This window comes from Moritella sp. 28 (assembly GCF_018219435.1).
Taxonomy (GTDB): domain Bacteria; phylum Pseudomonadota; class Gammaproteobacteria; order Enterobacterales; family Moritellaceae; genus Moritella.
In genome coordinates this window covers 1,153,433-1,614,805 of record NZ_CP056121.1, presented here as the reverse complement: position 1 = coordinate 1,614,805, position 461,373 = coordinate 1,153,433, and the positions used below count along the sequence as shown (strand labels likewise).

Sequence of the window (461,373 nt, the reverse complement as noted above, 5' to 3'; positions counted from 1 at the left end):
CTCCATAACAACCTTAACGATGCCCTCTTCGTAAATCATCCAAGTCATTGGAATACTGACATCACCAGCGCCGTTGTTATGAGTAAACACACCACTACCATCTTGGTTAAACTGATATGTATCAATGTCATCCGCTTGGTTAAATGCATCACCAGTCGTGAGCGTAATCCCTCGGTCAATCAAACTATCACTGAATGCCGCGAGTAATTTTCCATCCTGACAAGATGTAACAACTTGTTTAAACTCATCGAGACTACGATACGTGAGAGGCACATCATTCACTTCGTCCCATCCTGAATCAAGGTCTTCACAAGCGAGTATATCAACAGAGAGATCGACACTTTTATAAGTCGTACTCCATATCGATTGACGACCGTTATCATAAACTGCAAACGTTAGGTTGCCGTTTGAGTCATCTACAAGTCGCATGACGTAATTAAGAGGTTGCTCTTCACCGTTATAAAGTTCTAAATTATCATCATCATTGATTACCCATATACGATTGTACTTAACACCGTTACGATAATAAAATGCGGTATTATCAACATTAAATACATAAGAACGAGTTTGAAGAGAACCTGTGACCCGTAAAATAGAGTTACCTGCTAAATCCATATCAGGAATCCGTTCACACGCCTCTAATTGGGCATTAAAACTCTCAATTGAAGCATCCCCGGACGTATAACGCACTTCACAGTCAGCATATTCTCCGACTTCCGAATCAAGTGGGTCTTTATCGTCAATATCAGCAACATTATCATTATCATCATCAGGATCGGCATTATTACCGATATTATCACCATCACTGTCTAACCACTCATCCGCATTGTCTGGTAATGCATCTAACGCATTAGGTACACCATCGGCATCATTATCGCTGTCTAAATCAGCTGCGCGATCAAATACAGCAATTTCAATATCGAAAGTATCTTCAGTCATTCTACTTTTAATCATTCCACTAACAGCCGTCGTCAGTTTATTAAACAGGGCATCCTCAGTGTCATCGGTAATCACAGCAATGAATTCATTTTCATCATCAGGCAATATCTTAGAACTAACTATATTCTCGGCTACGTAAGCAATATTAGGGCGACTATCCGCGATAAAATCACTTAATACATAATCTTCAGGTATACCAAAATCATTAGCAACCTTAACAACTGCCTCTTGTTTTACCACAGCTAATTGTTCTTCACTTTCACTGCCATCTGTATTGTGCGCGATCTCAATATCGACTAGGGTTGATAGTGGGGTTATTTCCATTTCACCAGGTGGTGCTGACATGACATAATTATTGGCGGCTGAACCAGTGTCTTCATCAACGGTTTGATCAAAAATTATTTTTGCAAAAGCGGAGTATTTCTCTGGGTTAACGGTATTAGTAACATCTAATTGAGCTACGCCCCCATCACCCGATAATATTGAAGGTTCATCATCACCACGTTGTTTATCACCGTCAATATCGAGCCAAACTTGCGCATTTTTTAAATACCCATCGATTACTTTTACGTTATAAAAAACGGATGTAGGAACTGTGACCACCGGAGGTATAACTACGGGTACAGGAACTGTGACCACCGGAGGTATAACTACGGGTGCAGGAACTGTGACCACCGGAGGTATAACTACGGGTGCAGGAACTGTGACAACTGGAACTGGAACTGGAACTGTGGGTGTAGTTACCTTCCCCGTGTTTTTATCATCATCATCACCACCGCCACCACAGCCAACCAGCGTGATTGAACTGGATAAGGCTAACGCTACAAATAATAGTTTTTTCTTCATGTTTTTATCCTTAACACTTCAATAACAAGAGTCAAATGCAAACAAGAAGATGGTAAATACGTACAACATTAAAGGAACATACCATCAACACATAATTACTATACTAGACACGGATATAGCTCACCGCACAAGATATTAGCAATGAAAAAGCGTGAAACACGGGATTTAAAGTTAACAAGGAGTTAACCGATAGGTTAATGCAATGTTACAGCCGTTGAATTTGTTATATTTAACAACATCAAACTTATTGGTGATTGTCTAAGATATTTAATGATAAATGAGCTAAAAAAAACATAAAAAAACCCGCTAAAAAAGCGGGCTTAATAATTTAGATTAAAAATGATTTATGACAACAGTTCTACAGACTGCTGTGCGATAACGAATTCTTCATTCGTTGGGATTACCATTACAACTGCTGTATCCGTTTTAGTAATAATACCGCAATTACCAAATCGAGCATCTTCATTAGCTTGTTTATCTTCTTGATAACCAAATATTTTAAGGTAATTGAGTACTTCACGACGGATCGGTAATGAGTTTTCACCAATGCCACCAGTAAAGATTATACCGTCAAGTGATTCAAGCGATACCATGTATGAAGCAATATATTTCGCCACACGGTAAGTAAATACTTGGAATGCCAATGTCGCGCCTTTATGGCCTTGCTCCATTGCTTCAACGATACCACGACAGTCACTTGTTAAACCAGATACACCCATAAAGCCTGAGTTAGTATTCAGTTCTTTATAAACTTCGTCTTGTGACCAGCCTTTTTTAAGTAAGAACTCAATGATGCCTGGATCTAAGTCACCACAACGCGTCCCCATCATAAGGCCAGCTAGTGGTGTAAAGCCCATGCTTGTATCAACACTTTGACCATCACGAATGGCACATACAGACGCACCATTACCTAAGTGAACGGAAATAAAGCTGCTTTCTTCGACAGGCTTATTAATCATTTTAGCGGCTTCACGACTAACGAAATAATGACTTGTACCATGGAAACCATAACGACGAATACCGTAGTCTTTGTAAAGCTTGTTCGAGATAGCACCAGTAAATGCTTTTGCAGGCATAGTCTGGTGGAATGCAGTATCAAATACTGCAAACTGTGGCAATGATGGGAAAGCATGCATTGCAGCTTCAATGCCTTTTGCACCAGCAGGGTTATGCAATGGCGCAAGATCTGACAGGTTACGAATTTCGTTTAATACAGATTCATCAATTTGTACTGTGCTGGTAAACTTCTCTCCACCATGAACAATACGATGACCAACGGCAACAATTTGTGAAGTTAAACCTAAACTTTCGATTAAGACAACAATGCGGTTAATCGCAAGCTCATGGTGATCACCTTCAGCTGTAATTGCTTCTTCAAACTTCTGCCCTTCGTACTTCCAGCTAACAGCCGCTTCAGGAAGGCCAAAACACTCTCCTAATCCATTAAGAATAGCATCTCCAGTGTTTGAATCGATAAGAGCAAATTTTAACGATGAGCTACCAGAGTTGATCACGAGTACAAATGAGTTAGACATGTGAATATGATTCCTGTTTCAGACTATTGTTGTGACTTGAGTCACTTATATTGTCCCCCTATTATTCAACATTCTTTGAATAATTCAACTTAATTTTACGTCAAGTTGATTAACAGCCAACATTTCGTTGATCTGAGACAGTTATGCAACGGCTAAAGTTTTCTCCCTATGAGGTAGTTATCCGCCAAAACTAATATTATAACCTCAGATTTATACTTCCACCTCCCCTCACGACTTTTTATATTACCAAATGCAATATCTAATGAATTTTAATTCTTTTAGGTTATAAGATCACTAGTGTAATCTGCTGATATAAATTTAACCAATTGTTATTAAATAGCTTAAAAAAACCGCACAAGGCAGTACTCTCTGGTTCCTTAAGCTAAAATCACCCACAGGAATTGCTCATGTCATTAGTTGTTATCGCTAACTTAGCGGTATTTGGTATCCTCATTTATTTATTAAATGGTCAACAACGAAAGGGCCACACTCTTTCACGTCTCGTTTTACTCGGCCTTGTTTCTGGTAGTGTATTCGGTTTACTGCTACAACTTGGTTATGGCGAAGGTAGTCATGTCATTCAAGAGACCCTAGCTTGGGTTGATATTGTCGGTAAAGGCTACGTTGGCTTGCTAAAAATGGTGATCATGCCATTAGTATTAATATCAATGATCTCAGCAGTAGTTAAATTAGACCGCTCAGGGTCACTCGGTAAAATCAGTGGTTTAACCATTTGTGTGTTACTGTTTACCACCATGATCTCCGCACTTATTGGTATTGGTATCGCGCAACTATTTGGCTTATCAGCTGAAGGTCTAACCGAAGGAGCTCGTGAAGTCGCGCGTGTAACCGTTATCGAATCACGTGCAGGACAAGTAAGCGATTTAAGCATTCCACAAATGTTAGTTAGCTTTATTCCAACGAACCCGTTTGCAGATTTAACAGGCGCACGTTCAACGTCAATTATTGCTGTCGTTATCTTTGGTATTCTAGTGGGTATTGCGGCTCTTAAAGTAAGTGCTGAAAATGCCGAATTAGCAAAACCAATCAATACCTTTGTTGATGTGTCACAAGCTATTGTCATGCGTTTAGTGAAAATGATCATGGCGATCACACCTTACGGTATCTTAGCGTTAATGATGAAAGTGGTGGCAACATCAAGTGCGGGTGATATTCTTAACTTGCTTGGTTTCATCATCGCATCTTACGTAGCGATCTTACTGATGTTTGTTGTACATGGTATCTTAGTTTCATTTGTTGGCGTTAAACCAACAGAATACTTCAAGAAAATCTGGCCAGTACTGACTTTTGCCTTTAGCTCACGCAGCAGTGCAGCAACAATACCATTAAACGTAGAAGCGCAAATCAACAAGCTAAACGTACCACCAGCAATTGCGAACCTGTCAGCATCATTTGGTGCAACGATTGGTCAAAATGGCTGTGCGGGTATCTACCCTGCGATGTTAGCTGTCATGGTAGCGCCAAGTGTCGGTATTGACCCAATGGACTTTGGCTTCATCTTATCGCTTGTCGCTATTATCATTGTGAGTTCATTTGGTATTGCCGGTGTGGGTGGTGGTGCTACGTTTGCCGCGCTTATCGTATTACCTGCAATGGGATTACCTGTGACTATCGCAGCATTACTTATTTCGATTGAACCATTAATAGATATGGCGCGTACCGCATTGAATGTAAGTGGCTCTATGGCAGCCGGCACAATCACCAGCCGACTGCTTAAATCAAAATCTGAAACAATAGACAGCCAAACAGAGCAAACAACGGCTTAATTTACAAGACTAAAAATACAAAATGCCTATTAGTTATCGCTAATAGGCATCTGCATCTACAAAACCAGTATTCATGATTGAATATATTGACGTGAAAACGCTGTAACACTCACAGGTCGACCAAAATGGTAGCCTTGATAAATATGCCCACCAGCATCTCGTACAAATTTCGCTTGTTCTTTATCTTCAATACCTTCTACGACAACTTTCAAACCAAAGGCCGTCGCCATTGAAATAATAGCCGTCACCAAATGCCGATTAACGGACGACGAGTTTAAGCTAGAGATAAAGCTACGATCAATCTTCACGGTACTAAACGGGAAACGATGAATATAACTTAACGATGAATATCCCGTTCCAAAATCATCCAATGCGATACGAATACCTAATGCATTAATACGCTTTAAGACTTTTAGTGTATCTTCTTGCTCACCTAAAAACACATTCTCAGTAATTTCTATTTCAAGCGATTTTGCACTAACCTTATATGTTTTTAGTAATTCTTCAATTTTGTCCACTAAGGTTAAATCTTCTAACTGTAAAGGCGATAGGTTTACGGCCACAAAAAAGTCATCATGATGACTTTTTTGCCAACAAGCTAACTGCTTAATGGCTGAACGTAAAACAAAATAGCCGACTTCGATCATCATTCCCAACTCTTCAGCAATAGGAATAAACTTATCAGGCCCAACAACACCCAATAATGGATTATGCCAACGTAATAATGCTTCAGCACCGATTAATTTTTCATTTTCGACGTCAAATAGCGGTTGATAATGCAAACTCAGTTCATCGTTAGCTAAAGCATGGGTTAATTGTGATTCCAATTGAAATCGGTCCATAAGTTCTGCTCTTAACGTATTATCAAAAAATTGATAATCTCGATGATGAGCCTGGCATTCTGATGCCGCAACACTCGCATTATGCATCAGGTCTAAGAAGTTCTTACCATGTTCTGGATAAATAGAGATGCCCATGCAACGCGTTAAACTAATGTGATTTCCTTGAAAAGGGATAGTATCGTTTAGCTCTATAAATAAGCTATCGATAATCGCCGTCAATGTGATGGCCAAATCGTCATCATCTTGCTGATAAACAAGCGCAAAATCATCATCTGACAAGAGTGCCAAATAAACCTCTGGCGGACATGACGTTTTTAGCCTATCAGCCACATAACAAGTGATATGCTGCGAGCATAATAAACCTACATTATCACGAATTTGCGTTAGGTTAGTAACACGTAAATGTATCAGTGCGGCTTTCTTTTCATACGGTAGAATCTTTTCATGAAAGTATTTTTCTAATTCATGAATGTTTGGCAGGCCTGTTAATCCATGACGGTATTTTTGATGATGAATAACTTGTGTTGCGGCAGCATGCTTATCCAATGCTTTGGCTAATCGCGTATTAACTTGCTCAAGCTCCGATGTTCGCAACGCCACTTTCTCTTCTAATACATATTGCTGATATAAGATAGTGAGACTATTCTCGACCATCGTTTTGAATAATGATAATAATCTAAGTTGTGAGTCGGTATAACTATGCTCTTTAATATCGAGCATACAGATCGTACCGAACGGTTTCCCTGTCGGCCAATTTACTGGTAAACCATAATAAGAAATTAAGCCGAGTTTAGCATCTCGATTATCACGCCAGATTCGAGACTTTAATGCATTTTCAACAATAAGTGGTCGTTGTGTATGAATAACTTCTTTACACAGAAAATTACCACTCAATGCCTCTTTATAACCAACACGGTAAGGGTTATCTTGATGTTTATTAGCAGCACAAACTTCTATATTATCTGACTGTAGTCGCATTATAAGCGATGCAGGAATCGATGATATTTCGGAGATATGCTCAATCAAACCCTGCCAATTATTCCGGATCTCAGTTGGTATTTCGAGCTTACTGTAACTTTCATTTTCCATGACTAAATGACTCTTCCAATGTCAACTAAACTATATACCTTTCTACTGTTAGGCTATCGTTATAATCTAATCGATTAGAAAAAAACAGTATTTAAAACAATATTTATCAAATAAGTCATCTGGATATACTGCAACGCTCATTAAGCGAACTAATCCATCATACCAATGGGCTCCATATTCTTGATATAATTAACGAACGAGAATAAATATACCATACTACAAATAACAAAGTATAAGATGGATGAATACAATGAAACGGATTTTAATTGCAGGTGTTTTAATTATAGCAGCCGCAGCTGGGGGTTATTTACTGACGCAAAACAACGTATCAAATAAAAAAACGATATTAGATAAACACGCAGTATTAAATTATATTCCAGAAAATACAGTCATCTTCTATGGTCAATTAGCGCCATTTCCCGTAAAACGCTATATCAATTCAATGGCTAATACTTACAGTGACTCACCGAACGATATTATTACCACCATATATGAAGATGACGATTATGATCCGACAAATACCAAACTAAATTTTTTTCTAAATTTGGCACAACGTTATCTGGAAAATATGCAAGATGCAGATACTTTTATGACTACGTTTGGTATTGCAGAAGAAATACAAGGTTACTTCTATACCCTCGGCATTATTCCAGTATTCAAAGTGGATGTAATCAATCCAGATGCAATATGGGCACTGTTAGATAAAGCAGAGGCTAAAAGTGGGTTTACCCATGCTCAACGGAAAATAAAACAACGCGAGTATCGTGCTTATACGCTCACTGACGAAACAGACCCTGAACAGCTAGAATTAATTATTAGCCAACATGACAATCTATTGACCATTACCTTTAATATAGGGTTAAACGAATCATTACTATTAGAAAATGCATTAGGTATAACACCTTTCGAACAATCGATGGCTAATTCAAACATACTCGACGAGATCATCGAAAAACACAATTTTAAGCCTCAATCAATTGGTTACATAAGCCACAAAGCAATTACCCAAGCAATTACCTCACCAAATGGAAGTTTACTTGGTCAACATATTGCGAAATTTATGCAGACAAAAGATCAAAGCCAACTACAAATATATCAACAACCCCAATGTAAAATAGAACTCAATAGCATTGCCAACAGTTGGCCACGCACGGTATTTGGCTTTCACCAATTTGACATTAATAACGATAAAACAACGTTCGATATATCGATAGTCATCGAAAGCAATAATCAAACAATATTATCCGCTTTAACACAACTAACAGGGTTCATTCCTGAATATGTAAACGACCTCAATAATACTGTTTTATCATTTGGTATTGGGTTGGATGTCGGTAGTTTATCTCCCGCAATCAATAATATTTGGAGTGAACTACAGCAACCCGCTTATATCTGCCCACCTTTACGACAGATGCAATCCGCGATTCAACAAAACAACCCTGCGATGCTAGGTGTGATGACTGCAATGGCCAATAGTATTAAAGGAATTTCCGCGGCAATCATTGATTACAGCTTAGATGAAAATAAAAGTGAACTGACCATCAAAAGTTTAGACGCAATTATTAGCTTATCAGCCAACGATCCAAGAGCATTGTTTAATATTATTTCGACTTTCAGACCTGAATTAGCTGATGTAAAATTACCAGCCAACGGTAATATTGTTGAACTATCATCGCTGGTGCCATTTTCCCCCTTGCCTGGACTGAACCCTAAGTTAATCATACATAAAGAACATATAGTTATTTTCAACGGTGCTAAAACCGAAAAAATTGCTAATGCACTTGGCGATAAACTCATAAGTGCAACAGGGATATACAGTATCTCAATCGATTACAGTAAAGCATTTACACCCTTGGTTACCGCAGCAGAGCTCAGTGGCCAAGCCGTTCCGCCCGAATTGGAAGCGCTAAAAAATTACAATCTACGTATTAACACTGGATTACAAATAAATGAACAAGGTATTGAATTATCCTCGTATATGGATTTAAAAACAAAGACCATACCATGAACCAACAAATAAACTTATTTAATAACCACTTAAGGAAACAAGGTGACTTAACAGGTTTGTTTTTTTGTAAGGCTACGTAAAAAAATCCACCTTGATAATATAGGCCATGTTATTTTACGACATTGTATTGTTAATGTAGGTCAATCCTAAATAAGTAGACGAATATACATCGAAATTTCAGTAATAATAAAAACCTGAGATAGTCACAAAGAATGGAAATAAAATGATTGTGTTCACAATAGACTCTGTCAGTCCGATCTGTACGTTACTAAAGAATGACGCTGTAATTCACCCAACAGCGTTGTTTTTTGATGATGGGATTAAGCAGCACAAAGTAACGGCATTTAAACCTGTAGAGCAATGTTTTGATGTCAATGGTATGTATCAGACCCACACCGTTGGGTACACTATTAATTTAATAAACGGCACATTGTTAAGGCTCGATATTAATGGCGCGCTGTTAAATATCCTGCCTTTCAAAAAGACAGCTTAAACAGTTAATGTTGAGGTTCACTTCGTATTTTTACTGAACCTCAATATCCACTTTATCTAAATTAATCATGCTTGTTTTATTCGCTTCTTTACTATAAAAATGAATAAATGATTCGCCCTCAAAACCGTTAAAATCAACCACGCCTGTAATTGTGGTTAGGCTATCAGTGTAAGTTACACGTTCTTCTTTCAAGTTTTCACTCACGCAACGTTCTTCTATTCCATCACTTTTACATAACGTGATAGCACCAGATAAATTAACCGTTAACCGATAAGAAAGGTACAAGTCCGCTTGAGCATCCGTAGCAACCTGATAGGTAAAAGTATCATTCGTATACTGGTAAGATAAATCTTTCAACCATAACCCTGCAGCTTTAAAAACCGTATCATGCGTTACATATAACGATTTACTATTTTTAGTAGCTACAACAACAAAGTTATACGGTTTCATATAACGTTGATGGTCACTTTCAACATATTCCATCAAATGATGAATTGCTTTTACTTGTTTTGGGTTTACTTTGTGTAACTCCACAAGTCCAGCGTCAATAACACGAATGATTTCTTTACCTAAAGCCATAATTTGCTCAGATTCAGCTCCCGTCGCCGTATAATTTACAAATTCTGCAATCGATGTTTCAATGGCTTTGAACTCAACCGTATTCAGCTCTATCGACTGTACCGTTAACGGCCTAAGCGTTTGAGACTGTTGCGCATTAACATTCACTGATAATAGCAACGTCAGTGTAATTAAAAATAGGTTCATAAAATCTCGATAATAACAAATGATTTATATCAATAACATATACTAATGTTAGCGGTGTCATGCAGTTCTAAAAATATTTTCCATCATCAATGGTTTATAATATTTACAAACATATAATCAATAAAACCTCGTGATTTTCGCGCGCTACAGGCATAACATACATCAAATATCTACTCATTATATAGGTGTAACCAACAGTTAATTGTAAGTAAATGTCAGTAAACCCCATAAATGCTCAGTAATGTAACAAATTGTAACTTAGACAATCAGCAGTATAAGGTAAGTAACTTAACTCATACAAGCCACAATTGTTTGGCTTGATGAAAATACCGCATAACACTGACCGCCAACAGTAAGGTTAAGTTGATTCGCCAACTGTGTATCAATCGACGCATAAATCATTTGTGGCACAGTGCTTTTAGCCATGTCCTGCTCGTTAAGAATCACTAAGCTCACTTCAGTTGTCTGACTATTACTGTAGATCTCATGAACGATGCTTAAGACTTGATTACTGCGTTCACCCGCTGATGTTTCAAGCGAAATACTGACCGCAGGGGCTTTGAATAACAATAAAATGGGCTTACCAACGACTAATGACAAACGCGCGCAACTACTTTGGGTTACACAAGCATTGAGTAATAAGCCACTAGCGAGTTCGACTTGAAGGCCTACATTTAAATTATCTTGGTGGGAGTCTGTTTGATTATCTAATGATAAAATAGTGCCCGATAATTGATTACGAGCACTGGTTTTTAAGGAAAAATGCCCCATTACATCCAGTAAACTATTCATTGGGATAGCCTGGTCTTGTAAAGCTTCTAATACCATATCTTGCATTTGACCGGTCAGTGCATACATTTGCAGTAGGCGCTCACCAAAGGGCGTTAATTTAGCACCGCCCCCTCCTTTACCGCCCTTTTCGCTATTTACAACAGGTTCTGGTAAACGGGTATTCATATCTTTAACCGAATCCCACGCTGTTTTATAACTCATCCCTGCTAGTTTAGCCCCCTGACTAATCGAACCACAGGCTTGTATCTGCTGTAACAACGCGATCCGTTTAGGGTTAGCAAACACTTTATCTGCAACGGAGATCGTCAGTAATGCTTTTAAATCCACGATATATTATCACCTTGAAAATTAAGTACATATTGTGCATTATCAGTAAAACAATAACAACATGGCTGTAGCCTAGTTACAAACGAACAAGATATACAGCGTAAAAAACACGCCATGGTAAAGTAGTATTTAGTCATATCGACGCAACCATCATTAATATAATGTCAGCATAATCGAGAATAAGTAAATTAATTGCAAATGATAGCGCTAACTCTACCATTACCGTATATAATCACACGCTATGTCACATTCCGTATGTGCATAAATATTGCACGACCTCATTAATGGAATTGAACGTTATTAGGAGTAACAATGGACAACCTATCCTCAAAGTCGTATCGACTACCACTCCAAAATAAATTGGTTGGTCTGTCAATTATGATTATTATTGGGATTGTTGCTTTTGTATTATTCTTCTATCATTCTTTTTCAACTAGTTTAGAAGAAGAAAAAAAAGCCCAATCCAAAAACTTTATTGAATCAGCCCTCGGTATTATTCAACACTTTCATCAGCTCGAATTATCTGAAAAGCTAACCACTGTCGAAGCTCAACAAATGGCGATGCGGACACTAGAGTCGGCAACATATGGTGATGATGGCTATTTTTGGATCAACGACAGTAAAGGCAAGATCCTCATACAACCTTACATGCCTAATTTAGTCGGCTTAAATATGACGAATTGGGCAGACAGTACTGGTAAATATATTTTCCAAGAATTTGATCGAGAAGCCAGAAAAGGCGGTGGTTGGGTTTCTTATACTTGGCCTAAATTAAACACATCTGAAGAATTCCCTAAAATATCTTATGTTGCGCACTACCCAGCTTGGGATTGGCTTATTGGTACAGGGCTTTATCTTGACGATATGAAATCCAATATTTTCTGGGCGGTATTTCGAACATCCGGTGTCTTGCTACTTGGCTTTCTCATTTTCATTATCACTATCGTTGTCATTATTAACTATTTTGTACATCAATTAAGTGAGCTATCGGTACGTGATTCCCTGACTAATTTGTATACGAAACGTTTTTTAAAAGAGATCATACCTACATTACTGAATCATAATAAAATGACGAATCATCATCTTGCAGCCATATTTATTGACTTGGATCACTTCAAATCCGTCAACGACAAGCATGGCCATGACAACGGTGATAAAGTACTGAAACACGTAGCTAGAATAATGAATGACAACGCTAAACAGAATGATTACTGCATGCGTTACGGTGGTGAAGAATTCGTCCTTATCGGCTTCTTCGATTGTGAAATGTCTGCTGTTGATATGGCAGAAATGATCCGTCATCAAGTATCTGAATTACGCTTCACCAGTGACGAATCCACTTTTAGTGTCACGTTAAGTGCAGGTATTGCACTACACCATTGTCATAGCAACCACAGTTTTGAGCACACGTTAAAACGCGCGGATATGAAATTGTATGAAGCAAAAACCGCAGGGCGTAATCGCGTATCAATTTAATTTCATTACATTAATAGTTTTATGTTCTCAAAAAAATTAAAAAATTATTAATTCTCTGATTTTTTTCTTAAAAAGGTATATTTACACATAATTTATATTCTACAATATCAACAGATTACATTATTAACTGTGTCACTATGCCTAATTTTTCAGCCTATTCGCATCGATTACCGATTCAGAATAAATTAATTGCTTTATCCGTTCTTATATTTTCGGTACTGATTGCTTTCCTATTGTTTTTTTATGATTCTTTTTCTACGAGTTTAGAAAATGAAAAAAAGGCACAATCGAAGCACCTTACCGAATCAGCAATCGGCGTGATCAGCTATTTTCATGGTCTTAGCTTGGCTGGTCAGTTATCTGATGAGGATGCAAAAAACTATGCCATGAATTCACTAAAAAATTCGACCTACGGCGATCATGGCTACTTCTGGATAAGCTCTCTCGATGGTGAGATCTTATTACAGCCATATAAACCAGAACTGGTTGGTATGAGTTTATTAGATTGGCAATACACAGATGGAACCCACCCTTTCCGCGATGTTAGCAGAGAAAGGCGTAAAACTGGTGGCTGGATCACCTACCTTTGGTCTAAAAATGATTCATTAGAGCAATTTTCCAAAATAGCCTATGTGAGTTACTTCGCTCCTTGGGACTGGTTAATTGGCACCGGTATATATCTTGATGATATGGAAGAAAATGTATTTTGGACTGTCTCAAAAGCGACCGGTATTTTACTTTTTGGTTTTGTACTATTCATTGGCGTATCGACCCTTACTATCAACTATTTTATAAATATACTCTCTAAACAGTCCGTTCGTGACTCGTTGACCAAGCTCTATTCCAAGCGTTTCCTAGAAGAAGTGATTCCAGGCATGTTAGAAAATGAAAAACGTCATAATCGAGCGCTAGCAGCCATATTTTTAGATATCGATCATTTTAAGAAAATCAATGATACTTATGGCCATAATTGTGGCGATCAAGTACTACAAAAAGTAGCCCGTGTTATGATGGAATGCACACGTACTGGTGATTACTGTATTCGTTATGGTGGTGAAGAGTTTGTTATTATCGGCCCCTGCGATAATAGTAAAAATGTAATTGCTGTCGCAGAACGTATAAGAAAACAAGTATCAAACTTAGTATTCACGCACGATGGTACAGCGTTTAACGTCACCTTAAGTGCTGGAATAGCCCTACATGATCACGCCAAATCCTCATTTGATGAAACGTTAAACGACGCGGATATGAAATTGTTCGAGGCAAAAACAGCTGGGCGTAACTGCGTTGTTATCTAGCACTAAATCAAACGAATAAAATTTAGCCTTGTTAATTTACGTTAACAGGGCTAAAATTTACCAATCGATATATAGCTAGGTATATAACGGTTGCATATTTACCTCGCATTCAAGAAAATATACATAAGGGATTGTTCATGACACAGAGATATCGCAGCAGGTTAAAACAGCTCATTTCCATTATTTTAGTTATTTTCAGCAGTAATGTTATGGCTAAAGAGCGTTTAACTATCTTTGCAGCGGCCTCATTAACTAACGCCTTAACAGAAATCGGTGATACGTTTAGAGCTGACGCAATAGCAAACCCAACAGAAATAAATCCGGTATTCTCTTTTGCTTCATCTTCAACCTTAGCAAGACAAATTGCCCAAGGGGCACCCGCTCAAATCTATTTATCCGCAAATCAAAAGTGGATGGATTACTTAGTGAAACAAAAAGCGGTTGCGGCAGACTCTCGTGTGACTTTGTTACGTAACTCACTCGTGCTCATCGCCCCTAGTACAAGTCCATTAAATAACATCGTATTAAATAAACACTGGAATATCACGCATGCAGTGGGTGATAGTCGAATCGCAGTTGGCGATCCCGATCATGTACCAGCTGGTCGCTATGCTAAACAAGCATTAGAAAGTTTAGATTTATGGCAAAAAGCGATGCCGTTATTAGCCCGTACAAGTAATGTTCGCGGTGCATTAGCGCTAGTCGAGCGTGGTGAGTCACCATTTGGTATTGTGTATGCGACTGACGCACAGATATCCAGAAAAGTAAAAACGGTTGCGACCTTCCCAGAAAATAGCCACAAAGCCATTGAATATCCTCTGGTCATTGTCGGTCATGATACTAATTCCGCCACCAGAATATTCTACCGATACTTGCAAACAAAAACTGCACAAGCAATATTTGTTAAATACGGTTTTAAGGTACACTCTATTTAAGGTCAATAACGTTGAATTTGTTAAGTGATTATGAAATTGCAGCCTTGCTGCTGAGTTTAAAAGTATCGAGTGTGGCAGTGTTATTCAGCCTGCCCTTTGGTATCGCTTGCGCGTGGATATTAGCCCGTTGTGAGTTTCCTGGTAAGTCACTGTTTGACAGCCTAATTCACTTACCTTTGGTCTTACCGCCCGTGGTGATTGGTTATATTTTATTAATCTCTATGGGTCGTCAAGGCAGCATTGGTGCGATACTTTATGACTGGTTTGGCTGGAGCTTTAGCTTTAGTTGGCGTGGTGCAGCATTAGCGGCTGCGATCGTCTCGTTTCCGTTAATGGTACGTGCGATCCGTTTGTCATTTGAAAGTGTTGATAGTCGTTTAGAGCAAGCCGCGCGAACCCTAGGTAGTAATCGCTTACGCGTGTTTTTTACCATTACACTGCCGTTAACCTTACCCGGTATTGTTTCTGGTATGGTACTGGCCTTTGCTCGCAGTTTAGGTGAGTTTGGTTCAACGATTACCTTTGTGTCTAATATCCCTGGTGAGACGCGTACTATTCCACTCGCCATGTACTCTTTTATTCAAACTCCAGGTGCTGAGCATGAAGCCGCACGCTTGTGTGTGATTGCTATTGTTATTGCCGTATTATCGTTAACGGCATCGCAATGGCTAGCCAAAAAAGCCCAACAGCGAGTCGCGTCATAATGTTAACTATTGATATAAAGAAAAAACTGGGTGATTTGGACTTACAGGTGAATGCACAAATTCCGATGCAAGGTATCTGTGCTGTGTTTGGTCGTTCTGGTGCAGGTAAAACATCGTTGGTGAATATTCTTGGCGGGTTATCAACACCAGATAAGGGTCAGCTAACTTTAGGCGATACGCATCTTTACCACCAGCAACTGCGAGTTAATTTACCGCCTGAACGTCGCCGTATTGGTTATGTCTTTCAAGAAGCGCGTTTATTCCCCCACTACAGTGTGCGCGGTAATCTCAATTATGGTAATAAAGATAAAGACCAAGTTCATTTTGATTTAGTGGTGAAGTTACTTGGTTTAGGTGAGCTATTAAAGCGTTATCCATCAACCCTGTCTGGCGGTGAAAAGCAGCGTGTTGCGATTGGTCGCGCCTTGCTAACACGGCCACAAATGTTATTAATGGATGAACCATTAGCAGCGTTAGATTTACCCCGTAAGCGTGAGCTTATTCCTTATTTGTTACAGCTATCGAAAACCCTTAATTTACCCATTATTTATGTAAGCCATAGCTTAGATGAGATCTTACAGCTGGCTGATACCATGCTGGTATTAGATAAAGGGAAAGTGTTAGTTAACGGTCACTTACAAGCTGTTTGGGACAGTGCAGAAATGCGACCTTGGTTGCCAGCCAAAGAACAAAGCTCACTGTTAATGGCGACAGTAACAGCGCTTAATAAAGGCTATCGCATGAGTAAGTTATCACTCACTGATGGTACTTACCTATGGATCAATGGTTTGCCTTTACCTGTGAGCAGTAAACTGCGTGTACGTATTCATGCTAACCATGTATCTCTGTGTAAAACACGTCCACAAGACAGTAGTATTCGTAATATTCTACCGACGACAATTACCGAGATTATACATTCAGAATCAAGTGATAATGTGCAGGTTAAATTGGCGTTTGGCGATGACCACATATGGGCGAACATCACCCCTTGGGCATGTGATGATTTAGCACTAACAGTTGGGCAAAGTGTATATGCTCAGATCAAAGGCGTAAGCATGACTGAGAGTGAGTTAGCGCAGTCGTTTTGATCATTATTTTTTGATAGTTCAATACTAAAAATAGCTTTACCTATCAAAATAAACACTTACCCTTTAAGCTATTAAACATTGCTCATCGCTAAGGAAAAGCGGATTCACATGCCTAACAACCTTTCAATTCGCGCTTATACAAGCCAAATACGCAGTCATTATCATGAGTTCCACCAGCTGGTGTTGCCATTACATGGCGCGATTGATATTAAGGTTGGTGATTACACAGGTAAAGTTAGCATTGGTGATTGTGTGATAATTAAAGCTGGGCAACAACATGACTTTCGGGCAGATGATGCAGCCCGTTTTATTGTCGTTGATATGGAAAGTTATCCAGATAACATTACCGAATCAGGTATTGAAAAATTCTCGATAAATCCTCCCCTGCTTGCTTATATACAGTTCATCGATAAGCAGCTGGCACATCAAGTAAATAAACAGCTTGAATCGACTGCGTTTGAATTGTTCTATCAGCTCCTTGCTCAACAAACATGTCATGAACGTATCGACCCTCGAATTGCTGAGGTTATCCACTTCATAAAACAAGACATCAGTGTGCTATTTAGCATCGAGCAGTTAGCTAAAATTGCGTGTTTAAGCACAAGCCAATACAAAAAATTATTCAAGACAAATATGGGCATGACCACCCACAAATACATCACCCAACTGCGGATGGAAAAGGCTTCAGCACTGCTCGCTCATACCGACTTACCTATTCGTATTGTCGCAGAACAAGTTGGCTACCAAGACCTATCAGCATTTAGTCGGCGCTTTTCGAGATATTTTGGTCAATCGCCTAAAGCGTTTAGCTACTAACTCATCAGCGATGACAGTTTATCTATCCCATCCCATAGCAATACAACAGTAGCGTATTAGCCAATAAAAACGTCCTTTCAGCAAACATGCTAATTTATGAACACCTTATAATTCGGTCATTAAAATTACTTAAGGATCATAAATTATGGCTACATTATACGGGTTTATCGCAATCGGATTATGGGGGACTTTAGCGCTGTTAGGGACAATAACAGCGAATATTCCTGCATTTCAATTACTCTCACTTTGTTTTTCCATCTCCGCTATCATTATCATCATCAAGCGAATAGCGATTAAAAAAACCGTCTTTACCAAACCATCGTTAACCCTAACTCAGTGGCTGCTTGGCATAATTGGACTGTTTGGGTTCCACTTCTGTTATTTCATGGCGCTTAAATTTGCTCCCGTTATCGAAGTCAGTTTAATTGTGTATCTATGGCCATTATTACTAGCAACACTCGTCGCCAACAAACAAAGTCGGTTAAGAGCACTTATCGGGGGTAGCTTAGGCTTTATCGGCATCGCCTTCATTATTGTTGGTAATGGTGAGCTAACGTTAAATCACGACTATCGGATTGGTTATTTTCTGGCTGCTATTTGCGCTGTTATTTGGGGCAGCTATTCATGGTTCTTATCTACATCAAACAACGACGTTGAAGACATCGCTTGGTTATCTGCAGCCGTTGCAATATTAGCATTAATCGCGCATTGGCAATTTGAAACCAGTAATTGGAGTTTTAGCCTATCGGAATGGGGCGGGATATTATTACTCGGATTAGGGCCTGTCGGGGGCGCTTTTTACTTATGGGACATAGCCCTAAAAAAAGGTAATCAGCAATTGCTAGCATCATTAAGTTTTAGTACACCACTCATTTCATCTGTCATTTTGGCCATTGCAGGTCTTAATGCTTGGTCTACTAACATTATCATTGCACTCGCGTTAATATTATCTGGTGCGATTATTGCCAATATGAAGAAAAAATTAGCGTTTGGTGATAACCCTATATAAGAAAACATCACCCTTCAAGTTGATAAACGCATTAATATCTTTTTTCAGTAAAATATTAATGCGTGATTTAGTATCAGTACAGCTCACAGTCAATGAGTGACGATTCTTCATCACTCGTTAACTGGTCAACTTAAGATCCAGAGCATGTCACAGCAGTCCAGAACCAAGATGTTGCGGCTGGTACTTCCCAAATACCAGGGCTATTTTTAGCTTGGTAACACAAGCCTTGATACGAGTATACTTCACCGTTAGATGCTTTAGTCGAACCAGCAACAAATGGTGTTTCACTAACAACCTCATCTGCAACACATTTACCGTCGACAAGCGAAGAACCGTCCTCACAAACGATTGGGTCTACAACACACTCACCGTTTACAACAGAAGAACCATCTTCACAAACTAAGCCTTTAGCGTTACCGATGATGGTGATTGTTTTCTGAGATAAAACGCCTTCGTTATCTGTAGCTTTGAATATAACAGTGTTGCTACCAACCCTTACCACAAAGCTGCCAGAGTAAGTTGTAGCATCTTGTGTCACAGTTTTAGTTACACCATTAACAGTGACTTCAACAGCTGCAATTGATTTATCATCAGTAATTAATGCAGAGAATTGAGCTGTATCACCTTCAGTATGAACCACTGAACCAGATGGAGATACAATACTAATGCTCGGAGCTTCATTCGTGATGATGTTACCAGACCAATCTGTTTGGCCTTGTGGGTTATTTACAGCTTGGTTCATTGCGTTCAAGATATCGCCGTTACCATCACCATCGATTTCCCATGAGAAGATACCACCAAGACCTAGGCTCTTAAGGTATTCACCTTTAGCAAGTACTGAACGAGGCGTATCATATGTCAACAATGTACGACTCACTTCATCCCAAACAAATGATGCTTTAGCTATTTCATCCCAACCTATGATTGCATTTGGGTTTGACTCGAGGAATTTAAGGACACCACGATAATCCATGATGCCAGCTTCCCAAGCCCAAGCCGCTTCGTTTACGTCTGTACCATCGCCACCAAGACTACCGTTAAATGGACTACCGTCAGAAGAATCGATGTGTGAACCAATAGCGCCGATTGGATTACCATTTTCAGCTACAACATCTTGCCACCCACGAGCATACATTGCAGCACCAACAACTAATTTCTTAGCTGGCACTCCTTGCGCAAGTAAAAGTTTAGTTGCGTTATCTAATGTATATTCAGGTTTCCCAGCAAACTCGCCAGTACCATTACATTTATCAGCTGAAATGTGAGCACCACAATAAATACCTGCTTGGTGACCCGTATTTGGACCCCATGCACCATAGAAGTCGTAAGACATCATGAAGATATTATCCATGTACTGTGAAGCAACACCATAATCAACATCTTCGATCTTGTCGTAACCAGTACCGATTGCAGATGTAAGTTCATATTTACGACCATATTCCGCTTCAAGCTCATCCAACATTGCACGTAATTCTTGCATTAATGCGATGTAAGCCGGGCCGTCTTTTTCTGGATCTCCTAAGCTTGCATTTGCACCGTCACCACCTGGGAATTCCCAATCAATATCGATACCATCGTAGAATTTCCACGTTTTTAAGAATTCTTTTGTAGAGGCGACAAATACATCACGGTTTGCTTTTTCAGTGAAACCGAAGAATGGGTCAGATAATGTCCAACCACCAATAGATGGAAGAATTTTAATGTGTGGATTCGCTTTTTTAAGCGCCATTAAGCCACCGTAAGTACCTTTACCTATTTCTAATGAACCTACTTTTTTACCGTCTAAACGTGTTGCAGGTTGACCGTAAGAAGAGTTCAGTGCCGCCCATGTGTCATGAACAACAACAGAGTAATCAGGCAGGCCTGCGCACATTTTTTTTAATAACTGGTGACCCGATGGATTTGGATCTAATAAAGATTTGTTATCACCTGTGCCACCACAAATTGGAATGAAACCGTAAATTATGTGCGTCAGGTTATTAACAGGGATATCGTTAACGTTGTATTTACGACCGTACACCCCCCATTCAACGAAGTAAGTACCGACAATATTCTCTTTTTGTTGTGCGTAAGGCGTGTTAGCCGGATCAGTCGTCATTGGCAGGTCCGTTTTTAAATGTGAACCGTCTGTGTCCGAGATTAATAGTTCAGTCGTTGCGCTTTCGCTACAACCATCGCCGTTACATAAACGCACAACCATGTCTTTTAAACCACCTTCAGTGAAAGATAAAACAGTACTTTTCCCTGTACCTGAACCAGACATCATTATTTCACCGTTAACTTCTACCTCCCATCTTGTCGCTTGTTCACCAGACCAAACATCCCAAGAAACAGGTACTTCAACAACGTCAACACGTGTATACATGTCTTTATAGCTAACGATTGCATCAGTATTAATTGTTACAAAACCTAGTTTTGAATAATCGGCCCACGCGATTGAGGGTGCTTGAGGTGCTGCCGCAAGTACAGGTGCACTAATTGCCGCTACCATCGCTAACTTAAGGGTACTTTTTAAAAAAATTGATTTCACAAGAACTCCATGTAATAAATTAGAAAGTCGAAAATAGGCGTAATTACATACAACATGTATTGACGGATATTCAAACAGTAATCATGCCAGTCAAGATCAAACCTCTCCAGAGGCTTATATAAAAACTATTCTCAATTGTTAATTTGCGCAACGAAAAAAGAACATGAAAACAACAAAGTTAGAGTTCTATCAAACAATACGGTCAGACCAGTAAATTTTTAATTATTGAAACAGTGAGATCATGGGTTATGTTAATCCCAAATACCCACCCATACAAAAACACAACCTTACACCTTAAAAACAACAACTTAAAAACATTTACCACCATCACTAATAGCAAGTAAACCAAAACAAGAAGCGATGAGACAACTTTTCTGTTATTTCATCGTACTCAAATTCACGCCTGTCATCGAGGTCAATCTAGTTGTTTTTTCATGGCCATTATTAACTATACGCGTCGATAATAAGCAAAATTGATTAAGGCACGAGTCTAAGCGAATTGCAGAGTCGTTTTCAGACTGCTAAACTACGCGGTTAAATAACTTCGTATAATCCCAATAATATGGTTTGGGAGTTTCTACCAAGATCCTTAAACTCTTGATTATGAAGTCTGTAACTTTAAAACCTAAAAAAACATATAAAGGTAGAGACTCATGAATTACTTTGACTTACCGAAGATTGACCTACATTGCCACCTAGACGGCAGTGTTCGCCCAGAAACAATCATTGCGCTTGCAGCTGAACAAAACATTACCTTACCAAGTAACGACATTGAAGAAATCAGAACTTTAATGATCGCACCTGAAACATGTACAGATCTTGGTGAATATCTACAGCGTTTTGACCTGCCATTATCAGTAATGCAAACAGCGGAAGGTATTGAGCGCATCTCTTTTGAAGTCTTTGAAGATGCTGCAAAAGAAAATGTGAAATACCTAGAAGTACGTTTCGGCCCAATGCTACACCTTGAACAAGGTCTAACCCTTGAACAAGTATTTGATAGTGTTGTTGCAGGAATGAAGCGTGCAGAGGCAATGTACGACATCAAAGGTAACTACATTTTATCTATCTTACGTCACATGCCAAAAGACAGAATCAAAGAAGTACTGGATACGGCAGCTAAATACTTAAACGACGGTATTGTTGCATTCGATTTAGCAGGTGGTGAAGCACCAGGCTTCTGTGCTGAGTTTGTTCCTTATGCAGAATATGCAATTAAGAAAGGTTACCGTGTAACCATCCATGCTGGTGAGCAAGGTGTGGGTCAAAACGTATTTGATGCAGTGTCATTATTAGGCGCAGAACGTGTTGGTCATGGTATTCATATTACCGGCCATGAAGATGCATACGACCTTGTTAAAACACAAAAAATTGCATTAGAAACCTGCCCAAGCAGTAATGTACAAACGAAAGCGGTTGACAACTTAGCAAGCCACCCAGTTAAAGCTTTCTATCAAGACGGTATTCAAATCACTATCAATACCGATAACCGTACTGTGTCAAATACAACAATGACAGATGAAGTACGTAAAGTAATGGAAGAGTTTAACTTAAGCCGTGAAGACTACTTCAAGATTTACAAGATCAGCATTGAACATGCGTTCACATCTGATTCTGTAAAACAGCATTTATCGACGTTTGTTGAATAAGGTAGCTTTCATACCATTAAACTATCATTAGTTACTAACAAGGCGGGGAGCAAACCCGCCTTTTTAATATCGACGATTCACAACCCATATATGAAAATTAACACTCAATAACATGCCCTGCATCTAGTGCTGCATTCAGTAAATGTTTTCCGACAAATAAATCCTGCACTGCAATACCTGAACTATCAAAAATAGTAATATCCGTATTATTGACACGCCCTTGTGCATATCCAGATAATACCTCACCAATCATGGTTAATTTGTTTGTAACCACCTCTTTATTACCGTGCTGAAATTCACCAATCACTACCGACTGTAACGTAAAATCACAATATAAATCAGCTTCATCAAACAAGCTTGGTGGTAACTCTTGCTTACCCTTCGTATCGACCCCCATTGCCGAGATATGCGTGCCCGCTTTCACCCATTCAGCAGAAAATAGTGCTTCACGCGCAGTCGTCGCAGTAATGATAATATCCGCTGCACGACATGCTTCTTCAGCCACTGAAACTTGAGCATAGATGCCGACACCCGCTAGTTTCTCAACCATAGCCTGTGCTTTATTATGATTACGGCCAACCACCTGTACACTGTGGATATCACGTACTCGACAAACGGAAACGCATTCATAAAACGCCTGATGACCAGTGCCAAAAATAGCGACACAACTCGCGTCTTCACGCGCTAATACCGATACGGCAACCGCATCTGCTGCCGCCGTGCGGTAAGCATTAACTGTACTGCCTTCAATCACGGCATCCAAACGCCCAGAGTCTTGATCTAATAAAAAGATAGTCGATGCATGACAAGGAATATTCTTGGCGGTATTACCCGGCCAATAACTCCCAGCCTTCCAACCCACGAGTTCTGCTGTATTTGCTGATTTAAGTGAAAAAATAGTATTTTCAGCATACCCTTCTGCAATCACAACAGGAAATAATTTGGCTTGCTCACTCGCAGCAATGAACGCAGCGGATACCGCATTAAACGCTAGGTCATGACTAATTAATTGACTCGACAATACTTCACTTATGTATTTCATATTCTTTTATCTTCCTTATATGATTAGTATTACTACCAACCCTGAATTCGAGCCCAGTAATCAAGTTCAACCTGCTCTGGGTCTGCTACGTAATAACCCGCATGCATGGCTGCGGTGGCGCAAGCATGATTGGGCAAAATGCGTAACTGCGTGCCAACCACTATATCGGATAGCTTTTCGCCATCAATATCGCGACCAGCCGCAGCAATAATGCCATGTTCTTGATTGGCGCCGATGACTTGTAAACCGGGTATAATATTGCCATCGCTATCGCAAACTAATCCATAACCACAATCCTGTCGTTGCGACTGCGTACCTCGGTCTTGTGACAATGACATCCAACCCGCATCAATAAATAACCAGTCTTTCTCTTCGTTATGACCTATCACAGTGGTGACAACAGATAACGCGATATCACTTGGCTTACAAATGCCAATGCCAGCCATGACTAAATCAAAAAAGGTATACACGCCCGCTCTTACTTCTGTCACACCATCCAAGTTCTCGGCAAAATGTGCAGTCGGTGTCGAACCAACACTCACCACAGAGCAAGGCAATCCACTTTCAATTAGCTGAGTGGCAGCAATAACGGCTGCATGGCGCTCACCTTCAGCCGCTGCGACCAACGCCTCTTTATTAATACAGTCATAGGACTCTCCCGCATGTGTTAGTACACCTAGTAGCTCTGCGCCACCTTGATGAAGGATCCTTGCGATCTCGACCAAGCGTGTATCATCAGGCTGAATACCACCTCGATGACCATCGCAATCAATTTCCAATAGCGTCGGGATCTTGATATTTTGCGTCTGACAAAATTCAGCGACCGCTTTGGCTTGCACTGCGCTATCAAGCAAAATGCTAATATTGATTCCTTTATTAAGTAGCGCTTGAATACGCGGTAATTTTTGCGGAGCGATACCAACGGCATAGAGTAGATTGGTATAACCCGCATCTGCAAATGCTTCCGCTTCTTTAACAGTCGAGACAGTGGCTGGCGAATCAAAACCCTCTAGTACATGTTTGGCACCTGCAATGGATTTAACGGTTTTTAAATGCGGTCTTAATACCACATGATGCGGGGCTAACTTCGCTCTTAAGAAAGCCACGTTGGTATCAAATTTGACTTTATCGACCAACAAAAAAGGCGTGTCTATCTTTGCTAAGCTTGCTGTTATTAACGTAGACTTTCCAATTGACATCGTTTTTATAATTGACACAGTAATCGCTCCTTATACTCACTTTATTCAGTTACCTGCTTGGTAATACACATATTGTGATATATCGAGAATTAGAATAATATTAACGATTACTAACTATCATATTAGGCTTTAACTTAATGCTTACCAGCGAAGACTTGCGTTTTTTTTATGCTATCTCAACTCAACCCTCTTTAACTGCGGCGGCACGTAAGCTTAATGTGACGCCACCGACAGTGACTCAACGCCTGCAAGCAATTGAAGCTAAAGTGAGCGTAAAACTAGTACAACGCCAAGCGCGTGGCATAAGCCTGACCGAAGAAGGTTATTTACTGCAAAATAAAGCCCGATTCATTCTCGCAGAAATGGACCAACTACAAACATTAATGGCCAGTAAAAAGAATCTAATCAATGGCACACTCAAAATATTAGCCCCTTTAGGATTTGGTAATGATTACATTGCCCCCTTGGTTGGTGAGTTTCAGCAACAACATACAAACCTCACCGTCGAATTAGAACTCTCGGACAAGCCAAGTTGGGCAGAAAGCCATAAATGGGACATTATCATCTATATTGGTGAATTAAGGGATTCAACATTAAAGCTCGCGACACTTGCCCATAACCAACGCTTTCTGTGTGCCTCTCCGGATTATTTAAAGCGCCATGGTTCACCAGAGTCACCGCGAGAATTAAAAAACCATACCTGTATTGCGTTACGAGAAAACAGTGAAGATGTGACGTTATGGCGTTTCACCCATATTAATAGCGAAGAACAGGAATCGATACGTATTACACCAACCTTTACCAGTAATGAAGGCCGTGTTGTAAAAAATTGGGCGATAGCAGGTCATGGGATCATCATACGATCCGAATGGGATATACAACCTGAATTAAATAATGGTGCATTAGTACGGTTACTACCAGACTACAGCTTACCGAGTGCTGATATTGTGGCCTTGTTAGGGACTGACGCGCGCGCCCGTTCAGCCAGAACATCACATTTCTTACAGCTATTAAAAGCACGTTTTGCACAACAGCCTTGGTTACAAAAATAATCATTTGAAATCTCGATAACAACATAAAAGAAGTACATCATGGAAATCGTATTTTTAGGTACATCGGCAGGTACACCAACCAAAACCCGTAATGTATCGGGCTTGGCTATTCATCGGGTTAATTCAAAACAATGGTGCTTAGTTGATTGTGGCGAAGGAACTCAACATCAATTACTGCATACCAAATTGTCTTTAACACAATTACAGGCAATCTTTATAACTCACATCCATGGTGATCATTGTTATGGTCTACCTGGACTATTAGCCAGTGCCGCAATGCAAGGCAGGACAGACCCACTTTGGATTGTAGGGCCATCAGAAATTAAAACCTTCATCGAGTTGATGCAAACTGCTGTGCACCTCAATTTAAACTATGAATTAAAGTATAAGTGTATTGATGAGCCAAATAATACACTCGACGACCTAGCCATTGAATTTGATGTTGAGACGACTGAACTCTCTCACCGCTTGCCTTCTTGTGCCTATAGCTTCAGTGAAAATAGACTAAGTAATAAGCTCGATGTTAAGAAGTTAGAACAAGACAAAGTCACGCGCGGCAAGCTTTGGGGCGATTTGCAACAAGGGTTAGATGTGCAACTCGATGATGGTCGCATTATATGCGCACAAGACTATTTATTACCGATTCAAGAGCCTCGAAAAATTATCATCTCAGGTGATAATGATGACCCATCACTGCTCACTCAAGCAGCCAAGACCGCAAACGTATTAGTGCACGAAGCAACATATACTCAAGACATTGCCATCAAAGTAGGTAAAGGACCACAGCACAGTTACGCAAAACTCGTCGCGCAGTTTGCCAGTGATATGGAACTGGATAATTTAGTGTTAACCCACTTTAGTCCGCGCTATCAAGACGCAATAAACAGCAGCCCTTCTATCTTCGATATAGAGAACGAAGCACGTACTGTTTATAACAAAAATCTATTCTTAGCCAAAGACCTTGATCGTTATACCCTAAACAACCAAGGCGTCCTAACAAAAAGCACTAGCTAAGATTGCTGGCAAAGAGTAACTTCAGGCTCTTGCTCTCTTTGTTTTATGTCGTGCCATACCAACGGCGCGACAATAACAAACAGCACAATATTAGATAAAGGCAAAGCTAACCAGATCCCATCAACTCCTAACCATTGCGGCAAGAAATACAGAAATGGTAATTGAATTAGCATATTACCTACCGATATCGCCAAAGCTTTACCGCCCTTACCGATCGCCATAAAATACACCGATGCCAACACAATAATGCCATCTAAAAACATCGCGAATAAATGTAAATGAATACCATTTTTTGCTTCTGCAATCAGTTCTGCGCTCTCACTGGTGAATAAACATATCATTAAGTTCGGCATAACATTTAAAATCACGATAAAGCCAATGCCTGCAATAACCGTTACTTTTATCGACATTAGTAGCATTTTCTTGATATTTTCAAACTGCTGAGCACCAAAGTAATAACTCACTGGTGGTTGCATGCCTTCCGCAATGCCCTCTGCCACCAAGTAATAAAGTGTCATGATGTAACCGACAATAGCAAACGCTCCCACAGTCACAGGCGTACCATATTGCATGAATAAACGGTTATGTAGTGCAAACACAAAACTGGTATACAAATACATCACTAATGATGAAGCACCTAAGCTAATAATCATACTCATCATACGTGGGTTAACTTTAATCAAGCTGCTATCTAATTTTAAACTTGAGTGCTTGGAAATAAAGTAAATAATGCCAATGATAGCCACTAGGAACTGAGCAATGATGGTCGCTAGTGCAGCGCCTTCAAGTTGCCATTGCCACAAGCCAATAAACACATAATCGAGCACTATGTTTAACAGCGCGCCAAAGATCATTAATGCAGTCGCCACATTTGGACTTTCATCGTTACGCACTAACATAGGGATAGCCGCAGCCATGATAGTGGCTATAGTCCCGTAGGCAAAGATATTCACATAACCAAAACCTAGGGTAAAAATAACGCCTTCACCACCTTGCGCTCGCAGCAAATCAGCACCCCATAAGAACAAACCAGCCGCGGAAATAATCGCTAATACAACCATCAAGAAAAAGCTGGCATTCAACGCTTTCTGAGCTGACGTTTGATCTTGTTCACCACGATTCATCGAAATTAAAGTGCCACCGCCCATACCAATCATGATGCCCAGTCCAGACACCACGAAGGTGATCGGCCACGCCATATTAATCGCAGCAAGTCCTTCTACACCCACATAGTGGCCGACAAAAATACCATCGATAATTTGATAAAGTCCACTCACCAACATCGCGGCAATAGATGGGATCGCATAACGCCAAAAAGAACGTTTAATCTCCGCATCCGATGCTAGCTCAGTCTTGTTTTGATCTAATGATCTTGGTTGTAACGGCGATGCACTCACAAAAACCTCTATTTAATATTGAATACGTTTATTTTTATGCATTATGCTTGTTTTTGATATTGATGAAAGTTAGCATCCATCCGATTTTCGGATAGTTAGATCCATTTATGCCAACCCCCCAGTCACTCAAATAAAGTGAGAAAACAAGATGAATTGGACAGTTGATCAATTAGAAGCATTTGTAACCGCTGTAAAACTCGGTTCATTTTCAGCCGCAGCTCGCCATTTAGGTAAAGCACAATCGAGAATCAGTACTGCGATAGCCAATTTAGAAACCGATCTTGATATAACCTTATTTGATCGCAGTGCTCGATTACCGATACTGACACTGGCAGGTGAAGATATGTATGCAGAAGCAGAAGCGGTTCTACAACAATGCCAACGCCTACAGTCTCGTGCATTAACCGTTTCGGGTGGTGAAGAAATTTGTTTAACGATAGCCATGGATGAAGCGGCTCCGATTATGATTTTTCAGCATTTATTTGAAGATATCGCTAAGCAATTCCCCCTATTAAAAATCAACATAATCAGTGGTTCTCAAGCTGACATTCCTAAATGGGTCGATGAGAAAAAAGCCGACCTTGGCATCTTATTCCACTTAAAGGCACTATTAGACTCACTCGAGTTCATGTCTATCGGTAAATTTACCCAAACTTTGATTGTGGCTCCCGAACACCCTTTAGCTAAAATCCCTGAGCCAAAAATAGAACAATTGAATCAATTTAGGGAATTAGTCATCCGTGACCGCATGGGGATTACGCAAGCCAAAGCCACCTCACCGAATCATTGGCATATAGACAGTTATTACTACATAACGGAATTAGTAATTCGTGGCATAGGTTGGGCATTAGTACCTGAACATGTCGCCAATATACACTGGTATAAAGACGCATTAATTGAATTATCCACTAAGCATATTACCGATCCATTGCTCATTGAAATGGGCATTGTAAAACGTCGAGATCAAGCATATGGTCCCGTTATAAACTGGATATATCAAGCGCTAGATAAAGGTGTTACAAAATAGTTAAAGTATTACTTTTTGGTTATTTTTACGTAAAAAGTCTATAATTATTCAATTAAATTTTTTTTAAAAATCTAAAAAAACTATAGAATACCTGCGTTTTAGTGCAAAAAAATAACATAATCTAGATTTTTATATCATTTTTATTGATTTATCGCAGTTTATTTGTCAGATTAATAAGCACGTAACATATCAGTGACATTTACTGATAGTGAATGGAATCAATTTTTCAGACTGGGTGGGAATCATCGAGTTATAAGGGTCTGGTAATGTCTTTATTAGAAGTAAAAAATCTTCGCATCGAATATCCATCTCGACATGGTGTGCACGCAGCAGTGAAATCATTGTCTTTTTCAATCGAACGCGGTGAAATTGTTGGTGTAGTTGGCGAATCTGGTGCAGGTAAATCAACTGTGGGTAATGCCATTATTGATCTATTAAGCCCTCCAGGTGTGATCGCTAGCGGTGAAGTTTATCTTGAAGGTGAAAAAATATCGGGTTTAACGCCTGAAGAAATGCGGTCAGTACGTGGCTCAAAAATTGGTTTCATCTTCCAAGATCCAATGACATCGCTAAATCCACTTTTTACTATCGAACGTCAAATTACAGAAACGATTCTAGCCAATCTGGACGTAAGCAAAGAAGAAGCTTTCTCTCGCGCTCTAACCTTAATGGAACAAGTCGGTATTCCAGAGCCTGAATTACGTATTAAACAATATCCGCATCAATTTTCTGGTGGTATGAGACAACGCGTAGTTATCGCTATCGCATTATCATGTGAACCAGATTTAATCATTGCTGATGAACCTACAACCGCGCTTGATGTATCTATTCAAGATCAAATACTGACGTTGATCCGTGAATTGTGTATCAAGAAAAACGTAGGCTGTATGCTCGTTACGCATGACATGGGTGTGGTATCAAATGTAACAGATAAAATTGCCGTGATGTACCGTGGTGATCTTGTTGAATTCGGTCCAACCAAGCAAGTACTTAGCGATCCTTCGCATGAGTATACTCGTAGCCTTATTTCTGCGGTACCTCGCTCTGATATCAAGTTAGATCGTTTTCCGTTGGTAAGCTATATCGAAGAAGCCGAAGAAATGAAGCAAATCGATATTAAAAATCATTGGTTAGGTCAAAGTGAAGATCAACGAGAATACACGGGTCCACTACTGACAGTGAATGATGTAAGTCTTCGCTTTGTGACTAAAGATTCATTTTTTGAAAGTAAACGTGAATATGTACAAGCCTCAAACAAAGTAAGCTTCAACATCAATGAAGGTGAAACCTTTGGTCTTGTGGGTGAGTCAGGTTCGGGTAAATCAACGATTGCACGTGTAATTGCGGGTCTTTATGCACCTAATGAAGGTAACATCACGTTTGAAGGCATTGATTTAACCGCGTTAAAATCTGAAAAAGAACGTCGCCCTATTCGTCGTCAAATGCAAATGGTATTCCAAAACCCATATACATCGATGAATCCTAGAATGAAAATTTTTGATATCATTTCAGAACCAATTCGTTTCCACAAATTGGCATCATCTGAAACTGAAGTTCGTCAAATCGTACATGATCTACTGGATCACGTAGGACTAGGTAGAATGGCAGGGGTTAAATACCCACACGAATTCTCTGGCGGTCAGCGCCAACGTATTTCAATTGCTCGTGCACTGGCGACACGTCCACGTTTATTAATTTGTGATGAACCAACATCAGCACTTGATGTATCAGTACAAGCGCAAATTCTAAACCTATTAAAAGATTTACAAGACGAACTTAATCTAACTATGTTGTTCATTAGCCATGATTTACCGGTTATTCGTCAAGTAAGTGACCGTGTTGGCGTAATGCAAAAAGGAAAGCTACTTGAAGTAGCGCCTACAGAAGAACTATTTACCAATCCACAGCATGAATACAGTCAGCATCTGGTTTCGTTAATGCCTGAATTTAAAGGCTTACGTGACAAACTGGCAAGCTAAATTCTATTAATTAAACGAAAAAACAACCGTTACATAATAAAAAAAACAAACACAACACATCGGGAGTCACGTCCCAGCATGAAGGAGTTATGCAAATGAAAACCTTAAAGACCAAACTAGCCATTGCCCTAATGGCCGCTGGCCTAAGCGTTAGTGCTGCAGCAGCAGATATTACTGTTGCGTATGATGCAGATCCTGTATCGCTTGACCCGCATGAGCAACTATCTGGTGGTACACTACAGATGTCGCACATGCTGTTTGATCCTCTGGTTCGTTTTACCAAAGATTTCGATTTTGAAGGCCGTATAGCTGAAAAATGGGAACGTGTAAATGATACGACTTTCCGTTTTCACCTACGTAAAGGCGTTAAATTCCACTCAGGTAACCAACTAACTGCTGATGACGTTGTATGGACATTTAATCGTTTAAAGCAGCAATCAGTTGACTTTAAAGCTATTTTTTCTCCATACGAAAAAATGACGAAGATTGATGACTACACGGTAGAAATCGTCTCTTCAGAACCGTATCCACTTGTACTACAGACAGCAACTTATATCTTCCCAATGGATAAAAAGTTCTATTCTGGTAAAGAAAACGGTAAAGAAAAATCTGAAATCGTTAAACACGGTAGCTCTTATGCGTCAACACACGTATCTGGCACAGGTCCTTTCACTGTCACTTCTCGTGAGCAAGGTGTAAAAGTTGTATTCGAGCGTTTTGACGGTTACTGGGATAAGAAATCTCCAGGTAACGTTGACAAGTTAACGCTTGTGCCAATTAAAGAAGACGCGACACGTGTTGCAGCACTTCTTTCTGGCGACGTTGATATGATTTACCCTGTGTCACCAAATGATCAACGACGAGTGAAAAGCGCGAAGGATATCGATCTAGTAACCGTATCAGGTACGCGTATCATCACATTCCAAATGAACCAAAACAGCAACCCAGCGCTTAAAGATGTGCGCGTACGTCAAGCTATCGTACATGCAATCAATAACGACGCGATTGTGAAGAAGATCATGAAAGGCTTCGGCACTACAGCTGGCCAACAAGGTCCAGCCGGTTATTCTGGCTATGACGCTGACCTAGTGCCACGTTATGACTTGAAAAAAGCTAAACAGTTAATGAAAGATGCGGGTTATGAAAATGGCTTCAAACTTTCAATGATGGCGCCAAATAACCGTTATGTTAACGATGCTAAGATCGCACAAGCAACTGCGTCAATGCTATCTAAAATCGGTATTAAAGTTGATCTAAAAACAATGCCAAAAGCACAATACTGGCCTGAATTTGATCTTTGCTCAGCTGACATGATGATGGTTGGTTGGCATTCAGATACTGAAGATTCTGCGAACTTCTCTGAATTTTTAACAATGACACGTAATAAAGAAACTGGTCGTGGTGCTTATAACTGTGGCTACTACTCAAACGCTGAAGTTGATAAGTTAGTAAACAGTGCAAACGCTGAAACAGATACAGCAAAACGTGGCGTTATGCTACAACGTGTTGAAAATATCTTGTATGACGAAGCGGCTTTTGTGCCACTACATTGGCAAGATCTAGCTTGGGGTGCAAAATCAACTCTACAAGTTGCTCCGATTGTAAACGCACTAAACTTCCCGTACTTCGGTGACCTAGTCGTTAAATAACTAAGTACACCTTTACTATGCGGTGTTTTTATCAAGTAATAGCGATAAAAACACCGATTATTTTTACAAAAATATAGCTATAGCAGTTATAAATTCAATATTACTTTGGGGGACAAGGAATGTTTACATTTCTGATCAAACGCCTGTTTCAGGCCTTGGTAGTAATGTTCGTGATCAGTTTGGTAGCATTTTCCATTCAAGATAATCTAGGCGATCCATTACGCGAATTAGTTGGTCAATCTGTTTCAGATGATGAACGACAAGCACTACGTGATGAACTAGGTCTTAACGATCCGTACATAACTAAATATAGTCGCTTTCTTGTTAACGCATTACAAGGTGATTTAGGTACCTCGTATTTCTTTAAAAGACCTGCAGCAGAAGTTATCTTCGACAAACTTCAAGCAACACTAGAGCTTGTATTTGGCGCAGCCGTTATTATCGTATTCGTGTCAATTCCTTTAGGTGTCTACTCTGCGATTCATCCCAAAAGTGCACTGACAAAAATAATCATGGCAGTCAGTAGTATCGGCATTTCAGTACCGGTATTCTTAACTGCAATCATGCTGATGTATATCTTTTCCATCGAACTAGGTTGGTTACCGTCTTATGGACGTGGTGAGACTGTCAACGTCATGGGTTGGGAAACAGGTTTCCTTACTATGGATGGTTTCTTACACCTTATTTTACCAAGCATCTCACTGGCTTCTATCATGCTGCCACTTTTCATCCGCTTGGTTCGTTCAGAAATGCTCGAAGCGTTAAGCTCTGAATACATCAAATTTGCAAAAGCAAAAGGCTTAGCATTAAACAAGATTTACTACGTACACGCCCTTAAAAATACTATGTTACCTGTTATCACTGTTGGTGGTGTACAGATCGGTACTATGATTGCCTACACAATTTTGACCGAAACAGTATTCCAGTGGCCAGGTACAGGTTTCCTATTCCTAGAAGCGATTAACCGTGTTGATACACCATTAATTACTGCTTATGTGATCTTTGTAGGTTTAATCTTTGTGGTAACAAATACCCTTGTTGACCTGTTATACGGGTTCGTTAACCCAACAGTGAACATTACAGGTAAAGGATAATTAGTATGAACACAGTGACTTCTTCTCATGTTCCTACTCGTTGGGAACGCTTTAAAAACTCAGACCTTATCTATTATTTCTTAAGAGATAAGGTGGCAATGTTCAGCTTTGCGATCTTCTTAACATTCTTGATCACAGCGTTAGCTGCGCCATTAATTTCACCAACAGACCCGTATGATATTACCAGTATCGATATCATGGATTCTGAGCTACCACCTTCTTGGTTAGAAGACGGTGACGAACGCTTCCTGTTAGGTACCGATGACCAAGGTCGTGATATTTTATCAACCATGCTTTATGGTTCACGTTTATCACTAACTATTGGTTTCTTAGCCGTTGCGGTCCAGTTAGTCTTGGGTATTGTGATTGGTCTGTCTGCAGGTTACTTCGGTGGCCGTGTTGATAGCTTCCTGATGCGCTTTGCTGACGTACAATTGTCATTCTCAACGATGATGGTGGCGATCATTGTTTCGGCTATCTTTAAAGCCAGCTTTGGTGCTGAGTTCTTTAGCCAATATGCCGTCGTCATGCTCGTGGTGATCATTGGTGTGGCTGAATGGCCTCAGTATGCACGTACTATTCGAGCATCGGTATTGGCCGAGAAGCAAAAAGAATACGTTGAAGCAGCGCAAGTGATGGGCTTAAAATCAATGCGCATTATGTTTAGACACATTCTGCCAAACTGCTTGTCCCCTATCCTAGTGATTTCAACAGTTCAGATTGCCAATGCCATTATGTCAGAAGCAGCACTGTCATTCCTAGGCTTAGGTTTACCGGTTGACCAACCTTCATTAGGTGCGTTAATCAGTACAGGCTTTAAGTATATCTTCTCTGGCGCTTGGTGGATAACAGCCTTCCCAGGTGTATTACTGGTAACACTTGTACTTGTAATCAACCTACTTGGTGACTGGTTACGTGATGCATTTAACCCGAAGATTTATAAAGGTTAAGCAAATAAGCGTCATTGTTTATATGTAAGTAAATAATAGTAATAAAAAGCACTGTTCGTGAATACGTTCAGTGCTTTTTTTATATAATGAAAACAACATTCCACAGTATTGCGAACGGTTATTCTTATCTTTCTGTCAGGACAAAGTCGCGTTAGATAACTTCCTAAAGAAAAAATTTGGCTAGTAGCGTGACGGCGTCACGCTACTAGCCAATACATGTTTTTGATGGGTATATGTTCGCTAGATTTCACGTAGCGAACATATGCTTTACGAAACATCTTAGATAAACAGGGCTGCTTAGCTGCCCTTATACTAAATCAAACGGCCTTTTTAGTTTTATCATTAATAAGTTCGACCTCCTGATTGATGGCTATTTTCTTAGGCTTAATCGCTTCTGGTATCTCTTTAACCAGATTTATCGTTAATAACCCATGATTAAGACTCGCACTGGTTACTTCTACATTTTCGGTAAGATTAAACTTACGTTTAAACATCCGATTAGCAATACCTTGATAAAGGAATTTGTGTTTATCTTTATCATTATCGTCTGTGTATCCTTTATCTCCAGAAACAGTAAGGACACCTTTTGCTACATTAATATCTAGTTCATGCTCAGAAAATCCTGCGACAGCTATAGTAATTGAATATTTATCTTCGCCGTGAATTTCAATGTTATAAGGTGGATAATTTGGTACTTTGTTATCGTCACCTAATAGACTACTAAATAAAGGAGCAAATCTGTCAAAGCCAATAGTGCTGCGATAAATCGGAGTTAAATCGATAGTATTCATAATATATCCTCCAAAGAAGCAATATAAAATAAACCAGGGTGTTGAAAGAGAGACTTTCAGTGAAACATTATTCCTTTCAATGAAACGCTCTTCTTAGGAATTATTTTATATAATAAACCGATCTTTTTTCAAATATTTATTTATAGAATTTTTTTATAAGTAAATAATCATATGGAATATCTCATTAGGATGTTTGATGGTCGGCAACTACGCGCCTGAAATAATGATTGGAGGGAGGTTAGCTCGCTAGATTTCACGTAGCGAACCATTTTATCTGTGCTTAATCTTAAACGAGCGTCATGCGCAGTGGAACGGAAGTAGAGAATGAAGTGCTCTAAACCATATTTGGACAGAAACGGCTTAGAGCTAATGCTTCAATAAGGACGTTTCGCATTACTGAAAGTAAAACGACTTTACATCAACGCCGCCCTTACCGGAGATCATTTTTTCTGGGCCTTGTTAAGCACTTTACTGACCCATTATTTTGAGAGCAATGTATGGTGCAATTGCGAATATGAGAGTGAAAGTTTGATAATTTGCTAAGTACTTGAAATAGATTTTCGGCAGTTCTTCTTCGGGGACACTGAATAGTTTGCTGTGTAGACCTGTGACGAATGGTTTCATTATAATCAGCACAAAAGCAGCGAAAAGCAGCATCCCAATATTTAGTATTGATACCCACCCGAGAAGCTCTGTTAATTGTGAAAGTGTGATCATAATTATATATCCTTATTTTTATTTAAGTACCAACGCCCGCATAATGGGCGGATTAGCTTGGTTATACTTAGCGAAGAATGAGCACCAACCAAGCGTGAGACCTCCATATTGATGCGTTTGTTATGTATTATTTTCGCTTATATAGGAGACCAAATGAACCTTTTGACCAAGAATCGGAAAAATAATCTCCAACTTTTAAAGATTCAAAGTTCCTTTTACCTTTCCTGCTTTCCTACTTTCCTACTTTCCTACTTTCCTACTTTCCTACTTTCCTACTTTCCTACTTTAATCGGGGACTTTAAAAAGGTAAACATAAAAACAAATCGCTCCTATTGGAAAGATAACTATTTAAAAGCCCAAACATATATTCATTAAGAATAGTCTCGAACATAAATGTTGGAGCGACTCCTACTAAGATATATACAAGGAAAGCCAATCCCCATACTTTTTAGGTCATACTCCACACTTCATCCTTAATGTATAACACTCTGTTAATGGGCAAAATATAGACGAAGGAGCAAAGGCCGACTGTACGTAGTCCTTACTAAACAGACTATTACGTGCCGACATTACGCTTTAAACCGAAAAATGCATAGAGCGATATTATACTAGCCAGATCTGGGCAATGCGAAGTAGCGGTGAAATAATAAATAAGGCTTCTAATATCAATTAGAAGCCTTATTTTCGTAAGTAAATTCGTAGGTCTATAACTTATATCTTAGGTCATAGCCTACTCGTATAATTTAAAACAATGTGTAATTACGCTTGAGCTGGTGTCATACCTTCAGCTTGTTTACTCTTCTCAAGCATCTTACGAATAACAAATGATGCCAGGAATGCGACAAATACCATCACAACTGCTAAACCTGTTAATAGGCTAAAGTAGCCACCGTAAACTGTTTGCACCACTTCTTGCGTGATCTCTTGACCCTTCTCCATCGCAATTGAAGTAGAGAATACAGCGCCAACAATTCCACTCATGGCAATTGCCACAGAGAAAAGGCTTACCGAGAAGTTTTCAATGTGTTTCGGTGCGACAGACAAAATAAATGCTACAACCATACTACCTACAATGACTTCAGCAAATGCCTGGAAGAAGTGAATAGCCATGAATACTTCAGGACGAATAATCACATCTTCTCCAACATTCAGTACAGCCATGGTAAGGATACCAAACGCAATCGCAGTTAGAATGAATGAGAAACCAACCTTCGTTGCGGTCGTGAAGTTAATATTACGTTTCTCAAGCGCCGAGAATACGTACGCAATCACTGGACCGCCAACAATACACCAGAGTGGATTCATCGCCATTGCCGCTTCAGGTGCAATTGGAATGAAACCAAACAGATCACCACGCATGGTATTAATTGTTACCATCGTCATTGATGTCATCATTTGGCCGTAATAAACAAAGAACGCCGTTGTTAATGCAGTCATGATAAGAATAGTACCCATTTTCAAAGCATCAGCACGTTCAGCTTTAAGCATCAATGAGATGAAATAAAGGATCGCAGCGGCACCAATTGCATAAACAACGTTTTGGCCGATATCCATGTTCGAGAACATGAAAAATACTAAACCAATCATACCTAACGAAATCGCAATAAATGCAATCCAATTTTTTGTGCTTACCGGCGTTTGGTCAATCTCTGCGCCAACGGTTAATAATGGTTTGCGTGAAACAATTAAGATAACAAAAGCAACTGCGGCCATCGTTGCTGACAACATGAAACTGCCATTAAAACCAACCATAAGAACTAGCATTGGGAATAAATATTGTCCTAAAAATGCACCGATATTATTCACAGAGTAATTAACAGGGTAACCGTTTTCAAAGTCTTCTTGGCTTGAAAATGTACGTTTGTACAAACTTGGGTATGAAGGTGACATCAAGCCACGCGCATAACTTGCTAGCGCAATACCAACTAGGCTCAGTGGAACATTTCCTGCTGATGCACCTAAAACAAGTAAGGTATAACCAACAGCAAAGCCAAGATAAGCAATCGTTAATGAACGATAAGCACCCAAGAACTTATCCGCAATAAAGCCACCAGCAATCGCAAATAGCGGTCCGATAGAAGAAAAAGCACCAACAACCATCATGGTGTCAGCTTCGCTATACCCAAGGTCTTCTAAAAAGAAGCGGGTTAAAATAACCATTACGCCGTAAAAAGATAAGCCAAAGAGCATTTGGCAACACATCATAGATTTATTCAGTCGATTCCACATAACTTAATCTCTTTTATTATGGATAAGTAAAGAAAGGTAAACTCGACGAGATGTTAACACTTAAGGAGTATCTGGTTAGAGGTTAAGATCGCAAAAATAAACACAGGAATATTACTTTTGACTACTAGAACGCAGATGCACAGGTCGCATATAATGGAATAACATAATAATGCAGTTTAATATATTCACACAAATCGAATCAATACCATACAATAATATTGACTAACTAAGCGTAGAACTGAAGATCAATAAATGAACAAAAAACCACTAATCCGTTATAATTAAGACTTGCGGTATAAATAGGCAAACTATGACATCTCGATTAAAACCAGCACAGGGTTTTACCCTTATTGAACTTGCTATCACGATTATTATCGTGGCGACACTGGCTGTAATTGCGGTCCCAAAATTCTTGAATTTCCGTGAAGATTCAGAAATAAGCCGTGTTAAAGCCGTGGCAGCCGCTTACCAAGAAGCGGTTAGTTTTGTACAAATTCGCTACCAAATTTTAGGTTTAAGCTCGGATATGACAAATATACCAGGCTATGCCGATGGGACTATCGATGTAAACCCAAACGGTTTTCCATTGGGTATTAATAAAGGTAATCGCCAAGGCTTTATAAAAAATACTAAAAATATTGGGAAAGGTAATCAAGGTTGTGTTTCATTATGGAATATCTTGCTAGTAAATCCACCTTCAGTATCCCTAAATAAAAATGATGATACTGATTTTACCGCCTATCGCCATCGTGCTGATAACGGTAGTGGAAAAAGCCAGTGCAGCTATATTTTGAGAACGCTCGGAGATACGACGAATAATCCTGCGGATGCTAAAATCTTGATTAATTATGACTCAGAAACCGGACGCGTGGTTTCTGTTTTTAGGGATTAATTAAGATAGCGCAGAATATTAATTCTGCGCTTTACCTCAGTAATATTACGAAATAACGTCTAACGAATTAGCAATCTCATTAGTTAATAAAGGGTCACGAATAATACTTTGATGGTCACCACTCAATATAGATATCGATGCTGAACCATAATCTTGCCACTCATTCTCTTTTGCACCTAACTGATGCTCTCTATCGGTTAAAGTATCCGTTGCCCACCATATATTGATTGGCACAGAAACAGGCTGTAATTTATGACTTTGCATTAACAAAAGGCATCTCATAAACAATTTTTTCTGCGTGTCGCCCATTTCACGAGTCCCCGGTTCTAGGTTCATCAACGGCTTATGAATAGCTAATAAATCATTGAAATAGTCAAATGCAATATTATCCATCTCATTCGTTTTCACTTGCTGTAATTGAACCTCCAGTCGACTTAATTCTAATTGATGTTTATCTAGTAATAACTCACGAGTATTATGATCTAAACAAGCGATGTACTTTCCTACTATTGGAAAATCAGGTAAGCGAAGTTTGGTTCGATACGCATTAGCACGATGCGAATCAGCACGCGCGTCCACAATACCTAACCACTCAACAGTTTGACCAGATGCTTCAAGTAGGTTAGTCACAGCAATAGCCAACCATCCTCCAAAAGACCAGCCTAATAGACGGTAGGGTCCTTCAGGTTGAACAGATTGCAACGCTTTTACATACAACTTGGCAAACTCATCAATACTATCTGGCACTAAAGATAAATCCAGTAACTGAGGTGACTGAATACCATATACTGTATTTTCAGGCGGTAATGACGCAGCGAGTTCCGCATAAGCCTGAACGTGGCCTCCCGCTGGATGAAATATGAATAATGCCGGTTGTTGTAGGCTATTTTCATTAACACCTTGTTTAAGTGCTACAACTAAAGAAGAGGCTGAAATAAGTTCTGATTTATCAACCTGCATAATAGCGGCAGCAAGATCACGTAGCACTGGATAGCGAAATAACAGCGTTAAATTCAGGTTTATATTTTTCTGCTGTTTTAATAATGCGATCATCCGCCCAGCAAGTAATGAGTTCCCGCCTAAAGCAAAGAAGTCATCATCAGCAAAAATCGATATCCCCCCTAATAAGCTACCCCATGTGCTGGATAACCAAAGCTCTATTTCAGAACTCGGCGGTAATCCGACCTTGGTACTTTGATCTGGATTTGGTAAGGCTTTACGATCTATTTTATTATTCGCATTTAATGGCATTGCCTCTAATACGACAATGGACTGCGGAACCATATAAGATGGTAGCGTGTCTTTGAGTTGAGCCATTAACGAACCAATATCAAGATGAGCACTTTGAATCGCAGTCACATAGCCCACTAAACAAGCATGTGGCGTGTCGACATAACAAAGTTGAATGGCGGCATCCTTCACGCCTGGATACGCGCTTAAAATAGCCTCAATCTCCCCTGCTTCAATTCGATAACCACGCAATTTCATCTGGAAATCTTTTCGGCCAATAAACTCCATATGACCTTGGTTATTTATGCATACCACGTCTCCTGTTTGATACATTCTTGCTCCAGCAATAGCACTAAACGGATCGGGCATGAACACCTCTGCAGTTAAACTAGGTTGGTTAGTATAACCCCGAGCTAGACCTTCGCCTCCAATAAACAACTCGCCTTCAACACCGTTAGCAACGGGGTTGAGCCAGTCATCCAATACATAGAAATCAGTATTTGCAATTGGCGAGCCTAAATGTGGTTGTGCAGCACTTTGCTTATTTAACGCAACAGCTGATGACCAAACAGTCGTTTCTGTTGGACCATAAACATTAAGTAACCTTGCCCCCTTTGCCACAAGACTCTGCGCTAATGATGGCTGTAGCGCCTCACCACCAGTGAGAACTGTAAGGTTTGACCAATTTAAAGACGCTTGTTCTGTTAACATTTGCCACGTTATCGGTGTTGCCTGCATAACAGTGATGCTTTGTTGTTTAATCAGTTCTGCCAGTTGCTGACCATCACGTGAAGCATCATAACTTGCCATCACAACTTGACCACCAACAAGCAAAGGTAAAAACATCTCTAACCCAGCAATATCAAAGCCTAAAGTCGTGACAGCAAGTAGCTTATCTTTAGCACTAAGCCCTGTAATTTCCATCATACTCTGTAGGAAATTAGCAAACGCGCGTCGTGAAATTTGCACGCCTTTTGGAATGCCTGTCGAACCCGACGTGAAAATCGTGTATGCCAATTGTTCAGGGTGCGGTAATGGTTGTGCATCCAACCATGATTCATCCTTCGTACAATGTTGTAATAAAGAGGCTAACGTCGTCTGTACACTCCCCGTTGATAGTTCGATAGCTTGCTCATCGACTAAAATGATATCCGGTTCTGCTTGCGCTAAAATCAATGCTAATCTTGCACTTGGTTGATTAGGATCGAGAGGGATATAGGCCGCGCCAGACCACAAAACAGCTAATAATAAAACGAGAAGTTCGGTATTTCGTTGCTGGCAAATTGCAACTGAACTATTCACCCCAATACCCCGTTCACTAAGCGCCTGGGCAAGATGAGTCGCTCTGCTTATCAACTGCGTATAAGTAAGTTCACAATCTTGATCACATATAGCTATAGCATCAGGCGAATATTTCGCAACATTGAGTACCTGCTTTTCAAGACACCAATTATCTGCCCAGTGCTTTTTACTTTTACCCACAAATTCATTGCTAGCGCTAGCACCCTCAGCACCCTCAGCACCCTCAGCACCTAATAATAGGCCTAATGGTTGAGACTCTGCTTCAACTATCTGGGTCAAAATAGACTCTAAACTCGCCAACATATGCTTAGACGCAATATAAGAAAGTTTGTCTCCATTACAACCGACTCTGAACACCAACTGCTGATGAGGCATAATGGTAATCGTTAGCGGAATGCTATTACGCTCATATCCACTTAAAGGGCGCACAGATAAGTGCTGTGATATTTCAGATGATTCAGACATAGCTTCATTTTCGAATACCAATAACGTATCAAACAAGCTTTGCCCTGCACTCAACTCACTTTGAGCATGAATATCAACCAATGGCGTATATTCATGCTCTCGTAATTCTGCACCTTGTTGATGAGTATTTTTCAGTAGCTGTGGCACTGTCATTGTCTCAATAAGGTTAACTCGAACAGGTAGCGTATTAATAAAAATACCAATGATCTGCTGAGCCTGCTCAAGATCTGCAGGTCGACCCGATGACGTCATTCCAAAAACAACATCATGCTTACCACTATGCCGTGCCAACGTTAATGCCCAAGCCGATTGGATAACCGCATTCAGCGTTACTCCTTCTCGCTTGGACATACCTTTGATATTTTGGGTTAATGACGCTGACAACTTATAATCATCAAGATAAAAACCATCATCTTGATTGCCTTTAGCTAATACTAACGGTGTATTAAAATCGGCTAATTGGTCACGCCAAAACTGGTGACTTTGTGTCATATCTTGACGCGCTAACCAATTAAGGTATTGCTCAAATTGCGGGCGTACCTGCGGCGTTGAAAGTACTTTCCCAGTTAAATTCAAATAACGATGAAGTACATCTTTAATCACTAATGAAGAACACCAAGCATCGACGATTAAATGATGACGGCTCCAAATCAACCAATACTGTCCCTCGGCTATATGAATCAAGTGCAATCTCATTAATGGTGGCTGAGCTAAATTAAAGCCTTGCGCGCGATCTTCTATACACAGATCATCAAGACGCTGTTGCTGTTCCCTTTTATCTAAACCGAGCCAATTATAACGATGGACGGGTAATTCTGCGTCCTTAGCAAACCACTGTACTGGTTCTCCATTACTGGTTTCCTCAAAGGCCGCTTTTAGCGCTTGTTCAGCATTGACAGTTTGCAGCCATGCTTGAATGAATGCCGGAGTATCTAATTCGCCATTCAGTTCTACGACGGTTTGATTAAAATACAAAGATTCTAACGACGATGAGCTATGTAAGAACATGCCCTGCTGCATTGGTGTTAACGCATAATGTTGGTTTAATGTCGGTGCTATAAGGTTACTGAGTTTCTCCTCAAATAACTTAACTAACCCAACTAATTTGTTGTTAAGCACACTAGGGAATTGCCATGATATTTGCAACTGGCCATCTCTAATTTGCGCAGTTACATCAATGAGCTGACGACGAATACTTGATAGATGGCGAGACTGACCAGAGCCATTACTAACAAGTTGCCATTCACTACTATTTGTTCCCACTTGCCCAAGGAAATTAAATACCAATTGTGGATGTTCAAAAGCGAACTCTTGTTGTAAATAACGTAGTACACCATAACCAAGACCTTGATCTGGCACTTGAGATAACGATTTACCGACAGCTGATAACGAACAAGATTCAGCATTAAATGAAACCGGATAGCGCGTTGTAAACCACCCAACCGATTCGCTAAGGTCTTGCTCTTCAAGCCATGGATAGCGGCCATGTCCTTCTAATTCAATCATTACCTTATCTTTATTAAACACCTCGCATAACGTTGTTGATAACGCCGTAAGCATCGCAACTTCGCAGCCAGAACGTTGTTCAATAATACCCATCTCGATGAGTGACTGAGTTAACGAAGTACTAAAGATCTGCTCTATTTTTTCTGACTCAGCAATCGTACCGTTTTGTGCTCCTGGAATAAGTATGCCATCCAAAGAACGAGCCGCCATAGGAAGCCAGAACTGTCTAGCCAGATCTAATTTATCTTTAGGGTAATGGCTTAAGCTTCGTTGCCACTCTGCCATCGACATATACTCTGAACCAAGTTCTATAAACTCACCACAGAGGTAAGCTTGATAGGCTCGCTGCAGATCATGACCAATAATACGCCAAGATACACCATCAACGACAAGGTGATGAGCAATCAGTAATAATCGCGCCCTACCATCTTGTAAGTTGAACGTGACAACTTTAAATAATGGGCCAGATGTTAAGTTTAAACTTTGCTGACATGCCTGTACCAAACTATCAATATTAGCTAATTTCTGACTATCAAAAGCGGCATAAATACCTGCGGTTTCACCACTATCTAACTGGCGATACTGACGATGCTCCTCATCAAAAGTAAACCTTGCAGCTAAAGCTGGATGCTTCGTCACTATTGCGTCAATTGCCTGAGCCATTGCGCTATGGTCAACTTGTTCCGGTAATTTTAACATCACCGCTTGATTCCAGTGATGCATAACAGGTTGTTCAACTTCAAAGAACCAATGCTGGATAGGTAATAAATCAGACTTTATAGGTAAAGAAACATGGACAGGAACAACGCTATCAACAGTGATGCTTTCTTTTGATTCGACCACAACTTTCGTCATCATTTTTTCAGCTAATAGACTTAACTCACTGACCGTAGGCGCGTTAAATATTTGCTTCGGTGTAAATTTAAACTGATGTTTACGCGCTTTAGCGATAAATTGTAAACAGACTATTGAATCTGCGCCTAAGCTGAATAAATTGTCGTTTAATGCTACTTCACAACCTAATAAGCCTTGCCAAATATCAGTCATAATATCGCTTGTTGATTTCGCGTCTTCAACAACCTTTTTGACTTGGTTAATTCCAGCCTTAATAGGTATGTCCACTGTGATGCTTTCTTTTGATTCGACCACAACTTTCGTCATCATTTTTTCAGCCAATAGACTTAACTCACTGACCGTAGGCGCGTTAAATATTTGCTTCGGTGTAAATTTAAACTGATGTTTACGCGCTTTAGCGATAAATTGTAAACAGACTATTGAATCTGCGCCTAAGCTAAATAAGTTGTCGTTTAATGCTACTTCACAACCTAATAATCCTTGCCAAATATCAGTCATAATATCGCTTGTTGATTTCGACTCTTCAACAACGGCTTTGACTTGACTAAGGTCAGCCTTAACAGGCGTATTAAGCAGCGCTATCACTTGTTGACGATCAACTTTACCATTACGATTTAAGGGTAGCGATTTAGCAACGTGCCACAGAGTAGGCACCATGTAATCAGGTAACATGTTTGATAACAGAAGCTTAACTTTGTCTAGTAACCCACTATCACTAAGTCCTCCCTTCATCACGTCATTCAGAACAATACAGGCTGCCAGTCGGTTTCCTGACGGACCCGGAACAACGACCGCAATTGCATCCACTAACATATCAATGCCTAAAAGTTGCGCTGAAACCTCATTTAATTCAACTCGATAACCTCGGATCTTAACCTGATCATCCATTCGACCTAGGTAAACAAGTTCACCTTCTTGTGTTTGGTAAACCTTGTCACCGGTTTTATAAACACGTATAGAACCAACCTCTTCACCTTCTTGACCTAGCTCAGGCATAAGCGGAATATTGACAAAACTAATCGCCGTCTGCTCAGGTTTATTCAAGTAGCCTTTCGTAATACCATGTCCTGCAAGCCATAATTCACCAGCCACACCTTGCGCAACGGGAATGCCATGACCATCAACAACCATTGCAGTGCTATTACTTAATGGTTTACCGAGTAATACAGGCTCTTCATTCTTGATAACTTTAGCTATACAGCCAATCGTCGCTTCTGTCGGTCCATAATGATTAACAATCGTCATCTTAGGTGCTTGATTGGATAACCATGCTACCAGCTCTTCAGTCAAAGATTCACCACCAGAAATAAGACACTGACGCGGTAATAGCCGCTCTGGTTCATCTACGGCTAACATTGCTTTTAGATGGGAAGGTACAATTTTCAATACATCCACAGGATAACGAGCCAAATATTCAGCCAGTTCAGGTGGATTGAAATTCAACTCAGCGGGTATCAGCATTAAGGATCGACCTGTTGCTAATGCACCAAGTACAGAAGTAAGCCCTAAATCAGCAGAGACGGTAGCGAGCGTCGTCATACTGGCATCACTTGCAATATGAATTCTTGCGAAAAATGCATCAATATAACTAAGCGCATTACCATGGCTTACCGCTACGCCTTTAGGCTGCCCCGTTGAACCCGAAGTATAAATGACATACGCAGTATCAGACATATTCAATAGGGTGGCAGGGATTATACTGCCCACAGCGTCCGTGGTTTGAATCAAGGCTGCAGATGAAACATCGAACCAAGGCGTCGATAGTTGTTGCCAATATTCAGGCTGTTCAATACCAAGTACATAATCAACCCCCGCATCTTCAAGCATGTATTTAATACGCTCGACAGGTAGCTCAGCATCAATGCATAACCATGCAGCCCCTTTCCACCACGCCGCCAACATAGCAATAATTTGTTCTTGTTGACGTGGTAAGCATATTGCAATAACAGACTCTTTATGGCTGAGTTCCGGTAACTTAGATGCAAGTAATCCGGCCTGAACAGTCAGTTGTTGGTAACTCATGCTCAACAGACTATCATCTTGACTAAATAACAACGCAGGGATCTCTGCAGGCTGAAATCTGATCCGTTCTAATAAGGTCCCTACCGGAGCATCAGGTAAGTTGACCACGGTTAAACCAGAAACTAAACCTGTTAAGTGTGCATTTAACGATTTATCAAGCGCATTCTTCTCCGTCAGTACAATGTCAATGAGTTGTATTAACGAAGTAACCATTTGCGTTGCAAGCGCTAAATCGACCCTTTCTCTATCAATCAATAGATCAAATTGTAACGCTCTTTTTGGCACTACACGTAAGGTCAGTGGGAAGTTATTACGTACATGATGCTCTTCCAATGCTAAAGACAAACCATCTTGAGGTTTATTATCACTTGCTGGTAAGTTTTCAAACACTAACAAACTTTCAAATAAGCTCATTTCTTGAGGCACTGACGTCACCCGATGAATTTTAGCCAAAGGCGTCTGTTCAAAGTCCCTCATTGTGAGATTTTCAGTCTGGATATCAGTTAACCAATCACCTAATTTTTTCTCTGTGTCTAGCTTTAGGCGCAGAGGTAATGTATTAATAAATACACCCAGTATTTTATCTGAACCCGGTAAATCTGCGGGGCGACCAGAGGTAGTAACACCATAAACAATATCAAGGCTCCCCATATAACGGGACAAAACCAGTCCCCATAATCCCTGAATCATCGTATTTAAGGTCAGCGCATGATTTTGGCAAAGCGCATCTAGCTGGCGAGATTTATCTTCACCAATCATATGATGTGAAATGCTATAACATTCCTCTGGTAGACAGGTGTTAGAAACAGCTTGTACATATGCTGCTGGTAAACTATTAGGTTGTTCAAAACCGGCTAATTGCTGACGCCAATAATCCTCGGCAGCAGCTTCATCTCTATTCTGTAACCAAAGCATAAAGTCGCTAAACGGCACCGCAGATTCAATTTTTCGCAAAGGGTTAGATTCTGAATTCGGCTCTTGATTCGACTTTTTATTAGATAATAAAGCATACCCTTGCATGACTTCACTGACCAATAAATTCAAACACCAGCCATCCATAATCAAATGGTGAATAGTCCAGACCAATTGGAAGTCACCTTTACCATGACAAATTAAAGCAACTCGCATTAATGGCGCAATATCCAACTCGATAGCTGCTAGTTCTGTATCTCGTAATTCAGCAAGGGCTTCGGCTTTACGCTCAACAGAAAGCCCCTGCCAATCGTATTCAACAACAGATAAATTAGCCTGTTTTAGTACAATTTGATGCGGTTCATCAACACCATCGATAACCAATTCGGTGCGTAATGCGGGGTGATTATCTACAACAGCCTGCCACGCTTGAGCAAAGACCGATGTATTTAACTCACCTTCGCATTTAACGATACTTTGGCTAATGTAAGCATCACTGTGATCTAAACAATGGAATAACATGCCTTGTTGCACCGGTGTCAACGGGTAGAGATCTTCCACAACTTGGTTGCTATATTTCTCAACAAGCGTTTGAGCTTGGATATCACTGATGTTGGCAAGTGGAAAATCAGCCGCAATCGCACCCGGTAAACATTGAAGGTTATTACTAGCTTGATTCCCCCCACAGATCTCATTAAGCATATGTTCTAAATGGCTTTGGTATGCTTGGGCTAAATATTCAATCGTTTCAGGTAAAAAGGCCTGTTGTGAATATTGCAGATTAACCTTTAACAACCCTTCTTGCATAAAGACATTTACTTCTAATAGCCAGGCTAATGGGTTAGCTAGGTCTCTAAATTCAGATAATTGTTCAGGCGCTTTCTGCATAAAGCCTTGCTGAGTATCAAGCTGACCTAAATAATTAAATACGATTTGTGGTTTAACCTGTGTAGTAAGCAAAGGCTGCGCTACACTAAAAGGTACGATCTGCTCCGGTAACGCACTGAGTTGACGACGAGTTTGTAATATCTGCTCTCGCCAGTTATTTGATTCAGCGCTAAGTACTGCTGGATATAAACGCGTAAACCAACCAACGGTTTGGCTCACATCCATATCTAATAGATCGCGACCATGACCTTCTAGGTTGATCAAATGATTGGGATTTGTGGTCCACTCAGTTAATGTTTTAGACAGCGCAGCTAAACATAATTCATCAATACGAGCGCGAAGAGGTTTTCCAGCCTCACGTAGCAAGCGTTCAGAATGCGCTAGACTTAAACTAAATCGCTGATTAGCCTGCTCTCCAGGTTGGAAACTGTTAACAATACGATCAAGCGGTAACTGTGACTTAATCGCTTGTCTATTCATTTTATTGCTCACCCATGCATGCCAAAGTGCCACGCCTTCAGCATCTATCGATTGCAGCAGTCCTTGTTCAGCCCAACGTTTAAAGGGTGTGGTTTGATAGACGACATCGGCCAATTTTCCGCCGCGTTCTAGACGCTGATAATCATGGCTGAGTTGATCTAATATGATCCGCCATGATACACCATCGATAACCAAGTGGTGGGCAACAAGCAGTAAGCGATAATCCGTACGTCCATCTTGCAATGATCCAAAACGTAGTAATGAGGCACGGAAAACCGCACCTGTTTGTAGCTGTAGCTGCGTCTGCTCACGTTGACATAATTTGGTTATTTCAGCCTGTTTTTGTACCGCACTACAATCAGAAAAATCAATAACATTGAATGCTATCGTCATTTCGTCATCAATAGACGTATTTTGTGTCCAAGCTTGTCCTTGCTTATTTTTAGACTCTATAAATCGAGCCGCCAGCATAGGATGAGATAATACAAGACGTGTTAGCGCCTGCTGTAGATATTCTGGCACTATGTCATTATTACTTGCCAATAAAATCGCTTGGTTAAACTGGTTAGGATTATGTAAAGGTTGCGCTAAATACCAATCTTGTATCGCCGTTAACGGGATATCGCCATAAACATCATCTTGGTTATAACTGACTTGAGCTTCTTGTGTTGCTACCGCGGACAATGCTTTGACCGTTTGGTGACGGAAAATGTCTTTTGGTTGCAGTGTTAACCCTGCTTCACGCGCACGAGCAACAACCTGCAAGCTAATAATGGAATCACCACCAATGGCGAAAAAGTTATCATTAACCCCAACCTGCTTGATATTTAATAGAGACTGCCAAATATCGACTAAAATACTTTCGTTGCTAGAAGTAGGTGCAATATAATCACTGCTATTTAGCGCAGCTAAATCAGGTTGTGGAAGTGCTTTACGATCCACTTTACCATTTTGACTTAACGGCATTTCGTCCAAAGCGACAAACACTGTTGGGATCATATATTCAGGCAGCGATGCTGAGAGCAGCGTTTGCCACTCATCAAGTTCCGGTAATGATTTACGGTCAGATGCAACAACATAAGCAGCCAAGTATGCTGAAGTTTGCTCCTCTTTACGTGCCATAACAACAACTTCTTTAACCGCATCTAACTCTGCTATACGCGCTTCAATTTCACCTAACTCAATACGTAATCCACGAATCTTCACTTGAAAATCGGCACGCCCTACATATTCAATACTGCCATCGTGACGATAACGAGCTACATCACCAGTACGGTACAAGCGACTATATTGGGCATCGCCAATAGCGCCAGACTCAGCGAACGGATTAGGAATAAAGGCTTCTGCGGTAAGGTCTGGACGATTCAAGTATCCTCTAGCCAAACCAATACCAGCAAGGTATAACTCACCACTAACCCCGACGGGTACAGGATTCAATTCACTATCTAAGATCCAAGTTTGAATGTTTGCGATAGGAAAGCCAATAGGGACCACATCTTTAATATGTTGCTTGCGGCAATCCCAATAAGTCACATCAATAGAGGCTTCCGTTGGACCATACAGATTATGTAATTCAGCCGTTAAACTAGATAGACATTGCTGCTGTAATTGATAGGGTAAAGCCTCACCACTACAGAATATACGCGATAAAGATACACAGCTATTCGCATCTGGGTTATCTAAGAAAACCTGTAACATCGCAGGCACAAAATGCAGCGTGGTCACTTTGTATTCATTGATTAACTCAATCAGTCGTTGACTGTCTTTATGCTCACCAGCACCCGCTAGAACCAGTGTTGACCCCGTCATTAATGGCCAAAAGAATTCCCATACTGATACATCAAAACTATAAGGGGTTTTTTGTAACACGATATCATCTGCAGACAAGCCATATTCAGCCTGCATCCACGCGATTCGATTCATCACGCCACTATGAGGTACAGCTACACCTTTCGGTTGTCCCGTCGAACCCGATGTGTACAGCACATAGGCAAGCTGGCTGCTGACATTAGATGACGCTTTAAACGCTGTGCTTTGTGATGAAATCAAACTAAATGAATCATCCAACACCCATAAATTATGAGACTGGTTTGACTCGGATAACCCTTGTTTAAATTCAGGCATCGCCAAAATCACACTCGGTTTCGCGTGATCTAAAATATAATCAATTCGTTGCTGAGGATGCTCTGGATCTAACGGTAAATATGCGCATCCCGCTGTTACTGTAGCTAAAATACTCACCACCATTTGCGGTGAACGGGTCATGCATATCGCCACTTTATCTTCTGGTTGGCAACCTTGCTCCACCAGCCAATTTGCTAGCTGGTTGACTTTATCGCCGAGTTCTTGGTAGGTCCAACTAAGCGATTGGTAGCGTAATGCTATATTGCTTGGTGTTGCTTTTTGCTGTGCAATCAAAGCGTCGGTCAAGGTCGCAGGTGTATCGAACGCGGTGTTAGTGGCATTCCATTGCTGCTGCTGTTGCCACTCTTGAGCAGAAAGTGCGGAATGGTTTGCAAGCGGTTTATCTTGCGCTGACAATAGATACTTAAGCCCTGAAATATACTGTTCAGCTAATCGTGCAATAGTGCTAGATTCAAATAATTGCGTTTTATATTGGAATGATAGGTTAATTCCCTGCCCATCATTAACCACGAATAATGATAAATCAAATTTTGCCTGAAATTCAGGTATCGCCAATGCGGTAACACGCATGCCATCAATAATGACAGACTCAGCTGCATCAACCGCTAGATAATTAAACATTGTTTGTACAAGTGGCTCGTGCTCACCTTCGCGGGAATCGCTGAGTTCATCAACAAGTTTCTCGAATGGCATTGCAGCATGTTTTTGCGCGCCTGATATCGACTTATGTACAACATCTAGCCAAGCACTCGCCGTCATCCCAGAAGACAACTCAGCACGGACAACCATCGTATTTACAAATAAGCCAAGCATATGCTCAAGATCAGCATGACCACGCTCAGCTACTGGACAAGCTACTCGAATATCTGTCATTCCCGAGTGACGAGCCAATAACCACTGGTATGCTGCTAACAATATTGTATTGGGTGTACAACCGAGTGCAAGACTCGTTTCCTTTAACGCGGTAAACGTTTCATGTTCCAACGTTATACTATACCTAGCACCCTGATGACCTGTGTCTAACGTTCTAGGATGATCAGTCGTCAAACTTAAACAATAGTCCTCAGTACCTAACGTTTGTAGCCAATAATCTTTTAACTTTTGATAATGATCTCCTGCTAATAATTGATTATGCCAATGTGCATAATCTAAATATTGCAATACAGTCTTTGGCTGTGTAACGCCTTTATCACAATCCAAACTATCCACGTCATTCTGACATTTTTGTGCTGTTTTATATCTTTGTAATAGTAGTTTAGTTAATAATTGTAACGACCAATGATCAATAACAATATGGTGAAAGCTAAGTACCAAATGCGACAAACTATCGCTCATTTTCAATTGAACTAAACGAAATAACGGCGGTTCAGCCAAGTTGAACGGTGCTGACATCGCCTGTTTAATGGCATCTTGATAATCTTTGTGTTCAATATTTTGATCACAATGCTGCAAGTTTATCTCATCAATATTTACCGCATCTGCAACTAATTTAGGCGACAGTAGTTGTACATCAGCACGTCCCATTTTCTCTGCAAATGCAGTATGAAAAATCTCATGTTCAATAACCAAATCAGCAAAGGCTTGGCGTAACAATACCGTATTCATGTTACCTTTTAATGCCAATAATGCATTTACATTGTATTGGCTACTCTCTGGTTCAAGCTGCTGTAAAAACCATAATCGTTGCTGCGCTGATGACATAGGTAAATCACGTTCACTACGATCTACAGCGGTTAACGCAGGTAGTTGGCTAATATTTTTCTGCTCTTGCCAATAATCAATAAGCGCCTGTTTTTTGCTCATTAATTCTTGCTTAATCTCACTCGTTATAGCCCCTTTCGGGGCATCCACTTTTAACTTTCCATTTTCAAGGCTAATACGAATATTGCGCTGAAATAACTCTGTAATATAAACCGCAATACTCATAGCTCAAAACTCTCCCATTGCTCTTCAGATTCAATTTGTGGTTGTGACTGTTGTTGAGATTGTGCAATCAGCATATCAATGTAACTTGCTTGCTGTTCAAGCACCGTCATTGCTAACACATCCGTTAAACTAATATTTAAACTAAAAATATTATTTATCTGATTAACAAGACGCGTTATTAATAATGAATGTCCTCCTAACGCAAAGAAGTTATCTGTTCGTCCAACAGCTTCGACACCTAACAAGTCTTGCCACAATAAAGCGACTTTATGCTCTGTCGAGGTTGCTGGTGTCACAAAAGCGTGGCCAGATGATTTAGGTTCAGGTAATGCAGAACGATCTATCTTGCCGTTATTTGTCACGGGCATTTGTGCTAACACAGTCACAAACGTCGGCATCATATAATCAGGCAGTTTGGTGAGTAGGAATGCCTGCCACATCAACAAGTCATTCAGCTGTCCCTCAGATGTCTCTTCTGCCACAACATAGGCGGCTAAATAATCATTAGTCTCGCCGCTACGACGAGCAATCACGACAACTTCTTTCACTTCGGGATGTTCAGCTATACAGGCTTCAATCTCTCCTAGCTCAATCCGTAACCCTCTAATTTTCACCTGGAAATCAGCTCGTCCCACATATTCAATTGCACCATCAGGTCGATAACGCGCAATATCACCAGTGCGATACAGACGACTAAATTGAGCATCCGTATTAGCGCCTTCTACGGCAAACGGATTCGCAATAAATGCTTTTTCCGTTAAGTCATCACGACCTAAGTAACCTCGCGCCAAACCAACCCCTGCGAGATAAAGCTCTCCTTCGACACCAACAGGGACAGTATTTAGTGCCTTATCCAGGATCCAAGTTTGCATATTGGCTATAGGGTGACCAATCGGAACGACATTTGGGATATCCTGACTTCGACAGTCCCAAAAAGTCACATCAATAGAGGCCTCCGTTGGTCCATATAAATTATGTAGCTGAGCATCAAAGCTTTGGAAAAATTGCTGCTGTAGTTGATAAGGTAAAGCTTCACCGCTGCAAATGACTCGTTTGAGCGAACGACAATCACTCACCGTAGAGTGGTCAAGAAATGCTTGCAACATCGCAGGGACAAAGTGAATAGTTGTGACCTGATGTTGCTGGATAATAGCAGCTAAGCGCGCACTGTCTTTATGTGCATTCGGTTCTGCAACGACCAGTTTTGCGCCCGTAATAAGCGGCCAGAAAAACTCCCAAACAGATACATCAAAACTATAAGGTGTCTTCTGTAACACCACATCTTGATCTGTTAATGTATATTGCTGCTGCATCCAAGCCAGACGGTTAACAATACCTGCATGAGGAATAGCAACACCTTTAGGCTGACCCGTTGAGCCAGATGTATGCAACACATACGCTAGCTGCTCTGGTGAAATACAAACTTTAGGTGCCGTCGTTGGGTAGCTCGCACAGATCTTCAATTCTGCATCCACAATAACTGCCGTTTTTTGAAGCTCACTTGATAACGTATTGCTGCATGTTTCTAGCGTTAATACTACTTTTGCATTCGAATCTTCCGCAATATAAGCTAAACGTTGCGATGGGTGCTCGGGATCAAGTGGTAAATAAGCGCAACCCGCTTTTAAAATAGCTAATAAACTGATCACCATTTGTGGTGAACGCGTCATGCAAACAGCCACTTTATCTTCTGATTTACAGCCATGTTCATTAATTAAGTAATGTGCTAACTGAGCCGATTTTTCGTGTAATTGGGCATAAGTTAATACAATTTCTTGCTCATATCCCTGACTATCAGTCACTCTTTCTGATGGCTGAAAAACTAACGCTATTGCATCTGGTGTCAGCTGAGCTTGTTGCTCAAGCCATGTAGAAAGCGTATCGGGGTGATGACTAAAGTCATACTTAGTTTGGTTCAATAACCACGCTGGAGATTGCTCAGAATGAGTATTTAGCTCATCAACTAGTCCCTTACAACTTAATGCGTCACCTGTTTTTTCAGATGTATCACCTTTTGCTAATGCCGCTAATAACGTCATAAAGTCAGCAAGTAACGCACTCGCAATACTTGAATCTAACTGACTATTATTACTGACGATTCTAAAATCAAGACGTTGGTGTGGAATAATAATCATAGTCAGCGGGTAATTATTCCGCTCTGTCGTTTCACGTACAGTTAATGTGAGGCTACGATCGACTGGTTGTTTATCTGCTGGGTAATTTTCAAATACTAACAAGTTATCAAATAAGTCCACTTGATGACCCGTTAAACGCTGAATATTCGACAAAGAAACATGTTCATGCTCTCGACTCTCAACCATTTGTTCTTGCAGCTGAAGCGCTAAATCAACCCAGTTCTGTTCACCAGAAAGTTGTGCTCTAAGTGGAATACTTGTAATAAACACACCGACGATATCATTCGCATTAGCCAAATCATCGGGGCGACCTGCACTCGTAACACCAAAGACTAAATCATTGCTGCCTGTATATCGTTGCAGTGTTAACGCCCATACGGCTTGGCAAAGCGAATTCAATGTTAAACGATTTTTCGCGGCTAATAACTTCAGCGACGCTGTCTGTTCTATTGATAAATGTTCAGTTTGCTGAGAAACACCCGAATTACTGTTAAAGGGTCTAGGCAATCTTGCCATCGTTTCATAACCATTCAGACAGTGCTGCCAATATGCTTCACTCTCCTTAAGTTCTCGATTATCTAACCATTCAATAAAATTTCGGAACGGTGGGCGATTCGAAATAGCGGGGGTACGATTAGCACATATAGCAAGGTATGCTTCTTGTACTTCTCTTATAACCAAATTAGTACACCAACCATCCACAATTAAATGATGTCGAGTCCAAATTAGACAGTGATGATTTTCTGCTAATCTCACTAATTTAAAACGCATCAAACCAGCTTTATTTAACTCAAAGCCTGTATCAACCTCTTGTTCGGCTAATATCTTCAATTCAGCTTCTGCTTCGCTTGCTATTTTTCCAAGGTAATTAATATTTTGCCAATCAACTTGTGACTCTTTAACAACATATTGAATAGGTTCATCTAGTTGTTGCCAAATAAAACCTGTACGTAACATATCATGTTGATTGATTACCCACTGCCAAGCAGATTCTAATGCCGTAACATCAAGTTCTCCATCTAGCTCAACCAAACTTTGGTTTACATACATACCTAAGCTTTGTTCTGACAATGTGTGGAACAACATGCCATTTTGTAACGGCGTTAAAGGATATATATCCTTAATGGTGTCTTGGGGGGCTGGTATTAAATCTACTAAGCTATCAAGTTCGGGTTGAGTTAACGTCAATAATGGTACTTCAGATTTTGATATTGCATTATCAGTATGCTCACAATGTTCAATCATTTTTGACAAGTAATCGATGACAGTCAATGCCAACAACTCGATCTCATCTTTTGTATTCACCAAGGTATTATAATTCCAGCGCATACTTAGTTCACCGCCGGTAATCATTACATTTAAGTCTAACCATTGTGGTCGAGTATTATCACCGTGGCGTTGATTAGGAATTGGCTCAGGCGCGAGCCCAACGCCTTGACTCATCATGCCTTTATCAATTTGACCAAGATAATTAAATACTAAAGCAGGTGTAACAAGCTTCGTCACTTCATTATGTAGATACTTCAGCACACCAAAACCTTGCCCATAATCAGGCACTGCGCGTAATTGATCTTTAATAGACAGAATATGCTGACGCATCAGTAAATCTGATGAACAGTTATCAACTGATGCTAATAACATTGGATAACGACTCGTGAACCAACCTATCGTTTGTGATAAATCGAGGTCATCATGATGACGTCCATGACTTTCAAGTTCAATCAACATTGTATTAGAACCACGCCATTGCGACATTGCGAATGTCACGGCAGCTAGCATTAATTCATCAATTTTTAGTTGGTAAGCAGACAAGGACTGAGAAATCAATTTTTCAGTCAAGTAAGCAGGTAATTTGACTTCAATAACATCAACATCGCGGATATGATTTTCAATTGTTTGGACATTGTCTAAGTTAGACATCGGCAATGACACCCAAGATTGTTGAATTTCTTGAGCTTCGTTTGCCATCGGCGACCAATAATCACGTGCAGCCTTTATCTTATGTTCAGGCCAATGTAATAAATCATCGACCCATGCTTGATAAGATGTGGTTTGGTATGTTTCTAAGGAGCCATCAGTAGAAAGTCCATGACTCAATAACTGGTAAGTTTGCCAAATTTGCGTAACCAATATACGCCAAGAAACAGCATCGATAACCAAATGATGGGCCGTAAATAAAATACGTCCTTGTGGTTGATCACTTAACTTAAATAAATCGACTCGAATCGGTGCCGTTCCACTAAACGATAACGTACCTTGCAGACTTGATAATTGAGATTGCAATGCTTCACTATGAATAGTGTGTGAACAAACTTCAACCTGATGATTGCCAATAAACTGCTGATATTCACTATTTTTAGTCGGCGTGAAATTCATCGCAAGTTGCGGGTGCGTTGCTAACACTTGTTCTACGGCTTTAGTAAAACAAGTAACGTCTAACACGTTATCGTGACTCAAGAGTACCGATTGATTCCAATGAGCGGCATGCTTAAGCTGTTGTTCAAAAAACCAATGCTGAATAGGCGCCATCGGATATTCAGATGAACTACTGATATTATCGTTCAATAACTCATTGCCTGTAATCTCGGACGGCCCCTCTTTAGCAGCGAGAGCTTGTGCGATATGGTAAGGCGTCTGTAGTGCGAAAACCTGCTTTGGCGTAACTTTAATCCCTTGTTTTTTTAGTTTCGCGACTAACTGCAGACTAAGGATAGAGTCACCACCATACTCAAAAAAGCTGTCCTTCTCAGTTAACGCTTGATTACCAAGCAACTGCTTAAATGCAGCAAGTAAGGCCGGTGACTGCGAAGGTATATCTGTTACAGTCGGCACTGTTTTAGTTGGTGTTCCGGCGATTATTACAGCAGCTATCGCTTGCGGTGTTTGCCCCTTAAACAATAATTTAGGCGTCAAGGTTAAGCCTAATTTTTTGGCTTTGGCTACCAATTGTAAGCTTAGGATTGAATCACCACCGAGCTCAAAGAAACTGTCATCCGCAGAAACTTCACGTCCTAGCATATCAGTGAATAGAGCCATCAACTGATTCGTCATTTTTGATTCTTGTTCAGTCGTTAACGCGAGATTAGCGGTAGCATCATGTGATACTAACTGTGCAACTGGACTTTTTACAGCTAAAGCCGTATCTATATCGATCAGCGTATCAGGCGTACTTAAACACGAACTTAATAGCTGTAAATATCGATTTAATAAGTTAACAACCGTATCGTCGTTGAATAGTTCACGGCTATATTCTAAATCTAACCTCAACTTATTATCATCTTCAGTAAGGCGTAACGTGAGATCAAAACGAGCACGGTTGCTCTGGTGCGGTACCTGAGTTAATTCCAGTTCACCCAGTTGTAACTCTTGGCGAGGCACATTACGATGAACGAAAAGCACTTGGAACAATGGGCTCCAGGCTTTACCTCGAGGAATATTTAATTTATCGACAACCAAATCGAAAGGTAACTCTTGATGCTCAAACGCCTCCCGAGTTGTTTCTGACACTTGGTCAATTAACTGTCTGAAACTTTGCTTATCTTGTAGCTGATGGCGAATAACAAGCGTGTTAACCAAAAAGCCAATCATGCTTTCCAGCTCAGGGCGCTGACGGCTCGCTACCGACGTACCTAAGCATATATCTTGGCCTGCTCCCAGCTGATTTAATAGTAATGAAAAGCCAGCTTGCATCACTGAATAAAGCGTAGTGCCTTGCTCTTTCGCCATACCCTGCAGTTTAAGATATACGCTGTCAGGGACATCAAGTTGAACTTCAGCCCCCTGATAGGTTCTTGATAATACATCAGGACGAGGAAAATCAAGGGGTAAAGGCATACACTCAGGCATTCCTATTAGCTGCTTTTCCCAATATTTTAATTGTAACTCTGCAGCGTCACTTTCAAGCCACTCTTGTTGCCATTGAGCAAAATCAGCATATTGTAGTTCAGGTACAGACGGTGCTTGAACGCTTCCCTGAGATGTAAAACGGGCATAACATTCAGAGAATTCTTTAACAAGCACAGCTTCAGACCAAGCATCAAAAGCAATATGGTGTGCAACAAACACCAAACGGGTCTGCTTTGACTTATTTGATAATAGATAGATACGTAAAGGTAGCTCGTTTTCTAAATCAAATACCGCATCAGCAACGGCCAAACTGCGTTGTTCTAAATTAGGCACATCCGATTCAGCCCAAAATGGTAGATCATAGTCAACTTCAGCTCGTTGCATCGGTTTACCATCTACAACATGATATGTACTGCGTAATATAGTGTGGCGGTTAAGCACTTCTCGAAGTGCTAATTTTAGCGCACCTGTATCGATATCACCTTTGATGTCTAAACACGTAAACAAATTATAGGCAGAACTCCCTTGTTCATAATGGTTTATAAACCACAGGCGCTGCTGAGCATTAGACAAGACTTCCATTTCATCTTCTCTTGCTGCAGCAACAATAGGTAATTGCCAACTGTCGATATTTTTTTCTTTTAACAAGGCTCTAAACTGCACTTTTTTTTCTTTTGACAATTTAGCCAAGCGCATTGCAATATTGATTGAATTTATATTCTGATTCATAATTTACTCAAATTGGTCTAGTAGATCAGCCATCATTGCCAGATCATCTTGTTGCAACGACTCTTTTTCTAAAAGTGTGGCAAGTTCGGAAATTGTCGGATTATGGAATAACTCAGCTAATGGGATCTGTACGCTGAATGTTCGCTGGATTCTAGCTTGTAGACGAGTTGCAGAAAGCGAATTACCTCCTAGTCTAAAGAAGCTGTCTTGGATACCTATCTGATCATGCCCTAGGATTTGTTGCCAAATATCCACTAATTGATGCTCAAGTTCAGTTTGTGGAGATAAGTAATGGCCCATCCCATGACTATCAGATTCTGGTAGCGATTTGCGATCGATTTTGCCATTACTGTTCAATGGCATTGCATCGAGGATCACAAGTTCAGTTGGTACCATATAAACGGGTAAATGCTCGGCAATCAGGCGTAACAGCAGTTCACTATCTAAGGCTGCAGATTTACGTAGCGTGACGTAAGCAGCGATATAGCCATGTTCAGTATCTGCTTGCCATACTAAAGCGATAGCTTCCTTTACACCGGTTTGCGCCTGAAGCACGGCTTCAATTTCACCCAATTCAATTCTGAATCCACGTAATTTCACTTGGAAGTCAGTTCTACCTATGTACTGCAGCTCACCTTTCGAATCGAAATAAACGCGATCGCCAGAGCGATACATACGCTGTCCTGGAACTTGTGAGAAAGGATCCGGTAAGAAACTCTCGGCGGTTAATTTAGGACTGTTTAAATACCCGCGAGCTAACCCTAATCCTGAGATATATAACTCACCTTCGACACCAGACAATACCGGCTGAAGTGCGCTATCTAAAACATAAAACTGAGTATTAATTAATGGCTTACCAAGCGCCGCTAATTTACCAGTTACATGCTCAACACGCGAACTTGATGCCCAAACGGTCGCTTCTGTTGGACCATAAACATTGGTCACACTCGCTGCTTTTTTTATCAATAATTCAGCTAATGCTGCATTCAACGCCTCACCACCGGTCAGTACATTAAGTGATGACCACCAAGCACTGTCAATATCCGCTAAGCTTTGCCATGTTGCAGGTGTTGCTTGCATCACACTGATTTTATGCTGTGATAATAGCTGACTTAATGCTTGGCTATCTTTACTTTGTTGCTCGCTAGCTAACACCAAGGTCGCACCGTGCACCAAAGGCAAGAATAATTCTAATACCGCAATATCGAAACCAATCGTGGTTACTGCCAACAGCCGATCTTCAGCAGATATATTCACTACATCCTGTATCGCTTGTAAGAAATAATTTAACGCGGAACGATCAATTTGAACACCTTTCGGGCGGCCTGTAGAGCCGGATGTAAAAATAGTGTATGCCAATGTATTTGGGTGGCAGTCAACGACAGAGCCAGCTCCTTTAGACTGTTTTTTCAGTTCTGTAGGAGAGAGACAAGGTGCAGAGTCGAAAGTCCGATCCGCTATCACTAATTGAGGTTCAGCTTGATTAAAAATATCTTCCAAGCGGCGTTCTGGCAACAATGGGTCTAAAGGGATATAAGACAAGCCCAATTGATAAATTGCGAATAAAGTAACAACAAGATCAGCTTCACGTGTTAAACAAACCGCTATCGGTTGCTCATTATTGAGGTTTAATACAGCCATAGCGCCAGCGAGTTCTGACACTTCAGCAACTAACTCTTTATAAGTTAACTGACGTTCGTCAGTAATCAGGGCTAGGTTTTCACCATATTCATTCGCACGTAATTTAACTTGATCTAACAAATCCCACTTCGCAGGTAAATCCACCTGAGTTTCATTAACGACTGTAGGTAACGTCAACGAATCAATAAGTTGATAAGTATACGTATCTACGCCTTCAGAAAGATAGGTTAGTGCCGCGTCAAGCATGGTTAACATGCTAGTCGCTAACTCTTGTGAGACTTTTTGAGTATCAAAAGAACAATTGATATTCAGAATATGACTAGGCTCAACTTGTAACATCATCGGGAAATTACTTGATTCAGATACATCCAGCAGATCAAATTTTGGCGTAGTCATTTCCCTCAGTTCTTTAGGAAATGGGTAATTTTGGAATACGAGTGCTGTATCAAACAGTAACTCTCCAGGCTCTAGATCAACATATGATTGGATCTCTGCAAGTGGCATGTAATCAATGCTTCGTAACTCAGATGCATCGAGCTGTAATTGCCTTGCACAATCAACTAATCGTTCAGCGGGGTTGAAACGAGTTCGTAATGGTAAACTAGCAATGAACACGCCAGCCATATGTTCAATATCAGAAACTTCCTGCGGGCGTCCAGCAGACGTCATTCCAAATATCACATCATAACCACCCGTAAAGCGACTTAACGTAATCCCCCACGCCAGTTGCACTAGGGTATTTAACGTTAAACCATGTGTTCTAGCCTGCGCTTTCAACTTCTGCGTAACCGACTCGGCTATTTGATACTGGCAATGTTTTTGCCCTTGCATCGGTGTTTCTGGACCAGGTAAATGTGTCGTTTGGGTAAAATCAGCTAAATACGCTTGCCACTCTTTTCCTGTATATGCCATGTCTTGACGACCTAGCCAAGAGAAGTAGTCGGCATAATGCGGCGCTGGTTTTAAATCTTTTTGCTGATAAATAGCCATCGCATCACCCGCAATTAATGCCGATGTCCAACCGTCTACAATCAAATGATGGCGCGTCCATATTAGGCGATGATCTTGAGGAGATAATTTAACTAAAGTCACGCGCATAAGCGGTGCGTCTGTCAGTTTAAATCCAATTTTATGCTCTTCGGCGACGAGTTCCTCAAATTTAGCGTTTTGTTCCGATATCGATAATGCCTGCCAATCTAGCATTACTGTGTTCATCTCATTATGTCGGCATACCACCTGATAAGGATGTTCAAGATCATGCCAAATAAAACGGCTTCGGGTTACATCATGACGCTGCGCTGCGCTTTTCCATGCGGCAAGAAACGCGTCTGCATTTATGCTACCAGTGAGAGCCATGCTCGTTACGTTTAAATACAATTCTGGTTGCGGATCCAACAAACAATGGAACAATATCCCTTGTTGAGTAGGTGACAGCGGTAACAAATCATCAATTAAAGATGCCGCTATATCCTGACAAATTGTATTTAAATCACGGGCAGAAATGTTTGCAGTCACATCCTCAACGGTTAACGTTTCAGGTAATATATCCAGATCATAACGAGATACAGATTGCTCAGTCTTCATCACTGTCGTAGACGATATTTGCTCAGCATTCGCATTTTTTTCTTCTATCTGCGGCACAATAAACAACGCTAAATCAGCCAGTGTTTGATATTTGAAAACATCCTGAGGACGCAGAATGATATTTGTCTTGCGTGCAGCAGCAATAAACTGCAGCGCTAAAATAGAATCACCACCTATCTCAAAGAAGTTATCACTCGACTCAACACTTCGCTTTGATAACGTCATTGACCATAGCAGAGCGAGTGCTGATATAGCTTGCTCATGAAGTTTTTCCTTAGGATCCGACAGCGGTAATTGATCTGCCATAACCTCTGCTAACTCAACAGGTGTTTGATGTTTAAATAACAACTGAGGTGTTAATTTAACGCCTTCTTTTCGAGCGATTGCCACTAACTGCAACGCTAAAATAGAGTCACCGCCAACAGCAAAGAAACCATCACGACTAGTTATCTCATTAGCCTGCTTATTCAAGACTTTAGCAAACAAGCGACAGAAAAATAGAACGTTTTGCTCTGAATTTAACGATGGAACTAAATCGGATTCATTCGTACTACCATTCAAGTTTAAGGCTAATTTTTTTCGATCAACCTTACCATTAATAGTACGCGGTATTTCGGCTACTGAATGCCAATAATGCGGTTGCATATAGCTAGGTAAACTCATTAATAATAAACGAGATAACTCTGTTTTATCTTGCTTACTGACAACGACAGCAGTGAGTTTTTCACGCCCTTCAGTTTTATCGAATACAATGGCGGCTTCAACAACACCATCCAGCGCATTAAGTTGAGTTTCAATTTCAGCTAGTTCAACTCTATACCCTCTAATCTTAACCTGACCGTCAGCTCGACCAATGAATTTAATTCGCCCGTCTGCCAGCTGTTTCGCTCGGTCCCCAGATCGATACATACGCTCACCAGCATAAAATGGATCACTCATAAAATGCTGCGCTGTTTTTGCGCTATCTTGCCAGTATCCTTGCGCCAACTGATTACCCGCTATATACAAGTCACCTATCGCACCAACTGGGACAGCTTGCAGTAAACTATCTAATAGATAAACTCGGCAACCATCAAGCGGCATACCTAAAGCTGTAGGCTCACCAGCAAGTAAACGTCCCGCAATAACACCTACCGTTGCTTCAGTTGGTCCATAATGGTTAAAAACATTGAGCTCAGAGGAATAAACGCGAAGCTGTTCAAGTAAGCTATTATTAACTTCTTCACCACCAAAGACTAACGTGTGTCGAGGTAATATTTCACGACGCTCAGATGCCAATAATCCTTGTAAATGAGAAGGGACAACTTTAAGCATATCAACTGGATATTTAGCCAAGTGATCAGCTAATCCTTCAGCATCAAGCATGAACGCTTGATCTAAAATACGCACTTGATTCCCAGATAATAATCCAGCCCAAAGTGCCGTATAGCCTAAATCAGTAGCCACACTAGCAAGGCTCGCATACACACTATTTTTTGGTAGTTCTAAGCGACGATTTACAGCTTCGACATACGAAGCCAGTGCACCATGACCAACAGACACGGCTTTTGGTATCCCTGTCGAACCAGAAGTAAAGATTAAATAAGCCGGATCCTCTGCACATAATGCAAGAGGCTTAACCAAGGGTTGCGATACTTGCGCTAAAACATCAGTCGCGTCCAACCAATGATAAATCTCGGGTAACCAATCAGGTCTGCTGCCAGCACCAACACACACTTCAACATCAGCTTCTTTAAGCATTATTTGTGTACGTTCATTAGGCTGACCATCATCTAGAGGAACAAAAGCAGCCCCGACATACCAAACTGAAAGCATCGCGATAACTTGCTCTACACCCCGTGGTAATAAAATAGCAACCCGATCGCGATGGTTCACATTGGATTGAGACAGTGTATAGGCTAAACGAGATGCTTGTTCATTTATCTCTGCAGCTGTTAATACCTGTTCGTTATATAATAATGCTGGCTGTGTAGGCGCAATATCTTGCCACATTGCCAACCCAGTTTCGTAACGAGGGGTTACAGGTTTAGCATCCGGCAACCAAGCTTTGAACTGATGCTGAATAAGCGATTTATTAGGTGCTAACAGCAACTCATCTAAGAGTTCAAAGAATCCATCGGCAATCGCGGTGACCGTTTCAGCAGTATATAGTGAAGAATTAAAACGCCAGTGATAACGAAACGAGTTCTCATATTCATAGACAACTAAATTAAGTTCGTGTGCAGCACCACGCTGTCCCGAGTCAATGATATGATCGGATATCGGCATACCAATAATACGATCATTAGCACGTGTATAAGTAAACATATGCGAAGTAACCGCGGTGCGTTCCGCACTTCTATTATCTATCAATGATTCACTGATTTCTGTCAGAGGCATTCTTTGATGCCGCAATGATTGACGATAAAAACGAGCACGTTCCACGATCAACTCAGTAAAGTTACAAGGCTCTGTAAAATCAGCAGGAATAAGAAAAGGATTAACACAATAACCAACAATGTCTTTATGAGTTCGCGTATAACGCCCCATCGTTGGTGACGCAATCAGAAACTTAGATTGACCAGACAGTTTATGTAAATAAAACTGAAAAGCACTTAGTAAGACAGTATATGATGTGGTCTTGGTCTCACGAGCCAACGCAGTAACTTTATCCGTCAGAGCTTGATTACCATCGAATTGCAATTCACAACCATCAAAATTTTGAATATCTCCACGCTCAAAATCCGTACTAATAGACAAAGGTGCAGGTAAGGGAGCCAACTCACTTTTCCAAAACGCTAACGCTTTACCTGCAGTATCTGAAGCAAGGTATTGCTTTTGTTCTGTAACCCACTGGCTATACTGAATTGACGGTGCAAGACCCGGTGTGCCATCAATAAGCTGAGAATAATACTTAGCCCAAGTAGCAACCATTTGCTCAATAGAATAAAAATCACCCGCAATATGATGCAATGTCACAATTAAATAAGGTGTTACCTTACCATTGGTGTCATTTATCAACACGTTCGCTCGACACACATAACCTTGCTCTAATTCAAATGGCAGATCAGCGCACTTTGCTATCCAATCATCCTTTTCTGTTTCTGTGAAACTGTGCTTTTCCACAGAAAAATCCGCTGATTTATGCGCGGCGAGAAAAGCATAAACCCCCTTTTCATCTTGTTGATAACCCGTTTTAAGCGCATCATGGTGCTCTATCGTATGATAATAACTCTGCTCCAATAAATTAATATCAATAGCATGCTGCTCTCTGCCACCTAACAAGGTAGAAAAATACATATTGTAAGCGGAAGATTCAGGGGCTAGCTTGTACAAAAACCACAGCGATTTCTGGTTCGAAGAGACATCTAGTCTAACTCCTTTGTCGTTTTGTTCCATTTGATTTTGTTCTAATTCCATTTTAAACCTTCCTAAACATTACCTTCGGCCATAGCAACCACAACTTTACGAGCACCAGTAAAACGCGAACGAGAATGAGCAACAAGCATATTATCCAACATCAGAATGTCTCCAGCCTGCCATGGGAATTTGATTGTGCACTCGTCTAACACACCACGAATTTCAGCCAAAATAGAGTCTTCGATAGGAGAGCCATCGCCGTAATACACATTACGTGGAAGATCTTCTTCGTCTACGACAGATAACAAGGTTTCTCGAATATTGGCTTCCAGATTAGAAACATGGAATAGGTGTGCTTGATTGAACCAAACCATTTCGTGAGTTTTAGGATGCTGAGCAACCGCTTGACATACTTGGCTTGTTCGTAACTCACCATCAGGCTTCCATTCAAAGTTGATTTTATTGGCCAGACAAAATCGTTCAACCTGTTTTTCGTCTTCCGTTCCAAATACTTTTTCCCACGGCAGATCGAGTCCATTACCGTAATTACGAACATATTTTAATTTTTTAGAATCAAAACGTTGACGGATCTTAGGATCTATTTTATTGAAGATAAGGCGGCTATCTGCAATCGGGGTTTCGCCTTCTGTTTCAGCCGGAGTAATACAATGAAACCAAATTTTCATTGGCCAGTTGAGTGTATAAGCCTGTTCATTATGCAGTGGAATTTGTTGGTGAGCAGGGTATTCCGTCGTGGTATAGACACCATCGCCAAGATCGGTTCTTGGTGTAGAAGCAAATTCATAATTAAGCAATGGTGAACCAAACGAACGAGCAAACTCTTGGAATGGTTCTTCGCCTATCGTGTCAAACCCTCGAAATAACACCCCACCAGCGCGTAGCAACTCTTCTTCAACAATCTGATGTGCGCCTTGCAAATAGTCCGATAATCGCCCGCCTAAAGTAGGGGTCACAATCTTCGGTAAATCATGTTCTGCAAACATCGGATTAATACGTAAATTAGTAGTTTTGCTCATAACTCAAGTCTCATGTGAAAAAAAAATAATAAAAATAAATTGAACTTTGAATGGTAATGATAATAATTATCAGTATCATATAGTCTTGAGTCACATTTTGAAACAAATATTAAACATTAAAGTGAGATGTAAACTAAGCATGAAAGAACCAACTGCGTTATTTAACATAGTGATTAACACTGAAGAACAATTCTCTATTTGGCCGAGTTATAAGCCAGTTCCAACTGGCTGGAAAAAAATAGGATTTGAAAACAGTAAAGAAAACTGCTTAGAAGAAATAAAGAATGTGTGGACAGATATGCGCCCAGCGTCATTGAAGAACGTACTAGCATAATTTTAATTATCGTAAATCAGCATTAACATAGGATGTAGTATGCTCAAATCTAAACTAGCTAAAGCCATTAGTTTTTCATTAAAACCGCAATATCTAATGATGACTCTTCTCGCAACCTCAACATCTGTATTTTCATCAGAACAAGATGTAAATAAAGACGTAACAGAAGACGTACAGGTTACGAGAGTAGTCGGAATTAAACAGATTTTAACCACGAATATAGCCCAATCGACCATGCGTTCAGAAGCAGACCTGTCTACTGTTCCCCGCTCAGTACAAGTAATTAACTCAGAGGTGATCGAACAACAAGCAGCTTCTAACCTGAGTGATGTGGTGCAAAACGTCAGTAACGTGACAGAGCACAACAACTTTGGTGGCACACGCGATTTATTCAAAATCCGTGGTTTTGAAGCCAATGTTTTCGAAGATGGCACTCGAGTGTACGGATTAGCTCAAGACAAAGCAGTGATTGAAGACCTCGAGTCTGTTGAAGTGGTAAAAGGCCCTGAATCCGTTTTATATGGGAATATGAGTCCCGGAGGTCTGATTAATTTAATCAGTAAACGTCCAGCACCAATATCGAAAAATCAAGTTAACGCAACAATGGATGAGCACGGTAAGCAACGACTTAGTGTTGATTTTACAGGTGCGGCCAACGATAGTGGCACCCTACTTTACCGTCTTGTCGGTGCATTTGACGATTCTGAAAGCTGGCGTGATGCTTCTGACAGCAAGCAAGTATTTATTGCACCAAGCCTTAGCTGGTTAGTCACTGACGATACAACACTAACGTTCTCTTATAAATACAACAATGAAGAACTTCCTTTCGATCGTGGTACGTTAGCTGTTCGTAACAGTACAAATACTGGTTGGGAGTTCCTAGATATTGATAATAAACGTCTGGGCACTGATTTCTCACGCCAAGAACGTGAAGTCCATAAGTTTGGTTTCGACGTTGATCATGCCATCAACGACTACTGGTCTATACGCTTTAAAGCACGTAATTATGAGCGAAAAGCCTCAGCCGAACGTGTACATTTTTATGCATCTTCAAATGCAGCCATGACGCCTTATAAACCACGTGGAGCACCATTTGCAGTTCCACTTTATCAAGAAGATAAAAACAATTATGCTTTTGATGGTAATATCAACCGCTATATTAACGGTAGTAACCAGTCCAGTAATACTCAATTATACTCTTTGGAAAATAACATTGAATTTAACACGGGTTCAGTCGAACATCGTGCAATCATAGGGGCTGATTACACTCACTATAAAGAAGAAGAACAACAGTCTGCTTCAGCGAGTTGGAGTAAAGTAGACCTTGCACCCTACGCGACATATGCACTCCGAACACCGAATGCACATAGTGGAAGATATAATTATTATACCGATGATCCTTCTCAAGCGGCTCATCCCGGCGATATGTATAACATTAAAGAGGTTAATCTGGAGCTAACTGAATATAGCGTCTTTGCCCAGGACTTAATTAAATACGACGACTGGAGTTTCGTACTTGGTGCACGCTATGACGTATTTGAAGCCGAGAATGCGGAAACTTGGGATAAAACCTTCATGGCAAAAGCAAAGGCAATTGGTGTCCCACTGAAGAATTCTTCATCAGAAAGTCCTAAAGAGGAAAACATCAGTGTACAAGCGGGTGTTTTGTATAAATTAAACCGCCAAATATCCTTATTTGGTAACTTTACTGACTCTTACCTACCGAATCAAAAATTTGACAGCGTTGCAAAAGAATGGGTTAAAGCCCAAAACGGCAGACAATTTGAAGTCGGTAGTAAATTATCGTTATTAGGTCACAGACTCAACTTGACTACTTCAGTCTTCCGTACCGACCTTAAGAATGTTGCCTACGCTGGTGATATAAAAGGCAGCTACGAGGTATACAAACAGAAAAGCCAAGGGTTCGAGATTGATGGTGATTATGCGATCACAGATGATCTAATCGCCCTATTCTCATATGGCTATACTGATGTTGAGTTCGTAGACGCTCCAGATAGCGTAAGTAAACCTGTAAACGTACCCCAAAATAATGCTAGCTTTTGGTTAACATATCAAACAAGCCATGAATGGGGTGTTGGCAGTGGCGTTCGTTATGTTGATGATCGTGCAGGTAACCGCCGTAAAGATTATGACTATACTCTAGATGCTTACACGTTAATCGATGCCGCTGTTTGGTATGCACCAGACTTTGCAGATAACGACCTTAAACTTCAATTGAATGTGAAAAACTTATTTGATAAGGACTATTACACAGCAGGCTCAGATTCGACGCAAAACGCAGTGTACTTAGGTTCACCAAGAACAATTTCATTGAGTGCAGCATATAATTTTTAATATTGTATGAGTATGAATGATTAAGACAGAGGGACTCATTGAGTCCCTCTTTTATTGGAGACTTGAATGAAAACACTTTTTTGCTTTCCTTCTTCAGGCAGCGCAGCCAGTATGTATCAGCCATGGAAAGTATTATTAGCACAACAAAATATTGAACTGGTCGCATTAGAATATCCAGCGAGAGGGACTCGCTTCTGCGATAACCCCGTTGATTCAATCGCGGCGTTAACGCATGACTTGCTCGATCAAATTAAACCCAAGATAAAGCATACAACAGAGTTTGCCTTTTTCGGTCATAGCTTAGGCGGGTTGGTGTGCTTTGAAACCACACGCTTATTAGGCAAGTTAAAACTGCCTTTGCCTTCACAATTGATTATTTCTGCACGTCAAGGTCCACTCTGTCATCTCCCATCATCCTTATCGAGTAGACAAACCGATGACGAGATAATTAAAACATTAAAAACAATGGGCGGGATAGCAGATGAAGTGTTGGCTCACACTGAATTAATGGCATTAATGTTGCCTATAATCAGAGCCGATTTGAAACTCAATGAAGAATACAGCTGCAGCGATACATCCGCAATATCAGTACCAATCACAGCGATATATGGCAGTCATGACCCTGTCGTCGAAAAGCGTAATGTCGAGCAATGGTATTCATTCACAGAGTCAGAGTTTGAATTAATAGAAATGCCAGGTGACCATTTCTATTTCAATCAGAATTTACAACTATTCTTAACCAGAATTGCTCAACAACTCCGCAACAAAATAACGATTATTTAGTAAACAAAGGGGTTGGCGTCACGCCTAACCCCTGCCATTCAAAACAATACCGTTCTGGCGACTGCCGTTTAATCTTCTTCACAAAATGAGGTTTCGGAGTACCGACAGCGATAGCAGCCACGACCTGATCATCAGGTTTCATGCCAAACATAGGTTTAGTATTATCATTAGCCAAAAATGTATACCAAAGACCGCCATAACCCATTAAATGCAGACCATTCATGATATTCTGAGCAGCGGCTCCGACGCACAAGCGTTGGTCCCACAATGATACTTTATGCTCAGGATCAAGATCCGTTACCACCATAATCATCATAGGGACTTCTGCAATTTCTCTTGCAGAACGGTACGCTTTATCTTTAAGCTCACCACTATCACTTTGGCGTTTGTATAACTCCAACGTCAAATCACCTAGTTTTTGCATGTTATCACCACGGGCAACAATAAAACGCCAAGGTTTCACATTACCGTGATCTGGTGTTGTCATCACTAAGTCAAATAGATTTCGCAGCTCTTCTTCAGATGGCGCAGGATGGCCTAACTTAGATAAGCTATATGAACGGCGATCAAGCAACGATTCCAATGGATTCATAATTAAATTCCTTTTCTTGTTTATCATATATATTTTCAGCTGACAGCCAATGACCAACAGACTGACACTGTATCTGTCTACCCTGCTCTAATATCAATACTTGATGGCATAGTGCTTGAAGTAAGGTTAAGTCATGGGTAATCAATACTAGGTTGATTTGACGTTTTTCCTGAATCGACTTCAGTAACGTTATCATTCGGTATCGATTTTCCTGATCTAACGCTGTAGTGGGTTCGTCTAAAATTAATAACTTAGGTGACAAAATTAAGGCTCTCGCGATCATAATACGCTGACGTTGTCCGCCTGATAATTGATGTGGATAACGGTTTAAAAACGCTGTAGGTAAACCCACATCTGCCATGATCGTATCGAGTCGAGATGATATATTTTCTGTTTGTAATTGAGCCAAACATCCTTCTGTGAGTGTCTGGGCAATCGTTAGCCTAGGATTTAAGCTAGAGGCGGTATCTTGAAATACGAATTGTATTTTATGCCGATGGAGCCGTAACATTCGACGTTTTTCATTAAGCCAATCATGACCATCAAAATGGATAGAGCCTGTCGCATGGATAAGTCTTAATAACGCTTTCGCTAACGTGGACTTTCCTGAACCACTCTGACCTATAATTCCAATACTTTCGCCTTCATTCAACGAAAAATTAATGTTATCCAATAACCTCTGCGGTGCACTCCACCAGCCTGTAGACTTAACATCAACAGTTAAGTTATTTACATTAAGCAAGGATCGTTTACTCGGAGAAACAGGGGGATCAAAATGCATAGGCCTCAACAAGGCTTGCGTATATTCATGCTTAGGCGTGTTGAATAAAAGTAAGGCTTGGTTATGCTCAATCACCTTACCATGTTGTAATACCATCACTTGATCTGCAACTTGTCTTACCATGTGTAAATCATGCGAGATTAGAACGATAGCCATGCCTGTTCGAGCTTGGATCTGCTTTAGCAACAGCAAAATTTGCTGACGCACCTCGGGATCAAGTGCCGTCGACGGCTCATCTGCAACAAGTAACGTAGGATTATTCACAATCGCCAGCGCAATAAGCAATCTTTGCCTCTGCCCTCCAGACAGTTGATGTGGGTAACGTGTTTTTAAGTCTGAAGATAAACCGACTTGTTCAAGCAAATCATCAATACGTTGATTTAATAACGCAGTATTACCCGCTCTAAATGACGTACCTGATTTATGATGCAATACAATTGCTCGTTTAAGCAGCCAATCGACACGTTTCACTGGGTTGAGTGCCGATAAGGGTTCTTGCGACACCATTCCAATCAGCTTTCCTCTCACCTTCTGCCACTGCAGTTCAGAAAAAGTGCGGCTATTATGCCCATTGATATTAACAGAACCACTCGCCACTCCCGCTGTAGGTTCAATACCAAGTAATAACTTGGCTAATAGGGTTTTTCCAGCACCACTTTCGCCAACCACAGCTAAAGTTTGTCCCCTATCAACTTGAAAACTAATGTTATCTAGCAGCTTAGCTTTTCCAATAGAATAACTTAGTCCTTTAACCTTCAGCATGATCTTTATCCTTATAAGGGCTCAACCATTCTTGTATTGCTTCACTCATCAGCACGACTAATGTCACAATGAGTAAAATAGCACCACAGCCCGTTAACCCTAACCAAGGGGCGTGCAAGTTGTTTTTACCTTGCGAAATCAACTCCCCCAAAGAAGGGTAGCCGACAGGTAATCCGAACCCCAAAAAATCTAACGTAATTAGCGAACCTAAAGCCCCAGAAAATACAAACGGCAAACTACTTAATGTAGCAATAAGTGCATTTGGCATAATGTGTCGCCAAATTACTCGCCAATCAGGAACACCAACAATAAACGCCGACTGGATATATTCCAGCTGACGTGTTCTTAATACTTCAGCTCGAACTAACTGCGCTAAATAATGCCAACCAAACAAGGCAAGAATCATACTTAAGGTGAAGAAATTAGGCTGAATAAGACTCGATACAATCATCACAACAAACATCACGGGAACCGAGCCCCAAATTTCGCTAACACGCTGACCAAACAGATCGACTACCCCACCAAAATACCCTTGCAACGTACCTGCAACTAACGCTAACAAGGCAATATTGACAGTAATAAAGAAGGAGAAACCAAGGCTAATACGTATACCATAAAGAAGCCGAGCAAAAACATCTCGCCCCTGATCATCCAATCCTAACCAGTTTTCGGATGTTGGAGGTGACGGATAACTAAGCTCATAATTAATGGTACTGTAGCTGTAATGCACAAATGGCCATAACGCCCAGCCTTGCTTTGCAATCTGTTCACTCAAAAAAGGAGCGGTATAGTCTGCTTCTGAATCAAAATCGCCACCAAACTTAGTTTCGGGATAACTGACTAAAATAGGAAAAAACAACTCTCCTTTATAGCTAATAAGTAGCGGTTTATCATTCGCGATTAATTCTGCAAACAGACTAACAAAGAACAATATTAAAAAGATAATCGCTGCGTATTTACCTCGTTTTAGTGTACTCAATCGACGGCTGTTCTTCTTTGAATTATCAGGTAAATTTACATCATCTTGGCTAATATCCATCATCCGTTCACCTCAGAAAAATCAACGCGAGGATCAACCCAACGATATATCAAATCACCAACCAAATTCAAAACAAGACCCAGTAACGAATAACAATATAGAATACCTAATACAACTGGGTAATCTCGTTCCAATAACGCCTCAAAACCTAACAATGCAACACCATCTAATGAAAATACGATTTCAACGAGCAAGGTGCCACCAATAAAAATAGACAGTAAATCTGAAGGTAAGCGAGCTACGATCACTAACATACTATTAGGTAATACATGATTGAAAATTGCGCTTGTCCGACATTCCCCCATGCAAATAGCCGTATCTAAATAAGGTTGAGCCATTTGGTCAATAATAGAATTACGTGTTAAGACAGTTAACGAAGCCAATCCACTGGCAACACAGGCTGCAACAGGTAAACATAAATGCCAAAAGTAATCGAGGAGCTGCCCTGTAACGGATAAATCAGCATGATTTGCAGAAACCAGTCCCCGCAGTGGAAACCAGCTAAAAACACCACCAGCAAATAAAATCAATAACATAATAGCAATAATAAAAGTCGGCACTGCATAAGCGATAAACAGCAGTAAGCTTGATGTCGAATCAAACATACCACCTTGTTTATTCGCCTTCATCACCCCTAATGGTATTGCGATTAAATAGGTTAGGAACAAAGTCCAAAACCCCAAGGATAAAGAAACTGGAAGCTTAGAAAAAATTAATTCAGTAACAGGGCGCTTACTAAAATAACTGTTTCCTAATTCGAATGATAAATAACGACTGAGCGTTTCAGTATAGCGTTGCCATATAGGCTTATCAAAACCATATTCTCGCGCAATTTTGTCTCGCAACTGGTCATCAATAAGCTGACCATTCGTTATTTGGTCAGTCTCATCGAAAAGCGCGTTTGCCGAGCTATCAATACCTTGCTGCTTGGCGAAGGCAGCCTCTACAGGCCCACCAGGCAACCACTGAAGCAAGAAAAAATTTAACGAGATAATAATAAACAGCGTCGGAAATACTAACAGCAAACGACGAATAAAATAAAAATTAAGCATATTACTTCGAGCGCTCATCCCACCAGAATTCAACTTCATAACCATATTTTGGTGCTTGTAACGGTTTTTCAATATAGTTCTGATAAGCAACTAACTGAAAGTTACGCGCCCATAATGGTAAATAGTAATAATTCCATTTCAATACCCGATCTAATGCGCGTCCGTATGCTTGCGTATCCACATAACGGTCTGACTGAACAAGTCCTTCAACAAGGTTATCAATAGCAGGATCTTTAATACCACTGATATTATAACTTGAAGCAACACCCGCAAATTCAGATTTAAGTGATGAACGTAACTCAGTATTTGGCGGAATTCGAACCTTATATTGACTTGGGGTCATATCAAACTGACGTTGCATTAATAATTTGTAATATTCAGTACCTGTTTTAACTGTTATGTTTGAGCTAATACCCAATTTTTTCAGTGTTTGAATATAAGCGCCAATAGCAGGTTTCATGGTTGGCGATGGCAATAAGAAGTTAATTTTCATCACCTCGCCCGTCACACTATGGACCAACTTATTATTTTTAACTTTCCAACCGGCCTCTTTTAATAAGGCTTGTGCTTTTAATAAATTCTTACGGTTACGACCTGAGCCATCTGTGCTTGGTAGTGTAAATTCACTTGATAATACCTGTTCCGGCAATTGCGCAGACAATGGTATTAATATCGCTTTTTCCTGTGCAGAGGGTAATCCCTCTGCAGCCAAAAAGCTATTGTTAAACAGGCTTGTAGCGCGAGTGTATTGATTATTAAATGCTTTTTTATTTAACCACTCAAAATCAAATGCGGTGACCAAGGCTTCTCGCGTTCTGCGGTCATCAAATTTAGCCAGTCTTAAATTAAATACCATCGCCGTAACAAAAGAAGGTGCGTCATAATTAATCTTATCTTTAACAACCGTTCCAGCGCTAAACACGTCACCTTGATATAACTTATTCCAGCGTAATAAATTCGTTTCAGCAATATAATTTACATCATTGGTTTTAAGCGCTTGCACTGCTGCATTACGATCGCGGAAATATTCTACTTTGATATTCTTAAAGTTATATTTACCCTTATTAACAGGTAAGTTTTTACCCCAGTAATCATCTCTTAGTTCATACACAATCCCGCGACCAGGATCCACCGAGGTTACTTTATAAGGGCCTGAACCAATAGGTATATCAAGCGATGGCTGCGTAAAGTCTTTATGTTGCCAGATATGCTTTGGCAATACAGGTAAGTTACCCGAGTTTAAGATTTGTAAACGGCTACCATCACCACCAAAATTAATCTTTACCGTCAAAGGATCAATAACTTCAACCGACTTAACCATTTTAAAACGTGATTTAATATTACTTAAACCACTTTCACGATACAGGTTTAACGAGTACGCCACGTCTTCAGCAGTCACAGGATAACCGTCACTAAACTTAGCTTCTTTTCTTAAAGAGTAAATAACCGAAGAATAATCATCTGCAATGGTCATCTTTTCAGCTAACCAACCATAACGTGTTTTGATCTCATCTTTATCGTGACCACGAACAGTTAAGCGATCATAAAGCCAGAATAAGCCTCTCGGTTTTTTACCTAAATCGATAAATTGATGTAAAGAATCAAAGCTTCCCATTTCTGCCATTACCAACTCACCTTGTTTAGGTGCATTAGGATTCGCGTAATAAAAGTTACTAAAATTCTCGGTATACTTTGGTTCACCATACAAGCTGATACCATGACTGGTATATTCCGCCAACACAGGGTGACTAAACGCTGCGATTGAAACTAACGCGCCCCCTAATAACCCTCGAATAGATTGCTGTATATCCATTAGCTAGCTTGCTCCATAGCTAGTTCATTCACATCATTTTTAATGAGGGATAGTTGCCCAGTATCAATACGGTATAATTTATCAGCAAGATGGAAATAATGATCGTCATGTGTAATGGCGATAATCGTTTTACCGCGCGCTTTAAGCTCTGGTAGTAACTCGGTATAAAAAATACGTCGGAAGGTTGGATCCTGATCGGCTGCCCATTCATCAAGAACGATGATGCTGCGGTCTTCAAGGTATGCCAATAATAATGCTAAGCGCTTGCGTTGCCCTTGAGATAACTCTGTTGTACTAAGGCGACCATCTACCACTTCAACTTTATTATTTAAAGCGAGTTTTGTTAGGTAGTATTCAACCAGTTCTGGATCAGGCTTAACCCCATTTTCATTAATAATATTCTTAAATAAATAAAAATCAGCGAATACCACAGAAAAATGATTACGGTACCAATCAATATTATGCTCATTAATCACAGTATCAGAAAATGTAATTGTTCCACGGTGAGCACGATATAAACCAGTAAGCAGGCGTGCGCAAGTTGACTTCCCACTACCATTCCCACCGACCCAGAAAATCAATTCTCCTTGATTAATCGTTAAATTAATTGGTCCAACAGAAAACCCTGATTCGCCATCTTCACTCGGATAATCATATTCAATTTGGTTTAGCTGAAGTGTTTTCCATGAAGCCTGAAGTGCAGGCAATGAATTCAGTTCATTTTTGTCTTCAGCTAAATCTAACGATGATACTTTGGCATAAGCGACAGAACCAATAATAAGTGCAGGTAATGAACCAACAAATCCCGCTAAAGGCGAACGCAAGAACAGAATTGCCAGTGCGTAACCAGTCACTTGTTCCGATGTCCCAATCTGGAATTGGGTATGCATAAGTAAAACAAGTGCAATCAAGAGTAATACCGATGTATTTATCCAACTGCCATTTAGAACATTAAGTCGATCTGCTTTTGTATCCAAGACTCTCGCTTGTTCTGCTGAAGGCTCTAATTGAGAATGATAAAAAGACGTACGGCGTTCTTGACTTAATTTAAGCTCATTACGGCCTCGCAGCATAGCATCATAACTGTCAAATAATACGTCATCATTTTCTCGTACTCGTTTTTTATAATCACGAGATGCGATCATTAATCGGCGACCGAAAATAATCGATACCGTACTCATCACAAGCGTCGCGATAAAAAATGTCGCAGACAACCAAAACAAATACGCATACGTAAATAGTACAACCGATGCGCCAAAAACAACAAAAGGTAAACTATTAAACGCTTGGCTGATAGCGGTTATGTCTTTGGTTAAAGTCGCAAGAATAGTCGGCTGGCCTAACTGATCAATCCGCTCAACAGACATATTCATTAATCGGCGGCTAATACTTAGCCTTAGCTCATATACAACACGATGACCTAACCGAGTAATTTGAGATTGAGAGATGTAACTCAATCCAAATAATAGGAATATGAGAGCAAAAAATAAAGTGATTGGAAAATCAGCACCTACACTTAATCGACTAATCGCTTCATTAATAAATGCGATAACTGATACGCCTGCTGCAGCACTTAAAGCACTGAGAAATATGGCGACGATAAATTTTATATAGTCACGTTTTAATAAAGACAGAATTAACTTCGCGTTCATGATAAACAACACTGCTTGTTAGAGTTATGATAACAACACATTAGAATATTGTTGTCTTACAAAAGTATTAGGATGTTAACACTAATCATTCTTATTTGCATAAGAGTTTTTTTTATAAATGAATCAGTACTCTCTTAATAGCGCATTAAGAATAAGTATTAATGTCTGTGGATGCTGAATTCTATTATGTGTAAAATGTTAAACTTAGATTATTTAAAAAATAAATCATGAGGAATAAAGATGTAATCGTTAAACCATAGGTCCCTGAAATACAGTTATGAAGGCTGCTGATCGATGTCTTTTGGGCGCTGAACAGCCTACCGTAATCTGAACTGGGTCCATAATCCTATGTGTTATTCAGCCAGTGCCCTAATTTCTCTGCCTTAGTGGTCAGATAACCTTCATTGTGGGGGTTCTTTCCCACTTGAATCGATACACGCTCAACAATTTCAATACCAAACTCACTTAAAGCTTCAACTTTTCTAGGATTGTTAGTCATGAGTTTTAACTTTGAGATATTTAGATGGCTTAATATTCCCTGACATATACCATAATCTCGAAGGTCAGCAGAAAAACCCAGTCGCTCATTGGCTTCAACGGTATCTGCACCCTGATCTTGTAGGCTATAAGCTCGGATTTTATTCAATAAGCCTATCCCACGCCCTTCCTGCCTAAGGTAAAGTAAAATACCGCGGCCCTCTTCAGCAATCATCCTCATGGCTTCATTCAGCTGATATCCACAGTCGCAACGCATACTAAATAGCGCATCCCCAGTGAGGCACTCTGAATGAACTCTCGCTAAAACAGGTTTGCAATCAGAAAAATCACCGAGTGTTAGGGCCACGTGCTCCTGTCCAGTGTCTAAATCTTCAAAGCCATGCATATCAAAAGTAACAAATGGGGTTGGTAAACGACAGGTTTCAATAAAACGAACAGGCATATACTCAATGTCCTTGTGTAATATGGTTAAGAAATAATTAAATATTAGTTTTTAATTGACATGTTCTTAATATAAATCCCGACGGTAATGCCCAGTGTCAGTGAGTTGATTAATATAGCTCTGAGCTTGATCAAATGATAATTTACCGTGCTGTTGTGCTACTTCAATAAGTGCATTATCTATGGCTTTTGCTAAATTATCTTTACTACCACAAAGGTATAGTGTTGCATCACGCTGGAGTAGGGACCAAACCAAAGCACCTTGTTCTATTATCGCATGTTGCACATAGCGCTTTTGTTCTTGATCTCGTGAAAATACTGTAACCAGTTGACTTAAAACACCTTCGCTTAACCAATGTTCAAGCTCAGATTTATATAAAAAATCCTTCTTGGAATATCGTTCTCCAAATATAAGTAATGTTTCTGATTTTATTTGTAATTCAGTTTGAGCTTTCTGTTGTCGCTCTAATTGCTGTAAAAAACCAACATAAGGTGCTATCCCAGTACCTGCACCGATCATTATGACGGGTGTATCTATTTCATCAGCTAAGTGAAATTCTTTATTAGACCGAGTGAATATATCAACGATATCACCAGGTTCACAACGACTCAACCAGTTGCTCATCGTACCAAAATGCATTCTATTTTCATGTTCATAAGCGATATCTCTTACACATAAACTGACTTTCGAAGCACTTTTACCGTCACTATTTTGATCGCTGGATGCTATGGAATAAGCGCGTGCCGTTTGCTCTGATAATGCATCACATAATTCGCTTAATGTGATATACCCTACTTCTCCGCAATCCTGTAATACATCTAAAACATCACGACCGTAAAGGTAATCGGCAAGTGCTTTTTTGTTACGGATCTTTAATTTTTCTTTTAAGTTAGCATTATTTGATTTATTGGCTAGTGTGCGTAGTAAGCTTTTGCTTAACAAACGTAATTCTTTGCCCTGTAATTGTTGTGACGTCTGTTCATCACCAAACCAGTCTGTAATATCTTGTAGTAACTCAGATTTATGATTTGGTACTACATATAATAAATCACCGGCCCGATAATTCATTCCACTGCCATCAATATCGAGATCTATCTTATAGACACCGGCAGAACTGGAATTTAAGCGAGTGACATTAATTATTTTAGCTTGATGTGGCTTAGTTTCACTATAAGGCTCGACTCTGAGCATTAACTGATGACCAATCGTATCGTCACCTGCCACCACTGCATTGACTGTATCGACCCATTGTGTGAAAAAATTACGATAATCCAAGTCAGCGTCTACTCTATTAATAGCTCGGATAGCACCTTTATCGTGTAACTGCGCATCGAGTTGTTGGCCGAATTGACAAAAATTGGTATATGCTACATCACCTAAAGCAAAAATAGCATATTGAAAGGGAGCCAAAGTGTTAAGGCTTGCCAACTGTAACGCAAAGTCATCGGCATTGCCTGGAGGCTCCCCATCACCAAAGGTACTGGTGATCACCAGTAACAAATCTTTGGTGGATAAATCATTTATCACTAAATTGTTGAGAGTAACTAATTCCAATTTAACGGAAGATAGAAAGGGTAGCTCGCAAAACTGTCTGGCCAAGCGCTCTGCATTACCAGATTCAGAGCCATAGCTTATAATAATCCGTTCGAAATTAGTTTTCATCATTACTCTCCGTAGAAGTCGTCAAATACTTCTTTAGATAATTCAACGCTGTCAAAATCACTCATTAGATCATTAATAACTCGACGAATGCTGATATATTCTGTGATGTTACCTGCATCATCAAAGATAGGTTGTACTGTTGTATCTACAACATACAAGCTGCCACCTTTACCTACGTTTGGTATAATACCCGTCCAGATTTCACCATTTTTGATAGTATCCCACATATCTTTATAGACACTTTTTTCGATTGATTTATGGCGTACTAAATTATGTGGAGCACCTACTAACTCTTCTCTGCTATAACCAGTTAACTGACAAAATAAATCATTAACATAAGTAATGTTGCCTTGAAGATCTGTTTTAGATACGACTAAAACCTTATCGAGGGCGGTTAAAACTTGTTCTGAAATTGAAGTTTGCATCTATAAATACCTTTTTGTAAATAGGAATCTTGTGAATTCGTCATCACTATATTATTGATGCATTTAGAATGCAACAATAATATAATTCGTTAATCAAAAAGATTTTTATGTAAGCATTTAAGAGTTAAATAGAATTAATAGTTGTGACTTCAAGGTGCACAATCAGCAAACCGTATGAAGAGTATCTTCAAGACGTCATAACGCCTTCGTCGGCTTGTCCTTCTCGTCTCTGATATCGCATCGGTATAGACATCATTTTTATTTAGGCGTACTTATGGATATAAATCCCTATTCGTTCAACGATTTCAGTTGCAAAACCATCAATACTTTGCTGATTTTTTTAACCCTGTATTTTTCGAGCAGCCACACTTTGTGGGAATAGCGCGCAGTATTTATCCCATTCAGGATTTTTTTGATGGATTACTTTGGCATTGCCATATCGCTTATTTCTATGCTTTAGTAATTGATAGGGTCCATACTGCAATAGCCGTGTATTTAATTGCTTAAACCACCAGCGTTTATTACCAATTGCATTAAATAAATGGTCAATTGAACAAGTCGGCTCGTTGCTAGGCCCAAGTAATTATGTTTAACACTCGAAAAGCTGTCATACTAGCGCCATAAAATTTAGTATTTTGATGACTAAGATTAAAGTGAGAACAAAATGATCAATATTTACCGTGTATCTTTTCCTGATGGTAGCGTTTATATCGCATCGAAAAAAACACCACCAGCAAACGCAGTAAAAAGCTATGAATGGGCTAAGAATCACGCAGACCCAACACGTCCGTTAGTTGCAGCTTACCTAAAAAGCAAAGGCCAAAGCACGTTAGAGCTACTTCATTCAGATCTAACACCTGATATGGCTAAAAAATTAAAAAGAAGATATATCGTCGAAGCAAGACAAGCAAAGCAATTCGTTATTACCTAATTGATGCTTAAAACCTGCTTGCTCAAGCAGGTTTTTATCTACCTTTCTTTTGCTTCCTCCCCTAAAATAGCCCATTGTAAGTATTAGAAATAATCTAATCTAATTAAAAATAAACCTCGCCATAGCATTTTGATTATGTAATACCCCCCTGAGCATAATAATCAAGCCAGGCAAGAACACTACTTCAGTTTATTCAACCATAAATAATTTCACATACTTTTTTCAGCATTGAGTTCTATAAAACCATGGGCTAAAGTAACTCACCAGTTTCAAGGTAATAGCTTGTTATTAAAGTGAAATTGCAATTAATTAATAGTACTTTTGTATGCTATTAACGAGATAACTCATAAAACAAGGATGTAATAAAATGAAAGCAAAATCTATCTACTCACTATTATTGTCAGGCGTTATCGCCCTCTCTGTTGCAGGCTGCAGCTCTTCATCAGTAAAACGTAATGCAGACCAAGAATTTCCCCTTGAAGTGACAGCGAGTGCACCTGCATTTATTTTCCCAATTAGCCTGCATGGCGTTCCAGGGGATAGTGCTGAAGTTGGTTTAGCTATCTCTTCAGGTGCAGTATCTGAATACGGTGCATCGGTAATCTCTGGTCAACAGCTTTATAGTGTTGTTGGTAATTTATCATGGACACTTGGCGAAAACATGCGTCGCCAAGCAAACCTAGATAAACTAGAAATGACAGGTTCCGCAGAGAAATATGCGATTGAACTTGATAAGAAAATGAAAACACTGACCAATAAGTTAAAAGCGTCTGGCGTATTGACGAACAAAGACTACAACTTCAAATATGTTGTTGTGCTACATGTGGATTCATCAGGCGGTATGAACATCCCGATGATGACTAACGTGACCGCTTTCGGTGGCGTCATGGATATGGAAACACGAAAAATCGTATCTTATATCGAAAAAGATCTGACATTATCTCAAGATGCGATTCTGGCGCAAATGCCGATCGAAATGAACAAAATTATTGCCGAACTATTAGATAAACCCGAAGACGCTTAATCACGTTCCTTAACATAATTCGTAATTAATGCCTATTACCTCCGACCTGCTGTAATAGGCATTCATCATTGCATAAGCTCACTTAAATACGATAATTAAGCGTGAGTGACTTTATCTTTATCCTTTTCCACACTCGGCTGATCACTTAATACTTCGGCAAGTGTAGAACGACACAAATGCCCCTCAACATCACCATCCACATTTAACACCGGCAGTGGCAATTGATTATCCAACATTTCAGGAATTACAGTTTCCAACAACGCATCACTTTGCACGGCTGGCACAGCTTCCAATAAAGACGCATCAAGAACATTGCTGTAATCGCTTTTTTCAACATTATCCAAGGTACCTTGTGTGATCACGCCTTGATAGCCATCCTCGTTAACAACATAACCATAATCTTGTTTTGATTTACGCATTTGCAATACAGCGTCACCGATTGTCTCGGCCGAAATACGGAAGATTTGCGGTTGCATTACCGTTTCCACCGTCAATGCGCGCGCGCGATTTACATCTTTGACAAAGGCTTCAACATAATCATCAACCGGGTTAAGTAAAATATCAACAGGTGTTCCTTGTTGTACTAATACCCCATCACGCAAAATAGCAATGCGATCACCCAGTCGTAATGCTTCATCAAGATCATGGGTAATAAAGACAATGGTTTTATGTAACTTTTCCTGCAGCTCAATCAACTGGTCTTGCATTTCGCTACGGATCAAAGGATCCAATGCTGAAAATGCTTCATCCATTAACAGAATATCGGCATCGGTACACAAAGCACGTGCTAAACCGACGCGTTGCTGTTGACCTCCAGACAGCTGTCTTGGGTATTGATTGGCATAACCATCCAAGCCCACAGTTTCCAACCACTGCGTTGCACTTTTCTTTCGTTCAGCTTTCTTGACGCCCTGCACTTGCAAGCCATAACCAATATTGTCTAACACGGTGCGGTGCGGCATTAATCCAAAACGTTGAAATACCATCGACATTTTATTACGACGAAAATCTTGCAGGTCTTTGCTCTTCAATTGCATGACATCACTACCCGCGATTTCTATTTCCCCGGCAGTAGGTTCAATTAAGCGGTTAAAATGGCGGATCAAGGTTGATTTACCCGAACCAGACAACCCCATGATAACGAATATTTCTCCCGGATAAATATCTAGGTTAATATCCGACAAACCAACGGTATGACCCGTTTCAGCTAAAATAGCATCTTTTGATTTACCCGCTTTGACTAGCTCGAGCACCTTTTTCTCATTTTTACCAAAAATTTTGTATAAATTCTTAATACGAATTAACGGGCTTTTCTTATCATTCGAACTCATCTTACTGCCCTCCAAAATTTTGTAACGTACGTTTTGCGTAACCTTGCGAAATCCGATCAAAAATAATGGCGAGAACAACAATGGCTAAGCCATTCAATAAACCAAGTGTGAAATATTGGTTGGTGATAGCCTTTAATACAGGTTGACCTAAACCTTTTACGCCAATCATAGAAGCAATCACAACCATAGCGAGCGCCATCATAATCGTCTGATTAATACCGGCCATGATATTAGGCATTGCCAGTGGTAACTGCACACCAAATAAACGCTGCATAGGACTAGCACCATAAGCAGTTGCCGCCTCTAGCACTTCTTTGTCTACAAGACGGATACCTAAGTTCGTTAAGCGAATGACAGGCGGCACAGCGTAAATAATAACAGCGATAACACCTGGGATTTTACCGATACCTAATAACATCACCACAGGGATCAAATACACAAAGGCTGGCATTGTTTGCATAATATCTAAGATAGGTGTGACGACGGACTGAACACGATCAGAGCGAGCCATCGAGATCCCGATAGGAATACCAATAAGCACCGCGAGTGAGGTAGAGACCAGAATAATACTCATGGTTCGCATGGTATTGTCCCACATTCCAAAGAATCCGATGAGGAAGAAGGCTAAGACGACACCTAAGGTTAATTTCCAAGAACGACTTGCCATATAAGCAAAAACAGCTAATACAGTAATAACGAGCCACCAAGGGCTGCCAAGTAATAATTTTTCGAACCAAATAAGAAAACTAAGTAAGGGATCAAAAAACGCTTCGATACTATCACCGTATTCACGCGAAAAGCTGCGATAAGCGCCGTCCAATGTCTTTCTAATATCAAGTAATTGGCGACGATCTAGCTGCGGTATTTCCGAAAGCCATGAACTGTCTGACATATTATTTATTTCCTAAAATGAAAAAGCCCGAATAAGTCGGGCTATATATACCCAAGCTACTTCAAGGAGCACAATCAGCTAACTGAAGTGCTTTGGGTATAGTGAAAGGCTATAGTTCTGAGACTGCTTTCTTAATTTTCTTCGCTGTAGCTGAATCAACCCACTGTGACCAAGTATCTTCATAGTTTGTTAAGAAGTGCTCAACACTGTATTCGCCATCAGCTTGCTCATCTTCCATCCAAGCAAGTAGCTCATTCATCTGAGCATTCTTGAATGAGCGGGCTGTAAGGTAAGCCAGTGCTTCAGGTGCTCTTGCCGCAAATGTTTCAGTCACGACAGTATCCACAGCTGAAGGTGGGAACATAGTTACTTTAGGTTCTAAACAATCGTCTTGAGTAATGCACTCTTTAAAATGTTTTTCATCTATGCCTGAACCAAAATCAACCTTAACCATATCGTATTTACCCAATACAGCTGTCGGCGCCCAATAATAGCCAAACCAAGCTTCTTTACGCTCATAGGCTTTAGCAATAGAGCCAGATAAGCCTGCACCAGAACCTGGATCAATTAAATCGAACCCGTCATCGGCAAGATCCAGTGCCTCGTATAGATTCGTTGTTGTAATTTGACAATTCCAACCTGATGGACAAATCATAAATGCAGATTTATCCGGGTCTTCAGGGTGCTTGAATAGTTTTGCGTTGGCTTTAATGCCTGCAATCGTTGCTAAACTCGGGTCTTTTTCGACCATATAAGCAGGAACCCAAAAACCTTCTTCACCACCATCTGTCAGTGTGGCTCCAGCATAACGAATTCGCCCTTCTTCAACACCTTTATCAAGGGCTGATTTCATGGAATTACTCCAAAATTCAGGTGCAATATCAGGCTGACCTTTTTCGATCATAGCTGTTCCGGTTGCCATTGTATCGCCAGGTACGAGTTCGGCATCACACCCAAAACCATGCTCTAAAATAAAGCGATCAATATTAGCGATGATTGTTGCTGAATTCCAGCTCATGTCAGCAATGGTAACACTGCCACATTCACTTGCATTAGCGAAGGTAGAAAGAGATGAACAAGCAAGAAGTAGTGAGGTAGCGAAAGTCTTCCGCATATGAATAATATCCTTATTATTGTAATGAAGTACTACTAACACTACAGGAAATCGCGACTAAAAGCTTAAATAAGTACTAAAAACCGTTAACATGGTTAAAAAATCTCACGGTAATTAATACTAGAAACAGGTAAAAACGTCATAAAATCAGTTAAGTAAAAGAGTTACTCTTCCGCCTGAATTTGACCAACAAATAATACTGGCGCAGCATCTAATTTTTCTGCATCCATCATTGAGGCAATCCGTTCGACAGCTGACAATAGCTGACTTTGTTCCCACTCTTCAAGATTTTGATAACGTTTGATGAAATGGTCTTGAAGCGGCTTGGGTGAACTACTCAGTAATAATTTACCTGATTCACTCAGCGACAGATGCACTTTACGTTTATCGGTTTCACTTCGCTTCCGAATCACCAACGCCCGACTCTCAAGTCTGTCAATAATCGTCGTGACTGTCGCAGCACTTAAGGCTATCTCTTTCGCAATGTCTTTCGCCAATGGCGCATCAAGCATGGCAATATTTTGCATCACCATGAGCTGAGGACCTGTTAAACCAGACTGTTTATTCAGCTGGCGAGAATGTATATCAATGGCTCTGATCACTTGACGCAGTGATACTAATAATTCTTCGTACTTTTCCATAACCCTTCCATAATTCGCCCCTCATTTTTCGAAACAATAACAGAAATTAGCACCAGACTCATACTGCAAATGTGAAAAAAGCAAAATAACGCTTATACGTTATTTTGCTTTTGTTGTATTCCTAACCACTATCGAACTAATTAACATATTAAAACGAGCGTGGTGAGTATGCTAGTTCACTAACTCAATTTTATTAAAGTCAATTTCATTTTCTTCAGGTGAACGTTCAATCGCTGCAACCTGCTTGGATTTATTCGCCATAATATAACCAAAACAGCCGATGATCAGTGCGATTGCTAATGCGCCAACCCACTGAATCTGTAAGAAATCCAGTTTGAACAATAACGTCAAAGCACTCATTAATACAAGATTACCAATAATGTATTTAGCCTTACCTAAACGTTCTACTGTTAAATTTAAATTATCAGTATAAAGTCGTACTAATGAATCCAGCGAGTTAATCACAAAGGTGATGCCCACTAATACCATCGCAAGGTTATAGAAGCCTGTTGTCGCGATCTCATTCACGCTGTAGTAGTAAAGTACCGAGAACCATACTGCGATTGGAATAGACGGGAAGACCATCATTGCAATCAGTACTTGATAAGTTTTCATACCACCAACAAAGCGGGAAGTGAATTGACCAATCATGATGCTCCAAGAGAACCACCAGAATAAGTAAAATTCATGGTAATCATTCATCGGTAAAACAAATTGATGTATATTACCAAAGTAATCGCTAATCAACGCAAAAGTTGTTGTAAATTCACTCACGCTTGATTCTTCAGATAAGAACGCGCCAGCCCACATCATGACAATCAGACCTAAAAATAACCAGGTACTCGCTAAACTCAATATACGTACATAACGAATACTAGTACTTGAGTAAACAGCCGCAGCAATGACAACAAAAACGATTAGATAGAAACTACCCACTATCGTTTCGCCATCACCTAATTCAGGTAAATACCAAGGTAAATTGGTCAGTAATAAGTAAGCAGTAAAGGCACAAGTACCTATAATGATGAGGTTATTGATGAATTTAATTAATGGGATCTCGAAGAATTTAACTCTTGGTTCAATGACACAAAAATAGAAACAAGTTAAAAAGTAAAATGCCCAGATCAGAAATGCCCAGAAACCAAATTCAATCGCTAAAGGATTACTAAAGCTGTATTCAGGACTTGCCGCAAGGTTTGCATAACCAGCAAACTCGGTCAGCGGAAACATGATAAGTCCCACGTCCAGACCGGAAGTAAATAGAATAGCGATAAAGGTAAATGTACGTACAGGCGTAACACCCACACACCGCACATTGCCCCAACGAAAAATCACAAATGCAATTGCAACAAAGGTAAATATAATACCTATGCTAAGCCAAGTAGTCATCATTTAAACTCCATGTAAATTTTGTATAAAACATAAATTTAATCCTTTCTTATGTTTTAAATAGCCTAGCTCAACGTTTGAGTCTGCAATCTAATTAAGTCTGTAATAAAGTATTAAGACTATAATAAAAATCATGATTGCATGCACCCTCAAACCTTAAATATCGAATTTCCGATATTTAAGCCCTGATGAATTGAGTTTAGCATTAAAGACCATTTAGCCAGAGTGGCTTAGGCTGGTCAGATACCTATGGTTAAGCACTGAGTTGTCACAACTAATGGTCATAACAATGCAGTCCTTAACAATGTAGTCGCTAAACAGGCTGGCGTTTTGGCGCCTGTAAGCGTTGTGTACTCTGCCATTTTGGCGCCACAGTAACACTGCTCACGTCTGCTTTGAGCAGTGTATTGCCCAAGATCAGATCTGCAGCGCGCTCTGCCAACATGATAGTCGGTGAGTTAAGGTTGCCATTGGGTATCGTTGGGAAAATAGATGAATCAACCACCCTCAATCCTTCAATACCATGAACTCTGGTTTCTGAATCAACGACAGCCATAGTGTCTTCACCCATCTTGCACGTACAAGAAGGATGGTAAGCACTTTCTACCGAGCTTCTCACAAAACGGTCGATCTCTTCATCCGTTTGAATATCGATTCCCGGTTGGATCTCTTCACCACGGAATTCATCCAACCCTGGTTGACCAATAATTTCACGTGTTAAGCGTACACAAGCCCTAAAACCTTCAATATCCTCGGCATGAGAAAGATAGTTAAACTGAATATGCGGCGCAACATGCACATCATTAGACACGACTTTTACAAAGCCACGGCTCTTCGGTTTGTTATGACCCACATGCACCTGAAAACCATGCCCAGCAAACGCTTCTTTACCGTCGTAACGCATTGCAGCAGGTAAGAAATGGTATTGTAAATCAGGCCATTCTAGTCCGGGTTTAGATCGAATAAAACCACAAGATTCAAAGTGATTCGTTGCCCCTAAACCTGACTTATCAAAGAACCAACGCGCACCAATATACAGCTTATTTAATGGGTCTAATTTGCCATTCAACGAAATCGGTTTAAGACACTTGAATTGGAAATAAAATTCGAGATGATCTTGTAAATTCTCGCCGACTCCCGGCAATTCATGTACTTGCTCAATACCGGCTTCTGCAAGTGTGCTTGCTTTACCGATACCGGATAATTGCAGGATATGCGGAGAACCAATCGAGCCAGCCGAAAGAATCACTTCTTTGTTACAATGCAGTCTGGTTAGCTTGCCTTTACGTTCAAACTCTAACCCTATTGCTTGTTTACCTTCAAACAATACCTTGTGTACCAAAGCATGGGTAATAACCGTTAAATTACTGCGTTGCATTGCAGGTCTTAAATACGCATTTGCTGTCGACCAACGCACACCCTTTTTGATAGTCATGTGCATAGGGCCAAAACCCTCTTGCTGCTTACCATTGTAGTCATTGGTTGCCATATAACCGGCATCAATACCAGCATCAACAAAGGCTTTGTACAAAGGGTTTTTCATGTTGTTGCCGTTATTCACAGCAAGGGGACCACTGTCACCACGATAGTCATCGCCGCCAAACGCCCAACTTTCAGCCTTTTTAAAGTAAGGTAAGCAATTGGCGTAATTCCAATTTTTTGCCCCGCTTTGGTGCCACTCATCAAAATCGCGAGCATGACCACGTACGTAGACCATACCGTTAATAGAAGATGATCCACCTAATACTTTGCCACGAGGGCAATGCATACGGCGATTATCCAAATGCGGTTCAGCTTGAGTTTCAAACTGCCACGCATACTTCTCGCTATTCATAGGAATAGATAATGCAGTTGGCATTTGAATAAAAATACTCTTGTCACTGCCACCTGTTTCTAATAGCAGTACCTTGTTGGCTGGATCTGCTGATAATCGGTTGGCTAAAACACAACCAGCACTACCCGCGCCAACAATAATGTAATCATACAATCCCTGTGATTGAGTCATATAGGCTCCCTAAAATGGACTTTCGAGTCGTTGCATACCAACATACACAGCTTTAATCTGGGTATACGCTTTTAACGTTTCGCTACCGTTTTCACGGCCAATACCAGACATCTTATAGCCGCCAACAGGCATTTCAGCAGGTGACGCGCCGTACGCATTGATCCAACAGATACCGGCTTGCATTTGATGAATAACACGGTGAGCACGGGTAATGTCTTGAGTGAACACACCCGCGGCTAAACCTAAGCGGGTATCATTAGCACGGCGAACGACTTCATCTTCATCTGCAAATGTGAACACTGACATAACAGGGCCAAAGATCTCTTCTTTACTTAATGTCATTTCATCAGTGCACTGAGTGAAAACGGTTGGCGCAACAAAGTAACCATTCGGCGCATTCTCTGGTTGCAGAGCATGACCACCGGTAAGAAGTTCAGCACCTTCTGATTTACCTATCTCAATAAAATTCAATACTTTGTCTTGATGCTCTTTCGAGATCAACGCACCAAAGTTAGTCTCTGGGTCCATAGGATCACCACAGATTATGTTGTTCTCGGTACGCTCACGTAGTTTTTCGATAAAGCGTGGGTAAATGGCGTCTTGCACAAATACACGTGTACCGTTGGTACACACTTCACCTTGAGTATAAAAGTTCGCTAGCATCGCCGCCGATACCGCATTATCAATGTCAGCGTCATCAAAGATGATTAGCGGTGATTTACCACCTAGTTCCATTGTGACTTCTTTCAGTGAGCCCGCTGCGGCAGCCATCACTTTTTTGCCAGTACCGACTTCACCAGTAAACGATACTTTAGCAATCTCGTCATGTGTTGTTAGCCAAGCACCAACACGACCGTCACCTTGAACAACGTTGAACACGCCATCGGGTACGCCCGCTTCAGTAAATATCTCAGCTAACTTGATTGCGCCACGTGGTGTCTCTTCTGATGGTTTAAAGATCATGACATTACCGCAAGCAAGCGCAGGTGCTGATTTCCAACACGCGATCTGTAGCGGGTAATTCCACGCACCAATGCCTGCACAAATACCTAATGGTTCACGGCGGGTATAATAAAAATCATCACCGACCTGTTGTTGATTACCTTCAATGCTCGGTGCAATACCAGCAAAAAATTCAATTGAATCGGCACCTGTGACAACATCAACGACAGAGGCTTCTTGCCAAGGTTTGCCTGTGTCTTGCACTTCGATAACAGCAAGTTCGTCATTACGTTCACGTAACAAGGTCACTGCTTTTAATAAAATACGGTTACGCTCTATCGGCGTCATTTTAGACCAGGTAGCGAAACCAATTTTTGCACTTTCAATTGTCGCTTGCTGAATACTCGCATCAGCAACTTCAACTAAATAACTTACTTCTCCGTTAGCCGGATTAATGACTTCAAAGGTTTCACCTGAGTCATTGGAGAGAGACTGTCCGTGGACATAATTTTTATAAGTAACTAACGACATTTATTTTCTCCGTGCTGCATGATCACAGCCTCGATAAAGGCTTTACATAAAATTTGGGCTTGTTCGAATTCTTTTTCAGGACAACTGCTCAAGGCACTGCGCAACCAAAAACCATCAATCATCGCTGCAGTTTGTTTCGCAGAATGGATCGCGACATCCTCAGGCATTAATTGTTTAAATGAAAATGCGAGGTTGCTATACAAACGCTGGCTGTTGATGTGTTGCAGTCTGGCTAATCCAGGATCGTGGACAGCTTGAGACCAAAAACTTAACCAGGTTTTAGTCGCTGCGGTTGAACGTTGAAATTCAGTAAAATTAGACTCGACAATCATCGACAAGCGTTCTTCTGCGGATAAGTTTTTACCTAAAATGCGGCTTAATAATGCTTGTTTTAGTTCATCGAGTAGATATTTGAGGGTTGCTTCAATGAGACCTTGCTTACCACCAAAATAATGGCTAATAAGGCCAGATGACAGTCCAGCTAAACCACTAATGGTATTAATTGTTGTGTGGTGTAAACCATGGCGTTCAACAGAGATTAACGTCGCGTCAATCAGCTGCTGTTGCCTTACCGTTTTCATTACTGGTCTGGGCATAAAAAGTAACCATCCATGTTTGGTTGTTGATAATTCAATGCTTAACTGTTGTTAAAAGTTGTTAATTGAACGTTCAATTAACAATAACTATAATAGTTAGAGCTGTAACTATCAACCCTAAAATTTGTCGTTGGCATAGTTAAAATAAAATAACACTCACATAATTCCGCGAGAAACAACAGGTTAAGCCACTGTTTTAAAAGAGCATTACCACGCCGTTAAATTACAGTTAATTAGTCGTAAAATAGTCGTAAATAAATTAATAGTTTCAACCATAATCATTAGAAATGTAAGTATTAGACTTAATTCAACAAAGTACTAACACCTATATCGATAGGTCAATTTTATTTAGAAAGGAAATATACTTTATACGGCTTAGCGTTTAACTTTTGGGCATATAACATTGAGGAATCAAAACAAGATAAGCCTGCTTTAAAGCAGGTCTATCTTTATTTTAAATCAGTATCACTCTAGCGTTAAAAAGCTAATTCAACGCTAGGTTTAATTTATTCACACGACTAAAAACAAGCCAATCAACTAACAATACGAAGGCGATAGTGCCACCAGCCATTGGTAACATAAACGATAGTACAACGATAGTGATTAAGCCCACTTTCCAAACCCCCTCATGTTCAAATCGTGGTGGCGCACCAAGTACCTTCTTCCCCACAGGACGACGGATCCACCACATTACAGCACCGGATATCGCAATAAAGATAAATGCTAAACAAAAGAATACATTAACGATTTTATTCACCTCACTAACATCACCCTTATGTAGTGCGATACCTGCAGCCATAAACTTGCCCATTAGGTTGTATTCGTTCCACGTTACATCCGCTAAGACTCGACCTGAATACTGATCGATATGTGTTGTTCTATCTAATCTAGGATCCGTAATATCCCCGCTCATGGTATTCGCTGCTAGCGTATAAACCCCCGTCTCACTGCGAGGAAGGTTAAGCTTAAACAGGGTAAATCCAAGCGTTTTAGCTTGCGCTAATATTTGATCGACACCAAGTTTTACCTCAGAGTGCATGTTCATGTCATGATCCATCTTTGTATCATGCTGCATAGCACCCGCCCCTGCTGCTAACATCGCAGCATGATCATGTGATTCAGGCATCAGTGTTTGCTCTAAATTCCACGGAATTTCTTCTTCACTGCCGTGATTCATTGACGCGTGATTTTGTGTAGACAATGGCACATTATCCCACTTTTCTGCTGGGAAACTACTCCACGCTTGCACGAATTTACCGCCCCAAATACTTGCCCACGCAAGACCTGAAACAAAGAAAAACAACAATATAAAAGACAATAAGCCACCAATATTTGCGTGTAGGTCACGCATTAAAATACGTGGTCCACTTGCCATTCTTATTTTAAGAAAACCAGCCTTACTGGCCTTGTCTCGTGGTAACCACAAATAAACGCCCGTCACTAATAAGATCACGCCTAAACTTGCTGCAATTTCAATGAGATAATCACCCCAATTCCCTAGTAATAGAGTACCGTGTATATCATTCGCCAACTCATACCAACTATCGCTACGATCTATCGTACCTAGAACCTCTCCGTTATAAGGGTTAACGGTAACAAACAGCGTCTGACCTGATTCAAGCATAATTGAGAAACGGTTCGCAAGATCACTACTTTTAGCTGGTATAAACTGAGTTACCATTGCATTCGGGTAAGCAGCTATTACGCTTGCCATTTGTTGTGAGGTTGCGACAATATCTTTCTCAGGTGTTACTTCTAGCGCTGATTGATAACGACTAAATTCAATTTCGTCATCAAACAACATCACTAAACCCGTTAGACTCAGCATCAACATAAACGGGATCACAAATAGCCCAGCATAAAAATGCCAGCGCCAAGTTAAGAAGTAACGTGATTTTGAGCGTGCAAGTGTCTCTCTGTTAGATAAAGTGTTATCTACAGGCGGATTAATTTTCGACATTCTTTGTATTTTCCTTTCTACAAAATCCCTATCGAGCTAACGACGGTCATCCATATTAATACCAATCACAATAAATAGATGATCATTATTTCTGGTTAAAACTGCCACTAACTGCGTTGTTAATTTTACAATTAGAATAACTAGTTACGGCAATTAACGTCTTGTTATTGCCAATTTTTCCGGCGGAATAATTGATCACTTATTTAATGCAATTGGTATAGCTAAATTTTTTCGTCATTAATCACCGTTTAAACGCAAAGGTTTAACGGTATATTGATAACGTGATTTCTGTGTACTATTACAGTGAGTAGTACAGTGATAATTTAAGTTACGAAAGGGCTTCAGGCGGTGCGCGAGGAATTTGCCATTGATAACGCACGTTATGCGCTAAAAACGAATAATGCTCTTGAATTGAAATACTAACACGAGCCAATACAGGTACAGTTAATAGCTCAAGATCATGAAAAGAAGAAAAATGGCTGAATGGGCAAGGTTTTCCCTTATGGATTTGGGGTTTACCTTCTTCGATCTGAACCAGTTCCAGTCCATTAACGGTACACAACGTCGCCCACACACCAACGCTATTATTGGCATTAATCACTGGCATAAGCGTGACTAAAACCCAACTAAGCAGGCTAGCAAGCAACATTGATTTTTTAAAATAAGAACTGTGTTTCATACGATACTCTATAGATTTGTACGGAGTGTACATAAATATGTAACATATCGCAAAATTAGTAACATGTGATTAACGTTTGAACACTGAGCACCCTAAGGTCAAAAAAAGCAACTATCGGATGACTAATTAGTCAGCCGTTTACAGCAGTAAAATAGGATTAAGCAGTAACAATATCTATCTTACTACTCTTCAATACCGCCGTAGATAACACTACAGGGATCGCTTTAGAAATTGGCGTGTCACTCAAATCCCCTTTCCCATCAATAGATACCAATGGATTTGTTTCAGGGAAATAAGCCGCAATATTACCCTCTGGGATATCATAAGCCACCAGCTTAAAACCAAATACTTTACGCTCAATACCATCTGGCCAAAGCGATTCGATATCGACTAATTGGTTATTCTCCATGCCTAATGCAGCGATGTCATTCTCGTTAACAAAAAGGACTTTACGTTCGCCTGAAATACCGCGGTAGCGATCATTAAAACCGTAAATGGTGGTATTGTATTGATCATGTGAACGCATGGTTTGTAATACGAAGACAGGATCGCTACTTAGTTCTCGTAAGTTTGCAGGCCGTAAATGAGCGGGCAGATCATGCTGCATGAATTGTGCTTTTTTCGACGCAGTTTGCCACTGTCGCAGCGCAGCACTGTTACCAAGATAAAAGCCACCAGGTTGTTTTATCTTGCGATTAAAGTCGCTAAAACCAGGAATCGTTTTTTCAATCAAATCTCGGATCCGAGCATAGTCTTCAATGACCCAGCCCCAATCAATAGGCTGCTTGCCCAGCGTTGCTTCCGCAATACCCGCAATAATAGCAGGCTCAGATCGCATTTCGCCAATATCACCTGCCACCACGCCCGCAGAAGCATGCACCATACTAAACGAGTCCTCAACGGTGATTCTTTGTGGCCCAAATGTTTGCATATCAATATCAGTGCGCCCTAAGCAAGGTAATATGAGCGAGTCTTTACCTGGCACAAGATGCGTACGGTTTAATTTTGTCGCGATATTAACCGTCAAGCTACAGTTGGATAGCGCTTGTTGTGTTAACGCAGTGTCTGGCGTTGCAGCCGCAAAGTTGCCCCCTAAGCCAATAAATATTTTACTCTCCCCTGCAAGCATCGCTTTAATCGCTTCAACCGTATTATGTCCAGGTTCTGAAGGGGCTTTAAAATCAAATTCATCCGATATGCTTTTGATGAACGCAGCACTGGGCTTTTCATCAATACCCATAGTACGATCGCCCTGTACATTACTGTGCCCACGCACTGGACACAATCCCGCACCTTGTTGCCCCAACTGCCCAAACAATAGCTGTAAGTTGGCAATTTCTTGGATGGTTTTCACCGAATGCTTATGCTGAGTGATCCCCATCGCCCACGTGATAATCACCCGTTTAGATTGACAATAAATGCGAGCAGCGTGCTCTATTTCAGATTGTAATAACCCAGCTTGCTCGGTAATTTCATGCCATGACGTCGCTTCAACGGCGGTTAAGTATTCATCGACGCCTTGGGTATGTTCAACAATAAATGCATGATCAAATATAGAGATCCGTCCGGCGGCTAATTCGGCTTTATCAATCACACCAAGCGCTTTAACCATACCACGTACAACCGCCATGTCTCCGCCAAGTTTAGGCGTAAAATAGCATTGACTAATTTGCGTCGAACCATCAGTCAGCATTTCTTTCACTGATTGTGGGTTAGTAAAACGTTCTAACCCTCTTTCTCTTAAAGTATTAAAAGTGACAATGGCCGCCCCGCGACGCGACGCCTGACGCAGTGTATCTAGCATACGCGGATGGTTTGTGCCTGGGTTTTGACCAAACACAAAAACAGCATCAGCATGTTCAAAGTCTTCCAGTGTTACTGTACCTTTACCGATACCAATCGCTTGTTTCAACCCGACACCACTTGCTTCATGGCACATATTGGAGCAATCAGGAAAGTTATTGGTACCAAATTTACGCACAAAAAGTTGATACAAAAAAGCGGCTTCATTACTCGCTCTACCCGATGTATAAAACTCTGCTTGATCAGGATGTTCAAGTGTATTTAAATGCTTCGCGATCAGCGTAAATGCCTGCTGCCAACTAACCGCTTCATAGCAACCCGTTTCACGATTGTACTGAACAGGATGACTAAGCCGCCCTTGAGACTCTAAAAAGTAATCACTTTGCTGGGTTAACCAACTTACCGGATGTTGTTCAAAAAATTCAGGTGTAACACGTCGACTTGTGGCTTCCCAATTAACGGCTTTAGCACCATTTTCACAAAATCTAAACCGAGTTTGTTCTTTGGATTCACCCCATGCACAACCCGGGCAATCGAACCCTTTATCTTGGTTTGTTTTGAGTAAGTTTCGGATATTACGTGAAACATTTTCGCTTTTCACCAGATGTTTGGTCGTACTTAATAAGGCCCCCCAACCACCAGCAGCCCCTTCATATTTTTTAATTGTCATGTTGATTCTCTATATCAGTCGCCAGGTTTAAACGAAAAGCACCATGGTAGACGTTAAACCCACCATTACGGCTAAAGCCAATCAGTGTTAGATTAAAGCGTTTCGCCATATTGATCGCAAGGTTGGATGGTGCGCCTACTGCTATCAGTACCGAAATACCAGAAACAAGTACTTTTTGAACCAACTCGAAACTAATACGGCCGCTTAGAAATACAATTTTTTCTTGTTGATCAAGTTCAGGACTTCTTGCTAATTTCCCCATCAATTTATCTAATGCATTGTGACGTCCTACATCTTCACAGCTCAGTAATAAAGCCCCTTTAGCATCAAATAAGGCGCATCCATGCACCCCGCCTGTTTGGTTAAACATCGATTGATACTGACGTAATGTATCGCTGAAATGAGGAATAATAAGGCCCGACAACCACCCTTCTGTCGAATCTAAATCGGGGATATCGCGTAGTTCTAAAGACTGTATTGAAGATTTCCCACACACGCCACAACTGGAGAAGGATGTGGTATCTCGATTGATTAATGCCCAATCCACAACAACATCTGATGATAAACGTAGATGTATCTCATTTTGGCTCATTTCATCTAAATCAAAGTGCTCATTGATACCAACAATGTCGCTAGCGCTGTTGATAATACCTTCAGCCAACAACAGGCCCGTAACCAGATTAAGATCGTCACCCGGTGTGCGCATCGTCACTAAGTAAACACGCTCTTTCTGTTTGCCCGCGCAATCGCTATAAATGAGGTGTATCTCTAAAGGTTCTTCGACAATCACGGAGTCAATTGACAAGCTGACGTCTGTACCATTTATCTGTCGGATAGAACATGCCGCAACACCAATAGTTAGCAAGCTTGATTGATGCGCTTGCTGACGATTAGTATGGTTATTTAGATGGCTATTTTGTTGATAAATGGCATTAAAAGCAGAGTATCTATCAACTAACGAATAATCTTTCGGACTTATTTTCTGTTCAGCCATGGGCATGTCTCACTCTAATAGATTGATGTTAAAAACGGGGATACTCCACAAGCATTTTTACGGAGAGCTTTAACATACTCAAGATAAGCACTTTACAATACCTTTTACAGAGCAATAAACATAACGGGAAAATTCTTTCATTTGATAAGAAAAACTTATCACCTAACTCAATATAAGGTACTTGAAGGGGTTATCAATTAATACCCATGACCTCTGACTGACGTAATGGGTATTATTTTAACTAGCTTCTTAAGTTAAAAGTTAAGTTAAATAGAATCAAAGCCTATGCATTCGATTTTATGGACTTCTAACCAATCTTTGAGTGCTTGAGAGGTTAAGATATTGAACTCATCAACACGCTTATCTGCGTAGCGAGATAGTGTTGGTAATAACGTATCACCCTCTAATGTTGTGTGGCTCATTAGCTCCAGTGTCCCATTCGGGATCTTAGCGCTAAACTCAAGAATCAACGCTTGCAGTCGTTCCAATGTTACACCATCAGCGTAGAACCTTGCACTAAACCCTTCAGTTGTTGGTACCGTTAAACCTTCACAACCCGAAACAACATGATCGACACGGCGTACAGGGATCCCAGTATCATTCGCAAAAGCAATGAATGCTTTTTTGTATGGCGGAAATACAGCAGCAAAGTGGTGACTATCAATATGCGTTAATTTAATACCCGCATTGATCGCTTTATCATATTGCGCTTTGAACTCACTATAAGCTTGATCAAAACTTAAGACCTCAGACGCGATCACTTTGTCTTGCTTTAAAAAATACCCGTCACTATCAACTAAATCTGGCACTAAACGCGGCGCTAAAATTGGTTTACCACTGGTTAGCGTTAAATGTAATCCGACATTGGGGACTAAACCTTGCTTGATTAATTCAATCGCATGCTCGGTTGCAGGTTGGTTCATCATTAATGTTGTAGACTGAACAACGCCAACTTTAAAGCACGCGACCACTGATTCATTAACTTTTTCAGTTAAACCTAAATCATCTATGTTTACGATTAGCTTCATAATGAACTCTTCTACATTTTGTTAAACTGAGGTACATATTTCGCATTCAATTCAATCATTTCATCTAAAATTTCTTTCGTTACCGTACCTTTACGCACTAATGGGTTGATTGTTAGTGCCTGTAATGCCGCGCCATAGCTACCAAAGGCACCCGCTTCAACAGCCAGTTCTTCGAATGCTTTTTGTAATTGCAACGTACCGCGTATCGCAGGGTTCGTAATTGGCGCAACGTTCAATGGCTGTGGACCGCATGATGTAATAACAGATGTAGCCTCAATAGCGCAGTCATTTGGCAGTTCTGAAATTGTGCCATTATTACGAATATTGACATGCATTAAAGTACGTTTGTCATTGTGGATCGCATTGATTAACTCACATGCTGCTTCGGAATAATGTGCGCCGCCACGCTCTTCTAATTGCTTAGGCTTCACGTTTAAGTTTACATCTTCGTACAGTTTAAATAATTCTCTTTCAATTTCTTGAACTTGCTCGCCACGTGTAACATAACCTTCTGACTTAACTTCTTTTTGCTCTAAGTCGTCTTGCTTGTAATAATACTGGTGGTAACCACAAGGTAATGCACCTAGGTGTTTTAATTGCTCAGGAACCCAAGTAACTTCACCTAAGTTTTTAGGCAGTGCAAAGTCTTCACCAGAACACACTTTATCGATTAATTCGCCGATACGATCTTTACCGTGATCCCAAATATGGAACGCATGGATGAAGTGATTTAGCCCTGCAAACTGAACTTGCAGATCTTTCGTTCCCATCAATTCTTCAATACCAAACTGGGTGCAAACAGGCACGTTACATAGGCCGATTACTTTGATGTTTGTATGTTTAAGCACTGTTTCTGTAATAATACCCGACGGATTAGTGAAGTTAATTAACCATGCGTCAGGGCATATTTCTTCCATGTCTTTACATAAAGAAAGTGTCACTGGAATTGTACGCATTGCCTTAGCAAAACCTGCAATACCATTAGTTTCCTGACCAATCATACCGTACTTGTTACCCAGTAATTCGTCTTGAATACGCGCAGGGATCATACCAACTCGCATTTGAGAACACACATAATTAGCGCCTGTTAACGCTTTACGGCGGTCAAACTCAATATTTAATTCAATATCAAGACCTGCATTTTTAATCATACGTTTAGCTAATGCGCCAACAGTCTCAACTTTGTAACGACCTTCTTCGATATCAAATAGATCAATGTGTGTCACTGGCAATTCGTGATGACGATTAATGAAGCCTTCAATGATTTCAGGTGTATAGCTAGAGCCACCACCGATAATTGTAATTTTTAACATACTTTAGTCCTCATTTTGGATTCGTCTTTGAAGTTCAATAATTTCGAATGCAAGGTCTTTACACAGCATTGCATTCATAATGTGATCTTGAATGTGCGTTAAGATCAGGGTCATTTTTACTTTGCCTTCACCTTCGTCAAAGCTAATGAGTTCTGTTTGTGATTTATGTACTTCAGCTAATGCTTCATCGGCGGCGTTAAGTGATGCTTTTGCTGATTCGAAATCACCTTGCCTTGCTTCTAACATTGCTTGCATCACTGCTGAACGCGCTGCACCAGCTTCGCATAAAAGTGTCATCAAAAATTCTTCTGTAATTTCCATCATCCATTCCTTAATTTTTTATTCTAAATTTTGATAAGCCATCTATTACCTTATGAATCATGTGTAAAAGATGGCTATTTTCTATCTATGAAATACCGTTATTAATGAGATATAGCGATTTGTGATCCCATACAGTATTTATTAAGCCGCTTTAGCTGATGATAACGCCCCTGCTTCATCAAGCTGTTCAGGTTCTTCTTGCGCTAATAATTCTTTTTCATACGCTTTGAAGAATGGATAGAAGATTAAACCACTCACAACAAAACAGACTGCAACAACAACTGCTGCTAGCATTGAGTTCGTGGCCATTACAGCACCGATAGGCGCAGGCATTGTCCATGGTGGTAAGGCAACAACGTTAGACACTAAATCGAGCTTGAATACACTCCAAACGATAGATGCGTTGACTAATGGTGCAAGAATCCAAGGGATAAAGAATGTTGGGTTCATTACGATTGGCGTACCAAAAATCACAGGTTCATTAATATTGAAACAACCAGGAATTAATGACATTTTACCAACAGTACGTAGGTGAGCGGATTTAGAACGAGCCATCATGCAAACTAGCGCTAATGTACCGCCTGAACCACCAACGAATACGAAGAAATCCATGGTTGGGTTGATGAAGATAGCCGGTAAGTCTTTACCTGCTTCAAGTGCTTCTTGGTTTGCACCTAAGTTGATTAGCAGTAGTGGACCAATAACACCTAAAACAACGGATGCGCCGTGAATACCTGCAAACCATAATAATTGGATTAATAAAATAGCCAACGCAAAAGCGAAGAATGTATCAGAAGCAGCTACAAGAGGGCTAAACAATGCCATGATGCCAGTTGCTATATTTAAGTCAAAGTTACCCAATACACCATTGATAACTTGCACAATTAAGATCATTGCTACAACAGGTATAAGCAAGTCAAATGACGCTGATATTTTTTCAGGCACCGCTTCTGGCATTTTAATACGAATGTTCTTTTCAACAAGAAACGTTTGTAGCGTAGGTACTAATAGACCACAAATGATGGCTGTAAATGCACCCGCACCACCTAAGTAAGCCATAGGGATAACACTACCTAACTCGCCACCAACCCAAACAGCAGGTGCAACTGCTAATAGGAAAGAGAACATAGATAGCATGCCTGAGTTCATTGGGTTAACACCTTTTGTGTTAAGCGTCTCAGCTAAGTTATATGCGATACCATAAGCAGAGTACATCGCAAAGATACCCATACTAACAAAGAATGGACCAACAATATTATCACGACCAATACCTTGAACGACTGAGTGCCAGCCATCTAAAAACCAGTTACCCGAACCAGGAGGGTTAGCAAATACAAGCAGTAAAGAACCAACAATCAGGAAAGGCATTGTTGAAATGAAACCATCTTTAATCGCGCAGATATGCTTTTGACAAGCGACCTTACCTGCAATGGGCGCAATGACGCGCTCGACAAAATCCATAGTTGCATTTATAAGAGACATAAAACTTCCTTTTTTTATAAAATATGTATTGAATCACAGCAAAAAATGCGCAACGATAAAACTACGCACTGATTTAATTATTTAGCTGGTCTTTAATCGAAAAGCCATTTAGCAACGCGAACAAAACGCCTCACTATCCCTTTAAATCAATAGCTTGCTGTAGAATTTCTTTACCCTTCATCATGCCGTATTGCATCATATCAATTTGCCCACAAGCCACATTTTCTTCTTCACAACGCTTACTGAATTCAGCAAATTTGTATTTCACTTGTGGTGCGACGAGACAAACATCGTGTTTCTTAACTTCAGTCTCGAATGCAGAAATAGAATAAGCGTTAATTTCAGCTTTAACATCCGCAGATTCTGCAGCTTGTCGCATTTTTTTAACAACCATTGAAGTAGACATACCAGCTGCACAGCAAAGGAAAATCTTAATCATATCTAATAACCTCTTGATTTATAATCTTTAAATTGTTAATCGGGAGTGTGTGATCGATATCAACATCAGATTCACCCACAACTCCCCTTTGAGGTATATGTTGCGCCGGTGTATTTTTTTTTACAAATACCAAACACTTAATTTGTGATCTGAAATATGTTTCATTTTTAGTTTGTTAATTCATATTACGGACATAACGCCATGTACAATGAAACAAACAATTAACATTGAAATCTTGATAAAAAATTAACACGCTTTACTTTTAACTTTAAAAACATGACGTTATAAGTAGGCCCGTATTTTGGTCGTTCATTAAAAGTCAGTATTAAATGAAGGGTTAAATCTTTAACTTGATAAATATAAATAAAAAAAAGAACTTATTTCCCGCTGTGAACTATCTCTCACTTTGAGTTTAAATCACTTTCGAGTTTAATGTTTTTTTATGTGAGCCAAGTCTCTTAGCCATAAAAGTTTAAAGGTACTTAGAAGACTTAAGCCTGACAAAAAGAGGTGGTTAATAAATATTATTGAAGATATAGAGGTGAGGTATTTTAGGTTTATTGGGAGGGTGTTAGAATCATGAATATTATGCTACGACTTGATTCATCAACGCACTATTTCATCAATTTGTTCATCTGCGGTAAATCGGCGTCCCACAAGTCAACATGATCGACTGTATATTCACCGTCTATTTGTAAATTACGGATCACCTTGTTACACACGTCACTGGTGATAGACTTTTCTTTCCTTGATGAAGGCTCTACAAATAAGATCTTTTTTATAATAACTCCATTTATTTGATTACCGCTTTCCAATCTAATCACCTGAAAGATTATTAATATATTTCTTAATAATATCAACAGCTTCACTATCGACAACATTTGTACCAACAAAAGGCATTTTCACGCCTGCTGTCAATGAGAAACCTGCCGAATGGTGCCACGACGGAATTTCAAAAGTATATTCCTCTTGCTCTTCTGTCATACGGTAAATCAATGCACTATTCTCAGCAGCACCGGGATTTATCACTTTTTCAGGAGAACCCGTAGAGGTTAGATAGTCACTTATCGACTTTCCTATTGCGGTTTTATAAGTACCATTTTGTTGAATATAATTTGCTGTTGCATCATGGTTGAAATTTAAAGTCGTTGTTAACTCAGCAAAACCTGCTTCATTATGGCAGTGACCACAATTAGCATGCAAATATCCAAATACAGAGCGTTGTAATGGTGCACTAGCTACATTTTGAATACGCGGCATCACCTGTAATATCTTCGTTGTTTTCTTCAATCTTTGTAGCTCTGATAAAGTTATCATCCCAGGTTTCAATTCACTTCCATGGATAGCGTTAGGATCTCGATCATCAGATAATTGTAATGCAGAGAATCCTAATACTGGTGTTTTTTTTAGTCCACTATCGATACCTCCTTTCGAGTGACAATAACTACAATCATGTTTACTTGGAATATCGTAATATTTCCCATTAGCTAAAAGGTAATGTTCCTTAATTCCCTCCTCAGGAGCTAAAGTCGCAACGGTTTGATCCTCATTCCAAACATAAGTTTCCGCTATCCAGTCTTTATCACTAATTTTTTCTAAAAGACGAGTTTCAATTTTACGCTTTTTTCCCATTTCAATAAATGAGAACTCTTTCCACAACTTTGTCCCTCTAGGAAAGACCCAACTGTTTGGGTTTGATGTATCAATTTTTTTCCTTCTAGGTAAATAAATCCATCTGTTTTTATCTGCACCATCAGACCACAAGGGGTATTGGGGACTATATTCAGAAAAAATGGCTCTACGGAGGAAGTAAATACCAAAGTGCCCACCTGATTTTTTCTGCAAGTCATAAAAACCAGAATCACTCAACGAGTCATAAGCTGATACGGACGTAGTGATCAAGCCTGAAAGAAGAGCTATCAATATTTTAATTTTCATTTTTATTCTCATTTTAATCAGTAACACCTTATTTACGCTAAAGCACTTAACATAGGCCCAAGTAAAGCTCGAATGAGCCAGAAACAAATACGATATTGATATCTTCTCGGGGGATTTGACTAGAGCGCAATTCTTGCAACTTCAAAAGGTTATCCTGAAACCGGGAAAAGCGATCTCCTACTATATACAACTTATTTAGCACCATAACTAACTCCTTGTTAAATAAACCATACTTCAAACTACCTAACCTTGTAGCAAGCACTATTTTAGTGAATTCACTTCCTGCGACTCGAACATTTCAAGCCACTATAACCCCGTCCTTAAACATAAAAACTTGATACTTCATCTAAGGATTAGGGATATACTACTCGAACTATCATTGATGATGGAATAGCAAAAATAGAACAATAGGATGTTATAAAATGTACAACTTAAGTTGGGGTTTGATCCGTTATGCACTTTTCACTTATCGTAGGGGATCTGCATCAGGTGCAGCAGAAGCACTTAATGTCACTCACGCCACCGTGATTAGAGGATTAAAAAAATTAGAGGATGAAAGTAATACTAAATTATTTAATAAGTCTCCCTCTGGTTATACTCCGACAGATAATGGAAAGTTGCTTATTTCAGCAGGTGAAAAAATGGAAGCTGAAATATATCAATGGAAAATAAATCTTGAGAATGAAAATAAGCACCCCAGTGGCCTGTTACAAATAACCACAACAGGAGCCATCATGAACAGCTTAATCTGCCCGCATCTAAGCGCATTTTATCTACTATACCCAGACATAAAACTCGAGTTCAGCACATCATATGAATTCAGTCATATGACTAACCATGCATTTGATATTGCGATACGATCAACGTCGACACCGCCTGAACATTTAATTGGTCGGAAAGTAAAAAACGTCCAGTGGGGTATTTATCATAATGGATCAAATCATGCCAAAAATGATGAGTGGATTGGCTTTAATAACCTCTCTGCACCCTCATCGAAATGGATGAGTACGCTTTTTCCTGACGCAAAAATAAAATGCAGCGCGTCCTCAATTTTGAGTCAACTTGAAGCCGTAAAAGCCGGTGTTGGCAAAGCGATCCTTCCTTGCTTTGTCGTTGATAACCATCCAGAGATAGAGAAAATACAATCACTATCAGACAATTATACAACTGACATTTGGTTGTTATACCACCGCGAATCTCGCGGTTGTCCGAAAATAAAGGCCTTTATTGACTGGCTAAAGACGGATGTTTTTTAGTCGTGCGAATTTCACGGCTCTTGTGATGACTAACCGAGTGTCAACCATGCTATTAAATGATATCACTCACAAAGCATGCATAAAATCTTCGATTACCACGTCACCCGCATATCTATCGTTATGAAGTGAGGTTAGTATGTATGAAAAAAACATTGATTAACGCGATGTTAATCAATGCTTTATTTGGTATTCAAGTATAGATTTTTTCAATCTAGGTAACTAATAGTTACAGTGCGGCAGCTTCAACTTCAGCTACAAGCGCGTTTAATTGCGCGATAGTGTCTTTGATTTCAGCACGGAAATCATCAGCAACTGTTGTAGCTGGAAGTGCAAGGTAAGCTTCAAGCTGTACCACTAACAATTTCAATAGCGCAGAATAAGTCGCTGTGTTTTGCTCTTCTTCTAATGCTAATAATGCAATGTTAATCGCAAAGTGTTGTGTTTCAGGTTGATCCGCTTTAGCTAAATGTTTATTTACTTTTAACTCAGCGTAATCAACGAACTGTAATTTAGTGTCGATGTCATTGTTTAGCTTTTCTAAAAATTGTGTATTGTCAGTCATAATACTTTTATCCTATGTAAATAAGCTTTGTTTTTAAATGCTACCAAATTCAAGTCTGAAGTGTATAACCAATAAGCAGCAATTTTTGAAAAACGTTATAACGAAAAAAGCCTGCTCAATGAGCAGGCTTTTTCAAATTCCAATTGCTTGGAAAAATAAGTGGTCGGTGATAGAGGATTCGAACCTCTGACCCCCTGGTCCCAAACCAGGTGCGCTACCAAGCTGCGCTAATCACCGAACATGGTGCGGAAGGAGAGACTTGAACTCTCACACCTTGCGATACTAGAACCTAAATCTAGCGCGTCTACCAATTCCGCCACTTCCGCACAAACTATCAACTTATCAGCAGGTAACTCTGACAAGGGTCGATAACTTCACCTTAGTGAGTTATCAAATATGGGGCGACTGAAGGGATTTGAACCCTCGACAACCGGAATCACAATCCGGGGCTCTACCAACTGAGCTACAACCGCCACTAACTTTTACATCAACCCGTTTTGGTAAACGAATTAATTTCTACTTTTACGTAGATAATATGGTGACCCCTATAGGATTCGAACCTATGGCCTACGGCTTAGAAGGCCGTTGCTCTATCCAACTGAGCTAAGGGGTCGTGGTCGGTGATAGAGGATTCGAACCTCTGACCCCCTGGTCCCAAACCAGGTGCGCTACCAAGCTGCGCTAATCACCGAAAGTGTTGAAGACTACGTCTGTCAACGAGGGTGGATATTACAGAGTTGCTCTGTTCTCGTCAAATAGTTTATCTAAGTGAAGAAGCAACTGCCTAATAGTTATACACCAAGCGAGATTATAACAACAATATGCATAGTTTCGATGCTAATTGCAGAATTTTTATTAAATAGTAACGCAAATCAATAACAAAGCAGGTTTCAATTAACCTACTTATCGACGTTCTAATCTGCTTATACTAGCTCTGCTACCACAGTTTCGGACCATGACTCTAAATTTAGCTTTGCTAATTCGTCCGCCGCTAAAAAGCCCGCTAAGTTCAACGCGTCTTCTTTGCTCGTTACAACAAGGTCTGCATGTACTTCAGCAACTAATACAATACCTAGATGTACTTCATCAACCGGTGTTACGTCTTTAGAAAGATAACCTATTGTTGTCATCCCTAAGAAGTCGCTTTCTTTTAAACCTAACTCTTCATGTAATTCACGATACATACCAGTGCGTAACGTATCTGCTAGTTGGAATACACCTTTTTCATCATAAACCGCATCAACAGCATCAACGTGACCACCAATACCAATACTGAATAAGTTATGTAAGCGAGATTCACCACCTGATACAGAACGTTCGTATGCTAAGTATTTGTCACCCTGCTTTACAACCACATAAGGAATAAGCTGGCGAAATTTAGGATTTGTTTCTAACAGTGCGCGCTGCATAATAACAACATCTTTACTTTCGATATTTACAGTTGAACTGTCAATTAAACGGGTTGAGGGTGCTGCTACGTCTGCAAAAACGGAAATAATATGCTCTTGATGTTTCACTGTTATCTACCTAAGTAATTTAAAGCATCTTTATAACCAAATAGACCTTCTTTGTCACTCTAATTAGATGATTATTTATCCTAAGAATTGCTGACAAAGTCACATTTTAGTGCGAAAATGGCGCAACTTTCTAACCAAGAGATGAATATAACTCAATGACAGCTCAAATCATTAATGGAAAAAATATTTCTCAGCAAGTTCGCCAGAAAGTTGCTGAAGAAGTGGCTACGCGTACTGCACAAGGATTACGCGCCCCGGGTCTTGCTGTGATTTTAGTGGGTGCCGATCCGGCATCACAAGTATATGTTGGGAGTAAACGTCGTGCCTGTGAAGAAGTAGGCTTCGTTTCTAAATCTTACGATCTTGAAAGAGATAGCTCACAAGAAGCTTTATTAGCATTAATTGATGAGTTAAACGCAGATACCACGATTGATGGAATATTAGTGCAACTGCCTTTACCTGCGCATATTGATACAACCCTTGTGTTGGAACATATTCGCCCAGACAAAGATGTTGATGGTTTTCATCCATATAACGTAGGTCGTTTATCACAACGCATCCCTGCATTACGTCCTTGCACACCAAAAGGTATTATTACGCTACTTGAATCAACAGGTGTTGACCTACATGGTCTAGATGCTGTTGTTGTTGGCGCGTCGAATATTGTTGGTCGTCCAATGACGCTTGAATTATTACTTGCAGGTTGTACAACGACAACATGTCACCGCTTCACTAAAAACTTAGAAGAGCATGTACGCCGTGCCGATTTAGTTGTAGTAGCAGTTGGTCGTCCTAACTTTATTCCAGGTGAATGGATCAAGAAAGGCGCAATGGTGATCGATGTTGGTATTAACCGTTTAGAAAATGGTAAACTTGTTGGTGATGTTGGCTTTGAAGTAGCAAAAGAAAATGCTTCTTTCATTACCCCTGTACCAGGTGGTGTTGGTCCAATGACAGTTGCAAGCTTGATCGAGAATACTCTAATCTCTTGCCGTGATTACCATTCAAAGTAATCGATAAGCAATCAGTTACAAATAGTACGTAATAAACCATCACGTATTATAAATAATAAAAGCCGCATCACCTTTTGGTCATGCGGCTTTTTTGTAAGCTAAGCTCTGCGCTTAAACCTTAATTAGGCATTTATTTGAAACTTAACAGTTCCACTTCAAAGATCAGTGTTGAACCAGGTTGGATACTACCAGCACCTCGGTTGCCATACGCTAGATTGCTGGGAATAAAGAAGCGACGTTTCTCACCCACTACCATCAACTGTACACCTTCGGTCCAACCGGGGATCACTTGATTTAAACCAAATGTAATCGGCTCGCCGCGCTGTACAGAGCTATCAAACACAGTACCGTCTAATAATGTACCGTGATAATGAACTGTTACTTTAGAACGACCGGTTGGATGTTCAGTGCCAGTACCTTCAGTAAGTACTTTCGATTGTAGGCCTGACGCAGTTACTTCAACACCTTCTTTTTCTAAATTCGCGGCTAAGAACTCTTTACCTAATTCTATATTTTCAGCGGCTTGTTTTTTATTCCCCCCCATGCGCTGCATAAGGAAAAAAATCAACGCACAACCGATGATCACTGAAATAATTTTAAACATGATTAATCCCTATCTAGTAAAAAAACGCCGATGACGGCTTAAATTCAACACATTCAGTCATCAACATTTAAAGTTAATTCAATTTTATTTACAGCGCCAACTTTACTTACGACGCCAAGTAGTACCGTTAGCACCATCTTCCAATACAATACCCAACGCATTTAACTTGTCACGAGCATCATCCGCCATGCCCCAATCTTTACTTGCACGAGCATCGTTACGTTGTTTAATAAGCGCTTCGATTTCAGCCACTTCATCATCTTCACCTGCATCACCTTGTAAGAAGGCTTCAGGTTCTTGTGACAGTAGACCAAGTACATTACCAAATGAAATTAACTGTGCGGCTAATTCACCTGCGCGTTTCGCATCAGTATCTTTAATACGGTTAATTTCTTTTGCCAGTTCAAACAACACTGGAAATGCTTCTGGTGTATTAAAGTCATCATCCATTGCCGCTTTAAACGTTTCAACGTACGCTTCACAACCAGGAACTAGACCATCAACGTCGGCAACTGTCACACCACGTAATGCGGTATATAAACGCTCTAAGCTTGAACGTGCTTGTTTTAAATTTTCTTCTGAGTAATTTAACTGGCTGCGGTAGTGACCTGAAAGTAAGAAATAACGAACAGATTCACCGTCGTACTCTTCCAATACATCACGGATAGTAAAAAAGTTATTAAGTGACTTAGACATTTTTACTTTGTCGATTTGCACCATGCCAGAATGCATCCAAGTATTAACGTACTCGCCATTATGTGCGCAGCATGATTGTGCCACTTCATTTTCGTGGTGTGGGAACATCAAATCAGAGCCGCCACCATGAATATCAAATACTTCACCCAGTAGTTTGTTATTCATTGCTGAACATTCAATATGCCAACCTGGACGCCCTTCACCCCAAGGTGAAGCCCAGCTTGGTTCACCTGGTTTCGCCATTTTCCATAACACGAAGTCCATCGGGTTACGTTTATTTGATTCAACTTCAACGCGCGCGCCCGCTTGTAACATATCTAAGTCTTGGCCACTTAACTTACCGTAGTCAGCAAACGTCTTCACTTCAAATAATACATCACCACTATCAGCAACATAAGCGTGGCCTTTTGCGACTAATTTTTCGATAATCTCGATAATATCTGGCATGTGGCCCGTTACCGTCGGTTCGATGTCAGGACGGATCATATGTAGTGCATCAAAATCGTCGTGCATGGCTTGGGTAAATCGCGTAGTTAACTGATCGCAAGTTTCGCCGTTTTCATTTGCACGTTTAATGATCTTGTCATCAACATCTGTAATGTTACGGATAAATTTAACCGCATAACCGCGATGGCGAAGATAACGCACCACAGTATCAAACGCCACAAAAGTACGACCGTGACCTATATGACAGTAATCATAGATAGTCACACCACATACGTACATACCGATTTCACCTTCGGTGATAGGTTTAAATTCTTCTTTTTGGCGAGTCAGTGTGTTGTAAATCTTCAGCATCGAATAGTGATCCTTGCGCAAACAGTAAAATGCAATTAATTGACTGATTTTACCATTAGCATTAATGATTACTAGCTTTGCAACAGCATAAAAGGTCGAAATTTAACTGAACAACGAAAAAAGTGTATAAATCAGCCAAATGAAAGCACAAAAATAAGCCCTTCCTACCCCTTCACTATCGAAAAGCTTTGCCATTGCTAACCTTTAGGATAGAATTTACCCGTTAACTAACTAAAGGATCATTAAAATGATAACTCTACATACAGATTTCGGTGATATCAAAATCGAACTTAACTTTGAAAGTGCACCAAAAACAGCAGCTAACTTCCTAGAGTACGCAGAAAGCGGCTTCTACGAAGGTACTATCTTTCACCGTGTAATCGATGGCTTCATGGTTCAAGGTGGCGGCATGCTTCCTGGTATGGAAGAGAAAAATTCAAATGCACCTATCGAAAATGAAGCAGACAATGGTCTGTCTAATAAACGTGGTACATTAGCAATGGCACGTACTATGGACCCGCATTCAGCAAGTTCACAGTTCTTCATCAACGTGAAAGACAACAACTTCCTAGACTTCACAAGCAAGACTTCTCAAGGTTGGGGTTACTGCGTATTCGGTGAAGTTGTTGAAGGTATGGACGTGATTGAAAAGATCAAGAAGGTACCAACCTGTAACCGCCGTGGCCATGGTGACGTACCATCAGATGACATCATCATCACAAAAGTAACGGTAGAAGAAGCATAATTGCTTACTCTATTTATTAAAATTGATACACTGCTTCGGTAGTGTATTTTTTTATTCCCCACAAGGATGAAACCATCACATGACAACGTTTTTTATTTCAGATCTGCACCTTGATGAACGCCGTCCGCAAATAACCGAATTATTTTTACACTTTCTTGCGACCGAAGCACGCGAAGCTAACGCGCTCTACATTTTAGGCGACCTATTTGAATTCTGGTCTGGTGATGATATTAGTAATCCACTTAACGACAGCGTTCAAGATGGGCTTAAAGCGTTAACCGACAGTGGTGTGAAATGTTTCTTAGTGAAAGGTAATCGTGACTTCTTGGTGAGTAAGCGTTTTGCTAAACGTACAGGCATAACAATCCTCGGAGATTACACAGCGATTAATCTTGACGGCCAAAAGGTACTCATTGCACATGGCGATACCTTCTGTACGCTAGATGAAAAATACCAAGCATTTCGTGCAGCCGTTAATATCCCATGGCGTCAGAAATTATTCACCTGTTTACCTATCTTTGTCCGCGAAGCGATTGCCGATAAAATTCGAGGAAAAAGCCAACAAGGTAATCAACAAAAAAGTATGACGATCATGGATGTAACTGAATCTGAAGTTGTCGATAAAATGCAAGAATATAACTGCCAGATATTAATTCATGGTCATACCCACAAACCGAATATTCACGATGTGCTATTACCGGGTGATAAAATTGGTAAACGTATTGTGTTAGGTGATTGGTTTGATCAAGGTAGCGTACTTATTTGGCATGATGGCCAATATGATCTGCAACAGCGTGCATTTTTAAAAAATGCATAAAAATAGCGCAGCTGGAAAAATGGAAGATCTAAAAAAGGAGCATTACGCTCCTTTTTAAATCAATCGACTAAATTATTTAGCTCACATTAAAGATTACGCACCTTCATTGTGGATCTCTAAATTAGCTATTTCTTCCTTTTGTTCTTTGACTGTTTTAGCATCATCGCTACGGACATCATTAAGACGCTGTAAGTAAGCCCCATCAATATCGCCAGTAACATATTCACCACTAAACACAGATGTTTCGAACTTTTTAATCTCAGGATTACATCTTGAAACAGCAGCGACCAAATCACCTAGGTCTTGGAAGATAAGCGCATCAGCACCAATGATAGTGGCAATTTCATCAACACTGCGGTCATGAGCAATCAATTCTTCTGAACTCGGCATATCAATACCGTATACGTTTGGATAACGTACTTCAGGGGCTGCGGAAGCTAAATAAACTTTATTTGCGCCAGCTTCACGTGCCATTTCAATGATCTGTTCTGATGTTGTACCACGTACAATAGAGTCATCAACTAGTAGTACATTTTTACCTATAAACTCAGATGAAATTGCATTCAATTTACGACGTACAGACTTACGACGCAAAGTTTGTCCAGGCATGATAAACGTACGACCAATATAACGGTTTTTAACAAAACCTTGGCGATATGGTAAATCTAATACTTTTGCAATTTCTAACGCACTATCACATGACGTTTCAGGAATTGGGATCACAACATCAATGTCAATATCAGCCCATTCACGCTTAATTTTATGACCGAGTTTCTCGCCCATTGCAAGACGTGATTCGTAAACCGATACCTTATCAATGGTTGAGTCTGGACGTGCAAAGTAAACAAATTCAAAAATACATGGGTTATGCTTTGCATTTTCAGCACAGTGCGCGCTAAATAGCTCACCTTCATCAGTAATATAAACAGCTTCACCTGGTTCAATATCACGTACAAAGTTAAAACCTACTGCATCAAGTGCAACAGATTCAGAAGCTACCATATATTCTTTTCGTTCATCCTCAGTTCTCACACCTAATACTAACGGGCGAATACCGTTAGGATCACGGAAAGCAACAAGACCATGATTAATAATCAGTGATACCACAGCATAAGCACCGCGTGCTTGCTTGTGTACAGCTTTAATTGCAGTAAAAATATCTTCTGCAGTCAAATGTAAACTTGGGCATTTATCTAATTCATGCGCCATAACATTAAGTAATACTTCTGAATCAGACGTGGTATTAATGTGACGACGGGCTTTATGAAATTGCTCTTCTTTTAATTCGGCGGCGTTGGTTAGATTTCCGTTATGAGCAAGGGAAATACCGAACGGAGAGTTAACATAGAAAGGTTGAGCCTCAGCGGCGCTCGAGCTTCCTGCCGTAGGGTATCGAACATGACCGATACCAATATTACCTTTCAAACGCTGCATATGTTTAGCTTCGAATACATCGCTCACTAAACCATTTGCTTTGCGCTGCCTAAAGTTTCCATCACTTAAGGTTACAATCCCAGCAGCATCCTGTCCACGATGCTGTAATACTGTTAATGCGTCATAGATAGACTGATTAACAGGGGTTGTAGAAACAATGCCAACAATTCCACACATAACCTAAATTCCTCGTTTACTGTGCTTTCGATAAAATGCTATTTATAACGTTTCGCTTGTCATAAACCCTGCATGTTGTCCCATGCAGAAGCTTGATGTTCAAAAAACCATTTAATGAGTGGTTTTAACTCAGCTATTAGTGGCGAATCCTGCCACCAAGCCGTTTCCGGGAAACTGGTGAATAACTGTAAAAATAACAGTAATACGCACACCACTAATACTCCTCGGGCAATACCAAAGCATACACCGAGCAATCTATCCGTACCTGATAAACCAGTTTTATCCACTAATTGACCAAGTATGTAATTTAGCAAAGCCCCTAACATAAGGGTCGAAATAAATAATAGCGCTATCGCAACGCCATTTTTAACTAACTGTTCGCTGAATGCAGCACTAAATGCATCGAAATTTTCTAAGTAGGCAGCAATATCTTGATAATAATAGCGAGATATAAAGAAGGCACAAAACCAAGTGCAAAGAGAGAACGCTTCCTTGACAAAACCACGCACTAAACTTATCACTGAAGATAAACCAACAATACCTAAGATAAGGTAATCAATCCATGCCATTTTTTGTTCCACTCGTTTGAAATTCGCGTCATTGTAGCAAGTTAAATACGAGATTGATAATAGTTATAAACAAAAAAAACCGACATAAATGTCGGCTTTTTAATTACTTGTCTCGAGGGTCAAATTTCTCAATTACACCTTTCAAACCGGTGATTTTTTGTAATTTTGGCAATAAACGTTTTAGCTCATTTTTATTTACGTTTGGCCCTACATATAATCGATTTAACTGGCCGGCCTGTTTATGGCGCGGTAATCGATAAGCATCAAAGCCTGCTTTTCTAATTTTTTCAACCAATTCATCAACTGCGACTGAATTCTTGAAGGTACCTAAACGAATATTCCAACTATTACCAACTGGCGGTATTACTTTTGTAGTTTCGACAGGTTTAGCTAGTGGGATAAGTTTCGGTGCTTTAGTGATAGGTTTAGGTGTGTATACTGCTGGTTCCGCTTTTTTAGCCGCCGTTAAATTAATTGTGGGGGCGGGTTCAATGAGTAATTCCGCCACTTCATTATCAAATGAATCAAAGTTAACGGGCTCAGCAAGTTCAACTAACGCAGGGCGCAAGGGAATGCTCGCAGCATTCTCACGATACGTGACCTTCTGACCATCTAGTAAGTCAGGTAAAAATATGATACCAATCGCCACTAGAATAATAGTGCCGACTAAACGATGTTGAAATGTCGATGCCACGTTTATTTAACCACTTATATGTTGGATAATTTCCGCTACCGTGAAAAACGAGCCGAAACCAATAATAATATCATTACAATCAGCACTTTGATTTGCTGATTGCCAAGCTTGCGCTATTGTATCATGACTCATAGGCTGCTGGCTAAGGCTATCACGGCTTTTCCCACTCTGTTGCATTGCATCCACTAATCCCTGCTCGATTTGCTGACAAGGTGCAGCGCGTTCGCCCTGTAATGCAGCTAAGTGCCAACAATCAATAACATCTGTTAAAGCTGCCAAACTTGCTGCAATATCTTTATCTTTGAGCATGCCAACAACAGCAATAATCTTAACTGGCAAATGAGCCTGTTGCTTGAAACGTGCGAGTTGTGTTGCGAGGTAACCCGCTGACTCAGGATTATGTGCAACATCCAAGAATTGTTGTGGCGAGGTACCTAATCGTTGCATACGACCTGGTAACATAGCATTCGCAACACCACTTCGAATGGCAGATTCAGGTACAGCCAACCCTAACGCTTGAATTGCGGCAATTGCCGTAGCGGCATTTTGCAGAGGTAACTGGGGAATAGTCAGGCCAGAAAACACAGAGCCAATATTAGCTTGTTGTTCTGTTGAACTCACTTGCCAATCCCAACTTTCAGCATGCTGCGTGTAATAATAGTCTCGATTAACAGCAACCAGTTCAGCACCGACTTCGTCAGCATACTCAGCAATGGTAGGTGGCGGATTAATCACACCACAAATAGCTTTTTTATTGGCGCGGAAAATACCCGATTTTTCACGTGCAATAACGGCTTTATCTGTACCAAGCCAATCAGCATGATCAATATCAATCGTAGTGACAACAGCAACATCAGCAGAAACAATATTTGAAGCATCTAAACGACCACCTAATCCAACTTCAAGGATCACAACATCTAATGTTGCATCTTGAAATAATTTCAATGCGGATAATGTCGTAAATTCAAAATAAGTTAATGTGGTATCACCGCGTCCTGCTTCAATAAAGGCAAATGAATCAGCATGCGCTTGTGCGCAGAGCATTTCACCGTTAACGCGAACACGCTCTCGGTAATCTTGAATATGGGGAGAACTGGTGACACCAACATTGTACCCAGCATCAAGTAGAATTCGTTCTAAAAATGCGCAGGTAGACCCCTTACCATTTGTACCTGCAACGGTAATGACTTTGGCATCAAATGTGGTTAATGCTAAATCAGCAGCAACGCGTCCTATGCGACCTAATCCCATTTCAATATTAACAGGATGAATACTTTCTAAATAGCAAAGCCAGTCTGCGAGAGACTGGCTTTTATTAATACTGTTCAACATCGGTAATAGTTACTCGTTAGTGTTTACTCGTTAATGTTTTGAGCGTCACTTGGAGTCTTAATTTCATCCGCTGCAGGTACAACTACTGGCGTTTCTTCTGTACTTGCTGGTGCAGTCGCGATGTTATCAGACGTTTCCAAGTTCATCATCTTCGCTAATAAGCCTGCAAGTTTATCACGCATTTGGCGACGATCAATAATCATATCGATCGCACCTTTCTCCAATAAGAACTCACTACGTTGGAAACCTTCAGGTAACTTCTCACGTACTGTTTGCTCAATAACACGTGGTCCAGCAAAACCAATCAACGCTTTTGGTTCAGCAACATTAATGTCACCTAGCATAGCCAAACTTGCAGACACACCACCCATTGTTGGGTCTGTAAGCACAGAAATGTAAGGTAAACCTTTTGCTGATAGCTTCGCTAACGCCGCACTCGTCTTCGCCATTTGCATTAATGAGAATAATGCTTCCTGCATACGCGCACCGCCACTTGCAGAAAAACAAATTAACGCACGATTTTCAGCCATACACTCATTTATTGCAGCAACAAAACGAGCACCAACAACGGTAGCCATTGAACCGCCCATAAATGAGAATTCAAATGCACAAACAGCAACTGGAATACCTTTAATCGTCCCTTTTTCTACGATTAGCGCATCTTTTTCGCCTGTTTTCTTTTGCGCGCTAGATAAACGATCTTTATATTTTTTGGTATCGCGAAACTTTAATTTATCACTTGGTTCGAATTCTGTACCAATTTCAATGCGGCCATCTTTATCAAGTAATTTATTAAGACGTTCACGTGCATTCACACGCATGTGGTGATCACACTTAGGACAAACGCCTAAATTACGCTCAAGTTCTGCATGATATAAAACCTGGTCACAAGAGGTACACTTAGTCCACACACCTTCAGGAATATTACGACGCGCTGTTGCGCTCTTGCTTTTTGGTAGTATTTTTTCAATCCAGCTCATGAACCCTACTTATAATTTGTTCTAATTAATTGAAGTATAAGATGTTAAATGCGTTGTTAATACGATAATGATACAAAAATTCAAAACCAATTAACAAAAATTAATGCGTTAAGTCGATATCTGTCGAACTTAACAATACTCCACATTTATCGTGTGACACAATTAAATCACAGATTATCCAATAAGTTTATCTAAAACTGGTCATACCCTTGTGACTTACCGTCAGAAATCAATAAAAAATGATAAAGCGACATAAATAATAACAGCTTATAATCGCTTCCTCACGCTCTTAGCAATGATAAGTCACCTTTCACCAATTAGTATTTTATTGTCATTAAATCAAACAATTAAAAGCTTTCAGGTAAAAATAATGGCCCGACTGCAGGTCTTGGAATATTAAATTCGCTTGGATAGTCCACTTCAATCATGTACAGACCTTCAGCTTTACTTGTTGCCGCTGCGACAGAACGATCTCTACCGGCCAATAATTCACCAATCCACGTAACGGGCTTATTACCCTTACCGACTTCCATTAATGAACCGGCTAGGTTTCTCACCATATGGTGTAAGAATGCATTCGCTTTCACATCAATAATAATATACGCATTTTGACGGATCACTTTAATATGCAGCATAGTCTTAACGGGACTTTTGGCTTGGCAATGCTTAGCTCGGAAAGAAGTGAAATCATGTTCTCCCACTAATTGCTGTGCCGCTTCATGCATTAATTCAGCATCAATATCACCATGGTAATAACTCACACCAGAACCTAAAATTGCAGGACGTAGATTATTGTTATAAATAATATAGCGATAACGTCTTGCTGTTGCACTAAAGCGAGCATGAAACTCTTCATCAACTTCCTGCGCCCAACGAACTGCTATGTCATCAGGTAAATTAGCATTGACACCCAGCGTCCATGCCACATCTTTACGGATAGAGTCAGTATCAAAATGCACAACTTGACCAGTACCATGAACACCAGAATCGGTACGTCCAGCGCAATGAACTCTCACAGGGTGATTCGCAACGCGTGACAATGCATCTTCCAGTTTCTCTTGAACACTAATCACGTCCATTTGTCGCTGCCAGCCGTAATATTTACTACCGTCATATTCTATACCGAGTGCAATTCGCATTTATCTTCCAACTTTAGACTTTCATTAATTTAAAAAACAAAAAGCGGTGACTTTCGCCACCGCTTTACTAATTATTACACAATAATTATATCGCTCAATTATACCGCTTCAGCTTACAAGTTGAAAGTAGCTAAAGTTCAATAATCCCACTAATGTTTTACACTACTAACTGTTAGTAAAGAATCATAATCGACTCAAAAGCTTATTCACTTCCGCTTGCTGCACCGCATCACCGGTACCCGTCAATGGTTCTAGAATAGATTTAGCACCATCTTTATCTTCAATTTCAAGATAGGCACGCGCAAGGTCTAATTGCGCACCAAAGCGGTTATTATCATCATCAATATCAACCGCGTTACTATCAGGTAAGCGGTTAGTGTATTCATCAAGGCCTACATCTAATTTTACTTTATCATAAGGTTCATCTTCGATATTAGCAGGCTCTGGCGATGATTCATTTAACAATTTATCGATATCAATAAACTCTTCTGCTTGTGCTGCTGCAACATCAATCGGAGGCTGTTCGCTTGGCGCAGCACTAAATGCATTAGGACTGAATTCTGCCAACATAGCTTCAATATCATCTAACGGCTCATCAGCATTATCAGATTTTTTTATAGTTTCAGGGGCTTCACTCACAGTCACATCAAGTTCAGCTAACATTTCATCAACAGTCTGACCTTGGGCTTTTGGTAAATTGACTTCAACGCCTGCTTCAGCTAAAAGACTATCGATATCGTCCATATCGACGACTTGCTGAGTTTCTATTTTCGGTGCAATATTGTCAGCTTGAGCAATATCATCTAAACCAGCTTCCGCTAAAAGCTTGTCAATATCGTCCATATCAACAACTTGGTTCACATCTGGAACAGATGATGTGTTACTTGGCACAACGTCACCCGCTTGCGCTATCGCTTCTAATTCAGCTTCAGCTAAGATACTGTCAATATCGTCCATATTCACAAATTCATCAGTTACTACTGGTGGTGATTCTGTAACGGGTTCAGAAGCTGGAGCGCCAGTAGTCTGTGAGTTACTGAGTTTAAACTGTTCTAACATTGAATCGACTTCAGCTAAATCAGCATCCAATGTATTTTTATTATTTTTCGGATCGTCTGGGATCAAACTAGGTTCGTCTAGCTCTTCACGCCAGCTTAGATCAGGTGCCACACTATCATTTTCAAAGCTTGTACTTTCGTCATCTAATGTTAGGTCAATATCACTAAAATCATTATCATTTAACTCTGGTATGACAGGCGCTTGATCTATAATTTCCGGCATAATAGGCGCTGCAGGTTTAGTAATAATAGAGTCTATTGGCAAATCATTAGGTTCATCTAAAAATACAGTATCTTCCGCGTCGAGCTCTAAATTAAAATCTGGCACTTCTAAGTTGGCCGCTTCAAATGTGCTTATCTTATCAGCAGGCTTTCCTGCGGGTGCTTTAACCTCTTCAGGCGTAGACATCGCACTATCAGATGTAAAGCTTTCAGTATTAAGGTAATCACTGAGTTCATCAACGGTATTATCCGCATCAAACATCACGCTATCTTCAATATTATTCTTCTGATCATTTCTATTTTTTAACCATAGCCCTAACCAAACTAAAAACAGTAATGAAAACACACCAGAGACACCACCAATTAACCACCAATTGTTATAGCTTTCAGCTTCCATCACCGCTTTTTTCTTGGCATCATCTATCGTAACTTGCTGTTCAGAAATACGTGTATTTTGCTGTTCGATTAATGCTTTTAAATCCGCTTTCAATGCATTATCAATCGCCATTTGCTCTTTAAGTTCCGCTAATTCCATACGAATACTTTCGAGCTGTAATTTCAGGCGTCGATTAGTTTCACTTGATAATAAAAGATGTTCATTGCTTTCTGTTAGCTCACCTTGTAATAAAGCAAGTTTATCACGTTGAATTTTATTGCTGACAATCACCTTCGTGCTTGGTTTAGCAGTATTGCCCGGTGGGGTTGATTTCGTTTTAGCAACTGATTTTTTCGTGAGCGCATTTTTTAGGGCTGAACCGTCTGTTGCTTGTATCTCAGCGGCACTGGGGATCTTAAGCAAACTACCATCAATCATTTTATTGATGTCACCACCTAAAAATGCATGAGGGTTAAGCGCAAAAATGGCGGTCATCGTTTTGTATAAACTTAAGCGGCTATCTGGCCTCGTGGCGGTTGCAACTGACCATAACGTATCAGCCTTCACAATTGGTCCGTAACTATTAGGCGAAGAAGGCGTGTACACTTCAGGGCCTTTTAATTGAAGAACAAATCCATTTGAATTCGCAGCAATACCCGCCATAGGAATCAGCAGAAATAAAACAATCCATTTTAACTTCGATAAACCCGATATCATTGTTAACCCTTACTATGAAACAACACCAACACACTTAAAATTAATATAACATATCCAAAATTTCAGTATACACATGAATTTACTGGTATCTTCTACTTAACTATTCTAATGGTTAATTTCAATAAAAAAAATTTGTGAATTGAAACTATGATATAAATCAGAAAAATAAAATACAAATAAAAAAATAGCACCCAATATTGGGTGCTAAATATGCAATTCAAATAAATTCATCGCCAAGGGCTAAAATTTACCCTTACAGGTAATCGCGAATTAATACTTCAGCAATTTGTACACTGTTTGTTGCAGCACCCTTACGGATGTTATCGCCTACAACCCACATATTAATCCCACTTGCGTGTGAGATATCTTCACGAATACGGCCAACAAACACGTCATCGTGACCAGCAGAGTCAGAAATAGGGGTTGGATAGTCTTCTTCATTTTCAATCAGTTTAACACCAGGCGCATGACGCATGAGTGAGCGTACTTCTTCGGCACTGATTGGTGTACGAGTTTCTAAATGGATCGCTTCAGAGTGACCATAAAATACAGGTACGCGTACTGCTGTTGGATTAACCATGATGTACTCATCACCAAAAATTTTCTGTGTTTCCCACACCATTTTCATTTCTTCTTTGGTGTAACCATTTTCAGTAAACACATCAATCTGTGGGATCACGTTAAATGCGATCTGCTTTGGATATACTTTTGTTTCGACTTCACGTGCATTTAATAAACTTGCCGTTTGACCAGCTAGTTCATCAATTGCGCTTTTACCAGAGCCCGATACGGCTTGGTATGTTGCAACATTAATACGTGAAATACCCACAGCATCATGGATTGGTTTTAATGCAACTAACATTTGAATTGTTGAGCAATTTGGATTCGCGATAATGCCACGGTTTGTATATTGCGCAATTGCTTCTGGGTTGACTTCTGGTACAACTAATGGAATATCTTCGTCATAACGGAAGTGTGATGTGTTATCAATAACAACGACACCCGCATCGGCTGCGATTGGCGCCCATTTTTCTGATACCGAACCACCAGCAGAGAACAAACCGATTTGAACTTGTGTCCAATCGAAATTATCAACATCTAATACTTCAACTTGTTTATTATTGAAGGTAATTTTACCACCCGCACTACGGCTACTTGCTAATGGATAAATATTACCGATTGGAAATTTACGTTCCTGTAAGATTTCCAACATCATTTGCCCTACGGCACCTGTTGCTCCTAGTACTGCAACATCATATAGTTGACTCATCAACGACTCCTAAAAAATTATTTGGCAAACCCAAGTTGATACAACGACTCTACCGCATATTGAGACTCATTTACTAGCCTCAATGAGGAAAATTCTCTTCTTTCTAGGTAATTTTTACGCATTTCATCAAAACTACCCGTTTTCATTATGTTTTTTCTAAAAATAGCATCATCTCGGCGAACATCGTATACCAAATGAACCAGATTTTTAGCGAATGTTTGATCTGCACTTTGGTTAATATCAATGCGACTGACTGCAGGCACAGGCAAGATATCACTAATACTTCGGTCTGCTTTCTGGCCTAAGAACTGTGCGTACGCCTGATAAATCATCTCCGTACCACGCGCTTTACCTTCTAAGCTGTACCCCGCAATATGTGGTGTAGCAATAGCAACATAAGGGATCAACTCAAGTAATGGCGTTGGTTCATTTTCCCATACATCCAGTACGAGCGTCATTGCATGCCCTGCTTGTTTTAATTCCAGCAGTGCCTGATTATCAATCACATCGCCACGACCGCTATTAATCAGGATCGCGTCTGGTGCTATACCCGCCAGTAATTCAGCCGTTAATAGATGCTTGGTTTGATTATGGCCAGTTTTCACTAATGGCACGTGTAAGCAAATGATATCCGCTTGTAATGCTTGTTCTAAGCTAACAAACCCTGTCAGTCCTTCTTTCTCTACGCGAGGAGGATCGCATAGCATCACTTGAGCACCGAGAGCCGTTAGTCGACTGACCGTTTGCGAACCTGTATTACCAACACCAATAACGGCGATTTTTTTATCCGCTAATACAAAACTTTGCTGTTCAGCTAACACTAATAATGCGCTGCAAACATAATCACCAACAGATACCGCATTACAACCAGGCGCATTAGTATATTCAATATTTCGTTGCTGTAAGCATGCTTGGTCTAAATGATCGATACCAATCGTTGCTGTACCCACAAACGCTAGTTTATTGGCTTTAGCAAGTAATTCGCTGTTCACTTGCGTGACGGAACGTACCATCAAGGCATCTACATCACGTAAATCCTCAGCTTGAATTGTACGGCCAGATAAAGGAACTACTTCACCAAACTGAGAAAACAATTCGGTTGCATAAGGCATATTTTCATCAACTACGATCTTCATTTAAGTATTCCCTTAATAATACGACTAGGGTTATTTTGCGCGTTGTGAAGATAAAAAAAAAGCCCATTTATCAATAATCTGATAAATGGGCTTACATTGTCTTCATCAAGGGAGAATGAACCGTCACTTAAACGTTTTTATTTAAGCGCTTTAATACACTATTATTTAGTAAATTTACTAAATACTAGTGTCGCATTCGTACCACCGAAACCAAAGCTATTCGACATTACGTTAGTTAGCTCTGCATCAATAGCTTGACCAGAAACGATGTCCAGACCTTCTGCTTTTTCATCAAGGTCTTGAATGTTAGCACTTGCTGTAATAAAACTGTTTTCCATCATGATTAATGAATAAATGGCTTCATGTACACCCGCAGCGCCTAACGCGTGACCAGTCAATGCTTTAGTTGCACTTATTTTAGGTGACTTATGACCAAATACAGCTTGAATCGCTTCAAGTTCTTTTGTATCACCTACAGGTGTAGATGTACCGTGTGTATTTAGATAATCAATTTCGCCGTCTACTGTTTCTAGCGCTTGTTGCATACAACGCACTGCACCTTCACCCGACGGTGCTACCATGTCATAGCCATCTGATGTTGCACCGTAACCGGTAATTTCTGCATAGATAGTTGCGCCACGAGCAAGTGCATGCTCAAGTTCTTCAACAACAACCATACCGCCACCACCAGATATAACGAAACCATCACGGTTTGCGTCATATGTACGAGATGCTTGTTGTGGAGTTTCGTTATACTTAGTTGATAATGCGCCCATTGCATCGAACTCTAAAGCTAAAGTCCAATCAATTTCTTCACCGCCACCAGCGAATACAACGTCTTGTTTACCCAGTTGGATTTGCTCTACTGCATGGCCAATACAATGCGCACTTGTTGCGCATGCAGAAGTAATAGAATAGCTTGGGCCTTTAATTTTGAATGGTGTAGCAAGACAAGCAGAAATCGTGCTCGACATAGTACGAGTCACCATATATGGACCGACACGTTTCACACTTTTATTACGAGCGATATCTACAGAATCAACAACGTTCTTAGATGATGCACCACCTGAACCTGCAATAAGGCCAGTACGTACGTTAGATACTTGCTCTTCTGTTAAACCTGAATCATCAATCGCTTCTTGCATTGCAATATAACTGAAAGCGGCTGCATCACCCATGAAACGCATTGCTTTACGATCAATGATTTCCTTAGGATCAAGATTAACAGTTCCGCAGACTTGGCTACGTAAGTTTTGTTCAGCAAATTGTGGTGCAAATTCAATACCGCTGTTACCTGCTTTCAGTGACTCACATACTTCTGCTTTGTTGTTACCGATACTTGATACAATACCGATACCTGTTATAACCGCTCTTTTCATGATATTCCCTAATATAAAATTATTACGTCATTCTTACTTATTTTTTAACGTCATCTGGTCTGCTTTCCCTATAATCAGATAAAATTATGACCGTTTTATTAATTTTGAGCCTATAGACTCATTCTTTTTATATTAAAAAAAAATCAGCCTTAATCTGCTAGACGCCCAGTTAGAGCCTCAGTCCTATCTACTTTCATTATAGTAAAGCGTTAACATCCAGTATCCCATTGCTATCTAAGATTGTCACCGCCTAAAAATTGCTTGGGATCAAATCATCTGCGATTGTTGTTACTTTTGCTGCTAAAACAACCATGACCGTCGCACTGCTGTTCGGATTAAATACAAAGTTGGCAATTTAAGTCAGTGTAAACAATCATTGATAGTAATCATTTTTTCTCATCACTTTTGTGACATCTATAACATCAATTTAATAGATTATGTCTAAGGAATAGGATATGACAAAGCCACCATGTGTTAATTTACAAGGTGTTTCATCCATATTTGTTCACTCACTAATATTCTTTCTTATCATGTTATTGAGTTTTTCCTGCCGAGCTGAAATCAATCTGATCTTTGGTCTATATACCTCGGATAAACCGACAACTATGGTCAGTAAATTCCGCCCTTTTATTAATACTCTCGAAGCGCAAATGACACATAAGTTAAAACAACCAGTCCATATAAAAATGCACATTTCCAGTAACTATAATGATGGTGTACATGCACTTACCACTGGCAAAGTTGATTTTTCTCGCTTAGGTCCAGCGTCATATATAACCGCTAAAAATGCCAATGCCAATTTACAACTACTTGCCATCGAAGCCAAAAAAGGAAAAAAGCTATTCTATGGCATTATTGCCGTTCAAACAGATAGTCCAATAACAAAGCCGGAGCAATTAGTCGGTAAACGATTTGCATTTGGGTCCGAGCAGTCCACAATTGGTCGTTATCTTTCACAAAGTTTCCTTGCAGACCATCATATATACGCGACAGACTTGGCCAAATTTGACTACTTAGATAGACATGATGCTGTTGGAGCGTCGGTTGCGGCTGGGCGGTATGATGCAGGCGCATTAAAAGAAGGCACATTTAAAAAACTGCGCAGTAAAGGCGTATTATTACGTGAAATAGCACGATTTCCGAATGTAACTAAACCTTGGGTGGCAAAAGCAGGATTAAATGATGACATAGCACAAGCTTTATCGGCATTGTTAATCGCCAGTGATGAGTCAAACGCATTATATAAAAATTCATTTAGTCAAAATGGGTTTTTACCCGGTGATGACAGTGACTATGACATTATTCGTCAATCAATGAAAGATACGCGTTTTTTTGATAAAAGTTCAGTTAAATGACCCTACTGATTAAGCATTTACCACTCTGGTTCAAGATCCTAATCGCTACCTTGTGCATAACCCTCATCACAAGTTTGGCAGCTGGAGAACTAGCTAGGCGTTTTGAATACAACTATCTCACCAATAATCTAACCTCACAGATACAACAAACATTCAATATTTTATCCGCAACAACCATTGATAGTCTGATCACAGAAGATATCCCGCTACTTGAAACTATCATGCTACAGATATCATCAAACTACCCTGATGTGGAATTCTTTGCCATTTATAATGAGTTGCATACAGTATTGGTCACTTGGGGAACGTTACCACCAGAAGCAAGCTTACAACACCAAGTATTTCAGCAGCCAGTTTCTTTTGGCGGTGAAACGTTTGGCTATATGAAAATAGCTGTCAGTACCGCTAGTTTACAACAAGATATAACAGAGCACGTGAACTTAATACGTCTACTCATTGCGTTAATATTATTATGTTTAGCACTAACGATTTCGCTATTACTGCATTCTTCAGTATTAAAACCAATATCAAACATTAACAACCGATTATTACAATTATCTCAATTTCATCACACGGGTGAACAGATCACGCTAGTATCAACGAATGAGTTAGACCGTTTAAATGAGTCTGTCGACCTTATTCAGGAGTTTACTCATAAGCAAACACAACGTGAACAGCAGTTACAAATAGCAAAAGAACAAGCCATTAACGCTAACACGACAAAATCAACCTTTCTCGCCACCATGAGCCATGAAATAAGAAACCCAATGCACGCCATTTTAGGCGCATTGTCGTTATTAAATAAGAGTGAAATGAGTGCAGAACAACAACACTTTATCGATACTAGCCTAAAATCTGCCAATATATTACTTGGCTTATTAAACAACATCCTCGATATGTCAAAAATCGAAGCAGGAAAGCTACAGCTTGAGCATCGCGCTTTTAATCTTCAAGAGATATTACAAAATGTAACAAGTGTTCTTGAACCATTAGCACAAAAGAAAGAGATCACACTCAATCATACCTGTAATACGGAAACGCCGTTATGGGTACTCGGTGATGATAATAGGCTAGCCCAAGTACTCATTAACTTAACCAATAATGCGATTAAGTTCACGCAACAAGGCCAAGTCGATGTGATGATGGAAGCAATACAACAGGCTAACCACACACAGCTTTGTTTCACAGTCAAAGATAATGGAATTGGTATCTCAGAGCATCAACTAAAGCATATTTTTGATGATTTCGTACAATCTGATAGCTCTTTTTCACGTGAATATGGAGGTTCGGGCTTAGGGCTTGCTATCTCAAAACAACTCATTACGCTAATGAAAGGAAGCATTACAGTCACCAGCCAATTAAATCAAGGCAGTGAATTCATCATTAAATTAAAGCTAGAAAATACGGAGGCGCCAGTCACTGAACAACCTATGCCTCAAGCACCAGTCGTCACAAAAGACACCCCTGCTCACTTGCTTCTCGTTGAGGACAATAAGGCAAACCAATTCATTACCAAGACGATTTTACAACGTGCGGGTTATACTGTGGATGTCGCAAATAATGGCCTAGTTGCAATTAAAGCCTGCGAGAAACAACGCTATGAGTTAATATTAATGGACTTACAAATGCCCGAAATGGATGGGTTTGACGCAACAAAAGGTATACGCCAAGCCTCTAATATAAATACAAACACACCGATTATAGCAATGACTGCAAACGCAACGACCGAGGACCGAGAAAATACCCTTGCAGTCGGTATGAATGATTTTTTGATGAAACCTGCGCGAGAAGACCAGTTAATAAAAAAAGTCCGACATTGGTTAAATTGAATATTAGCGGCAATCTAACCAATGACATTTATTAACTAAATTGCTGATTAAACTTGGCTACCGACGCTGCCGTATCTTGCCATAAGCGGCTATTTTTAAGCTCCGGTAATGTAAAATTGCTCGTATGCTTAAGGTTAAAATCATCGGTTGTTAAATTATTATCCAAGCCATCTAATAACGTTTCTACACCAGTGCGATCATTACACGCAAGTAATAAGTTACACCCTGCCCATATAGCCTGCTCTGCTCGTTCTAAATAATTACCCGCAACACTGGCGCCATGCATCGATAAGTCATCAGAGAAAATAGCGCCTTTAAAGCCTAACTCTTTTCTTAATATCGTTTGTAGCCAGTATTGAGAGAAACCAGCCGCTTTAGAATCAACTTGCTGATAAATAACATGTGCAGGCATAATGGCATCAAGTTGCGCATTAGCAATAAGGGATTTAAATGGCAATAAATCCGTTGCGCTGATGTCGGCTAAGCTGCGTTCATCAATCGGTAATGCAATATGTGAATCAGCTAACACACTGCCATGTCCTGGAAAGTGTTTACCTGTCGTTTTCATACCAGCTTGGTGCATACCAACGCACAATTGCGTCGAAAGATCGGTTACCCAGCTTGGATCCGCATGGAATGAACGGTCACCAATAACTTGACTACCGCGCTCTAAATCCAGTACCGGAGCAAAGCTTAAATCTATATCAAATGCCAATAACTCTGCCGCTAACATCCAGCCACATTGTTGGGTGAACTGTTTCGCTGTTTCACGATCATCAGCATATAACGCCGCAATTTTACCCATTGCAGGTATACGTGTAAACTGCTCACGAAAACGTTGAACACGACCACCTTCATGATCAACCGCTATCACTATTTGTGAGTGAGCAGCTTTACGAATTGATTTAATTAATGCATTTAACTGAGCATGGTCACCATAATTACGGCTAAACAAGATCAAACCACCGGTTAATGGGTGCGCTAAGATCTCTTTATCTTCAGCCGTTAATTCATAACCATCAACATCTACTACTACTGGTCCCACAACAATTCCTTATTCAATCTGTTAATTTTATCGGCTATAGCACGTTCAGATTGCTGCCATAGGGTTAAATAGGTGACATCTTTATCTTGCTGGTACATAACGATACACCACAATAAAGTCATCATTTCGACCACAACAGCCATTACCGCTAATTGCTCTAATGTCACGTTCGCTTCAGGGTAATAATGATTGTAATACGTTAAAAACAACACCTGCTGTGAATGCTCCCAAGCGAATGTCTGAAATAATGTCGTAATATCAAAATCACAATGACCCGCGGCTGCAAATTCCCAATCCAGTAAATACAACTTAGCTTGTTCATCCACCATAAAATTCAATGGATTCATATCGTGATGACAAAACCCCTGTCTATTTGAAGGTAACTGATGTTCAATTAAATGTATCACAAGTGCGAGTTGCTGATCGAGTCTCACGGTTTTAAATTCGGACTTTAGTGTTTGATAATAATGCTGAAGCCGCTCAACCATATTAAGGTGATGTGCAGGTAAAGGCTGTTGATGAAGCGTGGCCGTTAATTGTGCTATTTGATCAATATTTTCATCGCGAGCTTGTTCGTCGAGATCCCAGTGTTTACCCGTGATCCAATCACAAATGATGCCTTGCTCATATTGAGCAATAATATTTGGCGACAAACCAATAGCAGCGGCCTGTATTTGCGCAGCACACTCGTGCTCGACATTATTATCCATGTCATTGTAAGTCGCTGAAAATTGTCTTACAAAATAGCGATGACGCAAACCATATAGTTGAAAATCCAAACGGTAATTATGGTTACTTAAACCTCCCACAACAGGTTGCAAAGAAAATGACTCCGGGCTAAAACGAACAACAAACTCAGGGATAATTATCATAAAAAGACGGTGCTACTCACTTGGGCTTCAACCGTATTAAAACGGTTATTGATCAATTCAATACTTAATTTATATTTATCACTAGTATTCTCAGCCTGAGAAATATAAATGACTAGCGAATAACCGGAATAAGTCCGGTCTGAGTGATACTGTGATACTTGCTCTGTTAAAATTTGTATATCAAACCAATCAGGTTTTGAGCATGTTTCGGCGCTAGCACGTTGTAATTCATTATGCGTAACAGGCAAGGTTACCGTCGTATTGGGAAGCGTAATATATAATAGCTGCCCATGCTTAAAACTACCTTGAACAAAATAGGGCTGCTGTAATAGTTTCCCGCTTAACGTGCGCACTTCCGTTATTAAAGGGTGTTCAATAATGACTTCAAGAGGAGCCGCCATAACTTGTCTGTCATTGTACGCTTGTGAGGCACAACCACTGACAACTAACGCACTCAATATATAAACCAGTGTGAGTATCCATTTCATTTAACACTCCCCCCAAAGCTATTGATAATTATGAGATGAGAATAACAACTAGTTTGTTGTTACCATCGCCCCCAATTGTTCACCTCCAACAAGATGCATATGTAAATGATACACTTCCTGTCTACCATGTTTATTACAGTTAACGATTAGACGGTAGCCATTTTCAGCAATCCCCTCTTGTTCCGCAATTTTTCTCGCCACAATAAAGAGACGCCCTAATGCTAATTCATCTTCTTCACATACATCATTAGTCGTCGGGATCAGTTTATTTGGGATGATAAGCACATGTGTTGATGCTTTTGGACTAATATCACGAAATGCAGTCACTAATTCATCTTGATACAAAATGTCCGCAGGGATCTCTTTATCGATGATCTTACGAAAAATCGTTTCTTCCGCCATTTCTTTCGCTCCATTACAAAATTAAGTTATTCAATACTATGTGAAAAAAACGATAAATACACTCACTATCAGTAATAGTTCATGATCTATACCCAAACGACTTAATAATCAATACCAAAACAGACCTCAACGCGAGATAGCAGCGACAAAAAAGCCCATCACACCCTACACCTTAGTGTAGTTTGTAATGGGCTTTAATTTAGAAATTATAAATTGCTAATGCCGATTAAGCTGAAGCAATGGCACCTTTACCGACACCTTCATAAGCAAATACAGTGAGAGAATCACTGCAATCTTTTGCTAAAGTATCAGCAATATACTGGGCAATATTTTCAACTGTCGTTTCTGTTGGCATAATTTCAACAATTGATTTATTAATCGCAAGTTGGAACTCACCTTGAGGCGCTTGATATTTAAAGCAGTAATGCTCGGGCGTTAAAGCCGCCATCCCCGCACTTGAAAGTGATAGCTCTGATGCCGACACCATATCGCAATGCTCCGCCAGATAGATATCTTTCCAACGTTCAGCCCAACTCGCTTCAAGCGCAGGATCAGGTTCATCATTACGTAAGATCTCAATTGTAGAGCGGTGACCATGTGCAATACGCTGACAGTTACCAAGGTGTTTACGTAAACCATGGCTGTAGCAGTATTCTGCACCATCAATTTTTTCTTCACGTAATTTAACGTCTAACTTTTTCACGTTATTTGGTAAACGTAGCATGAGCTGCTCAGTTAAATACGTCTCTAAATTCGCTAGCGTAATTTGTTCTGCTGGAATCAATGCAAATGCTTGATCAGGGCATGCTAAATGAATTGACTCACTATGTTCACGCCATGCATCAACGTACGTAAATGCACCATCGCTCATTACATCACAAAATTTAGCATGAGCAGGTACGATCAATTTATGATCAACCAGTTCATCAACAGTCGATTTAATCAATTTTTTCACAATACCAAAATCGAGGATCATACTCTGTTCATTTAAGTCACCATGCAGAACGATATCCACTAGCCAGCTTTGGCCAATAATGCCACGTGAATAATCCAATACTGAAGAATCAATAACAGTAAGATCTTTGACGAATAATTTCATCTAAATTTGTCCTTTATGGTAACTAAATAAGTATTTATATTATTGATTATCGCTATTTTTGTGCGTCGTATTCATCTTTAAATGAAGCAATCAGCTCTTCACTATCAACAACAACTACATCTTGACCTGCTTTTGGAAATACTGAGATAACCACGCCATCAGCAGCAAGACCTGGTAACCAGTTGTTACGCCAAGCACCCATCTCAATTTTAAGCGGCTGACACTCAGACCAATCGCCTTGGATCCATTCACTTGCAAACTCGGCATGTGGCCAAACAGGGATGCTTCGTTCGCCTTCCGATTCGCTAACAACAAAACCGTTAGCATCTGCTAATGTCCACACTTCTTCAGACTTAACGGCACGAAAAACGAAATAGTTGAAACGCGCTTCAGGTGATTTTTCAACTGCTTCAGCAGTTTGCTTGTCATGAATTTTAAATGTCATAATCTTCTCTCAAGAAACCGCCATCGGCAGTTTCAAATAATGTTTATAATAAAGCAGCAGCGGATTGTACGCTGCACAATAATAAATACCAATAATAAATACCAATAATAGTAAAGTTAAACAGAGGTAATTTTATTTAGCGAATTCCAGCTTGCGCAAATAACGCGGTATCATGGTTTCATTGCCCTGCAATCCGCCTTGATGTATATAAAGAATGGGGCGTTTATCAGCACTTTCAAGTCGCGCCTCGGTATTCGCATTGTCTTCGATGAATTCACGCTGCAAACATAACCAAGCCAGGGGATCATAAAGTAAATCAAATTCAATATGAGTGATTTGCTTTAGCTCGGACCAAATACGATAAAAAGGCAGATAAAGTTTGCCAAAATGATACTTTTTATCTGCAGAGATAATCGTTGGGTGTAATGATTCATCGGCACACAATTCAAAAAATTGCTGCTGTAAATAATCATCACCGCCAACACAAGCGCAAGTTTGTACTTCAAAGGGCAAATGTTTTTGCAAAAATAACGCCGTAGTACCAGTACCAGAAGGCAAAACCACACGAATATCAGCATACGAATTTAATTTAGCCCACTCAATAATCTCATCTGCTAGTATTTTTAATCCTGTTTCCGCATATTGACAGCGACCACCTTCAGGAATAAAAACAACGCTCTGACCTTGTGTTTTTAAAGCCGGTAGCACTTGTTGCTGTATATGCTCAATAACAGACAGACTATTCGAGTCAGCAACGATAACCTTAGCGCCCTGTGCTAAGGCTGCACGATAATTACCTTGCGGATTATCAATCAAATACTGAGGCAGGTGATCAACATAATAGTGCAACTGACATTGCTTTAATTTGGCTAATACGGACAAAGAATATAACGAATTAGCTTGCGCAGAACCGTGGCCAATTAAGATATCAACCAATGATAAATCTTGTTGCAAAAAATGGTAAAACTTGCGTGCTTTATTACCACTAAAAGCCACATCTAATAAATCATCGCGTTTAACGTAAACGTGATGACCTAAAAATTCGATGTCATCGACAGGTGTATTACGTAATTCCAAAGTGGTGTCCTAGTTTACAAGATACAAGAGTTAAACAGACGCAGGCAGTGCTGCTGAAACAATAAATTGGCGACCATTAACAGCCAGCATCTCGGTATCAACATCGTAGACTTGTTTAATCGAATCTACGGTTAACACTTTACTCGCAGAGCCCTGCCCAACAAGGGTGCCAGCATTTAATAGCAGTACTTCAGAAGCATGATTAAGAGCGAGATTAAGATCATGGATAGATGCAATAATCGTAATACCTTGCTCTGAAAATTCTTTTAACATCTGTAACACTTCAATTTGATGCTTTAAATCAAGCCCTGTTAATGGTTCATCCAATAAACATAAAATCGATTGCTGATTTAATAGCGGTGATACTTGTACTAATGTACGGGCAATAAGCACACGCTGCCATTCACCACCCGACAGTTGATCGCAATTACGCTCAACTAACTTAGCTATATCTAATCGGGATAATAATTGATTTATCACCCGACAAGCTTGTTCATCTTCAAGGCTAATACCCAGAGGATGTAAACCCAAAGCAATAAACTGATAAACCGGAATGGCAAAAGGTGGCGGAGATACTTGCGGTAACCAGGCGCGCTGGCGAGCCAACTCAGCAATAGGATAAGACGAAATAGGACGTTCAGCTAATAAGTAAGCGCCTTCGCATGCCTGTTCATGACCTGCTAAAATGGAAAGTAATGTACTTTTACCACTGCCATTAGGCCCTAATAAAAACAAACAACTCCCTTTATCTATCGATACATTCATATCATGTAATCGCTGCTGATAGTTAACATTGGTTAGCGTTAATATTGTAGATGTCCCCATCGTATTTTTTAATTTATCCATAGTGCTTTGTTGTTATGCTACTTGCTTGCGCAATAGTAAATAGATGAAAAAAGGAGCGCCTAAGCTTGCCGTGATCGCCCCTACAGGTAACTCCGCGGTTGCAAACACACTACGCGCAATTAAATCCGCAAGTAATAAAAAGATCGCGCCCAACAAGGCTGAAGCAGGTACAAGAAAGCGTAATTGGCTCGTCACTAATATCCGTAAAATATGCGGAATCACTAACCCAATAAAGCTAATTACGCCCGCCATCGATACCGACACGCCAGTGAGTACTGCCACACATAAAATAAGCTGAATACGTAATTTAGGGACATCAATACCCGATTGAAATGCCCCCTGTTCACCAAACTGTAAAAGGTTCAGCGCATCAATACGGCACATGATCCACAAAAAACTCAAACTCAAAGGAATAACGGCAATATAAATAAGTTCGGATCCATACGCTAAATTTCCCATCATCCAGTACAGCATTTGTCGCATACTGCCGTCATCAGAAAAATACAACAGCCAAGTCATAATCGCGCCAGAAAAGATACCGATCGCAACGCCAAGTAATAAGATCTTGGTGGTGGGTAAGTTATTCTTTGTCACTCGATAAAGTAAATACGTGACTAAGCTTGCCCCGATAAAAGCCGATAATGGTAAAATATAATGCTGTAATCCCGCCCACTGTGGAAACAAAGTCTCAAGAAAGACAATCGATAACACAGCAAACAAACTGGCAAACGATGAAATGCCGATAACACCAGGCTCTGCTAACGAATTAGCGAGTAACACTTGCAAGATACAACCGGCAACAGCTAACGCAGCGCCAACTAAAATTGCAGTCACAATACGTGGTAAACGTAGGTCAAATAACACTTGTTGCTGTAAAGATGATAAACCATTAAAAATATCATCAACACCAATACTGAAACGGCCTGAGACAAGCGAAATTAAAATAACGGCAACAAGACAAATAGATAAAAATATCAGAGTGCTTCGACTTTTTAGTGTACTTGCACGCTGTAACTTAAGCAGGTCGATCATAATTTAAGAAAGGATATAGAAGGATAAAATAGACAAGGTATCTCAAATAATGTCAGCGTTAAGCTTAAGCACATTTTAGATACCCTGTCAGGAGGCTGCGAATTAGATTGATTGACTTACAGCATCAATCAGCGCATGGGGATAACCCATTTCAGCCATGAGTTGTGTAATGATATTACGTTTACGACCTGTATTAGTGTTAGTAATAACCCAATATGGCGTATTCTCAATATGACGAGGTTTGGTCGTACTACCAGCACTTAACAATTCACTTTCCGATTTTGCAAAGTAAATACGTTTACGGCCTTTAATATCAGTCGCACTATCAAACTCTTTCGGGTTTTCTGCATACAAGACAGATAATATCTGTATAAACTTAGTCACCGAAACCGTCGTTTCTTTAAATTTCTTATTTTTAATAAGCTTAGCGATACTGGCTGGCAGCGTAGAATGGCTGACAATCTCAGGCTCTACAACAATCGGTGTAGATACAGGTGTCGGCGCTACTACTGCCGGTGAATTAGTTACCGTTTGCTTAGTCTCACTGTTGATGTTCTCTACAGGCTGTGGCAATACTTCAACATTTGTTAAATCTGCACAGTCACTATCAGGTACACCAAGTAAGCGACGTAAAATATCTGATGCACTTTCGCCAATATCTTTCGTTTGACTAGCAATATAACGATATAGGTCGTCTTCAAGCTCAATCGTCTTCATATTTAACTAGTAAATCCTTGCTTATAAATTTGGTTTAATTATACCTTGTGAATAGATTTCTCTCTATGCTTATAGAAAAAATATTACCTCTGTGATGCATTTATCAACGATTCATACACGACAATGACGTAATTATTGCGGTAGAATCAGCCACAATTACGGAGAAATATATGTTACTTAATCACAAAATATACGGTCAGGGTGATCCTGTTATCGTTATCCATGGCTTATTTGGCAGTGCAACAAACTTGGGCATGCTAATTAAACAATTAAAAACGGATCATCAAGTGATCGCGGTTGATGTTCGAAACCATGGTTTATCTATGCGTCATCATAGTATGCATTATGATGATATGGCAAATGATATTATTCATCTCATGGATCATTTGACGATCGAACAAGCACATCTAGTCGGTCATTCAATGGGTGGTAAGATTGCCATGCGAACAGCGCTTAATTTTCCTACCCGCGTAACCAGTTTAGCGGTAGCCGATATAGCACCAGTGAATTACCCCCCTCGACATGATAATGTCTTTGCTGGATTAAAAAACATTCCACTTAGCGATATAACCACACGTAGTGAAGCACAATCAAAGCTTGCCGAATATGTAGAAGAAGCAGGTGTTCAGCAGTTTTTATTGAAAGGATTGTATAAAAATGAGCAAGGTAAATTTGATTTTTACTACGCGCTAGATACAATTATATCTCAATACGATGCTATTTCGGACTGGCCAGAAGTAAATAAACAGTATGATAAACCAGTATTATTCATTAAAGGCATGAATTCTGACTATATAACCAATGAGCATAAAGCAGCTATTGCTAAATATTTCCCACAAGCGAAAGCAAAGTTAATACAAGGTACTGGTCACTGGTTACATGCCGAAAAACCGACAATATTTAACAAAATAATAGTCGATTTTTTATTTAGTCATTAGACACATTGTGATATATTTGCACGTTCGTACTCTAAGTAGATACTGTTACGAACTTTAGGTGAATATTGTTATGTTGTATGAATACATTGACTTAATTGAATCTGTCGGCACTAAATTGTTCTTTGTTGCGCTGTTTTTTTTAATCGGCATGGCAATTCACGACGTACTTAAAAAAGGTAATGTACCTCAATTTGGACGTGTAGCGGTTTGGTTTGTACTCTGCTTTGGTATGGCTGGCTTTGTTTTTAAAGAAGTATTGATCACTGTCTGGGAAACCCAGATTTAATAATCTTATAGTATTAACTGCAATGGCGAATATAACGTGGCAAAGGAAAGTTTCGATAGAACGACGATTGACCTTTTTGCTGAAGAAAAGCGTGCTGGTAGACCCAAAACCAATCCGTTATCACGTAAAGAGCAGTTGAAACAGAATAAACGTAACCAATTAAGCCGAGACAAGGCTAACGGATTCAAACGTATTGAATTAAAGGTCGAACAAGACTTGTTTGATATGTTAAATATAAAAGCAAAAAGTGCTAATATGACGCGCAGTGAATATATACAACAATTACTGCAAACACATGTAGCAAAATAAGTTTAAATTAAAACTATTAGGATAATTTAAGAATGGCTAGCGTAGGCTTATTTTTTGGTAGTGACACTGGTAACACAGAAGTAGTTGCTAAGATGATCCAGAAACAACTGGGTAAAAAACTTGTTGATGTTAAAGATATTGCAAAATCAACAACGAAAGATATTAACGAGTTCAGCCTATTAATTTTAGGCATTCCGACTTGGTATTATGGCGAATCTCAATGTGATTGGGATGATTTCATGCCTTCACTAGAAGAAATTGATTTTTCTGACAAGCTAGTTGCAATCTTTGGTTGTGGTGACCAAGAAGATTACGCTGAGTACTTCCTTGATGCAATGGGCACACTACGTGACGTTGTTGAAGCAAAAGGCGGTACATTAATCGGTGAATGGCCAACTAAAGGTTATGATTTCGAAGCATCTAAAGCACTCACTGATGACAATCACTTTGTTGGTTTAGGTATTGATGAAGATCGTCAACCAGAACTAACAGCAGATCGTGTTGAAGCTTGGGTAAAGCAAATCCACAGCGAAATGTGTCTTGCAGAACTAGAAGACTAATCTTTTAGTTATAAACTATATAAATAAAAGGTAAACGACGTATACACGTTACTTTACCTTTTACTCTCCCCCCCAGCTAAAGCCCCATTACACAGCCACTCTAATTAAATAACATTCATTTACCCATCCATTTAGGAATACATATCATACGCTATCTTTTTCTGCTTGCCATATACAACATATTAAGATCAGATTTAATCACTTTTGGTCACACTAGACTAAACAAAAGCTCGGTTAATACGTAAATTTTTGTATTTAAATCCCGCTTTAACAAATATGAGGTTTATTGTTTTTGCGTCTCGTCATATAATAGTGAGGAATGTAAAGAAAATATACTTTTCTCTATTTTAAAAATGAGTACGTTATGACTGATAGAAAAACCGCATTAAAAAAAGCAGGATTAAAAATAACCCTGCCAAGAATCAAAATTTTAGAATTATTACAACTCCCTAGCAGTCAGCATACCAGTGCCGAAGATCTATACAAACAATTGCTCAGTAAAGGTGAAGAAATTGGGCTTGCGACAGTATATCGAGTGCTTAACCAATTTGATGATGCAGGTATTGTTACTCGTCATTATTTTGAAGGCGGTAAATCTGTTTTTGAACTGGCTACTCAAAACCACCATGACCACCTTGTATGTCTTGACTGTGGCCACGTAATTGAATTCCATGATGACTTGATCGAAGATCGTCAACGTGAAATTGCAGCAGAAAATGATATGTCATTACAAGCCCACAGTTTATACTTGTATGGCCGTTCATTAGATGGCAAGTGTAATCATAAATAATTACACACTAAAAATAAGATAAATAAAAAGGAGCTATAGCTCCTTTTTTTATGCGTATTTTTTAACTTTAAATAACACCAAGAAAAAAATATCATCCCTTGATGCTACGTGAGTCCTATAAAACAGACTTAGCCACGTAAAGACACTGTACGGTTAAACACAAGCTTATCCGCTGTTGAATCTTTACTGTCTGCACAGAAGTAACCTTCACGTTCAAACTGGTATGCGCTTGCAGGTTGAGCAGCAACAAGGCCTGGTTCAACTTTAGCTGTTTTGATAACAACTAATGATTCTTCATTCAATGCTTCTTCTAATGTTTCAACACTTGCAGGATCTTCTATTTTAAATAGGCGATCATAAACACGTACTTCCGCATCAACAGCATCAGCAGCTGATACCCAATGAATAACACCTTTAGCTTTACGACCATCACTTGGGTTCTTACCAAGTGTTTCATCATCGTAAGTACAGTGAATTTCAATGATATTACCCGCATCATCTTTTACAACGTCATCGGCTCTAACAATGTATGCATTACGTAAGCGAACTTCTTTGCCTAATACTAAACGTTTATATTTCTTGTTCGCTTCTTCACGGAAATCCGCACGATCAATAAATAGTTCACGACTAAATGGTAACGTACGAGTACCCATATCTAGTTTAGGATGTGCAGGTGCAATTAATTGCTCGGTTTGATTTTCTGGATAATTAGTAATGACTAATTTAACCGGATCAAGAACCGCCATTGCACGTGGTGCTGAATCTTCAAGATCTTCACGGATACATGCTTCTAGCATACCCATTTCGATCGTATTGATTTGTTTAGTCACACCAATACGTTTACAAAATTCACGAATTGACGCAGCTGTATAACCACGACGACGTAAACCAGCAATTGTTGGCATACGTGGATCATCCCAACCACTTACATGGTTTTCTGTCACTAATGCATTAAGCTTACGCTTAGACATCATCGTATATTCAATATTCAAACGTGAGAATTCATACTGACGCGGACGACAATCAATTGAGATATTGTCTAATACCCAATCATAAACACGACGGTTATCTTGGAATTCTAATGTACAGATAGAGTGAGAAATACCTTCTATCGCATCAGAAATACAATGCGTGAAATCGTACATTGGATAAATACACCATTTATCACCTGTCTGGTGATGATGTGCACGCTTAATACGATAGATAACGGGATCACGCATACACATGAACGATGACGTCATGTCAATTTTTGCACGTAGACAACATTCGCCATCAGCAAAACCAGCGTCACGCATTTTATTAAATAACGCGAGGTTTTCGTCAATGCTCGTTTCACGGTATGGGCTATTTTTACCCGGCTTATTCAGCGTACCGCGGTACTCACGTGTTTCCTCTGCATTTAAGAAGCAAACATAAGCTTTACCCGCTTGAATCAATTCAACTGCATATTCGAATAATTTATCGAAGTAATTTGATGAATAGCGAACTTCACCATCCCAGTTAAAACCTAACCACTTTACGTCTTCTTGAATTGCATGAACGTAATCAATGTCTTCTTTTTCTGGGTTCGTATCATCAAAACGTAGATTACACTGTCCCTGGTAATCGTCAGCAATACCAAAGTTCAAACAAATCGATTTGGCATGACCAATATGCAAAAAGCCATTCGGCTCTGGCGGAAAACGCGTATGCACATTAGTATGTTTGCCGGAATTTAAATCTTCATCAATAATCTGACGAATAAAGTTCGTTGGGCGTACTTCAGCCTGACTCATTCCTTACCTCAAACAGTAAATTTTTAATAAAATAGTGAACAATGATCTAACAAAATTGCCTCAGACACAACAACTAAATGCTAATGCGGGCCAGTTAGGCTTGCTCAGGAGGAATTAATCTTACTCTTAATACAATCATTATCACAACACTGTTTAAAACATCACCAGCTATAGATTTATTACCTAGACTCAGGATAACTTAATAATAGCGGAAAAATAGTATGCATAAATGGCCCATGTCACCCGGTTTTACATTAATCGAATTACTTATAACAGTGGCCATCGTGGCTATTTTAGCGAGTATAGGGATACCTAATTACCAGCACTACATGCTAGCAACACATCGTGATCAAGCCAAAATGAAATTAACAGCAATTAGCTTATTAGAAACCGATAATTATAGTCGGCATCAAGAATATATTGAATTGCGACATTTATCGATTGACCTTAGTAGTGAGACTTACCAATACAGTATAAAGATCACAACGAATAATCAGTACCAAGTGATTGCAACAGCGATAAATAATCAACGCAGTGATAGCCATTGTCGAACATTGAGTTTAGACCATAATTTAACGCGATTACCGAAAGTATGTTGGTGATAAAAGAAGGGATATAGAAAGCAGCCTTATCTAAACAATAAGGCTGGGCTTATGCTGAATTACTGCTGGTTTTCTGGTTTATTTTCCTTATTTATTTTTGATTTCAGCGTTAGCAACACTCATTGTCGTCGTTTTGTTAATTAACTTAATCAATAGCATTGAACGTTCTAATCCATCTTTGCATTGATAAATAGCCTCAATACCTTTAAAAGCACCATCCTGAATAATCACTTTTTCGCCTTCGGTAAATAAGGTGACATCAATTTCAGATTTATCTCGGCATTGTTGTTTTTCTTTTAGCTCCGCAACCAAGTTAGCAGGTACTTTGGTATAATGTTTACCGCACTTAACAAAATCAATAACCCCACGGGTAGAACGAATACTATTGAAATTAGCCGCCAGCGTGTCAATTTCAACAAATAAATAATTAGGAAAAATAACCACATCTTTATATACAAGTTTACTGCGTACTTTTTTTTCCATTTTCATCGTTGGATAAAAGCTTTCAATCCCTTGGTTTTTAAGATTAACCTGAGCTCTAACTTCTTCCTTTCCTTTACAGTACAGTAAGTACCACTCTTTTTTGGTTTCCATCATTTAAACTTGATAACCCTAATCATGATAACGCCTCTAATATTACGTCAAAAAATATTAAATTAAAGTCTAAATTAAAATCTGAATTAAATGCATATATAACAACCATAAACAACCACGTGAATAACATACACTTAACACTCACAGAACAAACATAGAACAAATACTCAGATTATGTTGACAGACCTCTTATAATTGGTTTTTACGCTTGTTAACAACTAGTAAAAGGGATATAAAAGAATGAATAACCTGATAACGGATAGTTTATCAGCATAAAATCATAAAAATAAATATAAAAACAAATACAAAACAAATACAAAACAGGCGATATTATGAATCCTAATAATTCAGATACATTTATGGGTCACCCAAAAGGTTTATTCCTTTTATTCAGTACAGAAATGATGGAACGCTTTAGTTATTATGGCATGCGTGCAATTCTCGTTATCTTCCTTGTTTCAATAACCCAAGACCAGCAAGCGGCTGCATTATTAACCGATCCTAATTATCAAACTGGTCTTCCAGGTTTAGGTTGGAGCCAAGCAGATGCGCTTTCTCTTTATGGTACATACACAGGTTTAGTTTACATCACTCCTCTCATTGGTGGCTGGTTAGCAGATAACTTCCTAGGACAACGTAAAAGTGTCTTAATTGGTGGCGTATTAATGGCATTAGGTCAATTCGCATTATTCTTACCAGTAGAAGCGTTATCACTCAGCCCTACTGCTGGGCTTTATTTAGGCCTTGCATTCATCATCGCTGGTAATGGCCTGTTCAAGCCAAACATCTCCACTATGGTTGGTGACCTGTATGAAGAAGGCGATAATCGTCGTGATGGTGCATTCACTATCTTCTACATGGGCATTAATATTGGTGCTTTCTTGTCTGGTATCCTTGTTGGTGCTGTCGTTGTTTACACCGGAAATTACAAATATGGCTTCTTAATGTCTGGTATCGCGATGGTACTTAGCGTTGTCTTACAAAAATTATTCGCGAATAAATACTTAGGTAATATTGGTATTGAAGCGGCAGCGAAGAAAGAATTGACTGCTAATAAAGGTAAAAAGCCAACGCTAACGGCCATCGAAGTTGATCGTCTTAAAGTTATCTTAATTTTAGGACTATTTGTTATCATTTTCTGGGCTGGTTTCGAACAAGCCGGTGGTCTAATGAACCTTTACGCAAATGATTATACAGACCGTATGATTGGTGGTTTTGAAGTACCTGTTGCTTGGTTCCAATCATTAAATCCATTCTTTATTATTACCTTTGCACCTATCGTAAGTATGATCTGGATGAAAATGGGCCCGAAAGAGCCGACATCACCCGTTAAATTTGCAATGGCATTATTAATGTTAGCGATTGGTTTTATGTTCATGATCTTTGCAACATTAGAGCAAGGTGGCGACTTAACCGTTAAAACAAGCATGTACTGGTTGGTTGGTGCGTACTTCTTCCATACTATGGGTGAATTATGTCTTTCTCCAATCGGTCTATCTATGATCACTAAATTAGCACCATTACGCTTAGCATCACTGATGATGGGCGCATGGTTTGGCTTTAACGCCATTGCAAATAAAGTGGCCGGTATGATTGGCGCGCAAATTGGTGAAGCAGGTCCAATGGCTATCTTTGGCGGTATTGCAATAGCAGCTGTGATTTCATCTCTGATCCTATTTGCATCAGCACGCAAGCTAATTTACTGGATGCACGGCGCAGAAGGTCAAGTTATTACGCAAGAAGAAACGACGAATCAAAAACCAGTTGCAGCAACAGCTTAATACTGAAAATCTAATTTAAATAAATGTAAAAACAGCCTCATCATGAGGCTGTTTTTTTATATCTACGATTTTCGTGATAAACTGGATTAAATCGTTAGCCGTGAGCCAAAAATTTTATGAAACAATTTAATGAATTCATTCCTCTGATCGTCTTTTTCGTTATTTATAAAATGTACGATATTTATTCCGCAACTGCAGCATTAATCGCAGTAACGGCATGTACATTACTCTTTAGCTGGTATAAATATCGTAAAGTTGAAAAAATGCAATTAATCACGTTTGCTATGGTGACCGTGTTTGGTGGTATTACCTTATTTACACAAGATTCGAGTTTTATTAAATGGAAAGTAACTATTATTTACTGCCTATTTTCAATTGTTTTATTGGTTAGCCAATATGGCTTCAAACAAAACTTACTTAAAAAGATGTTAGGTAAAGAAATGGTTTTACCTGAGTTTGTGTGGTCACGCGTGAACGCAGCATGGTCAATATTCTTCCTCTCGCTTGCTGGTTTAAATCATTACATTGCGTTTAACATGTCAGAAGAGTTATGGGTTGATTTTAAAGTCTTTGGCGTACTGGGCATCATGTTAGCTTTTACGATATTGACCGTCATTTATCTCTACCGTTATATGCCTAAAGAAAACAGCAATAACAAATAAGCTTAAGTAAGAAAAATAGTTATATCTGGCACCGTATTTAATTAAAAACTGACTAAAAACGTATTAATTAAATACTGTGCTTCTTCTTAATATCCCCCTTTCAGATCCCTACTACTTTCCTAATACTGACAATTTGAGCACCCGTATAACTTCCTCTATAAGCATGTGATAGCTAGCACAACAAGCTACTTAGCGGGTAACAACAATGTAAAATCACACTACAATTTATTCTGAACATACAATATCATCATGACTATGAAGGAATATCAATGTTGAAAAAAATTACTCGCTTAGCGCTATATGTCGCAGTTACTGCACCCTTGTTTATTTTACCGCAAGCAAATGCAGAACAAGTCAAAACGGTTTCTAATATGAATAATGAGCATGCAGTCATCACCCCAACAGAAACGACCGCTTTTGATCTCAGCCATTCATCAATTTCACGTGACGCATCATTAATGCCATTAAATATTAATACCGCGAATGAGCTAGAGCTTACTGCTTTACCTGGCATAGGAAAATATAAGGCGGTGCAAATAATCCAATGGCGTGAGCGTAACGGGGAATTTAGCGCAATAACAGACTTAGTGAGTGTCAATGGGATAGGAAACGTAACAGTGGCAAAGTTAGCGGGAAAAATTAGTGTAACAGACTGATAGACAATTCTCAGTACGATTTTTAGCGATAAAAAAGCCTGAAGCAAAAGCATTCAGGCTTAATTCGTTAATGTTTATTAACGCTTAGTTTGATACGTTAAAGCTCAACATACGTTCTAATGGAATAAGCGCTTTAACACGAATGTCTTCATCAACAAAAATTTCATGCCCTTCATCATTAACCAATGAATCTTCAATCGTTTGCAGGCCATTCATGCCCATCCAAGGACACATTGCACAACTACGACAACTCGCGCCATTGCCACCAGTTGGAGCAGCAATCATTTCTTTTTCAGGACACGCTTGCTGCATCTTAAAGAAGATACCTTTATCCGTAGCAACAATCAGTTTTTGTTGTGGTAGTTCTTTTGCCGCTTTAATCAATTGGCTCGTTGAACCAACCGCATCTGCAAGATCGATTACATCGGCAGGTGACTCAGGGTGAACTAGGATCGCTGCGTCTGGGTTTTCTTCTTTCAAACGTTTTAACGCTGATGCTTTAAATTCATCATGGACGATACAAGCCCCCTGCCAGCGAACCATTTTTGCGCCAGTTTGTTTTTCAATCCAAGCACCCAAATGACGATCAGGACCCCAAATTAATTTTTGGCCATCACTATCAAGGTGATCGACTACATCCAGCGCAATACTTGATGTGACAATCCAGTCAGCGCGCGCTTTAACGGCTGCAGATGTATTTGCATATACCACAACGGTATGATCAGGATACGCATCACAGAATGCCGAGAACTCTTCAACAGGACAGCCTAGGTCTAATGAACAAGTTGCTTCCAGTGCAGGCATGATGATACGTTTGCTTGGAGCTAAGATCTTTGCCGTTTCCCCCATGAAACGAACTCCGGCAATGATTAGCGTTTTAGCTGGGTGATTGTTCCCAAAGCGAGCCATTTCCAAAGAGTCAGCAACACAACCGCCAGTCTCTTCTGCAAGCGCTTGAATTTCAGGATCTGTATAATAGTGTGCAATTAATACTGCATCTTTTTCTTTTAAAAGCTGTTTAATACGTGCTTTATAATCCAGTTTTTCTTGTGCCGATAACGGAACTGGTTTTTTTGGGAATGGATATTCCATTTCTACTACATTGGGAGTCATAGCTAATTACTCAGAGCTCAAAAAATTTATCTTCGCGTATTATACATGGCATTGTCATGAAAACGTAATTTAGCGTGATTTTTTTTCGACTCATACAAAAAAGCCTCGCTAATAGCGAGGCTTTTTTGTTTTATTCTTATTATACTCTTTATATTATAAAGAGAAGTAAAGTGGTGGGCTGTGAAGGATTTGAACCTTCGACCAATTGATTAAAAGTCAACTGCTCTACCAACTGAGCTAACAGCCCTTTACTTTTACTGCTTCTATTAAGGATTCCTTAAATAGAAGTTTTGTTGTTTATGTTAGGACATATCACAACGATAATAAGTGGTGGGTCCTACTGGGCTTGAACCAGTGACCCTCGCCTTGTAAGGGCGATGCTCTCCCAACTGAGCTAAGGACCCGCGACAATGCTGTGTGTTCTTTTATCAGAACTAAAGAAAGTGGTGGGCTGTGAAGGATTTGAACCTTCGACCAATTGATTAAAAGTCAACTGCTCTACCAACTGAGCTAACAGCCCCAAATTCTTTCTTTAAAAATAGTGGTGGGTCCTACTGGGCTTGAACCAGTGACCCTCGCCTTGTAAGGGCGATGCTCTCCCAACTGAGCTAAGGACCCACGATATTTATTTAGCGATAGTTGTATCTATCGTTATAACTGGTTGCGGGAGCCGGATTTGAACCAACGACCTTCGGGTTATGAGCCCGACGAGCTACCAAACTGCTCCATCCCGCGACAATGCTGTGTGTTCTTTTATCAGAACTAAAGAAAGTGGTGGGCTGTGAAGGATTTGAACCTTCGACCAATTGATTAAAAGTCAACTGCTCTACCAACTGAGCTAACAGCCCCAAATTCTTTCTTTAAAAATAGTGGTGGGTCCTACTGGGCTTGAACCAGTGACCCTCGCCTTGTAAGGGCGATGCTCTCCCAACTGAGCTAAGGACCCACGATATTTATTTAGCGATAGTTGTATCTATCGTTATAACTGGTTGCGGGAGCCGGATTTGAACCAACGACCTTCGGGTTATGAGCCCGACGAGCTACCAAACTGCTCCATCCCGCGACAATGCTGTGTGTTCTTTTATCAGAACTAAAGAAAGTGGTGGGCTGTGAAGGATTTGAACCTTCGACCAATTGATTAAAAGTCAACTGCTCTACCAACTGAGCTAACAGCCCCAAATTCTTTCTTTAAAAATAGTGGTGGGTCCTACTGGGCTTGAACCAGTGACCCTCGCCTTGTAAGGGCGATGCTCTCCCAACTGAGCTAAGGACCCACGATATTTATTTAGCGATAGTTGTATCTATCGTTATAACTGGTTGCGGGAGCCGGATTTGAACCAACGACCTTCGGGTTATGAGCCCGACGAGCTACCAAACTGCTCCATCCCGCGACAATGCTGTGTGTTCTTTATCAGAACTAAAGAAAGTGGTGGGCTGTGAAGGATTTGAACCTTCGACCAATTGATTAAAAGTCAACTGCTCTACCAACTGAGCTAACAGCCCCAAGTACTTTCTTTATGAAGTCTAGTTATTTATTTAAAAAAATATATAACCAAACTTAATAATTTGTGGTGGGTCCTACTGGGCTTGAACCAGTGACCCTCGCCTTGTAAGGGCGATGCTCTCCCAACTGAGCTAAGGACCCACAATTTTTGCTATTTATATAGCGAACAAATTGGTTGCGGGAGCCGGATTTGAACCAACGACCTTCGGGTTATGAGCCCGACGAGCTACCAAACTGCTCCATCCCGCGACAATATGTTTTCATTTAGCTTACGTAGGGTTCGTAATTAAATGTGGTGGGTCCTACTGGGCTTGAACCAGTGACCCTCGCCTTGTAAGGGCGATGCTCTCCCAACTGAGCTAAGGACCCACATATACCAAATTAATTGGTAATAGAAATGGTTGCGGGAGCCGGATTTGAACCAACGACCTTCGGGTTATGAGCCCGACGAGCTACCAAACTGCTCCATCCCGCGACAATTCTATAATCAAGACATCAATGAACTAAACGACTTACGTTGTTTTCGCTAACCCCTGTCTCGATGGCGGCTATAATACTTTTTTCAGAAAACTCTGCAAGTAAAATCTGCTCAGAATCACAATTCAATGATAAAACTCTGAATTCCGTTCAGTTTAACGCCAATAAGATGACAAATAGCACAAACCAATAGTTCGTTAATGTTGTTCAATCTTAAAATATTACTTCAGTGCTGCTAGCTCTTTTTTTGCTAACTTAGCAACAGCATCATTTGGATAATCTTTAATCACGAGTTCAAAATAACGCTTCGCTTCACTCTTAGAGCCCGATAGCTTAGCGAGTTGACCAAGTTTTTGTAAAGAGTCTGCTCGTTTATTTGATGTAGGATACTTAGTTACGATCGTCTCAAATTCAGCTTTAGCATCATCATTCTTATTATCTTTACGCAAAAGCAGACCTAACCAATAATGTGCATTAGCGGCTAACTCAGATTCTGGATACGTAGAAATGAAACTTTGTAACGCAGGTATTGCTTCATCGTATTTACGTTCATTTTTGATTAATTTGATCGCGTAGTTATAAGCATCTTTACCGGTCAAATTTACCGGCTGATTTGTTGCATTTAGAATATTTGCATCAATTGCAGCAGGAACAGCAGGTTTTGCGACGAGAGTTGTACGAATACGCTCAATATCATTGAGAATATCACGCTGACGTTGCGTAATTTTGCCTTGCTCTAGTTCGTTTTCTTCGATAGCACCCTGTAAATTCATTAATTCAATTGATAATTGATCAAGTCTCTGCTGGGTTTCTAATTGTGCTCTCGTTCGAGCGTGGAGGATATTCTCTATACGGGTCAAGCGTTGCTCAACAGAACGAGTCTGTTTTTTAGTTATCATCGGTTCAGTACTTGCATTTACATCAAATACTGTTGCTGGTGCGGCATGCCCGAAACCACTATAAAGAACGGCCATGATCATGGCCGTTTTAGTATTAATTCGAATCAAGGTGACTAATCCTTAGTAAACTAGCACTGCACGTCGATTTTTAGAGAATGCAGCTTGAGTATGAGAAGTATCTACAGGCTTCTCTTCACCATAACTAACTGTCGAGATTTGGCTTGAAGAAACACCTAAGTTAGTTAGGTATTTAACCACAGCATCAGCACGGCGATCGCCTAGTGCAATGTTGTAACCTGGCGTACCACGCTCATCGGCATGACCTTCAACTAACACTTTAACTTCAGGGTTATCAATTAAGAAATTAGCATGATCTTGTAATAACTCACCGTACTCTGCAGTAACGGCTTGTTGATCAAAACCAAAGTAAACAACGTGGCGTTTACGTAACTCGTCAATTACTTGTTTTTTAACTTCTTCAGGTGTTAAATTTTCAACTGGGTCAATACTTATGTCAGTATCACTACCACTAACAACAGTTGGATCTGATTCAGCATTAGCCGTTGAGTCATTTGTTGTTTGTTGTGCAGAACTTTCAACTGCATCATTTTCAGTTGTATCCGTTGTTGAGCTACATGCAGCCAATGTCAGCATTGGTAACGCAATTACTAAACTTTTTAAGATTTTATTTAGTTGCATTTTCATTTTCCTATCAATAATTAATTCTTTTTAGATGTCAAGAAAGGTGACCACGCTGGTGATTTTACTTCTCCATCACTTGCTGGTAAAACCGCTTTAAAGCGCCCATCCATTGAGACTAACGATAATACCTGTTTTCCCTTAACAACCGTGCTGTAAATAACCATGCTGCCATTAGGCGCAATGCTTGGCGACTTATCAAGACGACCGTTAGTCAGTTTTTGAACATATCCATCTGACAAATCCTGCTTCGTTACACTATACTTACCTTTTTGCAAACTAACCATCACTAAATTTTCACCATCTGGAGTAATTGAAGGATTTAAGTTTGCGTTACCTTCAAAGGTCAGTCGTTTAATTTTCTTACTTGCTAAATTAACCTGATAAATTTGCGGACGCCCGCCACGTTCAGAGGTGAAAACAATCGACTTACCATCAGGCGTCCAGGTTGCTTCGGTATCAATACCACGATTTTTCGTCAACCTTTCCAAGTTTTTGGTTTTCAAATCGTAAGCATATACATCTGCTTGCCCAGATTTAGACAATATCATCGACAATTTCGAGCCATCAGGTGAAAAGACCGGGAAAATATTACTCCCTTTATATGGTTTGATTAGCTCACGTTTCTGTGTGACCAGATCATAAATCCAGATTTCATGTTTTTTGTCTTCCATACTCATATAAGCCAGTTTTTTACCAGTAGGGTCCCACGACGGTGACATAACTGGTTCTTTTGAGCGGAATAATATATGTTGATTCATACCATCATAATCAGAAATTAATAATTTAAATGGATATTTATCATCATAATTAATAGCGACATAAGCAATACGCGTTAAGAATGCGCCACGGGTACCGGTCAGACTTTCAAAAATATAATCGCTTAAACGATGTGAGATATGACGAGGACGACGAGTCGAGAAATTACCTTTCAAATTAAGCTTAATATGATCGGTATTTTTAACTAACTGATCATCAATTTTTTGTGGCGTTTGATTTTTAAAACCAGATAACACATTAATGAGTTGGAAATGGATCTGTAAACGGCCGTCTTGTAGTGGTTTTATTGTACCGATCACGATTGCTTCGACACCTGCTTCTTTCCAGGCTGCATAATCAACGGCACTTTCTGTTGCTGGTGTTTGTGGCATTAAGCGGCGTTCCAGTGGAGAAAAACGACCACTATTACGTAAATCATCCGCGATAATACTAGCGAAATCAGTCATGTCTTTTGGTTTAGGCTGTGCACCTAACCACTTAAACGGAACGACGGCGACAGGTCTGGCACTGTTTGTGCCTTCTGTAATGACAATTTCTAATGCCGCATGCGCGATTTGTATCTGCATTAGACACACAATAAAGAAAGATAAAAATCGTTTAGTTATACTCATATTAAATCTCTGGTCTAAAAATCAAATTAATTTTTTTAAGTTCTTTCGCAACATCTGGATCCGGTGACATAGGCAGCGAACCAGCCTTATTCACGGCACTAACCCCAGCTCTACACACAGCAGTGTCTCCACCACCACTTGTAACACTTAATACCAAGCCAGAATTGGATAAAATAATTTTCAATAAACAAGACTTACCTTTCATCGTATCACTGGTTAACATATTGCGTTGGATCGAATTTTTAATTCGCGCTGTATATTTATCAACTTCACTTAATACTTCTTGCTGACGTACTGCATCGAGTTGTTGTATTTCACTATCTAACTCAGATGCAAATTCAGCTTCGATCTGCTCTTGCATCAAACGCTCTTGCCTTTCTCGTTCGATTTTAGCTAAACGTTGACGCTCTTTTTCTGCCGCTTTACGTTTTTGTTCTGCGACACGCTTACGTTCTTGTTCAGCTTTAAGCTTGGCTTCTTCTGCTTTTTTACGTTTCTTTTCGGCAACAATAGCAGCCTGACGTTTACGTTCTTTTTCTTCGGCTGCTTTACGTTTTTTATCTGCGGCGGCAGCGGCTTGTTCAGACTTTTTACGCTCTAACTCTTTCTTAGCACGTTGTTGCTCTGCTTTCTTCGTTGCTGCTTCGGCACGTTTACGTTCTTCAACTTTCTTCAAACGTTGTTTCTCAGCTTTAAGTGCAGCAACTTCAGCTCGTTTACGTTCAACTTCTTTTTCGGCGCGCTTGGTCTCAGCTCGTCTTGCTGCTTGTTCTGCTTTTCGCTGATCATTTTTTGCTTTTACAATTGCAGCTTCTTTTTGTCGACGTTCTTCATTAAGCTTTTTAATACGCTCTTCCGCTTGCTGCACACGTTGCTGTTCTTTTCTGCGTTTGTCTTGCTCGGCACGTTTAATCCGGTCAGCATGTTGCTTTATCGCTTGCTCACTTACAACGACAGCTTGGATAGCTTGCACTTTTGGCTTTGCCTGTTGTTTTAATGGTGTCGAGGTTGCATTTAGACCCAGTAACACGAGAAGTACAACATGCAGTGCGACCGAAATAATAATAGCCACAGAGTACTTAGACTGATTATCCTTCATCTTTATTTATACCCTACCCTTAACTCTTAACTACTCTTAATTACTTTTAAATACTTACGCTACTCGACTGGATCTGTCATTAATCCAACAGAAGGTGCGCCAGCCTGTTGTAACACAACCATTAAACTGATCACTTGTGCATACGCCACAGAGCCATCACCTTTAACGACAACAGGTGTGTCCGGCTGTAATTTTAAATGAGCTGCAACTAACGTCGCTAAATCATCGGGCGACATTGGTGACTTATCACCATCCCCCACATCAAGGTAATATAAACCATCTTTATCAACAGAAGCGACAATGGGTGGCTTACTGTCTTGTGATAACGCTTCAGCTTGTGCTTGTGGTAGATCCACAAGCACACCTTGAGTCACTAACGGGGCTGTCACCATAAAAATAATAAGTAGTACCAACATGACATCGATATACGGTACTACGTTAATTTCCGCTACAGGTCGTCTGCGCTTACGTTGATAAGGCTGCATCGCTTAATCCTGTGTTTTTTTAGCCAAAGTCTGGCGATGTAAAATACTCGAAAACTCTTCCATGAAATTAGCGTAATTATTTTCAATTTTCATCACTTGATCAGAAAATCGATTATAGGCAATAACAGCTGGAATCGCTGCGAACAGGCCCATCGCAGTTGCAATCAGCGCTTCGGCAATACCCGGTGCAACCATCGCCAATGTTGCTTGCTGCACAGCGCCTAATGCAATAAATGAACTCATAATACCCCAAACCGTACCAAACAGACCGATATAAGGACTAATTGAGCCTATTGTAGCGAGATTATTTAAGTTAGTTTCAAGGTCGTCAACTTCACGGGATAAAGCAACCCGCATCGTACGATAACTGCCATCCATGATTGCATCGGTATTTTCTTGAACAGTATTATGAATACGCACATATTCTTTAAAACCAGAGTGGAAAATTAACTCCATACCCTGAATATTATTCTTTCGCGATTCGCTTTCTTTATACAATTTAGATAAATCGATACCAGACCAAAATCTATCTTCAAATCGTTTCGACGCTTCATTGGCTTGCTTCAATGCTTTTGAGCGATGAAGAATCATTGCCCATGATGCTACGGACATGGAAAGCAGTAATAACATCACTGCTTTTACCAATAGGCTAGCTTCCCAAAAAAGTTCAAAAAATGAAATATCAGCAGCTTCCACTGGTTAGTTTCCTTATAATTTCTGTAGACATCGCACACGGTTTCTTATGTGATAATTGAATGCATGCCACTTTAACGGTTAATTCTGACAGTAACTTACCATTTTCATGATAGATACACTGAGAAAAGACCAACGATGCGCGTTTTAGTTCCTTAATATGTGACTTTATAATTAATAAATCATCAAGAAATACCGGATAACGGTAATCGATGTCTATTTTACGTACGACAAAGACTATCAGTATTTGTATCTTCGAAATAAACACGCACGTTGAATGCACTTTCTACTATATCATTTTGCATTATTCTAAAACCCATATCTTTAAACACTATTACTCTAACTTATAACGCTACAATCTAAGATTTGACGCTATAAGTTCAATAATATACCTGACAAAAATAAGATATGAAATTGATTTAATGTGAAGAATACATTTCAGCCGTTATTTTTCTGGATAATCAAAGCCTAAATGCAGATAAGCACGTGGTGTCGCAATACGTCCACGCGGAGTGCGCTGTAAAAAGCCTTGCTGTATAAGATATGGTTCAAGTACGTCCTCAATGGTTTCGCGCTCTTCACCAATAGCCGCAGCAACGTTATCCAAGCCAACAGGACCGCCTGAGAAAGTATCGACAATGGCAATAAGTAACTTACGGTCCATGTAGTCGAATCCACAAGTATCAACATCTAACATGCTTAACGCCGCAGACGAGATTTCGGCATCAATATCACCATTGTGTTTTACTTCAGCATAATCACGTACACGACGTAATAAGCGATTGGCAATACGAGGTGTACCACGTGAACGTCTCGCTATTTCTAACGCGCCCGCACTATCCATATTCAGCCCTAAGCAATTTGCCGAGCGTAATACGATATCTTGTAAATCTTCAACCTTATAAAATTCAAGGCGCTGAACAATACCAAAACGATCACGTAACGGTGATGTTAGTGAACCAGCTCGAGTCGTCGCTCCGATAAGCGTAAACGGGGGTAAATCAAGCTTGATCGAACGTGCTGACGGGCCTTCACCAATCATAATATCTAATTGGTAATCTTCCATTGCAGGATATAAAATTTCTTCAATCGACGGGTTTAAACGATGAATTTCGTCAATAAATAGTACGTCATGGGGTTCTAAGTTAGTCAGTAATGCAGCAAGATCACCTGCTTTCTCGAGCACTGGTCCAGAGGTAGTTTTAATACTCACCCCCATTTCGTTTGCCACAATATTTGCTAATGTGGTTTTTCCGAGTCCTGGAGGACCGAAAATTAATAAATGGTCCAGTGCATCATCACGACGTTTACTGGCTTCAATAAAAATTTCCATTTGATTACGTACATGGTCCTGGCCTTGGTAATCTAACAACATTTTTGGTCGGATAGCACGGTCTATCACTTCTTCTTCACGGACGGTACCGCTAGAAATTAATCGATCAGCTTCAATCACTAAAGTAACTTCCTAAATTAATTCTGTAAGGTTGCACGCAATGACAAACGAATGATATCTTCACAACTCATACTTGGCTGTGCAACTTGCTTGATCATCTTCGCTACTTGCGCAGGTTTATACCCTAAACCAATCAAGGCGTCTTCCGCTTCTTCAATCGCATTCGATGACGTATTACCATAACCTTGTAATTGTGCTTTATCTGCTTCAGGGGTAAACAAATCTTGAGTCACCCAGTTTTTTAGACGGTCACGCATTTCGACCAATAAACGTTCCGCAGTCTTTTTACCCACACCCGGTAATTTAATTAGACTGTTAATATCATCATGTTCAACACAGTGTGCAAATTGATTTGCTGTCATACCCGATAAGATAGCCAACGCCAGCTTAGGGCCAACACCATTCACTTTAATTAACTCTCGGAACATCAAGCGTTCCATTTTATTATTAAAGCCGTAGAGTAATTGAGCATCTTCTCGAACCACAAAGTGAGTGTAAACGATCACTTCGTTATCAACATCGCCAAGCTCATAAAAGCAGCTCATCGGCAGTTGAACTTCATAACCGACCCCATTCACTTCAAGTAAAATTTCTGGTGGTTGCTTTTCTAATAGAGTGCCACGTAAACGTCCAATCACAATTATTTTCCAACATTTTTTTTAAAATATAATGTTCACAAGGATAATAAAATACTGGTTAAATATCCAGATCATTTATTATTTCGGTTCACTTAATAGGTTAATTATAACGTCCGCGGGCTGTACCTTTGACTTTACCAGCCATATTAATCAAGGTGCGTAAACTCTGGGCATGACATAATGCGACAGCGAGCCCATCAGCAGCATCGGCTTGTGGCGTGCCTGGCAGTTTAAGTAGATTGACAACCATTTGCTGTACTTGTTCTTTATCAGCACCACCGTTACCCACTACCGCTTGTTTGATCTGACGGGCAGTATATTCCCCGACTTCTAAGTCATTCGACACCGCAGCGACAATAGCTGCGCCACGGGCTTGGCCCAACTTTAATGCTGAGGCCGCATTTTTACCCATGAACACATCTTCAATAGCAAATTTATCTGGTTGAAATTGAATGATAATTTCACTGACTCCCGCATGGATCTGCTTTAAGCGCTCAGGTAATGTATCACCTGATGTACGAATACAACCACTGCCTAAATATTGGAACTTACCGTGTATATGTTGGATCACACCGTATCCAGTGATCCGGGAGCCCGGATCTATGCCAAGAATAATACTCATACTTTATTATCTTCAATTATCATGTTTATAATTACAGTATACCTGCACCTAAGCTTGAAACCTAAACCCACTACCTTATCCATACTCCATTAAAATAACGCGTATAAATTAAACAGTTAAAACCGCACATCATCGCCTTATTATTCCATCATGTTGTAAAGAAGTGTATTTCAAATCATTTGCTCATATTGATACATTGTGAATCAGTGTTAGCTTGGTATAATGCGCCTTTTTATAATCAACCTTGTGGGGCTAAAATGAAAAGAGTCGTATTATATACGCAAAAGAAGTGTCCAAATTGCGATACGGCAAAGCGCTACCTAGATGAAAAGAAAATACCTTACCGTTTATGCAGCGTAAATGAACCACGTGGCAGTAAAGAATTAGCCGCTATTGGTGGCCGAGGCGTACCAACACTTAAAATTGGTGACCAAATTCTGCGTGGTTTCTCAATTAAATCATTCGAAAATATGTATCGCGGTTAATCCCCCATACAAACCTGACTGTTATTACACTCGTAATTATACGCTAGGTGTTATTAACAGCAGCATTTAATCATTATCTATGGATATAAATCATGAAGAATCGTTTTGCTCAGCTAAGCCTTATCATCAGCTTATTATTTTCTACATTGGTCAACAGTGCCGAAATAGACAGTATCGATCTTAAAGTTACCATGAAACAAATGAGATTAGCGTATACTCAAGCAATGAAAACAACATCTGCTGATGAGTTTTCTACTCGCATTGATGAAATGAGTAAAATGCTTGCCGTAGCACAGAGCTATAACTTTTCACCTGACCGTGCAGAGATGTCAAATCAAGGTTTAGATAAAGTAGAATCAATACTGAATAGCATTCAACAATCCGATATAACAGACGAAAATCTCGCCGTTGCGAAAGCTAAATTAGAAGACGTTGATAGCTTAAGAAAAGAATACCACAAGAAAAGTAAGCCAAGTATTTGGCAGCTCATCTTTGGTTAATAAACAATTACATGTTGGTGATGACTATTACCGTCATATTAGTAAAAATTAGGAACAGATTACATGTCAAACACGCTCGACGAGAACCAAATAGCAACAATTCAAGCTTACGATGAAGAAAAACGCCTTAGCTATTTATTAAAAGAAGTAACAAGCGAACGTAAAATCTGGATCTTAACGGATGAACACGGTTGTGTAATGCTAAATAACGATGACGAAGATTGTGTGCCAGTATGGCCTAACGCAGAGTTTGCACAATCTTGGGCGACTGGTGAATGGGAAAACTGTAAAACAGAATCTATTTCATTAGCTAAATGGCAAAGCCGTTGGACATCGGGTTTAATGGATGATGACCTAGCTATCGTTATCTTCCCAAATCTTGATGACGAAGGTCTTATTATGTTCCCTGACGAATTTGATATGGCATTACAGAAACAAGCGAAAAAAAAGCGTTAATAACAGTTTATTAAAAAGCATGCCAACATTAAATGGCTGGTATGCTTTTTGATTTCTGCCATTCATTCATTCTAATCGCCGTCTACTCTTTCCTACCGACCACTTAAATATTATTATTTTTGATAGCACTAAGTTAAATTAATGTTATTTTATTTACCTCCAATCTAAGGTATTGTTTTATATTCCCTCTGCAATCGGCCAAACGATATGATTTCCAACAAGCTAAAATTATTCATTATTTACATATGTTTTTCATTATTAACAGGCTGCTCGATTGTTCGCTGGAAAATAGACTCAGATGAAGATAGCTTAAAATCTGTAGGCTTTGAGCAGCACCAGATGAGTTTAAAAGAAGGTGGTTCACTGAGTTATTGGCGTGGAGGAGAAGGACAGCCACTATTACTGCTTCATGGATTTGGTGGCAATGCCGTCACGACATGGCAAAAAGAAATGCTGGCACTCAGCAAAGATTATGATGTTATCGCACCAGACCTCGCTTGGTTTGGTGACTCTTTTAGCGCAGGTGAAGCTAACCTCACAACAGAAACACAAGCAATATGGCAGTTAGTCAATCAATTACAGCTTGATAATGTCAATATTGCTAGTATCTCTTATGGCGGCTTTATCACCTTCAACATGCTCAATAACACTCAAGATAGCCGAATTAGCAAAGCCATCATCATCGCTAGTCCAGGTCCCTACTTCAGTGATGATGATCTTGCCGCGTTAAACAAACGCTTTGCAGTCGATAAACCAGAGGACTTCTTTATACCAAAGAACAGCTATGAGTTGCGCCGTTTATTTGGTGGTATTTTTGTTGAACCTAAAATGATGCCCGACTTTATTGCAGACCAAATCTATCAAACTTACTTTGCGACTTGGCATAAACAGAAAATAGCCATGATCCAATCATTACCTGCCGATCGAGATGCTTTACTCGAGGCGCCAGTATCATCAACACCAACATTGCTCATTTGGGGTGAAAAAGATCGTATCTTTCCTGTTGAACATGGCATCTACCTGAGTAAAAAGATACAAGCGCCCCTTATTGTTATACCCGACACGGGTCATGGGGTCACGAATGAACAACCCGACTTGGTCGTACGCCTAATTAAAACATTTATCGAAAATGAAAAAAAACAATAAATAGCCCGCTTAATAACGCATAAATTGTGTACAAGGCTATGGTTATAGTTGGTAATTTGGCTTAAGGCATTTATTATTTAGGCATTAAACTTTAAGAGTATTAAATTAAGTTATGAGTAAAAAACATTACGTAGTATGGAAAGGTGTGAAGACTGGTGTATTTGATAATTGGTCTGAAACTAAAGCACAGATTGATGGCCGCAGTGATGCACAATATATGGGCTTCCCGTCAAGAGAAGAAGCAGACCAAGCATTCTCCTCAACCTATACTCGCGCATTAATGAAACGCTCATTAGCAAAAGAAGGTGCGACAGGTTCAGGAGTTAAACCAAAAGCAGCACGCCCTTCAGGTGCATCTAAGTCCATTCTATCAACACCACCACAAGTTGCAGATCTCAACATTTACTGTGATGGAGCTTGCTCTCCTAACCCAGGTAAATCGGGTACAGGCATGGCTGTTTATGAAAAAGATAAGCTGGCACAATTATGGTACGGCTTATACGAAGCTAACGGAACGAACAACTCAGCAGAATTAAATGGCTTATTAGTTGCCTTCCGCTTTGCAGCCTCACACATAGAAAAAGGTAAAACAGTACAGGTATTATCTGACTCTAGATACTCAATTGATTGCATCACTAAGTGGGCGAAAGGTTGGAAAAATAAAGGCTGGAAACGTGGTAAGAATGAAGAAATTAAAAACCTAGCCATTATTCAACAATGCTTTAGTTTGTACGAACAATTAAAATCCAATTTAATTATTTCCCATGTTAAAGGCCATGCAAATATCGAAGGTAATGAACTATCAGACCGTATGGCGGTATTAGCACGTACCCAACAAGAACCTAAGTTTGTGCAATATACGACCAGTATTAACATTGCCGAAATCCTTGCAATGCCATCAGGCTAGTAGCCCAACTAAGACTAAGTTATATCTACATCTTAGCTAATGATAGAGAAACAAGCTGACGATATACCTCAGCTTATTTCTCTCATTCTTCCCTATTTTTATAAGTACGTGACATACCCAACAGAGTAATTAATCATGAATAAAATCATAACGTATTTACATTTACACGATACACGTTAAGATGATAAAAAACATGACTAAATGGATGGAAACGTATGTCAACATATTGGTTTAAAACATTAATCCCAGCGCTAATCTGCAATTCTCTATTACCAGTCTCGGCTGCAAATATAACGGAAATCTCAGGCAAAGACTGCCGCGCAATGACAGATGCGGGCGTTATGTCCTCAGCTGCTCCTGTACAGTGCGATCGTTTAAGACAAGTACAATTCAAGTATATCGATTTTCAGGGTCAGCAGCATAATAACGGTTCAATTGTCGTCATGGATGCTGTATCGCCTTACGTCGCGGCTATTTTTGAACGTTTATATGAATTAGAATTTCCCATCAATAAAGCACAACCAATACGTCATTACCAAGGTGATGATGACCTATCAATGGCGGATAATAATACATCTGCATTCAATTACCGACCTATCGCAGGTAAGCGTTCACTATCGATTCATGCATATGGTTTAGCTATTGATATTAACCCAAAACAAAACCCGTTCGTTGAGTTTGATGAACAAGGTAGCGCAAGCTTTAAGCCAAAAGATGGATCTCAATACACTAACAGAATGAAATTTAGATACGGTAAAGATGAGCGCCGAGGCTTCGCTGAAGATGTCATCACTACCTTTGCTGATAATGGTTTTTTCTATTGGGGTGGTTTTTGGAATACACCAATTGACTATCAGCATTTTCAAGTCAGCCGTAATATGGCCAACTTGATGTCGGTTATGCCAGCGGATAATGCCAGCCAGTTTTTTGATAATTATGTAACCTGGTATCAATCATGTAAGGCGAGCTACCCTAAAGCTTATACGCAGCATAAAGTGAACGACTATGTACATTATTTAGAAACCAAGCTAAATAGTGAATCACTCAGTAAAACTTTTAATCAGTCACCAGAAAAAGTGATCGCGGCAATAAAACTACCGCTACAAGTTTCACCTATTTGCGTAAAAGATTAGAGCGCTAAGAAATTAAAGACCCCTACTAAGGCTGTTGTTATTCGTCACCTAATGCTTTATAAGGCCAATAGAAGTGGCCAGCACGGATAATAACGGTCGATAAAGCTAATATTAATGCAGCAACCGATAACCAAACGACATCCACACTCTGTAGTTCTTTCATTCCTAACGTAATATAGCGAGCAATTGCCATGATTGCGATATAGATAGGATAGCGAACTGGGATCTTACCATTAACAACAAATTGCTGGACCATGGCGAGTACTTCTAGATAGATAAACATTAACAAAATATCCGTTAATTTTACCGTTTGTTCTTCATAAACATGATAAAAATCATTTGCCATCGCGTAAATTGTCGCCATAGTAATTAAAACAAGCAACACAGCTTCGATATAACTAAACATTTTTAAAAATACGTGACTAAACTTTTTTGGTAAATGTGATGGCATATTAACTCCGAGTCCAAATGCACTAATACTGGATGTAAACAGTCGCCACTAATATACTCGCTATTACAGATAAATCATATGCCTCTATCGTTTATGTAAAAAGCCAGCTTAAGCTGGCTTTTAATTAACATAAAGGCAATGAACTATGCTGTCGCAGCTTCAGTGTTATCTGATTTTTTAAGTACCGCATAGCTAATGCCTGTCACAAGTGTACCCGCCACAATCGCGACTAAATACATAAATACAGGTGTAATCGCGTTTGGAATTAACAGAACAAATAAACCGCCATGTGGTGCCATTAATTCAGCGCCAAACAGCATAGATAATGCCCCCGTTAACGCACCTCCAGCAATACAGCTAGGGATAACACGCATTGGATCGCGCGCCGCAAACGGAATCGCACCTTCAGAAATAAAGCATAAGCCTAAGACGAACGATGCTTTACCCGCTTCCTGCTCACTGTTATTGAATTTACGTTTTGCAAGGAAAGTTGCCAGACCCATACCTAACGCAGGCACCATACCCGCAGCCATCACAGCGGCCATCGGCGCATAGGTTTGCGATGCTAATAAACCTACACCAAAGGTATACGCGGTCTTGTTTACTGGACCACCAAGGTCGAAGCACATCATACCACCAAGAATAATACCCAGTAGCACGGCGTTAGCCGAACCCATATTATTCAAAAACTCCGTTAATGCGTTCATTGCAGCTGAAACCGGCCCACCGACAACATAAATCATCACTAAACCAGTGATTAACGACGCTGCTAATGGAATGATTAAGATAGGTTTCAGTGCTTCCATTGATTGTGGCAACTGTACCTTTTCTGCGATTAACTTAGCCGTATAACCAGCAAGGAAACCTGCAACAATACCACCTAAGAAGCCAGCGCCCGTTGAACTTGCTAACATACCACCAATCAAACCTGGCGCAAGGCCCGGGCGATCCGCAATAGAAAAGGCAATAAAGCCCGCAAGTACTGGGATCATAAGCGCAAAAGCCGAACCACCACCAATCGTCATTAACGCGGCCGCTAGTGTACCCTCTTCTTTAAATGCTTCGATACCAAATACAAATGACAACGCGATAGCCAAACCACCCGCAACAACTAACGGTAGCATGTGTGAAACACCTGTCATTAAGTGTTTATAAACACCTGTTTTTTCGGTGCTGGCTTGTTCATTTTCTGCCGACTTGCCGTGACGATATACTTGTACGTCATTAAACGCATTATCCATTGTTTGGGTGGTTTTCTTCAATGCTAAACCGGTACTGGTTTTATACACTTTTTTACCATCAAAACGGGCCAAGTCGATATCAATATCTGCAGCAATAATAACGATATCCGCAGCAGCAATCTCAGCACTGCTCAGTTGATTTTTAGCGCCAACAGAGCCACGCGTTTCAACTTTAATCGTATGCCCTAGACGTTTGCCTTCTTGTTCTAACGCTTCAGCAGCCATAAAGGTATGTGCAACACCAGTTGGACAAGCCGTGATCGCCACAATTTTTTTACTTGCAATAACCGTTTCCGTGCTGATAGCAACCACTTCATTACTACTTACAAGCTCAACAGCATTTTTAACGGCCTGATCTAAATATGTTTTAGTATCAGTAAATACTGCATCAACTTCAGAACGGTATACTTTTTTACCAATAAAACGTGCATCATCAATGTTCTTACTCGCAGCAACAATAATGCAATCAGCCTCAGCAATCTGCTTATCAGTTAAAAGCGTTACAGGGGCGACAGATGAATGACATTCGATATTCGCTTGCCACTTTAATTCTGTTGCTACTTTTTCTAATAAACCCGCAGCAATAAGGCTGCTTGCTATACCACTTGGGCAAGCCGTTACAATTGCAATTTTCATTATTAATGTCCTTTAATTAGCAAATAGCGATGTGTTCACTCATAGCCTGTACCGAATTTATGTCTTTCACGCCAACACCAACCTGCGTTACTGCTAGCGCTGATAATGCCGTTGCAAAACGTAATGTTTGCTCTTTATCCCAGTTATTAAGATGGCCCCAGCACATACCAGCAACTAAGGTATCACCCGCTCCAACCGTACTAACAACATCCATCGTAGGTGGTTTTGCCTGTAACCACCCTTCTTTGTTTAACCACATAACCCCTTCAGCACCGAGTGATACCACCACATTGGCAATACCCGTGTTTGATAATTGCAGGGCAATTTCGGTTAACGATTTATCCGCTAGTGCCGAACTTTCCGCCCAATGCGCTAACTCTTCATCATTCGGTTTTATTAGCCAAGGTTGTACCGCTAGCCCAGCACTTAATGCAGCATTACTACTATCAAAAAATACCTTTTTACCTGACTGTTGTAATTTTTCAATCCAGTTAGCACACACTTCTGGACTAACACCGATAGGTAAACTACCCGCAATAATGAATACGTCATGGCTTAACGATAAATTAAACAGCATGGTTTCAAATTCTACGAGTGCCGCAGCAGTAACGCTTACGCCCGGAAAATTAATATCACTAACCTGGCAGTTCGCTTCGACTAACTTAACGTTGATACGTGTTGCACCTTGTACGCGGATAAATTTATCCGTGATCTTGGTGCGCTCAAATAACTGACAAAAAGGGGCTTCATTTTCAACACCTAAAAAACCTGTCGCAGTCACATCAGCCCCGAGTTCAGCCAGCACTTTGGCCACATTCACACCTTTACCTGCTGGCTCTAATGCGCAGTGCTTAACTTGGTTTACCATGCCCTTAGTCAATGTTTGCAAATGACCCGTTAAATCCAATGCTGGATTTAGCGTCACTGTTACTACTTTTAATGTTGTTAATTGCATGGTCATTATTTACCTTCACCTAATCCAGCATCGATACCTTCACCAATCGCTTTTAACGCCAATTCAGCGTCCTCGCCTTGGGCTGTAAACGTAAGTACTTCGTCGCAACTTACGCCTAAAGACATTAATTTCATCAAGCTTTTCGCATTGGTTGATTTACCCGCCATATTTGTAACTTGAATATCAGCCTGATATTTCTTGGCGATATTCACTAACATGGCACTTGGTCTTGCATGTAGACCATGGCTGTTATGAATCGTAAATATGGCCGTTACACCACTCGGTTTAACGTTCGTCAATAAACCGATAACAATGTCAGCATCTGTATTAAATAACTGATTAACTTGTTGCTGGTAAATTAAATCAGCTACGCATTGCATGTTATTGAAATGCAGATCGTTAGCACTCGCTAGCATGAGCACGCCTTGAACAGGTAAGCTATCTTGCAGCAAAGGTTCTGCAGGTGTTACAAACGAGATAGCTGTTGTCACTACCGACTTCGTTGTTTTCGCTAACCATAAACCCTGACCCAGATAAGTCGCAGGTGTAGTGATCGCATCAGCAACCCCGGTATTATCAATACAGTGATGATGCTTAAGTAAACCCGCCGCAACAGCGGTGAGTTGTGACAGGTCTTTCGCAGGGAAAGCAAGTTGTACTAAATCAGCTGTTAATAGTGTTTCTGACTGCTGGCGACCTTCAAGCAAGGTAATAATAGATTCCGTGCTATCACATTGCTGTAGCTGTTGCTCTATGCCATCAGCACTTAATACATGCGTCAGCTGTTTTAAAATGGCTAAATGCTCATCCGACTTAGCTGCAATCGCAATAGCTAAATAAACCGTTTTTCCCTCACCCCAATCAACGCCTTGAGGATAATGATGTAATTGCACACCTGTTTTATTAACCAAGTCACGCGTATCAACCGTGCCATGTGGGATAGCAATGCCATTGCCTAAATACGTAGAGTGCTGCGCTTCACGGGCTAACATACCCTCGACATAATTTGCTTCCACATAATTTTTATTTACCAAATTTTGCGCAAGCGTTTTAATCGCGAGCTGTTTGTTCGGCGCCGATTGGTTTAACTTAATGTCATTAGAAGACAGTGACAACATAACTTTACTCCGTAATACCAAGGTAATAATGCAATGACTCTTTGCTTAAGCACTTGCTTTTTCTTTGTTTTTCAACCTTGCTGAATCGTTTCAGCAAATGATCAATTAAAAAGGCTTCAGTCATGACAAAATGATAATACATGGCATTGCTGAAACCTTTCAGCTAATATACTGAAGTGTTTCTAGACTGATTACAATTTTCAACAACAAATCATGTAAAAAACTATGAGCGAGCGCACAAATTAGGGATGAAACAACCATGACATTAGATGAAATAGCCAAACTAGCGGGTGTATCACGTACCACTGCCAGTTATGTGATTAACGGGAAAGCCAGTAAATACCGCATTAGTGAAAAAACCCAAATAAAAGTAATGGCTGTCGTTAATGAACATAATTACCGACCTGATCATGCCGCACAATCATTACGTGCAGGCAGTAACCGTTCGCTTGGTTTAATCATTCCTGATTTAGAAAACAGCAGTTATGCTAAATTAGCCAAATTACTCGAGCGTGATGCGCGTAAAGCGGGATACCAACTCATCATTTCTTGCTCTGATGATGATGCGGATACCGAGATAAAAGTCGCGGATACCTTATTAAGTCGTCGTATTGATGCCTTATTAGTGGCGAGTGCACTTCCAGCTGATCACAACTATTACCGTACTGTTCAAGCCAATGGCGTACCAGTTATCGGGTTAGATCGCGCTATGGATGATGAAATTTTTTCTTGTGTTATCAGTGAAGATTTAGACGGGGCTTATGAGCTTACCCAAGCCTTATTACAACAAGATATTCGTTCTATCGGCTTAGTTGGCGCAGTACCAGATCTTGGTATATCGAAAGAGCGTGAACAAGGGTTCCTATCTGCAATTAAGCACCATGGTATCCCAGTAAAAAAGTTAACCGCTTATGGTGATCATTTTAGTCAAGATCAAGGTCAAGCCCAAGTGCAACAATGGATAGATAACGATACATTCCCTGATGCTATCTTAGCGACCTCGTATACACTATTTGAAGGCGTACTTGATTGCTTGATACTCAACCCAAGCTTAATGGCAACAACGAAGCTGGCTACTTTTGGTGATAACCGATTGCTGGATTTCCTACCTAGCAAAATTCAATCATTACCGCAGCAATTTGAATTAATTGCTGAACACGCGCTTAAAATGGCGTTAAATGCCGTGAATGGCTCCAATAAACCCAGTGTTGAAGTCGTCTCTCGAAAAATAATCCGCCGCTAATACAAACTCAGCAATAACAAATACTGTTATCTATAAGGTGCAAATAAAGGCAATAGCCAGTCAACGAACGCTTGCACTTTCAACGGTAATGGGCTGGCGGTTGGCGTCAGTAAATAATAGCTATATGGACTGACAAAACCAGCTGAAAATGGCACCACTAAACTGCCATCAGCAAGTTGCTTACTCACAAAAAATCGCGGGATCAGTGCCACCCCCATACTACTTACGGCTGCCTGACTGAGCATGTAGAAATGCTCCATACCAAACTTGTCATCCATGGTTAACTCTATTCCTATATCAGCTGACCAATAGCGCCATAAGCCCGGTCTAGAAATATGCTCAAGCAACGTCATATTGTTAATATCATGCAGTGATGTCATCTGCTGCGCTAATTGCGGCGAACACACAAGACATAAATCCTCATCCATCAACTTAATAACATTACAACCCTGTGGTCGTGTCGTAGCACTGCGTATCGCAATATCATACTGATGTTGAGTAAAATCAATCGTAAAATCACCAATTGATAAATCAACGAATAAATTAGGATTACTGAGCTTGAAGCTTTCCAGACTCGGGATTAACCAATTAATCGTCAAACTCGGTAATACATTGATAGCGATACGCTGTGCTAATTGAGGCTGGAATATGAGTTCTTGCGTGGCACTATTAATTGTTTGCAACGCATTCTGCACCTTCAGAAAATAAGGCTTCGCCTCCTCAGTAAGTACTAACTTTCGATGTTGGCGAATAAATAGACTAACACCAAGGTATTGCTCCAATATCTTCACCTGTTTACTCACGGCTCCATGCGTCACAAACAACTCCTTAGCTGCTAGCGTAAAACTCACATTTCTTGCGGCTGACTCAAAAGCTCGCATGGCATTTAATGGTGGTAAATTAGGATACATAGCAATACTCACTTTAAATGACGAATACATACTGCGTGAGTTTAACTCACACTATAAAGAAGATAACTCCTTTGCGTTAATCGTGCAAATAAGATTATATAGCCAGATTATTTCAAGATATTGCAATTAAAATTACGCAGGAGTACAACACCATGGGTTTGGATATGTCTTTTCAGTTATCAGCAGAAATTGTTGGACTATTGTTTTTAGTGGCTGTCGTCGCTGGTTTTATTGATTCTATCGCAGGCGGTGGTGGTCTACTGACTATTCCAGCATTATTATGGGTTGGTCTTCCTCCTGCAACAGCCCTCGCAACCAACAAACTGCAAGCCTGTGGCGGTAGTTTCTTTGCCAGTTTTTACTTTATACGCAAAGGCATGATCGATGTAAGAAAAATGAAACTGGCGATTGCCTGTACTTTCGTCGGCTCAGCCCTCGGCAGTATTGCGATCCAATCCATTGACCCAAGCATATTGGAAGTAATTTTACCTTTTCTCATTCTTGCCATTGGTGGTTATTTTTTATTTTCGAAACAAATTAGCGATGAAGATAAACATCAGGTACTTACTCCAACATTATTTGCAGTAACAGCTGCTTTCGGTGTTGGTTTATATGATGGCTTTTTTGGTCCAGGCACTGGCAGCTTCTTTGCAATGGCATTTGTCTCGCTAGCAGGCTTCGGCTTGGCTAAAGCAACTGCACACGCCAAAGTGCTAAACTTCGCAACTAATATCGCGTCGTTGATATTCTTTGCACTCGGCGGGAAGGTATTATGGGCGTTGGGTGGTATTATGTTAGTTGGCCAAGCGCTAGGGGCTACACTTGGCTCACGTTTAGTATTGTCAAAAGGCGTTAAAATCATTAAACCATTAATGGTCACCATGTCTATCGCAATGAGCTTGAAACTGCTTTATTCGTAACGGTTTACACTCAAGCCACTACGACGTCGTTACTTTCCATTGCTGTTTAGCCGCCGACTCTTGCAAGTAACGATCAAAATTATCTAATAAAGAGGCAGCACAACTGGATAACTCAACATACGATTTTCCCTCTTCAGGAAACGTATGTACCGCAGCATGGCTTTCAGCTAACAGCCACAACGCGGTATAACCCTGAGGTTGAAAATAATGCTCAACAAAGTTTAATACCATAAAGCCAGCACGGTGAAGCTCAGCTGAAATCATACTTTTAAGCTCTTCGGTATCACAGCTACTTAACCACCAACGTTGATTATATATTTTTGCTTCCATCGTTATTTTCACTTACCAATATTACAATAAAACAACACAGTTACAGGGTATTATACTATGCACCGCAACTAATTCTTATACAACTCAGACTCAGTTTGCCACGCTTCACGGTTATAATCATACAATACCCCTGAGCCGAGTCGATTAATTTCAATAGTGTCCATTTTGTCATAAAAATTACCAGGGAACACAAACGACGCTAATAAAAACTCTTTGTTTAGCCAGTTCGACGGTACAGGTAAAGTATTAATATCCTTTATACGTCTGCTTGCCGATTTACCACGTGTTGTCGCAATCGTCCATCCCCACTGACCAAATGACGGAATATTACGTTGATACTGCTCAACATGTAAAAAGCCCGCTTCTTTCACTGTTTTACCAATACTCAAAAATGCATTACGGGCATGATAAGGCGATGTTGATTGTATTGCTAATGCACCGTCTGCAGCGAGCAATTGACGCACCTGATTATAAAAATAATCACTATAAAGTTTATTTAAATCAGGATGATTTGGATCTGGCAAGTCAATGATAATAGTATCAAACTTAGCGCCTTTATCGAGTAGCGCCTCGATTTTTAAAAATGCATCAGTCGTATACAATGTTAAGCGAGGATCTTGTAATGAACCTTTATTTAATTTTAACATACGCTTTTTGATAGCTTCAGGCGCAGCATAGTCAACTGTATTGGCACCAAACAGAGACAATAGTTCAGCATCGAGATCCACTAAAGTCACCGCTTCGACTGGCCAACGTAATACATTACGCAGTGCTAATCCATCACCACCACCAATAATAAGTACCTTATCGTGACGATTAGATGCAAGCATTGCCGGATAGACTAATAAATCATGATATAGCTGCTCATCCGCACTAGAGAATTGTAAGTGACCGTTAATGAACAAGTCAGTCACTGGTTCAGCTTTGTTTTTCAAATAACGTTCAGTCACGACCACATGCTGATATTTCGTCGACTGAGAGTAAATTACTTTATCTTTATATAACACACTGCTTAGTTGCGCTAACCATCCTGTTCCCAAGGTTAAGATTACCGAAAACAATACAATTAATAACAAGTGACAAAGGAACAATAACTTCGCCCAACGGATCTTATCTTGATAGCGCCATAAAAATGCCAGTCCCGCAATAACATTGAATAATGCCGTCCACGCCGCAGCTTCCATAATAGGCAACGACAACATGATAGAAACCCAAATTGCAGCGCCAATACCAGCACCAATATAGTCTGCACCATAGATAGTACCGGCATTATTTTCTAAGAATCGCCCATATACTTGCTGGCGAACCCTTGCGATCAGCGGGATCTCCATACCAATAAAAATACCGAGAATTAAACCGAACACATACGGCATAAATTTAGCAATTTTTTCTAGCTGTTGAGGTAAGTAACCATCAAGCACAACATTACTGGGTAAATTAAACGTCGCCGATAATAGATGAGGTAAGCTATAACTCACGGCTATCATCGCCGAAATAATCAAAATGCAACTCATACCGATTAATGCAATTAACGCTTCTAACCAGGCAAATGCAGTAAAGGCATCTTTAAACCAACGAGCCATAAACGCACCAATCCCCATTGCTACAATCATGGTCCCTATCATGGCATAAATAGCACTTTCAACCGAACCTAATACCCTACCAGCATAATGCGAAAGCAAGTATTCATAAATCAAACCACAGCCAGCAAGTATGATCATGACCGAGATTAATAACGTATCGTGAAACCATAATGTACGTTTACGCTGCTGTGCCTGTTTTGCTTTATTATCACTATTTACAACTGACTGTTCCACACGATGCCTTACTGTATTTTAATTGATGTTGAGAGAATTAAGTCGTAATTTAAAACTTAAAAAGCTCAAACTCAACAACTGTACAGCCCTCATTACGACTGAACTGCATTATTGAATTTGAGCCATATCTATTATTTAAATTAAGCAAACCTATTACTAAATAAGCAATTAGCTACCGAGCAAGGTTGCCATCGTTAAACCAACCGAAAACGATACTGTTGCCGAGATAACCGCAACACCAATGTTCTTTTGGCGAATAACCTCATCGGCAATGCTTACGCCCGACAAGATAACTTTAATGGTAATTAATTGTAAAACCGAAAAGATAACGACACTAACAACAGCAAAAAATGCCCAATACATGAGACTTAAACCAATATTATCGGCAGCATATGGTGCAAGGCCTGTCGCCGCAGTGATCGCTAAGCCAGACCCAATTAAAAACCCAGCATAACGAATACCAACAGCCAGATTATCATCTAAGATAAGCTGTTGCAGGCAATCACCTGTGCGTTTAAATAAGTGCACACGATATTTACTCACTAATAGCATAATAATGTTAGCCACAACAAACGCGGCAATCACCACAGGTAAACCATGCCAACCTTCTGTAAGCACCCAAATCAGCGCAGAACGCACCACAATTGCAACCGTGACAATATGACCAAACTCAACAAACGCGGCAGTCACATTACCTTTAACTATTTCATCGTGCAGACTGACTTTTTGTAATGCCACCTTATCTTGGAAAAAATGACCTGCTTTAATTAGCGCGATCGCTAATACGCCATACCCTGCCATTTGTGTTGCTTCTTCAAAGAGTGAATCAGCAAAATCACCACTGGTGACACCTGTTAATACAATAGCTAGTCCAGCTAAACCAGCCGCAAAACTAATACCAAAAGCAAAGTTATCACGCTTTGCAATTTCATCATTGGCATGTAAATTTGATACCCAGCCTTTGATCATTTTTAAACTAACGAACAAAGCAATGATAATAATAAAATCAATCACCAATGCTTGTGTCGTCCACATCGTTAATCCATCAAACTTGTACATACTTAATCTCCATAACTTATTCTATCTATTTGCTCACGGCGTTCGATATATTCGCTCATGACAGTTCTATCAATTTGTTATAATAGCTACTATTTACCGCGTCTCACACCACGTGATGTACGGCTGCCACTATTACGAAATGACCCCGTATTACTTGTAGCTTTACTACCTGTGAACGACTTTTTCGGTTTAGAATAACTACTCACAGTTTTCGTTGGCGTGTAGCTAGAGCGGCTCAAACCGGCAGAACCTGAACGTTTTTTCGCATAAGGAGAGCTAAATGATTGGCCTTTACGCTGAAAAGACTTGCGAGTCTTAGTTTCAACAGCGGCTTGCTTAGCACTTTGCTTGGGACTGGTATAACGTGAACGGCCATAATCACTGTAATAACTATAACGGCGGTTGTTACTCCAGTTTGAATAATTAACACGACCCGTTAAATCACCAAGCATGCGATACATACCGTACCACTGCCAGAAACTAGTACCGCCACTGCCGCTTTGCCAGTTACCATAATTCGGGTTACCAACCATTTGACTACCCGCACCATAGTCCGAGCCATCGCCCGAACTTCTTTCAGCGATTTGACTAATAGCGCCAACACGTGCGAGGTGACCATCAGACATATCCGCCAACACATTAATTGGATCTGTTAACGCATCATTAAATAAACTCGGACTTGCCGCTTCTTGAATACGAGTAAGCTCATCAAGTAATGAATTAGCATTATCTAACGTGACCGACTCTGATTTAACATCTCTTAAACGCATACCAAGATTCTGATACAAAGGCCCTTGTCGAGTCGCATCTTCTGCAATCAGGTTCGCTATACGTGTTAGCTCTGGTTTTTGTTGTTTTAAAACTTGCGCATACTCAGTTAACAGTCTTGCATTTCGAATACTGCCATTGTCAATTGCCGAGCCCAATCTATCAAGATCGCTTTCAACCCTTACAACTTGCTGGTTAATTGTCGTTTGTGTTTGTTCAAGTTTTGATTCACAGCCAGCTAATAACTGTAAAATAAATAACAGACTTATTAACTTCCATGGTTTAATCATTGACATAAATGGTCACCTATCTTGCCTGCCGACTCTAATATAATCAGCCATGACGTTCTGCGAATATCGATTTACACATCTCGTTCTGACTTTCTAATCCTTTGCTACTCTACGTTTTAAGCATCAAAAAATCAATTGGTTATAACCTAGTAAATTACCTATTTTGTAAACGATTATAATCTAATAAACCCGCGTTAATAGGCTGTAGCTGTTGATTTAGTGTCTGGATCACATCACTATGTTGCCAGAATCGAGTATCTGAGCGTCTAACACCATAATCATCTAACCAAGCGGTATAATCCTCAGCTGTTTTCATCGCAGCCAAATGCGCGACGAATACTGGAAGTTTATCGACCTCTACTGTTAAATAAACACTCGGATAGTCACCAATAATACCACTCACAACCGTTAGCGTATCTTCTGCTGGTAACAAATTAGACTCTTCATCGAGTAAACTCGAAATATTGCTGTGCGCTACATTTTTCAATAAGGTATAAACCCGTTTGTTATCACCATCATTCACGAGTAATACTGATACTTCAGGTAACTGATTGACTGGCGAGCCCACTAATTCCATAATCACCTGCATTAATGCTACTTCTTTAACAGGTGTACCTGGTTGTGCTAACGCATATTGGTTGGGTAATACGTTTTCTAAATGCGTCTTCAATAACGAAAAAAGCTCAGTTTTGTGCTTTTGTGTTTTGTAGTTAATATCAGTATTTTTCGCAAAAAAGTGATCGTTATTTTCTAAATACTTTTTGACATTAATACCTTCATCACGATACCAATAATCATGTTCTTTTTGACGGCTTTCTTTTGGCAACAAATTTAAGAAATTAAACTCTGCTTCCATACGTAAAAAATCCATATATAAACGAGTATTTAGCTGATGACCAACATTGCCATAGACGTCAAATCCAGCCACTAGCAAATAATGAATACGCTCAAGTAATGGATAATCAATTAACCAGGCTGTTTTAGGCTCTTGGCCAACAAGCCCTTTAACCACTGTTGCACTATCAAAATGACGAAAGATCGTCAATGCCGCATTATCATTTCCTTTCGGATCTTGACTGGTCGTAGTTAGGTTTTCACCACTCCAAACTAAGTGTAAATCCAATAATGAATCTTTATTAAGCAACTGATTAACCTTACGACTTTTAGCTTCTAAATATCCTTTTTGTGCTTGTGAATATTGAAACCAATTAACCACTACACCAGCATTACTTTCTGATTCAGCAGGTAACCGTAAATGTGCTTTTTGCTGAGAAAGAAAGTTATCGCTATTCAATCCAGCTTGTGCTTCTTGTGTAACAAAAAACACCCAGAAGTGATCATCGATAACATTTAAAGCAATTTGGCCTCGACAAACAGGACCTTTAATAAACCCCATGATGGTATTTTTGGCTTCTTGCAGCATAAATTTATAACGAGACTGTGGTGGTATCGCCTCAAACGTAACAAACGGATTAGATGCCACTTCTGGCTCATAGCTTGGTAAATGATCTACTTCATATTCTGGCTGATAAAATATTTCTTCAAATGTCGACATACGCGCAGCATTAAGCGCATATGGTAAGTGCGTCTTCGCTAAAATAGTCTCACGTTCACGCTGTAAACGATAATAAACACGCTCAATATTAGGGTCATCATACGGACGACGAGTCGCAATAATCTCAATGGGTTCCCCAGGCGGGGTTATCGAACGGACAAGCTTAAAATAAGTGTTATCTAGTTCATTAAAATACAGGTGCGACAAAAACAAATGTTCATAAATATAACGGCTCACCAACTGGTTTTTTAGTGGCGCTTGATTAAACCATTTTTCCCAATATGCTACTTGCACGATATGCTCATCAGACAGCGCTGGTAATGACGACATTTTTGCGCCTTTCATTAACCAAGAGGTTAATATTTTGAACTCATCATTATTTAATGCCGGTAAACCGTAAGGCATGCCACCTTCAGGATGCTGTAATTCATAATCATCAAACTCCCCTATCGTACTACATTGCTGTTCTCGGTTAAGTGAAAAGTCATAACTGTCAGACAACACTGTTGTTGATGCGGTTTCTCCAGTTAACACATCTCGCTGCTTTAGCTCCAAAGAGCGGTACAGCACACTGGCCATTAAGTTTGCTTCTTCAACTTGTTTACGCTCATTCAATACCGCAGAAAATCCTTGCTCACGCCACGCTTGTGTCGTCGTTGCGTCTTTATATAAACGACTTGGTGGTACAGCAAGTAATCGAGATCCACTGTGTAGCAAAGATTTACTTAATCCACGCTCAATACCCTCTGGAGATGTTAGTTTTAACTGACAAGGCGCATCATAGCAACCATGACAAACAACACATCGTTGATTTAACAATGGCTGAACATCATTAAGGTAAGTCGCGGCTTGCGAGCTTGATAGAGGCACCGAGCGATCTTGCACGTCTTCAGCGCCATACATAACATCGTAATTAACCGCGACCACCGCAGCACAACCAGATAAAAGAATAAACAAAACAAAAAAGAAAAAGCGAGACATTAGCATCCTTTCACAACTGATATTTATATATAAAACGTAAACACAGTAGGCTTTATATTAAAAGAAGGTTGATCATGATATACCGAGCCAAGTTACAAATACAAATTGCCTCACTATTTGCTTATATTACCACCTCTGAACACATAAAAAACCAATTCAAGTATATGCTTAAATTGGCTTTATTTTATATTTTAACAAAATTATTTAAATATTACGTCTACTAGCCCATCTATAATCATAAGGTGCTTGTATTCCAAGTGGAATACCAAGCGCCCAATAACCAAGCAAGAATATCGTCCAGCCAATTAACATTGCGATAGAGTAAGGCATCATTAACGCTAATAACGTCATCGCCCGATTTAAACGAACCAGAAGTACGGCCGTAAACAATACAGGAATAATAAACAACACAAAGATAAGCGGTACAATTGACTAAAAAGCGAGTGAATACCAGCAAACTGATTGAGAGTGGGCTTGGATTAGAGGTAGATAAGAATATATAACCAAAAAGTAGAATGTTAAAGCTGTGTAAATTAATTCAACAAATGATTTACCCTCCGCACTTATTAGCCAAACTTAGTTATATTTAGCCATGTATTATTTGCAACCAAATTCTATTGTAACGTGATTAAGCCCCATTTTTATTGTAAGCAAGTGTAAGAGAAAAAATCAATAATACAGGCTCAATAAGCACAAAATTGTAACTTAATCGCTATAAATGCAAATAAATGCAAATAAAGCACTTAAATATGCCCAAAAAGAACATTATAAATCACTGTTATTGTCACGCCTAATTTCGTACCAATTACGGATAGGTTACAGAACAATAAATATGTTTATACTCCACGGCAACAATCGTGTGTAGCTAAACCCACACACTCAGTATCAATATAGTTTTAAGGGAGAGGTCAATGCCTAGTACACGAATATTAATCGTCGAAGATGACCACGAAATTGCAAGATTAACCGCTATGTATTTAAACAGCGAAGGTTATGAAACGAAGGTTATTAATGATGGTGCTATAGCCTTGACTGCTATAAAGCAATATCAACCTGGCCTACTTATTTTAGATCTAATGCTGCCAGGTTTATCAGGCATGGACATTTGCGCTCAAGCGAGAACCTTTTTTAAAGAACCCATTCTAGTATTAACCGCTTGTGATGATGAGTTAAGCGAAATTAGCTTATTCAAACTCGGTGCTGATGATTATCTCACCAAGCCAGTGCGCCCACATATTATGGCAGCACGGATCGCAGCATTACTACGCCGCACAAGCAGACAGCAAAAAAGTAGCCCTGACGAAATTGAACTTAAAAGACTCAAAATAGATCCGAGAAGACAGCGTGTTGAATTTAGAGGGAAAGCCTTAGATCTAACCGATTCCGAATATGATCTACTGTTATTATTGACCCAAAATGTAGGTAAAATTATTTCTCGCGAAGAGTGTTGCCAACAACTGCGTGGTATCGACCATGATTTCTCTGATCGATCTATTGATATGCGGATCTCAGGCTTACGCAAGAAACTCAATATTGATTGCTCGACTCAGCAGATCATAAAAACAGTCCGTAACAAAGGCTATATGTTGATCAATGAATAATCGTCTGACTTCACTCTTCTCGCATATTTATATCTGCATCGTAATTGCTATCTGCGCCTGTATTTTGTTAACAGTATGGTTAATGAATATATTCGCTCATCAAAAAGATACCGAGCATTTTTACCAAAATACGATGCAAGTTTATCGAGTGTTGGAGTCCCAACGTAATAGTATATCGATGAATGCAGATGATTTTTATCAACGCGCCGAAGTTGATTTATACAACTACGACATTGAAAAAATCAGCTTATTAAAAAGCTTATCTCCTTGCCAAGAATGCAAGTACATAAAGTCTATTAATAAAGTCGATATTTATATGCAAAAAAGTAACGAATATCTCGCCGTGTACCGGCTCAGCAATGCCATAGCAGCGATCACCATAAGTGAAGATCTTTATGATGATCAACTTAGAAACGGCGTTAAAGACGATCTAATCTTACTTGGCACATTTGCTTTTATGCTTTTTCTTATTGCCCTAAACTTATATCGCCCTATTCGTAAGTTACAACTTCAGATAAATCATTTAGTTGAAATAAATCATACCTTTGGTAAAGGAGACCTGAATGCACGAGTAGATCTTCGAACCACCCCGCTACTGCATGATCTCTCTATTAGTTTTAATGCCATGGCAAAAGCAATTACTGAACGCGTTGATGAAGGTGAAATTTTCGCACAAGCCTTACCTCATGAAGTAAGAACACCGCTTAGCCGCATACAACTAGCCGTCGGAATCTTGAAACGAGATATAAGCGGAGATAAACATACAGAATTACTGGATAGTATCGATGACTATGTCGATGACATGGTTGAATTGTCAGAGCAGATAACCACGTTTTCACGCGTCAGCGCTAAACACTCCCATTATAATGATAACGCACAATCCATTATAATAACCGATTTCATTCAATCTCGAATCGCGCTATATCAGGTACCTAATAGTATAAAGGTAACTTATCGAGCTGATGATAAAATAACAATGACGACTAGCCAGATGTGCTTACGCTTAGCATTTGATAACTTACTAAAAAACATGTTGAATCATGCGCAGTCAGCTGTTCAGGTAAGCATTATTCAACTTGCTAGCACCATAAAAATAACAGTCGAAGATGATGGTCCAGGTATTCCTCCCGAAAACTATCATCAAATTTTTATTCCTTTTGCTCGCTTAGATAAAAGCCGCAGCCGTAAAACAGGTGGTTTAGGACTTGGTCTATCAATTGCGAAAAGTGCTTCAAAGCGCTTAGAAGCTCAAATAGTCGTATCAAAAAGTCAACTTGGCGGCGCTAAATTTGAGCTTATAATCCCTGTACACAAAAATGTACTGCCACCCTATTAAAGGTGACATAATGAGGGTTAATTGGCACAGTGAAGTAATAGTCTATCCACCGATTTTTTTGGTGTTTTTGCGATTTTCTGAACTAAATTAAAGGGGATATCAACTAACTGGGTACGTGATTTTATTTCATTTAACATCACTAACCAAAGCTTCGTTGTCATTTCCGAATCAAATAATGCTCGGTGAAAACCACCGCCTGACGGTATATTTGTATACTTAATCAGTTCACCTAATTTATGGCTCGGTGCATCTTGAAAGATACGCCTTGCCACCAATAATGAACAACTGAACTCACCATCATACTCGCGACCGATTAGCGCTAATTCCGCATCTAAGAAACGTTTATCAAATGATGCGTTATGCGCAACCAAATTATAACCCTGAATAAAATCAGCAAAACGATGCATCACCTCTTCACAAGGCGCAGCATCTTCTAACATGCTATTAGTAATACCAGTGTAATTAGCAATAAAGCCACTCACTCGTCGGCCTGGGTACATCAGTTCTTGAAAGCGTTCAGTGATCTCACCATTTTCTATCTTCACCGCACCGATCTCAATCGCACGGTCACCCATATTAGGTGATAATCCGGTAGTCTCGAAATCTAATATAATCAGGGTGTCAGCGTTCACTATCATTCTTTCTTTCTCTCTCTTTGTAGCCTATAAGCTGGCAGTAAAGTATAAAACAGTATGCTAACACAAGCGATCTATGTCTACACTAGGGGTAATGACTGTTTTAAAAGAGGGAACTGTATGTCAATAACACCTCTACGTGGTGGTCAATTATATCGACCTTCAACACTATCAAAGCTTGCTGCCGACTGTAAATCAACTAAGCACCTTCAACCATTAGATCAAATTATTGGTCAAGATCGTGCGCAACAAGCCGTCGAATTTGCCATGTCGATTAAAGAAAAAGGCTACAACATTTATGCGTTAGGTAACAATGGTCTAGGTAAGCGTACCATGATATTACGGTACTTAAATCGTCATGAACCTAACGACAATAACAGTGCCGTATTTGATTGGTGTTATGTCATTAATTTTGATGATGCTCGCCACCCTAAAGTGCTAAAACTACCTGCAGGAGAAGGACATCAATTCAAAAAAGATGTTGAGAGTCTGATACATCGATTAGTAAAAGCATTACCGATGGCCTTTGATAATGAAATCTATTTCACCCGATCCGATAAGTTAAAGAGCCAGCTGGAAGAAAAACAAGAGGCGGTACTGCAAGACTTAACCAAGTCAGCAAAACAACACAGCATCAGCCTATCACTCACAGCACAAGGTGATTACCAACTCATTGCGGTTGATCCCAAAGGTGAGGCCTATACGGAAGAAGGTTTCGATCAATTAACAGACAAAGAAAGAAAGCATTTTGAGAGTAATATCTCTGAACTTGAAAGCAAATTGCGTGACATAATCCGCCAGTTAACCATCTGGGAAGAAGAGTATACTGATAAAAGTCAGAAGATGGATGAACAAATCGCACTCGAAGTATTAGTACATTGCACCACGCCTTTAAAAGAAAAATATAATCATCTTTCAGAAGTTAAAGCACACCTCAGTGCGATGAATAAAGACATACTCACTAACCTCGAAATATTTGTAGAAGGCAGTGAGGATGATATTTCATTAGCTTATGCAGCGTTAGATAAAAAAATGCCTCGCCGCTATCAAGTCAACGTCTTGGTTTGCCAAGAAGCAGATTCCTTTCCTATCGTGGTAGAAGAAAGTCCTAACTACCATAGTATTTTTGGTTATATTGAAAATGCAACATTTAAAGGCACTGTTTTTACCGATGCCTCATTGATCCGCAGTGGCAGTTTACACCGAGCCAACGGCGGCGTATTGATGATCGACGCGGTTAAAGTCCTTGAGCGCCCCTATGTTTGGGACGGGTTAAAGCGAGCCTTACGCGCCAATAAATTAAATCTAAGCTCACTCGAAAGAGAAGTCAGTTTATCGGGTACTATCTCGTTAGACCCAGAACCGATCCCACTGTCAGTTAAAATTATCCTCTTTGGCGATTATGAAACTTACCAGCTTCTTCAGCAATATGACCCTGAATTTAAAGAGCTGTTTCGTGTGACGGCTGACTTTGAAGATGTGATGCCGAGAAGCGATATTGCAGAAGCGCACTATGCTCAGTTCATTTCGAGCATCGTGCATGATAACGCTATGTTACATTGCGATCGAAAAGCCATAAGCAGGATCATTGAATACAGCTCTCGTCAGGCTGAAGATCAAGAAAAACTATCGTTACATTCGCTTGATATAGCCAACCTATTACGCGAAGCAAACTACTGCGCACGCTTAGCTAATGCGACGCTGATCAGGCAACATCATGTCGAACAAGCGCTCTCAAATAAGCAGCAACGTGTCGGTCGACTACAAGACTACCTATTACAAAGCTTTATCAATGGCTCTACGTTAATCGATATCAGTGGTAAAAAAATTGGCCAGATCAACGCCTTGTCCGTCATTAGTACCTCCGAACATCAATTTGGGATCCCCGGACGAATAACCGCGACCGCCTCATTTGGTGAAGGAGAAATATTTGATATAGAACGTCAAGTGAAACTCGGTGGGAGTATACACTCTAAAGGGGTCATGATCTTATCTGCCTATCTTGCCTCTGCGTTTGGTCAAACCGCCAAGATCCCACTCACGACACGTTTAACCTTCGAACAATCTTACGGCCAAGTCGACGGTGATAGTGCATCACTAGCGGAATGTTGTGCGATCATATCCGCTTTTTCTAAATTGGCATTACGTCAAGATATCGCGATCACGGGTTCGATGGATCAGTTCGGCCATGCTCAACCCATAGGTGGTGTTAATGAGAAAATAGAAGGCTTCTTTGACGTGTGTTCAGCAAAAGGGTCACTCGCCACTCAAGGTGTGATCATACCACAAGCTAATGTCCATAATTTAATGCTACGCTGTGATGTCGTCGAAGCCATTGAGAATGGGTTGTTTCATATCTGGGCAATTGATCATGTAAAAGAGGCAATTAATCTTCTAATCAATATCGTAGCAGGTTCCAGTGATGCTGATGGGAAATATCCTGATAGCTCAGTATTTGGTATTACTCAATTCCGACTTAATAATTTGCGTGAAAATAATAATAGTGCAATCCCACGTAACTAAATGAAAAACATTGATGAACATTGATGAACATTGATGAACATTAACAAACTACTCATTTAGAGTTAAGCATTCATCAAATCAGTTGACATACTTTAATGCCAAAAATAAAAACTTATGTAATTCTGTAAATATGCGCATAAAAAATTAATAGATGTAAAAAAGCCAGCTACATGCTGGCTTTTACTGTCTATTAATATTATCTCGTTACACCTTTAATTTTCTCAACAGTGCGTAACCCTGCAAGTCCTAACATTGCCAGTGTTAATTCCATCATGACATTAAGGGGTAACTCTGGTGCACCAGCCCTTGGTAGTCCCCACTGTAATAAAGGGTTTATCACAAATGAGAATAAAAAACCGACACCACACACCCACATTAAAAACGGTCTCGCGCCTGCCACAAAAATACTTCGATGCTGCACTTGAGCTTGCATTATCGCAGCCTGAGCTAGCGCTGGTTTTTGTGCTAGTCGCTGTTTAACCAGCGCTAGTGACAATTCCTCTTCGTCAGACGTAAACAGATCATCAAGTACTGATCCCACCGCTTTAATCGGCTCAGTAGCACCTTGATTAAAAAAACTCGCGAACAAGTTCATATCTTCTCCAAGTAAGTAATAACCAGATACTAAAACTCACTACGCGCAACCAATAACGACTCGCGCAACATCGTGAATACCGAACTCTATATCTGCAAGTGGAAATTGAGTAATCACCACACCATATTGCGCCTGAGCATCTATCGGTTGCTCAATAATATCGTACGCAATATCCAATTTCTGTAATTGACGCTCTGCATAATCCCGAGTGCAGCCAATAATCAATGGCATGATTAACTTAACTTGCTCTTCGTCTATGCTTTCTGGCGCAAACTGAACACTGACAGTCGTATAATGTTCACCACCAAGCTCAATAAGCTTACTTGGGTCGACCACAATTACCTTCTCTGCATCTGCGAGTACAATTTTTGCTTCAACTTTGAAATCTGTTAATAATGCTTTGTTAGCACAGAGCAATTTTGCTTGATGAACCTGTCTCCCCAAATTTGCGACAAACTGCCCCATATCATAAATTCGTCCAAGTTCGTGTTCTGCACCTTGTTCAATATTACCTTCGTTCATTATAAACCTCGTAAATTACCTACTTAATACACAAGCGAATACCGCCAAAATAACACCCTAAATTAACGGCTATGCTAAAATCTGACATCCAGTAGTGAGCGAGCCCCTAACACCTTCAACCCCCTGAACAACGAGTTCAAACTGTTCGTTATTTTCAACAATACCATCGTCTCTGAATGGCACATTAAATGTCATGCGAGACTCTCCAGCAGATATCGAAAAATATTGTGTACCAACACTTCCTAATGTTCTTAGCCAAGTACCGACCCCATTAAACACCGTTATTTCAGACGTAAAGTCATTTTGCTCAGTATTTAAGTGACGGATAAATAATTTGGCACAAGTAACATCGCCAGTCGGCTTATCTATAATCAACTCGAAAGTAGCATACCCCCCCTCTTTCCAAGTACTAGGATCAGAAATAACTTTCAACGAACTTAATATGGGTAAATCCACCAGCGAATCATCTTCTAAAATGATCCCCTGTGCACTCACTAAGCCTGTCACACCAGATACGGCTTCGATGACGATCTTAAATCGTTCATGCCCTTCCATATCTGCATCTTCTTGAGTCTGAGCGTCAATATTGACGACAGTAACACTCGCAGGAATGGTAATCGTTGCATCCCCGTTGACAATATCAACCCATTGAGTTTGTCCAAGACTATCAACATAACTGGCTTGTAATAGTAAGAAATCATTAGCGTCTGTATCTTGGTGCTCTATTTTTACATTTACTTGATAATCGTCAGGTGACGCCTTATCAAGTGTCATGACAAATTTATGATTGAGCCCACCTTGACCTTGATTTAATGAGTCATCATCTGACCAACCACCTTCATAACGCTCTTCAACACCAGCCATATCAGCAACTAAAAGTAACGCAGGCAAAGTATTTTCACCTGTTGCGACAAGGGTGGTTTTGCGTAATTCATTTTTAGAAAATTTGAATGTCACGGGTAACTGCAACTCGCCTTTATTTATTTTGGCATTCGCTATTCTAAGCTCAACTTGTCCACTCTCGTTCGTGATTAACTCTGTTTGTCCAATACTGAGTAACTCACTAAAGTTGTTACCATTGAGGTTACTTGCCAGATCATGATCGATCGTAATCGAGAGAACTCGATTAGTAATAGGCTTACTTTCACTGTCTAAAACCGTAAAAATCATCGATAATAATTGTTCATCCCAGACCTGAGAATATAGCGTTACCAGACTCGGTTCTTGCTCAACATTCCCAGTTAAGGCAGTCAAAATAAAAGATTTATTCATAACTTCACAATGAATATCTATCGGGAAATCAAGATTCCCTTTGCCCGATATTGGCACTTGAATTTGAAACCTAACCTCACCGTCATCGTCCGTATATGCGATTGGATTCAATACCTTAAATTCAGACAAATCGACTAGATTATTCATATTTCTAGCTAAACTATGATCAATATTGATTTCAACTTTAGCTTGTTTAATGGGTGGTTCATCAATATCGTCGCCAAGAAAAATGACGGCGGTTACATCAAGCAGTTGCTCATTTTGCTCTACCACTTTAAGCTTGATCTGATTACTTACATAACAGCCGCTTTGGCAGGCAATCAATTTTCCTTCAACCCTACTTATCGGCAATAAATGATGAGCATGTGCGACAGGTTTCACCCTCAGTCCAGGATCACCGTGTCCTGAATGAAGCGATGACAATGCTAACTTAAGATCAAAACCAAGTTCCGGTAATTCATAAGGTAATTGCTCAGTTCTTAAATATTGGCGCGTACGCTCAACATCATGTGCTAAGGATGATAAAACACCACTGATCTTAGCTTTATTATTTAATGACATACCTGTCCTCCCTTAAATGTAATAAAGTTAACTAATCCAGTAATGTTTGTAATTGAACTAATGTTAATTCTTCGATAGCGTTTTTATCATAATTACTAATGCTTGTTTGATAAGTCGCAAGATTAGCCTCGACTAATCCGCTGACACCGGAGTCTTCCAATAGCTCAAACGTGATTGAATCCAGATTACTTAGCAATACATAACTAATAATATTAGCAATCGCATTAGTCTGTTCAACAGCGATCTGCAATAAATCAACATTATTTAAACTATTCAATTCATTAAACCTACGGCGATAATGCGCTAAATTCTGGTCGACGGTATTTATCACTCCCGTAGCATATAACTCGGTCATCATCATCGGACGTAAGTCATTAGCGAGTATATAAGTGCGTATAACAACCAATGCATTTATTTTGGTAATAATCTGCTGTAAATTCCCCACATCAGGCATTTCATCTGGATGTAACGTTTGCAATTTAGCCTTATAGTCAGATAAGTTAGCGTCAACTAACTCGTGGAGACTGGCCCTTTCTAACTGCAGGATCGTGAGCGAGTTTAAATCGGCGTTAATCACATATTCGCGAATAACCAAAAAGGCTGCATTAATATATTCTTTAAGCATTTGAGCTACACGTTTTTCAAACACATTTGGCACTGACGATGGCACCAGTTTAACCGACACTTCTGATGCGCCTAACGGGTCAAAACCATAGCGGCTGGTATAGTTTTCGCTTAATAAACTGCCAGTCACTGTCAATAAGTCATCGTTGTTTGCTCGTTCCAACTGCATGGCCATTTTCAAATTAATATTCGTTTCACCCAGCTGGTAAAACTCAGGCACAAAGCCAAGTTCTAGCAAAGAATATTTGCTGGTACCAAACTCCAATTGCTCATCGGGATCCGCACCGGCCATCCGCTGAGCGACAGCCATTGATTCTTGGTTTAGTTTTTCCTGAGTGTTGATGATGCTTTTAGATACTGTCTCTAAGATCTCATCCAGTGGCGCACTAACAAGGTGCTCAGACAGGGCTGCATTATAAGACATAATAAGTCTCCAAATTAAAAGGTAAAATTAAGGTCGGTTTAAAATTGATAGGATTAATTCAAATCATGTCCCCACTCCACGACAAGTGGATAAGGAGACCAAGAGGGGTGAATAGGTTTAAATTCAGGTATATTAGCTTGTATCAGCACATCTCTACCTTCAGCTTCAACACGTAATAACCAAGCCTGAGATCTTATACTAATCGAACCTCTACGCTGGATGTAAACACACTTAAAGTCTGCCAATGACATCCCATCATCATTGCAAATCAGTGTTATCAATCGAGTCATAAATTCATCACAAATATTAGTTTCTTGCGTACTCAGATCAACCTTGTGCCAAACTGGCTGTTCAGGTGAAATACCACACAAAATTTTATTCAAAACTAATTCAGGTTCAGCATAATCTTGCTCACCAACGACCATGTATTGCAAGATATGAACGGCACGTTGCTGTGCGTTTTCATTTACAAAAAAACCGTCTTTATTGGTGAAGGATAATTGCTTAAATAGGTCAGGTAAGTGAGGCAGACATAATGCTAAACCTGCATTATCTACCAATATATTATCTATTAACTCTAATTGCGGGTTAGAGGTTGATTGCGGTAATGTGGGAGACAGAAATAACGATTCGGGCACGACACAATCTATGTTTACAGGTGTTATTTTTGCATTTTCTAAAAAATACCAAAATAGAGTATCTTGACGCACTTCCGCACTATAAGACAATTGTGCACGCCAGCGCTCAAATCCAGACATTTGTTGCCAATCTTCTATCACCTGTTGTGATAATAGAACCTCGTCTAGCTGCCTATAATGATTCGAAACTATGGTATGCCACGCGGTTCGGATAAACTCATAGTGGTCAGAAACCGCTTCACAAGACTGTAAAATTAAGCGTAAAACGACTTGGCCAGCTCCCAGTTCATTCATGCCTTCAAGTACTTCAAGTTGAAACGGAATAGACCACTGATAACAGATTCGAGAAATTAACTCTGGCCTCTTTAGAATACGAGACAGTAAGATCCCCGCATCACGATGATCCAATTTAAAGTAAATATCACTTAATAGTTGAGCAATGTTTTCATTTGCCCACCAAGGTAATAACCCCGTATCCAAATAGTACCAAAATAACTCTTCATCGCTATGATCATGCGATTCAGCAATACCACTTAGACGAATATTTTTATCCACCTCTGAATTGCTCTTTAGATTTCCCTCAATCAATTTCGATATAAAATCATCTGACTGTCGATTAACTAAAGAGACCCCCTCTTCCAGACGCGGTTGATTTAACCCATTCTTTTCTTCATATTCAACTTCATTGCGTTTTGCTAAAAAACGTTTGGCATTCGTCGTATTTTTAATCGTAATGTCTGAATTCGTTTTTACTTGCTGGGCGATTTCATTGGTAATTGCTTTGGTGATTATCTTAGGGAAGTCACGTAACAGTTTTGCTTGATCTAATCCTCTCTGATATTTACCTAAATCAACCTCCAAACGGTCAATACGAAGGTGCTCAATATTGTTATCCTTAAGAATTTCAGTGAAAGTTTCATCCAGCTTTCGTTTAAGCTTCCCTCGGCACAATCGACTAAAGCTATTTTGTAACTCAACGGCTTTGACTTGACTGTCTGTGTTAATGTCGACAGTCACTCTTTTTATATAATGCTTATCCCTAACTCGACAAGATATATCCATAAATGAACCTCATCGTTATAACAAACCAGCCATAACAGCGTTAGATTTACCATCAAGTGTCTCGCGAGTTATGGCTTCATCACCGACTAGATAGCCCTGATATGTGGCTTTCCACTCTGTAATATGCGACGTAAACTCATTCCAATGACTCTCATCAAGCCAACGTAAATGCAGCTGAATATGCGCAGGCATCTCAGCACGTGCAATTCGTGCGACTAAGTTCCTGAATTCTGCATCCTTAAAACGACCTTGCTCGCGAGGTAGTACAACAGAGACTTGCATCGCATAAGGGTTTTTATACGTTATGCCCCGCTGCCACTTAACTGTAAACGTCTTATCTCGATCTGCGGCAGAGTCCAAATCAATACCCAAATCCAAAGCAATATCAATCTGATTAGTATCGACAATATTGACACTGTAATTACCTTCATATTCACTATGTTGGAATACACTGATAATCTCTCCCTCAATCAGCTGATGGTCATTACTTTCTAAAACAGTGTAATAATTACCATCATTACGCAATTGAGTAAGTAAAACACCATCATGATGTACATCTGGAATTTCAGTCTCGCTGTAAAGCAGCATATGCTCAATAACATGTAGTGCTTCAGTCTCTTCCTCAACGGCTAGTTTTGCCCTTAATCTACGCTCAAATCCTGATTTAACGTCATCTTGGTTATAGTTCTGCCCTTGATAACGATCGTGCGCGAGATCGGCCAGTTCATTCAAACAACGGTGTTTATCATGAAGGTATTGCTGGAACCCTGTGGCATTTAACGAGCGTTTAAGTAAATCATGGTCTGTAAACTGCTCCCCCAACCGAGCAAACAAGTGTGTAAGTAACCGATCTTCGTGTTTCAAATTATTAATCGCGCCCCAATCATGTTCCGCCTCATTCAGCACAGGTTCTAAAATATCTTTCATCGATTGCCAATAATCACCAGCCATGACGACCGAATCTCCCTGACAAGAAAACTCAGCAGCTTGATAAGTACGTGGTATATAAACATTTGAATCGACATCGTCGAGCTGTACATGTGAACGTGTTTTCATACTCAGTAGATCGCCCGTCATCGCAACTTGCTGTGTATAGTTTGCCAATAATTGATCAAATAATAATAAAAATGCTTGTAACTGTTTGACCTGGGCTAGGCGAGCGTCACCAGCAACAACCGGTAATTCATTATCTCCAACGCCATACACTGCGGGAAATATTTGTTGTACCGATTCATAACTTAAATCTACTTTAGCGCCGCCTGGTATCGGTAAGTCATACCAGAGCTTGTCTTCCAGCATTTGGTCTTGTTCGATCTTTCTCGCACTTAATAATGCATCAACGCGCTCATTATCGATGACACACAAGCTGTCATCTTTATAGCAATCAATAAAACTAGTCGCGATATTAGACACTTCGTCCATTTCATAAATCGCGTCTAAACGTGGAACACGGCCGCTTGAGATCGGCAGTACCCACTTACGCCAATCATCATCTTGCGGAACGGTGAAATTACTTATCGCGATCCCTTTAACTTGATTTACCTCGTCAAAATCCAGAATGATGCGTAATAGATCTGACACTCTAATATCTCTTCGTACCGTGACGGTATCAAGCAAGCTATCGCTGTAGTAACCAGTGTCTAAACGTGGACCTTGGTAAATACGGTCAATACTGAGCCCTTTATCTTTAAGTTCGACCTTACTTTCAACCACCAGCGTTGGATTAATATATTCTTCTATAGCGAGGTGAATATTCGTTAGTAGTAACTCCACATCTGTTCCCGATTTTACCTCGATGCCACCGTTAATCTTAATGTATTCAGGTTCAAGTAAGATTATTTCAACCAGCTCTTCACACAAGTTACGATAGCCAGACAACGTCAATGTGAGTTCTCGACGTAACAACTCTTTTTCATCCATCGTCAATTCAAGGTCAGGTTCAACCAGCGCTCGATAACGACCAGTAATATGAATAGGTTGAGTATATTCATCGGCGTCGTAATCCAGTTTATTCAAGCTCGAATTCCAATACATTGGGGACTCTAATAAACCAACAGGTTCAATCCAACCATTGCGAACTTGTTCATGGTCAAGCAGCACCCGACGTAAATCAGTCGCAGTGATGGGCGCACATGTTAATACTTCATCAGCGGTAAAAAAGTTATCGTCAGCCGATTCAGGCGTAACTCGCACTGGCATCGGAAGCGAAATATCGCCCCTACTAGCCAACAGACTCGGTATATCTAACTGTAACTTTTCTGCGATTTGAGCAAACTTAGCAACGAGTTGCTCTAAAATTGTAATACCAGGATCGGATACGCCATGATCCGTCCAACTAGCTTGGCTATATTGCTTAATATCTTCGAGCGTAAAATCGCGTAAAGAATTAAAATCCATTTTTTCAGGGAAATTGGTATTTTTCATAAGAAACATCTACATGTGAGTTAAAATGATGATTGCGCACAATGACACGGCAATAAGAATTAAAGCATTTAAGATGAGAGAGGATTAATGACTCGTTGTTTTAATTATGTAGCTAAGCGCATAATATGGAGGTCTATTTTCGTGAGCCTGCGAACCACCGACCGTACTTGTCTCAAAGCTGTGTGAATGAGAACCTGCCGATTCGGTATTTTGTTTATTTGAGCCTTCATCAAGTGGTGCATTACCACTTTTATTTGACCCCCATGATGCCCCAAAGTCCTTCCACCCGAGATCTACAACATGTTGATGTTCACCATTTGTTGAGGTTTCTCCACTATGCTTATGCGCTGGCATCTGCGCTTCAGTTAAAGTAACTTGATTTTCGCCGCCAGTCGCATGAACTTGATAATCAGCACCGGCACCAACAATGAATCGATTTAATAGATTAGGACGGCCGTCATTACCATCACACAATGCCCAACCAGTTGGAATTTGAGAGCCAGCCCACATAATAATGGCTCCCTTAGGCATAATTTGGTGGATATAAGTATTGATTGCATTCTCTGTCAGCAACTTATTATCATCATTGCCATTATCCGTTGACGTCGCAATATGGTTAATCGAAGTGCCATTTTGAACCGCTAATGACCCCGAAATTTCAACATCATCATCTATGATCAACGCCTGTGCATCCGAACCCATTAATTTCCCGGGGATACTCACTTTGTCATTATTATGATCGCCCAATAGGATTTTTTGCCCTTCAGCGCTAAGTGTCGCTTTAATTTCTAGCTCTTGTTCAACAATTAACTTACCGCTAATCGATAAATCACCATTGATTTTGGTGTCTTGATTAACCTCTAAGTAAGGCGTATCAGCAATTGCGGTGCCATTAAATGCGACCGCGCCATTTTCATTAATATGCAACCAGCTTTTATTTGTCGTTTCGTTCACCACGTTTATTGAACCGTTCACATATAAATCAGCATCCTCAACTTCATCTTCGCTCGACTTGATATAAACATTACCCGAGTTACTGACACGAAACGGCGTTGTATCCCCCTCTGCATCCTCAACATAAATGGCATCCTTACCTTGGTCGCCCGATAAATTCACATGTAACTTTGCTTTTGGCTGTGTTGTGCCAATCCCTATATCCCCAGCGCCTTGTTCTACAAATAGTCGACTATTACCACTGCCGGTCGTGAGGTTGAATCCCGAATAAGTCGCATCTGGTAACATATTAATGCGCCAGTTATGCGTTGTATCATCATAAAAATCCAATATATTTTTATCCGAACCAAAACTGGTAAATCGCAATGGTAAATAGGATTCTGAAGGCTTATTTATACCGTCATCACGTTTATTTAACACCGAATCAATTACATCGGCATAATCTTGCTCTGTAGGCTGTGCACCCGTTCTAAATTTTTCTTTTAACTCTCTGCGATTTTGTTCAGACATAATTCACTCTTTTGAATAGGTAGACTTATCCCTTAAAACGGATAAGTCTTAATTGAAAATTAGGATTAAATGAAGTTTTATTACAATGAAAAGTAACAGCTAGGATATGCGCCAGCTGTTTGAAGATTCGCTTTTAACGGACAATATTGTCTAATTCCATAACCACATAGCCGACGCCTTGAAATTTTTCGGCCTGGAAGTGTTCACTCGATATCACATCAACGACATGATCAACACTTGATACTAACAAACCGTCAGGGCGAGAAACTTGAGTTGAAAGTCCATCGATTTCACGCCATACCTGACTCTCATCATCCGTCCCTTCATATAAAGTCTCTTGTTCAAAGCCTTTAAATACTGCGACGTAATCGACATATTCTAATCGGTCAAGAAAATCGATAAGTTCACTAAAATATTGTTTATTACCGAGCTTTAATGCGGCTGAGCTATGATCTGACCAGGGTGTCAATTTACGCTTTAACGCTTCTACAATTTTAGCCCGGTAAATACCAGGTCCATAACCTGGTTTAAACCGTACCGCCATACGGTATTTACGTGCTTCGTGGTAAGGGCTATTAACCGTCAGTTTTACCCCCTGAGGAGCAAGACCTGCCAACTTATCTTCAATTCGCGTTAACAGTTCAGATGTGACCGCGGGCTCTAATACTGAATCTAATGGTTGACCAGATAAATCAGGTATAACCATCATATTCACCTGTCCAGGAGCTACCGATTCATTGGCAAGTGTAACCTGCTCTCCTGCAGCCAAACATTTGGTATGGCGTAGTTCAGGGAAGTATTGCAATGCCAAACGTTCATAGTCCCATATGTTAACAGCACGTCCTCGATGGCGTAATCGCTCAGCACTATCCCGATAATATTGCTGACTATCAGCACCAGACTGGCCGCCATAAGAAGGATAGAACTGAGTCACGTTAATAATATCTGCATTTCCAGCCACAAAGCCAGTCACACTCTCTGCCGCAATCGTTGACGACTGGCCAGAGCCCATAGGAGTTATGCGTGTTGCAGACATTCCCTGAGATACAAGTTTAACCACTTTAGCTGCTGCATCAGCGTTTTTAGGAACCTGCATTGCTAACCAATGCTTTCCTTCTGGCATCAAAGGTCCCTCTGTCGTCGCGTCTTCTGGTAGTCGTACGCGGGTCACCCCCGAAAAGCTCATCGATTGTGTTGTATCGTCAAGGATATTTTCAACCGGTAAACTACGCCAACCGAGCTCTGTACGGTAGAACCAATGTACGTGAGGAGTATCGAGTTGAGCAGCTCCAGAGCCCGATATAACTTGGGTGAAAATATTAATCTCATCCAATGGTTGCGCATCCGTTAAACCAAGATATAAATAACCTTCGTCTTTAAACTCAGGCAACATACTCGCACCTAGCTCTTCTCGATTAGGGTTAATTGTCCAATCAACATTAACACCGCCAAATGGATGAATATGCGCTAAAAAGCTATGTTCATTATCATTCCAGATGTTCGGTGTTAATGTCTCTTCTGCTTTATAATTAACCGTGATCTTTTGTACCTTAGGTGTGTACGGTTCATTTATTATGTCGAGCTCTGATCCAGCTTGCTGACTTGCTTCAAGCATCTGTTTACGCATGACTAACGGATATATTTTATGCTGAAAATCCGGTCCCTTAAGATCTAATTTAAAATAGCGATTATGTTCTTGTGGTGATGATGACTTACTCTCGGTGTAATCAGGTAAGAATGTATAAGCACCATGCTTAAATCCTTGTGAAGCATGGATATGACTGATGCCTTCAGGGTCAGTATCAAATAATAATGGCGGTACATCGTCCAAATTAATCCAACCACGTTGATTATATAATGCAAGACCCACATTAAATTGGTTATTATTTAATGCCGGAACCTGAGTCGGATATGCATCGGTATAAGCTTTATAATAATCAGCTAAGTTGTCCGGTAATTGGACCCAGTCCAAATTAACAGTAATATCAGACAATTTTTTACGTGCTAGTTCATGATGCGTAAAATACAAGGCACTACCGACAAACGGTTGAAGGCCAAAAGGTTCACAAGGCTGATTAGCATTTAGCTCCCCGTCATCATTTCCTAAAATTAAAGACTCTAACCCCTCTACTTCCACCGATAGGTTCACATTCTCAAGCCGAATATGACGGAAGTACTCATAGGCCATATTGACGGCATCCTCACCTGACTCCTCGGGTGAAATATGACGAAGTTGGATCTTAAGTGCAGGCTCTGTTGCATTAAACCCTGGCACTGGCTCTGTCGGTGGTAGAATAGCCGGGTCTGTTCCTGCCAAATTAATATCAAATAAGAAGCCTGGGTACGTTTCCAATAGATAAATTTTATTCACATTAGCATTATCAACAGTTTCTGCATTCCATGCTTGCTCAACAGCAAGTGCATAGCGATAGCCTAGTTCGATATCCTCCTCATCCCCTTCAGGGTCTGGATCTTGTAAATAACGCAACTGTACAACGAGACCATTTGGATAAGTGACAATACGGTCAATATGCTCTGCGGTAAAAGGAAAGACATTACTGTCACTGCTCTTTAATGCCACAATTGATAAGTCATTACTAATGCGTTGATCACCAGATAATGCCAGATTAGTGAAGCGATACGCCAGTGTTTCGGTAACGCCTAACGACTTGCTCATCTCCTCCGGTAAATAGCCTAGAGGAGTAACACTTGCAGTCACGCCACTCGCAGAAACGCTATCAACAGAAACCATTAAACCTGAATCTAATAAGATGAACTGACCTTGCTCTAACGATTCAGTAATTGCACCAAAACCATTATCTTCCGAGACTAAACTGATCTCTTGCTTACTGGGCGCATAGCTCAAACCAGTTAATGTTGTTGGCTGCTGTTTAAAACTAAGGTTATTCATGACAATATCTTGACCAGCACTTAGCCCCTGAATTCGGCCAAGGTAGACAAGTGATGCTTGCGAGGTACCCGCATCATATAAAACAATTTTCCAAATTGAACCATCTTTCATCAGTACATAGTTCTCACCATTAACCCTGCCAGCTAATTGAACCTGAAGGTATAAAGATGAGGTAGAAAATGTACTAACAATATCCTGACCTATATTAGCGACTTCAACATTAACAGCTTCATCTTGCGTACTTAATTCGAACCAATCATCACCTGCACTAAGCGATAAGTTAAAATGTAATAGCCCACTGTCTTGGGCTAAGGTCAAATCATCCAGCGGGAAACCTGTTTGCTGGCAGGCAACTGCAACCTTAATATTTCGTTCGCCCTCTGCCATCGCTAAAATAGGCGATACAATAGCGAGACCAGGTCCATAATAATCATTAGGGTCTTCACTTGTACTCATTTCACCAAATGCCGCTGTACCGACTTCATCGAATTCAACATTATCATTCGCAACAATATTTAGGACATCCCAACGGCCAACACTTGGCGCAACCTTACTGCGTGTTTGAGCATCTAAACGCTGTAAAATAGAGAAGAATCGAGGCCAATCCTCACCTTGAGTTCCATCAAGTACTTCTTCCACATTCTGCGCATACAAGTTAGTAGAAGTCGCATGAGTAGCGTGAATAAAACAATACTCATCAACAGTTAAACCTATAAATTGTGTTACGTACCGTGCAGATAAACTAAAATCATCAGTGGCTTTTAATTCAATATCATTAAGCGTCTCATAAAGGCTTTCTAACGTTGATGATGTCGTGGGTAAAGGTGGAAGTGGATCACTTGGGTTTGGCGAGCCTGCCACAAATTCTAATAACGCCTTAAGTCGACCTAATTCACCCAGGCTTGCAGGCTGATACAATTCAACCAGTTGTTTCGTTTGATTTTGCTTCCAACGTGAATCAAATGCGTCCTCAATATGTTCCATCGCGGTTACCCACAGATCTTCACTTGGGTAGTCTAATCCCTCATCGATAGATTGTTTATACACAGACATACAATCAATAAAGGCTGATAATGATATAAAACCTAACTGTACTTTTACGTAATAAACTAAATCGATGTTAAGGTCTTTGTCATCAGGTTCATCTGCTAACACTTGTTCATATTTTTCAAGCAATAAATCTAAGTTGATAGGCTCGTCGTAATAACGCCCTCTTGGATAAGGGGCCAGTAGATCACCTTGAAAATATTGGCCTAGCGCCCAACGAATCGCGACCTCAAAACCATTTTTATATTGCTTACGTAATATATTCAGTCCTTGATATTCCTGAGCAACACGTAAGCTTTTCACTTCTGTTATTTGAGCCTTATTAATACTATAAGTATCATCTAAGGCGTATTGAATAGCGGCTCCGCTCTCGTCGGTTCCTCCATCAAGTAAGCTCCCCTTAACGACAGTAGCGCCCTGAGCAGTCGCATTTAACTCAGCCACTACATGTAAATGATCAGCTTGACCTTCGTTAGGACTAATTTGTAATACTTGCTGGTAATAAAAATCAAGATGGCGCTGAGTTAAATCGGCAAACTGATAACGCATGACCTGTGTCATCCGTAAAAACAGATATACCATCACCCGCTGTGGCTGGCTTAACCTTGATAGACGGTCTAACTGTTCGCGCTGACGTCCTATAGGTAACTCGGTATCGACAGAAAAAATTTCTGGATTATCTATATATGCAAGTATCTGTTCTGGTTCAAGCGCGAGCAATCCAGACCAATCGCCTTCAACCTCACCTGATTCATTAATAAAATGGATATGTTTTGTCAGTTGCTGCATAAAAGCCAACTGCTGATCAATTGAGCGTTCTTCAATCGAGACAAATTCCGCGCTCAGCTCAGCAGCCAAGCGCTCATGTTGTTGGGTACCATTGCGCGCAATGGCATGCTGTATATTCATGAGGGCATGTTCCAAATAATAGTTAAAATTTAATTGATACAAAAACAGAAGGGGCTGTAACGAGATAAACGATACTAGGTAAACTGTATACGAAATTGGCCTTGTAATTTAAACTCACCGGTACCGGTATATTTGTTGTGTACACCGTCAACTTCAAAGGTTGCAGGCGGCATTATATTTTGCGAGGGTTGTGTCACGGTAAAAACGGCATCAAACAACTTACCTTGTAGAATAAAAAAAGCATTATTGTTCATTTTCGTGATTTTAGATTGCTGTTGCGATTTAAGCGCTTTAATAGTGAGTTCGCCTATACCTGGGGTATTATGTCCCGTTTTTAAATATTGAGCAGACACTTTCACACTTGTTTCATCGCCTTTAATACAGCATATTTTATTGCGGGTTTGAGGTAGGCCTTTCCCTTTAATTGACACAGGAGGAATCGAACCAAGTAAACTAATACCAGTAAAACTATTTACATCAAACACAACAAAATCATCCTGCATAATTACATTATCAGGCATATTGATAATCCTTTGTAGATGTCGAGCAGGTATGACGTTAGAGACTAATCGCTTTGGTTGCATTTAGATCCGCGATAACGGTATCCTGAGCAAATTCATTTGTTGATGTTGTATAGGCCACTTTAATCTGCAAAAGGCCCTCTTGAACTGTGGCTGGCACTGCTTCGACATGTTGTAATACTAAACGTGATTCATACGTTTCAACAGCATGACTAACGATGTCCTCAACACCTTCAAGTAGCTCATAAGACAAACTTTCAAAAGCATAACTGCTAAGATCACAACCATAATTTGAATGGCCAATTCGTTCTCCAGGCTGTATTGCCAACATAAGCTTCATACATGTAGACAATTGTGCAACCCCTTGGTCTGTTGCTGCGGCTTTATTATTAATATTAAAACGAGGGGGAAAAGTCCACCCAGTTTGGTCTAAGGTTCCGTTTTCTGACATAACTTAATCCTTGTTTTCTTTAAACACTATCTCATCAGCATTTAGTATTATTTTTTTTGCATTCAGTATTAACGTACCAGTATTTTCGTTGTACTCCATATAGTCGTGCTTAGCGTCGTTTTCACTATCTTGGCTACTTTTAGTAATGTAGCTATAAAATATAGTGTCTTCTACGACTTTTACTTCATATGCCATAATCAATCCTACCTATTTTTTGTATGATAATATCCAACAGCAACTGGATTGTTAGGATTATCATCCAAAAAGTTAATAATAATGAAATCATCTTTCTCATATAGTGGATATTCAATCTGAGTCTTTGAATAATTTACCTGTGTCGTCAATGCCATCTTTCTGGCTTTAACTTTTACATCAAGCTCTGGTTGCTCCCAAACATCGCCATCTAAGAGGTTAACCTCAACAATCGCAGAATTTGATGCGGATACTTTAGTTACTTGGCCAACAAGCATTCCATTCACACTTGGGCTTTCTCCAGAGGCAGGCACAGCATTAATATCAAAGTATTCTTCTATGTGTAATTTAGGTGATAAGCCATAGCCAATGTCAATATACCAACCTTCTTTATTAATCGTATGCTTGATAGAAGAAACAACAGAAGGCACTAATTTAAATTTGTCGATATTTAATGATATTAATCGTCCTAAGCATAAGTTTTTTGCACTATCCCCACTCTGTCCAATATCTGATAGTCCTTCAGCTAATACCCTGACAACACCACACCTTTCGGTATGAACAGAGTGGAGTGATTTTATTTTTTTAAATTTAATATTAGAGATGTTATTGCATAAATTACGTAAAGAATCATCGGCCTCACCTTCATAAGAAATAATTCTACGAGAGAGATCTAGTGGTTGTTTACTGATACTATATTCATCTACACCGTTCCCTTTTTTATAATCAATTTTACCGACCTGAAAGTTAGGAGCAAAGTTGAATTTATCTACCTCTGGCAGCGTAAAACTTCCTTCAATAAAACAATCATACTGATAATTATTTAACTCATATTCAGTTAAAGTCTTAAGATTATCTTCCGATACTTTTAAATCACCTATCAATCTGCGTCTTTTTTCCTTTAACTGAATACCCGCTTTTGTTGCAGTTTCCCCTCCATGCCAGCCTCCTAGTAGCACAGGTTCTGTTTTTTGAAGCTCACTGTTAACGCGATCTCGTTTCTGAGATGGGGTAAGACCATTTACACCTAATATTAAGACTGATTCTTTATCCGCAGTACATATGATATGCCGACCTGTCCTATCAGCAATCGACATTAAATGATCCCAATCAGAACAATTATATTGTACTGACATTGCTTTATTATCAATTTGATGTTGTACAAATCGTCTATTATTCGTCAGTTTAAAAGCTTGGTGTTTCAATTCAAGATACATATAGTGTCCGTCTGAATCACCTGAATATGACATTTTTTTTATAAACCCAACGAACTTGAATTCAGTCTTGTTTTGACTATGTGTAATTATTACTTTTAATGAAGTGCTCGCCTTATATATTTTATATATAGATTTAAAAGTAGCTGGATCTATATTATTAACTAACTTCATCACCATTGTCGGGATTTTATCGACTGCGCTATCAGTTAAAACTTCAACAATATGCTCGCTAATTTCAAGTTTTCCAGTCTGGGACGAAACTGTAAAATTAATCATGTGTTTTCACCGATATAATCCTCTAAGAAGACACAATCAAGCTCTGCACGCAAGGGCTCTCCAGCACTCGAAAATAAAGTATAATTGACATCAACACTTTGTAATAAACAAGGATAACTCGGTTGCCTTTTCGCTGCCCGTGTCCTCTTGTCGCCATTATTTGGCCGAGTGAATATAGAACCGAACTCGACCGTTAGAAATGCATAAGATAAGTCATCGTAATTAGAGCCTTTGTAAACATTCTTTTGTGTTGTCATATTCAAAAAATGTTCGACATACTTAACCACAAGATTTCCTCTATCACTACTATTCAGAGGGATTATTTTATATTCATCAATAGAGTAAGGATTTGATCTTGATACTTTAATTACACTACCTTTAGTGTCAAAACCAAATGTTCCTGAGTATTTCACAACATCAGAGTCGCAGATAATTAACTTACATCTAATTTCTTCCGGCTCGTTTGCTTCCAACGTTAAGCTGGCACCTGGAGCACCTAAAGCAATAGGACGTGATATATCATTATTATAAGAAACAGAGACTGATTCAGGGTTGAACTGGCATGTAAAAGTCGCATATCTAAATTCATATTCTCTTTTCTGATCAGCAAATACCCTGACTTTAAATTGGTTATCTTTGTTTGGTTTGTTAATAACATATTTATCAATACCTGCAGTTGCAGCGCCTAGCATAAATTACCTCCTCATTGATTTTTCTAACCATCGTTTGAATTTTTTTTCTGCCACATGGTTCGCCTGTTTATTTTCTTTACTTTCATTCGGGAGTTTCCTCACTTGGCTGACTTCGGCCTTTATCACTAACTCTCTAATTTCTAACATGTTAACTCCATTAAGTTAAATTCTAAGAGGAACACAATGACTGTAAGCAAATTCCATGGTTTCCATAGCCACATCGTTATCATCAGACCATAAATCAGAGTTTGACCATGCAACAGGATAAGCATTTCTATAAACCCAGGCCGAGATAGGTATTTTACCTGGTGTTTGTAAAGTGACTAAAACCTCTCCAGGGAAAGTAACGAACAAATTCATCGCAACACCAAACTCTATCGTTAACGGTGAACCGATAAATATCCCCCGCTCTAATACCAAATTATCATGTACGACACGATTGGGTAGCTGTAGCATTTGTGTATTCATTCCACCCACTCGGATATCTTCAACTTCAATTTCCTGCGCTAACCCAGACACTTTATTAAATCTGAAATCTAGCGGGTTTAAGCCAAGCGAAGGCAACAAACCTCCGAAGATAGCCTCGTAATTCGGCTCACCATCGATTATAGAGGATGCAATCGTATTCCCTACAATTGGAGTTCCGGCTAGTGCCCATGCTAGCTTCTTGTATGCTTTATCCTGAGATAAGAGCACCATTTTAAGTGGGTTTAGCCACGCTGGATAAAAGCTAACTTCAAAGTAGCAACCAGTAGGTGGGTATTCATTCGCAGATAACTGCTCACCGCCATAAGTAAGACCTTGAACTGCCATGTAGCCTCCTATAATGTTGTTAATTCTGATTCTTTAAGATAGGTATCATCTAGAAAATTTGACGAACTTATGGCTTGAGCAACAAAGGTAAGCTCTGCAACATTTATATCCTGATGGGGGTTCTGCCTTATTACCGCATTCGTCGCTATTGCATTCGTTAACCTGAATATACAAACGCTGCCTTGAGTGCCTAATACTTCTTTATCATTCTCACCAATAATCTTGGAATAAACATGTACTGGGGCACGATCTATTTTTCCACTGTTAATCAACTCAGCCCATTTAAATATACTTAACTCTTGGTCTGAACGATCACCAAATGATAATGACGTATTTTTTCCCAATTGATAAAGCCGTTTACCGAGAATTTTTGTTCCACTTTTGTTCGTAATATCCAGTGTTTTTCTAAATACAAATTGGATAGGATTAGTCGCACCTTTTGAATAATGTAAATTACCAGTCCCCTCTGTATATAGGCCGACACCAAGTTCAGCCTCCATAGAGACGATGCTATCAAACCTAAATGTCGACCACCTCCTGGGCGTCCCCTCACCAGTAATCCCATCAACAGCATCAGATTCATGCAAAAATGTTAAATGGTATTCATTTTTTAAATATAAATTTTTATTTTGTAACGTAGACATTTTAATCCCTCAACCAAGGGTGCTTATCATGAAAAACACCCTTGACTTCGCTAACTATTCAGGAAACTCAACCTCTAAATCTTCAGCGATGAGTTCTATTTTTTCAACGGCAATACTGTTTTCTTCAGCATCCCATTCAGGCGCATGTAGAGCCACAGGGAAAGCACGTTTTACACGCCAAACAACCGCAGGTTCATCCGTCTTTTGTGCGTTGTTATATAATGTAATAAGAATTTCTTTCTTGTCGACATCTCCATTACGAACATTCTTAAACCAGCTATAGAGGCCTTTTAGTCCCTTACCGACACCGCGCTCAAGGGTTAATGTGACAGGCTCAATATCACCGGCAATATTTTCCATTTTTCCGGTTTGATTAATTGAGCGAGCAGTCTTTAAACGTAGGTTTAAGCCATATACTTTTTTGAATACAATTGGGGCTTCTTCACCATCAATTGCTTCAACAAATTCAACACTGTAATTAGAGGCAAGTAGTGCCATATAAACTCCTAGTAAATTGTAATTATTCCATCAAAAAACAGACATGCGAAAGACTCATTCAAGCTGTTAACTGAATAAAAACAATGACAATATGTAGATTAAAATTTTAGAACGGCAACGCATGTTTAACGCACTCAGACATAGAGCCGCATTTGCATTGACTTGATAATTTAAAGTAGCGCGATGAAGTTAGATTTAGTTATCTTGCACATGATGGGTAAAGTTAATCGTAATGAACTCGGCAGGTCGACTCGCACGTAGACCAACTTCAATATTCATGCGGCCATTAAGGATATCATCCTCATTCATAGTGATACCCTTACCAACCTTAACAAAAAAGGCCTCTTCTTTCGTGGCGCCAACTAAACCACCAGCTTGCCATAGATCTTCTAAATAGCTCTCCATCATGGCACGTACTTTTAACCATGTAATAGGTGTATTCGGTTGGAAAACAGCAAAACCAGTCGCCTTTTGCAATGATGCTTTAACCATGTTAAATAAACGACGAACGTTAATATAACGCCACTCATTATCATTGCCCGCTAACGTACGCCCCCCCCATACTAGATGGCCTTTGCTGGTAAAAGAGCGGATCACATTAATCGATTTACCGGCTTCGACATCCACATTCAAATTTTCCTGCTCTTTATTGTTGATCTTACGGATAGGCTCAATCACAGAAGATACACTAATATTTGCTGGTGCCTGCCAAACACCAAAGTTACTGTCTGTATTCGCGTAAATACCCGCAATAGCTGATGATGGAGGCATGACCATTCGCTGCTGTTGTAACTCACTAAGAATGTCGTTATACAGTGCGCTTCTGTCATACTTAAGATCAATTAGCTTAACATTAGCGTCTTCGCTGTAAGTCAGCGTGGTTTTGACTAAAGCCGCGAGCACAACATTACCAGCCCCCTGCACCTGAACATCAAAATCACCTTGTGCTGCTTCAGTCTGCTTTTGCCATGCTTCGAACATTAAACCAGGTGTACGTAAACTTTCATCTTTTGGCAGTGTGACCGTTAGCGAAAGACCTGTATTAGCGAACAAGAAATCGGAATCATCAATCTCTGATACTTCAAAAGTTAGCTCACTTGTATTTTCGACATTACCGCTGTAATAAACAGCCACACCATTTTCATCGGTAATATGCTGAGCAATTTCATCGATATAACCTGCAATTTTGATTTGTTTATCATCAAATGCATGCGTTAATGTTGTTTGCAAATAAGGATAATATGAAGCACCATATTTCAGGTTATTATTACCAATGCCATTACGGAAATTAGCAACAGCGTCTTCTGTTGATAAAATATCACCATCATCATTACTATTTAATACATCAAAAATGCAAAAACGATTATCCATTTCTGAACAATGTAATAACGAGGACTGGATAAGCGCATGATAATCAGCGGTAGGTAAATTAATCGCATCACTTAACACAATAAGTGTCGGTTGCTCGTATTTATCAAGAACCGTAATAGCGTCATCAAAATGACCTGCAGAAATAGCCGTATCGTAGTCGCCTAACGAAATCACATAACAAACCCCACCGCCATTGCGATAAAATAAATCTAAGCTAGGTGATAAGGTATACTTAGTGTCAGGCACCTCAATATCAGTGATCTCATTTTCATCAATTGCTACTGTGTAACTTGGATCAAGATAAGCGCCACCAAAGGTTTCCGTAAACTCAAGCATTGAACTAATGCGTATAGGTTTAGGTAAACCATCTTCTTTGTCTACTGCGGTTTCGGTATAACCGATAAACACGGGAATTGCGGTTGCAACCTCGGCAACAGACGGTGCGAGTACGGCAGTTTCTTTGGTATACACGCCAGGTGTTTTTAATTGTGGCATTTTAATTCCTTTAATTATTGTAGGACAGTGAAGAAGAAATCAAATAAGACGTATTAATACGTTTAAATGAATAAATCCAAACGGTAATAAGAGGGTTATTACGCATTCAAAAAACAGTTTATTTATTAGTAAACAACGATGTCACAATGCAATTATCTACACATTCGTTGTAATAATCGGATTAACTACCGTGAGTCTGTAGTGGTTGATGAACAATTTCTAAAACTTTGTTCACTTCTATTTGTTCAAGCGTTTGCATACTGGCGACAACGTCTAATGTCATCCATACTTTATCGTCAGCTCGCTCAACATCGATAAATTCAACTTGATGTATCACGTTTTGATCAATACCAAATTCACCTGAATTAGGTGCTACCTGTAAGCCAAAATCTAATTTTCTGCTTAAATCTTGGCATAGGTATTTAATTAAGGTACTTATCACGAGTAGCTCTGCTGATTGCCCCTGAAGTTGATTGTCTATAAAGGGGGATTTCAATAATGCAGAATCATTCACATTTATCGCTAATTTAAATTTGCAATCAAGCCATACCGGAGCCATCACTTGCTGAAACATAATTTCATTATCATCTTGCTCAGGTAAAGCTAATGTCATGCCTTTTAATTCACCACGCTCCTTTATTTTCTCCAACATGAGGTAAATATCAACATCTGCTTCATCGTTCGGTTGTTGTGATAATGAACTCGCATTTTTGCTAAAGCTTAATGCTAAAAACGAATCATTAAGTTTAAGTTTGGATTCAAAGAAATCCAAAATAAGCTGGTTTAATTCCAATAACATAATGTTCCTATTTGGTTATAATAAGATGATAATTTGATAATTTGATAGGTAGGCTTCGCCACATTAGTCACATTGAAGTTAACTAATGTCGTTAATTATGAATATTAATTATTTAAAAATATTAACGTTGGGTTATATTTAATTCTTATACTATATAGACGGGTAAGCACTAATCTTGTGACATTTAATGATCAGTCATCTTTTAATACCTGAATATCAACTTGTGCCTTTTCCATATCTTTCTGCATGCGTTCCAAGATCACTTTGTTATAAACCATACTTTGTAATACATGTTGCATTTCTTTAAATTGTCCCGTTAATGAATCAATTAATAAGAACTGTTTTGAATCTGATGGTGAGTCACCTAACTGGCCTCGTGGCCACTTGATCCTAAAATCATTATTAAGCGAGAGATCTTTTTCTATTATTTCCAATTTGGTTTGATGAATATTTAGTTTTTCGACTAGCGTTGAATAAGTCCAAACACTGATCCCAGAAAATATAATAATACCGATAATTGACTTAATATCAGTGCTAACCTTAGTTTCTTCATTGAATTTCATATTGCACAACCTCGATATTTGATAACCTATCCATTTGATATACTTTATACATATTTCACCGATTTTTTTTATTACTAAAATCAATATGTCCCCCTTCCCTCATCATGACCGACAATTCTAAGGAGCGGGAACCAACCTGCCTTGCCCAATTAGAATTAAGCATTTCATCCGCGGCTAAATCATAATGTCCAAACCTCAATGCTCTCAGCATCATGCGAAATTCCAATAGTCCATTAACACCAAGATTGAATGCCATATTAAATATTACCAGTTTCCGTTCTTCTGATATGTCATTAATAAATGGGCACTTTTTTATGACTTGCTTTTCAATATCATTAATATCATTATCGAGTAAATACATCGCTTCTCGTTCGCTAATGCCCCGATCTGATAAGTTACGTCCAACACCAATCGTGTCTTTACCTGCCGAACATTGATACAAATTTAATTTTAATCCCTCATGTCTAATTAACTGTTCTTTTAATTCATCGCGCCAATATTGTTTTTCATTCATGATTCACAAACTCCGCAGTTGAATACACTTTGATTATATTTTCTAGTGGTACTGTTATTAGCATTGATTGTTGAAGCTGCTTAACTTCAATGGCTATTTTTTTAGCCCCATGATGTTCTGTGAGAATGCCTTTGTATCCAGTTAATACTCCTTTTATTATTTTTACCCGGTCTCCTTTCACCAGCTGAGTGGCAACGATATCGGTATTTTGTTGCATCGTGATTATATTTTTCATTAGATCTATTTCGCTCTGCTGTATTTCAGTTGGATAAGCACCAAAACGAATAAAATGAGAAAAACCAGGCTGCTTTTTCACAACCTGCAATCCATCTAAATCAACAAAAACAAATAAGTATGATTTAAATACTGGTAATGTTATTTTTTTTACTCGGTCAGTCCATTGCCGAGTAACTAATTTAAGTGGTAGATAGGATTCTAATTTGTGGCTTAGAATCCTTTCATGTAATTTCTTTTCAGCGTTTGAGTGTGTATAAACCGCATACCATTTTTTGCTTCCATGCTCCATGGTGACTCCCCATAAAATAAACTTAGCCTTATCAGTCCTATTAATAAATGAACTAACGTATTGGATGTAATTTACTAAATAAACGGAGATAGGGTTCATCTGTGACAGAAAATCATGAATCTAATACATATTTTCGTAATTGAGAGCGAGCTAACTGAACTTTTTTACGTACATTTGCAGTACTGATATTTAACCGCTCAGCTATTTCTTGATATTCCATACCATAAAGAGTGCGATATTTAATCGCTAACCGTTGTGTATCAGGTAGTTTACTCATTCCTAGCATAATGTTATCGACAAACTCCATATCACTATAAATATCATCCTGAGTCTCAGATTGATTACTCGAAAAGAAAAATGTATTTGGAAGATCTTGAACTTGCTTTACTAACTCACGCTGGCGTTTTGTATCACGGTGAACATCAATACAAACGTTGTAAGCCAATCGATATAGCCACGCCGAAAAGTTATTGATTTTACGTTCGGATAAAAAATTTAAAAATGCTTTTTCGGCAATCAAAGACATCGCTTCATCAACTTGATCTTCACATCGATTCAACCACCTACAACACCGTTTATACAGCTCACTTTTGTTTAACAGCCATAGTTCACTGAATTCACAGTTACTTTTAGCAATACAATATATACTTTCGTTTAACTCGTTATATGACAAATCCTTTGCACTATTAGCTAACAACATATTTTCTCCTTGAATATTGCTTTTACATATAAGAGACGGAGAAAATGTAGTTTTGTGAATTTTAACCCTTAATTTTCATGCAGTTATAAGTCACAGATTTGATATGTCATATATTCATATATAATTTATAAAGTAAGTTAGGCAATGAAGGTAAGTTAATTAGGTAAAAAAAATTGCAGAAGGGAAATTAAAATTGACACTAGGTAGCCATTGAAATCATAACCACTTATCTATAAAGGTATGAAATATAAACAAAAAAAAGCGGGTTTACTCGAAGGAGTAAATCCGCTTTTCATGACGATGTAATGTAAAATACAAAACGATTTAAAGTACGACCATTAACTCAAAAATAAATTAATGGTTACTCAGCGTCTTGTTTCTTTTCTTTTTTTACAACAGTAATGCTTAGCTCTTCAAGGGAAGCAGGGTTTGCTTCGCTTGGTGCAGATGTTAATAAACACGCAGCTGTTGTTGTTTTAGGGAATGCGATAACGTCACGAATGTTATCAGTACCTGTTAGCAACATCGCTAGGCGATCTAGACCAAATGCTAAACCAGCATGTGGCGGCGTACCGTATTTAAGTGCTTCAAGTAAGAAACCAAACTTGTCTTGTTGCTCTTGCGCTTCGATACCTAAGATCTCGAATACTGCTTTTTGCATTTCACCTTTGTGAATACGCACAGAACCACCACCAACTTCATAGCCATTGATAACCATGTCGTAAGCGTCTGAGATTGCGTTCGCTGGATTTGCTAGTAACTCTTCTGCGTTAACATCCATTGGCGCTGTGAATGGGTGATGAACCGCGTGTAGGTTTCCTTCTTCATCTTCTTCAAACATTGGGAAGTCAACAACCCAAAGTGGTTTCCAATCGTTTGAAGTAAGCTCTAAATCAGTACCCACTTTCAGGCGTAGCGCACCAAGCGCTTCTGTTACAACTTTGTTTGTATCTGCACCGAAGAAGATAATATCGCCGTCTTTCGCGTTAGTACGCTCAAGTAATGCAGTGATAACGTCCGCCGTTAAGAACTTCGCGACTGGCGATTGTACGCCTTCAGCACCCGCTGCAACGTCTTTCACTTTCATCCATGCCATGCCTTTAGCGCCATAGATGCCAACAAATTTAGTGTATTCGTCGATTTGCTTACGAGACAGTTTAGCGCCGCCAGTAACACATAATACTGCAACACGACCTTTCGGGTTGTTTGCAGGTTCTGCGAATACTTTGAATTCAACATCTTTTAGAATGTCAGCAACATCAACAAGCTCTAATGGGTTACGTAGATCTGGTTTATCAGAACCAAAACGACGCATTGCATCAGCATACGTCATGCTTGGGAACGCTGGTAATTCAACGTCTAAGATCTCTTTCCACATACTTGTGATTAAACGTTCAGTCACTTCACGCACTTGTGGTGCAGTCATGAATGATGTTTCGATATCTATCTGAGTAAATTCAGGCTGACGGTCAGCACGTAAATCTTCATCACGGAAACATTTAACTATTTGGTAATAACGATCAAAACCAGACATCATCAACAGCTGCTTAAATAACTGTGGTGATTGTGGCAATGCGAAGAATTGACCTTTGTGTGTACGGCTTGGTACTAGGTAATCACGTGCGCCTTCTGGCGTCGCTTTTGTTAGTACTGGCGTTTCAATATCAAGGAAACCGTGGTCATCCATGAAACGACGTACAAAGTTACTTGCTTTAGCACGGATCTTAAGACGGTTGCTCATTTCTGGGCGACGTAGATCCAAGAAACGGTGCTTAAGACGTTGCTCTTCCGTATTTGTTTGGTTGAAATCAAGCGGCAAAACGTCTGCTTTATTGATAACTTCAAGTTCTAGACCTTGAACTTCAATGCCACCAGTAGCCATGTCTTTATTTACTTGGCGTTCATCACGAGCACGTACTTTACCTGTAATTTTCACACAGAATTCGTTACGTAATTGGCTAGCACGTTCAAATACAGCTTCTACATCTGGATCATAAACAACTTGCACAATACCTTCACGGTCACGTAAATCGATAAAAATAACACCGCCTAAATCACGACGACGATTAACCCAACCACACAACTCAACCTGTTGGCCGATATGTGCTTCATTTACCTGTCCGCAATACACTGTACGCATCTGTATAATCCTACTAAATCGATGAATCGGGTAGCTACGTTTAGCTATCCTCAAAAAATTACCGTTATTGTAATAGAAATTAGCACGGCAACCAATAGCTATACTAAAACAACTTCAAGTAATGCCAAAACTACTAACAGTTATAGCCAAACTACTTAAAAAGCCACTGATTCGTTGCTGTTCCGATTGCGTCTTGCTGGTTAAATAACCGTTATTTTATTAACAAAAAAGTCTTTTTCACCGATGAAAAAACCAACACGATAGCGAAACAATGAAATTATTCACCCTATATACTGTTTAAGTAGAGACAAAGCCGGTCATTTTAACTAAAATACGCCGCCTTATTTTGATAATTTTTATTGCAGGTTATAACAATGCAACAACGCGATCAGATTTTCTCCGCCCCGTTAGATCAAATCGGTGATTTCACCTTTGACGAACGTGTTGCAGAAGTCTTTCCAGATATGATAAAACGTTCAGTACCTGGTTACTCTAATATCATTTCTGCGATAGGTATGATGACCGCGCGTTATGCCCAAGACAACACCCAACTTTACGATCTGGGTTGCTCACTTGGCGCAGCTACCATTTCAATGCGCCGTAACGTTCAAGCGCAGAACTGTAATATCGTTGCCATAGATAACTCACAAGCAATGGTTGAGCGTTGTGAACGCCATCTATCCGCTTATAAGAGCGATACACCAGTACAAGTTCTGTGTGATGATATTTGTGCGGTAGAGATTCATAACGCCTCAATTGTCGTCTTAAACTTTACCCTGCAATTTATTCCACCAGCTGAACGCCAAGCTCTACTGACCAAAATCTATGATGGTTTAGTACCCGGTGGTATTCTTATCTTGTCAGAAAAATTCTGCTTTAGTGATAACAAGGTCAATGACCTACTCATCAATTTACACGAAGATTTTAAACGAGCTAATGGCTATAGCGAGTTAGAAATCAGCCAGAAACGCAGCGCAATTGAAGATGTCATGCGCCCAGACAGTATTGAAACCCACTTAAACCGCTTTAAAAAGATTGGCTTTAGCAGCGCAAACTCTTGGTTCCAGTGCTTTAACTTTGGCTCAATGGTTGCTATCAAATAAGCTTAATCATCAGCACCATTATTAACATAACGATTTAGCACATACATCGAATTAATTTAAAGCAGTACACAAAGGTTACCCATGATCGACTTTTCAAATTTTTACCAGATAATTGCGAAAAACAAATTACACCATTGGCTTTACACGCTACCAGCACAAATGCACGAATGGGAGCGCGAACATAAACATGGTTTTTTACCGCGCTGGGAAAAAGTATTAAAAAAACTACCAAAAGTCGAAACTAAACACATCAATATCACTGACAAGTTTGAAGTTGGTGCACCGGGTGAATTAAGCGAAAGCGACTTACGTAAAACCGAAAGTTTGTTACAAAAATTTCATCCGTGGCGTAAAGGCCCCTTCAATATTCATGGTATTCATATCGATACAGAATGGCGCAGCGATTGGAAATGGGAGCGTCTACGTGAGTTTATCTCACCGCTAAAATACCGTTATGTACTCGACGTTGGTTGCGGTAGCGGCTACCACATGTGGCGTATGCTCGGTGACGATGCCGAATTTGTCGTGGGTATCGACCCAAGTCAATTATTTTTAGTACAATTTGAAGCGATACGTCATTTTGCTAACAATGACCAACGTGTACATTTATTACCACTTGGTATTCAAGAATTACCTAAATTACGTGCATTCGACACGGTTTTCTCTATGGGTGTCCTGTACCATCGCAAATCGCCGATTGATCACATTGAACAACTTAAAAACCAATTACGTGATGGTGGTGAGCTTGTTTTAGAAACACTGGTGATTGATGGTGATGAACAAGCAGTATTAGTACCCGGCGATCGTTATGCACAAATGCGTAATGTTTGGTTCTTACCAAGTTGTGCCGCATTAAAACTTTGGGTTGAAAAACTGGGCTTTGAAAATGTCCGTATCGTCGATGTATCCGATACCAGTATTGAAGAGCAACGCGCAACTGAATGGATGAGAAACGAATCTCTGGTTGATTTTCTTAATCCAAACGATCACAGTAAAACGATTGAAGGCTACCCAGCACCTAAACGCGCCGTACTTATTGCCACTAAACCTTACGCCGAACAGCTAGACGAATAACACGATATCAGCATCGGAAACGGTGCTCGATAAAGAATAAGGGAATATGTTATGCGAATTGTCAATTATTTAGAATTAGGAATGGATACTTTGAAAACACACCGTCAATTACTCACCGGTATTATCCTTAGCGCCTTACTCTCTGGGTGCGCGAGTGTTGACCAATTTCTAAATCAAGACGGTACATCGCCACAAACACTACATTCACAAATAGTGCAACAGAACCAACAAATCGAGCTATTAGTTAAGCAGCAAAATACCATATTGGCTGAATTACAAAAGCAACCAGCGTTATTCGAACAGCAAAAACAGGATATTGCACAGCTAAATCATAAACTCGAAAGTTATATTAAATTACGCCAACAAGTAACCAACAATAGCCAAGTTATCGCGAGTTACCAGGTTGATAAATCCGTTGAAGAAATTAACAATACTGAACATCTTCCCCTTGTACAGTCTTCAGAATCAATTACACCTATTGATAAATTAGTTATTGGTTCAGAAGAGCTGGTATTGCTCAATGATCTGCAAAGCAAATATAAAGCCCGCATTGATACTGGCGCAACAACTTCATCACTTAATGCAACCGATATTGTTGAATTTGAACGCGATGGTAAAAAATGGGTTCGTTTTAACTTCAGCCAAGAAGTTGATGATAATGAAGCGCAGATTATCGAAGCAAAAATTGCGCGTACAATTCTGATCCGTCAAGCAAACAACAGTGAACCTACGCGTCGTCCGATTATCGAATTACCCGTGCAACTCGGTGATATAAAAATGCTGACAGAGTTTACACTTGCCGACCGCAGTCGCATGACATTTCCAGTATTACTGGGTCGTACATTTTTAAAAGATATCGTCATGGTCGATGTAGCACGCACTTATACACTGACAGAATCTGCGATACAGTAATTTAAATATGCTATTAAAATAAAATACGCATCTATACTTTAGATGCGTATTTTATATAGACCAACACGCTTCATAGTTTCGTCTTATGCCGTATATAATGCTATTCCCCCGCCTTTTTCCTCTCCTGTCATATAATAAAGCACAGCGATAAATTGCTATTTACAAATAACTGACGTATAAATATTTGATATATAAGAATTGTATTCGATATGATTATTATCTCAATAGCGATTATACTTTATTAAATAATATGATTTATAATCAAATAACGGAACTATTTACCCACTTTAGCGAACTAACCCTCTTTTTCATCAGCTAACAGGGCCAAATACCTAATGAAAGATACAACAGCATTTTTCACATTAAAAACATCAAAGATAACTATTGCTAGTGTACTTAGTCTTGTATTTTTAAATGGCTGCTCCATGACACAAAATAAAGCTAATACAGCCATTGTGACAAAACAACAGGCACAAATTGAAACCATTTTGCAGCAGCAACAACAGATATTAACGACTTTGCAATCACAGCCTAATCAGTTCAAGGAACAAGATAAAGCGATAGCCAAATTAACAGATCAACTGGACGAACTAGGCGCTAAGCCTCCCGTGAAAAAAACAACACCAATCGTGGTACCTTTAGCTAAAAATAATACCGCAGGTAAGGTGATTCTTGGTCAAGAAGAATGGGTATGGTTTGATGAATTGCAAACCAACTTTAAGTCACGTATCGATACAGGTGCAACAACATCATCATTAAATGCAACAGAGATAGTTAAATTTGAACGCGATGGTCAAGACTGGGTTAAATTCAATTTATCCCACAAAGACGATAAAGCAGTGTTCCCAATGGAAGTACCTGTCGTCCGTACAATTAAGATCCGTCAAACCAACGCTGTCGAAGCATTACGACGCTATGTAGTCAGCTTACCCATCGAACTGGGCGATATTAAAACCGAAACAGAATTCACATTAGCCGACCGTAGTCGTATGATCTTTCCTATCCTCCTCGGTCGAACTTTCTTAAAAGATATTGCGATTGTCGATGTTGCACAAGAATACACTCAACCAAAAAAACAACCTAAACCTGCCAGCAAAGGGGCTAACTAACCATGCCGTCTAAGATCCCATTTCGCATTTTTGTTGCGATACTTTTCCTCCTTGGTGTAGGCTCTATCGCTCAACGCCATTACAGTGGTGAGATCCCTTGGTTTCCCGGAGAAACCTACTCAACGTGGATGATTGAAGCGAAAGTCGAATTTACAGCGCAAGGCGACGCCGTTAATGCGTCCTTCGCCACACCGTCTACCCAGTCTAACTTCACCGTATTAAGCCAAACAGCGGCATCACCTGGTTATGGATTGTCCTTTCTTGATAATCGCGCACAATGGACAATTCGTAACGCCGAAGGCAAACAGGATTTATACTATAAAGTTAACGTATTGACGAATGATATCCCACAAGATGTCATTAATGAGCAAGACGTGACAATTAATAAAACCACCTGGCTACCACCGTATGATATAGCCGCAGAGCAGCTCGTTAATAGTGCGATGGAAAAAAGCGCCGATGCTTTTTCATATAGCCGTGAATTACTCAAGCTACTGTCTGTCGATGATTTAGGTCAAAATGCGAAATTAATGCTACAAGAAAATAGCAAATCAACGTTATTTGTAGCCCTGCTAAATGAAGCAAATATCCCGGCATTACTGGTTAAAGGCCTATATCTTGAAGATGGCCGTCGCCAGCAGCAGTTACAACCATTTGTACTGGTATTTGGCCAAGATGATACGCGTTTAATCGATGTCAAATTAGGCAAAATAGCTGACGCGAAAAACTTGCTACTGTGGGAACAAAATGGCGAACCGACGTTAGATCTGATTGGAGGTACAAATTCTCGAGTTAGTTTCTCTGTTATTCAGCAAACTCAGCCTGTCATGCAAGTATTAAAAGAAAAATCAAACGATACGAACCTGTCAAACTTTAGTATCTATAGCCTGCCACTCGAAGAACAAGCACTATTCAAAGGGATTTTACTTATCCCATTAGGTGTGATGATCGTGGTAATGATGCGTATTCTTATCGGCTTACGCACGTCTGGTACTTTTATGCCCGTGTTAATCGCAATGGCATTTGTACAAACCAGTTTAGCAACCGGTTTGATTGGCTTTACGTTAATTGTCGGTGTAGGCCTTGTGATCCGCTCTTATCTGTCCCGGTTAAACCTCTTGCTTGTATCACGAATATCCGTGGTAATCATCACGGTTATCGCCATTATCTGTTTGTTCTCAGTGTTATCTTATAAAATAGGGTTAACAGAAGGACTCAAAATCACTTTCTTCCCGATGATTATTTTATCTTGGACCATCGAACGTATGTCTATTTTATGGGAAGAAGAAGGCCCGAAAGAGGTATTTGTACAAGGTGGTGGCAGCCTGTTTGTAGCAGTACTGGTCTACCTAACAATTAGCAATGAACTATTTCGTTACTGGGCATTCAACTTCCTTGGTCTGCAACTTATCATTATGGCAATCATCTTAATGTTAGGTACTTATACTGGCTACCGTCTGTTAGAACTACGCCGCTTTAAAGACATGCAAGGTGAGTAAAGATGACATTTTCGTTTTTTAAAGAATTCGCTAAGCCGAGTAAGTTAAAGCAACAAGGTATTCTGGGGATGAACCAGCGCAATAATATGTACATATCGCGCTACAATCCCAGAAATCTATTTCCATTAGTGGATAACAAATTAAAAACCAAAGAGATAGCCGAAGAGGCCAATGTCAGCACCCCAGAACTTATTGGCGTCGTTGATAGTCAACACTCTGTTAAATCCGTTGATAAGCTTATCGCAGGTTTAAATGGCTTTGTAATCAAACCGGCAAAAGGCTCTGGTGGTAAAGGTATTCTAGTGATCACCAAAATAGAAGATGGTCGCTATTACAAACCCAGCGGCAGTGAATGTTCACTCGATGATATTGAACGTCATTGCTCGAATATTTTAGCTGGTCTATTTTCACTCGGTGGTGGCATTGATGTGGCCGTTGTTGAAGCGCTTATCGTATTTGATGATAGCTTTGAGGGTTATAGCTTTGAAGGTGTGCCTGATGTACGCGTGATTGTATTTAAAGGTATCCCGATGATGGCTATGATGCGGCTATCAACATCCATGTCGGATGGTAAAGCCAATTTACACCAAGGCGCTGTCGGTGTGGGTATTAACATCACCACAGGCGAAGCGCTCAACGCCGTGCAATATGATGAAGTTGTCACTCACCATCCTGATACACAAAAAGAATTAGCCCTATTAAAAGTGCCCCATTGGGAAGACGTTATTCGTTTAGCGGCACAATGTTACGATATCTCAGGCTTAGGTTATTTAGGTGCGGATGTGGTGTTAGATCGTCATCACGGTCCTATGCTATTAGAACTCAATGCACGTCCTGGACTGGCCATTCAAATCGCCAATGGCATGGGATTGCTACCAAGGTTACAACAAATTGAAACGGCGAACACCGAGAGTATGGATCTAGACCAGCGTCTTGCTTATTGCAAACAACACTTCAGATAGATATGTTGTAGAAACGAATAAATAAAGACATAAATATAAAGGCATACAGTACATTTTGTATGCCTTTAATCATTGAGCTATTTAAAAAGGCGAAACCTTTTAAGCCAATAAATGACGTAAATTCATTTCGAAAATCATTTTTTCTGCAGTACAAGTAAAGCTCAATGTTACTAAATAGGCATGTTCATCTTGCGCGGTAAAGGTAATCGTGACTTCTTCATCAAATTGCTCATTAACATAAGCCTCAAGCTCACTGCGTTTTTCATCAGCAGCCTGTTGCGAATCAAATGTAATAGGAAAAGAGAGCTCAGTATCATCAGGCTGAATGATACTGCCAATTTCAGCAAACGCACCACAGCAATCTTTAATATCAGTATTGTTATTATTCGACATAATTATTCTACCTATTGATTAAAATCCACGATTAACACCGCAAGAGTACCACTAAAGTGTATTTTGTAAAAATAAAAAACCGCTTACACCAAGGTATAAGCGGTTTTATATTCAAATAATCATAATTTTAGCGTATATAAATTTGTTAGCTAAAGTCGATTAAATAACAATTGACGGCGCTGCAGGCGCTTTGCTCATTGCTTTTAACTCTTGATCCATAATAAATAGACCGTGACCATTATCAACACCAACACGGCGGATTTGACTCACAATACCATTAAATAATGCTTCTTCTTCTGTTTGCTCTTCCATCAAGGTATTCAGATGAGCTACAGATTGAAAATCGCGAAGTTCGTGCGCCAAACCAAGAATTTCAGAAATAGATTCGGTGATCATCACTTCATGATCCAAGGCTTTGCGAAACACATCAAGTAGATCTGTAAATTCAGACTCTGCCGCAGGAATAGCTTCCATTAATGGCTGGATACCGCGATCGATCATGTAACGGAATAACAATTGTGCGTGTTGCTGTTCTTCAGCTGCATGCTTATAAAAGAAATCACCCGCGCCAATAAAATCAGAGGCGTAGCAAAAAGATGCCATGCTGCGGTAAAGGTGCGATGCAGTAAACTCTTTTGTCATTTGTTGGTTAAGTGCTGTAGCCATAACCTTAGATAATTTCGGCATTGTATAACGTCCTATAATAAGCGGTTAAGGCAATGCTACCTAATGGCTCTAAAATTAACAATAACTTTGTTTGTTTTACGTCTTTTTTTTAAATTCAGCGTGTTACAGCCCTATAAATGAGTCTTAATCGTATTGAAATAAAATTACAAATGAAAGTGTTTACACATATTTACGACCAACTTAACACTATTTTGAAAATATAATACGTAATATTACTACAATTGATTTGCATCAATTTTAAATCCTTAAGATTACCTATAATTTAAATCAAAGGTATTCACTAAGAGGTAGCCCTTAGTAAATAACTTTTAGATTTTAAATGAATTTTAAGGATATATTATGACTGTCAAAAACATAGAAACACTCAATGCGATGGTTGCGAAAGTAAAGGGCGCGCAACAAGAATTCGCTACATTTAATCAAGAACAAGTTGATAAGATCTTCCGTGCAGCAGCCCTTGCTGCATCTACATCTCGTATCCCGCTAGCACAGATGGCTGTTGAAGAATCTGGTATGGGGGTTATCGAAGATAAAGTAACTAAAAACCATTTTGCATCTGAATACATCTACAACAAATATAAAGATACTCTAACATGTGGCATCATTGAAGAAGATAACGAATTTGGTACTATTACAATCGCAGAGCCAACCGGCATCATTTGCGGTATCGTACCAACGACCAACCCTACTTCAACGGCTATTTTTAAAGCGTTAATTTCACTAAAAACACGAAACGGGATCATATTTTCGCCACATCCTCGAGCAAAAAATGCCACCAATACAGCCGCTAAAATTGTACTCGATGCAGCAGTTGCAGCAGGTGCACCTGAACACATCATTGGTTGGATTGATGAACCATCAATTGAACTATCAAATGCATTGATGCATCACGATGATATCAACCTTATCCTTGCGACTGGTGGCCCTGGCATGGTTAAAGCAGCCTACTCTTCAGGTAAACCTGCGATTGGTGTTGGTGCGGGTAATACGCCTATTGTTATCGATGAAACTGCAGACATTAAACGTGCAGTATCTTCAATCTTAATGTCAAAAACATTCGATAACGGTGTGGTATGTGCTTCGGAACAAGCTGTTATTGTCGTTGATGACGTTTATGACGCGGTAAAAGCACGTTTCATTACACATGGCGGTTACATCTTATCGAAGAAAGAAGCAGATAAAGTACGTTCTATTGTGTTAATCAACGGTAATATGAACCCTGATATTGTAGGTCAATCTGCAATTAAAATAGCGGCAATGGCGGGGGTTACCGTACCTCCTTTCACAAAAATCCTCATTGGTGAAGGTCCAGAAGTACACGTTGATGATGCATTCGCTCACGAAAAACTATCGCCGACCTTAGGTATGTTCCGTGCTCGTGACTATAACCATGCTGTTGAACAAGCGATAACTATGGTTGAGCTAGGCGGTATCGGTCATACATCTGGTATTTACACAGACCAAGATGCTAACGAAGATCGTATCAAAGACTTCGGCGATAAAATGAAAACCGCACGTATTCTGATTAACCAACCAAGTTCACAAGGTGGTATCGGTGATTTATATAACTTCGGTTTAGCACCATCATTAACACTAGGTTGTGGTTCTTGGGGTGGTAACTCTATCTCAGAAAACGTGGGTCCTAAGCACCTTATCAATAAAAAGACTGTTGCAAAGCGAGCTGAAAATATGTTGTGGCATAAACTACCTGAATCAATTTACTTCCGCCGTGGTTCATTACCCATTGCGATGGATGACCTTGTTGGCAAAAAACGTGCTTGTATCGTTACCGATAAGTTCTTATTCAGTAATGGCTATGTTGATGACTTAGTAACGATTCTAAAAGAAAAAGGCATTGATACCGAAATATTTCATGATGTAGAAGCCGATCCGACACTGGCTATCGTAAAGAAAGGTGCAGCAGTGATGAACAGCTTCCAACCTGATATCATCATTGCCTTTGGTGGTGGTTCACCAATGGATGCTGCGAAGATCATGTGGGTAATGTACGAACACCCAGATGTACACTTTGAAGATCTTGCAATGCGCTTTATGGATATCCGCAAACGTATCTACAAGTTCCCTAAAATGGGAGTCAAAGCCAAAATGGTGGCGATCACAACAACCTCAGGTACGGGGTCTGAAGTCACCCCCTTTGCAGTAGTAACCGATGAAGTAACAGGGCAAAAATACCCAATCGCTGATTACGAACTCACACCAAATATGGCTGTTGTTGATGCTAACCTAGTCATGAATATGCCTAAGTCACTGACCGCATTTGGTGGTTATGATGCCGTAACACATGCTTTAGAAGCGTATGTATCTGTATTGCAAAATGAATACTCAGACGGTCAAGCACTACAGGCTCTTAAACTATTAAAAGAGTACTTACCAAGTTCATACAAAAACGGTGCAAAAGACCCAATTGCGCGTGAAAAAGTACACAATGGTTCAACTATTGCTGGTATAGCTTTTGCCAATGCATTCTTGGGTGTTTGTCACTCAATGGCACACAAGATCGGTGCTGAGTTCCATATTCCACACGGGTTAGCAAACGCACTACTTATTACCAATGTGATTCGCTACAACGCAACTGATATGCCAACCAAACAAGCCGCATTCTCACAATACGATCGCCCGAAAGCACGCGCTCGTTACGCTGAAGTTGCAGAACATTTAGGCTTCCGTGAAGGTAAAACAGCTGACAAGATTAACGCATTATTAAATTGGTTAGACGAACTAAAAACTGATTTAGATATTCCTAAATCAATTCAATCTGCGGGTGTAAACGAAGCCGACTTCCTTGCAAAGATTGACCAGTTAGCGATTGAAGCATTCGATGACCAATGTACTGGAGCTAACCCTCGCTACCCGTTAATCAGCGAATTAAAAGCACTATTACTTGCTTCTTATTACGGTAATGATTATCACGAAAGCTATGAAATGGAAATGGAAATGGAAATAAAACCAGAACAAACAAAAAATAAAGTTATTGAAAAATAATTTATAAATAAAATAGCCCAGTTAACATTAATTACTTAACTGGGCTATTTATTAATGATTACAGTTAGAATCATTACCTTCATGATAAAACAAAACCTGTTCACAGATCCGCCGTTGCTGCTCTGTTAACAGTAATCCACTCTTCCAACAGCCCTGTCTTAACGCTTGGCGAAACTCATAACAAATAGCCTGCGGTAAATTAACAGATACCTGTTCAAACATACTAAGCCACCTCTGCAACTTCCTCTATCGCCTCTTGAATTGCTAACTCTGGTAGAGGATTTCTAGAACCCACAGCTTGCTCAATTGAAGTAAAACCATCTGCTTTTAATAATTTAACTAAACCACGGTTTATTTCACTAATATTTTGCGGTCCATCAAAGATCATGGTAGTGATCATATGCAATAGATTAGCCCCAGATGTAATTTTTTCATACGCATCTTTTGCCGTGAAAATGCCCCCCACACCAATAATAGTAAGCTCACCCCGAGTACGACGATAAACATGGCGAATAACATTAGTAGAAATACGCTGCAGCGGTAACCCACTCATCGCACCTTTTCCTTCGGGTAATAAACCAAGTTTAGATGGGTATTCAGCCGAGATATGTTCTTGGTTACAGCCTGGTTTAGCAAGATTTGTTAATACAAAACCATCCATCTTATACTCAATACAACCATCAACAATGACATCGATCTCGTCAAAAGTAAGATCAGCCGCTAACTTAACATAAATAGGTTTATCCGAAATTGGTCTAATATTTTCATTCACAGCGGCCAATAGAGCCCCTAAATTATCAGCATCAACAAAAGGTTCGCCATCTTGAGTATTTGGACAACTAATATTAATTGTATAGTAATCACCAATATCCTTAAATAGAGTCATCGTTTTAAGATAATCACGAATTGATTCTGCTAATACAAAGTCAGGAGAGACATTAGATTTAGCTGCATTAATACCAACACGTAAATCACCAAAATCAGCGTCAGCGAGTCGAGCTGATATTTTTTCTGCGCCAAGGTTATTTAGGCCATACCACACCACAATAGACTTAGATTTTACCATCCGGAATAGACGTTTACCTGGATTTCCCGGACAAATTTCGCCGGTAAAAGAACCTAGTTCAGCTAATCCAAAGCCCAGATATGGGTAAATTTTTGTAAGCTCACCATCTTTGTCAAAACCCGCTGATAAACCGACCGGATTACGATATTTGACTCCGTCTACCTCTGTGTTCAAACTCTTATGGCTATAATTAAATAACAATCCTGTGATTAATCGTGTGATTACATTACTGCCTAAGAACACCCCTATTTTCTTAAGCGCGTAATGGGCTTGCTCTGGATCCATCAAAAATATTATCGGACGAAATATCCGATACAATATTTTCAAAATATAATTCCTTAACCCAACAATAGCACTCATAGAAATCCCTTATTTGTAAATGTCTGCAATCGTTATTGATCGCAAAAGAACGTAATGATAATCGATCTCATTCGCATTTACAACATGATAGGTATGAGTCTTTAAAATATCTATTATGTTAATCCGTTTCACGTACCACGATTTTTTCAGTGATAGATAACATTGAGGCGTTAATATGCAGGTATAATAATTTAGAAAATAATGAACGAAAAAACGTCTAAGAATAAAGTTAATAAAATAAACACCAGCTAAAAATTTGGTCTTTGTCTATCCTCTACATTTATTTTTATCACAATAAATATATTCCCTATAATTATTAAAATCTTATTAAAATCTTATTAAAATCTTATTAATAATTATTAATAGTTATTTACAATGTCACAATAAACAATTAGGTTGTTATTATTAGGAAGGTTGTATAAGGAATAGAAATGGAAAATGTCTCATTAGCGATTAAAGACCTTAAAGTCGGTCATTATATTAATCTTCCCATCGGTTGGACATCCCACCCTTTTATCCTTAATTCATTTATAATTAAGGATACAAAGCAATTACAAATATTACAGCACCTTGGCTTCAAGACTATTGCCGTTGACCTATCTCGCAGTAAAGTGGCACAATCAGTACAATCAGTACAATCAGCAGCACAGCGAACACCGGCAGCTAATGATCTCGCTTTAGCGGAAAAAATAGCAGAACAACAAGCTATATTAAAGCAAGCTGAAGAACAAAAAACACAATCATTACAACAGCAGCTATGGTGGAAACAGATCCGCCAAACTCGCTCAAAATACCAAAGTAAGGTTACTATACTAAAAGATATTTACAGCAAGTTCAGCCTTGAACCACAGCAAGCTATATCCCAATTAGAACAGCTCTCTGGTGAATTAACTATCGCGGCTGAACAACAGCATGATTATAGCTTTGTTTTATGCAATGAAGAATTATCTGGTGATACGCTTTATCAAAACGCCATGAATATTGCCGTATTAAGCACACGCTTGGCCCAGCAATTATCCTTTAGCTCACAGGATATTGCCATAGTGATGCAAACCGCGCTGCTTAGCCAATTCGGTATGTTATGGGTACCCGCTTCAATTCGTAATAAAAAATCAGAACTGACAAAGCCCGAAATTAATTATCTTAAACAACACCCTGCCTACGCATCGCAAAAACTGCAAGGTATTGAATCACTTACCGATATCGTGATTAACAGTGTATTACAGATAAATGAAAAATTTGATGGTAGCGGTTACCCACGTGGTATCAAGAAAGATAAAATATCTAAATACGCGCAATTAATTGCGGTCACTTCCCGCTATAACGAGATGTGTAATGCTAATTTACCTCAGCACCGTTATTCACCTAATCTCGCCATTGGATTACTGTTTAAAGCCGCAGACAAGCATTACAACAAAACTTATCTTGAACAGTTTATTAAAATGATGGGTATATATCCGATTGGTACAATCGTCAATTATGATAGCAACCAAGCGCAAGTACTGATGGGTATTATTAATAGCCTTCGAAAGCCCCTCATTGTCGACTTTAATAAACTTGAACCATTAAAAAAACAGCCATTGTTACGCCACTGTGGCCAGGACAATATTACGATTGCTAAAGCGATTAGCTGCAATGATATCGCACCTGACAAGTTAAATAAATTTAATCTCATACAACGCAGTAATTTATACTTTCCTGCGAGTTAATTTAGATTACTACTGACGTTAATTCATTATATTGCTACACTCCTATTTTAAATAAAGAACTAACAAGAACTCATTAAATTATGTCAAAACGTAACACTCAACAACGTCGTCATACCATCATTAAATTACTTGAAAAACAAGGTAAACTCAGCGTTGATGAATTAGCCCAACGTTTTGAAACATCAGAAGTAACCATTCGTAAAGACCTAACAGCCTTAGAGCAAAATGGTCTATTATTACGCCGTTATGGCGGTGCGGTTCCGCTCCCTAAAGAACTCTTACCTGAAATTGAAACAGATAAGGTTTCCCAGTGTAAAACAGAAATTGCAATTGCCGCCGCATTACGTATTCGCGATCATAATCGTATCATTATCGATAGCGGCACAACTACGGCCAGTTTAATTAAGCAGCTCGCAAATAAGAGAGGGTTAATAACCATGACAAACTCTCTACAAGTAGCGAATGCATTAAACGGCTTAGAAAATGAACCTACGTTATTGATGACAGGAGGTACATGGGATCCTCACTCAGAATCTTTTCAAGGCCAAATTGCAGAACAGGTACTGAGATCATATGACTTTGATCAGCTGTTTATCGGCGCAGACGGTATTGACTTAGAACGTGGCAGTACCACATTTAATGAACTAATTGGACTCAGTCGCGTGATGGCCGAAGTATCAAGAGAAGTCGTAGTCATGGTCGAATCAGATAAGATCAGCCGCAAAATGCCAAATTTAGAGTTAGCATGGGACACGATTAATACGTTAATTACCGATGCTGATATTACTGATGAACAACGCACTGCAATTGAAGCAAAGAATATTACGGTCATCGTAGCATCGAGATAAGGTGTGGCCTGCTGGTTACGTTTGGCGGGATTTACCACATAGGAATAAGTCGCAATTAACATTTTGATTACAATTGACGTGACAATAATAAAGAACGCAGTAGACTCTTTATTCTATTTCCTATAACAATCATTATTGAGGCTTTATGATCAGTGAGTTGATTCGCTGCTTTTACCTACGTAATAAGCAAACAAACCCGAAAGGCTTTTTCGATACTATCACCCGCTCTTTTCGAGTAGGGTTTCGTCATATCGATCTGAATCTACATATTAACAATGCAAAATATCTCATGTTTCTTGAAAAAGCGCGTTGGGATCATTCTATTCAGACCAATACGTTCAACCCATTATTGAAGAATAAATTAAACTTCATAGTGGCAGGTGTGGAGGTCGGTTATATTCGTGAGATCCGTTTATTCAAAAAGTTCGATGTAGAAACCACTTACTTAGGCTGGGATGAGAAGTATTTTTACTTAGAGCAAAAATGTGTCGCCGATGGAAAACTATGTAACTACAGCTTAGTAAAGGCTGTATTTACTCAACGAGGAAAAGTCGTGTCTCCGAATAAAGTCATGGAAATTATTCCCATGGAACAACGTACACAACAGTTACCAGAACATATGCAAATATGGAAAAATCTCGGTATCTCCAAACGCAACTTTTCCACCAGCGAATCAGCAGATAAAGTAGCTTAAACCTATTTATGTGAGTTCACGTGCAATTACGACCACCTAAAAGTTGATAGTTAAAACCATTTGCTATGCTGTTTTATATCAATTACATAACACTATGGACAATCGAATAGGGAACATTCATGTCAACAACGCATCTCATTAAAGGTTTTACCTTTGGACTCATCAGCTGCATGAGCTTAACGTTACCAACCGCCATTGCAAAGACGAACACAACAAGCACAGAAACAGTTGCCAATGTTAAACCATCAACCAGTGCTATTTATAATAAAATGGCGATCCATCATCCAGTATGGGCAGCAAACGGCATGGTAGCTAGCCAAGAAGCGCTTGCAACACAGGTAGGTGTCGACATTATGAAGCAAGGTGGTAACGCTATTGATGCGGCAGTTGCCGTTGGTTATGCGTTAGCTGTTACCCTGCCCCGCGCTGGTAATTTAGGTGGTGGTGGTTTCATGCTGGTTTATTTAGCAGAAGAACAGCGCGCGATTGCGATTGATTACCGAGAGGTAGCACCACAGGCTGCTTACCCAGATATGTTTTTAGACGGTGCTGGCAATGCAGACAGTCAACTGTCTCGCTTTCATGGTCTAGCCGTCGGAGTACCTGGCACAGTATTAGGCTTTGAACTCGCACTAAATAAATACGGCAGTATGTCATTAGCACAAGTAATGGCCCCCGCAATAAAATTAGCCCGTGACGGTATTGTTGTTACGCCTGACTTAGCAAATTCACTCCGCGCAACGAAAAAGCGCTTAAGCCGATGGCCAAGCACACAATCTATTTTCTACAAAGCAGACGGTAGCAGTTATCAGCCAGGAGAAATATTAAAACAGACCGATCTTGCCAATACGCTAACAACCATTGCTAAAAAAGGCAGTCCTGCATTTTATCAAGGTCCCATTGCCAAACAGATCAGTGATTCGGTACGTAATGCTGGCGGCATGATGACAATGCAAGATTTAGCCACTTATAAAGCCATAGAGCGAAAACCAGTTACCGGTGACTATCGCGGTTACCAAATAATATCAATGCCACCACCCTCTTCTGGCGGCGTGCATATTATTCAAATGCTGAATATGCTTTCGCAGTTCCCGATTGATAGAATGGGCCATAACAGTGCTGCAACAATCCATGTGATGGCAGAGTCAATGCGTCGTGCCTACGCAGACCGTAGCTTATATTTAGGCGACCCTGATTTTGTTAACGTGCCCGTTGCACAATTAACCAATAAGCAATACGCGAAGCAGCTTGTTAGTCAGATTAATCCAAACAAAGCGACACCAAGCAGCGAAGTGTCCCCTGGTACATTATTGCCTTACGAAAGTAACCAAACCACCCATTACAGTGTGGTAGATAAATTTGGTAACGCGGTCAGTAATACCTACACCCTTAACTTTAGTTATGGATCAGGACTCGTTGCTGATGGAACAGGGGTGCTACTCAACAATGAAATGGATGATTTTTCTGCGAAGCCTGGTACACCAAATGCTTACGGCCTCATTGGCGGAAAAGCAAACGCCGTCGCAGCCAAAAAACGTCCACTTAGCTCAATGACACCGACCATCGTCCTAAAAAATAATAAACCTTATTTGGTCACAGGTAGTCCAGGGGGCTCACGTATTATCACCACAACGCTACAAGTGATCATGAATGTGATTGACCATAATATGAATATTGCAGAAGCCAGTGCGGCAACACGTATTCATCATCAATGGTTACCGGACATGATCCGTATTGAGAAAGGGTTAAATGTCGATACGATTAACCTATTAGAGAGTAAAGGGCACAAGCTTGAAGTGAAAGCGGCAATGGGCAGTACCCAAACCATTATGCTGACAGAAGAAGGCGTTTACGGCGCATCTGACCCACGCAGACCGAGCGCGCTTAGCTTGGGTTATTAACACAATCCAGAGCAATCGGTAAAAGAAAGGGACATGATGCTCACTGTATCACGTCCCTTTTTGTTCTTTCTAATTCTCATTCTAGTTAAAACTATAACTCATACCGACTGAAAATAATTTTGTCGAGCTATCATAAAACGCAATGTTGGCATCATTTTTTTTGTTTTGATAAATAATATTAAGGTTGGTACCTTCTATATCAAACGGTTCAGAATAAGAATAAATAAATGAATAACGGGTAACATCGTCCTTTTGTACCTCTCCAAATATTGGATTTTTGGCATTGTATTCACGATCGCTAAATGCCGCTTGTACGGAGACAAAATGTCTTTCATATTTAGTCATAATACTAAGGCTATAATGAAATTCATCAAAACTCTGACTTTCACCTTTAGCATCTTGAGCACCATAAAACACATTCGCTTTACCGTATATCCCTTGCCATAACGGAAATAAGCTTTCTAAACTAAGTCTTTGATAATCACTGTCTCGATTTAACGAGGCTTGATCTTCTGCACTCATTTGACTACCACTTTGCTCATTTTCTATCGAATATGATGCATACGAATATTCAATCTGAACAGGGGAAAATTTATAAGCTAAACGTACTGCACTCGAATCAATGTCACTCTTTTCTCTTGGCGCGTTGATCAAAAATGGATCTGACCAAGTTTCTTTTAAAAACGGTACGTCCGGAATATAAGCAAAAGTCATACTCTGACGTTCGTCAAACTGGTGTTTCACACCTATTTCATATTGTATGGCACTGTTTAATATTTTGTCAGGACTTTGGCCAATAAAATACTGAGTTTGTAAGTCCGAAGTTGTATAGTCCAGACGAAAAAAAGGAAAAAATATCTCAGTTGACACCGCTTTCCCATCGTTACTCAAATCTTGGGTTTGCTCATTATCATCATCAATATGAAATTGACTTTGCGTATCACTTACACCCATATTAATACCGACCGTACCAGAAAAACCAGCGCTTTTTGCCAATGGTTTTGCGACTGCAACACTACCAATTAAACCACAGGTCAATAATAAAGTGAGTGAAAGTATGCGATGGTTTTTCAAAATCATGTGTAAAAAGTGCCCCCAACAGTTAAGTTATTACCAATTAATAATGTCAAATATTGACCGAAATCAATTTAGTGACGAAAGCATAACATAACAACTAAAACATAAGACGCTTAATAATAGTGAATATGATTAATAATATTAACGAGCAGTAACCATTCAATAATTAGAAAATAAGAGTGATATCGGCCATATCAGTCAGAACAACTAAAAAAACACTGAAATAATTTGTTTTATATTATAAGCTTAGATTACAACAACTGATATAATTAACGTCTTAAACGCTAAACTATTGAATGCAGTTAAAAAGACCTATTTCAATAAAGGATGATTGAAAATATATGTACAAAATTCTCGTTTTATTCGCCCATCCTGCATTACAAAAATCTCTCGCACATAAATCACTATTCAATGAAATTCAAAATATTGAAGGCATCACTTGTCACGATCTTTACGATGCTTACCCCGATTCATTTATTGATATTAAGCATGAACAAGCCTTATTATTGAATCACGATATCATCGTATTTCAATTTCCACTTTATTGGTATTCATGCCCCGCGATTTTAAAAGAATGGCAAGATCTGGTGCTCGAACATGGTTTTGCTTATGGTGAAAATGGAGACAAACTCGCAGGCAAAAAACTCATGCTAGCTATTTCTACTGGTGGGAGTACAAACTCATATTCCGAATCAGGTTACAATGAACACAATATTAGCGAGTTCTTATTACCTTTTAGCCAGATGAGCAAAATATGTAATTTAGAATACCTGCCACCATTTGTACTCCATGATATTCATAAACGTCATGAATCACAGCGTATTGCACGTAAAGCAGCAGAATATCGCCAGCAATTATTAATGCTACAACAAACAGATGATGGAACCGTCGCAAAAAAAATGGAAGGTAACTAACCATGGAACATGGCGTATTATTTAATACTTTCATCTATCTTGCAGCAGGTGTCGTGGCAGTCCCAATCGCAAAACGTTTGGGACTTGGTTCGGTACTGGGATATTTGATTGCAGGCGTAATTGTCGGACCTTATGCATTAAGCTTAATTTCCAATCAAGAAGATGTCATGCATGTTGCCGAATTCGGTGTGGTTTTAATGCTGTTTTTGGTTGGCCTAGAATTAAGACCTGCTTTACTATGGCAATTAAAAATACCTATTTTGGGGACGGGTGGTTTACAACTTAGCGCCACGACCTTGTGCATTTTCTTGTTATTACTTGCTTGTGGACTTGCGTGGCAAACAGCACTCGCTATCGGTTTAATTGTTGCCTTGTCATCGACTGCGATTGTGCTGCAAAATTTACAAGAGCGGGAGTTGATGAAAACCGAAGCCGGTAAGAATGCCTTTGCGGTGTTATTATTTCAAGATATTGCCGTTATCCCGATTTTATCCATATTACCGCTGCTCGTTATACAAGACACAGCTATTGTTGAATCGACAATACCAAGTTGGCAAAGTGCATTAATGATTGCAGGCGTTATTGCTGGCATTATTATTGGCGGCCACTTTCTCGTTGTACCGCTACTGCGTATTATTGCGGGGTCTCGCTCTCGAGAGATTTTTATTGCAACCGCATTAGCACTGGTTGTCGGCATTGCCTTGGCGATGGAAGCCGTTGGTTTATCTGCCGCACTCGGGACTTTCTTAGCTGGTGTGGTATTAGCAGATAGTGAATACCGCCACGAACTTGAAAGTGATATTGAACCTTTCAAAAGTTTATTATTAGGTATCTTCTTTATCTCAGTTGGTGCCAGTATCGATTTTACCCTCCTACTTAATCAACCTATATTAATCGCCTTACTGGTAGCTGCATTGATTGCAGTTAAGTTTATTGTACTGTTTATCACCGGGATCGTATTTAAGATCCAGCGCAGTCAAAACTGGTTATTTTCTTGTGCCCTTGCACAAGGTGGTGAATTTGCGTTTGTATTAACATCATTCTCTCTGCAACGACAAGTACTGGATAATGAAACAGCTAGCCTGCTCGTATTAGTGGTTACTTTATCTATGGTGTTTACCCCACTACTGCTAATTATTTACGATAAAATTATCGCACCAACATTCAAACGAAAAATACCGCTGGCTGAAAATACAAGTACTCCTGAACATCAGATTCCAAATAATACTCACGGCTCTGTTATTATCGCTGGCTTTGGTGGTTTCGGACAAGTTGTGGGTCGATTGCTACATGGTTACCATATCAATACCACTATTTTAGAAAATGATGTAGGCCAGATAGAGTTATTGCAACAATTCAAATACAAAGTGTTTTATGGCGATGCTGAACAGCTAAATTTATTACATTCTGCAGGAGCCGATAACGCTAAACTATTTATTATTGCCGTCGAAAGTGCAAGCCGGACTAAACGCATTTTAATTCAAGTAAAAAAACATTTTCCACACTTAACGGTATTAGTCAGGGCAACAGATCGTAACCATGCCCAGCAATTAATCCGCCTTGGCGCTGATCACGTATTTCGGGAGTCGCTCGACTCTGGCATCAGTTTAGGTGTTGAAACATTAAAAGCATTAGGGATGCGTGCCAATCAGGCTCATCGTGCAGGTCAAGTATTCCGTCGCCATGACGAAGCAGTGTTGCATGAAGAAGCAAAACGAATGCATGAACAAGAGCCAGAATTTGTAAACCGCAGTCTTACTGAACGACGAATATTGAAAAAATTATTAGGGTTAGATGCATTAACTTATTACGACAACCTCAATGATGCTTGGTCAACAGAAGCCCACAGTAATGAAGATAAGAATACAGTTGGTAACTTAGCAGCCGCCCATAAACACAACAAATCGACAAGCGAGCAGACTTAATTAATAAATAAAAGAGCCAAGATGTTGACGATAGCGACTATCGTCAACTGCACCGTTTCTAATCATTGAGATAGTGCATTATTCTTAAAAAGAGGATGTCAGATTTACGGGGGCTAAAAGTGCCACTGTAAATAAACCGTTTGATAGTTACTGCCACCTTTAATACGCCCGAACACCGAGCTAGTTTCAAAAATACCCGAACGGTGATGAATGCTATAGCCAAACCAAGTTTTCGCTAACGCCTTACTTCCAAAAATATCCCCCACATTCACATCAAAGGAGAAGTCTAAATAATTAAGTAGTTTCGATGAGTTTTCATAACCACGTTTACTGTCTTCACCTGTCAATTCAAACCCTTCGATATAGGTAATATCAAATACATAAGATAGGCCTTCAGCAATACCTAAGCGCCAACGAGGACCAAGCCTAAAAGTATAGAAACCTTTAATCGCAAGCGCAACTTCAGTAATATCTTTTTGTACATCAGAGCTATAATGCCAAACAAGGCCAGGCGTAAAATAAAGATCAATAGGCATTGTTAATAAACTATCCGCAATTTGGGTACCATAAAATACAGAGCTCATTTGATTGTTTTCACTATCGCGTTCGGCTTGGAATTTTAAGATATCTCCAATATTCGACGGTGTTGCCCAACCATATGCTAAACGTAAGTATTCATCATTCTTATATTGCGTTGAAGTTGGGTTAAAAGGCTTATCATATTCAGGATAAAAAGCGAAACCGAAAAAAGATTCAACCTGATAGTTTTTATTAACAGAATCTAGATCGTATACATCATCTTCTAAGCGCGTTAGACCCAATTGACCAATCAGATAGAAATTGCTCGCTACATGGTATGACCCTTCCAGACCACCAGCCATTGAAACTCCAGCACCAGCGTCCTCTTTATCAAAGCCATAATAATGATTGTTAAAATCAGCACTTTTCCATTGTAACTCAGCAAATGGTACTAATGACCAACTACCTTGCTGCCAATTATACTTAATCCGAGTATAACTATAGTTGCGCTGATAGTGATCGGATAAAACAGCAATATCAGATTCCCAAGGACCATCGATGTAGCGATATTGCAAACCAAAGTCAAATGACTGTCCCTTAATTGAATTTTGAAACGCTTTAGGCACATCATGGAAACGGAAACGACTATATACATTAACTTGATGGTCTGCATTTTTCCATAAATGAATACCACCTTCTAAACCATGTAAAAAGCCATGATCATTTTCAAACCGCATTAATGGTAAAATATCATAAACAGCAGTATCTTCATTGTCATCTTTGACTGCAAATGGAATATCTGCACGGCGCATTCCAATACCAAGCCCCCACTTTTTGACATCTAATGCAGGAGCTTCCACTGTATCAATATCCAACGAACGTTCACTAACTTCAAGTACAAGATTATCGACTGGCACACTTGCAGCATGACTAATACTTGAACATAAACCGGAAATTAATGCTAAGCATATAATATTTTGATGGTCTAATAGCATATACTTCTAATATCCAAAATTATAAATAATGGCGTATATTACTTATGAGAGTTAGAAACCACAATATAAATATACTTATAGCGGTTAAAGTATACTTAGGCTAATCATATACTTGCTGGCAAACTTCATCACAGCTTCGAACTAAACGTACTGTTAAGCGCTCGCCATTCGAAATGTCATATAATAATCCATTTTGAAAGTCGACTTGCCAAGCTTTACTTTGGTTACCACCACTTGGTGTACTCGACCACGATTTAGATACCGCTGGAGATAATGGGTGATTAGGAAAGATGGATTTATTTAAGCTTGGCTCTTCGCATGCTGTTTCTATAATACTATAAAGCTCTTTAATGTGAGGTAATCGCCAATCAGTATTACCATCATTTGTAGCATTAAATGCAGCTGGTTCTATCATCGCTTCCCACCACGTAAAATAACGAACTGTACCATTCTGACATCGATTTCCCATCAGGCCACGAACACAAGTTTGCCATTCTAAGCGGGTTGCTTTATCAAATAAAAATCCTTGCCTAGTATTAAAAAAACGTTGCCCTGGTGTTGATATCTCAGCATTATCATTACAGCGTTGTTCGAGTCCTTTGGCAGTCATCGACATCACGACTAATAAAATAGTGCTCGTAATAAGTAATAGGTGCCGGGTTATATTAAAGCTCATCATTAACATCCTTTTATGACAACTAAATAGCTTATATCAACGCTTTTAATTACTGGTTTTGATTACGCACTAAGCGTACAGCCCTTGGAATATTGGTTAAATTACCTTGAATATGACCGTATAAAAAATTAACCATCCAAGCTGATTCCAAATCGTCAATATCAATATCAGCAGTCCAGTAATTAAGACTTTGAGTATGAGGAAAAAATACAGTTTCAACGGCAGGTATTATTTGCGAATAATTGATAATACTTTGTAGCTCTAAACGAGTGGGTAAACGCCAATCATTGTAACCACACCAATCGAGTCCGTTCATAGCGGTTTTGAATTTTTCAGTGTCACAACTACTGCTATCTACACAAATACCACCATTTTCGGTAACACCATGGCCATTAAAGTCAGCATCATTCGATTTAAACCACGAATAACTATAGTCAGCATCATTTACATCGCCACTACCAACCACCGATTTAACTTCCCACATCAATTTTGTTTTATTATCTAAAACACAAAACCACTCAGGTGAATCTTCTTCCACGCTCACGCCCTCAGGTCCTATTTTGGTTAAATCGAGTAAGTCTTCTCGCCGATTCTGCTTATCATCAAGACGGAGTCCAGCGGGGTTTAAATTGAGCCGTATGGCATAATCAGGTAGCAAAGCATCGCCGCCCTCACCGGGATAGCTATTCCGCTCAACGTTACCATCACTGCCAGTGGGACAACCAGTCAATAACAAACAACTTAAAAATATAGCTAAATATTTCATGATAATACTCGAATAAAAACAATAAAAAACGTGATGCACATCGAAGTTTAGATTACAAATATTGATAAGTCCTCAAAAAAAACCGCGAGTTAGTATACGACCGGTCTACTAAAGTGTATCGTTAACGCGTTAGAAATTAATCAAGATTTGCACATCCAATAAAAAGACGAACGGTCATCTAGTATCGTAAACGACTTAAATAAGGGTCTTCTATGCCTCAATCGCATTCAATTAATCGCCATATTACACTTGCTTCACGTCCTGTTGGCGCACCTACATCAGCTAACTTTAGTCTTAAAGAAACTGCCATACCTTCTCCTGAAAAAGGCGAAATATTATTACGTACAAATTATTTATCACTTGATCCTTACATGCGTGGTCGTATGAATGCCGGTGCATCTTACGCTGAACCTGTCGATATTGATGGCACTATGGTTGGCGCGACCGTGTGTCAAGTTGTTACCTCTTTACACCCTGATTATCAAGCTGGGGAATGGGTTCTTGCTTATATCGGCTGGCAAGATTATGGCATTTCAGACGGTGAAGGCCTGATAAAATTAGGCGCTGAGCCAACTAACCCCTCTTATGCGCTTGGCATCTTAGGTATGCCTGGCTTTACTGCTTATATGGGACTGTTAGATATAGGTCAGCCTAAATCAGGTGATACGCTTGTTGTGGCAGCAGCAACTGGCCCAGTGGGTGCAACAGTCGGCCAGATTGGTAAATTAAAAGGCTGCTACGTAGTAGGTATCGCAGGCGGAACTGAAAAATGTAAATACGCAGAAGACGTATTAGGTTTTGATAAATGTATTGATCATAAAGCTGACGACTTTGATACACAATTACAAGCAGCTTGCCCTAACGGCATTGATGTTTACTTTGAAAATGTTGGCGGTAAAGTATTTGATAGTGTCCTACCCCAGTTAAATACCGGGGCACGTGTTCCTGTTTGTGGTTTAGTGTCGCAGTACAATGCAACCGAATTACCATCAGGACCCGATCGTTTATCTCTATTAATGGGCACCCTATTGGTTAAACGTATTAAGATGCAAGGTTTCATTATTTTTGATGATTATGCACATCGCTATAACGAGTTTTTTGAACAGATGATGATGTGGCTACAATCGGGTGAAATTAAATATCGTGAGCACATGATTGACGGTTTAGAAAACGCACCATCGGCATTTACAGGCATGCTAAAAGGTGAGAACTTCGGCAAACTTGTAGTTAACGTGATAAAATAAGAGGTTAAAATGATTAAATTACACCATTTAAATAAATCACGTTCTAAACGTATCATCTGGTTATTAGAAGAATTAGGTGTGGACTATGAAGTCATCGCCTACCAACGTGATAGCCAAACATTCTTAGCCCCTCCAGAACTAAAAACCATTCATCCCTTAGGTAAATCGCCGGTAATCGAAGATGATGGACTTGTGATTACCGAATCAGGTGCAATCACAGAGTACCTTATTAATAAGTATGCCGCAGATAGGCTCGCACCAAAACAATCATCACAAGAGTATGTCGATTATTCACAATGGATCCACTTTGCAGAAAGCTCTGCTATTTTACCGCTTTTACTGAAAATGTTTGTTGAAAAAGATGGTTGCGAAACAAACTTCATGGCTGCTTATGCCGATATAGAAATAACAAAAGTGATCAGTTATTTCGATGAATCGTTAACAGATAAAACTTACCTTGTTGGTGAGAAATTAACGGGGGCGGATATCATGATGTCATTCATTGTTGAGATCTTAGCAAATAATAACGTACTTGATAATTTTGCTAACCTTTCCCGTTACAGCAAACAACTTCACTCTCACGCGAGTTTATTAAAAGCGATAGAGGTTGAAACTAAGTACTAAATTAGCTGATCAGATCCAATGATAGTAAATGGATAAAATGCCAAAAAGCCCTAATAAATTATCTATCAGGGCTTTTTTTATGACAATAGGCTAATTAATCATACTGACGAGAAAACACTCCACTACAATCGTCGCCAATCAAATAGTTACCAGACGATTTTAACATCACCTGATAATTACCATCGGATAAATTCTCAGCCCCAATGTCAAATGTCCAACCATTACCACCTAACATTAATTTATTACCATAACTACTCGTACAGATCTGCATTAATTGGGAATGTGAAGCAGATGCGTTTGAATCCAGATATTGATCATTATAAGTGACTTCAACTACAGGTGGCTTAACATCTGTTCTTTCATTACCGAAAGAATCAACAAGCGCAATGTCAAGATTAAGAGCCATATCATCGCCTAATAAAGGCTTACCAGTAATTAATGCGGGTTGACAGGATAAAGTATCTACCACACTCGAATCGACCCCCTGTGAACCCAATGGTTGACCCAATGTATTCGCCGTTAGTGCCCAGCTTGTAGGGTTGAACAAAAACACGCTACTTAACTTAGGATCATTTTCAAACAGCTGTGTGAAAGTTAAGTTCTCATGTACTAATTTCTTGTAATTATGCACGGATATATGGGTTAACTGGTTTTGTGCGTAAGATTGGCTTTTCGCGTCAATACCAATAGAGTTCAACTTATCGTTACCATAGAATAATGAGTTAATAACACTATTATTGGTACTTGGACCACCCATTTCAGAAAACCAAACACCACGCGAGGCATTGACTGATGTATGCTGGGAAATAACATTGCCCGATGATCGATAAAGTAAAATAGAAATACCATAACCTTCAAAATCATCAGTAAAGTAATCTAGATTATTTTCCATGGTGTTGTTATTTGAATTAATACTAAAATATACATTCTCATGAGTATTATCCCACAAAGTATTATGTTCAATAATGTTATTCAAACCTTGTGATAAACTGATACCCCATGTATTTTTATAAGAGGTGTTATAGGCAACATAATTATCATTACCTTGAATATTGATACCGCCACGGTTTCGCATCAAATACTCATTACCATTACTATAAACCGTATTGTTTAGCACGTGCATATCCGAACTCCAATAACCAACAGTAATACCATTACCGTTATCAGAATTCGCAATATTATTACGGGCAATACCACCACTTACATTGTGTAACCATAAATCATTGCCATTATTATTAAATACATTATCTTCTATGATTAAATCTTCACGCTGATCCGCTTTTGTATGAAGCACAAATAAACCATAACTCGCATTTTTAAATTCACAGTTTCGGACAATAATAGAGGTTCTTGCCCCTGTAGACACGAGCTTGTTCGATACCCCTTCACCATCAAATGTTATCCCGTCGATGACAATACCATCTCGGCCGATATGTAATATGCCTTGATAGGCGGATCCAGTACCTGTTAACGTCGGTGACTGTCCGGGTTCTGCGCGAATCGTTAAATTTCCTTTATAAACATTTAACCCTTCTTCATATGTTCTACTATCTGTAAATACAAGTTCATCACCCGGACTTGCTGCTTGGTATGCACTGCTTAAACTATCAAAATCAGAATATTCACCAATTTCTAATATTTCAGCATATGTCCCCCCAATCGAAAACACCCATACAACGAATAAAAACAAATACTTACATAAATTCATGGTAATTTCCCTACATACAAGGCAATGAGTCATCAAATGAAATGAAGTGAAAGTGAAACATGCTATTTGAAGTTATACGTAAGTTTAGACTAGAATTATAAACGTGCTCCAGATCACACTTTTTAATCGATTAACAACAGAGTAAGTTATTTATAATCATCTGAAATTAGCCATTATTCTTTTTCAATATAGGCTAGTTCATCCAATTCCAGCTGTAATTTTTTAGTCAATTTACTCACAACTAAAGCATAAGATTGACTCGCTAAGTTTTCGATCATCCCTGCTGGTACATCCCCTTTAAGCTTTACGGTTATCCAATGTCTTTTGTTCATATGATAACCTGGGCTAATCGCCATAAATTCATCTACCAACACCTCAACATCACTCGGCTGAGCCTTAAAATTTACACTGCATCCAGCTTCATTTTTTGTCAGAAGAGCAAACATCTTACCCATCACTTTATAGACCAATACATCTGGTCCAAAGGGGTATCCTTGCTGGGCGGCTTTTAAATTATGGAGGTAATGTTCTAAATGCGCTTGTTCCATCTCGCTATCATCCTTAGCATATTATTTACTGACATGATGTCTTGGGATTAGTATAAGTTCAGTATCACACCCAGCTTGTTTAAACTCAAGTTAGGCATAAACATGCATAATTGTTTTGTTATAACATAACATTATTCTTGCACACCTATATTGTTATGTTATAACATTGCTGCAAATTCAATTGAAGTATTAGAAATCGATATAAAATGCCAGCATTATCATCTTATACACCAGAAAATAGTCATGCAATAAATCAAAGACAGCGATTATCTTTACTGCTATGCAGCCTATTCTCACGCCTTGCTATCTCTGTCATCATCACTGTTTTTCTGTGGTCTACTCTGTTTAAATTCATAGGGTAATGACCATGATCAAAATAAATGATTTAAGCGTTGCTTATCAGCAAAATCTCGCACTGAGCCATATAACAACCACCATTGACAATGGGGATTTAGTCGCGATTGTAGGGCCTAACGGTGCCGGAAAATCAACCTTATTAAAAAGTATCATGCAACAAATGACCGTAGAATCGGGCTCTATTGAGCTTGGTCACTTAAGCTTAAACAACATTGCCTACTTACCACAAACGAATCAGATTGATCGTAAATTCCCTATCACAGTGACTGAGTTTGTTTCTGCTGGCGCTTGGCAACGTTGTAGTTTTTGGCGGATATTTAGTCGTAAGGAACAGCATTTATTACAACAGGCATTAGCAAAAGTAGATCTAGAAAATATGGCTGAACGTCAAATAAGTCAGTTATCTGGTGGACAATTTCAGCGCATGTTATTTGCTCGCATGCTATTGCAAGACGCTGATATCCTGCTACTTGACGAACCATTTGGTGGCATTGATGCACAAACGACTGAATTATTAATGCGCGTGATTAAGGAGTGTCAGCAACAAGGTAAAACTGTGATCGCTGTTATTCATGATCTGGCGCTGGTACAACGTTATTTCCCTTCAACACTCCTAGTTGCAACCACACTGATCGCAGCAGGAAAAACAAAAGATGTGCTTACCCAATCACATTTGATCCAAGCGGGTTATCAACATTTTGCCCATTGTGCTGTTCATAACACGTTTAATAATCCTTTTCATAGCCCTATACATAACATCCCAGACAGTAGCACTAACGAAAACACTGTGGCTTCTGTTTCAGCTAGTATCGAGAGTCAAGCATCATGAGTGCACAGTTATATGAATTATTTATCGCACCTTTTTCCGAGTTTGTATTTATGCAACGGGCATTATGGGGAATTCTCGTACTTAGTATTAGCGCCACACCGGTCGGCGTATTTTTAACACTTAGACGCATGAGTCTAACAGGTGATGCAATGGCACATGCCATTTTACCTGGTGCTGCGATTGGTTTTCTTATCTCGGGTTTATCTGTCACTGCTATGACGATAGGTGGTATTGTCGCGGGCTGTGTTGTAGCTGTATTAGCTGGCATGGTGGCACGCCATTCCAATGCCGAAGAGGACTCAAGTTTAGCCGCCTTCTATCTACTTTCACTCGCGATCGGTGTATTAATCATTTCGGCTAATGGTAGTAATGTGGACTTATTACATGTGCTGTTCGGTTCAACGTTAGCACTTAATGATGATGCTTTAATACTACTCACCATTATCGCTACAATCTCTATTTTAGCACTCGCGATACTGTATCGTCCTTTAGTCATGGAGTGTGTTGACCCTCACTTTTTTAAAACCATCAGCAAACTGAGTGCTGTTGCTCACTATGGTTTTTTACTACTTGTCGTGCTCAATTTGGTTGCTGGTTTTCATGCATTAGGTACATTAATGGCGGTTGGTTTAATGATCCTACCCGCAGCGATTGCCCGTTTTTGGTCTAATCGCTTAGGTGGCATGCTGTTCGTGGCTTTTATCACAGCAGTTATCAGTGGCTATTTCGGTCTATTTCTTTCTTACCATGCAAGTTTAGCAACCAGTCCCGCGATTGTACTGGTACTCGGCATACTTTATATCATTTCATTAATATTTGGCCGTCAAGGCGGATTAATCTTTAAAAATAACAGCTAGAAAAAACTCAACGCGTTAATATCTAGCCCTATAAGGACAATAACATGTTTAAATCAACCCTTACTTCCTCCATGATAATTCTTGGTTTAAGTACCAGCAGCGCAGTAATGGCTGAGCAAAAAATTGCTGTCATCAGTAGCTTTTCGATTCTAGGCGACCTTGTATCAGAGGTAGGTCAAGAGCATGTAAACGTGACAAATTTAGTTAAAATTGACGGCGATGCGCACGTATTTAATCCGACACCTCAAGATGCTAAAGCAATATCCAAAGCACAGCTAGTTGTCACGAATGGATTACAATTTGAAGGCTGGATGCCACGTTTAATTGAAGCGGCTAACTACCAAGGCGTGCAAGTTGTTGCAGCTAACGGTATCGAAGAGATCAGCACAAAAGAAGGCCATAGCTGCGGACATGCGCATCATGACGACGAGCATAAACATCACGACAATGAACATAAACATCATGACGACGAACATGAACACCATGACGACGAACATGCACATCACGACGACGAACATGCACATCACGACGACGAACATGCACATCACGACGGCGAGCATAAACATCACGACGGCGAGCATGAACATCACGACCATGCACATCACGACCATGGCGATATAGATCCTCATGCTTGGCATAGCATAAAAAATGTAAAAGTTTACGTACACAATATCGCAAAAGGCTTGATTCAAGTAGATCCTGAAAATAAAAATGACTATCAGCAAAATGCGAAAGACTATATTCAAAAACTAGATAAATTAGAATTAAAACTAAGTGCTCAACTTGCGACGGTACCAGAAGCGCAGCGTAAAGTGATCACCCCACACGCTGCATTTGGTTACTTCGCACGTGACTTTAATGTAACCTTCTTAGCGCCGCAAGGAACCAGTACCGGATCAGAAGCAAGCGCAGCGGATGTAGCCGCATTAATTAAACAAATTCGTCACGACAACGTAAATGCTGTATTTATGGAAAACATCGCCGATAATCGTCTAATTGAACAAATAAGTCGTGAAACAGGCGTTAAAGTTGGTGGTAAATTGTATTCAGATGCGTTATCTGCTGCAGATGAACCCGCAGCAACATACTTAAAAATGATGCAATATAATGTTGATACGATCGTGAATGCGTTGCATAAGTAAAATCTATATCTAAACTACCTCAAGATACTATCTTTGAGACTAATTTGGATATAGCAATAAAAAAGCCCGAAACATAATATGTTCGGGCTTTTTTTATTACATTGAACAATTAAAACATCGGAGACATACCTACAGGTCTCGATTCAAGTAATAACATCCCCAATAATATTAATAATAATCCACCAATAATTGGCACAATAAATTTAGCTATTTTGGGACTATTTTTAGAACGTTCTTTTCGTTTTCCTGTCGCTAAATAACGTCTTACAGCTTGCTTACCGGTAATGGTCATTATCGCAATAGTCGATGTGGTAAGCGCAGTACCTAACGCCATGACCACAGCACTGACAATACCAAGCCAATAAATATCAAGCATATTAGCAAACAACAACACCATAATTGCGCCCGTACAAGGACGAATACCAATACTCAAAATAATAGTTAAATACTCTTTGAATGAAGAGGCATCGTTAATTAGCTCTGGAGCCACGACATGTTGATGCCCACAGCCACAATTATCATGGTGCTCGTGATCAATAAGCGATGAACTTGCAGGAGCAGCGTACTGAGCAACAGATACCGATGGCCTCACAGGTGTTAATCGTTTAATCACCCTATCAGAGCCATTCGATACGCCTTGATTTTCTGTATCCTTGTGCTTTTTAATTACACGATACATCAAGACTAAGTTACTAAAAATAATAACAATACCTAATAAAATGACAGTATAAAAACTTAATGGAATGAGCAGTTCTGCTTTCTGATTAACTTCACGCATCGATGCATCAAATAGCATTAATAATACAGATACTAGCCCCACAGCAACGAAAGCCTGCACAAGCGAAGACAGAAGCGTGATAATAAGGCTTAACTTCACTTTAGCTTCTTGTGTCGCAATATAAGTTGTCACAATCAATTTGCCATGACCAGGACCAACTGAGTGCAAAACCCCATACATAAAACTAAGTCCGATCAGTGATACCCCTGCCATTAAACTTTCATTTTTAGCGGCGTGTAATAATTCACTCAACTCATTATTTATCTGTTTTTGCCACTGCATACCAGTGGTAATAAGTGTTGGCCAAACCTGCCAAAGTACATAACCTAAAGCAAAAAATAAAAAAATCATGCCAACGAAACCAAGCATCGGTAACAAAGGCGACTTATTTGTATTTTCCTTAGCCATTCGGCTATTCGAAACTAACGGTGTCATTATTTATCCTTGTATAAAAATAGCATTAAGGTTTGCAGTTGATAATGGCAGATTGAGTAAATAATTCGCCAATCGCATTATCTCTCTCAGCATCAACAGGTAATGACATAACATACGCAAGTTGTTCAGACGTAGGTGTCGCTTCAATAAGAGACAATTTACAATATTGATTCAGTTCCGGAGAAAGCTGAACTGCATTTTTTGCAGGCCAACTCATATCAACATAATAACTTGGATCATAAATAAGTAACTTGAGTGATTTATCAGATAGCACAAGGGGCTCTGCTAACGGTAGATAAAACTGTAGCGTCGCCTTTATTTTGTCTTGCACTAAAGTACCCTGTTTCGCTAGTGCATACTTAACTGGCTTCCCCCCTTCATAAAAATAGGTAAGGTAATGATTAGTTGTCATATTTGTCATAATCGAATCAGCGAGGTCCTGTAACGTCTGCGCTTTATTTTTAGCGGAGAGATCCTCGCCATCTAACATGTAAGCAGAAGTCATTGCATCAAACTCCCATGTCATTAAAAATCCAGTGATCTGCTTTCCATCTCCTTGGATCTCTGTTTTCATATCAATCCACGAGTGTGGATGAGCAGTACTATTCATACTCATTAATACACCAATGAGCATAATCGCCACTTGCAATAAGCGCCCTATGTACTTTAGTTTTAATACATATAAAAACATCATTTCAACTCTCAAACAGTAAACGCCAAATAGTCTAAAAACCATATTTCCACACAAAAATAATGATTTTCAACACCCCGCCGTATGTTATAACATAACAATGTTATTATAAAGAATGATTAGGCTTAATATCGTAAATTAGGGGGAAACTAAATTAATGTATCTAACACACTAAACGTTTGGAGTTTATCTAAGTCAGGTAATGCTGCAAGTAGCTCTCTAATCTGCGAAACGCGTGTCATAGAATCCGCTTCGACATATACAATTAAATCGGTATCACCGCACAAAGTATGCGCGCGGGTTATTTCACCAATACCCTGTAAATACGGCGCAATTGACTTGGCATCAAATGGTCTAAATGTAAGTTGAAAATAGACCACCACTTTTGCCCCTTCAGCACTGCTCACATCGATGGTATAACGTAGGATAACGCCTGAATCTTTCAAGCGTTGGATTCGATCATTAACGGCGGTACGCGATAATCCAATGTCCTCACCAATGCAGGCAATTGAACGTCGTGAATTAGCAACGAGTGCATCAATAATTGCTTGATCGAACTTATCCATAAGTAGCTCTGTTTATATCTTATAAAACAGCTACTTTACACTTATTCATTGCTTTAACCAAGTTAAACACACGGCAGACAAAATCACCGTAATAACGATATTTTGTCATATCAAAACGTTATTTTTCGCATTGTGCATAATACCTCACTTAATTATCCTATTAGTTCATCAGCAAAAGGATTTAAGCCATGACACAATTAACCCCTCAACTGCGTTATTTACCGAATGTACAACAACAAGCATTATGGCTAGAAAATGTATCAATTCAGCAGTTAGCATCTCAAGTCGCCACGCCTTTTTACTGCTATTCGAAAGCTGCACTACTTAATAATATCCATGCTTGCAAAGCCGCATTTGAACCAGAAAATATCCATATTCACTACGCCATGAAAGCGAACAGCAATCTGTCATTATTACGCATTGTCGCAGAACAAGGATTAGGTGTTGATATTGTCTCTATCGGCGAAATGCGACGGGCACTCAGCGCCGGATTCAAAGCTGAAGATATTGTCTTTTCAGGCGTAGGTAAAACAACCGCAGAACTCACCGAAGCCGTACTTGCAGGTGTCGGACAATTTAACCTTGAATCTAAAGAAGAATTAGCGGTTTTAATCACAATTGCAGATAAATACCAACAGCTGGTTTCTGCACTCATTCGCGTCAACCCAGAAGTCACTGTTGATACGCATAAGCACATCACTACTGGTGCTAAAGGCAATAAATTTGGTGTTAACTTTAGCGATGTATTACCTATGTTAGAAACAGCTGAATATTCGCCGTTCTTGAAAATAAATGGGCTGGCAATGCATATCGGTTCACAAATACGCACAACACAACCCTACTTAGATGCGATAGCCAAAATACAGAGATTGATAAACGAGCTTAAAACACAAGGTTATCTCCTAACCCAGCTAGACCTCGGTGGTGGCTTTGGTATTGAATATAAAGACTACCAACAACTTACTCACAATATAGAACAACAAGGACAAGGTTGTTTAGCATTTAGTGATTTTTCTAACGCGATAAAATCAGCCCTCGCTCATTGGCAAGGACGTATTAGCATTGAACCCGGGCGCTCATTAATGGCCGATATCGGTGTGATGGTATGTGAAATAACGTATATAAAAGAAAGCCGACCAACATCATTTATCGTATTAGATGCGGCAATGAATGATTTAATGCGTCCAGCGCTGTATCAAGAAACTCATGCATTAATACCCGTACAGTCACCTTCTAGCTCATTACAAACCAAATACGACGTAGTCGGCCCTATTTGTGAAAGTACAGATACATTTTCAAAATCAGCGTCGCTGCCAACTGATTTAGCCGCTGGAGACTTAATGTGTTTCTTATACACAGGTGCATATTGCGCGGTAATGAGTAACAGTTATAACAGCCGCCCTATCGCCGCCGAAATTTTAGTCGATGATGCTCAAGCGTATGTGATCAGACAAGCTATTACCCAAGATGATTTAATGGCATTTGAACAACACAGAACGTTAATTCGAACAATACCTAAACAATCTGTAGAGGTTAATATAATTCTTTCTGCTACGCGGCCTCGCTCGCCCGACAAAACGCAGCCCTGAGCGCTGATTTGATAGCTTATACCTGCGATTTAAGCTGTTTTAAGATGGTGATTCTAAAGGGTTTTATTATGTTGTAATTTTTAATGCAGATGATAGTCTTCTGATCTATTCAACACAAGGGGTATTTATGTCAGAAGATTACGAAGTGTTTAATGAAATTGATTTTTCTAATCAGGATTTGAGTGAGTCTCATTTTAAGCGTTGTAAATTTTATAGATGCGATTTTGGTCGTGCTAATTTAAGAGAGGCTCGATTTGTTGATTGCATTTTTATAAAACAGGGTGGTATTGAGGGCTGTCATTTTAATTATAGCGATCTACGCGATTCATCTTTTATAAACTGTCAATTATCAATGTCTAATTTCACTGGAGCGAAATGTTTTGGGGTCGAATTTAAGGATTGCGATCTAAAGGGGGCTAATTTCATACTCGCTACTTTTTCAAATCAGGTAAGTAATAGAATGTATTTCTGCTCCGCATATATTACGGGATGTAACTTATCCTACGTGAATTTTGAACGGCAGTGCATAGAGAAATGCGACCTCTTTGAAAACAAATGGATTGGCGCAAATCTACAAGGTGCTTCTTTAAAAGAATCTGATTTAAGTCGGGGTTCATTTTCAGAAGATTGTTGGAGTCAATTTCACATGCAGGGTTGTAACTTAAGTCATTCGGAATTGAATGGATTAGATCCTCGTAAAATTGACCTTAATGGTGTCAAAGTCTGTGCTTGGCAGCAGGAACAGTTACTTGAACAACTCGGACTAATTATTTTACCCGACTAGTTATACTTTATGCGTGTGTAGTGGTTATTTGAATTAAGCCTCCGACTATGAAGGGAGGCTTTTTTCTCCTAATATAAATTCATCAATGCATACCCGATTTAACATTTGAAGGTTATATGTATAACGATGATCGGGTTTGGTAATGCTTGTTCTGAACTTACATAATATACGTTATGTGAATAATACTTATGGAGTATTATAAGGTTAGCTATACCACTACAATCAACTTTATTTTAAAAATGATAACTAGCACCTACATAAACGTTATTCATCTCAAGGATGGAATTTTTACCGTACTGGTAACCTAAATTAATACCTATCCCAGAGTTAAAGACTATTTCCCAGCCGAGTTGTAAATCGACTCCAACCTCACGCTCGGATTTATCTACTTTATTTAGGGTATAGTCAACTTGATAATAACTAGCGCCCAATTTAGTATAAAGAGCATTAGAACTATTTAAAGGGTATTGACCATATAGTGATAATCGAGGACCAGAAAACTCCGTAACGTTAAGCTCAGTGAATGTTCCGGTAATACCACTAAATATGCCTCCTATACTGTCAACATAACCAGCGTCAACACCTATATTTTTAGTCATCATTCGTCGATAATATAGATCATAGGTAAAATTATCACCGTCATTAGCGGTATGATTTTTAAAATTAAATTCTTGTGTACCATAACCGAGCGTTCCACCAAGAACATTATCATCCGCATTGGCCATCGCAGACATAGTAATCAAAGGAATTAAACAGCAAAGAAGTTTTTTCATAGAGTGCGGCCCGTTAAATATCATAACTATCATAACCTTATCAAACTTACCTAATAATGAACACATGAACGGGGGGATATTTTAAACGCCCCCAAAATCTACGCAGCCAGTTAAAGAAGCTATCACGGTAACATACTACATATTAAGTAAATCGTAGTTAAGCGTAGGCCATTACGCCAATATTTTATATGGCAGTAAAATTCATAATAACCGTCAACTAAGATTAAAGTATCATCAAATTTATACTTCCTCAAACTTTTAAATTCCTATACATGAACAGTATAACCTTACCTTCCCACCATACGATCTGCTCAATAAATACTAATATAACGGCTAAACTCTTTGGCAGCTAAATTACTCTACATATTGATTAGTAAGGTATAATCACACATCAAGTTCAATTATCAACGGTAATTACATCCATTTAGAGATAATAAGTTTGTTTAATGACTTAAAAGCTAAGTGTAATAATATTTTAAAAACTAATCACATTCCTGTATGGTGATGCTCAATAAACTGCCTATTTACATTGTCTGTAATTACAGTGTAAACAACACCATTTGTACGACATCAGGGAATAGTTATGAAAATTATCAGCCAAAAAATACGTAAATTATTATTGGTTATCGCGTTACCAGTATTAGCCTCGGGCTGTGCAGGCAATATCGAAAAACTTAATGCAGATACTGAGTTTGGCCCTGCGCCACAAGCATATCAACAAACCATTAAGGATTACTTTGCAGAAGAGTTAAATAACCCTGAAGTCGCTGAGTACGTGATTAGCGAGCCGATGAAATTTTATCGTTCAAAACCATCACTTGCTGGTCTTGGTGGCGGTATAAAGTGGCACGCTTGGGTAGCTGAAGTCGGTATTCCAGGTAAAGCAATATACAAATTCCTATCGGGAAGCGACAACGAGCTTGTTCATTACTATGTTCGTTTCAACGGTAATGATATTGACACTGTATATGAAGGCAATGGTTATACTTCATTAAAAAATGAAACTGGTTTCACTGTTGGTGAATACGCAACAATTGACAATATCACCCTTACTGCAGAAACAGCAAAAGTAATTGAAGATGAAAAAGCAAGAGAAGATGCAGAACTAATCAAAAGCTTCGAATCGATTCGAGAGTTAAACAAGCTGTATAAAGAAGGTATTATTACCGAAGAAGAATATAGCTTAAAGAAAAAAGCAATATTAAAAATATAGTTATTAATTTAACTGCTGTAAATCCAAAATAAAAACCGGAGTATCATCCTTGATACACCGGTTTTTATTTATCATTAATTTATCGAGTATGGTTAACTTAAGTGATCACCTGAATTATTAATGACATCTTCCGGTGAAGAAATATAGCCCTGATAACCTTGAGCACGTAATGGTTTTATTCTATCTAGTTGCTGCTGATTTTCTATCGCAGTGATGATCACATCAATACTTAACCCCTTACCAATATTAATCAAAGCACGACATAATTCATTGTTTTGTTGATTATTACTGTAGACAGACAAGGATTGATCTAATTTCACATAATCAGGTTTCAATTGTTGTAGATAACTTAATGACCCCATTTGGCGACCGCAGTGATCAATACCGAAATGAGCGCCGTATCGACGAACAATACTCGCTAATTGCGAACTCTCATGAGGATTATTACTTGCAGAAGACTCGGTTATTTCAATATATATTTGTTCTGCTGAGATCGTATTTTGTAAAAAGTGCGCTAACCACGAATGAAACGTCGGATCGAGCAAACTATCCTGAGTTAAATTAACTGCTACAGGCTCTTTATTTAGATCAAGTATATTTTGCGAAATTAAGCTTTCTAATAAACATCGGTCCAGTTGACTGCCTAACGATAATAGCTCAACGTACGGCATAAATTGGCCAGCTTTAACCTGCTGACCATCAATATTCAGACGACAGTAAAGTTCTCGCTGCAACACTTCACCACTATCCATCTGTAAGATAGGCTGCCATTGAAATACAAACTGATTATGATTAATCGCCGATAATAAACGTTTACGCCATTCTTCTCGGTTAAATTCATGCTGGCAATGACTATTGAACCAGCTACTCGTCTTATTATCGATAAGCGCTTGTTGCAATGCGTTATCCGCTTGAGCGAGCAATTCAGAAGGTGTCATCTCATCATTACGCTCCGTTATGCCAATCGCAAAATCACTATTAGGCATACAACCAGCTTTAAACATTTCTTGATTAATTAAACGAATAAGCGCCTGTAAATAAGACGCTATTTTCTGATGATCACCTTTGGTTATTAAAAACGCAAACTCCGTATTTGAAATACGAGCAATAACACATTCAGCAACATCCGGTAATTGCTCTGTCATGCGGAATGCGAGAACTCGGATACTTTCATCACGAACCTGATAGCCATATTTACTGTGTACTTCATTCAGCCAATCTAATTTAGCTAGCAATAAGCCACCATAACCAGGATCTGTTAGCCAACTTGTGACTTGCCCTGTTAAATATTGTCTATTTGGTAAATTCGATACACGATCAACAAGGTTATCATGCTTTAAACTATCGACTTCATCGTCCAAGGTTTGAAATACTTGTTTGAGCTGTCCCGACATCGAATTTATTGCTTTTACTACTACACGTAACTCTGCAGTAGCAGGTAAGTCCATATCAGGGTTAAATACCCGCTGTGATATATCACTAGCATGGCTAGCAATATCATGTAACGGCTTAAGTAAATATTTAAGATGAAAATGTAATACAAAAATAGATATCAAAAATAAAAGAGAGATAATCAATAACGTATTATTCATTACCCGCCACAATTCACGATAACCTAATCCAGGATGCGCTTCTATTTTTAATTTTGCGAGTTGTAACCAACCCGATTGAATTAAACTTTCTTTGGTTTGAACCTCAAATAATCCAAGATCAATGAACCACTGTGGCACCCCTTCAACGACAATTGGATTTTCCCATGATTGCTGCTTTTGATCGGCAAGCCAAGTTAAATTAACCTTACGATAAAAACCACCCTCAAAAATGACATTTACCAAAGTCTCAACCGCAGCGATATCACCCGTTTGTAAATGTGGTTTTAACATCAAACTTAATGATGTAGTGGTGTTATTAAGTTCAGACTCCATCTGATTAGCCATGAAATCACGTGTTTCTGTAAATTGAAAATACACCAGACTCGACATTACTAAGACAAATAAACCAAATAATAATGAATAGATCTGTTTAAACAAGGTCATTAATTTTACTCCAAACTCAGCTTAGGTTGCATCATACTGGACACGCCCATTCGCTGATTTAAATTACTCCAACGCTTTAATCGCTGTGATTTACCGGCCAAAATTCCTTGGCCCTTTTCTTTGTTCAACCATAATTGCTTACCGTTAAAACTGTATACAGGTAATAAATCATTGCGTTGATCTGCAGGCTTTATTTCGCCATCAATGTTATCCAAAATTAATGGGATGGAGCCAGGTGTAGGATAATAAGCGACAACCATATGGTATTGATTTAGAGTCAATGACTTCACCATAGTGATACGCATTTTTTCATCTTCAATACCTACCTCTAATAAGCTAAAATATTTCGCAATAGCAAAATCCTCACAATCCCCACCATTAGCACCGATAAACTCCAATGGAGTAGCCCAGTAATTTTCTTTTCCCCAAAGCTTAATATCATCAATAAATATCAACTGATTAAAAAAACCATTGACCTTATTCAGTTTATCTTCCAATGGAAGCGCCCTGCTTGATGCCATAATCTGTAGCCAAGTACGCCCTCTGAGAGCAGCTCTTTCACCATAATTTTTATCTAACGCAATAATAATGTCTTGATCATTTAAGCGCGCAGTTGGATTTGCAGATAACTCCCACAACCAACTAGAGAAAAATAAAAATATAACGGCTACACACTTATGACCCACTTTATTTGGCACTACACTAACCTGTAACAATATGACTATGAATAGATATAAGCATTATTTATCAACACTGTAAATATTCCATTTCATGTCTTTAGTCGTGCTTTCACTCGTAAGCTCAGCCACAATACGTCTATTTTTGGCATGTGCGCTTTTCGTATTACCATCATCGAGTATCCGCTCAAAGCCATAGCCAACCGCAGACACTCTGGATGTCGCAATACCAAAATTATTCACCAAAATGTTCATCACAGCTTGTGCACGCTCTTGAGATAAACGCATATTTAATGATTTACTGCCTAATTTACTCGTGTGTCCTTCAATAACAACTTCAGTATCAAGGTGTTTTTTCATAAAATTGGCTAACGCTTCAATATCACCAAAATATCGTTTACTCACGACTGCCGAATTACTGGCAAAGTTAACTTTTAGCTCTTGCCTCACTTTATTAATAATATCAGCACCACAACCATAATTATCCACTTTAGAACCAGCAAAAGAAGCAGGGCATTTTTCTCGACTTGTGATAACACCATCGTTATCAGCGTCACTCAAATCCTGCAGTTGAATCTGTGTATTATCTGCCATATCAACAATAGGTGTCGTACATGCCATTAATAACAATGACGAAATCAAAACAATAATATATTTCATTACTTAACGCCTCCAGCATATTCATCTTCACCCATCCAAATATCAGGTCTGGTTACCCGTAATGAATCTAATAATTGCCCTGTCGCATTTAATAAACGATAACGTGCAATTATTTCACTAAATTCTGCATCAACAAATTCTTTACGAGCTTGAAATAATTCATTTTCAGTATCAAGTAAGTCCAATAGGCTACGTTGACCTAGTTTGAATTGCTGTTCATAAGCGGCTTGTGAATCTTTCGATGCCACAACATGCGCTTGTATATAATATTTTTGTTCGTTCAATAGTTCATATGCATTCCAGGCTAAGTTATACCCTTCCGTCACCTGACGGTATGCACTTTGATTTAGCTCACTCGCTTCTGTAATTTTATAAGCCATTTCCCGTGCGTACGCTTTATCACGTCCACCTGAATATAAGTTATAAGAAAAGCGTACCATTGCGACTACGTCATTGTTATGACCGCCGACACCCGATATGCCATTATGCCCATCTTCACCATCAAGATCGTTGTTAAAGTTAGCATCAACCTCGAACGTTACTTTCGGATAGTAATTTGAATTTGCTGCATCATACTGATAATGAGCAGCAGTTATGTCATTAGTCGATGATTTAATAATTGGATGGTTCGCTAATGCTTGGTCTAAGCCTATTAGCCTATCTGTAGGTAATAAATCTGCGTCAGGCACAGGGACAACAAGGTTATCAGCGCGTTGCTCTGTAACACGATAAAATTGCGCTTCTGTATCGAGGTAATTGTTCTTTGCTGAAATAACATTAGATTGTGCTCGAGCCAAACGACCTGTAATTTGAGAAAGATCAGCAATACTCCCTAGCCCAGAATCTGTCCGTTGTTTTATCTGACTATAAATGGTCTTATGCGTCGTTAAATTCTTTTCCGACAATACTAAGATCTGCTTTGCTTTTAATAAGTTAGTGTACACTTTCGTTACTTCGAGTGCTACGTCTTCCGCGGTACTGAATAACCGCCATTGCTCAGCACTCGTTTCATGAATCGTACGATTAACATCGCTCGATGTTTGAAAACCACTAAACAAACTTTGCTTTAAGCTAATACCAAATTCACCACGGCGTAGTTCTTCAGTGTTATCGTGATCATTGACATCACTCTTTCTTGTCCCCGGGCTATCAGTATATTCATAGCCATAACCCCCTGTGAGATCAATACTCGGTAAATACCCAGATGATGCTTGCTTAACCTGTTCTTCACGTACTTTAAATTTACTAAAGGCGATGCGGATTTCAGGATGACTGCTTAATGTCAGCGCAACAGTTTGCTCTAACGACTGGGCATTGCCCATTGTCGGAACAGCCATAGCTGAGCACATTATCGCGAAATAAAGAAAACCCTTATAGCCTCTTTGTTTCGAGTAAAAATTAGTCGGGTTCATGTTATCTCCATTTTTATTATATGTTTTCAATAGCAATTTATAACTCCCTAAGCGCCATTGCTTTAGCCCTTAAAACAGGATTCAATATATATTCTAATACCGTACGTTTACCTATCATCACATCAACAGATGTCATCATACCGGGAATTATTGGCATATCCTGATTACCCTGAATATCGGAAATTTTAGTGCGGACACGGATAATATAAAAACTATTACCGTCTTCATCCTGAGTTGTATCCGCACTTATGTGCTCAACAACCCCTTTTAAACCACCATAACGGGTAAAATCATATGCAGTAATCTTCACCACTGCTGGTAAGCCCAGATGAATAAAGGCAATATCTTTCGGTTTTATTTTGGCTTCAATCAGTAATTTATCTTCGGTTGGTACAATCTCTAGTAACACCTGGCCCGGTTGCACAACCCCACCCATAGTGGTGATATGTAACGTTTTGATAGTCCCGACTACAGGTGAAATGATTAATGCTTTCTCTACCTTATCCTTAACCCCAACTTGCGCTTCAGTAATACGTGAGAACTTACCTTGCAATTCATTTAACTGCGCTCGTGCATCAGCACGATAATTAAGTACCGCTTCACGACGCTTTAACACCGCTTCTGCCATCACCGATTTTAATTTTGGTACTAATAAACGAAGAGAATCAAGCTCACCTTTAATGCTGTTAACACTCCGCTCTAACTTGAGTAACTCCACCTCAGGTACTATGTTCTTTTTCGCTAAAGGTCGTGTCAATTCAATTTCCCGCGAAGCCAATTTATAACTTATTTCCAAGGTTTTTATTTTTGACTTTAATTCCCTGCTTTCTTCATAACGCTGTTGAATTTGCTGAGCCTGAATAGCAACCTGATTGCTAAGACTATCTAACCGAGCCTGATATTCATCTTGTTGACGCACGACTAAATGCGGTAAGTTCTGCTTTAAATCATCAGGAAATATCAAGGTTTTTTTAGCTATCTTAATTTGTAATTGCCAGTCTGGAACATCGGCAACCAAGATACTCGTTAACTCACTGCGCAAACGAATAATATCCGCCCGCAAGCTATCAACTTCTTGACGTTGTTGTGCTAAGTCGGCTCGAAAACGTGTATCATCAATTCTCGCCAGTGGCTGATCTTTACTGACTATCATGCCTTCAGTTACATATAACTGTTGTAAAATACCACCATCTAAACTCTGAATAATCTGGATCTGCGAAGAAGGTACAACCTTACCCATTCCCGTTGCCACTCGGTCTAATTTGGCAAAGTAAGCCCATATAAGAAAGCTAAGTACAAATGCAGCCAACGCCCAAATAGTTAATCTGTGAACCTGCGGCGTTTGCGCTAACATAGCACCGTACACATCATCAGCCATCTCTAGGTCTTGCTTACTAACCTTCATTGCACAGCTCCCGGAGTCAGCAGTCCATTTTTCAATTTATTTAAAATAACCTCTTTATTGCCATCAGCAACCAAATGACCTTTATCTAATACTATGATCCGATCCACTAACTGTAATAGGTGCATTTTGTGCGTGATCAATACTAACGTACGATCTTGTGCGGTAACGTTCATGGACTGGATAAACTGCTTTTCTGCTCGCGCATCCAAACTTGCAGTAGGTTCATCAAGTAATAATATTTGAGGTTCGTTTAAGATCGCGCGCGCTAAAGCGATAGATTGACGTTGACCGCGAGATAACGCTTTACCGCCTTCACCGACTTGCTGATCTAACCCCTGCGAATCAAGATCTGTAAATATATTGACCCCGGATAATTGTACTGCGCGAATAAGCTGATATTCAGTTACTTGTTTAGCACCAAACAAAATGTTTTCGCGAATAGTACCGTGAAACAAGGTTATATCCTGTGGTAAGTACCCAAAGTTACGGCGCAAATCACTTGGATGGATCTGCTTGTGATTCATGCCGTCATAGTGCAAGCTACCCGTGGTCGGCAGATATAAACCTAACAATAGTTTAGCGAGGGTACTTTTCCCTGAACCATTACGCCCTATCACAGCGACTTTTTCACCAGGTTTAATCACTAAAGACAAGGGGTATAAACTCGGTTTATCGATGTCAGGATAGCTAAAACCAAGTTGTTCTAAACTGATATTACCTTCAAGTTTACGACGACTAATCAAATGTGCTTTGTCTTCAAATTCATCTTTCTGCGCCATGATCGCATCAAGTTGACGCATAGCACTCACGGTTTGATTAGAGCGAGTCATTAATGAGGCTATTTTTGCCATCGGTGCTATTGCGCGGCTCGATAACATAACAGCAGCAATAATAGCGCCCATCGAAATAGCATTATCCGCAACTCGATAAACCCCTAAAACCACCACACCAATTACCGATACTTGCACAATAAAACTTGCAACGTTAGACACGGAATTGGTTAATACTTTAGATTTAAGCTGCCAGCTAGAAATATGACCAAGCATCTGCTGCCAACTGTTTTGCACCACACCTTCTGCACCGTTGGCTTTAATCAGCTCTAATACCGATAAACTTTCAATTAAATGACCGTGTCGTAGACTAGAAAATTTATTACTTTCTTCAATTGCATGACGTAAACGTGGCTGGACAAGTAAGGTATAACCTAGGATAAGTAAGGTCGCAATAACGGAAAAAACCACGAGATCGCCAGCGACAAGCCAAATAATAAACATAAATAACAGTGCAAAAGGCAGGTCAACTAAGGCAGTTATCGTCGCCGAAGATAAAAACTCCCGCACACTGTCAAATTCACTGAGCTGCTTGGCCATGCCTCCGACACTGGCCGCGCGTTTTTCTAACGGCATGCCAATCACTTTAGCAAACAATTTAGCAGAGGTTTGTAAATCAATTTTCTTACCTGCTACATCAATAAGGTAACCACGTAATTGCTTCATGATAAAGTCAAATATGTAAGCGATGGTCGCACCAATCGCTAATACCCAAAGTGATTCAAAAGCTAAATTCGGTACTACTTTGTCGTACACATTCATCACAAATAACGGGGATGCTAAAGCAAATAAGTTAACCAAAATAGACGCGACAATAACATCACGATATATCGGCGCAGCAGACTTAATTGTTTCCCATAACCAATGCTTTTTAGTTTCATGTAGGTGTACATCAAAATCACGGTCACCATGATATTGCTGCTTAATCAAAAACAGATAACCAACATAGATCGCTTCAAGTTCAGTGATCGTTAATGATATTTCACCGCCAGTTTCAGGCATTGAAATAATGGCTTTATCTTGACTAAAATCCAGTTCCTGTAATACGCAGGCTTTTTGATCTTTTAATAACAAAATACACGGTAATAGCATACTCGGTAATTCATTCAGACCTTTTTGACTGAGTTTAGCACTCAGGCCCGCACGACCAGCCGCTTGTGGCATTAACTCGGGGGTAAGATTCGAACCCGATATAGACAGGCCAGCAGTGAGCGCATCTGCAGAACAGGGATTGCCAAAGTGCTCAGTGAGCAAAATTAAGCAATCCAGTAGTGCATCCTCAGTAATATGCTGAGAAGCTTTGATTGTCCACTGTGTCTTATTTGCAGTCTTAGTCGAGTCCACGTGTAATATTTCCCTCAAATTCCTTAATAAACAAACCTGTTGATTTAGAAGATCAATGGGTCTGCAACATCATCTAATATGCTATTAATGCCGCTAGGACTGGTAATATCCACATTTGTATAAGCGTCTCTGAGATCTACACTATCCAAAATAATCACTTGGCTGACTGCAGAACCAGCACCTTCTGTATGAATATTTATAGTTGTAGTAACGGTACCACCCGTTGCAGTGGCAAAGCTAAAGTCAAGGTAATCATCAAGCTCTCCGCTATTTACACTTTGTAATAAATCACTAAGATCGAGCTTATCTTCACTTATATTAAAATCGGTAATATGGTCAACGGCTGGCGCTTGCTCGGTCCCCTGATCACCATCCAACCAAACTGCAGTATCAATACCTGTGCCACCCGTTAATATGTCATTACCTGCGCCACCAATTAATATATCATCATCAGCTCCGCCACTTAACGTATCTCCGCCATCTTGGCCCATTAATAAATCATCGCCAATACCGCCACTGAGGTCATCGTCACCAGCACCAGCAACTAAAGAATCATCACCCGCATTACCAATAAGCATATCCGCATTATCACCACCAAGCAGGATTTCATCGAATTCACCACCAGTGATAGTTGCACCACTGACTTCTTCAAATGTGATTTCAGCTTGATCATTTGCACCGCTATTATTTAATGTATAGCCGAAACTTACGTCATTAATATTACTACCTGAAGCAACAGTGACCTGAATAGTCTCAAGCGGTGTACCATTACCAATAACCGTTGCATTTACCTCATCACTGATAGATGAGATTTCAGCTGATGCTCCTTTGGTGTCGTTGTGCATTAATGCCAACGTAGGGATCTCTAATGTTGTAACACCATTTTGGTTAGTTAGGATTAGATCTCGATTAGCGTCAAGATTTGCTTGATATTCCAAATTGATCGTCATATTAAGCTGTGTACTATCGCCATCATTATCGACAATCGTGATTTCAAAAATATCTTGTTCACCAGTAATACTTTCGTCTAATTCAATATTGTAGCTGTAATTTAAGGTAGCTAAGTCTAAGGTCAGAGTCCCCCCTTTCTCTGTTACAACTGATATTACCGAGTTTGCATCACCAGGTTGATAGGTATAAACCACACCATCGATAGTAATTGTTGATATGTAGCCACCATCAGCACCTAAAGCAGCACCTGCATTTCCACTTGCAGCCAGTAATGAAACGTTACCGCTAAGAATACCGCTATCAATCGTACTCAATAAAGTATCAGATAGCTCAGCAGCTGATGAGATTTTGATAGTATTTGGTTCGAGTTCACCACTATCATTCGTATTCGGATAACCAATAGGATTTAATTCATTTAATGAAGTGCTAGCACCAATACCAATCGAAAATGAGGTATCGATATTATTATTATCAAGGAAACCTTCCCAAGTTGCTTGATCTGTACCATCAATGCCATGACCTGAGGTTGGTGCACCATCAGAAATAAAGTAAACAAGTGATTTATCAGCCGCATTACCTGTAGGAGCTTGGTAATTGTCCATAACTGAATTTAGGGCTTCATCATAGTACGTCACACTTCCCGGGATAATTTGAGTTTCTAAATAATCCATAGCTGTAAATAAATCATCTTCAAACCACGGTGACTTAGTCGCTGCATAATTGAAGGCAACAAATTGGACATTAACATTACCCACTTTGTCATACTCTGCAAGCATACTCGTGATCGCTTCTTTGGCGACTTCCATACGAGTACGCCCTGTACCATCGCCAGCTGACCATCCCATTGAACCAGATTTGTCTAATACAACGGTTAAATTGACGGTATATGCTTCTGATGCGGCTTCCAGAGTCAACTCAACATTGTTGGCTACAGGTGCATCATCGACAATATTGACATTGAATTGTGCGGTAGTTTGGTGTCCGCTATTTTGATCCGTTAACTGATAATTAATAGTATCTACAGTACCATTACCGGCAACTTGAACTGCATTAGTTAAGGTATAAGTATAATCGCCCGCTCTATGACTACCGTCATCTTCGACATAAACAGTTAATAAACCTTGGTCCATATTAACCGTGACACTTGAGCTAGAACCAGGTGCAACCCCGTCCACAGAAGTTATTACTGTTGACGCACCAATACCCGCATCATTATCTAATAAATTACCAGTGAGAACCGTTGTTGAAACGCCCTCAGCAGTGCCATCTGTTAGACCTGATTCAAATACAGTTCCGCTATCATCAAATGCGGTTGAATCGCCAGAATGTTCAATCGTTAAGGTTGCATCACTGCTGTCACCATCCGAATCAACAATATTGTAATCAAATGTTTCATCTGGAATTACGCCGTGATCTGCTGGGATAACAGCGCCTGTTAATACAACGCTAGAATTATTATGCTGGTATACGGAGATGTAGGACACTTCCGTGCTAAACATAAATTCTTCAGATACTGTATTGTCAAGCTCTCCACTTACCCATTTGATACTATCAACGACATTACCACTGGCATCATAACCATAAACACTGATGTACTCATTATTACTTAATTCAGCAAAACTTAAATTCACTTTTTTAGTTGCAACACCTAAATCAAGTACGATTGATTCACCATGACCAACCGTAGAAGAATTACCAGTACCAACACCAATACCATTACTTGAAATATTTGAATGTGCAGTATTTGTCGCGCTATTAAGATTACTTGGGTTTAGTCCTAACTGAGGTGAATCACTCTGATAAACATTAGAAGAATCTGCATTAAAGTCATTAAAACCGTAAATAGTAATACCCGAATCATTCCAACTAGATGATTCTAAGTTTCCATTAGCAATAGCTGTATCAGCCAAGTCAGAAGTGTACTGATAACTGCCATCATCATGAAAAATTATTAAACCATTAGCAGTATCCAGCGTTAATTCACCGTTAACTAAATTTTGGCCATTTACACTCGTTAAAGTAACAGTATCAGCACCTAATGTATCAGCACCGTCATCTTGACCACCTGCTCCGGAGATCACATTACCATAAATCGTACCACCGTAACCGACACTATCAAGGTCATCCATAGATACTGGAGCACTATCAATTACAACCACATTAAGGTCAACACTCGTCGATGCGGTTTCATTCGCACCAGTACCATTTGCCTCAGTTGAGGTAGCTGTAAAACTTAATGTGTGCGTTGTACTATCACCCGTAGCTAGCCCATTAAATGTTAATGTACTTAAATCCCAATCACTGATATCAATTACAGAACCACCACTGGTGACAGAATTAGTACCATCACTGATAACGGCACCGACTGGCACACCACTCACCGTTATAGCAAAACTTTCTGAACCATCTAGATCAACAAAATCCGCATTAACACTTGAAAGTGAAATATCAGTATCTTCGATACCTTCATTCAAGCGTACAGGATAAAATCCTCCATCATTATTGCTATTCTCGGCATATCCACTATGTTGGCCATCTAACGAATTAACTTCGTTAATATCTGCATACGTTGGTAATACTGATAACTCTTGCTCTGCGCCACCATTAATTTTAACACTTACATCATAAGAACCGACACCAGAAGCGTTATAAGCATACATCTCAAAGCTGTAATAACCAGATTCAGATGGTACAAATGCCGTCGATGTGTAATTCCCCCAACTGTCAAATCCTTGAGAAAATACTTGCTCGCCGCCGATCTCCATATGGAAAGTATCATCACGATAACCGGTAAACTCATAACTAATGCCAGCTTCAAGGTAAATTAAACCAGTAGCTTTAACAGCACTATCCGTGGCTAAGTTAATTGTTCCGCCTGCGTCAGTAAGTGATAGCAAATTCTCGGTACTGTCTGGTGTTTCATTCGCCAGAGCCTGTTCCATGTAACCAGCGTTACTGCCAGATACATCAGATATATTAAACGCCGTTACATTATTAAATGTTTCAACTGACAAACCTGCACCTTGAGGGGCTACATAATTTGCAGAACTCACCACACCGCTTGATACTGTTAATGTCGGTACATCGGCGACCGCTTCAACATTCACTGTTGCAGTTACCGAATTACTCCACTCTGCACCATCTGATACACTAAAATCAAAATCACTATAACCTTGCCCCGATTCATGCTCATCATTCACAAAACGTAAATTATCGGCATTAATATCTGTAATAGATACCGTTTGACCATTTGTGACACTATTCCAACTCGAACCATCATATAATTGCAGCTCCCCATCACTGGGCAAGCTATCAATACGAATACTCACTAATGCATCACTGGCATCGCTATCTGCGAAATTAAAGTCACTTACATTCAGTATGTAAGGGGCATCCTCGGTAGCATCGATAGCCGCAGCTGTCGTTGTAGGCGCTATATTTATTTCGACAGTTTGCTCTGCTGTAGCACCTTGATTACCTGCAATATCAACGATACGCATCTCGTAATCGAAATCCGCTGTATGCGTATTAGCTGTATCATCATGGCTCCAGGTAGTGCCAGAAACGCTGCTCACATCAACCCAAGTTGCGCCGTTATCTGTGCTTATTTGTAGAGTTTCATCTGACTGTAGTGTATTAGCTAGACTACCATTAACAATTAGGTTGGTATCCGTTGTTTTAAAGTCATTACTATCAAGGCCAGTGTCATCAGTTATCGCCGCAATTGTAATTGTGTTTGCTGAGACTGTTGTATCAAAAGTAACAGCATGCTCTGCAGCATGACTTACTACGGTATTACCCGCGCTATCTGATGAAGCCACGCTTGCATCGATAGTATTGTCTGCTTGTAAATCGGTAGTATTTACATCAACGCTGTAGTTACCTGAACCATCAACTGTTGTTGTGTAAGCTGTGCCATTTACCGTCACGGTAACTGTATCGCCAGGAGTGATATCGCCGCCAGTCGCTGTACCGCTTACCGCGATAGTTGCCGCTCCAGCTTCAACTGCATTGATCACATCATCGCCCGCAACCGTTGATATAGTTACTGTGCCCGCATCAGCTGCACCATCAAAAGTAACAGCATGCTCTGCAGCGTTACTTACCACGGTATTACCCGCAGCATCAGATGAAGCAACGCTTGCATCAATGGTATTGTCTGCTTGTAAATCTGTGGTATTTACATCAACCGTGTAGTTACCTGAACCGTCTACAGTTGTGGTGTAAGCTGTGCCATTAATCGTCACGGTAACTGTATCGCCAGTGCTAATATCACCGCCACTCGCTGTACCGCTTAGCGCAATAGTCGCCGCGCCAGCTTCAACTGCGTTGATCACATCATCGCCCGCAACAGTTGATATGGTTACCGTACCTGCATCAGCACTTGTATCGAATGAGATCGCATGCTCAACCGCATTACTAACCACGGTATTACCCGCGCTATCTGATGAAGCAACGCTTGCATCAATGGTATTATCCGCTTGTAAATCTGTAGTATTTACATCAACGGTGTAGTTACCTGAACCATCCACTGTTGTTGTGTAATCTTGACCATTAACCGTCACGGTAACTGTATCGCCAGTGCTAATATCACCGCCAGTCGCTGTACCGCTTACCGCGATAGTTGCCGCTCCAGCTTCAACTGCATTGATCACATCATCGCCCGCAACCGTTGATATAGTTACTGTGCCCGCATCAGCTGCACCATCAAAAGTAACAGCATGCTCTGCAGCATGACTTACTACGGTATTACCCGCGCTATCTGATGAAGCCACGCTTGCATCGATAGTATTGTCTGCTTGTAAATCGGTAGTATTTACATCAACGCTGTAGTTACCTGAACCATCAACTGTTGTTGTGTAAGCTGTGCCATTTACCGTCACGGTAACTGTATCGCCAGGAGTGATATCGCCGCCAGTCGCTGTACCGCTTACCGCGATAGTTGCCGCTCCAGCTTCAACTGCATTGATCACATCATCGCCCGCAACCGTTGATATAGTTACCGTGCCAGCATCAGCACTTGTATCGAATGAGATCGCGTGTTCAACCGCGTTACTTACTACGGTATTACCTGCTGCATCTGATGAAGCAACGCTTGCATCAATGGTATTATCCGCTTGTAAATCTGTGGTATTTACGTCAACTGTGTAGTTACCTGAACCATCTACAGTTGTGGTGTAAGCTGTGCCATTTACCGTCACGGTAACTGTATCGCCAGTGCTAATATCACCGCCAGTCGCAGTACCGCTTACTGCGATAGTTGCCGCGCTAGCTTCAACTGCGTTGATCACATCATCGCCCGCAACAGTCCCAATTGTGATGGTACCGGCGTCAGCTGTGGTATCGAATGAGATCGCGTGTTCAGCCGCATTACTAACCACGGTATTACCCGCGCTATCTGATGAAGCCACGCTTGCATCAATGGTATTGTCTGCTTGTAAATCTGTGGTATCCACGTCAACTGTGTAGTTACCTGATCCATCAACCGTTGTTGTGTAATCTTGACCATTAACCGTCACGGTAACTGTATCGCCAGTGCTAATATCACCGCCAGTCGCAGTACCGCTTACCGCGATAGTTGCCGCTCCAGCTTCAACTGCATTGATCACATCATCGCCCGCAACCGTTGATATAGTTACTGTGCCCGCATCAGCTGCACCATCAAAAGTAACAGCATGCTCTGCAGCATGACTTACTACGGTATTACCCGCGCTATCTGATGAAGCCACGCTTGCATCGATAGTATTGTCTGCTTGTAAATCGGTAGTATTTACATCAACGCTGTAGTTACCTGAACCATCAACTGTTGTTGTGTAAGCTGTGCCATTTACCATCACGGTAACTGTATCGCCAGTGCTAATATCACCGCCAGTCGCAGTACCGCTTACCGCGATAGTTGCCGCTCCAGCTTCAACTGCATTGATCACATCATCACCTGCAACAGTCCCAATTGTGATGGTACCGGCGTCAGCTGTGGTATCGAATGAGATCGCGTGTTCAGCCGCATTACTAACCACGGTATTACCCGCGCTATCTGATGAAGCCACGCTTGCATCGATAGTATTGTCTGCTTGTAAATCGGTAGTATTTACATCAACGCTGTAGTTACCTGAACCATCAACTGTTGTTGTGTAAGCTGTGCCATTTACCGTCACGGTAACTGTATCGCCAGGAGTGATATCGCCGCCAGTCGCTGTACCGTTAACCACGATAGTTGTCGCGCCAGCTTCAACTGCGTTGATAACATCATCGCCTGCAACCGTTGATATGGTTACTGTGCCTGCATCAGCACTTGTATCGAATGAGATCGCATGTTCAGCCGCATTACTTACTACGGTATTACCTGCTGCATCTGATGAAGCCACGCTTGCATCAATGGTATTATCAACTTGTAAATCTGTGGTATATACGTCAACTGTGTAGTTACCAGAACCGTCTACAGTTGTGGTATAAGCAGTGCCATTTACCGTCACGGTAACTGTATCGCCAGTGCTAATATCACCGCCACTCGCTGTACCGCTTAGCGCAATAGTCGCCGCGCCAGCTTCAACTGCGTTGATCACATCATCGCCCGCAACAGTTGATATGGTTACCGTACCTGCATCAGCACTTGTATCGAATGAGATCGCATGCTCAACCGCATTACTAACCACGGTATTACCCGCGCTATCTGATGAAGCAACGCTTGCATCAATGGTATTATCCGCTTGTAAATCTGTAGTATTTACATCAACGGTGTAGTTACCTGAACCATCCACTGTTGTTGTGTAATCTTGACCATTAACCGTCACGGTAACTGTATCGCCAGTGCTAATATCACCGCCAGTCGCTGTACCGCTTACCGCGATAGTTGCCGCTCCAGCTTCAACTGCATTGATCACATCATCGCCCGCAACCGTTGATATAGTTACTGTGCCCGCATCAGCTGCACCATCAAAAGTAACAGCATGCTCTGCAGCATGACTTACTACGGTATTACCCGCGCTATCTGATGAAGCCACGCTTGCATCGATAGTATTGTCTGCTTGTAAATCGGTAGTATTTACATCAACGCTGTAGTTACCTGAACCATCAACTGTTGTTGTGTAAGCTGTGCCATTTACCGTCACGGTAACTGTATCGCCAGGAGTGATATCGCCGCCAGTCGCTGTACCGTTAACCGCGATAGTTGTCGCGCCAGCTTCTATGGCATTGATAACATCATCGCCTGCAACCGTTGATATGGTTACCGTACCCGCATCAGCTGCTGCATCAAACGTAACAGCATGTTCAGCCGCATGACTAACCACGGTATTACCCGCGCTATCTGATGACGCCACGCTTGCATCAATGGTATTATCCGCTTGTAAATCTGTAGTATTTACATCAACTGTGTAGTTACCTGAACCGTCTACTGTTGTTGTGTAATCTTGGCCATTTACCGTCACGGTAACTGTATCGCCAGGAGTGATATCACCGCCAGTCGCTGTACCGCTTACCGCGATAGTTGCCGCGCCTGCTTCAACTGCGTTGATAACATCATCGCCTGCAACCGTTGATATGGTTACCGTACCTGCATCAGCACTTGTATCGAATGAGATCGCGTGTTCAGCCGCATTACTAACCACGGTATTACCTGCTGCATCTGATGAAGCCACGCTTGCATCAATGGTATTGTCAGCTTGTAAATCTGTAGTATCCACATCAACGCTGTAGTTACCTGAACCATCAACCGTTGTTGTGTAATCTTGACCATTTACCGTCACGGTAACCGTGTCGCCAGTGCTAATATCGCCGCCAGTCGCTGTACCGCTTACCGCGATAGTTGCCGCGCCTGCTTCAACTGCGTTGATAACATCATCGCCTGCAACCGTTGATATGGTTACCGTACCTGCGTCAGCTGTGGTATCGAATGAGATCGCGTGCTCAACAGCGTTGCTGACAACTGTATTACCCGCGCTATCTGATGAAGCAACGCTTGCATCAATGGTATTGTCTGCTTGTAAATCTGGGGTATTTACATCAACCGTGTAGTTACCTGAACCGTCTACAGTTGTGGTGTAAGCTGTGCCATTAATCGTCACGGTAACCGTGTCGCCAGTGCTAATATCACCGCCACTCGCTGTACCGCTTACCGCAATAGTCGCCGCGCCAGCTTCAACTGCGTTGATCACATCATCGCCCGCAACAGTTGATATGGTTACCGTACCTGCATCAGCACTTGTATCGAATGAGATCGCATGCTCAACCGCATTACTAACCACGGTATTACCCGCGCTATCTGATGAAGCCACACTTGCATCAATGGTATTGTCAGCTTGTAAATCTGTGGTATCCACATCAACGCTGTAGTTACCTGAACCATCAACCGTTGTTGTGTAATCTTGACCATTTACCGTCACGGTAACTGTATCGCCAGTGCTAATATCACCGCCAGTCGCTGTACCGCTTACCGCGATAGTTGCCGCTCCAGCTTCAACTGCATTGATCACATCATCGCCCGCAACCGTTGATATAGTTACTGTGCCCGCATCAGCTGCACCATCAAAAGTAACAGCATGCTCTGCAGCATGACTTACTACGGTATTACCCGCGCTATCTGATGAAGCCACGCTTGCATCGATAGTATTGTCTGCTTGTAAATCTGTTGTATCCACGTCAACTGTGTAGTTACCTGAACCGTCTACAGTTGTAGTATAAGCAGTGCCATTTACCGTCACGGTAACCGTATCGCCAGTGCTAATATCTCCGCCAGTCGCAGTACCGCTTACTGCGACAGTTGCCGCGCTAGCTTCAACTGCGTTGATCACATCATCACCTGCAACAGTCCCAATTGTGATGGTACCTGCGTCAGCTGTTGTATCGAATGAGATCGCGTGTTCAGCCGCATTACTTACTACGGTATTACCTGCTGCATCTGATGAAGCCACGCTTGCATCAATGGTATTATCAACTTGTAAATCTGTGGTATATACGTCAACTGTGTAGTTACCAGAACCGTCTACAGTTGTGGTATAAGCAGTGCCATTTACCGTCACGGTAACTGTATCGCCAGTGCTAATATCACCGCCAGTTGCAGTGCCGCTTACCTCGATAGTCGCCGCGCCTGCTTCAACTGCGTTGATAACATCATCGCCTGCAACCGTTGATATGGTTACCGTACCTGCATCAGCACTTGTATCGAATGAGATCGCATGCTCAACCGCATTACTAACCACGGTATTACCCGCGCTATCTGATGAAGCCACGCTTGCATCAATGGTATTGTCTGCTTGTAAATCTGTGGTATCCACGTCAACTGTGTAGTTACCTGATCCATCAACCGTTGTTGTATAAGCAGTACCATTTACCGTCACGGTAACCGTGTCGCCAGTGCTAATATCACCGCCAGTCGCAGTACCGCTTACCGCGATAGTTGCCGCTCCGGCTTCAACTGCATTGATCACATCATCGCCCGCAACCGTTGATATAGTTACTGTGCCCGCATCAGCTGCACCATCAAAAGTAACAGCATGCTCTGCAGCGTTACTAACAACCGTATTACCCGCCGCATCTGATGAAGCCACGCTTGCATCAATGGTATTGTCAGCTTGTAAATCTGTGGTATCCACGTCAACTGTGTAGTTACCTGAACCGTCTACAGTTGTGGTGTAAGCTGTGCCATTAATCGTCACGGTAACTGTATCGCCAGTGCTAATATCACCGCCACTCGCTGTACCGCTTACCGCAATAGTCGCCGCGCCAGCTTCAACTGCATTGATAACATCATCGCCCGCAACCGTTGATATAGTTACTGTGCCCGCATCAGCTGCACCATCAAAAGTAACAGCATGCTCTGCAGCATGACTTACTACGGTATTACCCGCGCTATCTGATGAAGCCACGCTTGCATCGATAGTATTGTCTGCTTGTAAATCGGTAGTATTTACATCAACGCTGTAGTTACCTGAACCATCAACCGTTGTTGTGTAATCTTGACCATTTACCGTCACGGTAACCGTGTCGCCAGTGCTAATATCGCCGCCAGTCGCTGTACCGCTTACCGCGATAGTTGCCGCGCCAGCTTCAACTGCGTTGATAACATCATCGCCTGCAACCGTTGATATGGTTACCGTACCTGCGTCAGCTGTGGTATCGAATGAGATCGCGTGCTCAACAGCGTTACTAACCACGGTATTACCCGCGCTATCTGATGAAGCCACGCTTGCATCAATGGTATTGTCTGCTTGTAAATCTGTGGTATCCACGTCAACTGTGTAGTTACCTGATCCATCAACTGCTGTTGTGTAAGCTGTGCCATTTACCGTCACGGTAACTGTATCGCCAGGAGTGATATCGCCGCCAGTCGCTGTACCGTTAACCACGATAGTTGTCGCGCCTGCTTCAACTGCGTTGATCACATCATCACCTGCAACAGTCCCAATTGTGATGGTACCTGCGTCAGCTGTTGTATCGAATGAGATCGCATGTTCAAGCGCATTACTAACCACGCTATTACCCGCGCTATCTGATGAAGCCACGCTTGCATCAATCGTATTGTCAGCTTGTAAATCTGTAGTATTTACATCAACGGTGTAGTTACCTGAACCATCCACTGTTGTTGTGTAATCTTGACCATTAACCGTCACGGTAACTGTATCGCCAGTGCTAATATCACCGCCAGTCGCAGTGCCGCTTACCGCGATAGTTGCCGCGCCAGCTTCAACTGCGTTGATCACATCATCGCCCGCAACCGTTGATATGGTTACTGTGCCTGCATCAGCTGCTGCATCAAACGTAACAGCATGCTCTGCAGCGTTACTAACCACGGTATTACCCGCGCTATCTGATGAAGCAACGCTTGCATCAATGGTATTGTCTGCTTGTAAATCTGTGGTATTTACATCAACCGTGTAGTTACCTGAACCGTCTACAGTTGTGGTGTAAGCTGTGCCATTAACCGTCACGGTAACTGTATCGCCAGTGCTAATATCACCGCCAGTCGCAGTACCGCTTACCGCAATAGTCGCCGCGCCAGCTTCAACTGCATTGATAACATCATCGCCTGCAACCGTCCCAATCGTTACCGTGCCAGCATCAGCACTTGTATCGAATGAGATCGCGTGTTCAACCGCATTACTTACTACGGTATTACCTGCTGCATCTGATGAAGCCACGCTTGCATCAATGGTATTGTCAGCTTGTAAATCTGTAGTATCCACATCAACTGTGTAGTTACCTGAACCGTCTACAGTTGTGGTGTAAGCTGTGCCATTTACCGTTACCGTTACGGTATCGCCAGTGCTAATATCACCGCCAGTCGCAGTGCCGTTAACCGCAATAGTTGCCGCGCCAGCTTCAACTGCATTGATAACATCATCGCCTGCAACAGTCCCAATTGTGATGGTACCTGCGTCAGCTGTGGTATCGAATGAGATCGCATGTTCAAGCGCATTACTAACCACGCTATTACCCGCGCTATCTGATGAAGCCACGCTTGCATCAATCGTATTGTCAGCTTGTAAATCTGTGGTATCCACATCAACGCTGTAGTTACCTGAACCATCAACCGTTGTTGTGTAATCTTGACCATTAACCGTCACGGTAACTGTATCGCCAGTGCTAATATCACCGCCAGTCGCAGTACCGCTTACCGCAATAGTCGCCGCGCCAGCTTCAACTGCATTGATAACATCATCGCCTGCAACCGTCCCAATCGTTACCGTGCCAGCATCAGCACTTGTATCGAATGAGATCGCGTGTTCAACCGCATTACTTACTACGGTATTACCTGCTGCATCTGATGAAGCCACGCTTGCATCAATGGTATTGTCAGCTTGTAAATCTGTAGTATCCACATCAACTGTGTAGTTACCTGAACCGTCTACAGTTGTGGTGTAAGCTGTGCCATTTACCGTTACCGTTACGGTATCGCCAGTGCTAATATCGCCGCCAGTCGCTGTACCGTTAACCGCGATAGTTGTCGCGCCAGCTTCTATGGCATTGATAACATCATCGCCTGCAACCGTTGATATGGTTACCGTACCCGCATCAGCTGCTGCATCAAACGTAACAGCATGTTCAGCCGCATGACTAACCACGGTATTACCCGCGCTATCTGATGACGCCACGCTTGCATCAATGGTATTATCCGCTTGTAAATCTGTAGTATTTACATCAACTGTGTAGTTACCTGAACCGTCTACTGTTGTTGTGTAATCTTGGCCATTTACCGTCACGGTAACTGTATCGCCAGGAGTGATATCACCGCCAGTCGCTGTACCGCTTACCGCGATAGTTGCCGCGCCTGCTTCAACTGCGTTGATAACATCATCGCCTGCAACCGTTGATATGGTTACCGTACCTGCATCAGCACTTGTATCGAATGAGATCGCGTGTTCAGCCGCATTACTAACCACGGTATTACCTGCTGCATCTGATGAAGCCACGCTTGCATCAATGGTATTGTCAGCTTGTAAATCTGTAGTATCCACATCAACGCTGTAGTTACCTGAACCATCAACCGTTGTTGTGTAATCTTGACCATTTACCGTCACGGTAACCGTGTCGCCAGTGCTAATATCGCCGCCAGTCGCTGTACCGCTTACCGCGATAGTTGCCGCGCCTGCTTCAACTGCGTTGATAACATCATCGCCTGCAACCGTTGATATGGTTACCGTACCTGCGTCAGCTGTGGTATCGAATGAGATCGCGTGCTCAACAGCGTTGCTGACAACTGTATTACCCGCGCTATCTGATGAAGCAACGCTTGCATCAATGGTATTGTCTGCTTGTAAATCTGGGGTATTTACATCAACCGTGTAGTTACCTGAACCGTCTACAGTTGTGGTGTAAGCTGTGCCATTAATCGTCACGGTAACCGTGTCGCCAGTGCTAATATCACCGCCACTCGCTGTACCGCTTACCGCAATAGTCGCCGCGCCAGCTTCAACTGCGTTGATCACATCATCGCCCGCAACAGTTGATATGGTTACCGTACCTGCATCAGCACTTGTATCGAATGAGATCGCATGCTCAACCGCATTACTAACCACGGTATTACCCGCGCTATCTGATGAAGCCACACTTGCATCAATGGTATTGTCAGCTTGTAAATCTGTGGTATCCACATCAACGCTGTAGTTACCTGAACCATCAACCGTTGTTGTGTAATCTTGACCATTTACCGTCACGGTAACTGTATCGCCAGTGCTAATATCACCGCCAGTCGCTGTACCGCTTACCGCGATAGTTGCCGCTCCAGCTTCAACTGCATTGATCACATCATCGCCCGCAACCGTTGATATAGTTACTGTGCCCGCATCAGCTGCACCATCAAAAGTAACAGCATGCTCTGCAGCATGACTTACTACGGTATTACCCGCGCTATCTGATGAAGCCACGCTTGCATCGATAGTATTGTCTGCTTGTAAATCGGTAGTATTTACATCAACGCTGTAGTTACCTGAACCATCAACTGTTGTTGTGTAAGCTGTGCCATTTACCGTCACGGTAACTGTATCGCCAGGAGTGATATCGCCGCCAGTCGCTGTACCGTTAACCACGATAGTTGTCGCGCCAGCTTCAACTGCGTTGATAACATCATCGCCTGCAACCGTTGATATGGTTACTGTGCCTGCATCAGCACTTGTATCGAATGAGATCGCATGTTCAAGCGCATTACTAACCACGCTATTACCCGCGCTATCTGATGAAGCCACGCTTGCATCAATGGTATTGTCTGCTTGTAAATCTGTGGTATTTACATCAACCGTGTAGTTACCTGAACCGTCTACAGTTGTGGTGTAAGCTGTGCCATTAATCGTCACGGTAACTGTATCGCCAGTGCTAATATCACCGCCACTCGCTGTACCGCTTAGCGCAATAGTCGCCGCGCCAGCTTCAACTGCGTTGATCACATCATCGCCCGCAACAGTTGATATGGTTACCGTACCTGCATCAGCACTTGTATCGAATGAGATCGCATGCTCAACCGCATTACTAACCACGGTATTACCCGCGCTATCTGATGAAGCAACGCTTGCATCAATGGTATTATCCGCTTGTAAATCTGTAGTATTTACATCAACGGTGTAGTTACCTGAACCATCCACTGTTGTTGTGTAATCTTGACCATTAACCGTCACGGTAACTGTATCGCCAGTGCTAATATCACCGCCAGTCGCTGTACCGCTTACCGCGATAGTTGCCGCTCCAGCTTCAACTGCATTGATCACATCATCGCCCGCAACCGTTGATATAGTTACTGTGCCCGCATCAGCTGCACCATCAAAAGTAACAGCATGCTCTGCAGCATGACTTACTACGGTATTACCCGCGCTATCTGATGAAGCCACGCTTGCATCGATAGTATTGTCTGCTTGTAAATCGGTAGTATTTACATCAACGCTGTAGTTACCTGAACCATCAACTGTTGTTGTGTAAGCTGTGCCATTTACCGTCACGGTAACTGTATCGCCAGGAGTGATATCGCCGCCAGTCGCTGTACCGCTTACCGCGATAGTTGCCGCTCCAGCTTCAACTGCATTGATCACATCATCGCCCGCAACCGTTGATATAGTTACTGTGCCCGCATCAGCTGCACCATCAAAAGTAACAGCATGCTCTGCAGCGTTACTTACCACGGTATTACCCGCAGCATCAGATGAAGCAACGCTTGCATCAATGGTATTGTCTGCTTGTAAATCTGTGGTATTTACATCAACCGTGTAGTTACCTGAACCATCCACTGTTGTCGTGTAATCTTGACCATTTACCGTTACCGTTACGGTATCGCCAGTGCTAATATCGCCGCCAGTCGCTGTACCGTTAACCGCGATAGTTGTCGCGCCAGCTTCAACTGCGTTGATCACATCATCGCCTGCAACCGTTGATATGGTTACCGTACCTGCATCAGCTGCTGCATCAAACGTAACAGCATGCTCTGCAGCGTTACTAACCACGCTATTACCTGCTGCATCTGATGAAGCCACGCTTGCATCAATGGTATTATCAGCTTGTAAATCTGTAGTATCCACATCAACTGTGTAGTTACCTGAACCATCAACTGTTGTTGTGTAAGCAGTACCATTTACCGTCACGGTAACTGTATCGCCAGTGCTAATATCACCGCCACTCGCTGTACCGCTTACCGCAATAGTCGCCGCGCCTGCTTCAACTGCGTTGATAACATCATCGCCTGCAACCGTTGATATGGTTACCGTACCTGCATCAGCTGCACCATCAAAAGTAACAGCATGCTCTGCAGCGTTACTTACTACGGTATTACCCGCCGCATCTGATGAAGCCACACTTGCATCAATGGTATTGTCTGCTTGTAAATCTGTGGTATTTACATCAACCGTGTAGTTACCTGAACCATCCACTGTTGTCGTGTAATCTTGACCATTTACCGTCACGGTAACCGTGTCGCCAGTGCTAATATCGCCGCCAGTCGCAGTACCGCTCACCGCGATAGTTGCCGCGCCTGCTTCAACTGCGTTGATCACATCATCGCCTGCAACCGTTGATATGGTTACCGTACCTGCGTCAGCTGTGGTATCGAATGAGATCGCGTGTTCAACAGCGCTACTTACTACGCTATTACCTGCTGCATCAGATGAAGCAACGCTTGCATCAATGGTATTGTCTGCTTGTAAATCTGTGGTATTTACGTCAACTGTGTAGTTACCTGAACCATCAACTGTTGTTGTGTAATCTTGACTATTAACCGTCACGGTAACCGTGTCGCCAGGAGTGATATCGCCGCCAGTCGCTGTACCGTTAACCGCGATAGTTGTCGCGCCAGCTTCAACTGCGTTGATCACATCATCGCCTGCAACCGTTGATATGGTTACCGTACCTGCATCAGCTGCTGCATCAAACGTAACAGCATGCTCTGCAGCGTTACTAACCACGCTATTACCTGCTGCATCTGATGAAGCCACGCTTGCATCAATGGTATTATCAGCTTGTAAATCTGAAGTATTTACGTCAACTGTGTAGTTACCTGAACCATCAACTGTTGTTGTGTAATCTTGGCCATTTACCGTCACGGTAACTGTATCGCCAGTGCTAATATCACCGCCAGTCGCTGTACCGCTTACCGCAATAGTCGCTGCGCCAGCTTCAACAGCGTTGATCACATCATCGCCTGCAACCGTTGATATGGTTACTGTGCCCGCATCAGCTGCTGCATCAAACGTAACAGCATGTTCAACCGCATTACTAACCACGGTATTACCCGCGCTATCTGATGAAGCCACGCTTGCATCAATGGTATTGTCAGCTTGTAAATCTGTAGTATCCACATCAACGCTGTAGTTACCTGAACCATCAACCGTTGTTGTGTAATCTTGACCATTTACCGTCACGGTAACTGTATCGCCAGTGCTAATATCACCGCCAGTCGCAGTACCGCTTACCGCGATAGTTGCCGCTCCAGCTTCAACTGCATTGATCACATCATCGCCCGCAACCGTTGATATAGTTACTGTGCCCGCATCAGCTGCACCATCAAAAGTAACAGCATGCTCTGCAGCGTTACTTACCACGGTATTACCCGCAGCATCAGATGAAGCAACGCTTGCATCAATGGTATTGTCTGCTTGTAAATCTGTGGTATTTACATCAACCGTGTAGTTACCTGAACCATCCACTGTTGTCGTGTAATCTTGACCATTTACCGTTACCGTTACGGTATCGCCAGTGCTAATATCGCCGCCAGTCGCTGTACCGTTAACCGCGATAGTTGTCGCGCCAGCTTCAACTGCGTTGATCACATCATCGCCTGCAACCGTTGATATGGTTACCGTACCTGCATCAGCTGCTGCATCAAACGTAACAGCATGCTCTGCAGCGTTACTAACCACGCTATTACCTGCTGCATCTGATGAAGCCACGCTTGCATCAATGGTATTATCAGCTTGTAAATCTGTAGTATCCACATCAACTGTGTAGTTACCTGAACCATCAACTGTTGTTGTGTAAGCAGTACCATTTACCGTCACGGTAACTGTATCGCCAGTGCTAATATCACCGCCAGTCGCAGTACCGCTCACCGCGATAGTTGCCGCGCCTGCTTCAACTGCGTTGATAACATCATCGCCTGCAACCGTTGATATGGTTACTGTGCCTACATCAGCACTTGTATCGAATGAGATCGCATGCTCAACCGCATTACTAACCACGGTATTACCCGCGCTATCTGATGAAGCAACGCTTGCATCAATGGTATTATCCGCTTGTAAATCTGTAGTATTTACATCAACTGTGTAGTTACCTGAACCGTCTACAGTTGTGGTGTAAGCGGTGCCATTTACCGTCACGGTAACTGTATCGCCAGTGCTAATATCACCGCCAGTCGCGGTACCGCTTACCGCAATAGTTGCCGCGCCAGCTTCAACTGCGTTGATCACATCATCGCCCGCAACAGTCCCAATTGTGATGGTACCTGCGTCAACTGTTGTATCGAATGAGATCGCGTGTTCAGCCGCATTACTAACCACGGTATTACCCGCGCTATCTGATGAAGCCACGCTTGCATCAATGGTATTGTCTGCTTGTAAATCTGTGGTATCCACGTCAACTGTGTAGTTACCTGAACCGTCTACAGTTGTTGTGTAATCTTGACTATTAACCGTCACGGTAACCGTGTCGCCAGGAGTGATATCGCCGCCAGTCGCTGTACCGTTAACCGCGATAGTTGTCGCGCCAGCTTCAACTGCGTTGATCACATCATCGCCTGCAACCGTTGATATGGTTACCGTACCTGCATCAGCTGCTGCATCAAACGTAACAGCATGCTCTGCAGCGTTACTAACCACGCTATTACCTGCTGCATCTGATGAAGCCACGCTTGCATCAATGGTATTATCAGCTTGTAAATCTGTAGTATCCACATCAACTGTGTAGTTACCTGAACCATCAACTGTTGTTGTGTAAGCAGTACCATTTACCGTCACGGTAACTGTATCGCCAGTGCTAATATCACCGCCAGTCGCAGTACCGCTCACCGCGATAGTTGCCGCGCCTGCTTCAACTGCGTTGATAACATCATCGCCTGCAACCGTTGATATGGTTACTGTGCCTACATCAGCACTTGTATCGAATGAGATCGCATGCTCAACCGCATTACTAACCACGGTATTACCCGCGCTATCTGATGAAGCAACGCTTGCATCAATGGTATTATCCGCTTGTAAATCTGTAGTATTTACATCAACTGTGTAGTTACCTGAACCGTCTACAGTTGTGGTGTAAGCTGTGCCATTTACCGTCACGGTAACTGTATCGCCAGTGCTAATATCACCGCCAGTCGCGGTACCGCTTACCGCAATAGTTGCCGCGCCAGCTTCAACTGCGTTGATCACATCATCGCCAGCCACAGTCCCAATCGTTACCGTGCCTTCATCGGCTTGTAAATCTGCATCTGCAGCAGATACAGAGGCAGATGCTGAGACATTACCTGCAATATCAGTTACCCTCGCTGTTACCGTATCGCCTGGAGCCACTTCAACGCTGATACCAGTCACAATATTTACTTCGGTCAATTCAACCGAAATAGGATTTTCGCCATCAATGATATAAGTTAAAACATCGCCAATAACGGCATCATCAGGAACAGTGATAGTTGCAGTGATCGTTCCATCGACCCCAACTTCAGCTGCGTTATAAATTGCGTCATCACCGGTTGATTCAAAGGTTATTGTCGGGGGGTCAGTTGCATGGGTATCTAAAATAAATTCAACAGGGGTACTTTCACTACTATTACCAGCGGTATCCGTTTGACGAACAACGACGCTATTATCACCTTCCACAGGAGTATATTCTGTCGACCAATCACCGCCATTAACGCTGTATTCAACCGTTGCACCACTTTCGATGCCTGACACATCTAATGTGCCATCACTTGAAATTAAATCACTACCGTTAGCAGTATCGTTAGTTAATCTAACTATAGGCGGGCTGATCTGAGTGTCTAATGTAAAGGTTAACTCGCTGCTATTAGAGACATTACCCGCGACATCAGTCTGACGAACTGCAACTGTATTGCTGCCTTCAACCGGACTAAAGCTGTTAGTCCAAGTACTGCCGCCGTCAACACTATATTCAACTACTGCTCCAGCTTCAATACCAGAAACATTAAGAGTGCCGTCACTTGAAATTAAGTCACTACCGTTAGCCGTATCGTTTGCTAATTCGACTATTGGCGCTGCTATTTGTGTATCGAGTTCAAATGATAAGGACGTCGTTAGAGAGACTCCTCCAAAACCATCAACCTGTCGAACATAAACCGTATTATCGCCTTCAATTGGAACAAAGGTATTACTCCAATCTATACCATTAATACTATATTCAATCGTAGCACCATCTAGCTTACCACCAATAACGAGAGCTCCATCACTGGTGATTAGATCATTCACCGCGGTATCGTTACCTAATGTTACCGTTAATGCAGGAAGTTGATTAGCTGAAACCCCTTCATCACTGGAATTATCGCTTTCAAAGTCATTCCCATTCACACTAAAAAATGCCGTGGTATTAAATTCCACATCAGCTAATGTTTCCGACGCACTCCGCTCTAAAGATACCGCAGAAGAACGGCCTCCATCACTTACATTACCTGCAGCAGTACTAACAGGGTCAATGAATTCAGCATCCGATTTAATGAGTGCTTGAATTGCTTCAATTTCTTCTAATGTTTCATCATCTATTTGCTTGTTTGCCAAATCAGCCAAGTCATCAGATGCAAAAACCTTAGACTCTGAATAATGTTCATTAATAATAGCAGTCGAGCCATCTGCATATTGCAAAACAACCTCGGTTCCAGGAGTTATGTCAATTACACCTCCCGCTGGTATAGTATGCCCATCAGCTAACAACTTCTCATTTAGTTCCAACCTAAAAGTTGCCTTACCGGTAACACTAATTACCTGCGCATGCTGTGGGGTGACAAATGTAATCATAGCTAAAGCCTTCCGTTATTTTCCATTATTCAGGAGCAGTTCTATATAGCACGATTATTTCATGCGTTATTGTCAGGCGATTAATATAATTAGACTGGGAAATCTTTGAGCTTGTTTACAGTAAGTTACTATACGTTACACAATGAAGGGTTAAACACCAGAACAGCTTACATTTTACACACAACAATTACATTTGCTTACATTACCTGACACATGGATACATACTGCACATTTAAGCAACACATTTAAATACTACTTAATGAATAAATATTGAACATTCTACGTTAAGGCTAGATAGAAAAATAAAGAAAGGGTACAAGAAACAAGTAATTTATTTGTAAAAAAGCCCGATGTTATTGCTAACATCGGGCTTTGATACTTATTTTATGCCTTATGCAAAGAGGCTACCTCCACCATAAAGCCAAATCAGGGAAAATGATTAATAGTGCTAGTGCAACAACTTGTAAACAGATAAACGGTACAAGTGCACTGAAGATTTCACCTAAGCTAATGTCTTTGGGTGCTACCGATTTAAGGTAGAAAGCAGCAGGACCAAATGGTGGTGACAAAAATGATACCTGCATATTCATACAGAACACCACACCAAACCAAATAGGATCAAAACCTAGCCCAACGACAATCGGAACAAAGATTGGCATCGTTAATAATGCAACACCAACCCAGTCAAGGAACATGCCTAATACAAACAACACTGCCATCATGATAAGAATAGTACCCATTGGGCTACCACCACTCATCGCCAGGATACCGTCACTTACAAAATCAATACCGCCCATTAAATTGTAAACACCAACTAATGCGCTCGCACCAATACCGATCCAGATGATCATGCCGCAAGTTCGTAAAGTCGCAATCGAGCTCTCTTTTAGCATGTTCCAGTTAAGTTCACCTCGGATAGCCGCACTGATTGCAATACCGACAACACCTAATGCAGATGCTTCAGTGATTGACGCGATACCACTGTAGATACTACCCAGAACAACACCAACAGATAGCATTGGGAATAATAATGCTTTTTTGAAGTTAATATCTTTCGCTGCATCTTCTGCTAATTCTTCGGCCGTCGGTAATGGTGCTAATGTCGGGTTTAAGTAACAACGAATTAATACATACAAAATATACAGTAACGCTAATATCGCGGCGGGTAAGAATGACGCTTTAAACAGATCGCCAATTGATACACTGGCCGTTAGACCATAAATAATCAATACGATACTTGGTGGTAACATAGTACCCAGCGCACCACCGGCACAGGTTGTACCGATCGCTAATTTACGATCATAACCAAGGCGCAGCATTTGTGGTAATGCAAGAATACCAAGTAGTACTGTTTCACCGCCAATCACACCCGACATTGACGCCAGTAATACCGCTACTAATAGCGTTTGAACCGCAACACCACCACGGACATTACGACCCACTTTTTTCATTGCATCGAACAAATCACGCGCAATACCAGAACGATCAAGCAAGGCGGCCATCAATACAAACATAGGCACGGCTAAAAATACGTACCCACTAACAAAACTATAAATTCGACTGGTGATTAGCGGTAAAACCTCTGGCCCAAACCAACCGAATGTAAATATAACCGCAACTAAACCTGTAACAAATGCTAACTGCATACCAGTTAACAACAGGCCAATCATAAGCACCAGCATTAATAAGCTGCCGTAACCAATACCAATAGATGAAAGATCAAACATATTATTTTTTCTTCTTAATTAAACCGTGGACTTCTTGAATGAGGTGCAACACAAACTGAACTGACATTAAGCACAAAGTACCAAAAATTAGCGCTTTAAGTAGCGCAGGAAATACAGGATCCCAAGCTGAGCCAGATGTCTCTAAACGCATCTCACCCCAAGGTGCATACCAGGCGCCTTCCACCATGGTATAAGCGGCATAAGAAAGTAATACCGTAAACAACAAACCCATGATATGGTGGAATACATTCAAGTACTGCTTTACACGCTCCGATACATGATCATAAATAAGCACAACGCGTACGTGTTTATCTGCAGCTAATCCATAAGCACCACCGATCACAAATAATGACCCTCCAACGAAGGAAGCTGTTTCATGAACCCAAATTGTTGGCGCATTGAATACATAGCGCATAAGCACTTCATAAAACGATATTAATACCGTAAACAGAAACAAGATACTTAATACATTACCTGTCCATATAATGCCTGAGTCGAGACGATTTTTTGGTTGGAGTTCTTCTGGATTACTCATCGATTTTTTCATCTTCTAAGTGGAAAAAAGGCTGCGAAGCAGCCTTCATATATATCGCTTACTTGAATTACAGTAAGTTTTTCGCTTTTAAGTATGTCGTTATAGAGTCATATACTTTTTGTGCGTTTGGAGAACGTTTTGCGTATATTTCCCATTGGCTACGCGCAATAGTACGGAATTTTTTACGTTCTTCTGCAGGCCAGTCATGTATGGTAATGTTTGGATTTTTCATTGCGTCTGCAACCGCTTCCGCATCTGCTTTTTTCAGTGTATCAACCATAGTGTAAGCAAATGTTTTAACTGAATCTTGCATTACTTTTTGTAGATCAGCTGGTAGTTTATTCCACGATTTTGCACTTATTGAAACTTCAATTGCAGGTAGAGAATGGAAACCAGGATATACCGGATGTGGTGCGATATCATTTAGACCCGCTTTATGATTCGTTGAGAATACAGTGTAATCAGCGGCATCAATAACGCCCTTACTTAGACCTGTAAATACTTCTGAACCCGGTAAATTAACTGGTGAAGCGCCTGCTGCTGCGAATACTTGTTGTACTAGACCTTCTGGTGCACGTAATTTAAGCCCTTTAAGATCTGCAACACCGTTAAGTGGTACTTTAGAAACAAACGCTTCAAGACCTGTTGCTGATGCGCCAATATAGTAAATACCATAAGGTTTGTAGATTTCACGCATTAGCTCGTTACCGCCGCCGTTATACATGTAATCTAATAGTTGTATTGGATCAGACCAGGCACCAACGGTGTTACCCATCAAACCAAATGCAGGATCCTTACCAGAAAAGAAGCTTGTTGCTGTAATGTGGCCTTGTAAAACACCAAACTTAATACCATCAAGTGTTTCTGTATGCTTAATTACAGCACCTACTGGTAACATAGTCACATCGATACGACCGTTAGAATCTTTTTCTAATTGGTCAGCCCATGCTTGTTGCACTTGGAAGTTTTTCTCACCCGATGGATCAGATGATTGAAATTTGAAGTTAAATTCAGCAGCGAATGCAGATGCACTCATCATAGTTGCAACTGATGCTGCAATAATTGTTTTAGAAATGGTTTTCATTAGTAGCGGTATCCTTGTTTCTGACAAACCCGATAATGATGTTACCCAACCGTGTTACCGGTAACTGTTGAGGTAATCTTACTATTACAAACAGCTAAACTCTAGGGTTAACATCACATTTTTATATAAAATAACCGGATGATTTCAACTTTTAAGTCACTATTGTTACATATAATCAACTTTTAATTTCCATTTGAAATATAAAGTCGGGATAAAAAAAACGGTCATATTTTGATTAAAATATGACCATTATTATGGTTTATGGATATGCTGATATTTTATAAATCCTGTAGAATATCAATCCAACATCGTAATGCTAGTTGCGCGTTAAAGCAGCAATACTGAAGCTTACGATGTCGTCAATTGTACCATCAATAGGAACAGAAAGTACGTCTTTTTCATCCTTAAGTGGTAACTCCAAAGTATTAAACTGACTTTTTAACATGTCATCTCCACTAAAGAAGTGCCCTGCTCGCTCTTTCATACGTGCTAAAATTAAATCAAAACTACCATCTAAGTAGATAAAAATTACGGATTTATTACCGTCTCGAATTTGATCTCGATAATCTTTACGTAATGCAGAACAAACGATAACGCCTGCTTCATTCTTTTTTTCAATGCTAAAACATGCATCACGAACACGTTCTAACCAAGGCGTACGGTCTGCATCATTTAACGGTTGGCCGGCAGCCATTTTTAGAATATTCACTTTCGGATGTAGGTCATCACCATCAATAAATTTAGCACCGAGCTGCTGTGCAATTTTTAATCCTATAGTAGACTTTCCGCTACCAGATACGCCCATGACTATAATACTTCTGCCTATCATATTCTTTACTTCTTAACATCGCTCTAAATCAACTAACGCAATGTTACCGATAACACAATAAAACACAAGTATTATCAGTGTGACTTAGGTGCTAGCACGCTCAGAAATAATAAAACCGAGATCTAAATGCTTATTTTCAATCGGTTCATCATTGATTTTTTTAAGTAACAATTTAGCCGCTTGTTCACCTATATCAAAACGAGGGATAGATACCGACGTTAACTTTGGATTTGTCGCAGCGCAAATATCAAGATCGTTAAAACCAACTAAAGCAATATCTTTCGGTACTTTTAGATTACGACGTTGACACTCAAATAGTGCTCCTGCAGCCAAATCGTCATTACAAAAGAAGATGCAGTCAGTATCAGGCCATTCACCTAATAACTCAGTCAACATATCAGCACCCATTTGGTAAGTCGAAGCATAGGTACTGGTCACCACACGCTCATCGCTCAATTCAGTTTCCCAAATTGCTTTACGCCAACCATCTAAACGTAACTGTGCACGTAAATCCATTCGCGCACCGGCAAAGCCGATATTTTTATAACCTTTACTGATTAGATGCTCGGTAATCTTATAACCCGCTAGGGCATGATCTAAACCCACAGACATATCGATCGCGTTATCATTGCACTCCATGATCTCAACAACCGGTAAGTTTGATTTACGTAATAAACGATTACTGCGTTCAGTGTGATGCGTACCAGAAATAATGATGCCATCGATACCAAACTGTAAATAGGTTTCGATTAAACGCTCTTCTTCTAATAGAGAATAGCCAGAGTGACCCAGTAAGATCTGAAAGCCTTCATTTAGCATCACATCATTAATACCGCGTACTACATCAGAAAATACACCGTTAGATAAGGAAGGGACAATTAATACAATAGTTTTACTTTGCTTAGTGCTTAACATGCTAGCAGCACGATTTGGTACATATCCCATTTGTTCAATGGCTTTGTGAATAGTCAAGCGTAATGATTCAGACACTTTTTCGGGTGTACGGATCGCCCTTGAAACAGTAATTTTTGTAACACCAACTTTATTAGCAACATCTTGTAAGGTCACGCGACCAGACTTACGACTGTTGGAACTCATACACCTAATATCCTTATTTATAAAATACTTACCTATATTACACCTATATATAATTAGGGGTAAGTAAAGTTTCCTATTAACTTTGAACCAGAAAATCTGTATAACTTTTAACATAACTGTAAATAATTTTAGCTAAACTTGTATAACTGAACAGGAAAGGCACAGGCTTAAATTCAAACTAACAATGATTATGTGAGGCAGATCTCATCTCGATAATCAGATTAACCATATAGATTTTAATGATTTAAAATTAGCTCATCAAAAATCTCGATTTAAATGAAAAAGCTAAATAACAGTAGTGTTCATATTGTATCTTTTTCTACTTTCTATATCATGCCTTAAACGACAAGGCATTAGCCCAATTCTCACCTTCATGACTTGCTAAGGCACAGAGGACCAGATGAATAAAAATATTGATATTGCAGTAATAGGTTTAGGCGTAATGGGTGCCAACATGGCATTAAACTTAGCTGAACGTGGATTTTCCGTTGCAGCTTTTGACATTAACGAAAGCCGTCGTACTGACATCGTTAAGCGTCATCAACCTCTAACAGCAGCAAAATTAATTGCGGTTGCCGATCTTGCAGAGCTAATTAACCAACTTGAAACACCACGTCGAATAGTGCTTTCTGTTCCAGCAGGTCCTGTTGTTGACATTATTTGTAATGACTTAATTGCAGCAGGCTTAGAAGCAAGCGACATTGTTGTTGATACAGGTAACAGCCAATGGCGTGATTCTATTGCACGTGCAGATACTTACGCAGGTAAGTTCAGCTTCTTCACTTGTGCTATTTCTGGCGGTGAAGTGGGTGCTCGTTTTGGTCCATCGTTAATGCCTAGTGGCGACAAAGCAGCTTGGGAATGGCTAAAACCTATGTGGCAAGCAATGTCTGCGAAAGTAGATCCTATCACTGGTATTGAAATTGCACGTACACACGTAGATCAGCCTCTACCAGAAGGTGAACCTTGTGCCGAATATATCGGTCCAATCGGTTCTGGCCATTTTGTTAAAATGGTACATAACGGTATCGAATACGCAGATATGCAAATGATTGCTGAAGTTGTACAGTTCATGCGTCAAATCTTAGGTATGTCAGCAGTTGAAGTTGGCGAAGTATTCAGCGAATGGAACAAAGGTAAATTACAAAGCTACCTAATCGAAATCACAGGTAACATCCTAAAAGTTGTTGATGAAACAACAGGTAAACCTATGGTTGACGTGATAATGGATCAGGCAGGCCAAAAAGGAACTGGTAACTGGACTGCACGTGAAGCACTCGAGCTAGGCGTGCCAGCAAACGCAATTGCAGAATCTGTATTTGCCCGTTGCCTAAGTACACAAAAATCTATCCGTCAGGTTGGCGCGACTAAACTTGCAGGTCCAGCGGTAACAACCGAAGACCGAAATGTATGGCTAGCAAAACTGGCTGACGCACTCTATTGTTCAAAGATCTGTAGCTACGCACAAGGTTTTGAATTGATGTCTGCAGCACAAAAAGAACATAACTGGACGCTTGATTACGTTGCAATTTCAAAAATCTGGCGTGCTGGCTGTGTGATCCGCGCTCACTTCTTAGATGATATCTCGAAAGCTTATCAAGCTGAACCAGAGTTATTAAACCTAATGTTAGCGGATCGTTTCACTACTACATTAGCTGAAAGCCAAATGGCATGGCGTGAAGTATTAGCGAAAGCGATAATGCAAGGTATGCCAATGCCATCGATTAGCGCAGCAATGAGCTATTACGATTGTTACCGTGAAGCAGATTCTTCAGCAAGCCTTATTCAAGCGATGCGTGACTACTTTGGTGGCCACACTTACCGTCGTAAAGATCAAGATGCAAGTCAAAGCTTCCACTATGATTGGCACTTTGGCAGTGGCGAGCACAAAGCCCAACACTAATTGATTGATGATAAATCATAAGTAATATATCTTCATAGGTATGACGATTGAAAACCCAGTTCGCTGGGTTTTTTATTACCCCCAGTTTTTATATTCTCGAATATAGTACACCACCGCCATCACAAGGATAATGCGATGCAGGATCAACAATCCGACTCAGAACAAGCGTCACCATCTAAACTAAAATCAGCATTGAAAGGCGCGGCTGCAGCAATGCCGCTAAGTATTGCGGTGATCCCTTGGGGTATTTTGGCAGGCTCTTATGCCATTGAAGCAGGGTTAGATGTCATTCAAAGCCAAGCAATGTCGGCGATTGTGTTTGCTGGCGCAGCACAACTTGTTGCTGTTGGAATGATCAAATCAGGAGTTGGACTAGCGAGCATTCTATTAACTACACTACTCATTACCTCTCGCCACTTTTTATATGGTATGGCCATGCGTCATCAAATGAGCCCCCTACCTTTACGCTGGCGACTAACATTAGGCTTCTTGCTCACCGATGAATTGTTTGCCATATGCAGCGAAACCAAACAGCACAAATTTGATCGCTGGTTTGCATTTGGGGGTGGTTTTAGTTTTTATCTTATTTGGAACATTGCTTCTGCGGTCGGTATTTTTGCTGGTCAACAGATCCCCAATTTAGATGAACTCGGTTTAGACTTCGCCATTGCTGCAACCTTCATTGCTTTAGTCGTCCCTTCCATTAAAACGCCCTCAATTTTAGTCAGTGTATTAGTTTCTTTAGTGACAGCGGTACTTTGCGAACTGTTCCATATACCCGGCGGGTTATTAATTGCGGCCTTATCTGGTATGAGCGCTGGTATGTTGACAGCCAAATTAACCCATGAAACGCACCCGAATAAAACCATATTAACCAGACCAGGAGACGGCTTATGATCTGGCTTACCATAATACTGATGACAGTAATCATCTTCATTAGTCGCTATATTTTCATTGAACCTAAGCTGCCATTGCGTCTTAGTCCCAGTTTAGTTAAGTTTTTAAGTTATTCTGCCCCGGCCGTACTCACCGCTATTTTAGCGCCGATTGTATTTATCCAAGAGAATACCTTGCACCTAAATTTGGATAACAGCTACCTGATTGGTGCTATTTTTGCGGTACTACTTATTCTGATTACGCGTAATACCTTACTGACAGCGATCCTTAGCATGCTACTTTTTTTCTTAATTCATTAGCTTTGTTTCATTACTTTGTTTCAAACCACTTATTACCTACAACTTTAGATGGACAAACGAAACAAACGAAACTAAAATACCGAAACTACGAAACTTAGTTGGTATTCATTGCTAAATCAAGCCATCTAGTGGGTAAGTGAAACTAGATAAATCACTATTACGCACTATATTTAAATGAAACGTAACTAATACATTCAATGTTAAGTTACGATTGAATATTTTAATGATAAAAGTTTCGCTTTCAAAATCATTAAAACAAGTTGTATAAGGACGAACGTCGTCACGGATCGATAGACAGCACTATCACGTGGTTATTACTTGTTTAAAAAGTTTATACATTTAGGAGAAGACCATGTGTGGCATTGTTGGTGCAGTAGCGCAAAGAGATATAGCTGAAATTTTAGTTGAAGGTTTACGTCGTTTAGAATACCGCGGTTATGACTCTGCAGGTGTTGCTATTGTTGATCAAGACAATAACCTGCAGCGTGTACGTAGCCTAGGTAAAGTGCAAGAGCTAGCAAATGCCGTTGACACTGAACAGCCTGTTGGCGGTACTGGTATCGCCCATACGCGTTGGGCAACACATGGTGAACCCTCACAAGCAAATGCACATCCACACGTATCAGGTGATATTGCAGTAGTACATAACGGTATTATTGAGAATCATGAGATGTTACGTGAATTATTACAACAACGTGGTTATATTTTCCAATCTCAAACAGACACTGAAGTCATTGCGCATCTTGTTGAATGGGAATTACGTTCAACAGATAGCCTACTTGATGCAGTTCAAAAAACAGCAGCTCAATTAGAAGGTGCATACGGTACTGTAGTACTAAACCGTCTCGAACCAGGTAAATTAATTGTGGCACGTTCAGGCAGCCCAATTGTGATAGGTTTAGGTGTAGGCGAAAACTTCTTAGCATCCGATCAACTTGCACTGCTTAATGTTACACGCCGTTTCATGTACCTTGAAGAAGGTGATGTGGCTGAAGTTACGCGTCGAGATGTGTCAGTATTTGATATTGATGGTAATCCAGTAACACGTGAAGTAACGGAGTCGAATGCAGAGCATGACGCTGCTGATAAAGGTAAATTCCGCCATTTCATGCAAAAAGAGATCTTCGAACAACCTGTCGCACTAACCAATACAATGGAAGGCCGCCTTACAGCTAACAGCGTTATTACAGAAAGTATCGGCGTTAACGCGGCAGAGATTTTAGCGAAAGTTGAACACATTCAGATCATCGCTTGTGGTACGTCTTACAATGCAGGTATGACAGCCCGATATTGGTTTGAATCGTTAGCAGGCGTAAGTTGTGATGTCGAAATCGCATCTGAATTCCGCTACCGTAAATTTGTAACACGTCCGAATAGCCTGTTGATCACGTTATCCCAATCAGGTGAAACCGCAGATACGTTAGCAGCAATGCGTTTAGCGAAAGAAAAAGGTTACATGGCTGTAATGACCATTTGTAACGTGGCAGGTTCTTCATTAGTACGTGAATCTGACTTTGCATTTATGACCCGTGCGGGTACCGAAATTGGTGTTGCTTCGACTAAAGCATTCACGACACAATTATCAGCATTGTTAATGCTTGTAACCGCATTAGGTAAACAAAAACACGTTATCGATGCAACTAAAGAAGCTGAAATCGTAACGGCATTACATGCATTACCAACACAAATTGAAAATGCATTATCATTTGATAAAGACATTGAAGCACTGGCTGAAGATTTCGCTGACAAGCACCATACCTTATTTCTTGGTCGCGGTGAGTTCTACCCTATCGCCATGGAAGCGGCGCTTAAGCTTAAAGAGATCTCTTACATTCACGCCGAAGCATATGCTGCGGGTGAATTAAAACACGGTCCTTTAGCACTCATTGACGCTGACATGCCTGTTGTGGTTATCGCACCAACCAATGAATTATTAGAAAAACTAAAATCAAATATTGAAGAAGTTCGTGCACGTGGCGGCCTACTTTATGTATTCGCAGATGCTGACGCTGGTTTTGTTGAATCAGAAGGCATGAAGATCATCACGATGCCGCATGTAAGTGAAATTACAGCGCCGATCTTCTATACCTTACCAATGCAGTTGCTTTCATATCATGTTGCACTGATTAAAGGGACAGACGTGGATCAACCACGTAACCTCGCTAAAGCTGTAACTGTAGAATAATTACGACTTTAGACTACATATCAAACTGAGCCCCAATATTTATTGGGGCTTTTTTATAACCGGAAATAACCTCAATTAACCTTCTTTTTGTCACACATTAAAGTTTGAAACTTTTGGCCCCCCTAAAGGGGAGGTGATAATCCGGCTAACTCATACCTTTCGTTTGGTGTTCACAGGTTTGGTGTAATAGCACTAAGCCGTTTTTGCCCCAAAGTGAGATAGAGTAATAGTTCATCCACAATATATGTATATCGGTTTGTCATATATTTCCTTATGTGATGGATGGCAGTAAGGAAATATAACAACTGTTAACGCTAACCCTATTACGAGCTCAATTGGGAACCAGCCTTATCCCAAGATCTAAAAAGTCTCCAATAAGGAGCTGAAACAGTTAACGCACTAGTTTGTTGATTTTGTATTAGGCTTTGCCCTGACGCTTACAAACCTGTCGATATTGTCTAAAATAACCTTTCTGTTGTTCGTGTTTTCATTTCCGCACTGAAAGCCATCCACTTTTAATTCTGGGAATGAATATGCCTTTATTATTTTCTTTTCTTTCACTTCTGGCCTCATAGAGTTCATGATAGTCGTATAGTCGCCGCATATCGCAGCATAGAAGACATACTCGTCATAGATTTCTTCATGTTCAGCTCCGTATAGATGGCCGAGCTCATGTTCTAAAGTTAGTGAATCACAATTTAAATCAATGACCGCAATATTAGGAAAGTAAGCCAAGTAAGTCGAACCACAGAGATCTGTGGACAGGGAGGATGTCATTACTAGCACGGACAACCTGTCGCTATTTATCAATCTGTTGTACAGGCTGGAATCTTCGGCCATCAATTGAGCCATAGCAAATTCTATCGAGTCATAGTTCAGGTTAGCAATTGATGTCGAGTAATATATGTTACCCGTTTCCCGCGAGAGTGGGATAGATGAGTTACTTAGAGTAAGGTTGGAATTCGTTATGGATTCACCTATCTTTAATTTGGCGACATCTTTAGTGATTTTATCACTGACATAAAAATCTACTTCAGTGATATTCACAGCTTGCGCATATTGGATAGAAAAAATTAAGCACAATAAGCAAAATGTGTTAATCATAAGCCTTTTTAATCCTCTAGGATAGCTACCAACGTAGTGACTATCTTTTTAAGTTACACCCTAAGTGCCACGGCTACCACCACTACTGTTGCTGCTGCGACCTCGTCTAGTGTAAAGAAACGTGTTTCAATCTTTAATGTATTTTTAATGTGAGTATACCAGTGACATTTAACAAAAGTTTCGAACTATATTGTTTGGTTGAAGTTATCTTATAACACAGGGAGCAGTTATTTAGGCCCGAGAAGTTCCAGACATTAATGTATGTCGACACTTCTCAAACAATAAATAATTGATACCATAAAGCTATCAAAGTGAAAGATTTAATCGATTATACCTATGGTAAGTATTTCGACATAATAGCTACATCAAGACGACACAGACACAACGTCTTCACCCTATTTATTTTTATAGAACAATTTATATCAAATCTCTTTATAACAAGCATAAGTTAGCTTAATTAATAGCTACGTTAAGGAATATATTATGACAACATTAGTATCGAAAGAAGGCCAAGCGGTTCCACAAGTTACATTCCCTATTCGCCAAGGTGACGCATGGGTTAACCGCACAACAGAAGAACTTTTTGCTAACAAAACAGTAATCGTATTTAGCTTACCGGGTGCATTCACACCAACGTGTTCTTCAAGCCATTTACCACGTTACAACGAATTAGCTAGCGTATTTTCAGCACATGGCGTTGATGACATATTATGTGTATCAGTAAACGATACCTTTGTAATGAACGCATGGAAAGATGACCAAGAAGCAGAAAACATCACTTTTATTCCAGATGGTAATGGTGACTTCTCTGCAGGCATGGGCATGTTGGTCGACAAATCTGACATCGGTTTTGGAAAACGTTCATGGCGTTACAGCATGCTAGTTAAAAACGGCGTGGTAGAAAAAATGTTTATCGAAGCTGACGAACCAGGCGACCCGTTCAAGGTTTCTGATGCAGATACTATGCTAGGTTATGTGGCTCCTGAGTACAAAGTACAAGAATCAATCACCGTATTTACTAAACCGGGTTGCCCGTTCTGCGCAAAAGCAAAACAAACGTTAATTGACCAAGGCCTAAACTACGAAGAAGTGGTATTAGGTAAAGACGCAACAACAGTCAGTCTACGAGCAGTAACAGGTCGCAGCACAGTACCACAAATATTTATCGGTGGTAAACACATAGGTGGTAGCGAAGAATTAGATAATCACTTCGCTTAATCATTCGATTTAATATTATCGGATAAGACACTAACGAATAGCCATACTCACATGCCATTATTCGTCATCGAAGGAAGCAGAAATGCTTCCTTTTTTCGTATCAAAAATACAGCGCTGCCCCCCCTTTACCCACAAGATACAACGCTCACAAACGCTTACATAAAAGCAATCCTGCATTATTTTTTCTTATGTTAGGATTTAGTGCGAATTGATATAACAAATAGTAACCATCGCATGGTAAAAAATAGTAACAAGGGTCCATTATGACAGCTTCAGCATATACTCAAAAACACAGGCCAACACTGGCTAAGTTAGACGGTAAAGGCCCTTATATTGTCACCGACTTAACCGTTACAGAACAGATATTTTCACGCTCCGATTATGCCGCAGTATTAATATCCAAAGACAAGATATCAGAATCCTTATTAGGCAAAGCGATTGATCTCAGCTACTCACCGGGTCTCGAAGGAAACAGAAAAGAAGCGCGCCGTTTTCATGCATTAGTCTCATCGATAGAAAGTCTCAGTTTTGATCCTGCAAAAGCACTTTACACCTACCGTATCGAAGCGATAGATCCATTGTCCGTATTTAACTATCGCGTATCGAGTCGTACTTTCCAAGACATGACCAGCAAACAAATCATTGAAAAAGTCTTGTCCGACTCCGGTTTAAAAAGCTATTTCAAACTATCAATGCGTAGTGCTGGCAGTAAGCACACCTATTGTATCCAATTTAACGAAAACGATTACGATTTCTTAAGACGAATGATGGCAAGTGAAGGCTGGCATTATCACAGTGATCATAACGGGAATCAGCCGTGTATTATCATCGGAGATAACAATCAAGACTTTGCAAATCTAGATAACAGCAAAATTCCGTTTATTACAGGTGCAAAAGATAAAACACACGCCATCATACATTGGCACGTACGTAGTATTCTTGGCGTAAGCAAATTATCACTTGGCGATCACAATGCCGAACTCGCCGAATGCCTGTCGAGTGGTAATAGGACAACGACCAATAGCGTTAAAAATAATGCCTTAACACAATACTTTTTTGGTCAGGGGCATAGCGATAAAAATACCATCAGAGATTCAGCTAAGCGCCAAATGGAAAGCATCGATACACAAAAAATAAATATTACGGCACAATCATCCATCCCGGCATTAGGGGCTGGATTGCGTTTTACACTCACTGACCACAGTGACAGTGAGCACAATCAAGAATACGTGGTAACACAAGCACAACATCACTTCTCAGCAACAGAAAGTGGTCATAAAACCGAATACACTAATACATTTCAATGTATGCCTGCATCCATTTTATGGCGTCCACCCTTCTTGCCAAAACCACAAATCCACAGTGTACAAAGTGCAGAAGTCACTGGGCCAAGTGGAGAAGAAACCAATCAAGACAAACAAGGGCGAATTAAAATCCACTTTCATTGGGACCTACAAGGTAAAAAAGACGAAAAAAGCTCGTGCTGGGTACCCGTTTCTCAAGCCACAGCCAGTAACGGATTTGGCGTGCAATTTATTCCTCGTGTTGGTGACGAAGTATTAATTAACTTTATTGATGGCGATCCTGACCGCCCTGTTGTTTGTGGTTCTATCTACACAGGGAAGAACAAACCGCCCTACAGTACAGCAACACAATCAGGGATCAAAACCAGAAGCACGCCGAAAGGTAATGCCAGTACTGCGAATGAACTCAGATTCGAAGACAAAAAAGACAAAGAGGAAATCTTTTTACAAGCCGAAAAAGATCTGACAATCAATGTAAAGCAAAATAACAAAAAGACCGTCACTGGCACGTCGTTATTAACCGTCGAAAAAACAATAAATATCAGTAGTAAAGAAGCGACAAACCTGGAAAGTAAAGATGCCTTATCAACTAAATCTGTAAAAGATACTAATATAGCGTCAGATGCGAACATCAGTTTAGATGCAGGTAAAAATGCCAACATTAGTGCAACTTCTGCGATCAAGATTGATGGTCAGACAATTGAACTAAAAGGTAAAACAAAAATAAAGTTATCCGTTGGGGGCAGCAGTATCGAAATAAGTCCAAGCGGTATAAAAATAACGGGCCCACAGATCGCAATCGAAGGACAAGGTAGTGCGACCCTCAAAGCTACTATCATCACTGTCGAAAGCAAAGCAAAAACAGATATTAAAGGGGCACTTGTCGGCATTAATGGCAGTGCAATGACACAAGTTAAAGCAGGTGCCATGGTTCAAATACAGGGCGCGATCACAAAGGTAAACTAATGCATTATTTAAAGATCCCACACCAGCATGCACAAGACATTTTATCTCTGTATGAAGCAAGTGATGAAATAACCGCGCTCGCAGCGCAACATCTCACACCCGCAGCAGTCATAGATATGGCCATTGCAGCTGAACTTTTTGCCGATACCGCCTTATTCCTTGCGCATGCATTACCCGTCCGAGAAGCAATCTGGTGGGCATGTTGCTGCGCAAGTCAACGTAGCGACTGGAATGAAAACGAAGCCAATGCAATTCGTTCTGCCAAGGCATGGGTTCATGAACCCGATGAAACAGCACGTCGATTTGCCGAAGAAATGGCAAAAAAGGCAGACTTACAAACCGGTGCTGGTTGGGTTGCTCAGGCTGCATTCTGGAGTGGTGGTAGCATGACAGCTCCGAGCGAGCCCATTGTTCAGCCGCCTGAGTACTTATATTCACAAGCTGTAGCAGGCGCAGTTAACTTAATCGCAGCCCTGCCCGATGGCGAACATGCCACAGAACGATATGAATACTATTTTAAACTTGGATTGCATATTGCCCAAGGTGGCAATGGTCAATTAGGAGAATAATATGTTACCAGCAGCACGCGCGACCGACATGCATGTATGCCCTATGCAAACTCCCGCATTAGTCCCGATCCCACATGTTGGCGGGCCGCTGCTACCTCTGCCTACAACCGTATTAATCGGTAATTTACCCGCAGCGACCGTAGGACAAATATGTATGTGTGTTGGCCCACCAGACAGTGTAGTAAAAGGCAGTGCAACGGTTTTAATCAACAGTAAGCCTGCTGCAAGAATGGGGGATACCACCGCCCATGGAGGGACCATTATCATGGGGATGCCAACAGTGTTAATTGGTGGATAATTTTAAAATAGCAATGAAGAATAGAATAATTTTTTACTTGCTCTTAACTGTTAATCCGCATTCGGCTTATCTTTCATTTTGATAAGCCAATTAAGCCAGCGTGTTAATAACAGCTGTTCTGGCAAGGTTAAATCCGAGTTATACAACTGCAATAACCACTGATAAAAAGCATACCAATCATCCTGAGGCACCACGATGTGCGACTGTTCATAACGATCTGCGGAACAAAAACCAGGGGTCACTTGCCATGATGACAAATTCGACAATGTCGTACCAGACTGTAATGCAGAGCCACAATCAATTAACGATATTTCACCTTTATTCACATTATAAATAACATTTGATGGCTTAATATCGCCATGCACCCAACCTTGCGCATGCATAGCCATAATCGCACGCACTATCTGTGGTACAAGTAGCAGAAATTCACTTGTTTGATGCACACTAAAAGAGAGTAATGACTCCCCTTCAATGAATGGCATCAATAATAAATTTTCCGACTTAAAATACTCCCTTACTGGACGAATGTAATACGAATGGCAGTCAGCTAAACAGAGCAACTCTCGTTTCATTGCAATGGGATCTGCTCGCTTCAGCACCATATACTCTGATGCTGAAGCAGATTCGCGATCTCGAACCAACCATGTCGTCGATGACAGTAATTTGATCACTGTAAAACGAGAAGCAAGTCGACCGTTTATCGCGTCCGTCATCATTTATAAACGCGCAGGTAAACCAAAGCGGGTAAACAAAGACTTATCAAATATTTGGTTACTACCTCTCAGACTATATTGTAAGACGATATTCTCATTATTAAGCTTATAGGTTAATTTCTTAATGCGTCGATCACCCGTTGCACTGGTACGCCCATCAAACAAGGCTCTGAACAGTGCCCATTGCCCTGAATATGACTTACTCGCGACACGGTTATCACCACTAAAGAAGTTCACCGACATGTAATCATCTTCACCGATTGATGGCCATGCAATGCTTTGCCATAATCGAGGGCCATGGCGATACGAGAATATGTTTTCTGTTTCCATGATATTAAATTGCGTCACAGAGGTACTCATCGAACTCGCTTTTAATTTCAACGTCATCGCTAGCTCTTGCCCTGATGCACCGAAGAACAACTCTCGAATCGTTTTTGCCTGTTTAAGTTGCTGTAAGCTTTTCGCATTAATTGGCAGCTTTTCACCATCAAATTCAGCCAATTTTAAAGTGCCATTATCCCAATATGTAAAGGGATGAAGCATTTCACTGACGAACTTATCTATACGTCCTTCAGGCTTGAACATCAATGCAAAATCATCAATGGCAACTTCGCCGCGCCCTGTTAACAAGAATGGGAAACGCCCTTCAACCGCTTGACGATAAAACCCATGTACTTGCTCTTTCCATTGCTGATTAACATGTTCTGCACTGCCGTTGATCACACTCTTCCATGACTGCGCGTACAAGGATTTAATCCAGCTTGCCACCTGGTTCGGCGAGCGACTTGATTGGCGACGGAAATTAACCAATATATCTTGGCTGCCTGACGCATGATCTTGTGCATACTGATATAACGCACGACTTGGATCGCCACTTGATAACGCAGTATCAAAATACGTATTCAATTGATCTAATTCAGCCATCAATTCATCTACTGGTGTTGTTTTACCTTTGCTCGCCATGAATATTGAATAAGGGCTAAACGCCTCATTAACAACATACGAAGGCTGTAAACGTAATAACTTATCACCCCCAAAGCGATTAACTTTTTCAACTTTTTTCAATACCGATGCCGTTTTTTTCAAGCCTAATTTACCGACAGCCTTTGCGTTAGGTGCACCCTCAGCATTTTTAGCCAGGGTTGTATTAACAATTAATGCATCAAGTACATCAATAATCGGGCTACTGGCGGGTGAACGCGCAGTTTTAACCGCATAAGCAAGATCATCGATCGTATTAAATGGCTTCACTTCAATGTGGTTAATAAGTTCTTTCCACTGATATATGTAATCCGCATAATACAGACGCTGTACCTTCTTACTCAGATCTACAAGCTCAGAAATAGACGCACCCGACATATCACCTTGGATACTTTTAAATTCATTTAGCTGCTTTTTAAGTAACCTTGATTTCGCACTCAGATCGATATTTGCTTGTCCCTGACGAGTAAATAACTCAGGCAATAAATAACCATTAAATCCGGTTTTAAATTGAAATAGCACATCAAACTTATCCCCTAATTGACGACGCGTATCAACGCGATTACGGTATTCAGGAAGTGATTTTATACGGGTGTAAATCAGGCGTTCTGGTGATAAACCTTCTAAATTTTGCGTTGCCACCGAAATCAAATCATCACTAGGAACAAGCACCGTCTCATAATCACTACTGAATAAATCTTCCATTAACATGGTTAACGTTTCTATATTATCCAGCGAAATATCACCTTGTTCATTTAGCGTTTCAACCAAATAAGCTAATAATTCAGTCATGTCTAAACGTTGCTTATCAAACAGCATTTGATAATAACGCAGCACTTCAAATATCTTGCTAGAATTGCCCAAATTAACATATACATACAGTTCACTGCTTAATACTTCAACCAGCTTAGGCAGCAAGAACATCTGTAGTTGAGCTTCATAGCTCAAGTAGATTTGTTCCGTCGTTTTAGGCTGGTTAACACTGATACGTTGATATAAAGGTGTAGGTTTACGCCCTTCTTCAACCACCAGACGCAATTCATTTAGTACTGGAATAATGTCTTCAAAACCAACATTAGTATTACGTAATCGTTCCATGTCTTGCTGGTACAATGCTAATTGAGTAACCGCATGGTTTCGATAATCTTCATCTTTATTCCAGTTATCGCGCAACAGTAAGCCAAGTACAACAATCATCCCGATAAAACCTAACATCATCGATATTCGCGATGCAAGGTAACTATAATGACGCAGCTGGTTAACACCAACAATACTCGATTCAGGCAATACACTCTGCTGCAATATATTCATTGAGAACAATTGCTTACGGCCTGATAGTTGTTCTCTTGTCGTATTGGCATTAAACGCACTGCTGCTAGCAACAAGTTGTGTCAGTAAATCGTGACAGTTACCACCTTGCTGTGTCGAACATAAATACATGCCTCTTAACCACACAACATCTCGAACCCGGTTTTCCCGGCTTATACCCTCTAAGAACTCGGTAGCCTGCTCAAAGAAAAGACGTAACTGATAAGGGAGTGCAACTACAGAATGCGCATCCTCTTGACGTGTTTCTCGTAATGATTGGAATTGCTGCTGAGCTAACACATCGAGTAATTTCTGACATTCCAGCTCAAACATGCTGACTTCAAATCGATGGTCATCCGTGTTTGGAAACGTAATCCCCAAAGGTCGATCGATATCGCATCCCGAGTTACTCGAGAAAAACTCAACAAAATCAGCAATCGTATCTGACTTTGTGAATAATGTATAAACAGGCAGCGCTAACCCACAATGTTCGCCGAGTGTTAAAATAGCATCTTGTAAATTTGAGCTAAGAGATAGACGTTCTTTTTTATCCCCCGTTAATAATCGCTCACAGCTAATCGCGACTAACACGCCATTGATTGCTTGACGAGGTCGGTATTTCATTAATTGCTGAGCAAACACACGCCACAACGCGTCATCAATACCGTCTCGATCGAATAATCGGTGGTCGACTTCAATAACCACCATGTTTTCATTACTCCAAAACCGCATATATTGTGACGTTTCACTTTTATCACGATCGCGATAGTTAACCGGTTCTAGGTTATTTTGGTGTAGTAAGCTACTTTTTGCATCATCTTCACCTCCAATCAAAACATACCAAGGCAGCTCATACAAACTACTAAGCTTACTACCCTTATGCCCTTTCAACTTTATAACTGCTGACTTAAACAGTGAATTAATGACTTTCACATCTTGTTTAAATAAAATAACTTGCTCGTGGACAGCCGATTTTTCTTCACGCAGGTGTTGCCAAACCGCAATCACGAGAGCTATCGTAATCAAAGACCCACCAGAAATAGTAACCACCAGCCTTAATAATTTATCCCCTTCATCTAAGGTTGGGAGGTATATCCAGCTAAGTCCAGTACAAATCAATAACGCTAGCGCAATAAGTAAACACGCTATTTTTAATGTTATTTTTTTCATTATTTATCATCTACCTTATTACTACGGCGTATAACTGCATTTAATCCAAAGCGAGCATTAATTTCATTTTTTAAAAGTTTCGCCTTTGCTAAATCGCGATTGTTCGGAATAAATAATTCCACACCGGTAGGCACTTCGTTTAATACAACTTTATACCCAATAGCTTGTATGTCTTTTTCTAACCGCACAGCGCTGGCTTTCGTCGCGAAATTCGCAACGACGATATTCCATGAGATCGTATCAATAAGCGCAGCTGGTTTCACGCTCACAGCTTCTTGCACTTCAATGCCTAAGTCTTCAGGCGTACTCGTGTAAATCAAATCATCGTTATTCGTGCTATTGGTAAAACCTGCCATATCCAACGAGCTAAATGCGATTAAGGTTGATTGACTACGCTGGTCATACCAAAATTCTGAAAAACAATACGTACTGATGATTAATAATACGCTAATCCAAGATAATTTAACCGCACTGATAAATCGCCAAGGCGAGGTTGTTTCCGGCATCGAAATCGGCGTTGGCGGTTCCAGTATAGATTCGCTACGGTAGTGTCGGATCATACTGTAAAGTTCAGACTGTAACTCATTCATTTTCTGGCGATTATCATGACGATACTTGCCTAAAAAGCCGAGCATGATCAACACATATTGAAGCTCTAAGAAGTCCACCAGCTTTGCAGGTTGACGGCTTGCTTGTTCAAGCAGTTGGAAGAAAACCTCACCACCATTACGCTGGCTAAAGACCTTACTGAGTAATGAATGATTTTCCCAACGAGCCACTTCGCCCCACGAGGTATACAAGATCAATTCATCAAACGCCGCGCATAATATAAAGCAAACCTTTTCAATCACACTAGGGTGATAATCTAAAAACAGCCCTTTGCGTTTAAAGTCTGCGATACCATCCAGCAATTGTTGACGAAAGGCATTAATATCTAAAGGTGAGGTTTGTCTTTCGACACTTGCCAAAATACCCAATAATTCACTGCATTCTTTTAAGATTGGATTGTTATAATTCGCTAATTGAGCGATTAACTTTTCAGAGCCTCTTAAATCAAGCTGTACCTCACTACTCGTTTTCACTGCTTTACGCGGGCTGTTACTGCGACGAATTGAAATCGTCGGTTGTTCATTAAATAATGATGTCATAGCGCCCCCCTACCGAATTACGTACAATTCAATATCAACATCGCCAATGCGATTATCGACATGTAATGCTATCGGTTCGTCTTTCTTCACGAGCTGCTGCCACAAATCAGATTGCGTATCTAGCTCGAAATAGGCCACATCAGTACGTGATTTTAATTCCGATGGCGCAATAGGTAACGCGCGTACTGGCACACCAGATAACGCATTACGCACGAGATCAGCAACCATGCTGTTACCTGCTAGCTTAACCGCGAGTGGGAATTGTTTACTTAACTGCACTGCACCTAACGGTGACGATACTACCAAAATAAATCGCCCCGCATTATAAAGGCTTGAGTCCTGCACTAACGTACGTAATAAACGACGCTTATCAAACAAGCTCTTATCCCAAACTAACGTAGTCACACTATCGAGTTGAACTTCACGTAATAGCACGCGAATATCAGAAAACAAGATCGAGAAGAGGCTATACAAACGGCCATTGTTCCAGCTGTCATATTCTTTTGGCATCTTGGTGTCTAAGCCCTGCATTTCACCTGCCATTGACATACATTCTTGGTAAATTTCTTGCGGTGATGTGGTCCCATTATCAAGCCAATACTTAATATTTGGTAACCAACGACCTAAAGCCTGTAGCCATAAATAATCACGAATTAACGCTTGATAGCTTTTGTTAGCAGAATCTACCTGTAAGCGTTGTGAGATGGTGCTCGCGCGGTATTTCATCTGTGCATATAGATCATTCACGTTATCTTTTAAGTATTCAGACACCGTGAAATAAAGTGACATTGGGATAAACGCACGGTTTAGCTCAATTCCGCCATCTGACTTATGCTCAGTGATATGCGCAATCGGGATCTGGGTATAATCCTGTAACTCTTCGCCTTCAAGCTTGAGTACGATGTTTAATTCCGCTAACTCCAATTGCAACGCATCGGCATTGTCTCGGGTCGTATCAAACACGTCGTAATCAGTGCGGTGGTAACGGCGGTGAGGGTCATCTTTACAACCTACATTCATCACACCAGAACGATAAATTGGCATCGCTAAATACACTAACTTATCCATGGCACCAGCAGGAATATCAAGCGCTAATCCATTACGAATATCAAAAGGAGTGCCATCAGGAAAAATACCTTTTGCACGCTTGATCCCAACTTTGCCAATATTAACTAATGAATAATCAAGTTCTAACTCAGCCAAACCGTGGCGCATTGGATTCATCAGACTGCAATATTGTTTGGTAAACTCTTCAAAATAACGTTCTTGTTGTTGAAAATGTTGCGGGCTTAAAAACATCCCCTCAGACCAAACTACTTTTTTCTTATCCATTATTAATCCTCTTCACCTGTCACGGTAATGTTTACGCCGTCAATACTGATGTTTACAACAATCGAAAATCCAGATTGCACACTCAAAATTGCGGTACTTTTGGCTTCTCTGTAATTAGAAAAAGCCGCTACCACACCGACATATTTAATTTCGCTGTTTTGTGGCAGCGCGACCTTGTGTGTTTCGCTCGGTAAGATACTGTCGAGCTGGCGTTTAGATAATAATCCCGCCTTTAACACACCTTGATCATCACGATACAAATCAATAAAGTTCGCCTGCGTAAATGCTTCACTGTCAGCCAGCTGATAGATTCGAATCTCAAGGGGTGACGCTAAACCATTTATATTAGGGTTGATGTTGTTTTCAGCCTCAATATTAACGACCACTTGCAATGCCTGTGCGTCTCGCCAAAACATCCAGCTACTACAGCCACTTAAAAATAAAGTACACATCAAAAAGACAAGCACACGTTGCATATTACTTGTCTCCCATTGACTGCTTAATGCGTAAACTTTCACTAAAATACGCTTTAAATTTCATCTGCCATTCTTTGTTCTCTTTCTGACGAGTAAAGTAGCGTTTGTACACAGTCCAATAGTCCGCTTTCTTTTGCCAGAAACGTCGCGGCGCAAAGTCATCAAAGAAACTTTCGAGCTCCGTCGGTGAAATATCTGACAATAATCGTTCTAACGCCATTTCTGCTGATTGCACCATCAGGTCATGCTGCTTAAGTTGTAACAACATCAGTTGCTGTGATTCCAACGCAGAATAATTAGATCGTGAACTCGTATCAGCAAACTGTTGGCCTTCATCAATCACTACAGACGCGGTATTAAGCATCTCATCACCAAAGGGGTCATCAGAAAAACTATCATCATCCGACCAAGTATTTTGAGGTATGCCTTGCCCCCGTTTTTTTACAGGTTCATTAGCAATAAATGGGTCTGCAAATATGCCGTCCAACTCTTCTTTTGGATCAGTTAACACCCATTCTGGTACTTCAAGATCATCTGACGACTCTGGTGCTGAATCTGCTTTATCATTAACTGAATGAGCGTTAACGCGGACAGTCGATAAGGCATCACCAAACGGATCGTCATCCCAGGCACTCAGTAGTGACGACTTATCAGTACCTTGTGTTCCTGTTTGTTCCGACGCCTTTACAACCGCTTTATCGGGAGTGAAACAAGACACCATTAGGCGATATTTTCCCACATTAACCACGTCGCCATCGTTCAACGTCGATTGATTATTTGAACCTAACGGTTTACTCGCGCCATTTAAAAACACACCATTCGTGCTCACGTCCATAATTTGATAACCACGGCTTCCGCGGTTAATTAACGCATGCGTACCCGAAATTTCTCTAGAGGCATCCGATAATTGCATCGTCATACCATAAGCACGACCAATGCTTCCTCCTTCATCGGGGAAATTGATTGTCCATTCTGGAATGGGTTCTCCATCAGGAGAGCTGATAATTCGTAATGATAACGGCATATTATTGACCCTCACATGCCACAATGGCTTGATTGAATTCATTGATAAATAACGGATATTTCCCCGTGAACTTCTTCGAGAAATACACACCGAGTGGTTTCTCATTTACCATTGTTTTGGTTATTGCTCGATGGCTAATACCCAATTGATTAATCGCATTTTCCATCACCACATCATTTGCCAATACTGCACCTACTTCGCCTGACAGTAGTAATTCAATAAGCACGGTTGCACGACGCGGTTTTTTCTCGACTCGGTAACCTTGTTTTTGTAACCATAACCACTTGTTCGAACCAAATAATGCGGTCACTGGTACTTCTTTTTTAAACTGGGGACTCTTGGTATCAATCGCGTCAGACAAACTAAACCAACTCCATGTTTGGTTCATTAAAGGCGCGGAATACTCTGCATATTTATCGCGGGTATCATTCTTAGACGCGAGGAAAAGGCCATGTAGTTCCCCTACTTCCGTTAGAATCTGAGAACGGTCCCAGTCTGTCATCGTTATTTGATAAGGCTGTTTCATTACCTTTAAAATACATTTCAACTTCACTATCCCAAGCCCTTTCATTTCACCGTTTTCTTGGTATTGATAAGGACTCCACACTTGTGTCGCTAACAGTAATCGTTCCGGACGGATTTCACTTTTTGCCATAAATGCCCCTCCGAGAAACAAACTTAACACCAGTGTTAAAGGCATTATTCTGCTTACGTTATGTATTACGTTCATTGACCGTCCTCCACAGACATTCCGTTAGAGCGGATCATTTTTCCTTCGATGCCATACACATCGCTGGCCATTTCCATTAATTCGAATGGGATTGCTTGGTTAATACGGGCCGCTTGCCTAAAGCTAATTGAAATGTCAGGTGGTGAAATAACACCGACAGGAAGGTCTCCTACAACGGCCTCTTTTTTTAAAATTTGGATGCCATACAACGCCGCTTGCGTCGCATTATTCACAAAGCTAACGCCAAACGACATTAATGCACTGGCTTTCGTTCCATTCACCACATCAGGAACCGCAGAAATCAACGCAAGCTGCTGTGAAAATTGATTAATGTCATCCACACGCGCGAGTAACGACGAGCTACCCGTTAACCAAAGCAAGGTATTATTCAGTTCTGGATCCGTTTGTTTAAGCCTCGTAATCGCAGTGTCCATCACTAACTTCAAACTCATCGCCGATTTCGATTCATCAACCACAATTGGCACAACAGTTAATCCCACTTTTTCAGCAAATTTTTTCATTGGTAAAAATTGCGTGAGATATGCACTCTGATTGCTACGTGAATACAAAATACCGATTTGCTTTAACTGTGGATTAAAGCGTTGCATAATGCGAAGAGTCACATCTGTTAGTAGATTCAATGACGTGAATGCAAAATTGCTCCCCGTACCAGCATAGTTATCTGTGAGACCTAATAACACCGGATCTTTTGAATTAACAGAAACAACCGGCAATAAACCACCTTGATATACCTTGTGCACAGACATGGTCGCTTTAGAACCTAAGGTATACACCAAGTCAACCTCATTCTCTGCATGATGAAGCAAATTCACTAACATGGTATTATCTACAGGTAAGCGTTTAACGACCCACTGCACTTGAGGTAATTGGGTACTGTACACATTTAATAGCGTTTTTAATGCCACATCATAAGACGATGCCTTGCGTGAGACGATCACCAATATTTTAGACAATGAACGCGCAGGCACAAACGACACCCCTTCAGCGGCAGACTCCGCACGCCAATGACTAGCTGTTTTAGGTTGTAGTTCTTCGCCTAACCATGTTGGCCATTCCGTTGCAGCAGATGTTGGTAAACAGCATGCTACCCAGATGAATAAAACTCGGATCATATGTTTACCACCTTAGATGTTTGTCTATCGAATAGAGAAAACAGCACAGCTATAACAACAAAGAAAATTGCCAGTATTATCAGGGTATAATCCACGCCGAGCTGGTATAATAATTGCCCGACAATAAGCGGCCCAGACACATGACCTAGTCGTTCAAGGAAGCGATACGTCGCAGCGATGACAGAATCCACCTCTTGCCTATCGGCCATGGCGTCTACAACATGCGTCACCACAGGCGCATTAATAAGACCGTGTGATAACCCCATGCACATCATTGAAATAGTGGTAAAAACAACAATCATCAAACTGTCTTCCATTTCAAATGCCGCACCTAGAATAATAAGCGCAACTCCGGCAATCAGGTTACCAACACTCAATGCAAGCTTACTACTGCCTAACTTATCGACCCAAGGCCCAGCTTTATGGCTCACCAACAACACCATAGCAGCATAAGTCATCAGCACTTGGCCGATGCTTTCCTTACTGATACCACGCTCAGCAAGCATTAACGGCACCGCAAAAAAAACGATACCAGTTAACGCCGCTTTAGTCGGAATGCCCACCAATAACATGGTTCGAATAAACGCGGGGATTTTCATTAATCGCCAAGAATCTCGCATCATCATCGAGATATTATTTAACAACGAACCCGAGGCTTTCGTAGACGCTTTCATGCTCGGTAATACAAAGCTAAATAACGTCATCACACAGCCAATTACGGTCGCAATCATGAAGATAGCGCGGTCGCCAAAGTAGTTAGCTAAGAGTGCGCCAATCGCAGCGCCGGCAATAAATCCAGCATTAAAACAAAATACGATAATACCTGCGGCTTGGGTTTTATTTTTCTTATCACTCAAGCGTAAAATATAACCTTGTACCGAAATGAATACGAAGGCTTGGCCTACACCCGACACAACACGCGCAATCAATACACTCACAATACTACCTTCAGCACTGACACTAAGGATGCCACCGCCTAACGTCGACAAAAGCACGCCACATATAAGCACAGTGCGAATATCATAAGTTTCAATTAAACGTGCGGCAGGTAGTAAGGTTAAGGCAAAACCTAAAAAGTAGAGTGTGAAGAAAATAGCAGAAGTGCTTGCATCAAGCCCTGACGATTCCGCCAATGAGGTTAAGAACTGCGGCATGATTGGTGCCATTAAAGACTCCATCAGCACAGCACCTAAAAACAACGGCTTTAGACGTTCAAGCACTTGTTCTGATGAAGATTGATTTGCGTCGCCACCAAGCAAACGGATAAAAGCAAAACAGACCAAGCCACAAGCAAAAAATAAGATTGCGAAATTTTTTAATATTTTGGTTAACTGCCCCAGTACCACGCTTGATTGATAAGTAAGGTGCACCTCTGCAAATTTAGAGGTCGCTAAACTATAATCTAACCACCCTGTACGCCCCAGCATAGGTAGCATAATGCTTTGGTTGTATTGAGAATCCGCAACTAACTCGGTATTTTTATACACTGCAATAGTAGCCACTTCAGGATTAGCTTTGCGGAAGTTATCCAACATGCTATCAATCCCCGTCACCATGCTCTGGTCAATATTATATTCCAACACAGGGGCTAAACGGTGACTCACGATATCGGCTAACGATACGGCCTTATTGCGTAAACCATCATGATATAAGCTACCAACAAGCAGCACTACACTGATTGCCATACTAAAAAACACCACGATAAAACTCGTTAAATACACTTTCCGACGCTGACTTCGAAGCACTGAAACAATAAATAACACCAGTAAAAATGCAATCAACCACACCATAGGTTGAAAAACATTGGTCACGACTTCTTCTACTTTTTCAGGACTAAATGCAATTTTTAAATTGCCCACCTGCGTGAATTTATTGTTGAGTGGGATCGTAATGTAGTTATCATCGAGGATGGTTTCTCCCGCATTATACAGTTCATCGTGCCCAGCGAATAACGCTAACCCAGTAACCGATGAATTCGAGTTTACAATCGGCTGTAATACCAGATTTAGCCCTGCGATTTCAGGTAACGGTACACCCGAGTTGAGTATCTGTTCGATACCTAATTTAGCCGCTTGAGTTTGCGCTAAAATGGTGTCAGTTGATAATTCGCGATGACTTTTTAGCGCTTGTGCATAACCTACAACCAGTATAAGCAATAATGACATTGTCACTACTGCTACACCAAACGTAAGCCGAAGATTATCGTTAACGGTTCTCACTGTCGCTCCTAAGCGCTTTTCAAGCTGAAGAAGTCGTCGTTAAAACAATGCGCTAACGATTCAGGGCGTTGTGCTTGTAAATACACCAAACGATTGAAAACCAAAGATTGGATCAAGTCTTGATAGCTCATGCCTTCATTGTGAATATCGTGACAAACAATACTGAGTTTATCGCCTTCAGGACGTTTCAAATCTGGCTTTGGATTCGCTTCAAGGACATATAATTTACCCTTGCAGTCCATGCGTAAATCAACACGCACAAGCGTACCGAGTCCCAATTGCTGATAAATCTTATTACCCAAATCAATTAATGACTGGCGTAATTCAGGCTCATCGACTTTTAATAAACGATCACTGGTAATCGGTTTTACATCCATCGACGTAAAAATGGGTTCATCGCCTGCAAGTACACGTTCCGTTACCGAAAAGGCAAAAGGTGAAGCTAACTGATTCAACTTGTCGTTTTTAAATATCACAGAACCTGCAACCGCGACCACAAACTCACGGCCAGACAGATAAGGTTCAATCATGACGATGTTATTCGTCGCGGCCTGCACTATTTTTACTTTACCAGCGAGGTCTGCACGATCAAACACCGGATAAACATGTACCGAGGCACGGCCAGAAACAGGTTTCACAATAAATCGACCACCGAAATCAGCGTCCATTTGATCTAACGCCTCCTTATTCACCGCATCGGTAATGCACTCCCCCAAACCAACGGTAATAAAGGGCGCAGTTGGAATCCCAGCTGCTTTTATTTCATGTTTGAACAAATGTTTGTTATCAAGTAAGCCGGCCGTCATTGGCGCATGACCAACATAAGGCACACCCAACATTTCCAACATTGACGGTAAATGGCACATCGAATCAAAGCCTTGAAGGCCACCACTATTGGTGATCACCAGATCAATATTTAGCGCTTTTAAGCGTTGTGGCAAGTCCATGTTTTCAGGTAATACATCAATATGTTGAAATCCGGACTCACGTAAAGCATCTGCAATATCATAAGCAACGGGCTGATATGTTTTTGTTGAACGCGGACTTAAGTTCTTATAAATAAAGCTATCCGGCTGTGTTTTTTCGCCACCATGCACAACGGCAATTTTAAGTGAGCGTCGGATCCATTCGATTTGTTCAATGGTGAATGTGCTTTTTTCCACAATATTCTCTTCTTACAAAAATTTAAACGAATGCGTGATTAATATTAATCACGCCTCTGAGTTATTCAATGGCTATTGCCACTGCACCATCTACAACACTGATATTGATACAGGTGATGCTTTGTCCTTCACTCATTCTGGTGATACATTGCGTCGCTAGATCTGGTACTAATCGACGATTAATGATTTGTTCAATGGCTCTCGCACCTGTTTCTGGCGAGTTATTTTGGCTTACTAAATAATCCACCAAGTCACTGTCATAACTGAACTCAGCGTTATAATAGCCACTTACTCGTTTCTCAATTCGGCGTAAAGAAAGACGCGCAATTTCAGCCATTTCAATATCATTGAGAGGGAAATATGGCACCACGGTCGTACGACCAATGAAGGCAGGTTTAAAATACTGCTGTAAAACAGGCGAGATCGTTTGAGTCAAAGACGATACATCTGGACGTTCGACCTGGCAGGCATCAACAACTGCACTATCTGCCGCATTAGATGTCATGATGATAAGTGTATTTCTAAAGTCGATGTCACGACCTTCACTGTCTGAAATCGTCCCCTTATCAAAAATCTGATAAAATAGATCGTGAACGCCTGGATGCGCTTTTTCCATTTCATCAAGTAACAATACCGAGTAAGGGTTTTTACGTACCGCTTCGGTTAACACACCACCTTTACCGTAACCAACATAACCTGCAGGTGAGCCAAGTAGCATTGATACTTTGTGCTCTTCTTTAAATTCAGTCATATTGATAGTCGTGATATTTTTCTCACCACCGTAAAGTAGATCAGTTAATGCCAATGCTGTTTCTGTTTTACCCACACCGCTTGGGCCACACATTAAAAACACACCAACCGGTTTGCGTGGGTCAGTTAATCCAGCGCGAGACATACGGATCGCTTTGGCAATTTCATGAATCGGAGCATGCTGACCAATAACACGCTGTCCGAGTTCTGCTTCAAGGTTAAGTAAACGTTTCACGTCATCTTTAACCATGTTACCAACGGGAATCCCAGTCCATAACGCAATCACTTCAGCAATAGTCTGCTTATCAACCTGTGCCATCACCAAAGGTGATTCACCTTGAATACTGCGCAGTTCCGTCATTTTGTTACTTAACAGTGCCTGCATTGGCGTATCTGCAACCTGTTTACCCGCAAGAAAACGCTCTGCAATAACATTCTGTAATCTTAAAATTTCAGTAACACATTCTTTTTCTAGATTCCAACGCGAGTTTAACGCCTCGTATTCAGACTCCAGCTGATTACATTTCTGTGCAATAGCCACCAACTTTTCAGTGCCGTTCGCATACATCGCATCTTCATATGCAAACGAGGTGCGCTCATTGTGCGCATAACGGATTTGTTCAGCTAACCCGTCTAATTTTTGCGGTAATGCGCTCTGGCTCAAGCCAATACGTGAACACGCCGTATCTAATAAACTAATCGCTTTATCAGGTAATTGACGTTCTGGTAAAAAGCGTACTGACAACTGAACCGCAGCTTCAATTGCTTCTTCCAATACCGTCACGTTATGGTGTTTCTGCAAACAGCCCGCAACACCTCGTAGCATTTGAATCGCATCGCCTTCACTCGGTTCACCCACAGCAACAAGCTGAAAACGACGAGTCAATGCGGCATCCGTTTCAAAATACTGCTTATACTCAGCCCACGTTGTTGCAGCAATCGTTCTGAACTCCCCACGTGCTAACGCTGGTTTTAATAAGTTGGCCGCATCATTTTGTCCTGCAGCACCACCTGCGCCTATTAACGTATGCGCTTCATCAATGAACACAATAATTGGGCGTTCAGATTGCTTCACTTCCGTTAACACATCTTTCAAACGGTTTTCAAATTCACCTTTGATGCTTGCACCCGCTTGTAATAAAGATAGGTCCAGCGTACGTAATTCCACATTCACCAATGACGGTGGCACATTACCATCAACAATTTGCTGTGCTAATCCTTCAACAATCGCGGTTTTACCAACACCCGGGTCACCTACAAGGATCGGACTGTTTTGACGACGACGGCACAGAATATCAATCGATTTACGGATTTCAGGATTACGCCCTGAGATTGGGTCTAATTTACCTTTACGTGCCGCTTCAGTTAAATTGTGCGTATATTTATCAAGTGCAACAGTGCCCACAGACTCACTCGGTGCCATGTCATTATGTTGTACTTCACCTGCGTTTATTTGAGTGCCTTGCTTCGCGGCACAGCTCTTTAATGATTCAATCGATACCGTGTTCAACCATGTGGTCAATTCACCGTTGTATCCACCTTGTTCAATACGCTGCTTGAGTACGAGCAGTACGTGATAACCATTAATTGACGCGTTACTGTGGTTTAGCGACGCTAATAACCAGCAATCTTTAAGCAGTTCAATCAACGAAGGTGAAAGCGATGGCGAACTGTCGTTACCACGTGCGACACAATTTAAGTTACGGTTAAGTAAATCAATAATTTGTTCACGCTCAATACCGCTTTGCGATAACACGCCTTGCCAACCAGATTTTGACTCATTTAATAATTGATAAAACCAGTGTTCAACATCGACACTAAAATGTGTTCTAGCCATACAATCTGCAGCGGCCAGTTCGAGAGCGCTCTTTAATGTTGGCGTTAATCGCGTCACTAGTTTTTGTAATTCAACGTTAATCATGCAGTGTCCTACTTTAGTTTTAGTGGCATAACCACGTACTGTTGTGTTATTTCAGTCGATGCCAACCTCGCAGATTGGCTTAATCGCACACCATTACTTGCATCTCGTGTTAACTGACAAATAGGTAGTTGTTGTCCAGCCACTTTCATTGCTAAGTTGATTTTGATATTCGACCCCATGTAATGGCGAATAAATGCGTCGATGGCATAGCTCAAAATTTTGTTTTGATTGAGTTGTTCAAAGCCGTGATGATTGGGTTTCACTTTTACGTCAAGTTGTTGAAATGCGGTAACCGCGCTCTTTCCAAGCAATGCGTCAAATCCCAACTGGTTGTTTTTCCCTGCTGCCCCTAAGCGTGTCAAGCAGCACTCTAGTAGCGGCTGATATTCAATATCGCCATGATCTACTTCAAACTCATACCCAAAGTAATCCTCTAATAAGAGCTTGAGTGTTGTTAGACATGTCACCTTCAATCCCATTAACCCGGTGTATTGAATAAGGTGCCCTTGTGGTAATGCAGTATTAATACTCGTGTCACCCGCAAGGCTAGACAGCATCTTAGTGAGTGATTGGTGATGACGATTCCAGCTGAAACGCTCTTCTTCCGCTTGGATAACGATGTTGTTCTTGATTGCGGTCTGACAATAAAGGCGAAAATAACGGTTATTAAAGCCATCCAAAAAATCAACTAATGCGCTATTACCTTGCTCAAATGACTCACGTAACGCTTCACTGTAGTTATAACGAGGCATAACCCCTTGACTGCCAGACAGCGCAGGCAAGTCACACGTAAAATGCCATGAATTGTCAGTGTATTGCTGAACTTCAACAATGTCTGATTGATGGTATGACGGCAGTAAATGCGTAATAAAATTAAGCTCAGGACGCACACCTAACTTAGCCGCATGGTGCTTCACTAACTGCATAGCCTGCGGTAATTCAAACTGATAAGGCGCGCAACGTAGCGAGCCTAATATAGATTTTTGCATCCGAGCCTCCGCGGGAAAACACGGTATTCGCCTTCTCGGCCATCAAGTAATATCACGACTTGTGTAAAACTATTAAAACCAGAGAAATACGCAAAAAAGCGATCCAATAATTGGGCGAGTAGCTCCACCCCACCAGCAAGACCCATCGGGTTTATTGTCACGCTCAGTCGTGTGCCATTAGCAAAACAACTTTTCCCCGAAATACGCACAGGCGCAACAACATGCGCTTGCGACAAACCTTGAATGGATTCGATATAAGCACTATTTTTAGCACTATTGTTATGATTATAAAGTTGCAGCATGGTTTTTAATGCCGACACCGGATCATCGCTACCAAACAGGGCTTGGTAGTTAAAATGTAAGTGCGCCAATAACGGCCATGCGCCTTGCTCACCAGTATTGATGTTAATTTGTTTTGTCGGGCGACGTAATAAGGTCAAATCCGCAGGTAAAGAAATAGAGTCGTGACAATGTAACTCACAAGACGTAGACAATTGACTCGCCGCGTTACCATTTGTGCAGGTTGTCGAGATTAACCAAGTGTGTGCTGATTTATCAACATGACTATGGTCTAAATTTGCAACACGCAATGCACTCGATACTGACTTATCACTCATATTTTCAGACTGCGATAACTGCCAGCGTAATCCAATTTCAGCACTGTTAAATTTTTCACCGTATAGCGGCGGTACATTTCGGTTTTTTTGTTCTGTCACGTCCGTCACATCATCAACCGAAAATAACTGCAACTGTGCCTGACCGCCAACATCCAGCATTATTGGATACTGCGATTGGCTAAAATCGATACGTAATGGTTCTGCGGTGATTGGCTGCAAGTTAATGATAGGCGAACAGAATAAATTAAAATTATTTACACTTAAGCTACGCGCTAACTCCACGGGCATGTCGTCTAAAAAAAATTGGATTTTAAGTGTGTTGGTATTGGCATGTTGCAATGCAGACGATAGCACTAACTTAATCGCATGGAATCGCTCTGCGAACATAAAAAATTCGGTTAATAACTTAAAGCCACCGAAACTGCGTACACTATAAGGTAAGACGAATTCTTGATCTTCAAAACCAACCGGTAAAAGGGCGTCCGCCCCTAATAAAACAACGCTGTCATCATATTGAATGGCGATCTGTTGGATCCCCGAAAACAAATGATCGTAAAGGCGCAATATTGTTGGTGTTTCACCACGCAAAAATAACGATAATTCCGTCAATTCCAAATCAGAAAACAGGATCGTTGGATCTGTTGTTGTTAATGTGAGTTCAAGCATAGCTTTCGCATGCTCTGCCCCTTTTGGTTTCTGAATATCAAAGGGAGCAATAGACGCTGAACAATCTGTTAAGCTGATCGGGTATAAATCAACATCTTGCGTTGTGCGGAACACCAAGGTATCGGTATCGACATCATCAAGTCCTAAATGCGTACCGCGAGGCAGAGTGTACTTTGCAGTGACTTCTTCGTGAGGCTGCATTTTCACCATGCTATAAGCAGGAACAGGGCGTAGATAATGTGGAAATAAAAGTTGTAACAAGCTATCCGTTAACTGCGGATAATCCTCATCTAGACGCTGCTGTAAACGTGCATTCAACAAGGCCACGCTATCAATAAGACGTGTCACTTGCGGGTCATCAATACTATCGCGACTGATCCCAAGTGACTTAGCTGCACCAGGATGACGTTGAGCAAAGTTACCTGCGTCTTGGCGAATAAATGCTAACTCTTGTTCAAAATAACTTAGTAATGATTCAGACAAAGTTAGTTTTCCTTACATCGACACTGCTTGTGGTGAAGTCTAAGCTTGAATCAAAAACAACAAGCTCTTCACCAAACTCACTGACGATCACGCCTTCGATTCTAAATTTCAGTTTATTGGTAACGACAGATTCTTCTTCCAACTCAACATTAAGATCCTTGAGGCGGGGTTCGAATGTCGTAATTAACTGCTTAACATTTTGTAAAATATGTTCACTATTAGCTCTGTTCTGCCCCCTCACCGCATGGCTCATGCCCAGTAAAACGATAGATTCAGCAGTATATTTGGCAATATCATCGCCACCCCAAATGGGCGCTTTAGCGGAAAGCAATGACGCGATATTTTCAATAATGGCATCGCGAAGATCATCAATATTCGCCGTCCAATCACCTTTCATTTTTGCAAATAAGCTCATGATTATTGGTCCCCTAATTTTGTTGCGGGCACGTCGGTAAGCAGAACAATGTGTGTGTCTAACATTTCATATTGATATTGCGGCTGTAGGTTTATTTGGCAACTGTATTTTGTTGGGTCAAGCAGGTCTTGCGTAAAATTAACATCAGCGCGTTTAAGAGGATAACGGGCCATGATTGACTCATCACCAAAATCAACGCCACTGATATATTGGTTTAACCACTTTTCTAACGAACGCTGACATGTAGACGGGCTATCAAAGCTGCCGATTTGGTCGCGGATCTGCGCTTTAATGTAATGACCAAAACGACAGGCCATAAGATTTGTCTGTAACATACCACTCATTTTTTCAGTTTCAGTCGTTGCCTTCCACACGGACTGATTACTGAAAATGCCTTTTTGACCGCTAAGATAGACACTTGATAAAGGAACAAACCCTTGTGCTGACCAAAAATCATCATCTTCACTAAACAGATCAATCCGTGATAACAATGGATCTTGCTGACCATTACCCACTTGCACTATTGCGCCGTAACGCCCGCTTTCATCATAGGCACGTAAAAAACCAAACCAACTGATACGGTCAAATTCACGGATCACGTTTGCAGCCAATAAATAGGCGGGATTTCCCCACAGTACATGTTCTGTTAGCGCTCGTTCGTTAAACACAAACCCGGCTTGGTAATGCTGATAAGGGCTTCTTAAATGGTATTCTGGTAACACCAGATTTAAGAAACGGCTCGCACTATGAGAACGTAATAACTGCCAACTTTGTAAATCTGAACTGCTTAAAATACGCTGTATACGCTTATGGTCAGGTATTAATCGAGCGGGTTCGTCACCAAAGAAATACGGATCAACGCCAAGACTTACAGGGCACAGCGCGCGTTCACCTAATTCACCTAATAACTGCAGTGTGTACAGATCATCAAAATCAGCATCATCGTCTAAGTCAGAGTGAATAAGATGGTCAACAACCAACAGTCCAAATGGGTGGCCGCCTGCGGTATCGAGTTCATTCGCGTATATTTTTTGATATAACGCACTGCGGGTGACATTGAAAGATTGATTAAGATCGGCAGACACCATGTCCCAGCTGAGGTCTAACAACTTAACCTGCACGCGGCGTTGCGAAACAGGTAGCAAAACTAAGCTATGTAGTCCTAACCAGCGCGCTTCCAATTCTTTGAAATCAGTGGCTTGCATTACAGCAGAAAGTTGCTCGCTCATGACATCATCAAGTTGCATGATCAGTTTGCTTAACTGTGATTTGAATTCTGAACGATTATCGTTCTGAGCATGGTTTAACAGCATCCGCCACAGCCCTGCATCCGTCAGGACGTTGGCGGATGATGTTAGATTTGATGTACTCATAACAACCTCAACAACCCGGGGGAGCCCCCGGGCATCAACTATTAACCTGGAATATTAGCAACCATGCGTAATGACGATGATAACTCTTCCATTTGTAACCAAGGACGTAAATAAGCCACAGCAGAATAACAACCAGGGCGGCCCACTTGTTCTTCAACTGTTACTTTTGCTTCAACCAATGGATGTGTTGATTTTGCTTCATTGCCAATCGCACTTGGATTAACATACTGGTGGAGCCAGTTACTTAATTCTTTTTCAATGTTATCCGGATCTAGGTTAGAACCAATACGGTCACGACCCATTACTTTTAGGTACTGTGCAATTCGGCTACTTGCCATTGTATAAGGCAAGCGCGCTGAAATGGCTGCATTTGCTGTCGCATCAGGATCGGTATACGTTTTTGGCTTATGCGCCGTTTGAGCGCCCATAAATACGGCATAGCTCGTATTTTTATAATGCACTAACGGTAAGAAACCTAAGTCACTCAGTTCTTTTTCACGTTCATCTGTTAGGTTTACTTCAGATGGACATTGTTGAACTAAATCACCCGATGGTGTGTAGTAAGTAAAGTTCGGTAAGTTTTCAACTTTACCGCCATTATCATTACCACGGATAGCAGTACACCAACCAAATTGTGTATATGCTTGCGTTAATAATAAACCGTATTCAAACGCAGCATTACTCCACACAAGATCATCTTGTGTCTCTGGGTAAGCATTACCATTAGCATCATGTTTCAATTCTTCAAAATCGAATGACTTAACAGGCACTGTTTGTTTACCGTATGGTAGACGTGCAATTGTTTTTGGTAGTGTTAATGCAACATAACGCGAATCATCACTTTCACGGAATGCATTCCAACTTGCATAAGCAGGTGAATCAAAACCCGCAGCAACTGGCTTGCCTTCGTTAAAGTTAACGAATGAATTAAAGTCAAACATGCTCGCATTTGCAGCAGCAACGAATGGTGCGTGAGATGCTGCAGCAACTTCGCCCATGTAACGCATTAACGCTACATCTTCATCGCCATAACCGAATTCGTAGTCACCAAGTAACGCACCGTAAGGTTGACCACCAGCTGTACCAAATTCTTCTTGATAAATCATCGTAAAGAAGCGGCTACGATCAATCGCTGGCGCATCTTCAAATTGTTCTAATAGTTCGTCTTTTGTGTAGTCCGCAAGCTTGATTTTTAAGTCTGGGCCTAGCTCACTGTTTTTAACTAATTTTTGCAGACCTAACCAAGTGCCTTCCAGTTTTTGGAACGCCTTGTTTTGCATTACTGTTGAAAGCTGGTCTGAGATTTTTACATCTAATGCAGAAATCGCTTTTTCGATTGTTAACGTTAGGTTTTTATCCCAAGTAACAGTACCGTCTAGCGCTTGTGAAGTCAGAACAGATAACAATTCTTTTGTTGTATCTGCTGGTGTCTGTGTTGTTGCTGAAATCGCGCGGTCTAGAAAGTTTAATTCACCTTCTGCGGCACCGGCTTGTTCTGTTGCAGCTTGTTGTTCTGTGCTCATTATTCAGTCTCCCCAGTTTTTACGCCTAGCTCTTCAGCTAAATGTTGAATTGAATCGGTACTTTGCAGTACTTCTTTCAATAAGCGTTCTAGATCACGAGAGCGATCCGCTTTGCTTAATAACTCTTTTAACTGGTTACGTGTTTCAACCAATTGTTTTAGGGGATCAATTTGTTGAACTAAGCGCTCAGGGTGAAAGTCGTTCATTGAATTTAACTTCAGGTTAACTTCAAATTGGCTATCATCATTTGCTAATTTGTTGTCAACTTTATATGACAATGACGGGCTAATTTGTCCCATCACTGCATCAAAATTATCTTTATCAACACCAGTGAACTCACGTTCTTCTAGGTCAATTTTATCACTTTCAGCTTTATGACCAGAGAAGTCACCAATAACACCAACGACAAAGGGCAATTCTTTGGTTTCTGTTGCGCCATTAGTTTCAACATCATAGGTGATACTGACTCGGTTTTTGCTTATACGTTTATGTTGTGAGTTGAGAGCCATGCTTCCCTACCTTTTATTTTAACAAAAATAAAACGGTGCGCAGCCTAAGCAACACACCGGTCAAAATTATTTAGTTCCAGAAATTAACTTACCCTGTGGAACGTTATAAGAAACAAGACCGCCGTCTTCTAGCTTACCGCCATCAAGTTCATGACGATGTTTCTTATCAACTTGGATGTAAGAAAGTGAAATGCTTTCGAACGGTTGAGAACCGTCACTGCCACTTAGGTTGTATGAAACAAGGCGTGCTTTTTTCAGGCCTACTTGGTAATAAATTTCAGCACCAGAACCATCACGTGCAGCTTTAGTAAATACGATATCAATGTCTTTACCTTCAACACCTGGACTGAATAGGAACGACAGAAGATCTTCAGAAGCACCACAAAGTTCTTTTGTAATACTTACTTCGCTCATAGCAACCATGCCTGAGTCAGCATTGTTACCGCTACCAATGTCCATTGCTACTTGGCGCACAGCGCCCCAGCTATATGAATTCAAAGCAAACCAACCATCTTGTGGTAAACCTTCAACTGTTGCGCCACCATTAACTTTAACGCCATCAATTCTCATATATATACTAGCCATGATATTCCTCACTTATTTTTACTTAGGGTTGAAAACCAATTACCAGAGAGAATTACTGCTCGAGGTAGATACTGGTTTTTCTTGAGTTTTTTCTACAGAGACAGCAGTTACATTGTTCAAAACAGAGTGACTCGTTGTTGCACTAACCGCTCTTGTGTTGTTGTGCTGCACAGACATAGATTCATCCACATCTGATAGCGGTAACATTTTTTTGTGCGTTGGCTGAATAACATTCGTATCCCCATTCTCATCAAGAGCTGACAGATGAAATACTTGTTTAATCGTATCCTCTTGATTTAATAACAGCTCCGACATCAACTCAGGAAGCGATAAGTAGCCCCAGCGAATTGCTTTTTCTAACAAATAAGATACCGGGCTATGTGGTTCTACTTTCCTAAAAAATTCAGCTAACGTTCGTAGTTGATGAAATGCATCATCGCGATTGAACTCTTGATTATTAACAGGTAAACCATCTAACAAAGCGTGATCAGTAATACTATCTTCTTTAACTTGCATATTTTTTTCGCCGCCATCAACATGACTCGACTCATTCGTTTCAGGCAGACCTTCAGCCTTAGTTACCTGTGTATCTTTACTCTTTAAGCCTGATACATACTCCATCGCTTTCAATATTTTAGTGATCAGCCCGACCACAAATTTAAATCCAGGTTGAGGTAATAAATGTTGCTTACATACGTTAGCAACATGTGCTTCGACTGCACGCATGGCATCACGTATCAATACTAAATTTTGCATTAAGCTAGTCACTTTAGCCCGTTCACCCATCGCCACATTTTGGTACTGTTGGCGTAACTCAGGTAAACCGCCTTTACGTTCTTCACTTAAATAACGCGAATAATTTAAGTCTCCAATTAGCGGTAACATTAAGAAAGGTGAATACACCAAGCTGCTGTCTTCACTTTCACCGACTAGTTGTACAAAGCCCTTCACTTTAAATGCATTAATTTCTTTTAATTTGTCACTTTCTGACTTTATTTTATTGTCAGGGAGTATCGGATGAACCTCGTCCCAATGCCCCTCAACAAGTGCTTGTAACCATTGACTTACTTCACGCAACCCATTTAATGCAGGGTCAATGACTATCTGAGCCGCTAGCATCCAACCCGCTAGCTCAATGTCTTTAGATGTCGTTTTAAATATTTCAATCAAACTGCTTGATAACGAATGCCAGTGTTCAATGTTGGCATCTTGTAAACTATCCATTTCTGCTGGGTCTGGTGTCTGCATTAATTGACGCAGAGATGTTTGTGCAACATTAAATTCATTTCTAAGCGGTCTGAATTTTTGTTTGTCGGATTTTAAATAAACCCCACAAAATTGATCGCCATCAATTGGTAATAAAAGTAACTCATGTAATGTTTGATTGAATAACATATATGTTCTTACATATTTAAATTACAACCATTGTTCCAACAGGATGATTCGTTGTAAATAAACTTATAGTAAGGGCGTGTAAGGGATGTAAGGGGGGTAAGTTAAATATCCACAATGGGATAGGAGAATATAAATTAAAATAGTTTGAAAAGATGAGAGGTAATTAAAGCCGTACTTAAAAATAAATAACAAAACAACACAACAAGAAAACAACAACCATTCAAATCAACAGCTTACAAGGCAAAAGGTCACTAACCCATCAAATTTAACCACGTTGTAATATTATTAAAAATCATGAGATTTAATAAATTAAAATAAGATCACATGCATTACACTTTAACCAAATCGTTTTAAAAACAACAATAATTAACTATAACAGGCTAAAATATAGAGCAGTAACACTAGTCATTTAAGTTACTTTAAAATGAAAATATTGAAATAGTATTTAATCACAGCACAGTTATTAAATTACAATATTTTAACATTACATTGAATATAAACTTTAAATTACGATGTAATATATTAAAAACACAAAATACAATTATTAACAATATTTACCTTTGTATTTCACTGTGATGTTTCTGTGATGATATTTCTAAATCTAAAGGGGTATTACGCTTTAAAATAAACAACAATAAAAAAAATAACAGCAACTTAAACTTCAATTGTTACCTTTAAGGTAATAATCTTTTACCATTTCAGTGTATTGTTTTGTCCCTAGCCAAATGTAGAATGCCCCTCATCGAAACAGAAACAACTTTCCAAACTCAATAATCAGCACGTATGTGACTTGATTAACTAAAGGATATGAAATGTCTACATTAACAAACAAGCCAGGTATTTTTCTTTTAAAGTCAGGTTCATTCAAATTAAATGACTTAAGCAAATTACTTGACGTTGAAGGCCTCAAAAGTGACATGGCTGAAGTTGCTGTAACTAACAATAGCAACGCATTAACGATTGGTCACTTTACAATGGAGCCCGGTGTTGAATTTGAATACGCTTATGACTCAGTAGAATACAAAATTATCACTAAAGGTAAGATCGTAGTTCGTGATACCGATAACAACAAATACGTTGCTGAAGTTGGCGATGTGCTGCTGTTCTCACCATATACAGTCGTGATTTTTGATGCAGAAAGTGATGGCGAAGCTATCTACACAGCACACAGAAACGCTGACGCATCATTTGCACCTGCATCAAACTAATTGGAATTGAATATGATAAATAAAATTATAAGCAAATGTAAAAAAACATTTTGCACAACAAGTAACATAAAGATTCATCCAGCAATGGATAAGGGCATTACGCCAACAGCGAATAACTTTAATGGGGGCACATTACAGTGTCACTGTAGCAGTAACCCTGTAACTGTAAAAATTGACAGCCAGACAGCGCATAACCATGCATGTGGTTGTTCAAAATGCTGGAAACCTAAAGGTGCTTTATTCTCACAAGTGGCCGTAGTTTCAAAAGATAAACTAAGCGTGACAAACAACCGCTCAAAACTACAAGTTGTAGATAGCACTGCAACTATCCAACGTTTTGCCTGTAATGTTTGTGGTGTTCACATGTACGGTCGTATTGAAGATAGAACACACCCATTCTTTGGTCTCGACTTTGTTCACACAGAGCTATCTACCGATAAAGGTTGGTCTGCACCTGAGTTTGCCGCCTTTGTTTCATCTATCATTGAAACAGGTACAGATCCAAAAGACATGACAGCAATCAGATCGCGTTTGAATGCATTAGGTCTTGAATCTTATGATTGCCTATCACCAACACTGATGGATGTGATTGCAACACATGTTGCTAACAGCAAATAATTCATACCGTTGAAAACAAAAAAGCCCGCTAAGACTAATCTTAGCGGGCTTTTTTCATATTATCTTAATGACATTCATTACCGTGTTTTTAGCTATCACTCAACCAAACGTGCTTCTACTGGCAAGGTTGAAGATACTGCCATACGCTAGGGTAATAGAAAGGGTCCATGGTAGTTGATGCTTGAATAGCGGTGAACATATAACCATTAGACTGTACAATCTCACCGTAATAATAAGTATAATACGGGCTCCATTCAGGTACATAAGCACAGTGGTCTTCTGGTTGTGGCGTTGGAGGTTGCTGCTGGTAATCCCCTGAAATCATCAAGCCGACATCAGAAAAATCCGACTTACTCACGATCAACACATGATAGCGACTGGCTGGGAAATCCAAGAACAGGCAGCTTTCAAAGTTACCCTCATTTTGAGAGGCACAATCGTAGTCGTTCTGCGTAGGTTGGCGATCAATGGCAATAAAAACATCGATATCACCTTGCCCACCCATCGTCTCAATATTGACATAGCCCTGTGATGGCGCATTGTTCAATACGTATCGTAAATTTTCACCGTAACGTCCTTGAATCCTGATCTGCTGATTTAGTACCAAGGCAGTTTCATCACTTGGTGTCGGTGGGTTTGGTGTTGGATCCGGTGTTGGTAAAGACCCTCCACACTCTTGTACCGTGATACCAACTTGTTGGAATGCATTCATAACAGATTGGGTTTCATAACCTAGTTGCGCAGCAGCCTGGCAAACACCGTCAGCACCTTGTTGAAAGGTAGAGCGCGGCTGCCAAAACAATTTATTGGCTGTTGCATAGACTAAGAAAGCTTTCTTGATATCCCACTCTTGGCTGGTAGCTAGATGGTAAAATGCTTTGTTAAAGATGCCCGAGCTGTTGTGAACATCAATGCCATTATAATACTGGCTGATGTGACCAATAGACGCACCATCATCTGAAGGATTAATGAAGAAGCGCATCGCTTCTGAATGCTTCATTACGTGCTCGCCCATTTTCCAGTTGAAAGAACCGTGGATGAAATAGCTCAAAGCTGCAGCTGCGACATCAGAAAAGGATTCGTTCATCCCACCAGACATGCCACGATACTCTAAATTAGAGTTTTGTTCGGTATAACCATGACTGACTTCGTGGGCGATCACATCCCATGTCGCTAGTGGGTACATATACGAACCACCATCACCAAAGGTCATTTGCTGACCGTCCCAAAAAGCGTTGCCATAATTATTACCATAGTGAACACGCATAGTGAGCTTTTGACGAATCGGACGGCTATTTATCCACTCGCGGTACATATCAAACACACGTTGACCAAAGTATTGTGCATCATTCATTGGCGCATAGGCACCATTGGCTGAACGAGTGGTGTTTACCGGACAGGTAAATTGGTGAATACGCCCACCCCACTGACTACTATTCATGTCGTACGTGACAACATTAGGGCTGTCCATCTGGCAGGAGTCATTGACTTCAAAGCTGCCAAATTTAGTGTTATTACCAAAATAATAACGGCCACTTTTTTGGTTACCTCCAGGCCCCTCTGCTTGCCTAAACGCAATACCGTCCCAACGGTCTAAAATTCGACCATCTTTAGCGTCTACAAAGGTAATTGGCCTTGACGGCTTGATGCCTTCCACTGTCACATAAGACACGCGATAGACCAATTTTGCAGTATTTTGATCATCCATGACAATCATTAGGTCCGCAGACTCTGCATCAGTACGTGCTGGCATAGTTGCGCTTTGAACAGCTTGCTGTGATGCTTTGGCAAGAGTAATCGCTTGTTCTTTGTTGATGAACGGTAACATTGAAGATATGTCTTGACCAATACCTTGCACCACTTTACCCGCAATAGGTTGAACCACACCATTTTGATCTTTCAATGATACGACGGATTGTCCATATACAGGAATACCACGGTAACGCTGTTGATGGCGAACCCATTCTTTTCCTTGTAGTTGGGCGTGGTTTTGTTCGGTAAAGCTGTACTCGGGGATTGATCCTCTAGCAGTAGAGGGATTTAATAGTGAAGTAATGTTAACGTCGTTAACGTTGACCAACGTGGCACTCTGCACTGAAAATACGAGTGGTGTTAATCCTAACAAGATAAAATGTTGTTTTTTCATGATTGTATTTTTCCCAATTCATTGTTTTATTTATTATTTTATTATTTTATTATTTTTATGAATTGGCATTATTACCCACCTTATCGATACCTCAAACTGAGTACTCGTATTTTTATGATACTGCTCATTAAAACTTCTTTCTCAAAATTATTTTAGTGACAGTGTGTCACGATAGGTTTAAAATGAAGATAAGGCGAGAAGATAACCTAACTATCCCGTACTATCTTTAGAAAAATAGAGCGAGGTTCATTAGCATTGATGTGGCTTAAAAAAACATACTAGACTCACTCATCAATGAGCAAGTCTATGAATCATAGGTATAACAAATTACACTTCATAACCAAATGGGTCATCAATCGAATGTGATGGTTGTGTAAACCATTCAGGTCCCGCATTAGTCATATAAAAATGATCTTCCAAACGAATACCAAACTTACCCGGGATCACTAACATAGGTTCATTGCTGAAACACATACCTTTCGCCAATGGCGTGGTGTCGTTACCCACTAAATATGGCCATTCATGAATATCTAAACCAATACCGTGACCAGTACGGTGCGGTAGCCCCGGTAAATCATAACCCGGTCCAAAGCCATCTGCTTCCAGCGAAACACGAGCGGCGGCATCGACATCCTGACAAGCAACATTAATCTGCGCTGCATCAAACGCGGCTTGTTGTGCATTCTTTTCACTCAACCAAGCTGCGCGTACTTCGTCACTTGCTTCACCAAATACATAAGTACGGGTGATGTCAGAATTATAACCGTGTAACTGGCAACCAGTATCAATCAATACCACATCATCTTGTTTCAAGAATTGTGCATCTTTAACACCGTGCGGGAACGAGCTGGCTTTACCAAATAATACGATACAGAAATAAGAACCTTTTGGCGCACCAACCACTTTATGTGCTTGATGAATGAATTCTTCCACTTCCGTCGTACAAATATCTAAACGTAAAATACGGGCCGCCGCTTTATGTACTTCTAACGTCATGTCTTTAGCACGTTGTAATAAAGCAATCTCGGTATCTGATTTTTGCTGACGGCAACCAGCTGTCACAACCTTCGCATCAATATATTCAAACTGCGGGTACGTATGACGAATATTGTTAAACATAAAGAAAGCGGTCGCTTCATCAATACCAACAATGCCGTCAGTAATATCAAGTTTAGCTAGGATTTCACCAAATAATTGTGCTGGACTTTCATGTTCATGCCAGCAATGCAGTGGGCCTTGTACCTGCATAAATTCATTAATGGTATCTTGCTCAAAGCGTGGCGCGATAAACTGTAACTCACCTTGTGCCGGTAAAATTGCACCAACCATACGCTCACCAACGCCCCAACGCATACCAGTGAAGTAATATAAGTTTGTACCCGCATTTAGATATACAGCTTTTATGCCTTCACGCTGCATGATTGCTTGTGCGCTTTCAATACGTTCATTAAATTCTTGTAACGAGATCGCTTTAACGTCTGCAGTCATATCAGCCAGTTTAGCTAATTCTAATTCCGCAGTTGAACCACCAACACCAATAGTCATAAAAGTCCTTGTTATACAGCTTGATTAACAAAATATAGATGAAATCACTTTAGCATACCTAACTAGCGAGATGTAGCACCAAACAGAGCTAACTTAATTCAGCCTCACACTTATTGCGTAACAGATCGCGCAACATCAACATCGCAGGGGTGACTTGTGTACGGTTAGGACAAATTAGCCATAAATTAATAGGTGGCGAATTAAAATCACTCAATAGTTCAACAACATGACCCGAACGTAAGTCGGCCGCCATATCTAACCGCGACTTCATCGTAATCCCCTTGCCCGCGACAACCCAACGATGGACGACATCAGCATCGTTACTTAATCGGTTACCGGTCACTTTCACCTTGTATTTATCGCTATTTTTTCCAGTACTGTTTCCAGTACTATCAACAAATGGCCAAGTATCATAAACACGCTCACCAAAACGATAGAGCAAGCAGTTATGTTGTGATAATTCGTTAGGATGATTAGGTTCACCATATTGCGCTAAATAGGCAGGTGATGCACAGACGACGCGATCTATTTTCGCAATCAGAAAGGCCACCAACGAGGAATCCTCGGGCTCGCCATAACGCAGTGCCATATCAACTTTGTCATGATAAAAGTCAGCCAGGTTATCGCCAACATTGAACTGAATAGATAGTTCGGGATAAGCGTCCATCACTTCATCGATCCAAGGTAAAACAATATTACGCCCTAGATCAGATGACGCGGATAAACGTATTTCACCGGCAATTTTACCCTGCATTTCATTTAATGAGGCTTTACCTTTCTCTAATGCCCCTAAAGCCTCAGTGCAATGTACTAAATAGCGTTCACCTTCGGCAGTGATACGTAACTTACGTGTCGAGCGAATAAAAAGTTGAACGCCGAGTTGCTTCTCTAAGCGTTTTAACGCAGCACTCGCCGCTGCAGGTGTCATCTCTAACTGCAGTGCTGATGCGGTGATATTGCATGTTTGCGCCGTACGCACAAAAAGAATGAGGTCTTGAATGTTCATTATCAAATATTTTTTGAAACTATAAGTTATATTACCGTCTTTTTAGAATAGCAATAATCAGAGATAATGTCCTCACTCAGTGCACGGCCAATGAAAGGTAACGAAAATATGACAAGTACACTCACTATTGTTGCAAACATCGAAGCTAAAGCAGATAAAATTAAGTTCGTAAAAACAGAGCTATTAAAATTGATTGAGCCGACACGACTTGAAGAAGGCTGCATCCAATACGACTTGCATCAAGACAATAACAACCCAGCGCTATTTACTTTCGTTGAGAATTGGGCGAGTCATGAATTATTGCAAAAACACCTCAATAGCCCACATTTAAAAATGTATGTGCAAACAACCGAAGGGGCTGTCGCAAGTTTCACATTAAATGAAATAACGAAAATCGCATAAGCAACATACATTCATCAATGTTCAGACTTACGCTATTAGTAAGTACAAATCAACAGTGCCCATTTATCAATAAGGTTTATCCATGACTCACCAAATTATCAAAGATCTTAGCAATCGTTACACAACCAAAAAATTTGATTCATCAAAAAAAATATCGCAAGACCAACTCGCCGTGATTATGGAAGCAATGCGTTTATCTGCATCATCAATTAACTCTCAACCTTGGAAGTTTATTGTAATAGAAAGCGATGAAGCAAAACAACGCATGCATAATACCTTTGCCAATAAATTTCAGTTTAACCAACCACATGTTTTTAGTGCATCGCACATTATAGTTTTTGCCCACAACCCAGCGTATACCCGTGCAAACTATGAAGCCGTGATCGATAAAGGTATTGCAGATAAACGCACTAAACCAGAAGACAAAGAAAGTGCATTTGGCGCATTTGCTTTTGTTGAGCTAAATACAGATGAAAGTGGCGACACAGCAGCATGGACTAAAGCACAAACCTATCTTGCGTTAGGTAATACAATGCATACGCTAGCACGCCTAAATATTGATTCAACGCCAATGGAAGGAATTGATAGCGAATTAATCAGTAAAGAGTTTGCTGTAGAACTAGATGGTTACGTTAGTGATGTGGCACTGGCGATTGGTTATCGAGATGCTGAAAATGATTACAATATTGCCCCACCAAAATCACGTTTAGCGATGGAAGATGTGATAGTTAAAATATAATAATTAAGTTGTCACCGCTGATAATGACGATTAAGAACTGAAGCGAACCATACGTGCATTTGTGCGTATGGGTCCTATATGCATAAGTGCTATTCGTTTGAAATTGGTGTCCCAGAGAAGATTCGAACTTCCGACCTAGCGCTTAGGAGGCGCTTGCTCTATCCAGCTGAGCTACAAGGACATTTTCGTTATTATATATAAAACAAACAAGAATAAAAGCCTTGCCTCACATATTCAAAGCAATAAAATCAAATATTCTTATCAATTTGACTCTAAGATCACATTACTTTTTATACGGTGAGACGATGGTGTTTCCTGTTTCAGTATGCTGAGATACCATAACGAGATCGTGATACAAACGATGGATGTTCTCTTTTGTCAAAACATCATTAGGTTTCCCTTCCGCAATTATCTGTCCTTGGTCCACTAAAATGAGGCGGTCACAAAACTCTGCCGCGGTATTTAAGTTATGGATCGCAACCAATGCCGATTTACCTTGCTGACATGCTTGATACAGCACATTCATTAGCTGTGATTCATGACCAATATCTAGACTGGCGGTTGGTTCATCAAGTAACATTAACGGCGCGCCTTGCACTAATAAACGCGAGAAGTGTACTAACTGTTTTTCTCCCCCAGATAATGCAGTGATAGTGCGGTCTTTTAAATGCGAAATGCCAACTAAGGTTAACGCGTCAATAGTTTGCTCAGTAATTGTTTGAGCAGACATGACTTGTGTTTGTTGCTTGACATGAAAGCCAAATCCCACGGTTTCCATCACACTAAAAGGAAATGCGGCATCATTGTATTGTGGTAAATAACTTAAATCACGTGCGCGGTCTATATCAGATAACTTGGTTAATGACTGCCCTTTTATTAACACCTCACCACTGCTATAGCCTTGGAAGCCACTTAAACATTTCATCAAGGTACTTTTACCCGCGCCATTGGGACCGATAATCCCCACCAGCTCTCCCGGCTGTATAGACAATGAAATATCAGTTAATAAATTTTTTGCTCCCGCCTTATAACTCAGTTGCGAAACTGTCAATAATGCAACGCTCATACAAAACTTCCTTTACGCTGAAAGCGAATGATTAAACCAATAAAATAACAACCACCAATAAAAGAAGTAATGATCCCGACTTTCAATTCGTTAGGGGCAATAATCCACCGCCCAATAAGATCGCAAACGAGCAAAAAAATAACACCGAACACCACAGAGAAAGGTAATAATTTTTCATGCCTAGGCCCGACAATCAAACGTACTAAATGTGGCACCATCAAACCAATAAAACCAATAGGTCCAGCGACGGCAATCGACATAGCCGTTAATAAGGTGGCAAACATCAATAATTTAAAGCGTGTCTGCTTAATGTTTAATCCCATACCATGGGCGCTTTCTTCGCCTAATGCGAGTAGATTTAATGCCCGACTTTCCCTTAACAACAAAATCGATACAATCACGATAATCGGCGCGGGCCAAATTAACTGCGGCCAAGAACTACCATCTAACCCCCCCATCGCCCAAAATACAAATTGGCTCATTTCATATTGCTGCGCCATAAGAAGTAATCCCATTCTGGCACCGCCCAATAAACTTGATAATGCTAAACCGGTTAAAATCAAAAACAAGATCTGTGTTGAAGCATGACGCGATGCTAACGTATAAATTACCGCTGCTGCTGCCAATGCGCCCACAGTCGTAAAAATAGGTAACCATATAGGCCCCATAAATGAATAGCCCGTCACAATAGCCACCACAGCACCAAAACTACTACCGGCACTAACTCCCAATACATCTGGACTGGCTAATGGATTTTTGAATAGGCCTTGTGTACACGCCCCAGCCAACGCCAACGCGCCACCCGCTAAAATAGCTGTGCAAGCACGTGGTAGACGGATATGTATAACCACAGCAGAGGCTAAAGGTTGTTCTTTCAGCGCGAGTTCACTGCCACCCACAAGATACGCTTTAAACAACGCCAAAATATCGACAATAGGAATATAAATAGCGCCGAAGCTGAGATACAACAAAAAAAAGCCACAGAATAACAACACAGAAAACAGTATTTGCACTGACGTAAGTCGATAAGATGGCATGGTTACTTCTTATATACGGAATGATTAATAAAACGGATCGCATCCACAATGTACTGACTGTATACACCTCGCAACGCATGCGGCACTTGATAAACACGGTTATATTTAATCGCCTTCACGGATTGTAATGAAGGATCAGATAACACCTGTAGTTTAAATTGCTCGGCGGTATTTTCATTGCCATATACCCATTCAGGTATAAACAATACATCTGGGTTTAGCAAAATAATCATTTCTTTAGAAACAGGAACTTGGCCATATTTATCCGTCACGTAATCTTTAATAATATTCTCCACATGCGCTTGTTCTAGCAAACCATTCCATGAAGAGTTTTGGCCACTGGACGTTCCCCATGGGTTGTAATCCATACCAGTGAATTTATGCTCTACAGGAATAATGTCTGCTTTTAAACGTAAACGCATAGTGGCAACAATCTGCTTCGCGGCTTTATTGCGATTAACTATCTTCCCAACCCGTAAAATTTCTTTCTCAATCTCTTGGATATTTTTAGGTGCTTGTAGACGGAAAACAGTAATTCCTGCTCTTTCTAACATACTGAGCTTAGACGCATCACTCCAATTAGCGGCGAATACAATATCGGGACGATTAGCGATAATCATTTCAATATTCAATCCCATTAACGGCACATTCTTAGGTAAACGGTCGATGATTAACGAGTAGTTTGGGTTGTTCGCCAGATCGGTCAAGCTCGACAATGCCGATTCATCAATTAGGTCTAATAACACCGCGTCGGTAAATAATGTTTTTGATGAAATCCGTTGTGGTGGTTTCTCGATGACAATGGGATTACCCAATCCATCCATCAGTGTTAATGGATAGGTAGTATCAGCTAAAGAAGGAAAGGTAACGAGCAAAACGAACATATAAAAAATAGGCTTGAATCGAGGCCAAGGCATGGTAACTCCTGTAAATCGCGTACAAATTTAAACGGTTCACCTCATGTAAATCGTGCTCTTCGTATCTGACTCTGTGTACTTGCACGTCTATAATGCGAGTGACACAACACAGTGGCGCGCCCGTTACGGATTTTCACCGTATTCCGAAGATGGCGCGTATTGTACTTGGCTATTACATGATATGGTAGCGTATTCTAAATTTTGATTAAGCGATAACGTCATGACATTAAAAGCATCTGGCAATGTAGGTGAACTTTGCTACCCATTCATTTTTGAAGACAGTCCGTTATGTGACTTTGAGATCTTAACCGATGAGTTATGCACTTATACCGGATTAGCATTATCGCAAGTCACCAACACAGAAGTACGTGAATCACTGGAACGTTTACAGCCCAAAATTTTCAATCTAAATGGCTCTATACGAGGTAAATGTGGGATATTTGAAGAAGACATACAAGCGCTTTTAACCGATCTTTATCACTTTAAAGCCCAAGTCACTGATGATGCCAAACGCTTCGTATTACCAAGAGGCACAGGCCCTGTGATCCAATTGCACCAATGCCGAAGCTTAAGTAAAAAGGTGGTTCGCCAGCTAGTCTTAGTAGACAAAACAGGCAAGAAAATTCCAGATACCCTGCCTCGATTTGCCAATGCTTTAGCTAATTATTACTTTGCTCTGACCCGTGTACTTAATCAAGAAGCTGGCATCGAAGAACCAGAGTACGTGAGTGTTAATTACCCAAAACCAAGATGATGTATAAATATACTGAAGTCTAATTTAAAAAGTTTAAAGGCTACTTTTCTTGGCGTGATTTACCTGAATGTTGTGATTGATAGAATACATTTACTGTCTATTTTTGGATAGGTCGCCATATTACTGACGACCGATTATCACGAAGGAAAGTAACGCAAAGTCTATTCGCTTAATTTACCCTTCACTATTTTTCACGTTTTACTCAGAAAGATCATTGCTGGTGCGCTGGTAAATCATTATTTTCATACGAATCAGCAAATAAATGATTACGATCACGATGTTTGGCTTCATCATTACGTATTTTAACAATAACATCTCGTAGCATGGCATCTGAAGGTAATTGATAATAGTTAATGCCAATTTGTGGTGCAGCTACGTTTTCGACTTCACCAGCATCAATTTTATTAAGGTATTCGGTGTAACTTTTACATGCTTCTTCTTCGAAGTAACCCACAACTCGATGCGCGACCTTAGAAGACAACACATAAATCAAGCTATACACCACAATAAATACAGCTTGGCCAATTAACACTAATGCTCGCTCAATCCAGCTTGGTTTGGCAATATCAATAAATATCATTAGGTGCATTCTCTCATTCTCAGCTTCATTTAGTAGTTCCTGAATCCACCCCTCATCATCTTTCATCCGGCGTAAAGCTTTTAGATGATTAAACATACCAGCGACCATACCGGGAACAGCTGCAATAGTTTCCAAAATTACAGCTCGTTTTGCGTATTTTTTTCCATAAAAAATATTTAAAAGAAACTTAAGGATCTGCGTAATTTTATACGCAATATGCTCATAGAATTTGGAGGCAGTTTTATGCTTTATTTCAAAATCAGACATGGCTAGAACTCTCTTTAGTTTTATTTGTGCATTTTAAATGCACCTTTATTGTTGCATTTAAAATACACCTTTTATTTGTGATGTTCAACTCTATTTTATAAATAAAATACAAGCATGTTTATTTTAGGAATCGCTTAAACAACAGAAGGGTAACAGCTAAGTAATAGGTCACTAATTTAGTATGAAAAAGGAGTAGAGAAAGAAGCTACATCACTTACGATGGCGATGAAATATTGTATTATGAATACATCTTTATTATCATTACAGAGTCATAATAAATAAATAAACTGGTATGAGCATGCAGCTAACAAATTTCACAGACTTTGGTCTTAGAATCCTAATGTACTTAGCTAAAGGGGACAGGAAGGAACCTATAAAAATAATTGAAATTGCCGAGCAGTTCAATGTACCACGCAATCACCTTATCAAAGTGGCAAACAAGCTCAGCCATCTTGGTTGGGTCGAAACCCTACGAGGCCCTCACGGCGGTCTGAGATTGTCAATTAAACCAGCGGACCTCAGCATCGGAGAAGCCCTTCGCGAACTAGAGAACTGCACAATGCTAATCGATTGCGAAGCTAATGTCTGTGCCCTGCGCAACGGTTGTCAACTGAAAAATATACTAGGCCTCGGACTCAACGCGTTCTATTGCGAGATGAACAAATACACTCTAGCCGATATAATAGCGGCGCCAACTGGCGGCAAAATCATCGAAATGCATAATAACTACATACGAGCAAGTTAAAGGATGACAACCCCTTAATGTTGTAGATAATACTGCTTGATGAATTAACCCAATATTTAAGTACATTAGCATAAATACCCCCCCGACATTATTGATAACGTTACACGCTAAGGCTCAGCTTATCGATGGCTAAATGAAACAGTTCATGTGTACGACGTTTTTCTTCTGCTGTGGGACGGTTATCATTTTCGTAGATCCAGCCGCAAGATTTAAGAATACTTTCACGTTCATGAATACTGGTTTCTGATTGAGATTCAGAGGGTGTTGCCAATGCCGTTAATTCAATAATCAAACGGCAATTCTTATAATTAAACGGGACGCGGTGAAAAGCTTTATAAGCATAGCTGATCGCTTGATTAGCCGCATTTTTTTGACGTTGTGCTTGTGCTTTTTCGGTCAGAATTTTACCTTCTTGTAGACGTTGCTGGATTTCGTGTTTGGCACCATCGAGCATCTTAATTTGACTTAACATTAATACATCTTCATTGGTGTTTTTACACAATGCCTGCGCACGTAACATCGAGGCATCATACAAGTCCGGAATACCACACAAGCCATATAACCTTGTAATGTTCAATTCAGTATAAAAATCCACTGTAGATTTATCAGATACACTTAATTTATGCACCACAATCAAAGCGTTTTTAATATCACCATTGATGTAAGCAAGGATACCCAGCCCAATTAACAAATTAAACTCAGCGATGCTGTCACCTTCAGATTTCGCACTATACTCATGAATTTTATACTGCGCTTGACTCAATAATTCATCGTGTTCTTGGGTCGATTCAGTATATAAACTTGCGAGTAAAAGTGACACATAAGTATTCATCGCAACGCCGTAGCTATAACGACTAGTACCTTTAACCTTAGTAATAAAACGCTGAAAACCAGCTGCAGCTTTATCATGTAGCTGCAGCGCAGTATACAAATTAGCAAGTATGAGTTCACGATGTGGATTTGCAGGATTCACTTTATGCGCAATATTAAATTCACGAATGGCATCCGGTAATTGACCCCTAACCATCATGCAATTAGCAAGGCTTTGACGGGCAACAGGTTGACAGGGGTGCTTGGTTAATATTGCCTTGAACACATTCTCAGCTTTATCCAAATCACCTAGCGATTGATAAGTTTGACCTAAACCTATTTCAGACCAGATGGCGTCCGTTTCTTCACAGTATTTTTGATAAAATGCTAAGGCTTCATCATGCCGTCTTAAACGTAATAAACAATCACCATAGATACGATCTATATAATTAACATATTGTATGTTATTGATGCGATAGTTATCACATAACTCCAGTGCTAATTGATAATCTTGATTATCCATGGCCGATAATAACGGGGCTATCACGGCTTTACGTACTAATACGCCTTCAATACGATGAATAAATTCTTGTGGGCATAAAGGCTTAAGCAAATAATCGTCGGGTTCTAATTCAATAAAATGTGTAACCACAGAAAGTGAACTATCACCAGTAACACAAATGAACACGGTATTAGATGAAATTAATTTTCGCTGTTTAACCTCGTCGAAAATAAGCCCACCATCGATATGATGATTCATATTGTAATCACAAAGAACCACATCATACTGATGTTGAGATAACAAACGAATGGCTTTTAAACTGTCAGTAGTACTATTAATAAAGTCATTCGAAACACCAGCACTATTGAGCATCCAACGCATTAAAGAGATAATAGTGATAGAGTCATCAATGATTAAAAATCTTTTTTTATTTATCACCTTACACCCCCAAATCCATTTGAAAAATAGTTCTTATTAATATAAGTCTTATTAATATAGTTCAGTGGGTATTTTACAGCAGAAATTATCATTAAAATGTTATGGTTACAGTGTTTTAAACATAAAAAAAACGAGTATTTATTGATAATACGATATTAAAAAGCCAGCTTTCGCTGGCTTCTAATTTTAGCTCTGTATCTTTAGCTCGAACTAAGCATAGTCTCTATTATTAATGCGCTTTATTTATAGCTAATTTCAGCCATTACACGTCGATTTTCTAAGCGCCCTTCGTTCGTACTATTACTGGCAACCGGTTGTTCTTGCCCATAACCTACCGCAGATACCCGTGAAGTATCAATTCCATACTCATTAATCAGGATATCACGTACTGCATCGGCACGACGTTGTGACAAGGCTTTATTATAAGCTGCTTTCCCACTGCTATCTGAATGCCCTTCTATCACTACTTCAGCATTTAAAAACTGCGTCATCAAGTCGGCAACATCTCTAATTTCACTTTTTGCGGACTCAGGAATAACTGCCGAGTTATTGGCAAAATTAACTTTGAGTTTCATCGATGCGGGTTGTTCTATTACAATAACACAGCCATTGTCGTCAATAGAATCAGTCGACACACTATCAGGACAGTGATCGAGGTAATCAGGGATCCCATCGCTATCACGATCGAGAGCACAACCGCTATCATCAACATAAACACCACTTGGCGTATTTAAACATTGATCATTCTTATCAAGGATTGCATCGCCATCACCATCCAGCAATACCACAACAGCAGCAGGTGCTTTACTCTTACGACCAAATGCATAACTCACACCGACAGTAATTAATGAATCCCAACGTTCATCGTCCAAACTGTTAATCATTTTGGCTTGTAATCGTGCAGACCATTTATCATTAAAGTGATAACGACTACCAACACCGACATTAAGTTGTGTTTCTTTGGTGTCATAGGCTCCTAAATCAAATGTACCATGGCCAACACCTGCATTGATAAATGGTTGCCAATTCCCTATTTCAGGTGTGTAGTAAAGCCCATCAAGCGTATATTGTGCGTTATCTACATCGCCAGAAGATCCGTCAATATCAGAGTTACCATAGAGGTAACTGACTTCTGCACCAAACTTCGGGCTAATAACGTATTCTCCACCAATAACCAATGCAGCGCCGTCTTCAACGCCTAGTTTTGAACCAAACATATGATAACCGACTGCGGGATTTAGATAAGTCGTTCCCGCCTTTTCAGCAAGAGCAGGTTGCACAGATGCGACCATAGCGCACATAATCAAACTTAATTTTCCATTTATATTTTTCATTAACCTCTCCTTGTGTTTAAACAATATTAACTAATAGGTATTGAAAGTACATGGTTTTATTTAAAAATATTTTAAATATAGCTAAGTATAAATCAAGTCAGATAAACGTGACGCCCTGTGTCACAAAACAGTGAATACTAGAGGATATAAATACCAATATTGAATAGAATAATGAGGATTAACGTTCACACACAATGTGACTAAGTCGCCATACTCATAGAATGAGTGAATTGCTACTCCAAAATACATATTTTAATGTCCGAAGGTAAACATGTGTTTAAGCATATAAAATTATATGTATAATAATCGCCATACGAACGTATTAAATAGCACAAGATGGACATTATGATTAGAAAATACTGTAAATTTTCGATAAGTAACCCAAAACTCCATAAGGTGCATATTGCCCTACTAGCGTGTGTTGTTTTTTATTCAGCATATGAGTTATTAGAAAATCAAAATTTGATATTTACTTTAGGTTTTGTGATCATCGTTCCATCATTATTTATACTTGCGAAGTCAGCTGAGTACGCTAGAAAATATTTTCCTTAACCGTTTTGTAGGACATCATTTAACCCTACAACCTTCAACGGCATTTTCATTAGTAAGAAGACGAGCAAGGCAAGAAGACTGCTCCCCTTGCCTTTCAATTACATCGATTACTATTCAATTTTCTGCTATTTTAGCTAGCAGGTACCCAACGATAAAATACCGTTGACAGTGGTGGTAATGTTAACCGCACAGACTCGCGAAGTCCCTGACTCTGTACTTTTTCACTCTCAGCACTGCTTACCAGCGGATAATTACTGCCAGCGTAGCATTCAGCATCTGTATTTAATAACAGTTCATAACGACCTGTATTCGGTACACCGAGACGGAAATTATCTCTTGGTATTGGCGTAAAGTTACTGATCACCAAGATACGTTCGCCACTCTCACTAATACGTTCATGTGCTAACACACTTTCGCCTTTATTATCTTGTAAACGCCATTCAAAACCCGCAGGGTCGCAATCAAGTTGATACAGTGCAACTTCCGCCTGATACAACAGGTTCAAATCTGCAGTCAATTGTTGCACCCCCGCATTGTTGGCATGTTGTAGCAACCCCCAATCCAGTTGTCCATCATGGTTCCACTCTCGTGATTGCGCTATTTCAGCTCCCATGAAGTTAAGTTTTTTACCCGGTTGACCATACATATAACCCGTATAAGCACGTAAATTAGCGAATTTTTGCCATTCATCACCGGGCATTTTACCCAATAAAGAACCTTTACCGTAAACAACTTCATCGTGGGATAAGGCTAATACATAATTTTCACTAAATGCATAAACTAACGGGAACGTGATAGTATCGTGATGGTATTTACGGTTAATTGACTCTTCCTGCATGTAGTTTAAGCTATCGTGCATCCAGCCCATGTTCCATTTAAAACCAAACCCTAAACCACCTAAAAAAGTCGGTTTCGATACCCCAGGGTATGCCGTCGACTCTTCTGCAATCGTCATGGCATTAGGAAAATGGTTATAAATCTCTTCATTCATCCACTTTAATACCTTGATGGTATCGTAGTTATGATTGCCGCCATCGCAGTTAGGGATCCACTCGCCATCATTACGCGAATAATCCAGATACAGCATCGACGCGACAGCATCAACGCGGATACCATCCACATGGAATTGCTCTAACCAATACAAGCTATTCGACACTAAAAATCGCTGTACATGATCTTTACCACAGTCATAAATATAGCTGTGCCAATCTTGGTGCCAACCACGTTTCGGATCAGGATCATTAAATAATGCCGTGCCATCAAACTGCGCTAAACCGTGATCATCTTCAGGAAAATGCGCAGGCACCCAATCGATGATAACGCCAAGTCCCGCTTGATGGCACTGATCAACGAAAAACTTAAAATCATCAGGGTGACCAAAACGACTAGTCGGGGCGAATAGTCCAATCGGCTGATAACCCCAAGAACCATAGAACGGATGCTCAGAGATTGGCATCAATTCAACATGGGTATAATGCATTTTTTGCAGATACGGAATCAGTTTTTCCGCTAATTGGCGATAATTTAAAAATTCATCGTTTGTATCTCGCAGCCAAGAGCCTACATGGAGTTCATAAAATGATAATGCTTGTTTGTGCTTTTCGGTGACTGCACGTTGTTGCCATGTATCATCCTGCCATTGATAACTATCTTGCTGATACACCAAGGATGCAAATGAAGGGTACTGCTCTGCATGTGCCCCCCATGGATCGGCTTTATATGGCAAGCTCTTACCATTACTATCCACAATGGCAAACTTATAGCGCTCACCAATGTTTAAGTTAGCAATGAATACACCCCATAGCCCTGCGTCCAATTGACGCAAGGCATGGTCGTTAGTATTCCAATCATTAAAATCACCAATTACACTGACTTTACTGGCATGCGGCGCAAACACTAAAAAACGCACACCCGATACGCGCTGACCGTCGAGCATAAAACTGACACACTGCGCCCCCATCTCTTTGTGCATTAGTTTTGGGGTATGTAATGTTTCCATACTTGGCATCAAGCCAGAATATGCTTCAAGGTTGTGGATCACTGCCACATTTGCAACCAACTGCATTAAAACTTCCTTTCTACTACGATTAGCTGTTCACTGCTTCGCGATGTTCTGCTTCATCACTGGCTTTTGCACGTGCGGCAGTCAACTCTGTAGCTAAATAATTAACATTAGGGCAGCTAAACATGTCATCCAATGTTACTGATAGTTTACGACGCCAGTTCGGGTATTCATCTACCGTTCCCGGTACGTTAACAGGCTTATCCATGGCTAGCCAATCTTCAAGCTGTAAACTTAACAAACTGCTTGAACCTGCTGCTAAATGTAATTGTAAGCTGTTACTCAGTGCTTGGTCCATAGGAACATAATTTGCATTGCGTCCCACAGACTCCGCCAGATTACCGTGCCACGACACACTATTGAGTATTTCTTGTTTCGATTTGCAGCGATCATCAAACAAACCGTCCAGCTGTGCTTGATCTGGATACAGCCCTATGGTTTGACCTAATTTAAGATCTTCACAATGCCAGAAGCCACGTAGTGTCGGCATGTCATGGGTACACAGTGTTGCCATTGATTGCGGTTGGTAATGGGCCGGTGAAAAATAGCCACCATCTTCTGCGGTTTCAAAAAAGAAGACTTTATAAGAATGAATTCCCGCGTCACTTAACAAGCTCACGATCTCATCAGGCACAGTGCCAAGATCTTCACCAATCACAGCACACTGATGACGATGGCTTTCTAACGCCAAAATAGACAGCATATCCTGAACCGGATAATACATGTAAGCGCCAGATGTAGAACTTTCACCTTTGGGGATCCACCACAGACGTAGCAGCCCTAATACATGATCTATCCGCAAAGCACCACAATGCTGCATGTTGGCACGTAATAATTGAATAAAGGCATCATAACCCGTGGCTTTTAATTGCGCTGGATTGAGCGGCGGCAAGCCCCAGTTCTGCCCTAAAGGCCCTAATACGTCAGGTGGCGCGCCAATGCTAACATCTTGACACAAAGTACCTTCATCAGCCCAAACTTCAGCACCACTATCAGCGACCCCAACCGCAAGATCACGGTAAAGACCCATGTTCATGCCTTGTTCTAATGCGAATTTTTGTACATCAGCTATCTGCTCATCCGCAACCCATTGCAAGTACATATAACGTTGGATAGCGGACTGGTTTTGCTTAATAAATATTTGTACTGCATCGCTATTAATATCACGTAATTCAGCAGGGAATACTTGCCAGCCCCACACACTTTCATCTTTATCATGTAGCTGTTGATGTAGGGCATCGAAGCTTGCTTGATGTAATAAGCTATTCCCACCTTTCGCCACGAATGCTAAGAAATTTTGTGCTCGAGTGCTATTCGTCGCCAAATGACGTTGTTGGAACTCGCTAAATAACAGCGGTAACACGCTCATTTTTAAACGTGAAACTTCACTATAGTCAACCCACTCAGTGGCACGAACAGCATGTAAATCTTGCTGGAACTCACTACTACCAACACGTTGTTGGGCAGCTGAACACAATGCAAATTCAGGCACTGCAGTCACATCTATGTATAACAGGTTTAACCAGCGACGTGATGACGGGCTGTATGGACTCGCGCCTTCGGGATTAGCTGGGAATAAAGAATGAATAGGATTTAAACCAACAAAATCACCACCACGCGCGGCAATATCAGCCACCAACTGTTTCAGGTCACCAAAATCACCGATACCCCAGTTATGATCGGTTTTCAAAGTATACAGCTGCACACTTGGGCCCCAAGACTTACAGCCTTGTTCAATCGAGGGTTGTTTGTAACACGCTTTGGGCGCAATGATCAGCGTCATTTCGTAAGCCGATTTACGACGACGGCGTAATACCTGTAATTTGTGATAGCCCAAAGCAAGATCATTGGGTAACGAAAAGGTAAGTACCCCGCCTTCGTCACGGGTATCGGCAACAATTTGCGATTGCAGATAACCTTCAACAACCTCACCTTGTTCCGTTTCAAGCTGCCAGCTAAAATCACTAACTCGCGCGCTTTGACCCAAATTCAAATCAATATGAATAGGGTCACCATCTTTAACTACTTTTACAGCCGCTAAAATTGGTGTTTGGTGCTTTTTATCAGCTGACGCGAGTAGTGTTTGTTCCGATTTAGTATCGTAGCCTAGCGCAGCTAATAAACGTGTTAGCGTGTCATCGGAGACGACTTCATTGTTACCCCAAGCATTGGTATAGCTATCTGCGATACCTGCTTGTTCGGCAACTTTTTTCAGCACATTACTTTGTTCCATTTTATCCTCCATGAATACTTAACGACTAACCGCGTTTAATTGCCAAATGTTGTTAGCATAATCACGAATACTACGATCAGAGCTAAACTTACCATTACGTGCTGTATTTAAAATTGCCATTTTTGCCCAGCCCTGTGGGTCACAATATTGCTTATCAATACGTGCTTGTGCCTGCTCATAATCAGCGAAGTCCGCCAATACTAGATATGGGTCTCCGCCTTCTAACAGGCTATGACGTGTGGCATTCAGTAGTCCAGATTGACCTGGCGTAAATTCATCACCCGCCAGCAGATCCAGCGAAGCACGTAATAAGTGATCAGCGTCATAATAATCGTAAGGGTTATAACCTTGAGACTGTAGTGTTTTCACTTCATCAACGTTAAGACCAAAGATAAAGATGTTGTCATCGCCCACTTCTTCACGGATCTCAACATTGGCACCATCCATCGTCCCGATCGTCAACGCACCATTCAGTGCCATCTTCATATTGCCGGTACCCGAGGCTTCTTTACCCGCCGTTGAGATCTGCTCAGATACATCCGCTGCCGGGATAATAATTTCAGCTAAGCTGACTCGATAGTCTGGCAAAAATACTACTTTTAAGGTACCACCAATTCGCGGGTCATTGTTAATCTTTTCTGCGACCTTATTAATCGCAAAGATAATTTCTTTAGCTAACTCATATCCTGGTGCCGCTTTTGAAGCAAAAATGAACACTCTTGGTTGCATAGTGAAAGTGGCATCGTTAATTAAACGATGATACAAAGATAAGATATGCAGTAAATTAAGGTGCTGGCGTTTATATTCATGCAGACGTTTTATCTGTACATCAAAGATGGCATCAGGATTAAGGGTTATATCCATATGTTCAGCAACCCAATCTGCTAGACGTTGTTTATTGGCTTTTTTAACGCGCATAAAGTCAGTTTGGAATTCACGATCATCCGCAAATGATTCTAACTGTTTTAGCTGCTCTAGATTTTTGATCCAACCCGAACCAATTTTGCTGCTAATTAGATCGGACAGTAGTGGATTACAGAACTTCAACCAACGACGTGGCGTTACACCATTAGTCACGTTATGTAACCGTCCCGGGAACAACTCATTAAACTCGGGGAATAAATCACGCTTCACTAACTCTGAGTGCATAGCTGCGACACCGTTAACGGCATACGTACTTGCTACACATAAATTAGCCATACGAACACGACGTTCACCACCTTCTTGAATAATTGAAAGCTTACGTAACTTATCCACATCACCCGGCCATTTATCTGCAACAGCCCCCATCAGACGTAAGTTAATATCAAAAATGATCTCCATATGACGTGGTAACAACGTCATCATTAAGTTCTCACCCCAGGTTTCTAGTGCTTCAGGTAATAAGGTATGGTTGGTATAAGCAAATGTTTTTGAGCTAATCGCCCATGCGTCATCCCAACTTAGTTTATGTTCATCAAGTAAGATGCGTAATAACTCAGGAATGGCAATCGTTGGGTGGGTATCATTAAGTTGAATAGACTCTAGCTTAGCTAAATCCATAATCGAATGACCCGCGGCTTTATGACGACGTAAAATATCAGCCACAGAACAAGCACAGTGGAAGTACTGCTGCATCAAGCGTAGTTCTTTACCTTTGTCATGATTATCATTTGGGTATAGCACTTTGGTGAGATTGCCTGCCTGAATATGGCTTGCTTGTGCTGCAACATAATTACCTTCATCGAAGCGGTTCAAATTAAACGGCGCTGGTGCACGACATTCCCATAAACGCAGTGGATAAACAGAATTATTATTGTAACCAACAATCGGTAAATCCCACGCCATGCCTTCTACTTGTAAACCCGGAACCCAACGACGTTGACTGATACCATCACGATCTAAATACTCTTCTACATGACCATAAAACCCGACGTTTTGCGCCAGTTCAGGGCGAATAACTTCCCAAGGGTAACCTGTTTCATCACGCCATTCATCCGGTGCTTCTTGTTGACGACCATCATTAAAACTTTGCTTAAATAAGCCATATTCATAATGTAAGCCATAACCTACCGCAGGATATTCTTCCGCTGCCAGTGAATCCATAAAACAAGCAGCCAGACGACCTAAACCACCATTACCTAATGCTGGATCACGCTCTTCTTCTAATAAATCAGTGAGGTTTTGACCAAACTCAGCCATTGCTACTGTGACTTGTTCATACAAACCCATGCTAATAAGGTTATTACCAGTAAGGCGGCCAATAAGGAACTCTAATGAGAGATAATTAACGCTGCGGGCATTTTTTATCTTGGTATCTTGTTCTGTCGCAAGCAAATTCATCGTCGTTGTTTCAGCTAGCGCATACTCCATCGCTAAGCGCCACGTATGTGCACTCGCTTGCGCTGGTAATGTCACTAATTTTGTCGTTAGGTATTTATTAACGGCGGCTTGGAATGCTGTTTTATCAAAGCTTTTGTTTACTGTCGATTTCATCTTACATCCTAATGCTAATGCTACAGGTTCAAAGTTAAAACTAAATAAATTTTCAATGAGATGAATCTTGCCTTAATGCGTAAACAGCAACATCCTCCTGCATTGATAAATTAAAGGAGGAGTGGTTTAGGCGTAGACGCATCTATTTCTAGGCTGGCGTGCGAGTAGCCGTGATAGAGTTCGCAGTTTATGGGGGAGGATGAACGAATTTAAGTGATTTTAGTCGCATTATCACCACATCTAAATGTAACAAAATGAAACAAGTTATAACCCTATCACCGTTTTTAGCATCTGGTTTAGTTATTATATAAGTATTGATAATAAAAATAAAAATCAGCAAGACGCGACCTCGCCTTTATACTCTGACAAATAAGAACAGCTTATGTGGATAACATCAAAATTAAATCGCCCAACTCGCTTACACAATTCAATCTCTCGCACCCGTATTTTAGGTCATCTTCAAGACGCAGCATTTAATAAATTAGTCTTATTTCGTTCACCTGCAGGTTATGGTAAAACCACCATGGCAGCACAATGGCTCAAAGACAACAGCCAAGTAGGTTGGTTTAATATCGATGAAACCGATAACGATACATTTCGTTTTGTGAACTATTTTATTCAAGCCATTAATAAAGTCACTGAGCAAGCCTGCATCAATTCTCAAGCATTGGCCGAACGTCGCCAATATAGCTCGCTGCCTAATTTATTTAGTGAACTGTTTGCCGAACTAACAAACTATAAAAGTGAGTTTTATCTGGTCTTAGATGACTATCACTGTATTAACAATGATGAAATCCATGAAGGCTTACGTTTCTTCCTTAAATACATGCCAGCGAACTGCACGCTAGTCGTCACTAGTCGTACTTTACCACCCCTGAATACCGCAAACTTGCGTATTCGCGATCTGCTTATCGAACTCGACAGTGAATTATTAGCGTTTGACGACCAAGAAATTATACAATTTTTTGAACAACGTATTGGCTTTAACATGAGCGATACTGAAATCCAAAAATTACAACAGAAAATCGAAGGCTGGCCATCGGCATTACAATTAATCGCCCTGCAAGTAAAACAGAAACAACACAGTGTGGCCGAATCGACGGAGTGGATCTCACAAATCAAGCAATCCCACCTGTGGGACTATTTGGCTGAAGAAGTATTTGATTTATTAGATAAACCCTTACAAGTATTTTTAATGCAATGCTCAGTCTTTACCATTTTCAATACCAGTTTAATCACTGAGTTCTTTGATAATGAAGCGGCAAACAACTTATTAGAATCATTAGATAAGCACGGGTTATTTTTACACTCCCTCGAAGGCGAACAGAATTGGTATCGGTTTCACAACTTATTTTCTGATTTTCTTAAACACCAACGCCATACCAAGCTGGCACAGAGCAGCAAGCAATTACATAAAGACGCAGCGCGCGCTTGGTTAAAACACGATAACCCCCAACAAGCACTGTTTCATGCCCAACGTGCTAAAGACAGCACGTTAACCGCCGAGATCTTATTAGCACACGGTTGGCACATGTTTAATCAGGGTGAGTTAGCCAATTTAGAAACCACCATTGGCCAGCTGCAACCGGATACCTTATACCAAAGTCCCCACCTGCCGTTATTACGTGCTTGGTTAGCCCAAAGCCAACACAGTTATAATCAAGTTGGTGATTTACTCGCGCAAGCATTAATCGAATTAAAACAGCGTAATATTGAGTTAACCTTAACCCAACAAGGCGAATTTAATGCCCTGCGTGCACAAGTAGCAATTAACCAAAACACCCCAGAACTGGCATTACAACTGGCTGAAAATGCCCTGGAACAGTTAGATCCCCGTAATTATCGCAGCCGAATTGTCGCGACCTCGGTGATTGGTGAAGTCAACCATGTACTCGGCCACTTAGACCGTGCATTGGCCATGATGCAACAAGCAGAGCGCATGGCGCGCCAGTACCATGTTTACCCGCAAGCATTATGGTCGTTGTTACAACAAAGTGAGATTTTAATTGCCCAAGGCCATATTCAATCCGCGTTTGAATTACTCGACAGTGCAGACCAATTGGCTGACAAACAACATCTTCAGCAACTGCCCTTGTATGAATTTTTACAACGCATTCGTAGTCAGATCTATTGGCGTTGGAATCATTTAGATCTTGCAGAAGAGTTCGCCCATAAAGGGTTAAATGTGTTACCTAAATATTGTCAGTCTAAATATTTACAATCGTATGCCATCTTAGCGCGCGTACACATATCCCGTGGAGAACTGGATAAAGCAGGTCGTTATATCGACTTGTGTGGCGAGCTTATCGATCAGTCCGATTACCATGCAGACTGGATAGCCAATGCTAACTTTTCGCAATTGTTATACTGGCAAGCTAAAGGGCTGAACAGCCAAGTTGAGCAATGGTTGCAACAAAGCCAACCCGTCGCAGAAAATGCCTGTAATCACTTTACGCAGAGTCACGGTCGTAATATCGCACGCGCTTATATGTTAACGGAGAACTATAGCCAAGCACTCCAGATCCTCGATCATTTACAACAAGCTGCAACGCGTCATCAACTTATTTTCGAACAACAAAAAAATGCCACACTGGAAGCTGTGATCTACAGTCAATCCGATGACCAAACACAAGCGTTAGACAAATTACAAACCGCACTGACATTGACAAATACCACCAGCTCAATTTGCGATTTTTTGATTGATACAAAAGTGATTGCAGAATTACTTAACGGCTTATTAAAACAAGGTAATATGGCCGAGTTAGAACGTTATCGCGCTGAAAAGCTACTTGCTGAAATGTCGATAAAACGTCACAACCGCGCGATTTATTTTGATAAAGACTTTGTACATAAGCTATTGAACAATCACAACCTGCCAGAACTGATACGCACGAGTCCCCTGACCCACCGTGAATGGCAAGTGCTTGGCTTGATTTATTCCCGTTACAGCAATGAGCAGATCTCGATAGAGTTAGATGTGGCTTCTACGACCATCAAAACCCATATTCGTAATCTGTATCAAAAGTTGAATATTGCTAATCGTAGAGAGGCGATTGAAACCGCAGAGAACTTATTAAAGATGATTGGCTATTAATCACAACTCATTTATATGCTAGCGGTTAATACCGTTAGCATTTTTTCTTTAGCCAGAAGCGACTAGCACTCCACAACGCACTGACTATGAGGTGACGCAGACGATTAAAATGCTCCTTTCAGGACAAAACACCAATAGTGTAACCGATTGATTTCCTACGACGTACCGATTAAAGCACCAGCCTAAATTACAATCGCCCCTGCACTTAACAGCTCACTATTCACTCAGGTGTAATCCTTTGTAAGATACAGCCTTAATTACAACCACCCACACACTTAACTGCTCACAATTCATTCAGGTGTAATTTTTTGTAAAATATAAAATTGCATTACACAAGCACACTGCTAGCATGCCCCGCACGCAAATGGTAACAATTTGCATTTGCATTTGCATTTGCATTTGCATTTGCATTACCGCCGCAGGAATACCTTCTTGAAGACTAGTGTTCTTATTTGGTTTATTCAAAGTGAACTTACATATATCGAAAGCGTTTAAGTCTATTTAACAAATAAATTTTTTAATAAAACAACGGAGTGAAAAATGTTAAAAAACATAACACCATATGCAGTCAAACCATTACATGTGGCTGTATTACTGGCGTTGTGTAGTCAAACTGCCATGGCAATAGACACACATAACGAAGACACCAACGAGCAAGATAAAGTGGCTCAAAGTGATCAAAATTTAGGCTCTACGCTAGTTACCGCGGATGCCGGGTTAGATCAAATTAATAATACCGCGACCAAAATGAATGTTAGTCTACGTAATACGGGCCGTTCTATCACTGTTTTAGACGAGCACGCATTAAGAGAAATTAACGCGACTGACTTAGAACAAACTCTCGATTATGTTCCGGGCTTTAGTGCCAACAGTGGTAACGAAGGAAGTTTAACTGTCAGAGGAATGAAAACGGATTATAAAAATATATTAATCGACGGTTTTCGATCATTAGAAGGCACAACGGATGGTGATGGCGGACGATCTGGCTCGGTACTACCTAGCACCTATAATCTAGAGTCGGCTTCATTCTTACGCGGACAAGATGGCTTGCTATACGGTTCAGGGATGGGTGGCGGGATGATCAACTTAACCACCAAAAAGCCGCAAGAAGAAGCAAGCACTTCTATTGGTGTACAAGGCTCATCGTATCTTGCAAATGACGTAGGCTACTTTGATCGTAACAGGTTATCGCTTACTCTCGATAGTACAGGTCCATTAAATGATAACTTATTATATCGTGTTATAACGTCATACACACCTTCAGGTGAGTATTTTCAAGATGGTGTGTCAATCGATGAAACACTTGTAGACCTCTCTGTTACTTTTTTATTAAATGACAATACAAAACTAACTCCAAGAATTGAATATACACAACGCAACTTAACTGGAATTAGCACCGCATCTTCAGCACTTGATCAAAGTTCACTTGATTCCAGCACCCCCTATGGTACTCCTAATGACCGCAGCGTGTATTTAGGTAGTTCAGAAGATTATAAAGATAATACAGCACTCACTGTCGATTTGACATTAGCTCACAATTTTAATCCTTTATGGGAACTCAATTCAAGACTACGCTATAGCGAAAATGAGGCTGAGCAACTTTCACTCGAAGTGGTAGATGATAAACTATCGGATCAGGGTCTTTTAGCTAGAAGATGGGAGTCATATGAGAACAACGATACTTATAAGATGTTTGATATCGGCGTACAAGGTAAGTTTTCGACAGGTAGTTTAGAGCACCACCTATTAGTGGGCGGTAGTTACCGAGATTTCTCTACTGAATATGGCGGAAAGAGTCAAAGCAGAAAGTCCAAAGCAGACAACGATATAGATCCGTTAGATACAACAAATCAAAATGTTGGTCCGATTCCAGCAAACGTACTTAATTTTATGCTTAGCCCTAAGGGCACTGAAGACACTAATATCTATTTAAAAGATAGAATCAGCATAGGTGATCTAACGCTTACCCCTGGTATCTCTTACGTAAAGCAAAAACAAACTCGCTCTCGTACCAGTAGTCTTTCTTATACGAATGTTTACACAGATACATCAGATAAAATTCTATGGGATCTTGGCGCTATATATGCGCTAAATAACAATATTAATATTTTTACCACTTATAGCACTGCTTATGATCCGATAAACGTTAGGCACATAGCTCAGTATGGTTACGAAAAAAACGGTAAGGGAACTGATGATTATTTACCAATCGAAGGCAATAACTACGAAGTTGGTATTAAAGGTAACTTTTTCGATAATCACCTAACACCATCAGTAACCTTGTTTCAGCAAGACCGTGAAAATAAAACAACATTTATTTGTACTCCACCGGATTACGACTGTTTATTAATACAAACTAAAGGAAAGAATTTCACCTCAAAAGGCCTCGAAGCTGATGTAGCCTTCCGTGTTAACTCCCAATGGTCAGGGTTGTTCAGTTATGCATATACTGATGCGAGCTATCTTGTCGATGATAGCGAAGGCAATAAAAAAGGAGTTCAGGCAGATAACACGCCAATGCATAGTGCAACTCTATGGAACCGCTATCGTCTAAGTGGCCGTTTAAACGGCTTTAAACTTGCGCTTGGTATTCGTTATGAAAGCGAACGTCGTTTTAAAGAAAACATAGTTGCTTCATACGTCGAGGCCGATGCTGGTATTTACTATGACAACGCTGACTGGGAAGCATCGCTTCTATTGAAAAATGCATTTGACAAAAGTCGTGCAAAAACAGGAAGTGAAAACGGACTAATTACTCCGAACGAACCAAGAGCCCTTACCTTCAACATTAAACGTCATTTTTAATTATTTCGAGTAGCAAACGGTGATTGGTGAATATTGCTATCAATCACCGTTTATTTTTAGCGTGAATTCAACACTCAATAGGTAGGCATTGGCATAAACAATGATGAAGTTAAAAGATTACTTTAATTCGCACAATGGGCAAGTATTACAACGTATTGTTGCGGCAGTATTTTTAGGTTATTTAGTCACTAATTTACTGTCAATTTTATTGGCATATTTACTTCCCCTTCCTTTAAATGACGCAGCAAAAACGGCCACCCTCAGCAGTTTCGTTATATATAGCATTATTATCATGTGGTGTTTTACTAAAAAAGATATAGCTAAAGTTTGGAGCAGACTTTTAATTGTTTTAGCTATCAGTGCGCTTACCATTTTTCTTTATAACGAGATTTAACGATTATTATGAAAAAAGACTTTAGACAATCAATGACTTGGCTTCACGCATGGTCTGGCCTGGTATTTTGCTGGGTCATCTATTTTATGTTTGTAACCGGTACTCTTGGTTATTTTGACAATGAAATCGATCAGTGGATGAAACCTGAAATAGAATTTACCAATTCCAAATCAGTAGAAAACGATATCGACTTAGGTATCCAGTTTTTATCAGAGAATTACCCAGACGCTCAAAAGTGGTATATAAGCCCTACAAGCGGAAGAACCAATAAACAAATAAAAGCATATTGGCGCTACGCGAAAGAAATAAAAAAAGAAGGCGGGTTTACATTACTCAATAATATTACAGGAAAACCAATTGCAAGCCGAGACACGCAAGGTGGTCAAGTTTTATATAAGATGCATTATCAATTGCATTACCTTCCTAGTGGAATAGGGTATAAAATTATTGGCATTTTAACCATGTTACTTTTTATTGGCTTAATCACCGGCATTGTAGCTCATAGAAAAATATTTAAAGACTTCTTCGCCTTTCGGCCAGAAAAAGGTAAAACGGCCATTCTTGACTTGCATAATTTAAGCAGTATCGCTTCATTGCCATTTCAGTTGATGATCACTTACAGTGGTTTAATTTTTATCGCAAGTACGTGGATGTCACTGATCACAACAGGTGCTTATCAATTTGATTCAGATGCACAGCAGAAAAGTTCTCAGCGCAGCGAATTTGGACAAGAAATTCATGCCTCTGGACAGCCTGCTAAATTAATTAATATCAGCTCACTAGCTCCTCTGGTTGAACAAGAGTGGGGAAAAGATAGCATTTACTTTATTGAAATAAAATATCCCTTTGACGAAAGTGCTTATATTATTTTCAATAAGTTAACGAAAGATGCGACTCAATCTGAACAGATGCTCATTTTTAATGGTGTTAGTGGTCAACAGATCCCTTATCAAAGCACCCATAGCACTGTTACCACAGTTAGTAATACCTTCATCAATTTACATGAAGGCGAGTTTGCTGGTATTTCATTGCGGTGGTTATATTTCTTCTCTGGGATCTTAGGCTGCGTAATGATCGCAAGCGGTGCAATTCAATATGCAGAGAAAAGGCGCCGAAAGAATAAACCACAAACATCAGCACAACGCTATATTGATATTATAAACCTCGGCACAATCATCGGGCTTCCATTGAGTATTGCCGCCTACTTCATTGCGAACCGAATGCTTCCTTTAAGTATGGATAACAGAGCAGAATGGGAGGTTCATTGCATGTTTGCAACCTGGGCAATAACATTTATCTATGCTGCATATCGCCCAATAACACACAGTTGGAAGGAGTTATCTTGGGTAGCTGCTATCGCGTTTTCATTGGTCCCTATTATTAATGCATTAACTACACAGCATAATATATTTAGCACCTGGAAAAATAATGACTGGGATAGATTTTACTTTGATATTTGCTGCTTAGTCATGGCGCTCATTGCTACTTATGCAGCAAGGACACTAGCACAAAAAAAACCATATAAATAACTCAATTAGGCCGGTTCAAAATCGGATACAAAATATTTTACCTGCCTTTATTTTACCAAATAAACATTAGGAATAACTATGTTCTTTATTCTGACTATCGGATTTTTCTTGATTGCAATATCAACGAAAAGGCACCATGCTCAAGTTTTTTCACGTCGAAAAGTAACTAACAAAGAATCACGATTATTAAAAACAGCTGGGTTTTCATCACTAACAGCCAGCGCATTTCTATATGTTGATGACCTTGGTATTACTTATGGGATCGTATTCTGGACAGGTATGCTTACTGTAGCGTTATTTACCGTATGCTTATTTTTAACTTATAAGAACAATACTTAACCTGAACGAAACAGTAACTATCATTATTGAAGGGCTGAATAATGCTGTTATTACTTGAACCTCCACAACTCCCCACGAGTTCAAACAGGTTTGTGTATCTCGGTGGTTTTATCGGTGCTTTTTATGTCGCAATTAATAGTCTTAGACAAATTAATTGATCGCGATTTTGAAAGCATTGTACAACTATTTAGTTCATTAGAGTGGGGAGATGGGGATATGAAAAATCATTCCAATCCCGCTCATGAGAACATATGTGGAAAATCCCGCTTAGCGCTATTGCACTAAGCCATAACTGAAATGGTTTAGTGCATATTTTAAAAGGGTGTAATTCGCATTACTGAAAATATGGTTTAATTGAGATTAAGGCGATCTTTAATAGATCGCCTATAAAATAAGAACCATTAAACCGTTATTTTTCCTTCTAGGTATTGAACAGCTTTACCTGAAATATAAACCTTATCACTTTCAACACTGCATATTAATTTTCCACCGCGCTTAGATGCTTGATAGGCAACGAGTTCAGGTTTATTTAATTTATCAGCCCAATATGGTGCTAAACCGGTATGAATAGATCCAGTTACCGGATCTTCATCCCCACCATTTGCAGGCCAAAAGTAACGAGAAACAAAATCATACTCAGTAGATTTAGATGTAACGACTACATCATAGGGGGCAAGTTGTTTTAGTAGTTCATTGTTATGTTCAACTGAAAGTACATCACTTTCTTGTTCATAAACAACGAAATATGCTTGGTCATTTAATAGCACTTCTATTGGCTTAATTGATAAACCGTTCAATAAGGCTAATGGTACATCATTAATGACTTCAGGTTTCCTATTTGGAAAGTTCATTCGGATATAGCCACTATCTGTCTCTGTAACCGATAAATTCCCAACCGCTTCAGCAAAAAAATTTATCGTTTTTAAGTCGTTATTTTCAGCAAAGATTACAAATGAGGCGGCAAGAGTTGCATGCCCGCAAAAATCAATTTCTGTTATAGGTGAAAACCAGCGTATTTCATAATGTTGGCTATCAATTTTTTTGACGAATGCCGTTTCTGACAAATTATTCTCAACAGCAATTGATTGCATTAGCTCAGGTGATAGCCAGTTTTCAGTAATAATTACAGCGGCAGGGTTACCTTTAAAAGTAGCATCAGAGAATGCGTCTATAACATTAATTTTTAAATCCATTTTAGAATTACTCCTTAGTATATAATTGCTTTATACGCCCGACTCAACTACCGGGGACTATTAATATATGTACTACGTATTGTTAGTCGAATGTCACTCAAGGTACCGTATCTCTTGTCGCGATGCACTCATGTTCGAAACACGTTAATGTAAAAATCGAGCGCAAAAAAACCAGCGGACAGTACGTCTTAATCAAATAAAGAGTACATCATCCGCTGGCTTTCGTTATATAAAAACTATTACAAGGATACTGTTACATAGCGACTGCTAAGGTATAGTTATTAACGTTTAAGTCAGGTTAGCCTTAAGAATCAGTTAGATTTACTTATTAATTCAGGTTCAAATTCGTACTGAGCATAACGGGCAATACAAGCATCTAATAAATCTTGATTATCATAAAACTCAGAGACCATATCAGCAATTTCATGCAATGCCTCTTTGTCTTCACTGTGAATGCTAAACATCAGCGTTTCATCACCAAATGTCAGTTTTTCTAACAAGATTGGGTTCTTTTCTGAAAGCATATTTTCTAACAGCAACGCCCAATCTTCACCATCTCCTAAAAAATCGTGAGACTCAAAAGCTTTCCATTTTAAATCACTTAGTTTTAGGCTGTGATCGTGATTGAAAGTTGAAAACAAAAATGGATGGTAAACATTTGCTTGCTTCATAATATCTCTCTAATATGATGGGAATTGTCATTGAATAACTTCTCCGAAGAGATCAAGAAGTTAAAGTATCTTCAGCCTACTCTTTGTATTTAAATTAAATGATAGGTGCATCATGTTTTGCCTTATTACCGTTAAAAATAGCATAGTGAAACACCGCTATTTATGATATTTGTGAGCACAGAGATGACCTTAACGAAAAGTGAGGAGGTAAGAAGAATTTGCTGAAGCACATTAATGTAATTCCTTGTACTGACAAAAACTTAACGCAAAAAATAAAACCAGTGGACAACGATTTCTTTATAACAAAGAATTAATCATCCGCTGGCTTCAATGCTCTCGATTTCGTCACATAACTTTCGTTATATAAGAAGCATTACAAAATGAGTTAACCCTACCCTTTCACACCACCTGATGTTAAGCCACCAACTAACCAGCGTTGCGCCATTAAGAATACCGCCGTGATAGGTAATGCAGATAACACTGCCGCCGCGGCAAAGTCACCCCACAGGTAATTTTGTGGATATAAATACTGTTGCATGCCAACAGCTAAAGTGTAGTTATTCACATCAGACAATAATAACGAAGCTACTGGTACTTCTGTTACCGCAGCAATAAATGCCAAGATAAAGACCACAGCCAAAATAGGCACTGACAAGGGTAACAATACTAAACGGAATGCTTGCCAAGGCGTTGCGCCATCCAATGCAGCAGCTTCTTCTAATGAACCATCAATCGACTCGAAGTAACCTTTAATTGTCCATACATGCAGAGCAATACCACCCAGATAGGCGAAGATCAAACCGCCGTGGGTATTCAACCCTAAGAAAGGTACATACTGGCCTAACTTATCAAACAAAGCATATAACGCCACTAGCGCTAATACTGCTGGGAACATCTGGAAGATCATCATTGCTTTTAAAATAGTGTCTTTACCACCAAAACGTAAACGTGCAAATGCATACGCAGAGGTGGTCGACAACGCCACAATCATCACCGACGATATCGCAGCTACTTTTACCGAGTTCCACAACCATAACAACACAGGGAATGGTGGCGGTGTAATACTGCCATCCGCATTCGTTACCGAGAACCCTAACGCTAAACGCCAGTGATCTAATGTAGGTGATGTAGGAATAATGCCACCCGTCGCAAAGTTACCTTCACGCAACGAAATTGCCACTACCATAACCAAAGGGAAAATAATCACCACCAGCAGTGCACACAATGCTAGGTGAGCAGCCCATACCCGATATTTTAATGATTTACCTTGTACCATAGCCATACTGTTACTCCTCATATTTTGTAGGTTATTGCTGTCGATTACTTTTCTGACAGCTTGGTGAAACGTAAATTAAAGAGCGCTAAACCACCCACTAACAAGAAGATAAGCGTTGTAATTGCACTGGCTAAACCAAAGTCTTGACCACCAGCACCTTCAAAGGCTATACGATAGGTATAATTGACTAACAAGTCGGTATAACCCGCCGGTTCACTAGTCCCAATCATGTTTGGCCCGCCCTGTGTTAACAGCTGAATCAATACAAAGTTATTAAAGTTAAACGAGAAGCTGGCAATCATTAACGGCATTAATGGTTTCATCATCATCGGGAACGTAATGTTCTTAAAGTTTTGTAACGGCCCAGCACCATCAAGCGCCGATGCCTCATATAAATCATCCGGAATTGATTTCAACATGCCCATACTTAAGATCATCATGTACGGGAAACCGAGCCAAATATTAACCATTAATACCATGGCTTTCGCTGAAATAGGATCCGAGAACCAACTTGGTGACAGACCGAACATGGCTTCTAACACCATATTAATTTCACCAAAGCTTTGGTTGAATAAACCTTTAAAGATCAAGATAGAAATAAATGACGGTACGGCATAAGGTAAAATTAACAGCATGCGGTAAATAGCACGACCACGTAACGCTTCCCACTGCACGATACTGGCAAGTACTAATCCGATGATCACCGTGGCAACCACAGATAACCCAGAGAAAATTATCGTCCAAAAGAAAATACTAATGAAGGGTTCTTTAATACCGTCATCTTGCCAAATACGTTCAAAATTGGCAGTACCGATAACAACCGTAAAGCCGGGTGATAATGGGTCGCCAATATAGTTACCTTCGGCATCAATAGCTTGATAAAAACCAATGTCCATATTCGGGATCAATACCGTTTTATCTTTATTATTAATTAACGTGGTCCCGTCGCTTTCTACACTGTAAAGCGGTTGTACTGCGGCAAATTTACGTAACCCGCTCATGCGAATTTCATTACCATTAGGTAGTACTAAATCCACCGAGTTTAACGTTGCACGGTTTTTGATAATTTCTTTTATTTTCGCTTTGCTGCCAACAACGTCATCCATCGCTGTAAGCACTAAACGCCGGGTTGCTGGCTGCGTAAAATTTATCTCATCAGTCACTAATAATTGCGCACCGTCTTTAATCGCAAGACGATAGCCATTTTCACTACGATACAAATCGAATTTATAATTGTCACCGCTTTGATAAGTACTATCAAGTAACACTGACTGCGCGCGTTCAAAAGACAATTGGTTTTTAGCGCTGTAATTGGTAAATGCGATACCCACCGTATACACCAGCGGAAAAACAATAAACAAGATCATGCCTGCAACACCTGGATAAATATAGCGGTGCGCGTACGTCTTTTTACTACCAAAAATATACAAAGCTAACGAGGTCAAAATAAGCGTTAATACCGCAAACGAAGTTTCACCACGTGAGTACATCAATACCGACGCATAACCGTTCATTAACCCAATAAGTGTGAGAGTGCACCATTTAATAAAATGCGGAGAAAAAAATCTAGAATTGACTTGGTCGCAAGTCTGTTGAGAGTCTGGTATATCACCCAGAATTTCAGCTACTTTAACAGTCTGCATGGAAAAACCTACCTCATAATACCAATCACACTAAACAGATGATCATTTATTTAATGCAACGGATATAAACAGCAAGAGGAGAGATAATCTATCCTCTTATTTTATAACTTCCTATCACTACAACAGGAAGTACTTAAAAACACTATTTAGTCATCTGTTTCTCTGCATCACTTAATGCATCAGTAATAGATTGACGACCATCGACAATGTTAATAATCGCGTTTTTAGTCGCGCCCCAAAATGCATTCATTTGTGGGATATTCGGCATGATCTCACCGTTCATCGCATTATCCATCGTAGCAGCAATACGGCTATCACTCGCTAACTGTGCTTGGTATGACGTCAATGCCACCGCGCCTAATGGTTTGTCGCGATTCACTGTAGCCAGACCTTCATTGGTCAATAAATAATTTTCAATAAACTCAACCGCTAAATCTTTGTTTGGTGACGCTGTACTAATACCCGCCGTTAATACGCCAACAAACGGTTTAGAGTGATTACCATTAAACCTCGGCAACTGAGCAACGCCATAATTAATCTCAGACTTGTCTATGTTACCCCATGCCCACGGGCCATTTATCGTCAATGCTACATTACCTTTGATAAACTCAGACTCTGACACCGAGTAATCCATATCCGGTGAGATAACCTTATCGGCTAATAGTTTTTGCACTAACTGCATACTGTTTTTAACGCCCGCATTATTCACACCCGCATCTTTTACATTATACCCGTTGGCATTCGCTTTAAAGGCATAACCACCGTCAGCCGCCATTAACGGCCAAGTGAAGTATGGTTCTTTTAGATTCCACATAATCGCAGACTTACCTTGGGTTTTAAGCTGCTTGTCTAATGCTGCTACGTCTTCCCAATTTTTGGGTGGGGTTTTAACTAAATCTTTATTGTAGATAAGTGATAACGATTCAACCGCCACTGGATAGCCGATATATTTCCCCTTGTATTTAACCGCATCCCAAGTAAAGTCAATCATGCTGTCTTTTAACTCTTTTGATGGCTTAATTTCAGCTAATAAACCCGCCTGAGCATAACCACCAAAACGATCATGTGCCCAAAATACGATATCTGGACCATCACCTGTAGCAGCTACTTGAGGGAACTTGTCTTGTAAGCTATCTGGATGCGAAACCGTCACCTTAATGCCAGTATCAGCTTCAAACTGCTTACCCACTTCAGCAAGACCGTTGTAACCTTTATCACCGTTAATCCAAATCGTTAACTGGCCTTCTTCAATAGCAGCAAAAGCAGAAAAAGAGTTCATTGCAGTTAGTAGTGCTACCGCGGTTAAGGTTTTTCTCATCACTTATATCCTTATTAAATTAGCTTTCAAACTTACCAGACAAGCTGTCTGCGTTGGAGGATATAGTCATCTAAAAGCTCTCGGCTCACATCATCCTTTATCCTACGCCTAACCCCTGCAAAGCCAAAAGCGTGAACTTGAACGATTAATTTTACTTAGTTGGTTAATAAAGGCGATAAAAATGCGATGGTTCGCACACTAAAACGCGATCAAGTACCTATTTGGAGTAGTAATTAGACAGCTATTGTTAAAATGTGATCCATGCACTCCTCCTATCTTCTCCACCCTAAAAGTTTTTGCCAAGGATGATGCAGTATAAGGGCATATAAAACACACTATCAACATCGAATAATGCTGTGTAAGATATTATAATTAATCATAAAAAGGACTCACGAGATGGCAAATGTCACGTTAAAAAATGTATGTAAAGCATATGACGATGTACTTATCTCTAAAAACGTAGATCTCGAAATAAATGATGGTGAATTTGTGGTTTTCGTTGGTCCATCAGGTTGTGGCAAGTCAACCTTACTCCGCTGTATTGCAGGCCTTGAAGATATCACCTCTGGTGACTTATTTATTGGCGGCAAACGTATGAATGATATCGAACCCTCAAAACGTGGTGTCGGCATGGTATTCCAATCTTATGCCCTTTACCCCCACTTAGATTTAACCGATAACATGTCATTTGGCTTAAAATTAGCGAAAGCAGATAAACAACTAATCAAAGATCGCGTTAAACATGCCGCTGACATTCTGCAACTAGCACCATTATTAGATCGTAAGCCGAAATCCTTATCCGGAGGTCAACGCCAACGCGTGGCGATTGGTCGTACCTTAGTATCACAACCAAAAGTATTTTTATTAGATGAACCGCTATCGAATTTAGATGCAGCGTTACGTGTAAAAATGCGCATTGAATTAGCCAAACTACACAAGCAACTGGGCTGCACGATGATCTACGTGACCCATGATCAAGTTGAAGCAATGACTATGGCCGATAAGATCGTGGTACTCGACGGTGGTGATGTGGCCCAGGTCGGAGCACCATTGGAGATTTATCATTACCCTAAAAATATTTTTGTGGCAGGTTTTATTGGCTCACCAAAAATGAACTTCATTAACGTGCATATCCAAGCTGTCGAAGTCGAACGTGTCGAAGTACTGTTACCTAATTGCCAGAGTATTTGGATCCCGGTTGACGGAAAAACGGTGAATGCCGGTGATGAAATGTACCTCGGTATTCGCCCTGAACATTTAGTACCAGCTGAAGACGCTGATATCGTCATTGCGGGTGAAACTATCGTGGTAGAAAAACTGGGTAATGAGACACAGGTCTATTTGCACATTGAAGGCTGTGACGAAGATGTGATTTATCGCGTCGCTGATACCCTGTCGATTGATGCAGATGAAAAGCTAGATATTGGTATTCCAGCACACCGCTGCCACTTATTCCATAAAAATGGTTTAGCTTGCCAGCGTTTGTATAAAGAAACGACGCGTTAGCCGATACTCCCCCCCCTATCAACGAACGAGTTAGCTAGCCTCGCTAACTCGAAATATCCCTTCTGTATTAGCACTTCAGCCCCCTCAAAATATGCTTATGTCCATTTTCCATATATTCTCTCATACGAAAAGTGTGAGTGACGTTCAGATAAACCAGCGAACAAAAACAGATACTTCCAAAGGGTAATAACAAATGTTGGCAATATGTTGTATAAATGTGAAATGAATGGGTGAAAGTATTATTCAACCAAGCAATTATGGTGAAAGCACTTCTATTTACCCCATCCGTGACACACGGTTTATAAAGTTTATGCAAACTGAGATGTTTATCAAAAACTTATGCCTCAATCACCTTTTCAACAGAATTTATTAGACAGCAGGTACTTAGCTTGAATTTATTTAAAAACTTAACGCTATCATTTAAAATATCAAGCCTTGTCATTGTTTTACTGTGTTCATTGCTGTTTATTTCTGTCAATCTCATCGTCAATAGTCGAGCCGTGGTTGAAAACATCGTCTTAGATTCTGAAATTAGGCAATTTTATTCAAACATTAACAATAAATGGAAAGACATTCTAAAAGCCTATGAATTTTCAGAAAATATGGGCATGAAGTTCTCAGCAAGAGCAGTGGAACAAGCACAGCTAGAAGAAGCCACCACTAAAGTTGAAACGCTGATTAAAGATTACGTAGCCAGTTTATTGACTGCGGACACCACGCTTGAAAGTGAATGGAATTCGGTACTGAAACTCAGTCAGGACGACGGCGTATTTTATACTCGGGACCAACTTGTAGAGCGAGCAGAACACCTTAATTCATCACTAGCAACATTAACCAATGTTTGGCTAACCAAGGCAACGTTCGTCGTCCGAAAAAAAGCAGAGAAGGCGGCTAACCTCGCTTTTCCACCAGTTGTTAAAACCATTGAAGCTATCAATCTGATGCATGACGAATTAGTCAGCATACGGTCAGAAAAAATTATTACAGCTCAAAATAAAATTGTTATTCAATCTACGATTCTAGCAATCAGCATCTTCTTTATCGTTATTATTATGTCCTTCTTAATGCTTCGAAAACTGAAGAGAGATTTACAATCCATTGTGTCAGTGACACATTGCCTCGCCAAGGGTGACCTTAGTCGAACGCTCGAAACTGGAGACGATTTGGACGAAATTAGTGAAATAAAAAGATCGGTATTCAGCATGACTGACAACCTGAATAATGTTTTTAAGTCTGTCACGTTACTCGCTAACAATTTAAACGAGTCGACCGATGGCCTGCTCAGTGACAACAAGCAAAGGATTAATGAAGCAGAATTCCAGCATTCACAAATGACCAAGCTTTCTAGTTCCGTCGACGCGCTTTATTCCGTTTCAACACAAGTGTCTGAACATGCAGATGACGCACTGAATAAATCAGATAATGCGATTGAATCGGCCAAAAAAGGGAAAACAATCGTCAATGAAACCATTGCGTCTATTGAAAATTTAGCAGGCGAAATTGAAAATTCAGTCTCTGCCATTCAGCAACTGGATACCGAAGCCGACAGCATTACCAGTATTCTTGAGGTCATCAAAAGCATTGCCGAACAAACCAACCTCCTGGCGTTAAATGCAGCCATTGAAGCGGCTCGTGCTGGTGAGCAAGGTCGTGGCTTTGCAGTAGTTGCTGATGAAGTCAGAAATTTAGCGAAACGGACTCAAGATGCTACCGCTGAAATCCAATTAACACTGGAAACGCTTAAGAAGAGTACCCTTGCCGCCGTATCAACCATCAATAACAGTCATACCAAATCACTGGAAAGTGTGGAGCATGTATCGAATGCTGGCAACGTGATAGATGAAATTAATATGTCCGTTAACCAAATTAAAGACATTGCCAAAGAGACATCGGCCGCGTCATTACTGCAAACTAACACACTTGATGAGATCCAGACCAATGTTAACGATGTCAATCAAGTCACCGAGGAAAACACGACTCGCGCCCAAGTATCCATGACTTCAGCATCTTCACTATCAGGTCTTAGCAAGGAGCTAATCAGTTCGATCTGTTACTTCAAATTAAAGTAACTCACCAGCAGCGGAAAAATATTAAAACTGAGTGCTTACCGTAAACGGCAAACGTTTTAAAGGACGACGAGGCTCGTTTTACAACAAGTTGTTCTTCATATCATGACATCAATATGACAAAAAAATGCCTAACAGCTTTCACTGTCAGGCATTCTTATAATTCGGGGTTTTTGCTGCAAACAAAAATGCGTCCCCTTTTTAACTATCTTGCTTTCTACTTATGCCAGCTATACGCGAGGTATTAGAACCAAGCTTCAACTTGCATACCTATAGTATAGTCGCTATCGCCTTTACTTGATCCCAAAGTCGTCCCTTCATCATCTGTGATGTATGACGCGAATACGCGCAATTCAGGTCGAGCCCAGAAACCTTCCCCCATTGACCATGCTTGTGCAATGGTTGCTTTACTGCCACCTTTATCTGTAGAACCTTGTGATTCAGAGAACACACCTAATTCCAAAATGGTTTTCATGTTCTGATTCCATTTGTACATCGGACGTACCACAGCACTGAGCAGTTCATGTTCTTCTTTGACCAAGCCTACATCAGTAGAGTTTGCATACATTAATTGGTGACCCACTTCGATCTTATCGCCAAAACTAACCACACCCCAGTTAATCACGCGGTAACCCGTCGCATCGTTTTGTTTTCCTGAACGGTCAAACCAAGCACCACTGCCTAAGTCAGACATTTGAGCACCATAAGAACTGGTGCCATATTGCAATACAGTTTGGTTAAAACCGTTGCTTAAGCCCTGCTGTAAAATAGCCGTTAACATCACGCCATCATCAGCCTCTAGAGTTTGTTCTGCTTTTTTATTGGCAAAATTATAAATCGCAGCGACTTCTAAATTTGCACCACTCCATAATTCAAGGCCAGAATAACGAACATCAAAAATATTACCATTTACCTTAGAATCATTAGACCATGAGTGGTCTTGAGGTAAGCCATTCGAACTTTTTTGGCTACCTTCATCGAGCATCCAAGCTGCAGACAATTTACCAGGACCTACAGTTAAGTTTTCAATACCGCCACCAGCACCCGCAGAGGTATTTAAGTAGTAAAAATCAGTAATATGAATATCTTTACGTTGGTAATAGCGTTTACCCGCCCACATCGTTGCTTCTTTATCGCTCGCAATCAGTCCCGTCGCTTGTACGTTAAATTGAGCCACGTTGAAGTCACCGTCTTCCCAACCATTATTACCCAAATTGCCCTGCGCGATCATTGCGTCAACAATCCAAGTTTGCTCTTCCATTCCGGTTATTTCTGGTAACTCTTGACGGAAACCAAACTCAGCATAAAGATCATTTTCATTACCTAAACGACCAATTTTGTTTTTTTCAAAACTAATATTTTCGCCATTATTACCACTAATACCAGTACCAGCTCGCATGTAGCCATTAAAATCAACAGCGCCAGCTGCAGAAGAAAGTAAGGCTGCTGATACAGCAATCGCAACACGATTTAAGTTTTTCATATAATCTAAATCCTTGAATGAGTTTGGTTTCATTTTTCGAGCCGTGACCAGGATAGGATTGGCTCAGAAGACAAATTCATACTAAAGAATTTTCAAATAACTGACCTCCTCCACCTCTCGTTAATTTAAGGAGGATGAAAAAGGCTGAGAAAAAAATAAATGGCCTATTTTTATGAGGGAGATCACCAAAGCAGGGCGTATTTACATGATTTTAAAATCATCACATAAAGGACACTGTTAACTGGATCATGTTTAATCGTCTAAATCGCTATATTAGCGCTCTGAGTTACATAAAATGCAACTCATTTAATAAATGTGATCTAAGCTGCAAACTGAATGATTAATAAATTAATACTGGTTTTATAAATGAACTTTTCAATCACACGATAACCAAGCTTATCACGTTGGCTAACAAGCAAATGGAAAAAATCAGCAAAGCAATTGTGTTCTTTGCAAACTGCGAATTAAAATTGCATTTTGCGAAAATAAATTCTCAAAATGCGATTAATTTAACAAATGAAAAACAACAAAAAAATAAATCTATGTTTTTAAAGTACAAAAAAGATGGCACGAGATATGCGATAACAAGGTACCAATAATATTTACTTTAATACTTCGCAATCAAGGGACTGCTTATGAAAACATGTCAGTACAAGACACTATTATTAATGTCTACCTGCCTTTATAGCTTAAATGCTATCTCGGCGCCTTTTGCTAGTTGCCCGACTGAAGCATTTTTATCCCAATACAAACATGGAAAAACACATTATAAATCTGTAGACCTGAGTTCAGGTTTAATCACAACGCTACAAACCGATGATGGCTTGGGCTCTGATTCGATTAATGCGATTGCCTTCAATAACACAGATAAATATATCTATGGTTTTGACCGTCATCAACTAGCAATAGTCAAATTTGATAGCGATTTTAAAGCAACCGTTTTAAACTTTACTAATCCACCAAACAATAACTTTTTTGTGGGGGATATAAAAGATAACAAGTTCTACTTCTATCGCCGCTACCTTGGCCTTTATTACACGAATCTAGACAGTAGTGCGCCTGACTACCTCACATTGACAAAAGTAGTGGGGTCGAATAAAAGCATTCGAATTGCTGACTTTGCATTCCACCCTATCGATGGAAAGATATACGGAGTAGAAGGTAGAACGGGTAACTTATACCGTATTGACCCAACAACAGGTGTTGCAACCAATGTAGCCTACACAGGATTTAAATCCCCGCGTAGCGCATTTGGTGCAGCTTATTTCGACTCTGCTGGTTATCTCTATTTCCTTCGTAATAATGACGGTAATATTTACCGGACTGACATTACAGATCCAGACAATATTACTGGCGCATCCGTGTATTTTGCTAAAGCCTCAGCAAGTAACAGTAATGACGGCGCTCGTTGTTCAGAAGCAGCCGTTGTATCAACGAGTACAGATTATGGTGATGCCCCCGAATCATATGGAACAAGCTTAGCGGTAAATGGTGCAAGGCATCTCATTGACTACAACAACTATATACTTGGTGACCTTGTTGATGCTGAGGGTGATGCTAACGTAGCACCCAGTACAGATGATGCAGATAACCTTGCAGATGAAGATGGTATTCTATTTCAAACCTCACTTATTACAGGTCTAGATGCTCAAATCAATGCAACGATCAATGGTAGTCAAGCAAGTGCCTATTTCAATGGTTGGTTTGATTGGAATCAAGATGGCGACTTTGATGATGCCGACGAGCATGTATTTAATAGTTTGCAGTTAGATTCAGATTCACATAATCTCGCTTTCACCGTACCAGCAACCGCAGTAATCGGTAATACCTGGGCGCGATTCCGTGTCGGAGATCAAGATAATATAGCCAGTAGTGGTGGTTACACAAATGGTGAAGTCGAAGATTATCCGGTTGCCGTTGCAGATGGTAATACCACCAGTATTTATTACCCAGGTGAAGATGAGTATGTAACTCTGGCTTACGAGGATCGCTGGCCAGAACAAGGTGACTATGATTTTAACGATGTCGTTATTTTTTATCGAGTAGTGCAGACCGTTAAAAACGGTGAAGTTTCTCGTATCGATATAGAAGGTGAACTCGTCAATTATGGTGCCTCATATTCCAACGGTTTTGCAGTCCACTTACCCGGAATACTACGTAGTAATGTTGATCAAGACTTATTACGAGCCAGTTTTAACTCTGTATCAGCGTCTACCGATGGTGTTTTAGAAGCGGGCCAGACTGATGCTGTCGTTGTTATTTCTGATAACTTAAAAACAGAATTCACTTCCACTTGCGGAGAGTTCTTCTTTAATACCGAACCTGCTTGTATGGGCAACACGAGTATCTTTACATTCGAAATCAATATCCCATTAAATAGTCCAATTGATGTTGCTAGCATGCCAGCAATGCCACTGAACCCCTTTATATTTGGGGCCGAAAATAGTTCCAGAAATGATTTCTTTAGTGGGCAAATTGGACGTGATTTAGAGATTCATTTACCAGATAAACCTCTCACGGATTTAGGTAACAGTGCTTACTTCGGACTTGGTGATGATGACTCAAATCCACCGACTACCACATTCAGAACCTCAACCAATTTACCTTGGGCTACTGAGATTGGTAATACAGAATGGAAAGCACCACTCGAAGAAACAGATATTTCTTGCGCCTATCCAGAGTTCAATAACTACATCATCAGTGATGGCGTCAATAACGAGTTTTGGTTTGATAACCCCGATTTCCATAAAATCGTCGATTAGGAACAGATCATGAAATTTATTAAAACACTGATTATTTGTAATATTGCCTTTATTTCTGCTTGTAGTGATAGTGGAAGCGACACTCCAACGGGAAATGTAAGTACCCCCACAGGGAATGTTGCCACTCCTGCAGTCGATGGTCCTAAACTAGAGTTACTATCTGACGATGATGGTTTCATTTCCACCGAGAATGATGACCTCAAATTACAGGATATAGTGGCACCAATAACACAAAAATTCACTGCAGCTAAATCGCAGCAATTAACGATAACATCACAGGGTGGTAGCGCTTGTCATATCAATATATACACACAATATAATAAAGTCTCAGGGCATAAATTCGATCCTGAAAACGGCAGTAGAGTCCTGCAAGTGTATTCAGAAAACTGTGCATATTCAGGTTCAATCTACCTGCTAAGTCATCAACATAAATTATTAATCGAGGTGATTAACTTAACTCAGGAAGACACAACCAGCTATTATGAGGAAACAATACAAGAGACGCCTATTGAAGTTGCAATACTATAGCGGTGCTAACAGCACGTTAATTTAATTCCAAAAGTAATGCTCCAGCAAAAACCACCACACAATATTAATTGGTGGTGGTTTTTATTTATCGCCAAAATTCATTTCAGTTTAGATAACGAAAAACAGTCTCCTCTGTCCCAACCTACTATTTAATTTTCCATAATCAGTCACAACCACATATAATGAAATAGATTTATTCATTCAAAGGTCACTTAAATGCGTTTAACCATTTTTCATAAATTGTTTATCTCTTTAATGCTCATTAGTTCAATTATGATGATTGGCATGGCATTGTTGATTAACAATAGCTTTCAAAATGGTTTTCAAAGTTATCTGAATCAGAGCGAAATTGAACGCATTGAAAATATGGCTGAAAATATATCTGAGAATATCAATGATTATTATTCAGAGGATCAAGGCTGGCGCAGGTTACAGCAGCAGCCCAAATTATGGAGAAGACTATTAAGGAGCATTGGTGAGCATCCCAGCAGACCAAAAGACGTCTCTAAAATGACATCCAGAAAAACCAGAACAAATTACAACCAACTTGAAGTTCGCCTTCATTTGCTCGATGTAAATGGCAACACGATTATCGGCGACCCTAAGAATTTTCATCGTTTACATTCAAATATACAAATTACTAAGGTTGCGGTCACCAAAGATAAGCAAACCATTGGTTGGTTATCTATTCAACAAAGAGAACACATTAAAGGTCATTTAGCCGAACGTTTTTTAAGGCAACAACTGGACAACTTTTATTGGATTGCCGCTTGGGCCGCTTTATTTTCCTTTATCGTTGCTGCGTTATTAGTTCGTCATTTTTTAAAACCGTTAAAAAATTTACACTCGGCAGCTAAATCACTGTCTAATGGTAATTTTGATTATCAAATTGACGTGCGCGGTAAAGATGAACTCGCCGAACTATCACTCGCATTTAATTTATTGACCACCACCTTAAAGAGTCAGAAATTATCGCGAGAACAATGGCTCGCCGATATTTCTCATGAACTGCGTACACCGATTGCCGTCTTACTCAGTGAAATAGAAGCCATTGAAGACGGGCTCCGTAAACCGGAACCTAAATATATTAAGTCATTACATAATCAAGTCATTGCCCTAACCCGTCTAGTGGATGATTTATATTCACTATCACAGTCTGACACTGGCGTCCTTATCGATAAATCACACAATGTCGATATCACTAATATCATTAACAATATCGCCAATCAAAACGAAGTTCGTTTAGCTGACAAGCATATTGCAATACAACGTTTATATGATCACCATCAACCGATGTTATTACATGCCGATGCCAAATCATTGGCTCAGCTTATCGGTAACCTACTCGAAAACAGCTATCGCTACACAGATCAAAATGGGCACATACAAATCAACTTACAACAAACCAACGACAACATATTATTAACCATTGAAGATAGTGCACCCGCTGTACCTGACGCAGCATTACCAAAGCTATTTGAACGCTTGTACCGCGTTGATAAATCCCGCAGTCGTGCCAATGGCGGTTCCGGCTTAGGTTTATCCATTTGTGAAAACATCGTCAAAAGGCATAACGGTCATATCAGTGCACAGCATTCCGAACTTGGCGGCTTAAAAATAGCGATATCACTTCCGATTAAGGACAATTAACCCATGACCAACTTAGCAAAAAAAATACTTATGGTTGAAGATGAACCTTCCCTTGCTATCGTATTATGTGAATACCTAGCCCAAGCAGGATTTCAAACCCACATCATTGATAACGGCCTCGAGGTTATTGACTGGGTAAAACAAGAAAGTCCTGACTTACTGATCCTTGATTTGATGCTGCCTAATCGTGACGGTTTAGATATTTATCGTGAATTACGTACTTTTAGTCAAGTTCCAGTCGTTATGGCAACTGCTCGTGTGGATGAAATAGACAGATTATTGGGACTGGAACTCGGCGCTGACGATTACATTTGTAAACCATATAGTCCACGTGAAGTAGTAGCCCGTATCAAAAATGTATTACGTCGCACTGTAGAGGCTGCTACACCACAACAGAATGGCTTGGTTATTAATGATCAACAAATGAAAGTCGCATTTAATGAGCAAGAGTTAACATTAACGCCCGCGGAATTTCGCTTACTGAGTTTCTTTAATCAGCATCCAGGGCAAGTATTTAACCGTGACCAACTCATGCAAAAAATTTATGCCGATAATCGCCTAGTCACCGATCGTACCATTGACAGCCACATTAAAAATTTACGTAAAAAGCTACAAGATGCAAATCCAGACGGTGAATACATCAAATCAATTTATGGGGTTGGTTATAGGTTTACCTTGTGATTATCCATACTTTTTTAAATTACGATTAATCTCCATATTTTCTCCATAATTCCTGCGCATTTGTTGCTTATAGTTACCCCATCAACAGATTAACTCACACAGAGTTAATCTGCTTAATACTAACAACAAGCAACAAAGTGAGATTATGATGAAAAAGACATTCTTTATTACCGCCGCCTTATTAACAGCGATGACAACCACAACGTTTGCCTATGCAAATTCAAATAGCGATAACAATCAGCGTCATCATCTGTCTTTTGAACAAATGGACACCAACAACGATGGTAAAATTTCCCGTGAAGAAGCAACCGGTCGTATAGCCGAGAACTTTGATAAATTAGATAAAAATAGCGACGGCTTCATTACCAAAGATGAACTACCAAAACGTGGTAAGCATCATAAAGGCATGATGTTCAAAAAAATGGACACCAATAATGACGGTAAAATTTCAAAAGAGGAAATGAATCAATACTTTGATAAATTAGACAAAAATGGCGACGGCTTCATTACCAAAGATGAACTACCAAAACGTGGTAAACATCATAAAGGCATGATGTTCAAGAAAATAGACACCAACAATGACGGTAAAATTTCAAAAGAGGAAATGAATCAATACTTTGATAAATTAGATAAAAATGGTGACGGCTTCATTACCAAAGATGAGCGACCAAAACGTGGTAAACATCATAAAGGCATGATGTTCAAGAAAATAGACATCAACAATGACGGTAAAATATCAAAAGAGGAAATGAATCAATACTTTGATAAATTAGACACTAACGGCGATGGCTTCATCACGAAAAAAGACATCGCTACGCAACATAACAAGCGCTAATGAGTCAAAAGTAATTCATCCCTACATACTAAAATGCCTGTAAGTTTTAACTCACAGGCATTTTTATTGGCCGTTGACATCTTTTTAACCGGAAAGTTAAAATATAATGTTAACTCGATCATGTTTATTCGTGTAGAAGCTCCTTTTAACACCCTGAATTACATAAGATAAAGCTAATCTATAAATGTGACCTAGCTAACAAACTGAGTGATTTATGTCAAAACCTTATCCCCTTGGTGCACACTTACAACCAGCCAACACTTTAACAAAGCAAGGCTGTAACTTCGCAATATACGCACCAGACTGCCGCAATTTGCAATTGGTATTGTTTAATGACAAAACACAACGTAGTTTCACTATCGAAAAAAAATATGCGGATATTCACCATATATTTATCCCAGGTGTCACCGCGGGACAAGAGTATGGATTCTCAGCCAATATTGACGGGAAAGACTGGCTATTACTCGACCCTTATGCAAAAGCAGTCAGCAACGCGCCTTATTATCAGCCTCCTTATGATGCTGAAAAAAGTTGGCTTCTAACCAAAGCGATTGTCATCGACAACGCGTTTGATTGGCAAGGTGTCCCCCAGCCAGATGTGCCCCTAGCAGAGACATTATTGCTAGAAACGCATATCAAAGGATTCACTCAATTAAACCCCGCTATTACCTCAGCAGATCCTGGAACTTACCAAGCGCTCGCCGACCCGGCCAATATCACATTATTAAAACAACAAGGTATCACTAGCGTACAACTATTACCTGTTGCAGTTTGTATGCACGAACCGCACTTATTAAACCAGCAAGGTGTCAATTATTGGGGTTATAGCACCCTAGCCTTTATGGCGCCAGACCCTCGCTTTGCTAGCAAAGATGCTGTAATCGAATTAAAAACGGTGATCAGAGAGTTACATAAACACGGCATCGAGGTGATCTTGGACGTGGTATTCAACCACACCGCAGAAGGTGGCAAAGATGGGCCGATATTCAATCTTAAAGCCTTGGACCACCGTTATTATTTACGTGATGAAAACGGCCTGAGAAACTACACGGGTTGTGGTAATAGCTTGGATCTAACCCACCAAGCCAGCCTTAATTTAGTCATGGATAGTCTACGTTATTGGGTAACTGAATATCATATTGATGGCTTCCGTTTTGATTTAGCCGCGACACTTGGCCGTAATGGCGACCGTTTCAATCAACAAGCACCATTTTTCCACGCTGTTGCGCAAGATCCTATTTTACAACCGACAAAACTTATCGCCGAGCCGTGGGACATTGGTCCTGACGGTTATCAGCTAGGGTATTTCCCAGATGGCTGGAATGAATGCAATGATAAATTCCGTGATACAGTGCGAAGTTTTTGGCGAGGTGATAACGGTTATCTAAAAGATTTCGCGACGCGGATCATGGGCTCTCGCCACTTCTTTAGTGGTGGACGTTGGCCACACAAACTCCCGGTAAATTATATCGCTTATCATGATGGATTTACTCTGCAAGATTTAGTGTCTTATAACGATAAACATAATAACGCCAACGGTGAAAACAACCGCGATGGTCATGGTGACAATCGCTCATACAATTGCGGTATTGAAGGTAAAACAAATGATTTAGCTGTTATCGCTTTTCGTGAAAAACAAAAGCGTAATCTGATCACCACGTTAATGTTTAGTTTTGGTATTCCACATATATTAGCAGCCGATACAGTTTCTCATACACAAGACGGGAACAATAATTCCTACTGCCAAGATAATGAGATCAGCTGGCTAAACTGGGACATGGACGAGGTAAAACAAGATTTCCAAGATTGGTTAAGCAAGATGATCAAAGTACGCAAGCAGTACATGCTACCGTTCATTAATGCGTTTACGGGTGATGGCCGTAATGGCCACCGTATTCATTGGTACTGCAGTGATGGTAGTACCATGCAACAACATGACTGGGAGCACCAAACCTGTATGGGGTTACATCTAGGTCTAGGCACTGAAGGCGATGAATTATTATTATTATTCAATCAAGTCGATACTCCAGTCGACTTTAAACTGCCTAATGTACCGCCAATTTGGCATCGTGTTTGTGATACCAGTTCGATTCAATTAGCCGCTCTGAATGTAAATGATCACTATCAATTATCAGGCCGTTCTATGGTGGTATTACAACGCAGTGGGCTTGATTCCATCTAATGCACTAACGCGTTTAATTTCTTGGGGGGTAAAGTAAACCTCCCGCAATTGTGTAATTTCCCGCTGTTGTTGCTCACTAGCGCTATCATTGTCGTTATTATGAGTAGCGCTAATAATTACAGCAAGTTGCTCTCTGTATTCGTCTAGCTTGACTTGCCACTGCTGACGCTTTTCATCAAGCTTCGCTAATCGGTCAGCCACTTCGGGTGAAAATGACTGTTGAGTGAAGTCTTGCAATTCAGTCTGACTCGCCCCTTGTTCTTGCAGCGTCTTATATTGATCTCGATATGTGTTTAGTTGATTTGCATTACGCTGTTGCGCCAATAACCACTCAGGTGCCGCAGCATCGAGTTCTTCTTTTGCTAATTGCTTTTCGGCAGTATCTAATTCATTGTTTTTATTAATCATAGCCAGACTTAACATGTAATCTTCGTACTCATCAGCTTGACCAAAAAATGCATCAATCACATCACTATCAAGATAACTCGCCCTGGCATCAAGTACCATTTCACGGGCTTGAACAACATTTTCTAATGCATACTCACCCGTATTATTTGGGTCAATATCCTGTTCAAACTGCTGCTTAATTGCCGAAACTTCATTAAGGTACTGTAAATAACCCGTTAATATCTCCACGCCTTGTGTCAGTGCAGGTTCAACGAGTTGTGATGTAAGGCTGTGTTTAATGCGTGTAACTATAATGTCTAAACTTTCCTCACCCATAGCAGATAGGTAAAAGTCGAATAAATGCTGAATTTTTTGATTAATGATCAGTTCCCCACTCTCATTAACATCAAGTGTTAATGGTAGCGTTGAGCCTAATAATGAGCTTGGTAATAACAAAGGTATTACTTGTACTGGTTGAGAATCTAGTTCCTGAGCCGAACTATCTCTTGTCACATTAACTAGCGCGTTAATTTTCTCTGTTGATAATGGATAAATCTCTTGATGAGGCTCTAACGTTGGGGCAGGCTCTATGGCAATCGAGTTAGCATCACCTTCCGATAGAAATAATGCGCTACCACCAACAATGGCAATACCACAAGATAATATAGTGACGACAAGAAGTGCGTTTGGTTTTAATGACATAACAAGCGTCCTATGCAACTAAGCACTGCAATATATTTACAGCGCTTAGTCTTTTATTAAAGATAAGTTGGCTACAGGCCTGCGCTCGTTAAACGCTTAGCATGTGCAGCATATAACGGTAATGGACTTGTACTACCTAAACCACGTAGACCAAACATACCATTGATTTCATCTGCATGGTTCATGGTATAATCATCACGGATTACTTTGCCTAAATGTGTCGAACAACGACCTACAAGCCCATCATTGGCTTCATCAATCGTTAAATAGGTAACAGCAAGTAAACCATCAGCAAGGTCAATTACATTTGAGTTGAATAGTGGGTTGTATGTCCCAGTCCATGAATAATAAGAAACACCATTCACGTTATGATCGCCGTCATTGACTGAGTAATCATAAATCCAGTTTGGCCACCACCACGAACCAGCATTATAACTTGGCGTCGCTTTGCACTCGCCTTGTCTTAAACCTTCAGGGTATTTGGCATTGAAAATAGCCGCATCTTTAGAATTCAAGGCTTCGAGTGAACCCATCGCATTGGCTTGCTGAGCATTATTACCAGTTACAATAGATAACAAGCTTGCGACAGCATTACCAATGGCCATCGCTGGACCTTCTAATGGTGAGTCTTTAATTAAATCGGCAGTACCAGAACCACGATGTGGAGAACCAACAGAGGTAACCGAAGCCACAAGGCTTGGTCGAACAGAGGCAACATAACGTGAATCAATCCCACCTTGAGAGTGACCAATTAAGTTAAATTTATCCGCGCCAGTAATAGCACTCAGTTCCTCTAAATAACTGAGTAATTGTTCGCCACGTACTTCGCTGGTATCATAACCACTGACTTGTGGTGTATATACTTCAGTCGCGCCAACATCTGCTAATGCCCCCTTCACACCATAAAAATAATCTGCTAACACACTATCAAATCCCGCCAGTCCATGTACTAATACCACCGGATATTTGGTTTTACCCGAGGTATCAGCTTGAACAGGTGCGACGATGAAACACAAGGCTCCAACTAAGATAGGGAGTAAAGTCCGAGTTTTTTTTAACATATCTAATCCTTTATTTTTGAGTTATCGCAAAACAACGCACCCGATGGTGACAACCTGTCTCGATTTGAGTGCAGGAAAGTTATAACGCAAAAAAATAACAGGTACAACCAGATTGAATCTGATAGTGTTATTCATCAAACTAACAGGCGTAATGGAATTAAATGGGAAGTTTAAATTGAAAATTTAGCATTAATAATCACAATAAGAAGAAAATGAAACATAAGACGCCAAGTTAAAGGGATTCACTACCATTCAGAATTTCGTATCATTAATTTTATGGTTTTGAATAAGTCATTGTTAATAAATAACATTATTGTGAAAAACTAATATTTAAATTAAGTTTCATTTTTATAAAAATATTTATATTTATCAGATCTAGATCATACTAAGGTATGGCTTGAACGTTAAGCAGAGCAAATAAATTAAATTTACATGGATATCAAGTTGGCACTTTATTAAAAGATGTAATCTTAATTACGGCAAATAACAGACGAAAAAAAACCAGCAATATAATCGCTGGTTTTAACTGACAAACAACATTAATTTATAGTACAAAATTAACGAGGGTAGCTATTAATAATCATGTTATCGAATATCAATGTTTATTGATCGCATCCCACATGCTAAGTACCAGCTCTTGTTTCTGAGGGGTTAACTCATTAGCAACAAGTGCATCTCGCAAACTGTTCACGACCTGAAATTTAATGTCGTGGGGATAGATTTTACCTATATTTTCGCACTTCGCTGTTGCGAAAGTGACGTGGCCATGCAAATATTCAGCCGCAAATAGTTGATCCGACGTTCCTTGTTCTACAAATCCATCAAGCTTTTCCATTAGCTTGCTTTGATAAGTAGCTTTAGACAATGATTATTCCTCATACTCTGGGTTGGCGACACGATACATGATGTAATCACGATAACCTGTAGTTACACGAATAAAACCTGATAATGCTTGGTCTAATTCAGCATCCCCTGTGTCTACAATTAAGGGACGCCCTGCTAATGCCGACAGCTTCGTTTTGGTTGCCAGCACAATAATATTTTCTTTGCCGATTTGTTTAATCAACTGCGGCGACAGTTGTTGATTTCCACGTCCAAAAATATGGCCCTGACCACCAATTAAGGTGATCACTAATTTGCAGGGTTTGTCTTCCGTCAACGCGATTAACTGCGCAGCCGTTTGGTCCGAAGCGATCAATTTATGCTGATGCACAACATCAACACCTAATAAAGTATTATCCAGTCCCAGTTCAGCCATGGTGAATGCCACCGTTGATCCGGAACCCATAATATAATATTCATCTTCCATATCTGCCATTACATCGGCAGCTATGTCTGTTAGCACTAATTCATCCGACTCAATACCACCCATTTTCACGCTTTGTACATACCGTAAATCAGACGGCACCATCATCTCGCCATAACGTTTCGCTTTAACTGTACCTTGACGAAATGCGACTTCGTCAATATCCATGACATCAGCGTCAGCCAAGGTAACAAGTTCGCCTAAGATCAGTCGACGTACAACACAACCTGCAGCTTTAGGGGTCACACCATAAACACCAGAATGGATTTTACAGCCCGCTGGCACGCCTAATACAGGGACGGTATCGTTAATGGTGGCGCAAATATTACGCGCGGTACCATCTCCACCAGCAAACAATAACAAATCAATACCTTGCGTTAATAATGCATCAACTGCCGCATAGGTATCTTGCTCGGTTGTGACATCATTTTTAGGTCTATAAGCAACTTCAACATTAAACCCTAGTTCTAAACTGCAGCGCTCGCCCATTTCGCCACCCGCAGTCACAACGGTAAAACGCTGAGCAAGCTCAGAAAACTGGCCTAATGCTTGTAACATACGATTATTCGCTTGTGGAATAGCACCTAAACTAAGCGCTTGCAAGGCAACATTATCACTACCTTTTAGTGCAACACTACCACCAACACCGGCAACTGGATTAACAATAATTCCCAGTTTAAATGGCTTAGCATTCATACATACCTCGATAATCAAAATCTGCTAATGTCAGCGGTTTGGTCTTGTAAAACGCTTTTAGTGCACTAACCAAAGCTTGCGTGCGCGTTGATAAGCCTTTTTCTAAATAGATTTGTACTTGCTTATGGATCTTGTGCTGAAAAGCCAATCGGTCAATAACAATATCAGATAAGTTATCTACACTGACACGATACTTAGCACCTGCAGCAACACAAATAATCCATTCAATCGCCTGTGGCACAATTTCTACTTTTTCAAATTCAGCTTGCTGCTGCGCATTACGACCATCAGCAATATACCAGTAACCAAAATCCACCAATTGATGACGTGCTAATCCCGCCACTAACCAATGCGAAATTTCGTGCATGCCACTGGAAAAAAAGCCATGGGCAAAAATAATACGGTGATGATCACAACTTACATATTGTTCAAAATTAGTATTCATCGGCATGTATATGGGCTCATCATCACCTTTGACTAATTGAGTATTAAATTCGCTTGAAAATGTGTGGTTAAAAATACGAATCAAATCTTGATAGTGATGCTTATTGTGTAAATCGTCTGGTAAACAATCTTGTAAGTTATTTTTTAAATCGTTTTGCATACTGCGCCTAGCTAATCATTAAATCGCTGAGCACGCTATCAACAGCAGGATTATACCTCGATAGTAGTGGTATGTCCGCTAATATATCGCACTCAAATTGGTAATTTTCGCTAGTAGAATACTCTTTTACGCGATATTAATCTAATACTGTTAACGCACTTAATGTCACAATACCAACACGTCCAGTACTCCCCCAACTAGCTTCAGCCGTCAGTAATAATTGCTGTTCGCCTTGCCAAAGAATACTTTCCCATTGTCCGTAAGGCGTAAGGTTAAAGCGCTTTGCAACATCCCAATTCAAGTCTTTATTTTCAACAGGAATAATCCAAATGAAGGGATGTTTGTAAATCATATTGCTATCATAACCAAGTAAAACCAGCTGACCTGTGTCAGCATTATAATCTGCCGCTGTTATCAACCCGTCCACATTCAGTGTTTGGTCTGGAATCACTGGGATTACCTTATCACTTGCTGTACCGCTAGTAATTTCAATTAAATCTAGACGATACAAGCGACTTTGAAAGTTCGTCCAATTTTTGCTTAAGACCCACAGTTCTTCATCAACCACAGCCGACGCCTCACAATCATAATCATGCATATACATGGTTAACGCTTCTTCAGGTTTATCCGCCATTGAAAAACGAGTGGTGTTAATCGCAGCAATACTTGAACCGTCCTCCGCTGTCATAAGTGCGTCAGTATCTATGTTAATAATGGTGCGACTGTCACGGGTTCCCTGGTTGTTACCGCAATCCATAACAAATAGATTACCGGAATCTTGCGCTAACGATTCCCAGTCATAGCTGATGACGTCATTGACATAGACCTGTTTAATAACCTTCCCTGTTTTCTCATCTATTTGATATAAATTAGCACCGTCCCCACTATCATTAGCCGTCCAAGTTTGCCCGCTAAATTGAGCCAGCGAAGAGCTTTCCTTCACACTATTTTGTAGTGATGTTTGTATTTGGATCTCAAGTACAGGATAGTTTTGCAGAGGTCTTGACCAATAAAAGTGGCCTATGACAGCAACAACGCCTGCAATCAATAAGCCCCACACGACTATTTTCGATGTCAATTTCAATGCTGTCATAATTATTCTCTGCTATTTTCTGTGATATCAATGATCGAACTATCTAAAACCTTCATTTTAAAATAAAAGTACAATTATATATACCCAAGCTACTTCAAAATACAAAATCAGCAAATCGAATGGAGAAAATATTCAAGGCTTGAAGTCGAGGATACCTTCGTTCGGCTGCCTTGCTCGTCTCTGGTATAGCATCAGAGAAGTAACTTGGGTATAGCATTGATAATAGTCCTTAATATTATAAAAAATCATTTTATAATATTTTAAAAAAATAGAATGAATTTATTGCCTTTAAATTAAAATACTTTAAGCGTACACTTGTACGTCTAAATGGTAGAACAACTAAACGAGGATGATGTATGCCAGACAGTGCTACACCAATAATAACGAATATAGGTACGGTAGCCGCCCCTTATAGTGTAAAAGAAGAAGCCGCGAACACTTGGTCTCATATCATCGGTGCATTACTGAGTATCGTCGCGCTTATCGTACTATTAGTACCCTCAATACAACAAGCTGATCCTTGGCGTATTACCAGTTTTAGTATTTATGGCATCTCGATGTTTTTATTATTTTTTGCATCAAGTGCTTACCATTATGCAACGGTTCCAGCGACTAAAGCAAAATTAAAAACTCTCGACCATTGCGCTATTTTCTTGCTAATAGCTGGGACTTACACTCCACTATTACTCATTGAATTGCGTGGTGTATTAGGCTGGAGTATCTTTGCTGTGGTCTGGTCAATGGCGATATTTGGTATCATAGCTAAAATCTATTGGGCTGAACGATTTAAGAAGGTATCGCTGTTTTTCTATCTTATTATGGGTTGGTTAATTGTTTTTTCTGGCGATGAATTATTAGGTAAACTCGCCACCGGCGCACTGTATTGGCTGATTGCCGGTGGACTTGCTTATTCAATTGGCGCAATCTTCTATGCCAATAAACGTATTCCGTATAACCACGCTATTTGGCACATATTCGTGTTACTCGGTAGCGCTTGCCACTTTGTGACAATTTACCTTTATATACTGCCAGTAAGCCACTAATCCGATGAGTTAAATCTCTTAGCAATGAATTAACTCACCAGGGTAATGGCAATTTCACAACTTGCCATTACCCGTTTAATTTCGGGAATACAAGAACCACACCCGGTCCCCGCTTTGCTGCAACCGCCAACAGCTTCAACAGTATCAGCGCCTGATTCGACGGCTTTAATAATGTCATTCTCCGTCACTTGATGACATGCACATATCATACGACTTGACGGGGTTTCCGCTTCTCCTTTTAGCGTTGCACGTAAACCGACATCCGGCGTTAACATGGTTAAGCTGGTTAACCAAGAATCATCATCAACATCATTAGCAGGGGTTACCATTAAGCTGACATCCAAATTGTCCTGAAAGCTCATAGCAAAACGGTATTTCTGTTCGGCTGCATTGTTATAATCAACTTGCTTGGTCATATAGCCATTATACAAGGCTAATTTTAATTGCTGAAAGAAAGTCGCAGGCTCAGCAACACTCGCAAGATAATATAAGAAACCTTGCTCTAAACGACGCTCAACCCAATAATCCACCATAGGTAATATCTTAGCAACTTGTAAACGACGTTGACTCCATAACGCAGCACGAGATGAATGTGACCACGCACTGACGCTCACGGGAGTATACTTGTTTTCCGGTTGTCCAGATAACGGATCGGTATGTCCAGCTACTAAACTAGAAATAGCACCTGCACTAGCGTTTTGACGACTCCAATGAATCGGTAGAAATAACTCACCAGGGTTTTGGCTCACCGTGGCATGTGTACGTACTAGAAGCTTACCTTGTAAACTTTCAACCGCAACTAAGCTACCGTCAACAAGACCGCGTTCGGTGAGATCTTGTGGGTTAATCGACAATAACGGTTCAGGCATATGACCGTTAAGTTTTGTTGCTAACCCTGTTCGGCTCATGCTGTGCCATTGGTCACGGTTACGACCCGTATTTAAAATCATTGGATAATCTTTACAGACTTCGCTTGCCGCTGATCTGTAATAAAGCGAGATGAAATTAGCTTTACCAGACGGTGTTGAAAACTGGCCATCAGTGAATAATCGCGCTTGTGACTCGTCACCATGTATTGGCCACTGCATAGGCTGGTGCTCTTGATAATCTTGTTCTGCTAATACCGCGATATCTAAACCTCGCGGTAAAGTTTCTTGTTTAAATCCGGTCATCTGCGCATATTCAGAAAATACGTCTGCTTCGCTGTCAAAACTAAATGCTTTACCAAACCCCATGCGTTTGGCTACCTCAGCTAATAACCACCAATCGGCTTTTGCTTCACCCACACTCGGTAAGAAACCACGTTGACGCGATATACAGCGTTCTGAGTTAGTCACGGTACCGGTTTTTTCACCCCACCCCTGCGCAGGTAACAATACATCGGCACAGGCGATGGTATCTGATTTAGCAATACAATCAGAGACAACCACCAGCGGGCAATTTAATAACGCCTGCTGAATTTTGTCAGAATCCGGTAAGCTTACAACAGGATTGGTACCCATAATCCAAATTGCTTTAATCTTGCCTTCGTGCACTTGGTCAAACATATCAATAGCTTTGGCACCAGTATTTGTCGCCAATTTATCGGTATGCCAGAATTCACTCACCAGTGCATGACTTTCTGGGGTAAAATCCATGTGCGCGGCTAGCATACTGGCAAGGCCACCCACTTCACGGCCACCCATGGCATTAGGCTGACCGGTCACAGAAAATGGACTAGCGCCCGGTTTACCAACACGGCCTGTCGCTAAGTGACAGTTAATAATTGCATTTACTTTGTTCGTACCACTGGTCGACTGATTGACACCTTGACTAAATAGCGTCAAGGTTTTATCAATATCAGTAAAACGACGGAAAAAAGCCATCATAATATCGAGTTCAAGATTACAGAATTCAGCCAGTTCAGCCCAACTTGGTGTTGATTGATAAGCAGACGCGAGTGCTTCTTCAAAACCTTCGGTATGTTGAGCGATATAATTGAGGTCACATGCATTTTCTTGATCAAGAAATTCTAACAAACCATTGTAAAGTGCGACATCCGTACCCGGTCGAATAGCTAAATGCAAACTCGCTATATCACAGGTGTCCGTGCGACGCGGGTCGATGACAGTTATTTTCAAATTCGGATTTGCCATTTTCGCCTGTTTAATACGGCGGAATAAAATGGGATGACACCAAGCGAGATTCGAGCCCACTAAACAAATATGTTCAGCTTCTTCAATATCGGCATAACAGGCAGGTACTGCATCTTCACCAAAGGCTCGTTTATGAGCGACAACAGCAGAAGACATGCACAGACGTGAATTAGAATCAATATTACTGCTGCCGATGAAACCTTTCATCAATTTGTTGGCAATATAGTAATCTTCGGTAAGTAACTGACCCGATACATAAAAGGCTACAGCATCAGGGCCGTGCTCGGCAATCACTTTGTTAAACGATGATGCAACATAGCTTAATGTGGTTTCCATACTCTGCGCTTGGCCACGAATATAACATTCGGTAAGACGTCCTTCTGGGACTAGGGTATCGGCTAGCGTTAATCCTTTAGAGCAAAGATTACCTAAATTGGTTGGGTGTGATTCATCACCACGAATAGTAACGGAGTTATCTTGATTTACTTGCGCTTCGACACCACAACCGGTACCGCAATAAGGACATGTCGTTTTAACCCACTTGGGTATTTGTTTTAGCTTCTGCATATGTTCATCCTTGTTTACGCATATTCATATTCATTTATATATAGATAAAGCAAAAATTCAGCCAAGTCTATAGTTTTGGGGGAAGTAGGCGTAGATCACAAGGAAAATGTATTTAAAATACGTGAAAATAAGGGTTACAGTAAATTTTAGTACTTTGAAATAAGGTTTTAAAGGACGATAGTAGTGCTTGAAATAGCTAAGCGCACCAAATTAGTGCGCAAAATCATAATAATAAAATCGACTTACTGAGGCAATGATGCCTGATGAACCAAAATAAAGGCATCCATCTCGGCCTGAGCTCGAGCCTGAACACTATCTAAACTATCTTCAGCGGTCATGGTTTCGACCACTTCATAATAACATTTGATTTTAGGTTCAGTGCCTGACGGCCTAACAATAACGCGCGAGCCACCTGCTAACTTGAAGATAAGCACATCACTAGCAGGTAAATCAATTGACTCTGTAGAGCCATCTTTAAAGATTCGTAGACCGCTGCTAATATCATCCGTACTCAAAACCTGTTTATTAGCAATCTCTGTCGGTAGATCTTTACGCAGACAATCCCCAATGTTCGGCGTCGTCGGTTGAAGGGCTATACTCACCTGAGTGTTTAAGTGAAACCCATGCTCACGATAAATCTCTTCTAACCGATCCCAAACAGTCTGTCCTTGGCTAGCCAACTCTGCCGTTAACAGGGCAAATGCCACAAGTGCAGATAAACCATCTTTATCCCATACCATAGAGCCAACCATATAACCTAAGGCTTCTTCATAGGCAAACAAACACTGGTTATCATCACTTTGCTCAGCCATAGCCACATTCGTTAACCACTTAAAACCAGTCAGGGTTGTCAAACAAGTAGCACCTAGGCTAGCTGCTACTTTCGATAATAGACTAGAGGAAACAATAGTTGTGCAGGTTAAACGATTATGTTCACTTGCGTGATTCATGAGGTAATGACCCAATAATACGCCGACCTGATCGCCAGTGAGCATCTGATACTTACCAGTCTCTGTACGCACAGCCACAGCAAACCTATCTGCATCAGGATCGTTAGCACAAGCCAGCGTTGCATCATGCTTCTGCGCCTCGGCAATAACAAGATCCATCGCACCTTTCTCTTCAGGATTAGGGAAATTGACTGTCGGAAAGTCTCCATCAGGCTCTCGCTGCAACGCCACTGAATAAACCTGAGATATCCCTGCATCGTTAAGCACTGTTTCGGCCATTTCGGCGCCAACACCATGCATGGCAGTATAGGATAGGCTCACTAACTCTGGCCGGGTATGATTCTGCAGCACAGCTGCATCCTTTATCCCTTGGCGGTAGCTTTGATAGTAATCATCCTCCAGCATAATAAGTCGACCTTCAGCACACGCGGCTTCAAGTGTCAGTAAACGAATACTTTCTGTTGCTGCCTTATCTATACATGCTGCGATTCCTGAATCATGAGGCGGAATGATCTGTGTACCGTTACCCCAATATACCTTATACCCATTATACTGAGGCGGATTATGGCTAGCAGTTACGACAATACCCGCAGCGGCATTAAGGTGAGTTACCCCAAATGCAACTAACGGTGTCGGCGCTACCTTACTGGTCAAATAAACTTTAATTCCCATTGCAGCGAGTACACCTGCAGCATCGTGGGCAAACTGCTTTGAATCATGGCGGCCATCGTATCCAATGACAACACCTCGAGTCTCAATATCTTTTACCTGTTGTTTAAGGTATGCACCTAAACCCGCAGAAGTTTGTTGTACTACTAAGCGATTCATTCTCATAGGACCAGCGGCAACAATACCTCTAAGCCCAGCAGTACCAAATGCGAGCCGTCCCGAAAATCGTTGCTGCAACTCAGCTTCATTATTGATATCAAGAAGCGCCTGCAATTCCTGTCGAGTACGGGGATCGGGATCGCTTTTAATCCAATGATTAACTTTAAACTTTAAATTTGTATCCATAATTCACTTCACCTGATATCAATTGTACTGCCCAGCCAAAAACCCGACCAGCAAATGAAAATAATTATCATTACACTAATCCTAGCATCCATAGAGAACAAGGAAATTTTCACTTTAGAAGAAAAGGTAGATAAAAAAATATGATATTAATCATCATAGGTGGATTACTGCTCAAACAAAACAGACAAGATTAAATAATTTCAGATCATAACGGCATAAGGGTCATTATTCGCATCGTCATTCCACTGATACTCAGTCAAATGTTCAATACGTTTAGCCTCAGACTTTCCTTTGAGGTGCTGTATATAAAAAAGTGCGGCATCAGTACCCGCAGAGACACCTGAAGAAGTCAAAAACTTACCATCATCAACCCAACGAGCACTAGGCTGCCAATGCACTTTATTTGATAAGCTCGTCACCCAATTATAAGCCATCTTGTTTGTCGTCGCTTGGCTCCCGTCCAATATGCCCGCTTGAGCCAATAAAGCAGAACCAGTACAAATAGAAAACACCTTTGCGGACACTTTTTCCTGTTTTTGTAACCAGATCATCAACGTCTGATCTTCGACCAGCTTTCGAGTACCTAAACCACCAGGAATAATAAGCAGATCACATGGAGTCACAGTATCTAAATTAACATCCGTAACAACTCTTGGTCCTTGATAGCTTCTCGTTATATATTTAGAACCAACGAGTTTTATTTCTACATTTACCATATGCCCAAGCATCTCAATTGGCCCATGTAAATCCAACGTTTCATAATCATCAAATACCAAAGCTAGAATTTTCATCGTGTTTTCTTTTGTGGCTACAGATAAACTTAATATTACTTACTTATCGCCAAATACGCACCTGCTGCGATCATAATACTACCAGCACCTCGGTTTAATCGCTGATGTGCCGCTGGTGTCTTTAGCATTCCAGCCATTCGACTCGCACCTAAAGCGATCAACATCAACCCAGACATCAAGGCAATCGATGACAAGACGGATACTAACGCAATATCTTGCGCCGTTAGTACGGTCAGATCGATAAACGTTGGCAAAAATGAAATATAAAACAAGATCACTTTCGGGTTTGAGGCTGAAATTAAAAAACCTTGAGTAAAACTCGCTAACATTGCTTTTTCTTTCTGCGCTGTTGTTTCAGCTTGAATGTCACTTTTAATCTGAGGTAAGGCTTTCAGCATTTTATAACCAAGATAAATCAGATAACTGGCGCCTAAATAACGAATAGCGGTGAATACTTCGGACCAGTTCTCAGCAATGGTAGCAAGACCCAAACAGGCCAATATTAGATAAAGCACATCACTACCAATCATCCCCATTGCGAGCATGATACATTTTTTGGGGCCATCGACCATGGCTCGCGCCAAGATCGCAAATACACCCGGTCCAGGTGTGATACCAAAAATAAATATCGCGATAAAAAATGTAATCGCAGACTCAAGTGACATTTACAGTTCCTTATAAATAGGTTTTTTTATAAATGATTCAGCACAATAAAAATGACTACATCATAGCCATTCATCGAACCGATTTTATTCGCGACGCCACCCACTTTAACACTGGTTATCTTAGCGTCCTGAAACCAACAGATGCTGTGATAATCGACGCACAATTCATCGCCCTGCCTTGTTCAAAAATATAGTCATTGGTGGTGGTAAAAAAGACACCTCAAAATCGACTTCATCATTCGACACAAAGGCCGTTTCAGAATAGCCAACCGCTTGCGCTACCTTTAGCTTTTGCGCATCTGATAGCTTATCGGCATTAAGCACCACGCCCGCAGGGTTGCCACCAGAATCTCCTTTCTCTGTATTCACTGACATATTGTTAACCGATTATAACTTACTCAAGTATCTCATAATGTCTTTCTACATTAGCGGCAGCCTTGCCCCACGCTGAGTTTTTAACCCTAGCTTGGTGCTGATCAAACGCAGCCTTATTAATGAATTCTTCATACACATCGAAACGGTTAAGGTTAATTTCAGATTGAGTGACGTTAAACATCAAGCATCCTGGTTCATTACGCGTTAACTCTTTATGACTTATTAGCGCTTTCTTAACCGCAGACAAATCAGCCGTCGGGACTATGATAAATCCTTTTAGAATTACTTTATTCATCCATATCTCCGTGTGTATTTAAAATAACCCATATCCTAAAATATAACGTAAAACACACCGTTGAAATTATAATGCGTGAAATTTGCGATCTGACTAGAACAAAAAACGGCCTCAAGCATACATTTGAGGCCGTTGGCGTTCACCAAATGACATTTTAAAAGATGTCATTTTCAAACTTAAATTTAATACTTAAGCTTTAACACTTAACTTTCAATTCAGTTTTACTTGTATAAATGGCGCTCTGAGTTCAGACCTTTAATGAGGCTGACACACATGATTAGCAATACAAACGTAAATGGTAATGCCGTCGTTACAACACCGGCTTGCAGAGCTTGTAGAACTTCCGTACCACCCACCCATAGCATAACACCCGCAATTGTACCTTCTACAGTGGCCCAAAAAATGCGTTGTGGCACTGGCGCGTCAATCTTACCGCCCGATGTGATGCTGTCGATCACAAGTGAACCAGAGTCAGATGACGTAATAAAGAAGATTAATACTAAGATAATCGATAATACTGATAACACATCACCAAACGGCAGAGCATCGTATACGTGAAATAAAGACAGTGAAATATCAGTTAAACCATTGGTACCCAATTCACCGACTTTATTAACAACTTGATCGATAGCAATACCACCGAACGTCGCCATCCACACAAGTGTTATTAGCGTTGGAATAAAGATCACCGCACAAAGGAATTCACGTACTGTACGGCCTTTAGAAATACGTGCAATGAACATACCTACGAATGGTGACCATGAGATCCACCATGCCCAGTAGAATACAGTCCAACCGTGCATCCACGCTGTATCATCACGACCATGAGGATTACTTAAACTAACAAAATTTTGTGCATAAGCAATAAGGGTTTCAGGAATTGATACCGTTATCACATCAAAGCCAATGATCATGACAAAAATAAGTAATGCGAACGCAAACAGCATATTGATATTGCTCAATACTTTAACGCCACCGTCAATACCACGTATAACCGAGAAGATCGCAATTAAAGTCACAAAGGCAATCACAATCAATTGTAAGCCAATACCGCCATCAATACCAAACACGTGATTGATACCACTTGCCGCTTGTTGCGCGCCTAGACCAAGCGATGTCGCAAGACCAAATAACGTCGCAAGCACAGCCATAACATCAACAATGTGTCCAGCCCAGCCCCACGCTCTGTCACCAATTATCGGATAGAATACCGAACGAATTGATAGCGGAAGTCCTTTGTTATAAGCAAAGAAAGCCAATGATAAGGCAACGATACCGTAGATAGCCCAGCCATGGATACCCCAGTTATAAATCGTTGCGGCAAGTGCTAACGATTTTGCTTCAGGCGTTAGTGGCTCAACATTAAATGGTGTTCCCCACCAGTTAGTGAAGTAAGCCGTCGGCTCTGCAACCCCCCAGAACAACAGACCAATACCCATACCTGCCGCAAATAACATCGCCATCCAAGAAATGGTTGAATGCTCTGATTTTGCTCCTACACCACCAATACGGATCTTACCAAGCGGCGATAAGATCAATACCATAGTGAAAAAGACAAAGAAATTAGTCGACCACATAAAGAACACATCAAAGTCTGCCATGATGCTATTTCTAACACTGTTTAATGTTTCTTTAGCGGTAGTTGGGTCAACGAGGAGGAGTGCGGAAAGGAAGAAGAAAATGAGGCCGGCGCTAATGCCGAATACGGGGTTATGTATATCGAAACCCCACTTTTGAACGTTATCTTGACCGACTTGGTAGTCAGTGGTTTCAATACTATATTTGTTGAACGTACTATTTTTGTTTAACGAGCTATCCATAAATTATGCTTGAGCATATATCCTGCAATACTTTTTAATCGAAAAGTAAAAACGAAAAGTTCACCAGTTATAACCATGGTGATACCAATGATAAAACGCTTAACAGGGTAACAAAAACGCTATTGAAACTCAAATAAGCTCTATTTATAGCGTTTTCAACAATATAACGGAATGAAACACATAAAACCTACATATATACATTTATAATCACTTATAGCATGCGTAATATCATACCAGTGAAGTGGTTACACCTTGACGTCATCATCGAGTAAGATAGCTTGTACAACGGCAGCTAAATCACCACGTATACCTTCGCCATTGTCATTAAATACCGTTGCAATACGTTTAATATAATCGGATGATGGATTTGATGACACCAAGCGCTGGATTAACTGGCGGCTAATAAAAGGCCCGACATTGGGATGATTAAATAATATATCGAGACTGATAAACAATTCCTTATCTGCTTTCATTCCCGCAGTGATACTCTGACCAAATAATACTTTTTCGTTGTAGTCATGCTGTTGAGGCGACAACGCCATAAAAGTGTCATAACGCCCACTACGACGATGACCATATCGTTTATTTTCGACTAAATCCCAACCTGTAAATACCCGAGCTAAGTTTTCAACATCAGCTTGTTGATAGCTCGGAACTTTATTCCCCTGTTTATCCAAAATAACTCGTCCACTGATGTCTAATTGATATAGCCCAATACTGAATGACTGCATCACTTTACGGGCATAGTTTTCGTCTGGGAAAGTATTTTCATTCAGATTAGCTTTACGATTACCTTGCATCGATAGGTAAACCCCCATCGTGGGCGACAAGGTGATATCTTGCAATAAATCACGGTAATTACCAAAGCTATGCTTCACGAACAGATCGTAATACCAAGCTAAACCATCACCGTATTTAGCCAATGTAGATTCTTGACTCGACACAACAAAGATCTGCGACAAAGCAAATGCCACACGCTGACGTAATTGATCTTTAGCCGTTAACGCATGTTCTAGCCAAACTGATTCTTGTGATTTTAAACAAACACGATCTTTTTCCTGTTTAGTATTACTCACACTATTAACGTTTAAATTACGCTTATTATCAGCTGAATTAAATTGTGCAGTTAACGGATAATGCCAACTGGGTGCCAATTGCATCTGCGCAGTAATCCATTGCTGACGCGTGATTTTCTGAACACTTAGCAATATTTCAGCTGTTGGCCCAAAACTAACTTGATACGATAATTTTTCCGCCGCATTACCATTTTCCGTAGTCGCTTCCGTATTAGTGCAGGCAAACGCAGAGGTTGAATTTAAACAAGCAAGCAGAGCACAACTGATACCATTTATAAATAAAGATTTACTCATCCTAGAACACATCCTTGATACCGGTAACCATCAATATATGTTGTTTTTGTTTTGACGACAGTGATCAAGATCTCACTCATGGATAGATACACTAGACTTGATTATAATAACTTGATCCCCCATATGTCTTTCATATACCGAATTTATATCTATACGCAATTTGACGGAGTTAATCAGTGCAGAATTATATCCTTGACCTTACCAGTGACAATTTTCAAGAGATTTTACTACAAGGTAAATACTCGCAGCCAATCGTCATTGATTTCTGGTCTGAACGTGCGCCAGAAAACCAAGTAAGTGCCCGCCTATTAAATATCGCCCAAAGCTTAAATGGCCAAATAATCCTTGCCCGATTAAATTGCGACCGTCATCCTGAATTAGCTCAGCAATTTGGCATCAAAAGCCTACCGACGACAGCCATCTTTAAGGATGGTAAACCCGTTGATAGTTTTGTCGGAGAGCAAGAAGAAGCTGCGATTCGTGAAATCATTAGTCGTCATTTACCAAAGCAAGAAGAAGTATTATTGCAACAGGCACAGATGTTGTTAATGGATAGCAAATTTACAGAAGCAGTGCCACTAATGGGTCAAGCTTACGAGCTAGCACCAGATAATACCGATATCAAAATAGCTTATGCGCAAGCATTACTCGGTTCACATCAAGTTGAAGCCACTGAAGCATTACTTGATACATTTGCTGAAGATGAACAACAAAGTAACCAATATAAAACGCTACGCTCACATTTAGAGACCGCTAAAAAATCAGCTCAAACACCGGAAATCATCGCATTAACAGCTGCGTATGAAGCAAACCCAGATGATTTACAAGTTGCTTATGATCTGGCTCTGCAACTTCAAATTGCCAACAAACATAACGATGCGATGGTATTGTTATTTAAGATCTTAAGCACGGAATATGATTTCTTAGAGGGTGGCGCAAGAAAAGTTTATTTAGAATTATTATCGGTAATGACTGATGCTGCACTCGTGGCTGACTACCGCCGTAAACTATATAGCTTGATGTACTAATAACTTAACCCAAAGCCCTGATATACCTAGCTCAGGGCCTTATTGTACTTTACAGCCCCTATGGTGCAACAACATCAATCGATTCAAGCTCACTTAAGTGCTTCATAAATAGTTCCTGTAGCCTTGGCTGGCGGGGATGATAAGCATGCATTAATATCAATTTTCTATCATACTTTCTATCAGGAATAATAACGCTAGTAATTGTCTCGCTGTACTGCTCTAATCCTGCCCATACTGGTACCAACGACACACCGACCTCTTCTGAAACAAGTTGAGTAATCGCTTCAAGTGAATCCAGATCGAAGATCGTATTTTTAGTCATCCCTTTCTCAATCATATATAATTCAGACATCTGCCCTCCCCAACAAGTAGGGTCATATCGGATATAAGGGTTGCTATCAAGTATTTCAGTTATAGTCCCTTTTATGCTTTTATGATGAATTAGGACCAAAGGTTCATCCCTTAAAATCCAGTATCTCAACGATTTAGGTATAGTAGAGGCAGGCATAACCATGATAGCAGTATCAATATCACCATCGATCAGGCTGCGGTATAAACCAATCGAAGTATCCGGTGTAATATGAAACTTTGCTTCAGGTGCCGAGGCTCGAATTGACTTAAGCGTCGCCGGAATAAAAGCAGCTAACGAGGTAGAATTAGCCCCAATCCTTAACGTGCCACTAAACCCTGATACCTGAACGGCTTCAAGTAGATATCTAGCCTCCCTAACAAAAGATTTAGCTTTTGGAAGAATAGTTAAACAAGCATCCGTTGGCTGAACTGTATTACCAGCTCGGCTGAATAGCTTACACTTAAATTCACGCTCAAGTGACAGAATTCTCTGACTGACTGCGGCAGCTGTTATCATTTGTGACCTTGCAGCCCCAGCAATTGAGCCTTCCTCTGCAACAGCAATCAGGCTATCAATAAATCTAGTGTCCATAACTTTTCCTTACGAAGAAAGAAACATAAACATACTATGTCTAACGAACAATTCTAATTAAACTAGCTCTAATTACAGCTCAAGTCCAGAGCTATCACTATTAACCAGAGTAATCTATGAATCTTGATTTATGGTTGGCATTTTTAGTTGCCTGCATCGTACTGGCCATATCCCCTGGCGCAGGGGCGGTAAATAGCATGTCTATCGCCATGAAACATGGCTTTAAACGTAGTTTAATCTCTAACCTTGGATTACAAGTTGGTAATATCATTAATATTACAATTGTAGGGGCAGGGCTAGGTACATTACTTGCCCAGTCTGAGGTCATGTTTTTTACAATCAAGTGGGCAGGTATTATTTATCTGATTTATCTAGGGGTCCAGAAATTCAGAGAAAGTACCACCGACTGCAGTGAATTAGAACGTAGCCAGGATGCAAGTGCATGGAAAGTGTTTGCTCAAGCAGTATTTATCAACATAACCAATCCTAAAAGTATTGTTTTTCTAGTTGCCTTATTACCTCAGTTCATCGATCCATTAAGCTCATACTTACAGCAAATGCAGATTCTTGGTATTACTATGGTCGTTGTGGATCTGACGGTAATGGCGGGTTATTCAATACTAGCGACCAGAGTGGCACATTTAATACAGAACAAACGCCATCTTATGATTCAGAATCGAGTTTTCGGCTGCATGTTTATTGGCGCAGGCACATTACTGGCAGCGATCAGTAGAAACTAATATTAGCGACGACACCCTGTGTTTTAATTGGGCATCCACTACGGATTAGCTTCGATAGGATTAAATTGTTAACCCTTCAAAGCCTTGTCATATAAGGGAACTTCATGATCTTACCCTGCCACACTAACGGGAAAGAGCCAGAATTATTTACAGGGTAAATCAGAACGAAGATACTTTTTAGAATACAACATTGTGGCCAAATTAGTTGACCACTTCATTAGCACTATATTAAGAGAAATTGAAATGAAGGTTACATTATTTAATAGAAATACGAATCACCTTAAATCATTTTTATTGTTAGGTATTTTAAGTTCTTCAATAGTTATTAGTGGTTGTGGCTCTGATTCAGGCCCAACACCAACACCAACACCAACTCCAATACCAATACCAACACCAACACCAATACCAACACCAACACCAACACCAACTCCAACACCAACTCCAACTCCAACTCCGTTATTAAACCAATTGTTAACTGCAAGTGTTAAAATAATTGATAATCAGGCAGAAGTTAGTCTTATTTATAAGACATCTGTAGACTCTATAGACTTCCCCGCTTGCACTCTGACAAATATGAATTCTAAACAACGGAAGGTTACGGCTAAAATTGCAAGCAGCAATAAAAACAACAGGTTAGAGTGTATTTTTGATAATATTTATGATCGAGATACATTTGTTGGTGCCAATGACATCACTATTCAACAGCCTCATGATAATAACGAACCAAAAGTATCATTATTTATACCCTATAATGTTGAGGTTTTAGATGAAGCATCTCTTGTTGGTTTAATACTCGATCCCGAATGGAACAAAATTCCGACCTTTAATTATAAAGATACTGAAGATAATTCAGTAAGACCTTCAGTAATAGCTATGCCATCTATTGATGATGGGTATATTGCTTATACCGCCCCAATCAGTACTTTTGATCCAGAAAAGGAGCATAATAATTTTTTCAATACAGAGCAAGCTCAGGAGTATTGTCAGAAATTTGGCTGGAGCATACCTTATATTGGTGATGAGTCAGATAGTGAGGCTAACCAAAAAGGGGCGACTATGAAAGTATTAAGCAGATATGATGTATTCTCAGTTTTTGATCAAAGTGAATACGGAGATGCTTGGAACTTAAATTATAGAAACAGAAATAATTTGACACACTCTAAAAATAAAACCATGACTGAATGGTATGATACTTGGAAAAATGGTGTTGGACGTGAAGAGGCACAATTTGAAGAATACGATCAATTCATTTGCAGTAAGGTTGGTAAATCTACTTATTCAGCACAATAAAATATAGATCTTCGCTTCGTCTTGAAGGTAAGGAACATTGAAATCCCTTACCTTGAACATCGGCCACCTGCAGCGGCAACTAACATTCTGTAAATTTAACGATTCATAATAGGCATAAGCAGGTATCTTCCTGCTTATGCACCCAAACAAACCACTCAAAGACCTCTTCAATAAAATAATGCCTCGTTAACGTATCTTAATCAGCATATAGGTCCTGTGCGTGATGCTGTGATTGAGAATGTCACTAAAATGCTCGCTTGCGGCACTGCTGCATTCGGCTCTCGAAAATATACCTGTTCAAATGGCAATTGCTCTCATACCAAATACATACACCAAACTTGCAAATCTAGAGCCTGTAATAGCTGTGGCACCCTTTGGGAAATATTCCGTTATAACCGTTCGTTACTAGGGCTTTTATATAACGGTGCAGCGCAAACATTAATAGCGTGGGCAAAGAAAAAGGCATTGAGATGGGTATCTTCAGCGCACTCCACACGTACGGTCGTCAACTTAACAGGAATGCAGATATCCCAGAAGCAAGTGGACGTTAAAACTAAAATGTCATCGCTAGATAATAGACTACTGAGTAAAAAAATATCAGGCGGAGGGGCAAATGTTACAAACACATATTTTGTTGATTCAGAAAATATACCACTAAAAGTCATCACCAGTGGCGATGAAAATAAATCATCTGAATATCTCTACACGCCTTATGGATATCGTAGCGAGGGCGATATTTAGACCAACAGTTACTGCGAATTTTCCGTTTGCAGTAACAAGCTGATGTTGTGTACAAATGGGGTGTTTCACTTACTTCTATTTGTACACATTAAAGCCATGCATTAATCGAAGCTCTACGCCGCTTAAAAATCCGCCTCACAATCTATTGGTATAGCAGCTTACGAGAGAGTATTTACAGATACTTATCTTGTAAAATATACATACGTTTTACATCTCGATATTGACCATTAATAAAAATATCTTTTACAAAAAATCCCTCTTCTACAAAACCGCATTCTTCATAAAGATGGATCGCTTTTTCGTTTTCTGTCGCAACCACTAAATAAACTTTATGTAAATTCAAAATAGTGAACGAATAATCCAATGCTCTGTTGATGAGTTCTCTAGCAAAGCCTTTACCTTGGTGCTCTGTATTAATAATAATTTGGAATTCAGCTCGACGGTGAATGTAATCAATCTCGATTAATTCGACTAAACCAATTAGCTCTTTCTTCATATTTTCCACAACAAAACGTCGCTCTGCATTATCGTGGATATGCCGATTATAAAGCTCTTCGAGTTCACCAAATGATTCGTATGGTTCTTCAAACCAGTACGACATTATATTACGGTTATTATTTAAATTATGAACAAAGCGGAGATCACTTCGCTCAAGAGCCCTCAAACATAATTTCTCATTCATAATTATTTCCTATTGTAGTATCACTTTTATCAAGCACACGCAAAACAGGTGACGATATCCAAATAGCTTACTCTCAGTGCTTATATTTATGTTCATCCACGAACATCATATAATGGAGTCTATCGCAAGCCACTGAAAATGTAGTTCTTTAGTTAAGAAATGGTTACAAACAACTTATCATTTAGTTATTTCGAACACAAAGACATTATAATATGCAGGTAAGTACAACCATCACAAATAATTACAAAGTGGTATGATTTCAAGTATTTTGAAGTTAAACAAGATGGATAGTACGATTTTTATGATACTATGAAAAAAGTAGATACGGAACATCTGCTAGGATAACAGCTGTTGCGAATTCTGCAACCTAGCTATAACAATTTTCAATCCCTCTAGAATCTGCTCTTATTTAAAAGACGCTAGCAGACGATGTTCCGAACAGTAACAGGGGGACAATACGCTAGTAATCCAGGGAATAATATGTCTGACAAAAATTCAACGATTATCTATACATTAACGGACGAAGCGCCGTTATTAGCAACCTACTCACTTCTACCTATTATTGAAACATTCACGTCAACAGCGGGAATTGATATAGTTAAAAGTGATATATCTGTTGCAGCCAGAATTCTGGCCGAATTTCCAGATTATTTAACTGAAGAACAGAAATTATCTGACAACCTCAGCGAACTAGGTCGTCTGACACAAGATTCAAGCACTAACATTATTAAACTGCCTAACATCAGTGCATCTGTGCCACAGTTACAAGCAGCGATTAGTGAATTACAATCTCAAGGTTTCAACATTCCAAACCTGCCAGAAAACCCACAAACTGACGAAGAAGAATTACTTCTACAACGCTACTCGAAAGCACTTGGTAGTGCGGTAAACCCTGTACTTCGTGAAGGTAATTCAGATCGTCGCGCACCAAAAGCAGTTAAAAACTTCGCCCGTAAACACCCGCACTCAATGGCTAAATGGAGCCAAGCATCACAAACTCACGTTGCACATATGCGTGAAGGTGACTTCTACCACGGCGAGAAATCAATAACGCTAGATCGTGCACGCGATGTAAGAATGGAACTGCTTACAGATACTGGCGAAAGTATCGTACTGAAAGAAAAAATAGCATTACTTGATGGCGAAATTATAGATAGCATGTACATGAGTAAAACAGCGCTATGTGATTTCTACGAACAAGAAATGCAAGATGCTTACGAAACCGGCATGATGTTTTCGCTACACGTAAAAGCAACAATGATGAAAGTATCTCACCCGATTGTGTTTGGTCACGCGGTCAGAATTTTCTACAAAGACGCATTTGCAAAACACGATGAGTTATTTAAAAAACTTGGCGTAAATGTAAATAATGGTTTATCTAACCTTTATGATAAAATTGCTGACTTACCAAGTTCACAACGTGAAGAAATTCGTCGTGATTTACACGCATGTCACGCCAATCGTCCAGAGTTAGCGATGGTTGATTCCGATAAAGGTATCTCTAATCTACACGCGCCAAACGATGTTATCGTGGATGCGTCTATGCCTGCTATGATCCGTAGTGGCGGTAAGATGTGGGGCGCAGATGGTCGTCCAAAAGACACTAAAGCCGTGATCCCAGAATCAACGTTCGCCCGTATTTACCAAGAAATAATCGCATTCTGTAAAACCAACGGCGCATTTGATCCAGTCACTATGGGTAGCGTACCAAATGTTGGTTTGATGGCACAAAAAGCCGAAGAGTACGGTTCACACGACAAAACGTTTGAAGCACCAGCAACAGGCGAAGCACGTATTGTGGATGTCGACACTGGTGAAGTACTGATGACTCAAAACGTTGAAAAAGACGATATCTGGCGTATGTGCCAAGTTAAAGATGCACCAATCCGCGACTGGGTAAAACTCGCAGTGGCACGTGCACGTGAATCCGATACTCCCGTCGTATTCTGGCTTGATCGCTACCGTCCGCATGAAAATGAACTGATCACTAAGGTAAATGAATACCTTAAAGATCACGACACTGAAGGTTTAGACATTCAGATCATGTCACAAGTACGTGCGATGCGTTACACACTTGAACGTGTTGTACGTGGCCTAGATACAATTTCAGCGACAGGTAACATTTTACGTGATTACCTAACCGATCTATTCCCAATTATGGAACTCGGTACAAGTGCTAAAATGCTGTCTATTGTTCCGTTAATGGCGGGCGGAGGCTTGTTTGAAACAGGTGCAGGTGGTTCAGCACCTAAACACGTACAGCAACTTGTTGAAGAAAACCATTTACGTTGGGACTCACTCGGTGAATTTCTGGCGTTAGCCGTTTCACTAGAAGCCGTAGCGAAGAAAACAGACAGCACTAAAGCTAAAGTACTTGCTTCAACGCTAGATCAAGCAACTGAAATGCTACTTGATAACGGTAAGTCACCATCACGCCGTACTGGTGAGCTGGATAACCGCGGTAGTCACTTCTACCTTTCTCTGTTCTGGGCTAAGAGCCTATCTGAGCAAACTGAAGACAAAGAACTCGCTGCACAATTTACGCCTTTAGCTGCAAGTCTTGCTGAAAATGAACAAAAAATTGTCGAAGAGCTAAATTCAGTTCAAGGCAAAGCTGTCAATATTGGTGGCTACTTCAACGCAGACCCAACTAAATTAGAAGCAATTATGCGCCCAAGTAAAACATTCAATGATTTACTGAGTACTGCGCTTAGCTAAGCAATAACCGTTGCGTATATTCAGCCCGCAATAGATTAATCTATTGCGGGCTTTTTAATTTTTATATTCTAAAGACACTCGCCACATTCAATTAATATATCGCGTATCTCTTACTCCTATTTCTCATCATAATTTTGATGTCTCTTGTAGCTAAAGCTTTCTTTTTGGAAACCGTGATTTAAAATAGTATATGAAAGGTGACAATGACGTAGAATCGAATGTTGCGATACATTGGAAGCAAAGATCACGACAATTACGTCTGAAGGTATACATGGTAAAATTTAGAAACGATATAAATGGGTTAAGAGCAATCGCACTTATTGCTGTCGTATTGTTCCATTTTAATCCGAGCATCGCGCCCGGTGGTTTTGCTGGTGTCGATATTTTCTTTGTCATTTCTGGTTTTTTAATGACTGGTATTATCTTTAAAGGATTAAACACGGATTCATTAAATTTAGCTGATTTTTACTTATGCAGAGCAAATAGAATTATTCCCCCGCTCGCTGCTCTTTGCTTCATATTATTATTCATTACTTGGTTTATATTGCCGCCATTCGACTATCTAACCCTAGGTAAGCATGCCGCTAGCAGCATCACTTTTCTATCAAACATTACTTATTTTTATGAATCTGGTTACTTTGATGCGAGCGCCTATGAAAAATGGTTGCTACATACCTGGTCATTATCCGTAGAATGGCAGTTCTATATTATATACCCCATTATACTGCTGTTTTTAAAACGCTATTTATCTCTCGAAAATTTAAAACGCCTGTTAATAGTAGCCACTATCCTAGGGTACATCTTTTGCGTTGTAGCAACAGAGAGATGGCCTACATTCGCTTATTATTCTCTCCCAACCCGTGCTTGGGAAATGTTGTTAGGCGGTGTCGCTTATTTCTACCCGATAAAACTACACGAGAATCAAAAAAGATTACTCGAAATCATCGGTATTACCTTAATACTATTATCATTTACGCTCACGTCTAAAATAACGCCTTGGCCGGGCTACGTGGCTTGTGTGCCTGTATTTGGTACCTATCTCATTCTACTGAGTAACCGAGAGACCAGTATATTTACTAATAACAGATTATTTCAAACACTCGGGACATGGTCATACTCAATCTATCTCTGGCATTGGCCTATTGCGGTCTATGGCGTGTATTACCAATTAGATAACTGGGTGCCAATTGGCATCGTATTGTCTGTGGTTTTTGGTGCACTTAGCTATTATCTTATTGAACAAAATCAGTTTGAAAACCGAAAAAAAACACTTGCTTTTACACTCATTACAACCTTGGCTTTTGTCGTTTTTTATAAATCGACCCCCTTTCTGTTATATCAAATATCCGGTATGCCGAAACAAATTATTGCAGCCAATTTAGACCAATCAGATAAAGGTGAGCTTTATACTTGGCAAATGATGAACACATTAAAAAATAACAAAATTGATAACAATAAATTAAATGTTATGTTTATCGGTGATTCTCAATCAGCAGATTTTGTTAATGTCATCAATGAGAAAGTAAGTGTCATTAATAATGACCGAATTAATTTTATGGCTCAAAAAATATCAGCCAAATGTGGCGTTTTTTACCACCTTCCAGAGCCATTAAATGCGCTCTACGATAAGATTAACCTTTCTGAAAATATCGGCGAGAAAAAGTTACTTAAATGTGCTGCAAAAATCAGAGAAATAACAGCTGACTCTCGCTTAATCAATACTGACTTTATTTTTCTTGCGATGAATTGGCGTAATTGGTCTTTAGACTATAATCTCGACGCAATTAAACAGATAAAACAAAAAAATCCACGAGTAAAAATATACATTATCGGTAATAAAGGTATGCACAAACCACTGCCTATTATAATGGTTAACGCCTTTAAAGATGATCAAGATGTAAGCGAAGTCGTGTTCAAATCACTGCCTGAAACGAATATTAAAAATAATGATTTCTTCCGTAAAAATCAGAATTCAGGTTATCAATTTATTAATATGACTTACGCATTCTGCCCAGTTAAAAAATGTAATGTCGTCGATAAAACTGGCCTGCCATTTTACTATGATGAAGTACATATAACAAAACAAGGAGCTATGTATCTCTCTGACAGGCTAAAACCACTATTACCCCCAGAGTTTTATGCACCCTAAACTGATTTACCGTAAGCTGTACCTAACAAAAACACCTAACAATCGTCGCTTTCATACCAATGTATTTTAGCCGCTAATTAAATTACCCTTTATTAAATTTATCTAAATTAAATTACCTTATAAATAGCCCTTCAAAATTTGCTACAATTGCCTCATAAGCATTTTAATTATTAGCGATACCATGTCAAAACCAGCACCAGCAAAACCAAAACTAACTCTAGGTAGAAAGAAGGGCCCATCTGAACAGGCTAAAAAGAGCCAAATCAGCTACTCCAATACGGTAAAACCACGTGGTAAAAGCAATCGCCCACAACATACTAAACCAAAAGACGCTGGTCCAACCCAAGTGTATGTATTCAATAAACCTTACATGGTACTAACTCAGTTTACTGATGCAGATAACCGTGAAACCTTAAAAGACTATATCAAGGTGCCGGATATTTATGCAGCTGGTCGCCTAGATCGCGACAGCGAAGGGTTACTATTGTTAACCAACAATGGTCGCCTCCAAGCAAAGCTGACTCAACCAGGTGAAAAAACAGAAAAGACCTATTGGGTCCAAGTTGAAGGTGAACCAAGTCCAGAAAAACTGAACGATTTACGTTACGGCGTGGTATTAAAAGATGGGTCAACACTGCCAGCTAAAGTTGAAATAATGACAGAGCCTAATATATGGCCACGTGTACCGCCAATTCGTGAACGCCAAAATATTCCAACCACTTGGTTATCTATTACAATTATTGAAGGACGTAACCGTCAAGTTCGTCGTATGACTGCACACATTGGGCACCCTACCCTGCGTTTGATCCGCTATAGCATTGGTCCTTGGACGTTGGATAACATCCAACCAGGTGAACTAGTTGAAAGCAGTATTAACATGATGAATTAGTACCAAAGTCTGTTTTTGCGCTAGCCTTCATGGTAAAATTCGCGCGATTGGATCTTAGGATCCTAAGAACAGTAACTAACTGTGGCCAGAACACCTATTTCAGTTATATATTTAATACATTAGCAAAAAAGCCTTTAACTTTATTTGCATTACTACAAGAGTAATTAAAAGGTCCTATGACAAATAATACAATCGACGCCCGTACTAAAGCGTTAAACAGTACTAAAAAAGTAATCGTTGGCATGTCCGGCGGTGTTGACTCATCTGTTTCTGCTTACCTGTTACAACAGCAAGGTTATCAAGTAGAAGGCCTGTTCATGAAGAACTGGGAAGATGACGATAATGATGAATATTGTGCCGCTGCTGAGGACCTAGCAGATGCACAAGCAGTATGTGATAAATTAGGTATCGAGTTACACGCTATTAATTTCTCTGCTGAATACTGGGATAACGTATTTGAATACTTCTTAGCTGAATACAAAGCTGGTCGTACACCAAACCCAGACATTCTTTGTAACAAAGAAATCAAATTTAAAGCATTCCTGCAGTTTGCATCAGAAGTACTTTCTGCTGACTATATTGCCATGGGTCACTACGTTAGCCGTCGTCAAAAATCCGATGGCACATTTGAAATGTTACGCGGCTTAGACAGCAACAAAGACCAAAGCTATTTCTTATACACACTAGATCATGTACAGGTTTCACGTTCATTGTTTCCTGTAGGTGAATTAGAAAAACCAGAAGTACGTCGTATTGCTGAAGAACAAGATCTCATCACAGCAAACAAAAAAGACAGTACCGGAATTTGTTTTATTGGTGAACGTAAATTCACTGAATTTCTAAGTAAATATCTCCCTGCACAGCCGGGGAAAATTGAAAGTGTTGATGGCGAAGAAATTGGTGAGCACCAAGGTCTGATGTACCACACACTGGGCCAACGTAAAGGCCTACATATCGGCGGCATGAAAAACAACAACAGCCAAGAACCTTGGTATGTAGTTGATAAAGATATGGCGCGTAACGTATTACTTGTGGCACAAGGTCATAACCACCCGCGTTTATTCTCGACAGGTTTAATGGCATCGCAAATCCATTGGGTTAGCCGCGAACCACTAACGCAGCCATTACGTTGCACTGTAAAAACACGCTACCGCCAGACGGATGTACCTTGTTTAGTGACACCAATCGGCGAAGACCAAATAGAAGTAACTTTTGATAAACCCGAACTTGCGGTTACACCAGGCCAATCAGCGGTATTTTACCTTGATGACGTTTGCCTAGGTGGCGCAATTATTGACGTTCAAATTAGGGGCTAACCGTGTCAACTAACTTCCAAGAATCAAATATTGCCTTTGCAGGTGTTTGTCAGGCGGCAGCGCTTGTCCACCAACTTGCAACAACAGGTAATTGTGATGATACACAATTAAGTAATACCTTACGTTGCGTAATAGTGACAGACCCAAGTCAGACCATTGAGGTTTATGGCGATTACGCAAACTTAGAATTAGGGTATAAAACCCTTGTAGCACAGTTAAGTAATACGTCTTCGGGGCCTGATAGCGCTTTAACACGCTACATGATCGGCTTAGTAGCACTAGAACGTAAACTTGCTAGACGCAATGATATTCTTGGCATGTTAGGTGAGCGTATCTCACAAGTGAAGCGCCAAACTCATCACTATGATTTAACGGATGCACAAATTTTAAGTAACATGGCGTCAATTTATGTGGACTTAATCAGTCCACTTGGCACCAAGATCCAAATTGCAGGAACCTCAAGTTTCCTACAACAAACATTGGTGAGAGATAAGATCCGTGCGGTATTATTCGCCGGTATTCGCTCAGCAGTGTTATGGCGACAAACAGGCGGTAAACGTCGCCAAGTAGTTTTCAATCGTAAACACATGGTAGAGCAAGCGAAACAACAATTAGCTCGAATTTAACCTAAACACACCCAGGAGTATGTAATGGAATTATCAGCGTTAACAGCTGTTTCCCCGGTCGATGGTCGCTACGGTAGTAAAACAGTAGCCCTGCGTTCAATTTTTAGTGAATTTGGTCTAATCAAATACCGTGTACAAGTAGAAGTTCGTTGGTTACAAAAACTAGCTGAATGTGACGCTATTGCAGAGGTTCCAGCACTAAGTGCTGACGCGAATGCTGCATTAAACAGCATCACAGATAACTTCTCTGAAGCTGACGCTGCGCGTATTAAAGCAATTGAAAGCACAACAAACCACGATGTTAAAGCAGTTGAATACTTCCTGAAAGAGAAAGTGGCTGATAACGCAGAACTACATGCAGTTTCTGAATTTATCCACTTCGCTTGTACTTCAGAAGATATCAACAACTTGTCTCACGCGTTAATGTTAACGGAAGCACGTGAAACAATTCTTTTACCTTACTGCGAAAAGCTTATCGACAGCCTAACAGTATTGGCAAAAGAATATGCTACAGCGCCATTATTATCACGTACTCACGGCCAGCCTGCATCGCCAAGTACTATGGGTAAAGAATTTGCTAACGTTGTTATGCGTTTACGCCGTCAAATGCTACAAATTGCTAACGTTGAAATCTTAGGTAAAATCAACGGTGCTGTAGGTAACTACAACGCACATATCTCAGCTTACCCTGCTGTAGATTGGAACGAGTTCTCTGAAGAATTTGTTACTAGCCTAGGTGTTGTATGGAACCCGTACACAACGCAAATCGAACCGCATGATTACATTGCTGAACTGTATGACGCAATTGCACGTTTCAACACAATCATTCTTGATTTTGACCGTGACATCTGGGGTTACATTTGCCTAGGTCACTTCAAGCAAAAAACGATTGCTGGTGAAATTGGCTCTTCAACAATGCCACACAAAGTTAACCCGATTGATTTTGAAAATTCAGAAGGTAACATTGGTATTGCTAACGCACTATTCAATCACCTTTCTGCAAAATTACCGGTTTCTCGCTGGCAGCGTGACTTAACAGATTCAACTGTATTACGTAACCTAGGTGTTGCTATCGGTTATTCTGTTATTGCATACGAGTCAACGTTAAAAGGTGTAAGTAAATTACAACTTAACGAAGAAGCGCTACGTGCCGATCTTGATCGTAACTGGGAAGTTTTGGCTGAGCCAATCCAAACAGTTATGCGTCGTTACGGTATCGAAAAACCATACGAAAAGCTAAAAGAGCTTACACGTGGTCGTCGTGTTGATGGTCCTGCTATGCAAGAATTCATCGATACACTAGAGCTAACTGATGCAGTTAAAGCGGAATTAAAATTAATGACGCCAGCTAACTACATCGGTCGTGCTGTTGAGTTCGTTAACGAACTTTAATTAGCCGCTAGATAAAAATAAAGCCCAAGTTTCACTGCCTTAAACTAGAAATAGCGAAAGGTAGCTTGGGCTTTTTTGTACCTATTAACGCCCTAATCGTTTCAGTGCAAATATTGAGAAATCATTACGTTTCACATCAATATCAAACTGAGTTCCTTTTCTTTCTTCATTCGCCAATCCACTCGCTAAATAACGTCCAGCAATAAGATCATATAAAATTTCTGCGGCCACCCAAGTCACGCCAACATTATAATATTGAACCGCATGGGCTTCTGATACTCGCCATAATAAATCATGCGCATCATAATGGTCGACAATACTGGCTTGCCAACTATCTTCATCAATAAAGAAATTACGTTTTGCATAAACATGACGTTTGCCCTCTTTCAGTGTGGCCTGAACTTCCCACACTCGATGTTTTTCATAACGCGTATGCTCTTGGTTAATATGACCAGGTCTTATAATGTCGTCGTAGCTCAAATCAGTAGAAGAAAGTTGATAAGCATTATAAGGAACGTACAGCTCTTTTTTACCAACTAACTTCCAATTATAACGATCGGGCGCACCGTTATACATGTCGAAATTATCCATTGTAGCTAAGCCTTCTGAACCTGTAGACTCACTATCATATGCGATACTTGGAGCTCGACGCACACGCCGCTGACCAGCGTTGTAAATCCACGCCTTACGTGGCTCTTTCACTTGGTCCATAGTTTCATGCACTAAGGTTACAGTACCCGTTAAACGTGCAGGTTCTAAAATACGTTTTATATAATAAAATCGAATGTTGTCATCTTTTTTAAGATTTCGACCGCTTCGCAGTGTCTCTGGTATCGATGAAATTTCTTTACTTTTAATTTTGGTATAACCACCATTTTTTTGCACTGGTATACTCGTAAATACCCGTTCAGCACGGCCGCCTCGGTAGCGGGTGATGTGATTCCAAATCACTTCTAAGCCATTTTTAGGGATCGGGAAAGGAATAGCTATATTATAATTATTCACGCCATTCCCTTCTTCCGTTAAGGTTGCTGTTGTCGCATTCGCCTTAATCACATCATACATGTCATCTTTTAAAGCAAAACTTCGGCGGGTTTGATAGACCGGCATTTTATATGTCTTAGGGTAAGCACTAAACATCGCCATCTGCCCCGGTGTTAAGTTATTCTTGTACTGTTCCACATTATCAGCCGTGATCGTGAACAATGGTTGATCTGCGATATAAGGGTTGTCGACACGTTCATTTTCACCATAGTTCTTGCCTAAGCTCATATTCGTTATGCCGCCAGTCCAAGCTGGAATTGAGCCATCTTTATTACCCGTAACAAGGGCTCCAACTGGCGTCAGAGTATCCCCCAATTGACTCGCTTCTTCTTTACTTACTTTTGCCATAGCAGTTGATGACATCATTATCATCGCAATAGCGACGACACAAGGCGCTTTATTAAATGCTTTCATTAGTTAAATCCTTTTACTAATCTTAAAATGACAGGCCAAATACGAGAGAGATATAATCACGGTCGGAAATAGGATTAAATCGCCCTTCAAATCCGCTATAACTTAATGACATGCTATATCGTTGTGCGTAATCCGCTTTCAATGCCAAATTAATACCTCTTCGTCCTTCTTGAAAGGTACCTTGTGGTTCAGGACTGTAACCATAGACATCGTGAGACCAAGCAACAGAAGGTGATAAATCAACACCCGAGAAAACGTTGCGATAATTCGCTTGCACAGATAAACGGTAACCCGCACTATTTGATGTCGTGAAACCATCATCAGTATTGTGACCATCACTGGTATTAAAGCTATTACCATAAATAGAGCTACGACCATACTTTCTCGAATCATCTAAATTCCATACATGACCAAAACCAAATTCAGCAACCGTACTAATCCGATCCGTACCTAATACTTGGTCAAACAGCCTAATAAAAGTAAGCTGAGCTTGGGTATAATCGAAACGGTCAAAACCATCAATGGTATCGCCTACATCAAGACTTCGGTATTCTTCTTCAATTGGCGATCCAGTTGGTGATGCTGATAACGCAGGCGTAAATAAGTCAGAGCCATTAATTTGTAGTGGTAAGCCTAAACGATGGCTAACCTCACCAGATACCGCTAAAGCATTAAAGGTCGTATTAAAGCTTAAACCAAGTAGTTGGATATCTTCCGGGTAGACAGTATGGTATTTTGCAAGCGAGTTAGGATCTGGAGCAAGGGGATTAAAAGTTGACTGTCCAACCTCTAAACTAACGTAAGGGAGACGACTGTGGTAATTCATATAATATAACGCAAATACTGTTGAATTGAGGTCCTCTGCATAGTACTTCAACGCGAGACCAAACTGACCGTTATCCGATGCATATTCATCAGTGCCACGACGTTGATAGTAACCTGCGTTATACCCTGCTTGTTCACCAATTGCATCGGTAATAAGAGATACGTTACAACCTTCAGAAAAAGTATCTGAAGTTGAAAAGTAAGTACCGCAACTATCGATGACAGTTGGTTCAAACTTAAGTTGATAGAAAGCCTCTACGGCCAGATCTGCTGTAATACCAACATTTGTAAATAGCATATTAACAGGCAGCAAACCTTCTTTAACTTCAGCGCCTGGCCGATGAAATGCGGCAGCATCGACAGGGTTAACCGTGTTAATACCACCTTGAATATAAGAACTCTCCCCCCAATTAACGACCTGCTTACCTAATCGAAGATCAACAACTGAATCACCAATATCAAAATCAGCAAAAATATAGGCATCTAATAATGCTACGCCCTTCGCTTTTGTTAATGAATTAAAATCATCATCATTAATAACCTGGTTCGGTACGTAGCTATTTGTCGCGCTACCGTGGTGAACATCTTTTTGATCAAGCACATAATCGTACCAATATTTACCACGAAAAAAAGCACCAAAATTATCATATTGCAATGTAAAATCATGCAGTCCTTTTACTGTCTGCGAAAAAGCATCTCCGCGATTATAATTCAAATTACCATCGTCCCCGGAAGAGGAGTTACCAACCATACCCGGTGGTACAGCATCAGCATAAGTGATACCATTTTGCCTACCTAAATTCTTCACATCTGCGTTTTCGACTCGCCAACTTGATCCGGCTGAAAACTGGGAATGAAACGCACCTTCTACATCTCCCCAATTAAACTCGAATGCAACTGCCGAACTCGCGTAACTGAGTGTAATTAATGCAAGTGTAACGCATTTGCTTTTATATTTTATTTTCTGTTTTATAGCATCCATACTAACTTTACTTTCATCCCTTTATTAATAATTAACCAGCACGAATGTTAAAATTCGTACCTGCTCGAACAACCCACTGTTAGTTGATGTAAATGATATAGGCGTGATTTTAACTGATCGCTTGCTATGGCTGATTTAATCGCCAGTCATAGTCATAATCGATGTCTTCGGGGTTTTGTTGGAACTTTACCAAGGCTTGCTTTAATGCCGGTTTAGCAAATAACTTCAAATGTTCAATAAGATCATTCTCATTGCTTCCAAAGTCTTCTTCATACCAACTGTATATTTTGGATAATACTAAGTCGTCACCAGATACCGTTACACCTCGAGGATGGTTTATAAAACTTACCGCAGCAGTATTTAATTGTTGTTCGATATTATCAGCAGTGAATGCTTGAGCGGATAAGTTGGGGCACCCATAACTCGCGCAATTTATTGCATAATGTATACGTGGGTCTTTCCAGATAGGACGTAAGATAGTTTGCTCAATATCGTTTAAGCTAACCGTTCTATTATTAATTGTTGCTAGTTCATCATCCCAAGGGCCAATAGCAAAAAATGTATCCCCTATCCAGATAATTGACGATGCTGGATAGTTATCTAGCACCAATTTAACAGTTAGCGCATTATATAGATTTATCCAATACGCCTTTTGTTGAGCACGATTAAAATCGAGTGGATTAAGTCCCTGTAAACGCGTTAAATACTGACTCAGTATTTGTTTATCACCTGCTGTTACGGCCTTATAATCAAATAGGTTAATGATAGCCTTGTCTTCTGAAACAATTAAATAATTATCGAGTAATAATTGCCACGAATCATGGTTAATAACGTGCTCTTCAGACTCATTACTTTGCTCCCAATAAACATCAGGTTCAGCAAAAACATTGCCAGAAAACAAAATAAATACGAGTGTAACTATTTTATTCCTCAGTATTTTAGTGATCTTTTCAAACTGTTCTCGAACTATCGTATGATTCATCCTTACATCCCTTTATGCATACACATCCATATATATACTTATTATTTAACTATATAACTAGGTAGCATGAAGCTGTCTAATAAATAACGTACGAACAAAGATTGGTTAACAAATTAGATCCAATTTGTGTGTACTCCCTTATAAAATCAAATGGATTGTTAAACAAATGATGAAATAGTTTGTTATTTCTTCGTCTTTTTTGTGCGCCAGCTATCACTTTAATTTTGTGAAGCAATAAACCCAAAACTGAAAAGTTACACTTTTTCGATATATAAATTCAAGATGAAACAAAAAAAACAGATCTAAAATTTCAATTCGAAACACCAAATCAGTCACTTGTAAAATATACTTTTGAAGTTCAGTTCCGTCTTGAAAGTAATCGTCATACACGGATAATCAGCACCTTATCTACATTTGATTAACCAAGGATTTACACCATGAATGGATCATTTCTTATTGAAGCATTTCAAGCACCCTCAACCTACGCGCAAAACTTAGGTGATTTTTTTAATGATTTAGGTGCTGATCCTTACCTTGAAAGTAACTGTCGATTCCGCGCATTTTCGCAATACCAAAAGACCGAAACACAATTTGAAAAATTAGATACAAGTACCTTCATGCAGTCATCTGATGTAAACCGTCTTATCGGTAATGTTGAGCGCAAGTTCGAAGACATCTCACCAGCGCTTGACCAGCATCCTGATTTTCAAAATTTATTAAATGCATTTCTTGAACGAACAAACGTCGATACCACAAAACAACCGATTGGCGTTCACCAGATCCGTGTCGTTTGCTCACAAGATAAGTCAGGGTCACCAGCACCCGAAGGTATCCATCAAGACGGTTTTGATTTTGTGGGTATTTTTTGTGTAAAAAGAGACAACATCGCAGGTGCATTTACGCAGATATTTTCATCGCCAGTTGACCAGCATCCACACATGAGCACCACGTTAGAAGAAAACCAATTTATCATTTTTAATGATCGTCGTTATTACCACTACGTAACAGAAACACTGCCAGATCAACAAGATGAAACCGGACTACGCGACGTATTTGTTTTCACTGCTTGATCTATAAAACCAGCATGATATCAGCAACCAAAACATCACTCACACTCAGAGAACAAGATTACTCTTTGCACAAATAGAAGATGCAGAAGTAACAAAAAATTTATTAAAGGAATAACCTATGAACTTATGTATTGAGTCAATCCGCCAAGCTTTCCCAGCTTTACAACAGCAAGTAAATGGTGAGTCAGTGTACTTTTTTGACGGTCCTGGTGGCTCACAAGTTCCACAATCAGTGCTTGATGCAATGACTGCTTATTTAGGTAAATATAACTCGAACCTTGGCGGTCGTTTTTTCTCAAGTGAAAAGACCGTTGATGTGATGCGTAACGCACGCCTAAGCGGCCAAGCATTACTAAATACGCCATCACCAGATAACATCGTCTTTGGTGCAAACATGACGTCTCTGACTTTCCAGTTAAGTCGTGCTATCAGCCGTGATTGGAAAGTAGGTGATGAAGTTATTGTTACTTCTCTCGACCATTATTCGAATGTATCAACATGGCAGCAAGCAGCCGATGACAAAGGTGCACTAGTGCATCAAGCTCGTGTTAATGAAGCCGATTGCACGTTAGACTGCCAACATTTAATCTCGTTAATTTCCAACAAAACTAAATTAGTGGCTTTAACATTTGCATCGAACACCACAGGCTCATTGGTCGACGTGAAGCAAATCATTGAAGCGGCGCATGCAGTGGGTGCTAAAGTATATATTGATGCGGTACATTACGCGCCACACAAGCTTGTTGATGTACAAGCGTTGGGTTGTGATTTCCTCGCCTGTTCAGCCTATAAATTCTTTGGTCCTCACGTAGGTATAGCTTACGTGGCACCTCAATGGCTACACACCTTATCACCATACAAAGTAGAACCCGCTACAAACCAAGGGCCAGGTCGATTTGAAACTGGTACACAAAGTTTTGAAGCGCTAGCTGGATTTAGCGCTGCAGTTGAATATCTTGCGCATGCTGGTGATGAAGCGCTACCGCTACGTGAAAGGCTTGTACAAAGCTTCGAACTATACCAAGCCCATGAGCAACAACTCAGCCAGCACTTTCTTGAAAAGCTAGCACAATACAGCAACGTGACGCTGTATGGTATTAATGATATGGACCGATTAGCAGAACGTACCCCTACCTTCTCTATCCGTATTGACCATGCCTCACCAGAAGATGTATCAGGCCTGCTTGGTCAACATAATATGTGTGTTTGGAATGGTCATTTCTATGCGATCGGCTTATGTAAGCAGCTAGACATCTTAGATAAAGGTGGCGTGATCCGCATTGGCTTTATGCATTACAATACCACCAGCGAAATTGATGCTCTATTTGATGTGTTAGCAACAGTATTGATTAAATAGCCATTAACACAGCCTCAAATTAATATCAGTAAACCCAAGTGCCTTACCTCACTTGGGCTCTGCTTAAAATACGTTCCATCTCAATATAAACACATCATAAATAACATTAAATATCCAAAATAATATCTCTATAACACTTTCATTTTATGAGTCATGCTAGCCTATTAACATCTCATCGATACACATTATCACTCGTGTAATTTATAGCATAGCCAGGAAGTAAGATATGTCACGTCAGTCGAGAACAGTACAGCAATGGTTTGATGAATATGGGGTCAGCCATCAGAACAAAACCAATAAGCGTATTCATTGGGTTATGGTACCAGTCATATTCTTTACCATTGTTGGTTTGTTATGGTCTATTCCGAAAGCAGATTGGATGGGAACATCAACTTTAATCAATTGGGCAACACTAGCCATGCTACCTGCGCTGTATTTCTATTACACCTTGTCAGTACGTATCATGTTAGGTATGTTAGTGTTCACCGGTGCGTGCTTAGCTACGTGTTATGTTCTCACCCTGACCTTATCCATACCGTTATGGATATTTAGTGCGGTACTGTTTGCAGTTGCTTGGGTATTTCAGTTTATTGGTCATAAAATTGAAGGCGCGAAGCCGTCATTTTTTGAAGATCTACAGTTTTTATTAGTTGGCCCAGCTTGGTTACTGGGATTTATCTATCGACGCGCGGGCATTAACTATTAAAAAATCCCCTTTATCGTGAAATAAAGGGGATATAGAAACTCAATAATTAAGTTCGGTATTCCATTATCCGATATCACTGTCCGACTTGTTTATCGGATCATTGGTTGGTGCTTTAGTCACCGACTGTTTGATGAGATTATGATTACCCGTCAGTAAATCTTCCAGCGAACCATTTTCTTTATCAACGAGTCCAATCTCTTTAAGCATATTATCCACCAGCGGTGCATTAGCACGATAATTTAACGCCGCCATAGTGACTTGCTCAGATAGACTTTGTGGCGCAGATGAGCGCTCATCATTTGAACCTACACCAGTCACGCTGTGACCGTTATTACCACCATAGCCTTGCAGGATCTTGATGCCTTCAATATTCTCTAATGGCTTAACCGCATTGGCAATTAACTCTGGTAGTACTTGTAAAATAGCCAACGATTTTTGTAGGTCTATCTGCTCAGTACTCAAAAGATTATCCGCCTCATAACGCGAACGTTTACCTGCCGCTTCAACGGCATACACTTTCTCGTTTGCTTCAGCGTTCAGTTTTAACGCATTCGCTGATGCTTTTGCTTCAATTAAAATTGATTCAGCATTATCTTCTGCAGCTTGTTTTCCCGCATGTGCTTGAACGGTAATACCAACAGCTTCACGCTCGGCTTCTTTAGTTGCCGCGATAACTTCAATTTGCTTGTTACGATTTGCTTGTGCAACTTCACGTGCTGTAATCACAGCTTCTTCTTTCTCTACTTTGCTCTTCTCTGCTTCCGCCGCTTTAGCACGTGCAGCAGATTCTTCTTCAGACTTAACCGCAACGGCAATTTGCTTTTCTTGCATCGCAACTTCAATGTCACGCTGCTGTTGAATTCTGGACTGCTCTAATACTTTTATTTTTTCAATTTCCGCTGTTTCAATGAATTTGGCTTTTTCAATTTCAGCGGCTTCAATCGCTCTTTGCTTTGCGATTTCAGCTTCGCGTTCTTCTTGTGCTCTTTGCTCTCGCTGCTTAACAATCGTCGCTTGTTGTTCTGCTTTACGCATTTCAAGGACTTGCTCTTGGTTTAATTGTGCATTCTGTTTTTCTTGTTCAATTTCTAATGATTGTTTCTCTGCAAGTACATTACGTTGCTCAATCAGAATTCTATTCTCTTGCTCAATGTCATTGGTTTCTTTACGTTTACGCTCAATAATCTGAGCAAGTAACGCACGACCTTCAGCATCGAAGGCATTATTTTTGTTGAAGTATTGTAAGTCTGTTTGATCAAATCCTGTTAACGATACCGACTCTAGTTCCAGTCCATTTTTTTCTAAATCATTCATCACACTCTGCTGCACTTTTTGCACAAAATCAGAACGCTTTTCATGCATTTCTGTCATCGTCATTTCAGCCGCAACGGCACGTAACACATCGACAAATTTAGATTCCATTAACTTTTTCAATTCTTCCACGCGCATGGTTCTAAGGCCAAGTGTCTGCGCCGCCATTGAAATGCCTTCTTTAGTCGGTGCAACACGTAAATAGAAGTCGGCTTTTACGTCCACACGCATACGGTCTTTGGTGATCAAAGCATCTTTTTGGATTTTTTCTACTTCAATACGTAAAGTATTCATACTGACAGGGATGGTTTCATGCAATACCGGTAATACCAACATCCCGCCATCTTTAGCAATTTTTTCACCACCCATTCCCGTTCTTACAAAAGCTACTTCTTTAGTTGAGCGCACATACAATTTGGCAATAATAAGACCGATTGTCAGTAATGCAACAACGGCAATGCCCGCTATGGTTAAGGTAAACGTGAGATTTTCTGATAATTCCATATGATAATATTCCTAAAGTGAATGGTAGTTTTATTGATTAATTATTTATAGCTTAGTTATTTGAAACTCACTTAAATGGGATCGCGAGCCAGCTCGTTGTCAACTTTTCAACCACAACGACTTCTGAACCTTGCGTAAAAATTTCATGTTCGTAAGCAGGCTCAACCATCAAGTAATGCTTTTGATTAACGTCATCAATGAGTACTGCTTCTGCGGGGTTACCTTTCGTTGCGGTCCCTATCGTAATGCGGGCTAATTTACCATTGAACTCTGCAGTTGATGTTACTGACGCGTCACGTTGTGGTAATAGTTTGGCCAACTTAGCCCCTATTAAATGCAGGAAAACCAAGGTGATAAATACACTAATTGGTCCCGTGATTAAGAATGAAGGCTGCCACTGAAAAATCGATATTGCGGTAAAATTGAGTACAAAGCCTGAAATAGAAAATAAGGTAAATGACAAAATTAACCAAATGAATAAGGGTAATTTACTCAGGCATAGCCAGTCTAACGCCGTGGTAAAACCACCCGCTTGCACAGATGCCGAACCATCAAGATTAAAAGGCGAGATATTATCGAATATGTCTAATAGGCTGAGCCCTATGAGTAACCCTAAAATTTCAATTACGGTAAATATAAATACGATACTAATCGCTATGGTATAAGCTAAATTAATATCAGATAAAAAGAACGCCAGCATATTAACTCCATAAAATCACAAGCCAAAAGTCTATAACTACTTGAATTTTATAGAATACACTAACTAACACTTACCTTTGTGTGGCTGAGGTCACATAAAATATTTTATAACACTAATATCAACCATAAGAATGAGTATATAAAACTTTTAAATCAAAGTATTAGGACAAAACTATAGGTCTTTGATTAGTACCATGAGTAAACCGTAATAGATTAATACTAGGTTTGTGAAATCAGCATTGAAGAAATGTTTATAGAAGAAGAAAGGCTAATCGTTAACCTTTCGATATCAACTCAAATACGGTATATGGATGCGTGGTGGATTGTGAGCTGCAGTACTTATTTGACGGCTAAATGGTAACTAAAATATTCCGTATTTTTTAAAAATCCTAGTTTTTCGTACAGTGCTTGCGCTGAGAAATTATCTTGTGCAGTATTTAAATCTACTCGAATTGCACCGATGTTTTTTGCTTCTCGCACCACCCGATGAATCAACTCATTTGCGACGCCCTGTTTCCGATACGCAGGTACAATAAACAAATCGTTTAAGACCATGATTTTACCTAATGATACCGACGAGAACGAATGATAATTAAGGACAAATCCCATCGCTTCCCCCGCTTTGTTATAAGCGATAAACACGGTCGCATCATTATTCATTAAACGCTCACCTAAATACGGACGGTATTTTTGAGGGGCAGATGGTTGCTTATAAAACACCATATATTGATCAAATAAACTAACGAGATCGTTTAATTCTTCCAGAGAGGCTTGCTTGATGTTCATAAAATCCCTTTTAAATATGAATCGACAGATTACAACGACTAATACAGCCCATCATATGTCTTCATTTTAACGAGTGTTCATCCAGAATATCAATATTTCATTAAATTACAATAACCAGAAACTCCTTATTTATTCATACTTTAGCCAGATTATTTATCGATATACTACGATACACTATAACCAATGAAAATTAATTCTCGACTTTTAGCTCATTTAACAAGGAACGTAAAATGAAACTAATATATCTGTATTTCACATTAGCCACGCTATTTTCTAGTGCGGCTTTTGCCAATAATAACTATACTCCGGTTAGCTATCGCTATTACCAACTAAACTATACGGAAGTTGCAGCTGAAAATGCTAATGACCCGTTAAAAACCTACCAGATCAATATATCCAACTTAATTAGCCCTTATATCTTTAGCAGGACAAGTTTCAACTATTTAAGTAAAGAAACGATTATTGACGCACAAAATTCAATGACAACAACGTCAATGCAAGCCGTATTCAACATGGGTACAAGGTTGGCGCTATTACCCAAAATTGATCTCACAATTGAAAGTGGTGCTATTTATGAATTTGGTAAAGAAATCGAACTTAAATCGAATTCGGTTTCCGCTACTAATGATGATTTTGACCGTGAGTTCGGATTTAATGCAGCTGTAGGTCTCGCCATGCAATTCAGTCACCAACTAGAGTTTATTATTGATGCGGCTTATATCGATATCGGTGACGAATCAGAAATGGAATACAGTGCGGAACTCGTTGCCCACCTACTGCCAAATCTAGCGCTAGTCGCAAGTGGCGTGATGTATGAAGAAAGCTCAGGGTTTGGTTTTGGCTTGCAATTTGACTTTTAATTACGAGTGATACCAAACAATTACAGCGGCTAATACAATTTAACCGCTGTAATATTGATATCTAAAAAATAGCTTATATCGAGGATAATTGATATCTCAGCACGTGTTGGTTTTCTTCTTCACAATAGAATTGATTAATAAATTCGCCGTCACAACTTTCGATAACTTTACGTGACGCAATATTGACGGGATCACAAGTGATAATAACATTATCGGTTAATACTGTTTTTTGAATACTCGCTAACATGAATTTAGCGACGCCTTTACCTCTAGCAGATGACCTAGTTTCATATCCAACATGACCGATCACGTCCTCGATATAAGCATTAGTCCCCAGCCTCACTCGTATTGATCCAAGAATAACCCCATTCTCGATACAGAAATAAGTAATGATCGGTGTCCAACCTTTCGGGAGTTGCTCACCACGAGCATAAGCAATCCGCTTGTTAAGATAGCCAGCGTAATTATTGAAGATAAACTCATAGAGGCTAATACCATCATCTACGCATTCATCGACATAAGATTTGAAGGCGGTTAAATGCGTCATGTGTGCAATCTCTATTTTCATATCACTATCCACTCTCGAGTATCCCTATTTCCAATACGCTCACAATCACTGCGCATCATACCAATCACAAACTATATCACGGCGCTTAATCACGTTCAAAACAAGTGATAGATTTAAACTATCATTTTCATAGATTCAATCAGATGTACCTATCCGTATAATTACCCCATAATCCTTCTCATGGATTCGCAACAAGAATCCAATCGAGTAATCAACTAATTAATAGGATGACAACATGATCAACACTGAAATTAAACCGTTTAACGCAACCGCTTTCAAACAAGGCGAATTCGTAGAAATATCAGAAAAAGACGTGAAAGGTAAATGGGCTGTATTCTTCTTCTACCCAGCTGACTTCACTTTTGTTTGTCCTACTGAACTAGGTGATGTTGCAGACCATTACGAAGAACTACAAAAACGTGGCGTAGAAGTTTTCTCAGTATCAACTGACACTCACTTCACTCACAAAGCATGGCACGACAGTTCAGACACTATCGGCAAAATCAACTACTACATGGTAGGCGACCAAGCTGGCAACATTACAAACAACTTCGGTGTAATGCGTGAAGGTCAAGGTCTTGCAGACCGTGCAACGTTCCTCGTTGACCCACAAGGTGTTATCCAAGCAATGGAAATCACTGCAGAAGGTATTGGCCGTGACGCTGAAGACTTAATGCGTAAAGTTAAAGCTGCACAATATGTAGCAGCTAACCCAGGTGAAGTATGTCCAGCTAAATGGAAAGAAGGCGAAGCAACACTTGCTCCTTCACTAGACCTAGTAGGTAAAATCTAATTTAGAGGCGACCTCAGTATCGCTTAGCAGTCGCTGAGGTCATTTAAAAATACATTTTCGATGAACATCTCTGCATAAATTTCACAACCGATTGTTGAGTAAGAAAGTAGATTTTTAAATTAACCAAATTGCTAATAGCGTTTCCAATAAACGTATCTAATCTAGCCATAAGCAAAATTTAAAAGGTGTCACTATGTTAGACCAAAATATGAAAACTCAGTTAAAGGCGTATTTAGAAAACTTAAAGACGGAAGTACAACTTGTGCTGAGTCTTGATGACAGTGATACTGCACAAAAATTACATACCTTAGCAAATGACATTGCTTCACTAAGCGAAAAAGTAATCGTGATTGAAGATCAAAGTGCGAGCACGCGTAAGCCGATTATGCAGGTAATCAATCCTACCAAACAAACCGCGATTGGTTTTGCAGGTTTACCGATGGGGCACGAATTTACGTCACTGATATTGGCACTACTGCACAGTGGTGGTCACCCAATGAAGCTAGATGCAGAGGTGATTGAACAAATTACTAACCTTGAAGGTGAGATGAACTTTGAAATATTCATTTCATTAAGCTGTCAGAATTGCCCAGACGTTGTGCAAGCATTAAATATGATGGCGGCAACTAACCCAAATATTAAAACAACCATGATTGACGGTGCAGCATTTCAAGATGAAGTAGCTGAACGTAATATCATGGCAGTGCCAAGTGTTTACTTAAACGGAGAGGTCTTCACCCAAGGTCGTATTTCATTAACGGAAATATTATCAAAAGTAGATACTGGCGCAGCAAAAAAACAAGCTACCGCATTAAATGAAAAAGAACCGTACGAAGTACTTGTTGTGGGCGGTGGTCCAGCGGGTGCATCAGCTGCAATTTATGCCGCACGGAAAGGTATCCGCACTGGCGTCGTAGCAGAACGTTTTGGTGGCCAAGTCATGGATACAATGGCTATCGAGAACTTTATTTCGGTAAAAGAAACCCAAGGGCCTAAACTCGCTGCAGCACTTGAAGAACACGTAAAAGAATATGACGTAGATATTATGAACGAACAAAGAGCGAGTAGTTTAGTCAGTGCAGAAAAAACAGCCGATGGCTATATTCATGTTGAACTCGACAGTGGCGCGACATTAAAAAGCCGCAGTGTGATCTTATCAACAGGCGCACGTTGGAGAGAAATGAACGTTCCCGGCGAACAAGAATACCGTAACAAAGGCGTGGCTTACTGCCCACACTGTGATGGCCCGTTATTCAAAGGTAAGAAAGTTGCCGTGATCGGTGGCGGCAACTCTGGTATCGAAGCAGCTATCGACTTAGCGGGTATTGTTGAACATGTCACAGTACTTGAATTTGCAGATACCTTACGTGCCGATCAAGTACTCGTCAACAAAGCCAACAGCATGGCTAATATTGAGATAATTAAACAAGCACAAACCACAGAAGTTATCGGTAACGGTACGCGTGTAACTGCACTTAACTATGTAGACCGTGCGACTGGTGATGCAAAACAGATCGAACTTGCTGGTATCTTTGTACAAATTGGTTTGATGCCAAACAGTGACTTCTTAAAAGACAGTGGTGTTGCTTTATCACCGCGTGGTGAAATTGAAGTGAATGCTAAAGGTGAAACCTCTGTTGCAGGTATATTTGCAGCCGGAGACGTAACCACTGTGCCTTATAAGCAAATCATTATTGCCATGGGTGAAGGTTCAAAAGCCAGTTTAAGTGCATTTGACCATTTGATTCGTACACCTGCACCAACTGATACGGCTAACGCCTATGTATAAACGACAGGTATAAGCGACAACGATATAGACAGTAATAAGATAAATTTGCGCTAGTCCCCACGTGTGAGACTTATCTAACCAGACCCAGTAATCTAAAAAGGTTACTGGTTTTTTTATTATATGACAGCCAACAAATCACGCACCCTGCAATACAAATTGGTCTAACAAGTCATGTATCCTCACGGTAGTCTGGATTAAAATCAGGATAATTTGTCGTCATATACTATACCTTTAAAATGAATCGCACGGAGTGCCTTGATGATATTTCAATTGCCATTGCTCATCATTTAATACCCAAATAGAAACACGTTTCGCAAAGTGACTTTTGATTCCCAATTCATTAACCGACGCTGATTTGTATAATAACATTTGGACAGATGATTCAAGGTTAATACACTCGAAGTCTTGAGAATAGATATAGCCGTTTGATGCTTGCTCTTCTTCCATCATGGCATTGATACTTTGGAAATCATAACTCGTGCCCGACTCTCCGACCTCCTGAAATTCAACATGCAGTAAACGCGTAATTTCAGCTTTATTCTGTCTAATCTCATGTTGATGAAGTGCAATCTCTTGTTCAATTAAAATATTCATCTAGATCTCGATAGATACCATAGTTAACATTTGTACCAACTTTTCCACATAAACATGATCGTTCAATATTCTCATTTTTCTTCCTCTAAAAGTATGTCTAGCATTGACCTATGATTATTCAAGTAATGCTTGGTGACTGAATATGTATCTGTATCTTCATAATCGACTTGTACTAATCCATGTTCACGTATTTCATAAACCGTTGAATTTGGATAAGAAAGCAATATTGGCGAATGAGTGGCAATAATGAACTGGCAACCTTGATTAACAAGTTGATGTAACAAAGTAATCATGGCCATCTGTCGGTTAGGTGATAATGCAGCCTCTGGTTCATCTAAAATGTATAAGCCATTTGCACCAAATCGATTTTGCATTAGGGCGAAAAAAGATTCCCCATGTGATTGTTCGTGTAACGACACACCACCATAGGAGTCGATGACTGGCGGACCGAATGACGGTTCATTATCAAGCCGCTCGATTTCAGTAGCTACATTATAGAAACTCTCAGCCCGAAGAAAATAACCTGTTTTTGGTCTTTTAATCGCTTTAGCAATACGGAGGAAATCGCTAAGGTTGGAGTGAGAACTTCTCGTCGAAAAGTTGAAATTCTTAGTTCCCCCTTCTGGATTAAACCCTTGAGATACCGCAATTGCTTCAAGTAAAGTCGATTTACCCGTGCCATTTTCGCCAACAATAAATGTTACCGCTTCATGAAACATTAACTTATCAGTTAGCCCTCGGATAGCCGGTAAACATAAAGGGTAGGCATCATATCCATCAACTTTATCTTCTTTCAACGTTGCAGAGAGTAAGTAGTGTTTTGAATCAAGTAAGTTCATATTATCCAGGCTGTTTAATTCTCAGAACGATACACTTATATATCTTTCCATTGTAAAGTTAACCAAAGTAACACCATTTCGTTGGAAGGTATTTCTCTTTATTACAGAAAATCCCCGATGCTCGAAGAACGGCTTAGCGATAAATGATGCTTCAACATATAAACGCTCGATATTTCTGAGTTTTGCTTCCGCAAGCAAATGCGCATAAAGTGCAGACGCGACGCCCATCCCCTGAAAGTTTGGGTGTGTGTAAGTACAATCAATATGACCATCGGCATCTAGCTCGATAAAACCAGCGACAAGACCATTGATGATAGCCACAAATGGTCTTTTTTCGTCTAATCGCAGGGACCATTTAGCATAGTCAGGAGGCGTAGAAGCCCAAGCTTCTTTCTGTTCTGGGGTATATACCGAAGGATCAATTGTGTGAACAGATTGATGAAACAAGTCAGCAACCTCAATCGCCCATTCGGCAGAATATGATTTAATTTCCAAAATATTTTATCCCCATCCATAACGCTATCTTTGTGCCTGAACTAAAAACCATTGGGATACCTAGCGCCTTGTTATATTTATTTTTCTGCTGAGTAAGGGTCTTCAGCTAAAAGATATGCCCTTAGATCTGATTTTTGGTCTTGAACTAATAACCATTCACGCATTTGCTTTATTTTGGAATAAACTTCATGACCAAATTTAGCATCGTAAATATCGGAAAAATTATCTTTAGCACTTTTTTCTCGTATCTTTTTTTGCCAGTGTTGAGTCACGACGGCATTTAAACAGCCAGCTAACCCTTCACTTTTTAGCAATTCCCACTCCCCTTTATCTAGCCATATGCCGCCAACGACTGCACTGTAATCCAGCTTATGCTCATTGGTTGAAGATATTCTAAATTTCCGCATTATGCTCCCCGAAGCAGGACAAAGAAGCGCTTGTTTGGAATCTGGGATTTCTGATTCTTCAATAGAGATATCATCAGAAAACTGATAATCAATATTTCTTTCTTTCCATGAAACATAATCTTCGATGAGGATCCAGTTACCGCCACACGATGAACAGGTATGAGCCCTAAATAGCCCTTCGATAAAGCTTGGAAATAAAGCACCGTTTTTACAGCTTGTACAATTCATAATTTTCCTTAATGTAGAATATTGAATAAATTATATTATACATTAATAGGTACTCTTTGTGACTTGAATCCCAATAGTACCGAATGATTAATGATCGTCAGTAGTGGGTTGATAGATCAAAAAAGCCTTACCCCGACCCCATTTGACAACGGATTCAGAGTAAGGCTTCTTAATTGTACCGACTGTTAGTAATCGGTACTGTTGTAGTAGCACTAGCTTAGTGCGATAAAATCTGATCTAAGAACATTTTTAAACGATCTGATTGTGGATTATCGAAGAACTCATGCGGTTCATTTTCTTCAATAATTTGCCCTGCATCCATAAAGATAACGCGGTCTGCCACTTTCTTAGCAAAACCCATTTCGTGGGTTACACAAATCATGGTAATACCTTCATCCGCGAGCTCGACCATTACATCTAACACTTCAGATACCATTTCTGGATCCAGTGCCGATGTTGGTTCGTCAAACAACATGATCTCAGGGTTGATACACAGACAGCGAGCGATCGCTACACGTTGTTGCTGACCACCAGAAAGCTGATTTGGAAACTTATGCGCTTGGTCGGCAATTTTCACACGTTCAAGGTAGTTCATCGCGGTTTTAATCGCTTCATGCCTTGGTTTCTTATGCACCCAAGTTGGTGCTAATAACAAGTTTTCCAATACTGAAAGATGTGGGAACAAATTAAAGTGCTGGAATACCATGCCGACTTGCGAGCGGATATGACGTACGACCTTTACATCATCAATCAAGTCAGTACCGTTAATATTAATTTTACCTTCCTGAAACTTCTCAAGGTGGTTTAGGCAACGAATCGTGGTGGACTTACCCGAGCCTGACGGGCCACAAATAACCACTTTTTCACCTTTTTTAATATTTAAGTTAATGTCTTTAAGTACGTGAAAATCACCATACCATTTGTTAACGCCTTGCATGCTGATCATATTTTCTTGTTCTGACATGATACTTCCTTATACCAATTACCTTACGTAAATGGTCAGTTTAAACTGTAAAATTTACGGTGATTGTTAATGCTCGGTATTATATTTACGTTCTATCACACGCGAGTATTGCGACATGCTGAAACAAAACACCCAATAAATAATAGTAACAAATACGTACCCTTCGATTTCAAAACCAAGCCAACTGGTATCACTATTAGTCAGAGTGACCATTGCAAGAATATCGAATAAGCCAATAATAAGTACCAGCGTTGTATCTTTAAACAGTGAGATGAAAGAGCCCACTAGGTTCGGGATCGAGATCTTTAACGCTTGTGGCAGAATAATCAAAATCATCCCTTGCCAATAGGTTAACCCTAATGACTCACTGGCTTCGTATTGACCTTTTGGAATAGCTTGTAAACCACCACGAATAACTTCGGCAATATAAGCAGCTTGGAACAGTGTGATACCAATTAACGCACGTAATAACTTATCAAACTCGATACCATCGCTAAAGAACAATGGCAGTACTACCGACGCCATAAACAAAATAGTAATGAGCGGTACACCACGAATAAATTCGATAAAACCAATACATAAGGTTTTAACAATCGGCATGTTGTCTGACTGACGCCCTAACGCCAATAAAATACCAATTGGGAATGATGCAATGATACCGACAGCAGCAACCAAAATAGTCAGCATTAAGCCGCCCCACTTTTCAGTACTGACCACTTCAAGTCCTAGTCCACCACGGATCAAGATAAAGCATACAATTGGGTACAATAGCATTGCCGTAAGTTTAATCTTAATATTACCAATGCGTGGCACACCAAATATAAGCGCTAAACTCAACACCGCAACCAGATTTGGACGCCAATGTAAGGCTTCAGGGTAGAACCCATACATAAATTGATCGAACTTTTCGATGATAAATATCCAGCGAGCGCCTTCTTTTACCACTTCCTCTTTAGTGCCACTCCAAGTCGCATCAAAAATCATCCAATCTAATAATGGTGGTATCGTCGAATAGATAAAGTAGATGCCAAGCAGCGTTAACAGTGTATTAGGAATATTAGAAAATAAATTCTCTCGTAACCAGAATACAACACCCTTACTGGTTGAAGGTGCAGGTTTGGCCTCTTTCATCGTATAAACAGCCATATTATCTTCCTTTAATTTCCATTCTTGCATTAACCCAATTCAACAGCAGTGATATAACAATACTGAAAACAAGATACACGGCCATCGTCATTAAAATGATCTCAATAGCCTGCCCAACTTGGTTAAGCGTCGTCCCCGAGAACAAGGTAACAATTTCCGGATAACCAATTGCAGTTGCCAGTGATGAGTTTTTCACTAGGTTAAGATATTGGTTAATAACAGGAGGAATGATCACGCGTAATGCTTGCGGTAAAATAACTTTACGTAAGATCACATACTCTTTTAAACCCAACGATTTGGCTGCTTCTTTTTGCCCTTGGGGTACAGATTCAATCCCCGCACGCACTGCTTCTGCAATATAAGTAGCAGTATAGATACTTAACGCAAAGATCAGCGCAAGTAACTCAGGGATAATCGTAATCCCGCCTTTGAAATTAAACCCTTTTAATGCTGGATATTCAGCACTAATTGGTTGACCCGTAATAAAGAATACAAGTAAAGGTGCTGAAACCAAAATAGCCAGAGACACTTTCACTAAGGGAAATTCTTCACCGGTTAAGTCATGACGTTTAGTCGCCCATTTAGCAAGAAATACGACACTGATACACGCCAGAACAAACGCAATAAGAATAAAGCTACTGCTCGATTCGAAGATCGGATCTGGAATAATTAAACCACGGTTATTAATGAAGACAGAATCAAAATAAGAAATGCTTTGTCGTGGGCTTGGTAACGCAGCAAGTACCACGTTATACCAAAACAATATCTGTAATAAGATAGGTATATTACGGAATGTTTCAATGTAAACCAACGACAGTTTAGCAATTAAATAATTTGATGATAGACGACCAATACCAACCATTAAGCCAATAATTGAAGCTAAAACAATACCAATAACACCTACTAGGATTGTATTTAATAAACCAACAATAAATACATCTAAAAAAGTCGAGGTTGTATCATCATAGTGAATAAGCGATTGACTGATACCAAAACCAGCTGTTTCACTTAAGAACGAAAAACCTGTGGTAATCCCCCTTTTTGCTACATTATCAAACATGTTGTTAACGAAGTAAAAAATGCATAAAATCACAACAGCCAAAGAAATAACTTGGAAAATAATCGCGCGATTTTTGGGGCTGTTAAATAAACCATTGGAGGTCGGGGCGAGCTTTGAATTATTCATAACAAAATAAACCTTTTAAAAAGGGGGCCAGGCCCCCGATATACCAAGGTCACTTCAGCATATGCGTGCTGATAAGATGATGAAGTGACTAAGGTATTAATTTATCGAATTGGCATTGCGTACATTAAACCGCCTTTATTCCATAAATTATTGATGCCGCGATCAATGTTAAGAGGTGAATTTTTACCTACATTATTCTCGAACATTTCTTCATAGTTACCAACTTGCTTAACAATTTGGTAAGCCCAATCTGCTTTAAGCCCTAAGTTTTCACCCGCTTTACCAGATACACCTAATAGGCGTTTCACAGATGGATTAGCTGATTTTAATTGCTTATCAACATTGCTTGCTGTTACACCTAGTTCTTCTGCTTCTAGTGTTGCAAACATGGTCCAGCGCACGACGTTAAACCATTCATCATCACCCTGGCGAACAACAGGGCCTAAAGGTTCTTTAGAAATGATCTCTGGTAATACGACTGCCGATTTAGGATTGTCTAATTTGATTTTTAAACCGTATAACTGAGAGGCGTCAGATGTAACTGCGTCACAACGGCCTTTTTTGAATGCATCAATTGTTTGACCTGATGTATCAAATGTAACGGCTTTATATTCCATGTTGTTTGATTTGAAATAATCGGTTAGGTTAAGTTCGGTTGTTGTACCGGCTTGGATACAAAAAGATGCTCCGTCGAGTTGTTTCGCAGATGTTACACCAAGTTCTTTTTTAACTAAGAAACCTTGGCCATCATAATAGTTAACCCCCGCAAAGTTTAAGCCAAGTGAAGTATCACGCGTTGCAGTCCAAGTAGATGAACGTGCTAACACATCAATTTCACCACTTTGCAATGCTGTGAAACGCTCTTTAGCAGTCAGTGGAATAAATTTCACTTTCGATGCATCACCTAATACGGCGGCTGCAACTGAACGACAAAAATCAACATCGATACCTTTCCAAACACCTTTTGAATCAGTCGCTGAAAAGCCTGGAATCCCTGTCGATACACCACAGTTCAATACGCCTTTTTTCATCACCTTATCTAATGTAGCAGCATTAACTAAATTCGGTAATGTTGATGCTAGACCTAGTATTAAAGCTATTTTTGTAACCTTCATATTAATTTCCTTGTCTATTTTTATTATTTTAAATATCAGTCTGAAGAAGCTAATCGCCACTTGAAAGTGTTATTTTCTCTGATTCGGGAACACGAAATAATCATAAGGGAATTTTTATACAACATCTACGCAGCAACAATCGATTAACAAAAGCATTAACAACTATTTGATCGCGATCACAAACTTAACACTTAATTAACACAACAGCGGTTATTTAAGGTGAATAATACTTTATGGATATTCACATTAAGGCTTTTATCCATATTAAAATCAATAATGGCAAGTAATATGCTTTTAAGATTAACAACTATTTAACACATTTTTTTTATATCGACACCATAGTCAATCACCCTGTTCATAAGCCCTCTCAAGTATTAAAGTCACTTTTAACGTCGTTCGTATATAGAATTAATTTAAACATGTATAAATGTAACAATACTGACAAGCCAAGCCTTATCTAGCCCTCTCGATAACAAAGACAATCTTATAGTCCGTGTTAAATGGTTGATAATATCATGTGACTCTCCTCCGATGAGCATCAGCAATATTCTGTTGCATAGCTCACACAATAGAACAATGATAGTGACGAACACAGCCGATACGTCAGTTAAGTCAGTATTAACTATAGGTCTTAAACACGAAAAGTGAGCGGGAAGCGTATGATGAGATTGCAGAGTATCGATTTAATGTTAATGTTGATCGGTCAGGATAATGTAAAGTTTATACCAATTGTATAGCTCCTTTTATCTTAGCTAAACAATGTCATCTTCAAGCATGAAATAAGTGCGAATAATCTGTTTATTCGTTGTGAAACGGGTTACTCGCACTTTTAAAATATAGCACCACTCAAACAAGTCGTGGTAATAGATATCTATTAAGGTTCTTGACGTGTACTTGCTAATACGATCTCACGGATACATACATCTTGTGGTTGTGCGTAAGCAAATTCAATTGAACGTGCAACATCATCAGGTGCAAGTATATTACCCATCGTTGATTTCCACTCTTCGTAACCCGCTTTAATGTCTTCTGAAGTTGTATGTGATAACAATTCAGTTTCAACAGCACCCGGAGCGATAGTAATTACACGCACATCAGACGTTGCCACTTCTTCACGAACATTTTCAGTAATAGCGTGTACCGCAAATTTAGTACCACAATAAGCAGCATGCGCACCAAATGTTTTACGACCAGCAACTGAACTAATATTAATAATAGTGCCTGTGTTACGGGCTTTCATTGGCGCAAGTACAGCTTGCATGCCGTTTAATAATGCAATCACATTAATATCGAACATGGTTTTGAATTCTTCAGCAGGCTGGGTATCGATTTGACCTAATAACATCATACCAGCATTGTTAATCAATAGATCTGTTGGACCGTATAACGCTTCTGCTTTAGCAAGTGCAACGTGAAATTCGGCGTGAACCGTTAAGTCTACTTTTTCACATAAACAGTTTGGTAAACCTAGCGCTTCAAGTTTTTCAACACGGCGAGCAACCAATAATAACGGGTGACCAGCGGCGCTTAAACGCTTAGCTGTAGCTTCACCAATACCTGAACTTGCACCTGTGATCACGACTAATTTTTTCATCATATTCTCTCTATTTTTGATTATATTCATACCCAAAAACGAATCTTTCAATGTTAGATCTAAGCGCTTCTGAGTGGATGAAAGAGAGTATATACAAATGATTATTGTTGATATATACACAATAAAGAACATAACTGTTACGTTTTAAACTACAATATTGAATATTTACTTTTACTCCATTTAATCAATACAGGTATAGCATGCAAAGTAATTCTTCTCTTGCCGACATCCGCGCTTTTGTAACTATTGCTGAACAAGGAAGCTTTACCAAAGCCGCTGAAGTTCTACAGTCATCTCGCGCCCATGTATCCCGTCAACTCGCACAGCTAGAGCAACAGTTAGGTGTGCAATTGATTATTCGCACAACTCGAGCGCAGCGCCTTACTCCTGTTGGCGAACAATTCTTTCAGCAATGCCTTAACTCGCTGCAATCGATTAACCAAGCCGTGATCGCAGCCAAAGATGATACCGAACAATTAAAAGGCAACATTTGTATTAACTGTGTTGGCGGAGTGATTGGCGAGGATATCTTAACGAACATTATCAGCGAGTTTAATTTACAGTACCCCGATATTGAAGTTGAGCTCGACTTTAGTAGTCCTCGTGTAGATTTGATTGCAGAAGCTTTTGATTTGGTCGTGCGCATGGGGGAGTTAGAAGATTCAGGCTTGGTCGCTAGAAAGCTCACAGACATTAAAGTGCAGGTGTTAGCCAGTCCTGATTACCTTGCCAAGCACGCTGTCGTCGCTCATCCAAAAGATTTAGAACAACATAACTGCTTAACCGGTAGTATCAAGCGCTGGCGCTTCCATCAAAAATCACTTCAACACAATAATGCGCCAATACACGAAGTAGAGATATACGCGAAGGGTAACTTTAGTTGTAAGAGTGGGCGTGCATTAATTAACGCCGCTAAGAATGGTAATGGTATTGTGCGATTACCCGAACTGTATTGCGACACTGAAATTAAGGCCAATACCTTAGCCCCTGCTTTAATATCAGCATCGCATGAAGAACAATGGCACTCACCGAATGTACCGCTGTTTCTGCTGTATCATCGCAATCGTTATCAACCCGCTAGATTAAAAGTATTAATTGATTTTATTTGCCAACACTTTAATCAATTTTAAACCTGACAATAACAGGGCATTAGTCGTAATAGAACAACCTCACGTATAAATGTTCGAATAAGAACCTTAAATCACTCATTCGAACATTAATGATTAAGATCAATTCATCAACAATTATATTAGTCATACTTATAAATAGTTAATTGACATGAATATATGGATGAATCATGGGAAAGATAGGCCGTTTCAATACCGAAGTATTAATCATTGGTGGTGGCGCGACTGGCACCAGTATTATGCGCGATTGCGCATTACGTGGCATAACATGCATATTGCTTGATAAAGGTGATATCGCCTCAGGTACAACAGGCCGTAATCATGGTTTATTACATTCCGGCGCGCGTTATGCAGTCACAGACAGCGAGTCAGCACGAGAATGTATTCAAGAAAACAAGATCCTCAAAGCTATCGCTAGTCACTGTATCGAAGACACTAGCGGGTTATTTATTACCTTACCAGAAGATGAACTAGATTTTCAACGTACCTTCATTGACGCATGCAGTAGCGCTGGTATCGACACACAAAGACTCACCCCACAACAAGCTATCGACCTTGAACCGAATGTAAACCGAAGTCTACTCGGCGCAGTCAAAGTCCCTGATGGCACTCTTGACCCATTCCGTTTATGTGCATCGAATGTATTAGATGCAAAAAACCATGGTGCAAAACTGCTTACCTATTCGATGGTAAAATCCTTAATCCGTATTGGCGATCGTATCATTGGCGCAAAATGTATTAATACTCGTACCAATGAACGGTTTGAAGTATACGCCCAAGAAGTTGTCAATGCGGCGGGAATTTGGGGTAAAAACATTTGCCACTACGCAGAACTAAACGTGCAAATGTTACCGGCTAAAGGATCGTTATTAGTATTCGAACACCGTATTAATGATCTAGTTATCAACCGTTGCCGTAAACCTGCCGATGCCGATATTTTAGTGCCCGGTGATTCAATTTCGTTAATTGGTACCACTTCCGAAGAAATTGATTACAAAGATATCGACTCCCTCAAAACCAGTGAGAGAGAAGTTAATATCTTAATTGAAGAAGGAGCAAAACTGGCACCAATACTCGCACAAACTCGAGTTTTACGGGCTTATGCTGGTGTTCGTCCCCTCGTTGATGTGGGGGGGGGTGATGGCCGAAACATCAGCCGCGGTATCGTATTATTAGATCATAAACAACGCGATGGTTTAGCCGGATTTAACAGTATTCTTGGTGGTAAGTTAATGACCAGTCGTTTAATGGCTGAAATGACCACCGATCTTATTGCCAGCAAACTAGGAAATACCAGCGGTTGTACAACCCATTTACAGTCACTACCCGGTTCTGTTGTTAATAAAAAGAGTAAACCTCAAAAAACAATCTTCACAACCAAAGCAGCCACTCACCGTCACGGTGAAAATGCAGTTGCCACATTTGACCAAAGCACTAAAGGTAAATCCATTGTCTGTGAGTGTGAAATGGTGTCTGTTGGTGAGATTGAATACGCCATCAAACAACTCGATGTCACCAACTTAGTCGATTTAAGAAGACGTACCCGTCTCGGGATGGGGTCGTGTCAGGGTGAACTGTGTACCTATCGTGCTTCCAGCCTATTTTGTGATTTTGCCAACTGTAGCGGTCATGAATCAAGTAAATTATTAATGCAGTTTTTTGAAGAACGCTGGAAAGGCATTAAGCCGGTGTTATTTGGTGATGCACTACGAGAAGCCGAGTTTACCTATTGGCTGTATGAAGGACTTTTCGGCGCAACAGACATTAACAAGCTAGGCGAAAAACAAGAAGATAAGGAATATTATGAAATTTGATAGCATCATTATTGGCGGTGGTATTGCAGGCTATACCGCGGGATTACGCAGCCTCGAAGCTGGATTAAAAACAGCTATCATTTCAAATGGTCAAAGCGCCCTGCACTTTTCATCAGGCTCTATCGACCTACTTTCGCATACGCCAACGGGCAAGGCCATTCGTAATCCTGCAGCGATATTTGACAAATTTACCGATGAATTTCCTAGCCATCCTTATAGCAAGGTAGGTAAAAACACCGTATTTGAATCGCTTGAATGGTATAAAAACTTGCTCACCAACGCTGGAATTTCATTACTGCAGCAAGACAATGGTGACAATCATCTGCGTATCACCCCACTAGGCACATTAAAATCGACCTGGTTATCGCAACCTTATGTGCAGCAGCTACCAATGCGCCTAACGGAACATAGCATCACGCAAATTGTAGTCGTGCAAATTAATGATTTCCGCGATTTCAATGCCAAAATGATGACGGATAATTTGATCCAAACACCTGAATTTAAAGACGTTGAAATAAGTAATACCAGCATTTCGATTGATGGATTCTCAGGACTGAAACGTAATGCTTGTGAACTGCGTTCGATTGATATTGCCCGTATCTTAAGTAACGAAAGTGAGGTTGAAGCACTAGCAACTAAGCTAAAGGCTATCGCAACATCTAATGACTTGGTGATCATCCCCGCAATTACAGGTAATGGTATGGGGCTGTCTGTCCTTAACAAATTACACGCATTAACCAATCTGACGTTTCATGAAGTACCGACTATGCCACCTTCAATGTTGGGGATCCGCCTTGAAGAAACCATGATTGATTTATTCATCAAGCGTGGCGGCATGCTGTTAAAAGGCGATCAAGTCACCCATGGTGATATGGCAGAAGATAACGGCAAGTTAACCCTTAAGCGCATTTACACCCGTAACTTAGAAACCATGCCATTAACCGCAGACAACTATATTTTCGCATCTGGTAGCTTTTTTAATAAAGGGTTAATTGCTCACCATGACAAATTGCAGGAGCCTGTTTTTGATTTGGACATGAACAGCCTTGAAGCACGTAATTCATGGTACAACACGCAATTTTTTGCCGCTAACTCACAACCCTTTTTATCTTTGGGGATCAAAACCAATCACGCATTCAATCCTATGTTAAAAGGGAAAGTGGTCAATAACCTATTCTGTGCAGGTTCGAATTTAGGTGGCTACGATCCTATCGCCGAAGGCTGTGGCAGCGGTGTCGCGATCAGTACTGCTTATCAAGCCGTAAATCAGTTATTACAACAACGTAGCGTAAAAGCTCATTCACAACAACCAATCAGCAACAGCTTGGCATAAGGGGATAACACAATGAATTTAGCATCAACACGTTTTGAAAAATGCATCAAGTGTACTATTTGCACCGTATATTGCCCTGTTGCCAAAGCTAATCCAAATTATCCAGGGCCAAAAGAATCGGGCCCAGATGGTGAGCGATTAAGAATAAAAAGCCCAGAATATTATGATGAAGCATTAAAGCTTTGCACTAACTGTAAGCGCTGTGAAACGGCTTGTCCGTCCAACGTCAATGTCGGTGATATTATTGCGGTGGCACGCGGCAAGTTTGAGAAGAAAAAACTTAATCCAAAATTAATGCGTGATTACATTTTAAGTCACACTGATTTATTCGGTACATTATCGACACCTGTCGCCCCCTTGGTAAACAAGATCACTGATTCGAAAATTATCAAAACCATCATGGATAAAACCGTGGCGATTGATAAGCACAAATCCTTACCTAAATATTCATTTGGTTCGTTTAGGCATTGGTATAAAAAACAAGCCAATACACAAATCCAGTTTGAACGCCAGATCAGCTATTTCCACGGCTGTTATGTTAACTACAACAATCCACAGCTTGGCAAAGATTTAGTGAAAGTATTAAATGCCATGAATATCGGCGTCAAATTATTAAAGAAAGAAAAATGCTGTGGTGTGCCGCTGATCGCCAATGGCTTTCATGACAAAGCCCGTAAAAATGCAGAATTTAATGTTAAACACATGACCGAAGCTGTCGAACAGTTTAATACCCCCATTCTATCTACATCATCAACTTGCTCGTTGACCTTAAAACAAGAATTCCCGCATGTATTAAAAGTCGATAACAGCAAGATTTCCAATAAACTTGAATTCATCACGCCATTTTTATTACGTGAATTTATGAATGGCAATATGCCAGAATTAAAACCCGTAAATAAAACTATTGTCTACCATACACCCTGTCATTTAGAGCGCAGTGGTTTGGCTATATTCACTATCGAACTGTTACGCACTATTCCCGGCTTAAATGTCATTGTACTGAACAGTGAATGTTGTGGTTCTGCCGGTACTTATGGTTTTAAGAAAGAAAACTATGAGGTGTCGATGAAGATAGGTAAAGGTTTGTTTGAACAGATTAAACAGGCGAATGCTGACTTTGCGATTACCGATTGTGAGACCTGTAAATGGCAAATTGAAGAGAACAGTGATTTAGAAACTATCCATCCGGTGAGTTTATTAGCGCAGTGTTTAATAAAATAAAGGGAATAAATATGAAGAAGGAAATAACTACCATTTCCTTCTTTATCGAATAGTTAAGGCTGATTATTCAGGTTAGTATCATTTAAATCAATATGGTAATGATCGTTATGATCATTACGGTACGTCACTCCCGTATTATTCCAAGTACCAATATCCAAATTTAATATATCAGTTCCATTCGTTAATAAACCCGTTTCCATTAACGATCTTAACCACCCACTCGGTAATTCAAGACTAGGAGCACCACGTGCAGATATGACTTCCGCGACCGTATTTAGCCCTGCTAGTGTGTCTAGTCCACTACGCGCAGATAAAATCCAATCCGTAACTGTCGCCCGGTCAGCTATATTACCAAGTAACGCGCTAGCGGTTTTAGAGTGAATTAATTGATAATTTAAACTACCATTTCTAACCCCTCCAGTTAAATCAGTGAAATGATAAATATCAATATCAGTACCTCGTCGATGGGTTAAATGACCAATATTACGACTATGTTCACCAGAAATATCGTTTACCTCAGGTATGCTTTCTGCATTAGAAAGTAACCATTCGTAGGTTCCTTTTGCTGCCCAACCATCTTTACCCTTGTCTCTAAATCCAAAACGAGAAATACTGTCAGGAATTAGCCACAACGCTTTCATTGGGGCAGAATCTTTTTCATCATCTAACTTAGTCCCATTAAGCTCCGATTCGACCCTAAAGCTATATCGGATCATATGTTGTGTCGGTGGTTGTGATTGAATAGAGGAAGTATAATTTTGATTCATAGTAACTGTCACATCAATAGTTTCATCATCTATCAATACTGCTTTTATTCCGGGAGCCTCATCAACAACCGTCATTAATTCATTTCCATTACTATTTTGTAATAATTTTGCAGAGACTTTTGTAATAGTCGCACCCGTTGGTTTATTCATTTCCAAACGGTAGGTTTTACTATAAATATTCGTTTCATTATGTCGAGGAATACTAAAATAATCAGTACCAGTATGCGTCACGGACTTAATATTAAACTTAGGTTCGAAACTGAGTGTCGCGTTCACATATGTCGGTAAATAACTATCACCAATATTTGTTGAAGAACCATACAACGTAATATTTATATCTGTAGCTGTAAGAGCAGAAACATCGATTTTTTCAACTATCTCACCTGTAGAACCATTACTCTGCCACACTGGCTCACTGTAAAGCTGAGAGTTAACTTGCCTAGACTGACTAAATAACGAGGCACCATTTTCACTATTAACCATTAATAACCAAACATCATTGAACATGCTCTGATCAAGTACATAAGCAGGGTACTCAGCAGTATCAACTGTATAAGTTAAAGTAATGGTCTCTGTACCAGCAGGAACAGACAAAGACTGTAATTTTTTTTGTGCCGTATCGACAGCACCACCAATAACACTAATAGAAGCCGAATCAGAAGATGTTACATAAACTGAACTTAAAGCTTCCCTTTTAGCTCCTAGCTCTTTATCCAGATCTTGCCTTTTTTTCACAACGACTGAATTAGCTAAGTTTAACTCAGGCAAAGCCGATGTAGTAATCGTATGAACAACTTCATAGTAAGGAACATCATTAAGTAAATCTTCTGTTGTTAACAAATTAAGCGTTAACTGTTTATTTCGATTCATAATAATTGATGCAAAAGAAGTATAAATAATATCACCAGAAGTCGTCGTGATTGTAAACTCCCAACTACCCGCAGGTAGATGTTCGAATATGAATGCACCAGCAGTATCAGTAACTTGCTTAATTACTATATCACCAGCAAGATATTTTGCTTGCACTGTCAGCTCGCCAAGTGGTAATGAAGTTTTTGATGGAGGGGAAGCCAGTTGACCATAAACACTATGTAGACCTAAATAAAAATCAAGTTGTTCCGCATATACCCCAGCAAACTCATCCTCCGCATAAAAAGAGAAACGTAATTCACCAAAACCTAAACCGACTAATACACGATTCAAAGATTCAATATCAATAGCAGTAAGAACACCCTCTTCAGTTAATCTAAACAAAGACGTAATATCGACCCAATTATCTAAGTTCTTATTATTTGCTACACGTAAATAATCAAAATAAATAAGCGATGTGGGCTTGCCACTATCTCTTGTTAACTGAATAACAAATTCAGTAAAGTCCGCAGCAAGAACCCCATTTATAATGCTAGGTACAGAAACGTCGACAGGTTCGAGTAGTTTACCGCTCACCATGTGCATATCCAGCTGATGAATTGTATTTTCTTCAACTGTAATTATTTTTTCATCAGCCACTAATCCCGGTAATAATGCTCGAATAGTTTGCTCTCCGGCATCGACCTCAATACTTAATTTCCCTTCCGCATCAGTAACACCAACTCTTTCACCTGCGACATAAATAACAACGCCACTACCAGCGGGAAAGTCTGCCTGTTCCAAGTAAGTAGCAACATTTATGGTACCTTTACAGGCACTGAGAAAGAGTGTAAAAAAAACCAATATTCCTAACCGCTTCATTGTAGGCATAATAACCTCCATGTTTTAAAATAATATTTTGAAGATCCATATCCGATTAATCAATTGTATTTATTACAACGAATTAAAAAATATCAAAATGATAAACAATACATTTAGAATGTTAAATTTAAACATCGTGTTTTATTTTTGGGTGAGGAAGCTAGAAATAGAAATAGAAAGGATGATAGGGGTACTTGAGTGTACTTGCGAATAAGAAAATATTTAAAGATAATACCTGTCAGTCACTTACCTGCACATTACGCAGTTAATGACTGACAGACGCATTAACGATTAATCGTTAAATGAACGTACAATCCAAGCGCGGAACGTACGGCCTTTCAATTTACCTTTACCAATTTTCTGTACAGCCGCTTTAGCAACTTTACAGTCAACAGCAACATAAGCACAGTGATCAAACAGTTGGATTTTACCAACTAGCTTACCATCAATACCGTCTTTACCTGTTAATGCACCTAAGATATCACCCGCACGTACTTTCTGCTTTTTACCACCATCAATACGGATACATTCCATCGGTGGTGTCATTGGTGATTCATTTAAGACACTTTCTGGTGGTAGGGTTTCTGCCGTAATCATACCAAAACGATCTTCTAATAACGCAACTTGGTATGCTTCTTTATCATCAAATATAGTACAAGCAATACCTTTACTACCCGCACGACCAGTACGGCCAATACGGTGAACGTGAACTTCACTGTCATGCGCAACTTGGAAGTTAATCACAGCATCTAGAGAGTCAATATCCAGACCACGTGATGCAACGTCAGTCGCTACCATGATAGAAATACTCTTATTAGAAAAACGCACTAATGCTTGGTCGCGATCACGTTGTTCTAAATCACCGTGCAGAGCAATGATACTAAAGCCAAAATGGCCTAATTCATCAGCAACATCTTGCACATCTTTCTTGGTATTACAGAAAATAACCGTTGATTCAGGTTTGTGCTGTAGTAATAATCCGCGAACCGTATCTAAACGTTCGCCAAAGTTTTTCACTTTGTAGAAATGCTGTTTGATTGAGCTATCGTCATGCGTCGCTGCAACTTCAACCATTTCAGGATTGTTCATTATTTTCGATGCAATCGCTTGGATTTTTTTCGGGAAAGTAGCACTGAATAATAATGTTTGACGATCACTTGGTGCTTTTTCGACAATTGCGTCAAGTGCATCTTGGAAACCCATTTCTAGCATTCGATCCGCTTCGTCCAGCACAAATGTTGTTAGATTATCTAATCGTAACGTGCCTTTGTTTAAGTGATCTAATACACGACCTGGTGTACCAACAATAATATGTGCTCCATGTTCTAATGAACCGATTTGTGGACCAAATGGCATACCACCACACAGCGTTAATACTTTAATGTTGTGAATAGCACGTGCCAGTTTACGAATTTCTTTAGCAACTTGGTCTGCTAACTCACGTGTAGGACAAAGCACTAACGTTTGAATACGGAAGCGTTCAACGTCTAAACGCTGAAGTAAACCTAAACCAAAAGCAGCTGTTTTACCTGAACCAGTTTTACCTTGGCCAATTACATCTTTACCTTCAAGAATACTCGGTAAGCTTTGTGCTTGGATAGGTGTCATTTCGGCATAACCGAGAGACTCAAGATTAGAGACAAGCTCTGGACGTAAATTTAGAGAAGAAAAATCAGTTTGGCTCACAGGCATACCTTTAATGGTTATAATAGATAAAACAAAAAGGGCAAGCTCCGAAGAACATGCCCTTTATACTTAAACTTTTTGATTCATCATCAATCCATTTAAGTTAACAATCTTAGTGACTATTAATTCAAAAGAATTAAAGTACTACGATGTTTTCTGCTTGAGGACCTTTTTGGCCGTCAACAACAGTGAATTCAACTTTTTGGTTTTCAAGAAGAGTACGGAAACCGTCGCTCTTGATAGCGCTGAAATGTGCGAACACATCAGGGCCGTTGTCTTGTTGAATGAAACCGAAACCTTTAGTTTCGTTGAACCATTTTACTGTACCAGTAATTGTAGACATAATAGAATCCTATTTATCAGAGTAATTTAATTGGCATAAAGCCGGTGTTGCTGGAAGTGTTACTACTTACTTATGATCAAACAGGACGAGGTACTAAAAAAAACTTCGAAATGGAATTCATTCATAAAACTAACCTTAAAGCTGCTGCGAATTATATAGACTTAAAATTAGCTGTCAACAAAGTTATTTACCATTGCGCTATAGATAGCAATAATTATCTAGTTTGCACTTAGACAGTCTATCATGTACCCTGCAGCACCGCTGTTATACTAAGCACAATCCATTAAATAGCAACCATCTAGATAAAGAGACACTATATGAGTTTTACCGACCTCGGTTTATCCGCACCAATCCTAAAGGCTGTAGCAGAAAAAGGCTACGACACACCATCGGCAATTCAGGCGCAAGCAATACCAGCTGTACTGTCAGGTAGGGATGTAATGGCTGCGGCACAAACAGGGACAGGTAAAACAGCTGGTTTTACTCTACCTATTTTAGAAAAGTTAAGCCAAGGCCCACGTCCACGAGCCAATCAAGCACGTACATTAATCTTAACGCCGACACGTGAACTAGCAGCACAGATTGCAGAAAACGTTGAAGTATATAGCAAGCATTTACGTTTAACTTCGACAGTGGTATTTGGTGGCGTTAAAATTAACCCACAAATGGCGCGTTTACGTCGTGGTGTTGATATCTTAGTAGCAACGCCTGGCCGTTTATTAGATTTATATAATCAAAACGCTATTCGCTTTCACCAATTAGAAATTTTGGTATTAGATGAAGCCGATCGCATGCTTGATATGGGTTTCTTACGTGATATCCGTAAAGTCCTTGCAGTGCTACCACAAAAACGTCAAAACTTATTATTCTCAGCAACCTTTTCTGATGACATCCGCCAACTTGCTAAAGGCTTAATCAACGATCCAGTTGAGATTTCAGTGACGCCGCGTAATGCAGCTGCTAAATCGGTTGAACAATGGATGCACCCGGTTGATAAGAAGAAAAAACCACTTCTTTTAACACACCTAATTAAAGAAAACGACTGGAAGCAAGTGTTGGTATTTACTAAAACTAAACACGGCGCGAACAAGTTAACCAAACACCTAGAAGAGCAAGGTATTAATGCTGCTGCTATTCACGGTAACAAGAGCCAGAGTGCACGAACTAAAGCACTAGCGAACTTCAAATCAGGTGAAGTAAGAGCACTTATTGCGACTGATATTGCCGCTCGTGGTATCGATATCGAACAACTACCACAAGTAGTTAACTTCGATTTACCAAACGTACCAGAAGATTATGTTCACCGTATCGGTCGTACTGGTCGTGCTGGCGCTGAAGGTACTGCAATCTCATTAGTTTGTCATGACGAAATTAAAGAGCTTGTAGCGATTGAACAATTAACGCAGAAGCACCTTGAGCGTGTTGTTGTAGACGGTTTTGCACCAATGGATTCATTCCCGACTACACCGGGTATTCGTCCACCAAAAGCGAAAAAGCCAAAAAGAGATCATCAAGATGGTCAACGTTCAGGTGAAAATTCACGTGGTCACAAGCCGGCAAGTAAGAACCGTCGTCACACAGGCCCACGCAGTGAAGTAAATCCATCAGCAAATAAAGGCAACCGTCGTCGTCCTGCTGGCTCTGCAAACAATAGCGCGAAATAATCGTATTGCACATTGTCTTTAATCACAAGGCAATGTGCTTCTTTAAGAATCCTTTAACACGCCAAGTTTGACGCCCCCCAATTCAATCTACTCGCAATTTATTTAATCATTTGTCCTTAGTTAATATTATTATTTACGTCCGTATTTGCTAGAATATTCACTCTTCATTAAAGAGCGGAAAGTAAATGAAATTACAACAAATAAACAAAGTTCGTTACCGTAAACACTTAAACATGGCGAGTATTGTCGCTACAGCCGTGTTAATCGCGTTTGCATTGTTTTATGGTCAAGTTTTAATTCATTTTTTTGCCGAGCCTGACAAGGATAATTTTAAACTAAATTTAGCTGGTGTGATCCTTGGTGTGATTAGCTTATTGGTCGTATTTAACCTTATCCGCCGCCATCCTTATTTAGTTGAAGTCATGTATGTCTGGAAGCTAAAACAAGAAAACAATAAGATTTACCGTAAGCTTCACCATATCCAAACAGCCTTAAGTGACAGTGACAACACCAATATAGATGCCATTACCATCCTAAACTACTATTATGCCGCATCGAAGCAACTGTACCATTTAGACAACAATACATTAACGATGGAAAGTTTAACGGCCGACATAACAAAGTTAGATAGTCTCATAACAGAAAAGAATTTAACCATTACCCTTGATGACTATAATTCAAGCTTATTAAAACAGTTTTGAATCATATATAGGTAAGTATATAAAAAACAGGCTCGGCTAAAATTGCGCCTGTTTTTAGAATATAAACCCAACTTTTTTACCTGGAATCCTATTTTTATAGCCTTAATGCAAATTAATTATATCGAAATGGAAAAAAACACCGTAAATGCATCTTATAGCCCCCTATCTCTTTTTTGTTCTCAAAAAAACGTGATATACTCCGCGCGAATCTTTAAATAAATAAATTATAGAGAACATAATGGCAGATTTATCTAAATACAGAAATATCGGTATCTTCGCTCACGTTGATGCTGGTAAAACAACAACAACTGAACGTATCCTAAAACTTACTGGTCAGATCCACAAAACTGGTGAAGTTCATGACGGTGAATCAACTACAGATTTCATGGAACAGGAAGCTGAGCGCGGTATTACTATTCAGTCAGCAGCTGTAACTTGCTTCTGGGATAATCACCGTTTTAACGTTATCGATACTCCTGGACACGTTGACTTCACAGTAGAAGTTTACCGTTCACTTAAAGTACTTGATGGCGGTATCGGTGTTTTCTGTGGTTCTGGTGGTGTTGAACCGCAATCAGAAACTAACTGGCGTTATGCGAATGACTCAGAAGTTGCTCGTATCATCTTCGTTAACAAATTAGACCGTATGGGTGCTGATTTTTACCGTGTTGTTAAGCAAACTCAAGACGTACTAGATGCTAACCCACTAGTAATGGTTCTACCAATCGGTATCGAAGACGATTTCGTTGGTGTTGTTGACCTTCTTACACGTAAAGCATACGTATGGGATGAAACTGGTCTTCCAGAAAACTACGAAATCACAGATGTTCCTGCGGACATGGCTGACAAAGTAGAAGAATACCGTGAGATGCTAGTTGAAACTGCTGTAGAGCAAGACGATGATCTATTAGAAGCTTATATGGAAGGTACTGAACCTTCTATTGAAGAAATCAAACGTTGTATCCGTAAAGGTACACGTACAATGGACTTCTTCCCAACTTACTGTGGTTCAGCATTCAAGAACAAAGGTATGCAACTAATTCTTGATGCTGTTGTTGATTACCTACCTAGCCCAACAGATGTAGATCCTCAACCGCTTACTGATGAAGAAGGCGAACCAACAGGTAAATTTGCACTTGTTTCAAGTGATGAAACTTTTAAAGCGTTAGCATTTAAAATTTCAGATGACCGTTTTGGTGCACTTACTTTCGTTCGTATCTACTCAGGTACATTGAAGAAAGGTGATACGATCCTTAACGCTGCAACAGGTAAAACTGAGCGTGTTGGTCGTATGTGTGAAATGCAAGCTGACGATCGTAACGAATTAACTAGCGCTCAAGCTGGTGACATCATTGCAATCGTAGGTATGAAAGGTAACGTTCAAACTGGTCACACTTTATGTGATCCGAAAGATCCTATCATTCTAGAAGCAATGGTATTCCCTGAACCAGTAATCTCTATCTCTGTAACACCTAAAGATAAAGGTTCTACTGAGAAAATGGGTATTGCGATTGGTAAAATGGTTGCTGAAGATCCAACATTCAAAGTTGAAACTGACCAAGATTCAGGTGAAACAATCCTTTCAGGTATGGGTGAACTTCACCTAGACATTAAGGTTGATATCCTTAAGCGTACATACGGCGTTGATCTAGTTGTTGGTGCTCCGCAGGTTGCTTACCGTGAAACTATTACGCAAGAAATTGAAGATAGCTACACGCATAAGAAACAATCTGGTGGTAGTGGTCAATTCGGTAAAATCGATTACCGTATCAAGCCAGGTGAACCTGGTTCAGGTTTCGTTTTCACAGCATCAGTTGTTGGTGGTAACGTTCCTAAAGAATTCTTCCCAGCTGTTGAGAAAGGCTTCAAGAGCTTGATGGACACTGGTGTTCTAGCTGGCTTCCCAGTACTAGACGTTGAAATCGAACTATTCGATGGTGGCTTCCACGCAGTGGATTCATCAGCAGTAGCATTCGAACTTGCTGCACGTGGTGCATTCCGTCAGTCTATCCCTAAAGCGGGTGCTCAACTGATTGAACCTATCATGAAAGTTGACGTATTCACGCCAGACGATCATGTTGGTGACGTAATTGGTGACCTTAACCGTCGTCGTGGTATGATCGCAGGTCAAGAAGCTGGTAATACTGGTGTTCGTATTAAAGCTGACGTACCTCTTTCAGAAATGTTTGGTTACATCGGTTCACTACGTACTATGACATCTGGTCGTGGTCAGTTCTCTATGGAGTTCTCACACTACAACCCTTGTCCAGCTAACGTAGCTGAAGGCGTTATCGCTAAAGTTAAAGAAGAGAACGCTAAAAAATAAGTAATTATTTTTAGTTAATCTTCCTAACCCCAGTTATGCAAATAGCTGGGGTTATTTTTTTCCTGAAAAACAGTTAACGCCCTCCTACCCGATTTCAGCTTAGCCGATAATGTTTAACCTCTTTTCTTACCCTCTACTCTACTAGCTTTACTATTACTGCCAAATTACAGACAAAAAAAAGCACCAAGACCATCAAGCCTTAGTGCTACTGATTGTGCTTATTGACTCAGCTAACAGCGTATTACCGTTATTCGAAGTGCCAGTAACCTAAATTAACCCATTCAATCAACAGTTGACCAAATACTTTATCTTCCATTAATACTTCAAGTTCTTTTGCTGACTGCTCAGTGGTGTTGCATAACGTCTGTACACTTGCAGCAATGCTTGCGTCAAAGTCATAACGCTCACCATCAATAAAGCAACTCGTTGGCATTTCAGGGAAGTATAATGTCTTCAATCCATTCACTTTACGTAAGTAAGACTCCATGCCAATTTCATCTACTACAATCGCGTAATCTGCAATGTAACCACCTTCAGGAGCCACTAAATCTAATTCGTGCGCAGATTCACTGTAATGACGGCCAAGAAAATCATGCATAACGCTTTTATCAGCCATTAACGATGTCATGATATCTGTTAAACCTTGAACTTCACTAGGTTCGATAGAACCATGCTGTGCACGTGGTTGTAACTTAGGATCGCTATAACGAACAAACTCTTTGTCCTGTTGTAATAGGTAATCACCAAAGTCATTTAACAGTTCTTTCTGGTCTTGCGCACGGAAACCAACAGAGTAGTTAATCGCTTCGCCAACAGCATAACCTTCATGCGGTGCATAAGGCGGAATATATAAAATATCACCAGGTTCTAATACTGTATCAATAACGGCATCAAACGCTTCACAATGCTTCAGCGCGCCGTTTGCAGCAAACTCTTGAGGATTCATATCCTGAGCGCCAACACGCCAGTGACGCTTGCCTAGACCCTGAATGATGAATACACAGTAACGATCGATATGCGGACCTACACCACCTGTATCTGTGCTGTAAGATACCATCAGATCATCAAAGCGCCAGCTAGGAATAAAATTAAACGTATTTGCTAATTCAGCGGAAGGATCATGCCAGTGATTAATCGCTTGCACTAAGATAGCGGCGCCCGGTGCTTCCATACGCTCAAAGTCAGTAAACGGACCGCATTTAGCTTCCCACTTACCATCTTCACGTGAAACCATACGTGACGTAATCTCTTCTTCCATCGCTAAACCAGCAATTTCATCCGGGCTGATTGGATCGATAAAGTCCTTGAATCCCGCTTTAATTAACAGTGGTTTTTTCTGCCAATAATTTTCCATGAAATCAGCAATATCAAGATTTAATTTATACATAGTCAACCCGTATTCAATAATCGAAGTAATAGAGCGCGTATCATAGGTATTTTCGCGATAATAGCAAGTCCCTGTTCACCTAGAGTCGCCATTTAAATTTTATTACTGGCTTATTTGAGGCGCGAGTTTTACAACAAGATCCTGATCGCTTAACACTAAAAGCATATGAGCCCAGCATTATCATTTAGCAAAGCATAGCCTTACTTTTACTTACACGCCCATTTCTTGTTAAATTTAATTATATGGTATATTACATACATCTCCGTCACACGAGATAACATTGAATAATCAAAAATATCAGAAGGATATATGTCAGGAAATAAATTCTACAATAGCTTAAACAATTACTCATCAAAACTATCTAAGTCACAACAGCGTCACACGATTGACAAATTAGACATTACAGATACAAACGGATTTTGTTCCGACTTAGCCATCATTTGGTTGAAGGAGCAATTAACTCATCGTTTTTATCAAAGAACGCAATTTCCCCGGCTAGCGCATAAAAATGTCGTGGATAGTAAAAGGGCAAAGAAAGTTACAGGCATCGCTAATATAATGCAGAAACAAGCACGGCAAGTACCGGGCTATAGTGGCTCGCAGCAAATTGCAATACTTGCTCGAACACTGGAGCTACAGTCTAAACCCCTCATTAACTGGAAGGGCGCTGAATTTTCAACACTAGCTGGTTATTTAAAGCGTTCATCAAGTCTGGGAAAAAGACAATACGGTGCTCTTATCTCTTTCTCAGTCGATGATTCACTCCACTGCATCGCCTTTTATTATAATCAAGGAGTATTAACATTCTTTGATGCGAACGCAGGTTCCTACTTAATAAATGGCAAGCTAAATGAAACAAACAACGTCTCAGATTTCATTGCAAATTATAAGTCCGTTTGTTTGCCCAAAAAATGGCCTGGCGCAAAAATTGGCGATAGATTAACCACAACCTTAATACATACCTAACAGGTTATATTTTAATAACAGCGTTATAACCTCTATCGCGCGTTGCTCCAAAGCCTGAACCACCAACTTTGTGTATCTGAGTTCACATTCATTCTAATCTCCGTTAATAAGTCAGGATTTACCGGTCTCACTTTCAAACTGAATAATCTCCTGCTGACCAGAAGAGTTACTGGTCACACTCCAATTCAGAACTTATTATCTACGTTCACAGATTATCGGTAGCTAACCTTGTCCTTTTTTAGATATATAATGTCTCTAACTCGAAAGTCACATAAGAAAACATTCTGTAGTATTAGCTTATTGAAGGTCATTTATTGTGGCTGAAATAGCATAACGCCCTCGATGTAATTACTTATCTAAACAAATAATTCGTGTATTGTCGCGTATTTTTACGAGCCTTGAACAGGATGACTTTAGGAGTTTAAATGCCAGGTAAGCACCACTACTATTCAGCTATTCATTCCCAAGAAAACCGAGATTACAGTGTTAATAAATCCAATTCCATTGCGCTTGTTGTCGAAGGTGGCGGTCAAAAAGGTATTTTCACTGCGGGGGTGCTAGATGCTTTTCTTAAAGAAAAATTTAATCCGTTTTCATTATTAATTGGTACATCGGCAGGCGCATTAAATCTTGCCTCCTATATTTGTGGACAATATCGACACGCCTATCGTGTGATTACAGAAGCCACAATGCATAAAAACTTCTTTAACATGCGCTCTTTTTTATTCGATAATAAAGGTATGGATCTTGATTGGTTGATTGAACAAACAAAAACAAAAATACCACTTGATTGGAACCGTGGTGATGAAAACATGAAAAACCGTGAAGTGTTAGTAACGGCGACTCAAGCTGATAATAACCAGGTGGATTATTTTGACTTATTTGGGGCTGGTTGGGAGCTGGCATTAAAAGCGAGTTGCTCTATTCCAGGCATTTATAATACACCAGCCACACTCGATAAATATCATTGGTTAGATGGTGGTGTGCAGGCGCCAATACCTTTAGAAGAAGTACATAGACGAGGCTATAAGCATATTGTTGTGATTAGAACGGCTCCGCCAGAGGTCAAAAGTGAACATAAATTTTTAGCTAAGCTAACACCGTATATTAAAAATTTAAAAACCAAAGAGATAGTGAATAACTTAATCGATCATGAAGAGTCGTATATCAGAGCTCAGATGTTTTTAGAGAGTCCACCAGAAGATGTTTCCATATACGAACTGCATCCAACTCAATTATTAAAATCAAAATTGATTGGTAGCAAGAAGACATCGCTTGATTATGATTATCAACAAGGACTTGATTGTGGTCGCCAATTTTTACAATCTTACCAAGGGATTGATATGTACTAATGATATAGAAGGCTGAGGGCTAAATACAGCGAAGCGAACGGCTCGGTATATCCAAGCAACTTCAAGATGCTTGGGTATATATTTAAGTCCTACAGGATTGGCTTAGTACTCGGATACATAGACATCGGGAAAATAGACAGCCCTGACCAACTGAGATTTAATTTCATCATTCAACAATACATGGAGCTCATATATTATATTGATAATACCACCTCGCAAGTCATTCACTTTTTCAGCAAGTTCTACACATGATAAATCTTGAGCTGAACATTTAGGATTGATAGCATCCTCATTATACTGAGCCAATTGTACTTGAAACAGATCCCAAGATTTCTTATTACTATCTAGTTCTTTGCCGCCAGATAATATTGGAACCCACAATTTTATTTTGTCTTCTAAAGAAGCAGGGCTTCCTTGAGCGTCTTCTAACTTGTCTTCATTTTCAGCATTGTAGCATTCAGCTTTAAGGTATAAATATGATGCTAAAGATGCGAACAGTTTGGCAATACATGCGTGGTAGGCTGCAATATCAGCGTTGTTAATCGCTGAATTACGGTATTCCAGTGCTGACTCAAATTCACTTTGATAATCACTTACATTGATAATGCCTGCACCGCAGATGTAGACCTTGCTATCCATCGTATTTTCGACAAATGGCACCGTATATCCCCAATCTCGCGTATCTGAAATTAAACGTTTAAAAGGATATTTATTCTGCTCGAACCAATGCTCAATTGTTTTATTTTTCAGTCCATCAGTCAAACTTCGATTTGAGTGGTCACTATACTTCACCAGATCAAAAATTAGCTTTTTCGCTTGTTTCTCTGAAATTTTAATTCTTACGTTTAGCACTAACAACTCCTTCGATGCTGCTTAACGCCTTATCAACTGGCGTGCAGCGTAATATTTTTTGGAATTTCATCATAAACTTTTTGTCAGTGTTTAATTTAAAAACCAGATAACAGATACCAAAAAGCCCTGCGGATATTATATAAATAATTTCCGCAGGGCTGATTAACAAGCGCTAATAAGACGTTACAACATCAGTAACATCTTATTTAATTAACGACTAAAATTAAGCGTCACTGAACGTGAATCGCCTTCATTAACAATCACAATATTACTATTGATGTCATCATCTTTCGTCATCACATTCTCATCTTGAGAAAGCTTCGCGCTCACTTTAATCGATGGGAATTGTGACATCTTCATTTGCGCCATCATCGCATCACTATCTGATAATGAGATAGTTAATGGGAATGTTGGGTTCGTGATACGTTTAACAGCCAGTGGCGCTTTAGGACCCGCTGCCGCTTGCACGTAAATATACAAGTAACCTTTAAGCTTCGCTTGGTCAGAAGTGATACTGATCGTCACTTGCTCATTACCCGCCGCGGCTTCATTTGCGGCTGCTGCAGGTCGGCTATCGGTTGCAGTATCAGCAATAGCTGGAGCTGTACCACCTTTCGCTTCAATCTGTTTTCTTGCGTATTCAATACTACCTTTAATCATCTCGATACGATCAGGTTGACCAGCAAGTAACGGTAACATACGTTGCCATTGCTCGATTGCGCCAAGGTAATCTTGGTTTTCTAACGCCATGAACGCAGACGTAGATAATACTTCGATATCACCAGGCTTTTCTTTTTTCAGACCCATCAATATTTTACGTGCTAAGTTATTTTTATCTGGATCATCACTCAGCATTAATGCTTGCGCATAACCTGTCACAATAGATGTGTTCATCGGTGCGAGTTTATACGCACGATCCATCGCAATGAATGCCGCGTTTGGATCACCTAAGGCAACGTTTAAGCGACCCAATAATAACCAACCAAATTCATTGTCCGGCTCTTCTATCATCTTAGTAGTCAATGCTAGCTTAAAGTCTGAGATCTCTTGATCAGTAACTATATCACCTTCATTCATTACGCGATTTGTTAGCTCAGGTAAACGTGAATATACATCTTCCCAGTTAGCTACCTTGTCACGTGCACCTAATGTCAGATACATAGACACAGAGAAAACAACTAAAAACACTACACCAGCAAGCCAGATAAATGGTGAGTGAGCTGTATTAACTTTAGCAACTTTCTCATCAAGAACGTCGTCCAATAGACCACGTTGCATTTCATCAATAAACTCTTCGCTTTTGTCTAACAAACCTTGATCTTCATCGTCAACCAATTCACTAATTCGACTTTTATAAAGGTCTTTGTTTAATTGGTCTCGTGTCGCGCCAGTTAATTTGCTCTTACCCGTAACAGGGATAACAAATGCCAGCGCGGCAACGATCACCAATACAATACTTACTATCCAAAATAACAACATGCTATTTCTCGCTATCCTTTAAAATTTTGGCCAAACGGTCTTTCTCCGCACTCGATAACTCTTCGTCGCGGTCATCCGTTTTAACGCTGACTTTACGACGGCTGTTACGAACAATAATCAGACCACCAAATAGTATAAACAAACCTGGACCAACCCATAAAATGGCAGTACCTAAAGTTACTGGCGGCTTATAGAGAACAAAGTTGCCAAATCGGTCAATCCAATAAGTAACAATCTCATCTTCTTCCTTACCATCAACAACCATGTTGTAAGTTTTTTGACGCATGTCTTGAGCAATCGAGGCATTCGAGTCCGCAAGGTTATTATTTTGACATTTAGGACAGCGTAACTCTGCCGTTAATGTTCTAAACAAGGCTTCTTGCTCTTCAGTCTCAAAGTCATAGACATCAATAACCGCAGCAACACTGAAACTGAGCATTAAAGTCATTAATACGAATAATTTTTTCATCTTAAGTCCTTATTTCAATTGCTCATAAACAGCTTTCAATTCACCATTCCAATTACGCGGGTTAATGTCACCTACGTGCTTATATTGGATAATGCCTTTGCTGTCGATGAAAAAGGTTTCAGGCGCGCCATAAACACCCAGATCAAGGCCAAGCATGCCATCAGGATCATAAAGACTGATCTTGTATGGATTATCTAACTCGTCTAACCATTTCAACGCTTTTTTACGTTCGTCTTTGTAATTCATACCAACAATATAAACACCGTCTTCAGCCAGTTCATTTAAGTACTTATGCTCGGAATAACACGTTGGACACCACGTTGCCCATACGTTTAACAGCATAGGTTTACCTGACAGCACACTTTTATCATGCTGCAACTCAGGTTCAACTAAATCGTTTAATGCAAACTCAGGAACAGGTCGACCAATAAAGGTCGACTCTAAAACGGTAGCGTCACGAAATAAGCCAATGTAAAGGAATATAGACACACATAAAAATACAATTAAGGGTATTAGTCGTGTCATTAACTGTTTCTTTTTTTTCACATCATTAGTCATTATTCTTGTCCTAATTATTGCGCTTTCACTACACGTTTATTCACAAAACGATAACGGCGATCAGATACAGCTAATAAACCACCGATAGCCATGACTAAGCCACCCCACCAGATGAAACGAATGAAGGGTTCGTAGTAGATACGAATTGCCCATGAGTCATCTTTTAACTGTTCACCCAATGCGATATAAAGGTCACGAGTTATACCCCAATCAATCGCAGCTTCAGTCATTGGCATGCCACGTTGAGCTAAGTAGTTACGTTTCTCTGCGCGTAATACCGTCTCAAACTTACCGTTTTTACTGACCTTAAATACCGCTTCATAGCCTTCGTAGTTCGCGCCATTTGATTCAGCAATACGCTCGAACTCGAATAAGTAATCCGCAAAGACAACTTCATCGCCCGGTAGCATACGTAAGTCTTTTTCGATTTTGTAATTCTGAGTTGCAGAAATACCAATCAGCATCATCGCTAGACCAACGTGACCAAGTACCATAGCCCAATGGCTACGACCTAGTTTAATCACACCAGACGCAAAACTATGGCGATGCGTTGCACGGATATACACTTCTAGCGCACTGGTGATAATCACCCAAAAAGCGAGTGCAAAACCAATAACTGCAACAATCTTAATTTTGTCCGCAAAGATTGCCGGTAACGCAACGGCTAACACGATACTCGCTACCGCAATTATCGCTAACTGTTTAAACAGTGGACGTAAATCTGCTTCTTGTTTCTTCCAACGTAATAACGGAGCAACACCCAAGGCAATTGCAAACGGAATAATCATGTAGAAGAAAATATTATTAAAGAATGGTACACCGATTGAAATCGAGCCCATACCCAGCTCTTTATGTACCAGTGGTAACAAAGTACCAATCAGTACAACTAATAGCGCTGCAATTAATAATACGTTATTCACCAACAAGAAAGTTTCACGAGAAAACAGACCGTATTTACCACGACTCTTAATCTCTGAACCTTTTACTGCGAAAAGCAGTAATGAACCACCAACAACCGCAATTAAGAAGGCTAAAATAAACAAACCACGCGCAGGATCTGACGCAAATGCATGCACAGATACCAATACACCAGAACGTACTAAGAAAGTACCTAATAGACTCAAGCTAAAGGCCGCAATTGATAATAGTACAGTCCATGATTTAAACACACCACGCTTTTCACTTACAGCAAGTGAGTGAATCAACGCAGTACCTGCAAGCCAAGGCATAAATGATGAATTTTCTACTGGATCCCAGAACCACCAACCGCCCCAGCCGAGTTCATAATAAGCCCACCAACTACCCAATGCGATACCAGCAGTTAGAAATACCCAAGCAACTAATGTCCAAGGACGAGACCAACGCGCCCATGCAGAATCAAGACGACCAGCCATCAATGCCGCAATCGCAAAAGAAAAAGCAACAGAGAAGCCAACATAACCCATGTATAACATCGGTGGATGGAAAATCAGGCCAACATCTTGGAGCAATGGATTTAAGTCATTACCATCGAGCGGTAAGTAAGGCAAAGTACGATCAAATGGATTTGACGTTAACAAAATAAACAAGTTAAAACCAATCGCTATCATACCCATCACAGAAAGCACGCGAGCGAGTGCAACCTTCGGAATACCACGGCTAAACACCGCCACAGCAGCAGTCCAAATAGCTAACGTTAAAGACCAAAGTAATAATGACCCTTCATGACCGCCCCACACAGCAGATATTTTATACTGTATCGGTAATAATGAATTTGAGTTAGTTGCAACATAACCGACTGAAAAATCATCAGTCGCGAATGAGTAAGCTAAAACAGCAAATGAAAGACTCATTAGCAAAAATTGCATAATAGCTAATGGTTTAGCACTATTAATCATACCAGGATGATTAATCTTTGCGCCTATAAGTGGATAAATTGCCAGCAAGAACGACAACGCCGTCGCTACAATTAAACTAAAATGTCCTATCTCAGGAATCATTACAAACTACCTTATTTAGTTTCGTTACCGTATTCAGGTTTCATATGCTTAATGCCTTTAATTGCTTCAGCAACTTCGGGTGGCATATATTCTTCGTCATGTTTAGCAAGTACTTCAGACGCGGTAATCACATTCGCGGACTTTAGTACACCTTGTGCAACAATCCCTTGCCCTTCACGGAATAAATCGGGCAAAATACCTTCGTATTCCAGTGTAACCAAGCCACCTCTGTCATCACTTAAGACAAAGCTAACTTTAAGATCTTCCATATTACGTTTAACAGTGCCAGGCATTACTAAGCCACCAATACGTAAACGCTGACCGATTTCAGGCTTGACCTTATCTTCACCTAAGCCTTCAACAAGTTGAGTCGGCGTGTAAAATAAATCAATGTTCTGTTTTAATGCGTATAGAACAAGGCCTGTCATACTACCTAAACCAATGATAATCACCAGAGCAATAGATAAGCGTTTTTTACGTCTTGGATTCATAGAGTATTCTCCATTTTTTCAGCAGCGCGCATTCGCTGAATACGTTGATGCTTATTTTTAATTTCGTTAATAATTTGGCGACGTTTGACAATAGTACTTACCGTTAATGCGCCTAAGGTCAATACGCTAAAAGCGACCGCTAGCCAGACATAAAAGCCATAACCACCCATCGCTAAAAAAGCAGAAAAGCTATCAAATTGCATGTTACTTGTCCTCGATAAATAATTTTTTCACCCAAGGTCTGTGCGACTCACGGGTAATTAACTCATTTCTAAAGCGCATCAAGGTCAAGGTTCCAAACAGTAAACCAAAGCCTAATAAGTTAATAAGTAATGGCCACAACATATCAGTATCCATCGACGGTTTATCGAATTTACTAATAGTGGCTTTTTGATGTAGGGTGTTCCACCATTCAACAGAGTAATGAATGATAGGTAAGTTAATCACACCAACTAAGGCAAGGATACCCGCAGCACGACCAGCTAATAATTTGTCGCTAAATGCACCATAAATTGCAATAACGCCAAGGTATAAGAATAATAGAATAAGTTCAGATGTTAAACGCGCATCCCATACCCACCAAGCACCCCACATAGGTTTCCCCCATACAGCGCCAGTGAATAATGCTATAGCTGTAAATACCGCACCAATCGGTGCTATCGCAGCAACAGCCATATCTGCCATTTTTAATTGCCATACCAAGCCAATAAAAGCAGCAATGGCCATACTTAAGTATGCACCCATTGATAATGACGCAGCTGGTACATGCAGATAAATAATACGGAAACTATCGCCTTGTTGATAATCAGCGGGCGCGAATGCAAAACCCCAAATCATTCCAATTGTCAGTGATATAGCACTAAATAGTGCAAACCAAGGCAACATTTTACCAGCTAAGTTATAACTTTTTTCTGGTTTCGCATAAGGATGGAGCCATTTCCACATATTAAACTCTCTACATTAATGACGGCCCAATTATATGAACCTATACAGTGATTGAAACTAACTTTACTTATCTTTAACTAACAATTTAACTCAAACTAACCCGTAATGACGCCGCTATTGCAAACGGTGATAAAGTAACTGATGCAACAAGCATCGCCCCTAAAATCGCCACAGGTCCAGAATAAGATACGCCAAAACTCGCCGCATCAATGGCACTGGTTGCAAAAATCAATACCGGAATAAATAACGGTAAAATAAGCAAACTCAGTAATACCCCACCTTTACGTAAACCGACCGTCAACGCCACGCCAATCGCACCAACAAAACTCAGCACTGGCGTACCGAGCAACAAGGTAATAAAAGTAGCCATGAAGGTATTCGCATCTAATGACAAAAACACTGCCAACAAAGGCGATACAAATAATATAGGTAAGCCAGTCAGTAACCAATGTGCAACCACTTTTGCCGTCACAATGACACCTAACGGGGTCTCCGTTAGCATCAACTGCTCTAATGAACCATCGAGGAAGTCATCTCGAAATAAACGTTCCATCGACAATAGCGCCGATAATAATGCCGCGACCCAGATAACGCCAGGGGCAATACGCAATAATAAGTTTGGCTCAGGGCCTATTCCTAGCGGAAAAAGGGTGATCACAATAATAAAGAACCAGAGTGGATTTAAAATATCTGATTTACGACGAAAAGCCGTGATCAATTCACGCTTTATCACCTGTATAAAAACAGCAAACATATTAATACTCAGTTAAGTGGTGACGGGTTAAGGTGATCTTACGTAAACGTCCCGCAGAAAATTGTAAATCTTGGTGTGTTGTCAGAATAACGCAGCCACCTTTATCGGCATGAGCTAAAAATAAACGCTCTAATACTTTCACGCCATTTTTATCAATAGCAGTAAAAGGTTCATCAAGGATCCACAACTTTTTATCCGACAGCCATAGGCGCGCTAAAGCAATACGACGTTGCTGTCCTGCTGAAAGGTGACACGCTAATTGATCTTCATAACCAGCAAGGCCGACTTGTGCAAGCGCTTCCCAAATTTTATCTTTGGCGACAGTTTTATGCATGGCATGGTAAAAGAATAGATTTTCGAATGCGGTCAGTTCAGCTTTTACTCCGGGTAAATGACCAAGGTAGAGTAAGTCTTGATGATAGCTCTCACGATCTTCTAAGGTATTGCTTTTCTGCCAAAGAATATGGCCATCTGCTGGCGATGAAAGTCCGGCTAATAAACGCAGTAAACTGGTTTTACCTACGCCATTCGGGCCTTCTATTTGAATTATTTCACCACTAGAAGCGGTGAAACTAAGATCAGAAAACAACACATTATCTTCACGTATACAGCTTAACTTAACAACTTCCAACATACTTTTTTATTCTTTCAGCATCAATCTGAGCGAATATTAACATATTCCTGCTTTAAGCATAATTAAGCTATATCAATAACCGGTCAAATATAATCAATTAAAGCTACTTTTTATGGAAACTTAATAATAATTCGGCTTCTGCGCGTGGTAGTTCGCACTCACGCATGATTTCTTCAAGAGTCGCGCCAAGTTCAACAAGCTTCACTGCGCGCGTATAAAAACGGCTAGCAGGATCTTGCTGTTCGTGTGTAGTCATCTCTTCTTTCATTTCATCTTGCTGGTATTTAGTTTGCTGTAATTCCGAAGCCATGCCTTGAATTGCACCACCAAGATTAATATTTGAAGTACTTAACTCAATGATACGCTTTTGAAGAGAGTCTCTTGATTTAGATAAATCTTTAAGCAATAAATTATGCGTTGCCTGTAATTTGGTTAACTTACGAAGCAATAAAACGTAGCCAATAACCGCAGCAACAGCTGCTGTAAGCGCAACGCCTGACAAAATCAAAGCAAGCATATTGAGTCCTTCAATAAAATAGCAATTAAAAAAGCACTGTAACAATCATTACAGTGCTTTTCTAGATAGGAATAAGGAATTAAGCTTACATACCGCTTAATTCCTCCCATTCCTCATCACTTAAAAATTTATTCAAATCAACAAGGATGAGTAACTCACCGTCACGGTTCGATACACCTTGGATGAATTTAGCGCTTTCATCAGTACCTACATTAGGTGCCATATCGATTTCTGAAGAACGTAGATATACGACTTCAGCAACACCGTCAACGAGTATACCAATCACTTGTTTTTCAGCTTCGATGATGACAATACGTGAGTTTTCACTCACTTCTGATGGCATCAAACCAAAACGTACACGTGTATCAATCACAGTGACAACATTACCACGTAAATTAATAATACCAATCACATAGTTTGGTGCACCAGGCACTGGAGCAATTTCTGTATAGCGTAATACTTCTTGTACTTGCATTACGTTAATACCGTAGACTTCATTCTCTAACTTGAATGTAACCCATTGTAATACTTCATCTTCAGCTACATTTTCCACTAGGTTTCGAGACTGACTCATGTTTTATTTCCTTCTACTATTGCCCATGAATATTGATGCCATTATCCAGCAATTTAATCATTTCGGTTACGTGTAATAATACGCACATGCGGGATTTAACCATGCCAGCTAACCAAGGTCGACTACCAGGTGTACTTCGCCATTTAATATCATTACTGTTTAAAGTTTCAGTACCATGCAGGCTTTCGCAGCCTAGTACCCAATTCGACTGACTTAATTGGATCTGATATTTATAATCTATCTCGCCCATATTTTGCTCTGGCATAACCCATTGTGCAGTATCGACAACACTCAATTTCTGCTCTCGGTGCTGCATAAGACCTAAATACCAACCCGGTTTACCAAATAAGCTGTTTATTGTTTCGGTTTGATGAATACCACCAAGCTCGGTCAATGGCACCGCAAAAATAACACCTGCGACTTCAAAGAACAGCGCTTGAAAGTGCTCTTCTAACTCAATATTCTTCCATTGTTCAACAGGTTCAGATTCCTGTACTCGCTCAACGTCCGATCCTGACACACTTTCCGCATGATTATCTAGGATAGTATTACTTTCTGCAGGCTCAATGATTAGCGCTGTTTCACTAACGATAATATCTGTAGGTGTGATAGTTATCATAGTATCAGTGCTTTCAGTTTCAACATCAACATCAACAGCAACATCAGGAACAGTCTGTATTGCTGTCGCATCGACATTATCTAATACCGATAAATCAATATCCGCCAAGTCAATATCAATGACAGAGCCTAACAACTGATCTAAATCGCTTAATGACCCCGAACCATCTGGTTCAGGTATTTTAAAGTCACTTTTTATCGTTGGTTCGATTTCAGAAAATAAGGGTGCAAACACTTTCTGCGGATCTTTTGTTAACTCTTTTTTTAATGTGGGTTTGAGCACTACCGTTTGTTCTACAGCAGCCTTAGCATCCTGTGTTTTTTCAACAACAGGCTCAGATAGCATGGATGTAAAATAATCATCCAACGCAGAATGCTTTGCGTGCTTATCCATACATTCGGTCCTGTTCTGCCTCAATCAGTAAATCTTGTAGTAATGCGGCATAAGCTGCGACACCTCGGCTACTTCGAGTATACATAGATGGCGGCATATGTTTTAAGCTAGCATTTCTAAATTGTGTATCTACAGGGATCACAGCTCGCCAAACATTGCTGCTATAATTGTTCTGCAAGGTTTGTAACGATATCAACGATGCTTTAGTTCGCCGATCAAACATGGTGGGAATGACCGTATACTGAAATTTATTAGCACAACTACGCTGCATAATTTCAAAGGTTTTCACCATGCGATCTAAGCCCTTTAATGCTAAGAATTCGGTCTGTACTGGCACTAAAATACGATCACAACTGGCGAGTGCATTCACCATCATCACACCCAATACAGGCGGACAATCAATAAGTACAAAATCATAATCATCGGTAACTAAAGTAATAATATTCTTAAGAATAAGTCCCATACCATCACGATGCCCTAATGTTCTATCTAACGTGGCCAGTGACATTGTGGCAGGTAATAAATTAATGCCGCTATAAGGCGTTTCTATTATCGCATTATGAACCAGCTCTGCATCCAATTTGGCTGCGACAAAAAGGTCAAACAATCCGACAGTTAAATCATCACTATCATAATTTAGATAACTGGTTAATGATGCATGCGGATCCGTATCGATCAATAATACTCGCTGCCCCTGTTCTGCCAGTAAGCCTGCTAAAGAGATTGCAGTTGTCGTTTTACCAACACCACCTTTTTGATTAGCAACAGTCCAAACTTTCAACTTTACCCTACCTTGTCTGCATGTCGTTATCGACAGCCAACTTCAATATTAATACGCTCTGCAATTTGTTGCAGATTCACCTGTTCATCAGCTAAACCAGCGTTCACAATTGCTTGTGGCATACCATAAACAACACAAGACTGTGCATCTTGCGCCCATATCGTACTGCCTTTTTGTTTTAGTAATTTAGCACCATCACGTCCATCTGCGCCCATACCCGTGAGTACAATCGCTAATACTTTATCGTGATATGACTGAGCCGCAGAACCAAATGAAATATCAACACTCGGTTTATAATTAATCCCCGCAGGACTTTCCATTACTTTTAAAGTAAAACCACCCGCTTTGCTTTCAATCAGCACCTGCTTACCACCAGGCGCTAAATAGGCAACCCCAGGCTGTAAACGATCACCATGCTCAGCTTCTTTTACTTTAATTTGGCATAAGGTATTCAGTCGTGCAGCAAATGCAGCAGTAAAGGTAGCAGGCATATGTTGAATTAACAAAATAGGCAGAGGAAAATCACTGCGCAAAGGCGTTAATACATTTTGTAATGCCACAGGACCGCCGGTCGAAGCACCGATAGCCATTAAACTGTATTTTTTACCTGATGCACGTTTTTTTACACGGCTTGCAGTAACTGGTGTTCGAGCTTCAACTGCCGCGTTATCGACATGAGCAACATGCCTCACATTCACCGAATTCACCGAATTCACCGAATGTAATCGACTTGCATCAGCACTTTTACGCGGTAACGTTGCTGTATTAATACGATTATCAGCTGCGACTGTCGCGCTGCGAACTGCTGCCGGTGCTGTCGCTGGTGAAATACGCGGTGTTCTCAATAAACTTCTACGTTTACTAATTTCTTTAATGTTTTGTTGTAGTAATCGAACCGCTTCCGCTTTGTCTTTGGCTATATCTTCAAATTTTTTCGGTAAGAAGTTAGCCGCTCCCGCTTCTAATGCTGCAATCGTTGACTTAGCACCTTGATGTGTCAATGACGAAAACATTAAAATGGGTGTAGGTGTATCTTTCATGATCGCTTTAACAGCGGAAATACCATCAAGAACCGGCATTTCAATATCCATGGTGATCACGTCAGGACGTAAAGACTTCGCTTTAGTAATAGCCTCTTCACCATTTTTAGCAGTATCAATCACTTCCATTTCAGGATCTGCATTAATGATTTCACTTACTCTACGTCTGAAAAAACTGGAATCATCAACGACTAAAACTTTTATTTTCATCTAATCTATCTACTTCAATGTGTTTACTTCAATGTAAAAGCACACAGGGGTTTCCCCCTGCATCAACAAATTAGCGTTTTGCGTAATGATTTAAGAGACTTGGAATATCTAAAATCAGCGCAATACCACCATCACTGGTGATTGTGGCTCCCGCCATACCCGGCGTGCCTTGCAATAAGTTATCTAACGCTTTAATAACAACTTCTTCTTGCCCAATAAGGCTATCGACAACAAAGCCAACTTGCTTAATACCGAGCTGAACAATAACCACATGCCCTAATCCACGATTATTACGCGTAGTGGCTTGTGGGTCCATTTTAGTTAACCAATCCTGCAGATAAAATAATGGGATCGCTTTTTCTCTGACAATAATGGTCAATTGGTTATCGACTACATGGGTTTTATTTAAATCCAAGTGGAAGATTTCATTCACACTCGTCAATGGTAAAGCAAAGATTTGCTTACCCACCTCGACCATCAAGGTTGGTAAAATCGCCAGTGTTAACGGCACTTTAATTTCAATCGTTGTGCCAGTACCCAATTTTGAGTCGATCGAGATTGTACCATTAAGTTTACTGATACCCGTCTTAACCACATCCATACCAACACCACGACCAGAAATGTCTGATATCTGATCTTTGGTTGAGAAACCTGGAGCAAAAATAAGGTTGTATGCTTCGTTATCTGAGATCCTTGCTGCGGCATCAGCATCAAGTACACCACGGTTCACCGCAATATCTTTTAATCGTTCAGGGTCCATACCCGCACCATCATCTACAATTTTGAGACGAATATGATCGCCCTCTTGCGATGCTGATAAGGTAATCTTCCCTTGTCGCGGCTTGCCATTTTTTTCACGTACATCTGGCATTTCAACGCCATGATCCACCGAGTTTCTCACTAAGTGAACCAGTGGATCAGCAAGTGCTTCCACTAAGTTTTTATCTAAATCGGTTTCTTCACCAATCATTTCAAGATTAATGTCTTTTGATAAACTACGCGCTAAATCACGTACGACACGCGGGAAACGACCAAACACTTTTTTGATTGGCTGCATACGTGTTTTCATTACCGCACCTTGCAAGTCGGCAGTAACAACATCAAGATTAGACACAGCTTTCGTCATATCTTCATCATTACTTGAAATACCTAAACTCACCAAACGATTACGGACAAGGACTAACTCACCGACCATATTCATTATTTCATCGAGAGTCCGAGTATCTACACGCACTGTTGAATCAACTTGTGGCTTCGCTTTTTTCTCTGCTTTTACAGCCACGGTTTCAGTCGATATTGTTGCAGCTGGAGCCACTTTTTCTACTGGTGTAGCAACCGCAGTTGCAGTTTGTGCAACAGGCGTGGGCTTGATATCTGCCACAGAATCAGCAACATTAACTACATTCTTGATTGCTGCAGCTGCACTCGGTGCATTACCCTTACCGTATAATTCATCCAGTAAGTTTTCAAAATCATCGTCATTGAGTTCACCGCTACTAGCAGCCGGCGTAGCAACAACAGGCGCTGACGTTGCTTTTATATTCGTCGCGCTAGCATGCTGACCAACACCATGCAGATCATCAAGTAGTTTTTCAAATTCATCATCTGTAAAATCTGAATTGGAACTGGTCGCGACAGTTGCAGTCGTAGGCTTCGAATCAGCAGTATTTATTGCTGTAGGAGCTGTACCTTTACCGTGTAGTTCATCAAGCAATTGTTCAAATTCAAGTTCTGACATACCATCGATATCAGAACTATTTGCTGATACGGCAGGTACTGCGACCTTCGGAGCTTCAACCTTCGGGGCTTCAACAACAGTTTCTATCACTGCTGCTGGAGTCGCTTCAGGTTGGGTAAGCAAATGAAGTTGATGAATTAATTCCGCATCTGCAGCAATTAATGGTTCACGCTCTTGAATCGCTACAAACATCACATTGACACAATCCAAAGATTTAAGAATGACATCCATGAGCTCTGGTGTTACTGTTCTTAAGCCATTACGCAGGCTATCGAACACATTTTCTGCACCATGGCAAATATCAACCAATTCTGATAATGCTAAAAATCCTGCGCCACCTTTAACGGTATGAAAGCCCCTAAAAATTGCATTAAGTAACTCAGCGTCTTCTGGGCTTTTTTCTAAATCAACGAGTTGTTCAGAGAGTAGCTCCAGAATTTCAGATGCTTCAATCAGGAAGTCCTGTAGAATATCTTCATCAACATCAAAGCTCATCAATATCTCCCTTAAAATCCTAAACTTGATAATAAATCATCAACATCATTTTGGCCGTCTAGTACATCAACGCGTTCACTCGCATTCATGATTGGACCTTCCGCCTCAATGCCACTTATTTCACTTTTAACTGATTCTGTCATTACATTTAGTGGTTTTGAAGCCTCACCAAACATAGTCAACATTTCAACTAATTTAACTTCAACTTCTTGTACTAAATTAATCACGCGACGGATCATTTGACCAGTCAAATCTTGAAAATCTTGCGCCATGAGAATTTCAGTTAAATACTGTCTTAAACTATCGGCATCAGATACTGAAACTTGAAGAAAATCGTCTAATAATTTACAAAGTTCTTTAAATTGACCCAATTGTAAATCACGACTCATCAAGTTCTTCCAATTTGGCATCACTTGTTGAATGCGGTCGTTAAAACTATCAGCAATTGGTAAGCAGGATTCAACTGCATCCATCGTTCTGTTTGCCGCTTTATCCGTCATCTCAATAACATAATTCAAACGCTCTCGAGCATCAGGAAACTCATCGTTAGCTAAGCTTTCAATACGTGTATCTAACTGGAAATCTTCTAATGAATCATGTAATTGACGTGTTAACACACCCACTTTTTCAAATAGTGCATCTGAATTTGTATTCTGAATTTTAGTAATTATTTCATTTGCCATTTCTACCTGACCACACTCTAGCAGTGTCACCAGTTCTTTAGCGTCTTCTAATGAAATCAACGATTCTTGTTGTTCACTCATGCGCATCCTTGCTTATTGAATTCGTTCGAAGATCTTCTCTAATTTTTCTTTTAGTGTCGCCGCTGTAAATGGTTTAATAATGTAACCATTCACACCTGATTGAGCAGCTTCAATAATCTGTTCACGCTTCGCTTCAGCCGTAACCATTAGTACTGGGATATGACATAGCGCTTGGTCTTTACGGATCTCTTTAAGTAGATCAATACCTTGCATACCAGGCATATTCCAATCAGTGACAACAAAATCATAATCGCCATTTTTTAGCATAGGTAATGCCGTGTTGCCGTCGTCCGCCTCATAGGTATTGCTAAAACCAAGATCACGAAGTAAGTTTTTAATGATGCGTCTCATCGTAGAAAAATCATCGACAATAAGAATTTTAATTTGCTTTTTCAAGTTGTTCTCCAAAATAAGTAATTACAATATTCACAGTCCCTGATCCCATAAATATCTTACTTCAATATTCAAGTACTAGATAAATAGTACCAATTAAACTTAGTCATCTAACCAAGCATGCATGCGCGCTTTCACTCGATGCATCGCTTGGCTGTGTATTTGACTCACACGAGACTCGCTGACACTGAGTACTTCCCCGATCTCTCTTAGATTTAACTCTTCATCGTAATAAAGCGATAAGACTAAGCTTTCTCTTTCGGGTAGTGTTTTAATGCAGTTTGCTAATGCTTGCTGAAAACGTAGCTCAGAAAAATCAGCACAAGGAGTGCTTGATTTTCCTTCGTAAATTGAATAGGCATCTTCATTACTCGCGGTCAAATCTTCGACCGCCAATATATGCCCACTATTAACATCCATCAACATACTATGGTAGTCAGTCAGGTTTACGCCTAATTCTTCAGCAACATCCGTATCTTTTGCATCCGTACCCGTTTGTTTTTCGATACGGTCAATGGCAGCAGCAATATCACGGCCATTTTTATGCACCGATCTTGGGACCCAATCCCCACGTCTCATTTCATCAATCATTGAGCCGCGGATACGAATACCAGCATAAGTTTCAAAGCTAGCGCCTTTAGAGCCATCAAAGTTGCGCGCAGCATCCAGTAATCCAATCATACCCGACTGGATTAAATCATCTAACTGAACACTCGGCGGCAAACGGAGAAGCAAGTGATGGGCAATTCGTTTTACTAAAAAACCGAATTGCTCAACAGCATGACTCTGTTGCGACTGGATGTTGCTGTAAGCGGATGCCTTATTCACTTCAATCTTCTACCCTAGCTTTGTTTTCAAACAGGTTCTCAATGAAGAACTCCAAATGACCGCCGACTTTATTCGGTACTGGCCAAGTTGCAGCTCGACTTGCTAACGCTCTAAACGCCAATGAAGCGGGCGCTTTTGGAAATGCTTCTACAACCACTTTCTGTTTACGAACGGCTTGACGAACACTGTTATCAAACGGAATACAAGCAACAAGCTCTAATGTTGCATCTAAAAATCGGTCCGTTACACGTGTCAATTTAGTAAATAATTCTTGGCCTTCACGTAAACTACGCACCATATTGGCCACAATTTTAAAACGATGAACACCGTGTTCTTTTGATAATAACTTAATTAACGCATAAGCATCCGTGATAGATGTCGGTTCATCGCAAACCACCATTAAAATGTCTTGTGACGCGCGACAAAAACTTAATACCATGTCCGAAATACCGGCGGCGGTATCAACCAGTAATACATCAATAGGTGTTTTCAATTCAGCAAAAGCACGAATTAGACCCGCGTGCTCTTGTACTGATAATTCAACCATCGAACGCGTACCAGATGTTGCCGGTGCGATTAAGATCCCATTCGGACCTTCAATCAAAATATCATCTAATGTACATTCACCCGAAATAACGTGAGAAATATTTTTATGTACGCGTAAACCGAGTAAAACATCGACATTTGCCAACCCAAGATCGGCATCTAAAACCATGACTCGCTTACCTTGGGCCGCGAGTGATACTGCCATGTTCAGTGTTACGTTAGTTTTACCTACGCCACCTTTACCACCTGAAACGGCAATGACTTTAACTTTTTTGTTATTACTCATTTGTCTTAGACCACTTGCTTGATCGAAAAAAATATTTTTATTCATTACTATTTATCATCGCCTAACCAAAAATGCGTATCGTTTTGTTCTTCTAGCGTATCTCTGTTAAATACAGTACGAACTAATTGCTGTGCATTGGCTGAGTCTATATCTTCAGGAACCCTTTGCCCATTTGTTATATATGCAATCGGTAGTTCATGTTGTATTAGTACACTTAAAATCTCACCTAAGCTTAAACTTTCATCCACTTTACTTAAAATACAGCCCGCTAACGGAATATGATGAAAATGCTCTAATGTTTCTTGTACAACCCTACGCTGCGCAGTTGCAGGGACAACCAAATAGTTACGAATCACGACTTTTTCATTATTAACTAATGTATCTAACTGTTCGGATAAACGCTTGTCACGCTGTCCCATCCCGGCAGTATCAATCAAGACTAAACGTTTACTTCTTAACTGATACAAGTATTGTGCCAACTCTGCTTCATCACGGGCAACCTTAACAACACACCCCATAATACGCCCGTAAGTCGCCAATTGTTCGTGAGCACCAATACGATATGTATCAGTAGTAATCAACGCAACATTCTCTGAGCCATGCAACATGGCAAATTTTGCCGCTAATTTGGCGATAGTTGTCGTTTTTCCCACGCCGGTTGGGCCAACTAATGCAACAGCACCACCTTTACCCAAAATATCATCTTGCGCAATGAGCACACTGTCCGTCAGTAACGCTTCGATCTGATCCCAAGCCGACTCAATCGAACAGTTTTCAGCCACACAGTTAGCGAGTTGGTCTGCAACCTCTTCGGTAAAACCAATCTTAACAAGATGTTTGATCAACATAGCACGAATAGGTTCATTACGTTCAACTTCCTGCCACTGTAATCCTGAGACTTGGTGCTCAAGCAACTTTCGAATTGAGGCAAGCTCAGCCTTCATCGCACTCATGTCTTGTTGGTTGTCACTTTTCGGTGTAGTCGACTCAAACTGCTTATAACCAGCTTGTTGAGAAGAGCGCGCCATACCATCACGCATTTCATTTTGTTCTGCGAGTGTCGCCGGAGCAGTATTTGGGCGTTCAGCAAAGCGACGAGCGACCGGTTTCTTTAAAAAACTGGTATCCCAATTATTTTTTTCACGCGTATTATCATCGTTATTGATTGCTTGTGACATTTGCTGTTTATGTTCTTGCTGACGTGCCAATAAGCTCGCTAATGAGTCATTTGGCGCGACGGGTCGCTCTGGTTCTGCTTGCTGTGACAGTTCATTATTCATTAATTTTTTGAAGTTGAATTTAGATGCCGATAAATTGACGGAGTCTTCAGAAAGTTGACGTTCTGATTTATTTGCTACAGTTTTTGGTTCGCTTACTTTTTCAGGTGCGACAGGCTTACTTTCAGAGAAATCCACAGCAGCAACTATTTCAATGCCACCGGTGACCTTTTTGTTAGACATAATAACAGCGTCGGGGCCAAGAACCTCTTTGACCTCAGCCAATGCCGCTCGCATATCTTTGGCAAAAAAGCGCTTTATTTTCAACTTAACATCCTTAGTTCTG

General features: G+C 40.2%; 361 protein-coding genes, 22 tRNA genes, 3 pseudogenes and 2 riboswitches (1 of these 388 running past the window's edge). Of the genes and pseudogenes, 126 read left to right on the top strand and 260 right to left on the bottom strand.

All coding sequences use genetic code 11. From position 1 onward, the window contains the following. Together HWV02_RS07220 and HWV02_RS07215 are read right to left on the bottom strand one after the other, a co-directional pair. Positions 1 to 1,785, bottom strand: the 5' portion of a protein-coding gene (locus HWV02_RS07220; RefSeq protein WP_211690024.1) for a hypothetical protein. It extends 177 nt beyond the left edge of the window; only the first 1,785 of its 1,962 coding nucleotides appear in the window; the start codon lies at positions 1,783 to 1,785; the stop codon falls past the left edge of the window. Positions 1,786 to 2,129: 344 nt separating this feature from the next. Further along, entirely contained in the window at positions 2,130 to 3,320 is a 1,191-nt protein-coding gene (locus tag HWV02_RS07215) for an acetate/propionate family kinase (RefSeq protein ID WP_211679104.1), read from the bottom strand. A gap of 407 nt (positions 3,321 to 3,727) precedes the next feature. Here HWV02_RS07215 and HWV02_RS07210 point away from each other — a divergent pair, with 407 nt between their 5' ends. Continuing rightward, positions 3,728 to 5,107 (top strand): L-cystine transporter, encoded by a 1,380-nt coding sequence (locus HWV02_RS07210; RefSeq protein ID WP_211679103.1) that lies wholly within the window; start codon positions 3,728 to 3,730, stop codon positions 5,105 to 5,107. Positions 5,108 to 5,178: 71 nt separating this feature from the next. On the opposite strand, the gene HWV02_RS07205 is transcribed toward HWV02_RS07210, so the two are convergent. Beyond that, positions 5,179 to 7,038 (bottom strand): EAL domain-containing protein, encoded by a 1,860-nt coding sequence (locus HWV02_RS07205; protein WP_211690023.1) that lies wholly within the window; start codon positions 7,036 to 7,038, stop codon positions 5,179 to 5,181. Between the two features lie 250 nt (positions 7,039 to 7,288). On the opposite strand from HWV02_RS07205, the gene HWV02_RS07200 reads away from it, so the two are divergent. Continuing rightward, positions 7,289 to 9,046 (top strand): hypothetical protein, encoded by a 1,758-nt coding sequence (locus HWV02_RS07200; protein WP_211690022.1) that lies wholly within the window; start codon positions 7,289 to 7,291, stop codon positions 9,044 to 9,046. A 223-nt stretch (positions 9,047 to 9,269) separates the two neighbouring features. Next, a complete protein-coding gene (locus tag HWV02_RS07195) occupies positions 9,270 to 9,539 on the top strand; it encodes a hypothetical protein (protein WP_211679100.1) in 270 nt (89 codons plus the stop codon). A gap of 30 nt (positions 9,540 to 9,569) precedes the next feature. Here HWV02_RS07195 and HWV02_RS07190 read toward each other — a convergent pair whose 3' ends face one another. Next, positions 9,570 to 10,304, bottom strand: a complete 735-nt coding sequence (locus HWV02_RS07190) for a hypothetical protein (protein WP_211690021.1) — start codon at positions 10,302 to 10,304, stop codon at positions 9,570 to 9,572. A 288-nt stretch (positions 10,305 to 10,592) separates the two neighbouring features. Then, positions 10,593 to 11,423, bottom strand: a complete 831-nt coding sequence (locus HWV02_RS07185; protein WP_211690020.1) for a TOBE domain-containing protein — start codon at positions 11,421 to 11,423, stop codon at positions 10,593 to 10,595. Between the two features lie 378 nt (positions 11,424 to 11,801). On the opposite strand from HWV02_RS07185, the gene HWV02_RS07180 reads away from it, so the two are divergent. The 7 genes from HWV02_RS07180 (at position 11,802) to HWV02_RS07150 (ending at position 18,749) form a co-directional block, all read left to right on the top strand. Continuing rightward, entirely contained in the window at positions 11,802 to 12,899 is a 1,098-nt protein-coding gene (locus HWV02_RS07180; RefSeq protein WP_211690541.1) for a diguanylate cyclase, read from the top strand. A 137-nt stretch (positions 12,900 to 13,036) separates the two neighbouring features. Beyond that, on the top strand, positions 13,037 to 14,197 hold the full coding sequence (locus tag HWV02_RS07175) for a diguanylate cyclase (protein ID WP_211690019.1): 1,161 nt from the start codon (positions 13,037 to 13,039) through the stop codon (positions 14,195 to 14,197). A gap of 137 nt (positions 14,198 to 14,334) precedes the next feature. Next, positions 14,335 to 15,132, top strand: a complete 798-nt coding sequence (modA, locus tag HWV02_RS07170) for a molybdate ABC transporter substrate-binding protein (RefSeq protein ID WP_211690018.1) — start codon at positions 14,335 to 14,337, stop codon at positions 15,130 to 15,132. 17 nt (positions 15,133 to 15,149) lie between these two features. Further along, entirely contained in the window at positions 15,150 to 15,836 is a 687-nt protein-coding gene (modB, locus tag HWV02_RS07165; RefSeq protein ID WP_211680071.1) for a molybdate ABC transporter permease subunit, read from the top strand. Continuing rightward, a complete protein-coding gene (gene modC, locus HWV02_RS07160) occupies positions 15,836 to 16,924 on the top strand; it encodes a molybdenum ABC transporter ATP-binding protein ModC (protein ID WP_211690540.1) in 1,089 nt (362 codons plus the stop codon). Before modB ends, modC begins: the two co-directional genes overlap by 1 nt. A gap of 108 nt (positions 16,925 to 17,032) precedes the next feature. Next, positions 17,033 to 17,740: an AraC family transcriptional regulator gene (locus tag HWV02_RS07155; RefSeq protein ID WP_211690017.1), complete on the top strand. Its 708-nt coding sequence runs from the start codon at positions 17,033 to 17,035 to the stop codon at positions 17,738 to 17,740. 145 nt (positions 17,741 to 17,885) lie between these two features. Next, positions 17,886 to 18,749, top strand: coding sequence for a DMT family transporter (locus tag HWV02_RS07150; protein WP_211690016.1), 864 nt, complete (start codon positions 17,886 to 17,888; stop codon positions 18,747 to 18,749). A 130-nt stretch (positions 18,750 to 18,879) separates the two neighbouring features. Here HWV02_RS07150 and HWV02_RS07145 read toward each other — a convergent pair whose 3' ends face one another. After that, positions 18,880 to 21,279 (bottom strand): glycosyl hydrolase family 18 protein, encoded by a 2,400-nt coding sequence (locus HWV02_RS07145; RefSeq protein WP_211690015.1) that lies wholly within the window; start codon positions 21,277 to 21,279, stop codon positions 18,880 to 18,882. Positions 21,280 to 21,803: 524 nt separating this feature from the next. Next, positions 21,804 to 21,903: riboswitch (purine riboswitch) on the top strand. A 29-nt stretch (positions 21,904 to 21,932) separates the two neighbouring features. Between HWV02_RS07145 and add the strand changes: the two genes are divergently transcribed. Beyond that, positions 21,933 to 22,928 carry an adenosine deaminase gene (add, locus tag HWV02_RS07140; protein ID WP_211690014.1) on the top strand — a complete coding sequence of 332 codons (996 nt, stop codon included), beginning with the start codon at positions 21,933 to 21,935 and terminating at the stop codon, positions 22,926 to 22,928. A gap of 97 nt (positions 22,929 to 23,025) precedes the next feature. Here add and HWV02_RS07135 read toward each other — a convergent pair whose 3' ends face one another. Both HWV02_RS07135 and HWV02_RS07130 read right to left on the bottom strand, forming a co-directional pair. Next, positions 23,026 to 23,970 (bottom strand): ornithine cyclodeaminase family protein, encoded by a 945-nt coding sequence (locus HWV02_RS07135; protein ID WP_211690013.1) that lies wholly within the window; start codon positions 23,968 to 23,970, stop codon positions 23,026 to 23,028. 32 nt (positions 23,971 to 24,002) lie between these two features. After that, positions 24,003 to 25,169, bottom strand: a complete 1,167-nt coding sequence (locus HWV02_RS07130; protein ID WP_211690539.1) for a DSD1 family PLP-dependent enzyme — start codon at positions 25,167 to 25,169, stop codon at positions 24,003 to 24,005. 137 nt (positions 25,170 to 25,306) lie between these two features. On the opposite strand from HWV02_RS07130, the gene HWV02_RS07125 reads away from it, so the two are divergent. Further along, positions 25,307 to 26,221 carry a LysR family transcriptional regulator gene (locus tag HWV02_RS07125; protein WP_211690012.1) on the top strand — a complete coding sequence of 305 codons (915 nt, stop codon included), beginning with the start codon at positions 25,307 to 25,309 and terminating at the stop codon, positions 26,219 to 26,221. A gap of 39 nt (positions 26,222 to 26,260) precedes the next feature. Next, on the top strand, positions 26,261 to 27,235 hold the full coding sequence (locus HWV02_RS07120) for a ribonuclease Z (RefSeq protein ID WP_211690011.1): 975 nt from the start codon (positions 26,261 to 26,263) through the stop codon (positions 27,233 to 27,235). Here HWV02_RS07120 and HWV02_RS07115 read toward each other — a convergent pair. Then, positions 27,232 to 28,632 (bottom strand): MATE family efflux transporter, encoded by a 1,401-nt coding sequence (locus HWV02_RS07115; protein WP_211690010.1) that lies wholly within the window; start codon positions 28,630 to 28,632, stop codon positions 27,232 to 27,234. The two genes, HWV02_RS07120 and HWV02_RS07115, sit on opposite strands and share 4 nt — an antisense overlap. Positions 28,633 to 28,780: 148 nt before the next feature. On the opposite strand from HWV02_RS07115, the gene HWV02_RS07110 reads away from it, so the two are divergent. The 5 genes from HWV02_RS07110 (at position 28,781) to HWV02_RS07090 (ending at position 35,331) form a co-directional block, all read left to right on the top strand. Beyond that, the gene (locus HWV02_RS07110) at positions 28,781 to 29,659 is read left to right on the top strand and encodes a LysR family transcriptional regulator (protein WP_211690009.1); all 879 of its coding nucleotides are present in this window, start codon (positions 28,781 to 28,783) and stop codon (positions 29,657 to 29,659) included. Positions 29,660 to 29,925: 266 nt separating this feature from the next. Further along, positions 29,926 to 31,638: an ABC transporter ATP-binding protein gene (locus HWV02_RS07105; protein WP_211679085.1), complete on the top strand. Its 1,713-nt coding sequence runs from the start codon at positions 29,926 to 29,928 to the stop codon at positions 31,636 to 31,638. A 95-nt stretch (positions 31,639 to 31,733) separates the two neighbouring features. Beyond that, a complete protein-coding gene (locus HWV02_RS07100) occupies positions 31,734 to 33,287 on the top strand; it encodes an ABC transporter substrate-binding protein (RefSeq protein ID WP_211679084.1) in 1,554 nt (517 codons plus the stop codon). Positions 33,288 to 33,406: 119 nt separating this feature from the next. Next, positions 33,407 to 34,381, top strand: a complete 975-nt coding sequence (locus HWV02_RS07095) for an ABC transporter permease (protein WP_211679083.1) — start codon at positions 33,407 to 33,409, stop codon at positions 34,379 to 34,381. Between the two features lie 5 nt (positions 34,382 to 34,386). Then, complete coding sequence (locus HWV02_RS07090; RefSeq protein ID WP_211679082.1) at positions 34,387 to 35,331, top strand: ABC transporter permease; 945 nt, start codon at positions 34,387 to 34,389, stop codon at positions 35,329 to 35,331. A gap of 317 nt (positions 35,332 to 35,648) precedes the next feature. Here HWV02_RS07090 and HWV02_RS07085 read toward each other — a convergent pair whose 3' ends face one another. The 3 genes from HWV02_RS07085 to HWV02_RS07080 form a co-directional block, all read right to left on the bottom strand. Next, a complete protein-coding gene (locus HWV02_RS07085; RefSeq protein WP_045111052.1) occupies positions 35,649 to 36,122 on the bottom strand; it encodes an Hsp20 family protein in 474 nt (157 codons plus the stop codon). Between the two features lie 468 nt (positions 36,123 to 36,590). Further along, positions 36,591 to 36,779, bottom strand: coding sequence for a DUF6868 family protein (locus HWV02_RS22980; protein ID WP_370629430.1), 189 nt, complete (start codon positions 36,777 to 36,779; stop codon positions 36,591 to 36,593). A gap of 819 nt (positions 36,780 to 37,598) precedes the next feature. Further along, positions 37,599 to 39,068 carry a peptide MFS transporter gene (locus HWV02_RS07080; protein ID WP_211690008.1) on the bottom strand — a complete coding sequence of 490 codons (1,470 nt, stop codon included), beginning with the start codon at positions 39,066 to 39,068 and terminating at the stop codon, positions 37,599 to 37,601. A 310-nt stretch (positions 39,069 to 39,378) separates the two neighbouring features. On the opposite strand from HWV02_RS07080, the gene HWV02_RS07075 reads away from it, so the two are divergent. Then, the gene (locus tag HWV02_RS07075) at positions 39,379 to 39,960 is read left to right on the top strand and encodes a Tfp pilus assembly protein FimT/FimU (RefSeq protein WP_211690007.1); all 582 of its coding nucleotides are present in this window, start codon (positions 39,379 to 39,381) and stop codon (positions 39,958 to 39,960) included. 45 nt (positions 39,961 to 40,005) lie between these two features. Here HWV02_RS07075 and HWV02_RS07070 read toward each other — a convergent pair whose 3' ends face one another. Genes HWV02_RS07070 through HWV02_RS07055 form a run of 4 tightly spaced genes read right to left on the bottom strand, consistent with a single transcriptional unit; the run spans position 40,006 to position 68,002 of the window. After that, positions 40,006 to 53,691: a non-ribosomal peptide synthetase gene (locus tag HWV02_RS07070; protein WP_211690006.1), complete on the bottom strand. Its 13,686-nt coding sequence runs from the start codon at positions 53,689 to 53,691 to the stop codon at positions 40,006 to 40,008. After that, positions 53,688 to 60,401 (bottom strand): non-ribosomal peptide synthetase, encoded by a 6,714-nt coding sequence (locus HWV02_RS07065; protein ID WP_211690005.1) that lies wholly within the window; start codon positions 60,399 to 60,401, stop codon positions 53,688 to 53,690. Before HWV02_RS07065 ends, HWV02_RS07070 begins: the two co-directional genes overlap by 4 nt. A gap of 3 nt (positions 60,402 to 60,404) precedes the next feature. Then, on the bottom strand, positions 60,405 to 67,025 hold the full coding sequence (locus tag HWV02_RS07060) for a non-ribosomal peptide synthetase (protein ID WP_211690004.1): 6,621 nt from the start codon (positions 67,023 to 67,025) through the stop codon (positions 60,405 to 60,407). An 11-nt stretch (positions 67,026 to 67,036) separates the two neighbouring features. After that, positions 67,037 to 68,002 carry a TauD/TfdA family dioxygenase gene (locus tag HWV02_RS07055; protein ID WP_211690003.1) on the bottom strand — a complete coding sequence of 322 codons (966 nt, stop codon included), beginning with the start codon at positions 68,000 to 68,002 and terminating at the stop codon, positions 67,037 to 67,039. Positions 68,003 to 68,141: 139 nt separating this feature from the next. On the opposite strand from HWV02_RS07055, the gene HWV02_RS07050 reads away from it, so the two are divergent. The 3 genes from HWV02_RS07050 (at position 68,142) to HWV02_RS07040 (ending at position 71,474) form a co-directional block, all read left to right on the top strand. After that, positions 68,142 to 68,336: an MbtH family NRPS accessory protein gene (locus HWV02_RS07050; protein ID WP_211690002.1), complete on the top strand. Its 195-nt coding sequence runs from the start codon at positions 68,142 to 68,144 to the stop codon at positions 68,334 to 68,336. A 39-nt stretch (positions 68,337 to 68,375) separates the two neighbouring features. Further along, positions 68,376 to 70,691: a TonB-dependent siderophore receptor gene (locus HWV02_RS07045; RefSeq protein ID WP_211690001.1), complete on the top strand. Its 2,316-nt coding sequence runs from the start codon at positions 68,376 to 68,378 to the stop codon at positions 70,689 to 70,691. 66 nt (positions 70,692 to 70,757) lie between these two features. Next, positions 70,758 to 71,474 carry a thioesterase II family protein gene (locus HWV02_RS07040; RefSeq protein WP_211690000.1) on the top strand — a complete coding sequence of 239 codons (717 nt, stop codon included), beginning with the start codon at positions 70,758 to 70,760 and terminating at the stop codon, positions 71,472 to 71,474. Here HWV02_RS07040 and HWV02_RS07035 read toward each other — a convergent pair. The 9 genes from HWV02_RS07035 to HWV02_RS06995 all read right to left on the bottom strand — a co-directional run bounded on the left by HWV02_RS07035 (position 71,467) and on the right by HWV02_RS06995 (position 82,192). After that, the gene (locus HWV02_RS07035) at positions 71,467 to 72,066 is read right to left on the bottom strand and encodes a nitroreductase (protein ID WP_211689999.1); all 600 of its coding nucleotides are present in this window, start codon (positions 72,064 to 72,066) and stop codon (positions 71,467 to 71,469) included. The two genes, HWV02_RS07040 and HWV02_RS07035, sit on opposite strands and share 8 nt — an antisense overlap. Beyond that, complete coding sequence (locus HWV02_RS07030) at positions 72,041 to 73,609, bottom strand: ATP-binding cassette domain-containing protein (RefSeq protein WP_211689998.1); 1,569 nt, start codon at positions 73,607 to 73,609, stop codon at positions 72,041 to 72,043. Before HWV02_RS07030 ends, HWV02_RS07035 begins: the two co-directional genes overlap by 26 nt. Further along, on the bottom strand, positions 73,596 to 74,651 hold the full coding sequence (locus HWV02_RS07025; protein WP_255550608.1) for an ABC transporter permease: 1,056 nt from the start codon (positions 74,649 to 74,651) through the stop codon (positions 73,596 to 73,598). Before HWV02_RS07025 ends, HWV02_RS07030 begins: the two co-directional genes overlap by 14 nt. Next, complete coding sequence (locus HWV02_RS07020; protein WP_255550607.1) at positions 74,648 to 75,700, bottom strand: ABC transporter permease subunit; 1,053 nt, start codon at positions 75,698 to 75,700, stop codon at positions 74,648 to 74,650. Before HWV02_RS07020 ends, HWV02_RS07025 begins: the two co-directional genes overlap by 4 nt. A gap of 1 nt (position 75,701) precedes the next feature. Continuing rightward, the gene (locus HWV02_RS07015) at positions 75,702 to 77,513 is read right to left on the bottom strand and encodes an extracellular solute-binding protein (protein WP_211689997.1); all 1,812 of its coding nucleotides are present in this window, start codon (positions 77,511 to 77,513) and stop codon (positions 75,702 to 75,704) included. Then, on the bottom strand, positions 77,513 to 79,165 hold the full coding sequence (locus HWV02_RS07010) for a cyclic peptide export ABC transporter (RefSeq protein ID WP_211689996.1): 1,653 nt from the start codon (positions 79,163 to 79,165) through the stop codon (positions 77,513 to 77,515). The genes HWV02_RS07015 and HWV02_RS07010 overlap by 1 nt, the downstream gene beginning before the upstream one ends. 346 nt (positions 79,166 to 79,511) lie before the next feature. After that, the gene (ribA, locus tag HWV02_RS07005; protein ID WP_211689995.1) at positions 79,512 to 80,105 is read right to left on the bottom strand and encodes a GTP cyclohydrolase II; all 594 of its coding nucleotides are present in this window, start codon (positions 80,103 to 80,105) and stop codon (positions 79,512 to 79,514) included. Positions 80,106 to 80,171: 66 nt separating this feature from the next. Beyond that, on the bottom strand, positions 80,172 to 81,770 hold the full coding sequence (locus HWV02_RS07000) for a sulfite reductase flavoprotein subunit alpha (protein ID WP_211689994.1): 1,599 nt from the start codon (positions 81,768 to 81,770) through the stop codon (positions 80,172 to 80,174). After that, positions 81,770 to 82,192: a PAS domain S-box protein gene (locus HWV02_RS06995; protein WP_157534178.1), complete on the bottom strand. Its 423-nt coding sequence runs from the start codon at positions 82,190 to 82,192 to the stop codon at positions 81,770 to 81,772. Before HWV02_RS06995 ends, HWV02_RS07000 begins: the two co-directional genes overlap by 1 nt. A gap of 664 nt (positions 82,193 to 82,856) precedes the next feature. On the opposite strand from HWV02_RS06995, the gene HWV02_RS06990 reads away from it, so the two are divergent. Both HWV02_RS06990 and HWV02_RS06985 read left to right on the top strand, forming a co-directional pair. Then, a complete protein-coding gene (locus HWV02_RS06990; RefSeq protein ID WP_045111063.1) occupies positions 82,857 to 83,123 on the top strand; it encodes a hypothetical protein in 267 nt (88 codons plus the stop codon). Between the two features lie 367 nt (positions 83,124 to 83,490). Further along, positions 83,491 to 84,147 carry a hypothetical protein gene (locus HWV02_RS06985; protein WP_211679072.1) on the top strand — a complete coding sequence of 219 codons (657 nt, stop codon included), beginning with the start codon at positions 83,491 to 83,493 and terminating at the stop codon, positions 84,145 to 84,147. A gap of 95 nt (positions 84,148 to 84,242) precedes the next feature. On the opposite strand, the gene HWV02_RS06980 is transcribed toward HWV02_RS06985, so the two are convergent. From HWV02_RS06980 to HWV02_RS06890, 19 genes are all read right to left on the bottom strand, one after another. Next, positions 84,243 to 85,478 (bottom strand): glycine betaine/L-proline ABC transporter ATP-binding protein, encoded by a 1,236-nt coding sequence (locus HWV02_RS06980; RefSeq protein ID WP_211689993.1) that lies wholly within the window; start codon positions 85,476 to 85,478, stop codon positions 84,243 to 84,245. A 1-nt stretch (position 85,479) separates the two neighbouring features. Beyond that, positions 85,480 to 86,370, bottom strand: coding sequence for a proline/glycine betaine ABC transporter permease (locus HWV02_RS06975; protein WP_211689992.1), 891 nt, complete (start codon positions 86,368 to 86,370; stop codon positions 85,480 to 85,482). A gap of 109 nt (positions 86,371 to 86,479) precedes the next feature. Continuing rightward, positions 86,480 to 87,484: an ABC transporter substrate-binding protein gene (locus HWV02_RS06970; RefSeq protein ID WP_211679069.1), complete on the bottom strand. Its 1,005-nt coding sequence runs from the start codon at positions 87,482 to 87,484 to the stop codon at positions 86,480 to 86,482. A gap of 164 nt (positions 87,485 to 87,648) precedes the next feature. Continuing rightward, the gene (locus tag HWV02_RS06965; RefSeq protein ID WP_211674672.1) at positions 87,649 to 88,125 is read right to left on the bottom strand and encodes a MarR family winged helix-turn-helix transcriptional regulator; all 477 of its coding nucleotides are present in this window, start codon (positions 88,123 to 88,125) and stop codon (positions 87,649 to 87,651) included. A 171-nt stretch (positions 88,126 to 88,296) separates the two neighbouring features. Next, complete coding sequence (locus HWV02_RS06960; protein ID WP_211680065.1) at positions 88,297 to 89,514, bottom strand: BCCT family transporter; 1,218 nt, start codon at positions 89,512 to 89,514, stop codon at positions 88,297 to 88,299. Positions 89,515 to 89,827: 313 nt separating this feature from the next. Then, positions 89,828 to 91,519 carry a choline dehydrogenase gene (gene betA / locus HWV02_RS06955; protein ID WP_211679068.1) on the bottom strand — a complete coding sequence of 564 codons (1,692 nt, stop codon included), beginning with the start codon at positions 91,517 to 91,519 and terminating at the stop codon, positions 89,828 to 89,830. A gap of 9 nt (positions 91,520 to 91,528) precedes the next feature. After that, a complete protein-coding gene (gene betB / locus HWV02_RS06950) occupies positions 91,529 to 92,992 on the bottom strand; it encodes a betaine-aldehyde dehydrogenase (RefSeq protein ID WP_211679067.1) in 1,464 nt (487 codons plus the stop codon). Continuing rightward, positions 92,983 to 93,588, bottom strand: coding sequence for a transcriptional regulator BetI (betI, locus tag HWV02_RS06945; RefSeq protein ID WP_211679066.1), 606 nt, complete (start codon positions 93,586 to 93,588; stop codon positions 92,983 to 92,985). The genes betB and betI overlap by 10 nt, the downstream gene beginning before the upstream one ends. 484 nt (positions 93,589 to 94,072) lie before the next feature. Further along, on the bottom strand, positions 94,073 to 95,548 hold the full coding sequence (locus HWV02_RS06940; RefSeq protein WP_211689991.1) for a PepSY domain-containing protein: 1,476 nt from the start codon (positions 95,546 to 95,548) through the stop codon (positions 94,073 to 94,075). Positions 95,549 to 95,876: 328 nt separating this feature from the next. Next, a complete protein-coding gene (locus HWV02_RS06935; RefSeq protein WP_211689990.1) occupies positions 95,877 to 96,227 on the bottom strand; it encodes a hypothetical protein in 351 nt (116 codons plus the stop codon). A 157-nt stretch (positions 96,228 to 96,384) separates the two neighbouring features. Further along, positions 96,385 to 98,700, bottom strand: coding sequence for an FdhF/YdeP family oxidoreductase (locus HWV02_RS06930; RefSeq protein ID WP_211679063.1), 2,316 nt, complete (start codon positions 98,698 to 98,700; stop codon positions 96,385 to 96,387). Next, positions 98,690 to 99,694 carry a formate dehydrogenase accessory sulfurtransferase FdhD gene (fdhD, locus tag HWV02_RS06925; RefSeq protein WP_211689989.1) on the bottom strand — a complete coding sequence of 335 codons (1,005 nt, stop codon included), beginning with the start codon at positions 99,692 to 99,694 and terminating at the stop codon, positions 98,690 to 98,692. Before fdhD ends, HWV02_RS06930 begins: the two co-directional genes overlap by 11 nt. A 266-nt stretch (positions 99,695 to 99,960) precedes the next feature. Beyond that, on the bottom strand, positions 99,961 to 100,722 hold the full coding sequence (locus HWV02_RS06920; RefSeq protein WP_211679061.1) for a carbohydrate deacetylase: 762 nt from the start codon (positions 100,720 to 100,722) through the stop codon (positions 99,961 to 99,963). A gap of 11 nt (positions 100,723 to 100,733) precedes the next feature. Then, a complete protein-coding gene (locus tag HWV02_RS06915) occupies positions 100,734 to 102,035 on the bottom strand; it encodes a 6-phospho-beta-glucosidase (protein ID WP_211689988.1) in 1,302 nt (433 codons plus the stop codon). Positions 102,036 to 102,038: 3 nt separating this feature from the next. Next, a complete protein-coding gene (locus HWV02_RS06910) occupies positions 102,039 to 102,359 on the bottom strand; it encodes a PTS lactose/cellobiose transporter subunit IIA (protein WP_255550606.1) in 321 nt (106 codons plus the stop codon). 138 nt (positions 102,360 to 102,497) lie between these two features. After that, positions 102,498 to 103,838: a PTS sugar transporter subunit IIC gene (locus HWV02_RS06905; RefSeq protein ID WP_211679059.1), complete on the bottom strand. Its 1,341-nt coding sequence runs from the start codon at positions 103,836 to 103,838 to the stop codon at positions 102,498 to 102,500. Positions 103,839 to 103,971: 133 nt separating this feature from the next. Next, a complete protein-coding gene (locus HWV02_RS06900; RefSeq protein WP_211674661.1) occupies positions 103,972 to 104,277 on the bottom strand; it encodes a PTS sugar transporter subunit IIB in 306 nt (101 codons plus the stop codon). 614 nt (positions 104,278 to 104,891) lie between these two features. Continuing rightward, positions 104,892 to 105,092, bottom strand: a complete 201-nt coding sequence (locus tag HWV02_RS06895) for a hypothetical protein (protein WP_211689987.1) — start codon at positions 105,090 to 105,092, stop codon at positions 104,892 to 104,894. Position 105,093: 1 nt separating this feature from the next. Further along, positions 105,094 to 106,215, bottom strand: coding sequence for a hypothetical protein (locus HWV02_RS06890; protein WP_211689986.1), 1,122 nt, complete (start codon positions 106,213 to 106,215; stop codon positions 105,094 to 105,096). A 422-nt stretch (positions 106,216 to 106,637) separates the two neighbouring features. Between HWV02_RS06890 and HWV02_RS06885 the strand changes: the two genes are divergently transcribed. After that, the gene (locus HWV02_RS06885) at positions 106,638 to 107,471 is read left to right on the top strand and encodes a LysR family transcriptional regulator (RefSeq protein ID WP_211689985.1); all 834 of its coding nucleotides are present in this window, start codon (positions 106,638 to 106,640) and stop codon (positions 107,469 to 107,471) included. Positions 107,472 to 107,697: 226 nt separating this feature from the next. On the opposite strand, the gene HWV02_RS06880 is transcribed toward HWV02_RS06885, so the two are convergent. From HWV02_RS06880 to HWV02_RS06850, 7 genes are all read right to left on the bottom strand, one after another. Beyond that, entirely contained in the window at positions 107,698 to 108,033 is a 336-nt protein-coding gene (locus tag HWV02_RS06880; protein ID WP_211679055.1) for a hypothetical protein, read from the bottom strand. Positions 108,034 to 108,193: 160 nt separating this feature from the next. Continuing rightward, positions 108,194 to 108,270 (bottom strand) — tRNA-Pro (locus tag HWV02_RS06875). Positions 108,271 to 108,274: 4 nt separating this feature from the next. Continuing rightward, positions 108,275 to 108,359: transfer RNA gene (locus tag HWV02_RS06870), tRNA-Leu, on the bottom strand. 71 nt (positions 108,360 to 108,430) lie between these two features. Then, positions 108,431 to 108,506 (bottom strand) — tRNA-His (locus HWV02_RS06865). A 63-nt stretch (positions 108,507 to 108,569) separates the two neighbouring features. Continuing rightward, a tRNA-Arg gene (locus HWV02_RS06860) sits at positions 108,570 to 108,646 on the bottom strand. A 1-nt stretch (position 108,647) separates the two neighbouring features. Further along, positions 108,648 to 108,724 (bottom strand) — tRNA-Pro (locus HWV02_RS06855). A gap of 232 nt (positions 108,725 to 108,956) precedes the next feature. Beyond that, entirely contained in the window at positions 108,957 to 109,550 is a 594-nt protein-coding gene (locus HWV02_RS06850; protein WP_211689984.1) for an NUDIX domain-containing protein, read from the bottom strand. A 155-nt stretch (positions 109,551 to 109,705) separates the two neighbouring features. Here HWV02_RS06850 and folD point away from each other — a divergent pair, with 155 nt between their 5' ends. Further along, on the top strand, positions 109,706 to 110,563 hold the full coding sequence (gene folD, locus HWV02_RS06845) for a bifunctional methylenetetrahydrofolate dehydrogenase/methenyltetrahydrofolate cyclohydrolase FolD (RefSeq protein ID WP_211679053.1): 858 nt from the start codon (positions 109,706 to 109,708) through the stop codon (positions 110,561 to 110,563). Positions 110,564 to 110,693: 130 nt separating this feature from the next. Here folD and HWV02_RS06840 read toward each other — a convergent pair whose 3' ends face one another. Both HWV02_RS06840 and cysS read right to left on the bottom strand, forming a co-directional pair. Then, positions 110,694 to 111,116 carry an FKBP-type peptidyl-prolyl cis-trans isomerase gene (locus HWV02_RS06840; RefSeq protein WP_370629429.1) on the bottom strand — a complete coding sequence of 141 codons (423 nt, stop codon included), beginning with the start codon at positions 111,114 to 111,116 and terminating at the stop codon, positions 110,694 to 110,696. 153 nt (positions 111,117 to 111,269) lie between these two features. After that, positions 111,270 to 112,661, bottom strand: a complete 1,392-nt coding sequence (cysS, locus tag HWV02_RS06835) for a cysteine--tRNA ligase (protein ID WP_211679052.1) — start codon at positions 112,659 to 112,661, stop codon at positions 111,270 to 111,272. 247 nt (positions 112,662 to 112,908) lie between these two features. On the opposite strand from cysS, the gene HWV02_RS06830 reads away from it, so the two are divergent. Both HWV02_RS06830 and lpxH read left to right on the top strand, forming a co-directional pair. Next, positions 112,909 to 113,406 carry a peptidylprolyl isomerase gene (locus HWV02_RS06830; protein ID WP_211679051.1) on the top strand — a complete coding sequence of 166 codons (498 nt, stop codon included), beginning with the start codon at positions 112,909 to 112,911 and terminating at the stop codon, positions 113,404 to 113,406. A 79-nt stretch (positions 113,407 to 113,485) separates the two neighbouring features. Continuing rightward, positions 113,486 to 114,223 carry a UDP-2,3-diacylglucosamine diphosphatase gene (lpxH, locus tag HWV02_RS06825; RefSeq protein WP_211679050.1) on the top strand — a complete coding sequence of 246 codons (738 nt, stop codon included), beginning with the start codon at positions 113,486 to 113,488 and terminating at the stop codon, positions 114,221 to 114,223. A gap of 93 nt (positions 114,224 to 114,316) precedes the next feature. Here lpxH and purF read toward each other — a convergent pair whose 3' ends face one another. From purF to fabB, 10 genes are all read right to left on the bottom strand, one after another. Then, on the bottom strand, positions 114,317 to 115,834 hold the full coding sequence (gene purF / locus HWV02_RS06820) for an amidophosphoribosyltransferase (RefSeq protein WP_211679049.1): 1,518 nt from the start codon (positions 115,832 to 115,834) through the stop codon (positions 114,317 to 114,319). A gap of 59 nt (positions 115,835 to 115,893) precedes the next feature. Next, positions 115,894 to 116,403 (bottom strand): CvpA family protein, encoded by a 510-nt coding sequence (locus HWV02_RS06815; RefSeq protein WP_211674651.1) that lies wholly within the window; start codon positions 116,401 to 116,403, stop codon positions 115,894 to 115,896. 103 nt (positions 116,404 to 116,506) lie between these two features. Then, on the bottom strand, positions 116,507 to 117,097 hold the full coding sequence (locus HWV02_RS06810; protein ID WP_211679048.1) for an SPOR domain-containing protein: 591 nt from the start codon (positions 117,095 to 117,097) through the stop codon (positions 116,507 to 116,509). A gap of 6 nt (positions 117,098 to 117,103) precedes the next feature. After that, positions 117,104 to 118,429 carry a bifunctional tetrahydrofolate synthase/dihydrofolate synthase gene (folC, locus tag HWV02_RS06805; RefSeq protein ID WP_211679047.1) on the bottom strand — a complete coding sequence of 442 codons (1,326 nt, stop codon included), beginning with the start codon at positions 118,427 to 118,429 and terminating at the stop codon, positions 117,104 to 117,106. Positions 118,430 to 118,452: 23 nt separating this feature from the next. Next, positions 118,453 to 119,409, bottom strand: coding sequence for an acetyl-CoA carboxylase, carboxyltransferase subunit beta (gene accD / locus HWV02_RS06800; protein WP_211689983.1), 957 nt, complete (start codon positions 119,407 to 119,409; stop codon positions 118,453 to 118,455). 347 nt (positions 119,410 to 119,756) lie between these two features. After that, positions 119,757 to 120,548: a tRNA pseudouridine(38-40) synthase TruA gene (gene truA, locus HWV02_RS06795; protein WP_211679045.1), complete on the bottom strand. Its 792-nt coding sequence runs from the start codon at positions 120,546 to 120,548 to the stop codon at positions 119,757 to 119,759. A gap of 183 nt (positions 120,549 to 120,731) precedes the next feature. Continuing rightward, positions 120,732 to 122,921, bottom strand: coding sequence for a FimV/HubP family polar landmark protein (locus HWV02_RS06790; RefSeq protein WP_211679044.1), 2,190 nt, complete (start codon positions 122,919 to 122,921; stop codon positions 120,732 to 120,734). 253 nt (positions 122,922 to 123,174) lie between these two features. Then, positions 123,175 to 124,191, bottom strand: coding sequence for an aspartate-semialdehyde dehydrogenase (locus tag HWV02_RS06785; protein ID WP_211674645.1), 1,017 nt, complete (start codon positions 124,189 to 124,191; stop codon positions 123,175 to 123,177). 17 nt (positions 124,192 to 124,208) lie between these two features. After that, positions 124,209 to 125,327, bottom strand: coding sequence for a 4-phosphoerythronate dehydrogenase (locus HWV02_RS06780; protein WP_211679043.1), 1,119 nt, complete (start codon positions 125,325 to 125,327; stop codon positions 124,209 to 124,211). A 161-nt stretch (positions 125,328 to 125,488) separates the two neighbouring features. After that, positions 125,489 to 126,706: a beta-ketoacyl-ACP synthase I gene (gene fabB, locus HWV02_RS06775; protein WP_211674643.1), complete on the bottom strand. Its 1,218-nt coding sequence runs from the start codon at positions 126,704 to 126,706 to the stop codon at positions 125,489 to 125,491. A 455-nt stretch (positions 126,707 to 127,161) separates the two neighbouring features. Between fabB and HWV02_RS06770 the strand changes: the two genes are divergently transcribed. Then, on the top strand, positions 127,162 to 128,061 hold the full coding sequence (locus tag HWV02_RS06770) for a PhnD/SsuA/transferrin family substrate-binding protein (protein ID WP_255550605.1): 900 nt from the start codon (positions 127,162 to 127,164) through the stop codon (positions 128,059 to 128,061). After that, positions 128,058 to 129,890 carry a response regulator gene (locus tag HWV02_RS06765; protein WP_211689982.1) on the top strand — a complete coding sequence of 611 codons (1,833 nt, stop codon included), beginning with the start codon at positions 128,058 to 128,060 and terminating at the stop codon, positions 129,888 to 129,890. The genes HWV02_RS06770 and HWV02_RS06765 overlap by 4 nt, the downstream gene beginning before the upstream one ends. A 31-nt stretch (positions 129,891 to 129,921) precedes the next feature. On the opposite strand, the gene nagZ is transcribed toward HWV02_RS06765, so the two are convergent. The 10 genes from nagZ to seqA all read right to left on the bottom strand — a co-directional run bounded on the left by nagZ (position 129,922) and on the right by seqA (position 137,913). After that, the gene (gene nagZ / locus HWV02_RS06760; RefSeq protein ID WP_211679041.1) at positions 129,922 to 130,935 is read right to left on the bottom strand and encodes a beta-N-acetylhexosaminidase; all 1,014 of its coding nucleotides are present in this window, start codon (positions 130,933 to 130,935) and stop codon (positions 129,922 to 129,924) included. Further along, positions 130,923 to 131,807 (bottom strand): phosphotransferase, encoded by an 885-nt coding sequence (locus tag HWV02_RS06755; RefSeq protein ID WP_211679040.1) that lies wholly within the window; start codon positions 131,805 to 131,807, stop codon positions 130,923 to 130,925. The genes nagZ and HWV02_RS06755 overlap by 13 nt, the downstream gene beginning before the upstream one ends. After that, positions 131,804 to 132,295, bottom strand: a complete 492-nt coding sequence (locus tag HWV02_RS06750; RefSeq protein ID WP_211679039.1) for a penicillin-binding protein activator LpoB — start codon at positions 132,293 to 132,295, stop codon at positions 131,804 to 131,806. The genes HWV02_RS06755 and HWV02_RS06750 overlap by 4 nt, the downstream gene beginning before the upstream one ends. A gap of 48 nt (positions 132,296 to 132,343) precedes the next feature. Continuing rightward, positions 132,344 to 132,697: an HIT domain-containing protein gene (locus tag HWV02_RS06745; protein ID WP_211689981.1), complete on the bottom strand. Its 354-nt coding sequence runs from the start codon at positions 132,695 to 132,697 to the stop codon at positions 132,344 to 132,346. Between the two features lie 226 nt (positions 132,698 to 132,923). Next, positions 132,924 to 133,796, bottom strand: coding sequence for a 6-carboxytetrahydropterin synthase (locus tag HWV02_RS06740; RefSeq protein ID WP_211679037.1), 873 nt, complete (start codon positions 133,794 to 133,796; stop codon positions 132,924 to 132,926). A gap of 52 nt (positions 133,797 to 133,848) precedes the next feature. Beyond that, positions 133,849 to 134,241: a DUF2750 domain-containing protein gene (locus HWV02_RS06735; RefSeq protein ID WP_211679036.1), complete on the bottom strand. Its 393-nt coding sequence runs from the start codon at positions 134,239 to 134,241 to the stop codon at positions 133,849 to 133,851. Positions 134,242 to 134,373: 132 nt separating this feature from the next. Then, positions 134,374 to 135,318: a 1-aminocyclopropane-1-carboxylate deaminase/D-cysteine desulfhydrase gene (locus HWV02_RS06730; protein ID WP_211679035.1), complete on the bottom strand. Its 945-nt coding sequence runs from the start codon at positions 135,316 to 135,318 to the stop codon at positions 134,374 to 134,376. A gap of 30 nt (positions 135,319 to 135,348) precedes the next feature. After that, positions 135,349 to 136,164, bottom strand: coding sequence for an ABC transporter ATP-binding protein (locus tag HWV02_RS06725; protein ID WP_255547102.1), 816 nt, complete (start codon positions 136,162 to 136,164; stop codon positions 135,349 to 135,351). 12 nt (positions 136,165 to 136,176) lie between these two features. Then, positions 136,177 to 137,196, bottom strand: a complete 1,020-nt coding sequence (gene btuC / locus HWV02_RS06720; RefSeq protein WP_211679034.1) for a vitamin B12 ABC transporter permease BtuC — start codon at positions 137,194 to 137,196, stop codon at positions 136,177 to 136,179. A gap of 102 nt (positions 137,197 to 137,298) precedes the next feature. Continuing rightward, positions 137,299 to 137,913 (bottom strand): replication initiation negative regulator SeqA, encoded by a 615-nt coding sequence (gene seqA / locus HWV02_RS06715; RefSeq protein ID WP_211689980.1) that lies wholly within the window; start codon positions 137,911 to 137,913, stop codon positions 137,299 to 137,301. 170 nt (positions 137,914 to 138,083) lie between these two features. Here seqA and HWV02_RS06710 point away from each other — a divergent pair, with 170 nt between their 5' ends. The 5 genes from HWV02_RS06710 to fur all read left to right on the top strand — a co-directional run bounded on the left by HWV02_RS06710 (position 138,084) and on the right by fur (position 140,796). Further along, a complete protein-coding gene (locus tag HWV02_RS06710; protein ID WP_211689979.1) occupies positions 138,084 to 138,851 on the top strand; it encodes an alpha/beta fold hydrolase in 768 nt (255 codons plus the stop codon). Positions 138,852 to 138,921: 70 nt separating this feature from the next. Continuing rightward, a complete protein-coding gene (locus HWV02_RS06705) occupies positions 138,922 to 139,137 on the top strand; it encodes a DUF2788 domain-containing protein (protein WP_211674631.1) in 216 nt (71 codons plus the stop codon). Positions 139,138 to 139,173: 36 nt separating this feature from the next. Further along, positions 139,174 to 139,446 (top strand): LexA regulated protein, encoded by a 273-nt coding sequence (ybfE, locus tag HWV02_RS06700; RefSeq protein WP_211674630.1) that lies wholly within the window; start codon positions 139,174 to 139,176, stop codon positions 139,444 to 139,446. Positions 139,447 to 139,478: 32 nt separating this feature from the next. Then, positions 139,479 to 140,006, top strand: a complete 528-nt coding sequence (fldA, locus tag HWV02_RS06695) for a flavodoxin FldA (RefSeq protein WP_211689978.1) — start codon at positions 139,479 to 139,481, stop codon at positions 140,004 to 140,006. Between the two features lie 364 nt (positions 140,007 to 140,370). Further along, on the top strand, positions 140,371 to 140,796 hold the full coding sequence (gene fur, locus HWV02_RS06690; protein ID WP_211679030.1) for a ferric iron uptake transcriptional regulator: 426 nt from the start codon (positions 140,371 to 140,373) through the stop codon (positions 140,794 to 140,796). 128 nt (positions 140,797 to 140,924) lie between these two features. On the opposite strand, the gene glnS is transcribed toward fur, so the two are convergent. Further along, positions 140,925 to 142,571, bottom strand: coding sequence for a glutamine--tRNA ligase (glnS, locus tag HWV02_RS06685; RefSeq protein WP_211689977.1), 1,647 nt, complete (start codon positions 142,569 to 142,571; stop codon positions 140,925 to 140,927). Between the two features lie 221 nt (positions 142,572 to 142,792). On the opposite strand from glnS, the gene HWV02_RS06680 reads away from it, so the two are divergent. Next, positions 142,793 to 143,173: a type IV pilin protein gene (locus HWV02_RS06680; protein WP_211679028.1), complete on the top strand. Its 381-nt coding sequence runs from the start codon at positions 142,793 to 142,795 to the stop codon at positions 143,171 to 143,173. A gap of 87 nt (positions 143,174 to 143,260) precedes the next feature. Here HWV02_RS06680 and rfaH read toward each other — a convergent pair whose 3' ends face one another. After that, positions 143,261 to 143,770, bottom strand: coding sequence for a transcription/translation regulatory transformer protein RfaH (gene rfaH, locus HWV02_RS06675; RefSeq protein WP_211689976.1), 510 nt, complete (start codon positions 143,768 to 143,770; stop codon positions 143,261 to 143,263). Between the two features lie 329 nt (positions 143,771 to 144,099). Here rfaH and HWV02_RS06670 point away from each other — a divergent pair, with 329 nt between their 5' ends. The 3 genes from HWV02_RS06670 to HWV02_RS06660 all read left to right on the top strand — a co-directional run bounded on the left by HWV02_RS06670 (position 144,100) and on the right by HWV02_RS06660 (position 146,866). Next, on the top strand, positions 144,100 to 145,548 hold the full coding sequence (locus tag HWV02_RS06670) for a peptide MFS transporter (RefSeq protein ID WP_211679026.1): 1,449 nt from the start codon (positions 144,100 to 144,102) through the stop codon (positions 145,546 to 145,548). A 116-nt stretch (positions 145,549 to 145,664) separates the two neighbouring features. After that, on the top strand, positions 145,665 to 146,210 hold the full coding sequence (locus HWV02_RS06665; protein ID WP_211679025.1) for a septation protein A: 546 nt from the start codon (positions 145,665 to 145,667) through the stop codon (positions 146,208 to 146,210). Positions 146,211 to 146,479: 269 nt separating this feature from the next. After that, on the top strand, positions 146,480 to 146,866 hold the full coding sequence (locus tag HWV02_RS06660; RefSeq protein ID WP_211679024.1) for a helix-hairpin-helix domain-containing protein: 387 nt from the start codon (positions 146,480 to 146,482) through the stop codon (positions 146,864 to 146,866). An 84-nt stretch (positions 146,867 to 146,950) separates the two neighbouring features. Here HWV02_RS06660 and nadA read toward each other — a convergent pair whose 3' ends face one another. The 27 genes from nadA to ruvC all read right to left on the bottom strand — a co-directional run bounded on the left by nadA (position 146,951) and on the right by ruvC (position 157,939). Next, complete coding sequence (nadA, locus tag HWV02_RS06655; protein WP_211680054.1) at positions 146,951 to 147,958, bottom strand: quinolinate synthase NadA; 1,008 nt, start codon at positions 147,956 to 147,958, stop codon at positions 146,951 to 146,953. Between the two features lie 192 nt (positions 147,959 to 148,150). Next, a tRNA-Lys gene (locus HWV02_RS06650) sits at positions 148,151 to 148,226 on the bottom strand. Positions 148,227 to 148,307: 81 nt separating this feature from the next. Continuing rightward, positions 148,308 to 148,383 (bottom strand) — tRNA-Val (locus tag HWV02_RS06645). Between the two features lie 40 nt (positions 148,384 to 148,423). Further along, positions 148,424 to 148,499: transfer RNA gene (locus tag HWV02_RS06640), tRNA-Lys, on the bottom strand. Between the two features lie 22 nt (positions 148,500 to 148,521). Further along, positions 148,522 to 148,597: transfer RNA gene (locus HWV02_RS06635), tRNA-Val, on the bottom strand. Between the two features lie 40 nt (positions 148,598 to 148,637). Next, positions 148,638 to 148,714: transfer RNA gene (locus tag HWV02_RS06630), tRNA-Met, on the bottom strand. Positions 148,715 to 148,751: 37 nt separating this feature from the next. Continuing rightward, positions 148,752 to 148,827 (bottom strand) — tRNA-Lys (locus HWV02_RS06625). A 22-nt stretch (positions 148,828 to 148,849) separates the two neighbouring features. Beyond that, a tRNA-Val gene (locus HWV02_RS06620) sits at positions 148,850 to 148,925 on the bottom strand. Positions 148,926 to 148,965: 40 nt separating this feature from the next. After that, positions 148,966 to 149,042, bottom strand: a tRNA-Met gene (locus HWV02_RS06615). 37 nt (positions 149,043 to 149,079) lie between these two features. After that, a tRNA-Lys gene (locus HWV02_RS06610) sits at positions 149,080 to 149,155 on the bottom strand. Positions 149,156 to 149,177: 22 nt separating this feature from the next. After that, a tRNA-Val gene (locus HWV02_RS06605) sits at positions 149,178 to 149,253 on the bottom strand. Between the two features lie 40 nt (positions 149,254 to 149,293). Then, positions 149,294 to 149,370, bottom strand: a tRNA-Met gene (locus HWV02_RS06600). 36 nt (positions 149,371 to 149,406) lie between these two features. Continuing rightward, positions 149,407 to 149,482 (bottom strand) — tRNA-Lys (locus HWV02_RS06595). A gap of 66 nt (positions 149,483 to 149,548) precedes the next feature. Beyond that, positions 149,549 to 149,624, bottom strand: a tRNA-Val gene (locus HWV02_RS06590). A gap of 31 nt (positions 149,625 to 149,655) precedes the next feature. Next, positions 149,656 to 149,732, bottom strand: a tRNA-Met gene (locus HWV02_RS06585). A 44-nt stretch (positions 149,733 to 149,776) separates the two neighbouring features. Then, positions 149,777 to 149,852, bottom strand: a tRNA-Val gene (locus HWV02_RS06580). A 29-nt stretch (positions 149,853 to 149,881) separates the two neighbouring features. Further along, positions 149,882 to 149,958: transfer RNA gene (locus tag HWV02_RS06575), tRNA-Met, on the bottom strand. A 223-nt stretch (positions 149,959 to 150,181) separates the two neighbouring features. After that, a complete protein-coding gene (ybgF, locus tag HWV02_RS06570; RefSeq protein ID WP_255547101.1) occupies positions 150,182 to 150,967 on the bottom strand; it encodes a tol-pal system protein YbgF in 786 nt (261 codons plus the stop codon). A gap of 12 nt (positions 150,968 to 150,979) precedes the next feature. Continuing rightward, positions 150,980 to 151,558 carry a peptidoglycan-associated lipoprotein Pal gene (gene pal, locus HWV02_RS06565; RefSeq protein WP_211679023.1) on the bottom strand — a complete coding sequence of 193 codons (579 nt, stop codon included), beginning with the start codon at positions 151,556 to 151,558 and terminating at the stop codon, positions 150,980 to 150,982. A 20-nt stretch (positions 151,559 to 151,578) separates the two neighbouring features. Further along, positions 151,579 to 152,949, bottom strand: coding sequence for a Tol-Pal system beta propeller repeat protein TolB (gene tolB, locus HWV02_RS06560; protein ID WP_211679022.1), 1,371 nt, complete (start codon positions 152,947 to 152,949; stop codon positions 151,579 to 151,581). 1 nt (position 152,950) lies between these two features. Beyond that, positions 152,951 to 154,048, bottom strand: coding sequence for a cell envelope integrity protein TolA (gene tolA, locus HWV02_RS06555; RefSeq protein ID WP_211679021.1), 1,098 nt, complete (start codon positions 154,046 to 154,048; stop codon positions 152,951 to 152,953). 59 nt (positions 154,049 to 154,107) lie between these two features. Next, positions 154,108 to 154,533, bottom strand: coding sequence for a protein TolR (gene tolR / locus HWV02_RS06550; protein ID WP_211679020.1), 426 nt, complete (start codon positions 154,531 to 154,533; stop codon positions 154,108 to 154,110). A 3-nt stretch (positions 154,534 to 154,536) separates the two neighbouring features. Next, the gene (gene tolQ, locus HWV02_RS06545; RefSeq protein ID WP_211679019.1) at positions 154,537 to 155,229 is read right to left on the bottom strand and encodes a protein TolQ; all 693 of its coding nucleotides are present in this window, start codon (positions 155,227 to 155,229) and stop codon (positions 154,537 to 154,539) included. After that, on the bottom strand, positions 155,216 to 155,494 hold the full coding sequence (locus HWV02_RS06540) for a hotdog domain-containing protein (RefSeq protein ID WP_255547100.1): 279 nt from the start codon (positions 155,492 to 155,494) through the stop codon (positions 155,216 to 155,218). The genes tolQ and HWV02_RS06540 overlap by 14 nt, the downstream gene beginning before the upstream one ends. Before the next feature lie 177 nt (positions 155,495 to 155,671). Further along, positions 155,672 to 156,679 (bottom strand): Holliday junction branch migration DNA helicase RuvB, encoded by a 1,008-nt coding sequence (ruvB, locus tag HWV02_RS06535; RefSeq protein ID WP_211679018.1) that lies wholly within the window; start codon positions 156,677 to 156,679, stop codon positions 155,672 to 155,674. A gap of 17 nt (positions 156,680 to 156,696) precedes the next feature. Continuing rightward, positions 156,697 to 157,317, bottom strand: coding sequence for a Holliday junction branch migration protein RuvA (gene ruvA, locus HWV02_RS06530; RefSeq protein ID WP_211679017.1), 621 nt, complete (start codon positions 157,315 to 157,317; stop codon positions 156,697 to 156,699). 100 nt (positions 157,318 to 157,417) lie between these two features. Then, the gene (ruvC, locus tag HWV02_RS06525) at positions 157,418 to 157,939 is read right to left on the bottom strand and encodes a crossover junction endodeoxyribonuclease RuvC (protein WP_211674615.1); all 522 of its coding nucleotides are present in this window, start codon (positions 157,937 to 157,939) and stop codon (positions 157,418 to 157,420) included. A 257-nt stretch (positions 157,940 to 158,196) separates the two neighbouring features. Between ruvC and HWV02_RS06520 the strand changes: the two genes are divergently transcribed. The 6 genes from HWV02_RS06520 (at position 158,197) to HWV02_RS06495 (ending at position 162,566) form a co-directional block, all read left to right on the top strand. Next, on the top strand, positions 158,197 to 158,424 hold the full coding sequence (locus HWV02_RS06520; RefSeq protein WP_006032893.1) for a glutaredoxin family protein: 228 nt from the start codon (positions 158,197 to 158,199) through the stop codon (positions 158,422 to 158,424). Between the two features lie 92 nt (positions 158,425 to 158,516). Then, entirely contained in the window at positions 158,517 to 158,924 is a 408-nt protein-coding gene (locus tag HWV02_RS06515) for a cytochrome b562 (RefSeq protein WP_211679016.1), read from the top strand. Positions 158,925 to 158,987: 63 nt separating this feature from the next. After that, entirely contained in the window at positions 158,988 to 159,380 is a 393-nt protein-coding gene (locus HWV02_RS06510) for a DUF2750 domain-containing protein (protein ID WP_211679015.1), read from the top strand. Positions 159,381 to 159,719: 339 nt separating this feature from the next. After that, the gene (locus HWV02_RS06505) at positions 159,720 to 160,526 is read left to right on the top strand and encodes an alpha/beta fold hydrolase (protein WP_255547099.1); all 807 of its coding nucleotides are present in this window, start codon (positions 159,720 to 159,722) and stop codon (positions 160,524 to 160,526) included. Positions 160,527 to 160,638: 112 nt separating this feature from the next. Beyond that, entirely contained in the window at positions 160,639 to 161,433 is a 795-nt protein-coding gene (locus HWV02_RS06500) for a ribonuclease H family protein (RefSeq protein ID WP_211679013.1), read from the top strand. 215 nt (positions 161,434 to 161,648) lie between these two features. Continuing rightward, on the top strand, positions 161,649 to 162,566 hold the full coding sequence (locus HWV02_RS06495) for a M15 family metallopeptidase (RefSeq protein WP_211679012.1): 918 nt from the start codon (positions 161,649 to 161,651) through the stop codon (positions 162,564 to 162,566). Positions 162,567 to 162,603: 37 nt separating this feature from the next. Here HWV02_RS06495 and HWV02_RS06490 read toward each other — a convergent pair whose 3' ends face one another. The 4 genes from HWV02_RS06490 to fruB form a co-directional block, all read right to left on the bottom strand. Beyond that, entirely contained in the window at positions 162,604 to 163,017 is a 414-nt protein-coding gene (locus HWV02_RS06490) for a phosphate-starvation-inducible protein PsiE (protein ID WP_211679011.1), read from the bottom strand. Positions 163,018 to 163,160: 143 nt separating this feature from the next. Beyond that, positions 163,161 to 164,894 (bottom strand): PTS fructose transporter subunit IIBC, encoded by a 1,734-nt coding sequence (gene fruA / locus HWV02_RS06485; protein ID WP_211679010.1) that lies wholly within the window; start codon positions 164,892 to 164,894, stop codon positions 163,161 to 163,163. A 16-nt stretch (positions 164,895 to 164,910) separates the two neighbouring features. Further along, positions 164,911 to 165,855, bottom strand: coding sequence for a 1-phosphofructokinase (gene pfkB, locus HWV02_RS06480; protein WP_211679009.1), 945 nt, complete (start codon positions 165,853 to 165,855; stop codon positions 164,911 to 164,913). Continuing rightward, positions 165,855 to 166,967, bottom strand: a complete 1,113-nt coding sequence (gene fruB / locus HWV02_RS06475) for a fused PTS fructose transporter subunit IIA/HPr protein (protein WP_211689975.1) — start codon at positions 166,965 to 166,967, stop codon at positions 165,855 to 165,857. Before fruB ends, pfkB begins: the two co-directional genes overlap by 1 nt. Before the next feature lie 259 nt (positions 166,968 to 167,226). On the opposite strand from fruB, the gene cra reads away from it, so the two are divergent. Continuing rightward, positions 167,227 to 168,210 carry a catabolite repressor/activator gene (gene cra, locus HWV02_RS06470; RefSeq protein ID WP_211679007.1) on the top strand — a complete coding sequence of 328 codons (984 nt, stop codon included), beginning with the start codon at positions 167,227 to 167,229 and terminating at the stop codon, positions 168,208 to 168,210. 26 nt (positions 168,211 to 168,236) lie between these two features. On the opposite strand, the gene HWV02_RS06465 is transcribed toward cra, so the two are convergent. Further along, positions 168,237 to 169,121 (bottom strand): LysR substrate-binding domain-containing protein, encoded by an 885-nt coding sequence (locus tag HWV02_RS06465; RefSeq protein WP_211679006.1) that lies wholly within the window; start codon positions 169,119 to 169,121, stop codon positions 168,237 to 168,239. A 164-nt stretch (positions 169,122 to 169,285) separates the two neighbouring features. Here HWV02_RS06465 and HWV02_RS06460 point away from each other — a divergent pair, with 164 nt between their 5' ends. Further along, on the top strand, positions 169,286 to 170,041 hold the full coding sequence (locus HWV02_RS06460) for a TSUP family transporter (protein ID WP_211679005.1): 756 nt from the start codon (positions 169,286 to 169,288) through the stop codon (positions 170,039 to 170,041). 18 nt (positions 170,042 to 170,059) lie between these two features. On the opposite strand, the gene HWV02_RS06455 is transcribed toward HWV02_RS06460, so the two are convergent. From HWV02_RS06455 to HWV02_RS06430, 6 genes and pseudogenes are all read right to left on the bottom strand, one after another. Beyond that, on the bottom strand, positions 170,060 to 170,371 hold the full coding sequence (locus tag HWV02_RS06455) for an S-adenosylmethionine decarboxylase family protein (protein ID WP_211679004.1): 312 nt from the start codon (positions 170,369 to 170,371) through the stop codon (positions 170,060 to 170,062). Between the two features lie 68 nt (positions 170,372 to 170,439). Next, a complete protein-coding gene (locus tag HWV02_RS06450) occupies positions 170,440 to 172,188 on the bottom strand; it encodes a polyamine aminopropyltransferase (protein WP_211689974.1) in 1,749 nt (582 codons plus the stop codon). Between the two features lie 168 nt (positions 172,189 to 172,356). Further along, positions 172,357 to 173,247: a DUF350 domain-containing protein gene (locus HWV02_RS06445; RefSeq protein WP_211674600.1), complete on the bottom strand. Its 891-nt coding sequence runs from the start codon at positions 173,245 to 173,247 to the stop codon at positions 172,357 to 172,359. Between the two features lie 89 nt (positions 173,248 to 173,336). Then, the gene (locus HWV02_RS06440; RefSeq protein ID WP_211689973.1) at positions 173,337 to 174,311 is read right to left on the bottom strand and encodes a CHAD domain-containing protein; all 975 of its coding nucleotides are present in this window, start codon (positions 174,309 to 174,311) and stop codon (positions 173,337 to 173,339) included. 148 nt (positions 174,312 to 174,459) lie between these two features. Further along, a complete protein-coding gene (locus HWV02_RS06435) occupies positions 174,460 to 176,841 on the bottom strand; it encodes a fatty acid cis/trans isomerase (protein ID WP_211689972.1) in 2,382 nt (793 codons plus the stop codon). A 204-nt stretch (positions 176,842 to 177,045) separates the two neighbouring features. After that, positions 177,046 to 177,189: pseudogene (locus HWV02_RS06430) on the bottom strand (AbgT family transporter); the annotation flags it as partial. A 563-nt stretch (positions 177,190 to 177,752) separates the two neighbouring features. On the opposite strand from HWV02_RS06430, the gene HWV02_RS06425 reads away from it, so the two are divergent. Continuing rightward, positions 177,753 to 178,442 (top strand): response regulator transcription factor, encoded by a 690-nt coding sequence (locus HWV02_RS06425; RefSeq protein ID WP_211679000.1) that lies wholly within the window; start codon positions 177,753 to 177,755, stop codon positions 178,440 to 178,442. 82 nt (positions 178,443 to 178,524) lie between these two features. Beyond that, positions 178,525 to 179,778 (top strand): ATP-binding protein, encoded by a 1,254-nt coding sequence (locus HWV02_RS06420; protein WP_211689971.1) that lies wholly within the window; start codon positions 178,525 to 178,527, stop codon positions 179,776 to 179,778. A gap of 17 nt (positions 179,779 to 179,795) precedes the next feature. On the opposite strand, the gene HWV02_RS06415 is transcribed toward HWV02_RS06420, so the two are convergent. Then, positions 179,796 to 180,416 (bottom strand): PolC-type DNA polymerase III, encoded by a 621-nt coding sequence (locus HWV02_RS06415; RefSeq protein WP_211678998.1) that lies wholly within the window; start codon positions 180,414 to 180,416, stop codon positions 179,796 to 179,798. Positions 180,417 to 180,533: 117 nt separating this feature from the next. Between HWV02_RS06415 and HWV02_RS06410 the strand changes: the two genes are divergently transcribed. Next, on the top strand, positions 180,534 to 182,936 hold the full coding sequence (locus HWV02_RS06410; RefSeq protein WP_211678997.1) for a Lon protease family protein: 2,403 nt from the start codon (positions 180,534 to 180,536) through the stop codon (positions 182,934 to 182,936). Between the two features lie 196 nt (positions 182,937 to 183,132). On the opposite strand, the gene HWV02_RS06405 is transcribed toward HWV02_RS06410, so the two are convergent. From HWV02_RS06405 to aspS, 24 genes are all read right to left on the bottom strand, one after another. Further along, positions 183,133 to 183,531: a 3TM-type holin gene (locus HWV02_RS06405; RefSeq protein ID WP_211678996.1), complete on the bottom strand. Its 399-nt coding sequence runs from the start codon at positions 183,529 to 183,531 to the stop codon at positions 183,133 to 183,135. Between the two features lie 39 nt (positions 183,532 to 183,570). Continuing rightward, positions 183,571 to 184,053 carry a hypothetical protein gene (locus tag HWV02_RS06400; protein ID WP_211678995.1) on the bottom strand — a complete coding sequence of 161 codons (483 nt, stop codon included), beginning with the start codon at positions 184,051 to 184,053 and terminating at the stop codon, positions 183,571 to 183,573. A 69-nt stretch (positions 184,054 to 184,122) separates the two neighbouring features. Beyond that, positions 184,123 to 185,886, bottom strand: coding sequence for a hypothetical protein (locus HWV02_RS06395; protein ID WP_211678994.1), 1,764 nt, complete (start codon positions 185,884 to 185,886; stop codon positions 184,123 to 184,125). A gap of 31 nt (positions 185,887 to 185,917) precedes the next feature. Beyond that, complete coding sequence (locus tag HWV02_RS06390) at positions 185,918 to 186,934, bottom strand: hypothetical protein (RefSeq protein WP_211678993.1); 1,017 nt, start codon at positions 186,932 to 186,934, stop codon at positions 185,918 to 185,920. A 53-nt stretch (positions 186,935 to 186,987) separates the two neighbouring features. Further along, on the bottom strand, positions 186,988 to 188,634 hold the full coding sequence (locus HWV02_RS06385; protein WP_211689970.1) for a contractile injection system tape measure protein: 1,647 nt from the start codon (positions 188,632 to 188,634) through the stop codon (positions 186,988 to 186,990). Between the two features lie 15 nt (positions 188,635 to 188,649). Then, a complete protein-coding gene (locus tag HWV02_RS06380; RefSeq protein ID WP_211689969.1) occupies positions 188,650 to 191,058 on the bottom strand; it encodes a hypothetical protein in 2,409 nt (802 codons plus the stop codon). Between the two features lie 84 nt (positions 191,059 to 191,142). Then, positions 191,143 to 192,522, bottom strand: a complete 1,380-nt coding sequence (locus HWV02_RS06375) for a tail fiber protein (RefSeq protein ID WP_211678990.1) — start codon at positions 192,520 to 192,522, stop codon at positions 191,143 to 191,145. Positions 192,523 to 192,655: 133 nt separating this feature from the next. Next, positions 192,656 to 197,389, bottom strand: a complete 4,734-nt coding sequence (locus HWV02_RS06370; protein WP_211689968.1) for a hypothetical protein — start codon at positions 197,387 to 197,389, stop codon at positions 192,656 to 192,658. A 74-nt stretch (positions 197,390 to 197,463) separates the two neighbouring features. Beyond that, the gene (locus tag HWV02_RS06365) at positions 197,464 to 197,910 is read right to left on the bottom strand and encodes a hypothetical protein (protein WP_211678988.1); all 447 of its coding nucleotides are present in this window, start codon (positions 197,908 to 197,910) and stop codon (positions 197,464 to 197,466) included. A 37-nt stretch (positions 197,911 to 197,947) separates the two neighbouring features. Continuing rightward, complete coding sequence (locus tag HWV02_RS06360; RefSeq protein WP_211689967.1) at positions 197,948 to 198,361, bottom strand: GPW/gp25 family protein; 414 nt, start codon at positions 198,359 to 198,361, stop codon at positions 197,948 to 197,950. 3 nt (positions 198,362 to 198,364) lie between these two features. Then, positions 198,365 to 198,556 carry a hypothetical protein gene (locus HWV02_RS06355; RefSeq protein ID WP_211678986.1) on the bottom strand — a complete coding sequence of 64 codons (192 nt, stop codon included), beginning with the start codon at positions 198,554 to 198,556 and terminating at the stop codon, positions 198,365 to 198,367. An 8-nt stretch (positions 198,557 to 198,564) separates the two neighbouring features. After that, on the bottom strand, positions 198,565 to 200,046 hold the full coding sequence (locus HWV02_RS06350; RefSeq protein WP_211678985.1) for a hypothetical protein: 1,482 nt from the start codon (positions 200,044 to 200,046) through the stop codon (positions 198,565 to 198,567). After that, on the bottom strand, positions 200,043 to 200,738 hold the full coding sequence (locus tag HWV02_RS06345; protein ID WP_211678984.1) for a hypothetical protein: 696 nt from the start codon (positions 200,736 to 200,738) through the stop codon (positions 200,043 to 200,045). Before HWV02_RS06345 ends, HWV02_RS06350 begins: the two co-directional genes overlap by 4 nt. Before the next feature lie 3 nt (positions 200,739 to 200,741). Beyond that, positions 200,742 to 200,885: a hypothetical protein gene (locus HWV02_RS06340; RefSeq protein ID WP_211678983.1), complete on the bottom strand. Its 144-nt coding sequence runs from the start codon at positions 200,883 to 200,885 to the stop codon at positions 200,742 to 200,744. A gap of 15 nt (positions 200,886 to 200,900) precedes the next feature. Then, the gene (locus tag HWV02_RS06335; RefSeq protein WP_211678982.1) at positions 200,901 to 201,551 is read right to left on the bottom strand and encodes a phage tail protein; all 651 of its coding nucleotides are present in this window, start codon (positions 201,549 to 201,551) and stop codon (positions 200,901 to 200,903) included. Positions 201,552 to 201,559: 8 nt separating this feature from the next. Then, on the bottom strand, positions 201,560 to 202,195 hold the full coding sequence (locus tag HWV02_RS06330) for a hypothetical protein (RefSeq protein ID WP_211689966.1): 636 nt from the start codon (positions 202,193 to 202,195) through the stop codon (positions 201,560 to 201,562). A 54-nt stretch (positions 202,196 to 202,249) separates the two neighbouring features. Beyond that, positions 202,250 to 202,693, bottom strand: coding sequence for a phage tail protein (locus tag HWV02_RS06325; protein WP_211678980.1), 444 nt, complete (start codon positions 202,691 to 202,693; stop codon positions 202,250 to 202,252). 195 nt (positions 202,694 to 202,888) lie between these two features. Then, on the bottom strand, positions 202,889 to 204,559 hold the full coding sequence (locus tag HWV02_RS06320; protein ID WP_255547098.1) for a phage tail sheath C-terminal domain-containing protein: 1,671 nt from the start codon (positions 204,557 to 204,559) through the stop codon (positions 202,889 to 202,891). Between the two features lie 181 nt (positions 204,560 to 204,740). Further along, positions 204,741 to 205,358 (bottom strand): hypothetical protein, encoded by a 618-nt coding sequence (locus tag HWV02_RS06315; protein WP_211678979.1) that lies wholly within the window; start codon positions 205,356 to 205,358, stop codon positions 204,741 to 204,743. Between the two features lie 191 nt (positions 205,359 to 205,549). Beyond that, on the bottom strand, positions 205,550 to 205,921 hold the full coding sequence (locus HWV02_RS06310; protein WP_211678978.1) for a hypothetical protein: 372 nt from the start codon (positions 205,919 to 205,921) through the stop codon (positions 205,550 to 205,552). Between the two features lie 55 nt (positions 205,922 to 205,976). After that, positions 205,977 to 206,435, bottom strand: a complete 459-nt coding sequence (locus HWV02_RS06305) for a glycoside hydrolase family protein (protein ID WP_211678977.1) — start codon at positions 206,433 to 206,435, stop codon at positions 205,977 to 205,979. Then, complete coding sequence (locus HWV02_RS06300) at positions 206,428 to 206,961, bottom strand: transcription termination/antitermination protein NusG (RefSeq protein WP_211678976.1); 534 nt, start codon at positions 206,959 to 206,961, stop codon at positions 206,428 to 206,430. Before HWV02_RS06300 ends, HWV02_RS06305 begins: the two co-directional genes overlap by 8 nt. A 112-nt stretch (positions 206,962 to 207,073) precedes the next feature. Then, the gene (locus HWV02_RS06295; RefSeq protein ID WP_211678975.1) at positions 207,074 to 207,661 is read right to left on the bottom strand and encodes an RNA polymerase sigma factor; all 588 of its coding nucleotides are present in this window, start codon (positions 207,659 to 207,661) and stop codon (positions 207,074 to 207,076) included. A 361-nt stretch (positions 207,662 to 208,022) separates the two neighbouring features. Continuing rightward, complete coding sequence (aspS, locus tag HWV02_RS06290; RefSeq protein ID WP_211678974.1) at positions 208,023 to 209,801, bottom strand: aspartate--tRNA ligase; 1,779 nt, start codon at positions 209,799 to 209,801, stop codon at positions 208,023 to 208,025. A gap of 374 nt (positions 209,802 to 210,175) precedes the next feature. Here aspS and cmoA point away from each other — a divergent pair, with 374 nt between their 5' ends. The 6 genes from cmoA to HWV02_RS06260 all read left to right on the top strand — a co-directional run bounded on the left by cmoA (position 210,176) and on the right by HWV02_RS06260 (position 216,460). Further along, positions 210,176 to 210,904: a carboxy-S-adenosyl-L-methionine synthase CmoA gene (gene cmoA, locus HWV02_RS06285; protein WP_211674592.1), complete on the top strand. Its 729-nt coding sequence runs from the start codon at positions 210,176 to 210,178 to the stop codon at positions 210,902 to 210,904. 81 nt (positions 210,905 to 210,985) lie between these two features. After that, positions 210,986 to 211,978 (top strand): tRNA 5-methoxyuridine(34)/uridine 5-oxyacetic acid(34) synthase CmoB, encoded by a 993-nt coding sequence (gene cmoB / locus HWV02_RS06280; protein WP_211674591.1) that lies wholly within the window; start codon positions 210,986 to 210,988, stop codon positions 211,976 to 211,978. Between the two features lie 51 nt (positions 211,979 to 212,029). Beyond that, complete coding sequence (locus tag HWV02_RS06275) at positions 212,030 to 212,890, top strand: ATP-dependent zinc protease (RefSeq protein ID WP_255547097.1); 861 nt, start codon at positions 212,030 to 212,032, stop codon at positions 212,888 to 212,890. 425 nt (positions 212,891 to 213,315) lie between these two features. Next, entirely contained in the window at positions 213,316 to 213,999 is a 684-nt protein-coding gene (locus HWV02_RS06270) for an ATP-dependent zinc protease (RefSeq protein ID WP_255547096.1), read from the top strand. A 2-nt stretch (positions 214,000 to 214,001) separates the two neighbouring features. Beyond that, the gene (locus HWV02_RS06265) at positions 214,002 to 215,498 is read left to right on the top strand and encodes an inactive transglutaminase family protein (protein ID WP_211678972.1); all 1,497 of its coding nucleotides are present in this window, start codon (positions 214,002 to 214,004) and stop codon (positions 215,496 to 215,498) included. Positions 215,499 to 215,500: 2 nt separating this feature from the next. Continuing rightward, complete coding sequence (locus HWV02_RS06260; protein ID WP_211678971.1) at positions 215,501 to 216,460, top strand: alpha-L-glutamate ligase-like protein; 960 nt, start codon at positions 215,501 to 215,503, stop codon at positions 216,458 to 216,460. Between the two features lie 99 nt (positions 216,461 to 216,559). On the opposite strand, the gene HWV02_RS06255 is transcribed toward HWV02_RS06260, so the two are convergent. Both HWV02_RS06255 and HWV02_RS06250 read right to left on the bottom strand, forming a co-directional pair. Then, entirely contained in the window at positions 216,560 to 216,853 is a 294-nt protein-coding gene (locus HWV02_RS06255; protein ID WP_211678970.1) for a DUF406 family protein, read from the bottom strand. 159 nt (positions 216,854 to 217,012) lie between these two features. After that, a complete protein-coding gene (locus HWV02_RS06250) occupies positions 217,013 to 217,540 on the bottom strand; it encodes a ferritin (RefSeq protein WP_211678969.1) in 528 nt (175 codons plus the stop codon). 339 nt (positions 217,541 to 217,879) lie between these two features. Here HWV02_RS06250 and adhE point away from each other — a divergent pair, with 339 nt between their 5' ends. Continuing rightward, positions 217,880 to 220,543 carry a bifunctional acetaldehyde-CoA/alcohol dehydrogenase gene (gene adhE, locus HWV02_RS06245; protein ID WP_211689965.1) on the top strand — a complete coding sequence of 888 codons (2,664 nt, stop codon included), beginning with the start codon at positions 217,880 to 217,882 and terminating at the stop codon, positions 220,541 to 220,543. Positions 220,544 to 220,594: 51 nt separating this feature from the next. Here adhE and HWV02_RS06240 read toward each other — a convergent pair whose 3' ends face one another. Next, positions 220,595 to 220,765, bottom strand: coding sequence for a DUF1315 family protein (locus HWV02_RS06240; protein ID WP_157534166.1), 171 nt, complete (start codon positions 220,763 to 220,765; stop codon positions 220,595 to 220,597). Position 220,766: 1 nt separating this feature from the next. Next, positions 220,767 to 221,936 carry a quinone-dependent dihydroorotate dehydrogenase gene (locus HWV02_RS06235; protein ID WP_211678967.1) on the bottom strand — a complete coding sequence of 390 codons (1,170 nt, stop codon included), beginning with the start codon at positions 221,934 to 221,936 and terminating at the stop codon, positions 220,767 to 220,769. Positions 221,937 to 222,400: 464 nt separating this feature from the next. On the opposite strand from HWV02_RS06235, the gene HWV02_RS06230 reads away from it, so the two are divergent. From HWV02_RS06230 to ggt, 4 genes are all read left to right on the top strand, one after another. Further along, positions 222,401 to 223,678 (top strand): HD-GYP domain-containing protein, encoded by a 1,278-nt coding sequence (locus HWV02_RS06230; RefSeq protein ID WP_211689964.1) that lies wholly within the window; start codon positions 222,401 to 222,403, stop codon positions 223,676 to 223,678. Positions 223,679 to 223,758: 80 nt separating this feature from the next. After that, positions 223,759 to 224,526, top strand: coding sequence for a DeoR/GlpR family DNA-binding transcription regulator (locus tag HWV02_RS06225; RefSeq protein ID WP_211674582.1), 768 nt, complete (start codon positions 223,759 to 223,761; stop codon positions 224,524 to 224,526). A 145-nt stretch (positions 224,527 to 224,671) separates the two neighbouring features. Next, positions 224,672 to 225,220 carry a thioesterase family protein gene (locus tag HWV02_RS06220; protein ID WP_211678965.1) on the top strand — a complete coding sequence of 183 codons (549 nt, stop codon included), beginning with the start codon at positions 224,672 to 224,674 and terminating at the stop codon, positions 225,218 to 225,220. A gap of 119 nt (positions 225,221 to 225,339) precedes the next feature. Beyond that, a complete protein-coding gene (gene ggt / locus HWV02_RS06215) occupies positions 225,340 to 227,121 on the top strand; it encodes a gamma-glutamyltransferase (RefSeq protein WP_211689963.1) in 1,782 nt (593 codons plus the stop codon). 81 nt (positions 227,122 to 227,202) lie between these two features. Here ggt and HWV02_RS06210 read toward each other — a convergent pair whose 3' ends face one another. Continuing rightward, positions 227,203 to 228,201, bottom strand: a complete 999-nt coding sequence (locus HWV02_RS06210) for a DUF2860 family protein (RefSeq protein WP_211689962.1) — start codon at positions 228,199 to 228,201, stop codon at positions 227,203 to 227,205. 338 nt (positions 228,202 to 228,539) lie between these two features. Between HWV02_RS06210 and HWV02_RS06205 the strand changes: the two genes are divergently transcribed. Further along, positions 228,540 to 229,112: an NAD(P)H-dependent oxidoreductase gene (locus tag HWV02_RS06205; RefSeq protein WP_211678962.1), complete on the top strand. Its 573-nt coding sequence runs from the start codon at positions 228,540 to 228,542 to the stop codon at positions 229,110 to 229,112. 2 nt (positions 229,113 to 229,114) lie between these two features. Further along, entirely contained in the window at positions 229,115 to 231,037 is a 1,923-nt protein-coding gene (locus HWV02_RS06200; protein ID WP_211678961.1) for a monovalent cation:proton antiporter-2 (CPA2) family protein, read from the top strand. Positions 231,038 to 231,150: 113 nt separating this feature from the next. Here HWV02_RS06200 and HWV02_RS06195 read toward each other — a convergent pair whose 3' ends face one another. From HWV02_RS06195 to HWV02_RS06185, 3 genes are all read right to left on the bottom strand, one after another. Next, complete coding sequence (locus HWV02_RS06195; protein ID WP_211678960.1) at positions 231,151 to 232,551, bottom strand: MipA/OmpV family protein; 1,401 nt, start codon at positions 232,549 to 232,551, stop codon at positions 231,151 to 231,153. Positions 232,552 to 232,651: 100 nt separating this feature from the next. Next, positions 232,652 to 233,230, bottom strand: coding sequence for a DUF1566 domain-containing protein (locus HWV02_RS06190; protein ID WP_211678959.1), 579 nt, complete (start codon positions 233,228 to 233,230; stop codon positions 232,652 to 232,654). A gap of 46 nt (positions 233,231 to 233,276) precedes the next feature. Continuing rightward, positions 233,277 to 233,993, bottom strand: coding sequence for a DUF1566 domain-containing protein (locus HWV02_RS06185; protein WP_211689961.1), 717 nt, complete (start codon positions 233,991 to 233,993; stop codon positions 233,277 to 233,279). A 212-nt stretch (positions 233,994 to 234,205) separates the two neighbouring features. On the opposite strand from HWV02_RS06185, the gene HWV02_RS06180 reads away from it, so the two are divergent. Together HWV02_RS06180 and HWV02_RS06175 are read left to right on the top strand one after the other, a co-directional pair. Continuing rightward, positions 234,206 to 235,237 carry an NADP-dependent oxidoreductase gene (locus HWV02_RS06180; RefSeq protein ID WP_211689960.1) on the top strand — a complete coding sequence of 344 codons (1,032 nt, stop codon included), beginning with the start codon at positions 234,206 to 234,208 and terminating at the stop codon, positions 235,235 to 235,237. A 9-nt stretch (positions 235,238 to 235,246) separates the two neighbouring features. Continuing rightward, positions 235,247 to 235,861 carry a glutathione S-transferase family protein gene (locus HWV02_RS06175; protein ID WP_211689959.1) on the top strand — a complete coding sequence of 205 codons (615 nt, stop codon included), beginning with the start codon at positions 235,247 to 235,249 and terminating at the stop codon, positions 235,859 to 235,861. A gap of 94 nt (positions 235,862 to 235,955) precedes the next feature. On the opposite strand, the gene HWV02_RS06170 is transcribed toward HWV02_RS06175, so the two are convergent. Together HWV02_RS06170 and HWV02_RS06165 are read right to left on the bottom strand one after the other, a co-directional pair. Continuing rightward, entirely contained in the window at positions 235,956 to 237,569 is a 1,614-nt protein-coding gene (locus HWV02_RS06170; protein WP_211674571.1) for a nitrous oxide reductase family maturation protein NosD, read from the bottom strand. A gap of 173 nt (positions 237,570 to 237,742) precedes the next feature. Next, positions 237,743 to 238,117 carry an MmcQ/YjbR family DNA-binding protein gene (locus HWV02_RS06165; protein WP_211674570.1) on the bottom strand — a complete coding sequence of 125 codons (375 nt, stop codon included), beginning with the start codon at positions 238,115 to 238,117 and terminating at the stop codon, positions 237,743 to 237,745. A gap of 367 nt (positions 238,118 to 238,484) precedes the next feature. Between HWV02_RS06165 and HWV02_RS06160 the strand changes: the two genes are divergently transcribed. Genes HWV02_RS06160 through HWV02_RS06150 form a run of 3 tightly spaced genes read left to right on the top strand, consistent with a single transcriptional unit; the run spans position 238,485 to position 241,302 of the window. Then, the gene (locus HWV02_RS06160) at positions 238,485 to 239,303 is read left to right on the top strand and encodes a metal ABC transporter ATP-binding protein (RefSeq protein ID WP_211689958.1); all 819 of its coding nucleotides are present in this window, start codon (positions 238,485 to 238,487) and stop codon (positions 239,301 to 239,303) included. Continuing rightward, positions 239,300 to 240,160, top strand: a complete 861-nt coding sequence (locus HWV02_RS06155) for a metal ABC transporter permease (protein WP_211674568.1) — start codon at positions 239,300 to 239,302, stop codon at positions 240,158 to 240,160. The genes HWV02_RS06160 and HWV02_RS06155 overlap by 4 nt, the downstream gene beginning before the upstream one ends. Positions 240,161 to 240,204: 44 nt before the next feature. After that, positions 240,205 to 241,302, top strand: coding sequence for a metal ABC transporter solute-binding protein, Zn/Mn family (locus HWV02_RS06150; RefSeq protein WP_255547095.1), 1,098 nt, complete (start codon positions 240,205 to 240,207; stop codon positions 241,300 to 241,302). Between the two features lie 109 nt (positions 241,303 to 241,411). Here the strand turns inward: HWV02_RS06150 and HWV02_RS06145 are convergent, their stop codons facing one another. The 3 genes from HWV02_RS06145 to HWV02_RS06135 form a co-directional block, all read right to left on the bottom strand. Continuing rightward, positions 241,412 to 242,515 carry a nickel/cobalt transporter gene (locus tag HWV02_RS06145; protein ID WP_211689957.1) on the bottom strand — a complete coding sequence of 368 codons (1,104 nt, stop codon included), beginning with the start codon at positions 242,513 to 242,515 and terminating at the stop codon, positions 241,412 to 241,414. A 25-nt stretch (positions 242,516 to 242,540) separates the two neighbouring features. Then, positions 242,541 to 243,209, bottom strand: coding sequence for a DUF1007 family protein (locus HWV02_RS06140; protein ID WP_211689956.1), 669 nt, complete (start codon positions 243,207 to 243,209; stop codon positions 242,541 to 242,543). A gap of 146 nt (positions 243,210 to 243,355) precedes the next feature. After that, complete coding sequence (locus tag HWV02_RS06135; RefSeq protein WP_211689955.1) at positions 243,356 to 243,772, bottom strand: Lrp/AsnC family transcriptional regulator; 417 nt, start codon at positions 243,770 to 243,772, stop codon at positions 243,356 to 243,358. Positions 243,773 to 243,960: 188 nt separating this feature from the next. Here HWV02_RS06135 and lysA point away from each other — a divergent pair, with 188 nt between their 5' ends. Further along, positions 243,961 to 245,361, top strand: coding sequence for a diaminopimelate decarboxylase (gene lysA, locus HWV02_RS06130; RefSeq protein ID WP_211689954.1), 1,401 nt, complete (start codon positions 243,961 to 243,963; stop codon positions 245,359 to 245,361). Positions 245,362 to 245,488: 127 nt separating this feature from the next. Next, on the top strand, positions 245,489 to 246,145 hold the full coding sequence (locus tag HWV02_RS06125; RefSeq protein ID WP_211689953.1) for a Qnr family pentapeptide repeat protein: 657 nt from the start codon (positions 245,489 to 245,491) through the stop codon (positions 246,143 to 246,145). Between the two features lie 233 nt (positions 246,146 to 246,378). On the opposite strand, the gene HWV02_RS06120 is transcribed toward HWV02_RS06125, so the two are convergent. After that, positions 246,379 to 246,918, bottom strand: coding sequence for a porin family protein (locus HWV02_RS06120; protein WP_211678950.1), 540 nt, complete (start codon positions 246,916 to 246,918; stop codon positions 246,379 to 246,381). Positions 246,919 to 247,501: 583 nt separating this feature from the next. On the opposite strand from HWV02_RS06120, the gene HWV02_RS06115 reads away from it, so the two are divergent. After that, entirely contained in the window at positions 247,502 to 248,131 is a 630-nt protein-coding gene (locus HWV02_RS06115; RefSeq protein ID WP_211678949.1) for an SHOCT domain-containing protein, read from the top strand. Positions 248,132 to 248,223: 92 nt separating this feature from the next. Here HWV02_RS06115 and HWV02_RS06110 read toward each other — a convergent pair whose 3' ends face one another. The 12 genes from HWV02_RS06110 to HWV02_RS06055 form a co-directional block, all read right to left on the bottom strand. After that, a complete protein-coding gene (locus HWV02_RS06110) occupies positions 248,224 to 250,167 on the bottom strand; it encodes an EAL domain-containing protein (protein WP_211678948.1) in 1,944 nt (647 codons plus the stop codon). A gap of 5 nt (positions 250,168 to 250,172) precedes the next feature. Beyond that, positions 250,173 to 250,805, bottom strand: a complete 633-nt coding sequence (locus HWV02_RS06105) for a transglutaminase-like cysteine peptidase (protein WP_255547175.1) — start codon at positions 250,803 to 250,805, stop codon at positions 250,173 to 250,175. 102 nt (positions 250,806 to 250,907) lie between these two features. Further along, on the bottom strand, positions 250,908 to 251,504 hold the full coding sequence (locus tag HWV02_RS06100; RefSeq protein WP_211678947.1) for an OmpA family protein: 597 nt from the start codon (positions 251,502 to 251,504) through the stop codon (positions 250,908 to 250,910). After that, positions 251,504 to 252,916 (bottom strand): TolC family outer membrane protein, encoded by a 1,413-nt coding sequence (locus HWV02_RS06095; protein ID WP_211678946.1) that lies wholly within the window; start codon positions 252,914 to 252,916, stop codon positions 251,504 to 251,506. The genes HWV02_RS06100 and HWV02_RS06095 overlap by 1 nt, the downstream gene beginning before the upstream one ends. Positions 252,917 to 252,953: 37 nt before the next feature. Then, a complete protein-coding gene (locus tag HWV02_RS06090) occupies positions 252,954 to 254,321 on the bottom strand; it encodes an HlyD family type I secretion periplasmic adaptor subunit (RefSeq protein WP_211678945.1) in 1,368 nt (455 codons plus the stop codon). After that, on the bottom strand, positions 254,318 to 256,495 hold the full coding sequence (locus tag HWV02_RS06085) for a type I secretion system permease/ATPase (RefSeq protein WP_211678944.1): 2,178 nt from the start codon (positions 256,493 to 256,495) through the stop codon (positions 254,318 to 254,320). Before HWV02_RS06085 ends, HWV02_RS06090 begins: the two co-directional genes overlap by 4 nt. 44 nt (positions 256,496 to 256,539) lie before the next feature. Continuing rightward, positions 256,540 to 277,371: an Ig-like domain-containing protein gene (locus HWV02_RS06080; protein WP_211689952.1), complete on the bottom strand. Its 20,832-nt coding sequence runs from the start codon at positions 277,369 to 277,371 to the stop codon at positions 256,540 to 256,542. A 404-nt stretch (positions 277,372 to 277,775) separates the two neighbouring features. Further along, positions 277,776 to 279,098: a TRAP transporter large permease subunit gene (locus tag HWV02_RS06075; protein ID WP_211689951.1), complete on the bottom strand. Its 1,323-nt coding sequence runs from the start codon at positions 279,096 to 279,098 to the stop codon at positions 277,776 to 277,778. Position 279,099: 1 nt separating this feature from the next. Next, positions 279,100 to 279,633, bottom strand: a complete 534-nt coding sequence (locus tag HWV02_RS06070; RefSeq protein ID WP_255550604.1) for a TRAP transporter small permease subunit — start codon at positions 279,631 to 279,633, stop codon at positions 279,100 to 279,102. 67 nt (positions 279,634 to 279,700) lie between these two features. Further along, positions 279,701 to 280,717, bottom strand: a complete 1,017-nt coding sequence (locus HWV02_RS06065) for a TRAP transporter substrate-binding protein (RefSeq protein ID WP_211674549.1) — start codon at positions 280,715 to 280,717, stop codon at positions 279,701 to 279,703. Positions 280,718 to 281,033: 316 nt separating this feature from the next. Further along, complete coding sequence (locus HWV02_RS06060; protein WP_211689949.1) at positions 281,034 to 281,546, bottom strand: gluconokinase; 513 nt, start codon at positions 281,544 to 281,546, stop codon at positions 281,034 to 281,036. A gap of 84 nt (positions 281,547 to 281,630) precedes the next feature. Then, a complete protein-coding gene (locus tag HWV02_RS06055; protein ID WP_211689948.1) occupies positions 281,631 to 282,644 on the bottom strand; it encodes a LacI family DNA-binding transcriptional regulator in 1,014 nt (337 codons plus the stop codon). Positions 282,645 to 283,044: 400 nt separating this feature from the next. Between HWV02_RS06055 and gndA the strand changes: the two genes are divergently transcribed. The 4 genes from gndA to glmS all read left to right on the top strand — a co-directional run bounded on the left by gndA (position 283,045) and on the right by glmS (position 287,928). Further along, a complete protein-coding gene (gndA, locus tag HWV02_RS06050) occupies positions 283,045 to 284,547 on the top strand; it encodes an NADP-dependent phosphogluconate dehydrogenase (RefSeq protein ID WP_211678937.1) in 1,503 nt (500 codons plus the stop codon). A 135-nt stretch (positions 284,548 to 284,682) separates the two neighbouring features. Next, positions 284,683 to 285,444, top strand: coding sequence for an AzlC family ABC transporter permease (locus tag HWV02_RS06045; RefSeq protein ID WP_211674545.1), 762 nt, complete (start codon positions 284,683 to 284,685; stop codon positions 285,442 to 285,444). Continuing rightward, positions 285,441 to 285,743, top strand: a complete 303-nt coding sequence (locus tag HWV02_RS06040) for an AzlD domain-containing protein (RefSeq protein WP_211678935.1) — start codon at positions 285,441 to 285,443, stop codon at positions 285,741 to 285,743. The genes HWV02_RS06045 and HWV02_RS06040 overlap by 4 nt, the downstream gene beginning before the upstream one ends. A 352-nt stretch (positions 285,744 to 286,095) precedes the next feature. After that, positions 286,096 to 287,928, top strand: a complete 1,833-nt coding sequence (gene glmS / locus HWV02_RS06035) for a glutamine--fructose-6-phosphate transaminase (isomerizing) (RefSeq protein WP_211689947.1) — start codon at positions 286,096 to 286,098, stop codon at positions 287,926 to 287,928. 399 nt (positions 287,929 to 288,327) lie between these two features. Here glmS and HWV02_RS06030 read toward each other — a convergent pair whose 3' ends face one another. Further along, positions 288,328 to 289,032 (bottom strand): hypothetical protein, encoded by a 705-nt coding sequence (locus HWV02_RS06030; RefSeq protein ID WP_211689946.1) that lies wholly within the window; start codon positions 289,030 to 289,032, stop codon positions 288,328 to 288,330. A gap of 483 nt (positions 289,033 to 289,515) precedes the next feature. On the opposite strand from HWV02_RS06030, the gene HWV02_RS06025 reads away from it, so the two are divergent. The 4 genes from HWV02_RS06025 to HWV02_RS06010 all read left to right on the top strand — a co-directional run bounded on the left by HWV02_RS06025 (position 289,516) and on the right by HWV02_RS06010 (position 293,387). Beyond that, entirely contained in the window at positions 289,516 to 290,250 is a 735-nt protein-coding gene (locus HWV02_RS06025; protein ID WP_211678933.1) for a glutathione peroxidase, read from the top strand. Positions 290,251 to 290,513: 263 nt separating this feature from the next. Next, positions 290,514 to 292,520 carry a type VI secretion system Vgr family protein gene (locus HWV02_RS06020; protein ID WP_211678932.1) on the top strand — a complete coding sequence of 669 codons (2,007 nt, stop codon included), beginning with the start codon at positions 290,514 to 290,516 and terminating at the stop codon, positions 292,518 to 292,520. Then, positions 292,520 to 293,089 carry a Twin-arginine translocation pathway signal gene (locus HWV02_RS06015; protein ID WP_211689945.1) on the top strand — a complete coding sequence of 190 codons (570 nt, stop codon included), beginning with the start codon at positions 292,520 to 292,522 and terminating at the stop codon, positions 293,087 to 293,089. Before HWV02_RS06020 ends, HWV02_RS06015 begins: the two co-directional genes overlap by 1 nt. Position 293,090: 1 nt before the next feature. Further along, a complete protein-coding gene (locus HWV02_RS06010) occupies positions 293,091 to 293,387 on the top strand; it encodes a PAAR domain-containing protein (protein WP_006030359.1) in 297 nt (98 codons plus the stop codon). Positions 293,388 to 293,437: 50 nt separating this feature from the next. Here the strand turns inward: HWV02_RS06010 and HWV02_RS06005 are convergent, their stop codons facing one another. From HWV02_RS06005 to HWV02_RS05915, 19 genes are all read right to left on the bottom strand, one after another. Then, a complete protein-coding gene (locus tag HWV02_RS06005; RefSeq protein WP_211678931.1) occupies positions 293,438 to 294,103 on the bottom strand; it encodes an AarF/UbiB family protein in 666 nt (221 codons plus the stop codon). Continuing rightward, positions 294,104 to 297,559: a type VI secretion system membrane subunit TssM gene (tssM, locus tag HWV02_RS06000; protein WP_211689944.1), complete on the bottom strand. Its 3,456-nt coding sequence runs from the start codon at positions 297,557 to 297,559 to the stop codon at positions 294,104 to 294,106. Further along, positions 297,559 to 298,707: a type IVB secretion system protein IcmH/DotU gene (icmH, locus tag HWV02_RS05995; RefSeq protein WP_211689943.1), complete on the bottom strand. Its 1,149-nt coding sequence runs from the start codon at positions 298,705 to 298,707 to the stop codon at positions 297,559 to 297,561. Before icmH ends, tssM begins: the two co-directional genes overlap by 1 nt. A gap of 9 nt (positions 298,708 to 298,716) precedes the next feature. After that, the gene (gene tssK / locus HWV02_RS05990) at positions 298,717 to 300,039 is read right to left on the bottom strand and encodes a type VI secretion system baseplate subunit TssK (RefSeq protein ID WP_211678928.1); all 1,323 of its coding nucleotides are present in this window, start codon (positions 300,037 to 300,039) and stop codon (positions 298,717 to 298,719) included. Between the two features lie 2 nt (positions 300,040 to 300,041). Beyond that, positions 300,042 to 300,515 carry a type VI secretion system lipoprotein TssJ gene (tssJ, locus tag HWV02_RS05985; RefSeq protein WP_211674534.1) on the bottom strand — a complete coding sequence of 158 codons (474 nt, stop codon included), beginning with the start codon at positions 300,513 to 300,515 and terminating at the stop codon, positions 300,042 to 300,044. A 1-nt stretch (position 300,516) separates the two neighbouring features. Then, complete coding sequence (locus tag HWV02_RS05980) at positions 300,517 to 301,539, bottom strand: type VI secretion system-associated FHA domain protein (RefSeq protein WP_211689942.1); 1,023 nt, start codon at positions 301,537 to 301,539, stop codon at positions 300,517 to 300,519. 1 nt (position 301,540) lies between these two features. Then, a complete protein-coding gene (locus HWV02_RS05975; RefSeq protein ID WP_255547093.1) occupies positions 301,541 to 302,194 on the bottom strand; it encodes an ABC transporter substrate-binding protein in 654 nt (217 codons plus the stop codon). Positions 302,195 to 302,265: 71 nt separating this feature from the next. Continuing rightward, positions 302,266 to 303,402, bottom strand: coding sequence for an ABC transporter substrate binding protein (locus HWV02_RS05970; RefSeq protein WP_211689941.1), 1,137 nt, complete (start codon positions 303,400 to 303,402; stop codon positions 302,266 to 302,268). Continuing rightward, positions 303,399 to 305,621 carry an MFS transporter gene (locus tag HWV02_RS05965; RefSeq protein ID WP_255547092.1) on the bottom strand — a complete coding sequence of 741 codons (2,223 nt, stop codon included), beginning with the start codon at positions 305,619 to 305,621 and terminating at the stop codon, positions 303,399 to 303,401. Before HWV02_RS05965 ends, HWV02_RS05970 begins: the two co-directional genes overlap by 4 nt. A gap of 8 nt (positions 305,622 to 305,629) precedes the next feature. After that, positions 305,630 to 306,784 carry a D-alanine--D-alanine ligase gene (locus HWV02_RS05960; protein WP_211674531.1) on the bottom strand — a complete coding sequence of 385 codons (1,155 nt, stop codon included), beginning with the start codon at positions 306,782 to 306,784 and terminating at the stop codon, positions 305,630 to 305,632. Positions 306,785 to 306,845: 61 nt separating this feature from the next. Next, positions 306,846 to 309,455: a type VI secretion system ATPase TssH gene (gene tssH, locus HWV02_RS05955; RefSeq protein ID WP_211689940.1), complete on the bottom strand. Its 2,610-nt coding sequence runs from the start codon at positions 309,453 to 309,455 to the stop codon at positions 306,846 to 306,848. Between the two features lie 8 nt (positions 309,456 to 309,463). Continuing rightward, positions 309,464 to 310,444 (bottom strand): type VI secretion system baseplate subunit TssG, encoded by a 981-nt coding sequence (locus tag HWV02_RS05950; protein ID WP_211689939.1) that lies wholly within the window; start codon positions 310,442 to 310,444, stop codon positions 309,464 to 309,466. Further along, the gene (tssF, locus tag HWV02_RS05945) at positions 310,426 to 312,210 is read right to left on the bottom strand and encodes a type VI secretion system baseplate subunit TssF (protein WP_211674528.1); all 1,785 of its coding nucleotides are present in this window, start codon (positions 312,208 to 312,210) and stop codon (positions 310,426 to 310,428) included. Before tssF ends, HWV02_RS05950 begins: the two co-directional genes overlap by 19 nt. After that, on the bottom strand, positions 312,203 to 312,625 hold the full coding sequence (gene tssE / locus HWV02_RS05940) for a type VI secretion system baseplate subunit TssE (RefSeq protein WP_211674527.1): 423 nt from the start codon (positions 312,623 to 312,625) through the stop codon (positions 312,203 to 312,205). The genes tssF and tssE overlap by 8 nt, the downstream gene beginning before the upstream one ends. Before the next feature lie 2 nt (positions 312,626 to 312,627). Next, positions 312,628 to 313,998, bottom strand: coding sequence for a type VI secretion system contractile sheath domain-containing protein (locus HWV02_RS05935; protein ID WP_255547091.1), 1,371 nt, complete (start codon positions 313,996 to 313,998; stop codon positions 312,628 to 312,630). Positions 313,999 to 314,039: 41 nt separating this feature from the next. After that, a complete protein-coding gene (gene tssC / locus HWV02_RS05930) occupies positions 314,040 to 315,521 on the bottom strand; it encodes a type VI secretion system contractile sheath large subunit (RefSeq protein WP_211678922.1) in 1,482 nt (493 codons plus the stop codon). After that, positions 315,521 to 316,030: a type VI secretion system contractile sheath small subunit gene (tssB, locus tag HWV02_RS05925; protein ID WP_211678921.1), complete on the bottom strand. Its 510-nt coding sequence runs from the start codon at positions 316,028 to 316,030 to the stop codon at positions 315,521 to 315,523. The genes tssC and tssB overlap by 1 nt, the downstream gene beginning before the upstream one ends. 66 nt (positions 316,031 to 316,096) lie before the next feature. Then, positions 316,097 to 316,615 (bottom strand): type VI secretion system tube protein Hcp, encoded by a 519-nt coding sequence (locus tag HWV02_RS05920; protein ID WP_249185452.1) that lies wholly within the window; start codon positions 316,613 to 316,615, stop codon positions 316,097 to 316,099. A 39-nt stretch (positions 316,616 to 316,654) separates the two neighbouring features. Then, positions 316,655 to 318,010 carry an ImpA family type VI secretion system protein gene (locus HWV02_RS05915; RefSeq protein WP_211689938.1) on the bottom strand — a complete coding sequence of 452 codons (1,356 nt, stop codon included), beginning with the start codon at positions 318,008 to 318,010 and terminating at the stop codon, positions 316,655 to 316,657. 812 nt (positions 318,011 to 318,822) lie between these two features. Here HWV02_RS05915 and HWV02_RS05910 point away from each other — a divergent pair. Further along, complete coding sequence (locus HWV02_RS05910) at positions 318,823 to 319,218, top strand: hypothetical protein (RefSeq protein WP_211678919.1); 396 nt, start codon at positions 318,823 to 318,825, stop codon at positions 319,216 to 319,218. A gap of 12 nt (positions 319,219 to 319,230) precedes the next feature. Continuing rightward, positions 319,231 to 319,836 carry an S-(hydroxymethyl)glutathione synthase gene (gene gfa, locus HWV02_RS05905; protein ID WP_211689937.1) on the top strand — a complete coding sequence of 202 codons (606 nt, stop codon included), beginning with the start codon at positions 319,231 to 319,233 and terminating at the stop codon, positions 319,834 to 319,836. A gap of 115 nt (positions 319,837 to 319,951) precedes the next feature. On the opposite strand, the gene HWV02_RS05900 is transcribed toward gfa, so the two are convergent. The 3 genes from HWV02_RS05900 to HWV02_RS05890 all read right to left on the bottom strand — a co-directional run bounded on the left by HWV02_RS05900 (position 319,952) and on the right by HWV02_RS05890 (position 324,533). Continuing rightward, entirely contained in the window at positions 319,952 to 321,982 is a 2,031-nt protein-coding gene (locus HWV02_RS05900) for a M4 family metallopeptidase (protein WP_211689936.1), read from the bottom strand. Between the two features lie 327 nt (positions 321,983 to 322,309). After that, positions 322,310 to 323,527 (bottom strand): Xaa-Pro peptidase family protein, encoded by a 1,218-nt coding sequence (locus tag HWV02_RS05895; protein WP_211689935.1) that lies wholly within the window; start codon positions 323,525 to 323,527, stop codon positions 322,310 to 322,312. Between the two features lie 88 nt (positions 323,528 to 323,615). Then, positions 323,616 to 324,533 carry a LysR family transcriptional regulator gene (locus HWV02_RS05890; RefSeq protein ID WP_211689934.1) on the bottom strand — a complete coding sequence of 306 codons (918 nt, stop codon included), beginning with the start codon at positions 324,531 to 324,533 and terminating at the stop codon, positions 323,616 to 323,618. 108 nt (positions 324,534 to 324,641) lie between these two features. Between HWV02_RS05890 and HWV02_RS05885 the strand changes: the two genes are divergently transcribed. Together HWV02_RS05885 and HWV02_RS05880 are read left to right on the top strand one after the other, a co-directional pair. Further along, positions 324,642 to 324,935: a putative quinol monooxygenase gene (locus tag HWV02_RS05885; protein WP_211678914.1), complete on the top strand. Its 294-nt coding sequence runs from the start codon at positions 324,642 to 324,644 to the stop codon at positions 324,933 to 324,935. A gap of 82 nt (positions 324,936 to 325,017) precedes the next feature. After that, positions 325,018 to 325,674: a nitroreductase family protein gene (locus HWV02_RS05880; protein WP_211674517.1), complete on the top strand. Its 657-nt coding sequence runs from the start codon at positions 325,018 to 325,020 to the stop codon at positions 325,672 to 325,674. 104 nt (positions 325,675 to 325,778) lie between these two features. Here HWV02_RS05880 and HWV02_RS05875 read toward each other — a convergent pair. The 4 genes from HWV02_RS05875 to HWV02_RS05860 all read right to left on the bottom strand — a co-directional run bounded on the left by HWV02_RS05875 (position 325,779) and on the right by HWV02_RS05860 (position 328,694). Further along, positions 325,779 to 325,855: transfer RNA gene (locus tag HWV02_RS05875), tRNA-Arg, on the bottom strand. Between the two features lie 102 nt (positions 325,856 to 325,957). After that, the gene (locus HWV02_RS05870; RefSeq protein ID WP_211689933.1) at positions 325,958 to 326,740 is read right to left on the bottom strand and encodes an ABC transporter ATP-binding protein; all 783 of its coding nucleotides are present in this window, start codon (positions 326,738 to 326,740) and stop codon (positions 325,958 to 325,960) included. Next, positions 326,737 to 327,777 (bottom strand): iron ABC transporter permease, encoded by a 1,041-nt coding sequence (locus HWV02_RS05865; protein WP_211689932.1) that lies wholly within the window; start codon positions 327,775 to 327,777, stop codon positions 326,737 to 326,739. Before HWV02_RS05865 ends, HWV02_RS05870 begins: the two co-directional genes overlap by 4 nt. Before the next feature lie 2 nt (positions 327,778 to 327,779). Further along, positions 327,780 to 328,694 (bottom strand): ABC transporter substrate-binding protein, encoded by a 915-nt coding sequence (locus HWV02_RS05860; protein WP_211689931.1) that lies wholly within the window; start codon positions 328,692 to 328,694, stop codon positions 327,780 to 327,782. A gap of 61 nt (positions 328,695 to 328,755) precedes the next feature. Next, positions 328,756 to 328,839: riboswitch (cobalamin riboswitch) on the bottom strand. Positions 328,840 to 328,914: 75 nt separating this feature from the next. Between HWV02_RS05860 and HWV02_RS05855 the strand changes: the two genes are divergently transcribed. Next, complete coding sequence (locus HWV02_RS05855; protein WP_067040562.1) at positions 328,915 to 329,448, top strand: cobalamin adenosyltransferase; 534 nt, start codon at positions 328,915 to 328,917, stop codon at positions 329,446 to 329,448. Positions 329,449 to 329,659: 211 nt separating this feature from the next. Here the strand turns inward: HWV02_RS05855 and HWV02_RS05850 are convergent, their stop codons facing one another. Beyond that, entirely contained in the window at positions 329,660 to 330,295 is a 636-nt protein-coding gene (locus HWV02_RS05850; protein ID WP_211678910.1) for an alternative oxidase, read from the bottom strand. A 298-nt stretch (positions 330,296 to 330,593) separates the two neighbouring features. Between HWV02_RS05850 and HWV02_RS05845 the strand changes: the two genes are divergently transcribed. Then, the gene (locus tag HWV02_RS05845) at positions 330,594 to 331,040 is read left to right on the top strand and encodes an Rrf2 family transcriptional regulator (RefSeq protein WP_211689930.1); all 447 of its coding nucleotides are present in this window, start codon (positions 330,594 to 330,596) and stop codon (positions 331,038 to 331,040) included. Between the two features lie 100 nt (positions 331,041 to 331,140). Here the strand turns inward: HWV02_RS05845 and HWV02_RS05840 are convergent, their stop codons facing one another. The 5 genes from HWV02_RS05840 to HWV02_RS05820 all read right to left on the bottom strand — a co-directional run bounded on the left by HWV02_RS05840 (position 331,141) and on the right by HWV02_RS05820 (position 341,446). Beyond that, positions 331,141 to 332,790 (bottom strand): response regulator, encoded by a 1,650-nt coding sequence (locus HWV02_RS05840; RefSeq protein ID WP_255550603.1) that lies wholly within the window; start codon positions 332,788 to 332,790, stop codon positions 331,141 to 331,143. Between the two features lie 239 nt (positions 332,791 to 333,029). Beyond that, positions 333,030 to 334,124 carry an OmpA family protein gene (locus HWV02_RS05835; protein WP_211689929.1) on the bottom strand — a complete coding sequence of 365 codons (1,095 nt, stop codon included), beginning with the start codon at positions 334,122 to 334,124 and terminating at the stop codon, positions 333,030 to 333,032. A gap of 682 nt (positions 334,125 to 334,806) precedes the next feature. Further along, positions 334,807 to 336,741: a 1,4-alpha-glucan branching protein GlgB gene (glgB, locus tag HWV02_RS05830; RefSeq protein WP_211689928.1), complete on the bottom strand. Its 1,935-nt coding sequence runs from the start codon at positions 336,739 to 336,741 to the stop codon at positions 334,807 to 334,809. Between the two features lie 22 nt (positions 336,742 to 336,763). Then, positions 336,764 to 338,971, bottom strand: coding sequence for a 4-alpha-glucanotransferase (gene malQ / locus HWV02_RS05825; protein ID WP_211689927.1), 2,208 nt, complete (start codon positions 338,969 to 338,971; stop codon positions 336,764 to 336,766). 18 nt (positions 338,972 to 338,989) lie between these two features. Then, positions 338,990 to 341,446 carry a glycogen/starch/alpha-glucan phosphorylase gene (locus HWV02_RS05820; RefSeq protein ID WP_211689926.1) on the bottom strand — a complete coding sequence of 819 codons (2,457 nt, stop codon included), beginning with the start codon at positions 341,444 to 341,446 and terminating at the stop codon, positions 338,990 to 338,992. Between the two features lie 382 nt (positions 341,447 to 341,828). On the opposite strand from HWV02_RS05820, the gene malT reads away from it, so the two are divergent. The 5 genes from malT to HWV02_RS05795 all read left to right on the top strand — a co-directional run bounded on the left by malT (position 341,829) and on the right by HWV02_RS05795 (position 349,607). Beyond that, positions 341,829 to 344,540, top strand: a complete 2,712-nt coding sequence (gene malT / locus HWV02_RS05815; RefSeq protein ID WP_211689925.1) for an HTH-type transcriptional regulator MalT — start codon at positions 341,829 to 341,831, stop codon at positions 344,538 to 344,540. Positions 344,541 to 345,080: 540 nt separating this feature from the next. After that, positions 345,081 to 347,345, top strand: a complete 2,265-nt coding sequence (locus tag HWV02_RS05810) for a TonB-dependent siderophore receptor (protein ID WP_211689924.1) — start codon at positions 345,081 to 345,083, stop codon at positions 347,343 to 347,345. Between the two features lie 100 nt (positions 347,346 to 347,445). Continuing rightward, entirely contained in the window at positions 347,446 to 347,739 is a 294-nt protein-coding gene (locus HWV02_RS05805; protein ID WP_211689923.1) for a hypothetical protein, read from the top strand. Between the two features lie 8 nt (positions 347,740 to 347,747). Beyond that, positions 347,748 to 349,268, top strand: a complete 1,521-nt coding sequence (locus tag HWV02_RS05800; RefSeq protein ID WP_211689922.1) for a PepSY domain-containing protein — start codon at positions 347,748 to 347,750, stop codon at positions 349,266 to 349,268. Between the two features lie 78 nt (positions 349,269 to 349,346). Continuing rightward, positions 349,347 to 349,607: a DUF3325 domain-containing protein gene (locus tag HWV02_RS05795; protein WP_211689921.1), complete on the top strand. Its 261-nt coding sequence runs from the start codon at positions 349,347 to 349,349 to the stop codon at positions 349,605 to 349,607. 401 nt (positions 349,608 to 350,008) lie between these two features. Here HWV02_RS05795 and HWV02_RS05790 read toward each other — a convergent pair whose 3' ends face one another. The 5 genes from HWV02_RS05790 to malE all read right to left on the bottom strand — a co-directional run bounded on the left by HWV02_RS05790 (position 350,009) and on the right by malE (position 355,708). Next, positions 350,009 to 350,800, bottom strand: coding sequence for a PhzF family phenazine biosynthesis protein (locus HWV02_RS05790; protein WP_211689920.1), 792 nt, complete (start codon positions 350,798 to 350,800; stop codon positions 350,009 to 350,011). Between the two features lie 311 nt (positions 350,801 to 351,111). Further along, positions 351,112 to 351,471: an Imm51 family immunity protein gene (locus HWV02_RS05785; protein ID WP_211689919.1), complete on the bottom strand. Its 360-nt coding sequence runs from the start codon at positions 351,469 to 351,471 to the stop codon at positions 351,112 to 351,114. Positions 351,472 to 351,862: 391 nt separating this feature from the next. Then, entirely contained in the window at positions 351,863 to 352,753 is an 891-nt protein-coding gene (gene malG, locus HWV02_RS05780; protein ID WP_211674501.1) for a maltose ABC transporter permease MalG, read from the bottom strand. Positions 352,754 to 352,791: 38 nt separating this feature from the next. Then, positions 352,792 to 354,390 carry a maltose ABC transporter permease MalF gene (gene malF, locus HWV02_RS05775; protein WP_211689918.1) on the bottom strand — a complete coding sequence of 533 codons (1,599 nt, stop codon included), beginning with the start codon at positions 354,388 to 354,390 and terminating at the stop codon, positions 352,792 to 352,794. Between the two features lie 142 nt (positions 354,391 to 354,532). Next, complete coding sequence (malE, locus tag HWV02_RS05770; protein WP_211689917.1) at positions 354,533 to 355,708, bottom strand: maltose/maltodextrin ABC transporter substrate-binding protein MalE; 1,176 nt, start codon at positions 355,706 to 355,708, stop codon at positions 354,533 to 354,535. 396 nt (positions 355,709 to 356,104) lie between these two features. Here malE and malK point away from each other — a divergent pair, with 396 nt between their 5' ends. Next, entirely contained in the window at positions 356,105 to 357,214 is a 1,110-nt protein-coding gene (gene malK, locus HWV02_RS05765) for a maltose/maltodextrin ABC transporter ATP-binding protein MalK (protein WP_211689916.1), read from the top strand. A gap of 389 nt (positions 357,215 to 357,603) precedes the next feature. Then, a complete protein-coding gene (locus tag HWV02_RS05760) occupies positions 357,604 to 359,283 on the top strand; it encodes a methyl-accepting chemotaxis protein (protein ID WP_211689915.1) in 1,680 nt (559 codons plus the stop codon). 241 nt (positions 359,284 to 359,524) lie between these two features. On the opposite strand, the gene lamB is transcribed toward HWV02_RS05760, so the two are convergent. Beyond that, positions 359,525 to 360,763: a maltoporin LamB gene (gene lamB, locus HWV02_RS05755; RefSeq protein WP_211689914.1), complete on the bottom strand. Its 1,239-nt coding sequence runs from the start codon at positions 360,761 to 360,763 to the stop codon at positions 359,525 to 359,527. Between the two features lie 419 nt (positions 360,764 to 361,182). Between lamB and HWV02_RS05750 the strand changes: the two genes are divergently transcribed. From HWV02_RS05750 to glgX, 7 genes are all read left to right on the top strand, one after another. Next, positions 361,183 to 361,362: a hypothetical protein gene (locus HWV02_RS05750; protein WP_211689913.1), complete on the top strand. Its 180-nt coding sequence runs from the start codon at positions 361,183 to 361,185 to the stop codon at positions 361,360 to 361,362. Positions 361,363 to 361,398: 36 nt separating this feature from the next. Continuing rightward, the gene (locus HWV02_RS05745) at positions 361,399 to 363,525 is read left to right on the top strand and encodes an LruC domain-containing protein (RefSeq protein WP_255550602.1); all 2,127 of its coding nucleotides are present in this window, start codon (positions 361,399 to 361,401) and stop codon (positions 363,523 to 363,525) included. Between the two features lie 9 nt (positions 363,526 to 363,534). Then, a complete protein-coding gene (locus HWV02_RS05740) occupies positions 363,535 to 364,053 on the top strand; it encodes a hypothetical protein (RefSeq protein WP_211689912.1) in 519 nt (172 codons plus the stop codon). Between the two features lie 216 nt (positions 364,054 to 364,269). Continuing rightward, positions 364,270 to 365,703, top strand: a complete 1,434-nt coding sequence (locus HWV02_RS05735) for an ATP-binding protein (protein WP_211689911.1) — start codon at positions 364,270 to 364,272, stop codon at positions 365,701 to 365,703. Between the two features lie 3 nt (positions 365,704 to 365,706). Next, on the top strand, positions 365,707 to 366,384 hold the full coding sequence (locus HWV02_RS05730) for a response regulator (RefSeq protein WP_211689910.1): 678 nt from the start codon (positions 365,707 to 365,709) through the stop codon (positions 366,382 to 366,384). Between the two features lie 145 nt (positions 366,385 to 366,529). Further along, the gene (locus HWV02_RS05725) at positions 366,530 to 367,219 is read left to right on the top strand and encodes an EF-hand domain-containing protein (protein ID WP_211689909.1); all 690 of its coding nucleotides are present in this window, start codon (positions 366,530 to 366,532) and stop codon (positions 367,217 to 367,219) included. A 214-nt stretch (positions 367,220 to 367,433) separates the two neighbouring features. Further along, complete coding sequence (glgX, locus tag HWV02_RS05720; RefSeq protein ID WP_211689908.1) at positions 367,434 to 369,401, top strand: glycogen debranching protein GlgX; 1,968 nt, start codon at positions 367,434 to 367,436, stop codon at positions 369,399 to 369,401. Here glgX and HWV02_RS05715 read toward each other — a convergent pair. From HWV02_RS05715 to HWV02_RS05690, 6 genes are all read right to left on the bottom strand, one after another. Then, entirely contained in the window at positions 369,372 to 370,490 is a 1,119-nt protein-coding gene (locus HWV02_RS05715) for a lipase secretion chaperone (RefSeq protein ID WP_211689907.1), read from the bottom strand. The genes glgX and HWV02_RS05715 overlap by 30 nt on opposite strands. A 71-nt stretch (positions 370,491 to 370,561) precedes the next feature. Next, positions 370,562 to 371,551: a triacylglycerol lipase gene (locus HWV02_RS05710; RefSeq protein ID WP_211689906.1), complete on the bottom strand. Its 990-nt coding sequence runs from the start codon at positions 371,549 to 371,551 to the stop codon at positions 370,562 to 370,564. Positions 371,552 to 372,146: 595 nt separating this feature from the next. After that, a complete protein-coding gene (locus HWV02_RS05705; RefSeq protein WP_198438012.1) occupies positions 372,147 to 372,416 on the bottom strand; it encodes a YfcL family protein in 270 nt (89 codons plus the stop codon). A gap of 3 nt (positions 372,417 to 372,419) precedes the next feature. Next, complete coding sequence (locus HWV02_RS05700; protein WP_211678889.1) at positions 372,420 to 373,553, bottom strand: ATP-NAD kinase family protein; 1,134 nt, start codon at positions 373,551 to 373,553, stop codon at positions 372,420 to 372,422. Then, a complete protein-coding gene (locus tag HWV02_RS05695) occupies positions 373,543 to 374,157 on the bottom strand; it encodes an elongation factor P hydroxylase (protein WP_211689905.1) in 615 nt (204 codons plus the stop codon). Before HWV02_RS05695 ends, HWV02_RS05700 begins: the two co-directional genes overlap by 11 nt. Positions 374,158 to 374,293: 136 nt before the next feature. Then, positions 374,294 to 375,250, bottom strand: a complete 957-nt coding sequence (locus HWV02_RS05690; RefSeq protein WP_211689904.1) for a hypothetical protein — start codon at positions 375,248 to 375,250, stop codon at positions 374,294 to 374,296. Between the two features lie 356 nt (positions 375,251 to 375,606). Between HWV02_RS05690 and HWV02_RS05685 the strand changes: the two genes are divergently transcribed. Further along, positions 375,607 to 376,293 carry a hemolysin III family protein gene (locus HWV02_RS05685; RefSeq protein WP_211689903.1) on the top strand — a complete coding sequence of 229 codons (687 nt, stop codon included), beginning with the start codon at positions 375,607 to 375,609 and terminating at the stop codon, positions 376,291 to 376,293. 29 nt (positions 376,294 to 376,322) lie between these two features. Here the strand turns inward: HWV02_RS05685 and HWV02_RS05680 are convergent, their stop codons facing one another. The 8 genes and pseudogenes from HWV02_RS05680 to HWV02_RS05645 all read right to left on the bottom strand — a co-directional run. Continuing rightward, a complete protein-coding gene (locus tag HWV02_RS05680) occupies positions 376,323 to 378,995 on the bottom strand; it encodes a nitrate reductase (protein WP_211689902.1) in 2,673 nt (890 codons plus the stop codon). A gap of 242 nt (positions 378,996 to 379,237) precedes the next feature. Continuing rightward, on the bottom strand, positions 379,238 to 380,959 hold the full coding sequence (locus HWV02_RS05675) for a phospho-sugar mutase (protein ID WP_211689901.1): 1,722 nt from the start codon (positions 380,957 to 380,959) through the stop codon (positions 379,238 to 379,240). A gap of 200 nt (positions 380,960 to 381,159) precedes the next feature. Then, positions 381,160 to 381,750, bottom strand: a complete 591-nt coding sequence (locus HWV02_RS05670; RefSeq protein WP_211689900.1) for a DJ-1/PfpI family protein — start codon at positions 381,748 to 381,750, stop codon at positions 381,160 to 381,162. Positions 381,751 to 381,785: 35 nt separating this feature from the next. Then, a complete protein-coding gene (locus tag HWV02_RS05665) occupies positions 381,786 to 382,415 on the bottom strand; it encodes a LysE family translocator (RefSeq protein WP_211678883.1) in 630 nt (209 codons plus the stop codon). Positions 382,416 to 382,580: 165 nt separating this feature from the next. Continuing rightward, a complete protein-coding gene (locus tag HWV02_RS05660) occupies positions 382,581 to 382,790 on the bottom strand; it encodes a PhzF family phenazine biosynthesis protein (RefSeq protein WP_211678882.1) in 210 nt (69 codons plus the stop codon). A 19-nt stretch (positions 382,791 to 382,809) separates the two neighbouring features. Beyond that, entirely contained in the window at positions 382,810 to 383,085 is a 276-nt protein-coding gene (locus tag HWV02_RS05655) for a putative quinol monooxygenase (RefSeq protein WP_211674479.1), read from the bottom strand. A 221-nt stretch (positions 383,086 to 383,306) separates the two neighbouring features. After that, positions 383,307 to 384,905, bottom strand: coding sequence for a BCCT family transporter (locus HWV02_RS05650; RefSeq protein ID WP_211678881.1), 1,599 nt, complete (start codon positions 384,903 to 384,905; stop codon positions 383,307 to 383,309). A gap of 251 nt (positions 384,906 to 385,156) precedes the next feature. Beyond that, positions 385,157 to 386,275: pseudogene (locus tag HWV02_RS05645) on the bottom strand (DUF1800 family protein); the annotation flags it as partial. 176 nt (positions 386,276 to 386,451) lie between these two features. Between HWV02_RS05645 and HWV02_RS05640 the strand changes: the two are divergent. After that, entirely contained in the window at positions 386,452 to 387,303 is an 852-nt protein-coding gene (locus tag HWV02_RS05640) for a tetratricopeptide repeat protein (RefSeq protein ID WP_211689899.1), read from the top strand. A 58-nt stretch (positions 387,304 to 387,361) separates the two neighbouring features. On the opposite strand, the gene HWV02_RS05635 is transcribed toward HWV02_RS05640, so the two are convergent. Further along, positions 387,362 to 388,246, bottom strand: coding sequence for a LysR family transcriptional regulator (locus HWV02_RS05635; RefSeq protein WP_211689898.1), 885 nt, complete (start codon positions 388,244 to 388,246; stop codon positions 387,362 to 387,364). 116 nt (positions 388,247 to 388,362) lie between these two features. Here HWV02_RS05635 and rhtB point away from each other — a divergent pair, with 116 nt between their 5' ends. From rhtB to HWV02_RS22770, 4 genes and pseudogenes are all read left to right on the top strand, one after another. Next, a complete protein-coding gene (gene rhtB / locus HWV02_RS05630; RefSeq protein ID WP_211689897.1) occupies positions 388,363 to 388,986 on the top strand; it encodes a homoserine/homoserine lactone efflux protein in 624 nt (207 codons plus the stop codon). 192 nt (positions 388,987 to 389,178) lie between these two features. Further along, positions 389,179 to 390,276, top strand: coding sequence for a hypothetical protein (locus tag HWV02_RS05625; protein ID WP_211689896.1), 1,098 nt, complete (start codon positions 389,179 to 389,181; stop codon positions 390,274 to 390,276). 136 nt (positions 390,277 to 390,412) lie between these two features. Continuing rightward, positions 390,413 to 390,806: pseudogene (locus HWV02_RS22775) on the top strand (transposase zinc-binding domain-containing protein); the annotation flags it as partial. 28 nt (positions 390,807 to 390,834) lie between these two features. Beyond that, positions 390,835 to 391,017, top strand: a complete 183-nt coding sequence (locus tag HWV02_RS22770; RefSeq protein ID WP_255550600.1) for a hypothetical protein — start codon at positions 390,835 to 390,837, stop codon at positions 391,015 to 391,017. 172 nt (positions 391,018 to 391,189) lie between these two features. Here the strand turns inward: HWV02_RS22770 and speG are convergent, their stop codons facing one another. After that, complete coding sequence (speG, locus tag HWV02_RS05615) at positions 391,190 to 391,699, bottom strand: spermidine N1-acetyltransferase (RefSeq protein ID WP_211689894.1); 510 nt, start codon at positions 391,697 to 391,699, stop codon at positions 391,190 to 391,192. Positions 391,700 to 392,179: 480 nt separating this feature from the next. On the opposite strand from speG, the gene HWV02_RS05610 reads away from it, so the two are divergent. From HWV02_RS05610 to purB, 6 genes are all read left to right on the top strand, one after another. Further along, positions 392,180 to 394,417 carry an NADP-dependent isocitrate dehydrogenase gene (locus HWV02_RS05610; protein ID WP_211689893.1) on the top strand — a complete coding sequence of 746 codons (2,238 nt, stop codon included), beginning with the start codon at positions 392,180 to 392,182 and terminating at the stop codon, positions 394,415 to 394,417. Positions 394,418 to 394,688: 271 nt separating this feature from the next. Then, positions 394,689 to 396,566 carry an acyltransferase family protein gene (locus tag HWV02_RS05605; RefSeq protein ID WP_211689892.1) on the top strand — a complete coding sequence of 626 codons (1,878 nt, stop codon included), beginning with the start codon at positions 394,689 to 394,691 and terminating at the stop codon, positions 396,564 to 396,566. A 181-nt stretch (positions 396,567 to 396,747) separates the two neighbouring features. Continuing rightward, a complete protein-coding gene (locus tag HWV02_RS05600) occupies positions 396,748 to 397,455 on the top strand; it encodes a pseudouridine synthase (protein WP_075476804.1) in 708 nt (235 codons plus the stop codon). Between the two features lie 176 nt (positions 397,456 to 397,631). Further along, on the top strand, positions 397,632 to 398,771 hold the full coding sequence (gene mnmA / locus HWV02_RS05595) for a tRNA 2-thiouridine(34) synthase MnmA (RefSeq protein ID WP_211689891.1): 1,140 nt from the start codon (positions 397,632 to 397,634) through the stop codon (positions 398,769 to 398,771). A gap of 2 nt (positions 398,772 to 398,773) precedes the next feature. Continuing rightward, positions 398,774 to 399,397, top strand: a complete 624-nt coding sequence (gene hflD / locus HWV02_RS05590) for a high frequency lysogenization protein HflD (protein ID WP_211678872.1) — start codon at positions 398,774 to 398,776, stop codon at positions 399,395 to 399,397. 24 nt (positions 399,398 to 399,421) lie between these two features. Next, the gene (gene purB / locus HWV02_RS05585; RefSeq protein WP_211678871.1) at positions 399,422 to 400,789 is read left to right on the top strand and encodes an adenylosuccinate lyase; all 1,368 of its coding nucleotides are present in this window, start codon (positions 399,422 to 399,424) and stop codon (positions 400,787 to 400,789) included. An 84-nt stretch (positions 400,790 to 400,873) separates the two neighbouring features. Here purB and HWV02_RS05580 read toward each other — a convergent pair whose 3' ends face one another. From HWV02_RS05580 to HWV02_RS05570, 3 genes are all read right to left on the bottom strand, one after another. Beyond that, positions 400,874 to 402,247: a DUF1329 domain-containing protein gene (locus HWV02_RS05580; RefSeq protein ID WP_211689890.1), complete on the bottom strand. Its 1,374-nt coding sequence runs from the start codon at positions 402,245 to 402,247 to the stop codon at positions 400,874 to 400,876. A 22-nt stretch (positions 402,248 to 402,269) separates the two neighbouring features. After that, a complete protein-coding gene (locus tag HWV02_RS05575) occupies positions 402,270 to 404,054 on the bottom strand; it encodes a DUF1302 domain-containing protein (RefSeq protein WP_211689889.1) in 1,785 nt (594 codons plus the stop codon). 124 nt (positions 404,055 to 404,178) lie between these two features. After that, complete coding sequence (locus tag HWV02_RS05570; protein WP_211689888.1) at positions 404,179 to 405,036, bottom strand: DUF547 domain-containing protein; 858 nt, start codon at positions 405,034 to 405,036, stop codon at positions 404,179 to 404,181. 437 nt (positions 405,037 to 405,473) lie between these two features. On the opposite strand from HWV02_RS05570, the gene HWV02_RS05565 reads away from it, so the two are divergent. The 3 genes from HWV02_RS05565 (at position 405,474) to HWV02_RS05555 (ending at position 408,169) form a co-directional block, all read left to right on the top strand. Then, positions 405,474 to 406,106 carry a 2OG-Fe dioxygenase family protein gene (locus HWV02_RS05565; RefSeq protein WP_211689887.1) on the top strand — a complete coding sequence of 211 codons (633 nt, stop codon included), beginning with the start codon at positions 405,474 to 405,476 and terminating at the stop codon, positions 406,104 to 406,106. A gap of 118 nt (positions 406,107 to 406,224) precedes the next feature. Continuing rightward, positions 406,225 to 407,463, top strand: a complete 1,239-nt coding sequence (locus HWV02_RS05560; protein WP_211678866.1) for a cysteine desulfurase-like protein — start codon at positions 406,225 to 406,227, stop codon at positions 407,461 to 407,463. A gap of 226 nt (positions 407,464 to 407,689) precedes the next feature. Continuing rightward, positions 407,690 to 408,169 carry a DUF962 domain-containing protein gene (locus HWV02_RS05555; RefSeq protein ID WP_211678865.1) on the top strand — a complete coding sequence of 160 codons (480 nt, stop codon included), beginning with the start codon at positions 407,690 to 407,692 and terminating at the stop codon, positions 408,167 to 408,169. 63 nt (positions 408,170 to 408,232) lie between these two features. On the opposite strand, the gene HWV02_RS05550 is transcribed toward HWV02_RS05555, so the two are convergent. The 3 genes from HWV02_RS05550 to HWV02_RS05540 form a co-directional block, all read right to left on the bottom strand. Then, positions 408,233 to 409,984, bottom strand: a complete 1,752-nt coding sequence (locus HWV02_RS05550; protein ID WP_211678864.1) for a flotillin family protein — start codon at positions 409,982 to 409,984, stop codon at positions 408,233 to 408,235. A 67-nt stretch (positions 409,985 to 410,051) separates the two neighbouring features. After that, entirely contained in the window at positions 410,052 to 410,684 is a 633-nt protein-coding gene (locus tag HWV02_RS05545; protein ID WP_211678863.1) for a YqiJ family protein, read from the bottom strand. A 338-nt stretch (positions 410,685 to 411,022) separates the two neighbouring features. Continuing rightward, positions 411,023 to 411,469, bottom strand: a complete 447-nt coding sequence (locus HWV02_RS05540; RefSeq protein WP_211674463.1) for a GNAT family N-acetyltransferase — start codon at positions 411,467 to 411,469, stop codon at positions 411,023 to 411,025. Positions 411,470 to 411,699: 230 nt separating this feature from the next. Here HWV02_RS05540 and HWV02_RS05535 point away from each other — a divergent pair, with 230 nt between their 5' ends. After that, positions 411,700 to 412,329 (top strand): outer membrane beta-barrel protein, encoded by a 630-nt coding sequence (locus HWV02_RS05535; protein ID WP_211689886.1) that lies wholly within the window; start codon positions 411,700 to 411,702, stop codon positions 412,327 to 412,329. Between the two features lie 73 nt (positions 412,330 to 412,402). Here the strand turns inward: HWV02_RS05535 and HWV02_RS05530 are convergent, their stop codons facing one another. Continuing rightward, complete coding sequence (locus HWV02_RS05530; RefSeq protein WP_211674461.1) at positions 412,403 to 412,897, bottom strand: GNAT family N-acetyltransferase; 495 nt, start codon at positions 412,895 to 412,897, stop codon at positions 412,403 to 412,405. A 235-nt stretch (positions 412,898 to 413,132) separates the two neighbouring features. On the opposite strand from HWV02_RS05530, the gene ahpC reads away from it, so the two are divergent. Together ahpC and ahpF are read left to right on the top strand one after the other, a co-directional pair. Beyond that, entirely contained in the window at positions 413,133 to 413,690 is a 558-nt protein-coding gene (gene ahpC, locus HWV02_RS05525; protein WP_211674460.1) for an alkyl hydroperoxide reductase subunit C, read from the top strand. Positions 413,691 to 413,883: 193 nt separating this feature from the next. Next, positions 413,884 to 415,479: an alkyl hydroperoxide reductase subunit F gene (gene ahpF, locus HWV02_RS05520; RefSeq protein WP_211689885.1), complete on the top strand. Its 1,596-nt coding sequence runs from the start codon at positions 413,884 to 413,886 to the stop codon at positions 415,477 to 415,479. 231 nt (positions 415,480 to 415,710) lie between these two features. Here the strand turns inward: ahpF and HWV02_RS05515 are convergent, their stop codons facing one another. The 9 genes from HWV02_RS05515 to HWV02_RS05475 all read right to left on the bottom strand — a co-directional run bounded on the left by HWV02_RS05515 (position 415,711) and on the right by HWV02_RS05475 (position 424,047). Continuing rightward, entirely contained in the window at positions 415,711 to 416,073 is a 363-nt protein-coding gene (locus HWV02_RS05515; protein WP_211689884.1) for a DUF4440 domain-containing protein, read from the bottom strand. A gap of 71 nt (positions 416,074 to 416,144) precedes the next feature. Next, positions 416,145 to 416,912: an AAA family ATPase gene (locus HWV02_RS05510; RefSeq protein ID WP_211689883.1), complete on the bottom strand. Its 768-nt coding sequence runs from the start codon at positions 416,910 to 416,912 to the stop codon at positions 416,145 to 416,147. A 21-nt stretch (positions 416,913 to 416,933) separates the two neighbouring features. Beyond that, on the bottom strand, positions 416,934 to 417,407 hold the full coding sequence (locus HWV02_RS05505) for a GNAT family N-acetyltransferase (RefSeq protein ID WP_211689882.1): 474 nt from the start codon (positions 417,405 to 417,407) through the stop codon (positions 416,934 to 416,936). Between the two features lie 77 nt (positions 417,408 to 417,484). After that, positions 417,485 to 418,042: a zf-TFIIB domain-containing protein gene (locus HWV02_RS05500; RefSeq protein WP_211678855.1), complete on the bottom strand. Its 558-nt coding sequence runs from the start codon at positions 418,040 to 418,042 to the stop codon at positions 417,485 to 417,487. A 217-nt stretch (positions 418,043 to 418,259) separates the two neighbouring features. Continuing rightward, complete coding sequence (locus HWV02_RS05495; RefSeq protein ID WP_370629419.1) at positions 418,260 to 419,006, bottom strand: amino acid ABC transporter ATP-binding protein; 747 nt, start codon at positions 419,004 to 419,006, stop codon at positions 418,260 to 418,262. A 66-nt stretch (positions 419,007 to 419,072) separates the two neighbouring features. Then, positions 419,073 to 420,152, bottom strand: a complete 1,080-nt coding sequence (locus HWV02_RS05490) for an amino acid ABC transporter permease (protein WP_211678854.1) — start codon at positions 420,150 to 420,152, stop codon at positions 419,073 to 419,075. Position 420,153: 1 nt separating this feature from the next. Continuing rightward, positions 420,154 to 421,338, bottom strand: coding sequence for an amino acid ABC transporter permease (locus HWV02_RS05485; RefSeq protein ID WP_211678853.1), 1,185 nt, complete (start codon positions 421,336 to 421,338; stop codon positions 420,154 to 420,156). Positions 421,339 to 421,439: 101 nt separating this feature from the next. Next, a complete protein-coding gene (locus HWV02_RS05480) occupies positions 421,440 to 422,453 on the bottom strand; it encodes an amino acid ABC transporter substrate-binding protein (RefSeq protein ID WP_211674451.1) in 1,014 nt (337 codons plus the stop codon). A gap of 874 nt (positions 422,454 to 423,327) precedes the next feature. Beyond that, entirely contained in the window at positions 423,328 to 424,047 is a 720-nt protein-coding gene (locus HWV02_RS05475; protein WP_211690532.1) for an SDR family oxidoreductase, read from the bottom strand. Positions 424,048 to 424,247: 200 nt separating this feature from the next. On the opposite strand from HWV02_RS05475, the gene HWV02_RS05470 reads away from it, so the two are divergent. The 4 genes from HWV02_RS05470 to glpC all read left to right on the top strand — a co-directional run bounded on the left by HWV02_RS05470 (position 424,248) and on the right by glpC (position 429,542). Further along, a complete protein-coding gene (locus HWV02_RS05470) occupies positions 424,248 to 425,177 on the top strand; it encodes a LysR family transcriptional regulator (RefSeq protein WP_211689881.1) in 930 nt (309 codons plus the stop codon). A 167-nt stretch (positions 425,178 to 425,344) separates the two neighbouring features. Further along, a complete protein-coding gene (gene glpA / locus HWV02_RS05465) occupies positions 425,345 to 426,988 on the top strand; it encodes an anaerobic glycerol-3-phosphate dehydrogenase subunit A (protein ID WP_211689880.1) in 1,644 nt (547 codons plus the stop codon). Further along, positions 426,978 to 428,321 carry a glycerol-3-phosphate dehydrogenase subunit GlpB gene (glpB, locus tag HWV02_RS05460; protein WP_211689879.1) on the top strand — a complete coding sequence of 448 codons (1,344 nt, stop codon included), beginning with the start codon at positions 426,978 to 426,980 and terminating at the stop codon, positions 428,319 to 428,321. Before glpA ends, glpB begins: the two co-directional genes overlap by 11 nt. A gap of 12 nt (positions 428,322 to 428,333) precedes the next feature. After that, on the top strand, positions 428,334 to 429,542 hold the full coding sequence (gene glpC / locus HWV02_RS05455; RefSeq protein WP_211689878.1) for an anaerobic glycerol-3-phosphate dehydrogenase subunit GlpC: 1,209 nt from the start codon (positions 428,334 to 428,336) through the stop codon (positions 429,540 to 429,542). A 53-nt stretch (positions 429,543 to 429,595) separates the two neighbouring features. Here the strand turns inward: glpC and HWV02_RS05450 are convergent, their stop codons facing one another. From HWV02_RS05450 to HWV02_RS05440, 3 genes are all read right to left on the bottom strand, one after another. Beyond that, positions 429,596 to 432,049 carry a hypothetical protein gene (locus tag HWV02_RS05450; protein WP_211689877.1) on the bottom strand — a complete coding sequence of 818 codons (2,454 nt, stop codon included), beginning with the start codon at positions 432,047 to 432,049 and terminating at the stop codon, positions 429,596 to 429,598. A 282-nt stretch (positions 432,050 to 432,331) separates the two neighbouring features. Further along, the gene (gene dbpA, locus HWV02_RS05445) at positions 432,332 to 433,732 is read right to left on the bottom strand and encodes an ATP-dependent RNA helicase DbpA (RefSeq protein ID WP_211678846.1); all 1,401 of its coding nucleotides are present in this window, start codon (positions 433,730 to 433,732) and stop codon (positions 432,332 to 432,334) included. A 130-nt stretch (positions 433,733 to 433,862) separates the two neighbouring features. Continuing rightward, positions 433,863 to 434,069: a cold-shock protein gene (locus HWV02_RS05440; RefSeq protein WP_211678845.1), complete on the bottom strand. Its 207-nt coding sequence runs from the start codon at positions 434,067 to 434,069 to the stop codon at positions 433,863 to 433,865. Positions 434,070 to 434,386: 317 nt separating this feature from the next. On the opposite strand from HWV02_RS05440, the gene HWV02_RS05435 reads away from it, so the two are divergent. The 3 genes from HWV02_RS05435 to fusA all read left to right on the top strand — a co-directional run bounded on the left by HWV02_RS05435 (position 434,387) and on the right by fusA (position 438,760). Further along, entirely contained in the window at positions 434,387 to 435,733 is a 1,347-nt protein-coding gene (locus HWV02_RS05435) for a DEAD/DEAH box helicase (RefSeq protein ID WP_211678844.1), read from the top strand. Between the two features lie 185 nt (positions 435,734 to 435,918). Further along, entirely contained in the window at positions 435,919 to 436,434 is a 516-nt protein-coding gene (locus tag HWV02_RS05430) for a DUF3087 family protein (RefSeq protein ID WP_211678843.1), read from the top strand. Between the two features lie 238 nt (positions 436,435 to 436,672). Next, the gene (gene fusA, locus HWV02_RS05425; protein ID WP_211678842.1) at positions 436,673 to 438,760 is read left to right on the top strand and encodes an elongation factor G; all 2,088 of its coding nucleotides are present in this window, start codon (positions 436,673 to 436,675) and stop codon (positions 438,758 to 438,760) included. Positions 438,761 to 439,007: 247 nt separating this feature from the next. Here fusA and HWV02_RS05420 read toward each other — a convergent pair whose 3' ends face one another. Next, entirely contained in the window at positions 439,008 to 440,147 is a 1,140-nt protein-coding gene (locus HWV02_RS05420) for a cupin domain-containing protein (protein WP_211678841.1), read from the bottom strand. A gap of 309 nt (positions 440,148 to 440,456) precedes the next feature. Here HWV02_RS05420 and HWV02_RS05415 point away from each other — a divergent pair, with 309 nt between their 5' ends. Then, positions 440,457 to 441,113, top strand: coding sequence for a hypothetical protein (locus tag HWV02_RS05415; RefSeq protein WP_211689876.1), 657 nt, complete (start codon positions 440,457 to 440,459; stop codon positions 441,111 to 441,113). Between the two features lie 425 nt (positions 441,114 to 441,538). After that, positions 441,539 to 442,465: a patatin family protein gene (locus tag HWV02_RS05410; protein WP_211689875.1), complete on the top strand. Its 927-nt coding sequence runs from the start codon at positions 441,539 to 441,541 to the stop codon at positions 442,463 to 442,465. Between the two features lie 102 nt (positions 442,466 to 442,567). Here HWV02_RS05410 and HWV02_RS05405 read toward each other — a convergent pair whose 3' ends face one another. From HWV02_RS05405 to flhF, 21 genes are all read right to left on the bottom strand, one after another. Continuing rightward, positions 442,568 to 443,317, bottom strand: a complete 750-nt coding sequence (locus tag HWV02_RS05405; RefSeq protein ID WP_255550599.1) for a hypothetical protein — start codon at positions 443,315 to 443,317, stop codon at positions 442,568 to 442,570. 210 nt (positions 443,318 to 443,527) lie between these two features. Continuing rightward, positions 443,528 to 444,796: a c-type cytochrome biogenesis protein CcmI gene (ccmI, locus tag HWV02_RS05400; protein ID WP_211689874.1), complete on the bottom strand. Its 1,269-nt coding sequence runs from the start codon at positions 444,794 to 444,796 to the stop codon at positions 443,528 to 443,530. Between the two features lies 1 nt (position 444,797). After that, positions 444,798 to 445,265, bottom strand: coding sequence for a cytochrome c-type biogenesis protein (locus tag HWV02_RS05395; protein ID WP_211674436.1), 468 nt, complete (start codon positions 445,263 to 445,265; stop codon positions 444,798 to 444,800). Positions 445,266 to 445,274: 9 nt separating this feature from the next. Further along, positions 445,275 to 445,823, bottom strand: coding sequence for a DsbE family thiol:disulfide interchange protein (locus HWV02_RS05390; protein ID WP_211674435.1), 549 nt, complete (start codon positions 445,821 to 445,823; stop codon positions 445,275 to 445,277). 14 nt (positions 445,824 to 445,837) lie between these two features. Then, positions 445,838 to 447,802, bottom strand: coding sequence for a heme lyase CcmF/NrfE family subunit (locus HWV02_RS05385; protein ID WP_211689873.1), 1,965 nt, complete (start codon positions 447,800 to 447,802; stop codon positions 445,838 to 445,840). An 11-nt stretch (positions 447,803 to 447,813) separates the two neighbouring features. Further along, complete coding sequence (gene ccmE, locus HWV02_RS05380) at positions 447,814 to 448,293, bottom strand: cytochrome c maturation protein CcmE (protein WP_211678835.1); 480 nt, start codon at positions 448,291 to 448,293, stop codon at positions 447,814 to 447,816. Next, entirely contained in the window at positions 448,290 to 448,496 is a 207-nt protein-coding gene (ccmD, locus tag HWV02_RS05375) for a heme exporter protein CcmD (RefSeq protein WP_211674432.1), read from the bottom strand. Before ccmD ends, ccmE begins: the two co-directional genes overlap by 4 nt. A gap of 1 nt (position 448,497) precedes the next feature. Beyond that, positions 448,498 to 449,238, bottom strand: a complete 741-nt coding sequence (locus HWV02_RS05370) for a heme ABC transporter permease (RefSeq protein WP_211678834.1) — start codon at positions 449,236 to 449,238, stop codon at positions 448,498 to 448,500. Between the two features lie 85 nt (positions 449,239 to 449,323). Continuing rightward, complete coding sequence (gene ccmB, locus HWV02_RS05365; RefSeq protein WP_211689872.1) at positions 449,324 to 449,992, bottom strand: heme exporter protein CcmB; 669 nt, start codon at positions 449,990 to 449,992, stop codon at positions 449,324 to 449,326. A gap of 1 nt (position 449,993) precedes the next feature. Continuing rightward, positions 449,994 to 450,626, bottom strand: coding sequence for a cytochrome c biogenesis heme-transporting ATPase CcmA (gene ccmA / locus HWV02_RS05360; protein ID WP_211678832.1), 633 nt, complete (start codon positions 450,624 to 450,626; stop codon positions 449,994 to 449,996). 103 nt (positions 450,627 to 450,729) lie between these two features. Then, positions 450,730 to 451,143, bottom strand: coding sequence for a DUF2802 domain-containing protein (locus HWV02_RS05355; protein WP_211678831.1), 414 nt, complete (start codon positions 451,141 to 451,143; stop codon positions 450,730 to 450,732). 85 nt (positions 451,144 to 451,228) lie between these two features. After that, positions 451,229 to 451,717, bottom strand: coding sequence for a chemotaxis protein CheW (locus HWV02_RS05350; RefSeq protein WP_211678830.1), 489 nt, complete (start codon positions 451,715 to 451,717; stop codon positions 451,229 to 451,231). Positions 451,718 to 451,733: 16 nt separating this feature from the next. Then, positions 451,734 to 452,729: a chemotaxis protein CheW gene (locus HWV02_RS05345; protein WP_211689871.1), complete on the bottom strand. Its 996-nt coding sequence runs from the start codon at positions 452,727 to 452,729 to the stop codon at positions 451,734 to 451,736. Then, entirely contained in the window at positions 452,722 to 453,510 is a 789-nt protein-coding gene (locus tag HWV02_RS05340) for a ParA family protein (protein WP_211678828.1), read from the bottom strand. The genes HWV02_RS05345 and HWV02_RS05340 overlap by 8 nt, the downstream gene beginning before the upstream one ends. 26 nt (positions 453,511 to 453,536) lie before the next feature. Continuing rightward, complete coding sequence (locus HWV02_RS05335) at positions 453,537 to 454,760, bottom strand: chemotaxis response regulator protein-glutamate methylesterase (RefSeq protein WP_211689870.1); 1,224 nt, start codon at positions 454,758 to 454,760, stop codon at positions 453,537 to 453,539. Positions 454,761 to 454,830: 70 nt separating this feature from the next. Further along, positions 454,831 to 456,993, bottom strand: a complete 2,163-nt coding sequence (locus tag HWV02_RS05330; RefSeq protein WP_211678826.1) for a chemotaxis protein CheA — start codon at positions 456,991 to 456,993, stop codon at positions 454,831 to 454,833. Between the two features lie 11 nt (positions 456,994 to 457,004). Continuing rightward, positions 457,005 to 457,757, bottom strand: coding sequence for a protein phosphatase CheZ (locus HWV02_RS05325; RefSeq protein WP_211674422.1), 753 nt, complete (start codon positions 457,755 to 457,757; stop codon positions 457,005 to 457,007). Between the two features lie 12 nt (positions 457,758 to 457,769). Next, the gene (cheY, locus tag HWV02_RS05320; protein ID WP_017220961.1) at positions 457,770 to 458,153 is read right to left on the bottom strand and encodes a chemotaxis response regulator CheY; all 384 of its coding nucleotides are present in this window, start codon (positions 458,151 to 458,153) and stop codon (positions 457,770 to 457,772) included. 99 nt (positions 458,154 to 458,252) lie between these two features. Then, on the bottom strand, positions 458,253 to 458,978 hold the full coding sequence (locus HWV02_RS05315; protein ID WP_211678825.1) for an RNA polymerase sigma factor FliA: 726 nt from the start codon (positions 458,976 to 458,978) through the stop codon (positions 458,253 to 458,255). Between the two features lies 1 nt (position 458,979). Then, a complete protein-coding gene (locus HWV02_RS05310) occupies positions 458,980 to 459,855 on the bottom strand; it encodes a MinD/ParA family protein (RefSeq protein WP_211678824.1) in 876 nt (291 codons plus the stop codon). 2 nt (positions 459,856 to 459,857) lie between these two features. Next, positions 459,858 to 461,354 carry a flagellar biosynthesis protein FlhF gene (gene flhF / locus HWV02_RS05305; RefSeq protein ID WP_211678823.1) on the bottom strand — a complete coding sequence of 499 codons (1,497 nt, stop codon included), beginning with the start codon at positions 461,352 to 461,354 and terminating at the stop codon, positions 459,858 to 459,860. Positions 461,355 to 461,373 lie beyond the last annotated feature (19 nt).

Bases quoted from the DNA above. Each gene is read 5' to 3' on its own strand.
- HWV02_RS06710 (WP_211689979.1), top strand. From the start codon at position 138,084: ATGTTACTTAATCACAAAATATACGGTCAGGGTGATCCTGTTATCGTT.
- HWV02_RS07065 (WP_211690005.1), bottom strand. From the start codon at position 60,401: ATGAATCAGAATATAAATTCAATCAATATTGCAATGCGCTTGGCTAAA.
- ruvC (WP_211674615.1), bottom strand. From the start codon at position 157,939: ATGAGTATTATTCTTGGCATAGATCCGGGCTCCCGGATCACTGGATAC.
- HWV02_RS05410 (WP_211689875.1), top strand. From the start codon at position 441,539: ATGCCAGGTAAGCACCACTACTATTCAGCTATTCATTCCCAAGAAAAC.
- fruA (WP_211679010.1), bottom strand. From the start codon at position 164,894: ATGAAAATTGCAATTGTAACGGCTTGCCCAAGTGGTATAGCAAGCAGC.
- HWV02_RS05865 (WP_211689932.1), bottom strand. From the start codon at position 327,777: ATGCCATCTTATCGACTTACGTCAGTGCAAATACTGTTTTCTGTGTTG.
- HWV02_RS05490 (WP_211678854.1), bottom strand. From the start codon at position 420,152: ATGGCTGTTTATACGATGAAAGAGGCCAAACCTGCACCTTCAACCAGT.
- HWV02_RS06410 (WP_211678997.1), top strand. From the start codon at position 180,534: ATGTCAATAACACCTCTACGTGGTGGTCAATTATATCGACCTTCAACA.
- HWV02_RS05575 (WP_211689889.1), bottom strand. From the start codon at position 404,054: ATGGATGCTATAAAACAGAAAATAAAATATAAAAGCAAATGCGTTACA.
- HWV02_RS07055 (WP_211690003.1), bottom strand. From the start codon at position 68,002: ATGAGCAAAACTACTAATTTACGTATTAATCCGATGTTTGCAGAACAT.
- HWV02_RS06150 (WP_255547095.1), top strand. From the start codon at position 240,205: ATGTTTAAATCAACCCTTACTTCCTCCATGATAATTCTTGGTTTAAGT.
- HWV02_RS06935 (WP_211689990.1), bottom strand. From the start codon at position 96,227: ATGAAACACAGTTCTTATTTTAAAAAATCAATGTTGCTTGCTAGCCTG.
- HWV02_RS06490 (WP_211679011.1), bottom strand. From the start codon at position 163,017: ATGCCATCACATTTACCAAAAAAGTTTAGTCACGTATTTTTAAAAATG.
- ggt (WP_211689963.1), top strand. From the start codon at position 225,340: ATGTCAACAACGCATCTCATTAAAGGTTTTACCTTTGGACTCATCAGC.
- HWV02_RS05385 (WP_211689873.1), bottom strand. From the start codon at position 447,802: ATGATTCCTGAGATAGGACATTTTAGTTTAATTGTAGCGACGGCGTTG.
- HWV02_RS07045 (WP_211690001.1), top strand. From the start codon at position 68,376: ATGCTCAAATCTAAACTAGCTAAAGCCATTAGTTTTTCATTAAAACCG.
- HWV02_RS06905 (WP_211679059.1), bottom strand. From the start codon at position 103,838: ATGTCTCTTATAAATGCAACTATGGATTTTGTCGAGCGCGTCATTGCG.
- purF (WP_211679049.1), bottom strand. From the start codon at position 115,834: ATGTGTGGAATTGTTGGCATTGTTTCTACAACCCCTGTTAATCAGTCT.
- HWV02_RS06140 (WP_211689956.1), bottom strand. From the start codon at position 243,209: ATGATGTTTTTATATGTATTAAAACTAAAGTACATAGGGCGCTTATTG.
- HWV02_RS05580 (WP_211689890.1), bottom strand. From the start codon at position 402,247: ATGAAAGCATTTAATAAAGCGCCTTGTGTCGTCGCTATTGCGATGATA.
- HWV02_RS05570 (WP_211689888.1), bottom strand. From the start codon at position 405,036: ATGAATCATACGATAGTTCGAGAACAGTTTGAAAAGATCACTAAAATA.
- HWV02_RS05565 (WP_211689887.1), top strand. From the start codon at position 405,474: ATGAATGGATCATTTCTTATTGAAGCATTTCAAGCACCCTCAACCTAC.
- malK (WP_211689916.1), top strand. From the start codon at position 356,105: ATGGCAAATGTCACGTTAAAAAATGTATGTAAAGCATATGACGATGTA.
- HWV02_RS05885 (WP_211678914.1), top strand. From the start codon at position 324,642: ATGACAAGTACACTCACTATTGTTGCAAACATCGAAGCTAAAGCAGAT.
- HWV02_RS05800 (WP_211689922.1), top strand. From the start codon at position 347,748: ATGAAAAAAGACTTTAGACAATCAATGACTTGGCTTCACGCATGGTCT.
- HWV02_RS05605 (WP_211689892.1), top strand. From the start codon at position 394,689: ATGGTAAAATTTAGAAACGATATAAATGGGTTAAGAGCAATCGCACTT.
- HWV02_RS06370 (WP_211689968.1), bottom strand. From the start codon at position 197,389: ATGAATATACAGCATGCCATTGCGCGCAATGGTACCCAACAACATGAG.
- HWV02_RS06045 (WP_211674545.1), top strand. From the start codon at position 284,683: ATGCAGGATCAACAATCCGACTCAGAACAAGCGTCACCATCTAAACTA.
- ribA (WP_211689995.1), bottom strand. From the start codon at position 80,105: ATGCCTGTTCGTTTTATTGAAACCTGTCGTTTACCAACCCCATTTGTT.
- HWV02_RS05895 (WP_211689935.1), bottom strand. From the start codon at position 323,527: ATGACTATTGGTGTTGGTGGTTCAACTGCGGAATTAGAATTAGCTAAA.
- HWV02_RS05345 (WP_211689871.1), bottom strand. From the start codon at position 452,729: ATGGATAAGCACGCAAAGCATTCTGCGTTGGATGATTATTTTACATCC.
- HWV02_RS07120 (WP_211690011.1), top strand. From the start codon at position 26,261: ATGGAAATCGTATTTTTAGGTACATCGGCAGGTACACCAACCAAAACC.
- HWV02_RS06985 (WP_211679072.1), top strand. From the start codon at position 83,491: ATGAAAGCAAAATCTATCTACTCACTATTATTGTCAGGCGTTATCGCC.
- glnS (WP_211689977.1), bottom strand. From the start codon at position 142,571: ATGAGTCAGGCTGAAGTACGCCCAACGAACTTTATTCGTCAGATTATT.
- cmoB (WP_211674591.1), top strand. From the start codon at position 210,986: ATGATCGACTTTTCAAATTTTTACCAGATAATTGCGAAAAACAAATTA.
- HWV02_RS05415 (WP_211689876.1), top strand. From the start codon at position 440,457: ATGTCAGGAAATAAATTCTACAATAGCTTAAACAATTACTCATCAAAA.
- HWV02_RS05660 (WP_211678882.1), bottom strand. From the start codon at position 382,790: ATGTCAGTGAATACAGAGAAAGGAGATTCTGGTGGCAACCCTGCGGGC.
- tssM (WP_211689944.1), bottom strand. From the start codon at position 297,559: ATGAAAAAAATAACATTAAAAATAGCGTGTTTACTTATTGCGCTAGCG.
- HWV02_RS06135 (WP_211689955.1), bottom strand. From the start codon at position 243,772: ATGGATAAGTTCGATCAAGCAATTATTGATGCACTCGTTGCTAATTCA.
- tssC (WP_211678922.1), bottom strand. From the start codon at position 315,521: ATGAGCACAGAACAACAAGCTGCAACAGAACAAGCCGGTGCCGCAGAA.
- HWV02_RS07030 (WP_211689998.1), bottom strand. From the start codon at position 73,609: ATGCTGAAGGTTAAAGGACTAAGTTATTCTATTGGAAAAGCTAAGCTG.
- rfaH (WP_211689976.1), bottom strand. From the start codon at position 143,770: ATGATGGAAACCAAAAAAGAGTGGTACTTACTGTACTGTAAAGGAAAG.
- HWV02_RS06205 (WP_211678962.1), top strand. From the start codon at position 228,540: ATGTACAAAATTCTCGTTTTATTCGCCCATCCTGCATTACAAAAATCT.
- ccmI (WP_211689874.1), bottom strand. From the start codon at position 444,796: ATGTTGTTATTTTGGATAGTAAGTATTGTATTGGTGATCGTTGCCGCG.
- HWV02_RS05560 (WP_211678866.1), top strand. From the start codon at position 406,225: ATGAACTTATGTATTGAGTCAATCCGCCAAGCTTTCCCAGCTTTACAA.
- HWV02_RS06360 (WP_211689967.1), bottom strand. From the start codon at position 198,361: ATGTCAGAAAACGGAACCTTAGACCAAACTGGGTGGACTTTTCCCCCT.
- HWV02_RS06735 (WP_211679036.1), bottom strand. From the start codon at position 134,241: ATGACATTTAAAATTCATGACAAGCAAACTGCTGAAGCAGTTGAAAAA.
- HWV02_RS05980 (WP_211689942.1), bottom strand. From the start codon at position 301,539: ATGCCGTTATCATTACGAATTATCAGCTCTCCTGATGGAGAACCCATT.
- HWV02_RS05510 (WP_211689883.1), bottom strand. From the start codon at position 416,912: ATGAACTTACTTGATTCAAAACACTACTTACTCTCTGCAACGTTGAAA.
- HWV02_RS06970 (WP_211679069.1), bottom strand. From the start codon at position 87,484: ATGCGGAAGACTTTCGCTACCTCACTACTTCTTGCTTGTTCATCTCTT.
- HWV02_RS05880 (WP_211674517.1), top strand. From the start codon at position 325,018: ATGACTCACCAAATTATCAAAGATCTTAGCAATCGTTACACAACCAAA.
- HWV02_RS05735 (WP_211689911.1), top strand. From the start codon at position 364,270: ATGCGTTTAACCATTTTTCATAAATTGTTTATCTCTTTAATGCTCATT.
- HWV02_RS06975 (WP_211689992.1), bottom strand. From the start codon at position 86,370: ATGTCAGACAGTTCATGGCTTTCGGAAATACCGCAGCTAGATCGTCGC.
- cmoA (WP_211674592.1), top strand. From the start codon at position 210,176: ATGCAACAACGCGATCAGATTTTCTCCGCCCCGTTAGATCAAATCGGT.
- HWV02_RS06115 (WP_211678949.1), top strand. From the start codon at position 247,502: ATGAAAATTATCAGCCAAAAAATACGTAAATTATTATTGGTTATCGCG.
- HWV02_RS06390 (WP_211678993.1), bottom strand. From the start codon at position 186,934: ATGTCTTATAATGCAGCCCTGTCTGAGCACCTTGTTAGTGCGCCACTG.
- HWV02_RS05545 (WP_211678863.1), bottom strand. From the start codon at position 410,684: ATGCTGGCGTTCTTTTTATCTGATATTAATTTAGCTTATACCATAGCG.
- HWV02_RS06915 (WP_211689988.1), bottom strand. From the start codon at position 102,035: ATGTTAAAAATTACAATTATCGGTGGTGGCTCTAGCTATACACCTGAA.
- HWV02_RS06420 (WP_211689971.1), top strand. From the start codon at position 178,525: ATGAATATATTCGCTCATCAAAAAGATACCGAGCATTTTTACCAAAAT.
- HWV02_RS06350 (WP_211678985.1), bottom strand. From the start codon at position 200,046: ATGATTAATTTTACAGTTTCGTCCCAGACTGGAAAACTTGAAATTAGC.
- HWV02_RS06210 (WP_211689962.1), bottom strand. From the start codon at position 228,201: ATGATTTTGAAAAACCATCGCATACTTTCACTCACTTTATTATTGACC.
- ccmA (WP_211678832.1), bottom strand. From the start codon at position 450,626: ATGTTGGAAGTTGTTAAGTTAAGCTGTATACGTGAAGATAATGTGTTG.
- seqA (WP_211689980.1), bottom strand. From the start codon at position 137,913: ATGAAGACGATTGAGCTTGAAGACGACCTATATCGTTATATTGCTAGT.
- HWV02_RS22770 (WP_255550600.1), top strand. From the start codon at position 390,835: ATGTCATCGCTAGATAATAGACTACTGAGTAAAAAAATATCAGGCGGA.
- tolB (WP_211679022.1), bottom strand. From the start codon at position 152,949: ATGAGTATAACTAAACGATTTTTATCTTTCTTTATTGTGTGTCTAATG.
- HWV02_RS06155 (WP_211674568.1), top strand. From the start codon at position 239,300: ATGAGTGCACAGTTATATGAATTATTTATCGCACCTTTTTCCGAGTTT.
- HWV02_RS05890 (WP_211689934.1), bottom strand. From the start codon at position 324,533: ATGAACATTCAAGACCTCATTCTTTTTGTGCGTACGGCGCAAACATGC.
- HWV02_RS07050 (WP_211690002.1), top strand. From the start codon at position 68,142: ATGAAAGAACCAACTGCGTTATTTAACATAGTGATTAACACTGAAGAA.
- HWV02_RS07040 (WP_211690000.1), top strand. From the start codon at position 70,758: ATGAAAACACTTTTTTGCTTTCCTTCTTCAGGCAGCGCAGCCAGTATG.
- HWV02_RS07135 (WP_211690013.1), bottom strand. From the start codon at position 23,970: ATGAAATACATAAGTGAAGTATTGTCGAGTCAATTAATTAGTCATGAC.
- HWV02_RS06750 (WP_211679039.1), bottom strand. From the start codon at position 132,295: ATGAAATGGATACTCACACTGGTTTATATATTGAGTGCGTTAGTTGTC.
- HWV02_RS05370 (WP_211678834.1), bottom strand. From the start codon at position 449,238: ATGTGGAAATGGCTCCATCCTTATGCGAAACCAGAAAAAAGTTATAAC.
- HWV02_RS05610 (WP_211689893.1), top strand. From the start codon at position 392,180: ATGTCTGACAAAAATTCAACGATTATCTATACATTAACGGACGAAGCG.
- fldA (WP_211689978.1), top strand. From the start codon at position 139,479: ATGGCTAGCGTAGGCTTATTTTTTGGTAGTGACACTGGTAACACAGAA.
- HWV02_RS05335 (WP_211689870.1), bottom strand. From the start codon at position 454,760: ATGAAAATAAAAGTTTTAGTCGTTGATGATTCCAGTTTTTTCAGACGT.
- HWV02_RS06325 (WP_211678980.1), bottom strand. From the start codon at position 202,693: ATGGCACTACTTGCCTCTAATTACAGTGTTGAATTTGTTGAAGCAATT.
- HWV02_RS05430 (WP_211678843.1), top strand. From the start codon at position 435,919: ATGAAATTACAACAAATAAACAAAGTTCGTTACCGTAAACACTTAAAC.
- fusA (WP_211678842.1), top strand. From the start codon at position 436,673: ATGGCAGATTTATCTAAATACAGAAATATCGGTATCTTCGCTCACGTT.
- HWV02_RS05795 (WP_211689921.1), top strand. From the start codon at position 349,347: ATGTTCTTTATTCTGACTATCGGATTTTTCTTGATTGCAATATCAACG.
- HWV02_RS05820 (WP_211689926.1), bottom strand. From the start codon at position 341,446: ATGAAATCGACAGTAAACAAAAGCTTTGATAAAACAGCATTCCAAGCC.
- HWV02_RS05450 (WP_211689877.1), bottom strand. From the start codon at position 432,049: ATGCCTACAATGAAGCGGTTAGGAATATTGGTTTTTTTTACACTCTTT.
- HWV02_RS05900 (WP_211689936.1), bottom strand. From the start codon at position 321,982: ATGAAAAAACAACATTTTATCTTGTTAGGATTAACACCACTCGTATTT.
- add (WP_211690014.1), top strand. From the start codon at position 21,933: ATGAATTACTTTGACTTACCGAAGATTGACCTACATTGCCACCTAGAC.
- lysA (WP_211689954.1), top strand. From the start codon at position 243,961: ATGACACAATTAACCCCTCAACTGCGTTATTTACCGAATGTACAACAA.
- HWV02_RS06030 (WP_211689946.1), bottom strand. From the start codon at position 289,032: ATGATTAACACATTTTGCTTATTGTGCTTAATTTTTTCTATCCAATAT.
- HWV02_RS06900 (WP_211674661.1), bottom strand. From the start codon at position 104,277: ATGATTAAGATTTTCCTTTGCTGTGCAGCTGGTATGTCTACTTCAATG.
- HWV02_RS07195 (WP_211679100.1), top strand. From the start codon at position 9,270: ATGATTGTGTTCACAATAGACTCTGTCAGTCCGATCTGTACGTTACTA.
- HWV02_RS06335 (WP_211678982.1), bottom strand. From the start codon at position 201,551: ATGGCAGTTCAAGGTCTTACTTATGGCGGTGAGCAGTTATCTGCGAAT.
- HWV02_RS05600 (WP_075476804.1), top strand. From the start codon at position 396,748: ATGTCAAAACCAGCACCAGCAAAACCAAAACTAACTCTAGGTAGAAAG.
- HWV02_RS05805 (WP_211689923.1), top strand. From the start codon at position 347,446: ATGATGAAGTTAAAAGATTACTTTAATTCGCACAATGGGCAAGTATTA.
- HWV02_RS06295 (WP_211678975.1), bottom strand. From the start codon at position 207,661: ATGTTGTTAGCTAATAGTGCAAAGGATTTGTCATATAACGAGTTAAAC.
- HWV02_RS06330 (WP_211689966.1), bottom strand. From the start codon at position 202,195: ATGTCTACGTTACAAAATAAAAATTTATATTTAAAAAATGAATACCAT.
- HWV02_RS05635 (WP_211689898.1), bottom strand. From the start codon at position 388,246: ATGGACACTAGATTTATTGATAGCCTGATTGCTGTTGCAGAGGAAGGC.
- HWV02_RS06515 (WP_211679016.1), top strand. From the start codon at position 158,517: ATGAAGAATCGTTTTGCTCAGCTAAGCCTTATCATCAGCTTATTATTT.
- HWV02_RS07060 (WP_211690004.1), bottom strand. From the start codon at position 67,025: ATGGAATTAGAACAAAATCAAATGGAACAAAACGACAAAGGAGTTAGA.
- HWV02_RS05555 (WP_211678865.1), top strand. From the start codon at position 407,690: ATGTCACGTCAGTCGAGAACAGTACAGCAATGGTTTGATGAATATGGG.
- tssE (WP_211674527.1), bottom strand. From the start codon at position 312,625: ATGAGCTTATTTGCAAAAATGAAAGGTGATTGGACGGCGAATATTGAT.
- HWV02_RS06355 (WP_211678986.1), bottom strand. From the start codon at position 198,556: ATGGCATATGAAGTAAAAGTCGTAGAAGACACTATATTTTATAGCTAC.
- HWV02_RS05515 (WP_211689884.1), bottom strand. From the start codon at position 416,073: ATGAATATTTTAATTGAACAAGAGATTGCACTTCATCAACATGAGATT.
- HWV02_RS06920 (WP_211679061.1), bottom strand. From the start codon at position 100,722: ATGAAGCTAATCGTAAACATAGATGATTTAGGTTTAACTGAAAAAGTT.
- HWV02_RS05870 (WP_211689933.1), bottom strand. From the start codon at position 326,740: ATGAGCGTTGCATTATTGACAGTTTCGCAACTGAGTTATAAGGCGGGA.
- HWV02_RS06435 (WP_211689972.1), bottom strand. From the start codon at position 176,841: ATGTCTCGCTTTTTCTTTTTTGTTTTGTTTATTCTTTTATCTGGTTGT.
- HWV02_RS06065 (WP_211674549.1), bottom strand. From the start codon at position 280,717: ATGAAAACCATTTCTAAAACAATTATTGCAGCATCAGTTGCAACTATG.
- HWV02_RS06815 (WP_211674651.1), bottom strand. From the start codon at position 116,403: ATGGCATGGATTGATTACCTTATCTTAGGTATTGTTGGTTTATCTTCA.
- HWV02_RS06495 (WP_211679012.1), top strand. From the start codon at position 161,649: ATGTCAACATATTGGTTTAAAACATTAATCCCAGCGCTAATCTGCAAT.
- HWV02_RS07090 (WP_211679082.1), top strand. From the start codon at position 34,387: ATGAACACAGTGACTTCTTCTCATGTTCCTACTCGTTGGGAACGCTTT.
- HWV02_RS06520 (WP_006032893.1), top strand. From the start codon at position 158,197: ATGAAAAGAGTCGTATTATATACGCAAAAGAAGTGTCCAAATTGCGAT.
- HWV02_RS05680 (WP_211689902.1), bottom strand. From the start codon at position 378,995: ATGCAGAAGCTAAAACAAATACCCAAGTGGGTTAAAACGACATGTCCT.
- HWV02_RS05970 (WP_211689941.1), bottom strand. From the start codon at position 303,402: ATGATCCGAGTTTTATTCATCTGGGTAGCATGCTGTTTACCAACATCT.
- HWV02_RS06175 (WP_211689959.1), top strand. From the start codon at position 235,247: ATGATTAAATTACACCATTTAAATAAATCACGTTCTAAACGTATCATC.
- HWV02_RS06170 (WP_211674571.1), bottom strand. From the start codon at position 237,569: ATGAATTTATGTAAGTATTTGTTTTTATTCGTTGTATGGGTGTTTTCG.
- tssK (WP_211678928.1), bottom strand. From the start codon at position 300,039: ATGGATAAGAAAAAAGTAGTTTGGTCTGAGGGGATGTTTTTAAGCCCG.
- HWV02_RS06930 (WP_211679063.1), bottom strand. From the start codon at position 98,700: ATGACAATTAAAAAATATGAAGGGGCTGCTGGTGGTTGGGGGGCCTTA.
- HWV02_RS06025 (WP_211678933.1), top strand. From the start codon at position 289,516: ATGACAACATTAGTATCGAAAGAAGGCCAAGCGGTTCCACAAGTTACA.
- HWV02_RS06260 (WP_211678971.1), top strand. From the start codon at position 215,501: ATGACATTTTCGTTTTTTAAAGAATTCGCTAAGCCGAGTAAGTTAAAG.
- HWV02_RS05725 (WP_211689909.1), top strand. From the start codon at position 366,530: ATGATGAAAAAGACATTCTTTATTACCGCCGCCTTATTAACAGCGATG.
- HWV02_RS06415 (WP_211678998.1), bottom strand. From the start codon at position 180,416: ATGATAGTGAACGCTGACACCCTGATTATATTAGATTTCGAGACTACC.
- HWV02_RS07075 (WP_211690007.1), top strand. From the start codon at position 39,379: ATGACATCTCGATTAAAACCAGCACAGGGTTTTACCCTTATTGAACTT.
- HWV02_RS06395 (WP_211678994.1), bottom strand. From the start codon at position 185,886: ATGTCATTAAATAATAAAGCTAAGATCAGTGGTGTTTTATCATCCTTA.
- HWV02_RS05850 (WP_211678910.1), bottom strand. From the start codon at position 330,295: ATGTCTGATTTTGAAATAAAGCATAAAACTGCCTCCAAATTCTATGAG.
- HWV02_RS06040 (WP_211678935.1), top strand. From the start codon at position 285,441: ATGATCTGGCTTACCATAATACTGATGACAGTAATCATCTTCATTAGT.
- HWV02_RS06510 (WP_211679015.1), top strand. From the start codon at position 158,988: ATGTCAAACACGCTCGACGAGAACCAAATAGCAACAATTCAAGCTTAC.
- HWV02_RS05975 (WP_255547093.1), bottom strand. From the start codon at position 302,194: ATGGCAAAAAGTGAAATCCGTCCGGAACGATTACTGTTAGCGACACAA.
- HWV02_RS06500 (WP_211679013.1), top strand. From the start codon at position 160,639: ATGAGTAAAAAACATTACGTAGTATGGAAAGGTGTGAAGACTGGTGTA.
- HWV02_RS05855 (WP_067040562.1), top strand. From the start codon at position 328,915: ATGACATTAAAAGCATCTGGCAATGTAGGTGAACTTTGCTACCCATTC.
- betI (WP_211679066.1), bottom strand. From the start codon at position 93,588: ATGCCCAGACCAGTAATGAAAACGGTAAGGCAACAGCAGCTGATTGAC.
- HWV02_RS06120 (WP_211678950.1), bottom strand. From the start codon at position 246,918: ATGAAAAAACTTCTTTGCTGTTTAATTCCTTTGATTACTATGTCTGCG.
- tssB (WP_211678921.1), bottom strand. From the start codon at position 316,030: ATGGCTCTCAACTCACAACATAAACGTATAAGCAAAAACCGAGTCAGT.
- HWV02_RS05500 (WP_211678855.1), bottom strand. From the start codon at position 418,042: ATGAATTGTACAAGCTGTAAAAACGGTGCTTTATTTCCAAGCTTTATC.
- HWV02_RS06200 (WP_211678961.1), top strand. From the start codon at position 229,115: ATGGAACATGGCGTATTATTTAATACTTTCATCTATCTTGCAGCAGGT.
- HWV02_RS06255 (WP_211678970.1), bottom strand. From the start codon at position 216,853: ATGTCGAATAATAACAATACTGATATTAAAGATTGCTGTGGTGCGTTT.
- adhE (WP_211689965.1), top strand. From the start codon at position 217,880: ATGACTGTCAAAAACATAGAAACACTCAATGCGATGGTTGCGAAAGTA.
- malG (WP_211674501.1), bottom strand. From the start codon at position 352,753: ATGGCTATGGTACAAGGTAAATCATTAAAATATCGGGTATGGGCTGCT.
- HWV02_RS06445 (WP_211674600.1), bottom strand. From the start codon at position 173,247: ATGTACAAGTTTGATGGATTAACGATGTGGACGACACAAGCATTGGTG.
- HWV02_RS05350 (WP_211678830.1), bottom strand. From the start codon at position 451,717: ATGAGTCAGTCTCGAAACCTAGTGGAAAATGTAGCTGAAGATGAAGTA.
- HWV02_RS06765 (WP_211689982.1), top strand. From the start codon at position 128,058: ATGACCCTACTGATTAAGCATTTACCACTCTGGTTCAAGATCCTAATC.
- HWV02_RS07020 (WP_255550607.1), bottom strand. From the start codon at position 75,700: ATGCTTAATTTTTATTTTATTCGTCGTTTGCTGTTAGTATTTCCGACG.
- lpxH (WP_211679050.1), top strand. From the start codon at position 113,486: ATGACAACGTTTTTTATTTCAGATCTGCACCTTGATGAACGCCGTCCG.
- HWV02_RS06265 (WP_211678972.1), top strand. From the start codon at position 214,002: ATGCCGTCTAAGATCCCATTTCGCATTTTTGTTGCGATACTTTTCCTC.
- HWV02_RS07210 (WP_211679103.1), top strand. From the start codon at position 3,728: ATGTCATTAGTTGTTATCGCTAACTTAGCGGTATTTGGTATCCTCATT.
- HWV02_RS06305 (WP_211678977.1), bottom strand. From the start codon at position 206,435: ATGAATGAAAAACAATATTGGCGCGATGAATTAAAAGAACAGTTAATT.
- HWV02_RS05700 (WP_211678889.1), bottom strand. From the start codon at position 373,553: ATGAATGCTAAGCCATTTAAACTGGGAATTATTGTTAATCCAGTTGCC.
- HWV02_RS06340 (WP_211678983.1), bottom strand. From the start codon at position 200,885: ATGTTAGAAATTAGAGAGTTAGTGATAAAGGCCGAAGTCAGCCAAGTG.
- HWV02_RS05740 (WP_211689912.1), top strand. From the start codon at position 363,535: ATGAAATTTATTAAAACACTGATTATTTGTAATATTGCCTTTATTTCT.
- HWV02_RS07110 (WP_211690009.1), top strand. From the start codon at position 28,781: ATGAATTGGACAGTTGATCAATTAGAAGCATTTGTAACCGCTGTAAAA.
- HWV02_RS05535 (WP_211689886.1), top strand. From the start codon at position 411,700: ATGAAACTAATATATCTGTATTTCACATTAGCCACGCTATTTTCTAGT.
- HWV02_RS07125 (WP_211690012.1), top strand. From the start codon at position 25,307: ATGCTTACCAGCGAAGACTTGCGTTTTTTTTATGCTATCTCAACTCAA.
- HWV02_RS06180 (WP_211689960.1), top strand. From the start codon at position 234,206: ATGCCTCAATCGCATTCAATTAATCGCCATATTACACTTGCTTCACGT.
- HWV02_RS06270 (WP_255547096.1), top strand. From the start codon at position 213,316: ATGACACAAAATAAAGCTAATACAGCCATTGTGACAAAACAACAGGCA.
- HWV02_RS05440 (WP_211678845.1), bottom strand. From the start codon at position 434,069: ATGTCTACAATTACTGGTACAGTAAAATGGTTCAACGAAACTAAAGGT.
- HWV02_RS06460 (WP_211679005.1), top strand. From the start codon at position 169,286: ATGTCTTTTCAGTTATCAGCAGAAATTGTTGGACTATTGTTTTTAGTG.
- HWV02_RS06380 (WP_211689969.1), bottom strand. From the start codon at position 191,058: ATGAAAAATACCAATTTCCCTGAAAAAATGGATTTTAATTCTTTACGC.
- tolA (WP_211679021.1), bottom strand. From the start codon at position 154,048: ATGAAGGATAATCAGTCTAAGTACTCTGTGGCTATTATTATTTCGGTC.
- speG (WP_211689894.1), bottom strand. From the start codon at position 391,699: ATGAATGAGAAATTATGTTTGAGGGCTCTTGAGCGAAGTGATCTCCGC.
- HWV02_RS07200 (WP_211690022.1), top strand. From the start codon at position 7,289: ATGAAACGGATTTTAATTGCAGGTGTTTTAATTATAGCAGCCGCAGCT.
- HWV02_RS07150 (WP_211690016.1), top strand. From the start codon at position 17,886: ATGGCTACATTATACGGGTTTATCGCAATCGGATTATGGGGGACTTTA.
- truA (WP_211679045.1), bottom strand. From the start codon at position 120,548: ATGCGAATTGCACTCGGTATAGAATATGACGGTAGTAAATATTACGGC.
- HWV02_RS05845 (WP_211689930.1), top strand. From the start codon at position 330,594: ATGCAGCTAACAAATTTCACAGACTTTGGTCTTAGAATCCTAATGTAC.
- HWV02_RS07085 (WP_045111052.1), bottom strand. From the start codon at position 36,122: ATGAATACTATCGATTTAACTCCGATTTATCGCAGCACTATTGGCTTT.
- ccmB (WP_211689872.1), bottom strand. From the start codon at position 449,992: ATGTTTGCTGTTTTTATACAGGTGATAAAGCGTGAATTGATCACGGCT.
- HWV02_RS06940 (WP_211689991.1), bottom strand. From the start codon at position 95,548: ATGTCGAAAATTAATCCGCCTGTAGATAACACTTTATCTAACAGAGAG.
- glpC (WP_211689878.1), top strand. From the start codon at position 428,334: ATGAATTTAGCATCAACACGTTTTGAAAAATGCATCAAGTGTACTATT.
- HWV02_RS06315 (WP_211678979.1), bottom strand. From the start codon at position 205,358: ATGTTATTGGAATTAAACCAGCTTATTTTGGATTTCTTTGAATCCAAA.
- HWV02_RS06505 (WP_255547099.1), top strand. From the start codon at position 159,720: ATGAGTTTAAAAGAAGGTGGTTCACTGAGTTATTGGCGTGGAGGAGAA.
- HWV02_RS06980 (WP_211689993.1), bottom strand. From the start codon at position 85,478: ATGAGTTCGAATGATAAGAAAAGCCCGTTAATTCGTATTAAGAATTTA.
- HWV02_RS05480 (WP_211674451.1), bottom strand. From the start codon at position 422,453: ATGAAGGTTACAAAAATAGCTTTAATACTAGGTCTAGCATCAACATTA.
- HWV02_RS07080 (WP_211690008.1), bottom strand. From the start codon at position 39,068: ATGTGGAATCGACTGAATAAATCTATGATGTGTTGCCAAATGCTCTTT.
- gndA (WP_211678937.1), top strand. From the start codon at position 283,045: ATGAATAAAAATATTGATATTGCAGTAATAGGTTTAGGCGTAATGGGT.
- lamB (WP_211689914.1), bottom strand. From the start codon at position 360,763: ATGAAAAACTTAAATCGTGTTGCGATTGCTGTATCAGCAGCCTTACTT.
- HWV02_RS07175 (WP_211690019.1), top strand. From the start codon at position 13,037: ATGCCTAATTTTTCAGCCTATTCGCATCGATTACCGATTCAGAATAAA.
- HWV02_RS05435 (WP_211678844.1), top strand. From the start codon at position 434,387: ATGAGTTTTACCGACCTCGGTTTATCCGCACCAATCCTAAAGGCTGTA.
- HWV02_RS06990 (WP_045111063.1), top strand. From the start codon at position 82,857: ATGATCAATATTTACCGTGTATCTTTTCCTGATGGTAGCGTTTATATC.
- HWV02_RS06145 (WP_211689957.1), bottom strand. From the start codon at position 242,515: ATGACACCGTTAGTTTCGAATAGCCGAATGGCTAAGGAAAATACAAAT.
- HWV02_RS05495 (WP_370629419.1), bottom strand. From the start codon at position 419,006: ATGTCAGAACAAGAAAATATGATCAGCATGCAAGGCGTTAACAAATGG.
- HWV02_RS05915 (WP_211689938.1), bottom strand. From the start codon at position 318,010: ATGTTATTCAATCAAACATTACATGAGTTACTTTTATTACCAATTGAT.
- btuC (WP_211679034.1), bottom strand. From the start codon at position 137,196: ATGATCGACCTGCTTAAGTTACAGCGTGCAAGTACACTAAAAAGTCGA.
- HWV02_RS06240 (WP_157534166.1), bottom strand. From the start codon at position 220,765: ATGTTTGAACAGGTATCTGTTAATTTACCGCAGGCTATTTGTTATGAG.
- HWV02_RS07130 (WP_211690539.1), bottom strand. From the start codon at position 25,169: ATGTCAATTGGAAAGTCTACGTTAATAACAGCAAGCTTAGCAAAGATA.
- dbpA (WP_211678846.1), bottom strand. From the start codon at position 433,732: ATGCCTGTGAGCCAAACTGATTTTTCTTCTCTAAATTTACGTCCAGAG.
- HWV02_RS06385 (WP_211689970.1), bottom strand. From the start codon at position 188,634: ATGGATATATCTTGTCGAGTTAGGGATAAGCATTATATAAAAAGAGTG.
- HWV02_RS06780 (WP_211679043.1), bottom strand. From the start codon at position 125,327: ATGAAGATCGTAGTTGATGAAAATATGCCTTATGCAACCGAATTGTTT.
- HWV02_RS06110 (WP_211678948.1), bottom strand. From the start codon at position 250,167: ATGACCTTGTTTAAACAGATCTATTCATTATTATTTGGTTTATTTGTC.
- folD (WP_211679053.1), top strand. From the start codon at position 109,706: ATGACAGCTCAAATCATTAATGGAAAAAATATTTCTCAGCAAGTTCGC.
- HWV02_RS06365 (WP_211678988.1), bottom strand. From the start codon at position 197,910: ATGCCTGATAATGTAATTATGCAGGATGATTTTGTTGTGTTTGATGTA.
- HWV02_RS05650 (WP_211678881.1), bottom strand. From the start codon at position 384,905: ATGGATAGCTCGTTAAACAAAAATAGTACGTTCAACAAATATAGTATT.
- HWV02_RS06195 (WP_211678960.1), bottom strand. From the start codon at position 232,551: ATGCTATTAGACCATCAAAATATTATATGCTTAGCATTAATTTCCGGT.
- HWV02_RS06995 (WP_157534178.1), bottom strand. From the start codon at position 82,192: ATGCAAACTTCAATTTCAGAACAAGTTTTAACCGCCCTCGATAAGGTT.
- HWV02_RS06075 (WP_211689951.1), bottom strand. From the start codon at position 279,098: ATGTTTGATCTTTCATCTATTGGTATTGGTTACGGCAGCTTATTAATG.
- HWV02_RS06010 (WP_006030359.1), top strand. From the start codon at position 293,091: ATGTTACCAGCAGCACGCGCGACCGACATGCATGTATGCCCTATGCAA.
- HWV02_RS06125 (WP_211689953.1), top strand. From the start codon at position 245,489: ATGTCAGAAGATTACGAAGTGTTTAATGAAATTGATTTTTCTAATCAG.
- HWV02_RS06160 (WP_211689958.1), top strand. From the start codon at position 238,485: ATGATCAAAATAAATGATTTAAGCGTTGCTTATCAGCAAAATCTCGCA.
- HWV02_RS06090 (WP_211678945.1), bottom strand. From the start codon at position 254,321: ATGAAGGTTAGTAAGCAAGACCTAGAGATGGCTGATGATGTGTACGGT.
- ccmD (WP_211674432.1), bottom strand. From the start codon at position 448,496: ATGCAATTTGATAGCTTTTCTGCTTTTTTAGCGATGGGTGGTTATGGC.
- HWV02_RS06300 (WP_211678976.1), bottom strand. From the start codon at position 206,961: ATGGAGCATGGAAGCAAAAAATGGTATGCGGTTTATACACACTCAAAC.
- tssH (WP_211689940.1), bottom strand. From the start codon at position 309,455: ATGATTAACGTTGAATTACAAAAACTAGTGACGCGATTAACGCCAACA.
- mnmA (WP_211689891.1), top strand. From the start codon at position 397,632: ATGACAAATAATACAATCGACGCCCGTACTAAAGCGTTAAACAGTACT.
- HWV02_RS06440 (WP_211689973.1), bottom strand. From the start codon at position 174,311: ATGTCAATGATTAAACCATGGAAGTTAATAAGTCTGTTATTTATTTTA.
- HWV02_RS07100 (WP_211679084.1), top strand. From the start codon at position 31,734: ATGAAAACCTTAAAGACCAAACTAGCCATTGCCCTAATGGCCGCTGGC.
- HWV02_RS06190 (WP_211678959.1), bottom strand. From the start codon at position 233,230: ATGATGAGCTTTAATATAACCCGGCACCTATTACTTATTACGAGCACT.
- malE (WP_211689917.1), bottom strand. From the start codon at position 355,708: ATGAGAAAAACCTTAACCGCGGTAGCACTACTAACTGCAATGAACTCT.
- fdhD (WP_211689989.1), bottom strand. From the start codon at position 99,694: ATGGCTGAACAGAAAATAAGTCCGAAAGATTATTCGTTAGTTGATAGA.
- HWV02_RS05485 (WP_211678853.1), bottom strand. From the start codon at position 421,338: ATGAATAATTCAAAGCTCGCCCCGACCTCCAATGGTTTATTTAACAGC.
- HWV02_RS06060 (WP_211689949.1), bottom strand. From the start codon at position 281,546: ATGATAGGCAGAAGTATTATAGTCATGGGCGTATCTGGTAGCGGAAAG.
- HWV02_RS07190 (WP_211690021.1), bottom strand. From the start codon at position 10,304: ATGAACCTATTTTTAATTACACTGACGTTGCTATTATCAGTGAATGTT.
- HWV02_RS07070 (WP_211690006.1), bottom strand. From the start codon at position 53,691: ATGAGTATTGCGGTTTATATTACAGAGTTATTTCAGCGCAATATTCGT.
- HWV02_RS06095 (WP_211678946.1), bottom strand. From the start codon at position 252,916: ATGAACCCGACTAATTTTTACTCGAAACAAAGAGGCTATAAGGGTTTT.
- HWV02_RS06100 (WP_211678947.1), bottom strand. From the start codon at position 251,504: ATGAAATATATTATTGTTTTGATTTCGTCATTGTTATTAATGGCATGT.
- HWV02_RS06840 (WP_370629429.1), bottom strand. From the start codon at position 111,116: ATGCAGCGCATGGGGGGGAATAAAAAACAAGCCGCTGAAAATATAGAA.
- HWV02_RS05330 (WP_211678826.1), bottom strand. From the start codon at position 456,993: ATGAGCTTTGATGTTGATGAAGATATTCTACAGGACTTCCTGATTGAA.
- HWV02_RS06745 (WP_211689981.1), bottom strand. From the start codon at position 132,697: ATGGCGGAAGAAACGATTTTTCGTAAGATCATCGATAAAGAGATCCCT.
- purB (WP_211678871.1), top strand. From the start codon at position 399,422: ATGGAATTATCAGCGTTAACAGCTGTTTCCCCGGTCGATGGTCGCTAC.
- glgX (WP_211689908.1), top strand. From the start codon at position 367,434: ATGTCAAAACCTTATCCCCTTGGTGCACACTTACAACCAGCCAACACT.
- HWV02_RS06250 (WP_211678969.1), bottom strand. From the start codon at position 217,540: ATGCCGAAATTATCTAAGGTTATGGCTACAGCACTTAACCAACAAATG.
- HWV02_RS06405 (WP_211678996.1), bottom strand. From the start codon at position 183,531: ATGAACTTGTTCGCGAGTTTTTTTAATCAAGGTGCTACTGAGCCGATT.
- cra (WP_211679007.1), top strand. From the start codon at position 167,227: ATGACATTAGATGAAATAGCCAAACTAGCGGGTGTATCACGTACCACT.
- HWV02_RS05745 (WP_255550602.1), top strand. From the start codon at position 361,399: ATGAAAACATGTCAGTACAAGACACTATTATTAATGTCTACCTGCCTT.
- accD (WP_211689983.1), bottom strand. From the start codon at position 119,409: ATGAGCTGGATTGAAAAAATACTACCAAAAAGCAAGAGCGCAACAGCG.
- HWV02_RS06185 (WP_211689961.1), bottom strand. From the start codon at position 233,993: ATGAAATATTTAGCTATATTTTTAAGTTGTTTGTTATTGACTGGTTGT.
- HWV02_RS05920 (WP_249185452.1), bottom strand. From the start codon at position 316,615: ATGGCTAGTATATATATGAGAATTGATGGCGTTAAAGTTAATGGTGGC.
- malQ (WP_211689927.1), bottom strand. From the start codon at position 338,971: ATGGAACAAAGTAATGTGCTGAAAAAAGTTGCCGAACAAGCAGGTATC.
- HWV02_RS07010 (WP_211689996.1), bottom strand. From the start codon at position 79,165: ATGAACGCGAAGTTAATTCTGTCTTTATTAAAACGTGACTATATAAAA.
- HWV02_RS06055 (WP_211689948.1), bottom strand. From the start codon at position 282,644: ATGAGTTCCAACAGTCGTAAGTCTGGTCGCGTGACCTTACAAGATGTT.
- tssJ (WP_211674534.1), bottom strand. From the start codon at position 300,515: ATGCAACGTGTGCTTGTCTTTTTGATGTGTACTTTATTTTTAAGTGGC.
- ccmE (WP_211678835.1), bottom strand. From the start codon at position 448,293: ATGAATCCAAGACGTAAAAAACGCTTATCTATTGCTCTGGTGATTATC.
- pfkB (WP_211679009.1), bottom strand. From the start codon at position 165,855: ATGACCATGCAATTAACAACATTAAAAGTAGTAACAGTGACGCTAAAT.
- HWV02_RS07000 (WP_211689994.1), bottom strand. From the start codon at position 81,770: ATGATGAAAACTAATTTCGAACGGATTATTATAAGCTATGGCTCTGAA.
- glpA (WP_211689880.1), top strand. From the start codon at position 425,345: ATGGGAAAGATAGGCCGTTTCAATACCGAAGTATTAATCATTGGTGGT.
- HWV02_RS07215 (WP_211679104.1), bottom strand. From the start codon at position 3,320: ATGTCTAACTCATTTGTACTCGTGATCAACTCTGGTAGCTCATCGTTA.
- HWV02_RS06890 (WP_211689986.1), bottom strand. From the start codon at position 106,215: ATGAAAATTAAAATATTGATAGCTCTTCTTTCAGGCTTGATCACTACG.
- HWV02_RS06425 (WP_211679000.1), top strand. From the start codon at position 177,753: ATGCCTAGTACACGAATATTAATCGTCGAAGATGACCACGAAATTGCA.
- HWV02_RS05910 (WP_211678919.1), top strand. From the start codon at position 318,823: ATGTCTACATTAACAAACAAGCCAGGTATTTTTCTTTTAAAGTCAGGT.
- HWV02_RS05810 (WP_211689924.1), top strand. From the start codon at position 345,081: ATGTTAAAAAACATAACACCATATGCAGTCAAACCATTACATGTGGCT.
- HWV02_RS06965 (WP_211674672.1), bottom strand. From the start codon at position 88,125: ATGGAAAAGTACGAAGAATTATTAGTATCACTGCGTCAAGTGATCAGA.
- HWV02_RS05310 (WP_211678824.1), bottom strand. From the start codon at position 459,855: ATGAATAAAAATATTTTTTTCGATCAAGCAAGTGGTCTAAGACAAATG.
- HWV02_RS05935 (WP_255547091.1), bottom strand. From the start codon at position 313,998: ATGAGTACATCAAATCTAACATCATCCGCCAACGTCCTGACGGATGCA.
- HWV02_RS05550 (WP_211678864.1), bottom strand. From the start codon at position 409,984: ATGGAATTATCAGAAAATCTCACGTTTACCTTAACCATAGCGGGCATT.
- HWV02_RS05715 (WP_211689907.1), bottom strand. From the start codon at position 370,490: ATGTCATTAAAACCAAACGCACTTCTTGTCGTCACTATATTATCTTGT.
- HWV02_RS07015 (WP_211689997.1), bottom strand. From the start codon at position 77,513: ATGGATATACAGCAATCTATTCGAGGGTTATTAGGGGGCGCGTTAGTT.
- HWV02_RS06455 (WP_211679004.1), bottom strand. From the start codon at position 170,371: ATGGAAGCAAAAATATATAATCAACGTTGGTGGTTAAGTAGCTGTGAT.
- pal (WP_211679023.1), bottom strand. From the start codon at position 151,558: ATGCAACTAAATAAAATCTTAAAAAGTTTAGTAATTGCGTTACCAATG.
- glmS (WP_211689947.1), top strand. From the start codon at position 286,096: ATGTGTGGCATTGTTGGTGCAGTAGCGCAAAGAGATATAGCTGAAATT.
- rhtB (WP_211689897.1), top strand. From the start codon at position 388,363: ATGAATCTTGATTTATGGTTGGCATTTTTAGTTGCCTGCATCGTACTG.
- HWV02_RS07105 (WP_211679085.1), top strand. From the start codon at position 29,926: ATGTCTTTATTAGAAGTAAAAAATCTTCGCATCGAATATCCATCTCGA.
- HWV02_RS07095 (WP_211679083.1), top strand. From the start codon at position 33,407: ATGTTTACATTTCTGATCAAACGCCTGTTTCAGGCCTTGGTAGTAATG.
- HWV02_RS05750 (WP_211689913.1), top strand. From the start codon at position 361,183: ATGGAAAAAATCAGCAAAGCAATTGTGTTCTTTGCAAACTGCGAATTA.
- HWV02_RS05710 (WP_211689906.1), bottom strand. From the start codon at position 371,551: ATGTTAAAAAAAACTCGGACTTTACTCCCTATCTTAGTTGGAGCCTTG.
- HWV02_RS22980 (WP_370629430.1), bottom strand. From the start codon at position 36,779: ATGCTGCTTTTCGCTGCTTTTGTGCTGATTATAATGAAACCATTCGTC.
- malT (WP_211689925.1), top strand. From the start codon at position 341,829: ATGTGGATAACATCAAAATTAAATCGCCCAACTCGCTTACACAATTCA.
- HWV02_RS06830 (WP_211679051.1), top strand. From the start codon at position 112,909: ATGATAACTCTACATACAGATTTCGGTGATATCAAAATCGAACTTAAC.
- HWV02_RS05670 (WP_211689900.1), bottom strand. From the start codon at position 381,750: ATGAAAATTCTAGCTTTGGTATTTGATGATTATGAAACGTTGGATTTA.
- HWV02_RS06680 (WP_211679028.1), top strand. From the start codon at position 142,793: ATGCATAAATGGCCCATGTCACCCGGTTTTACATTAATCGAATTACTT.
- HWV02_RS06665 (WP_211679025.1), top strand. From the start codon at position 145,665: ATGAAACAATTTAATGAATTCATTCCTCTGATCGTCTTTTTCGTTATT.
- HWV02_RS05835 (WP_211689929.1), bottom strand. From the start codon at position 334,124: ATGAAAAATATAAATGGAAAATTAAGTTTGATTATGTGCGCTATGGTC.
- tolR (WP_211679020.1), bottom strand. From the start codon at position 154,533: ATGCAGCCTTATCAACGTAAGCGCAGACGACCTGTAGCGGAAATTAAC.
- HWV02_RS05685 (WP_211689903.1), top strand. From the start codon at position 375,607: ATGCCAGACAGTGCTACACCAATAATAACGAATATAGGTACGGTAGCC.
- HWV02_RS07155 (WP_211690017.1), top strand. From the start codon at position 17,033: ATGCCTAACAACCTTTCAATTCGCGCTTATACAAGCCAAATACGCAGT.
- HWV02_RS05690 (WP_211689904.1), bottom strand. From the start codon at position 375,250: ATGACAGCATTGAAATTGACATCGAAAATAGTCGTGTGGGGCTTATTG.
- HWV02_RS06465 (WP_211679006.1), bottom strand. From the start codon at position 169,121: ATGTATCCTAATTTACCACCATTAAATGCCATGCGAGCTTTTGAGTCA.
- HWV02_RS07025 (WP_255550608.1), bottom strand. From the start codon at position 74,651: ATGATGGATATTAGCCAAGATGATGTAAATTTACCTGATAATTCAAAG.
- HWV02_RS05790 (WP_211689920.1), bottom strand. From the start codon at position 350,800: ATGGATTTAAAAATTAATGTTATAGACGCATTCTCTGATGCTACTTTT.
- HWV02_RS06770 (WP_255550605.1), top strand. From the start codon at position 127,162: ATGACAAAGCCACCATGTGTTAATTTACAAGGTGTTTCATCCATATTT.
- HWV02_RS06705 (WP_211674631.1), top strand. From the start codon at position 138,922: ATGTTGTATGAATACATTGACTTAATTGAATCTGTCGGCACTAAATTG.
- HWV02_RS06910 (WP_255550606.1), bottom strand. From the start codon at position 102,359: ATGATGGAAATTACAGAAGAATTTTTGATGACACTTTTATGCGAAGCT.
- fruB (WP_211689975.1), bottom strand. From the start codon at position 166,967: ATGTTGTCACTGTCTTCTAATGACATTAAGTTAAACCAATCGGCGCCG.
- glpB (WP_211689879.1), top strand. From the start codon at position 426,978: ATGAAATTTGATAGCATCATTATTGGCGGTGGTATTGCAGGCTATACC.
- HWV02_RS05395 (WP_211674436.1), bottom strand. From the start codon at position 445,265: ATGAAAAAATTATTCGTATTAATGACTTTAATGCTCAGTTTCAGTGTT.
- HWV02_RS05655 (WP_211674479.1), bottom strand. From the start codon at position 383,085: ATGAATAAAGTAATTCTAAAAGGATTTATCATAGTCCCGACGGCTGAT.
- HWV02_RS05665 (WP_211678883.1), bottom strand. From the start codon at position 382,415: ATGTCACTTGAGTCTGCGATTACATTTTTTATCGCGATATTTATTTTT.
- HWV02_RS05420 (WP_211678841.1), bottom strand. From the start codon at position 440,147: ATGTATAAATTAAATCTTGATATTGCTGATTTCATGGAAAATTATTGG.
- HWV02_RS06020 (WP_211678932.1), top strand. From the start codon at position 290,514: ATGACAGCTTCAGCATATACTCAAAAACACAGGCCAACACTGGCTAAG.
- HWV02_RS06320 (WP_255547098.1), bottom strand. From the start codon at position 204,559: ATGCCACAATTAAAAACACCTGGCGTGTATACCAAAGAAACTGCCGTA.
- HWV02_RS06880 (WP_211679055.1), bottom strand. From the start codon at position 108,033: ATGACTGACAATACACAATTTTTAGAAAAGCTAAACAATGACATCGAC.
- HWV02_RS06070 (WP_255550604.1), bottom strand. From the start codon at position 279,633: ATGAGTAATCCAGAAGAACTCCAACCAAAAAATCGTCTCGACTCAGGC.
- HWV02_RS06885 (WP_211689985.1), top strand. From the start codon at position 106,638: ATGTACAACTTAAGTTGGGGTTTGATCCGTTATGCACTTTTCACTTAT.
- HWV02_RS05695 (WP_211689905.1), bottom strand. From the start codon at position 374,157: ATGCAAAACGATTTAAAAAATAACTTACAAGATTGTTTACCAGACGAT.
- HWV02_RS06230 (WP_211689964.1), top strand. From the start codon at position 222,401: ATGGAAAATGTCTCATTAGCGATTAAAGACCTTAAAGTCGGTCATTAT.
- HWV02_RS06080 (WP_211689952.1), bottom strand. From the start codon at position 277,371: ATGATTACATTTGTCACCCCACAGCATGCGCAGGTAATTAGTGTTACC.
- HWV02_RS05860 (WP_211689931.1), bottom strand. From the start codon at position 328,694: ATGCCTTGGCCTCGATTCAAGCCTATTTTTTATATGTTCGTTTTGCTC.
- HWV02_RS05355 (WP_211678831.1), bottom strand. From the start codon at position 451,143: ATGCTTGCTTTGATTTTGTCAGGCGTTGCGCTTACAGCAGCTGTTGCT.
- HWV02_RS07205 (WP_211690023.1), bottom strand. From the start codon at position 7,038: ATGGAAAATGAAAGTTACAGTAAGCTCGAAATACCAACTGAGATCCGG.
- HWV02_RS06225 (WP_211674582.1), top strand. From the start codon at position 223,759: ATGTCAAAACGTAACACTCAACAACGTCGTCATACCATCATTAAATTA.
- betB (WP_211679067.1), bottom strand. From the start codon at position 92,992: ATGTCGTTAGTTACTTATAAAAATTATGTCCACGGACAGTCTCTCTCC.
- HWV02_RS06670 (WP_211679026.1), top strand. From the start codon at position 144,100: ATGAATCCTAATAATTCAGATACATTTATGGGTCACCCAAAAGGTTTA.
- HWV02_RS06220 (WP_211678965.1), top strand. From the start codon at position 224,672: ATGATCAGTGAGTTGATTCGCTGCTTTTACCTACGTAATAAGCAAACA.
- HWV02_RS06345 (WP_211678984.1), bottom strand. From the start codon at position 200,738: ATGCTAGGCGCTGCAACTGCAGGTATTGATAAATATGTTATTAACAAA.
- HWV02_RS05950 (WP_211689939.1), bottom strand. From the start codon at position 310,444: ATGCAAAAATCTATATTAGGCTCGCTACGTTGCGCGCCTTATCAGTTT.
- HWV02_RS05540 (WP_211674463.1), bottom strand. From the start codon at position 411,469: ATGAACATCAAGCAAGCCTCTCTGGAAGAATTAAACGATCTCGTTAGT.
- HWV02_RS06790 (WP_211679044.1), bottom strand. From the start codon at position 122,921: ATGATATCGGGTTTATCGAAGTTAAAATGGATTGTTTTATTTCTGCTG.
- HWV02_RS05675 (WP_211689901.1), bottom strand. From the start codon at position 380,959: ATGGATACAAATTTAAAGTTTAAAGTTAATCATTGGATTAAAAGCGAT.
- ahpF (WP_211689885.1), top strand. From the start codon at position 413,884: ATGTTAGACCAAAATATGAAAACTCAGTTAAAGGCGTATTTAGAAAAC.
- modC (WP_211690540.1), top strand. From the start codon at position 15,836: ATGTTAACTATTGATATAAAGAAAAAACTGGGTGATTTGGACTTACAG.
- HWV02_RS05530 (WP_211674461.1), bottom strand. From the start codon at position 412,897: ATGAAAATAGAGATTGCACACATGACGCATTTAACCGCCTTCAAATCT.
- ahpC (WP_211674460.1), top strand. From the start codon at position 413,133: ATGATCAACACTGAAATTAAACCGTTTAACGCAACCGCTTTCAAACAA.
- HWV02_RS06400 (WP_211678995.1), bottom strand. From the start codon at position 184,053: ATGAACGAAGGTAATATTGAACAAGGTGCAGAACACGAACTTGGACGA.
- HWV02_RS06755 (WP_211679040.1), bottom strand. From the start codon at position 131,807: ATGATAATTATCCCTGAGTTTGTTGTTCGTTTTAGCCCGGAGTCATTT.
- fabB (WP_211674643.1), bottom strand. From the start codon at position 126,706: ATGAAAAGAGCGGTTATAACAGGTATCGGTATTGTATCAAGTATCGGT.
- fur (WP_211679030.1), top strand. From the start codon at position 140,371: ATGACTGATAGAAAAACCGCATTAAAAAAAGCAGGATTAAAAATAACC.
- icmH (WP_211689943.1), bottom strand. From the start codon at position 298,707: ATGACATCATTATTTAATGAACAACCGACGATTTCAATTCGTCGCAGT.
- HWV02_RS06660 (WP_211679024.1), top strand. From the start codon at position 146,480: ATGTTGAAAAAAATTACTCGCTTAGCGCTATATGTCGCAGTTACTGCA.
- HWV02_RS06960 (WP_211680065.1), bottom strand. From the start codon at position 89,514: ATGACTACTTGGCTTAGCATAGGTATTATATTTACCTTTGTTGCAATT.
- cysS (WP_211679052.1), bottom strand. From the start codon at position 112,661: ATGCTGAAGATTTACAACACACTGACTCGCCAAAAAGAAGAATTTAAA.
- HWV02_RS07035 (WP_211689999.1), bottom strand. From the start codon at position 72,066: ATGAATCCATTGGAATCGTTGCTTGATCGCCGTTCATATAGCTTATCT.
- HWV02_RS06275 (WP_255547097.1), top strand. From the start codon at position 212,030: ATGCGAATTGTCAATTATTTAGAATTAGGAATGGATACTTTGAAAACA.
- folC (WP_211679047.1), bottom strand. From the start codon at position 118,429: ATGTTGAACAGTATTAATAAAAGCCAGTCTCTCGCAGACTGGCTTTGC.
- gfa (WP_211689937.1), top strand. From the start codon at position 319,231: ATGATAAATAAAATTATAAGCAAATGTAAAAAAACATTTTGCACAACA.
- HWV02_RS05730 (WP_211689910.1), top strand. From the start codon at position 365,707: ATGACCAACTTAGCAAAAAAAATACTTATGGTTGAAGATGAACCTTCC.
- HWV02_RS07180 (WP_211690541.1), top strand. From the start codon at position 11,802: ATGATTATTATTGGGATTGTTGCTTTTGTATTATTCTTCTATCATTCT.
- HWV02_RS06785 (WP_211674645.1), bottom strand. From the start codon at position 124,191: ATGAGTCAACTATATGATGTTGCAGTACTAGGAGCAACAGGTGCCGTA.
- HWV02_RS05785 (WP_211689919.1), bottom strand. From the start codon at position 351,471: ATGAAGCAAGCAAATGTTTACCATCCATTTTTGTTTTCAACTTTCAAT.
- HWV02_RS06015 (WP_211689945.1), top strand. From the start codon at position 292,520: ATGCATTATTTAAAGATCCCACACCAGCATGCACAAGACATTTTATCT.
- HWV02_RS06740 (WP_211679037.1), bottom strand. From the start codon at position 133,796: ATGAAATTATTCGTCAAAGATCTTACTGTTATTGATTCTTCAGTATTG.
- modA (WP_211690018.1), top strand. From the start codon at position 14,335: ATGACACAGAGATATCGCAGCAGGTTAAAACAGCTCATTTCCATTATT.
- betA (WP_211679068.1), bottom strand. From the start codon at position 91,519: ATGACTCAATCACAGGGATTGTATGATTACATTATTGTTGGCGCGGGT.
- HWV02_RS06005 (WP_211678931.1), bottom strand. From the start codon at position 294,103: ATGATGACGGACGCGATAAACGGTCGACTTGCTTCTCGTTTTACAGTG.
- HWV02_RS05470 (WP_211689881.1), top strand. From the start codon at position 424,248: ATGCAAAGTAATTCTTCTCTTGCCGACATCCGCGCTTTTGTAACTATT.
- malF (WP_211689918.1), bottom strand. From the start codon at position 354,390: ATGCAGACTGTTAAAGTAGCTGAAATTCTGGGTGATATACCAGACTCT.
- glgB (WP_211689928.1), bottom strand. From the start codon at position 336,741: ATGCAGTTGGTTGCAAATGTGGCAGTGATCCACAACCTTGAAGCATAT.
- HWV02_RS05475 (WP_211690532.1), bottom strand. From the start codon at position 424,047: ATGAAAAAATTAGTCGTGATCACAGGTGCAAGTTCAGGTATTGGTGAA.
- nadA (WP_211680054.1), bottom strand. From the start codon at position 147,958: ATGGAATATCCATTCCCAAAAAAACCAGTTCCGTTATCGGCACAAGAA.
- HWV02_RS05325 (WP_211674422.1), bottom strand. From the start codon at position 457,757: ATGAGTGAACAACAAGAATCGTTGATTTCATTAGAAGACGCTAAAGAA.
- HWV02_RS06310 (WP_211678978.1), bottom strand. From the start codon at position 205,921: ATGAAATTCAATGAAGAAACTAAGGTTAGCACTGATATTAAGTCAATT.
- aspS (WP_211678974.1), bottom strand. From the start codon at position 209,801: ATGCGTACAGTGTATTGCGGACAGGTAAATGAAGCACATATCGGCCAA.
- HWV02_RS05390 (WP_211674435.1), bottom strand. From the start codon at position 445,823: ATGACTAATGATGTGAAAAAAAAGAAACAGTTAATGACACGACTAATA.
- HWV02_RS06375 (WP_211678990.1), bottom strand. From the start codon at position 192,522: ATGTCTGAACAAAATCGCAGAGAGTTAAAAGAAAAATTTAGAACGGGT.
- HWV02_RS06165 (WP_211674570.1), bottom strand. From the start codon at position 238,117: ATGGAACAAGCGCATTTAGAACATTACCTCCATAATTTAAAAGCCGCC.
- HWV02_RS06725 (WP_255547102.1), bottom strand. From the start codon at position 136,164: ATGGATAAATTAAAAAATACGATGGGGACATCTACAATATTAACGCTA.